This is a genomic window from Enterobacter cloacae complex sp. ECL411, assembly GCF_021869665.1.
In the GTDB taxonomy this organism is placed as follows: Bacteria; Pseudomonadota; Gammaproteobacteria; order Enterobacterales; family Enterobacteriaceae; genus Enterobacter; species Enterobacter intestinihominis.
In genome coordinates this window covers 171,574-632,946 of sequence record NZ_CP091486.1, presented here as the reverse complement: position 1 = coordinate 632,946, position 461,373 = coordinate 171,574, and the positions used below count along the sequence as shown (strand labels likewise).

Annotated in this window: 419 protein-coding genes, 15 tRNA genes, 6 rRNA genes, 2 pseudogenes and 1 riboswitch (2 of these 443 cut by a window edge); of the genes and pseudogenes, 190 read left to right on the top strand and 252 right to left on the bottom strand. The window is 55.9% G+C overall.

Annotation, left to right across the window (positions count from 1 at the left end; all coding sequences use genetic code 11):
- The 4 genes from dnaC to L3069_RS03035 all read left to right on the top strand — a co-directional run.
- Positions 1-251, top strand: the end of a protein-coding gene (gene dnaC / locus L3069_RS03050) for a DNA replication protein DnaC (RefSeq protein WP_038415258.1). Its footprint begins 487 nt before the window's first position; only the last 251 of its 738 coding nucleotides appear in the window; its start codon lies beyond the left edge, outside the window; its stop codon occupies positions 249-251.
- Positions 252-335: 84 nt separating this feature from the next.
- Complete coding sequence (locus L3069_RS03045; protein ID WP_022646964.1) at positions 336-818, top strand: DUF2501 domain-containing protein; 483 nt, start codon at positions 336-338, stop codon at positions 816-818.
- Positions 819-1,090: 272 nt separating this feature from the next.
- Positions 1,091-3,382, top strand: coding sequence for a phosphatidylglycerol--membrane-oligosaccharide glycerophosphotransferase (gene opgB / locus L3069_RS03040; RefSeq protein ID WP_038415257.1), 2,292 nt, complete (start codon positions 1,091-1,093; stop codon positions 3,380-3,382).
- Positions 3,382-3,891, top strand: coding sequence for a GNAT family N-acetyltransferase (locus L3069_RS03035; protein WP_038415255.1), 510 nt, complete (start codon positions 3,382-3,384; stop codon positions 3,889-3,891). The genes opgB and L3069_RS03035 overlap by 1 nt, the downstream gene beginning before the upstream one ends.
- 365 nt (positions 3,892-4,256) lie before the next feature.
- Here the strand turns inward: L3069_RS03035 and tsr are convergent, their stop codons facing one another.
- On the bottom strand, positions 4,257-5,921 hold the full coding sequence (tsr, locus tag L3069_RS03030; protein ID WP_023305399.1) for a methyl-accepting chemotaxis protein: 1,665 nt from the start codon (positions 5,919-5,921) through the stop codon (positions 4,257-4,259).
- 83 nt (positions 5,922-6,004) lie between these two features.
- Positions 6,005-6,445: a homoprotocatechuate degradation operon regulator HpaR gene (hpaR, locus tag L3069_RS03025; RefSeq protein ID WP_006810239.1), complete on the bottom strand. Its 441-nt coding sequence runs from the start codon at positions 6,443-6,445 to the stop codon at positions 6,005-6,007.
- Positions 6,446-6,713: 268 nt separating this feature from the next.
- Between hpaR and hpaG the strand changes: the two genes are divergently transcribed.
- The 15 genes from hpaG (at position 6,714) to L3069_RS02950 (ending at position 22,974) form a co-directional block, all read left to right on the top strand.
- Entirely contained in the window at positions 6,714-7,991 is a 1,278-nt protein-coding gene (gene hpaG / locus L3069_RS03020; RefSeq protein WP_038415254.1) for a 4-hydroxyphenylacetate degradation bifunctional isomerase/decarboxylase, read from the top strand.
- Positions 7,988-9,454, top strand: coding sequence for a 5-carboxymethyl-2-hydroxymuconate semialdehyde dehydrogenase (gene hpaE / locus L3069_RS03015; RefSeq protein ID WP_022646959.1), 1,467 nt, complete (start codon positions 7,988-7,990; stop codon positions 9,452-9,454). Before hpaG ends, hpaE begins: the two co-directional genes overlap by 4 nt.
- A 2-nt stretch (positions 9,455-9,456) precedes the next feature.
- Complete coding sequence (gene hpaD / locus L3069_RS03010) at positions 9,457-10,308, top strand: 3,4-dihydroxyphenylacetate 2,3-dioxygenase (protein WP_022646958.1); 852 nt, start codon at positions 9,457-9,459, stop codon at positions 10,306-10,308.
- A gap of 9 nt (positions 10,309-10,317) precedes the next feature.
- A complete protein-coding gene (locus L3069_RS03005; protein ID WP_038415253.1) occupies positions 10,318-10,698 on the top strand; it encodes a 5-carboxymethyl-2-hydroxymuconate Delta-isomerase in 381 nt (126 codons plus the stop codon).
- A gap of 100 nt (positions 10,699-10,798) precedes the next feature.
- Complete coding sequence (gene hpaH / locus L3069_RS03000) at positions 10,799-11,602, top strand: 2-oxo-hept-4-ene-1,7-dioate hydratase (protein WP_015572593.1); 804 nt, start codon at positions 10,799-10,801, stop codon at positions 11,600-11,602.
- Positions 11,603-11,612: 10 nt separating this feature from the next.
- On the top strand, positions 11,613-12,410 hold the full coding sequence (gene hpaI, locus L3069_RS02995; protein ID WP_038415251.1) for a 4-hydroxy-2-oxoheptanedioate aldolase: 798 nt from the start codon (positions 11,613-11,615) through the stop codon (positions 12,408-12,410).
- Between the two features lie 21 nt (positions 12,411-12,431).
- Positions 12,432-13,778: a 4-hydroxyphenylacetate permease gene (hpaX, locus tag L3069_RS02990; protein WP_032625355.1), complete on the top strand. Its 1,347-nt coding sequence runs from the start codon at positions 12,432-12,434 to the stop codon at positions 13,776-13,778.
- Positions 13,750-14,640: a 4-hydroxyphenylacetate catabolism regulatory protein HpaA gene (gene hpaA, locus L3069_RS02985; RefSeq protein ID WP_022646953.1), complete on the top strand. Its 891-nt coding sequence runs from the start codon at positions 13,750-13,752 to the stop codon at positions 14,638-14,640. Before hpaX ends, hpaA begins: the two co-directional genes overlap by 29 nt.
- Positions 14,641-14,835: 195 nt before the next feature.
- On the top strand, positions 14,836-16,398 hold the full coding sequence (gene hpaB / locus L3069_RS02980; RefSeq protein WP_038415248.1) for a 4-hydroxyphenylacetate 3-monooxygenase, oxygenase component: 1,563 nt from the start codon (positions 14,836-14,838) through the stop codon (positions 16,396-16,398).
- A 17-nt stretch (positions 16,399-16,415) separates the two neighbouring features.
- A complete protein-coding gene (locus L3069_RS02975; RefSeq protein WP_038415246.1) occupies positions 16,416-16,925 on the top strand; it encodes a 4-hydroxyphenylacetate 3-monooxygenase reductase subunit in 510 nt (169 codons plus the stop codon).
- A 120-nt stretch (positions 16,926-17,045) separates the two neighbouring features.
- Positions 17,046-17,303: an HTH domain-containing protein gene (locus L3069_RS02970; RefSeq protein ID WP_022646951.1), complete on the top strand. Its 258-nt coding sequence runs from the start codon at positions 17,046-17,048 to the stop codon at positions 17,301-17,303.
- A gap of 219 nt (positions 17,304-17,522) precedes the next feature.
- Positions 17,523-19,676 carry a carbon starvation CstA family protein gene (locus L3069_RS02965; RefSeq protein ID WP_022646950.1) on the top strand — a complete coding sequence of 718 codons (2,154 nt, stop codon included), beginning with the start codon at positions 17,523-17,525 and terminating at the stop codon, positions 19,674-19,676.
- 96 nt (positions 19,677-19,772) lie between these two features.
- On the top strand, positions 19,773-19,976 hold the full coding sequence (locus L3069_RS02960) for a YbdD/YjiX family protein (protein WP_003856610.1): 204 nt from the start codon (positions 19,773-19,775) through the stop codon (positions 19,974-19,976).
- Between the two features lie 10 nt (positions 19,977-19,986).
- A complete protein-coding gene (yjiA, locus tag L3069_RS02955) occupies positions 19,987-20,940 on the top strand; it encodes a GTPase (protein ID WP_038415244.1) in 954 nt (317 codons plus the stop codon).
- A 186-nt stretch (positions 20,941-21,126) separates the two neighbouring features.
- A complete protein-coding gene (locus L3069_RS02950) occupies positions 21,127-22,974 on the top strand; it encodes a 3'-5' exonuclease (RefSeq protein WP_038415242.1) in 1,848 nt (615 codons plus the stop codon).
- An 84-nt stretch (positions 22,975-23,058) separates the two neighbouring features.
- Here the strand turns inward: L3069_RS02950 and L3069_RS02945 are convergent, their stop codons facing one another.
- Positions 23,059-24,417 (bottom strand): esterase-like activity of phytase family protein, encoded by a 1,359-nt coding sequence (locus L3069_RS02945; protein WP_038415241.1) that lies wholly within the window; start codon positions 24,415-24,417, stop codon positions 23,059-23,061.
- Between the two features lie 409 nt (positions 24,418-24,826).
- Here L3069_RS02945 and L3069_RS02940 point away from each other — a divergent pair, with 409 nt between their 5' ends.
- Positions 24,827-25,372, top strand: coding sequence for a YfaZ family outer membrane protein (locus L3069_RS02940; protein WP_023299248.1), 546 nt, complete (start codon positions 24,827-24,829; stop codon positions 25,370-25,372).
- A 180-nt stretch (positions 25,373-25,552) separates the two neighbouring features.
- On the opposite strand, the gene L3069_RS02935 is transcribed toward L3069_RS02940, so the two are convergent.
- Positions 25,553-26,923, bottom strand: a complete 1,371-nt coding sequence (locus L3069_RS02935) for an NAD-dependent succinate-semialdehyde dehydrogenase (RefSeq protein WP_023305391.1) — start codon at positions 26,921-26,923, stop codon at positions 25,553-25,555.
- 150 nt (positions 26,924-27,073) lie between these two features.
- On the opposite strand from L3069_RS02935, the gene L3069_RS02930 reads away from it, so the two are divergent.
- Genes L3069_RS02930 through L3069_RS02920 form a run of 3 tightly spaced genes read left to right on the top strand, consistent with a single transcriptional unit; the run spans position 27,074 to position 29,794 of the window.
- Positions 27,074-27,817 carry an AraC family transcriptional regulator gene (locus L3069_RS02930; RefSeq protein WP_038415238.1) on the top strand — a complete coding sequence of 248 codons (744 nt, stop codon included), beginning with the start codon at positions 27,074-27,076 and terminating at the stop codon, positions 27,815-27,817.
- 48 nt (positions 27,818-27,865) lie between these two features.
- The gene (locus L3069_RS02925) at positions 27,866-28,519 is read left to right on the top strand and encodes a LysE family translocator (protein WP_022646942.1); all 654 of its coding nucleotides are present in this window, start codon (positions 27,866-27,868) and stop codon (positions 28,517-28,519) included.
- Between the two features lie 3 nt (positions 28,520-28,522).
- On the top strand, positions 28,523-29,794 hold the full coding sequence (locus L3069_RS02920) for a DUF445 domain-containing protein (RefSeq protein WP_236901904.1): 1,272 nt from the start codon (positions 28,523-28,525) through the stop codon (positions 29,792-29,794).
- Here the strand turns inward: L3069_RS02920 and L3069_RS02915 are convergent.
- From L3069_RS02915 to L3069_RS02885, 7 genes are all read right to left on the bottom strand, one after another.
- Positions 29,791-30,867, bottom strand: a complete 1,077-nt coding sequence (locus L3069_RS02915; protein ID WP_022646940.1) for a DUF2955 domain-containing protein — start codon at positions 30,865-30,867, stop codon at positions 29,791-29,793. The genes L3069_RS02920 and L3069_RS02915 overlap by 4 nt on opposite strands.
- Positions 30,857-31,924 (bottom strand): HlyD family secretion protein, encoded by a 1,068-nt coding sequence (locus tag L3069_RS02910; RefSeq protein WP_088581776.1) that lies wholly within the window; start codon positions 31,922-31,924, stop codon positions 30,857-30,859. The genes L3069_RS02915 and L3069_RS02910 overlap by 11 nt, the downstream gene beginning before the upstream one ends.
- On the bottom strand, positions 31,921-32,391 hold the full coding sequence (locus L3069_RS02905; RefSeq protein ID WP_022646938.1) for a MarR family winged helix-turn-helix transcriptional regulator: 471 nt from the start codon (positions 32,389-32,391) through the stop codon (positions 31,921-31,923). Before L3069_RS02905 ends, L3069_RS02910 begins: the two co-directional genes overlap by 4 nt.
- 586 nt (positions 32,392-32,977) lie before the next feature.
- The gene (locus L3069_RS02900) at positions 32,978-33,673 is read right to left on the bottom strand and encodes a helix-turn-helix transcriptional regulator (protein WP_038415234.1); all 696 of its coding nucleotides are present in this window, start codon (positions 33,671-33,673) and stop codon (positions 32,978-32,980) included.
- The gene (locus L3069_RS02895) at positions 33,648-34,043 is read right to left on the bottom strand and encodes an amino acid-binding ACT protein (RefSeq protein ID WP_022646936.1); all 396 of its coding nucleotides are present in this window, start codon (positions 34,041-34,043) and stop codon (positions 33,648-33,650) included. The genes L3069_RS02900 and L3069_RS02895 overlap by 26 nt, the downstream gene beginning before the upstream one ends.
- A complete protein-coding gene (locus L3069_RS02890; protein WP_038415232.1) occupies positions 34,036-34,359 on the bottom strand; it encodes an antibiotic biosynthesis monooxygenase in 324 nt (107 codons plus the stop codon). The genes L3069_RS02895 and L3069_RS02890 overlap by 8 nt, the downstream gene beginning before the upstream one ends.
- A 243-nt stretch (positions 34,360-34,602) precedes the next feature.
- Positions 34,603-35,082, bottom strand: coding sequence for a carboxymuconolactone decarboxylase family protein (locus L3069_RS02885; protein WP_022646934.1), 480 nt, complete (start codon positions 35,080-35,082; stop codon positions 34,603-34,605).
- Positions 35,083-35,183: 101 nt separating this feature from the next.
- Here L3069_RS02885 and L3069_RS02880 point away from each other — a divergent pair, with 101 nt between their 5' ends.
- Positions 35,184-36,572 (top strand): PLP-dependent aminotransferase family protein, encoded by a 1,389-nt coding sequence (locus L3069_RS02880; protein WP_038415230.1) that lies wholly within the window; start codon positions 35,184-35,186, stop codon positions 36,570-36,572.
- Between the two features lie 85 nt (positions 36,573-36,657).
- Here L3069_RS02880 and L3069_RS02875 read toward each other — a convergent pair whose 3' ends face one another.
- Positions 36,658-36,819 (bottom strand): DUF1127 domain-containing protein, encoded by a 162-nt coding sequence (locus L3069_RS02875; RefSeq protein WP_003863073.1) that lies wholly within the window; start codon positions 36,817-36,819, stop codon positions 36,658-36,660.
- Positions 36,820-36,995: 176 nt separating this feature from the next.
- Between L3069_RS02875 and L3069_RS02870 the strand changes: the two genes are divergently transcribed.
- Entirely contained in the window at positions 36,996-38,411 is a 1,416-nt protein-coding gene (locus tag L3069_RS02870; RefSeq protein WP_023305386.1) for a PLP-dependent aminotransferase family protein, read from the top strand.
- Between the two features lie 102 nt (positions 38,412-38,513).
- Here L3069_RS02870 and foxA read toward each other — a convergent pair whose 3' ends face one another.
- The 3 genes from foxA to L3069_RS02855 all read right to left on the bottom strand — a co-directional run bounded on the left by foxA (position 38,514) and on the right by L3069_RS02855 (position 42,069).
- On the bottom strand, positions 38,514-40,622 hold the full coding sequence (foxA, locus tag L3069_RS02865) for a ferrioxamine B receptor FoxA (RefSeq protein ID WP_103791354.1): 2,109 nt from the start codon (positions 40,620-40,622) through the stop codon (positions 38,514-38,516).
- Between the two features lie 121 nt (positions 40,623-40,743).
- Complete coding sequence (locus L3069_RS02860; RefSeq protein ID WP_022646930.1) at positions 40,744-41,697, bottom strand: AraC family transcriptional regulator; 954 nt, start codon at positions 41,695-41,697, stop codon at positions 40,744-40,746.
- A 138-nt stretch (positions 41,698-41,835) separates the two neighbouring features.
- The gene (locus L3069_RS02855) at positions 41,836-42,069 is read right to left on the bottom strand and encodes a DUF2171 domain-containing protein (RefSeq protein WP_003863067.1); all 234 of its coding nucleotides are present in this window, start codon (positions 42,067-42,069) and stop codon (positions 41,836-41,838) included.
- A 219-nt stretch (positions 42,070-42,288) separates the two neighbouring features.
- Between L3069_RS02855 and L3069_RS02850 the strand changes: the two genes are divergently transcribed.
- Positions 42,289-42,474 (top strand): hypothetical protein, encoded by a 186-nt coding sequence (locus L3069_RS02850; RefSeq protein ID WP_010427252.1) that lies wholly within the window; start codon positions 42,289-42,291, stop codon positions 42,472-42,474.
- Positions 42,475-42,527: 53 nt separating this feature from the next.
- Here the strand turns inward: L3069_RS02850 and L3069_RS02845 are convergent, their stop codons facing one another.
- Both L3069_RS02845 and L3069_RS02840 read right to left on the bottom strand, forming a co-directional pair.
- A complete protein-coding gene (locus tag L3069_RS02845) occupies positions 42,528-43,634 on the bottom strand; it encodes a cupin domain-containing protein (RefSeq protein ID WP_038415225.1) in 1,107 nt (368 codons plus the stop codon).
- Between the two features lie 134 nt (positions 43,635-43,768).
- Positions 43,769-44,374 carry an ATP-dependent Clp protease proteolytic subunit gene (locus tag L3069_RS02840; protein ID WP_022646928.1) on the bottom strand — a complete coding sequence of 202 codons (606 nt, stop codon included), beginning with the start codon at positions 44,372-44,374 and terminating at the stop codon, positions 43,769-43,771.
- A gap of 318 nt (positions 44,375-44,692) precedes the next feature.
- Here L3069_RS02840 and L3069_RS02835 point away from each other — a divergent pair, with 318 nt between their 5' ends.
- On the top strand, positions 44,693-45,310 hold the full coding sequence (locus L3069_RS02835) for a response regulator transcription factor (RefSeq protein WP_022646926.1): 618 nt from the start codon (positions 44,693-44,695) through the stop codon (positions 45,308-45,310).
- 3 nt (positions 45,311-45,313) lie between these two features.
- Here L3069_RS02835 and L3069_RS02830 read toward each other — a convergent pair whose 3' ends face one another.
- From L3069_RS02830 to L3069_RS02810, 5 genes are all read right to left on the bottom strand, one after another.
- On the bottom strand, positions 45,314-50,899 hold the full coding sequence (locus L3069_RS02830; protein WP_038415223.1) for an ATP-binding sensor histidine kinase: 5,586 nt from the start codon (positions 50,897-50,899) through the stop codon (positions 45,314-45,316).
- A gap of 9 nt (positions 50,900-50,908) precedes the next feature.
- Positions 50,909-51,289 carry a response regulator transcription factor gene (locus L3069_RS02825; protein ID WP_006810275.1) on the bottom strand — a complete coding sequence of 127 codons (381 nt, stop codon included), beginning with the start codon at positions 51,287-51,289 and terminating at the stop codon, positions 50,909-50,911.
- A gap of 23 nt (positions 51,290-51,312) precedes the next feature.
- Positions 51,313-51,573, bottom strand: coding sequence for a XapX domain-containing protein (locus tag L3069_RS02820; protein ID WP_006810276.1), 261 nt, complete (start codon positions 51,571-51,573; stop codon positions 51,313-51,315).
- A complete protein-coding gene (locus L3069_RS02815; protein ID WP_022646923.1) occupies positions 51,570-51,791 on the bottom strand; it encodes a DUF1427 family protein in 222 nt (73 codons plus the stop codon). The genes L3069_RS02820 and L3069_RS02815 overlap by 4 nt, the downstream gene beginning before the upstream one ends.
- 61 nt (positions 51,792-51,852) lie before the next feature.
- Positions 51,853-52,539: a hydrolase gene (locus L3069_RS02810; protein WP_022646922.1), complete on the bottom strand. Its 687-nt coding sequence runs from the start codon at positions 52,537-52,539 to the stop codon at positions 51,853-51,855.
- 220 nt (positions 52,540-52,759) lie between these two features.
- Here L3069_RS02810 and L3069_RS02805 point away from each other — a divergent pair, with 220 nt between their 5' ends.
- The 6 genes from L3069_RS02805 (at position 52,760) to L3069_RS02780 (ending at position 61,002) form a co-directional block, all read left to right on the top strand.
- The gene (locus tag L3069_RS02805) at positions 52,760-54,631 is read left to right on the top strand and encodes an amidohydrolase (RefSeq protein ID WP_038415221.1); all 1,872 of its coding nucleotides are present in this window, start codon (positions 52,760-52,762) and stop codon (positions 54,629-54,631) included.
- Positions 54,631-55,038 (top strand): DoxX family protein, encoded by a 408-nt coding sequence (locus L3069_RS02800; RefSeq protein ID WP_038415219.1) that lies wholly within the window; start codon positions 54,631-54,633, stop codon positions 55,036-55,038. The genes L3069_RS02805 and L3069_RS02800 overlap by 1 nt, the downstream gene beginning before the upstream one ends.
- Positions 55,035-56,654, top strand: a complete 1,620-nt coding sequence (locus L3069_RS02795) for an MFS transporter (protein WP_038415218.1) — start codon at positions 55,035-55,037, stop codon at positions 56,652-56,654. The genes L3069_RS02800 and L3069_RS02795 overlap by 4 nt, the downstream gene beginning before the upstream one ends.
- Positions 56,655-56,684: 30 nt before the next feature.
- Positions 56,685-57,506, top strand: coding sequence for an alpha/beta fold hydrolase (locus tag L3069_RS02790; protein ID WP_038415217.1), 822 nt, complete (start codon positions 56,685-56,687; stop codon positions 57,504-57,506).
- Between the two features lie 131 nt (positions 57,507-57,637).
- Complete coding sequence (locus L3069_RS02785) at positions 57,638-59,701, top strand: McrB family protein (RefSeq protein ID WP_038415216.1); 2,064 nt, start codon at positions 57,638-57,640, stop codon at positions 59,699-59,701.
- Complete coding sequence (locus L3069_RS02780) at positions 59,698-61,002, top strand: McrC family protein (RefSeq protein WP_038415215.1); 1,305 nt, start codon at positions 59,698-59,700, stop codon at positions 61,000-61,002. Before L3069_RS02785 ends, L3069_RS02780 begins: the two co-directional genes overlap by 4 nt.
- A 34-nt stretch (positions 61,003-61,036) precedes the next feature.
- Here L3069_RS02780 and L3069_RS02775 read toward each other — a convergent pair whose 3' ends face one another.
- Both L3069_RS02775 and L3069_RS02770 read right to left on the bottom strand, forming a co-directional pair.
- Entirely contained in the window at positions 61,037-62,431 is a 1,395-nt protein-coding gene (locus tag L3069_RS02775; protein WP_038415213.1) for an MFS transporter, read from the bottom strand.
- 45 nt (positions 62,432-62,476) lie between these two features.
- Positions 62,477-63,565, bottom strand: a complete 1,089-nt coding sequence (locus tag L3069_RS02770) for a cellulase family glycosylhydrolase (RefSeq protein WP_038415212.1) — start codon at positions 63,563-63,565, stop codon at positions 62,477-62,479.
- Positions 63,566-63,750: 185 nt separating this feature from the next.
- Here L3069_RS02770 and L3069_RS02765 point away from each other — a divergent pair, with 185 nt between their 5' ends.
- Positions 63,751-64,758, top strand: a complete 1,008-nt coding sequence (locus L3069_RS02765) for a LacI family DNA-binding transcriptional regulator (RefSeq protein WP_038415210.1) — start codon at positions 63,751-63,753, stop codon at positions 64,756-64,758.
- Here the strand turns inward: L3069_RS02765 and L3069_RS02760 are convergent.
- Positions 64,744-65,169, bottom strand: a complete 426-nt coding sequence (locus L3069_RS02760) for a fosfomycin resistance glutathione transferase FosA (RefSeq protein ID WP_038415208.1) — start codon at positions 65,167-65,169, stop codon at positions 64,744-64,746. The two genes, L3069_RS02765 and L3069_RS02760, sit on opposite strands and share 15 nt — an antisense overlap.
- 199 nt (positions 65,170-65,368) lie before the next feature.
- On the opposite strand from L3069_RS02760, the gene trpS reads away from it, so the two are divergent.
- Both trpS and L3069_RS02750 read left to right on the top strand, forming a co-directional pair.
- Positions 65,369-66,370 (top strand): tryptophan--tRNA ligase, encoded by a 1,002-nt coding sequence (trpS, locus tag L3069_RS02755; RefSeq protein WP_038415205.1) that lies wholly within the window; start codon positions 65,369-65,371, stop codon positions 66,368-66,370.
- A gap of 584 nt (positions 66,371-66,954) precedes the next feature.
- Positions 66,955-67,353, top strand: coding sequence for a hypothetical protein (locus L3069_RS02750; protein ID WP_022646912.1), 399 nt, complete (start codon positions 66,955-66,957; stop codon positions 67,351-67,353).
- A 65-nt stretch (positions 67,354-67,418) separates the two neighbouring features.
- Here the strand turns inward: L3069_RS02750 and L3069_RS02745 are convergent.
- Positions 67,419-68,587, bottom strand: a protein-coding gene (locus tag L3069_RS02745) for an IS3-like element ISEc52 family transposase (RefSeq protein ID WP_085929673.1) whose coding sequence is annotated in 2 segments (ribosomal slippage) — positions 67,419-68,338 and positions 68,338-68,587 — 1,170 coding nt in all. Because the reading frame shifts where the segments join, the coding sequence is not laid out codon by codon here.
- Positions 68,588-68,879: 292 nt separating this feature from the next.
- Here L3069_RS02745 and L3069_RS02735 point away from each other — a divergent pair.
- From L3069_RS02735 to L3069_RS02725, 3 genes are all read left to right on the top strand, one after another.
- Complete coding sequence (locus L3069_RS02735; protein ID WP_045623477.1) at positions 68,880-69,914, top strand: major capsid protein; 1,035 nt, start codon at positions 68,880-68,882, stop codon at positions 69,912-69,914.
- Positions 69,915-70,046: 132 nt separating this feature from the next.
- Positions 70,047-70,247, top strand: coding sequence for a hypothetical protein (locus L3069_RS02730; protein ID WP_045623478.1), 201 nt, complete (start codon positions 70,047-70,049; stop codon positions 70,245-70,247).
- The gene (locus tag L3069_RS02725; RefSeq protein ID WP_063136046.1) at positions 70,240-72,099 is read left to right on the top strand and encodes a hypothetical protein; all 1,860 of its coding nucleotides are present in this window, start codon (positions 70,240-70,242) and stop codon (positions 72,097-72,099) included. Before L3069_RS02730 ends, L3069_RS02725 begins: the two co-directional genes overlap by 8 nt.
- Before the next feature lie 43 nt (positions 72,100-72,142).
- Here L3069_RS02725 and L3069_RS02720 read toward each other — a convergent pair whose 3' ends face one another.
- Positions 72,143-72,814, bottom strand: a complete 672-nt coding sequence (locus L3069_RS02720) for an EAL domain-containing protein (protein ID WP_063136045.1) — start codon at positions 72,812-72,814, stop codon at positions 72,143-72,145.
- A gap of 292 nt (positions 72,815-73,106) precedes the next feature.
- Positions 73,107-74,357 (bottom strand): tyrosine-type recombinase/integrase, encoded by a 1,251-nt coding sequence (locus L3069_RS02715; RefSeq protein ID WP_063136044.1) that lies wholly within the window; start codon positions 74,355-74,357, stop codon positions 73,107-73,109.
- Between the two features lie 330 nt (positions 74,358-74,687).
- On the opposite strand from L3069_RS02715, the gene L3069_RS02710 reads away from it, so the two are divergent.
- Positions 74,688-75,944 (top strand): integrase arm-type DNA-binding domain-containing protein, encoded by a 1,257-nt coding sequence (locus tag L3069_RS02710; protein ID WP_017694622.1) that lies wholly within the window; start codon positions 74,688-74,690, stop codon positions 75,942-75,944.
- Between the two features lie 73 nt (positions 75,945-76,017).
- Here the strand turns inward: L3069_RS02710 and L3069_RS02705 are convergent, their stop codons facing one another.
- The 7 genes from L3069_RS02705 to L3069_RS02675 form a co-directional block, all read right to left on the bottom strand.
- Positions 76,018-76,626: a hypothetical protein gene (locus tag L3069_RS02705; protein WP_154232970.1), complete on the bottom strand. Its 609-nt coding sequence runs from the start codon at positions 76,624-76,626 to the stop codon at positions 76,018-76,020.
- Complete coding sequence (locus L3069_RS02700) at positions 76,617-77,009, bottom strand: hypothetical protein (protein WP_126313376.1); 393 nt, start codon at positions 77,007-77,009, stop codon at positions 76,617-76,619. The genes L3069_RS02705 and L3069_RS02700 overlap by 10 nt, the downstream gene beginning before the upstream one ends.
- Before the next feature lie 51 nt (positions 77,010-77,060).
- Complete coding sequence (locus tag L3069_RS02695; RefSeq protein WP_126313375.1) at positions 77,061-77,807, bottom strand: uracil-DNA glycosylase; 747 nt, start codon at positions 77,805-77,807, stop codon at positions 77,061-77,063.
- Positions 77,752-78,894: a nucleoside triphosphate pyrophosphohydrolase family protein gene (locus L3069_RS02690; RefSeq protein WP_017694620.1), complete on the bottom strand. Its 1,143-nt coding sequence runs from the start codon at positions 78,892-78,894 to the stop codon at positions 77,752-77,754. The genes L3069_RS02695 and L3069_RS02690 overlap by 56 nt, the downstream gene beginning before the upstream one ends.
- A gap of 656 nt (positions 78,895-79,550) precedes the next feature.
- Positions 79,551-80,114: a phage polarity suppression protein gene (locus tag L3069_RS02685; RefSeq protein ID WP_017692853.1), complete on the bottom strand. Its 564-nt coding sequence runs from the start codon at positions 80,112-80,114 to the stop codon at positions 79,551-79,553.
- A 28-nt stretch (positions 80,115-80,142) separates the two neighbouring features.
- Entirely contained in the window at positions 80,143-80,361 is a 219-nt protein-coding gene (locus tag L3069_RS02680) for an ogr/Delta-like zinc finger family protein (protein ID WP_017692852.1), read from the bottom strand.
- Positions 80,362-80,363: 2 nt separating this feature from the next.
- On the bottom strand, positions 80,364-81,107 hold the full coding sequence (locus tag L3069_RS02675) for a hypothetical protein (RefSeq protein WP_063136023.1): 744 nt from the start codon (positions 81,105-81,107) through the stop codon (positions 80,364-80,366).
- 551 nt (positions 81,108-81,658) lie between these two features.
- Between L3069_RS02675 and L3069_RS02670 the strand changes: the two genes are divergently transcribed.
- The 7 genes from L3069_RS02670 (at position 81,659) to L3069_RS02640 (ending at position 86,207) form a co-directional block, all read left to right on the top strand.
- Positions 81,659-81,925 (top strand): AlpA family transcriptional regulator, encoded by a 267-nt coding sequence (locus L3069_RS02670; RefSeq protein ID WP_026094409.1) that lies wholly within the window; start codon positions 81,659-81,661, stop codon positions 81,923-81,925.
- On the top strand, positions 81,922-82,476 hold the full coding sequence (locus L3069_RS02665; protein ID WP_236901903.1) for a host cell division inhibitor Icd-like protein: 555 nt from the start codon (positions 81,922-81,924) through the stop codon (positions 82,474-82,476). The genes L3069_RS02670 and L3069_RS02665 overlap by 4 nt, the downstream gene beginning before the upstream one ends.
- The gene (locus tag L3069_RS02660; protein ID WP_017694617.1) at positions 82,469-82,768 is read left to right on the top strand and encodes a hypothetical protein; all 300 of its coding nucleotides are present in this window, start codon (positions 82,469-82,471) and stop codon (positions 82,766-82,768) included. Before L3069_RS02665 ends, L3069_RS02660 begins: the two co-directional genes overlap by 8 nt.
- Positions 82,761-83,210, top strand: coding sequence for a hypothetical protein (locus L3069_RS02655; RefSeq protein ID WP_017694616.1), 450 nt, complete (start codon positions 82,761-82,763; stop codon positions 83,208-83,210). Before L3069_RS02660 ends, L3069_RS02655 begins: the two co-directional genes overlap by 8 nt.
- Positions 83,211-83,281: 71 nt before the next feature.
- On the top strand, positions 83,282-83,542 hold the full coding sequence (locus tag L3069_RS02650; protein WP_017694615.1) for a hypothetical protein: 261 nt from the start codon (positions 83,282-83,284) through the stop codon (positions 83,540-83,542).
- Complete coding sequence (locus L3069_RS02645; RefSeq protein ID WP_017694614.1) at positions 83,539-83,859, top strand: DUF5375 domain-containing protein; 321 nt, start codon at positions 83,539-83,541, stop codon at positions 83,857-83,859. The genes L3069_RS02650 and L3069_RS02645 overlap by 4 nt, the downstream gene beginning before the upstream one ends.
- A gap of 14 nt (positions 83,860-83,873) precedes the next feature.
- A complete protein-coding gene (locus tag L3069_RS02640) occupies positions 83,874-86,207 on the top strand; it encodes a primase-like DNA-binding domain-containing protein (protein ID WP_045339590.1) in 2,334 nt (777 codons plus the stop codon).
- Between the two features lie 362 nt (positions 86,208-86,569).
- Here the strand turns inward: L3069_RS02640 and L3069_RS02635 are convergent, their stop codons facing one another.
- Entirely contained in the window at positions 86,570-87,439 is an 870-nt protein-coding gene (locus tag L3069_RS02635; protein ID WP_063136025.1) for a phosphorothioated DNA-binding restriction endonuclease, read from the bottom strand.
- 300 nt (positions 87,440-87,739) lie between these two features.
- On the opposite strand from L3069_RS02635, the gene L3069_RS02630 reads away from it, so the two are divergent.
- From L3069_RS02630 to L3069_RS02615, 4 genes are all read left to right on the top strand, one after another.
- On the top strand, positions 87,740-88,207 hold the full coding sequence (locus tag L3069_RS02630; RefSeq protein WP_074133734.1) for a SymE family type I addiction module toxin: 468 nt from the start codon (positions 87,740-87,742) through the stop codon (positions 88,205-88,207).
- A 182-nt stretch (positions 88,208-88,389) separates the two neighbouring features.
- Complete coding sequence (locus L3069_RS02625; protein ID WP_232926242.1) at positions 88,390-88,632, top strand: DUF2778 domain-containing protein; 243 nt, start codon at positions 88,390-88,392, stop codon at positions 88,630-88,632.
- A gap of 105 nt (positions 88,633-88,737) precedes the next feature.
- A protein-coding gene (locus L3069_RS02620) for an IS3-like element ISEc52 family transposase (RefSeq protein WP_085929673.1) occupies positions 88,738-89,906 on the top strand; the annotation gives its coding sequence in 2 pieces (ribosomal slippage) (positions 88,738-88,987 and positions 88,987-89,906; 1,170 coding nt in all).
- Between the two features lie 83 nt (positions 89,907-89,989).
- Positions 89,990-90,298 (top strand): hypothetical protein, encoded by a 309-nt coding sequence (locus L3069_RS02615; RefSeq protein WP_172754434.1) that lies wholly within the window; start codon positions 89,990-89,992, stop codon positions 90,296-90,298.
- Between the two features lie 392 nt (positions 90,299-90,690).
- Here L3069_RS02615 and L3069_RS02610 read toward each other — a convergent pair whose 3' ends face one another.
- The 5 genes from L3069_RS02610 to rraB form a co-directional block, all read right to left on the bottom strand.
- Entirely contained in the window at positions 90,691-91,059 is a 369-nt protein-coding gene (locus L3069_RS02610) for a hypothetical protein (RefSeq protein WP_029497222.1), read from the bottom strand.
- A 545-nt stretch (positions 91,060-91,604) separates the two neighbouring features.
- Positions 91,605-91,686, bottom strand: a tRNA-Leu gene (locus tag L3069_RS02605).
- 106 nt (positions 91,687-91,792) lie between these two features.
- On the bottom strand, positions 91,793-92,515 hold the full coding sequence (locus L3069_RS02600; protein WP_038415191.1) for a hypothetical protein: 723 nt from the start codon (positions 92,513-92,515) through the stop codon (positions 91,793-91,795).
- Between the two features lie 30 nt (positions 92,516-92,545).
- Positions 92,546-93,304 carry a tRNA isopentenyl-2-thiomethyl-A-37 hydroxylase MiaE gene (miaE, locus tag L3069_RS02595; RefSeq protein ID WP_038415190.1) on the bottom strand — a complete coding sequence of 253 codons (759 nt, stop codon included), beginning with the start codon at positions 93,302-93,304 and terminating at the stop codon, positions 92,546-92,548.
- A 46-nt stretch (positions 93,305-93,350) separates the two neighbouring features.
- Complete coding sequence (gene rraB / locus L3069_RS02590) at positions 93,351-93,776, bottom strand: ribonuclease E inhibitor RraB (RefSeq protein ID WP_017694625.1); 426 nt, start codon at positions 93,774-93,776, stop codon at positions 93,351-93,353.
- 99 nt (positions 93,777-93,875) lie between these two features.
- On the opposite strand from rraB, the gene L3069_RS02585 reads away from it, so the two are divergent.
- The 5 genes from L3069_RS02585 (at position 93,876) to xynR (ending at position 96,970) form a co-directional block, all read left to right on the top strand.
- Positions 93,876-93,971 carry a hypothetical protein gene (locus tag L3069_RS02585; protein WP_213083700.1) on the top strand — a complete coding sequence of 32 codons (96 nt, stop codon included), beginning with the start codon at positions 93,876-93,878 and terminating at the stop codon, positions 93,969-93,971.
- Positions 93,941-94,945, top strand: a complete 1,005-nt coding sequence (argF, locus tag L3069_RS02580; protein WP_032625248.1) for an ornithine carbamoyltransferase — start codon at positions 93,941-93,943, stop codon at positions 94,943-94,945. The genes L3069_RS02585 and argF (L3069_RS02580) overlap by 31 nt, the downstream gene beginning before the upstream one ends.
- 277 nt (positions 94,946-95,222) lie before the next feature.
- Positions 95,223-95,585 carry a hypothetical protein gene (locus L3069_RS02575; RefSeq protein WP_038415188.1) on the top strand — a complete coding sequence of 121 codons (363 nt, stop codon included), beginning with the start codon at positions 95,223-95,225 and terminating at the stop codon, positions 95,583-95,585.
- A 1-nt stretch (position 95,586) separates the two neighbouring features.
- Positions 95,587-96,021 (top strand): DUF3828 domain-containing protein, encoded by a 435-nt coding sequence (locus L3069_RS02570; protein WP_008501377.1) that lies wholly within the window; start codon positions 95,587-95,589, stop codon positions 96,019-96,021.
- Between the two features lie 187 nt (positions 96,022-96,208).
- Entirely contained in the window at positions 96,209-96,970 is a 762-nt protein-coding gene (xynR, locus tag L3069_RS02565) for a DNA-binding transcriptional repressor XynR (RefSeq protein ID WP_038415186.1), read from the top strand.
- Here the strand turns inward: xynR and L3069_RS02560 are convergent.
- The 5 genes from L3069_RS02560 to L3069_RS02540 form a co-directional block, all read right to left on the bottom strand.
- Positions 96,955-98,565, bottom strand: a complete 1,611-nt coding sequence (locus L3069_RS02560; protein WP_038415184.1) for a glycoside hydrolase family 43 protein — start codon at positions 98,563-98,565, stop codon at positions 96,955-96,957. The two genes, xynR and L3069_RS02560, sit on opposite strands and share 16 nt — an antisense overlap.
- Positions 98,566-98,576: 11 nt before the next feature.
- Positions 98,577-99,959, bottom strand: coding sequence for an MFS transporter (locus tag L3069_RS02555; RefSeq protein WP_038415182.1), 1,383 nt, complete (start codon positions 99,957-99,959; stop codon positions 98,577-98,579).
- A gap of 226 nt (positions 99,960-100,185) precedes the next feature.
- Positions 100,186-102,153: a xylonate dehydratase YagF gene (gene yagF, locus L3069_RS02550; RefSeq protein ID WP_236901902.1), complete on the bottom strand. Its 1,968-nt coding sequence runs from the start codon at positions 102,151-102,153 to the stop codon at positions 100,186-100,188.
- Between the two features lie 14 nt (positions 102,154-102,167).
- On the bottom strand, positions 102,168-103,076 hold the full coding sequence (gene yagE, locus L3069_RS02545) for a 2-keto-3-deoxygluconate aldolase (RefSeq protein ID WP_063136015.1): 909 nt from the start codon (positions 103,074-103,076) through the stop codon (positions 102,168-102,170).
- 238 nt (positions 103,077-103,314) lie between these two features.
- Complete coding sequence (locus L3069_RS02540) at positions 103,315-103,767, bottom strand: YhcH/YjgK/YiaL family protein (protein ID WP_038415178.1); 453 nt, start codon at positions 103,765-103,767, stop codon at positions 103,315-103,317.
- Positions 103,768-104,442: 675 nt separating this feature from the next.
- Here L3069_RS02540 and arcA point away from each other — a divergent pair.
- The 5 genes from arcA to L3069_RS02515 all read left to right on the top strand — a co-directional run bounded on the left by arcA (position 104,443) and on the right by L3069_RS02515 (position 109,729).
- A complete protein-coding gene (gene arcA, locus L3069_RS02535; protein WP_023299194.1) occupies positions 104,443-105,663 on the top strand; it encodes an arginine deiminase in 1,221 nt (406 codons plus the stop codon).
- Positions 105,664-105,673: 10 nt separating this feature from the next.
- A complete protein-coding gene (arcC, locus tag L3069_RS02530) occupies positions 105,674-106,585 on the top strand; it encodes a carbamate kinase (protein WP_022646884.1) in 912 nt (303 codons plus the stop codon).
- 129 nt (positions 106,586-106,714) lie between these two features.
- Entirely contained in the window at positions 106,715-107,719 is a 1,005-nt protein-coding gene (gene argF / locus L3069_RS02525; protein ID WP_038415176.1) for an ornithine carbamoyltransferase, read from the top strand.
- 46 nt (positions 107,720-107,765) lie between these two features.
- Positions 107,766-109,169, top strand: a complete 1,404-nt coding sequence (locus L3069_RS02520) for a YfcC family protein (protein ID WP_236901901.1) — start codon at positions 107,766-107,768, stop codon at positions 109,167-109,169.
- An 80-nt stretch (positions 109,170-109,249) separates the two neighbouring features.
- On the top strand, positions 109,250-109,729 hold the full coding sequence (locus L3069_RS02515) for an arginine repressor (RefSeq protein ID WP_003863366.1): 480 nt from the start codon (positions 109,250-109,252) through the stop codon (positions 109,727-109,729).
- A 3-nt stretch (positions 109,730-109,732) separates the two neighbouring features.
- On the opposite strand, the pseudogene L3069_RS02510 reads toward L3069_RS02515, so the two are convergent.
- Positions 109,733-109,850 (bottom strand): annotated as a pseudogene (locus tag L3069_RS02510) (hypothetical protein).
- Between L3069_RS02510 and L3069_RS02505 the strand changes: the two are divergent.
- From L3069_RS02505 to gbpA, 5 genes and pseudogenes are all read left to right on the top strand, one after another.
- A complete protein-coding gene (locus tag L3069_RS02505) occupies positions 109,830-109,934 on the top strand; it encodes a pyrBI operon leader peptide (RefSeq protein WP_071881481.1) in 105 nt (34 codons plus the stop codon). The pseudogene L3069_RS02510 and the gene L3069_RS02505 sit on opposite strands and share 21 nt — an antisense overlap.
- Positions 109,935-109,968: 34 nt before the next feature.
- Positions 109,969-110,901, top strand: coding sequence for an aspartate carbamoyltransferase (gene pyrB / locus L3069_RS02500; RefSeq protein WP_003863368.1), 933 nt, complete (start codon positions 109,969-109,971; stop codon positions 110,899-110,901).
- Positions 110,902-110,913: 12 nt separating this feature from the next.
- Positions 110,914-111,375 (top strand): aspartate carbamoyltransferase regulatory subunit, encoded by a 462-nt coding sequence (pyrI, locus tag L3069_RS02495; protein WP_003863370.1) that lies wholly within the window; start codon positions 110,914-110,916, stop codon positions 111,373-111,375.
- Positions 111,376-111,448: 73 nt separating this feature from the next.
- Positions 111,449-111,835: a 2-iminobutanoate/2-iminopropanoate deaminase gene (ridA, locus tag L3069_RS02490; protein ID WP_003863373.1), complete on the top strand. Its 387-nt coding sequence runs from the start codon at positions 111,449-111,451 to the stop codon at positions 111,833-111,835.
- 136 nt (positions 111,836-111,971) lie between these two features.
- Positions 111,972-113,422 (top strand): annotated as a pseudogene (gene gbpA / locus L3069_RS02485) (N-acetylglucosamine-binding protein GbpA).
- A 167-nt stretch (positions 113,423-113,589) separates the two neighbouring features.
- Here gbpA and L3069_RS02480 read toward each other — a convergent pair.
- The gene (locus L3069_RS02480) at positions 113,590-115,893 is read right to left on the bottom strand and encodes a beta-N-acetylhexosaminidase (RefSeq protein WP_051979810.1); all 2,304 of its coding nucleotides are present in this window, start codon (positions 115,891-115,893) and stop codon (positions 113,590-113,592) included.
- 90 nt (positions 115,894-115,983) lie between these two features.
- Here L3069_RS02480 and L3069_RS02475 point away from each other — a divergent pair, with 90 nt between their 5' ends.
- Positions 115,984-117,141 carry a DDE-type integrase/transposase/recombinase gene (locus tag L3069_RS02475; RefSeq protein ID WP_023305267.1) on the top strand — a complete coding sequence of 386 codons (1,158 nt, stop codon included), beginning with the start codon at positions 115,984-115,986 and terminating at the stop codon, positions 117,139-117,141.
- A 75-nt stretch (positions 117,142-117,216) separates the two neighbouring features.
- Here the strand turns inward: L3069_RS02475 and mgtA are convergent, their stop codons facing one another.
- Entirely contained in the window at positions 117,217-119,925 is a 2,709-nt protein-coding gene (gene mgtA, locus L3069_RS02470) for a magnesium-translocating P-type ATPase (protein WP_126509614.1), read from the bottom strand.
- A 386-nt stretch (positions 119,926-120,311) separates the two neighbouring features.
- Here mgtA and treR point away from each other — a divergent pair, with 386 nt between their 5' ends.
- From treR to nrdG, 5 genes are all read left to right on the top strand, one after another.
- A complete protein-coding gene (treR, locus tag L3069_RS02465; RefSeq protein ID WP_022646876.1) occupies positions 120,312-121,259 on the top strand; it encodes a trehalose operon repressor TreR in 948 nt (315 codons plus the stop codon).
- Positions 121,260-121,386: 127 nt separating this feature from the next.
- A complete protein-coding gene (treB, locus tag L3069_RS02460) occupies positions 121,387-122,805 on the top strand; it encodes a PTS trehalose transporter subunit IIBC (RefSeq protein WP_022646875.1) in 1,419 nt (472 codons plus the stop codon).
- A gap of 51 nt (positions 122,806-122,856) precedes the next feature.
- Positions 122,857-124,500 carry an alpha,alpha-phosphotrehalase gene (gene treC / locus L3069_RS02455; RefSeq protein ID WP_038415172.1) on the top strand — a complete coding sequence of 548 codons (1,644 nt, stop codon included), beginning with the start codon at positions 122,857-122,859 and terminating at the stop codon, positions 124,498-124,500.
- A 373-nt stretch (positions 124,501-124,873) separates the two neighbouring features.
- Positions 124,874-127,012 (top strand): anaerobic ribonucleoside-triphosphate reductase, encoded by a 2,139-nt coding sequence (gene nrdD, locus L3069_RS02450; protein WP_022646868.1) that lies wholly within the window; start codon positions 124,874-124,876, stop codon positions 127,010-127,012.
- Between the two features lie 105 nt (positions 127,013-127,117).
- On the top strand, positions 127,118-127,582 hold the full coding sequence (nrdG, locus tag L3069_RS02445) for an anaerobic ribonucleoside-triphosphate reductase-activating protein (protein WP_022646867.1): 465 nt from the start codon (positions 127,118-127,120) through the stop codon (positions 127,580-127,582).
- A gap of 32 nt (positions 127,583-127,614) precedes the next feature.
- Here nrdG and L3069_RS02440 read toward each other — a convergent pair whose 3' ends face one another.
- The 12 genes from L3069_RS02440 to pmbA form a co-directional block, all read right to left on the bottom strand.
- Positions 127,615-129,525 (bottom strand): transcription antiterminator, encoded by a 1,911-nt coding sequence (locus L3069_RS02440; RefSeq protein ID WP_023305322.1) that lies wholly within the window; start codon positions 129,523-129,525, stop codon positions 127,615-127,617.
- Positions 129,526-129,544: 19 nt separating this feature from the next.
- Positions 129,545-130,681, bottom strand: coding sequence for a lactonase family protein (locus L3069_RS02435; protein ID WP_038415171.1), 1,137 nt, complete (start codon positions 130,679-130,681; stop codon positions 129,545-129,547).
- 119 nt (positions 130,682-130,800) lie between these two features.
- Positions 130,801-131,541 (bottom strand): KDGP aldolase family protein, encoded by a 741-nt coding sequence (locus L3069_RS02430; RefSeq protein ID WP_023299185.1) that lies wholly within the window; start codon positions 131,539-131,541, stop codon positions 130,801-130,803.
- Complete coding sequence (locus L3069_RS02425) at positions 131,538-132,656, bottom strand: DgaE family pyridoxal phosphate-dependent ammonia lyase (protein ID WP_038415170.1); 1,119 nt, start codon at positions 132,654-132,656, stop codon at positions 131,538-131,540. The genes L3069_RS02430 and L3069_RS02425 overlap by 4 nt, the downstream gene beginning before the upstream one ends.
- Positions 132,640-133,773, bottom strand: a complete 1,134-nt coding sequence (locus L3069_RS02420) for an amidohydrolase/deacetylase family metallohydrolase (RefSeq protein WP_038415168.1) — start codon at positions 133,771-133,773, stop codon at positions 132,640-132,642. Before L3069_RS02420 ends, L3069_RS02425 begins: the two co-directional genes overlap by 17 nt.
- Before the next feature lie 42 nt (positions 133,774-133,815).
- Positions 133,816-134,457 carry a DUF4310 family protein gene (locus tag L3069_RS02415; protein WP_003856081.1) on the bottom strand — a complete coding sequence of 214 codons (642 nt, stop codon included), beginning with the start codon at positions 134,455-134,457 and terminating at the stop codon, positions 133,816-133,818.
- A gap of 13 nt (positions 134,458-134,470) precedes the next feature.
- Complete coding sequence (locus L3069_RS02410; RefSeq protein ID WP_006810337.1) at positions 134,471-135,247, bottom strand: DUF4311 domain-containing protein; 777 nt, start codon at positions 135,245-135,247, stop codon at positions 134,471-134,473.
- A gap of 22 nt (positions 135,248-135,269) precedes the next feature.
- Positions 135,270-135,569 carry a DUF4312 family protein gene (locus tag L3069_RS02405; protein ID WP_006810338.1) on the bottom strand — a complete coding sequence of 100 codons (300 nt, stop codon included), beginning with the start codon at positions 135,567-135,569 and terminating at the stop codon, positions 135,270-135,272.
- Positions 135,570-135,571: 2 nt separating this feature from the next.
- Positions 135,572-135,934 carry an SFCGS family glycine-rich protein gene (locus tag L3069_RS02400; RefSeq protein WP_006810339.1) on the bottom strand — a complete coding sequence of 121 codons (363 nt, stop codon included), beginning with the start codon at positions 135,932-135,934 and terminating at the stop codon, positions 135,572-135,574.
- A gap of 10 nt (positions 135,935-135,944) precedes the next feature.
- A complete protein-coding gene (locus L3069_RS02395; RefSeq protein WP_026080657.1) occupies positions 135,945-136,283 on the bottom strand; it encodes a PRD domain-containing protein in 339 nt (112 codons plus the stop codon).
- Positions 136,284-136,593: 310 nt separating this feature from the next.
- A complete protein-coding gene (gene cybC / locus L3069_RS02390; protein WP_022646861.1) occupies positions 136,594-136,980 on the bottom strand; it encodes a cytochrome b562 in 387 nt (128 codons plus the stop codon).
- Positions 136,981-137,022: 42 nt separating this feature from the next.
- On the bottom strand, positions 137,023-138,375 hold the full coding sequence (pmbA, locus tag L3069_RS02385; RefSeq protein WP_023299182.1) for a metalloprotease PmbA: 1,353 nt from the start codon (positions 138,373-138,375) through the stop codon (positions 137,023-137,025).
- Between the two features lie 95 nt (positions 138,376-138,470).
- Here pmbA and yjgA point away from each other — a divergent pair, with 95 nt between their 5' ends.
- Complete coding sequence (gene yjgA, locus L3069_RS02380) at positions 138,471-139,022, top strand: ribosome biogenesis factor YjgA (RefSeq protein WP_003856072.1); 552 nt, start codon at positions 138,471-138,473, stop codon at positions 139,020-139,022.
- Positions 139,023-139,108: 86 nt separating this feature from the next.
- Here yjgA and mpl read toward each other — a convergent pair whose 3' ends face one another.
- A complete protein-coding gene (mpl, locus tag L3069_RS02375) occupies positions 139,109-140,482 on the bottom strand; it encodes a UDP-N-acetylmuramate:L-alanyl-gamma-D-glutamyl-meso-diaminopimelate ligase (RefSeq protein ID WP_022646859.1) in 1,374 nt (457 codons plus the stop codon).
- Positions 140,483-140,661: 179 nt separating this feature from the next.
- Between mpl and fbp the strand changes: the two genes are divergently transcribed.
- Positions 140,662-141,660 (top strand): class 1 fructose-bisphosphatase, encoded by a 999-nt coding sequence (gene fbp, locus L3069_RS02370; protein ID WP_022646858.1) that lies wholly within the window; start codon positions 140,662-140,664, stop codon positions 141,658-141,660.
- 39 nt (positions 141,661-141,699) lie between these two features.
- Here the strand turns inward: fbp and L3069_RS02365 are convergent, their stop codons facing one another.
- The 5 genes from L3069_RS02365 to ytfQ all read right to left on the bottom strand — a co-directional run bounded on the left by L3069_RS02365 (position 141,700) and on the right by ytfQ (position 147,976).
- Entirely contained in the window at positions 141,700-143,268 is a 1,569-nt protein-coding gene (locus tag L3069_RS02365; protein WP_038415166.1) for a methyl-accepting chemotaxis protein, read from the bottom strand.
- 93 nt (positions 143,269-143,361) lie between these two features.
- The gene (gene yjfF, locus L3069_RS02360) at positions 143,362-144,363 is read right to left on the bottom strand and encodes a galactofuranose ABC transporter, permease protein YjfF (RefSeq protein WP_023299180.1); all 1,002 of its coding nucleotides are present in this window, start codon (positions 144,361-144,363) and stop codon (positions 143,362-143,364) included.
- Positions 144,350-145,375, bottom strand: coding sequence for a galactofuranose ABC transporter, ATP-binding protein YtfT (gene ytfT / locus L3069_RS02355; protein WP_161177600.1), 1,026 nt, complete (start codon positions 145,373-145,375; stop codon positions 144,350-144,352). The genes yjfF and ytfT overlap by 14 nt, the downstream gene beginning before the upstream one ends.
- A 10-nt stretch (positions 145,376-145,385) precedes the next feature.
- The gene (gene ytfR, locus L3069_RS02350) at positions 145,386-146,888 is read right to left on the bottom strand and encodes a galactofuranose ABC transporter, ATP-binding protein YtfR (RefSeq protein ID WP_063135891.1); all 1,503 of its coding nucleotides are present in this window, start codon (positions 146,886-146,888) and stop codon (positions 145,386-145,388) included.
- 131 nt (positions 146,889-147,019) lie between these two features.
- Positions 147,020-147,976, bottom strand: a complete 957-nt coding sequence (ytfQ, locus tag L3069_RS02345) for a galactofuranose ABC transporter substrate-binding protein YtfQ (RefSeq protein ID WP_022646853.1) — start codon at positions 147,974-147,976, stop codon at positions 147,020-147,022.
- A 309-nt stretch (positions 147,977-148,285) separates the two neighbouring features.
- Between ytfQ and ppa the strand changes: the two genes are divergently transcribed.
- On the top strand, positions 148,286-148,816 hold the full coding sequence (gene ppa, locus L3069_RS02340) for an inorganic diphosphatase (RefSeq protein ID WP_006810347.1): 531 nt from the start codon (positions 148,286-148,288) through the stop codon (positions 148,814-148,816).
- Positions 148,817-148,957: 141 nt separating this feature from the next.
- Here ppa and L3069_RS02335 read toward each other — a convergent pair whose 3' ends face one another.
- The 3 genes from L3069_RS02335 to tamA are packed head-to-tail and all read right to left on the bottom strand — an operon-like array spanning position 148,958 to position 154,811.
- Positions 148,958-149,302 carry a gamma-glutamylcyclotransferase gene (locus tag L3069_RS02335; protein WP_022646852.1) on the bottom strand — a complete coding sequence of 115 codons (345 nt, stop codon included), beginning with the start codon at positions 149,300-149,302 and terminating at the stop codon, positions 148,958-148,960.
- Positions 149,303-149,304: 2 nt separating this feature from the next.
- The gene (gene tamB, locus L3069_RS02330; protein WP_038415163.1) at positions 149,305-153,081 is read right to left on the bottom strand and encodes an autotransporter assembly complex protein TamB; all 3,777 of its coding nucleotides are present in this window, start codon (positions 153,079-153,081) and stop codon (positions 149,305-149,307) included.
- On the bottom strand, positions 153,078-154,811 hold the full coding sequence (gene tamA / locus L3069_RS02325) for an autotransporter assembly complex protein TamA (protein ID WP_022646850.1): 1,734 nt from the start codon (positions 154,809-154,811) through the stop codon (positions 153,078-153,080). The genes tamB and tamA overlap by 4 nt, the downstream gene beginning before the upstream one ends.
- A 224-nt stretch (positions 154,812-155,035) precedes the next feature.
- Here tamA and msrA point away from each other — a divergent pair, with 224 nt between their 5' ends.
- A complete protein-coding gene (gene msrA, locus L3069_RS02320) occupies positions 155,036-155,677 on the top strand; it encodes a peptide-methionine (S)-S-oxide reductase MsrA (RefSeq protein ID WP_003856057.1) in 642 nt (213 codons plus the stop codon).
- Between the two features lie 250 nt (positions 155,678-155,927).
- Entirely contained in the window at positions 155,928-157,265 is a 1,338-nt protein-coding gene (locus tag L3069_RS02315; protein WP_022646849.1) for a hemolysin family protein, read from the top strand.
- An 82-nt stretch (positions 157,266-157,347) separates the two neighbouring features.
- On the opposite strand, the gene L3069_RS02310 is transcribed toward L3069_RS02315, so the two are convergent.
- A complete protein-coding gene (locus tag L3069_RS02310; protein WP_038415162.1) occupies positions 157,348-157,755 on the bottom strand; it encodes a hypothetical protein in 408 nt (135 codons plus the stop codon).
- 335 nt (positions 157,756-158,090) lie between these two features.
- Positions 158,091-158,297: a DUF1107 domain-containing protein gene (locus L3069_RS02305; protein ID WP_003856054.1), complete on the bottom strand. Its 207-nt coding sequence runs from the start codon at positions 158,295-158,297 to the stop codon at positions 158,091-158,093.
- Between the two features lie 324 nt (positions 158,298-158,621).
- On the opposite strand from L3069_RS02305, the gene L3069_RS02300 reads away from it, so the two are divergent.
- A complete protein-coding gene (locus L3069_RS02300) occupies positions 158,622-159,179 on the top strand; it encodes a YtfJ family protein (protein WP_038415161.1) in 558 nt (185 codons plus the stop codon).
- On the opposite strand, the gene cysQ is transcribed toward L3069_RS02300, so the two are convergent.
- A complete protein-coding gene (cysQ, locus tag L3069_RS02295) occupies positions 159,173-159,913 on the bottom strand; it encodes a 3'(2'),5'-bisphosphate nucleotidase CysQ (RefSeq protein ID WP_022646848.1) in 741 nt (246 codons plus the stop codon). The genes L3069_RS02300 and cysQ overlap by 7 nt on opposite strands.
- Before the next feature lie 190 nt (positions 159,914-160,103).
- Between cysQ and L3069_RS02290 the strand changes: the two genes are divergently transcribed.
- Complete coding sequence (locus L3069_RS02290; protein WP_038415159.1) at positions 160,104-162,047, top strand: bifunctional 2',3'-cyclic-nucleotide 2'-phosphodiesterase/3'-nucleotidase; 1,944 nt, start codon at positions 160,104-160,106, stop codon at positions 162,045-162,047.
- Positions 162,048-162,140: 93 nt separating this feature from the next.
- Here L3069_RS02290 and L3069_RS02285 read toward each other — a convergent pair whose 3' ends face one another.
- Positions 162,141-162,527: a helix-turn-helix domain-containing protein gene (locus L3069_RS02285; protein ID WP_022646846.1), complete on the bottom strand. Its 387-nt coding sequence runs from the start codon at positions 162,525-162,527 to the stop codon at positions 162,141-162,143.
- An 84-nt stretch (positions 162,528-162,611) separates the two neighbouring features.
- Here L3069_RS02285 and L3069_RS02280 point away from each other — a divergent pair, with 84 nt between their 5' ends.
- The 3 genes from L3069_RS02280 to L3069_RS02270 all read left to right on the top strand — a co-directional run bounded on the left by L3069_RS02280 (position 162,612) and on the right by L3069_RS02270 (position 165,407).
- The gene (locus L3069_RS02280) at positions 162,612-163,460 is read left to right on the top strand and encodes an SDR family oxidoreductase (RefSeq protein ID WP_038415158.1); all 849 of its coding nucleotides are present in this window, start codon (positions 162,612-162,614) and stop codon (positions 163,458-163,460) included.
- An 81-nt stretch (positions 163,461-163,541) separates the two neighbouring features.
- Positions 163,542-164,366, top strand: coding sequence for an AraC family transcriptional regulator (locus tag L3069_RS02275; RefSeq protein ID WP_032621407.1), 825 nt, complete (start codon positions 163,542-163,544; stop codon positions 164,364-164,366).
- A 75-nt stretch (positions 164,367-164,441) separates the two neighbouring features.
- A complete protein-coding gene (locus tag L3069_RS02270) occupies positions 164,442-165,407 on the top strand; it encodes a DMT family transporter (RefSeq protein WP_032625208.1) in 966 nt (321 codons plus the stop codon).
- A gap of 80 nt (positions 165,408-165,487) precedes the next feature.
- On the opposite strand, the gene L3069_RS02265 is transcribed toward L3069_RS02270, so the two are convergent.
- The gene (locus L3069_RS02265; RefSeq protein WP_023299149.1) at positions 165,488-167,134 is read right to left on the bottom strand and encodes a methyl-accepting chemotaxis protein; all 1,647 of its coding nucleotides are present in this window, start codon (positions 167,132-167,134) and stop codon (positions 165,488-165,490) included.
- A 245-nt stretch (positions 167,135-167,379) separates the two neighbouring features.
- Between L3069_RS02265 and ytfE the strand changes: the two genes are divergently transcribed.
- Entirely contained in the window at positions 167,380-168,042 is a 663-nt protein-coding gene (gene ytfE, locus L3069_RS02260; RefSeq protein WP_038415156.1) for an iron-sulfur cluster repair protein YtfE, read from the top strand.
- Positions 168,043-168,128: 86 nt separating this feature from the next.
- Here ytfE and cycA read toward each other — a convergent pair whose 3' ends face one another.
- Together cycA and fklB are read right to left on the bottom strand one after the other, a co-directional pair.
- Positions 168,129-169,538: a D-serine/D-alanine/glycine transporter gene (gene cycA / locus L3069_RS02255; RefSeq protein WP_022646840.1), complete on the bottom strand. Its 1,410-nt coding sequence runs from the start codon at positions 169,536-169,538 to the stop codon at positions 168,129-168,131.
- Between the two features lie 314 nt (positions 169,539-169,852).
- Complete coding sequence (fklB, locus tag L3069_RS02250) at positions 169,853-170,473, bottom strand: FKBP-type peptidyl-prolyl cis-trans isomerase (RefSeq protein ID WP_022646839.1); 621 nt, start codon at positions 170,471-170,473, stop codon at positions 169,853-169,855.
- Positions 170,474-170,704: 231 nt separating this feature from the next.
- Here fklB and L3069_RS02245 point away from each other — a divergent pair, with 231 nt between their 5' ends.
- Complete coding sequence (locus tag L3069_RS02245; RefSeq protein ID WP_032625204.1) at positions 170,705-171,343, top strand: OapA family protein; 639 nt, start codon at positions 170,705-170,707, stop codon at positions 171,341-171,343.
- A 46-nt stretch (positions 171,344-171,389) separates the two neighbouring features.
- Here the strand turns inward: L3069_RS02245 and L3069_RS02240 are convergent, their stop codons facing one another.
- From L3069_RS02240 to rpsF, 5 genes are all read right to left on the bottom strand, one after another.
- Positions 171,390-172,319: a DMT family transporter gene (locus L3069_RS02240; RefSeq protein ID WP_038415152.1), complete on the bottom strand. Its 930-nt coding sequence runs from the start codon at positions 172,317-172,319 to the stop codon at positions 171,390-171,392.
- 152 nt (positions 172,320-172,471) lie between these two features.
- Positions 172,472-172,921 carry a 50S ribosomal protein L9 gene (rplI, locus tag L3069_RS02235; RefSeq protein WP_006810372.1) on the bottom strand — a complete coding sequence of 150 codons (450 nt, stop codon included), beginning with the start codon at positions 172,919-172,921 and terminating at the stop codon, positions 172,472-172,474.
- Positions 172,922-172,962: 41 nt separating this feature from the next.
- Positions 172,963-173,190, bottom strand: coding sequence for a 30S ribosomal protein S18 (gene rpsR, locus L3069_RS02230; protein ID WP_000135199.1), 228 nt, complete (start codon positions 173,188-173,190; stop codon positions 172,963-172,965).
- 4 nt (positions 173,191-173,194) lie between these two features.
- Positions 173,195-173,509, bottom strand: coding sequence for a primosomal replication protein N (gene priB, locus L3069_RS02225; RefSeq protein ID WP_022646836.1), 315 nt, complete (start codon positions 173,507-173,509; stop codon positions 173,195-173,197).
- Between the two features lie 6 nt (positions 173,510-173,515).
- A complete protein-coding gene (gene rpsF, locus L3069_RS02220; RefSeq protein WP_003856034.1) occupies positions 173,516-173,911 on the bottom strand; it encodes a 30S ribosomal protein S6 in 396 nt (131 codons plus the stop codon).
- A gap of 340 nt (positions 173,912-174,251) precedes the next feature.
- Between rpsF and yjfY the strand changes: the two genes are divergently transcribed.
- Positions 174,252-174,527 (top strand): DUF1471 family protein YjfY, encoded by a 276-nt coding sequence (gene yjfY / locus L3069_RS02215; protein WP_023299144.1) that lies wholly within the window; start codon positions 174,252-174,254, stop codon positions 174,525-174,527.
- A 133-nt stretch (positions 174,528-174,660) separates the two neighbouring features.
- Here yjfY and L3069_RS02210 read toward each other — a convergent pair whose 3' ends face one another.
- The 6 genes from L3069_RS02210 to ulaA are packed head-to-tail and all read right to left on the bottom strand — an operon-like array spanning position 174,661 to position 179,068.
- On the bottom strand, positions 174,661-175,347 hold the full coding sequence (locus tag L3069_RS02210) for an L-ribulose-5-phosphate 4-epimerase (RefSeq protein ID WP_038415148.1): 687 nt from the start codon (positions 175,345-175,347) through the stop codon (positions 174,661-174,663).
- Positions 175,340-176,200: an L-ribulose-5-phosphate 3-epimerase gene (locus L3069_RS02205; RefSeq protein WP_038415146.1), complete on the bottom strand. Its 861-nt coding sequence runs from the start codon at positions 176,198-176,200 to the stop codon at positions 175,340-175,342. Before L3069_RS02205 ends, L3069_RS02210 begins: the two co-directional genes overlap by 8 nt.
- Before the next feature lie 9 nt (positions 176,201-176,209).
- The gene (gene ulaD, locus L3069_RS02200) at positions 176,210-176,860 is read right to left on the bottom strand and encodes a 3-keto-L-gulonate-6-phosphate decarboxylase UlaD (protein ID WP_017694667.1); all 651 of its coding nucleotides are present in this window, start codon (positions 176,858-176,860) and stop codon (positions 176,210-176,212) included.
- A gap of 12 nt (positions 176,861-176,872) precedes the next feature.
- Entirely contained in the window at positions 176,873-177,340 is a 468-nt protein-coding gene (gene ulaC / locus L3069_RS02195) for a PTS ascorbate transporter subunit IIA (protein ID WP_003856024.1), read from the bottom strand.
- Positions 177,341-177,349: 9 nt separating this feature from the next.
- Positions 177,350-177,655 (bottom strand): PTS ascorbate transporter subunit IIB, encoded by a 306-nt coding sequence (gene ulaB / locus L3069_RS02190; protein WP_003856022.1) that lies wholly within the window; start codon positions 177,653-177,655, stop codon positions 177,350-177,352.
- 12 nt (positions 177,656-177,667) lie between these two features.
- A complete protein-coding gene (gene ulaA, locus L3069_RS02185; protein ID WP_022646831.1) occupies positions 177,668-179,068 on the bottom strand; it encodes a PTS ascorbate transporter subunit IIC in 1,401 nt (466 codons plus the stop codon).
- Positions 179,069-179,427: 359 nt separating this feature from the next.
- Here ulaA and ulaG point away from each other — a divergent pair, with 359 nt between their 5' ends.
- A complete protein-coding gene (ulaG, locus tag L3069_RS02180; protein ID WP_023299142.1) occupies positions 179,428-180,492 on the top strand; it encodes an L-ascorbate 6-phosphate lactonase in 1,065 nt (354 codons plus the stop codon).
- A gap of 109 nt (positions 180,493-180,601) precedes the next feature.
- Positions 180,602-181,357 carry an HTH-type transcriptional regulator UlaR gene (gene ulaR / locus L3069_RS02175; protein ID WP_003856014.1) on the top strand — a complete coding sequence of 252 codons (756 nt, stop codon included), beginning with the start codon at positions 180,602-180,604 and terminating at the stop codon, positions 181,355-181,357.
- On the opposite strand, the gene yjfP is transcribed toward ulaR, so the two are convergent.
- Positions 181,354-182,076 (bottom strand): esterase, encoded by a 723-nt coding sequence (gene yjfP / locus L3069_RS02170; RefSeq protein WP_038415143.1) that lies wholly within the window; start codon positions 182,074-182,076, stop codon positions 181,354-181,356. The two genes, ulaR and yjfP, sit on opposite strands and share 4 nt — an antisense overlap.
- A 137-nt stretch (positions 182,077-182,213) precedes the next feature.
- Here yjfP and bsmA point away from each other — a divergent pair, with 137 nt between their 5' ends.
- From bsmA to L3069_RS02155, 3 genes are all read left to right on the top strand, one after another.
- On the top strand, positions 182,214-182,543 hold the full coding sequence (bsmA, locus tag L3069_RS02165; protein WP_003856011.1) for a biofilm peroxide resistance protein BsmA: 330 nt from the start codon (positions 182,214-182,216) through the stop codon (positions 182,541-182,543).
- A 148-nt stretch (positions 182,544-182,691) separates the two neighbouring features.
- Positions 182,692-182,967, top strand: a complete 276-nt coding sequence (yjfN, locus tag L3069_RS02160) for a DUF1471 family protease activator YjfN (RefSeq protein WP_003856009.1) — start codon at positions 182,692-182,694, stop codon at positions 182,965-182,967.
- A gap of 170 nt (positions 182,968-183,137) precedes the next feature.
- On the top strand, positions 183,138-185,069 hold the full coding sequence (locus L3069_RS02155) for a methyl-accepting chemotaxis protein (protein ID WP_023299139.1): 1,932 nt from the start codon (positions 183,138-183,140) through the stop codon (positions 185,067-185,069).
- On the opposite strand, the gene L3069_RS02150 is transcribed toward L3069_RS02155, so the two are convergent.
- Positions 185,066-186,688 (bottom strand): isovaleryl-CoA dehydrogenase, encoded by a 1,623-nt coding sequence (locus tag L3069_RS02150; RefSeq protein ID WP_100167742.1) that lies wholly within the window; start codon positions 186,686-186,688, stop codon positions 185,066-185,068. The genes L3069_RS02155 and L3069_RS02150 overlap by 4 nt on opposite strands.
- Positions 186,689-186,883: 195 nt before the next feature.
- On the opposite strand from L3069_RS02150, the gene L3069_RS02145 reads away from it, so the two are divergent.
- The gene (locus L3069_RS02145; protein WP_038415140.1) at positions 186,884-188,158 is read left to right on the top strand and encodes an MFS transporter; all 1,275 of its coding nucleotides are present in this window, start codon (positions 186,884-186,886) and stop codon (positions 188,156-188,158) included.
- Between the two features lie 91 nt (positions 188,159-188,249).
- Here L3069_RS02145 and rlmB read toward each other — a convergent pair whose 3' ends face one another.
- The 14 genes from rlmB to nnr all read right to left on the bottom strand — a co-directional run bounded on the left by rlmB (position 188,250) and on the right by nnr (position 204,022).
- Positions 188,250-188,981 (bottom strand): 23S rRNA (guanosine(2251)-2'-O)-methyltransferase RlmB, encoded by a 732-nt coding sequence (gene rlmB, locus L3069_RS02140; RefSeq protein WP_003856001.1) that lies wholly within the window; start codon positions 188,979-188,981, stop codon positions 188,250-188,252.
- A 64-nt stretch (positions 188,982-189,045) separates the two neighbouring features.
- Positions 189,046-191,487, bottom strand: coding sequence for a ribonuclease R (gene rnr / locus L3069_RS02135; protein ID WP_023299135.1), 2,442 nt, complete (start codon positions 191,485-191,487; stop codon positions 189,046-189,048).
- Positions 191,488-191,525: 38 nt separating this feature from the next.
- Positions 191,526-191,951 carry a nitric oxide-sensing transcriptional repressor NsrR gene (gene nsrR / locus L3069_RS02130; protein ID WP_003855998.1) on the bottom strand — a complete coding sequence of 142 codons (426 nt, stop codon included), beginning with the start codon at positions 191,949-191,951 and terminating at the stop codon, positions 191,526-191,528.
- 192 nt (positions 191,952-192,143) lie between these two features.
- Positions 192,144-193,442, bottom strand: a complete 1,299-nt coding sequence (locus L3069_RS02125) for an adenylosuccinate synthase (RefSeq protein ID WP_032621775.1) — start codon at positions 193,440-193,442, stop codon at positions 192,144-192,146.
- A gap of 104 nt (positions 193,443-193,546) precedes the next feature.
- Positions 193,547-193,744, bottom strand: a complete 198-nt coding sequence (locus L3069_RS02120) for a DUF2065 domain-containing protein (RefSeq protein WP_003855996.1) — start codon at positions 193,742-193,744, stop codon at positions 193,547-193,549.
- A 71-nt stretch (positions 193,745-193,815) separates the two neighbouring features.
- Positions 193,816-194,820: a protease modulator HflC gene (gene hflC / locus L3069_RS02115; RefSeq protein WP_022646821.1), complete on the bottom strand. Its 1,005-nt coding sequence runs from the start codon at positions 194,818-194,820 to the stop codon at positions 193,816-193,818.
- Positions 194,821-194,822: 2 nt separating this feature from the next.
- Positions 194,823-196,082 carry an FtsH protease activity modulator HflK gene (gene hflK, locus L3069_RS02110; RefSeq protein WP_022646820.1) on the bottom strand — a complete coding sequence of 420 codons (1,260 nt, stop codon included), beginning with the start codon at positions 196,080-196,082 and terminating at the stop codon, positions 194,823-194,825.
- A gap of 56 nt (positions 196,083-196,138) precedes the next feature.
- On the bottom strand, positions 196,139-197,419 hold the full coding sequence (gene hflX / locus L3069_RS02105; protein WP_038415137.1) for a ribosome rescue GTPase HflX: 1,281 nt from the start codon (positions 197,417-197,419) through the stop codon (positions 196,139-196,141).
- 74 nt (positions 197,420-197,493) lie between these two features.
- Positions 197,494-197,805, bottom strand: a complete 312-nt coding sequence (hfq, locus tag L3069_RS02100; RefSeq protein WP_006810391.1) for an RNA chaperone Hfq — start codon at positions 197,803-197,805, stop codon at positions 197,494-197,496.
- A gap of 85 nt (positions 197,806-197,890) precedes the next feature.
- Positions 197,891-198,841 carry a tRNA (adenosine(37)-N6)-dimethylallyltransferase MiaA gene (gene miaA, locus L3069_RS02095; RefSeq protein ID WP_038415136.1) on the bottom strand — a complete coding sequence of 317 codons (951 nt, stop codon included), beginning with the start codon at positions 198,839-198,841 and terminating at the stop codon, positions 197,891-197,893.
- Positions 198,834-200,678 (bottom strand): DNA mismatch repair endonuclease MutL, encoded by a 1,845-nt coding sequence (mutL, locus tag L3069_RS02090; protein ID WP_038415134.1) that lies wholly within the window; start codon positions 200,676-200,678, stop codon positions 198,834-198,836. Before mutL ends, miaA begins: the two co-directional genes overlap by 8 nt.
- Positions 200,679-200,687: 9 nt before the next feature.
- Positions 200,688-202,028, bottom strand: coding sequence for an N-acetylmuramoyl-L-alanine amidase AmiB (gene amiB / locus L3069_RS02085; RefSeq protein ID WP_022646817.1), 1,341 nt, complete (start codon positions 202,026-202,028; stop codon positions 200,688-200,690).
- A 16-nt stretch (positions 202,029-202,044) separates the two neighbouring features.
- On the bottom strand, positions 202,045-202,506 hold the full coding sequence (gene tsaE / locus L3069_RS02080) for a tRNA (adenosine(37)-N6)-threonylcarbamoyltransferase complex ATPase subunit type 1 TsaE (protein ID WP_003855970.1): 462 nt from the start codon (positions 202,504-202,506) through the stop codon (positions 202,045-202,047).
- Entirely contained in the window at positions 202,499-204,022 is a 1,524-nt protein-coding gene (gene nnr, locus L3069_RS02075; RefSeq protein WP_038415132.1) for a bifunctional ADP-dependent NAD(P)H-hydrate dehydratase/NAD(P)H-hydrate epimerase, read from the bottom strand. Before nnr ends, tsaE begins: the two co-directional genes overlap by 8 nt.
- Here nnr and queG point away from each other — a divergent pair.
- Entirely contained in the window at positions 204,021-205,160 is a 1,140-nt protein-coding gene (gene queG, locus L3069_RS02070) for a tRNA epoxyqueuosine(34) reductase QueG (protein ID WP_015572463.1), read from the top strand. The two genes, nnr and queG, sit on opposite strands and share 2 nt — an antisense overlap.
- Positions 205,161-205,430: 270 nt before the next feature.
- Here queG and L3069_RS02065 read toward each other — a convergent pair.
- The 4 genes from L3069_RS02065 to orn all read right to left on the bottom strand — a co-directional run bounded on the left by L3069_RS02065 (position 205,431) and on the right by orn (position 206,490).
- Positions 205,431-205,506: transfer RNA gene (locus tag L3069_RS02065), tRNA-Gly, on the bottom strand.
- Between the two features lie 45 nt (positions 205,507-205,551).
- Positions 205,552-205,627 (bottom strand) — tRNA-Gly (locus L3069_RS02060).
- Between the two features lie 45 nt (positions 205,628-205,672).
- Positions 205,673-205,748 (bottom strand) — tRNA-Gly (locus tag L3069_RS02055).
- Between the two features lie 196 nt (positions 205,749-205,944).
- Entirely contained in the window at positions 205,945-206,490 is a 546-nt protein-coding gene (gene orn / locus L3069_RS02050; protein ID WP_038415130.1) for an oligoribonuclease, read from the bottom strand.
- A 107-nt stretch (positions 206,491-206,597) separates the two neighbouring features.
- Between orn and rsgA the strand changes: the two genes are divergently transcribed.
- The 3 genes from rsgA to mscM all read left to right on the top strand — a co-directional run bounded on the left by rsgA (position 206,598) and on the right by mscM (position 212,059).
- Positions 206,598-207,650 carry a small ribosomal subunit biogenesis GTPase RsgA gene (gene rsgA / locus L3069_RS02045; RefSeq protein WP_072202591.1) on the top strand — a complete coding sequence of 351 codons (1,053 nt, stop codon included), beginning with the start codon at positions 206,598-206,600 and terminating at the stop codon, positions 207,648-207,650.
- A 97-nt stretch (positions 207,651-207,747) separates the two neighbouring features.
- Positions 207,748-208,716 carry an archaetidylserine decarboxylase gene (gene asd / locus L3069_RS02040; protein ID WP_038415128.1) on the top strand — a complete coding sequence of 323 codons (969 nt, stop codon included), beginning with the start codon at positions 207,748-207,750 and terminating at the stop codon, positions 208,714-208,716.
- Between the two features lie 19 nt (positions 208,717-208,735).
- Positions 208,736-212,059 (top strand): miniconductance mechanosensitive channel MscM, encoded by a 3,324-nt coding sequence (mscM, locus tag L3069_RS02035; protein ID WP_022646812.1) that lies wholly within the window; start codon positions 208,736-208,738, stop codon positions 212,057-212,059.
- A gap of 40 nt (positions 212,060-212,099) precedes the next feature.
- Here mscM and yjeM read toward each other — a convergent pair whose 3' ends face one another.
- Positions 212,100-213,599 carry a glutamate/gamma-aminobutyrate family transporter YjeM gene (gene yjeM, locus L3069_RS02030; RefSeq protein WP_038415127.1) on the bottom strand — a complete coding sequence of 500 codons (1,500 nt, stop codon included), beginning with the start codon at positions 213,597-213,599 and terminating at the stop codon, positions 212,100-212,102.
- 178 nt (positions 213,600-213,777) lie between these two features.
- Complete coding sequence (gene epmA, locus L3069_RS02025) at positions 213,778-214,755, bottom strand: elongation factor P--(R)-beta-lysine ligase (protein ID WP_003855960.1); 978 nt, start codon at positions 214,753-214,755, stop codon at positions 213,778-213,780.
- A gap of 310 nt (positions 214,756-215,065) precedes the next feature.
- On the opposite strand from epmA, the gene frdA reads away from it, so the two are divergent.
- From frdA to frdD, 4 genes are read left to right on the top strand one after another with little or no spacing between them, the layout of a single operon-like run.
- Positions 215,066-216,856: a fumarate reductase (quinol) flavoprotein subunit gene (gene frdA / locus L3069_RS02020; protein WP_038415125.1), complete on the top strand. Its 1,791-nt coding sequence runs from the start codon at positions 215,066-215,068 to the stop codon at positions 216,854-216,856.
- A complete protein-coding gene (locus tag L3069_RS02015) occupies positions 216,849-217,583 on the top strand; it encodes a succinate dehydrogenase/fumarate reductase iron-sulfur subunit (protein ID WP_022646809.1) in 735 nt (244 codons plus the stop codon). The genes frdA and L3069_RS02015 overlap by 8 nt, the downstream gene beginning before the upstream one ends.
- Positions 217,584-217,593: 10 nt before the next feature.
- Entirely contained in the window at positions 217,594-217,989 is a 396-nt protein-coding gene (frdC, locus tag L3069_RS02010) for a fumarate reductase subunit FrdC (protein WP_038415124.1), read from the top strand.
- 10 nt (positions 217,990-217,999) lie between these two features.
- Positions 218,000-218,359: a fumarate reductase subunit FrdD gene (frdD, locus tag L3069_RS02005; protein WP_000609653.1), complete on the top strand. Its 360-nt coding sequence runs from the start codon at positions 218,000-218,002 to the stop codon at positions 218,357-218,359.
- A gap of 29 nt (positions 218,360-218,388) precedes the next feature.
- Here the strand turns inward: frdD and ampR are convergent, their stop codons facing one another.
- Positions 218,389-219,264 (bottom strand): LysR family transcriptional regulator AmpR, encoded by an 876-nt coding sequence (ampR, locus tag L3069_RS02000; RefSeq protein WP_236901900.1) that lies wholly within the window; start codon positions 219,262-219,264, stop codon positions 218,389-218,391.
- Positions 219,265-219,396: 132 nt separating this feature from the next.
- On the opposite strand from ampR, the gene blaACT reads away from it, so the two are divergent.
- The 3 genes from blaACT to L3069_RS01985 all read left to right on the top strand — a co-directional run bounded on the left by blaACT (position 219,397) and on the right by L3069_RS01985 (position 222,528).
- Complete coding sequence (gene blaACT / locus L3069_RS01995) at positions 219,397-220,542, top strand: ACT family cephalosporin-hydrolyzing class C beta-lactamase (protein ID WP_038415120.1); 1,146 nt, start codon at positions 219,397-219,399, stop codon at positions 220,540-220,542.
- Between the two features lie 102 nt (positions 220,543-220,644).
- Complete coding sequence (locus tag L3069_RS01990) at positions 220,645-221,802, top strand: DDE-type integrase/transposase/recombinase (RefSeq protein ID WP_023305267.1); 1,158 nt, start codon at positions 220,645-220,647, stop codon at positions 221,800-221,802.
- A gap of 195 nt (positions 221,803-221,997) precedes the next feature.
- A complete protein-coding gene (locus L3069_RS01985; RefSeq protein WP_038415117.1) occupies positions 221,998-222,528 on the top strand; it encodes a lipocalin family protein in 531 nt (176 codons plus the stop codon).
- Here the strand turns inward: L3069_RS01985 and sugE are convergent.
- The gene (gene sugE, locus L3069_RS01980) at positions 222,525-222,842 is read right to left on the bottom strand and encodes a quaternary ammonium compound efflux SMR transporter SugE (RefSeq protein WP_015572453.1); all 318 of its coding nucleotides are present in this window, start codon (positions 222,840-222,842) and stop codon (positions 222,525-222,527) included. The two genes, L3069_RS01985 and sugE, sit on opposite strands and share 4 nt — an antisense overlap.
- A gap of 262 nt (positions 222,843-223,104) precedes the next feature.
- Between sugE and L3069_RS01975 the strand changes: the two genes are divergently transcribed.
- Positions 223,105-223,704: a LuxR C-terminal-related transcriptional regulator gene (locus tag L3069_RS01975; RefSeq protein ID WP_023299123.1), complete on the top strand. Its 600-nt coding sequence runs from the start codon at positions 223,105-223,107 to the stop codon at positions 223,702-223,704.
- Between the two features lie 37 nt (positions 223,705-223,741).
- Here the strand turns inward: L3069_RS01975 and ecnB are convergent, their stop codons facing one another.
- The 3 genes from ecnB to efp form a co-directional block, all read right to left on the bottom strand.
- Positions 223,742-223,888, bottom strand: coding sequence for a lipoprotein toxin entericidin B (gene ecnB / locus L3069_RS01970; RefSeq protein ID WP_006178941.1), 147 nt, complete (start codon positions 223,886-223,888; stop codon positions 223,742-223,744).
- Positions 223,889-223,996: 108 nt separating this feature from the next.
- On the bottom strand, positions 223,997-224,128 hold the full coding sequence (locus L3069_RS01965; protein WP_006810410.1) for an entericidin A/B family lipoprotein: 132 nt from the start codon (positions 224,126-224,128) through the stop codon (positions 223,997-223,999).
- A gap of 57 nt (positions 224,129-224,185) precedes the next feature.
- Positions 224,186-224,752, bottom strand: a complete 567-nt coding sequence (efp, locus tag L3069_RS01960) for an elongation factor P (RefSeq protein ID WP_003855940.1) — start codon at positions 224,750-224,752, stop codon at positions 224,186-224,188.
- 40 nt (positions 224,753-224,792) lie between these two features.
- Here efp and epmB point away from each other — a divergent pair, with 40 nt between their 5' ends.
- The gene (gene epmB, locus L3069_RS01955) at positions 224,793-225,821 is read left to right on the top strand and encodes an EF-P beta-lysylation protein EpmB (RefSeq protein WP_038415113.1); all 1,029 of its coding nucleotides are present in this window, start codon (positions 224,793-224,795) and stop codon (positions 225,819-225,821) included.
- Positions 225,822-225,886: 65 nt separating this feature from the next.
- On the opposite strand, the gene L3069_RS01950 is transcribed toward epmB, so the two are convergent.
- Positions 225,887-226,240, bottom strand: a complete 354-nt coding sequence (locus L3069_RS01950; protein WP_022646802.1) for a DUF4156 domain-containing protein — start codon at positions 226,238-226,240, stop codon at positions 225,887-225,889.
- A 234-nt stretch (positions 226,241-226,474) separates the two neighbouring features.
- On the opposite strand from L3069_RS01950, the gene L3069_RS01945 reads away from it, so the two are divergent.
- Positions 226,475-227,122, top strand: coding sequence for a nucleoside recognition domain-containing protein (locus L3069_RS01945; protein WP_038415111.1), 648 nt, complete (start codon positions 226,475-226,477; stop codon positions 227,120-227,122).
- Positions 227,119-227,580, top strand: a complete 462-nt coding sequence (locus L3069_RS01940) for a YjiG family protein (RefSeq protein ID WP_022646800.1) — start codon at positions 227,119-227,121, stop codon at positions 227,578-227,580. Before L3069_RS01945 ends, L3069_RS01940 begins: the two co-directional genes overlap by 4 nt.
- A 141-nt stretch (positions 227,581-227,721) precedes the next feature.
- Here the strand turns inward: L3069_RS01940 and groL are convergent, their stop codons facing one another.
- Positions 227,722-229,368 carry a chaperonin GroEL gene (groL, locus tag L3069_RS01935; RefSeq protein ID WP_006810416.1) on the bottom strand — a complete coding sequence of 549 codons (1,647 nt, stop codon included), beginning with the start codon at positions 229,366-229,368 and terminating at the stop codon, positions 227,722-227,724.
- Between the two features lie 39 nt (positions 229,369-229,407).
- Entirely contained in the window at positions 229,408-229,701 is a 294-nt protein-coding gene (locus tag L3069_RS01930) for a co-chaperone GroES (RefSeq protein WP_003855929.1), read from the bottom strand.
- 178 nt (positions 229,702-229,879) lie between these two features.
- On the opposite strand from L3069_RS01930, the gene yjeH reads away from it, so the two are divergent.
- Positions 229,880-231,127: an L-methionine/branched-chain amino acid transporter gene (gene yjeH / locus L3069_RS01925; RefSeq protein WP_038415109.1), complete on the top strand. Its 1,248-nt coding sequence runs from the start codon at positions 229,880-229,882 to the stop codon at positions 231,125-231,127.
- Between the two features lie 23 nt (positions 231,128-231,150).
- Here the strand turns inward: yjeH and L3069_RS01920 are convergent, their stop codons facing one another.
- The gene (locus L3069_RS01920) at positions 231,151-231,615 is read right to left on the bottom strand and encodes an FxsA family protein (RefSeq protein ID WP_003855925.1); all 465 of its coding nucleotides are present in this window, start codon (positions 231,613-231,615) and stop codon (positions 231,151-231,153) included.
- 335 nt (positions 231,616-231,950) lie between these two features.
- Between L3069_RS01920 and aspA the strand changes: the two genes are divergently transcribed.
- The 5 genes from aspA to L3069_RS01895 all read left to right on the top strand — a co-directional run bounded on the left by aspA (position 231,951) and on the right by L3069_RS01895 (position 237,546).
- Complete coding sequence (aspA, locus tag L3069_RS01915; protein ID WP_003855923.1) at positions 231,951-233,387, top strand: aspartate ammonia-lyase; 1,437 nt, start codon at positions 231,951-231,953, stop codon at positions 233,385-233,387.
- 116 nt (positions 233,388-233,503) lie between these two features.
- On the top strand, positions 233,504-234,805 hold the full coding sequence (locus L3069_RS01910; RefSeq protein WP_008502949.1) for an anaerobic C4-dicarboxylate transporter: 1,302 nt from the start codon (positions 233,504-233,506) through the stop codon (positions 234,803-234,805).
- 113 nt (positions 234,806-234,918) lie between these two features.
- Positions 234,919-235,242 (top strand): divalent cation tolerance protein CutA, encoded by a 324-nt coding sequence (cutA, locus tag L3069_RS01905; protein WP_003855908.1) that lies wholly within the window; start codon positions 234,919-234,921, stop codon positions 235,240-235,242.
- Positions 235,218-236,921, top strand: a complete 1,704-nt coding sequence (locus L3069_RS01900; RefSeq protein ID WP_100167837.1) for a protein-disulfide reductase DsbD — start codon at positions 235,218-235,220, stop codon at positions 236,919-236,921. The genes cutA and L3069_RS01900 overlap by 25 nt, the downstream gene beginning before the upstream one ends.
- Before the next feature lie 49 nt (positions 236,922-236,970).
- A complete protein-coding gene (locus tag L3069_RS01895) occupies positions 236,971-237,546 on the top strand; it encodes a transcriptional regulator (RefSeq protein ID WP_017383972.1) in 576 nt (191 codons plus the stop codon).
- Here the strand turns inward: L3069_RS01895 and L3069_RS01890 are convergent.
- Together L3069_RS01890 and L3069_RS01885 are read right to left on the bottom strand one after the other, a co-directional pair.
- Positions 237,543-238,133, bottom strand: a complete 591-nt coding sequence (locus L3069_RS01890) for a LysE family translocator (protein ID WP_023305285.1) — start codon at positions 238,131-238,133, stop codon at positions 237,543-237,545. The two genes, L3069_RS01895 and L3069_RS01890, sit on opposite strands and share 4 nt — an antisense overlap.
- 35 nt (positions 238,134-238,168) lie before the next feature.
- Positions 238,169-239,014, bottom strand: coding sequence for an AraC family transcriptional regulator (locus L3069_RS01885; RefSeq protein ID WP_023299117.1), 846 nt, complete (start codon positions 239,012-239,014; stop codon positions 238,169-238,171).
- 169 nt (positions 239,015-239,183) lie between these two features.
- Here L3069_RS01885 and L3069_RS01880 point away from each other — a divergent pair.
- A tRNA-Phe gene (locus L3069_RS01880) sits at positions 239,184-239,259 on the top strand.
- 244 nt (positions 239,260-239,503) lie between these two features.
- Here the strand turns inward: L3069_RS01880 and rrf (L3069_RS01875) are convergent.
- The 4 genes from rrf (L3069_RS01875) to L3069_RS01860 all read right to left on the bottom strand — a co-directional run bounded on the left by rrf (L3069_RS01875) (position 239,504) and on the right by L3069_RS01860 (position 244,480).
- Positions 239,504-239,619 (bottom strand): 5S ribosomal RNA (gene rrf / locus L3069_RS01875).
- Between the two features lie 71 nt (positions 239,620-239,690).
- Positions 239,691-242,596, bottom strand: a 23S ribosomal RNA gene (locus tag L3069_RS01870).
- Between the two features lie 182 nt (positions 242,597-242,778).
- Positions 242,779-242,854 (bottom strand) — tRNA-Glu (locus L3069_RS01865).
- An 84-nt stretch (positions 242,855-242,938) separates the two neighbouring features.
- Positions 242,939-244,480 (bottom strand): 16S ribosomal RNA (locus L3069_RS01860).
- Together the 16S, 23S and 5S rRNA genes with 1 tRNA gene alongside form the textbook arrangement of a ribosomal RNA operon.
- A 480-nt stretch (positions 244,481-244,960) precedes the next feature.
- Here L3069_RS01860 and L3069_RS01855 point away from each other — a divergent pair.
- Positions 244,961-245,914 (top strand): nickel/cobalt transporter, encoded by a 954-nt coding sequence (locus tag L3069_RS01855; protein ID WP_023299116.1) that lies wholly within the window; start codon positions 244,961-244,963, stop codon positions 245,912-245,914.
- Between the two features lie 32 nt (positions 245,915-245,946).
- Here L3069_RS01855 and proP read toward each other — a convergent pair whose 3' ends face one another.
- Positions 245,947-247,449 carry a glycine betaine/L-proline transporter ProP gene (gene proP / locus L3069_RS01850; protein ID WP_022646793.1) on the bottom strand — a complete coding sequence of 501 codons (1,503 nt, stop codon included), beginning with the start codon at positions 247,447-247,449 and terminating at the stop codon, positions 245,947-245,949.
- 646 nt (positions 247,450-248,095) lie between these two features.
- Here proP and kdgT point away from each other — a divergent pair.
- Positions 248,096-249,088, top strand: a complete 993-nt coding sequence (gene kdgT / locus L3069_RS01845; RefSeq protein WP_022646792.1) for a 2-keto-3-deoxygluconate transporter — start codon at positions 248,096-248,098, stop codon at positions 249,086-249,088.
- Between the two features lie 33 nt (positions 249,089-249,121).
- Here the strand turns inward: kdgT and L3069_RS01840 are convergent, their stop codons facing one another.
- Entirely contained in the window at positions 249,122-250,000 is an 879-nt protein-coding gene (locus L3069_RS01840) for a diguanylate cyclase regulator RdcB family protein (RefSeq protein ID WP_022646791.1), read from the bottom strand.
- Positions 249,997-252,351, bottom strand: coding sequence for a clamp-binding protein CrfC (gene crfC, locus L3069_RS01835; protein WP_063136003.1), 2,355 nt, complete (start codon positions 252,349-252,351; stop codon positions 249,997-249,999). The genes L3069_RS01840 and crfC overlap by 4 nt, the downstream gene beginning before the upstream one ends.
- 590 nt (positions 252,352-252,941) lie before the next feature.
- Here crfC and L3069_RS01830 point away from each other — a divergent pair.
- From L3069_RS01830 to phnP, 16 genes are all read left to right on the top strand, one after another.
- On the top strand, positions 252,942-253,277 hold the full coding sequence (locus L3069_RS01830; RefSeq protein ID WP_022646789.1) for a zinc ribbon domain-containing protein YjdM: 336 nt from the start codon (positions 252,942-252,944) through the stop codon (positions 253,275-253,277).
- Between the two features lie 80 nt (positions 253,278-253,357).
- Positions 253,358-253,789, top strand: coding sequence for a VOC family metalloprotein YjdN (gene yjdN, locus L3069_RS01825; RefSeq protein WP_022646788.1), 432 nt, complete (start codon positions 253,358-253,360; stop codon positions 253,787-253,789).
- A 173-nt stretch (positions 253,790-253,962) separates the two neighbouring features.
- A complete protein-coding gene (phnC, locus tag L3069_RS01820; protein WP_003860210.1) occupies positions 253,963-254,751 on the top strand; it encodes a phosphonate ABC transporter ATP-binding protein in 789 nt (262 codons plus the stop codon).
- A gap of 23 nt (positions 254,752-254,774) precedes the next feature.
- Positions 254,775-255,791, top strand: coding sequence for a phosphonate ABC transporter substrate-binding protein (phnD, locus tag L3069_RS01815; RefSeq protein ID WP_022646786.1), 1,017 nt, complete (start codon positions 254,775-254,777; stop codon positions 255,789-255,791).
- Positions 255,792-255,906: 115 nt separating this feature from the next.
- A complete protein-coding gene (gene phnE, locus L3069_RS01810; RefSeq protein ID WP_038415099.1) occupies positions 255,907-256,686 on the top strand; it encodes a phosphonate ABC transporter, permease protein PhnE in 780 nt (259 codons plus the stop codon).
- Between the two features lie 20 nt (positions 256,687-256,706).
- On the top strand, positions 256,707-257,432 hold the full coding sequence (gene phnF / locus L3069_RS01805) for a phosphonate metabolism transcriptional regulator PhnF (RefSeq protein WP_022646784.1): 726 nt from the start codon (positions 256,707-256,709) through the stop codon (positions 257,430-257,432).
- Positions 257,433-257,885, top strand: a complete 453-nt coding sequence (gene phnG / locus L3069_RS01800) for a phosphonate C-P lyase system protein PhnG (RefSeq protein WP_023299115.1) — start codon at positions 257,433-257,435, stop codon at positions 257,883-257,885.
- On the top strand, positions 257,882-258,466 hold the full coding sequence (gene phnH, locus L3069_RS01795; protein WP_023305278.1) for a phosphonate C-P lyase system protein PhnH: 585 nt from the start codon (positions 257,882-257,884) through the stop codon (positions 258,464-258,466). Before phnG ends, phnH begins: the two co-directional genes overlap by 4 nt.
- Positions 258,466-259,530: a carbon-phosphorus lyase complex subunit PhnI gene (locus L3069_RS01790; protein WP_022646782.1), complete on the top strand. Its 1,065-nt coding sequence runs from the start codon at positions 258,466-258,468 to the stop codon at positions 259,528-259,530. The genes phnH and L3069_RS01790 overlap by 1 nt, the downstream gene beginning before the upstream one ends.
- Positions 259,523-260,368, top strand: coding sequence for an alpha-D-ribose 1-methylphosphonate 5-phosphate C-P-lyase PhnJ (gene phnJ / locus L3069_RS01785; RefSeq protein ID WP_023299113.1), 846 nt, complete (start codon positions 259,523-259,525; stop codon positions 260,366-260,368). The genes L3069_RS01790 and phnJ overlap by 8 nt, the downstream gene beginning before the upstream one ends.
- Positions 260,365-261,120, top strand: a complete 756-nt coding sequence (phnK, locus tag L3069_RS01780; protein WP_003860225.1) for a phosphonate C-P lyase system protein PhnK — start codon at positions 260,365-260,367, stop codon at positions 261,118-261,120. Before phnJ ends, phnK begins: the two co-directional genes overlap by 4 nt.
- 306 nt (positions 261,121-261,426) lie before the next feature.
- Positions 261,427-262,107 carry a phosphonate C-P lyase system protein PhnL gene (gene phnL, locus L3069_RS01775; protein WP_038415096.1) on the top strand — a complete coding sequence of 227 codons (681 nt, stop codon included), beginning with the start codon at positions 261,427-261,429 and terminating at the stop codon, positions 262,105-262,107.
- Positions 262,104-263,240, top strand: a complete 1,137-nt coding sequence (gene phnM / locus L3069_RS01770; RefSeq protein WP_038415093.1) for an alpha-D-ribose 1-methylphosphonate 5-triphosphate diphosphatase — start codon at positions 262,104-262,106, stop codon at positions 263,238-263,240. Before phnL ends, phnM begins: the two co-directional genes overlap by 4 nt.
- Positions 263,237-263,788, top strand: a complete 552-nt coding sequence (phnN, locus tag L3069_RS01765; protein WP_032621424.1) for a ribose 1,5-bisphosphokinase — start codon at positions 263,237-263,239, stop codon at positions 263,786-263,788. Before phnM ends, phnN begins: the two co-directional genes overlap by 4 nt.
- Positions 263,781-264,215: an aminoalkylphosphonate N-acetyltransferase gene (gene phnO, locus L3069_RS01760; RefSeq protein WP_022646777.1), complete on the top strand. Its 435-nt coding sequence runs from the start codon at positions 263,781-263,783 to the stop codon at positions 264,213-264,215. The genes phnN and phnO overlap by 8 nt, the downstream gene beginning before the upstream one ends.
- A 9-nt stretch (positions 264,216-264,224) precedes the next feature.
- A complete protein-coding gene (phnP, locus tag L3069_RS01755) occupies positions 264,225-264,983 on the top strand; it encodes a phosphonate metabolism protein PhnP (protein WP_032627052.1) in 759 nt (252 codons plus the stop codon).
- Between the two features lie 55 nt (positions 264,984-265,038).
- On the opposite strand, the gene yjdP is transcribed toward phnP, so the two are convergent.
- A complete protein-coding gene (gene yjdP, locus L3069_RS01750) occupies positions 265,039-265,362 on the bottom strand; it encodes a DDRRRQL repeat protein YjdP (protein ID WP_017382647.1) in 324 nt (107 codons plus the stop codon).
- A gap of 69 nt (positions 265,363-265,431) precedes the next feature.
- Entirely contained in the window at positions 265,432-267,711 is a 2,280-nt protein-coding gene (locus L3069_RS01745) for a hybrid sensor histidine kinase/response regulator (protein WP_038415092.1), read from the bottom strand.
- A gap of 187 nt (positions 267,712-267,898) precedes the next feature.
- Between L3069_RS01745 and L3069_RS01740 the strand changes: the two genes are divergently transcribed.
- The 6 genes from L3069_RS01740 (at position 267,899) to L3069_RS01715 (ending at position 274,066) form a co-directional block, all read left to right on the top strand.
- Positions 267,899-269,413, top strand: a complete 1,515-nt coding sequence (locus tag L3069_RS01740; RefSeq protein ID WP_038415090.1) for a sugar ABC transporter ATP-binding protein — start codon at positions 267,899-267,901, stop codon at positions 269,411-269,413.
- A gap of 2 nt (positions 269,414-269,415) precedes the next feature.
- Positions 269,416-270,411: a ribose ABC transporter permease gene (locus tag L3069_RS01735; RefSeq protein WP_063136002.1), complete on the top strand. Its 996-nt coding sequence runs from the start codon at positions 269,416-269,418 to the stop codon at positions 270,409-270,411.
- Positions 270,412-270,439: 28 nt separating this feature from the next.
- Positions 270,440-271,381 carry an ABC transporter substrate-binding protein gene (locus tag L3069_RS01730; protein WP_003860240.1) on the top strand — a complete coding sequence of 314 codons (942 nt, stop codon included), beginning with the start codon at positions 270,440-270,442 and terminating at the stop codon, positions 271,379-271,381.
- A 108-nt stretch (positions 271,382-271,489) separates the two neighbouring features.
- Positions 271,490-272,176 (top strand): D-lyxose/D-mannose family sugar isomerase, encoded by a 687-nt coding sequence (locus L3069_RS01725; RefSeq protein WP_038415087.1) that lies wholly within the window; start codon positions 271,490-271,492, stop codon positions 272,174-272,176.
- 10 nt (positions 272,177-272,186) lie between these two features.
- Positions 272,187-273,047 carry a ketose 1,6-bisphosphate aldolase gene (locus tag L3069_RS01720; RefSeq protein ID WP_022646771.1) on the top strand — a complete coding sequence of 287 codons (861 nt, stop codon included), beginning with the start codon at positions 272,187-272,189 and terminating at the stop codon, positions 273,045-273,047.
- A complete protein-coding gene (locus tag L3069_RS01715; RefSeq protein WP_023299104.1) occupies positions 273,047-274,066 on the top strand; it encodes a carbohydrate kinase family protein in 1,020 nt (339 codons plus the stop codon). The genes L3069_RS01720 and L3069_RS01715 overlap by 1 nt, the downstream gene beginning before the upstream one ends.
- On the opposite strand, the gene L3069_RS01710 is transcribed toward L3069_RS01715, so the two are convergent.
- Positions 274,048-274,779: a response regulator gene (locus L3069_RS01710; protein WP_022646769.1), complete on the bottom strand. Its 732-nt coding sequence runs from the start codon at positions 274,777-274,779 to the stop codon at positions 274,048-274,050. The two genes, L3069_RS01715 and L3069_RS01710, sit on opposite strands and share 19 nt — an antisense overlap.
- A 256-nt stretch (positions 274,780-275,035) precedes the next feature.
- On the opposite strand from L3069_RS01710, the gene fdhF reads away from it, so the two are divergent.
- From fdhF to L3069_RS01695, 3 genes are all read left to right on the top strand, one after another.
- On the top strand, positions 275,036-277,183 hold the full coding sequence (fdhF, locus tag L3069_RS01705; protein WP_236901899.1) for a formate dehydrogenase subunit alpha: 2,148 nt from the start codon (positions 275,036-275,038) through the stop codon (positions 277,181-277,183).
- A 319-nt stretch (positions 277,184-277,502) separates the two neighbouring features.
- Complete coding sequence (locus tag L3069_RS01700) at positions 277,503-277,655, top strand: Hok/Gef family protein (protein WP_023299102.1); 153 nt, start codon at positions 277,503-277,505, stop codon at positions 277,653-277,655.
- Between the two features lie 121 nt (positions 277,656-277,776).
- Complete coding sequence (locus L3069_RS01695) at positions 277,777-278,451, top strand: tetratricopeptide repeat protein (protein ID WP_038415085.1); 675 nt, start codon at positions 277,777-277,779, stop codon at positions 278,449-278,451.
- Between the two features lie 83 nt (positions 278,452-278,534).
- Here the strand turns inward: L3069_RS01695 and gltP are convergent, their stop codons facing one another.
- Complete coding sequence (gltP, locus tag L3069_RS01690) at positions 278,535-279,848, bottom strand: glutamate/aspartate:proton symporter GltP (protein WP_022646765.1); 1,314 nt, start codon at positions 279,846-279,848, stop codon at positions 278,535-278,537.
- A 423-nt stretch (positions 279,849-280,271) separates the two neighbouring features.
- On the opposite strand from gltP, the gene acs reads away from it, so the two are divergent.
- The 3 genes from acs to actP all read left to right on the top strand — a co-directional run bounded on the left by acs (position 280,272) and on the right by actP (position 284,325).
- Entirely contained in the window at positions 280,272-282,230 is a 1,959-nt protein-coding gene (gene acs, locus L3069_RS01685; protein WP_038415084.1) for an acetate--CoA ligase, read from the top strand.
- A gap of 134 nt (positions 282,231-282,364) precedes the next feature.
- Positions 282,365-282,679 carry a DUF485 domain-containing protein gene (locus L3069_RS01680; protein WP_038415083.1) on the top strand — a complete coding sequence of 105 codons (315 nt, stop codon included), beginning with the start codon at positions 282,365-282,367 and terminating at the stop codon, positions 282,677-282,679.
- Complete coding sequence (gene actP, locus L3069_RS01675) at positions 282,676-284,325, top strand: cation/acetate symporter ActP (RefSeq protein ID WP_023299099.1); 1,650 nt, start codon at positions 282,676-282,678, stop codon at positions 284,323-284,325. The genes L3069_RS01680 and actP overlap by 4 nt, the downstream gene beginning before the upstream one ends.
- Positions 284,326-284,358: 33 nt before the next feature.
- On the opposite strand, the gene L3069_RS01670 is transcribed toward actP, so the two are convergent.
- Positions 284,359-285,048, bottom strand: a complete 690-nt coding sequence (locus tag L3069_RS01670; RefSeq protein ID WP_038415081.1) for an LrgB family protein — start codon at positions 285,046-285,048, stop codon at positions 284,359-284,361.
- Positions 285,041-285,451 carry a CidA/LrgA family protein gene (locus L3069_RS01665; RefSeq protein ID WP_022646760.1) on the bottom strand — a complete coding sequence of 137 codons (411 nt, stop codon included), beginning with the start codon at positions 285,449-285,451 and terminating at the stop codon, positions 285,041-285,043. Before L3069_RS01665 ends, L3069_RS01670 begins: the two co-directional genes overlap by 8 nt.
- A 102-nt stretch (positions 285,452-285,553) precedes the next feature.
- Between L3069_RS01665 and L3069_RS01660 the strand changes: the two genes are divergently transcribed.
- Complete coding sequence (locus L3069_RS01660) at positions 285,554-286,441, top strand: LysR family transcriptional regulator (protein ID WP_038415079.1); 888 nt, start codon at positions 285,554-285,556, stop codon at positions 286,439-286,441.
- A 513-nt stretch (positions 286,442-286,954) separates the two neighbouring features.
- On the opposite strand, the gene L3069_RS01655 is transcribed toward L3069_RS01660, so the two are convergent.
- The 4 genes from L3069_RS01655 to soxR all read right to left on the bottom strand — a co-directional run bounded on the left by L3069_RS01655 (position 286,955) and on the right by soxR (position 291,842).
- Positions 286,955-288,601 carry a Na+/H+ antiporter gene (locus L3069_RS01655; RefSeq protein ID WP_022646758.1) on the bottom strand — a complete coding sequence of 549 codons (1,647 nt, stop codon included), beginning with the start codon at positions 288,599-288,601 and terminating at the stop codon, positions 286,955-286,957.
- A gap of 153 nt (positions 288,602-288,754) precedes the next feature.
- Complete coding sequence (gene ghxP / locus L3069_RS01650) at positions 288,755-290,104, bottom strand: guanine/hypoxanthine transporter GhxP (protein ID WP_022646757.1); 1,350 nt, start codon at positions 290,102-290,104, stop codon at positions 288,755-288,757.
- A 297-nt stretch (positions 290,105-290,401) separates the two neighbouring features.
- Positions 290,402-291,073 carry a glutathione S-transferase family protein gene (locus tag L3069_RS01645; protein WP_022646756.1) on the bottom strand — a complete coding sequence of 224 codons (672 nt, stop codon included), beginning with the start codon at positions 291,071-291,073 and terminating at the stop codon, positions 290,402-290,404.
- 310 nt (positions 291,074-291,383) lie between these two features.
- Positions 291,384-291,842, bottom strand: coding sequence for a redox-sensitive transcriptional activator SoxR (gene soxR / locus L3069_RS01640; protein WP_038415077.1), 459 nt, complete (start codon positions 291,840-291,842; stop codon positions 291,384-291,386).
- Positions 291,843-291,940: 98 nt separating this feature from the next.
- On the opposite strand from soxR, the gene soxS reads away from it, so the two are divergent.
- Positions 291,941-292,267: a superoxide response transcriptional regulator SoxS gene (gene soxS, locus L3069_RS01635; protein ID WP_003860277.1), complete on the top strand. Its 327-nt coding sequence runs from the start codon at positions 291,941-291,943 to the stop codon at positions 292,265-292,267.
- Positions 292,268-292,273: 6 nt separating this feature from the next.
- Here soxS and L3069_RS01630 read toward each other — a convergent pair whose 3' ends face one another.
- Together L3069_RS01630 and L3069_RS01625 are read right to left on the bottom strand one after the other, a co-directional pair.
- Entirely contained in the window at positions 292,274-293,839 is a 1,566-nt protein-coding gene (locus L3069_RS01630; RefSeq protein ID WP_038415076.1) for an EAL domain-containing protein, read from the bottom strand.
- A gap of 265 nt (positions 293,840-294,104) precedes the next feature.
- Positions 294,105-295,505 carry a sensor domain-containing diguanylate cyclase gene (locus tag L3069_RS01625; RefSeq protein ID WP_032621426.1) on the bottom strand — a complete coding sequence of 467 codons (1,401 nt, stop codon included), beginning with the start codon at positions 295,503-295,505 and terminating at the stop codon, positions 294,105-294,107.
- Positions 295,506-295,936: 431 nt separating this feature from the next.
- Between L3069_RS01625 and L3069_RS01620 the strand changes: the two genes are divergently transcribed.
- A complete protein-coding gene (locus L3069_RS01620; protein WP_022646751.1) occupies positions 295,937-296,218 on the top strand; it encodes a YjcB family protein in 282 nt (93 codons plus the stop codon).
- Positions 296,219-296,278: 60 nt separating this feature from the next.
- Here L3069_RS01620 and ssb1 read toward each other — a convergent pair whose 3' ends face one another.
- Positions 296,279-296,803, bottom strand: coding sequence for a single-stranded DNA-binding protein SSB1 (gene ssb1 / locus L3069_RS01615; RefSeq protein WP_003860284.1), 525 nt, complete (start codon positions 296,801-296,803; stop codon positions 296,279-296,281).
- Positions 296,804-297,054: 251 nt separating this feature from the next.
- Between ssb1 and uvrA the strand changes: the two genes are divergently transcribed.
- The gene (gene uvrA, locus L3069_RS01610; protein WP_003860287.1) at positions 297,055-299,877 is read left to right on the top strand and encodes an excinuclease ABC subunit UvrA; all 2,823 of its coding nucleotides are present in this window, start codon (positions 297,055-297,057) and stop codon (positions 299,875-299,877) included.
- Between the two features lie 3 nt (positions 299,878-299,880).
- Here the strand turns inward: uvrA and L3069_RS01605 are convergent, their stop codons facing one another.
- From L3069_RS01605 to dnaB, 8 genes are all read right to left on the bottom strand, one after another.
- A complete protein-coding gene (locus L3069_RS01605; protein WP_006810472.1) occupies positions 299,881-300,234 on the bottom strand; it encodes an MmcQ/YjbR family DNA-binding protein in 354 nt (117 codons plus the stop codon).
- A gap of 2 nt (positions 300,235-300,236) precedes the next feature.
- On the bottom strand, positions 300,237-300,653 hold the full coding sequence (locus L3069_RS01600; RefSeq protein ID WP_038415073.1) for a secondary thiamine-phosphate synthase enzyme YjbQ: 417 nt from the start codon (positions 300,651-300,653) through the stop codon (positions 300,237-300,239).
- Between the two features lie 112 nt (positions 300,654-300,765).
- Positions 300,766-301,479 (bottom strand): acid phosphatase AphA, encoded by a 714-nt coding sequence (gene aphA, locus L3069_RS01595; protein WP_003860292.1) that lies wholly within the window; start codon positions 301,477-301,479, stop codon positions 300,766-300,768.
- Between the two features lie 266 nt (positions 301,480-301,745).
- The gene (tyrB, locus tag L3069_RS01590) at positions 301,746-302,939 is read right to left on the bottom strand and encodes an aromatic amino acid transaminase (RefSeq protein WP_023305262.1); all 1,194 of its coding nucleotides are present in this window, start codon (positions 302,937-302,939) and stop codon (positions 301,746-301,748) included.
- Positions 302,940-303,010: 71 nt separating this feature from the next.
- On the bottom strand, positions 303,011-304,024 hold the full coding sequence (locus tag L3069_RS01585; protein WP_038415072.1) for an AAA family ATPase: 1,014 nt from the start codon (positions 304,022-304,024) through the stop codon (positions 303,011-303,013).
- Entirely contained in the window at positions 304,021-304,578 is a 558-nt protein-coding gene (gene pnuC / locus L3069_RS01580; protein ID WP_038415071.1) for a nicotinamide riboside transporter PnuC, read from the bottom strand. Before pnuC ends, L3069_RS01585 begins: the two co-directional genes overlap by 4 nt.
- Before the next feature lie 21 nt (positions 304,579-304,599).
- The gene (alr, locus tag L3069_RS01575; RefSeq protein WP_100167817.1) at positions 304,600-305,679 is read right to left on the bottom strand and encodes an alanine racemase; all 1,080 of its coding nucleotides are present in this window, start codon (positions 305,677-305,679) and stop codon (positions 304,600-304,602) included.
- 16 nt (positions 305,680-305,695) lie between these two features.
- Positions 305,696-307,108 (bottom strand): replicative DNA helicase, encoded by a 1,413-nt coding sequence (gene dnaB, locus L3069_RS01570; protein ID WP_003860298.1) that lies wholly within the window; start codon positions 307,106-307,108, stop codon positions 305,696-305,698.
- A 66-nt stretch (positions 307,109-307,174) separates the two neighbouring features.
- Between dnaB and L3069_RS01565 the strand changes: the two genes are divergently transcribed.
- Positions 307,175-308,158 (top strand): quinone oxidoreductase, encoded by a 984-nt coding sequence (locus L3069_RS01565; RefSeq protein ID WP_022646744.1) that lies wholly within the window; start codon positions 307,175-307,177, stop codon positions 308,156-308,158.
- 185 nt (positions 308,159-308,343) lie between these two features.
- Here L3069_RS01565 and pspG read toward each other — a convergent pair whose 3' ends face one another.
- The 4 genes from pspG to L3069_RS01545 all read right to left on the bottom strand — a co-directional run bounded on the left by pspG (position 308,344) and on the right by L3069_RS01545 (position 311,768).
- Complete coding sequence (pspG, locus tag L3069_RS01560; protein WP_017382623.1) at positions 308,344-308,586, bottom strand: envelope stress response protein PspG; 243 nt, start codon at positions 308,584-308,586, stop codon at positions 308,344-308,346.
- Between the two features lie 136 nt (positions 308,587-308,722).
- Positions 308,723-309,718, bottom strand: coding sequence for a tRNA dihydrouridine(20/20a) synthase DusA (gene dusA, locus L3069_RS01555; RefSeq protein ID WP_003860304.1), 996 nt, complete (start codon positions 309,716-309,718; stop codon positions 308,723-308,725).
- An 82-nt stretch (positions 309,719-309,800) separates the two neighbouring features.
- The gene (gene traF / locus L3069_RS01550; RefSeq protein ID WP_182407727.1) at positions 309,801-311,087 is read right to left on the bottom strand and encodes a conjugal transfer protein TraF; all 1,287 of its coding nucleotides are present in this window, start codon (positions 311,085-311,087) and stop codon (positions 309,801-309,803) included.
- 192 nt (positions 311,088-311,279) lie between these two features.
- Positions 311,280-311,768, bottom strand: a complete 489-nt coding sequence (locus L3069_RS01545; protein ID WP_022646741.1) for a cupin domain-containing protein — start codon at positions 311,766-311,768, stop codon at positions 311,280-311,282.
- Between the two features lie 117 nt (positions 311,769-311,885).
- Here L3069_RS01545 and zur point away from each other — a divergent pair, with 117 nt between their 5' ends.
- Positions 311,886-312,398 carry a zinc uptake transcriptional repressor Zur gene (zur, locus tag L3069_RS01540; RefSeq protein WP_006810484.1) on the top strand — a complete coding sequence of 171 codons (513 nt, stop codon included), beginning with the start codon at positions 311,886-311,888 and terminating at the stop codon, positions 312,396-312,398.
- 47 nt (positions 312,399-312,445) lie between these two features.
- Here zur and L3069_RS01535 read toward each other — a convergent pair whose 3' ends face one another.
- The 4 genes from L3069_RS01535 to L3069_RS01520 all read right to left on the bottom strand — a co-directional run bounded on the left by L3069_RS01535 (position 312,446) and on the right by L3069_RS01520 (position 315,261).
- Positions 312,446-312,655 carry a CsbD family protein gene (locus L3069_RS01535; protein WP_003860314.1) on the bottom strand — a complete coding sequence of 70 codons (210 nt, stop codon included), beginning with the start codon at positions 312,653-312,655 and terminating at the stop codon, positions 312,446-312,448.
- Between the two features lie 119 nt (positions 312,656-312,774).
- Positions 312,775-314,112, bottom strand: a complete 1,338-nt coding sequence (dinF, locus tag L3069_RS01530) for an MATE family efflux transporter DinF (RefSeq protein WP_022646740.1) — start codon at positions 314,110-314,112, stop codon at positions 312,775-312,777.
- Between the two features lie 63 nt (positions 314,113-314,175).
- Complete coding sequence (gene lexA, locus L3069_RS01525; RefSeq protein ID WP_003860318.1) at positions 314,176-314,784, bottom strand: transcriptional repressor LexA; 609 nt, start codon at positions 314,782-314,784, stop codon at positions 314,176-314,178.
- A gap of 108 nt (positions 314,785-314,892) precedes the next feature.
- The gene (locus L3069_RS01520; RefSeq protein WP_038415067.1) at positions 314,893-315,261 is read right to left on the bottom strand and encodes a diacylglycerol kinase; all 369 of its coding nucleotides are present in this window, start codon (positions 315,259-315,261) and stop codon (positions 314,893-314,895) included.
- 154 nt (positions 315,262-315,415) lie between these two features.
- Here L3069_RS01520 and plsB point away from each other — a divergent pair, with 154 nt between their 5' ends.
- Positions 315,416-317,836: a glycerol-3-phosphate 1-O-acyltransferase PlsB gene (gene plsB, locus L3069_RS01515; RefSeq protein WP_022646738.1), complete on the top strand. Its 2,421-nt coding sequence runs from the start codon at positions 315,416-315,418 to the stop codon at positions 317,834-317,836.
- A gap of 89 nt (positions 317,837-317,925) precedes the next feature.
- Here the strand turns inward: plsB and ubiA are convergent, their stop codons facing one another.
- The 5 genes from ubiA to malK all read right to left on the bottom strand — a co-directional run bounded on the left by ubiA (position 317,926) and on the right by malK (position 323,047).
- Positions 317,926-318,795 (bottom strand): 4-hydroxybenzoate octaprenyltransferase, encoded by an 870-nt coding sequence (gene ubiA, locus L3069_RS01510; protein WP_022646737.1) that lies wholly within the window; start codon positions 318,793-318,795, stop codon positions 317,926-317,928.
- Positions 318,796-318,807: 12 nt separating this feature from the next.
- Positions 318,808-319,305: a chorismate lyase gene (gene ubiC / locus L3069_RS01505; protein WP_022646736.1), complete on the bottom strand. Its 498-nt coding sequence runs from the start codon at positions 319,303-319,305 to the stop codon at positions 318,808-318,810.
- Positions 319,306-319,477: 172 nt separating this feature from the next.
- A complete protein-coding gene (gene malM, locus L3069_RS01500; RefSeq protein WP_022646735.1) occupies positions 319,478-320,416 on the bottom strand; it encodes a maltose operon protein MalM in 939 nt (312 codons plus the stop codon).
- Between the two features lie 111 nt (positions 320,417-320,527).
- Positions 320,528-321,895: a maltoporin gene (locus tag L3069_RS01495; RefSeq protein ID WP_038416970.1), complete on the bottom strand. Its 1,368-nt coding sequence runs from the start codon at positions 321,893-321,895 to the stop codon at positions 320,528-320,530.
- 42 nt (positions 321,896-321,937) lie between these two features.
- Positions 321,938-323,047, bottom strand: a complete 1,110-nt coding sequence (malK, locus tag L3069_RS01490) for a maltose/maltodextrin ABC transporter ATP-binding protein MalK (RefSeq protein WP_003860329.1) — start codon at positions 323,045-323,047, stop codon at positions 321,938-321,940.
- A 371-nt stretch (positions 323,048-323,418) separates the two neighbouring features.
- Here malK and malE point away from each other — a divergent pair, with 371 nt between their 5' ends.
- The 3 genes from malE to malG all read left to right on the top strand — a co-directional run bounded on the left by malE (position 323,419) and on the right by malG (position 327,180).
- Positions 323,419-324,609 carry a maltose/maltodextrin ABC transporter substrate-binding protein MalE gene (gene malE / locus L3069_RS01485; protein WP_022646733.1) on the top strand — a complete coding sequence of 397 codons (1,191 nt, stop codon included), beginning with the start codon at positions 323,419-323,421 and terminating at the stop codon, positions 324,607-324,609.
- Positions 324,610-324,730: 121 nt separating this feature from the next.
- Entirely contained in the window at positions 324,731-326,275 is a 1,545-nt protein-coding gene (gene malF / locus L3069_RS01480) for a maltose ABC transporter permease MalF (protein WP_038415066.1), read from the top strand.
- A gap of 14 nt (positions 326,276-326,289) precedes the next feature.
- Positions 326,290-327,180, top strand: a complete 891-nt coding sequence (gene malG / locus L3069_RS01475) for a maltose ABC transporter permease MalG (protein ID WP_003860332.1) — start codon at positions 326,290-326,292, stop codon at positions 327,178-327,180.
- A gap of 96 nt (positions 327,181-327,276) precedes the next feature.
- On the opposite strand, the gene psiE is transcribed toward malG, so the two are convergent.
- The 6 genes from psiE to pgi form a co-directional block, all read right to left on the bottom strand.
- A complete protein-coding gene (gene psiE / locus L3069_RS01470; protein WP_000202963.1) occupies positions 327,277-327,687 on the bottom strand; it encodes a phosphate-starvation-inducible protein PsiE in 411 nt (136 codons plus the stop codon).
- 178 nt (positions 327,688-327,865) lie between these two features.
- A complete protein-coding gene (locus tag L3069_RS01465; protein ID WP_023299084.1) occupies positions 327,866-329,962 on the bottom strand; it encodes a YjbH domain-containing protein in 2,097 nt (698 codons plus the stop codon).
- Positions 329,962-330,699, bottom strand: a complete 738-nt coding sequence (locus tag L3069_RS01460) for a capsule biosynthesis GfcC D2 domain-containing protein (RefSeq protein WP_100167818.1) — start codon at positions 330,697-330,699, stop codon at positions 329,962-329,964. The genes L3069_RS01465 and L3069_RS01460 overlap by 1 nt, the downstream gene beginning before the upstream one ends.
- A complete protein-coding gene (locus L3069_RS01455; RefSeq protein WP_038415065.1) occupies positions 330,696-331,334 on the bottom strand; it encodes a YjbF family lipoprotein in 639 nt (212 codons plus the stop codon). Before L3069_RS01455 ends, L3069_RS01460 begins: the two co-directional genes overlap by 4 nt.
- 63 nt (positions 331,335-331,397) lie before the next feature.
- The gene (yjbE, locus tag L3069_RS01450; protein ID WP_003860341.1) at positions 331,398-331,640 is read right to left on the bottom strand and encodes an exopolysaccharide production protein YjbE; all 243 of its coding nucleotides are present in this window, start codon (positions 331,638-331,640) and stop codon (positions 331,398-331,400) included.
- A 366-nt stretch (positions 331,641-332,006) separates the two neighbouring features.
- Positions 332,007-333,656, bottom strand: coding sequence for a glucose-6-phosphate isomerase (gene pgi / locus L3069_RS01445; RefSeq protein WP_022646728.1), 1,650 nt, complete (start codon positions 333,654-333,656; stop codon positions 332,007-332,009).
- A 374-nt stretch (positions 333,657-334,030) separates the two neighbouring features.
- Between pgi and lysC the strand changes: the two genes are divergently transcribed.
- The 3 genes from lysC (at position 334,031) to L3069_RS01430 (ending at position 336,741) form a co-directional block, all read left to right on the top strand.
- Entirely contained in the window at positions 334,031-335,380 is a 1,350-nt protein-coding gene (gene lysC, locus L3069_RS01440; protein WP_022646727.1) for a lysine-sensitive aspartokinase 3, read from the top strand.
- A 93-nt stretch (positions 335,381-335,473) separates the two neighbouring features.
- A complete protein-coding gene (gene panS, locus L3069_RS01435) occupies positions 335,474-336,418 on the top strand; it encodes a ketopantoate/pantoate/pantothenate transporter PanS (RefSeq protein WP_023295757.1) in 945 nt (314 codons plus the stop codon).
- Positions 336,419-336,468: 50 nt separating this feature from the next.
- Entirely contained in the window at positions 336,469-336,741 is a 273-nt protein-coding gene (locus L3069_RS01430; RefSeq protein WP_017382612.1) for a DUF3811 domain-containing protein, read from the top strand.
- Here the strand turns inward: L3069_RS01430 and rluF are convergent, their stop codons facing one another.
- The 5 genes from rluF to metH all read right to left on the bottom strand — a co-directional run bounded on the left by rluF (position 336,742) and on the right by metH (position 343,763).
- The gene (rluF, locus tag L3069_RS01425; RefSeq protein ID WP_038415064.1) at positions 336,742-337,614 is read right to left on the bottom strand and encodes a 23S rRNA pseudouridine(2604) synthase RluF; all 873 of its coding nucleotides are present in this window, start codon (positions 337,612-337,614) and stop codon (positions 336,742-336,744) included.
- Positions 337,615-337,668: 54 nt separating this feature from the next.
- Positions 337,669-337,842 carry a CcdB family protein gene (locus L3069_RS01420; protein WP_022646724.1) on the bottom strand — a complete coding sequence of 58 codons (174 nt, stop codon included), beginning with the start codon at positions 337,840-337,842 and terminating at the stop codon, positions 337,669-337,671.
- Positions 337,842-338,135 carry a type II toxin-antitoxin system CcdA family antitoxin gene (locus L3069_RS01415; RefSeq protein WP_038415063.1) on the bottom strand — a complete coding sequence of 98 codons (294 nt, stop codon included), beginning with the start codon at positions 338,133-338,135 and terminating at the stop codon, positions 337,842-337,844. The genes L3069_RS01420 and L3069_RS01415 overlap by 1 nt, the downstream gene beginning before the upstream one ends.
- A 95-nt stretch (positions 338,136-338,230) precedes the next feature.
- Positions 338,231-339,862: a Na/Pi cotransporter family protein gene (locus tag L3069_RS01410; RefSeq protein ID WP_022646722.1), complete on the bottom strand. Its 1,632-nt coding sequence runs from the start codon at positions 339,860-339,862 to the stop codon at positions 338,231-338,233.
- A gap of 217 nt (positions 339,863-340,079) precedes the next feature.
- A complete protein-coding gene (gene metH, locus L3069_RS01405; RefSeq protein WP_038415062.1) occupies positions 340,080-343,763 on the bottom strand; it encodes a methionine synthase in 3,684 nt (1,227 codons plus the stop codon).
- A 193-nt stretch (positions 343,764-343,956) separates the two neighbouring features.
- Between metH and iclR the strand changes: the two genes are divergently transcribed.
- Positions 343,957-344,784, top strand: coding sequence for a glyoxylate bypass operon transcriptional repressor IclR (iclR, locus tag L3069_RS01400; protein ID WP_022646720.1), 828 nt, complete (start codon positions 343,957-343,959; stop codon positions 344,782-344,784).
- Positions 344,785-344,852: 68 nt separating this feature from the next.
- Here the strand turns inward: iclR and aceK are convergent, their stop codons facing one another.
- From aceK to L3069_RS01365, 7 genes are all read right to left on the bottom strand, one after another.
- Entirely contained in the window at positions 344,853-346,592 is a 1,740-nt protein-coding gene (gene aceK, locus L3069_RS01395; protein ID WP_022646719.1) for a bifunctional isocitrate dehydrogenase kinase/phosphatase, read from the bottom strand.
- Positions 346,593-346,640: 48 nt separating this feature from the next.
- The gene (gene aceA / locus L3069_RS01390) at positions 346,641-347,945 is read right to left on the bottom strand and encodes an isocitrate lyase (RefSeq protein WP_100167820.1); all 1,305 of its coding nucleotides are present in this window, start codon (positions 347,943-347,945) and stop codon (positions 346,641-346,643) included.
- Positions 347,946-347,976: 31 nt separating this feature from the next.
- A complete protein-coding gene (gene aceB, locus L3069_RS01385; RefSeq protein ID WP_023299079.1) occupies positions 347,977-349,578 on the bottom strand; it encodes a malate synthase A in 1,602 nt (533 codons plus the stop codon).
- Between the two features lie 270 nt (positions 349,579-349,848).
- Entirely contained in the window at positions 349,849-350,778 is a 930-nt protein-coding gene (metA, locus tag L3069_RS01380) for a homoserine O-succinyltransferase (RefSeq protein ID WP_022646716.1), read from the bottom strand.
- Between the two features lie 218 nt (positions 350,779-350,996).
- Positions 350,997-351,112 (bottom strand): 5S ribosomal RNA (rrf, locus tag L3069_RS01375).
- Positions 351,113-351,183: 71 nt separating this feature from the next.
- Positions 351,184-354,089: ribosomal RNA gene (locus L3069_RS01370) — 23S ribosomal RNA — on the bottom strand.
- 199 nt (positions 354,090-354,288) lie between these two features.
- Positions 354,289-355,830: ribosomal RNA gene (locus L3069_RS01365) — 16S ribosomal RNA — on the bottom strand.
- A gap of 558 nt (positions 355,831-356,388) precedes the next feature.
- Between L3069_RS01365 and purH the strand changes: the two genes are divergently transcribed.
- Together purH and purD are read left to right on the top strand one after the other, a co-directional pair.
- On the top strand, positions 356,389-357,978 hold the full coding sequence (gene purH, locus L3069_RS01360) for a bifunctional phosphoribosylaminoimidazolecarboxamide formyltransferase/IMP cyclohydrolase (RefSeq protein ID WP_022646715.1): 1,590 nt from the start codon (positions 356,389-356,391) through the stop codon (positions 357,976-357,978).
- A 15-nt stretch (positions 357,979-357,993) separates the two neighbouring features.
- Positions 357,994-359,280, top strand: a complete 1,287-nt coding sequence (gene purD / locus L3069_RS01355) for a phosphoribosylamine--glycine ligase (RefSeq protein ID WP_038415061.1) — start codon at positions 357,994-357,996, stop codon at positions 359,278-359,280.
- Between the two features lie 55 nt (positions 359,281-359,335).
- Here the strand turns inward: purD and L3069_RS01350 are convergent, their stop codons facing one another.
- The 6 genes from L3069_RS01350 to nudC all read right to left on the bottom strand — a co-directional run bounded on the left by L3069_RS01350 (position 359,336) and on the right by nudC (position 363,688).
- Positions 359,336-360,028 (bottom strand): DUF1481 domain-containing protein, encoded by a 693-nt coding sequence (locus L3069_RS01350; protein WP_022646713.1) that lies wholly within the window; start codon positions 360,026-360,028, stop codon positions 359,336-359,338.
- Positions 360,029-360,039: 11 nt separating this feature from the next.
- A complete protein-coding gene (gene hupA / locus L3069_RS01345; protein WP_002445246.1) occupies positions 360,040-360,312 on the bottom strand; it encodes a nucleoid-associated protein HU-alpha in 273 nt (90 codons plus the stop codon).
- 186 nt (positions 360,313-360,498) lie between these two features.
- On the bottom strand, positions 360,499-361,089 hold the full coding sequence (locus tag L3069_RS01340) for a YjaG family protein (protein WP_022646712.1): 591 nt from the start codon (positions 361,087-361,089) through the stop codon (positions 360,499-360,501).
- Positions 361,090-361,130: 41 nt separating this feature from the next.
- The gene (nfi, locus tag L3069_RS01335) at positions 361,131-361,802 is read right to left on the bottom strand and encodes a deoxyribonuclease V (protein WP_003862312.1); all 672 of its coding nucleotides are present in this window, start codon (positions 361,800-361,802) and stop codon (positions 361,131-361,133) included.
- A 9-nt stretch (positions 361,803-361,811) separates the two neighbouring features.
- Positions 361,812-362,876 (bottom strand): uroporphyrinogen decarboxylase, encoded by a 1,065-nt coding sequence (gene hemE, locus L3069_RS01330; RefSeq protein ID WP_023299076.1) that lies wholly within the window; start codon positions 362,874-362,876, stop codon positions 361,812-361,814.
- A 38-nt stretch (positions 362,877-362,914) separates the two neighbouring features.
- On the bottom strand, positions 362,915-363,688 hold the full coding sequence (gene nudC / locus L3069_RS01325; protein ID WP_022646710.1) for an NAD(+) diphosphatase: 774 nt from the start codon (positions 363,686-363,688) through the stop codon (positions 362,915-362,917).
- Between the two features lie 95 nt (positions 363,689-363,783).
- Between nudC and L3069_RS01320 the strand changes: the two genes are divergently transcribed.
- The 10 genes from L3069_RS01320 to L3069_RS01275 all read left to right on the top strand — a co-directional run bounded on the left by L3069_RS01320 (position 363,784) and on the right by L3069_RS01275 (position 372,569).
- A complete protein-coding gene (locus L3069_RS01320) occupies positions 363,784-364,281 on the top strand; it encodes an Rsd/AlgQ family anti-sigma factor (protein WP_023299075.1) in 498 nt (165 codons plus the stop codon).
- Between the two features lie 54 nt (positions 364,282-364,335).
- A riboswitch (TPP riboswitch) is annotated at positions 364,336-364,445 on the top strand.
- Between the two features lie 78 nt (positions 364,446-364,523).
- Positions 364,524-366,419, top strand: a complete 1,896-nt coding sequence (gene thiC, locus L3069_RS01315) for a phosphomethylpyrimidine synthase ThiC (RefSeq protein WP_038415060.1) — start codon at positions 364,524-364,526, stop codon at positions 366,417-366,419.
- The gene (thiE, locus tag L3069_RS01310; RefSeq protein WP_038415059.1) at positions 366,419-367,060 is read left to right on the top strand and encodes a thiamine phosphate synthase; all 642 of its coding nucleotides are present in this window, start codon (positions 366,419-366,421) and stop codon (positions 367,058-367,060) included. The genes thiC and thiE overlap by 1 nt, the downstream gene beginning before the upstream one ends.
- Positions 367,047-367,802, top strand: coding sequence for a thiazole biosynthesis adenylyltransferase ThiF (thiF, locus tag L3069_RS01305; protein WP_038415058.1), 756 nt, complete (start codon positions 367,047-367,049; stop codon positions 367,800-367,802). Before thiE ends, thiF begins: the two co-directional genes overlap by 14 nt.
- Entirely contained in the window at positions 367,786-367,986 is a 201-nt protein-coding gene (gene thiS, locus L3069_RS01300) for a sulfur carrier protein ThiS (protein ID WP_032626499.1), read from the top strand. The genes thiF and thiS overlap by 17 nt, the downstream gene beginning before the upstream one ends.
- A gap of 1 nt (position 367,987) precedes the next feature.
- Positions 367,988-368,755: a thiazole synthase gene (gene thiG, locus L3069_RS01295; RefSeq protein WP_023299071.1), complete on the top strand. Its 768-nt coding sequence runs from the start codon at positions 367,988-367,990 to the stop codon at positions 368,753-368,755.
- Complete coding sequence (gene thiH, locus L3069_RS01290; RefSeq protein WP_038415057.1) at positions 368,755-369,888, top strand: 2-iminoacetate synthase ThiH; 1,134 nt, start codon at positions 368,755-368,757, stop codon at positions 369,886-369,888. The genes thiG and thiH overlap by 1 nt, the downstream gene beginning before the upstream one ends.
- Before the next feature lie 333 nt (positions 369,889-370,221).
- The gene (locus tag L3069_RS01285; RefSeq protein ID WP_038415056.1) at positions 370,222-371,763 is read left to right on the top strand and encodes a sensor domain-containing diguanylate cyclase; all 1,542 of its coding nucleotides are present in this window, start codon (positions 370,222-370,224) and stop codon (positions 371,761-371,763) included.
- A 180-nt stretch (positions 371,764-371,943) separates the two neighbouring features.
- Positions 371,944-372,252, top strand: a complete 309-nt coding sequence (locus L3069_RS01280; RefSeq protein ID WP_010425948.1) for a PTS sugar transporter subunit IIB — start codon at positions 371,944-371,946, stop codon at positions 372,250-372,252.
- Entirely contained in the window at positions 372,252-372,569 is a 318-nt protein-coding gene (locus L3069_RS01275; protein WP_003862327.1) for a PTS lactose/cellobiose transporter subunit IIA, read from the top strand. The genes L3069_RS01280 and L3069_RS01275 overlap by 1 nt, the downstream gene beginning before the upstream one ends.
- Positions 372,570-372,684: 115 nt before the next feature.
- Here L3069_RS01275 and rpoC read toward each other — a convergent pair whose 3' ends face one another.
- The 13 genes from rpoC to L3069_RS01210 form a co-directional block, all read right to left on the bottom strand.
- Positions 372,685-376,908, bottom strand: coding sequence for a DNA-directed RNA polymerase subunit beta' (gene rpoC, locus L3069_RS01270; protein ID WP_023299069.1), 4,224 nt, complete (start codon positions 376,906-376,908; stop codon positions 372,685-372,687).
- Positions 376,909-376,984: 76 nt separating this feature from the next.
- Positions 376,985-381,013: a DNA-directed RNA polymerase subunit beta gene (gene rpoB / locus L3069_RS01265; protein ID WP_023299068.1), complete on the bottom strand. Its 4,029-nt coding sequence runs from the start codon at positions 381,011-381,013 to the stop codon at positions 376,985-376,987.
- Between the two features lie 319 nt (positions 381,014-381,332).
- Positions 381,333-381,698 (bottom strand): 50S ribosomal protein L7/L12, encoded by a 366-nt coding sequence (gene rplL / locus L3069_RS01260; protein WP_002445276.1) that lies wholly within the window; start codon positions 381,696-381,698, stop codon positions 381,333-381,335.
- 66 nt (positions 381,699-381,764) lie between these two features.
- The gene (rplJ, locus tag L3069_RS01255) at positions 381,765-382,262 is read right to left on the bottom strand and encodes a 50S ribosomal protein L10 (protein ID WP_003862338.1); all 498 of its coding nucleotides are present in this window, start codon (positions 382,260-382,262) and stop codon (positions 381,765-381,767) included.
- Between the two features lie 290 nt (positions 382,263-382,552).
- The gene (gene rplA, locus L3069_RS01250) at positions 382,553-383,257 is read right to left on the bottom strand and encodes a 50S ribosomal protein L1 (protein WP_006810530.1); all 705 of its coding nucleotides are present in this window, start codon (positions 383,255-383,257) and stop codon (positions 382,553-382,555) included.
- 3 nt (positions 383,258-383,260) lie between these two features.
- Positions 383,261-383,689 (bottom strand): 50S ribosomal protein L11, encoded by a 429-nt coding sequence (gene rplK, locus L3069_RS01245; RefSeq protein ID WP_003862340.1) that lies wholly within the window; start codon positions 383,687-383,689, stop codon positions 383,261-383,263.
- Positions 383,690-383,845: 156 nt separating this feature from the next.
- Positions 383,846-384,391 (bottom strand): transcription termination/antitermination protein NusG, encoded by a 546-nt coding sequence (nusG, locus tag L3069_RS01240; protein WP_003862341.1) that lies wholly within the window; start codon positions 384,389-384,391, stop codon positions 383,846-383,848.
- A 1-nt stretch (position 384,392) separates the two neighbouring features.
- Positions 384,393-384,776, bottom strand: coding sequence for a preprotein translocase subunit SecE (gene secE, locus L3069_RS01235; protein WP_003862342.1), 384 nt, complete (start codon positions 384,774-384,776; stop codon positions 384,393-384,395).
- Between the two features lie 227 nt (positions 384,777-385,003).
- Positions 385,004-386,188, bottom strand: coding sequence for an elongation factor Tu (gene tuf / locus L3069_RS01230; RefSeq protein ID WP_022646700.1), 1,185 nt, complete (start codon positions 386,186-386,188; stop codon positions 385,004-385,006).
- Positions 386,189-386,306: 118 nt separating this feature from the next.
- Positions 386,307-386,382: transfer RNA gene (locus L3069_RS01225), tRNA-Thr, on the bottom strand.
- Positions 386,383-386,388: 6 nt separating this feature from the next.
- Positions 386,389-386,463 (bottom strand) — tRNA-Gly (locus L3069_RS01220).
- 116 nt (positions 386,464-386,579) lie between these two features.
- Positions 386,580-386,664 (bottom strand) — tRNA-Tyr (locus tag L3069_RS01215).
- A gap of 8 nt (positions 386,665-386,672) precedes the next feature.
- A tRNA-Thr gene (locus L3069_RS01210) sits at positions 386,673-386,748 on the bottom strand.
- A 317-nt stretch (positions 386,749-387,065) separates the two neighbouring features.
- Between L3069_RS01210 and coaA the strand changes: the two genes are divergently transcribed.
- The gene (gene coaA, locus L3069_RS01205) at positions 387,066-388,016 is read left to right on the top strand and encodes a type I pantothenate kinase (RefSeq protein WP_032622068.1); all 951 of its coding nucleotides are present in this window, start codon (positions 387,066-387,068) and stop codon (positions 388,014-388,016) included.
- A 43-nt stretch (positions 388,017-388,059) separates the two neighbouring features.
- Here the strand turns inward: coaA and dppF are convergent, their stop codons facing one another.
- From dppF to L3069_RS01160, 9 genes are all read right to left on the bottom strand, one after another.
- Positions 388,060-389,058: a dipeptide ABC transporter ATP-binding subunit DppF gene (gene dppF / locus L3069_RS01200; RefSeq protein WP_022646698.1), complete on the bottom strand. Its 999-nt coding sequence runs from the start codon at positions 389,056-389,058 to the stop codon at positions 388,060-388,062.
- Positions 389,055-390,038 (bottom strand): dipeptide ABC transporter ATP-binding protein, encoded by a 984-nt coding sequence (gene dppD, locus L3069_RS01195; protein WP_010426220.1) that lies wholly within the window; start codon positions 390,036-390,038, stop codon positions 389,055-389,057. The genes dppF and dppD overlap by 4 nt, the downstream gene beginning before the upstream one ends.
- 10 nt (positions 390,039-390,048) lie before the next feature.
- Entirely contained in the window at positions 390,049-390,951 is a 903-nt protein-coding gene (dppC, locus tag L3069_RS01190) for a dipeptide ABC transporter permease DppC (RefSeq protein ID WP_022646697.1), read from the bottom strand.
- A 9-nt stretch (positions 390,952-390,960) separates the two neighbouring features.
- Positions 390,961-391,980, bottom strand: coding sequence for a dipeptide ABC transporter permease DppB (gene dppB / locus L3069_RS01185; RefSeq protein WP_022646696.1), 1,020 nt, complete (start codon positions 391,978-391,980; stop codon positions 390,961-390,963).
- Between the two features lie 161 nt (positions 391,981-392,141).
- A complete protein-coding gene (dppA, locus tag L3069_RS01180) occupies positions 392,142-393,749 on the bottom strand; it encodes a dipeptide ABC transporter periplasmic-binding protein DppA (RefSeq protein ID WP_022646695.1) in 1,608 nt (535 codons plus the stop codon).
- Positions 393,750-394,370: 621 nt separating this feature from the next.
- Positions 394,371-394,447: transfer RNA gene (locus tag L3069_RS01175), tRNA-Pro, on the bottom strand.
- 91 nt (positions 394,448-394,538) lie between these two features.
- Positions 394,539-396,233 carry a kdo(2)-lipid A phosphoethanolamine 7''-transferase gene (gene eptB, locus L3069_RS01170; RefSeq protein WP_022646694.1) on the bottom strand — a complete coding sequence of 565 codons (1,695 nt, stop codon included), beginning with the start codon at positions 396,231-396,233 and terminating at the stop codon, positions 394,539-394,541.
- A 239-nt stretch (positions 396,234-396,472) separates the two neighbouring features.
- The gene (locus tag L3069_RS01165; protein WP_023299065.1) at positions 396,473-397,675 is read right to left on the bottom strand and encodes an MFS transporter; all 1,203 of its coding nucleotides are present in this window, start codon (positions 397,673-397,675) and stop codon (positions 396,473-396,475) included.
- Positions 397,676-397,911: 236 nt separating this feature from the next.
- On the bottom strand, positions 397,912-398,454 hold the full coding sequence (locus L3069_RS01160; RefSeq protein WP_038415055.1) for a lipase: 543 nt from the start codon (positions 398,452-398,454) through the stop codon (positions 397,912-397,914).
- 160 nt (positions 398,455-398,614) lie between these two features.
- On the opposite strand from L3069_RS01160, the gene tag reads away from it, so the two are divergent.
- Together tag and L3069_RS01150 are read left to right on the top strand one after the other, a co-directional pair.
- The gene (gene tag, locus L3069_RS01155; protein WP_022646691.1) at positions 398,615-399,196 is read left to right on the top strand and encodes a DNA-3-methyladenine glycosylase I; all 582 of its coding nucleotides are present in this window, start codon (positions 398,615-398,617) and stop codon (positions 399,194-399,196) included.
- Positions 399,174-399,614, top strand: coding sequence for an N-acetyltransferase (locus tag L3069_RS01150; RefSeq protein WP_022646690.1), 441 nt, complete (start codon positions 399,174-399,176; stop codon positions 399,612-399,614). Before tag ends, L3069_RS01150 begins: the two co-directional genes overlap by 23 nt.
- Here the strand turns inward: L3069_RS01150 and L3069_RS01145 are convergent.
- Complete coding sequence (locus tag L3069_RS01145; RefSeq protein WP_051979809.1) at positions 399,583-401,952, bottom strand: molybdopterin guanine dinucleotide-containing S/N-oxide reductase; 2,370 nt, start codon at positions 401,950-401,952, stop codon at positions 399,583-399,585. The genes L3069_RS01150 and L3069_RS01145 overlap by 32 nt on opposite strands.
- 122 nt (positions 401,953-402,074) lie before the next feature.
- Here L3069_RS01145 and L3069_RS01140 point away from each other — a divergent pair, with 122 nt between their 5' ends.
- The 6 genes from L3069_RS01140 (at position 402,075) to ghrB (ending at position 408,105) form a co-directional block, all read left to right on the top strand.
- The gene (locus tag L3069_RS01140; protein WP_022646688.1) at positions 402,075-402,737 is read left to right on the top strand and encodes an OmpA family lipoprotein; all 663 of its coding nucleotides are present in this window, start codon (positions 402,075-402,077) and stop codon (positions 402,735-402,737) included.
- 158 nt (positions 402,738-402,895) lie between these two features.
- Complete coding sequence (locus L3069_RS01135) at positions 402,896-403,912, top strand: LacI family DNA-binding transcriptional regulator (protein ID WP_023305241.1); 1,017 nt, start codon at positions 402,896-402,898, stop codon at positions 403,910-403,912.
- Positions 403,913-404,014: 102 nt separating this feature from the next.
- On the top strand, positions 404,015-404,764 hold the full coding sequence (locus L3069_RS01130; protein ID WP_100167765.1) for a sugar phosphate isomerase/epimerase: 750 nt from the start codon (positions 404,015-404,017) through the stop codon (positions 404,762-404,764).
- Between the two features lie 3 nt (positions 404,765-404,767).
- A complete protein-coding gene (locus L3069_RS01125; protein WP_038415053.1) occupies positions 404,768-405,706 on the top strand; it encodes a sugar kinase in 939 nt (312 codons plus the stop codon).
- A 117-nt stretch (positions 405,707-405,823) separates the two neighbouring features.
- Positions 405,824-407,104, top strand: coding sequence for an MFS transporter (locus L3069_RS01120; protein ID WP_001089079.1), 1,281 nt, complete (start codon positions 405,824-405,826; stop codon positions 407,102-407,104).
- Between the two features lie 26 nt (positions 407,105-407,130).
- Positions 407,131-408,105 (top strand): glyoxylate/hydroxypyruvate reductase GhrB, encoded by a 975-nt coding sequence (ghrB, locus tag L3069_RS01115; RefSeq protein ID WP_022646684.1) that lies wholly within the window; start codon positions 407,131-407,133, stop codon positions 408,103-408,105.
- 58 nt (positions 408,106-408,163) lie between these two features.
- On the opposite strand, the gene cspA is transcribed toward ghrB, so the two are convergent.
- Together cspA and L3069_RS01105 are read right to left on the bottom strand one after the other, a co-directional pair.
- Entirely contained in the window at positions 408,164-408,376 is a 213-nt protein-coding gene (cspA, locus tag L3069_RS01110; protein WP_003860775.1) for an RNA chaperone/antiterminator CspA, read from the bottom strand.
- A 243-nt stretch (positions 408,377-408,619) separates the two neighbouring features.
- Positions 408,620-409,330, bottom strand: coding sequence for a DUF3053 domain-containing protein (locus L3069_RS01105; protein WP_023299059.1), 711 nt, complete (start codon positions 409,328-409,330; stop codon positions 408,620-408,622).
- A gap of 330 nt (positions 409,331-409,660) precedes the next feature.
- Between L3069_RS01105 and L3069_RS01100 the strand changes: the two genes are divergently transcribed.
- Positions 409,661-409,948, top strand: a complete 288-nt coding sequence (locus L3069_RS01100; protein WP_003860776.1) for an HTH-type transcriptional regulator — start codon at positions 409,661-409,663, stop codon at positions 409,946-409,948.
- 38 nt (positions 409,949-409,986) lie between these two features.
- Here the strand turns inward: L3069_RS01100 and L3069_RS01095 are convergent, their stop codons facing one another.
- From L3069_RS01095 to ubiD, 3 genes are all read right to left on the bottom strand, one after another.
- Positions 409,987-411,606: an ABC-F family ATP-binding cassette domain-containing protein gene (locus L3069_RS01095; RefSeq protein ID WP_038415051.1), complete on the bottom strand. Its 1,620-nt coding sequence runs from the start codon at positions 411,604-411,606 to the stop codon at positions 409,987-409,989.
- A gap of 217 nt (positions 411,607-411,823) precedes the next feature.
- Entirely contained in the window at positions 411,824-412,525 is a 702-nt protein-coding gene (gene fre / locus L3069_RS01090) for an NAD(P)H-flavin reductase (protein ID WP_003860778.1), read from the bottom strand.
- A 39-nt stretch (positions 412,526-412,564) separates the two neighbouring features.
- The gene (gene ubiD, locus L3069_RS01085) at positions 412,565-414,058 is read right to left on the bottom strand and encodes a 4-hydroxy-3-polyprenylbenzoate decarboxylase (RefSeq protein ID WP_088581798.1); all 1,494 of its coding nucleotides are present in this window, start codon (positions 414,056-414,058) and stop codon (positions 412,565-412,567) included.
- A 172-nt stretch (positions 414,059-414,230) separates the two neighbouring features.
- Here ubiD and rfaH point away from each other — a divergent pair, with 172 nt between their 5' ends.
- Complete coding sequence (gene rfaH / locus L3069_RS01080) at positions 414,231-414,722, top strand: transcription/translation regulatory transformer protein RfaH (protein WP_032626529.1); 492 nt, start codon at positions 414,231-414,233, stop codon at positions 414,720-414,722.
- On the opposite strand, the gene tatD is transcribed toward rfaH, so the two are convergent.
- The 9 genes from tatD to udp form a co-directional block, all read right to left on the bottom strand.
- Positions 414,719-415,501, bottom strand: a complete 783-nt coding sequence (tatD, locus tag L3069_RS01075; RefSeq protein ID WP_032626531.1) for a 3'-5' ssDNA/RNA exonuclease TatD — start codon at positions 415,499-415,501, stop codon at positions 414,719-414,721. The two genes, rfaH and tatD, sit on opposite strands and share 4 nt — an antisense overlap.
- Before the next feature lie 41 nt (positions 415,502-415,542).
- Complete coding sequence (tatC, locus tag L3069_RS01070) at positions 415,543-416,313, bottom strand: Sec-independent protein translocase subunit TatC (RefSeq protein ID WP_022646678.1); 771 nt, start codon at positions 416,311-416,313, stop codon at positions 415,543-415,545.
- Between the two features lie 2 nt (positions 416,314-416,315).
- Complete coding sequence (tatB, locus tag L3069_RS01065; RefSeq protein WP_038415050.1) at positions 416,316-416,858, bottom strand: Sec-independent protein translocase protein TatB; 543 nt, start codon at positions 416,856-416,858, stop codon at positions 416,316-416,318.
- Positions 416,859-416,861: 3 nt separating this feature from the next.
- Entirely contained in the window at positions 416,862-417,116 is a 255-nt protein-coding gene (gene tatA / locus L3069_RS01060; RefSeq protein WP_022646676.1) for a Sec-independent protein translocase subunit TatA, read from the bottom strand.
- A gap of 76 nt (positions 417,117-417,192) precedes the next feature.
- Complete coding sequence (gene ubiB / locus L3069_RS01055) at positions 417,193-418,833, bottom strand: ubiquinone biosynthesis regulatory protein kinase UbiB (protein ID WP_022646675.1); 1,641 nt, start codon at positions 418,831-418,833, stop codon at positions 417,193-417,195.
- Positions 418,830-419,435 (bottom strand): ubiquinone biosynthesis protein UbiJ, encoded by a 606-nt coding sequence (ubiJ, locus tag L3069_RS01050; RefSeq protein WP_022646674.1) that lies wholly within the window; start codon positions 419,433-419,435, stop codon positions 418,830-418,832. Before ubiJ ends, ubiB begins: the two co-directional genes overlap by 4 nt.
- 13 nt (positions 419,436-419,448) lie before the next feature.
- Positions 419,449-420,204, bottom strand: coding sequence for a bifunctional demethylmenaquinone methyltransferase/2-methoxy-6-polyprenyl-1,4-benzoquinol methylase UbiE (gene ubiE / locus L3069_RS01045; RefSeq protein ID WP_022646673.1), 756 nt, complete (start codon positions 420,202-420,204; stop codon positions 419,449-419,451).
- A gap of 66 nt (positions 420,205-420,270) precedes the next feature.
- Complete coding sequence (gene rmuC / locus L3069_RS01040) at positions 420,271-421,728, bottom strand: DNA recombination protein RmuC (protein WP_023299053.1); 1,458 nt, start codon at positions 421,726-421,728, stop codon at positions 420,271-420,273.
- Between the two features lie 139 nt (positions 421,729-421,867).
- The gene (udp, locus tag L3069_RS01035) at positions 421,868-422,629 is read right to left on the bottom strand and encodes a uridine phosphorylase (RefSeq protein ID WP_003860792.1); all 762 of its coding nucleotides are present in this window, start codon (positions 422,627-422,629) and stop codon (positions 421,868-421,870) included.
- A gap of 259 nt (positions 422,630-422,888) precedes the next feature.
- Between udp and L3069_RS01030 the strand changes: the two genes are divergently transcribed.
- A complete protein-coding gene (locus L3069_RS01030) occupies positions 422,889-423,695 on the top strand; it encodes a dienelactone hydrolase family protein (protein WP_023299052.1) in 807 nt (268 codons plus the stop codon).
- Positions 423,696-423,742: 47 nt separating this feature from the next.
- On the opposite strand, the gene metE is transcribed toward L3069_RS01030, so the two are convergent.
- Complete coding sequence (metE, locus tag L3069_RS01025; protein WP_100167766.1) at positions 423,743-426,004, bottom strand: 5-methyltetrahydropteroyltriglutamate--homocysteine S-methyltransferase; 2,262 nt, start codon at positions 426,002-426,004, stop codon at positions 423,743-423,745.
- Between the two features lie 116 nt (positions 426,005-426,120).
- Here metE and metR point away from each other — a divergent pair, with 116 nt between their 5' ends.
- Positions 426,121-427,074 (top strand): HTH-type transcriptional regulator MetR, encoded by a 954-nt coding sequence (gene metR / locus L3069_RS01020; protein ID WP_015570000.1) that lies wholly within the window; start codon positions 426,121-426,123, stop codon positions 427,072-427,074.
- Here the strand turns inward: metR and L3069_RS01015 are convergent.
- The 3 genes from L3069_RS01015 to pldB all read right to left on the bottom strand — a co-directional run bounded on the left by L3069_RS01015 (position 426,962) and on the right by pldB (position 429,768).
- A complete protein-coding gene (locus tag L3069_RS01015) occupies positions 426,962-427,861 on the bottom strand; it encodes a carboxylate/amino acid/amine transporter (protein WP_003860795.1) in 900 nt (299 codons plus the stop codon). The genes metR and L3069_RS01015 overlap by 113 nt on opposite strands.
- Before the next feature lie 82 nt (positions 427,862-427,943).
- Positions 427,944-428,744: a sugar/pyridoxal phosphate phosphatase YigL gene (gene yigL, locus L3069_RS01010; RefSeq protein ID WP_038415048.1), complete on the bottom strand. Its 801-nt coding sequence runs from the start codon at positions 428,742-428,744 to the stop codon at positions 427,944-427,946.
- A gap of 31 nt (positions 428,745-428,775) precedes the next feature.
- Entirely contained in the window at positions 428,776-429,768 is a 993-nt protein-coding gene (pldB, locus tag L3069_RS01005; protein ID WP_023299049.1) for a lysophospholipase L2, read from the bottom strand.
- 111 nt (positions 429,769-429,879) lie between these two features.
- Here pldB and rhtB point away from each other — a divergent pair, with 111 nt between their 5' ends.
- Positions 429,880-430,500, top strand: a complete 621-nt coding sequence (rhtB, locus tag L3069_RS01000) for a homoserine/homoserine lactone efflux protein (RefSeq protein ID WP_038415047.1) — start codon at positions 429,880-429,882, stop codon at positions 430,498-430,500.
- On the opposite strand, the gene rhtC is transcribed toward rhtB, so the two are convergent.
- The 3 genes from rhtC to pldA all read right to left on the bottom strand — a co-directional run bounded on the left by rhtC (position 430,497) and on the right by pldA (position 433,968).
- On the bottom strand, positions 430,497-431,117 hold the full coding sequence (gene rhtC, locus L3069_RS00995; RefSeq protein WP_006179256.1) for a threonine export protein RhtC: 621 nt from the start codon (positions 431,115-431,117) through the stop codon (positions 430,497-430,499). The two genes, rhtB and rhtC, sit on opposite strands and share 4 nt — an antisense overlap.
- Before the next feature lie 61 nt (positions 431,118-431,178).
- Positions 431,179-433,008 (bottom strand): ATP-dependent DNA helicase RecQ, encoded by a 1,830-nt coding sequence (gene recQ / locus L3069_RS00990; protein ID WP_032626543.1) that lies wholly within the window; start codon positions 433,006-433,008, stop codon positions 431,179-431,181.
- A gap of 90 nt (positions 433,009-433,098) precedes the next feature.
- Complete coding sequence (pldA, locus tag L3069_RS00985) at positions 433,099-433,968, bottom strand: phospholipase A (RefSeq protein WP_022646666.1); 870 nt, start codon at positions 433,966-433,968, stop codon at positions 433,099-433,101.
- Between the two features lie 160 nt (positions 433,969-434,128).
- On the opposite strand from pldA, the gene yigI reads away from it, so the two are divergent.
- Positions 434,129-434,596, top strand: a complete 468-nt coding sequence (gene yigI, locus L3069_RS00980; RefSeq protein WP_038415046.1) for an acyl-CoA thioesterase YigI — start codon at positions 434,129-434,131, stop codon at positions 434,594-434,596.
- Positions 434,597-434,647: 51 nt separating this feature from the next.
- Entirely contained in the window at positions 434,648-435,544 is an 897-nt protein-coding gene (gene rarD / locus L3069_RS00975; protein WP_023299047.1) for an EamA family transporter RarD, read from the top strand.
- A 43-nt stretch (positions 435,545-435,587) separates the two neighbouring features.
- Here rarD and corA read toward each other — a convergent pair whose 3' ends face one another.
- From corA to L3069_RS00935, 8 genes are all read right to left on the bottom strand, one after another.
- Positions 435,588-436,538, bottom strand: a complete 951-nt coding sequence (corA, locus tag L3069_RS00970) for a magnesium/cobalt transporter CorA (protein WP_003860807.1) — start codon at positions 436,536-436,538, stop codon at positions 435,588-435,590.
- A 150-nt stretch (positions 436,539-436,688) separates the two neighbouring features.
- Positions 436,689-436,745: a YsgD/CorL family protein gene (gene ysgD, locus L3069_RS00965; protein WP_212743980.1), complete on the bottom strand. Its 57-nt coding sequence runs from the start codon at positions 436,743-436,745 to the stop codon at positions 436,689-436,691.
- 149 nt (positions 436,746-436,894) lie between these two features.
- Complete coding sequence (gene uvrD / locus L3069_RS00960; RefSeq protein WP_017383586.1) at positions 436,895-439,057, bottom strand: DNA helicase II; 2,163 nt, start codon at positions 439,055-439,057, stop codon at positions 436,895-436,897.
- 79 nt (positions 439,058-439,136) lie between these two features.
- Positions 439,137-439,853, bottom strand: a complete 717-nt coding sequence (yigB, locus tag L3069_RS00955) for a 5-amino-6-(5-phospho-D-ribitylamino)uracil phosphatase YigB (RefSeq protein ID WP_022646664.1) — start codon at positions 439,851-439,853, stop codon at positions 439,137-439,139.
- Positions 439,853-440,755 (bottom strand): tyrosine recombinase XerC, encoded by a 903-nt coding sequence (gene xerC / locus L3069_RS00950; RefSeq protein WP_038415045.1) that lies wholly within the window; start codon positions 440,753-440,755, stop codon positions 439,853-439,855. Before xerC ends, yigB begins: the two co-directional genes overlap by 1 nt.
- Positions 440,752-441,459 (bottom strand): DUF484 domain-containing protein, encoded by a 708-nt coding sequence (locus tag L3069_RS00945; RefSeq protein WP_038415044.1) that lies wholly within the window; start codon positions 441,457-441,459, stop codon positions 440,752-440,754. Before L3069_RS00945 ends, xerC begins: the two co-directional genes overlap by 4 nt.
- Complete coding sequence (gene dapF / locus L3069_RS00940) at positions 441,456-442,280, bottom strand: diaminopimelate epimerase (protein ID WP_023299045.1); 825 nt, start codon at positions 442,278-442,280, stop codon at positions 441,456-441,458. The genes L3069_RS00945 and dapF overlap by 4 nt, the downstream gene beginning before the upstream one ends.
- Positions 442,281-442,315: 35 nt before the next feature.
- Positions 442,316-442,519, bottom strand: coding sequence for a lipoprotein (locus L3069_RS00935; RefSeq protein ID WP_006812373.1), 204 nt, complete (start codon positions 442,517-442,519; stop codon positions 442,316-442,318).
- Between the two features lie 135 nt (positions 442,520-442,654).
- Here L3069_RS00935 and cyaY point away from each other — a divergent pair, with 135 nt between their 5' ends.
- On the top strand, positions 442,655-442,975 hold the full coding sequence (gene cyaY / locus L3069_RS00930) for an iron donor protein CyaY (RefSeq protein ID WP_032626549.1): 321 nt from the start codon (positions 442,655-442,657) through the stop codon (positions 442,973-442,975).
- 184 nt (positions 442,976-443,159) lie between these two features.
- Here cyaY and cyaA read toward each other — a convergent pair whose 3' ends face one another.
- Entirely contained in the window at positions 443,160-445,703 is a 2,544-nt protein-coding gene (cyaA, locus tag L3069_RS00925) for a class I adenylate cyclase (RefSeq protein ID WP_038415043.1), read from the bottom strand.
- Between the two features lie 349 nt (positions 445,704-446,052).
- Here cyaA and hemC point away from each other — a divergent pair, with 349 nt between their 5' ends.
- From hemC to hemY, 4 genes are read left to right on the top strand one after another with little or no spacing between them, the layout of a single operon-like run.
- Positions 446,053-446,994 (top strand): hydroxymethylbilane synthase, encoded by a 942-nt coding sequence (gene hemC / locus L3069_RS00920; RefSeq protein WP_038415042.1) that lies wholly within the window; start codon positions 446,053-446,055, stop codon positions 446,992-446,994.
- Positions 446,991-447,731 (top strand): uroporphyrinogen-III synthase, encoded by a 741-nt coding sequence (gene hemD, locus L3069_RS00915; protein WP_038415041.1) that lies wholly within the window; start codon positions 446,991-446,993, stop codon positions 447,729-447,731. Before hemC ends, hemD begins: the two co-directional genes overlap by 4 nt.
- Before the next feature lie 20 nt (positions 447,732-447,751).
- On the top strand, positions 447,752-448,945 hold the full coding sequence (gene hemX / locus L3069_RS00910) for a uroporphyrinogen-III C-methyltransferase (RefSeq protein WP_038415040.1): 1,194 nt from the start codon (positions 447,752-447,754) through the stop codon (positions 448,943-448,945).
- A gap of 2 nt (positions 448,946-448,947) precedes the next feature.
- Positions 448,948-450,147 (top strand): protoheme IX biogenesis protein HemY, encoded by a 1,200-nt coding sequence (hemY, locus tag L3069_RS00905; RefSeq protein ID WP_032622057.1) that lies wholly within the window; start codon positions 448,948-448,950, stop codon positions 450,145-450,147.
- Between the two features lie 538 nt (positions 450,148-450,685).
- Here the strand turns inward: hemY and L3069_RS00900 are convergent.
- The 13 genes from L3069_RS00900 to wecB form a co-directional block, all read right to left on the bottom strand.
- Positions 450,686-450,762 (bottom strand) — tRNA-Pro (locus L3069_RS00900).
- 44 nt (positions 450,763-450,806) lie between these two features.
- Positions 450,807-450,893 (bottom strand) — tRNA-Leu (locus L3069_RS00895).
- A gap of 21 nt (positions 450,894-450,914) precedes the next feature.
- Positions 450,915-450,990, bottom strand: a tRNA-His gene (locus L3069_RS00890).
- Positions 450,991-451,057: 67 nt separating this feature from the next.
- Positions 451,058-451,134: transfer RNA gene (locus L3069_RS00885), tRNA-Arg, on the bottom strand.
- Positions 451,135-451,236: 102 nt separating this feature from the next.
- Entirely contained in the window at positions 451,237-452,622 is a 1,386-nt protein-coding gene (locus L3069_RS00880; protein WP_023305225.1) for an amino acid permease, read from the bottom strand.
- Between the two features lie 197 nt (positions 452,623-452,819).
- On the bottom strand, positions 452,820-453,560 hold the full coding sequence (wecG, locus tag L3069_RS00875) for a lipopolysaccharide N-acetylmannosaminouronosyltransferase (RefSeq protein ID WP_015570015.1): 741 nt from the start codon (positions 453,558-453,560) through the stop codon (positions 452,820-452,822).
- Positions 453,561-453,572: 12 nt separating this feature from the next.
- Positions 453,573-454,925, bottom strand: a complete 1,353-nt coding sequence (wzyE, locus tag L3069_RS00870) for an ECA oligosaccharide polymerase (RefSeq protein ID WP_017693948.1) — start codon at positions 454,923-454,925, stop codon at positions 453,573-453,575.
- Entirely contained in the window at positions 454,922-456,001 is a 1,080-nt protein-coding gene (locus L3069_RS00865) for a TDP-N-acetylfucosamine:lipid II N-acetylfucosaminyltransferase (protein WP_038415039.1), read from the bottom strand. Before L3069_RS00865 ends, wzyE begins: the two co-directional genes overlap by 4 nt.
- On the bottom strand, positions 455,998-457,248 hold the full coding sequence (gene wzxE, locus L3069_RS00860; RefSeq protein ID WP_023299037.1) for a lipid III flippase WzxE: 1,251 nt from the start codon (positions 457,246-457,248) through the stop codon (positions 455,998-456,000). The genes L3069_RS00865 and wzxE overlap by 4 nt, the downstream gene beginning before the upstream one ends.
- A gap of 1 nt (position 457,249) precedes the next feature.
- Positions 457,250-458,380, bottom strand: a complete 1,131-nt coding sequence (rffA, locus tag L3069_RS00855; protein ID WP_038415037.1) for a dTDP-4-amino-4,6-dideoxygalactose transaminase — start codon at positions 458,378-458,380, stop codon at positions 457,250-457,252.
- A gap of 4 nt (positions 458,381-458,384) precedes the next feature.
- The gene (gene rffC, locus L3069_RS00850; RefSeq protein ID WP_038415036.1) at positions 458,385-459,062 is read right to left on the bottom strand and encodes a dTDP-4-amino-4,6-dideoxy-D-galactose acyltransferase; all 678 of its coding nucleotides are present in this window, start codon (positions 459,060-459,062) and stop codon (positions 458,385-458,387) included.
- Positions 459,059-460,321, bottom strand: a complete 1,263-nt coding sequence (gene wecC, locus L3069_RS00845; RefSeq protein ID WP_023299034.1) for a UDP-N-acetyl-D-mannosamine dehydrogenase — start codon at positions 460,319-460,321, stop codon at positions 459,059-459,061. The genes rffC and wecC overlap by 4 nt, the downstream gene beginning before the upstream one ends.
- Positions 460,318-461,373 carry the 3' portion of a non-hydrolyzing UDP-N-acetylglucosamine 2-epimerase gene (gene wecB / locus L3069_RS00840; RefSeq protein WP_038415035.1) on the bottom strand. 75 nt of this gene lie beyond the right edge of the window, so 1,056 of the gene's 1,131 nt are visible here — the last part of the coding sequence; the start codon falls outside the window, past its right edge — the gene reads right to left on this strand; it ends in the stop codon at positions 460,318-460,320. Before wecB ends, wecC begins: the two co-directional genes overlap by 4 nt.

The following is a 461,373-nucleotide window of genomic DNA, read 5'->3' as shown; positions in this document are numbered from 1 at the left end:
TGGATTTGCTGGTCATCGACGAGATCGGTGTCCAGACGGAGTCCCGCTACGAAAAAGTGATCATCAACCAGATTGTCGATCGCCGTTCGTCGTCAAAACGCCCAACCGGTATGTTGACGAACCACAATATCGACGAGATGATCCGACTTCTTGGCGAGCGGGTGATGGATCGCATGAAGCTGGGTAACAGCCTGTACGTCATTTTCGACTGGGACAGCTACCGCAGCCGCGTCACCGGCAAAGAGTATTAAGATATTTCCAGGGAGCGCCGGAAGAGCAGAGGTATATACTGAACCCACTTCTGGCCCAAAACGGACCTTGTTGAGTAAATCATTATGAAAAAACAATTTCTTATCAGCATCCTTACTGGCGCCCTGCTGGTGACTGGCGCAGCGCAGGCCGCATCATGGCAGGAGTCGCTCTCCAGCGCAGCAAGTGAGTTAACCAAAGAGAGCGGCACGTCCCAGGGCGGGCTGTCAGCCTCGTCCCTCACCGGCCTGCTGGGCAACAGCTCCCAAAGCCTGAGTGCCGGAACGATGAACAACGCCGCGGGTATTCTGGAATACTGCGCGAAGCAGAAACTGGCTTCCGTCACCGATACCGAAAACATCAAAAACCAGGTGTTGGGTAAACTGGGTCTGGACACCCAGGAGCAGAAAGCGGACACCAACTATATGGACGGTATTCAGGGCCTGCTGAACGCGCAAAATGGTCAGCAGCTGAACCTCAGCACCCTTGGAAATTCATCTCTGGCGAAACAGGTGAAAACGAAAGCCTGCGATCTGGTGCTGAAACAAGGCGTTAATTTCCTCTCCTGATTGTCCCCCTTTTTTCTGCCACAACACGCCGCGTTTATTACATTAGTCTTATACCGCGGCGTGAAGTGCGTTTTTTTACCCCCTGACACCACCTCAGCCTCCGTATGCCACGATGCGACTGTATTCAAAAATCCGATTTTATAAACCAAATCCTAACAACAGCACACTTTCGTGACACTAAAATTGCAGCTAAGCGACATCGCAATTACATTGTATTACCCAAAAAATAAGCAATTAGCCGGCTAAGCGTCCGGCATGATGAGGATCTGCTGTTGTCAGAGTTAATGTCCCTTGTCCTTTTCCTGGCTTCCATCGGCGTTTATGCCTGGAAAGCCGGTCGTCACACCTGGTGGTTTGTGGCCACCCTGGTGGTGCTCGGTATTTTTATTGTTTTAAACATTACGTTATATGCCAGCGATTACTTTACCGGCGACGGTATTAACGACGCGGTGCTCTACACATTGACCAACAGTCTGACCGGCGCAGGTGTGGGTAAGTACATCCTTCCGGGTCTGGGGCTGGTGGTCGCCCTGGTGGGCATCTTCGCCGCGCTGGCCTGGGTTCTGCGCCGTCGCCGTCACCGTCCGCATCATCATGGCTACAGCCTGCTGGCGCTGTGCCTGGCGCTGGCCTCCGTGGATGCCAGCCCGGCATTCCATCAAATTACCGAGCTGGTAAAATCCCAGTCGCGCGATGGCGATCCGGACTTTGCGGCCTATTACAAAGAACCCTCGAAGAAAATCGACAACCCTAAACTCAACCTGGTCTATATCTACGGCGAAAGTCTGGAACGCACCTGGTTTGACAACGATGCTTTCCCGAACCTGACGCCAGAGCTCGGCGCGCTGAAAAACCAGGGCCTCGACTTCAGCCACACCATGCAACTGCCTGGCACGGATTACACCATCGCCGGGATGGTGGCATCCCAGTGCGGCATTCCCCTGTTCGCCCCGTTTGAAGGCAACGCCTCCGCCTCGATGTCGAGCTTCTTCCCGCAGAACATTTGCCTCGGCGATATCCTGAAAAACTCGGGCTATGAAAACTACTTTATGCAGGGCGCTAACCTGCGCTTTGCCGGGAAAGATGTGTTCCTGAGATCCCACGGTTTCGATCACTTATATGGTTCCGAAGAGCTGAAAACCACGGTCGCCGATCCGGCCTACCGCAACGACTGGGGCTTTTACGACGATACCGTTCTGGATGAAACCTGGAAGAAATTCGAGGAGCTTTCCCGCGCCGGTAAACGCTTCTCGCTGTTTGCGTTGACCGTCGACACGCATCATCCGGATGGTTTCGTCTCACGCACCTGTAAACGTCAGGGCTACGACATTGACGGTAAAAACAACAAGTCGTTCAGCGCTGTGACCTGTAGCCAGGAACATATCGCGGCGTTAATCGAGAAAATCAAAGCGTCGCCGTATTTCAAAAATACGGTCATCGTCGTCTCATCTGACCATCTGGCGATGAAAAACAGCGCCTGGGATGAGCTGAATAAGCTGGATCGCAGCAACCTGTTCTTTGTGCTGCGCGGCGATAAACCGCAGCAGGAGATCATTGCCGCTAAACGTAACTCGATGGATAACGGCGCCACCGTGCTGGATATTCTGGGTGGCGATAACTTCATTGGCCTGGGCCGCAGTACGTTGTCGGGCCAGTCCCTGTCGGAAATCTTCCTCAACATGAAGGAAAAAATCCTCGCCTGGAAGCCGGATATCATTCGTCTGTGGAACTTCCCGAAAGAGATAAACGACTTCACCATCGATCAGGATAAAAAAATGATCGCGTTCTCCGGCAGCCATTTCCGCCTGCCTCTGCTGCTGCGCGTGTCGGATAACCGCGTCGAGCCGCTGCCGGAAAGCGAATACTCCGCGCCACTGCGCTTCCAGCTGGCGGAATTCGCCACGCGCGATAATTTCGTCTGGGTCGATAAATGCTACAAAATGGGCCAGCTCTGGTCACAAGAGCTGTCACTGTCCACCGACTGGTGCGTCTCACAGGGGCAACTCGGCGGCGAGCAGACCGTGCAACACGTTGATAAACCGCAGTGGCAAGGGAAAACCGCGTTTAAAGATACGGTTATTGATACCGCACGCTATCAGCGCAACGTAGACCTGCTGAAAATCGTCGACAACGACATTCGTTATAAAGCTGACAGCTTTATTTTTAACGTTGCCGGCGCGCCTGAAGAGGTGAAGCAGTTCAGCGGTATTTCACGTCCCGAATCGTGGGGGCGCTGGTCTAACGCGCAGTTAGGTGATGAGGTGAAAATTGAGTATACCCATCCGCTGCCGGAGAAATTCGATCTGGTGATCACCGCCAGGGCATTTGGTCCCAACGCAAACCGTCCTGTGCCGGTGCGCGTCGGCGATAAAGAACAGATGCTGACGCTGAGCAATGATGTCACCACCAGCACGCTGCATTTCGATAACCCCACGCGCAGCAATACGCTGGTCATTGTGCCGCCCGAGCCGCAGTCCACTAACGAAGGGAATATTCTCGGTCACGCTCCGCGCAAGCTGGGAATCGGCATGGTGGAGATTAAAATTGTGAGCAGCGCTGGCTGATGACGGCGTTCACCCTTCGCCCGACGCGCATCGACGACGTCGCTGCCCTGCCCGCCATTGAACGCGCGGCGGGGCAGCGATTTCGCGACGTTCCTGAGCTGGCCTGGCTGGCAGACAGCGAGGTTATTTCCGTTGAAGATCACCTCGGTTACGCCGGACGCGGATTAAGCTGGCTGGCGCTGGCTGATGACAGGCCCGTGGGCTTTATTCTCGCCGAAGCCGAGCCATCTTCGCTGTTTATTGTGGAACTTTCCGTTCATCTGGACTGGCAGGGACGAGGTCTCGGACGCCGGTTGATTAACCGTGTCGCAGAGCATGCCCGCACGCTGGGGCTAACCTCGCTGACGTTAACGACGTTTCGTGATGTCCCGTGGAACGCGCCCTACTACAGGCGATTAGGGTTTGAAATGATGACGACGCTGACGCCGGAAATGCGCCAGAAACGTGAAGAAGAGACGGCGCACGGTTTAGCGTATGCTTCCCGCTGCGCCATGCGCCTGCCTCTGTAAAATCGCCCGGTGGCGCTGCGCTTACCGGGCCTACAAAACCCAATTCCGCAGGCCAGGTCAGACGCAGCCACCCGGCAAATTGCACAATCCGTAGGCCGGGTAAGGCGCAGCCGCCACCCGGCAAAACGCACATCCCGTAGGCCGGGTAAGGCGTAGCCGCCACCCGGCGAAACGCACATCCCGTAGGCCGGGTAAGGCGCAGCCGCCACCCGGCAAAACGCACATCCCGTAGGCCGGGTAAGGCGTAGCCGCCACCCGGCGAAACGCACATCCCGTAGGCCGGGTAAGGCGCAGCCGCCACCCGGCAAAACGCACATCCCGTAGGCCGGGTAAGGCGTAGCCGCCACCCGGCGAAACGCACAACGTCAGAACGTTTCCCAGTTATCGCCCGCATCTGCGGTCGCCGGTTTACGCGCCACTACCGGTGCGGCAACGCTTTTCGCGGAGGCGAACTCGCGCGCCTTCATCTGTTCCTGCTGAATACGGAACACCGCAACGGCCTGCGTCAGACGGCTCGCCTGCTCTTCCAGTGCCGCCGCGGCCGCCGCAGACTCTTCCACCAGCGAGGCGTTCTGCTGGGTCACGCGATCCATCTCCGCCACCGCCAGCCCCACCTGGTCGATACCGCGGCTCTGCTCATCAGACGCAGACGCGATTTCGCCCATGATGTCCGTCACGCGCGTTACCGCATTCACGATCTCACCCATGGTTTCACCGGCGCTTTCTACCAGCGTTGATCCCAATTCCACGCGCCCCACGGAGTCTTCAATCAGGCTCTTGATCTCGCGAGCCGCCTGGGCGCTGCGCTGCGCCAGGTTTCGTACTTCACCTGCAACCACCGCAAAGCCGCGGCCCTGCTCGCCCGCACGTGCCGCTTCTACCGCCGCGTTCAGCGCCAGAATATTGGTCTGGAAAGCAATCCCGTCGATCACGCTGATAATATCGGCGATTTTCTGCGAACTGCCGGCGATGTCGCGCATGGTCTGCACCACGTTATCCACCACTTTCCCGCCTTTCTGCGCGGTTTCAGACGCGCTCAGGGCCAGGTTGCTCGCCTGACGGGCATTCTCGGCGTTTTGCTTCACGGTGGCGGTCAGCTGTTCCATACTGGCGGCGGTCTCTTCCAGAGAGGCAGCCTGCTGCTCGGTACGGGATGAGAGATCGTTATTGCCCATCGAGATTTCGCTCGCACCGCTGTAAATGGCGTTTGCGCCGTTACGCACGTCACCCACGGTACGCACCAGCTCGCCCTGCATATGGCGCAGGGAGTCAGCCAGTTCACCCATCTCGTTGGAGCCTTCCACGTCGATGCGCTTCACCAGGTCGCCGCTGGCGATATGACGAATGCTGTCAATCAGACGGTTCAGCGGCGAAATCAGCGCCTGACGAATACCCAGCCAGACGGCAACAATCACCACCAGCACCGCAGCCAGCACGCTAATCAGCACCCAGATAGCCTGGCGGTAAGAGCTGTTGCTGTCTTCAACCGCGGTCTGATAGAGCGCGTCGTTTTGTTGCAGATAGCTGACGTACTGCTTCTCAAAGCCATCCTGATAGCTCTGGGTCGGCTGGTCGAAGAACTCGTTGATCTTGCCCGCCCCCAGCAGCTGGATCAGCTCGGCCAGCGCGCCGTGGTAGATATCGTAATTACGTTTGATTTCCAGTGCCGCAGCGTCGCTCTGACGCGGGTCACGCGGAAGTGCTTCGTAATCCGCCCAGTTTTTTTCCGCCTGTTTCAGAGACGCAGAGGCTATCTGCATCAGCTCGGCGACGGTTGAGCCGCTGCCGATATTGTTCTGATCCATCATGTAGCGGATACCCGCGCGGTTCAGGGTGTTACGGGTTTGCAGCAGCGCCACCCAGCTACCGTTCAGGGTGGATTGTTGCTGGCGAATGGTTTGCAGAATGGTGAAATTCTCTTTGTCATGCTTCAGGGCATTGAAGAAAAGACCACCGGATGTGAGTTGTAAAAGGCCAAATATCGCTAAAACCAGCAGTAAGCTGGTGACAATCTTGATACGATTTAACATGTTTTCTCTTTCCTCAGACAGATACAGAATTTTCGGCCTGGAAAGGGAAAACTTTACGAAAATCATCCTGGATTTTAGGGTTTTTACTCTTCGTCCCGCGCGGCAATATGTCGGTTTCCGAGTTCAATAAACTCTTCCAGCAGCGCCGTGAGCTGCTTCATCTTCTCCGGGGTATATTCCGCCTCAATCTGCTGGTACGCCTCTTCCACCTGAGCCTGAGCACGCTGGTACAGCGCGTTGCCTTCTTTCGTCAGCGATACGTACAGCTTGCGCTGGTCATTCACCGGCTTTAAGCGCAGCACCAGACCGTCGCGCTCCATCCGCGTCAGAATGCCGGTCAGGCTTGGGCGCAAAATGCAGGTGCGGAACGCCAGATCATGAAAATCCATGGAGGGATGCTCGGCCAGCACGCGGACGATACGCCATTGCTGCTCGGTCAGATTATGCCGTTTCACTATCGGGCGGAAGTAGCCCATCGCCGCTTCACGCGCCTGCAACAGCGCGATGGTTAATGAATCATGCATCACCTTCCCCTTACATCATTAACAAGTAAACAATTTAAAACAGATGCTTTTATAGACAATACGTTGTAACCCAAAAAGTCTAACAGAAACAACGTCATTTTTTTAATGCATTGATTTTAATGATAATTAACCCATTGGTGTAAATTTATTGTTATTCATATCACAAATTATTCACTTCTGTTTGCGAAACGAACAGCAAAAGCATAAAACCAGATCATTAACATATTAATGAAATCAAAACCGGACAGCCGGTTTGAGGAGTATGGGAATGAAAGGTACTGTTTTTGCCGTAGCGCTAAACCACCAAAGCCAGCGTGCGGCCTGGGCTGAGGCGTTTGAAAAAGCCCCCTATAACGCGCCGCCAAAAACGGCGGTGTGGTTTATCAAGCCACATAACACCGTTATCCGCGCAGGCGAGCCGATTCTCTTCCCGCAGGGAGAAACCGTGTTAAGCGGCGCAACGGTGGCGCTGGTGGTGGGCAAAACCGCCAGCAAAGTACGCGTTGAAGAGGCGGCGGCGTACATCGCTGGCTACGCGCTGGCCAACGAAATCAGCCTGCCGGAAGAGAGCTTCTACCGCCCGGCTATTAAAGCCAAATGTCGGGATGGATTTTGCCCGCTCGGCGAACCTGTCGCCGTTGATAACGTGGACAACCTGACCATCATCACCGAGATCAACGGTCGCGAAGCGGACCACTGGAACACGGCCGATCTGCACCGCAACGCCGCCGAACTGCTGAGCGCCCTGAGCGAATTTGCCACCCTGAACCCCGGCGATGCGATATTGCTCGGTACCCCGCAAAGCCGCGTCGAAATTCGCCCGGGCGATCGGGTACGCATTCTGGCAGAGGGATTTCCGCCGCTGGAAAACCCGGTGGTGGAGGAACGCGACGTTACCATCGCTTCGCGCACGCCGCCGCACGCCACGCTGTTCGCCCTCGGCCTGAACTACGCCGATCACGCCAGCGAGCTGGACTTCAAACCGCCCACCGAGCCGCTGGTGTTTATCAAAGCGCCGAACACCTTTAACGGCGACAACCAGACCTCGGTGCGCCCAAACAACATTGAATACATGCATTACGAAGCCGAGCTGGTGGTGGTCATCGGTAAAACCGCGCGTAAGGTCAGCGAAGCCGAGGCGATGGACTATGTTGCGGGCTACACGGTGTGCAACGACTACGCCATCCGCGATTATCTCGAAAACTACTATCGCCCGAACCTGCGGGTGAAAAGCCGCGACGGGCTGACCCCCATCAGCCCGAACGTAGTGCCAAAAGAAGCCATCCCTGACCCGCACAACCTTCGTCTTCGCACCTACGTCAACGGTGAACTGCGTCAGGAAGGCACCACCGCCGATCTCATTTTCAGCATCCCATTCCTGATTGCGTATCTGAGCGATTTCATGACCCTGCAACCGGGCGACATGATTGCCACCGGCACGCCGAAGGGGCTGTTCGACGTGGTACCGGGCGATGAAGTGGTAGTGGAAGTGGAAGGCGTAGGCCGCCTGGTAAACCGAATTGTCAGTGAGGAGACTGCAAAATGAAAAAGATTAACCACTGGATCAACGGGAAAAACGTCGCCGGAAGTGAGTACTTCCAAACCACTAACCCGGCCTCCGGCGAGGTGCTGGCAGAAGTGGCCTCCGGCGGCGAAGCCGAAATCCATCAGGCCGTTGCCGCCGCCAAAGAGGCGTTCCCGAAATGGGCCAACCTGCCGATGAAGGAGCGTGCGCGCCTGATGCGTCGCCTGGGGGATCTGATTGACCAGAACGTGCCGGACATTGCCGCCATGGAAACCGCCGACACCGGCCTGCCGATCCACCAGACCAAAAACGTGCTCATTCCACGCGCCTCGCACAACTTTGAGTTCTTCGCCGAGGTGTGCCAGCAGATGAACGGCAAAACCTACCCGGTCGATGACAAGATGCTCAACTACACCCTCGTGCAGCCGGTAGGCGTTTGTGCGCTGGTGTCGCCGTGGAACGTGCCGTTTATGACCGCCACCTGGAAGGTCGCGCCGTGCCTGGCGCTGGGTAACACCGCGGTGCTGAAGATGTCCGAGCTCTCCCCGCTGACCGCCGACCGTCTGGGCGAGCTGGCGCTGGAGGCGGGCATTCCGGCGGGCGTGCTGAACGTAGTGCAGGGCTATGGCGCCACGGCGGGCGACGCGCTGGTGCGTCATCATGACGTGCGCGCCGTCTCCTTCACCGGCGGCACCGCCACCGGGCGTAACATCATGAAAAACGCCGGGCTGAAGAAGTATTCCATGGAGCTGGGCGGCAAATCTCCGGTGCTGATTTTTGAAGACGCGGACATCGAGCGCGCGCTGGACGCCGCCCTGTTCACCATCTTCTCCATCAACGGCGAACGCTGCACCGCCGGCTCGCGCATCTTCATCCAGCAGAGCATCTACCCGGAGTTCGTCAAACGCTTTGCCGAGCGCGCCAGCCGCCTGCGCGTGGGCGACCCGACCGATCCGAACACCCAGATTGGCGCGCTGATCAGCAAGCAGCACTGGGAGAAGGTCTCCGGCTACATCCGCCTCGGCATTGAAGAGGGGGCAACCCTGCTGGCGGGCGGCCCGGACAAACCGACCGATCTGCCTGCGCACCTGAAAGGCGGCAATTTCCTGCGCCCGACCGTGCTGGCGGATGTCGATAACCGCATGCGCGTGGCGCAGGAGGAGATCTTCGGGCCGGTGGCCTGCCTGCTGCCGTTTAAGGACGAAGCGGAAGGCCTGCGCCTGGCAAACGACGTGGAGTATGGCCTGGCGTCGTACATCTGGACGCAGGACGTCAGCAAAGTGCTGCGTCTGGCGCGCAACATCGAAGCGGGCATGGTGTTCGTTAACACCCAGAACGTGCGCGACCTGCGCCAGCCGTTTGGCGGCGTGAAGGCCTCCGGCACCGGGCGTGAGGGCGGCGAGTACAGCTTTGAGGTCTTCGCGGAGATGAAAAACGTCTGTATCTCCATGGGCGACCATCCGATTCCAAAGTGGGGGATCTGATCATGGGAAAATTAGCGTTAGCGGCAAAAATCACCCACGTGCCGTCAATGTATCTCTCTGAACTGCCGGGCAAAAACCACGGCTGCCGCCAGTCAGCCATCGACGGGCATAAAGAGATCAGCAAGCGCTGCCGCGAGCTGGGCGTCGATACCATTATCGTCTTCGACACCCACTGGCTGGTGAACAGCGCGTATCACATCAACTGTGCGGACCATTTTTCAGGCGTCTACACCAGCAACGAGCTGCCGCATTTTATTCGCGACATGACCTACGACTACGACGGCAACCCGGAACTCGGCCAGCTGATCGCCGACGAAGCGGTGAAGCTTGGCGTGCGCGCCAAGGCGCACAACATCCCGAGCCTCAAGCTGGAGTACGGCACGCTGGTGCCGATGCGCTACATGAACGCGGATAAGCACTTCAAAGTGGTCTCCATCTCGGCGTTCTGCACGGTTCACGACTTCGCCGACAGCCGCAGGCTGGGCGAGGCCATCGTCAGCGCCATCGAAAAATACGACGGCACCGTGGCGGTGCTCGCCAGCGGCTCGCTGTCGCACCGCTTTATCGACGACCAGCGCGCGGAGGAAGGGATGAACAGCTACACCCGCGAGTTTGACCGCCAGATGGATGAGCGAGTAGTGAAGCTATGGCGCGAGGGGCAGTTCAAAGAGTTTTGCAGCATGCTGCCGGAGTACGCCGACTACTGCTACGGCGAGGGCAACATGCACGACACGGTGATGCTGCTGGGGATGCTCGGCTGGGACAACTACGACGGTAAGGTGGAGTTTCTCACCGAGCTGTTCGCCAGCTCCGGCACCGGCCAGGTCAACGCCGTTTTCCCGCTGCCCGCGTAAGGAGCCACCATGCCGCATTTTATTGCTGAATGTACCGACAACATCCGCGCGCAGGCCGACCTGCCGGGGCTGTTTGCCAAAGTGAACGAGGCGCTCGCCGCCACGGGTATTTTCCCGCTCGGCGGTATCCGCAGCCGCGCCCACTGGCTGGACACCTGGCAGATGGCCGACGGCAAGCACGATTACGCCTTTGTGCATATGACGCTGAAGATCGGCGCGGGCCGGAGCCTGGAGAGCCGGGAAGCCGTGGGTGAGATGCTGTTTACGCTGATCAAAACCCATTTCGCGGCGCTGATGGCGGAGCGCTATCTGGCGCTGTCGTTCACCATGGAAGAACTCGATCCGACGCTCAACTACAAGCAAAACAACGTGCACGCGTTGTTTAAGTAGCCGTCTGCTCGCCCGGTGGCGCTGCGCTTACCGGGCCTACAACGGCCCCGAACGTAGGCCGGGATCGCTACGCGCCACCCGGCAAAAACAGGATATCGCCATGCTCGACAAACACACCCATACCCTGATCGCCCACCGCCTGCATCAGGCGGAACAATCCCGGGAGCAGATCCGCGCGATCTCGCTTGAGTATCCGGAGATCACCATTGAAGACGCCTACGCCGTCCAGCGCGAATGGGTGAGCCTGAAAATTGCCGAAGGCCGCGTGCTGAAAGGCCACAAGATCGGCCTCACCTCCAAAGCGATGCAGGCCAGCTCGCAGATCAGCGAGCCAGACTACGGCGCGCTGCTGGACGATATGTTCTTCCACGACGGCAGCGACATTCCCGTGGATCGCTTTATCGTCCCGCGCATCGAAGTGGAGCTGGCCTTTGTGCTGGCAAAACCGCTGCGCGGCCCCAACTGCACGATCTTCGACGTTTACAACGCCACGGATTACGTCATCCCTGCCCTGGAGCTGATCGACGCCCGCTGCCACAACGTTGACCCGGAAACCCAGCGCCCGCGCAAGGTATTCGACACTATCTCCGATAACGCCGCCAACGCGGGCGTGATCCTCGGCGGCCGCCCGATTAAACCCGACGAGCTGGATCTGCGCTGGATCTCCGCCCTGCTCTACCGCAACGGCGTGATCGAAGAGACCGGCGTGGCCGCAGGCGTCCTTAATCATCCGGCGAACGGCGTGGCGTGGCTGGCGAACAAACTCGCGCCATACGACGTGCAGCTTGAGCCAGGCCAGATCATCCTCGGCGGCTCGTTTACCCGCCCGGTTGCCGCCAGCAGAGGCGACACCTTCCACGTCGACTACGGCAACATGGGCTCCATCAGCTGCCGCTTTGTGTAAGGAGATGATCATGCAAAACGCATTCAAAGCGGCGCTGAAAGCGGGCCGACCGCAAATCGGGTTATGGCTGGGGCTAACTAGCAGCTACAGCGCTGAGCTACTGGCCGGGGCCGGTTTTGACTGGCTTCTGATCGACGGGGAGCACGCGCCGAACAGCGTGCAGACCGTTCTCACTCAGCTACAGGCCATCGCCCCTTATCCCAGCCAGCCGGTGGTGCGCCCGTCGTGGAACGATCCGGTGCAGATCAAGCAACTGCTGGACGTGGGGGTGCAAACCCTGCTGGTGCCGATGGTGCAAAACGCCGACGAAGCGCGGCTGGCGGTCAGCGCCACCCGCTATCCGCCCGCGGGCATTCGCGGCGTCGGCAGCGCGCTGGCGCGGGCGTCGCGCTGGAACCGTATCCCGGACTATCTGCATCAGGCTAACGACGCCATGTGCGTGCTGGTGCAGATCGAAACCCTAAGAGCGCTGAAAAACCTGCCGCATATCCTGGACGTGGACGGCGTCGACGGCGTGTTTATCGGCCCGGCGGATCTGAGCGCCGACATGGGCTTTGCCGGTAATCCGCAGCACCCGGAGGTGCAGGCCGCCATTGAGCAGGCGATCGCGCAGATACGCGCCGCCGGTAAAGCGCCCGGCATCCTGATGGCCAACGAGCAGCTGGCGAAACGTTACCTTGCACTCGGCGCGCTGTTTGTCGCCGTCGGCGTCGACACCACCCTGCTCGCCCGCGGCGCGGAAGCGCTGGCGGCACGCTTTATCGAACAACCGGTTACGTCAGTTAATAACAATAAATCCGTCTACTAAACGTAAGATCTGGAGCGCAGCATGACGACCTCTACCCTGCAAGATAAGAAAGCTATAGAACATCGCGTTATCAACAAGCTGTTCCGTCGTTTGATCGTGTTTCTCTTTATCCTGTTTGTCTTTTCGTTTCTCGATCGCATCAACATCGGCTTTGCCGGGCTGACGATGGGCAAAGATCTGGGCCTCACGTCGACCATGTTTGGCCTGGCCGCGACCCTGTTTTACGTCACCTACGTGCTGTGCGGGATCCCCAGCAATATCATGCTGGCGAAAATCGGCGCGCGGCGCTGGATCGCCGGGATCATGGTGGTGTGGGGCATCGCCTCTACCTGCACCATGTTCGCCACCAGCCCCGAAACGCTCTACGTTCTTCGCATGCTGGTGGGCATTGCCGAAGCCGGTTTCCTGCCGGGGATCCTGGTCTATCTCACCTGGTGGTTCCCGGCGTATCACCGCGCCCGCGCCAACGCGTTGTTTATGATCGCCATGCCGGTGACCATGATGCTCGGCTCGATCCTCTCCGGGTACATTCTGGCGATGGACGGGCTGTGGAACCTGAAGGGCTGGCAGTGGCTGTTCCTGCTGGAGGGGCTGCCGTCGGTAGTACTCGGCGTGGTGACCTGGTTCTACCTTAACGACACCCCGGATCAGGCCACCTGGCTGGATGATGATGAAAAGCAGGCACTCAAAACGATGATCGCCCGCGAGCAGGAACTGGCCATTGCGCACGTCGCCACGCCGCGATCGACGCTGCGCGAGGTGCTGACGCCCGCCGTACTGCTCTACACGCTGGCCTACTTCTGCCTGACGAATACGCTGAGCGCGATCAACATCTGGACGCCGCAGATCCTGCAAAGCTTCAACACCGGCAGCAGCAATATCGTGATTGGCCTGCTGGCGGCGATCCCGCAGTTTTGCACCATCCTCGGGATGATCTGGTGGAGCCGCCGCTCCGACAGGCTGAAAGAGCGAAAAAAGCACACCATCCTGCCGTATCTGTTTGCGGCGGCGGGATGGATGCTGGCCTCGGCGACCGATCACAGCCTGATCCAGCTGCTTGGCATCATCATGGCCTCAACCGGATCGTTTACCGCCATGGCGATATTCTGGACCACGCCGGACCAGGTGATTAGCCTGCAATCCCGCGCGGTGGCGCTGGCGGTGATCAACGCCATCGGCAACGTCGGGTCTGCCGTCAGCCCATTGCTGATTGGTATTCTGCGCGACGCGACCGGCAGCTTCAGCTCGGGGCTGTGGTTCGTGGCGGGTCTGCTGGTAGTGGGCGCGCTGGTGCTGACGCGCATTCCGATGACGCAGCGGGTTCAAAAGAGGAACGATCATGTGCCAGAGCCCTATCGCCAACATTGATATCAGCAAGGAGTACGACGAAAGTCTGGGCACCGACGATGTGCACTACCAGTCGTTCGCCCGCATGGCGGCCTTTTTTGGCCGCGACATGCAGGCGCACCGCCACGACCAGTATTTTCAGATGCATTTTCTCGACACCGGGCAGATTGAGCTGCAGCTCGACGACCACCGCTACTCGGTGCAGGCGCCGCTGTTCGTTCTGACGCCGCCGTCGGTGCCGCACGCGTTTATCACTGAATCCGACAGCGACGGCCATGTGCTGACGGTGCGCGAGGATCTTATCTGGCCGTTGTTAGAAGTGCTCTACCCCGGCACGCGGGAGGCGTTCGGCCTGCCGGGGATCTGCCTGTCGCTTGCCGACAGGCCTGACGAGCTGGCGGCGCTGAAGCATTACTGGCAGCTCATTGCCCGGGAATCCACGGAACAGCTGCCGGGCCGTGAGCATACGCTGGTCCTGCTGGCGCAGGCCGTATTTACCCTGCTGCTGCGCAACGCGAAGCTCGACGACCACGCTTCAGGCGGCATGCGCGGCGAGCTGAAGCTGTTTCAGCGCTTTAACCAGCTGACAGATGCTCATTACCACGAGCACTGGACGGTGCCGGAATACGCCAGCGAACTGCATCTTACCGAATCCCGCCTGACCGATATCTGCCGCCGCTTTGCCAACCGCTCGCCGAAACGGCTGATCTTCGACCGCCAGCTGCGGGAAGCCAGGCGCTTGCTGCTGTTTTCCGACAGCACAGTGAGCGAAATTGCCTGGCAACTGGGGTTTAAAGATCCGGCCTATTTCGCCCGTTTTTTTAACCGACTGACGGGGTGCTCACCCAGCGCATACCGGGCGCAGAAAGTACCGGTTTCCTGAACGCATCACGGTTCGTAGGACGGGTACGCGCAGCGCCACCCGCCGAAAAGCCGCACAGATCACAAAACAACATCCCACCCGAAAAGTACCTGCCGTTGTCCCAATCGTCCCTTCACGTTCCGCCCCTCTCACGCTTCAATTAAACAACAAAAACAAAACATAAATTTAACAACCATCTTCCGATACGAGGTCCCTATGAAGCCTGAAGATTTCCGCGCTGATGCCAAACGTCCGTTAACCGGTGAAGAGTATTTAAAAAGCCTGCAAGATGGCCGTGAGATTTATATCTACGGCGAGCGCGTTAAGGACGTCACTACCCACCCGGCATTTCGCAATGCGGCGGCGTCCATCGCCCAGATGTACGATGCCCTGCACAAGCCAGACATGCAGGATACCCTCTGCTGGGGCACCGACACCGGCAGCGGCGGCTACACCCATAAATTCTTCCGTGTGGCGAAAAGCGCCGACGATCTGCGCCAGCAGCGCGACGCCATCGCCGAGTGGTCGCGCCTGAGCTACGGCTGGATGGGCCGCACGCCAGACTACAAAGCCGCGTTCGGCTGCGCGCTGGGGGCGAACCCTGCCTTCTACGGTCAGTTCGAGCAGAACGCCCGCAACTGGTACACCCGTATTCAGGAAACCGGCCTGTACTTTAACCACGCCATCGTCAACCCGCCTATCGACCGCCATAAACCGGCGGACGAGGTGAAAGACGTTTACATCAAGCTGGAGAAAGAGACCGATGCCGGGATCATCGTCAGCGGCGCGAAAGTGGTGGCCACCAACTCGGCGCTGACCCACTACAACATGATTGGTTTTGGCTCTGCGCAGGTGATGGGCGAAAACCCGGACTTCGCGCTAATGTTCGTCGCGCCGATGGATGCCGAAGGGGTGAAGCTGATCTCCCGCGCCTCTTACGAGATGGTGGCAGGGGCGACCGGTTCCCCGTACGACTACCCGCTCTCCAGCCGCTTTGACGAGAACGACGCCATTCTGGTGATGGATCATGTGCTGATCCCGTGGGAAAACGTGCTGATCTACCGCGATTTCGACCGCTGCCGTCGCTGGACGATGGAAGGTGGCTTCGCCCGCATGTACCCGCTTCAGGCCTGCGTGCGTCTGGCGGTGAAGCTCGACTTCATCACCGCTCTGCTGAAGAAATCGCTGGAGTGTACCGGCACCCTCGAGTTCCGCGGCGTGCAGGCGGATCTCGGCGAAGTGGTGGCGTGGCGCAACATGTTCTGGGCGCTGAGCGACTCCATGTGCTCCGAAGCCACGCCGTGGGTAAACGGCGCGTACTTGCCTGACCACGCGGCGTTACAGACCTACCGCGTGATGGCGCCAATGGCCTACGCGAAAATCAAGAACATCATCGAACGCAACGTGACCTCCGGGCTGATCTACCTGCCGTCCAGCGCGCGGGACCTGAACAACCCGCAGATCGACCAGTATCTGGCGAAGTATGTGCGCGGCTCCAACGGGATGGATCACGTCGAACGCATCAAGATTCTGAAACTGATGTGGGATGCCATCGGTAGCGAGTTTGGCGGACGTCACGAGCTGTACGAAATCAACTACTCCGGTAGCCAGGATGAGATCCGCCTGCAATGCCTGCGTCAGGCGCAAAGCTCCGGCAACATGGACAAGATGATGGCGATGGTTGACCGCTGCATGTCCGAGTACGACCAGCACGGCTGGACCGTACCGCACCTGCACAACAACACTGATATCAACATCCTGGATAAGCTGCTGAAATAACGCAGCGGGAGGTTTCAATGCAATCTGAAGAACGCCTGCGTTTTCGCGACGCGATGGCCAGCCTGTCGGCGGCGGTGAATGTGGTCACCACCGAGGGCGATGCGGGCCGCTGCGGCATTACTGCCACCGCCGTCTGTTCGGTCACGGATACCCCGCCCTCGGTCATGGTCTGCATCAACGCCAACAGCGCCATGAACCCGGTCTTCCAGGGCAACGGCAAACTGTGCGTCAACGTGCTGAACCACGAGCAGGAGATCATGGCCCGCCACTTTGCCGGGATGACCAGCATGGCCATGGAGGAGCGCTTTGCTCTCTCCTGCTGGCAGAAAGGACCGCTGGCGCAGCCGGTGCTGAAAGGCGCCCTGGCAAGCCTGGAAGGTGAGATAACCCAGGTGCAAACCATCGGCACCCATCTGGTCTACCTGGTGGAGATTAAGAACATCATCCTCAGCAGCGAGGGGCACGGCCTGATCTACTTCAAACGCCGTTTCCACCCGGTGATGATGGAGATGGAAGCCGCGGTTTGATCCCGTTGCACAAAAAAACGCTAAGGTTTCCGCAAAGGTGCGCCGTTAACTATCCATAAGATAAATTTTTCGGGGCGGCTGACGACGTCGTCAGCCGCCCCCTTAACGCTGGAAAGTCTTATGGCCCCTTCACCCCGAAGCCGCTCGGCTGAGCGTCTGGTTGACATCATTATTGCTCTGCACCGCAACGGAAGCGTTAATCGCCGCGATCTGATGCAAAAATTTGGCATTACCGAACGTACGGTGTACCGCGATCTACAGGCCCTTTCCCCAATTATCGAACACGACGGCAAAGGACGCTATCAGCTGCTGCCCGCATATCAGCCCTGCCGCTGCACGCAATGCCCTGATGCGAACGACGAAACCCCGCAGGGCTAGATTATTCTCAGTGATCTCAATCACATATTTTCTCCCGCCGGGGGTGAGCCTTAACCACTCACCCTCGCTTTTGACCGCTCACGCATCGCTTTCAACCACTCACCCATTTACCGTGCTTTACACGCGCGAGGATCTGGCACGATCGCTCCAGCATTAATCAATACCTCCTCACAACGAACCCTGACCCTTTTTTCTTTACATAAAAAACCAGGTCTTACTATGGATACTAAAAAACTACTTAAGCACGTGCCCTGGGCCATCCTCGGGATCATCGGCGCTTTCTGTCTGGCGGTTGTCGCATTACGCCGGGGCGAGCACGTCAGCGCCCTGTGGATCGTGGTCGCGTCGGTTTCCGTCTATCTTGTGGCTTATCGCTACTACAGCTTGTACATCGCGCAGAAGGTCATGAAGCTCGACCCGACGCGCGCCACCCCGGCGGTCATTAACAATGACGGCCTGAACTATGTGCCAACCAACCGTTACGTGCTGTTTGGTCACCACTTCGCCGCCATTGCAGGCGCGGGTCCGCTGGTCGGTCCAGTGCTGGCTGCGCAGATGGGCTACCTGCCGGGTACGCTCTGGCTGCTCGCGGGCGTGGTGCTGGCGGGAGCGGTGCAGGACTTTATGGTGCTGTTTATCTCCTCGCGCCGTAATGGTTCGTCGCTGGGCGAGATGATCAAAGAGGAGATGGGCCGCGTGCCGGGCACGATCGCCCTCTTCGGCTGCTTCCTGATCATGATCATCATCCTGGCAGTGCTGGCCCTGATCGTGGTGAAAGCGCTGGCCGAAAGTCCGTGGGGCGTCTTCACCGTCTGCTCTACCGTGCCGATTGCGCTGTTCATGGGCATCTACATGCGCTTCCTGCGCCCTGGCCGCGTTGGCGAGGTGTCGGTCATCGGTATCGTGCTGCTGGTCGCCTCCATCTACTTCGGCGGCGTGATTGCCCACGACCCGTACTGGGGCCCGGCGCTGACCTTTAAAGACACCACCATCACCTTCGCGCTGATCGGTTACGCGTTCATCTCAGCGCTGCTGCCGGTGTGGCTGATTCTGGCTCCGCGTGACTACCTGGCGACCTTCCTGAAAATCGGCGTGATCGTCGGGCTGGCAATCGGGATTGTGATCATCAACCCGGAGCTGAAAATGCCGGCGGTGACGCAGTACATTGACGGTACCGGTCCGCTGTGGAAAGGCGCCCTGTTCCCGTTCCTGTTTATCACCATTGCCTGTGGTGCCGTGTCTGGCTTCCACGCGCTGATCGCCTCCGGCACCACGCCGAAGCTGATGGCCAACGAAACCGACGCGCGCTTCATCGGTTACGGCGCGATGCTGATGGAATCCTTCGTGGCGATCATGGCGCTGGTAGCGGCGTCGATTATCGAGCCTGGCCTGTACTTCGCGATGAACACCCCACCAGCGGGTCTCGGCATCACCATGCCAAACCTGCATGAGATGGGCGGCGAAAATACCGCGCTGATTATGGCGCAGCTGAAAGACGCCAGCGCACACGCGGCGGCGACCGTCAGCTCCTGGGGCTTCGTGATTTCGCCTGAGCAGATTATGCAGACCGCGAAAGACATCGGCGAACCATCCGTGCTGAACCGCGCAGGTGGCGCACCGACGCTGGCGGTGGGTATCGCACACGTGTTCCACAAAGTGCTGCCGTGGGCGGACATGGGCTTCTGGTACCACTTCGGTATCCTGTTTGAAGCGCTGTTCATCCTCACCGCGCTGGATGCCGGTACGCGTGCAGGCCGCTTCATGTTGCAGGATCTGCTGGGTAACTTTGTGCCGTTCCTGAAGAAAACCGACTCTCTGGTAGCAGGTGTTCTGGGTACTGCGGGCTGCGTAGGTCTGTGGGGTTACCTGCTGTATCAGGGCGTTGTAGACCCGCTGGGCGGCGTGAAGAGCCTGTGGCCGCTGTTCGGCATCTCTAACCAGATGCTGGCGGCTGTGGCCCTGGTGCTGGGCACCGTTGTCCTGGTGAAGATGAAACGCACCAAATACATCTGGGTAACCGTGGTGCCTGCGCTGTGGCTGCTGCTCTGCACTACCTGGGCGCTGGGTCTGAAACTGTTCAGCACCAACCCGCAGCTGGAAGGCTTCTTCTTCATGGCTAACCAGTACAAAGAGAAGATTGCCGCAGGCGGCGCGGATCTGACTGCGCAGCAGATTGCCAACATGAACCATATCGTGGTGAACAACTACACCAACGCGGGTCTGAGCATTCTGTTCCTGGTGGTGGTGTACAGCATTATCTTCTACGGCATTAAAACCTGGATGAAAGTGCGTAATGCCGATGGCCGTACGGACAAAGAAACCCCGTACGTGCCGGTGCCGGAAGGCGGCGTGAAGACGTCTTCACACCATTAATAAAATGGCGGGTGGCGCTGCGCTGACCCGCCCTACAACGTTACTGTAGGCCCGGTAAGCGTAGCGCCACCGGGCTTTTTCTTATCAGGACACGTTATGTTTGGTAACTTAGGCGAAGCAAAAAAATACCTCGGTCAGGCGGCGAAAATGCTGATTGGCATTCCGGACTATGACAACTACGTTGAGCATATGAAGACCAACCATCCGGATAAGCCGTACATGACCTACACTGAATTCTTCCGCGAGCGTCAGGAAGCGCGCTACGGCGGAAGTGGAGAAGGCGGCGTCCGCTGCTGCTAAAGGAGAAACCATGACCCCGATTGCCGTTACACTTCTGACCGGTTTTCTCGGCGCCGGTAAAACCACCCTGCTGCGCCACATCCTGAATGAACAGCACGGCTTCAAAATCGCCGTCATTGAAAACGAATTTGGCGAAGTCTCCGTTGACGATCAGCTGATTGGCGACCGCGCCACGCAGATCAAAACCCTGACCAACGGCTGCATCTGCTGCACCCGCTCCAGTGAATTAGAAGACGCCCTGCTGGACCTGCTCGACAGCCGCGATCGCGGTGACATCGTCTTCGACCGTCTGGTGATCGAGTGCACCGGCATGGCCGATCCCGGCCCGATTATTCAGACCTTTTTCTCCCACGATATTCTGTGCCAGCGCTACCTGCTGGACGGCGTCGTCGCGCTGGTGGATGCGGTACACGCCGACGAGCAGATGAACCAGTTCACCATCGCCCAGTCTCAGATTGGCTACGCCGACCGCATTCTGCTGACCAAAACCGACGTGGCGGGTGAAAGCGAAAAACTGCGTGAGCGCCTGACGCGCATCAACTCGCGCGCACCCATTTATACCGTGACGCACGGCGATATCGACCTGTCTCAGCTGTTCAACACCAACGGCTTTATGCTGGAGGAGAACGTCACCGCGAAACCGCGCTTCCACTTTATGGCAGACAAGCAAAACGACGTAGCGTCGATTGTGGTGGAGCTGGACTACCCGGTGGACATCAGCGAGGTCTCGCGCGTGATGGAGAACCTGCTGCTGTCGTTTGCCGACAAGCTGCTGCGCTATAAAGGAATGCTGTGGATCGACGGCGAGCCGAACCGCCTGCTGTTCCAGGGCGTTCAGCGCCTGTACAGCGCCGACTGGGATCGTCCGTGGGGCGATGAACCGCCGCACAGCGTGATGGTGTTTATTGGAATACAGCTGCCGGAAGAGGAAATTCGGGCAGCGTTTGCGGGACTGAAAAAGTAAATCGTCGCTCCCTTTTAAACAGTAAAGGGGGCGTATTTCATTAAGGCAAAATGCGGGTTTCGCCCTTTCTGTTTGCAATATTGTCTGTTAATGTTCTTATCATGAATGAAATCATGCTTTGATTAATATTGGTTACAATATTAATTAATTGGATTTATATAATTTTCATGAATTGGTAGGCGTAATATGGCAATCATTATTCCCACGGTTAGCAGCTGTAGCGAGAAAATTACGGCAGGAGAAAAAAGACTGGCAAGGCTTCTGGAGGGTGGGCTCAGCGAACAATGTACCTGCTGGTATGATATCCGAATGGGAGACAAAGACGATCATCCTGATTTTGTGATTCTGGCCCCCGATAAAGGGCTGCTGTTTATAGAAGTGAAAGACTGGTATATCACAAAAATAAAATCGGCTAATAAAACCCATATTAATTATGAAACCAAAAACGGCATAGAGCCGTTGAAGAACCCACTCGAACAAGTTCGACAATATACCTTTCATATCATCAATAGCCTGAAAAAAGATCCCCTGCTTCGCCAGAAACAGGGAGAGCATGAGGGCGGTTTTATTATGCCGTATGGATACGGTGTTTATTTGAGCAACATCACTCGGGCACAGCTGGAAAAGAGTTTTACACCTGAGGAGTTGAATGAAATATTGCCCGCCAGCCAGGTGATATGCAAAGACGAACTCAACGAGTTTATGACTCGAGAACAAATCTCTGGCCGGCTCGAATCCCTTCTCAAACATCACTTTGTTCATAACACAACACCACAGCAGCTCGACCGCATCCGGTGGCATCTTTATCCCGATGTCCGCATTAACCCATCCGTTACGCGGGTTGACCTGGATAATTTTACTTTCCACACCCCTGATGTGGTATGCATGATGGACAGGAACCAGGAACAACTCGCCAGAAGTATGGGGGCGGGACACAGGGTAATTCATGGCGTGGCAGGTTCGGGCAAAACGCTCATTTTGCACCACCGATGTATTGAGCTTGCCAACAACATTGAAAACACCAAACCGATACTGGTGATTTGCTACAACATTACGCTGGCTAAAAAACTCAAAGCGCAGCTCGAACAGCATAGCCTCAGACTTCCCGTCGAAGTTATCCATTTCCACGCCTGGTGTTATCAGCAATTAAACGCGCATCGGCGTCTTCCCCCCAGGAGCAAAAACTTTATTGAGCTGATGGAGAATGCGCTGACGGTGGCATTTGAAGAGGGAGCAATCAAACCGGAGCAGTACAGCGCCGTTTTGATAGATGAAGGACACGATTTTAAACCGGAATGGCTAAGAATCCTCGCCAAAATGCCGGACAATAAAGATAGCTCCCTGCTGTTTCTGTACGATGACGCTCAGTCAATTTATCAGAAAAAGAAAGCTCTCGATTTTACCCTGTCCAGCGTCGATATAAAGGCTCAGGGCCGTACAACTATTTTGGATACCAATTATCGCAACACCCGGCAAATACTCCATTTTGCCAGCAGCGTAGCATTTAATTATCTCAATAATCACATAGAAGCTTCTCTCAAATACCAGCAGCCTGCCGCAGGTGGCCTGTCCGGGAAGTATCCCGCGCTGGCCAGCTTTGATAATCAGGACGAGGAGATTACGCGCGTCCTCGATTGGGTCACAGAGCAGCGACAGGAAGGTGTTGCGTGGTCAGAAATCGCTATACTGTGCCCCTCAACCTACAGCATTTCAGGCATGCTCGCGCCAAGGCTTGAAGCCCGCAAGATCCCATACCAGATGATTGTCTCCAGCGATGATAAAAAGCACTGGTCCCCGCAGAATGATTACCTCTGCGTCATGCCGCTGCCCAGCAGCAAGGGGCTTGAGTTTAATTCGGTCGCCATTATGGATGCGGCAAAGGAAAGGGACAGTGAAGATCTGAGTGACGATATCAAGCGCCTTTACGTCGGCATTACCCGCGCACGACAGAATCTTCTGGTGACAATGCACGGAACCGGAAGCCTGCGAGATCATCTGGTCGAGACCTGGGAAAAGAGCGTTAAGTCGATCTAACTATTCCGCGTTGAAAAGTATCTGCACCGAACAATCCCCTCTCCCCTGTGGGGAGAGGGCCAGGGTGAGGGGTAAAGTCCAATATTATTTCAACGCCTCCGGCAGCGTCACAATCCACAGCTCGCTGTCGGAATCCGGCTTCTTCAGCGGCTTGACGCTGAGGGTAGTTTCAACCGCTTTGTCATCCAGCGTCAGCTTGCCTTCCGCGTTCACCCGATAATCCTTGAGCTTCTTGCCCTCGGCCGGGTTGTGCATCGCCACCTTCACGCCAAAGTCATTATCGTTCGCCACCGCCAGCGTTTTGTCGTCAATCAGCGCCAGCCCTTCGGCCTTTTCCTGCTGCCAGCCCAGCGCACGCAGATCGACCACCTGCGTTTTTTCCGCAAGTGTAATGCCGCGCTGCGCCAGCGTTTTCTCATCGTCAAATTCCGGGTATTCGCCCGGCTTGTCGAAGGCGGCCAGATCGCTCGCCTTGCTCAGATCCACCCTGTAGATGAGGTTACGCATTGCGTCGTTTTTATCTTCGCCCTGTTCAATCAGCAGGATAGTGTGGTTATCCAGCGCCACGATATCGCCGATTTTGGCGTCGCTGTTTTTGCTGTAGGCCGCGCTGTCGATAGGGTAGCCGTGCATCGCGGTTTTTCCGGTCGCCGGATCGAAGCTGACCAGTCGCGTAAACAGCGCCTGCTTTTTGCTCTTCCCGTCGATATCCAACGTACTCTGGACAGCGGCGATAATACGTCCGTCCGGCATGCGGGTCAGGCCTTCAAATCCCCGGTTTGCCTGGCGCCATTTGATAACATTTGGCAGACCGCCCGCGATGGATTTCTCCCCTTCCGCCGCCTGTGGGCCGTGGATCGCGAGGATTTTCCCTTTACTGTCAATATTAATCAGGAACGGGCCATACTCATCGCACAGCCAGTAGCCGCCCTTCCCGTCCGGCGTGATGCCTTCCGTATCCAGCCCGCGGTTATCGCCTTTCAGCACTTTTAAGGTGTCGCTTAGCGCGATTTCATTGGTGGAACCAATCACGCCACTTTGCAGCGGCAGACCGTTGATTTCGCCTTTATCGTCATGCAAAGGACGCGCGTCCACGGCCTCCGCTTTACCGTTTTGCACGCGGATCGTCATTAGCTGCGGGGCGAAATCCGGGGTAACAAAGATTTTAGCGTCATTTTTCCCCATTTTTGGCGAATCCGCGTTAGGACCGCGATCGGTCACGGTCATAAACGTCAAGGCGTCGCCCTGCTTGCCCATAAACAGCAGGCCAGAGCCAATCCCCACAGGCAGCCCGTTCGGAAACGCGCTGGCAAACGCACCGCTGTATTTGACATGCGCGCCTTCGGGAAAACTGACGACGTAACGCTCCGCGGTTGGCTGTGCCGCCAGGCCAGAGAAAGAGAGCGCACAACCAATTAGCACAGGAATGATTTTTCTTTTCATAGTGTTAGCACCCAGTAAGTGAAGCCAACAACGTAATGAAGAAACGTGTCAGAAAAATGACATGGTGAAAGCGGTTCGGCACGACGGGGCGTATAGCCACCTCCAGAAATGTAAACCTGTGTCTTTATCTGTGACAACTGAAACACTTTTGGAAATTATTAGAAACTCAATTAATTCATCCTGAACTAATTTTTCCGACCCGTTCAGCGTACGTTTAATGAGAATCCTGAACCCTTCCTAAACGCGAATGCATTACGTATTGACTCCTTGCCGGATCAACATTCGAACAACATTTAAAATTCAAAAACCAAACAAAATCAGCATAAAAACGTGACAAGCATCGCATTTGCAGAGATAAACAGCTCTTGTTAAGGTGCCCTCAGATTAATTTGATGACGAGGAAAAACTCATGAAAAAGCTCAACGTTCTCCTTCTTTCCGCTCTGACTGCCGTATCGGGCTCCGCACTGGCCATGGGCGGCAGCATTGAGCAGGGTAAAAACTTTACCAACCTGAATGTGGAAATGGGGAAATCAACCTCCGGTCTGTACACCGAAGGTAGCTGGCTGAAAAACACCGATGACGGCACCACAACCGGTGGCGTAGGTGCAGGCTACAACTTTGAAGTCGGCCCGGTGATGCTGAACGCAGGCGCTAAGGCCCTCTACGTTGGCCCGAAAAAAGGCGATAACGGCGTGGCGTTCCCGGTCGGCGGCGGTGTGAACGTTGCCCTGACCGACAGCATCAGGGTATTCGGTGAAGGCTACGTTGCGCCAGACGGCCTGAACAACAGCGTGAAAAACTACGTTGAAGCGAACGGTGGCGTAAGCTGGACGCCAGTGAAGCCGGTGACGCTGAAGGTGGGTTATCGTCACGTGAGCGTTGATGGTAAAGACGGTCGTCCTAACCACACGCTGATTGACGGCGCATATGTTGGCGGTGGCGTGTCCTTCTAAGCCTGTTTGCCCGTTTCGCCCGGCGGCGCTACGCTTGCACGGGCCTACAATGAAGGGTGCAATTTATGAATATTATTGCACCTTGTAGGCCGGGTAAGCGCAGCGCCACACGGCAAAAAAGGCGATGAGACTGTTAATAAAAAAAAACCTGCCGGATGGCAGGTTTTTTTATGTCCGACATTACTTGCGAACGACCACCAGCTTCTGGTTCACAAACTCTTTGATCCCCAGGTCCGACAGCTCGCGTCCGTAACCCGAACGTTTTACGCCGCCGAACGGCAGTTCTGCCGCCGTATCGGTGAGCCAGTTGATGTACACCATCCCGGTCTCAATACGCGATGCCATCTTCTTCGCGCGCTCAATATCCTGGCTGAACACCGCTCCGCCCAGGCCGTAGTGGGAGTCGTTCGCCAGCGCGACCGCCTCGTCGTCGTTTTTCACCACGTAAATCTGCGCTACCGGGCCAAAGAACTCTTCGAAGTACGCCGGGTTGTCGCGTGAGATGTTGGTCAGGATGGTCGGCTCAAAGAAGCTCCCGTCTCGCTGCACAGGTTTGCCGCCATAGTGCAGCGTAGCGCCGTTTTTCACCGCCTCGTTAACCTGTTTGGTCAACGTGTCGAGCGCGTCTTTAGAGGACAGCGGCCCCAGCGTGGTGCTTTCGTCCAGCGGATCGCCAATCTTCACCTGCTTAAATGCCTCGGTGAATTTGCTCAGGAAGGCATCGGCAATCTTTTCATGCAGGATAAAGCGCTTCGCCGCGGTACAGACCTGCCCGGCGTTGTTGAGCCGTGCGTTAACGCCGATCTTCACCGCTTTATCCAGGTCCGCATCGTCGAGCACCACGAATACGTCGTTACCGCCAAGCTCCAGCGTGGATTTCTTAATGTGCTTCGCTGCCTGGGCCGCTACCACGCTGCCCGCTTTTTCTGAACCGGTTAGCGCCGCGCCCTGTACGCGATCGTCAGCGATGATGTTCGCCACCTGATCGGACGAGATAAACAGGTTGGTCCACGCCCCTTCCGGCGCGCCCGCCTCACGCACCAGATGGGCGAAGGTTTCCGCACAGTGCGGCACAATGCTGGCGTGTTTAGCGATGACAGGGTTACCCGCCGCCAGGTTTGGCGCCAGAACGCGCATCAGCTGATAGTACGGGAAGTTCCATGGTTCGACGGCCATCAGCACGCCGATGGGGTGATGTTCAACCCATGCTTCCCCGAGTTCAGAGTCATACTTCACCGGGGCCAGGAACTGCTTCGCGTTGTCCGCATAGTAGCGGGCGATTTGCGCGCACAGCTTCACCTCGCCGCGGCTCTGTTCGATGAGCTTACCCATCTCCTGGCTGGCGATTTTCGCCAGCTCCTCCACGCGTTCGTCGATCAGGTCCGCCAGCTTATGCAGTACCGGCAGGCGCTGGCTTATGTCGCCTTTCGCCCAGTCGGAGTGATAGAGCGCATCGGCTGCCTTCAGCGCCGCTTCAACATCTGCGTCAGTGTGGGAGGGATATTCTTTGATGAGCTGGTTAGTGGCAGGATTTACTGTCTGATAAGCCATATCGAATCTCCATGTTTTACCGCTTAGGGTATTAAGGGTAGTCAACATGACTGGCTATGGACGTAAAGTTGGGTATATCCGGAAGGTTCTGAGTAAAGCGATGCCATACCGTGGCTGGCGTGGTATAAAAAACCTTCATAAGGAGTTGATATGACCGATACCCGCCACATCCGTCAGACCTTTCACCGCGCCTCGGGCCTTGAACTACGCAGCACGTGGCAGAGCATGCAGGCGTACAAACGCCATTGCCACCCTCAGCTCTCCATCGGCGCAATTGTGGAAGGCCAGACATGCTGCGTGTGTAATGGCAGAGAATACATCCTCCAGCCCGGGGACCTGATTGTGATCCCGGCTTATGTCCCACACAGCTGCAACCCTGTTGCCGGGCAGCCGCGTAGTTATCATATGCTTTATATCGATACGGACCTTCCCCTTGCGGTTCAGGTGATTAGCAACGCTACGCTGTTTATGTATTACCGGGAAGTTGTTGAGAGGATGTCCCCTGCGTCCGTGGACAGGCTGCTTGCTGCCCTTCCCCATTGCATGGATGAGGCAGAAAAGCCTGGATCAACCAGCCAGCAGGTTCAGCAGGCATTTCTTTCCAGTCTTTCCAGCCCGCCTTCCCTCGACGCACTTGCGCAACGATTCTCGCTGCGAAAGGAGACGCTGATCCGTACCTTCAAGAAGGACACGGGCCTGACGCCTGGCAGCTTCCTCAATATCTCCCGCGTAGAGTACGCCAAAGCGCGGCTGCGTGCCGGGGATGATATCGCCGATGTCGGCTACCAGAGCGGGTTTGCCGACCAGAGCCATTTTCATAAGACCTTTGTGCGCTACACCGCCGCCACACCGCGCCAGTACGCTACGGGCCGATCAATATCAGACAATAAATAGGTTCTGTGTTTTCGTACTCTGGCCCCAGTTTTGCATTCTGAGGTCGCTATGGAACTGTTCTTCCCTTCCGCTTTTCTCGCCCTGGCGCTGGCGCATTTTGTTGCCCTGTTAAGCCCGGGCCCGGATTTCTTCCTGCTGATGGGCTACGCCGCCCGCTACCGACTGCGCGGCAGCGCCGGATTGTGCATCGGGATAGCGGCAGGAAACGGGCTTTACATTTTGCTGGTCATTATGGGATGGAGCGCGCTGCGTCAGTTCGCGTGGCTGTTCACGTTGATTGAATTATCCGGCGCACTGTATTTGCTCTGGATCGGCTCGCATCTTGTACGCAGCCGACCGCAGACGCTGGCGCTAAATGAAACACATGAGCGCTGCCCCTCGCTACGTAAGCAGATCCTGCTGGGGCTGGGTTCGGCGCTGTTGAATCCCAAAAACGCGTTGTTCTACCTGGCGCTGATGACGGCGTTACTCGGGCCGGACGTCACGCTGCTTCAGCAGGCGACCTGCGGCGTCTGGATGGTGATGGTAGTACTGGTATGGGATTTTGCGCTGGTGTCGCTGATGGGGTTACCGGCGGTTCAGCGAAAGCTCAGCCGTTCGCTCTGGCTGATAGAGCGCACGGCGGGGGTGGTATTGATGGGGTTTGGTGGGTGGGTGCTGTGGCGGTTTTTGCACTTTTCCCCCGTATCCCTCTATCCTTAACCCATGGAAAAACATACCGAACTCAAACGCGCCAAGCTTCTCGCGCTGTCGCTGCTGCTGATTGCCGCTGCGGCCTTTATCACTACCCTGTTCCTGCCGCAAACCTTCTGGGTACGCGGCGCAAAAGCTATTGCCGAGGCGGCGATGGTCGGCGCGCTGGCGGACTGGTTTGCCGTTGTCGCGCTGTTCCGCCGGGTGCCAATTCCCTTTATCTCGCGCCATACGGCGATTATCCCGCGCAATAAGGACCGCATCGGCGACAATCTTGGCCAGTTCGTGCAGGAAAAGTTTTTGGATACCCAGTCGCTGGTCGCATTAATTCGCCGCTACGAGCCGGCCCAGATGATTGGTACCTGGTTCAGCAAGCCCGACAACGCCCAGCGCGTCGGGCTGCATTTGATGCAGGTGATGAGCGGTTTTCTTGAGCTGACTGACGACGGGCGCATTCAGCGCCTGCTCAAACGCGCGGTGCATAAGGCTATCGACAAGGTCGATTTAACCGAGACCAGCGCCGTCATGCTGGAAAGCATGACCAAAAACAACCGTCACCAGGTGCTGCTGGACGCCATCATCAACCGTCTGATAACCCTGATTCAGCGAGAGAGCACGCGGGAATTTATCTCTGACCAGATCGTCCACTGGCTGAAGACCGAGCATCCGCGCAAGGCGATGGTGCTGCCCACCGAGTGGCTGGGCGATCAGAGCGCAGAGATGGTGTCGAACGCGGTGAACACGCTGCTGGATGATATCAGCCACGACCGCACGCACCAGATCCGTCGGGCATTTGACCGCGCCACGCTGAAGTTTATCGACAACCTGAAAAACGACCCGGAGATGACGGCCAAAGCCGACAACATCAAGCACTATCTGAAGAATGATGAAGCATTTAACCGCTACCTGGGTGAAATGTGGGCTGACCTGCGCCAGTGGCTGAAAAATGACATGCAGAGCGACGATTCCCGCGTGAAGCAACGTATCGCCAACGCCGGGCTGTGGTTTGGTGAGACGCTTTCGAATGATGCCAGCCTGCGTGCGTCGCTGAACGAGCATCTGGAGCAGGCCGCGCACCGCGTCGCGCCGGATTTTGCGGCGTTCCTGACGCGCCATATCAGCGACACGGTGAAAAGCTGGGACGCCAAAGATATGTCACGCCAGATAGAACTCAATATTGGTAAAGATCTTCAGTTCATTCGCGTAAACGGTACCCTGGTAGGCGGAACGATTGGCCTGATCCTGTTTTTACTTTCTCAGTTGCCCGCCGTGGTGGGGCATTAATCCGCTTTTGGCGGCGCGATAACGTAGCGCGTCGCCTCGAAGCGGTTCAGGATCAGGTGCACCAGAAAGACCATCGTCAGCGTGACCACCAGCGCGAAGGTAACGGAGGTGATGCGGTACAGATCGCTGAACACCAAATCGCTGTCCGGATGCATGTTTTGCCCGAACATGATGCCGATGGTGGTAATGCTGGAAAATCCCACCCCGGCCCCGACCTTCTCCATCACGTGCAGGCGCGCGCCAAATGCCAGCCCGAGGCCGATCAGCGGCATCATCAGCAGCATATGGCTGCTGTGATCGTACAGAATAAGCTGAACGACGAGGATATAGAGACAGCCCAGCACCACGCCGACCACGCGCCAGATAGAGCTCATGACCGCGCCGCGGTAGTGCATCGGGAACAGGATCAGAATGCCCGCCATCAGTGCCGAGAGCGAATCGCTTAAGTCGCTCATCTGAAATACCACGAAAATCAGCGTCGCCACGGTGCCGGAGAGCAGCGACTCGTGGCGCACGCGGGCATCGTCTTTCTCTATCAGCGGCGGCGGCTTACGTGGCTCCACGTCCGGCAGCAGGTAATTCATCAGCGCGCTCAGACACACCGCCATCACGCTCGCTTCAATGTTGGAGAACAAAAGCGTGTGCCAGTTGGTGGTGGGGTAGCTCATAAAGTTGAGCATTACGCTCTGGCACACCACGCCCATCGAACCGAACAGAAACAGCGGCCCCTTGCTCATAAAGCGAAAGCGCATCACGTACAGGGCAAAGACCACCAGCGTCATAATGACCGGCCATTGCGACAGAAAGCCGATGATGATCACCATTTCGACGCAGTTGAGCGATGCGCTGAAGATAAACTGCTTCGCCACGTGGCGGTTAAACACCGGCACCAGCGACAGCAGCATGATCGGGTAGACCACAAAAAACACGCCGTAGCTGGTGTTGTAGAAGCTCGAAATACTGAGCGCAATCATCCCGGCAAAGACGATGCGCAGGGTCTGGCGGAAGTCGTTTGCCGTGTAGACGATGTTGCCGTGCGGGGTAAATACCCGCGCCAGGGTGCTAATAGACATAGTGAAGCAGGCTCACCAGATGGATTTGCATCCCGGAGAAGAAGCGCGCAAAGGGCCCTTCGCTGTTGTAGAGCTGCACGGTGGCGCGCGCGCCGGTCGGCAGCGACTTCGGTAAGGCTTCGTCCAGCGCCACGTGAATGCGCATTCGCTGGGCATCGCGCACCCAGCGGTTAGAGGTTTCCGGTTCAGAGAGTTGACCGTTAACGGCTTCCTGACCGGCGAGGATCCCCGCGTCACTGCTGGTCACGTGGGCGCGGAAAACCCGTCCCGGAAAGGCGTCAAACACCACGGCGGCGTCGGTCCCCTGGTGGGTATGACGCAGGCTCTTCTCGCGGAAATCCGCCACAATATCCGTCTGCGTATTCACCAGCGCCAGCGCTGCCGAACCGGACGAGGCGTAAAAACCGGGGCTTAATTGCAGATTACTCACCGTGCCGTCCGCCTCGGCGTAGACCTTCGTCCAGCCAAGATTCAGCTCCGCTTCATCCAGCGCGTTACGGTATTTTTGCAGCGTCACGTTACGGTGTTCATTCCGCTCGCCGCGCTGAATGCGCAGGTTATGAATATTCGCCTGAATCGAGCTGACGGACTGCTCGCTGCTCTGCCAGGTAGTGCGGACCTTATCCAGATCCGCCTGCGACACGTTCTGCAGGGTGCTCAGTTTCTGGTAGCGGTCGAAAGTCACTTTGTCGTTACGCGCGGTCAGCACGGCGGTCTTCAGGCTGGCCTGCGCGGCGGCGATCTGCGCGTCCAGTTGTTCGTTGGAAAGGCGAGCCTGCTCGAGCGCGATCTGCGCCGCTTCCACTTTATTGCGAAACGGGGTGTCGTCGAGCTCAAACAGCAGATCGCCTTTCTTCACCTGGCTATTGTTGTGGACATGGACCGCCGCCACATAGCCGGAGACACGGGCAGACACCGGCGTCACCACGCGCATCACGGTGGAATCCGGCGTCAGCGGGATCCAGATATCCGCGACGATAAAGTAGACAAACATCAGCAGGAAAGAGGCAATACTTACCCTTACCCAGCGGGCAAACTTTTGTTCAGGAGTCATTATTTTTCTGTCTTGTTATCTTCTTCGCGGATTGTCCGCAAATTGCAGGCGATTTGATTCAGGGTGGCGCTGAAAATGTCGAGATGTTCAGGCGCGATGTTTTGCGATACGCGCGTCTGAAGCGTCTCAATTACCTGGGTGAGCCTGTTAAGTACAGCTTTTCCCTCAGGCGTCAGCGTCAGAAGCCGGATGCGCTTGTCATACGGCGAGACGGTGCGCAGCAGGTAACCCTGTTTTTCCAGCTGTGTCAGGGTGCGCATTAGCGGCGGCAGTTCAATGCCCTGCACCTCCGCCAGCTCACTCACCGAGACGTTATCCCCGAGCTGATGCAGCTGCATCATCACCGTCCAGCTCGACTGGGTTAACCCGGTATCGAGAATGGCGTCGTCAATGACGGCACGCCACTGGCGCACGATCATCGCCATCCGCATGCCCATCGGCCTGCGGCTAAAAAGTTCTTCTTCACTCATGGGGAAACCTCTCGTCACACGCGGTCACGATAATAGTTATCAGGGTAAGTATCAAGAAACGAGAAGTTAAAGCGCAGGAATTGCGAAATGAGATTCTCCCTCAGCCCTGTGGGCTGAGGGTTCCCCACAAATTAATGCGAGCACTGAGCAATCCCCTCGCCCCTCCGGGGAGAGGGTTAGGGTGAGGGGAACATACGGCGGTGGTGGTCATTCCGTTCACTTTATGTTCCTTGCTACTCTGTAACGACATGACCGGTGAACGTGCCAGGGTGGCTCAGTCGCCACCACCCTGGCGACCCGGGCTCCCGGCGGTAAATCGCCGCTTCGCGGTGCCCTCGGCTTATTCCTTCCGGCTTATCGGGTACGGGCGGAGGCAACGTCCCTGTAAAGCCGCCCTCTCGGCGCATCCCTGCGCCTCGCCCCGGCCTGCAGGAAACGCCTCAGCGATTTACAGCCGGACCAGGGCATCGCTGACAGCCCTCAGTCATTTAGAAAGCAACTTTATTGCTTCTGCATAAAAAAATTACTGGGGATCCCTCAACCCTGTGGGAGAGGGCCAGAGTGAGGGCACAGCCCGCAGCGGAGTTTAGCGGCTAAAATGTCTGGAGATGGCGCCCTGTCCTGAAGCCGTCACAACCACCTCCCTGTACCCCGCCACCCGCTGGATCCACCCTTTGCTTTCCAGATAAAGAAGCAGCGCTGCGCCGGCTTCGCCTCCGAGATGAAACCGCCGCTCGCTCCAGTCCAGGCAGGCGCAGCACGCTTTTCGGCGCGAATGAGCGCTTAACGAAACGCCGAGCTTCAGAAATTGCTCCCGACCATACGGCGTGAGCGCTGAACCGTCTGCCTCCAGCCAGCCTGCTGCCTGCATGAAATCGTAGATCTGCACCGCCACCGCGCCTGCGAGATGGTCGTAGCAGGTCCGGGCTTTACGCATGGCTTTCGGCGCGGTAGTTTCCGGCGGGGTAATGCGGCTCCACGAAAGCTCCATCATCTGTTCCACCAGCGCCGCCACGTCGTGCCCGGCAAGACGATAATAACGATGCCGCCCTTGCGACAGGCAGGTAATTAACTGCCCTTCAACCAGCCGGGCGAGATGCCCGCTGGCGGTCGACGGCGCAACGTCTGCCGCCGCACTCAGTTCGGTGGCCGTCCACGCCCGCCCGTCCATTAGTGCACAGAGCATTTTCACGCGCGACGGATCGGCCATTGCAGCCGCTACAGCGGCAATGGCCTTTTCCAGCATCGCGCTGTTATCAGAGGGTAAGCTCGTCTTTAACATTTGTCGCCCAGGGTGTGGTGATCTCAGCGGCCAGCTTATCATCATCCGTCAGCAGAATAAGGTGATTCGCGTGGTCGCTGTACTGAGTCAGGATAGACACGCCCTTTGCGGCCAGCGCCGCCGCTATCTCGCCCAGCTCGCCAGGACGCTCCTGCTTAAGCTTTCTGATCACCGGCTTTCGCAGCGCCTGCACGGTAAACCCGGCGTCGAGCAGCACACGGCGGGCTTTTTCCCCGTCCTCCACCAGGAAATGGGCATCCGTACCGAAAACGCCGCCCCCCTCCAGCCCCACGCCGTTGCGGCCTAACAGCTGTCCAAAGCGCGCCAGCTCGCCGGGCCTGTCGCTAAAAATCACGTGAACGTCATACATCCGCGTGCCCTCCCGTTTCGGAGCTGTACTCCCGCACCAGCTGCGCCACGCGAATACGGTAGAAAGAAAAAATCGACTCCCGGCCTTCGGCCTGCGCGGCCTGATGGAAGACATTCTGCTTCCAGCGGCGGACGGCCTCTTCATCCCGCCACCAGGAAAGGGACAGGATTTTGCCGTCGATGCTCAGGCTCTGAAAACGTTCTATATCAATAAAGCCGTCGATGTCCGCCAGCAAAGGCTTGAGTTCAGCGGCAAGCTGCAGATAGCGCGCCTGATGATGAGGCTCCGCTTTGGCTTCAAAAAGGACTGCGATCATGGGTGTCTCTCCGTTGTGAGGGTGTGGAGAGAATGCAGGAGGAAAAACCACAATGCTTCGGTATGGAGCGAAGTGTTTGCCGGATGGCGCTGCGCTTATCCGGCCTACGGGCTCATGTAGGCCCGGTAAGCGTAGCGCCACCGGGCAGGGTTTAACCCACCATCGACTTCGACTCCATAAACGCCCCAATCCCCCACTCGCCTGGATTACGGGCGCTGGTGGCGATGATCCGCGAGCGCAGAATTATTCCAGGTTAGCCTTGTTCAGACCGTAAGCCGCATCCAGCGCGCCCGGCTCCATGCGGGAGGTAATGCCCAGGCGGTTCCAGGCGTTGATCGCTACGATGGCGAAGTTCAGCTCTGAAATCTCGACATCCGAGAAGTGCTCCGCCACGCTGCGGTACAGCGCATCGCTCACGCCATGTACGCCAATCTGGGTCAGCGCTTCGGTGAAGGCCAGCGCCGCTTTTTCACGGGCGCTAAACAGCGGGGACTCGCGCCAGGCCGCCAGATGGTACAGGCGCAGCTCGCGCTCACCGGCGATTTTAGCCTCTTTCGAGTGCATATCCAGACAGAAGGTGCAGCCGTTCAGCTGCGATACGCGAATGTCGATAAGGTGCTTAAGCGCCGGGTCGATGGAGGTTTTCGCCACCTCCATGCTCAGGGCAGAAAGCGCGTTGGCAAGTGCAGGTGTGGCTTTGTGGTGGTTTACGCGGGTGCTCATTGTCTTTCCTCTTTTTGTGCCGTTTTTTTCATGCGATAAGGCAAATCTACGCCGTTAATGACATAGTAAAAAGACACAAAAAGCGTGAAATGAGGTAGGACATGAAGCCGGGCTATCATGAGATTTATTCCCGCTATCGCGACAACATCACGCGCGGCGTGCTGAAGCCGGGCGATAAAGTGCCTGCCATCCGCGTGCTGGCGGAAGAGCTGAAGGTGGCGCGTAAAACCGTCGAGACGGCGTATGCCATTCTGACGGGCGAAGGGTATCTGGTAAGCCAGGGCGCGCGCGGGACGCGGGTGAACCCGGATCTTCTGCTGCCCACGCAACACGCCCCCACAGAACAAGCGACCGGCACGCTGCCGGCGTCGTTGATTAGCCAGCGCGAACGGGCCGGTTTTCTGCGCCCCGGCATTCCGGCGCTCGACAGCTTCCCCTATAAAAAATGGCTGCTGCTGGCGGGCCAGGCGACGCGCGCCATGCGTCAGGATGAAATGCTCAACCCGCCGGTGCTGGGCTGGTATCCGCTGCGCGAGGCGATTGCCCGCTATCTCAATATCTCGCGCGGGTTATCCTGCACCGCCGAACAGATACTGATCACCAGCGGCTACAGCGGCAGCCTGCGCCTGATCCTTGACACGCTTGCCAGCCGCAGCGACAAGGTGGTGTTTGAGGATCCGGGCTATTTTATAGGCCAGCAGCTGCTCAAGCGGATCGTGCCCCGCCTGCACACCGTGCCGGTTGATCGCTGCGGCATCGATACGGACTACCTGCTCCGTCATCATCGCGACGCGCGTTTTGCCATCGTGACCCCGTCGCATCAGAGTCCGCTGGCGGTGACGCTCTCACTGCCGCGCAAGCAGCAGCTGCTCGACTGGTCGTCACAAAACGAGGCGTGGATTATCGAAGACGATTACGACGGGGAATTTCACTACACCCGCAAAGTGCTGCCGTCGATGAAAAGCCTCGACCAGCATGACAGGGTGATCTTTATGGGCACCTTCAGCAAAACCATCATGCCTTCACTGCGCATGGGCTACGTGGTGATGCCCGCCAGCACCGTCGGGGCCTTTACCGACTGCGCGGACATTACCACCAGCGGCCAGCCGGTGCTGACGCAAAAAATCCTCACCGCATTTCTCAACGAAGGGCATTTTTTTCGTCATCTGAAAAAGATGCGCGCCCTGTATCAGATCCGCCGCGACTGGATGATTGCCGCCCTGGGTGAGGTCTATGGTGACCTGTTCTTCACCGAGCAAAACGACGGTGGAATGCATATTGTCGCGTTCCTCGCAAAGGGAAGCGCTGACCGGGAGATCGCCCGCTGCTGGCAGGAACAGCAACTACAGGTTAATGCGCTTTCGGAGTGGTATCGCGGGTCGGGCAAACGCTACGGGCTGGTGATGGGCTATAACAACGTGCGGTCATATCAGGAGGCGGTTGAGCTGCTGGAAAGGCCGAAACGGCAGACGCTTGCGCTGTTGAGTTGAAAACCGCCGGGTGGCGGCTGCGCCTTACCCGGCCTACGGTCTCCTGTAGGCCCGGTAAGCGTAGCGCCACCGGGCAACCCTATGCTTACACATCATATCGCGATAACCCAACGTCCTTGAGTTGCTCGTCGCTCATCTGGCTCAGAATGCGGCGGGTACGGTTGATGCGATACCAGTTACGCAGCGTTTTCGCTACCCAGACAAACGCGATAAACGGACGTTTTGAACGATTCTCGTAGAATTCCATGATGCTCTCCTCGCTGTGCCAGTGGGGTTATCATCATGGAAAACGGCCAATACAATACAGATTCAAAAACTGCTTTTGTTTACCATACAGATCCGCTAAAACGGTATCTGCATGGCGTTTTACCCACCAGTCTGTACTGGTTTAATAATCTGTATGGTGAAAACAAAGGATACAGCATGACGCGCTATCAACATCTGGCCAACCTACTGGCAGAACGTATCGAACAAGGGCTGTATCGCAGCGGCGAACGTCTGCCGTCGGTACGCACGCTGAGCCAGGAACACGGCGTGAGTATCAGCACCATACAGCAGGCCTACCAGATCCTCGAAAATCTCCAGCTGATCACGCCCCAGCCGCGCTCCGGTTATTTTGTCTCGAAACGCAAAGCGCAGCCGCCCGTACCGGCGATGACGCGCCCGGTGCAGCGCCCCGTGGACGTCACCCAGTGGGATGAGGTGATGATGCTGCTGGACGCCCGCGCCGACAAAGAGATGATCTCCTTTGGCGGCGGCTCGCCGGACATCAACCAGCCGAGCCTGAAGCCGCTGTGGCGCGAGATGAGCCGCATTGCGCAGCATAACCCTGGCGAAATGCTGAGCTATGACGTGCTCGATGGTCGTCTGGAGCTGCGCGAGCAGATCGCCCGCCTGATGCTGGACGGCGGCTCCACCGTGGCGGCAAACGAGATTGTGATCACCAACGGCTGCCACGGCGCGCTGTCGATCGCCCTGCTCTCGGTGTGCAAGCCTGGGGACATCGTGGCGGTCGAGTCGCCGTCGTTTCACGGCACCATGCAGATGCTGCGCGGATTCGACATCAAGGCGATTGAAATACCTACCGATCCCGAGACCGGGATCAGCATCGAGGCGTTAGAGCTGGCGCTGGAGCAGTGGCCGATCAAAGCGGTGATCCTGGTCCCCAACTGCAATAACCCGCTCGGGTTTATCATGCCGGAAGCGCGTAAAAAGCAGGTGCTGGCGCTCGCCCAGCGGCACGATATTGTGATTGTGGAGGATGATATCTACGGCGAGCTGGCCGCAGAGTACCCGCGCCCGCGCACCATTCACTCGATGGACATTGATGGCCGCGTGATCCTCTGCAGCTCCTTTACCAAAACCGTGGCACCCGGGCTGCGCGTCGGCTGGATTGTGCCGGGGCGCTATTACGACCGGGTGATGCACATGAAATACGCCGCGGGCGGGTTTAACGTGCCGGGCACGCAGATGGCGGTGGCGGCGTTTATTCGCGACGGTCATTACCATCGCCACGTGCGGCGCATGCGCCAGATTTATCAGCAGAATATGGAGACCTACACCTGCTGGGTGCGGCAGTATTTTCCGGCAGAGATATGCGTTACCCGCCCGCAGGGCAGCTTCCTGCTGTGGGTCGAGCTGCCGGAGATGGTCGACATGGTGTGCGTCAGCAAGCAGCTGTGCCGTCTGAAGATCCAGGCTGCGGCCGGGTCGCTGTTTTCCGCCTCCGGTAAGTACCGCAACTGTCTGCGGATCAACGTGGCGCTGCCGCCGACGGATAAACATCGCGAGGCGTTGAAAAAGATGGGTGAGGCGATTGTGATTGCGATGGAGGGGTAGTGCGGCATTTTGCCCTCACCCCGGCCCTCTCCCGCAGGGAGAGGGTGAAAACCGATCCCGTAGGCCCGGTAAGCGCAGCGCCACCGGGCATTGGCTAACGACTCAGAACGTCCACGAAACGCTGCCGACAATGCTGCGCTCTGCACCGAAGTAGCAGTAAGAGAGCGAGTTACACGCCGCAACGTAGCTTTTGTCCGTCAGGTTATTGACGTTCAACTGCGCGCTCACGCCCGTGAGCCCCACTTTCGACAGGTCATACCCCACGACCATATCCACCAGGGTGTATGACGGTAGCGTATGGGTGTTCTGACGATCGCTGGCGATCCCGTTGACATAGCGCACGCCGGAGCCGACGGTCAGGCCGTCCAGCGGGCCGCTTTTGACGTCGTAGCTCAGCCAGGCGCTGGCCATGTTACGCGGGGCATAGACGGCGCGCTTGCCCTCCTCTTCCGGGCTGCTCTTCTTGTAGCGAATATCCGTATAGGTATAGGCCGCCTGCATGCGCAGGCTGTCGGTCAGCTGTCCAATCGCCTCCAGCTCAACGCCTTCGGATTCGATTTCACCGATGGAACGGTACGGATCGGCCGGCTCCTCTTTAGTAGCAATGTTCTTCTGGTTGATGCGGAACACCGAGGCGCTGAACTGGCTGTTCATCCCCTCCGGCTCATACTTCACGCCCGCTTCCCACTGCTTGCCCTTCATCGGATCCAGGATATTCCCCTGCTCGTCGGCAAAGCTGGTCGGCGTAAAGGCGGTGGAGTAACTGACGTACGGCGCGACGCCGTTATCAAACAGATACAGCAGCGCCGCGCGGCTGCTGAAGTTGTTTTTATCCAGATCGCTGCGGGTATGGTTGAAGTTGTCGACGTTCGACACGCTCACCTGGTCGTAACGCCCACCCAGCGTGAGGCGCCAGCGGTCAATGGACATCTGATCCTGCAGGTAGTAGCCGGTCTGGCGCAGCTTATGCTTTTCCCTGCTGTACTGGGTGATGTAGTCCGGCTTCGCGCCATAAGCAGGATGGAAAGCGTCAATCGGCGGGAAGCCGCCGTAGTAGCCGGTGACGTTGTTGGTGCGGTCCTGGTAGTCCATGCCGATCAGCACGCGGTGGTTCACCTCGCCGGTATCGAAGCTGCCGTCGACCTGGTTATCCAGGGTGATGGCGTTCATCTTCTCATCGGAGCCGGAATAGCCGCGGTTCAGCTCGGTGTCGTTCAGCCAGCCTGCGGCATACACCTGGTTCAGCTCGACTTTGGTGTGCAGGTAGCGCAGCTTCTGGCGCACGGCCCAGCCGCTATCAAACAAGTGCTCGATGTTATAACCGACCATGTTTTCCCGACGATCGTACTTGTCGTAATCGTCTTCACCTTCAAAAAAGGTGTTGGAGATTTTCTTACCGCTGTGCGGCACGACGGTGCCCTCATACGGCAGGCCGGAGTGGCTGCCGCCTTCCGGATCGCGGTGCAGGTAGGCCATCAGATCCAGACGGGTGTTATCGGTGATACGCCAGGTCAGGCTCGGCATCAGCGCGTAACGCTCTTCTTTGAGCGGATCGAACTGGGAATCGGCATAGCGGGTCATCCCGCTGAGGCGCACCGCCACGCGGTCGTTATCATCAACCGGGCCGGTGACGTCGAACATCGCCCCGCGCTGGTTATTGTTACCGGCGAAGAGCTTGATCTCCCCGCCCGGATCGAACGATGGCTTACGGGAGGTGAGCGCCACGATGCCGCCCGGCGATGAGCGACCGTACAGCACGGAGGCCGGGCCGCGCACGACTTCGATACTGTCCAGGAACCACGGATCAACCACCAGCGAGCTGTGGGAATTGGTGTCGCCCATCATCTTCAGTCCGTCGAGGTAGACGTTGTCCAGGCTGCCGTCCGAGAAGCCGCGCAGCACCATGTAGTCGAAGCGGTTTGATGCCCCAATCTGGTTGCTGTAGACCCCCGGCGTGTAGCTCACGGCCTGACGCACGCTGGTTGCGCCCTGCTCTTCGAACTGCTCGCGGGTGACGATAGAGACCGATTGCGGGGTTTCAATATCCGGCGTTTCAAGCTTGGTGGCCGCAGACTGCATCTGCGGGGTCACCACCACGGTGTCAGTTTTTTGGGCATCCTGCGCCAGTAAAGGAAAAGCGACGCTACCGGTAACCCATCCCACCAGCAGTGCCAGACGCGATTTAGCAAACATAACCCTCTCCAGAGATATTTCTTATTGTTAATAAGAATTATTACCCTTTTGAGGGTGCAAACAGCTATGCGCGCCGCCAGGTTATGTATGCGCGATGCTAAACCGCACGGGATACGTTCGCGCGATGGACAAAATTACGTTAGCGTAGTTTGCGCACGTCACCCGGTGAAATCCCGTAATGACGACGAAACGCGGTGGCGAAGTTGGTGGCATGCTGATACCCGCACATCCAGGCGGCCTGCTGTACGCTATGGCCTTCCAGCAGATAGCGACGCGCCAGCGCAAGGCGACAGTCGCGGAGATAATCGAAGAGTGTGCAGCCGTAGCGTTGACGGAACTTGCTGCGCAGGCTGCTTGGGCTCATGGCAGCAAGGGCTGCCAGCTGCGCGAGTGTATGGTCACGTTCAGGAGACTGTTCCAGCAGGCACCGGACGCGTTCCAGACGCGCATGCTCAGGGCGGCTCGGACAGGGCAGCTGGCACTGGTTCAGGCCGTGGCCGAGCAGCTGGTACATGAGCCCCTCCAGCAACAGCTTACGCGAGAGCACGCTTCCCCCCTGCCGCTGTGCATGCTGAATGCCTGACATCACAAACTCGGGAACGTGCCAGACAAACGCGGGGGTATTCAGGCTTTGCCATTCCAGCAGCAGCGACTCAAGCAGGGCTTCACGTCCGGCATCGTGTGGGTACACGCCAAACGAGAGCGTTTTCAGCGTGCTGTCAGCATCGTGACGCGCGCTCATCACCTGATCTTCACTCAGACGCGAGCTGAACGCCATGCCCGGGCGGACGGGATAATCGATACCATTGAGCGTGAGCGTCACGCACCCTTCCAGCACCACCAGCATATAAAGCGGGCTGCTGTGGCGAGAGGTGGTTTCATAGGGCTGTAATACACGTACGTCGGAATGGGTCAGTGAAATGCCGGACGAGAGCGTCATCTCTTCAACATTCCCCTGCAACACGGGGCTGCCGCTGACCTGCTCATCTTTTAGCTGCGGGAAACGGTAGTCGATGCCGTAGCGCTCGCCGAATATTTGAAAATCCTCAACAAAAAAAATGCGCTTCGCTGATGTATTTTCACTCTGGAGCATAATTCGGAGCCTGCATCGGGGAAAGGACAGGCAAAACAGTACCATTCATTTGCCATGGCAGCAATCACCGGGCGCAGACACTATTACGCTCCGGACGAAGCCGGAGCGAAGGCGTATATTTCTTTACGAGAAATATATTTATGCTTCCTGCCACTCAGCAAAAACCTCTTTATGGTTTTTGGTCAGGACAACTTTATTATCTTCGACCTTATCGACCCAGCCGAGAGGAATAAAGTGGTGCTTGCCGCCTGATTCCGGGTCGCTCTTTGCAAGCTTGATACGCTCACCATCAAGATGGTCCACAACCCCGACATGCGTTCCGCAGCTGGCGACAACCTGAGTGTGATCCTTAATTGCGCTTTTATCTACCATATTAATTCTCCTGTTTCGGTTATTTGCCTGTTGCACGAAATTAACTGTAGCGCATAAATTCGGACCTGAAATGCGTATTAGCATTTTGAAACATCATTGACAGAACCGAATATTATGTCTATTTAGCGCCGAAATGAAAAAATAAGAATGAGATGAATTATTAGCGACTGATTATTTTCCGTTCATAATTAAAGTATCGCAACCAACGAGGAGGTATTTATGACGATTCGCAACAATCGGACAGAAATTTCGCTGGCTCTTGGTGAAGCGGTCTTAGACATCGTGCAAAAAGGCCATGAGGTATCGCGAGAAAATCTCGCCCAGGCGATGAAAATTAAAGCGGAAAAAGAGCGCGACGATGAGCGGCTTCTGAACTACTGGAAGGCCTGTAATATGCTGGTTTAAACGTAGCGGCGTTTAGTCTGACTAAACGCCGCAGTCTGTTACTCGTCGAAGTATCAGTATCCCTGGTTAATCAATCCGGTCAACTCTTCCACAAACGCCGGATTATTCAGCGCATCGCCCAGCTCGGCCTGGCCGAGCTGGGTGTAGCGGGACAGCGCGTCCGCCCCGTTCACATCCGCCGTCTCCAGCTGTTCGCTGTTGATAAAGAAGCTGCCGTTGACGTTCAGCACGCGCAGCCCGCTCAGGCGTGAAAGCGTTTCGCCCCCTTGTAGCGCGTCGAGCACCTCGTCTGCGGAATACGGCGGCTCGGCGGCGGCAATATCCAGCTCGTGACGCGGCGTGGAGACGAAGCTGCCGAACCATTTTGTAAAATCATCCGGCTTGCTAATCATGTCGATCATCATCTGGCGAATGCGATCGAGCTCGTACTGCTCCACGCGGCCCGGGTGTTCGCGGCAGGTCAGATCCGGATCGCTGTAGTGCTCGCCACCCAGATCGTTTTCCAGCGCGTAATCGGCAAAGCTGCTAATCAGATCGCGACCGTTCGGCCCGCGGAAACCGACAGAGTAGTTGAGCGCGGTTTCATGGGTGAAGCCGTCATGCGGGAATCCAGGCGGAATATAGAGGATATCGCCCGGGGCCAGATCTTCGTCAATGATTGGCTCAAACGGATCGACGTGCAGCAGGGCCGGATGCGGACAGAACTGACGCATCGGCAGCTTGTCACCCACGCGCCAGCGACGGCTACCCATCCCCTGAATAATAAACACATCGTACTGATCGATATGCGGCCCAACGCCGCCGCCCGGGACGGAGAAGGAGATCATCAGGTCATCGAGACGCCAGTCCGGCAGGACGCGGAACGGACGCACCAGCTCTGCGGCGGGCATATGCCAGTGGTTCACCGCCTGCGCCAGCAGAGACCAGCCGGTTTCACCGAGGTTATCGAAATGCTCAAACGGGCCATTGCTCGCCTGCCACTTGCCGTTAGCATGGCTTACCAGGCGGCTGTCGACTTCCGGCTCCATCGCCAGACCCGCCAGTTCATCAGGGGTAATGGGGTCGACAAAATTCGGGAAGGCATTTTTCAGCACAACGGGTTGTTTTTGCCAGTATTTCTCAAGAAATTCCGGCCAGTCGAGGTTCAGTTGATACGCCATGGTTAGCACCAGTGAGAGGGGAGACAGGCGCGATTATAGAAGAGACAGCCAAGGGGGAACTTGTCATGGGTCAATCGAGCGCGCGTAGGTCGGGTAAGGCGAAGCCGTCACCCGACGCACGCGCGGGCTAAAACTTAATCCAGGTTCAGCTCGTCATAATGGGTGATCAGTTTGCCCACGATGCCGTAGTCCAGCGCTTCCGCCGGTGACATCCAGAAGTTACGGTCGGTGTCCTTCTTCACTTTCTCCAGCGGCTGGCCGGTGGCGTCAGCAATCAGTTTGTTTACGCGTTCCAGCATGCGGATAATCTCGCGCGCTTCGATTTCGATATCCGTTGCCTGACCGCGCACGCCGCCCAGCGGCTGGTGGATCATAAAGCGGGTATTCGGCAGCGAGTAGCGGTGCTCTTTTTTCGCCGCCAGGAAGATGGTGATCCCGGCGCTTGCCACCCAGCCGGTTCCAATGACGTGCACTTCCGGTCGGATAAACTTAATGAAGTCGTGGATGGTGTCGCCCGCTTCCACGTGGCCGCCCTGGCTGTTGATGTACAGCTTGATCGGATCGTTGCTGACGCTTTGCAGCAGGATCATCTGAGTGATGACTTTCTGGGCCAGCTCCTGGTTGATCTCACCGGAGATGACAATCGAACGGGATTCCAGCAGTTTTTGCTGTAGAGCGCCCGCGCCGCTTGTTCCTTCCGCTTTTTCTTTATCGTCACTGCTTTTCAGTGTGTAGTGCATCGTTATGTCCTCAGCTTGTCGCGCTCAAAATCAGAGTGTAGCCTGTTTTACCCGTCGGCGTCCTCACACAAAACATCGTGGCTCAGGATGAATATCGCCTGTGTGACGCACTGGCTTCGCAGCCGGAAAGGTCTCTAAAAACAGCGTTCCGATCCTAACCAATTCGCCACATTTTTATTACACTTTCATATCATCTTCATATTGCCGAATGATAATAATTATTAATGTGTTAGTATGAATGAGGATAGCAAACAGTCGCTTACGTTCAAAAAGGCGCATTTTATTCTCGATGGTTTACTGATCACACCGGGGCGGTGAATGGAACACATTGTTTATGTGGTTGATGACGATGACGCAGTCAGGCAGTCCGTTGTTGGGCTGCTGGAATCAGCGGATATACACGCCCTTGGCTTTTCCTCAGCAGAAGCCTTTCTCAGCCATCCTTTTGAGGATCTGCCCTCCTGCGTGATCCTCGATATGCAAATGCCCACGATCACCGGGTTTGATGTCGCAGATGCGCTGAAAGCCAACGGGCGGGAAATACCGATCATCTTTCTCACTGGTCACGGCACTATCCCTATGTCCGTCCGGGCGATCAAAGGCGGGGCCTACGAATTTCTCACTAAACCCGTTGAATCCAGCGCCCTCATTGGCTCTATCGAATCCGCGCTCAGGCTGGCACAGCACAACGCCGCCCGCGTCAAAGAGCACTACGCCCTGAAACAGCGCCACATGTCCCTCACGCCGCGCGAGCATGAGGTGCTTGAGCTTGCCATCAGCGGCAAGCTCAACAAGCAGATCGCCGCCGAGCTGGGCGTCAGTGAGATTACGGTGAAAGTACACCGCCGCCGGGTGATGGAGAAAATGCAGGTCCGCTCCGTGGCCGAGCTGGTCAGGGCCGTCGAGCGCCTGACCAAACATCAGCCAGCGGAATAACCGTTACGCCTCCTGTCCGGCAAGCGGCAACGCGAAGGTAAACACCGTGCCGTACGGCTCTCTGCGGCGCGCGCTCAGTTTTCCCCGGTGCCGTTCAATGATGCTGGCGCTGATGGTCAGCCCCATCCCCATTCCCTGCGCTTTGGTCGAATAGAACGAGTCAAAGATCCGCTCGGTGAGCTCCGGCTCAATGCCGCTGCCGGTATCGGCGATATCAAAGATCACCTTCCCTTCGGCGCAGTTCGCGGTGGCGATCGTGATGCTGCACGGGCGATCCGTCACTTCCGCCATCGCTTCCATCGCATTCATCACCAGGTTAAGCAGCACCTGCTGGATCTGCACGCTGTCGCCGATGATAAAGCTGTCGTCAGCGTTCAGGAGATAATCAACGCTTATGTGTCGCAGCTCAAGTTCGCTGCGGGAGAGCATAATGATGTGGTGGATCAGGAAGTGCAGATCGATTCGCGTAAACGTGGGGTCCTGTTTGCGCGTCAGAGATTGAATGCTGCGGATGATCTCCCCTGCCCGCTCGCCCTCGGCGGCGATCTCCTCCAGCCCCTCGCGCACTTTGTCCAGCCGCGCCGGATCGCGGTTGAGCCAGCGCAGGCTCGCGCCGGCGTTCGAGACAATCGACATCAGCGGCTGGTTGATCTCGTGCGCGATCGAGGAGGTGAGTTGCCCGACGGTGGTGGCCCGTGAGACTCGCGCCAGATCCGCTTGCGCCACCCGCATCGCATCCTCCGCCGCCCGCTGGCTGGTGATGTCGGTAATGATGCCGTAATACTCATTCACCTCGCTGCCCACGCCCACCGGATCGCCAATCCCGAGGATGTAGCGAACGGAGCCGTCGGTGCGGATAATGCGAAACTCCGCGCGCATCGACAGTCCGTCACGCACGCTCTGATTAACGAGGTTACCGATCCGGCCATAATCATCCTCATGCACGAAGGTCAAAAACTCCGCCATTGAGATCATCTTTTGCTGCTCCGGCAGGCCAAGAATACGGGCGTACTCTTCGGACATAAACATCAGATCCTGCACCAGCTCCCAGCGCCAGCTGCCGGTATGGCTGATCTGCTCACCCAGCATCAGCGAGGTCTGGCTGGCGCGCAGCTCTTTCTCCACCCGTCGGCGGTGGATGTTTTCCGCCAGCAGCTCGGCGTAGAGCCGTGCCGTCTCCAGCGAAACCGCCGCCTGCGCGCCCAGCAGGCTGACCACGCGCGAATGTTCGGCGGTAAACACTTCCGGCATCAGGCGGTTTTCCAGATACAGCACCCCCACCAGTCGCGCCTGTTTGAACATCGGGACACACATCACGGCGGCGCCGGACGTCACCAGATAAGGATCCTGGCTGAACGGGTGAAATTCCTCCGGTTTGCCGGTGCGGATCTCCTGCCCGGTGCGGATCACCGCGGCCAGCACCGACAGCGGCATGTCCGTCGCCATCGGTGTCTCTTTCAGGATGCGAACCCGCACCCCGTCGGTGCTGGTCCAGGCGCTGGCTTCGATCTCCGGGATGTGATTATCGCTGACGCGAAGCAGCAGGCCACGCTGCGCCCCGGCCCGTTCAAGCAGCAGCGTCATCAGGTTTTCAATTAAACGCTCGAGGTTGATTTCTTCGGACAAGGCGCGTGAGGCTTTGATGACGCTCTGTAAATCGCGGATCACCTCGTTCTGAGCAAATGCCACGGTGTCGTACGCGCGGCTCTGCCCGGAGGCCAGCAGATGCGGGAAATCCTGCTCCAGCTGACGCACCTTGGCCTGCGCCCCGGCGCGGCCCCAGGCGGCAATCGAACCGCGGAAATGGGCGTCGGAGGCGGTCGGGTAGCCGCAGGCCAGCGAGAAACGCCCTGCCAGCTCGTGGGCCAGGGCATTGATCGGGTTAAACCCGCCCTCCCGCGAGAGCCGCACCGCCTTTTCATACTGCTCCAGCGCGATGCTGTTCATGCCGTCCAGACGGACGATTTCGGCATAAATCAGCGCCTCTTTATCGGCAAACGTGCCCGGATTGATCCGCGCCCAGAGGGCAATTTTGTCGTAATGGTGATGAATACTGCGGCGATAATCCGCCGAGAAGGTCTCCGGCGTAAGCTGGCGGGAGAGCGCCAGCGCGCTGTAAAAATGGTAATCCAGCAGATGGATATGGCCCGGTGCGGACCACGCATACCAGCCCGCCCTCTCTAAATCCGCCTGCGCGTCGGCGTATTCGCCGCAGGTAAAGTGCGCCATCCCGCGATAGAGCCAGTACCAGAACAGCATGGTCGAGGTCTGCTCGGGCGCCTGCTCCGGCGGTGCGGGCAGCAGATCGTCAGGCAGCGCCTGGGCGGCGCTCCATGTGCCCGTCACCGGCGTGCGTAAAAACTCCACGTAGCGGCGCTGAATGTGCAGAACGGTTTCAATGTCCTGATAATCCGTTTTACGCACAAAAGCCAGACCGCGATCGATGCTGGTCAACACGCCGTCCAGATGATCGCCCCGGGAGAGGAAGTTAATGATCTGATGACAAGCCGCGAAGCAGGCCATCGTCATGTCGCCGTGGGTCACCGCCGAGGTAAAGCAGGCCTTGGCGCACTCGATAGTGTACGACAGCGGCTGGGTCCAGACGCTGAGCTGGTCGAGCGGCAGCAGAGTTTTAGCTTCATAGGCATCATAGCCGTGGCGGTTCACCAGCTCGCGAGCCAGCGTGCCGTACTCAAACCCGAGACGGTATTCGGCATAGCGGTGGCCAATCAGCACGCCAAACCAGGCCATCGCCGTGGTGGATGCGCCGGTTATGCCGCGATCGAGCGTGAGGTGCATCATCCGGCACAGGAGTAAAAAGTGCAGGCGCGGGCAGGTAAAGCTGGCGAAAATACTGGCGCTGTAAAGCAGGTTCATTACCGCTTCGGTCTCCGCGCTCTCCATCAGCTTAAGCTGAGTAAACGGGTTCTGCGGCGCGTCGGCGGTGCGTTGACAGAACTGCTGCCAGGCCTCGTCACATTCGGCATTTTCCGGGTAGCGGCTGATCTGGATCCCGAACACGCCCAGCCAGCATAACGACGCCTCCAGCGCCAGGCGGATCTCCGACTGCCGCATATAGACTTCCGCCAGCAGGTTAGCGGCCAGCGCTTTCTCCGTCAGCCCGCCCGGTGAGCCGAGGATCGTATCGCACAGCGCGCGCGTGCGCTCCAGGTGCCCGAGCGCGAACTCACAGCCCGCCTCTTCGATATCCAGCATAAAGTCCGAGACCGGACCCGCGTTCCCCAGCGCTCTGGCGGTCTGGATGTAACTTAAGGCGGAAAGGTAATCGCCGGTACGCTTCGCACGCCGCGCGGCCTGGAGGCTCAGCTCACGGAATCTCTGGCGCTGCGGCGCAGGCTGGATGCAGTCCAGCGCGGCGCTGACGTGGTGAACCGCGCGGAACAGTAGTTCGTTACCCGCCGTCTGCCGCGCGGCATCCGCCAGCAGGCTGGCGGTGGTCAGGTGCAGATGGCTTTTCTCGCCCTCATCCAGCAGGGCAAAGGCGGCTTCCTGCACCCGATCGTGGGTAAAAGCGTACTCTTTCTCCGTCAGCACAATCAGCTGAGCGGTAACCGCCGGATGAAGGGCGTAGCGGATTTCCGCCGCCGACTGCCCCACCACGCGGCACAGCATCTCCAGCTCGCCCGTGCAGCCGAGGCAGGCGATGCTGCCCAGCAGGCGGCGCGTCTCGTCGGGCATCTCCTTGAGCTGTTCAAGCACCAGCGTCACCACGTTCTCGGTGTAATGCCGGGCGCGGATGGCCTGGAGATCGTAATGCCATTTCCCCTGATATTTGTTGTGCACCACCAGTCCGTCATCGACGATGCGGCGGAAAAATTCCTGAACGAACAGCGGGTTGCCGCCGGTTTTTTCATGGATCAGCGTGGCAAGATCGGAGGTGCCGGTACTGCGGGCATGAAAAATCCCCCCGAGCCAGCGTGCCACGGCCTTCACCGACAGCGGCTGCGGCACGATCGTCATGGCATGCTGCGCCGCCTCCGGCAGGCTCGCCAGCGCGGTCTGCAAGCTGGGATCAGAAAGCGAACTGAGATCGCGGTGCGCCACCACCACCAGCAGCGGGATGGCGCCGCAGGCGCGCAGCAGGTGATCGAGCGTTTGCAGGCTGGCGGCGTCGATCCACTGCACATCATCCAGCAGCAGCACCAGCGGCGCGCCCTGGGTGGCGAAGGTTTTCACCAGCGCCAGCACCATATGGCTGAAGCGCGCCCGCGCGTCGATGGAAAATGTATCCGCAGAGAAACGCGGTTTGTTCTCAAGAAATAAATTCAGCTCCGGCACCAGGCTGACAGCCAGCTCCTCGAAGCCTTCCAGCGCGCGCGACAGGCGGATTTTCCACGTCGCCACCTCCCCGGCTGGCAGCCCGAGCAGGTGCAGCGTGAGCGTCCGAAACGCCGAACTCAGCACGCCGTAGGGCAGCGTGGGAGAGTATTGATCGACCTTGCCCACCGCCAGCAGCACCTTGCGCTGTTGCAGCGATTTCAGCGTGGTGGCGATCACGGAAGATTTGCCGATCCCCGACGGACCGCCAATCGTCACCAGTTCCGGCGCACCGCTCTGGCTGACCCGCTCAAACGCGGCGATGACGTCGCTGGCCTGCGGATGCGCAGAGAAAAGCGAATCGGCAAGATGGATCGCCGGAGAGCGATCCTGCTTGCCGGGAATAAAGTCGACGATCTCACCTTCGGCGGTCAGCGTCGCCTGGCAGCGCCTGAGGTCGGCAATCAGCCCGTCGACGGTCTGATAGCGATTCTCCGGATTCTTCTCCAGCAGCTTAAGGATAATGGTCGACAGCATGCCGGGTACGTCCGGACGCACCCGGCCCGGCGCAAGCGGCTCAGAGGCAATGTGGTAATGCGCCCAGTTAGTCTGGTCATCAGCGCTCAGTTCAAACGGCAATCGCCCGGTCAGAAGTTCATAAAGCACGATACCCAGACTGTAGAGATCGCTCCTGCTGTCGACGGCGCGCCGGGTACGCGTGGTGTGTTCCGGTGACATGTAGGCGGGCGTGCCGCCAGACGCGGCAAGCCGGGACTGGGAGAATGCGTCGGAGGTGGCGCAGGAAAGACCAAAGCTGCACAGACGGCTGGTGGCGTCGTGATGAACGAAGATCGACCCGGGTTTGATATCGCCGTGGATCAGGTTGTGCAGATGCATCTGGCGCAGGGGACCGCAGATGCGGATCGCCATCTCGATAAAGCGGGCGATCCCGGAAATCGCCTTACCTGCCCGGCACGCCAGCAGTTCAAAGCAGAACGGCGCGTAGACCAGCGCAAAACGTCCGCGGTACTGGGTTGAAGCGACGGGCCGGATAGCCCAGCCGTCATGAAGTCGATCGCGCAGGGCAAACTCGTTTTTAAGCAGCCGCGTTGCCCGCTCCTCTTCTTCATCGCTGACCGCGGTGGCAATAATAAACGAACCGCCTGACTGGGGATGCCGCCCGTTCATCCAGGAGATGCCGCCCTCCTGCGCCAGCACGGTAAAAATAACATCCTCTTTCAGAACAAAAGCCCGCCCTTCATGGAGACTTCCCCGGGCGGGCCAAAATGCAGGCGACGTTTGTTCGTTCATCCGCGATCCTTATTGTCGGCGGGTCAGCTCCCGCTGAATATGATCCAGCAGAATATCGATGTTAATCGGCTTACGCAAAAATGCAGCGGCGCCCAGGCTGAGTGCATACCGCTGCATATTTTCATCCGCATGGCCGGAGATAAACAGTATTGGCGGCGGCGGCGTGGCCAGCAACCGCAGCTTCTCAAACAGCTCGATCCCGTTCATGCCGCGCAGCTTGATGTCGGTGATCACCAGCGACGCGCCGGACAGGGCGAGAGGGTGGCTCAAAAACACCTCTGCCGAATCGAAGGTATCGGTAGCATACCCTTCCGATTGCAGCAGGTTACTGAGCCCGCTGCGAACAGAGCGTTCGTCATCAATGATGGCAATGCGCCACGGCAGCGTCATGCTGTCTTTCCTCAAACAATTCGTTACGCGTCGCGGCTTTCCTTCGCGGGCGCTGGGGGCGCGGTACCGCTGATTTTCGGTACGCATTCATGACGAAACCAGGCCAGGGTCAGCGGTTCGCGGCTCACCAGACGCCGTCCGATGGGGATCAGTTGTTCACCCACCAGCATGCCGAACAGGCCAAGCAGCGCGACGACCGGCGGCGCCGGGGAATGCACGTCGAGCAGGGCGTAAATTACCCCAGCCGCGACCCCGCACACCAGCGAAATAATCCAGGCCTTCATGATGACGCTCCGGTCAGGTGCTGAACGTGGGGAACCGTCACCTGCACGCCAGCGGGATTATCGCGGGATAAAAGATGACGCATCGCCTGTTCCCCTGCCAGCATGCCCAGCAGGCCAATCAGCGCCAGCGCGGGCGGCGCGGGGGAACGCACCTTCAGCACGGCATACATCAGGCCAATCAGCACGCCTGCCGCGAGGGATATCAACCCTGTACTCATTGTGAACTCCAGAGAAAAAGGCAGTGGCGAGCCGGATGAGGGACCAGCCCGCCGCCGGGATTTAGCGTGCCGGAACCGGCGCTAAGGTACGGTGCTCGCTCTTCTGGCGAGACGGCGCTTTGTGCACCATGGTGTAGGCGTAATCCACGCCCATGCCGTACGCGCCGGAGTGCTCGCGCACGATATCCATCACCGCGGTGTAGGTCTCTTTATGCGCCCAGTCACGCTGCCACTCCAGCATCACCTGCTGCCAGGTCACCGGGATCACGCCCGCCTGGATCATGCGCTGCATCGCGAAGTCGTGGGCTTCTTTGGAGGTGCCGCCGGACGCGTCCGCCACCATATAAATTTCGTAGTCCCCTTCCAGCATCGCGCACAGGGCAAAGCTGTTGTTGCACACTTCGGTCCACAGGCCCGCGACAACCACCTTCTTCTTGCCGTTAGCCTTCAGCGCGTCGCGCACCTTCTGGTCGTCCCAGGAGTTCATGGAGGTACGCTCCAGAATGTCCTGACCCGGGAACACGTCCAGCAGCTCCGGATAGGTGTTACCGGAGAAGCTTTCGGTTTCAACGGTGGTGATGATGGTCGGGATGTTGAACACTTTTGCCGCTTTCGCCAGCGCCACGGTGTTGTTTTTCAGCACCTGGCGGTCAATAGACTGCACGCCAAACGCCATCTGCGGCTGGTGGTCGATGAAGATGATCTGACAGTTGGCTGGGGTTAAGACTTCGAGCTTTGTAGTGGTCATAAGATTATCCAGTGAGGTTAAAGGTTAAAATCGCCGCGAACAGCACGCCGATAAAATCGCATTCATCCTATGACCCACGCCGCTGGCGCGTAGTTATCTCTTCGTATAGTTAACCTTAGGTATAGTTATACTTTGGTATACCTATCCTATTGTATAACTGGATCTTTCCCGAAACCGGTTCCCATAATCCTGACCATTCCCCTCTCAGTCTGGAGCAGTTATGGTTACCCTCGGTAAAGCCGATCTCATTCTGGTTAACGGCCAGTTTCACACCGTCGATCGCGAGAACCCTCTCGCGGAAGCCGTTGCCGTGCGCGACGGGAAATTCCTGGAAGTGGGCACCGTCGCCGAGGTGATGCAACACCACTGCGACGGCACTAAGATGGTCGACTTAAAAGGCCACACCGCCATCCCCGGCCTGAACGACTCGCACCTGCACCTGATCCGCGGCGGGCTGAACTACAACCTCGAGCTGCGCTGGGAAGGCGTACCGTCCCTGGCAGATGCCCTGCGCATGCTGAAAGAGCAGGCCCTGCGCACGCCGTCGCCCCAGTGGGTGCGCGTGGTGGGGGGCTGGAGCGAGTTCCAGTTTGCCGAGCGCCGTATGCCAACTTTAGACGAGATCAACGACGCCGCGCCGGATACGCCGGTTTTCATCCTGCACCTGTACGACCGCGCCCTGCTCAACCGCGCCGCGCTGGAGGTGGTCGGCTACACCAGGGACACGCCGAACCCGCCGGGCGGCGAGATCCAGCGCGACGCCAACGGCAACCCGACCGGGATGCTGATCGCCCGTCCTAACGCCATGATCCTGTACTCAACCCTCGCCAAAGGGCCGAAGCTACCACTGGAGCAGCAGGTCAACTCCACGCGCCAGTTCATGCGCGAGCTGAACCGCCTGGGGCTGACCAGTGCCATCGACGCGGGCGGCGGCTTCCAGAACTACCCGGAAGATTACGAGGTAATTGCCGAGCTGCACGAGAAAAAGCAGATGACCATCCGCATCGCCTACAACCTGTTTACCCAGCGTCCGGGCCACGAGCTGGAAGACTTTGAAAAATGGACCGACATGCTCACGCCGGGCCAGGGCAGCGACTTCTTCCGCCACAACGGCGCGGGCGAGATGCTGGTCTTCTCCGCCGCCGATTTTGAAGACTTCCTCGAGCCGCGCCCGGATCTCGCGCCGGGCATGGAGGACGAGCTGGAGCGCGTGGTGCGCCATCTGGTCGAACACCGCTGGCCGTTCCGCCTGCACGCCACCTATAACGAATCCATCAGCCGCATGCTGGATGTGTTCGAGAAGGTGAACCGCGACATTCCGTTCAACGGGCTGCACTGGTTCTTCGACCACGCCGAAACCGTGTCACAGGCCAACATCGACCGCATCAAAGAACTGGGCGGCGGCATTGCCGTGCAGCACCGCATGGCCTTCCAGGGGGAATACTTCGCCGAGCGCTACGGCATCGAAGCCACCCGCCACACGCCGCCGGTGGCGAAAATGCTGGAGACCGGCGTGCCGGTGGGCTTAGGCACCGACGCCACCCGCGTGGCGAGCTATAACCCGTGGACCGCGCTCTACTGGCTGGTCTCCGGCCGCACCGTTGGCGGGATGCAGATGTACGATCACAGCGCCCGTCTGGATCGCGATACCGCCCTGATGCTCTGGACCCAGGGCAGCGCGTGGTTCTCCAGCGAGCAGAACCAGAAGGGGCAGATCAAAACGGGCCTGCTCGCGGATCTGGCGGTGCTCAGCAAAGATTACTTCCGTGTGCCGGAAGAGGAGATCAAGGGCATCGAGTCCGTCCTCACCGTGGTCAACGGCGATATCGTCTACGCCGCTGGCAGCTTTGGCCCGCTCGCACCGCCCGCCATTCCGGTCCTGCCCGAGTGGTCCCCGGTGGTAAAGGTGCCGGGCCACTACCGCAGCGCGCCGCCGCAGGCCGCACGCGTCGGCATGAGCGCCGTCCACCACTGCAGCGGCCCGTGCGGGGTTCATAGCCACCAGCATGATTTCGCCCGCACGTCAGAGATGCCGGTGTCCGACGATAACGCTTTCTGGGGGGCGCTGGGCTGCAGCTGCTTTGCATTCTGATGAAACAAAATGACGCTTCACCCCGGATCGATCCGGGGCTGTTTTTCCTGCGCCTGACCGGCAGCCTGCTGCTGCTTTACGTGCATGGCCTGCCTAAGGTGCTCCACTTCAGCGAAGAGCTGACGCGCATCGAAGATCCGTTTGGTTTCGGACCTTACGCGAGCCTGATCCCGGCGATCGTCGCCGAGGTCATCTGCCCGCTGTTTATCATTGCAGGGGTTTACACCCGCCTGGCGTGCCTGCCGATTATCGCCGTGCTGCTGGTGGCGATGCTGGCGGTCCACCCGAACTGGTCGATTGCCGAAGGGCAGTTTGGCTGGCTGCTGCTGATTATCTTCACCACCCTCGCCCTCACCGGACCGGGCCAGTGGCGGCTGCAGCGTAAGACGACGGAGAGGTTCGCATGACCCAGGTTAACGACGTTCGCGACGCACACGTCGAGACGACGCCCGCATCGGCGGCTTCGCCCTGGCAGCCGCTGAGCCAGCCGGTGTTCCGCATGCTGTGGATCGCCACGGTGGTCTCTAACGTCGGCTCATGGATGAGCGACGTCGGCATCAACTGGAGCATGCTGACGCTCAGCGCCGATCCGCTGGATATCGCGCTGGTGCAGGCGGCCAGCAGCCTGCCAATGTTCCTCTTCGCCCTGCCGTCCGGGGTGATGGCGGACATCGTTGACCGACGAAAATACCTGCTCTTCTCCCAGCTATGGGTATTCATCGCCGCTGCCGGGCTGACGCTGCTCTCTTTTACCGGACACGTCACCCCCACCGTTCTGCTGGCGGCAACGTTTCTGCTGAGCGTGGGCGCGGCCATGAGTTCGCCGCCGTTCCAGGCGGTGGTGCCCGATCTGGTGAGCAAGCCCGAGCTGGGTTCCGCCGTGGCGCTTAACTCGCTCGGGGTCAACATCAGCCGGGCGATTGGCCCGGCGCTGGGCGGTTTCCTGCTGTCGCTGGCCGGGCCGTGGATGGTGTTTGCGCTTAACGCGCTATCCGTGGTCGGCGTGGCGTGGGTGCTGTGGCGCTGGCGTCCGGCGCCTTCCGTGCAGCGGCTGCCGCCGGAGCACTTCTTCTCGGCGGTGCGGTCCGGCATTCGCTACGTGCACGCCGCCCCGGTGCTGCGCAACGTGCTGGTGCGTACCGTGGCGTTCTTCGTTTTCGGCAGCGCGGGCTGGGCGTTACTGCCACTGGTGGCGCGCCGCGAGCTGGGCTTAGGCCCGGCGGGCTACGGCGTGATGCTGGCGTGTATCGGCCTGGGGGCGATTGCCGGGGCGATCCTGCTGCCGCGCCTGCGCCAGCGGCTGAATGCCGATCGGCTGATGGTGGCCGCCAGCCTGACGTTTGCCCTCACCATGCTGGCGCTGGCGTTCGTGCGCCACGTCTGGCTGCTGAACCTGTTTGAGTTTTTTACCGGCTTCGCGTGGATTGCGGTGCTCTCCACCCTCAACCTTGGCGCACAGCGCAGCGCCGCCCGCTGGGTAAAAGCCCGGGCGCTGGCTGTGTATCTGACGGTGTTCTTCGGCTCGATGACCGCAGGCAGCGCCGTCTGGGGGCAGATCGCCTCGCAGTTCGGCACCCCGACCTCGCTGGTGGTTGCCACGCTGGGGATGGTGCTGGCAAGCGCGACGGCGTTCCGCTGGAAGCTGGAGAAAGATCCGAATTTAAATCTCGACCTGAGCGGGCAGCCGCTGGACGGCGTGGAGATTGAACTCCCGAACGAGCGCGGCCCGGTGCTGGTGTCGCACGAGTACATCATCGACCCACAGAACGCGAAAGCGTTTTTGCAGGCCGTGCACGAGCTACGCCGGGTGCGCCGCCGCGCCGGAGCGATGAGCTGGGCGGTGTACGAGGATATCGAACGTCCAGGGCTGTTTATCGAGACCTTCCTGATGGGTTCCTGGATTGAGCATTTGCGCCAGCAGGAACGCCACACCATGAATGACCTCCTGTTGCAGAGCCGCGTTCTGGCTTTTCATCAGGGCACAACATCACCGGCAATTCGCTATCTGGTCGCGCCGGTATAACCATAACGATCACCTGCACAGGAACACACTATGGCACTGTTTAAGGCAAAAGACGGCACGCAGATTTACTACAAAGACTGCGGCGCGGGCAAACCGATCCTCTTCAGCCACGGCTGGCCGCTGGACGGCGACATGTGGGACAGCCAGCTGAACTACCTGGCCGAGCGCGGCTTCCGCGCCATCGCCTTTGACCGTCGCGGCTTTGGGCGTTCGGATCAGCCGTGGAACGGCTATGACTACGACACCTTTGCGTCCGACATTAACGACCTGATTACTACCCTGGATCTGCGCGACGTAACGCTGGTGGGCTTCTCCATGGGCGGTGGCGACGTGACCCGCTACATCAACAACTACGGCAGCGAACGCGTGGCTGGTCTGGCGCTGCTGGGCGCGGTCACTCCAATCTTCGGTAAATCGGATACCTTCCCGCAGGGTGTGGATCAGAGCGTGTTCGACGGCATCCGTGACGGACTGCGTAAAGATCGCGCCCAGTTCATCAGCGACTTCGCCACCCCGTTCTACGGCACCAACGCCGGGCAGACCGTTTCCGCGGGTGCCCTGACGCAGACGCTGAACATCGCCCTGCTGGCGTCCCTGAAGGGCACCATCGATTGCGTGACCGCCTTCGCCGAAACCGACTTCCGTCCGGATATGGCGAAAATCGACGTGCCGACGCTGGTGATCCACGGCAGCAACGACCAGATCGTGCCGTTTGAAAGCACCGGCAAGCTGGCGGCGGAGATGATCAAAAACGCCACGCTGAAGGTGTACGACAACGCGCCGCACGGCTTCGCGCTGACCCACCAGGATCAGCTCAACGAAGATCTGCTGGCGTTTGTGAAGTCGCTGTAAGTCTGAGGGCTGACGCCAACGGCGACAGCCCCCTTTTCACCTCAACCCACCTGAACAAGCAGTGACACCATTCAGATTAATCCTATAAAATACTGACCTTTACCGCCTTTACCCGACTTCCGGAGTTTGTGATGGTTCAGGATCGCACCGCGTTAGCCCCCTTCTTTAATGAGCATATCAATAACAACAGCCGATACAGCCCTAAATGGGGGCCAGCCTATCACCAGATGGTCAAACGCGTAGCGACAGAGCGACCCGAGTTTCGTGATCAAAGCCTTATCAAGGCACTTTGGTATGAACGCTCCAACGGCGTCGCCAGCATTAAACAGGGTGGAATGTCGCAGAACGAATACAATGCGGCCCAGATTCACCTGCGGGAAATCACAACCCTGATGGCACAGGGCTGCACCCCGGCCGTATATGAAAAGGTGGTCAACAAGCTACAGGCGCTTAAGGCCGAATCCATTCTCAAGAAACAGTACTGGGCGTTGTGTCACCGGGCTTTTGCCACGCTGTACCCTGAGCGGGTTTCGAACGTGGTAAATACCAAAATGTTTTCCCGCATTTATAACTACTGTAATAACCGCTTCGGGCTTGGGCTCGCCGGGAAAGGGACGTGGTTTGAAAAAAACCTGGAGCTGAAGGCGGCTCTGAACCGCGAGCTGGGCGGCCATGTAGACCCTGTCGAACTCAATATGTCGCTGTGGCATCTCTACACGCATTTCATCAAAGATAAGAGTGATATCGGCCTGGTAGGTAGCGAGTCCTGGGCCGAAGACGACGATCAGGATACGGATGAGAGCGTGGCGGATGTTCCACTGAACGTCATTCTCTATGGCCCTCCGGGGACGGGTAAAACCTATTCCACCGTTGAGCATGCCGTCCGCGCCTGTGAACCCGCTGAGTATTCCCGCCTGCTGGATGGCCTTCAGGGCAGTGATTACCGGAACGCACTTAAAGCGCTTTATGACCGGCTGGTCTCCGAACAGCGCATCCGCTTTGTCACTTTCCACCAAAGCTTTGGTTATGAAGAGTTTATTGAAGGGCTACGCGCCGATACCACCCGTGACGGTAACGTTCGCTATGACATTAAATCCGGCGTCTTTAAGCAAATCTGTGAGGATGCGGCGTTTGGTTACGCAGGTGAACAGCTGGCGCTGAACGAGGCGCTATCAAAGTTTCAAAAAGAACTGCTGAATGGCGAAGCCGCCACGCTCAAAACGACATCAGGTAAACCGTTCGGCGTCACCTATAAAAGTGAAACGAACTTCGGCATCTTCCCTTTAAACAGCAAAAAAGGGGATCTGGGGAATGGATACAACGCCTACGTGAAGGACATCAAAGCCTGGTATCAGAACAACGGGATTGATATCCACAACGAGTCGTATGTCCGGGGTATCCTCAACTATCTTCATGATAATTATAATCTTCCCGTCACACCGAAAAAAAATGCACCGGCAAAACGCCAGAACTACGTGCTGATTGTTGACGAGATTAACCGTGGCAATATCTCCAAAATTTTCGGAGAGCTCATCACCTTAATTGAGAAATCCAAGCGCATGGGTGAACCCGAGGCCCTGAGCGTGACGCTACCCTATTCGGGCGAAAAATTCAGCGTGCCAAACAACCTGTTCCTGGTCGGCACCATGAATACCGCGGACCGTTCCCTGACCGCTCTGGACACCGCCCTGCGCCGCCGCTTCGAGTTTAAGGCCATGCTGCCGAAAGCCTCCATTCTGGAAGGCCACGTCATCAAAGGTATCGATCTCAAACGGCTACTGCAGATGCTCAATGAACGCATTGAGGCGCTGTACGATAGCGAGCACACGCTCGGGCACGCTTTTTTCATACCGGTAATTGAGACGGAGGACGATGACATTGCTTTCGCCCGTCTGCAGCGGGTGATGAAAAATAAAGTACTGCCGCTGCTGGAGGAGTACTTTTACAACGACTGGCAGAAAATTCGTCTGGTCCTTGGAGATAACCAGAAGCAGGATCCCGCCCTGTGCTTCATCCGTTCGATCAAAAACGAGGGAAATATTCAGCGGCTGTTTGGAACGGATGCATCGGACGATCTGCAGGAAGAGGGAGAGCGCTATCACCTTGCAGGCGAAGACGATCCTGTCTGGAATAATGCCATCGCCTGGCGTCAGATTTACGATGCAGGTGCGCGAGGCGCGGAGAACGACGAATGACCGGGCGGCGGCAGTGGTCCACCTTTGAATACGGTTATTTGGTCAGTAAAAAGGACAGCGGCCGGGTTAAGGACGCAGTGGAGCTTCCTCCGGCCTGTTTTGCGTGGCTGGAGCAATGCTGCCTGAACGACGATGCGGAATACGACGCGCGCCTGCTGACGCTGAAAACGGTCGGGCGCGTGAAGGTGCTGCAGGTGAAAAACTATGTCGGCGTCATTGCGCTGCCGGGAGGAGCGTTCATCGAGGTGTTGCCAAAGACCGGCCATGATAACGCCCGCGAACAGCTGATGATGATGCTGCGCACGCTGAAAACCTTCCGGCACATCGCCACAACCTCCGCCAGTATTAAAACCTCGCGCATGCCGCTGATGGATATCTTTATTCATCAATTTATCCAGAGCGTCCAGGCGGTCCTGCTGCAGGGTCTTAAGCGTGACTACCTTCGCCAGCAGGAGAATCTACCGTGGATGAAGGGAAAACTGCGGGTTTCAGCACAACTGTCGACAAATAGCGTTCGCCGGGATCGCTTTCAGGTGGAGTATGACGAGTACAGTGTTGACCGACCGGAGAACCGCATTCTCAAAACGGCCATCGATACGGTTTCGCGCCTGACCCGCAACCCTCAGCTCATCCAGCAGCTTCGCCCCTTGCAGTCGGCCTTCGAAGGTATTCCTCCCGTTGTTGATACCGCTCACGCGTTCGATCTGGTTCGCCTCGACAGGCATATGCATCACTATGAACAGGCGCTGGAGTGGGCCAAATTGATCCTACACGGGGAGTCACCACTTTGTATGCAGGGTCATGCTGATGCCATATCGCTGCTCTTTCCAATGGAAGCGGTATTTGAATCCTTTGTTGCGGCGTGGATGAGGCATCATCATCATCAACGTTACCAAATTGATACCCAAGCAAAAACACACACTCTGGCTCGCTATCACACCAGGTATATGTTTAGACTCAAGCCGGATATCTGGCTTCGCCCGTATGACACGTCGAAACATTCTTCAATTATTTGCGATACGAAATGGAAAAAGATTAAGCCTCATAAACCTGGCTTTAACATTTCGCAAAGCGATCTTTACCAGATGCTGGCCTACGGAACGAAATATCTCGATAGCCGCGGCGATATGATCCTGATCTACCCGCAGCATGACGGTTTTAGCGATGCGCTTCCCCATCCCTTCGAACTTCATAAGCCGGACAGCCATGCGCTACGTTTGTGGATCGTCCCTTTTACCATCGGAACCAGTATTCAGAGCTCGATACTCCACCTCCCCGAGTCCCTGAAGCTGCGGAATTAGAAGCAGACGCCTGCAAAGCAGGCGTCTGAAGCGATTAATTGACCGATACCGGGCGGGTCAACGCCTCATCCACGATGCCATTCTGCTCGCTCCCCCGCCTGCGTTCTGCCAGCAGCCGACACACTTCCGCATGCTTCTCCTCGGTAAAGGTAAAGCGCGACATAAAGCCCATGCGGATCAGCGACCCAATCGCCGGCAACAAACAAATGCCAAAGAACAGCCCCGACAGTACGCCTTCGCTCTGGATCTGCGCCTGCGGCACATAGTTGATCATCGTCAAAAACACGCCGATTAACCCGCCGCCCACCGCCACCGACATCTTGCCGGTAAAGGTCTGCCCGGAGAAGGTGATCGCTGCGCAGCGCTTGTGGGTGTGGTATTCCGCGTACTCGATGGTGTCGGCAATCATCGACGAGGTGAGGATGTTGGTCATCATCACGAACAGCGTGCTCAGGCCGAGCAGGATAAACAGCAGCGCCGTGTGCTGATAGCCCGTGAACCACATCACCACGCGCACCGCCACGTCCAGCCCGCAGAGGATCATAAACAGCTTCCGCTTCTGTATCCGGCGCGTCAGCAGCGGGGCGACCAGGCACAGCACCGCCGCCACTATCCCCATCACGCCAATTGCCATTTGCAGGCTGCCGTCGCCCATGTTGTTGATAAAGAAGTAGATATAGAGTCCGCCCGCCACGTTATGGAACACGCAGAAAAAGAACGACAGCAGGACGATAAACAGCGGCTTGTTCTGGCGCAGGTTGTGGAAGGTGTCGCGCATCGTCACCTTTTCCGGGCTGGGCGGGACGCGCTCTTTGATCTGCATAAAGCCGTTGAGCATCAGCGGCAGCCCCACCAGCATCATCACCAGCGCCGCCATAAAGTAGCCTTTATCGTTGCTGTACTGGGCAAAGAACGCCGCCAGCTTCGGGAAGAAGATATTGGCGCAGGCAATCCCGGCGTTCACCCCGAGCATCGCCGCCGTTACCGCGCGGGTGCGCTGGCCGGAGTCGTTGGTCATCACCGACGACATCGACCAGAACGGGATATCGGAGATGGCGTACAGCGTCCCCCACAGGATATACGTCACCCCGGCGTAGAGGATTTTGGTGGTCATGTCCGCTTCGATTTTATAGAACGCCAGCAGAGTGACGCCGGTAATCAGCAGCGGCGCAATCAGTAAAAAGTGGCGAAACTTGCCAAACCGGCTGTTAATGGTGTCCATAATGCTGGCAAACAGCGGATCGTGAACCGCGTCCCACGCGCGGGCAATCAGGAAGATGGTACTTGCCGCCAGCGCCGAGATCCCCAGCACGTCGGTGTAAAAATAGTTTATAAACGAACCCACTAAACCAAAGCTAAAACACTGACCTAAACCATAGCCAAAGTAGGACCATAACTCGCGAGACGGTATTTTCATTGTCATTGCCATAGTGCGTACCTGGTTGCCCGGCGACAGCGCGCCGGGTCGTTATTATTAGCCCTGCGGATCCGGGGCGATATTGCGCAGCTTCTTCATCAGCGCGATTTCAGCGCGTGAAAACGGGATACCGTTCTCCTCGAACACGTCGTGGAACCACAGGCGGCAGTAGTCCGTGGACTCCTTCATCACCACCGGCCACGGCAGCCAGGTCTGGGTTTTACCGCGCACCAGCCCCCACTGATACGGCGCGACCTTTGCCATGTACATCAGCGGGAGCTGCTCTTCGATGGTGCCGCCCACGTGACGCGCCAGCCATTCGGTGCAGAAGATTGGGCGGCCCAGCGCCTGAAGTTGCTGGATAATCGCCGTCATGCGCCCGGTATTGGTGTAGGCGTGATAGCTCACCACGTCCGACAGTTCCAGCGCGGTCTGGTCCAGCGGGTGCTGATAAAACGTCTCGCCCTCCTCTTCCGCCGGCAGACGCCAGGCGCAGACGGTAAGCGGCTGGGTCGGGTCTTCCTCACGCACCCAGCGGAACGCCAGCTTCATCAACACGTGCGCGCAGGTCTCCAGCTTCTCGTCGTACAACACCTCTTCCGTGCCCGTCGCGAAAATGCCGCGGTTTCCCGGCTCGTTATACAGATCCCACAGCAATACGCGCTTATCCTCGCGGAACTGGCGCACAACGTCGCGGATATAGCGCTCAATCTGTGGCCAGCAGTCTCGATCGCACACCTTGTCGCGCCCCGGGCTCGCCGCCGCCTGGCTGTTGTGTTTGCCCGGTACGGGCGGCTTTTGCGGGCCGAGGTACGGCTCATCGCCGGAGAAACCGCAGTCGTCCATCAGGGTCAGCATGGTGCTGAACCCGTTGTCGTCGGCAATCGTCAAAAAGCGGTCGATGCGCGCCATCAGCCCGTCGCGGTCGTGCTCCCATACGATAAACGGCAGGTTGATGCGCAGGGTGTTGTAGCCCGCCTCCGCCGCCCAGCCCAGCTCGCGCTCGATGGTAGCGGCATCGAAGGTCTCTTCCTGCCAGATATCGGTCCAGTTCACCGCTGTCGACGGCAGATAGTTGAACCCGCACAGCCAGCCTTTTTGCTGATACCACGCCTGTGCCTGTTCTTTACTCCACTGCTCTTTCATTACGCATCCTCTTGCTGATAATGTTTAGCTAATAAATATTAGCTGTGGGATAAATGCGCAAATCGCGGTGCAAAGAAAAGCGACGCCTCTCACAAAGTTCACGCTTCGATGAATGAGAAACGTGATCGGCGGCGCTAAAGCGTGCGGTTAGGGTATGATGCAAATTCGCGAAAGGGAGAGGACGGATGAAGCGAAAAACGAAGGTGACGATGAACGATATTGCGCGGGCGGCGGGCGTGTCGCAGGCGACGGTATCGCTGGTGCTTAACCAGTCCCGCAACATCAAGCTTAGCGAGGAGACCCGCCAGCGGGTGATTAGCGTCGCTACCGAGCTCGGCTACGACCGTCTTCCTGCCATTCACGCTCCGCGCAACCAGGAGGAGATCGCCCTGCTGGTCAGCTCGTTGCAGAGCTTCGACCCGTTTATCGACGCCATCAGCCAGGCGCGGGAAGCGGCGTGGCGCAACGAAACGTTGCTCACCGTCTACGACTACGGCGACGACGTGGAGCTGGCCCTGAACATCATCCGCCAGCTGGACAAGCGCAACTGCATTGGGATTATCCTTGCCTCTCCGGTCACGAACGTCGTCGATATGACGCCATTTCAGGACTGTACCCGCATCCCGCTGGTGCTGCTCAACCAGCGCGACCCTGGCTCGCCGCTGCTGCCGTCGTTTATCCCGGACGACTACGCCAACGCCTTCCAGGTGACTAAACACCTCATCGCCTGCGGCGCCAGCCGTATCGCCCACATCACCGGCGAGAGCTGGATGGAGGCCTCGCGCCAGCGTCTGGCGGGCTACCAGGCGGCATTGAAGCAGGCCGGTTTAACGTGTGATGAGAGCCTGGTGCGCCAGACCAACTGGCAGTTCAGCGAGTCCTTTACCGCCACCACGTCCCTGCTGGAACTGACCGAACGCCCGGACGCCATTTTCTGTGCCAGCGACTGGCTGGCGATTGGCTGCTACCAGGCGCTGGCGGTGAATGGCGTGCGTATCCCGCAGGACATGCTGCTGGCGGGCTACGACGACCAGAAGATCTCCGAGCAGCTCACCCCGCCGCTGACCAGTATCCAGTTGCCCTACAGCGAGCTGGGACGGCTAGCGGTGGAGTACCTGTGCAATCAGGAAGATGCCGCCACGCACGTGACGCTGGCGGGCAGGCTGAAAGTGCGCGCCTCAAGCCTCGTCTGAGGTAAACACCATGCCCGCATAGGGCTTCTCGCGACACGCCGCCAGCCGCGCGGCGAGGCTGCCCACGTGCAGCTCCAGCTTGTGCCCGTCCGGGTCGAGGAAATAGAACGACGCCCCCTCGCTTTTGTTCTGCTTCCAGATGGTGACGCCCGCCTGCTCAAGCCTTTGCGAGAGCGGTTCAAAATCCTCTTCCGCCACGGTAAACGCGTAGTGGGTGTAGTCACTCTCCTGCGGCGGCACGTACTGGCGCGCCTCGTCGTACGACAGGCAGACCCACAGATCGCCGCAGGTGAGATAGGCCCCGGTATTCCAGCGGGCGTGCAGCGTCAGCCCCAGCAACTCATGCCAGAAGGTGACGCTTTTTTGCAGGTCGCTGACCGCGAGGGTCAGATGGTTGAGTGATTGCAGCATGACGTGCCCTTTTATTTTTCGCGCCGGACGTGATACGGTAAAAGCATGAACATAAACCACGCCGTGCTCACCGTAAACCGCTGGTGGCTGCCTTCTTAAAGGCGGCGCGGAGTAGTTTTTCCCATTTTCAGATAGCCGCCGAAAGGCGGCTTTCTCACATCTAAGACCCCTTTCGGCATTACAACGTTAAGGAGTCTTTATGAACGCACCCACCATCCTCACCGGCGATCGCCCAACCGGCCCGCTGCACCTTGGCCACTTCGTCGGATCGCTGCGCCAGCGTGTGGCGCTGCAGCAGACGCACAACCAGTTTGTGCTGATTGCCGACCTGCAGGGGCTGACCGACAACGGCAGCAACCCGCAGAAAATCCGCGACAACATCCCCGAAGTGCTGGCCGACTACCTCGCCGCCGGCATCGACCCGAACCTGACCACGATCTGCCTACAATCCGCCCTGCCCGCCCTCGCCGAGCTGACGATGCTGTATATGAACGTCGTCACCGTCGCCCGCGTGGAGCGTAACCCGACGGTGAAAAATGAGATTGCGCAGAAGGGCTTCGCCCGCTCGCTGCCGGTCGGGTTTATGGCCTACCCCATCAGCCAGGCAGCGGACATCACCGCGTTTAAGGCCGAGTGCGTGCCCGTCGGCGACGACCAGTTGCCGATGATTGAGCAGACCAACGAGATTGTGCACAAGATGAACAGCCTGCTGCCCACCCCGGTGCTGCGCCACTGTAAGGCGATGCTGAGCGACACCAGCCGCCTGCCCGGCATCGACGGCAGCGCCAAGATGTCGAAATCGCTGGGCAACACGCTGCATCTTTCGGCCAGCGAAGAGACGATCCACCGTGCGGTCAGCGCCATGTACACCGACCCGAACCACCTGAAGGTGAGCGACCCGGGGCAGATTGAGGGGAACGTGGTGTTTACGTACCTCGACGCGTTTCATCCGGACAAGGATAAAGTGGCGGCGATGAAGGCGCACTATCAGGCGGGCGGGCTGGGTGACCGCGCGTGTAAGAACGAGCTGGAGGGGTGTTTGCAGGAGCTGATTGCGCCGATGCGGGAGCGGAGAGCGATGTATATGCGGGATAAGGGGGAATTGATGGCGATGCTGAAGCGCGGGACAGAACGGGCGCAGGGGGTGACGCAGGAGACGTTGAGGGAGGTGAAGGTGGGGTTGGGGGTGCCGGTGTTTTGAGAGTGTGAGTTAAGAGAGTTCGCGGTGGAGTGTATGGTACCGGCATGAAGCCGCTAACTCTTTTATTACGAAAATAAGCAAGGCGCAATAATTCTTAAACGCATTATTAGCCATAGTTGTTTGTCATTCTGTTAAGAGCGCTATATTTATAGACTCTTTTTATTTTAAACGTCGCGGCAAGCATTATGAGTAAGTTTATTATTTCCATGCTGAATACGTTACTTTGTGTTTTTGTGATTGTGTTATGCCTCATATGCGTGGGCGTCACTGATAACTGGAAAGAATGCACTATAGCAATAATCATCACTTTAGGATGCGCACATTTCATGGCCGTTTTACTGAATCGTGTATTGCCTCATAAGTTATCGATCTTAGAAGGAATAGTGGAATTATTGGGAGGGCCATTATTAGTTATAGGCGCAATTGTGTGCTTTGATGTATTCGAACCCTGGCCGCTAAAAATCATTGGGATGTTTGCGTGGACTGTTTTGATTTTCTTTGTACCTTCAATAATAAATCCCAGACGTTAATTCGGTCTATTAATCAATGTCTACGTCATTTCTTCACCCACGGAATCCAACATAATGTACCCCACTCTTTCGCAGGTCATTGAGGTTGTACGTCAGTCCTCGGGACATCATCGCAAGCGCATTGATGAGAACACCCTAATCGAAGCCGACCTCGATATATGCGGCATGGATGGCGATGCCCTGATTGAAGACTGCGAGGAAGCGTTTGGCGTTACGCTCGTCACTGAAGAAGATGGTTATGAGAAAATTTTTTCCCTCGCTGAAAACGAGTTTCTTTTTAGCACCGAGGGCATAGATTACTTTGGTATCTGCCGCTTGATTCGCAGGCTACGAGGCATTCCCGAACCTGTGATACGCGATTTAACCGTTGGCGAACTCCATGCTGTGCTGGTTAAGGCTGTGAAAGAGCAGATAAAGCACGAGTGGTTTTTTCTTAATACGGGCATGAGATGACATGCCCGTTACCTATCACTTTGGTCAGTTCAATATCACCCGTAGCGGTATTAAAGTTGAAGTGGTCAACAAAAACTGGCCACCGCGTTAGAGTTTTTCCAGTATCGGTTTTCTGATTCGTTTGGCGGTAACCCACCATTATATTCGTGCGGTCTTAGTGCGCTGTAATATCCAACGATATAGTCCGTTATTGCGTGAGCTGCATCGCTGAAGCTTACATAGCCCGTCGCCGGCACCCATTCGTTCTTCAGACTCCTGAAGAAGCGCTCCATTGGGCTGTTATCCCAGCAGTTTCCACGCCGACTCATACTCTGCCTGATCCGGTATCGCCACAGTAACTGCCGGAACTGCCTGCTCGTATAATGGCTGCCTTGATCGCTGTGGAACATCACCCCGACGGGCTTACCACGGGTTTCCCATGCCATTTCCAGTGCTTTCATGGTGAGCCTGCTGTCCGGCGAGAACGACATGGCCCAGCCCACTGGTTTTCTTGCGAACAGGTCGAGAACAACGGCGAGGTACGCCCAGCGCTTACCCGTCCAGATATAGGTCACATCACCGCACCACACCTGATTTGGTTCCGTTACGGCGAACTGTCGCTCAAGATGATTCGGGATAGCAACGTGCTCATGACCGCCACGCTTATACCGGTGAGTCGGCTGCTGGCAACTGACCAGCCCCAGCTCTTTCATGAGTCTGCCAGCAAGCCAGCGCCCCATCTGGTAGCCTCTCTGGGTTGCCATTGTGGCGATGCTTCTTGCTCCGGCAGAGCCGTGGCTGATGCCATGCAGTTCAAGTACCTGACTGCGTAATACAGCCCGTCTGCCGTCTGGCTTTTCAGGACGGTTTTTCCAGTATTTGTAGCTGCTGCGATGAACCCCGAACACATGGCAGAGAGTGGCCACAGGATAACGCGCCCTGAGTTTCCCGATTATCGAGAACTGTTCAGGGAGTCTGACATCAAGAGCGCGGTAGCCTTTTTTAATATTTCATTTTCCATTTCAATACGTTGTAGCTTTTTCCTGAGCTCACGGATTTCAATTTGTTCCGGGGTAATGGGGGAGGCTTTTGGTGTTTTGCCCTGCCGTTCATCACGTAATTGTTTCACCCATCGCGTCATTGTGGAAAGGCCGACATCCATAGCGCTGGCTGCATCTGCCACGGTGTAGTTCTGGTCAACGACCAGTTGAGCGGATTCGCGTTTAAACTCTGCGCTGAAATTTCTTTTTTTCATTATGACACCTGTGTTGTTCTGAGGTGAGCATATCACCTCTGTTCAGGTGGCCAAATTCAGTAAACCACTTCATACACCTCCGGCGATGATGCCTTTGTGGTGGTGTCCGATGCCGTCAGTGCTGGCGACGGTAAAACGGTAAATGTCCTACGTGCGCCTAATGTTGGCAGCTTCGTAGCATTGAAAGCCGACAACCTGAACGCAGCTAATCACGCCGCAGCTATCACCACGCTCGAATCCAAAGGGTTCGTATGCCGTCCATTCTTCACCTCTTAATCAAGGAAGATAAATAATGAGTAAAATCGCAATTGGGCGTGAGATGGTCGATTTAGCGCCAATCTTCCAGGCTCTGCCGGAACGTAACTATCTTATGAATGCCCTCGACCTATTCGACGGGGTAGGTGTTCAGAATCCGAAAGTGGTGGTGACACAGCTTCTGGATGATAACTACAGCCTGTTTAACACCCCGCAGAGCCGTTATTCATCAAACCACGACACTACCGCGCGTCAGAATGGCAAAGAATACCTTATCGAGATTCCTTGGTTTGCAAGGGAAGATGAGTTTAAACCTGTAGACGTACAAGGCCGCAGAGTGCAAGGAACGGACTACGAGCAAACCGTTACCGACCTGTACACCGAATACACTGGCAAACATAAGATTGCTTATCTGCGTACCCGTGAGTCTTACCTGGCCCGTGCTCTGTTCAAAGGTGAAGTTTATACGCCTGCAACTGATGACCTACTGATCTCTTATGCTGAACTGTTCGGTGTGGTGCCAATGACAGCCAGCGTGAATACAGCGACAGCGGCACAGGATTTTGATGCCATCTTAGACAAAGTTCAGGCTGCCGCAGGTGGATTGGCTGGACAGATTGAACGAGTGATCGTATTCGCTAAACCTGCTGCATTTAGCCAGATTCGCTTCTCTGACAGTATGTCTAAGGCGTTCCAGTATGTAGCGCCATATGACGACCGTAACCTATTCTACCAGCGTCACGAGCTTCTCCCTGGTGTTAGTACGTTTAGTCTGCCTGGTGCGCCGATCGACATTGTTAAAGTGACAGATCCGCTGATCCTTGCACAGATGCCAGATGATGCTGACATGGTGGCGGTGCCTGTGTTTAGCAAAGGCAACTCAAATCCTTATAAGAATATTTACGGCGCTGCCTCTGGCAACTTCGCGCTGATCGATGCAGCACCTGCTGAATACTACTCTTGGGGCTACCTGAGTGAGCGCGGCGATGCGTACCACGTTATGCACGAAAATTCGGCGTTGCCTGTCAATCATGCGTTAGGTATGCAGGTGAAAATCACCATCACTGCTTAATGAGCAAGCGGGAGCCTGACTCGCTGGAAATATTCAGGCGCTTTAATGAGGGATGCTTACTAACCCACAGCGCAATTGTGGCTCTGGTAGCATCCCTTTTTTGTTTCCCCCAGAACAAGAGGAAAAATACAGGTGGAACTAATCCTTAAATCAAATCGTGGTTTACACGTTCGACTGAGTGCAGACGATGCAGAAGGGCTGCTCAAGGTGAGCCAGCTTTGCGAGCTATTAGAGATTTCGTATACGGGCGTTAGAGCGCGTATTTTCCGTGGTGAAACCGTCGAAGCGGCAATTCATCACTTCTTGGATCAGAAAGGCGGTGGTAATGCTTGAGATTCACACAAGTTCTATCGTCAACACGGTACGTTTTCAAGTTTCGAAAGAGGACATTGCAGAGGCGAAGAAAGCCGCTGATGATCTTCAACGCCATTTTTCTAAGATTAAAGATCCGAAAATTCGGTTTCAGGCACAGCGCGCACGCCGACAATCAGCAAGGGAAAAAGTGGCAGATGCTAAAGCGGCTTCTCCCAAAACGTCCAATGACTTGAAGCAACAACGCCAGGCAGAAAAGGCAGGGAAAGCGCAAGCCAGAGAAGCAGCGAAAATTGCTAAACGTAATGAAACGGCTGACATCAAATTTAAATCGGCTGGCTTACAGCTCCGTGGGATTAAAGGCAAGTATGGTTTAGATCCCGCGAAACAATACGAGGCTCTTAAACTCATTCAACAAGAAACAGAAGCCTTTAAAAATGGGCTAATTTCAAGCCAACGAATGAATTTTACCATACGGCAGCGCATAACGGACTTGCGTAGGGAAGCGGCGCTCCAGGCAAAAATAACCGCATCTACACAGCAACAGGCGGCAGCACTCAGACATGCTAAGAAAACCGACTATGCAGGGGCTGCAAAGGGTATTAAAGAAAAAGGGCTGAATGTTATAGGTGGCGGTGCTGGCTTTGTTGGTGCTACTGCTGCATTAGCTGGCGGGGCAGGAGTCTTGTCTCGTATCAAGCAGCAAGGAGATGAAAATCTTGAGCTTGTCCGTATGTCGGAACGTACCAAACTGAATCCTAACGCTGTTAAGGCGATTGTATCTTGGGGGCAGCAGCACGGGGTTTCGAGCGCCAGCGTTGACAAGATCACGGATGGCTTCGGGAAAGATACCCGCGAGAGAATCAACGAAACATTATTAAATAGCCAGTTCAAAGGCGGTAAATGGTCTGGTGGAAATAGCGCCGTTGACGAAGTGTTAAATAAGTTTGGCTGGAACAAATCGCAGCTTTCACAGTATGCAGATAATCCGCTTGATTACCTACAATCGGTGGTAAATGAAGGCCAGCGTCGCGGGATGAAAGACGGTGAGATCGGGCATCTTCTCGAAAATACTTTTGATGATGGGATGCACTACCTCGATCTTTTCAAAAATAACGGTGAGCAGTTTATCTCCGTCCTGAAAAGCCTTGTTGAAAGTGGTCAAACTCTTAACGATGAGCAAATAAGGCAAACTCTGGCATATGGTGACCTGAGTGTAGCAATGGGTAATCTGATGAATGGCGTTGATAACAGTCTATTCACTGGCTTTATGTCCAGTTTTGCCGATAGCGGTGATGAGTTGGTGAAAAATACACAGGCAATCAATCAGAGTGCTGGGCTATTAGGTGAGGGATTAGGCGACCTTGCTAAACAGGTGTCGGGCTTCGTTGGGGAAATCTCCAATCTTGTGAGTGACATCAATGCAGGGCTTCGCGCTCGCTTCCCTGGTTGGTTTGCTGATAAAGATAAGCCAGCAGCTCAGGCGGTCTATGATGGCGTCACAGGAAGTGCTAACGGCGCGGCAGGGTGGATTCAAGAGCAAACGGGTTGGAATCCTCAGACAGTGGCTCCGGCTATTAAATCGTGGTTAGGTATTGATGATCAGCAAGCAGGGACAGCGGCGAACGAATATAACCTTGCAGGTGATTCTCTGCGTGATTCTGCAATGTCACTCAATAGCGGCAATCCACCAGCGTATAATCTGAATCCTACATTTAACCTGACGGTTGCACCGTCCGTACCACTGACAATCCAATCCGATACAGGCAGATTAGCCGACTATGTAGACTTCCAGGCGAGAGCTTCTCAAGCCAGCTTCGCACAGTCGCTAACGCTGCAAATGTCGTCTGGTCAATCGTCTACAGGTGGGTGATAGATCAAAGGGGCGTAAGCCCCTTTTTTTGATGGTTTCAACACTACAGCAATAAATCCACGTTTTTAAAAGGGACAGATTTAAAAAGATACCCCTGTAATCCCCAAACCCCCACCTCACGCAGTATTCCCAAACGTTCTCGATCCTCAATCCCTTCGATAATAACCTTGCCGCAGTGTTTTTGAATGGAAGCAATTAGCATGTAGAAGGTTGGTTTCTGCACCTGCTCATTAAAGAAGCAGCGATCTACCTTTACAACCTCAAAGTATCCTTCCATCAAACTAACTACATTCGCATTTCCTGCGCCAAGGTCATCGAGCCATAGCCCATTTACACCCTGGCTCAGCGATTTTAATAAGGGACTTTTCAATCCCTTATCCAAACCAAGGAAAAGCTCGGAAAGTTCAAGTTTGATGAATGGCATCGATTCGAAAGTTTGTCTAAGTATGTAGTCATGACGTATTAAAAAAGCCATTTGCTGATCAATGTTCAGTGTACAAAATAGATTCTTTCGTTCGAACCACGTTTGCATAGTGGCAATGTTTCCACATTGTTCGTATAGGAAAAGCCGCTTCCTATCTAAATCCCAAGATGAAATTACGAATTCAGGGTGAAGGGGGCGTCCATCTGAGGCAATGAAGCGAGTGAGAAGCTCAACGCCTAACAACCTCTCGTCAATGCTCACTATAGGCTCAGCAATGAATGTAGTATCCATAACAAATACCTTAAATTTTAATTAAAATTATATTGTAATTTTTATCACAATAAAGCAATAGTATTGCTAAAATTTGTGGTACGGATGCAGGGTTTTGACTAAGCGATTGATATAACATGACTTTTTACTTTTCGGTGGGTGTTTGCTGATTGTTATATATTAGTCTTGTGATGTATTTCTGGTTGTTTTTTTGCTCGGTTTTTTGTTTGATACTGGTTCATATTCACCTAAATATATAAGTAATGTAATAATGTTCTATTCGATAAGTTAACGAGGGGCTTACGCCCCTTTTTTATTGATTCTCTATCTCTGGATAGCGTAGCAATTCTATATACTGCCGTAGCTCAACAGGAGAGGCGGCATTCTTGCTGTACGTCTTGAAACTCTCTGTAGAGCCGCGCTCGTGACCGAGTAGCAGCGCAATGCGGTCTTCTGGTACTGGCTTTAACTTACCTCGACCAATTCCGCCCCTGTCCATTATTTGCGCGGCCTGGTGGCGTAACGAGTGAAAAACTTTCAACTCTGATCCCGCTTCGCCTAAAGCCTTTCGTTTAGCCCTCGTAAAACGCTGTGAATGCCACGTAGAGCGCTTTCCGTCTGCACGGTCAGTGATTGACGCACGATAGAACAAAAAGCCGTTGTAGGGCTTCTCACGAAGCGACAACACCAACGGAGTGATCAGACTGTGGCAGGGGATGATACGGGCGGCTGATTTGCTCTTACCCTCTGTCACTTCGAAGCATAGCACCCCCTCGATCTCCTTGATGTTGGTTGCACGTAACGAACAGATTTCATTAAGGCGCATACCGCTATACATCCCGATCAGCGTTACGTTCTGCATCTCTTCATCATCTGCCATCACTGCGAACACTTTCGCTAATTCGCCAGGCTCAAACACTTCATAGCTCACCTTGCTACTTTTGCTTTCGAGACCATGACCGCGCCAGATGTTTTCTTGTGGTGCATCGTGGTAACGGTTACGAGCCAGATCCCAGATCTGCGCCAGTGCGCTGACGTAGTTTTGTATGGTCTGTGGTGCTTTCTCCGTCTTGAGCTTATCAAGCCAGCCTGTAACGGTGGTTCGGTTAACGTCACGAAGCTGAACATCACGCTTTTTCAGATGTTCTAAGAGCACTTCTACGGCCTTGTTGGTCTTCGATAACGTGGTGAGTTTGCGCTTCTCGCTGAACTGGAGAATGTATTGATCCCGCATCCTCAAGAGGGAAGGGCAACTCATTACAGGTGCGCTTAATGGTTCCGGCGCTTCGTGTGCATACGTCCCGATCCGGCGTAGCTCATTCAGTATTTGCTCAACCTTCGAGCCTCGATCACGCTGTGGCTTTACCAGGTTACGAATCTTAAACCACTCCAGGGCAACCGCATCACGAAAGAGACGGGCTTCGCGCACATCGCGTGTGCCTGTGCTCTTCACATAGTTGTGTCGTCCTCCGAACAGATGACGCATGTACTTTGGTATGGCGATCCTCACCAGATAGTTTCCGCATGGATCTAAAACTAAGTAACGATCTCGCTTGTAAATCATGTTCACCCCAGCTATTTTGTCAGGGCTTTTGCACATGATTTTGAATAGTGTGAAATGTCGAAGTCTTTACCTGTTTTTCCAGTTGATTCAAAGGATTGCAGGAGCTTGTCAGACAAGCGAACGACCGTAGAAATACGTGCCGGTTCGAGTCCGGCCTTCGGCACCATTAGTACTTCCAAGATCATCCGAGATAGTCCAATTATCCCTTAAAAATCAATGCTTGCAGCGATTTTTACGTCCTGAGTTGTCCGAGGTTGTCCGTTGAAATCCGGATGTCATTGGGGGCATAATTGGGGGCATCTTAACTTCGATTAGAAATGTGCCCCCAAAATGAAGCTCAACGCCAGGCAGGTAGAGACCGCAAAGCCCAAAGACAAAACCTACAAAATGGCCGATGGCGGCGGTTTGTATCTCGAAGTTTCGGCTAAGGGGTCTAAATACTGGCGCATGAAATACAGACGCCCCTCTGACAAAAAAGAGGATCGCCTTGCTTTTGGTGTTTGGCCTACCGTGACGCTTGCTCAGGCAAGAGCCAAGCGCGACGAAGCTAAAAAGCTGTTAGTACAGGGCATTGACCCAAAAGCCGAACAGAAAGAAGCTCAGGCCGAAAACGCGGGAGCATATACTTTTGAAACCATTGCTCGCGAATGGCATGCCAGTAACAAGCGATGGAGTGAAGACCATCGATCGCGCGTTCTTCGCTATCTTGAGCTTTATATCTTCCCTCATATCGGTTCGTCTGACATTCGCCAGCTCAAAACCAGCCACCTGTTAGCCCCGATTAAAAAAGTTGATGCCAGTGGCAAACATGACGTCGCGCAGCGTCTTCAGCAGCGTGTCACGGCCATTATGCGTTATGCCGTGCAGAATGATTACATCGACTCTAACCCGGCCAGTGATATGGCTGGTGCTTTATCAACAACCAAAGCACGACACTATCCTGCTTTACCCTCTAGTCTGTTCCCTGAGTTTCTTGCTCGTCTTGCTGCATATCGTGGCCGCATAATGACACGGATTGCGGTCGAGATTTCCTTGTTAACTTTTGTGCGTTCAAGTGAGTTGCGTTTTGCTCGTTGGGAAGAATTTGATTTTGATAAATCGCTGTGGCGTGTGCCTGCAAAACGAGAGGAAATTAAAGGTGTACGTTACTCGTATCGTGGAATGAAAATGAAAGAGGAACATATCGTTCCGCTTAGTCGCCAGGCTATGGTGTTGTTGGAACAGCTTAAGAAAATCAGTGGTGATAAAGAGCTTCTTTTCCCCGGAGATCATGATGCAACTAAGGTCATGAGCGAAAACACGGTGAATAGTGCGTTGCGTGCCATGGGTTATGACACGAAAACCGAAGTTTGCGGGCACGGATTTAGAACGATGGCGCGTGGTGCGTTGGGTGAGTCAGGATTATGGAGCGATGACGCGATAGAACGGCAGTTGAGCCATTCGGAGCGTAATAATGTACGTGCAGCGTATATTCATACATCTGAACATTTAGATGAGCGCCGACTGATGGTTCAATGGTGGGCTAATTATATAGATGCAAATAAAAAAATGTATATTAGCCCTTATGATTTTGCTAATAATAAATAGCCTTTGGTTTTTTCAATACATATGAATGCCATGCAACGAAGATTTCTCTTCAAAGCATGGCAAGTCAAACATTTTATATCCAAGATATAGGGCTTCCAATACAACCTTTATGTGGATAATTTATAAACCAATCATAAGCTTGGTTCACCATTTCATCACTAAAATTAGTAATATAATCTCGTGAGTTGGGATAGATCTTCTCACCTGTTGTTGGGAAAATAGGTGCATCAATAAAATTATCGCCGAAGTAAATAAAATTTGTACTTATCAAAACATGGAGGCTCGTTAAGTCTCTATCCATATTATCTTGGTTAATCCGCCCATCTTCAAAACTATGATGAGAGTCCTCTTGAGTCCAATTACCATTGCTATCAACATGATAAATATTGTCTCCAAAAGCATTCTGCTTATTACTATAAAAATGTGGTTTTTTATATTTAAATCTCTGGTCTTCCCAATATTCTTGGAATGACATTTTTTCTTCAACTAACATCACATAAATGAGTTTATCTTTTAGATTCAGGTGAGAGCTCCCACATCCAAAAATCAAATCGCCGGGCTGGGCAGAATTTCTTATTTTTGGCTTGCATGTTGCAAGCGTACAGTAATCATGGAAAGGGTTTGGGGCGAACCCAAAATCCCTAACTATTTTGTATGAGAATATTCTTCTTTTCATTGGCATTTAACTCTATTAATATCTCTTTTTGTCATTGGATTACATTCCGAATCCTCCCAGATGCTTGTTCCCCCAAGGCTGGATGACACCGATGGGCTCTTAATTGGAAGTACTGAATTTGCTTTTTCATCTATTTCCTTCGGGATATAATTAGACTTACCTCTAATACCAATAATGTTACAACCTTGTCCCTTTGCACCGCTCACAGCACCGCTAAATGATGGGTAATTTTCGCATTTCTCGTCGAGTAAAAAAATACAAACATCAGCATTTCTCTGACATTCTAATAGCTCGGGTGTTTTCGTTTCCTTATCCCAAGAGTTTTGTAATTCCACCAGACATATGTCATAACCCTCGTTTGATAGACGAGATTCAACTTCATCTAACATATATTCTGTTTCTGCTATATATACAACGCACGCTTTACTCATATTTCCTCTCTATATATCCAATCTATAGTTTTTAGTTCTCTCTTCTATACTCATTCCAGAAGATAAAAGGATTGTTTTTCTAAATTCAGTTTGTCCACCATAGCTAGGGTGTCTGACTATGCTATGTTTCACCCCTAAATAATTTAGTTCATTTGAGGCATCTCTCCCTAGGGCAAATACTTTATTGAATTTGTAAATCTTCATCAACTCTAGAAAAAAAAAGGAAGCTTGGTGAAACTCCTTTTTTGTATGGCATCTGTTTGACATGGAATCATTTTTTTCATGGGGGTGAAATGGGAAAATGTTCCATAAAAAAGGAGGTTCATCTAAAAGATTAATTAGACTCCAAACCTCGGATGCAGTTCTTTCCTTGACACAAATAGTTTTGGTCGATTTGTAAAATGAATCGGTATTGAGACTTTTAGCTGCAAGATCAAGATGAAACTCATCTGTTAATGCTAGCCCAGTTCGACGCCCTCCCCGGTACCCTAGATCTCGCCCAACCCAGATCGCATCAATTCTTAGACTTAAACTGGCTGTTAGGTAGCGCTCCAGATTGCTTAGTCGAAGATTAGGGGCTCCTTCAGTGTCATGAATACTACATATATCTCTATAAGGATTGAAAACATTATCACTAGTAAAATCCCTAAGTTGTGATAGTAACTTAAGTATGGCTACATGTTCTTTTTTTCTTCTCATTTTAAATCTCTTCAAAAAAAACAATGTGATTTTCAAAATCAGCAGTGATTTTACCATTCCTTTTTTCTTTTAAATTTCTGAATATATTGTATCCATCTAATATTGCTTTTTCCCATTGCCATAAATAAGCATTATCAACTTCATAGCCTTTAACAAACTCTTGAATGAACTTTAAAATATCATAATCGAGGCGTGTTACATTTTCGAATAATGACTGTTTTATTGCTCTGCTGAAAATGAAGGTTGAAATCCCTTCTTCTATAATTATTGCTCTTGCACCATCCTGATTTTCATCTGTTGACGAAATACTTTTTCTTTTCAGGTGTAATAAAGCCCTTAAGACTGGTGACCAACCTAAGTGAACAGCGTAACATATATGAAAAACGTCATGAAATCTGTAATCATCCTTATCTTTTTTATTGTCTGTTAGACGATCGCCTATATTAACCCCCTGACATTGCTGTATTACATATTTTTTATTACTTACACTAATCTCCTTGAAAACAAAAACCATCTTTGGTGGGAATCTTTCATAATTGGCATAATTAATATCAAATGGATCTGGGTATATGTATTTATCAGGCCACCTGCTGTTTATTTTCTTTAAATTATAGTCTATCGCTCTTGATATGCTTATTTTTTTTGAAAAGCAGAACAGTAGCAGATTACTTACAAAGATAGAAATTGTAATTTCTTTTTCATTATGGTTGTTTGTGTTTTTTGATGAGTAGAGAGAAACAAAGCTACCAAGGGAAATAGTTAGTTGAAGTGATATTTCTACTGTGTTTAACTTTAAGTTGTTGTTTGTCGAGAAGGAGTCAATTAAACTTAAATTTGTAAGTGTAGATGGCTGGATGTTATTTTCTTTTAAGTTTATTTTCTGGATTGCATTATTTACTATGTTATCAATCCTGAAGTTTTCTCTGTTTATTATCGATGTGACGTACCATAAGACATCACCTAATTCTTCATGGAGATGCTCTTCAATTGTATTTGCTTTTAATGAGTCTCTTTGCTCTTTTTTTACTAGGCTTACTAAGTCACCGACTTCTCCTACTAAACCCAATACTATAAAACGAGGATTGTCGGTAGGTAGTTTATCTGACTTACGAACACTTTCTTGATAATCGCTATAGGTAATCATTTTGACTCTCCAATACCGAATGTAAGCTTAGTTAAAATTATTTATATCATGTAATTGTTTTTTACAAGTTGAATTTTATTGAATTATAACTTGTTGATTAGTAAGGGTGGTGGTTATTATTTTTATGTAAAATATTGGAAAATAAAGAAAGGTGGGTTTTTTATCTATGTTTTGCTGTAAAATAAAAATAATAGATTATTTTTCCATCTGGTATCCTACTTATAAGGAGCTAGACTAAAAGAATATCCGGCACTCTTATGGACATAATAATTTTATTTTTTGTGATCTTGCGCTCAGAACTCATTTCTCCACTTCTGCCCTCGTCTTCTGATAACCTCAAAGGCTCGTCACGCCTTCAAATATCTCCGACCTACCCACCGACACTCCCGCGAACCCGCGCAGCGCAGCGACGCTCAGGCCGCGAAATTAAATATCATTAAATAAATACTTTACCGCTGGCGCGCAGTGCTTTCCCCGCCTCGCCTGCCCGCTTAAGGGGGCGCTTTTAATGCAGATGCATGATCGGCCTCAGGGTGCGCCAGTGCTGGCGCTGGCGGGGAATTCAGTGTCGTTAAAACGCATGCAAAACCATGCACCTATGCATGCATGGCTTTTATACGTAAAAATGGCGGGATTTTCGGGGATTTTTAAGCGGACTACTGCACGGCCAGTTCTGCACGGCGGCGGGTGTAATTCAGGTTCTGTGCAGGCGTGAATTTTTCACGACTATCATCGCACGAAGCCGCGTCAGGTCTGAATCCGATGGCCGTTAAAATGTCATTATCCTGCGCCGAATAATTAATTTTTTCACCGGCGACCAGCCAGAGCTGTAGCGCCTCGCGCAGATAGTCGAGTGAGTGCTGCATGGCGCAGCGCTGAACGGCGGGGTGTTGCCCGGGATAATTCATCAGTTCAGGGGCAAGGGCGGCGGCCAGCTCCGCGCCGTGCACCTGCATAAAATCATTTAAACGGTCGCGGATACTGATGCGCTGCACCTCCTCATGCGAGCGGATATAGCGACCGGCAGCCTGATTAATTTCCCATTTTTTCACGTCGATAATCTCGCGCAGGGTTTGCAGGCTCCGGCCGCTGTGGCCGCTGCCGGCAAGCTGTTCGCGGTATGCCTGTTCGGCCTGCGTCAGTTCTTCCCTGCGTTGCAGCCAGGCGGATTTATTTGCCTGACAGGCCTCAAAGGCTTTCTGTAGCGTCAGTGTGGTCACGTATGTTTCTCCTGATGACTGGCCGTGCTTACGCACCGGCATGGTTAACGGTGGCCGCCGGTGCGGGTAGCGGGATAACCGGCTCTGTCACCGGTGAACGAATAACCCCGTCGATGGATTCAAGCGTGCGGAACGTGGCCGAGCACTCGATGTTCATGCACTGGTGATAGCGCTGTTTGACGTTATCGGACAGATAGCGACTGGTGCGGGAATGCGCGCTGGTTTTGCAGAACGGGCAGTGAAACATGCTTACCCCTCCGCTTCTGTCTCGCCATTTTCAGCCAGCTTTCTGGCAAGCATCATTCTCTTCGCAGGGCTGCGTAACAGCTCCGTATCAACGTCAGTAATCTGCGGCCGGTGCATGCCCGTTACGGACAACACCGGCTCCTGCGTCATATCGAAGTGATACAGGCTGCCCTGACGGCTCAGCGCATCGCGCAGCTCGCCGGTGGCCACGGACTGCGGGGCGCTTTCACCCTTCATTTCGAGAGCACTAACACGCAGCAGGAAAGCGCGGATGAGGGCGACAGGAACCGCATTGACAGCCTGAGCCCATTCCGCACCGGCATAAGCGGTAAAGGCATCTTCATGCGCTGAAAGGTATTTATTGCCGGTGGAGCAGGCATTCAGCATGGCGCGTGTTCGGTCAGTCTCCAGCTCCGCAATCAGGCCGGTAAACTCGTCGGCCAGCTCGCGACTGGCGATACGCCTGCTGTGCTCAGCTTTCATTTCAGGCGTGAGACTGCCGCGCAGGGTGCGAAAGCGGCTGCGCCAGTCCTGCTCCGCCTCAGCGCTCTCATCGAGGGCTGTCTGCCGCTCCTGCTTACAGCGTTCAATGGACGTATCAATCTCTTTCAGCGCCTGCATGCTGGCCGCGTGGGTGTCTCTGGCAGCAGTGAATGCGCTCAGCTTGTCGGTGATGTGCGGACTGTTCTCTGCGTACTGCTGAGCGGCTACATCTTGCAGGGCGGTGATGAGTGTTTCGGGTTTCATGTTCAGGCTCTCCGTTTATTCAACCTGTAATGATTCTGCCCTTCATCACACAACATCTCGATTCATTGCAGTTGTGGCAGTTCTGGCACAAACAGCACTCAAAACCCGGCTGGCCAGAGAAAGGTCTCAGCAAAACCTTACTCATCGTTTGTTTTTTTACTTATAACTATTCACCACTGTTCACTGAAAAGAAAAAGACAATTAATACAGTAAGATAAGGGGTGAACAGTTGAGGTTGTGACTGTTCACCAACTGTTCACCAACTGTTCACGCTATAGAAATTTAGCATTGCCTCATAATTACGTTAATTTCTATTAATTAACATATAACCATAGGTGTAATTAATCGAAGATAAATTCTTATTTCCGCCTGAAGCCATTTAAAGTCATTTAAAGCAATTTGAAATTTTGCTGCTCAAAATTCAGACAGTCTGTGCCATGCCTCATACAAAATTCACTTGTTGCATCAGACCAAAATATTCACAAAATAGAGCGCTACCTGATACCGGACGGAAACGTCCGGATCTCTGCGGATATTAACGAGGTAGCGTTATGCATACAGTTTCATCAGCACTATCGACCCACACTGGCACGCACCCGATGCCGGTTTCATCCCCGGCTCAGGAACGTTTTTTACGTCTTCCGGAAGTAATTCATCAGTGCGGCCTGTCCCGCTCCACGCTCTACGATTTAATTGCCCGTGATGCTTTCCCGGCTCAGGTTTCCCTCGGGGGTAAGAATGTCGCTTGGCTACAATCTGAAATCACGGCGTGGATGGAAGAACGTATCGCCCACCGTAACCGGAAATACAACGCATGAATCAGAACCGTTTTCACAAAGCCCCTTTTTCTGGCTTGCATCTGTTGTGTGTTTCCTGGTACATTTTTGTCGCTGTCGCAAAATCGACAGCCGGGCGTAGGAACCCGTGTTACTTCAAGGCGACACCAGACGCGCCATGCGTCTTTTTTTACGTCGTTGCTCAGGCACACCTTATTTTTGGGCTGTGGTGGTTTCACACCAGCCTGTATCAGATAATGGTGGTCCGGGCGGGGCAGCCCTCGGGCTGGCCGGTTTCCTTGAAGGCCGGTATTCCTACCCCCGTCCGGGCTACCACCCATGAGTGTAGGAACTCTGGTGGTAGCAATAACCGCTACTTCAAGGAGGTTGCCCCTATGGCTACGACCCTCACCCCGTCACACCCGCAGTTTGTCTTTGTGTTTGCCGCCGTCCGTCGCGCAGACCGTAAGCCCCGTATCTGTATGCTCCGCACCGTTGCCGGTGACGAGCTGGCCGCCCGTCGCACCCTTGTCCGCGAATACGTGCTTTCCCTTGCCGCCCGTCTGCCGGTTGTGGAGGTGTCACATGCCTAATAAAAACACACCTCAGACCGTCTCAGCGCGTCGTGATGACCTTAACCCCATGCAGGAACACCTCAGCATAGAGGCGTATCATAAACTCAATCGCGCAAGCGCCGTCTCACAGTTCATTGGTGGAGATTTGCTGCACCGTGAACTGAACGGTCTACACCAGCTATACCTGCCGCAGATTTTTAGTTATATCCATGAGGACGTTAGCTACGTACTGGAAGAGCTGAAAGCCAAAGGCCTGTGCCGTGACTTTCTCGCCACGACATCGGGGAATGGAGGGGAGCACCATGTTTGATTTCCCTCAGCCGGGTGAAACATACCGTTGTTCAGGCTTTCCTGACGTGGTGGTGTCAGGCATTCTGGCCGACGGTATTCCATGGGATATGCCGTACCGCTGCCCGGGGCAAGTCTGGAATCCCTACCGGCGCACCTACACCATCCTCATTCGTATTATCGCTACTGGTGATATGGCAGAAATTCCACTCGGTCGTTTTTTGCGTGAATTTACCTGCGAGTCTCCCGACGTATTTAAACGCAGTCCTGAAAACCGCCATGCTGTTCTGAGTGAGCTTGCCGCAGACCCGGAATTACAGAAATACCGGGTGCGGAATATCGATAAATATCCTGACGATATTCCCCCGGTTAAACGCCCGGCACCGGTGGCGTATAAATGGCGAAATAATTTCAGGCCGGAAACGGAAATAAAACCGGATAACAGCTACCGCCATTATCTGTAATTACAAAACGATAACGAATATTAAATGTGCGTATCTGCGCAGGGATACGCACGACCTCAGGAGACGAAATTATGCCTGTTAACAGTGCAGAACGGCCGCAAAATATAAATCAGCCCACCATCAGCCGGGCAGACCTTGAATGCCTTGAACACCTTCGCAACGTCGGCCAGCTCGTCGGCGATCTGATGCAGGTGCAGGACTGTACGGCCATTCGTCGTGACCCTGCGCAGCAGTTACAGCTCACCTCCGTGATTTACCTTATGACCGCCCAGCTCAACGGCGTGGTCGAACACTGCAATCAGCGCTGGCTGACCGGGGAGGGTAACGTATGAAAAAGCCACTACCGCCCATATTACGCGCCGCGCTGTATCGCCGCGCTGTCGCCTGTGCGTGGCTGACAGTATGCGAACGTCAGCACCGCTACCCGCACCTCACCCTCGACGCGCTGGAAAGTACCATTGCCGACGAGCTGGAGGGCTTCTACCTGCGCCAGCATGGCGAGGAGAAAGGTCGCCAGATTGCCTGTGCGCTGCTGGAGGATTTAATGGAAGCTGGTCCACTGAAAGCCGCTCCGTCACTGTCCTTTCTCGGGCTTGCCGTAATGGATGAACTTTGCGCCCGTCACATGCAATCGCCTGTTATGCACTGAGGGAGAAAATAACGATGAAAATGAACGTAACAGAGACGGTAAAACAGGCGTGCGGCCACTGGCCGCACATTCTCCCGGCGCTGGGTGTGAAGGTCATAAAAAACCGGCATCAGGCCTGTCCGGTGTGCGGCGGCTCTGACCGTTTTCGCTTTGACGATAGAGAGGGGCGCGGGACGTGGTACTGCAACCAGTGCGGTGCGGGTGACGGACTTAAGCTGGTAGAGAAAGTGTTCGGCATGAACGCATCAGAGGCTGCCGGGAAGGTGAACGCCGTGACCGGCAACCTGCCGCCGGTTGCCCCGGAAGTGATTGCGGCCGCAGAGGCTGAAACCGATACCGACCGCAAAGCGGCGGCCGCACTGGCCGTCAGGCTCATGGAGAAAACCCGACCGGCCAGCGGCAACGCCTACCTGACCCGCAAGGGCTTCCCCGACCGGGAATGTCCGGTACTGTCGGCCACACACAAAACCGGCGGCGTGACGTTTCGCGCCGGTGATGTGGTTGTACCGCTGTATGACGATACCGGCGCACTGGTTAACCTTCAGCTTATCAGTTCTGACGGTCTCAAACGCACCCTGAAAGGCGGGGCGGTAAAAGGAGCGTGCCACACCATCGAAGGAAAAAAACAGGCCGGAAAACGCCTGTGGATAGCGGAGGGCTATGCGACCGCGCTCACCGTGCATCACCTGACCGGTGAAACCGTTATGGTGGCGTTGTCGTCCGTGAACCTCCTTTCTCTGGCGAGCCTTGTCCGCCAGAAACACCCGGCCTGTCAGATTGTCCTCGCCGCCGACCGTGACCTTAACGGTGACGGCCAGAACAAAGCCGCTGTGGCCGCAGGAGCCTGCGAGGGCATTGTCGCCCTGTCGCCGGTATTCGGTGACTGGAATGATGCGTTTATGCAGCACGGCGAAGAGGCAACGCGGAAAGCGATTTATGACGCCATCCGGCCACCGGCTGACAGTCCTTTCACTACCATGAGCGAAGCGGAATTTACCGCCATGAGCACCAGTGAAAAGGCAATGCGAGTACATGAGCATTACGGCGAAGCGCTGGCCGTGGATGCGAACGGCCAGCTCCTCTCCCGCTATGAGGCCGGGATATGGAAAATCATTCCACCGTCTGACTTTGCGCGCGACGTGGCCGGGTTGTTCCAGCGTCTGCGCGCCCCGTTCTCGTCGGGGAAAATTGCCTCGGTGGTGGAGACCCTGAAACTGATTATTCCGCAGCAGGATGCCCCGGCACGGCGTCTGATTGGCTTTCGCAACGGCGTACTCGATACCGCCACCGGCACATTCAACCCGCACCATAAATCACACTGGCTGCGCACGCTCTGTGATGTCGATTTTACCCCCCCGGTGGAAGGTGAAACACTCGAAACCCACGCCCCGGATTTCTGGCGCTGGCTCGACCGTGCCGCCGGTGGCAGACCGGAAAAGCGCGACGTGATACTTGCCGCCCTGTTTATGGTGCTGGCGAACCGTTACGACTGGCAGCTCTTTCTCGAAGTCACCGGTCCCGGCGGGAGCGGAAAAAGTATTCTGGCCGAAATTGCGACGATGCTTGCCGGGGAAGATAACGCCACGTCGGCCACCATCGAAACGCTGGAATCACCCCGCGAACGTGCGGCTCTGATTGGCTTCTCGCTGATTCGCCTGCCTGACCAGGAAAAGTGGAGCGGTGACGGGGCAGGACTAAAGGCCATCACCGGCGGGGATGCGGTCTCGGTAGACCCGAAATACAAGGATGCATACTCCACCCATATTCCGGCGGTGATCCTGGCCGTGAACAATAACCCGATGCGCTTTACCGACCGCAGCGGCGGTGTTTCCCGTCGCCGGGTGATCCTGCATTTCCCGGAACAGATTGCCCCGGATGAACGCGACCCGCAGCTAAAAAACAAAATCGCTCGCGAGCTGGCCGTAATTGTGCGCCAGCTTATGCAAAAGTTCAGCGACCCGATGACTGCCCGTGCTCTGCTCCAGTCACAGCAGAACTCCGACGAGGCGCTCAGTATTAAACGCGATGCTGATCCGACATTTGATTTTTGCGGCTATCTGGAAGCACTGCCGGAGCCTGAGGGTATGTATATTGGCAATGCCAACATCATTCCGCGCCAGCCGCGCCTGTATCTGTATCATGCCTATCTGGCGTATATGGAAGCCCACGGCTACAAGAATACACTCAGCCTCACCATGTTCGGTAAGGGACTGCCGGCCATGCTGAAAGAGTACGGGCTAAGTTATGAGAAGCGCCGAAAAAATCAGGGCATACAGACAAATCTGGCACTCAGAGAGGAAAGTAACGCCGACTGGTTGCCAAAATGTGATGACCCTATAGCGAAATAACCTACCCTGACCGGCAATAGCCGGTCTTTTTTTACCTGTAAAACGGCAAAAGTGAACAGTAAAGTATTCACTGTTCACCAACCGTTCACTACTTAACCATTTGAATGTATTTAATAAAATACCGTAGTGAACAGTGTGAACAGTTTTTCCAAAAAAAAGTTTTTCTGTTCTGGTTTGGATCCGTACAACGGATCCAAACCGAAGATAGGATGAGTAATCTTTTTTCAGTTAAACCAATTAGTTGAGTTTAAAATTATCAAAATAAATGGTGGGGGCACAAAAGGGGGCACTTTGAAGTGTGCTTTATATTTTTTATTTATATTTTATAGGGTTAAATGATGATTTGAGTCCGGCCTTCGCACTCATCCTCTAAACACCTCCCTCCGATGCCACTCTACAAACCCCTCCCTTGGATAATTCCCTTTCACCATCGGTAGCGCAATCTGCTTCTCGGCAAAATCCCAGAACAACCGCCCAACGATCCCATTCCCATTCACCGCCTCTGACACCAGCACCCGCATACTCTCATCCAGCCCAATCGATCCTTTATCAAATGCCTTATGATGAATTGCACACAGCGCCAGTCCATTCGGGATCTCACACGGTCCACCAAACTGCTTCCACTTGATATGCGCGGCTTCGAGTCCAACGGAGGCGTTATCATGTCGCATGTTGAATCCGCAGATGGCACATTCATAGTTATACGCACGCAACACCTGCTGGCGGAACAGCGGATCGCGAACCTTACGGATCTGCTGGATATCAAACCCCATCTCATCCGCGATCTCTTCCTGAATGCTTTCAGGAAAATGCGCTTCAAGGATCTGCTGCGCCAGCGAGCCGATCAGGTTTTTGTTCTTACTCAGCAACGCAAAGTGTTCTTCATCAAACCCGCCTGCGACGTTATGTTCCACAAGTTCTTTAACAGGCGGTTGCTTACTGCCAGTGGTCGAACAGAACTCAGTATTCTTCAGATCCCAAAATCCATCACCTTTGAGCCGCCAGAAAGGCATATTCGGGTAATGCGCCTTCCTCTGTGGGCCAAAGCGTTCTAACAGGCTAAGCAGCTGCTCGTGGACCTCGGTTCCATAATCAAAAAGTCTCGCATGCCCATGCTGATAGTTCGCCAGCACGTACAGAAGCAATAAAGGTTTATGCGGCGCACGCTGCTCGCCTTTTCGCCAGATGGTGATGTCGGCAATTGCCTGTTCGAGAGTTTTGCTGGAAGCCATCGCGTTACGAAAGAAGGTAAATAATTGCGATGATGCTCGCAAAGCCCGGACCAATCAACCCGCAATCAACAAAAAACATGACCTTACCGCACACTCAACTATTTCCTGAATCCTCCTCGCAAATTCCAAATTCTCCCACACCAAACCGCTGTATTTATATTCAGTCCTGTATAATGAGCACCAGAAATTACGCCGAACGGCAAAGGAAGTATCAAAGAGAATTTGAAGAAGAATTCGCGATATGAAGGTGCTGCAACACCCCCATACCGCTAACCACCAACAACTACGGAGAAGTTGAAAATGGCTGCGACGAATTTTAAGCCAGAGTTTACCGTTTGCAAAACAGAATCAGACGCTTTCACCGGCATGATTGAAAACCGCGAGCTGGTACGCAAAAACAGCGCCCGCCGTCTGCACGGCAACCAGACCAACGTGGCACCCGTCCATCCACGCGCGGAAACACCGAAGGACAGTGCCGCCTGCTGCGAACTGTATGCACGCATAGATATGAAATACCTTCTCCTAGGCGGCGACTGGTTAACCCGTGCAGGCTTTATCAACGGTATGCCTGTGAAAATCCGCGCCATGAAAGACTGCATCGTGATTACCCCACAGCATACAAGAGAATTATGGGGATGTCTGGAAGGTATGAGTGTGGTGAATATAAATAAGCAGAAAGTCGTGCAGTGGTTAAAAACGTTTCCGGGAGCGCTGAATGATACGGGAGATATACCTATGGTGAAGCGCGGAAATGGTCTGGCAAAGTAAGAATAATATCTAAAATATCCCTTCATTAATCATGTAAAAGGATAAGTTAATACGGGCTTGAATACGCATGCCCGTATTTTTCCTTTTTTAAATGCATTATCTAACTCCGCTGGTGCACTCAATAAATCGGTTGTAACATTCTCCGCAAAGCGACAGGGAGGATTGCTATGCAGATTTGTAGGATGGATTATAATGATGTCTCCGCCGATGGAAGAAAGCTGAAACTACACGTTTATGGCGTTGGGACGTTTCCCGTTTTTTCAGGAATAGAACCCGTAACCAGTATTGCAGAGTGCGCCTTTATCAGGAATGCAGCATTACCTTTGGGTACGTACTGGATCGTTGATGCACCGGAAGGCAGTATTGCTAATCGGGTTGAACGGTTTGTAAAAGACTTCAAGAACGGGACCGATCATTCTGAATAGTTCGGCTTGTTTAATGCTTCGACCATGGCTGATTGAAGTGGTTTACTGAATTTGGCCACCTGAACAGAGGTGATATGCTCACCTCAGAACAACACAGGTGTCATAATGAAAAAAAGAAATTTCAGCGCAGAGTTTAAACGCGAATCCGCTCAACTGGTCGTTGACCAGAACTACACCGTGGCAGATGCAGCCAGCGCTATGGATGTCGGCCTTTCCACAATGACGCGATGGGTGAAACAATTACGTGATGAACGGCAGGGCAAAACACCAAAAGCCTCCCCCATTACCCCGGAACAAATTGAAATCCGTGAGCTCAGGAAAAAGCTACAACGTATTGAAATGGAAAATGAAATATTAAAAAAGGCTACCGCGCTCTTGATGTCAGACTCCCTGAACAGTTCTCGATAATCGGGAAACTCAGGGCGCGTTATCCTGTGGCCACTCTCTGCCATGTGTTCGGGGTTCATCGCAGCAGCTACAAATACTGGAAAAACCGTCCTGAAAAGCCAGACGGCAGACGGGCTGTATTACGCAGTCAGGTACTTGAACTGCATGGCATCAGCCACGGCTCTGCCGGAGCAAGAAGCATCGCCACAATGGCAACCCAGAGAGGCTACCAGATGGGGCGCTGGCTTGCTGGCAGACTCATGAAAGAGCTGGGGCTGGTCAGTTGCCAGCAGCCGACTCACCGGTATAAGCGTGGCGGTCATGAGCACGTTGCTATCCCGAATCATCTTGAGCGACAGTTCGCCGTAACGGAACCAAATCAGGTGTGGTGCGGTGATGTGACCTATATCTGGACGGGTAAGCGCTGGGCGTACCTCGCCGTTGTTCTCGACCTGTTCGCAAGAAAACCAGTGGGCTGGGCCATGTCGTTCTCGCCGGACAGCAGGCTCACCATGAAAGCACTGGAAATGGCATGGGAAACCCGTGGTAAGCCCGTCGGGGTGATGTTCCACAGCGATCAAGGCAGCCATTATACGAGCAGGCAGTTCCGGCAGTTACTGTGGCGATACCGGATCAGGCAGAGTATGAGTCGGCGTGGAAACTGCTGGGATAACAGCCCAATGGAGCGCTTCTTCAGGAGTCTGAAGAACGAATGGGTGCCGGCGACGGGCTATGTAAGCTTCAGCGATGCAGCTCACGCAATAACGGACTATATCGTTGGATATTACAGCGCACTAAGACCGCACGAATATAATGGTGGGTTACCGCCAAACGAATCAGAAAACCGATACTGGAAAAACTCTAACGCGGTGGCCAGTTTTTGTTGACCACTTCACCAGGAGCACGGCGTGAACTTTGAACAGGTGTTGAAAGATGCAATTCAACAAGCAACACCGAACGAGGATCGTAAATGGGTGAGTATCAAATGACTAACAGTTCCGGATTGAAAACGCCTGAACAATGGCAACAAGAAAGTATTCTTGTCCTGCTGTTTCATTACGACCACGTAGAAGCCTGTTTCATGGCAGATGCAATCAAGGTGTTACCAGAAGATCACGACGTGAACAGAGCGGAGGAGTATTTAGAAAGCCTGATAGAATGGCTGGCTGGTAACACGGACGAAAGCGAAATGAGAAAGGCTATCGAGTGTTACAGCGTCAAAGGCAGCGAAGAGCAAACAGAATTTTTCTTAGGTGCAATTCTCGGAGATGAGTATTGAAAAAGGAAGAAGAGCTAATCACCAGCTTTATCTGGTGTGGTGCTACGGTGTGCGTTTATACGCAGGTAGTGAAGTTTGCAGGGACGACGATACAGCGTCATCTGTTACCGAGAAATTTACGCAATGCTGTTAATAGTGCTGTGCAGGATGCTGAGAACATCCCACACAGCGATCCGACAAACAACAAACCACCACGGAGAGTTAGTAATGTCAGACCATCAGATCATAACAATGAGCCTTCGATTACTGCAAGGGGAAAGCAGGTACGCCAGTACAGGAAAGGCTGATATACGTATTCGTGTTCCGGCGATGAAAGGTAGCCAACTGAAAGCCTTGCTTGATTACATACGCGCGTTGAAGTGAAGAAGCGGGGGGCGAGTTGCCCCCTGACCTTATGCCTTGATTAGCCATTTAGGAGGGATTTCGAGCCATTTCTGACTCTCTTCATCGTAGAAAAATACATCATCTACACCGTGTTCAATCAGATTCACTGGTTTCTCACCTATCGGGAGAGACAACTCCTCAATAAGAACAGCCAAAACACTATTCACCTGATCATTGCCATCCCAGGCAACATTTTTTTCCATGTGTTTTCCATGAAATCCATAGCGGATACGTAACTGCTTGTTGGTCATTACCATCCCCCTACTGTTTGCATTGTCTTGGTACATTGATTCAACAAAATCTCGTTGCTCTCCAGTCAAGGCGAGTATCTCCAACAAAAGAGTTAACTCCCTTCGTATTGATTCCTTATCTGACATACCCACCCTTGAGTGATTAAGATTAATCTCAGGTTATACAGGGTGCAAAAATTGTGCAACTAACAGATTTTGGACAATAGAAGCCTAATGCCCGTTGGTGGTAAGACAACACGCGGAGCCGTTAGGCGACAACATCAGGGATATGTCAGACAGTGAAGTTTATCAGGATGACCATGTACCCGAAGGAGCGAGGCCGAACCGCTGGCAGAGCCTACATATCGTTTGTAGGTACGAACACCACCATAAACCTGTTTATTCCCTGCAACGTCATCAGCGACGTGTGGCATTTGGGAGCATCGGCAAAAAATGCGCTTCACTGTAAGCGTTTGGTATAGGTTTAGAGACGGTGGCACGTCTTCCAGCTTCAAAGGGAAAAGCGATACGAGGTTGAGCCTGGGAACTACTCGCCACTATGTGCTAACATACCAAAGCCATTAACAAACACAGTGGCTTTTGTACGTGATGAAGAATTGACATTTTCTACTGGTCAATGAGACGGAATTTTCACACTAACTCATTGATTTAAAAGAAAATAAGGTACTGAATGCCGAAGGCCGGACTCGAACCGGCACGTATTTCTACGGTTGATTTTGAATCAACTGCGTCTACCGATTTCGCCACTTCGGCACTGAAGGGGATGCGGAAACGTTGTGGATTATACCTGTCGCGCGCCGCCATGCAAGCGACGACGCGCTAAACCCGCGCTAAGTGCCCAAAAAACCAGCGCCCTTCGTCACTCCAGCTCAGACACCGCCAGCCGAATCACCCCTGCCGCCTTCTGCTCCGGCAGCGCCAGCACCTTCGCCCACATGTCCTGCACCATATCGCAGGAGAGCTTCTCTTTGCCCGCCGCCTTCTCCGGCATCTGCAGCAGCTGGATGTCCTCGCCGTACTGATCGGCAAGTTGCTTCATAATCGGTCGGACATCCTCGACGGCCGCCTCACGCTCGGCTTGGGTTACGGTGTGGCGGTTTTTGCCGTAGGCCGCGCGCATCATGTCCGCATCGGCCTGCATGCGCCGCGCCATCAGGTCTTTATCCAGCATGCGCATCGGGTTGATGCCGCCCTTCACCATCGGGTAGAGGAAGCGGAAGCAGGCGTCGTCGCTCACCTTCTGGATGGCGGCGGTCTGCTCCATGTTGATGGTCATGTAGTTCACCACGTTGGCGTCCGGGGCGTTTTGCAGGCGCGTCATCTGCAGATGCAGGATCTGCGGCTGGATGGTGTCGATAATCTGCTGCTCCGGCTCGCCCGCTTTTTGCAGGGCGGCCATCTGGTCGAGGATGCGCTGATGCAGCGCGGGCTCCTGCTCCTTAATCACCTGCCAGGCGGGCATCTCGTTGAGGGCGTTATCCATCTGCCGTTCCGGAGCGCGCTGCCTGTCGAAAAACACCCAGAACGCCACGGCGGCAGCCGCAATGACGATAATCACAATACGGGTCCACTTTTTATTCATCTCGCATCCTTATCCTTGAGTTATGCCGGGTTACACCGGCACGCCGCTGTGGAAGCGAAACTCGTGGTCCGGTGTCGAGATAAGTGTGGCTTCAATTTCGCCAAAAAGCTGTATGCGCGGTGAGATATCGTCGTCGCTCACCTGCTGAGCCAGCGTCAGGTAGTCCTGATAATGGCGCGCTTCCGAGCGCAGCAGAGAGAGATAGAACTTCTGCAGGTCGTCGTCGAGGAACGGGGCCAGCGCGGCGAAGCGTTCGCAGGAGCGGGCTTCGATGTAGGCGCCGCAAATGAGCTTGTCGATCAGCGTCAGCGGCTCGTGGGTGCGCACTTCCTTCAGCATCCCTTTAGCATAGCGGCTGGCGGTGATTTTGACGTAGGGAATGTCGCGGGCCAGCATCGCCTCGCGCACCTGCCAGAAGTGGTGCAGCTCCTCTTTAATCAGCAGCACCATGCTGTCGATGAGCGCCTGGCCCCACGGGTCGTCGGTTTTGGGCATCACGCTTTTGCCAATCTGCCTGTGCAGGGTGATGAAGTCCGGCTCCGGGCCGTCGCGGAAGGTGAACTGTTCGTAGGGCTTGAGCCAGTCGAGCAGCGCATCGGCACCGCTTTCGTCGGCGACGTATTTACGCACGAGTAATAGCGCAGTCTGGGCGGCCTTGAGCTCGCACACCATGTGGTCGGTGAGCAGCAACGGCAGGTTCGCCGGGTCGCGGGCTTTATCAATCCATGCTTGCGGGGTCGGGCACTGGAGGAAGTTGAGTACGGGGGCGAGTATCTGCGGGTAATCCATGGTTCTGCCTTGAAAAAGCGGTGGCGCGCGCCACCGCCTGAAACGCTTAGTGACGCACGCCGTCGTCGTCTTCGTCGACGTAATCTTCGTCGTCGCCTTCTTCGCCGTCTTCACCGTTCGGATCTTCGAAGTAGGTTCCCCAGCCGTCGTATTCCACTTCAAACTTCTCGGCCAGGTTCATCAGCTGTTCTACCTGCGCGTCGATCAGCTCCGCCTTCAGCGCGCCTTCGCTCAGGATATCGCAGCAGATGACGGTGTCGCCCTCTTCCACTTCCAGCTCTTCCGGCTCGGTCACTTCGTAACCCAGCTTGAAGGCTTCCACGGCCATTTTTTCCAGCGCTTCAAAGTCGTCCGCAGAGAAATGGTGTTCGATGGTGTACAGCGCGTCCGGATCGCTACCGTCTTCCAGCAGTTCTTCAATAATCAGACGCGTCTCTTCGCGTTGCTCTTCCAGTAATTCCGGGTTTGCCATGGGTCAATCCTCTTTAAAGTGCGGCAGATACTTCTATTTTCACACACGGACGGGTTTGCCTCCACCTTTGTTGGAAAGATTTGTGAAACGGGGTTGCAAATGAATAATTACACATATAAAGTGAATTTTAATTCAATAAGTGGCGTTCGCCATGCGAGGATAAAATGTCTGATCTGTACAAGAAACACTTTCTGAAATTGCTCGACTTTACCCCTGCACAGTTCACTTCTCTGCTGACTCTTGCCGCACAGCTCAAAGCCGATAAAAAAAATGGCAAGGAAGTACAAAAGCTTACTGGCAAAAACATCGCGCTCATCTTCGAAAAAGACTCAACCCGTACACGTTGCTCTTTCGAAGTTGCCGCATTTGACCAGGGAGCGCGCGTTACCTGGTTAGGGCCGAGCGGCAGCCAGATTGGGCATAAAGAGTCAATTAAGGATACCGCACGCGTGCTCGGGCGGATGTACGATGGCATTCAGTATCGCGGCCACGGCCAGGAAGTGGTCGAAACGCTGGCGCAGTACGCGGGCGTGCCGGTGTGGAACGGGCTGACCAACGAGTTCCACCCGACGCAGCTGCTGGCGGATCTGCTGACCATGCAGGAGCACCTGCCGGGCAAGGCGTTTAACGAGATGACGCTGGTCTACGCGGGCGACGCGCGCAACAACATGGGCAACTCGATGCTGGAAGCGGCGGCGCTGACCGGGCTGGATCTACGCCTGGTGGCCCCGAAAGCCTGCTGGCCGGAAGAGAGCCTGGTGGCGGAGTGCAGTGCGCTAGCGGAAAAGCACGGCGGGAAAATCACCCTGACGGAAGACGTGGCGGCGGGCGTGAAAGGCGCGGACTTTATCTATACCGACGTCTGGGTGTCGATGGGCGAAGCCAAAGAGAAGTGGGCGGAGCGGATTGCGCTGCTGAGGGGGTATCAGGTGAACGCGCAAATGATGGCGCTGACCGGCAACCCGAACGTGAAGTTCCTGCACTGTCTGCCGGCGTTCCATGACGACCAGACTACGCTCGGCAAGCAGATGGCGAAGGAGTTCGATCTGCACGGCGGGATGGAAGTGACGGACGAGGTGTTTGAGTCGGCGGCGAGCATCGTCTTCGACCAGGCGGAAAACCGGATGCATACGATTAAGGCGGTGATGGTGGCGACGCTTGGGGAGTGATTGACTCCTCTGCGGTCTGGTGCCCTCACCCCGGCCCTCTCCCACAGGGAGAGGGAGAACACCCTAAAAACGACAACAGCGTTATCGTCGGGCAGAAAAATTCATTTTACTGACGCTTTCTCAGATAGGCATTAACCATAATAGATATTTATATTTTTATTGACCATTATTTACTGAGTAGATAATGGTTAATATCAGGTCATTATCAATTACAAAACACCGTATATTATCGGCGTAATATTTCCTTATTGCTGCATTTCGTTAATAAGGATTATTTATGTCATGGAATAAGCATGAAGCTGTGTCATACGCCCGTAGCCACGCACTAACCCATACTGGACATTATTGCGCTCGCGCAATCGCCGCCGCCATTCGAGCCGGAGGGCTTAAAATCGAAGGGGCAAACGCTAAGGATTTCTGGCGTTCTCTTGAAAAAGCAGGGTTCACAAAAGTCTATGGCACTCCCATAGAGGGGGATATCGCGGTGATTGATGCCTTGCCCGGCCCGAATCAGTACGGGCATGTCTGCATTTACGATGGTGCTGAAACCTGGTATTCAGATTTTAAACAGAGAACAATGTACCCGGGGCCAACGTATCGCCAACTCCAGCCAGCCGTCACCTTATACAGGCATTATTAATATGAATAAGCTCATCTTAATTGTGTTATTCAGTACAGCCGCATTGGGGGCCGAAGATTTTCAGATACCGATGCAGCGCGCTCTTGAATTCAATCGCTGGTACGTCAAACAGGTGAACAACGAACATTATCCTATCCAGGAGGGAAATGAAATCGATAAGTTCGTTACGGCCAGTACCATGAAAAAATTACGTCATGCAGACGATCCCCGTTATGCCGATGCTGAATTTTACGAGGCTGATTTTTTTATGAAATCGCAGTATATCGGCGAGGACTGGGCTGAGAATGTGGCTATTGATTCGTATGATTCAGACCCGGTCTGTTTAAACGTGAATATCACGTTCGGCAAAAAGACCCAGCACACAGTTATTGATTGCATGGTTAAAGAAGATGGGATCTGGAAAATTCAGTCTGTCGCTGCACGGGATAATAATTGATTCCCCCGCTAACAATAATGTAGCCGCCTTTGTTGCCGGGTGGCGCTGCGCTTACCCGGCCTACACAACCCGTAGGCCCGTGCAAGCGTAGCGCCGCCGGGCGGATCAGGCCAGCTCCATTTCATTGATTTTTCACCCCGAAAAAGGTACGTTTTCGCCTTCATTCCAGCGTGGACATGCCAGCATTATGCCGATTATTCAGTCTGTTGAACGTGCGTTGCAGATCCTCGACCTGTTCAACGAGCAGGCCACCGAGCTTAAGATCACCGACATCAGCAAACTGATGGGGCTGAGTAAGAGTACCCTCCACTCGCTGCTGAAAACCCTCCAGCTTCACGGCTATATCGATCAGAACCCGGAGAACGGCAAATATCGCCTCGGCATGAAGCTGGTTGAGCGCGGTCATTTCGTCGTGGGCTCCATCGACATTCGCCAGAAGGCGAAAGGCTGGCTGACGGAGCTGTCCCAGCGGACCGGGCAGACCACCCATCTGGGGATCCTGGACGGTCGTGAAGGGGTCTATATCGAGAAGATTGAAGGCAAGCTGGCCGCCATAGCATATTCGCGCATTGGCCGCCGCCTGCCGGTTCACGCCACTGCCATCGGCAAGGTGTTGATTGCCTGGCTGGGCGAGGCCGAGCTGAACACCCTGCTGGAGGGCTATCAGTACACCACCTTTACGCCCGCTACCCTCGCCTCTCGCGAAGCATTAATGGCCGCTCTGGCGCAAACCCGCGAGCAGGGCTATGCCCTGGACAGCGAAGAGAACGAGCAGGGCGTGCGCTGCGTGGCGGTGCCGGTGTGGAACCACGAATCCCGCGTGATTGCCGCCCTGAGCCTGTCGACCTTGACCTCGCGCGTGGACGACGCCGAGCTGGCTAATTTCCGCGAGCAGCTTCAGCAGGCCGGGCTCGCGCTCTCACGCGCACTGGGCTATGCCGGCTCGTAGGTGAAGTAGTCGAAGTCCGCGTGGCAGCCGTCGCCGCTGATGTCCTCGCAGTGCAGTCCCACAAACGCACCAGTGAAGAAACCGCGCCCGCCGATGTAGTCATCCGACAGCTTCCACGCCTCATACGTCACCGGCACGGTGTACCACGTCTCGCCGTCGAACGAGTAGCTGTAGCGGTAGACCAGCGTATCCACGTCCACCCTTAGCCAGACGCTCTCGGCCTGTTCCGGCACGGGAATGGGCTGCTCGTGCAGCGGCCACGACGGCACGTTGTGGTCGAGCTGAATAACCTTAATCGTTCTGCCCTGCCCCTCCTCGTAATCCACAAAGCAGTAGCTCCAGTTTTTGCTGTTGTAGTAGCAGGTCAGCCCCGCGCTCTGCTGGAAGTGGACCGGCGAGAACTGCATCCGCGTCTCGGCCCGGAAGGTGAAATGCTGCCAGCGGCGCGCCACGGTCGACTGGGTAAAGGTCGAGTTGAGCGAGTCGTTGCCGTAGAGCCGTAAGTAGCCCGGGCGGGCGGTAAGCGAGCCGAGGGTGTTGTCGAACGGAATGCGCAGGGTCTGCAGTTCCGGGTCAAGCGTGCTGCCGTCGAAGTCCTCCCGCCAGCTGCACTGAACGGATGCAGGCTGCTCCGCCATCTGCGGGCCTTTCACGGTCAGCTGCGCGTGCCTGCCGCCTTCCACGTAAGGCCAGCCGTCGCACCATTCAATGCGGGCGATGCCGGTCTCGCGCCCCAGCGGGCAGTAGCCGCGCCCGCCGGAAGCCAGTAGCGGCACGCCGGGCAGGCGCAGCGGGCGGCTGGTGAGGTAGGCCATATACCACTCCCCGGTGTGGGTTTGCAGCAGCGAGCCGTGGCCGCTCTTTTGCAGCGGGTTCTCCGGCAGGTGCCAGCTGGTCATCATCGTCACGTCCGGGTGCAGCTCGTACGGCCCGTCGATGGTTTTTGCGCGCAGCACCACGACGGCGTGCTCGTAGCTGGTGCCGCCTTCGGCAACCATCAGGTAGTACCATCCCGCGTGGCGATAAAGATGCGCCCCTTCGGTGTAGCAGAGCGGCGTGCCGGTAAACAGCGTTTTGCGCTCGGGCGAGAGGGTGCCGGTCTGCGGGTCAAACTCCTGCATCACGATGGTGTTGTGCGGGTTGCTGTGATGGCGCGGCCCCCACGGGCGGTAGAGGTAGTATTTGCGGCCATCGTCGTCGTGGAACAGGGACGGATCGAACCCGCCGTTGCCCATCGGGATCGGCTCGCTCCACGGCCCCTCGATGGACGGCGCGGTGACGAGGAAGTTGCGGCCGTTTTTCCACGGCGAGTCGACAATCTTCACGTCGGTGTAGAGCAGCCAGAACCTCCCGTCGGCGTAGCTCAGGCACGGTGCCCAGATGCCGCCGGAGTCCGGGTTGCCCTTCATGTCCAGCATCGACACGCGGTCCAGCGGGGTGCTGACCAGCGACCAGTTTTTCAGATCGCGGGAGTGGTAGATGCGCACGCCCGGGAACCACTCGAAGGTCGAGGTGGCGATGTAGTAGTCCTCGCCCTGACGGCACAGGGACGGGTCCGGGTTGAAGCCGGTCAGGATCGGGTTAGTGATTTCCATAATGCCTCCGGTTAATGGGATGCGGCTGTCGCGGCGTCGGGAACGGCCTCGCCCTGCGACGCGCGGTGCTTGATCAGCTGCTGGCTGATGGCCTCCACGCGGGCGTCGGTGAGCTTGTAGAACGACAGCATGATGAACATGCCCGCGTAGAGCACCACCGGCACCACGCAGAACAGAATTTTGATGGTGGTCAGCACCTCGACCGGCTGCACGCTGCTGCTGGCGGAGTAGTTCACGTACGCCAGGATCCAGCCCACCACCGCCCCGCCAATCGCCAGGCCAATCTTCAGGCTGAACAGGTAGGTGGAGAACACCAGCCCGTCGAGGCGGCGTCCGCTGCGGCTCTCCTCGTAATCCACCACGTCAGAGGCCATCAGCCACTGCAGCGGCGTGGTGGTGTTAAAGACGAACAGGAACAGAATGTTGAGGGCAAAAATCAGCGCGATGTACTCCGCCGGGGTGACGAAAATCAGCAGGCTAATCAGCGAGTAAGCGACGATGATCCACTTGAAGGCGGTAACGCGGTCGAAGCGGCCCAGCAGACGGGAGGAGCAGAGCGAGCCGAACATGGTGGCAAGGCTTCCGTAGAGTAAAAACTGGGTCGCCATCTCCGGGTGATCCATCACGTATTTGACGAAGTAGAGCGTCGCCCCGCCGCGCACCACGCTGGAGCAGGTCGCCATCATCTTGAAGGCACACATGATGCGCCACTGGCTGTTGCCCAGCAGCAGCTTAAGGTCTTTCGCCACTGACGAACCCGGCTGCACCTCAAAGGTGTAGCGCTCTTTGGTGGTAAAGAAGCAGACGTAGAGCAGCACCACACCGCTCAGGCCCAGCACGCACATGGCGCCGAAATACCCCACCTGCTCGTTGCCTTTGCCAATGATGCTGACCAGCGGCAGCGCGATGCCGCTGATGGCGAGCGACCCCGCCGCCGCCAGGAAGAAGCGCCAGGACTGCAGGGCGTGACGCTCTTTCGGGTCGGCAGTAATGACGCCCGGCATGGCGCAGTACGGGACGTTAACGAAGGTGTAGACCAGAGTCAGCAGAATATAGGTCACGCAGGCGTAGATGATTTTGCCCTGCGCGGAGAAGTCCGGCGTGTAGAAGGTCAGCATGCAGACGATGCCGAACGGGATGGCGCCCCACAGCAGGAACGGGCGAAACTGGCCATGCCGCGTGCGGGTGCGGTCTACCAGCAGCCCCATCAGCGGGTCGGTCACGGCGTCGAGCACGCGGGAGACTAAAAACAGCGTCCCCATAATGCCCGCGGAGAGGCCGAAGACGTCGGTGTAGAAATAGGCCAGCAGGAACATCGTGGCCTGCCAGACGAAGCCGCAGGCGGTGTCACCCAGCCCGTAGCCAATTTTGTCTTTCATGGTTAATTGCGTCATCAGAATTACACCCTTATGTAGTGTGCTGAATTACAACATCGTGTTAATGGAGTGTAATGAGCTGTTCAATTAACCAGCAATGGTCATATCTTATTTCTGAATTACGTTATTTCGCTTTTGTGACGTCAACGATATATCGCAACTTATTGTTTAAATTATTAAATTACAGACACGTAAAAACCGCCCGCGGACTATTTTCCGCAGACGATTTTCTCTCACAAAATAATTAAATACCGAGCGCTTTTTTACCGGCGTTAATTACCTCAATGATTTTATCGGTGTCATAAATACAGCCTTTCCAGGTGCCGCCGCTCACGGACTGTAATGCCGCCCACAGCCGGGTATCGTCCGGCAAAAAGTCGTGAGCGTGCAGGTCCGGATGCGTCTGCCGCCGTGCCAGCTCGCGCGCGCCCTCTTCCGGCGTCAGCGGGTTGTCCGCGGTACCGATAAAGTTTACGCTGCCTGTTAATGTCAGGCGGTCCACCGCTATCTCAATGATGTCGTTATCGCGCAGCTTGCCTATCGGCCCGCCCGCCAGCGCCTCCGGCGACACGTGGCCGAAGCAGGCGCCCGTCGACACGCCCGAGAAGCGCGCATCGGTGATTAACGACACCGTTTTGCCCCACGAGATGTGTTTGAGCGCGGAGGTGAGCTGGTAGGTCTCCTCCATGCCGGTGCCGGACGGTCCACCGCCGATCACCACCATGATATCGCCCTGCTCAATCTCTTCCCGCTTGATGGCCCTGATCGCCTGCGCCTCCGAGACAAACACCCGCACCCGGCCGGTGTGGCGGTAAACGCCATCTTCACCGACGACCGACGGGTCGATCGCCGTGGCCTTGATCACCGATCCTTCCGGCGCAATGTTGCCCGTCGGGAAGCAGACCGTCGAGGTCAGCCCTTTCGCTTTTGCTTTCTCCGGCGGCAGGATCACGTCATCCGGCTCCACGCCGTCCTGCTCGCGCAGGCACTGGCGGAAGCGCTTACGGCGCTCCGAGCTCTGCCACCAGTCGAGGTTCTCGCCCACCGTCTGGCCGGTGACGGTCATGGCATCCAGGTGCAGCAGGCCGAGATCGCGCAGGTGGAGCATCACCTCCGGCACGCCGCCCGCGAGGAACGCACGCACGGTCGGGTGATAGTCCGGGCCGTTGGGCAGCACGTTCACCAGGCGCGGCACCCGGCGGTTGACGCGCGTCCAGTGTTCAACGTCCGGGATCGTGCAGCCCGCCGCGTGGGCGATGGCCGGAATGTGCAGCAGTAAATTAGTGGAGCCGCCGAACGCCGCGTGGATCACCATCGCGTTTTCGATGGCTTTATCGGTGAGGATATCGCGCGTGGTAATGCCGCGGTTATCCAGCTCGCTCACCGCCCGCGCCGACTGGCGGGCGATCTCCAGCCACACCGCCTGTCCGGACGGGGCCAGCGCGGAGTGCGGCAGCGCCAGACCCAGCGCTTCCGCGACCACCTGCGAGGTGCCCGCCGTGCCGAGGAACTGACACCCACCGCCCGGCGACGCGCAGGCGCGACAGCCCAGCTCGGCGGCCTCCTGCAAGGAGAGTTCATGGTTGGCGAAGCGCGCGCCGATGGTCTGCACCTTGCCCGCATCTTCCCCCACGGTCGGCGGCAGCGTCGCTCCGCCTGGCACCAGAATGGTCGGCAGGTCGTGCATCGCGGCCAGCGCAATCATGGTGGCGGGCAGCCCTTTATCGCAGGTTGCCACGCCGATCACCGCCCGCCGCGTCGGAAGAGAGCGGATAAGACGACGAAACACGATCGCCGCGTCGTTACGATACGGCAGGGAGTCGAACATGCCGTGCGTGCCCTGCGAGCGCCCGTCACACGGATCGCTGACGAAGGCCGCGAACGGGATCCCGCCGTTGCGTGTGATCTCCTTCGCCGCCGCCTGCATCTGCATGCCGATTTCCCAGTGGCCGGTGTGGTAGCCCAGCGCAACCGGGCGTCCGTCTCCGGCGCGGATGCCGCCCTGAGTACCGATAATCAGCACCTCTTTGCCGGTCAGCTTGTTGGCGTCCCAGCCCATCCCGGCGTTCTGCGTCATGCCGAACAGGTTGCCGCTGGGGGATTCCATCAGCATCTGCGGAGTCAGCGGCAGCGCGCCCTGCGGCCCCGCCGCGTGGGTGATCACCGCATAAAACGCGTCGTCCTGTGGGGTGAAAATTTTCTCAATGGTCATCGTTATCGTCCGGCTCAGCAGAGCTTGAGCTGTTGTAGCAGGTTTTTCAGCTGCGCCTTACGCGGCTCGTCCAGCGGCGAGGCTGGTGGCAGGACGTGCGTAGAAATTGGACGACCGCAGAGCACGATCGCCTCTTTAATGACGTTCACAAACGGCGTATCCAGCTGATACATCTGCGGGATTTGCAGCAGGGTCTGATGATACTCAGCCGCTTTCGCCACGTCTTTATCCCGCCAGGCTTTCAGAAGATTTACCGACACCTGCGGAGCAAAGTTACCGCTGGCCGAGATCGCCCCGTCACCGCCGAGCAGCAGGGTATTGAACAGATGATCGTCGTAGCCGCAGAGCACGGTGAAGTGTGGATGGGCCGCTTTAACGGTGTGGATCATGCTGCGCAGGTGGGCGACGGAGTCGATGGTGTCTTTGATGCCGACGATGTTACTGCGCGAGTCGGCGAGGGTTTTCACCAGCGCCGGGGTCAGATCCTGCCCGGTCAGCGCCGGGAAGTTATAGAGCATCACCGGCAGCGTGACGCTGTCGGCCACCTGTTCGAAGTAGCGGATCAGGTTCGCTTCCGACACTTTCCAGTAGTAAGGGTTGATCACCACGATGCCGTCCGCGCCCGCCAGCTGCGCGTGCTGGCTCAGCTCAATGGTTTCCCGGGCGTTGGTGCCGCCGGTGCCGATCAGGACCGGCACACGACGATCGACATGATCGATCGCAAACCGGGCAATGGTTTTACGCTCTTCGGCGCTGAGCTGGGAGAACTCGCCGCCGCTGCCCAGGAAGAACAGGCCGTCGACGCCCGCAGCGATCAGATCGTCGATCAGCGCGGCGGTACCCGGCTTATCAAGCTGGGCATCGGCGGTAAAGATGGTGGAGACAGGGGGAATGATACCCGTGAACAACGCGGACTGCGGCATGTGATCTCCTTGCTGAATCATTTTGTTCTACATTATAGAACAGTGTTCATTAATTTAACGATCATACTATGACGGAGAAAAAGCACAGGTAAATGGGAGATGAGGAGGGAGTGCGGGAAGTTTAAGCTGGATCACATATTGTCCGCTAACCCCTCACCCCGGCCCTCTCCCCAAAGGGGCGAGGGTGGTAAAGTCCCCTCTCCCCTTTGGGGAGAGGGTTAGGGTGAGGGGTAAGGAATTACTCCACCAGCATCTTAACAACCACTTTCCTGACCTTAGCAGGCGCCCCCACCGCGCACAGCGGCTTATGCACTTCGCCCGGGTAAAACACCACGAAATCTCCTTCGCTCAGCACCACGGTTTTCTCCTGCTCGCCTTCCGGCAGGAACGCGATGTCTTTGTCAGCCAGCCAGTCGGTGTCCGGCGTGCCGTGCGGCAGGGTGCTGAAGGTCATCCCTTCCTGCCCCTTCAGCACAATCTGAATATCCAGGTAACGTGCATGGTATTCAGCGCGACGCTCGGCGAACGGCTGGGCCATGTCCTCCGATACCAGATAAAACAGGCTGTTGCCGCTGATGTCGTGCTTGCCGGTCGGCGTCGCGTCGGTGACGTGGGCCTTGACGTGCTCAATGGCCTGGCGCAGCTCTTCTGGTAGCCAGGACTGGAGATGATGAATATTGCCAATAATCATGATACAACCCTCAAATTAAAACATTGTTTCATTTTTATCTTTTATACGAGAATCGCCTCTCCCATACCAGCCCTTTTTAGACAAGATTTGCGCCAGCGCATGTTTATCGGAAAATGTGTTAATTCACTGTTAATTACAAAAAGGCATTTATGCAGTCGTTATGCATAACCTCATTTCATAAGCTTTACGCAACTTATCTAACTCGCTGAATTTAAAACGTAACTAACAAAACCTGTTGTTGCATCACACTTTATCACTTCGGTTATTTCCTTCAAAAATCCATAATTATTTATCGATTTCTCTTAAGTGAAAAATAGTTAACTGTCATTATTGCATAGCTATTCTCGAGGAAAAATTTTATTCATTAAAATCAACAGCATAACTAAATATTTCAAAGCATGTAATTCTACAAAACAATAACAACCTCAAATATTGCCACCCGTTCCTGCTTAGCTATTCATCCCGTAATAATATGAAATTAATCATTATCTGATACGAATCATGCAAATGAAAATAAACTGCTCAATATCGGTTTTCGCGTGAGCAGCGTCACAATAACCATTATTTAAGCGCCTACTATGAATCACGAAATCAATTGAGCTTAGCCGCCATGAAATTAAACACATCACATGGCGCATGCCCTTTTTATTCTGAAAAACAGTTAAAGGAATAATTATGGAAAAGCATTACGTCGGTTCTGAAATTGGTCAATTGCGTAGCGTTATGCTGCACCGTCCTAATTTAAGTCTTAAACGTTTAACGCCATCGAATTGTCAGGAGCTGTTATTTGATGACGTGCTCTCGGTTGAGCGGGCGGGAGAGGAGCATGATATCTTCGCAAACACGCTGCGCGAGCAGGGTGTGGAAGTCCTGCTATTGACCGACCTTCTTACGCAAACGCTTGATATTGCGGAAGCAAAAGCCTGGCTTCTTGAAACACAAATCTCCGACTACCGCCTCGGCCCAGCCTTTGCCAGCGACGTCCGCGGCTGGCTGGCGGATATGCCGCACCGCGAACTGGCGCGCAGATTAAGCGGCGGATTAACCTACGGTGAAATTCCGGCAGCTATTAAAAATATGGTGGTCGATACCCACACGGCAAATGATTTTATTATGAAACCGCTGCCGAACCACTTATTTACCCGCGATACCTCCTGCTGGATTTATAACGGCGTATCCATTAATCCGATGGCGAAACCCGCCCGTCAGCGCGAAACCAATAATCTGCGCGCAATATATCGCTGGCACCCCGCATTTGCCGATGGCGAGTTTATTAAGTATTTCGGCGACGAGAATATTAATTACGACCACGCCACCCTGGAAGGCGGCGACGTATTAGTGATTGGCCGCGGGGCGGTATTGATCGGCATGTCTGAGCGCACGACGCCGCAGGGCGTGGAGTTCCTCGCCAACAGCTTGTTTAAACATCGTCAGGCCGAGCGCGTGATCGCCGTTGAGCTGCCGAAACATCGCTCCTGCATGCACCTCGACACCGTGATGACCCACATCGACGTGGACACTTTCTCCGTTTACCCGGAAGTGGTGCGCAAGGACGCCCAGTGCTGGACGCTCACCCCGGACGGACGCGGCGGCCTGCTGCGCACTCAGGAAACCGACCTGCTGCACGCCATCGAGAAAGCCCTCGGCATTAACCAGGTGCGCCTGATCACCACCGGCGGCGATGCCTTTGAAGCCGAACGCGAGCAGTGGAACGACGCTAACAACGTCCTGACCATCCGTCCGGGCGTGGTGATCGGCTACGAGCGCAACGTCTGGACCAACGAGAAGTACGACAAAGCGGGCATCACCGTGCTGCCGATCCCGGGCGACGAGCTGGGACGCGGTCGCGGCGGCGCACGCTGCATGAGCTGCCCACTGGAACGCGACGGAATTTAAAGGAGCCATCATGGAACGAAAACCCACTCTGGTTGTGGCCCTGGGCGGCAACGCGCTGCTCAAGCGCGGCGAGCCGCTGGAAGCGGACATCCAGCGTCAGAACATCGAGCAGGCCGCCCGCACCATCGCAGGCTTAACGGAGCAATGGCGCGTGGTGCTGGTGCACGGCAACGGCCCGCAGGTCGGGCTGCTGGCGCTGCAAAACAGCGCCTACGACAAAGTCACCCCCTACCCGCTGGACGTTCTTGGTGCAGAAAGCCAGGGAATGATCGGCTACATGCTCCAGCAGGCGCTGAAAAACAATCTGCCCCAGCGCGAGGTGAGTGTCCTGCTCACGCAGGTGGAAGTGGACGCCGCCGACCCGGCGTTCAGCAACCCGACCAAGTACATCGGCCCGGTCTACAGCGAAGCCCAGGCGAAAGCGCTGGCCGCGGAAAAAGGCTGGGTGTTCAAGGTCGACGGGGCCTATTTCCGCCGCGTTGTGCCCTCTCCGCAGCCGAAGCGCATCGTGGAGAGCGACGCCATTACGGCGCTTATTCAGCGCGACCACCTGGTCATCTGCAACGGCGGCGGTGGCGTGCCGGTGGTGGAAAACGCCAACGGTTATCGCGGCATTGAGGCGGTGATCGACAAAGACCTCTCCGCCGCTCTGCTGGCGCGGCAGATCGAGGCCGATGCCCTGCTGATCCTCACCGATGCCGACGCAGTGTACCTCGACTGGGGCAAGCCGACCCAGCGCCCGCTGGCGCAGGTCACGCCGGAACTGCTCAGAGGCATGCAGTTCGACGCCGGATCGATGGGGCCAAAAGTGGCCGCCTGCCGCGAGTTTGTTGAAGCCTGCAACGGCATTGCCGGGATCGGCGCGCTGGCCGACGGCGCGGAGATCCTGGCGGGCGAGAAAGGCACGTTGATTCGTAACTGAGCACCCATTTCCCCTCACCCTAACCCTCTCCCCAAAGGGGAGAGGGGACGATTACACCCTCTCCCCTTTGGGGAGAGGGCTGGGGTGAGGGGTAAGGTCTTAGACATTAATTTTAAAAAGGATTTACCCATGACCATCAACCTGAAAAACCGCAACTTCCTGAAACTGCTGGACTACACCCCGGCGGAGATCCAGTACCTGATCGACCTCGCCATCGAGCTGAAGGCGGCCAAAAAAGCCGGGCGCGAAAAGCAAACCCTGGTCGGGAAAAACATCGCCCTGATCTTTGAAAAAACCTCCACCCGCACCCGCTGCGCCTTCGAAGTGGGCGCGTTCGACCAGGGCGCGCAGGTCACCTACCTCGGCCCAAGCGGCTCGCAGATTGGCCACAAAGAGTCGATGAAGGACACCGCGCGCGTGCTGGGCCGCATGTATGACGGCATCGAGTACCGCGGCTACGGCCAGGCCATCGTTGAGGAGCTGGGCGAATACGCGGGAGTGCCGGTGTGGAACGGCCTGACCGACGAGTTCCACCCCACGCAAATCCTTGCCGACCTGATGACTATGCTGGAGCACTCTCCGGGCAAAACCCTGCCGGAGCTGAGCTTTGCTTACCTCGGCGACGCGCGCAACAACATGGGTAATTCGCTGATGGTCGGCGCGGCCAAAATGGGGATGGATATCCGCCTTGTGGCGCCGAAATCCTTCTGGCCGGAGGCCGGGCTGGTTGAGCAGTGCCGCGCCATCGCCAAAGAGACCGGCGCGCGCATCACCCTCACCGACGATGTGGGAGAAGGCGTGCAGGGCACCGATTTCCTCTACACCGACGTGTGGGTTTCCATGGGCGAGCCGAAGGAGGCGTGGGCCGAGCGCGTTAGCCTGATGAAGCCGTATCAGATTAATGCGGACGTGATGAAGGCCACCGGTAATCCGAACGTCAAGTTCATGCACTGCCTGCCGGCGTTCCACAACGAACATACCAAAGTGGGCCGCGAAATCGAGATGGCGTACGGCCTGAAGGGGCTGGAGGTGACGGAGGAGGTCTTTGAATCCCCGAACTCCATCGTCTTCGACGAAGCAGAGAACCGCATGCACACCATTAAAGCGGTCATGGTGGCGACACTCGGCGACTAATCACCGCCCGGCGCGCCGCGGGGTGCGCCGGGTTCAGGAGAACATCATGGGCAAGTTCAAATTTCCCTCCGCTTATACCATTCTCTTTTTTCTGATTGCCGTGGTTGCCGTGCTGACGTGGATTGTTCCGGCCGGGCAGTACCATATGGCGATGAACGAGGCGCTCGGCAAAGAAGTGCCGGTTGCTGGCACTTACGCGCACGTGGCAGCGCACCCGCAGGGGCTCGTCTCCGTGCTGATGGCGCCGATTGCCGGGCTGTACGATCCGGAGTCCGGCCAGGCCGGGGCGATCGACGTGGCGCTGTTTATTCTGATCATCGGGGGATTCCTCGGGATCGTCACTAAAACCGGGGCGATAGACGCCGGGATCGAGCGCGTCACCACCCGACTGCGCGGCCGCGAAGAGTGGATGATCCCAATCCTGATGGCGCTGTTTGCCGCCGGCGGCACGATTTACGGCATGGCCGAAGAGTCGCTACCCTTCTATACCTTACTGGTGCCGGTGATGCTGGCAGCGCGGTTCGATCCGGTGGTTGCGGCTTCTGCCGTGCTGCTCGGCGCGGGGATCGGCACGCTCGGATCCACCATCAACCCGTTCGCCACGGTGATCGCCGCCAACGCCGCCGGGATCCCCTTCACCAACGGCATCATGCTACGCATCGCGCTGCTGGTGATCGGCTGGATCATCTGCGTGGCGTGGGTAATGCGCTACGCCCGCAAGGTGCGCAAGGATCCGTCGCTGTCGATCGTGGCGGATAAGCAGGAAGAAAATCTCGCCCACTTTCTCGGTAACAAGGGCGAGCAGTCGCTGGAATTTACCCCGGTGCGCAAACTCATCCTGGTGATCTTCGCCCTCGCCTTCGCGGTGATGATCTACGGCGTGGCGGTGCTGGGCTGGTGGATGGCGGAGATTTCGGCGGTGTTCCTCGCCAGTGCCATTATCGTCGGGCTGATCGCCCGCATGAGCGAAGAGGAGCTGACCTCAACCTTTATCAACGGCGCGCGAGATTTGCTGGGCGTCGCGCTGATAATCGGCATCGCGCGCGGTATCGTAGTGATCATGGATAAGGGCATGATTACCCACACCATTTTGCACAGCGCCGAGGGAATGGTCACCGGATTGTCGACGGTGGCGTTCATCAACGTGATGTACTGGCTGGAAGTGGTGCTGTCGTTTCTTGTGCCTTCTTCGTCCGGCCTGGCCGTTCTGACGATGCCGATCATGGCGCCCCTTGCCGATTTCGCTAACGTCAACCGCGACCTGGTGGTTACGGCTTACCAGTCGGCGTCCGGCATCGTCAACCTGATCACTCCCACCTCTGCCGTCGTGATGGGCGGGCTGGCTATCGCCCGCGTGCCCTACGTGCGTTATCTGAAATGGGTCGCGCCGCTGCTGGGGATTTTAACGGTGGTGATTATGGTGGCGTTAAGCCTGGGCGCTTCGTTGTGATTTGCCGGATGGCGCTGCGCTTATCCGGCCTACGGATCGGTGCGGTGCCACCGGTTATTTCGGGAACTGATATGGGAACTATGATGGATTACGAAGAGTACTCTCCCAAAGAGCAATTACAGCTAACGGTCTGCCAGCGTCTGATCGCGGAAAAGAGCTATCTCTCCCAGGAAGAGATCCGCCGTGACTTACAGGAGCGTGGTTTTGAGACCATCAGCCAGTCCACCGTTTCACGTCTGCTCAAGTTGCTTGGTGTCATAAAAATTCGCAATGCCAAAGGGCTAAAGATTTATTCGCTGAATCCCCAGCTGCGCCCGGCCCCCGACGCGGCGCGTACGGTCTCTGAAATGGTGGTGAGCGTGGAGCACAACAGCGAATTTATCCTTATCCATACCGTCGCCGGATATGGCCGCGCGGTGGCGCGTATTCTGGATTATCACCAGTTACCTGAAATTTTAGGTGTAGTGGCCGGGAGCAGTATTGTCTGGGTCGCGCCCCGCGTAGTGAAGCGCACCGCGCTGGTGCATAAGCAAATTAATTATTTACTCAGAACGCATTAATATTCACAAAGAACCGTTTGCATTGAGTAAAGCGTGCATTAAATCGCTTGATCCCAAAAGCGAGCTGCGTATAATGCCCGACAATTTGCCGGGAGGAAGCATGGTCAAGCGTGTACGACATAACATCTTACCGCGTCTGAAATCAGACGCTGGCCTGCCGTTTTTCTTCCCGTTGCTAAACCTATTCCCAGAGCCCCTCATTTGAGGGGCTTTTTTTTGCCCGGCGTCAGGAGATAAACATGAATCCGCTTTATCAAAAACACATCATTTCCATAAACGACCTCAGCCGCGAAGAGCTGGAACTGGTTCTGGAAACCGCGGCAAAACTGAAAGCCAATCCGCAACCGGAGCTGTTGAAGCACAAGGTGATTGCGAGCTGCTTCTTCGAAGCCTCGACCCGCACCCGCCTCTCCTTCGAAACCTCCATGCACCGTCTGGGCGCGAGCGTGGTGGGCTTCTCGGACAGCAGCAACACGTCGCTGGGCAAAAAAGGCGAGACCCTGGCGGATACCATTTCGGTTATCAGTACCTACGTTGACGCGATTGTGATGCGCCACCCGCAGGAGGGCGCGGCGCGTCTGGCGACCGAGTTTTCCGGCGGCATTCCGGTACTGAACGCCGGTGACGGCGCCAACCAGCATCCGACGCAGACCCTGCTGGATCTGTTCACCATTCAGGAGACGCAGGGCACGCTTGAGAACCTGAACATCGCCATGGTCGGCGACCTGAAATATGGCCGCACCGTCCACTCCCTGACCCAGGCGCTGGCGAAATTTAACGGCAACCGCTTCTTCTTTATCGCGCCGGACGCGCTGGCGATGCCGCAGTACATTCTCGACATGCTGGACGAGAAAGGCATCGCGTGGAGCCTGCACGCCAGTATCGAAGAGGTGATGGGCAACGTGGATATTCTCTACATGACCCGCGTGCAGAAAGAGCGTCTGGATCCGTCCGAGTACGCCAACGTGAAGGCGCAGTTCGTGCTGCGCGCCAGCGACCTTGAAGGCGCGCGTGACAATATGAAGGTGCTGCACCCGCTGCCGCGCATCGATGAGATCACCACAGACGTGGACAAAACGCCGCACGCCTGGTACTTCCAGCAGGCCGGAAACGGCATCTTCGCTCGCCAGGCGTTACTGGCACTGGTTCTGAATCGCGAATTAGCTCTGTAAGGGGAGACGACCATGACACACGATAACAAACTCCAGGTTGAAGCCATCAAGCGTGGCACCGTGATTGACCACATCCCTGCGCAGGTGGGCTTTAAACTGCTGACGCTGTTCAAACTGACCGAAACGGACCAGCGCATCACCATCGGCCTGAACCTGCCGTCGGGCGAAATGGGCCGTAAAGACCTGATCAAAATCGAGAACACCTTCCTGACCGACGAGCAGGTTAACCAGCTGTCGCTGTACGCGCCGGACGCCACGGTTAACCGCATCGACGATTACGACGTGGTGGGCAAATCCCGCCCAAGCCTGCCGGATCGCATCGAAAGCGTGCTGGTCTGCCCGAACAGCAACTGCATCAGTCATGCTGAGCCGGTTTCCTCCAGTTTCGCAGTGAAAAAACGCGCCAATGACATCGCACTCAAATGCAAATACTGCGAAAAAGAGTTTTCTCATTATGTGGTGCTGGCCAACTAATTGAGGTTGGTAATGAAATCCCGGCTGTTATAATGGCCGGGAACATTCTTAACGCTGTAATTCTGGAGAAAAAATGAGCAAAGTACTCGCGACGGAAAATGCACCAGCGGCTATCGGCCCATACGTTCAGGGCGTTGATCTGGGCAGCATGATCATCACTTCTGGTCAGATCCCGGTGAACCCAAAAACCGGTGAAGTGCCCGCCGACGTAGCGGCGCAGGCGCGTCAGTCGCTGGAAAACGTGCAGGCGATCGTGGAATCTGCCGGTCTGAAAGTGGGCGATATCGTCAAAACCACCGTGTTCGTGAAAGATCTGAATGATTTCGCGACCGTTAACGCCACTTACGAAGCGTTCTTCACCGAGCACAACGCGACCTTCCCGGCTCGCTCTTGCGTGGAAGTGGCGCGTCTGCCAAAAGACGTGAAAATTGAAATTGAAGCGATTGCCGTACGTCGCTAATTCAATTCAATTAAGAAAGGGCAGCTTAGCTGTCCTTTTTATTTCGACTATTTTTACTCTCCATATAAAATGACAAATCGCACCGTCCATTATTAAGCTTCTCCACCCGGTAATATTCTCTAATAATGGATGAGTAATGAAACTTTCAAAAATTGCACTTGCCCTCGCGACAGTGACCGTTGCATCGTCGGCATTTGCTCACGGCTATATTGAATCTCCAGCCAGCCGCGCCTATATGTGTAAGCTTGGCCAAAATATTGATTGCGGCGCTGTACAGTATGAACCGCAGAGCGTGGAAAAAACTTCCGGTTTCCCGACCGCGCTATGCCGCCGGACGGCCAGCTCGCCAGTGCAGGTATTTCCCAGTATTCTCAGCTGGATAAGCAAAGCCTGAATGCCTGGACCAAAAACCCGATAACAGCAGGCCCGCATGAGTTCGTCTGGCATCATACTGCACCGCATAAAACCACTAACTGGCGCTATTACATCACCAAACAAAATTGGGATCCAAATAAGCCGCTGACTCGCGATCAATTTGAATTAACTCCATTCTGTACGATCAACGGAAATAGTCAGGCACCAGCCGTAACAAAATCTATGACTTGCAATGTTCCTGCGCGTACGGGGTACCAGGTTATTTACGGCGTGTGGGAAATTGCGGACACCTCAAATAGCTTTTATCAGGCCATTGACGTTGATTTCGGGAATGGTGGCAACGTAACCCCGGACGAAACGCCTGCGATCGTTTCCGAATGGAGCAAAACCCTGAGCGGCCAGATTGCCGGTAATAACCTGAACGTGGGCGATAAGGTTATCGCACGCTTCTTCGACGCCAACGGTGAAGTGACCGCCATGCGTACCGAAATGACCATCGGCTCTGCTGAACAAGGCGACGCTAACCAGTGGTCTTACGATCTGGCGCAGAAGATCAACACCGCTCAGAGCGATGTCCGCGTCGGTGTTAAAGATGAAGCCGGTGACATCAGCCCGGTTCACGGCGCCAACAGCGTATTCGTGAAAGACGGCAGCACGCTGAAATCCATTGCCATCTCCTATGAAGAGCAAAAAGCGCAGGTGAGCGAGACCATCGCCGTTTCCGATCTGCAATACAGCAAAATCGAACATGGCAACGCGACCGTCACCTTCCACGTCAACACGCAGGGTGACGTTAATTTTGAAGCGCACGTGATGAACCACCACGGTGCGGAAAAAGGTTACCTGAAGCAGGACATGAACAACGTCAATCAGGACGTGACCATGACGCTGACTGACGTGACGGCGGGACACCATATGCTGAAATACTACGCGACCAATAAAGACGGCACGATGTTCGCCCAGGACGTGCTGAACCTGATGCTGGAAAGCGATGCGGCTGCGGACAGCACCGGCCACCACGACTTTACCTTCCCGGAGAATATCGCCTCGTACAAAGCGAGCACCGTGGTACTACAGCCAAAAGACGGTAAGACCTACGAATGTAAGCCTTTCCCGTACAGCGGCTACTGCGTGCAGTACAGCCCAACCGCAAACCAGTTTGAGCCTGGCGTTGGCGCGCACTGGAAAGAGGCGTGGGTGTTGAAGAACTGAGTGGAAAAACCTTACCCCTCACCCTAACCCTCTCCCCAAAGGGGAGAGGGAACGGATCGAGCCCCCTCGCCTGGCCCTCTCTCCAAAGGGGAGAGGGTACCGATAGAGCCCCCTCGCCTGGCCCTCCCTCCAAAGGGGAGAGGGGTTGGGGTGAGGGGTATTTTTTTCTACTGATTCTGCGTCGCACGCAGCAGCGTTTCCAGCGGGTACACCGCCGCAATCACCACCTCGTCCTGGATTTTCGCCGCGTTATCCAGTTCGCTCTGGATCGACGCGATCTCTTTATCATCCAGCGTTCCCTGACGTGCCACCAGATCCGTCAGCCGCAGGCCAATCGAGGCCAGCTTGTCCACCTCCTGAATCACCGGTTTGATGGCCTTCAACTGATAGCTGTTTTCGCTCAAGGCCAGCACGTCGCTGGTGTTGTTCTGCCAGCGGTTAAAGACGTGGCGCAGCGCGTCGGCGCTCTCCGTGTCTTCCGCGTCGCTCACCAGACGATCAGCCCATTTATTCATCTGACGCACGGTCGCACTTTCCGCGTTTAGCGCGTCAGCGAGCCGGTTGAGCGGCTCAAACTGATGATAGTTTCCGGCCTGGAACTTAAGATGCTGACGGGTGTAATACTGCGCCGGTTCAAGCGCCTGGGCGAGGATTTGCAGCGGCAAGGTATCCGCATTGTTAGCGAGGCGCGTGAACTGTATCTGCTGCTGGGTATGCTGCTGTAGCCCAACCGATACCGTGGACCAGCTGTCCATCGCCTGTAGCCGGGTATACATGTTGTCGATGTCGTTGACGTCCTTCGCCGACCAAAGCCGCTCCGCCACCGCAAAGGCGCGCGGCCACAGACGGATATCCAGCACTGGCGCGACCACGTTTTCCGCCCACAGCGCGGCTTCACCGCCGAGCAGATTGGCCTCGTTCGCCGGGTCCGGCACCACCGGCGGAACGCCTTTCGGCACCTCGTCCAGACGCGTGCCGCTAATCGGGTAGCGGGCGTTACCCACCAGGAAATAGCCGCTGAGCTTATCGTTCTCAACAGAAACGACCGGACGCGTTTCACCCATCCAGGTATCAACGGTAAACGTTACCTGATTGTCGTCCCGCCACTGAATGTTATCCACCGCCCGACGCGATTTCCCGGCAAAATCAATGAATCCGCGCCAGCCAGCATCGCCTTTCACCAGCGTAAAGCTGCCTTCCACCGGCTTGCCTTTCAGACGCGGCATCGAGAAAGCCCAGCTCTGGACGCTGTCGGTGTCTGCTATCACATCCACGCCGTTCAACCCCTGCGGCACAATTTCATTGCGGTAGTGGTAGGCGGTGGATTGCGGCTGATCGAGGTAGAAACCGGTAGAAAGAATGCCCTTATAGCCGTTCTGCGCCACCTGCCCCAGCGCGTCCTGTCCCTGCCAGGACTGGATCAGAATGCTTTTCGGCAGATCGGGATGGTAGATCTCATCCCAGCCAACCATCTGCCGGTGGTGCTTCTCAAGGATCGTCTCCAGCTTGCGGTTGAAATACGCCTGCAACGCATGGCTGTCCGCCAGTTTGTTGTCGCGCATGAATCTCTGGATCGCAGCGTTCGCTTTCCACTGGCTGTCGTCAACCTCATCGCCGCCAATATGCAGATACGGATCCGGGAAGATCGCCGCCAGTTCGCTGACCATCGCGTTGGCAAAGGTATAGGTCGCCTCTTTGGTGGGATCCAGCACTGGCTTAAGCACGCCCCAGTGGCGCTCCATGGCGTACGGCCCCGGCGCGCTCATCAGCTCCGGGTAGGCGACGGCAATCGCCGAGGCGTGGCCCGGCATATCAATTTCCGGCACCACGCGTATGCCGCGCTCGGCAGCGTAACGCACAATCTCGCGCATCTGCTCCGGGGTGTAGAACAGCCCATCGCTGGCAAGCTGGGTTAATTTTGGATAACGCTTCGAGGTAAAGCGCCAGCCCTGATCGTCCGTCAAATGCCAGTGCAGGACGTTGAGCTTAGCCGCGGCCATGCCGTCGATCTGGCGTTTGATATCGGGTAACGGGATGAAATGGCGCGCTGAATCGAGCAGCAGCCCGCGCCACGGGAAGCGCGGCGAATCTTCAATGCTAACCCACGGAATCGAGGTGTTTTCGGCGCCGTTCTGCATCAGCTGGAGCAAGGTTTCCATGGCGCGCAGCGCGCCGAAGCGGGTGTTGGCGGAGATATTTACGCCGTTGGCGTCCACCGTGAGTTTATAGCTCTCATCGCTGTCCGGCAGCGGCTGCGGCTTCACCTTTTTAGCGATGGAAATACGGATGGTTGGCTTGTCAGGTTTTTCGGCCTGCGGCTGGAGCGTCCAGCCAGTTTGCAGGGCGATGCGCTGGCGCAGGCGGTTGACCGCATCCCCCAGATCGTCGCCGCTGACGCTCACGGTGAGTTGATTGTTAAGCACCAGCGCACCCTGCGTGGTCGGGCGTTCAACCTTCGCAGGCCAGGGCATTAAGGGAAGGTATGAACCGGAAACATGGGTAACACTTTAGACCGGATACATGGGTAACAGTTATAACTGGCATAGAAGAGGAGACTCGCTATGCCCTGGACTGAGACGCGACCTATGCAACGCCTTGATTTCATCCGTGCCTGCCATGCAGGTACGGATTCTTTTTCTGCCCTCTGCCGTCTCTTCGGCATCAGTCGAAAAACCGGTTACAAATGGCTTCAGCGTTTTGACCCCTCTGACCTGTCATCTCTCTCTGACCGGTCGCGTGCTCCGCACTCCCACTCCCGGACAGTTCCTGATGATATCGCCGGGCAGCTTACGGCCCTGAGGCAAAAACACCCTGACTGGGGCCCCAAAAAACTGCGGATGTGGCTGCTCAATCATCACGTCGATTTTACCGTCCCCGCTGCCAGTACTATCGGCGATATCCTCAAGCGTGAAGGCCTGGTTCCGGATAAAAAGCGAAAACGCAGAACCCCGGGCAATCGCCAGCCCCTGACCATCATCAGTGAGAACAATCAGGTCTGGAGCGCTGATTTTAAAGGCAAGTTCAGGCTGCTGAGCCGGAAATACTGTCATCCCTTCACCCTCACCGACAATCACAGCCGGTATCTTCTGAGCTGCCGGGGAGCAGACCGGGAGAGCGAGCCCTTCGTCAGGCAGTGCCTGACGGATGCGTTCCTGGAGTACGGTCTGCCGGAAGTCCTGAGAACGGATAATGGTCAGCCTTTCGCAGGAACAGGTATCGCCGGGTTAAGTCGCCTTGCAGTCTGGCTGATAAAGCTGGGCATCAGACCGGAACGCATCAGAAAGGGGCATCCGGAAGAAAACGGCCGTCATGAGCGAATGCATCGTTCGCTGAAAAGTGCAGTAAAACAGGGCAACATATTTATGACGATGGAAGAACAACAGCGGTGGTTCAGTGGCTACCGGGAAGAGTTTAACTATGAAAGGCCACATGAAGCCCTGGCGGGTGCAACGCCCGGAACGGTATGGCAACCCTCAGGCCGGCACTGGGATGGCAGGGTTCCTGAATATGCTTATCCGGAAGGAGGTACGGTCTACAGGGTGAAATCAAGGGGGACACTCTATATGGGGAAAAAGGGGACGGTGTTCCTGAGTGAAGCGCTGACTGATGAGTACATCATGCTGGAAGAACAAGATGATGGCCTGGAGGCCATCATCTTTAATGGAATAACGCTTGCGTACTACGACCGAAAAACCCAGAGTGTGCTCCGGATAGACTGAAAAGTGTTACCTATGTTCCCGGTCTGATCTGTTACCTATGTATCCGGTCATACAGCAGCGCCACCGGGCTTGCCGTTACTGCCATCCATACCGACGGCTATAGAACCCTTTGACCATCTGCGTCAGCACCATGTAACCCGCGAGGATCGCCACCAGCCACGGGAAGTAGCTCAGCGGCAGCGCCTGAAGTTGCAGGTAACTTGCAAGCGGCGAGAACGGCAGCGCGATCCCGAGCGCCATCACAATGCCCGTCATCACGATCAGCGGCCATGCGGCACGGCTCTGGATAAACGGAATGCGGCGGGTGCGGATCATATGCACAATCAGGGTCTGGGACAGCAGCCCCACCACGAACCAGCCGGACTGGAACAGCGTCTGGTGTTCCGGGGTGTTGGCGTGGAACACAAACCACATCAGGCAGAAGGTCAGAATGTCAAAGATGGAGCTGATCGGCCCAAAGAACAGCATAAAGCGCCCCAGATCGGCGGGGTTCCAGCGCTGCGGCTTCTGGATCTGCTCGTCGTCCACGTTATCAAACGGGATGGCGACCTGAGAGACATCGTACATCAGGTTCTGAATCAGCAGGTGCAGCGGCAGCATCGGCAGGAACGGCAGGAAGGCGCTCGCCACCAGCACGCTGAAGACGTTACCGAAGTTGGAGCTGGCGGTCATTTTGATGTATTTGAGCATATTGGCGAAGGTGCGACGCCCTTCGATGACGCCCTCCTCCAGCACCATCAGGCTCTTTTCCAGCAGAATGATATCTGCCGCCTCGCGGGCGATATCCACCGCGCCGTCCACGGAGATACCGATATCCGCCGCACGCAGGGCTGGCGCATCGTTGATGCCGTCGCCCATAAAGCCCACCACGTGCCCTTCACGACGCAGCAGAGTGACGATGCGTTCTTTATGCATCGGCGTCAGGCGGGCAAACAGCGTGGTGCGCAGGGCAAGCTTGGCCAGCTCATCGTCGGACAGGTGCTCAATGTCGCTCCCCACCACGACGTCGCCCGCGTCCAGGCCCACTTCGTGGCACACTTTGGCCGCCACCAGCTCGCTGTCGCTGGTCAGGATTTTGACGGTGATCCCGCTCGCTTTCAGTGCTTTCAGCGCCGGCGCGGTGGTCTCTTTCGGCGGATCGAGGAATGCGATGTAACCCTCGAGGATCAAATCGGATTCATCGATACGCTGGTAGTCCCCTTCCCGCGCGGGCAGGAACTTGCTTGCTACCGCCACCACGCGCAGCCCCTGGCGGTTCAGGTTATCGGTGACGCGTTTGATGCGGCGCAGCATGGTCTCATCCAGCGGCACGATCTCGCCGTTATGACGCACCTGCGTGGAAACATTCAGGATCTCCTGCAATGCCCCTTTGCAGATCAGCTGATGTACGTCCGGCTGCTCGCTGACCACCACCGACATGCGTCGCCGTTCAAAGTCGAACGGAATTTCGTCCACCTTCTGCCAGCGGCCGGAGAGCATGCGGGCAGACTCTTCATCCACACCTTCCAGCACCGCCACGTCGAGCAGGTTTTTCAGCCCTGTCTGGTAGTGACTGTTCAGCCACGCGCTGTACAGCACCCGTTCGCTGGTCTTTCCGGCGATATCGGTGTGGTTCTCCAGCACGATTTTGTCCTGGGTCAGGGTGCCGGTTTTATCGGTGCAAAGAATGTCCATCGCGCCAAAGTTCTGGATGGCGTCGAGGTGTTTGACGATCACCTTTTGTTTAGAGAGTTTGACCGCCCCGCGCGCCAGCGTGGAGGTGACAATCATCGGCAGCATTTCCGGCGTTAAGCCGACAGCCACGGAGAGGGCGAACAGCGCCGCTTCCCACCAGTCACCTTTGGTGTAGCCGTTGATCAGCAGGACAATCGGCGTCATGACCATCATAAAGCGGATCAGCAGCATGCTGACGCGGCCAATGCCTTTCTGGAATGCGTTCGGCTCGCTCTCCTGCTCGCTGACGCGTCCGGCAAGCTGCCCAAACCAGGTGTTGCCGCCGGTAGCGGTGACAATGGCCTGCGCCGTGCCGCTGACCACCGTGGTGCCCATAAAGCACAGGGTGTCGCATTCCAGCGGGTTCATCTGCTGCGGATCGCGGGTCCGCGCCACCTTCTCTACGGGCAGGGATTCACCGGTGAGTGACGCCTGCGCGACGAACAGATCCCGCGCCTGGATGATGCGTAAATCCGCCGGGATCATGTCCCCCGCCGCCAGCTTCACCAGATCGCCCGGCACCAGCTGGTCAATGGGCAGTTCAATCCAGGCGTTTTCGCCGAGGTCGTTAATCACGCGCGACACGGTGGCAGTATTGCTGACCATCGCTTTCAGCGTATCCGCCGCTTTGGTGGAGCGCGCTTCCTGAATAAAGTTAAGCAGCGTGGAGATCCCCACCATCAGGGCAATTACGCCTGCGGCAAACAGATCTTCAGTAGCGTAAGAGATAATCCCGAGCACCGTCAGCAGCAGGTTGAACGGATTGCGGTAGCAGAGCCACAGGTGGACCCACCATGGAGAGGGTTTTTGCGCCGGGATCTGGTTATCGCCATGTTCCTCGCGGATTTTTGACACTTCTTGCGCGTTCAGCCCTTCCGGGTGGCCGCCAAAGGCGCGCCAGACTTCGTTTTCATCCATCGCCGCCACGTTCAGGCAGCGCTCGGTCAGGGAAGCGGGGATTTCCGCGCCCGCCAGGGTGTTGGCATTTGGCAGCGGATCGCGCGCAATCAGGCGATGTGGCAGGTGGCGGCTCAGCTGCGCGAACAGCTGCCGGGTGATATTTTTCAGCATAGTCATTCCCCCGCATCCGCAAAGGCGGACGCAGTTTTCCCGCAGGCGTGGCAGAGCCGTACCTGTCAGGCACTTAATTTATCAAGCAGGAACGTATGAACGTTGCTGCCTCACGCCGGTGAGACAGCAAAAGGCTGGCTTACCGGAAAGAAGGTTTTCTCCTGGTCAGGAGAGGTGTGGGATCGGGATCCATGTGGCCTCCGGTAAGTTAAAAATGGGATGTCGTCGCGCAGTATAAGGATTTAACCATACCTTTTGTGACTATTCGGGCGGTATGATACCCCCTCGTAAATAAACCGCACGTAAACCAGACTTTGCCCATAGCGAATTCGCAGGATAGCATTAGGCTCAATTGATTATTTTATCGTTGTTACAGGGAATACAGCATGCAGAACCGCCTTACGATTAAAGACATCGCGCGTTTAAGCGGCGTGGGGAAATCGACCGTCTCACGCGTGCTTAACAACGAAAGCGGTGTCAGCGAGCGCACACGCGAGCGCGTCGAGGCGGTGATGAATCAGCACGGTTTTTCCCCTTCCCGCTCCGCGCGCGCCATGCGCGGGCAGAGCGATAAAGTGGTCGCCATTATTGTCTCGCGTCTGGATTCCCTCTCCGAAAACCTCGCCGTACAGACGATGCTGCCCGCGTTCTACGAGCAGGGCTACGATCCGATCATGATGGAGAGTAAGTTTTCCGCGCAAATGGTGGAGGAGCATCTCGGTATGCTTCAGCGCCGCAACATTGATGGCGTAGTGCTGTTCGGGTTTACCGGCCTTAAAGAGGACATGCTTAAACCCTGGCAGCCGTCTCTGGTGCTGCTGGCGCGCGACGCCAGCGGGTTTGCCTCTGTCTGTTACGATGACGAAGGGGCAATCGTGATCCTGATGCAGCGCCTGTATGAACAGGGCCATCGGCATATCAGCTATCTCGGCGTGCCGCATGCCGACATCACCACCGGCAAGCGTCGCCATGAAGCGTACCTGGCGTTTTGTAAAAAAAACAATCTCCCCGCCGTGGCCGCGCTGCCTGGACTGGGTATGAAACAGGGATATGAGCAGGTCGCCAGCGTGCTGACTGCACAAACCACCGCCCTGGTGTGCGCCACGGATACCCTTGCATTGGGTGCGAGCAAATATTTGCAGGAGCAACGCATCGGGGAGCTGCAGTTAGCGAGCGTGGGAAGCACGCCGCTGATGAAGTTCTTACACCCGGAGATTATCAGCGTTGACCCGGGTTATGCCGAGTCTGGCCGGCAGGCTGCCGCGCAGCTGATCGAGCAAATTACCGGGCGTACCGAGCCCCGTCAGATCGTTATTCCAGCCCGCCTCTCATAATTCTTTTGAATGGATTATTGTGATCTTCGCCCGATTTCGGGAACGTTCCCATTTTCGCCGTCACGTTGAAGGAGTAGGCTTGCGCACAGGTCATAACCCCTTTCACCATCTGTCATGAGGTTTCATGATGAGTAAAGTCAAACAAGCCGATATCGATCAGCTGATCGTCCTGGTCGGCGGACGCGAGAACATCGCCACCGTCAGCCATTGCATTACCCGCCTGCGCTTCGTGCTGAACGATCCGGCCAAAGCCAATCCGAAAGCCATTGAAGAGTTGAAAATGGTTAAAGGCTGCTTCACCAACGCCGGGCAGTTCCAGGTGGTGATTGGTACCGAAGTGGGCGATTACTATCAGGCTCTGCTGGCGACTACCGGGCACTCTTCCGCCGATAAAGAGCAGGCGAAGAAGGCAGCGCGCCAGAATATGAAATGGCATGAGCAGCTGATTTCCCATTTTGCGGAGATCTTCTTCCCACTGCTGCCGGCGCTGATCAGCGGGGGCTTAATTCTGGGCTTCCGTAACGTCATCGGCGATGTGCCAATGAGCGACGGCAAAACCCTGGCGCAGATGTACCCGGCGCTGCAAAGCATCTATGACTTCCTGTGGCTGATTGGCGAAGCCATCTTCTTCTATCTGCCGGTCGGGATCTGCTGGTCAGCGGTGCGCAAGATGGGCGGAACGCCCATTCTCGGAATCGTACTCGGCGTGACGCTGGTCTCTCCGCAGTTAATGAACGCTTACTTACTTGGTCAGCAAACGCCAGAGGTGTGGAACTTCGGCCTGTTTACCATCGCCAAAGTGGGCTACCAGGCGCAGGTTATCCCGGCATTGCTGGCGGGTCTGGCGCTGGGCTTTATTGAGACGCGTCTGAAGCGCATCGTGCCGGACTATCTCTATCTGGTGGTGGTCCCGGTCTGCTCGCTGATCCTGGCGGTGTTCCTGGCGCATGCCTTTATCGGTCCGTTTGGCCGCATGATTGGCGACGGCGTGGCCTTCGCGGTCCGTCACCTGATGACCGGCAGCTTCGCACCGATTGGCGCCGCACTGTTCGGCTTCCTGTACGCTCCGCTGGTGATCACCGGCGTGCACCAGACCACGCTGGCGATCGATATGCAGATGATCCAGAGCCTCGGCGGCACGCCGGTCTGGCCGATCATCGCCCTGTCTAACATTGCGCAGGCCTCCGCTGTAACCGGCATTATCATCGTCAGCCGTAAGCACAACGAGCGTGAGATATCCGTTCCGGCTGCTATCTCCGCCTACCTCGGCGTCACTGAACCGGCGATGTACGGTATCAACCTGAAATATCGCTTCCCGATGCTCTGCGCGATGATCGGCTCCGGTCTGGCGGGCTTGCTGTGCGGCCTGAACGGCGTAATGGCAAACGGGATTGGCGTCGGCGGCCTGCCGGGTATCCTCTCCATTCAGCCTTCATTCTGGCAGGTATTTGCGCTGGCGATGGCGGTGGCGATTATCATCCCAATGGCGCTGACTACCGTGGTTTACCAGCGTAAGTTCCGTCAGGGCACGTTGCAGATTGTTTAATTCCCTTTTTCGGGGCGCAGTTGCGCCCCTTCGCATTTGCAGGAACGTACTATGAATACCCTTCCTCACTGGTGGCAGAACGGCGTTATCTATCAGATTTACCCAAAGAGTTTTCAGGATACCACCGGCAGCGGCACCGGCGATCTGCGTGGCGTAACGCAGCGCCTTGACTACCTGAAAACCCTTGGCATTGACGCCATCTGGCTGACGCCGTTTTATATCTCCCCGCAGGTGGATAACGGATATGACGTGGCGAACTACACTGCCATCGACCCGACCTACGGCACGCTGGACGACTTTGACGAGCTGGTTGCCCGGGCGCATGAACGTGGCATCCGCATCGTGCTGGATATGGTCTTTAACCACACGTCCACGCAGCACGCCTGGTTCCGCGAGTCGCTGGATAAAGCGAGTCCGTACCGTGAGTTCTATATCTGGCGCGACGGTACGCCGGACGCGCTTCCCAACAACTGGCGCTCAAAGTTTGGCGGCAACGCCTGGCGCTGGCATGCCGAAAGCGAGCAGTATTATCTGCATCTGTTCGCGCCGGAGCAGGCGGATCTCAACTGGGAAAACCCGGCGGTGCGCGCCGAGCTGAAAAAAGTGTGCGAGTTCTGGGCCGATCGCGGCGTGGACGGCTTGCGTCTGGACGTCATTAACCTGATTTCAAAAGATCAGGATTTCCCGGACGACACCATCGGGGATGGCCGACGTTTCTACACTGACGGGCCGCGCATCCACGAATATCTCCAGGAGATGAGCCGGGATGTCTTTACGCCGCGCAACCTGATGACGGTGGGCGAGATGTCCTCCACCTCGCTGGAGAACTGTCAGCAGTATGCGTCGCTCGACGGGCGCGAGCTGTCGATGACCTTTAACTTCCATCATCTTAAGGTGGACTACCCCGGCGGCGAAAAGTGGACGCTTGCGAAGCCGGATTTTGTGGCGCTGAAAACCCTTTTCCGCCACTGGCAGCAGGGGATGCACAACAAAGCCTGGAACGCGCTGTTCTGGTGTAACCATGACCAGCCGCGCATCGTGTCACGCTTTGGTGACGAAGGGGAACACCGCGTGGCGGCGGCGAAAATGCTCGGTATGGTGCTGCACGGGATGCAGGGCACGCCGTATATCTATCAGGGTGAAGAGCTGGGCATGACCAACCCGCATTTCAGCCGTATCACCGACTACCGCGACGTAGAAAGCCTGAATATGTTCGCCGAACAGCGGGCTAACGGCCGCGATACGGATGAACTGCTGGCGATTCTGGCGAGTAAGTCACGTGATAATGGGCGCACGCCGATGCAGTGGGACGCCTCGCACAATGCGGGCTTTACCGGGGGCGAACCGTGGATTGGTGTCTGCGACAACTACGAAACCGTGAACGCCCGCGCGGCGCTGGACGACCCCGATTCGGTGTTCTACACCTATCAGTCGCTGATTCGCCTGCGCAAAACCCTGCCGGTGCTGACGTGGGGGGATTATGAGGATCTCCTGCCTGACCACCCTTCCCTGTGGTGCTATCGCCGTCAATGGCAGTCACAAACGCTGATGGTGGTGGCGAACCTGAGCCATTTGCCTCAGGAATGGCAAGCGGACGCTCTCAGCGGCGAGTCGCAGGTGGTGATAAGCAACTACCCCGGCCCTCAAACCTCAATGCTTCGTCCGTTTGAAGCCGTGTGGTGGTTAAAGCAGTAATTCCTCCGCCGGGCACGATGCCGTGTCCGGCTTACTTTACTGTTTTTGTTGAATAATTAATCAGATTTTTCCTTCGCGTCTTTACAATTGCCTCAGCGCCCGCCGTTTGTACTCTCGTCTTTTTACTTTGTCCTGCATCAAAAAAATCGCAAACATGTTTGATGAAAATCACTATATGTAGCACTTAAAATGCACGCCGACCCAACATCTTGTATTTATCGTCTACTATTCCAACAACAAGACGGCGCGAACGCTGGCCGGAATTGTGGATAACACGAGCTGGGCACGCGGGAAGTCTTTGCCTCGGCGAGGAATACGCCCGGTGAATACTTCTCCACCTCTGTGGATAACCTGTTTTTAAAATGGAGTGATCATGACACCGCATGTGATGAAACGTGATGGCTGTAAAGTGCCGTTTAAATCAGAGCGCATCAAAGAAGCCATTCTGCGTGCAGCTAAAGCAGCGGGAGTCGATGACGCAGATTACTGCGCCACCGTCGCAGAAGTCGTTAGCAGCCAGATGCACGAACGCAGCCAGGTGGATATCAACGAGATCCAGACCGCGGTTGAAAACCAGCTGATGTCTGGTCCGTACAAGCAGCTGGCGCGCGCCTACATTGAGTATCGTCACGACCGTGACGTCCAGCGTGAGAAACGCGGTCGCCTGAACCAGGAGATCCGCGGCCTGGTAGAGCAAACCAACTCGTCGCTGCTCAATGAAAATGCCAATAAAGACAGCAAAGTGATCCCGACCCAGCGCGACCTGCTGGCTGGTATCGTCGCCAAGCACTATGCCCGCCAGCACCTGCTGCCGCGCGATGTAGTCTCGGCGCACGAGCGCGGTGAGATCCACTACCACGATCTCGACTACTCGCCGTTCTTCCCGATGTTTAACTGCATGCTGATCGACCTGAAAGGCATGCTGACCCAGGGTTTTAAAATGGGTAACGCCGAGATTGAGCCGCCGAAATCCATCTCCACCGCGACGGCGGTCACGGCGCAGATCATCGCCCAGGTGGCGAGCCACATCTATGGCGGAACCACCATTAACCGCATTGATGAAGTGTTGGCCCCGTTCGTGACCGAGAGCTTCAACAAACACCGTAAAACGGCGGAAGAGTGGCAGATCCCGGACGCCGACGGTTATGCCCGTTCCCGCACCGAGAAAGAGTGCTACGACGCGTTCCAGTCGCTGGAATATGAAGTAAACACGCTGCACACCGCCAACGGCCAGACGCCGTTTGTGACCTTCGGGTTTGGCCTCGGAACCAGTTGGGAATCACGCCTGATCCAGCAGTCTATTCTGCGTAACCGTATCTCCGGCCTCGGTAAAAACCGTAAAACGGCGGTGTTCCCGAAACTGGTGTTCGCCATTCGCGACGGCCTGAACCACAAGTTTGGCGATCCGAACTACGACATCAAACAGCTGGCGCTGGAGTGCGCGAGCAAGCGTATGTACCCGGACATTCTGAACTACGACCAGGTGGTAAAAGTCACAGGTTCGTTTAAAACGCCAATGGGCTGTCGCAGCTTCCTCGGCGTGTACGAGGATGAGAACGGCGAGCAGATCCACGACGGGCGCAACAACCTGGGCGTCATCAGCCTGAACCTGCCGCGCATCGCGCTGGAAGCCAAAGGTAATGAAGCGGCCTTCTGGGCGCTGCTGGATGAACGTTTACAGCTGGCACGTAAGGCGCTGATGACCCGCATCGCCCGCCTTGAAGGGGTGAAAGCCCGCGTCGCGCCAATTCTCTATATGGAAGGGGCCTGCGGCGTGCGCCTGAAGGCGGATGATGATGTGTCGGAGATCTTCAAAAACGGTCGCGCGTCGATCTCTCTCGGCTATATCGGCATTCACGAAACCATTAACGCGCTGTTTGGCGACAAGCACATCTATGACAACGACGCCCTGCGTGAGAAAGGTATCGCGATTGTGCAGCGCCTGCGCGATGCGGTAGACCAGTGGAAAGAGGAAACCGGCTACGGTTTCAGCCTGTACAGCACGCCGAGCGAAAACCTCTGCGATCGCTTCTGCCGTCTGGATACCGCCGAGTTCGGCATCGTGGAAGGGGTGACCGACAAAGGTTACTACACCAACAGCTTCCACCTCGATGTGGAGAAGAAGGTGAACCCGTACGACAAGATCGACTTCGAAGCGGCCTATCCGCCCATCGCGAACGGCGGTTTTATCTGCTACGGCGAGTACCCGAACATTCAGCATAACCTGAAGGCGCTGGAAGACGTGTGGGATTACAGCTATCAGCACGTGCCGTACTACGGAACCAACACGCCAATCGACGAGTGCTACGAGTGCGGCTTTACCGGTGAGTTCGAGTGCACCAGCAAAGGCTTCACCTGCCCGAAATGCGGTAACCACGATGCAGCCCGCGTCTCCGTGACCCGTCGCGTGTGCGGCTACCTCGGCAGCCCGGACGCCCGTCCGTTTAACGCCGGTAAGCAGGAAGAGGTGAAGCGCAGGGTGAAACATCTGGGAAATGGGCAGATCGGGTAATCCACTGCCACGTTAATGCCCGGTGGCGCTGCGCTTACCGGGCCTACGGACCGCTCTCTTTTGTAGGCCGGGTAAGCGCAGCGCCACCCGGCGTGGTTATTCGCGATGAACTATCACCAGTACTACCCCGTCGACATCGTCAACGGCCCCGGCACCCGCTGCACCCTCTTTGTATCAGGCTGCGTTCACGAGTGCCCCGGCTGCTATAACAAAAGCACCTGGCGCCTGAACTCGGGTATGCCGTTTACCGCTGAGATGGAAGACCGCATCATCAACGACCTGAACGACACGCGCATTAAACGCCAGGGGATCTCGCTCTCCGGCGGCGACCCGCTCCATCCGCAAAACGTGCCGGCGATCCTGAAGCTGGTAAAACGCATCCGCCGCGAGTGCGCGGGAAAAGACATCTGGGTCTGGACGGGTTACAAGCTGGATGAACTGAATGCGCAGCAGAAGGAAGTGGTGGATCTGATTAACGTCCTGGTCGACGGCAAGTTCGTGCAGGATCTTAAAGATCCTATGCTTATCTGGCGCGGCAGCAGCAACCAGGTTGTGCATCATCTGCGTTGAATGAAGGCGGATATCCTCTGTCCGCCTGAACGTCAAAACCGACTCACACTCTCCATTGCCTCAGCCTTAAACGCCGCAAAATCCTCGCACTGGCACAGGCGCGCCATCGCGCGTTCACGCAGGAAAGTGACAAAAATATCGTAAATCGCCATTGCCTCTTCGTACTCGCTTTTGCTGATGGCGAGCAGAAAAATGACATGGGCGGTTTCATCTCCCCACTGAATGCCCTGCGGCGCCAGCACGGTGTAGACCACCGTTTTTTGCGCCAGCAGGCCGAGGGAGTGCGGCAGCGCGATGCCGTCGCCGAGCATAGTGCTGACGATAGCTTCACGCTCGATAACCGATTCCAGAAATTCCGCGCCGACAAAGCCTTCGCTTTCAAGCTGCCCACACAGTTCGCGGAACAGCGTTTGCTGGTCGACAGGCTTGTCGAGAATGCGGAAATGGGCCGCGTCGAAGTATTTCTCCAGCATCCACGGGCGGGTACGGTCCACCAGCACCAGCTTGCCGATCTGCTCTAACTGATAATCGGTCGGGAACGGGGCGATTATCACCACCGGTTTGGATTTTTCGCTCACGCGAGCGGTGGAGATCACGAAGTCTTCGCCGATGGCATCGGCAAGTTCGTACTCGCGCAGGGTGAGCGTGCGCGTCACCTCAATCTGCGGGTATTTACGCTGAAGCACCGCCTCAATCATGCGCACCATCGCGTTACCGGCGTCACATACCAGCAGCACGCGCGGCTGACGCTGGTAGCCGATGTTGTAGTGGCGCTCCAGACCGACACCGATATGCAGCACCAGAAAACCAATTTCGTTTTCGCTGATCACATACGGCGTGTATTTGCCCCAGCTCGACACCGCCGCGAGGGTCATATCCCACGCCATCGGGTAGTGCTGCTTGATGTTATCCAGCAGCGGATTGGGGATCATGATTTGATACCGCACGCGGGTAATCATGGTTTTGATGTGCGTGAGCAGATCTGCATGCAGTTGCTCGTCGCTCAACAGGTTGTAGTTATAGTGGGTGTTGATGTAGCGCAGGATATAGTTGACCAGGGCTTCGTCGTCGTCAGCATTAATGGCGCTGGGGGCGATCTCCTGGATCTGCCGCGCCGCAATGTGCACGCACAGCCAGCTCTCTTCCGATGGTGAAAGCGCTTTGCCCGCCAGCTCCTGGATAGCCACGGCGATATCTTTCGCCGCCTCGCGTACGTTCTCTTCCACGTCTTCAGCGTGGAATTCCGGCAGCGGATACCCCTCGCTGATGCGCCGCACCGACACCGCGCAGTACAGGCGCAGGAACAGCTCGCCTTCATCGGTCAGGCGAATGTGATGGCGCGTCAGCGCGTCGTGCAGGACAGGGACCATCTTTTCCGCCACGCCCGCGTTGAGCGCCACGTCGGTCACCAGCGGGTTAAGGCTATCCTGCTGCGCCAGCTCCCACAGGAGGTCGGTCAGGCAGGCGCGGATCGCCATCTCGCTGCCAAACAGCTTCATGCCGTGGCGCGGGCGGGTTTCCAGCGTCAGGTTGTAACGGTGAAACCACTCGCGCACTTCCACCATGTCGCTCTGCAATGTGGCCCGGCTGACGAACCACTCATCGGCCAGATCCTCCAGCTTGAGGGAAAAGGCTGACGTCAGAAAACGCACCACCAGATAGTGCACACGCTCCGGTCCGGTTCGCGGAATACGCAGCGCGCGCGGGTGGGACGACTGCAATTGTTGATAGCGCACCACATCATTGATTTTGAGCTGATAGCCGTTGCCCCGGCTCAAAATGAACTGCGCACCGTGGCTGGCCAGCAGCGCGTTCAGGGCGGTGATATCCGCCCGGACGGTTCGCGTGGAGACCGACAGCCGCTGCGCCAGCTCGTCCTGCGGCAGCGTCTCGTTTTGCAACAGATCGAAAAGTTGCGCTAAACGTTGGTTCGGAAATCGCACGTCGTTGTCCTCTTACTGCTCAGGGTGAAATGACCATCTGGGATGGGCTGCCGACCGGGGTATAGTCTGACTCGGCGCTCAGCTTGCCGTCCGGCGCCACGCGGAAACGGGTAATGTTGTCGCTGCGCTGGTTCATGACGTACAGCCAGCGCCCCTGCTTATCAAGCGTCAGGGTGCGCGGATAGTCGCCCCGCGTCCAGACATCGTCCTGATGTGTCAGCGTGCCCTCCGCCGTTACGGTAAAGTGCCCGATGCTGTTATGCAAACGGTTAGCGACATACAGCTGTTTCCCGTCGGCGCTTAGCGCCAGCCCGGCGGCAAAACTGGTGCCTTTATAACCGTCCGGCAAGGCTGAAACCGTTTTACCCTCTTGCAGCCTGCCGTTGCTGTCCAGCGCATAATGGGTGAGCGTAGAGGCTTCTTCGTTAATCAGCCACAGGGCATCCCCCTTCGGCGTAAAGACGAAGTGGCGCGGCCCGGCCCCTTTTGAGGAGGCGCTGATAAACGGCGGATCGTTCGGGGTCAGCTTTCCGGTTCGATCGTCAAAACGGTACTGATAGATGCGATCCAGCCCCAGATCGGTGGAAAAAACGTATTTCCCGCTCGGATCGGCGGCGATCATGTGCGCGTGAGGGCCGTTATGATCGCTGATGGCGAAACTGCCCTCGACGGCAGCTTCCGGCTTTGCCGCGCCCGGTTCGCCTTTGTCCTGATGGGTGTCCGTAGCATCGCCCAGGCTGCCGTCTGCGTTAACGGGCAGCACCGCGATCGATCCGCTGACGTAGTTCGCCACCAGCAAATGTTTGCCGTTCGGCGTCAGGGAAAGATACACCGGCCCCGCGCCGCCGGAGGCCACCTGATTCAGCTCGCTCAGCGCGCCGTTATCGCCTATTCGCAACGCCTGCACCACGCCCTGCTCCACCTCGCTTGCCAGGTAGAGCATTTTGCCGTCGTGCGAGACGGTAAGCTGCGCAGCGTTCGGGAGTTGGCTCACCAGCGTTTTGTTATCGAGCGCGCCGGTTTGCGGGTCGACGGTAAAACGGTACAGCCCTTCGCCGTTGGGATTATAAGTACCCACCCAGGCGTATTGCGTCTGGGCGACAGCGGCGGTGGCGAGCATTGAGAGTGAAGCGACAAGCAGGGTACGGGTGTGCATGGTGGCTCCTTCGGGTGTGTGCGGTGTGTTTCCCCTCACCCTAACCCTCTTCCCAAAGGGGAGAGGGGACGATTACACCCTCTCCCCTTTGGGAAGAGGGCTGGGGTGAGGGGCAGGTTCTACTTCACCAGCTTCTTCGTCATCTCCAGCAGCGTACGCACATCTTCCGGACGCGTGTCGCCGCTGGCTTTGTCGATAATCGAGCTGTAGATATGCGGGATGATTTTGCTCACGCCCGCGTCCAGGGCGATCTGCAGGATCTCCTCAAAGTTCTCCAGATCGATTCCCCCGGTCGGCTCCAGCCAGAAGTCGTGACGGGCGCAGGCTTCCGCCACCGCTTTATACTCGTCACGGCACTTGAGGCCGCCCATCGGGAAGTACTTGATTGAGCTGCCGCCGAAATCTTTCAGCAGGGCAATCGCGGTTTCCACCGGCACAATGCCGTCCGGCGCGTTGCTGCTCAGCGGGCCGGTGGAAATTTTAACCATGCCGACGGTGCCGGTCGGGGAGACCAGGCCATTGACCACCGACTCATTCTGCCCCAGCAGCGCGCGGCTGGCGGCCACGCCGGTAAAGACCTGATTGACGTGCTGCGGCTGTACCTGGCGGGAGATTTCACTCACCATCGCCGACTGGTTCGGATCGCCTGCGCCCAGCCCCACAGAGAGCGCGTTATCAATCAGTGCCGCGTACTCGCGCATATCCGCGACGGCGCTCGCCACGTCGGGGTAATTTTTGGAGAGCACGCCCACCAGCACATGACCTTCCGCCGCCTCGTAAATGGCGCTGGCGTTGGCTTTCGATCCTGCCAGCACGTTCAGGCAGACGCGGTCACGGTAAAAGTTGGGGGTCAGTTTCATGCTTTTTTCTCCTGTCCTAATACTTCGCTAATACGGCGGTACACGATGTTCAGCTGATCAGCATTCACGCTGCGCACATCCGCTTCGATAATCCCTTCGTTAGCTTTATAGCCACGGAAGTAAATGGCGTATTCGCCCTGCTTCAGCGCGTTCACCAGTTCACCGGTGCCAACGCCGGTGGTGGCTTCGTCAAACTTAATCTCGGTGCGGGCGATGTCGCGTCCGGCGCTGTCCCAGACCACGCGCGCGGTGACGCCGTTCAGGGTGTTGAGCGCGTCAATAAACGGCGTCATCTTCGACACCATCTCGGCCCCGCTCTCTTTGGTGGCCGTCAGGTAGTGTTCGATGGCGCAGGTCAGGCCAAGAATGCCCTCTTTGCCCACCTTCATCGCGCGGCCAATGCCCGCCGTCTGGCGCTTCACCCACTCAACGTACTGGGTTTTGCCGATCACCAGGCCGCTGGTTGGCCCTTCAATCGCCTTCGCGCCGCTGTAGATCACCAGATCGGCGCCGGATCGGTAATAGGTATGCAGATCTTCTTCCGCCGCGGCATCAACGATCAGCGGCAGGTCGTGTTTACGCGCAACCACCGCCGCCTGCTCGACGCTGAGCATGCTTTTCTGTACGCAGTGGTGCGATTTAATGTAGAGGATAGCCGCTGTACGCGGGGTGATCGCTGCCGCCAGCTGATCGGCAGAGCATTCGTTGGCGTAGCCCGCTTCCACCAGCCTGCCGCCACCCAGCGCTACCATGGTGCCTACCGGCGCGCCAAAGTTAACGTTGTGGCCTTTCGGCAGGACGATCTCGTTGTTCTCAATCGGTGTGACGTGCAGGTTTTCCAGCAGCCAGTCGCTGTCTTTCACCAGTACCGCCGCCACGGACTGGGCAATGCCCGCTGACGCGCAGGAGACCACCGTTGCGCCTTCCACCTCCAGCAACTTCGCGATGTATTCGCCGGTTTTATTGACCAGATCCTTTATCTCGAAATAGTGATTCATGCCGTCCATCGCCGCCTGCACCACTTCCGGGCGCGGCGTGGAGACACCCAGCGCCGTCATGCGGCCAGAGGTGTTGATAACCTGCTTTAAGTTGTACTTCTCATAAATCGAAGGCATGTTCCGTGCTCCCTTGTTCGGTCATGTAGCCCTTGCCCGCGCGGATCGCGGCAAGCGGCACCAGAATGTGTTCAGCCTGCAGGCTGTCGTTTTCAGCATCCGTCAGCACCGTCGGCTGGCGTTTGAGGGTGAACAGCGTCAGATCAGCGTCGAGACCAGGCTGAATGCGGCCTTTGCGCGTCAGGCGCAGGCCGTCTGCGGCGTTGGCGGTGACGCAGTCAATCACCTGCGGCAATGACATGCCGATGGCGAGGAATTTCGACATCACGCTTGCCAGCGAGCCGACCGGGCCGTTGATGCGGTTGCGGCAGTAGATATCCGAACTGATGGTGTGCGGCAGAATGCCCATCGCGATGGCGCGTTTCGCCACCTCAAAGCTGAAGCTCGCCGTGCCGTGGCCGACGTCCAGACGCACGCCGCGCTTCAGCGCAGACGTAATGGAGGCGCGCAGCTCGCCGGAGGGCGTCAGGATGCGGTTAGGCTTGCCGTTGTAGCAGTGGGTGATGATGTCGCCGGAGCTTAACAGCTCGGCAATCTCATCCAGGTTCGGCGGGTTGTTGCCGATGTGCACCATCAGCGGCAGGTTGCCGTTCTCTTTCTGAATGGCTTTAGCGCGCTCCAGCGGGGTAATACCGTTTTCACCGACCACGCTGCTGCTCATGCGCGCCTTCAGGCCGACGATAAAATCCGGGTAGCGCGTCACCGCCTGCTTCACCGCATCAGCATCAATATTGGTCATATTGGCCAGCTCGTTCTGGGCAATCAGCCCCACGCGGGAGATGTTCAGCAGGGCAAACACCTCGGTGGATGCTTTGCGGGTGATGGCGTAAAAATCATCCACGTCGTCGGCCCCAGTACTGCCCGCGTCCACCACGGTGGTGACGCCGGTGGCAATGCCCACGCTGTCCGGCTCGTCGTGGTAAATTGGGGAGTTCGGGTAGCAGTGGACGTGGGAGTCAATCCAGCCCGCGCTGACGAACACGACACCGTTAAGCTCAACCGTTTTACGAGCGGGAGCGTCAATTTGGCCTGTCGCGGCGATCTTCCCGTCCTGAATGGCGATATCGGTCAGGGTATCGTCGGCGAGGCGCGCACGGCGCAGGAGTAGATCAAACATGGGGTTCTCCTGATAAGGCGGGCACCGAAGCGCCCGCAGGTATTAAAGGGCGACCGGGAACAGCCAGCCCAAAATCATTGCGCCGAGGATGGCGCCACCGGTAATCGGCTTCTGCCAGATGTAGAACAGCAGCGCGCCCACCAGGGAACCGACGCCGATTGGAATGGAGGCGGTCATGGCGCTGAGGATAATCAACGGCCCGAGGAAGCGGCCGGAGGCGTTACCCGCGCCCATCATCACGTCTGCACCGTAGGTGGAGTTACTCTGGTTGATGGTGAACTTACGCGCCAGGATGATGACGTAGCCAATCGCCAGACCAATCACCAGGCCGGTAATCAGCGAGGCAATAAAGTTGGTCACCGGGAACATGATCCCCGCGCCCAGCAGCAGCGCCGGTACGCCGAGGCCCACGCCGGTCTGGATCGCCCCTCCGATGTCGAGAATCCCGACCAGCGACCCTTCGATGATACGGGCGAACAGGAAGCTTGCGCCGAACGCCGCCACCGCGCCGTAAACGCCGGTATCGATTCCCGCTTTCAGCATCGCCACGAAGGCCACTTCGTTAAACGCGCCGATGCCGTAGAGGTAGTACATGTGCGTCCCGGCGAAGACGCCGGAGGAGAGCAGGCCAACGAAGATCGGGAACGACCAGTCGGCATACCAAAAACCTTTATTCTGTTCCATGTCGAGGCTCCTGTTATTTACCGCTGAGCGAGTTGTGGATCATATCGAGCCAGTTCGGCACGGTCAGATGGAAGGATTCGATCATCTTCATGTCGAAGCCGCGGAAGAAGCCGCTCAGCACAAACAGCAGGACGATCGCCGCCATCATCACTTTGGTGACGTGGTTCCAGCCGCTCTCTTCCACGCCTTTACCGATCAGGATCCCCAGCACCAGGCCCGGCACGGCGTTACCCATGATCAGCTGCGCTGCGCCGCCAAAGATGGTGGCCCAGAAGCCCGATTTTTTACCCGCGTCGATGGCTGCCAGCCAGAAGATCACCGGCATCACGGTGTTGACCAGCAGGTTCGCGGCAGGCACCAGCACCTTCACGGCGGTGACCTGAAGCGCAGCCGGAACGGAGGAGGCGGTCAGGTTAAGGAAGGTCACGACAATCATGCCGATAATGCCGCAGGCAATCGCCATTTTGCGCGGGTCATGCAGCGTTTCACCGACGTTACGGTTTTTGATCATCAATGCAGCAGCACCCCAGTTCGGGATGATGCGGTGGTCAACGTCCTGTGTGAAGGCACCTGCGGCCACGGAAGAGGCCCAGGCGTTAAAGAAGAAACCTAACCCAAAGGAGAAGTGGGACGCCGGATCCCCTTCACAGGAGTTCAGTTCCCCCAATGTACGAAACGCGCCCATACCCTGAGTGGTAGGCGCATGAAACATGCGTGCAGCCCCGGCTCCAACACCGACGCCAACCAGGCCGCCAATGATGAGCGATTTTATTAATATAATTAAGAACATCAGTCTGCCCTTTTATGAATAATCAGCGTTGCGTGACGAAATCCACCTGGTCGAGATTGATGGCGGTCACGTTGACGGTCACATCCAGCTCCACGCTGTAGGTGCGTCTTTCCCGACGCAGAAAGAAGAACAAAAACGCTTCTTTTCGCACCGCTTCTTGCGCCTGAACAACCTGCACATCCTGTGGCTCAATACGCAGTAAGATATGCGGTGAGGCTTTCATCACCGCGGCCTGTACGTGGTTGAGGGCGTCGGCAAAGGCGCGCGCTTTGGCGTCGCCCTTCCCCTTCACTCTCACCGTGGTCGTGAACTGTTCTTTCATGCTTACGCGCCGTATTTCTTCTGCCACGCCTGTACCAGACGCTCGCCCAGCTCTTCTTTATCCATAAAGCCAAAGCCCAGCACGTTGCAGCCTTCGTTGATAGCGGTCACCCCCTCATCCACGGAGCGCATGCCGTATTTGGCCTTGTAGCCGTATTTGGTCTGGGCGGTGATGGCACCCGCGCCGCCGCTGCCGCAGAACGAGATCCCGAAGGTGGCGTTTTCTGCTTTCATCACGTCACCGAGCTTCATATCCGCTGCCATGCCCGGTACGACAACCGCGCGTCCGCCGGCTTTTTCCACACCCGCAGCCACTTTCTGACCTTTACCCAGGCGATCGCCAATCACGACTGTAATCTGTTCCATGTGTTGCTCCTTAAAGGTTGTCTTTCGCGACTTCGAAGTGAACGGAGAGCAGCCAGGCTTCTTCATCAGGAAGATTGCCAAACTGCGCTACCACTTCACGGGCAAGTTGCATTGAATCTGGTGAAATTTCGTCGAACAGCTCTGCTTCAACCTCCGGCAGCGGCTCGCCGGTCACAGACCGGTGCGCCATTGCGCGAACGTGGGAGGTCAGCATCTGCTCCTGTACCGCGTTGGGGATGATGTTGTGCCGGGCCAGCAGGGCGTAGACCTGCTGAAGCATGGTGTTCGCGAGCTGTTCTGTTTGCACCGCCTGTTCCCCAACGTCGTTCATTACCGCTCCGTTAATCACTCGTCTTACCCCGTTAATGGCTCTGGAATAAAACTAACGTCGAGGGGGCGTTGTTTGTAGCGAGTTGTTTTCCACTTCGAAGTGGAAAGGCGAGCCGCGGCAGTGATCTGTGCCACATAAATGCGGTGAATCTGGATTAATCGCTGGATTTACGTGATGAATATCACGCTATTACGCGGCACTAAACAGGTAAGCGGAGTGGAAAAGATTACGAGCAGGCTCGTAGAAATGTGACGTGGATAAGGTTTTCTTATGGGGAGGGAGAAGAGTGTGAGCGGGGATGCTTAACGCGCCCCGCTCATCCAGACTATCAACGATACTTTTTGTGATACGCGTTGCGGGTCGCCGCAAACTGGTCGGCTGCCGCCTGGGCTTCCTTCACTTTGCCTTCGTTCGCCAGCTTCAGCGCGCCGTCGATCTGGCCGACCAGCACGTCAAAACCGTGGCGGTAGTCTTTCATCTCGGCGCTGTCCGCCGCTTTGCTTTCCAGCTTCGGCGGCGTCGCTTTTTGCGCATCCAGCGCCGCTTCACGCATTTTGGTCAGTGCGTCTTTCATCTCCGCCGCATCGTCGGTTTTCTGCACCACCTTCAGGTTTTGACTGAGGATGTCCATGTTGTCTTCAAGATCGGCAGCAAACGCAGATGAGCCAAGAACCAGCGTTGAAGCCGCGACGATCGCTAACAGGTGTTTACGCATTGCTCACTTCCTTTTTTATTATAAATCACGCTTTTACGGGGATTATTGCCCGGCGATTTTCATCTCCGGCAGTAATACAGAACCACACTGAATATTGCTGCGTGTTTCAATATCGTTACCGACCGTAACAATATTGCGCCACATGTCCTTGAGGTTGCCGGCGATGGTGATTTCGCTCACCGGATACTGAATTTCACCGTTTTCCACCCAGAAGCCCGCTGCGCCGCGAGAGTAGTCGCCGGTGATACCGCTCACGCCCTGCCCCATCAGCTCGGTGACCACCAGACCGGTGCCCATCTCTTTCAGCATCTGTTCAAAATTCAGGCCCTGTCCGGCAATGCGCCAGTTATGAATGCCGCCCGCGTGCCCGGTGCTTTTCAGCCCCAGCTTACGCGCGGAGTAGTTGGTCAGCAGCCACTGGGTCAGAATGCCGTCTTTAACGATATCCCGGCGCTCCGTGCGCACGCCTTCGCTGTCGAACGGCGTGGAGGCCAGCCCTTTCAGCAGGTGCGGGTGCTCTTCGATGGTCAGCCATTCCGGCAGGATCTGCTTGCCCAGCGAGTCGAGCAGGAAGGTCGATTTACGGTACACCGAACCACCCGCAATCGCCCCCACCAGATGACCAAACAGACCGGTTGCCACTTCGTTGGCAAAAATGACCGGGGCTTTCATGGTGGAGAGTTTACGCGGCGAGAGGCGTGACAGCGTGCGTTCGGCGCACTCTTTTCCCACCCACTCCGGAGACTGCAAATCCCCCAGCGCGCGGCCAATGGTATACGCGTAATCACGCTCCATATCGCCGTTCTCTTCGGCGATCACGCAGCTGGAAAGCGAGTGGCGGGTTGAGCAGTACCCCTGCAACATGCCATGGGAGTTACCAAACACTTTGATGCCGTAGTGGCTGTTAAAGCTGCCGCCTTCGGTATTGGTGATGCGTTTGTCAGCCTGCAAAGACGCCTGCTCGGCGCGCGAGGCCAGCTCAATGGCCTCATCCGGGGTCACTTCCGCCGGATGGAACAGATCGAGATCCGGCGCGTCAAACGCCAGCAGCTCTTTATCAGCCACGCCAGCGTAAGGATCCGGGGAGGTGTACCGCGCGATATCCAGCGCCGCCTGCACTGTACGGGCGATGGCATCCGGGCTGAGATCGGTAGACGACGCGCTGCCTTTGCGATTCTGGTGATACACCGTGATCCCCAGCGCGCCATCGCTGTTAAATTCTACATTCTCCACTTCGCCATAGCGGGTGCTCACGCTAATACCGGTGGTTTTGCTGACCGCCACTTCGGCGCCATCTGATTTACCTGAAGCGAGCATCAGCGCGGTGGAGACGGCTTCTTCCAGGATCTTACGCTGCGCTTCAACTTGTGAGGTTACTTTCATCGCAAATGCCATACTGTAAGAGAGAGTTAAGTGAAGTCTAACAGAGAACCGTTTTTCAGTGCGCGTCTTAACTGGTAACATTAGCCTCTTTTTTTAAGGAGCCTGACATGACTAAGCAGCCCGAAGACTGGCTCGACGACGTTCCCGGTGATGACATCGAAGACGAAGATGATGAGATCATCTGGGTCAGTAAAAGTGAAATTAAACGTGACGCCGAAGAGTTAAAACAGCTTGGCGCAGAAATGGTAGAACTGGGTAAGAACGCGCTGGATAAGATCCCGCTCGACCAGGATCTGCGTGATGCCATTGAACTGGCACAGAAAATCAAGAAAGAAGGGCGTCGCCGCCAGCTTCAGCTTATCGGGAAACTGCTGCGTCAGCGCGATGTTGAGCCGATCCGTCAGGCGCTGGATAAACTTAAGAACCGCCACAACCAGCAGGTTGCGCTGTTCCATAAGCTGGAGCAGATCCGCGACCGTCTGATCGAGCAAGGTGATGACGCGGTACCTGAAGTGCTGAACCTGTGGCCGAATGCCGACCGCCAGCAGCTGCGTTCTTTGATCCGTAACGCGAAGAAAGAGAAAGAAGGGAATAAGCCGCCGAAGTCTGCGCGTCTGATTTTCCAGTATCTGCGCGAGCTGTCTGAGAACGAAGAGTAAACCCCTCACCCCAGCCCTCTCCCCAAAGGGGAGAGGGAGAAGAGATAATGTAGGCCCGGGAAGCGCTAACGCCACCGGGCCTTTTTTTACTCTGCGGCCGCGGCTTTCTTCGCCAGACCGTCCAGCAGCTTCTGATGGATCCCACCAAACCCGCCGTTGCTCATCACCAGAATGTGATCGCCAGGCTGTGCGGCTTTCACCACCATATCCGCTAAGACATCCACGTCCGCACTCCAGTGCGCTGGCTGAATGCAGGCGTCGGCCACTTCGGCCACCTGCCACGGAATATGCTGCGGTTGCAGGAGGAAGACCTCGTCGGCACGCCCTAAGGACGGCGCGAGATCGTCTTTGCATATCCCCATTTTCATGGTGTTCGAACGCGGTTCCAGCACGGCCAGAATACGCGCGGTGCCGCCAACTTTGCCACGCAATGCGGCAAGCGTCGCCAGAATGGCGGTTGGGTGGTGCGCGAAATCGTCGTACACCGTCACGCCATTCGCTTCACCACGCAGCTCCAGACGGCGGCGGGCGTTAATGAATGAACCCAGCGCATTGGCGGCATCCGCAGGCAGTACGCCCACGTGACGCGCCGCGGCGATCGCCATCAGGCCGTTGTGCATATTGTGCTCACCCACCAGGCCCCACTTCACTTCGCCCACTTTTTCGCCGTCGAGCAGCACTTCCCATTCGGAAGCATCCGCGTTGAGCTTTTTCGCCTGCCAGTGCCCCTGCTCGCCAACCAGCTCCTGCTCGCTCCAGCACCCCATCGCCATAGTCTGCTTCAGGTTGATGTCGTTCTCCGGCAGGATAATGCGGCCCTGACCCGGAACAATGCGCACCAGATGGTGGAACTGTTTCTGAATCGCTTTCAGGTCGTCAAAGATATCCGCGTGATCGAACTCAAGGTTGTTGAGGATCAGCGTGCGTGGGCAGTAATGCACGAACTTGGAGCGCTTGTCGAAGAACGCGCAGTCGTATTCATCCGCTTCAATCACAAAGAACGGGCTGTCGCCCAGACGCGCGGAGACGTCGAAATTCCCCGGCACGCCGCCGATCACGAACCCCGGCTTGTAGCCGCAGGCTTCGAGGATCCAGGTCGCCATACCGGCGGTGGTGGTTTTGCCGTGCGTCCCGGCAACGGCGACAACCCAGCGGTCGCGCAGGACAAAGTCATGCAGCCACTGCGGGCCAGACATGTACGGGATATTGCGTTCCAGCACCGCTTCAACGCATGGATTCCCACGGGTCATGGCGTTACCAACGATCACCAGATCCGGCTGCGGCTCGAGCTGGCTGGCGTCATATCCCTGAATCAGAGAAATCCCCTGCTTCTCCAGCAGCGTGCTCATCGGCGGATACACATTGGCGTCCGAACCTGTCACTTCATGGCCCAGCGAGCGCGCCAGCATTGCCAGTCCGCCCATGAAAGTGCCACAAATCCCCAATATATGAATGCGCATACGTCACTATCCTTCTTCAATGTGGCGCACATTTTACTCACATGTCAGCGGCTGTGAAACGCATTTCAGGTAAATCCGTATTTTGCTGGCGCGATTCACCTCTGCGCTAATATTTGAATGTTTGTTAAGATTGTTGGACATCAACCGCTTTACTCAACATAAGATGCAGGGAAAGTGTTATGAAAACGTTAGGTGAATTTATTGTCGAAAAGCAGCACGAGTTCTCTCATGCTACGGGTGAGCTCACTGCTTTGCTGTCGGCAATAAAGCTGGGCGCTAAGATCATCCACCGCGATATCAACAAGGCCGGTCTGGTCGATATCCTGGGTGCCAGCGGTGCCGAGAACGTTCAGGGTGAGGTTCAGCAGAAACTCGACCTGTTCGCCAATGAAAAACTGAAAGCAGCACTGCGCGCGCGCGACATCGTTGCGGGTATCGCCTCTGAAGAAGAAGATGAGATCGTCGTATTCGAAGGGTGTGAACACGCAAAATACGTTGTTCTGATGGATCCGCTGGACGGCTCCTCCAACATCGACGTTAACGTTTCTGTCGGTACCATTTTCTCCATCTACCGTCGCGTCACCCCGGTTGGCACACCGGTGACGGAAGAAGACTTCCTGCAGCCGGGCAGCAAGCAGGTTGCTGCCGGTTACGTGGTGTATGGCTCATCCACCATGCTGGTGTACACCACCGGCTGCGGCGTGCACGCCTTTACCTACGATCCGTCGCTGGGCGTTTTCTGTCTGAGCCAGGAGCGCATGCGCTTCCCGGAGAAGGGCAATACCTACTCCATCAACGAAGGCAACTACATCCGATTCCCGAATGGCGTGAAGAAGTACATCAAATTCTGCCAGGAAGAGGATAAAGCCACCCAGCGCCCGTACACCTCGCGCTATATCGGCTCGCTGGTGGCGGATTTCCACCGTAACCTGCTGAAGGGCGGTATTTACCTCTACCCAAGCACCGCCAGCCACCCGGACGGAAAACTGCGTCTGCTGTACGAGTGCAACCCGATGGCATTCCTGGCCGAACAGGCAGGCGGCAAAGCGAGTGACGGTAAAGAGCGTATTCTGGATATCGTGCCGGAAAGCCTGCACCAGCGCCGTTCGTTCTTTGTCGGCAACGACCACATGGTGGAAGACGTTGAACGCATGATCCGCGAATTCCCGGACGCGTAACGCGTAAATAGGGGAGCCCGACAGGCTCCCCTATTTTTATCATGCCGTTTGCGCCGTCAGTTTGAAGGATGCCATCGCCTCCATCAGCTCGCGCGATTGTTCCTCCAGGGAACGCGTTGCCGCAGAGGATTGCTGAACCAGCGCCGCGTTTTGTTGCGCCGTTTCATCCATCTGATTGACGGCAATGTTAACCTGCTCAATACCGCGGCTCTGCTCCTGAGACGCCGTCGCAATTTCTCGCATCAGTTTGGTCATACGCAGCACTTCGGTAGCGATCTCGTCCATCGTCTCACCGGCCTGTTGCGCCAGTTCGCTGCCCTCGTTCACGTGGGTTTGCGAATCGCTGATAAGCGAGCGGATCTCTTTCGCCGCATCGGCACTGCGGCTGGCGAGATTGCGCACCTCACCCGCCACGACCGCAAAACCCCGTCCCTGCTCGCCCGCGCGCGCCGCTTCCACGGAGGCGTTCAGCGCCAGAATATTGGTCTGGAAGGCAATGCCGTCGATGACGCTCAGGATATCGGCGATGCGCGCCGAGCTGCCGGCGATGTCGCGCATCTTCTCAATGACGTAGCAGACCATTTCGCTGCCATGATCGGCGGTATCGGAGACCGACTGCGCCAGCTGGTGCGCCTGCCCGGCGTTATCGGCGTTAAGTTTCACCGTGGCGGTGATCTCTTCCATGCTGGCGGCCGTCTGTTCCAGCGAGGTGGCGGTGGATTCCGTGCGCTGGGCCAGGTTCAGGTTCCCTGCCGTCAGCTCGCGGCTGCCGGTATCAATCTGCGAGCTGGCGTCACGCACCCGCAGAACGGAGTTCATCAGCGACTGGCGCATCTCTTCGATGACCGCGTTGAGGCGATTAAATTCCTGGCTCGCCGGCGCGTTCAGGGTGTGGGTTAAATCCCCGGCCGCTACGTGCTCCAGCTGGGCAATTGAGGCTGAAAGCGGCTTGAGCAGCATATGGCGCAGCACCAGCCAGGCCAGCACGATAATGCCTGCCGTCAGCAGCGCCGCGACGATAATCAGGATCAGCACACGGGTTTTACTCGCCTGCACGGCGCTCACCTCCGCTTTGCCGCGCGCCTCGCTCCACGTCTGGAACGCCTGCATATCGTTATCAAACTGCTTCGCCACCGGGACCAGCTTACTTTCCAGCAGATCGTAATAGCCGTCCGCACTTTGCTCGTTCAGGGCTTTCAGCATCGGGCTGATACCCTGCTGGTTGTACACCGCCAGGCTCGAGGCGACGTTATCCAGCAGCTTTTGCCCCTGCTCATCCGCCACGCCGCCGCCGATCACGCCCTTGAGCGTTTTCTGTGCCAGCGCCACTTCCTGGTTAATGGTTTTGACCGCCCTGGCCGCATCGTCCAGCAGGCCGACCTCCATCATGCGGACGGCCTGACCCGCTTCGTTACGCGCGCGCAGGATCAGCGTATAGCCGGCATTCAGCTGCACCATCTGTTCACCCTGAAGATGATTGATGCGCTGGAGAGAAGTGGAACTTTTTGTAAGGGCATAAATGCCAATGCCGCTGACAATCAGCAGCAGAAGGGTCATAACGGCCAGTAAAGAGAGCAAGCCGGTACGAATCGATAGCGTTTTAAGCATGATGTTATTTCCGGTAGCGAGATATTTCTGGGCATAAAAAAAGAGTATCGACCGCTACCGGAAAATGTTTAGAGTTTAAGCAATTTCAGCATGTTATCGCCCTGTTAAAGATGTATTCACACGGGTAACAGGCGAGCTCTGGCGGTTCTCCCACAGCACCGTCAGGCCGCGCTGGAGCGCGATAAAAATAAACAGCAGAATACCGATGGCGATTTTGGTCCACCAGGAGCTGAGCGTGCCGTCGAAGTTGATATAGGTCTGAATCAGCCCCTGGATCGCCACGCCAAACAGCGTACCGAGCACCGTCCCTACCCCGCCGCTGAGCAGCGTACCGCCAATCACCACCGAGGCAATGGCGTCAAGCTCAACGCCCACCCCCGCCAGGGCATAGCCTGCCTGGGTGTATACCGAAAACACAATCCCCGCGAGCGTGGCAAGGCCGGTCGAAAGCATATAGATGCGGATGGTGGTGCTGCGCGTGGAAATCCCCATCAGGTTCGCGGACGTGGCGCTGCCGCCAATGGCATAAACCTGGTTACCAAACCGGGTACGGTGGGCGAGGAAGATACCGATAACCACCACGCCCAGCATCAGCAGCCCCATTGCGCTCAGGCGCCCCCCGCCGGGGATTTTCCACGCCAGGCTGGAGAGCGTGTCGTAGATCGGGTGGTTAATCGGAATTGACTCCTCCGACACCAGATAGCTCACGCCGCGCAGGAAGAACATCCCGGCGAGGGTGATGATAAACGCCGGGATTTTCAGCGCGTCGATCAAAAGCCCCATAAAGGCGCCGAACGCGCAGCCCATAATCAGCACCAGCGGGAACGCCAGCAGCGGCGAAATGCCCCAAAAGCCAATCGCCTTGGCAAGGAACACGCCGGTAAAGGCGATCACCGACCCAACGGAGAGATCGATCCCGCCGGAGAGGATCACAAACGTCATGCCGACGGCGATAATGCCTAAAAAGGCGTTGTCGGTCAGGATGTTGCAAATCACCCGCGTGGAGGCGAAGCCCGGGAACTGGGTCAGGCAGTAAAGGTATCCCAGCACGAACACGCCCAGCGTGATCATTAACGGCAAATTACGTTTTATCATGACCGCGGAACCCCTTAATGAGAGTGATAAAGCGCGGCGACTGCACGATAAGTACGATAAGCACCACGACCGCTTTGACGACCTGATTAAGCTCCGGCTGGAACCCGGAGAGCAAAATACCGGTATTCATACCCTGAATAATTAACGCCCCCACCACCGAGAGCAGCAGATTAAAACGTCCGCCCATCAGCGACCCACCGCCGATAACCACCGCGAGGATCGCATCAAGCTCCAGCCAGAGTCCGGCGTTGTTGGCATCCGCCCCGCGAATGTCGGCCGCCACAATCACCCCGGCAATCGCAGCACAGACGCCGCTCAGCACGTAGGTCAGCATCACCATCAGCCGTGTATTTACCCCGGCGTTTTTCGCGGCCCGAATGTTAATTCCCACCGCTTCGATGAACATCCCGAGCGCCGTTTTGCGGGTGAAAAGCCAGAACACCACCAGCGTCACCAGCGCGACGATCACCGGGGTCGGGAAGAACAGAAAATTACCGCTGCCAATCCACGCAAGATTCGGGGAGGTAAAGGTGACGATTTGACCGGAGGTGATAAGCTGCGCCACACCGCGCCCGGCCACCATCAAAATCAACGTCGCGACAAACGGCTGGATCTTGAGCACCGCGACCAGAATGCCGTTCCACAGCCCGGCTAATACACCGGAGCCCAGCGCGGCCAGCAGAACCACCGGCAGGCTGTGCCCGGCAACGGTCATCGAGGCGGCGGTGGCGCCCGCAATCGCCATTACCGCACCGACGGAGAGGTCGATCCCGCCGGTGGCAATGACCAGCGTCATACCCATCGCCAGCAGCGCCACGGGCGCGGCACGGTTTAAGATGTCGATCGGGCTACCAAACAGGCGGCCATCCTGCACGACGATCTGGAAGAAATGCGGAGCCACCAGGCTATCCACCAGCAGCACCAGCAGCAGCGCCACGATTTGCGGCGTGCCGGTCGGCCAGCTGAAGCGGCGCTTCGCTTCGCCAGTTTGCGAAAGAGAACGGGACATCACATATGACTCCTTACGCCGCGATGGCATTCATGATCGCCGGAACCGACAGTTTATCCAGCGGGATCTCTGCCACCTGCCTGCGATCGCGCATGATGATGACGCGATCGGCATAGCCAACCAGCTCCTCCAGCTCAGACGAGATCACCAGCAGCGCCAGACCGTCGGCGCACAGCGTTTCGATAAGCCGGATGATTTCGGCATGCGCGCCCACGTCGATACCGCGCGTGGGCTCGTCGAGGATCAGGAACTGCGGTTTGGTCAGCAGCCAGCGCGAGAGCAACACCTTCTGCTGATTACCGCCCGAAAGGAACTCGATGGGCTGTTCCGCGCTCGGGGTACGGATACCGAGCTGGCGGATGAAGCGCTCGGCAATCGCGTTCTGCTCGCGCTTAGGGATCGGACGCAGCCAGCCGCGCTGGGCCTGTAGCGCCAGAATGATGTTTTCCCGCACCGAGGCGGCGGCAATAATCCCGTCCGTTTTTCTGTCCTCCGGGCAGAAGCCCACGCCGAGGCACGACGCCTGATGCGGTGAACGTAGCGTTTGCGGTTTGCCTTTGATCAGCGCCGTTCCGCTGTCGGCAGGTTTGATCCCGAAGATCACTTCGGCGGTTTCGGTGCGCCCGGAGCCTAACAGCCCTGCCAGACCCACAATTTCACCGGGGCGTACCTCGAGGTTAAACGGCGCGATGGTCCCTTTTTTGCCGTAATCGTGAAACGCGGCGATAGGTTTTTCGCTCAGCAGCGTGCGGCCCGCACGCTGGAGTGCGTTGGTCTCCAGCTCGCGACCCAGCATCATTTTGACCAGCTCAATCTGCGGCAGCTCGCGGGTTTCCCGGCAGCCGACAAAGCCGCCGTTGCGCAGCACCGTAATACGGTCGCTTACCTCGTAAACCTGATCGAGGAAGTGCGTAACAAAGATCAGGCTCATGCCCTGATCGCGCAGCTGGCGCATCAGGGTAAAAAGCATCTCCACTTCCTGGGTATCGAGGCTGGCGGTGGGTTCATCGAGGATCAGCACTTTCGCCGAGAGATCGATAGCGCGACAGATCGCCACGATCTGCTGCATCGCCACGGAAAAACGGTTCAGCGGTTCGCGCACGTCGAGAGAGAAGCCATACGATTCCATCAGCTTCGCGGCGCGCGCTTCCATTTCTTTACGGCGCAGCAGGCCAAAACGTCTGGGCTCGCGGCCAATAAACAGGTTATCCGCTACCGACATGTTTGGCAGCAGGTTCACTTCCTGGTAGACCGTGCCGATCCCCAGTTGCTGCGCATGCGCGGTATTTTTGGGCGAAATAGCATTACCTTCCAGCCAGATAGCGCCGCGATCGGCGTGATAGACCCCGGTCAGGGTTTTGATCAGCGTCGACTTCCCCGCCCCGTTTTCGCCGAGCAACGCCATGATCTCCCCCCGCCGCAGGCTGAAATCAACGTTATCCAGCGCCTTAACGCCAGGGAAAAATTTACTCAGGCCCTCTGTGCGGAGGATTTCCTGGTGTTGTTCGGTGGTCATGGTTTCCCCTCACCCTGACCCTCTCCCCGGAGGGGAGAGGGGATTATTCGTGCCAGTCTTTAATTTTCTGCCCAAACTGCCCTTTTCCCTCTCCCCTCCGGGGAGAGGGCTAGGGTGAGGGGGGGCTGAGCTTAGTAGCCCATATTTTTCTTCTTCTCTAACTCTTCTTTCGCCGTGTCCGGCAGGTAGAGCGTGGATTTGGTGATGGTCAACTTCTCAGGCTGGGTGCCGTCTTTCTTGAATTTCTCCAGCGCATCGAATGCCGGGCCCGCCATGTTCGGCGTCAGCTCCACGCTGGCGTTCGCTTCGCCGTCAATCATCGCTTTGTAGATGTCCGGTACGCCGTCGATCGAGCCGGTGAGAATATCTTTGCCCGGCTTCAGGCCCGCTTCTTTGATGGCCTGGATGGCGCCGATCACCATGTCGTCGTTGTGGGCGTAAACCATGCAGATATTTTTGCCGTTATTTTCTGCCTTGATGAAGCTTTCCATGACCTCTTTACCTTTGCTGCGGGTGAAGTCGCCGGACTGAGAACGGATGATCTTGATGTTTGGTGCTTTGGCGATGGCCTCCGCGAAACCTTTCTTACGGTCGATAGCCACGCTCGCCCCGACGGTGCCCTGCAACTCAACCACGTTACACGGCTTGCCATCCACCTGCTTCACCAGCCAGTCACCAATCAGTTTGCCTTCCAGCACGTTATCGGCGGTGACGGTGGTCATATAGAGAGATTTGTCTTTTACGTCGATGGAACGGTCGAGCAGGAACACAGGAATTTCAGCCTCTTTAGCTTCCTTCAGCACCGGCTCCCAGCCCGTGGCAACAACCGGGGCGATAAAGATGGCATCCACGCCCTGAGCGATAAAAGAGCGCACCGCTTTAATCTGATTCTCTTGCTTTTGCTGACCATCGGCGATTTTTAGGGTAATACCGCGCTTTTCGGCCTCACTTTTCGCCACGTTCGTTTCAGCGGCGCGCCAGCCGGATTCAGATCCGACCTGCGAAAATCCAACGGTTAACGGTGCGGCCATCGCCATAGACGACATGGCTGCCGAAACTGCTGTAACAAGAAGTAAGCGCTTCCACATATGAACGTCCTCGTAGGGTAGGTTATTGTTGGTTAAAAGATGTTCTGCTGATGAACTATAGCCAATGGAATATGTTACGGATTGCGTTACATCACACTTCAGAAAAGTGAATAAAACGTTAATCACAAGTTTGTAATCGCTTTCATTTCCACATTTAAAATGCGGCTGAGTTTATGGATTATCCTGTCATGGAAACGGTCTGAAAAGTGAAAGCGCGAGGGAGATAAGACGAAAACAGGCGAAGACTTTCAGCGCCAGTTGGCTATAATACCTGCCACTTGTTTACCATCCATTTTAAAGGACACCGACATGAGCTTACTCAACGTCCCTGCGGGTAAAGAACTGCCAGAAGACATCTACGTTGTGATCGAAATCCCGGCCAACGCAGATCCAATCAAATACGAAATCGACAAAGACACCGGTGCGCTGTTCGTTGACCGTTTCATGTCTACCGCCATGTTCTATCCGTGCAACTACGGCTACATCAACCACACTCTGTCTCTGGACGGTGATCCGGTTGACGTACTGGTCCCAACGCCATACCCATTGCAGCCAGGCTCCGTCATTCGCTGCCGCCCTGTTGGCGTGCTGAAAATGACTGACGAAGCGGGTGAAGATGCGAAACTGGTTGCCGTACCGCACACCAAGCTGAGCAAAGAGTACGATCACATTAAAGATGTGAACGACCTGCCAGAGCTGCTGAAAGCGCAGATCGCCCACTTCTTCGAGCACTACAAAGATCTCGAAAAAGGAAAATGGGTTAAAGTTGAAGGCTGGGATAACGCAGAAGCGGCGAAAGCAGAAATCATCGCCTCTTTCGAGCGTGCTGCTAAGAAGTAATTCTTACTGCTGATACTAAGCCCCGCGCGTCGGGGCTTTTTTGTGCCTTTCGATGCGCCCGGCGGCGCTACGCTTGCACGGGCCTACAATCAGCAAGAGGCGCAAAACGATAACGCCACCTTACGGTGGCGCTGTCGTTTTTCAGAACTGGTCTCTGTCTAACCAGTTACCGCTTTCAATCAGCGTTAACCCGTTGACCGAACGTTGGTACACATACATCCATGCACTGCCGTAAGGCGTCTGGATCAACTGGCGAGCGTATTCACCGCCCCTGGTGCGCAAGGCATCAAGTTCGGCCAGCGTAGCATTATCAATACGATAAACCTCACCCTGTACCGTTCCGTTCCCCGGAACCGCGCCTGGATAGTGGCCCAGACTGTACAACTGGTAGTTTTCGATTGTGTAATTTCCCAGCAACTGGGCGTTGGTCATCCAGTGGCTGTTGCCTTGCTTGGTTCGTAAACTGCCGTAAACAAATATTCGCATTGCTAAAACTCAAACTGATAGAGCAGATCAAGTGCCTGGTCTACGCCGGACACTGCTTCCAGATATAGCTTAGGCATCAGGCGATAACGTAACGTGAGTGTAGCCAGTGAGTCAAAGATCCCCACGCCATATTTTACCTGTAGACCCGGCAGTACATAGCCGCTGACCACTACCTGCGAAGAGTCACCCACGCCCTGAGTGTCCAGCGCCAGATTGCTTACGCCAAACGTCTCGCCGATTTTACCCACAACCTGACCACTTTGTGCAACCCCCAGACCGACTAACATCGATGTCATTGCCGCACCATCGCCCTGTTGGCTATCCAGACCCTGGCCGCGCAGCAGGTAGGAGAGCGCTTCCTGCTGCGACATGGCCGGGTCAGAGAAGATCTCTGCCTTAGGTTCATCGGCGGAGCCCGTCACGCGCACGCCCGCAATCACATCATCTTCGGTGGCTTCCGGGTTACGGATCGCTTCGATATTGAGTACCGGCTGATCCGGTGGGCCGGAGAACAGCAGCTCACCTTTACGCACAATCAAATCCTGACCGTAGGCATGGAAGCGCCCTTCAGGAATATTGATTTGTCCATTGAGGCCAAGCCCCTGTTGATCCTGCGCCACCTTCAGGTCACCCGTGAGTCTCGCCTTCAGCCCAAACGCGTCCAAACGCACGTTATTACCCACGTGCACGATAAGATTACTATTGATCGGTATGCCAGCGCTCTTCTGTTCAACAGGTTTCAGATTTTCATTGAGCATAACTTCATCACTGGAGACGCCTACCGCGCTTTCCGGCACTTCGTGAACCACGATGCGCGCCCAGGGCACGTCGACGCGGCCGTCCAGGGTGAAGAGACTCGGCGTTGCCTCAAAGACCACGTCTGGCGACACGTCCAGGCGCACCATCGGCGGTACCGTGATACGCACCCTGCTGCCCTTGGCCGCAATACGGGCGCGCCAGTTGTCGAGCTGGCTCCAGTCTGCGTCACCAGTCAGGTTGATTTGTCCCTGCTGTGTCAGCACTGAGCCACTGAGGGTTGAGCTTTGGCCGTTAAAGTTCATCGTCAGCTGGCTTGGCTGCATATCGAACGGCATAAAGTTACCGTCAATGTCCACGCCGTTTAACCGCATCTGGCCAAACAGCTGCGGGCTTTGCGCATCCCCCGCCAGACGCAGGTTGGCGCTGAGCATCCCCGCCGCCTTTTCTCCCCGCGAGAAAATCGGATTCACCATCGCCAGGTTGAAGTTGCGAATATTGACGTTGCCGCCGAGATTGCGCCGCCCTTGCGGATCGGTAATTTGCACCTGTCCGTCAAGCTGACCGTTGTTGGTCAGACGAATAAGCCATCCCAGTTCCGCACGATTGTTACGCAGGTCAGCGTTCACATTCAGGGTGTCGAACGCCACCGGCAGCGGCGCGTCATTGACCTCCTGCGTCACCTTCACGTTACGCCCGGAGAGGGTAACGCTGCCCTGCGGCAGTCCCTCTTTAGTGGTGTCCCACGCGACGTCCGCTTTACCGCTGAAGACCCCGCTGGCCTGGGTGGTTTCCGGCATAAACGGTTTCAGCATCGCCAGGTCAAAACGGTTGAGGTTGATCTGCGCGCGTCCTTCCGCGCCCGCATCAATGGTCTGCGGCACGCACAGCTCAGCATTCGGGTTGGTCCAGCAGTGTGGCCCAATGCTGATCTTTTGCTCCGCATTGCGGTAGTCCAGCGCGATGGATCGGGACAGCACCAGCGGGCCGACCGGCGTGCTGAAGCGGGTGTTATCCAGCACGCCCTTCCAGCGCGTTGCCTGGCGGTCAAAACTGCCCGTCAGGTGCAGCTGCCCGGAGACCGGCTCGCCCTGCACGCGCAGCTGGAGATCGTGCTGCTTTTCGTTACCTTTTGCCGCCAGCGTAACCAGACTGATGTTCACGTCCGGCTGGGAGATACGCTCCACGCGCAGGTCCAGGTTTCCGCCGATCTGATCGGTGGATTTCACGTCCCCTTCGACGCGCACGCGGGCAATGGAAAGTTCCTGCCAGCGCAGGTTATTGGCGGTGATGTCCGCCAGCAGCTGCGGCGCCTCCACTGTACCGCGAACCTTCACTAACCCCTTCGCCGTCCCGCCAAGACCCGGCAGGGCGTTATCGAGATTTGGCGCGTCGATGGTGGCATCCAGATCGAGATCTTTCACCCCCAGCTCGCCTTTGATATCTGCCGTGTTGCGGCCCAGCGCCACATGCAGGCCCGGGATCACCCACTGGAGATAGCTGTTGCCCTTAAGCGAGCCCTCTACGTTGACTTTGTTCTGCTTCACATTACCGGTGAGCTTGAGTTCCGGCACGTCCATCTGCCAGGTGCCGCCGTACAGGCTACCGCGGGTTTTGATCAGACCATTCAGTTTTGACGGCCAGTCCGGGACTTCTTTAGCGGTGTTGATCCCGGTCAGCTTCAGCTCGCCGCGCCAGCTGATCGCCTGCTGCCAGTCGAGCAGCGCGATCAGCTCGGTTTTCCCTTCCAGCGCCGCCACGGTCAGCTTGTCGAGGTTAACCTGCAACTCGTTACCCTTCGCATCCAGAGTAATATCGGCGGGCGGTACACCCTGCCCCTTCACTGCCGTACGGAACGACAGCGTGTAGTCGGTCATTTTGCCACTCAGCTTCAGCTTTAGATCGTCGGCCTGGAACTGCTTTTCACCGGTGAACGGCCAGTAAAGCTGCTTGCTGACAATCTCAAGGTTGAGCGGTAGACCGGCCTCTGCCAGCTGGGTTTGCCCGCGCAGTACCATATCCACAGGGCCGGAGAGGTTCACGCCGAACTCCAGCTTCTCGCGCAGCGCGCCGCCGACTTTCACCTTCACCTTCTCGCCTTTCAGCGGATCGATGTTCAGGGCGCTGTTAAGGGTAATATCTACCGGCCAGTTATCGCGCAGCAGCGCATTGCCTGAGGCATTTACCGACCCCTGGTTGGTATCGATATCCAGCGCGTCGAGCTTCATGTTGCCGTCGATACTGCTGACTTTAAGCAGCATGTTGAAGACCGTCAGATCGGTATCGCCGGTCAGACGCAACTGTTCGCCTTTAAACTCTTCGATATTGAGGTTCAGCGGCAGATGCACGTCGGTCATCTCCGGCAGAACCGGTTTCGAGAAGAGATCTTTCAGCGTTTCACCCAGCGGTTTTTCTTCCGGCTGCGGGTTCTGGATCTTCGGCTCGACGATCTCTTCCTGCGCCACGTCGGCCACCTTCGGCAGCGCAATCAGCAGCCCTTGCAGGGAGGTTGGGGTCAGGGTGAGGTTTTTCTCCTGCCAGCGCAGACCGGAGGTGAAATCCATCACGGATACCGTCGTGTCGTCGATTTTGATATTGACGTTATCCAGCGCGACCCGGTAGAGCGCAATCGGGTACGGCGTGGAGAGATTCAGCGGGCCGCTGTCCTCTTCCTCGACAGGCTCAGACTTCGGCATTTTTTTGGAGTCTATCGCCACATTCACATCTTTTAGCGACAGATCGTTTACGCACAGCTGGCTATCCCGCAGGCAGCCGAGCTTGACCGCCAGATGAAACTCGCCCGCGTTCACCGCCACGCCGGGCTGTTCATAACGAATATTCTTCAGGCGCAGATCGCGCCAGCCGCCCGTCACCTGGCCGATTTCCAGCCCTGGCACCCAGCGGTTCGCGGCGTTAAACAGCAGATGCAGGCCCGTGGTGGTACCCACCAGAAATGCCACCGTACCGAGCAGTAATACGATAAAAATCAGCACCCCGAGGCTTATCTTCTTCCATAAACTCATAATTCAGGCCCCAGACCGATGTAAAACTGTAAACCGTGTTCTTCTTTGTCGCCCACCGGAACGGCGAAATCGAGCTTGATCGGCCCGACCGGTGACTGCCAGCGCACGCCCACACCCGCGCCGGTTTTGAAATCGCTGCGGCGGATGTCGTTCACCGCCTCGCCGCTGTCGACAAACATGGCGCCCCACCATTTGCCGCTGACGTTGTACTGATACTCCAGCGAGCCGGTCGCCAGTTTAGAGGCCCCGGTCAATTGGCCTTTCTCGTTTTCAGGTGAGATCGATTTGTACTTATAGCCGCGAATGCTGCGGTCGCCCCCGGCGAAGAAACGCAGATCTGGCGGAACGCGTTCGAAGTCACCGGTTTCGATCCAGCCCAGATTGCCGCGAACCACAAAGCGGTGCTTATCGTAGAGGGTACGGATCCAGACGTTTTGCGCCTGCACGACGGAGAAATCCACGTCTGAGCCCCAGGCGGAGTTGGAATAATCGATGGAGTAGCGCTGAGAATCGCCCCAGGTCGGCATCAGGCCACCGCGCGAGCGGGTACGGCTGATCATCACGCCCGGATAAAGCAGCATGGTGGTGTTGGTGACGTTTGCCTGAGTAAAGTGGTCAAGGCTCCAGCGCAGGTTAATGGCGCGCTGCCAGCCGCTGGAGAGATCCCAGAAGCGTGATACCGCAAGCGTCGTCGAATCCTGCTCGGTATCGTTCAAATCGGTACGTTTAAAGCCGCCCTGCACGAGGTAGTATTGCTCAAGCGGATTTTTCAGCAGCGGCATTTTATAGCTGAAGTCCAGTTGCTGTTCAGGCGCAGACAGGCTGAGGCTGGTGGTCAGGCTGTGACCGTAGGAGTTCATCCACGGTTTTTTCCACGAGGCTTTCACACGCGGGCCGACGTCCGTGGAGTAGCCGACACCGGTCTCAATGGTGTTCTCGGTGCGCGGTGAGACCACGCCATGCAGCGGTAACACTTTCGTTTTACGGGATTTATCAAATTGCGGTGCCACCACCACGGAGTTAAACCAGCCGGTGGCAGATAAACGACGGTTCAGCTCGCCCAGGTCGCTAGACTGGTAGTAGTCGCCCTTTTTGAACGGCACCAGGTTTTGCAGATACTCATCACGGATTTGCGATCCTTCAAAGGTTACATCGCCAAACCGATAGCGCTCGCCGCTGTCGTAATCGATATCCCAGAATGCCTGACGTCGTTCAAGCGCAACGCCCAGCTGGCTTTTGTTGAACTGGCTGTCAAAGTAGCCTTTGCGCAGCGAAACGCTGGTTAAGGATTTTTTAAAGCGATCGTAATCCCCGTGATTAAGCACGGTGCCCACTTTCGGGCGGTTGCTGAGCAGATCCAGGTAGTCACGATCCGTGCGTGCACCGCCGCGCAGCACCACGTTCGTGCCGCCAATCAGGACGGGTTCTCCCGGCGAGACGCGGGCAATCAATACCTGACGTCCTTTAGCCGGCGGCGGGCGTAAATCGAAATCAATGGTGGGTTCGTAGTACCCCAACGCCTTTAAGCCTTCGCGAATGGCGTCATCCACGCGCGCGCGAAAACGCCGATCCGGCGTGACTTCATCGCTCTGGATGGTGGAAAGCTGCGCACGCACGTTTTTTTCCAGCGCCCCGGATAACCCCTCAACCTGCAAACGGACATTCGCCGCGCTGGCAATCCCGCTTGTCAGCATTAAACTGACTAAACATAACTGGCGGATCTTTGTCACGTTTTCTCCTGAATATCCCTGTTTCCACCCTGGAAGCAAATGCAGTGCCGCTCCGCGGCAAAATACGGCCTGAAAGCCAAAAACCCAAATTACGGGTTGAAAAAGGGCCTAACACCCAAATATTTCTTATGATTAAATCTAGACTCATTCATCGCATTTATTGTGTTCAATTAAACGCTTCGTGACAACCTTAACCGAAACAACGCTACCCCGGAGGCCCCACCGTGAGTTTATTTGATAAAAAGCATCTGGTATCACAAGCCGATGCGTTACCGGGACGCAACACCCCTATGCCAGTGGCGACATTACACGCCGTAAACAACCATTCAATGACAAACGTTCCTGATGGAATGGAGATCGCCCTGTTTGCCATGGGCTGCTTCTGGGGCGTAGAACGCCTGTTCTGGCAACTGCCGGGCGTGTACAGCACCGCTGCGGGCTACACCGGAGGATATACGCCTAACCCAACCTACCGCGAAGTCTGTTCCGGTGAGACCGGTCATGCTGAAGCGGTACGTGTGGTGTATGACCCGAGCGTCATCAGCTATGAACAGCTGCTCCAGGTGTTCTGGGAAAACCATGACCCGGCGCAGGGCATGCGTCAGGGTAACGATCACGGCACCCAATACCGCTCGGCCATCTATCCGCTCACCCCTGAGCAGGAGGCTGCGGCCCACGCCAGCCTGACGCGTTTCCAGGAAGCGATGCAGGCAGCCGGTGATAAACGTCAGGTCACGACGGAAATCGCTACTGCGAAACCGTTCTACTATGCCGAAGACGACCACCAGCAGTATCTGCATAAAAACCCGTACGGCTACTGCGGCATTGGCGGCATCGGCGTCTGTCTGCCTCCACAGCAGGACTGATTACTGCATCAGCGCCACGCGAGCCGCGTGGCGCGCCTGTAAGCAAAAGTGTCAGTTCATTACTTAACCACTCACTGCCTTTTCATCCGGCCACTTTTTGCCGAAAACGTGACCTCTGGCAGATTTACACGCCTTTACGCTATACTACCGCTGAAATAATCGGCTCAACGCTACGAGCTGAGTTCAATGTGTCTTCACACGAATGGTATCAACTCCCCTTCTGAGGATCTGGCGAGAAGCCGGATAAACTATGTTAAACAGTATTTTAGTAATACTTTGTCTTATTGCCGTCAGTGCATTTTTCTCGATATCGGAGATCTCGCTGGCTGCCTCCCGTAAAATCAAACTGAAGCTGCTTGCCGACGAGGGCAACATCAACGCATCACGCATTCTGAAAATGCAGGAAAACCCAGGCATGTTCTTTACCGTGGTGCAGATTGGCCTGAACGCGGTCGCCATTCTTGGCGGTATCGTGGGTGATGCAGCATTTTCTCCGGCGTTTTATAGCCTGTTTGTAAAGTACATGTCCGCAGAGCTGGCCGAGCAGTTGAGCTTCATCCTCTCCTTCTCGCTGGTCACCGGTTTGTTCATTCTATTCGCGGACCTGACCCCGAAACGCATCGGTATGATTGCGCCAGAAGCTGTGGCTTTGCGTATCATCAACCCGATGCGCTTCTGCCTGTATGTCTTCCGTCCGCTGGTGTGGTTCTTCAACGGCCTGGCGAACGTCATTTTCCGCATCTTCAAGCTGCCGATGGTGCGTAAAGACGACATCACCTCCGACGATATTTATGCGGTGGTGGAAGCCGGGGCGCTGGCAGGCGTGCTGCGCAAGCAGGAGCACGAGCTGATCGAGAACGTTTTCGAACTGGAATCCCGAACCGTGCCGTCCTCCATGACCGGCCGTGAGAACATCATCTGGTTCGATCTGCATGAAGACGAGCAGAGCCTGAAGACTAAAGTGGCGCAGCATCCGCACTCCAAGTTCCTGGTCTGTAACGAAGATATCGACCATATCATCGGCTATGTGGACTCCAAAGACCTGCTGAACCGCGTACTGGCAAACCAGAGCCTGGCGCTGAACAGCGGCGTGCAGATCCGCAACACCCTGATTGTGCCGGACACCCTGACGCTCTCCGAAGCGCTGGAAAGTTTCAAAACCGCCGGTGAAGACTTCGCGGTGATCATGAACGAATATGCGCTGGTGGTGGGCATTATCACCCTCAACGACGTCATGACGACGCTGATGGGCGACCTGGTCGGCCAGGGGCTGGAAGAACAAATTGTGCAGCGTGATGAGAACTCATGGCTGATCGATGGTGGTACGCCAATTGAAGACGTCATGCGCGTGCTCGACATCGACGAGTTCCCGCAGTCCGGAAACTACGAGACCATCGGCGGCTTTATGATGTTTATGCTGCGTAAGATCCCGAAACGTACCGACTCGGTGAAATTCTCTGGCTTCAAGTTTGAAGTGGTGGATATTGATAACTACCGCATCGACCAACTGCTGGTAACGCGCATTGATAGTAAACCGACCGTGCTGGTACCGAAGCTGCCAGATGCGGAAGATAAGGTGTCGGCGTAATTTATGAAGGGCAGCGGTGAGCTGCCCTTTTTGTTTTAAAACGGAAGCTGCCGTTTATGTAATTTAAATAATTTTTAAGTCCTTAGAAGGGGGACGAATTGAGATAAATAAAGGCAGAGCCTGCGATATTATTAAATTTAAAAATATCCCCGCTTACTTTAAGAAAAATCGTTCTGTCTTCAATGCTAACTTTCACGCCAGGATCGGTGGTGACAAGGAAAGGTTCATAACCATTTTTAATGTCTTCTAAAAAAACCTCATCGGTCTTTTGTGCCGTGTAAAGATAATATTTATATACGAAAGAAGTCGTCGCACCCGCGCTGCTTTCCGTGATATACAGCATAGACTTATCAGCCACGGCATGCCGATAAACTATAGTCTGTTCAAGGTAAAAAAAGTCACCAAGCATGCGCCAAATCCCATATCCTATGGTAGCTAACATAAATAACACGAATATATTCTTATTTTTAAAAACCAAATCTCGATGCATAATTATTCCATTTATTTTCCATGCGTAACGGCTTCCCTTCTCAGCCAACAGTTAAAGCTGACCTCTTTACAACTCGCTTATAAAAAGTATAGGGGTATTGTTTATGCCATGGATAATAAGACAAATAGTGAACCAAGTTTTTAATGTTTTATATCAATTTTTAGCACTGAAAAAGATTTTAAGAAAAACTTCATCAATTCATGGTTATGCCCGTTAATACAAATAACGCCATGTCAAAACTATCTGCTTCAGGGTATGTCTCTGGACTGGCCCCACAAACATCAACGGCTCCCATCGGGAGCCGTCTTTTTAACTACTACTGCATAGCACGTTGGTTAAGCCATCTCAGTTTGCAGACGCATAACCTGACGGTTGACTTCGGACATCACAGACAAGTGCTGTTTGTCCTTCACTTTCGGGATAAGGATTTTGCCCTTATCGAACTCAAAAGCGCCAACATCCTTGATATACAACCGTCCACGGAACAGGATCTTCACGTACTTCGCCACCTGAAGCGGGTTGTAGCGTTGGAAAATTTTCATTCTTGTATCTCCTGCGAATCATACGCCCTTGCGGTGCCACAATCGGCCCGACTGTCCTGAGCGCAAATTTTGATGCCCAATGACTATAGACCAGAACCTCGTACTTACCCAGTGTGCATAAGTTTATTTACCGTTTGATTACAATTATTCAGAATAATCTTTGCAAAGCGTGATACAGAGCAGTATATGCCGTCGTTTTTGCGTGGATATGTGCGTTCGCCCGCAAACTGGCATCGGGATTGCGGGAAAAGCCCATTGATCGCACTTATGATTAAAAGCGCATGACCAAGTGGTCGGATCACCTGCTCACAATAAGGAAACACCATGACCCTACGTAACCTCCTGGCAGCAGCTTGCCTGTTGCTGCCGCTGATGGCTTCCGCACACAACCTTGAAAAAGGACAACGTGTCCCGCCGGTCGGCATTGCTGACCGGGGAGAATTGATTCTCGACAATGATAAGTTTAGCTACAAAACCTGGAATAGCGCGCAGCTTGCGGGCAAAGTGAGAGTTGTACAGCATATTGCCGGACGTACATCCGCTAAAGAGAAAAACGCCACCCTCGTGGAAGCGATCAAGGCCGCAAAACTCCCGCACGATCGCTACCAGACCACCACCATCGTGAATACCGACGACGCGATTCCCGGCTCCGGGATGTTTGTGCGCTCAAGCCTTGAGAGCAATAAGAAGCTCTATCCCTGGTCGCAGTTTATTGTCGACAGCAACGGCGTGACGCGTAAGGCGTGGCAGCTGGAAGAAGAGAGTTCAGCGATTGTTGTGCTGGACAAAAACGGTCGCGTACAGTGGGTTAAGGACGGCGCGCTGACGCAGGATGAGGTGCAGCAGGTAGTAGCCCTGCTGCATAAGCTGCTGACTCAGTAAAGTGACACCCTGAAGCCAGGATTGAGGAACGACTCGCGCGGGGTGTAGTCCAGTGGCTTACCCTGCCAGTCATGCACATGCGCGCCTGCGGCCGCAGCCACCGCATGCCCTGCCGCCGTATCCCAGACGTTCGTCGGCCCGAAACGGGGGTACAACTGCGCCTGCCCTTCCGCCACCAGACAGAACTTCAGCGACGAGCCAATCGAAGTCGTCTGGTGTTCCCCCAGCTGTTGCAGGTACTCCTCCAGCTCGCTGTCGCTGTGCGAGCGGCTGATCACCACCAGCGGAGGACGGGCATCTCGCACCTGGATCTGCTTACGCACGCCGCACTCTTCCTTCCAGGCTTTACCTTCCGCCGCGCTGTACATCACCTTCATCACCGGGGCATAAACCACGCCAAGCACCGCCTTTCCTTTTTCAATCAGGGCGATATTCACGGTAAATTCACCGTTACGCTTGATGAACTCTTTCGTGCCGTCCAGCGGGTCCACCAGCCAGTAACGCTGCCAGTGCTGACGTTCGTCCCAGCCCTGGGGCGCTTCTTCAGAAAGGACCGGAATATCCGGCGTCAGGGTCTGCAAACCTTTCAGGATCACCGTATGCGCCGCGATATCCGCCGCCGTCACCGGGGAGTCGTCCGCTTTGCTGACAACATCCATCGGTTTCGCACCGTCGTACACCTGCATAATGGCATCACCCGCATCCCGTGCGAGCTGACAAATTTGATCTAACATTCTCCACCTCTTCGTTAACGCAGTGGGCATAACTTATTGTTTTAGTTATATCGTAATGTGAACAATTCCGCTATCTGTGAAGCAATTCTGGTTTCAGCGTTCTTTTTTCTGGCAGCATTCACACTTCTGTAAGCAACAAATACTACATACATACTCTTTTGTGGCTTGGATCGAAAAAAGGACTCCTCAGATGATTAAGTTTAGCGCAACGCTCCTGGCAACGCTGATTGCGGCAAGCGTTCAGGCAGCGACGGTGGATCTCCGCATTCTGGAAACCACCGATCTGCACGGCAACATGATGGACTTCGATTACTACAAAGATACGCCTGTCGAAAAATTCGGACTGGTACGTACGGCAAGTTTGATCAACGCCGCCCGCAGTGAAGTGAAAAACAGCGTGCTGGTCGATAACGGGGACTTAATTCAGGGCAGCCCGCTCAGCGACTACATGGCGGCGAAGGGGCTGAAGAAAGGCGAGATCCATCCTGTTTATAAGGCAATGAATACGCTGGACTATGCCGTCGGCAACCTGGGCAACCACGAATTTAACTACGGCCTGAAATACCTGCACGATGCGCTGGCAGGGGCAAAATTCCCGTACGTTAATGCCAATATCATCGACGTTAAGACGAAAAAGCCCCTCTTTACCCCTTACCTGATTAAAGAGACCGAGGTTGTCGACCAGGACGGTAAAAAACAGACGCTGAAAATCGGCTATATCGGCTTTGTGCCGCCGCAGATCATGACGTGGGATAAAGCCAACCTCGACGGGAAAGTAACCGTCAACGACATTACCGAAACGGCGCGCAAATACGTGCCGGAGATGCGGGCGAAAGGCGCAGATGTGGTGGTCGTTGTGGCCCACTCTGGCCTCTCGGCCGACCCGTATCAGGCGATGGCTGAGAACTCCGTGTATTACCTCAGCCAGGTACCGGGCGTCGATGCGATCCTGTTTGGTCACGCCCACGCCGTCTTCCCGGGCAAAGATTTCGCCAGTATCAAAGGCGCGGACATCGAAAAAGGGACGCTCAACGGTGTGCCATCGGTGATGCCGGGCATGTGGGGCGACCACCTTGGCGTGGTAGATCTGGTGCTGAATAACGACAGCGGGAGCTGGAAAGTCACGCAGTCGAAAGCGGAAGCGCGTCCGATTTATGATGCCGCTGCAAAAAAATCCCTGGCCGAAGAAGATAAAAAGCTGGTCGATGTCCTGAAGCATGACCACGACGCAACGCGTGAATTTGTCAGCAAGCCGATCGGTAAATCGGCTGATAACATGTACAGCTTCCTCGCGCTGGTACAGGATGACCCGACCGTGCAGGTAGTCAACATGGCGCAGAAAGCCTATGCCGAGCACTATATTCAGGGCGATCCGGATCTGGCCAATCTGCCGGTTCTGTCTGCCGCGGCGCCATTCAAAGTGGGCGGGCGTAAGAACGATCCGGCCAGCTACGTTGAGGTGGAAAAAGGCCAGCTAACCTTCCGTAATGCCGCCGATCTCTACCTCTATCCCAACACCCTCGTGGTGGTGAAAGCCACCGGGAAAGAGGTGAAGGAGTGGCTGGAGTGCTCTGCCGGACAGTTCAACCAGATCGATCCGCACAGCAGCAAACCGCAGTCGCTGATAAACTGGGACGGTTTCCGCACCTACAACTTCGACGTGATCGACGGCGTGGAATATCAGATTGATATAACCCAGCCCGCGAAATATGACGGCGAATGTCAGGCCATTAATCCGCAGGCAGAACGCATCAAACACCTGACCTTCAACGGCAAAGCGATTGATCCGAATGCCACTTTCCTGGTGGTGACCAACAACTACCGCGCCTATGGCGGTAAGTTTGCCGGTACGGGTGACAGCCACATCGCCTTTGCCTCGCCGGATGAGAACCGTTCGGTGCTGGCGGCGTGGATTAGCGCGGAGTCGAAAAAAGCGGGTGAAATTCATCCGGCGGTGGATAACAACTGGCGTCTGGCGCCGATCAACAGCGACACGACGCTGGATATTCGCTTTGAGACATCACCGTCCGATAAAGCAGCCGCGTTTATCAAGGATAAGGCGCAGTATCCGATGAAACAGGTCGCGACGGATGATATTGGGTTCGCGATTTATCAGGTGGATTTGAGCAGGTAGCGATGATTGTGCCGGGTGGCGCTTGCGCTTACCCGGCCTACGGGATCGAGGATTGCGGGTAGGCCGGGTAAGGCGAAGCCGCCACCCGGCATTTCATGCCGCACGATCGTCCCGATTCGCCATCACCTTCGGCGTATTCACCTCAATCCAGTCAGCCAGCGCGGCCACCTTCTCGCTCACCTCCAGCCCCATCGGCGTCAGGCTGTATTCCACGTGCGGCGGCACAACCGGATAAGAAACGCGATCGACAAACCCGTCCTGCTCCAGCGCCTGAAGCGATTGGGCCAGCATCTTCTCGCTCACACCGCCCAGCTTGCGGCGCAGATCGCTAAAACGATGCGTCCCCTGACGTAACGCCACCAGGATCAGCACGCCCCAGCGGCTGGTAACATGTTTGAGCACTTCCCGTGATGGGCACTGTTCTGCGAAGAGATTGCCATCGCGCATTTGCTCGCTGAGCGTCGGTATCGGTGTTTTCATACTTACCTTTTTGTGCGTACTTACTAAAAGTTAGTTATGGTGATAGTGTGCCACAACACCAGACAAACACGAAGGAGATTCATCATGATCGCGATTACCGGCGCAACCGGCCAGCTTGGCCAACACGTTATTGAAGAACTGCTGAAAACCGTTCCGGCCAGCCAGATCGTGGCTATTGTGCGTAACCCGGCAAAAGCCGACGCCTTAAGCCAGCGGGGAACTGTGGTACGTCAGGCGGACTATACCGACCAGGCCGCGTTCACCACCGCCCTGAACGGCGTGGATAAGCTGCTGCTTATCTCCTCCAGCGAAGTGGGCCAGCGCGCCGTACAGCACCAGAACGTGATTAACGCCGCCAAAGCCGCCGGGGTGAAATTCATCGCCTATACCAGCCTGCTGCATGCGGATACCTCCCCGCTGGGTCTGCACGTTGAGCACGTCGAAACCGAAAATGCACTGGCGGCTTCAGGCGTGCCTTACGCCCTGCTGCGCAACGGCTGGTACACCGAAAACTACCTGGCAAGCGCGCCGCCAGCGCTGGAACACGGCGTATTTATAGGTGCCGCAGGCGAAGGCAAAATTGCCTCTGCGACCCGTGCGGATTACGCGGCGGCTGCGGCAAAAGTGATTTCTGAAGAGGGTCACGCCGGCAAGGTGTATGAACTGGCAGGTGACAATGCCTGGACGCTGAGCGAACTGGCTGCGGAGCTGAGCAAGCAGAGCAGTAAGCCGGTAACGTATCAGAACCTCAGCGAAGCCGATTATGCCGCTGCACTGAAAGGCGTTGGTCTGCCTGCCGGGCTGGCGGAGATGCTGGCGGATTCCGATACCGGTGCGTCCAAAGGCGGCCTGTTTGACGACAGCCGTACCCTGAGCAAACTGATTGGCCGTCCGACCACGCCGCTGGCGGAGAGCATCAAAGCCATTCTGTAATTGTTAAGAATTGGTTATTTTTTGTGGCATCCCTTCGGGTCATCTCGGATAATGAAGCGATGACCCACAAGGAGGCTCACCGTGCAAGGCGTACCGGAACAGTTTACTGATGAGAGAGACAGCGCGCGCTTTCGCCATCTGGCGCAGTTGCCGGGTCTGGAGCTATATCACGCGCATATTGCTGACTACGCCTTTGAGCCTCACACGCATGAAGCCTTCGGTATCGGCACCATTGAAACCGGCGCCGAACGCTTCCGTTACCGCGGAACCCAACACTTAGCCGCTGAAAAATCGGTCGTGACCATGAACCCGGACGAGATCCACACCGGCGAATCCGCCACCGAAGGCGGCTGGCGCTACCGGATGGTCTATATCGAACCCGACCTGCTGGAAGAAGTCACCGGCCTGCGCCACTGGTGGTTTAGCGACGTGACCCGCCACGACCCGCTGCGCTCGCAGCAAATTGGCCAGCTGATTTACGGCCTTTGGCATACGAACGATGCGCTGGCACAAAAAGGGTTGCTGCTGGATCTGATTGAGACGTTCCAGCCGCTGGCCCGTCACGCGCCGGTAGCCCGGGAGGGCGCGCACCGCTTCGAGCGCGTTCGCGACTATCTGCACGACAACTATATGCGCGCCCTTACGCTGGACGAACTGGCGAACGTTGTGTCGCTCAGTCCGTACCATTTCCAGCGCCAGTTTAAGGCCCATTTTCACGTCACCCCACACCAGATGCTGATGGCCATCCGGCTGTGGCGCGCCAAAGCATTCCTCACCCACGGCATGCCTGCCGCCGAGGTGGCCGCCGCAACGGGGCTGACCGATCAGTCTCACCTGACCCGCGCCTTTACCCGCCGCTACGGCATTACGCCCGTGCGTTACCAGAAGCAGGTTTCGCCGCGCTAATGCGCAACCTCATACAATACGCGTGCATCTGTGCCTCCTACACTGGCTACAACATGTATTACTGTGGACGAAAAGATGATTAGCGGCGTGTTGTATGCCCTGCTTGCAGGGTTGATGTGGGGGCTGATTTTCGTCGGCCCGCTGATTGTGCCTGAGTACCCGGCAATATTGCAGTCAACCGGACGCTATCTGGCGCTGGGGCTTATTGCCGTGCCGCTGGCATGGCTGGGGCGTGCGCGTCTGCGCCAGCTGAGTTGCCAGGACTGGCTCACCGCGCTGTGGCTGACCATGATGGGTAATCTTATCTACTACGTCTGCCTGGCGAGCGCCATTCAGCGTACCGGTGCGCCGGTGTCGACCATGATTATCGGCACGCTGCCGGTGGTCATTCCGGTTTTCGCAAACCTGCTTTATAGCCAGCGTGACGGCAAACTGGCGTGGTCAAAAATGGTGCCTGCGCTGGTATGCATCGCCGTGGGGCTGGTGTGCGTGAATATTGCCGAGCTACGCCACGGCCTCGAAAACTTCAGCTTGTGGCGTTACGGTTCTGGGATCTTTCTGGCGGTTATTTCGGTTGTCTGCTGGGCCTGGTATGCCCTGCGCAACGCACGCTGGCTGCGGGAAAACCCGGATAAACATCCGATGATGTGGGCGACGGCGCAGGCGCTGGTCACGCTTCCTGTCTCGTTGCTGGGCTATGTGGGTGCATGTATCTGGCTGGGTAGCCAGCATCCGGATTTCGCCCTGCCCTTCGGACCGCGCCCGTGGGTATTCGTCGGGTTAATGGTCGCCATTGCCGTGCTCTGTTCGTGGGTTGGCGCGCTGTGCTGGAACATTGCCAGCCAGAAGCTGCCGACGGTGATACTGGGGCCGCTGATTGTCTTTGAAACGCTGGCCGGGCTGCTCTATACCTTCCTGATGCGCCAGAGCGTGCCGCCGCTGCTAACGGCCTGCGGGATCGCGCTGCTGGTCGTTGGGGTGGTGATTGCGGTGAGAGCGAAGCCGGAAAAACCGATGGTCGTTCCGGCGTCGGAGGGGTGAGCTTTTCGCCCAGCGGCGCTTAGCTTGCAGGGCCTACAAAACCGTAGGCCGGATAAGCGTCAGCGCCACCCGGCACAGTATCAGAACGTTTCCCAGTTCGCTTCAGACGCCGCTACGGGCTGCGCTTTAGGTGCATAGGTCTTTACCGGCGCGGCTTTCACCGCCTGGTTACGGGTGATCTTAAACACCGCCACCGCGTCGTTCAGGCGCGCGGCCTGATCTTCCAGCGCCGCCGCCGCCGCCGCAGACTCCTCCACCAGCGAGGCGTTCTGCTGGGTAACGCGATCCATCTCCGCCACCGCCTGGCCCACCTGGTCGATACCGCGGCTCTGTTCGTCGGAGGCCGACGCAATCTCACCCATGATGTCAGTCACGCGCGTAACTGCATTAACGATCTCTGCCATCGTCGCGCCCGCTTCATTTACCAGCTGAGAGCCCGCGTTAACGCGCTCGCCGGAATCATCGATCAGGGCTTTGATCTCTTTCGCCGCCTGAGCGCTGCGCTGGGCAAGGGTACGCACCTCACCCGCGACAACCGCGAAGCCACGCCCCTGCTCGCCCGCACGCGCCGCTTCTACCGCCGCGTTCAGCGCCAGAATATTGGTCTGGAAGGCAATGCCATCGATTACATTGGTAATTTGCGCAATTTTGCTGGAACTGGTGGCGATTTCGTCCATGGTGCGCACCACGCCTTCTACCACGTTTCCGCCCTTCTTCGCGGTGGAGGAGGCGTCCAGCGCCAGACGCGACGCCTGACGCGCGTTATCGGCGTTTTGCTTCACGGTGGCGGTTAACTGTTCCATGCTGGCTGCCGTCTCTTCCAGAGAAGCGGCCTGCTGCTCTGTGCGAGACGAGAGATCGTTGCTGCCCGCCGAGATTTCACCCGCGCCGGTGTAGATGGTATCTGCGCCTTCACGCACTACGCCCACCGTGTTGGCCAGCGCAGTCTGCATCTCCTGAACGTTGCGCGCCAGGATCGCCATTTCATTTTTACCCTCAGCCTGAATCGGCTGGGTTAAATCCCCTGCCGCAATGGCGCGGATATGGCTGATCACCTCTTCCAGCGGCAGCAGCAGCACGCGGCGCATCGCAATCCAGCTGGAAATAATCACCGCGATCACCAGCAGCATCACCGCAGAGAGGATCCACAGAATGCGTTTGTAGTCGCTTTCATTGTCTTTGATGCCTTTGTCGGTGAGCGCGGCCTGCGCCTCGCGCCATTCGCGATAGACCTTTTGCATCGCGGTCTGCTTCTGTTCGGCATTTTGTTTGAACATATCTTCCAGATTGCCCTGCCCCAGCAGAACGTTCATTTGCGTCAGCGTGGCGGAGTAGATGCGGTAGTGCTCTTCCAGCCTGTCGGCCAGGTGCTCGTCCATACCCGGCGTTTCCGGCAGCGCGTAATATTTATCGTAATGTGTCTGGGCATCAGCCAGCAGGTTTTTCGCGGTATTGACCAGCTCGTTCAGCTGCCCGCCATTAATCTGCGACGCCATGCTGCTTTGCAGACGCAGCATGCCGCGGTTAAGGGTGACACGCGCCTGATTCAGGCTGATCCAGGCGTCGGTAAACTCCGCGACGTTCTGGCTGGAAAGCTGAGAAACGGTGAAGTTCTCTTTGTCGTTATTGAGCGCATTAATGAAAATGCCAGCGGAGATCAGTTGCATGATGCCGAGCACAAGCAGCACCGAAATCAAAAGAGTAATGACTTTTATACGTTTAAACATGCGTTGCCTTTTTTATATACAGGTATTGTCTGACCTGTATCTATCGGCACGCGCGGCAGGTTGTTTACTGTTTCTCCACCTTTAAAAACTTTCGAAAGCCCTTTTCTGCATTCAATCAGCAAGTTAAAAGCACGATTTTTTTGTGATCCCCTTCTCATTTTTACCCTTGCCTCTAAAGGGTTATAGTATCCACATAAAGATGCATTTAAAATGCATCTTATATTCCTGATGATGAGGTAACTGCTATGGCCTTCCGCGACCAACCCTTAGGCGAGCTGGCGCTCTCCATCCCTCGCGCTTCAACGCTGTTCCGTAAATACGATATGGATTACTGCTGCGGCGGTAAGCAAACGCTGGCGCGCGCAGCGTCGCGTAAAGAGCTGGATGTAGAAGCTATCGAAGCGGAGCTGGCTAAGCTGGCAGAACAGCCTGTCGACAAAGACTGGCGCACCGCGCCGCTGGCTGAAATCATCGACCATATCATTGTGCGTTACCACGACCGTCACCGCGAACAGCTGCCGGAGCTGATTTTACAGGCCACCAAAGTTGAGCGCGTTCACGCCGATAAACCTTCCGTACCGCGCGGCCTGGCGAAATACCTGACCATGCTGCACGAAGAACTATCCAGCCACATGATGAAAGAGGAGCAGATCCTCTTCCCGATGATCAAACAGGGCATGGGCAGCCAGGCAATGGGGCCAATCAGCGTGATGGAAAGCGAACATGATGACGCCGGCGAACTGCTGGAAGTGATCAAACACACCACCCACAATGTCACACCGCCACCAGAGGCGTGCACCACCTGGAAAGCGATGTACAACGGCATCAACGAGATGATCGACGATCTGATGGAACACATCAGTCTTGAGAATAACGTTCTGTTCCCGCGTGCATTATCGGGTAGATAAAAAAGCCCGGTGGCGCTAGCGCTTACCGGGCCTACAACGTCCTCGAACGTAGGCCGGGTAAGCGTCAGCGCCACCCGGCAACATGCTTAACGCATGCCTGCCATCCGTTTCTTACCGATAAACAGCCAGCCCAGCCCCAGCGCGATAAACCACAGCGGCGTGACGATGAGCGCCTGACGGGTATCTTCTTCCAGCGTCAGTAGCACCAGCACGAAGACGAAGAACGCCATGCACACCCAGCACATCAGCTTGCCCAGTGGCATCTTGTAGATCGACTTCTCATGCAGATGTGGACGCTGTTTGCGGTACACCAGGTATGAGCAGAGGATGATGGTCCAGACGAACATAAACAGGATCGCCGACACCGTGGTGATCATGGTGAACGCGCCGATTACGCTCGGGTTAACGTAGAGCATCACCACACCGCCCAGCAGACAGATGCAGGAGAAGGTCAGCCCTTTCGCCGGTACCGCACGTTTAGACAGTTTGGCGAACGCGCTCGGGGCAACGCCCTCCTGCGCCAGACCAAACAGCATACGGCTGGTGGAGAAGACGCCGCTGTTCGCGGAAGAGGCCGCAGAGGTCAGCACCACGAAGTTAATCAGGCTCGCGGCAGCAGGCAGCCCCACCAGAACGAACAGCTCGACGAACGGGCTCTTGGTTGGCACTACTGAGCTCCATGGCGTCACGGACATAATGATGATCAGCGCGAACACGTAGAACATGATGATACGCAGCGGAATGGAGTTGATCGCGCGCGGCAGGGATTTCTCCGGATCTTTAGTTTCCGCCGCCGTGGTCCCCACCAGCTCAATCCCGACAAACGCGAACACCGCAATCTGGAAACCGGCGAAGAAGCCGCTGATGCCTTTCGGGAACCAGCCGCCATCATTCCACAGATGGGCAAACGAGGCCTGAACGCCAGTTGGCGACTGGAAGTGCGTCAGCACCATTACCAGCCCGACGACAATCAGCGCGATGATGGCGACGATTTTGATCATCGCGAACCAGAACTCCATCTCACCGAACATTTTAACGGTCGCGAGGTTGAGGCTCAGCAGCAGGACAATCACCGCCAGCGAGGCCACCCAGTCCGACAGGCCGGGGAACCAGAATTGGGCGTAGGCCGTAATAGCGACAACATCCGCCATGCCGGTAACCACCCAGCAGAACCAGTAGGTCCAGCCGGTAAAATAGCCCGCCCACGGGCCGAGCAGGTCTGACGCGAAGTCGCTGAAGGATTTGTATTCGAGGTTCGAGAGCAGCAATTCACCCATTGCACGCATCACGAAAAAGAGCATAAAACCGATGATCATATAAACGAAGATGATCGACGGGCCTGCAAGACTGATAGTTTTGCCCGAGCCCATAAATAGCCCTGTGCCGATGGCGCCGCCAATGGCAATAAGCTGAATGTGACGGTTCGTGAGATTTCGCCGTAGCGACTGTTCAGACGTCGCCTCTTCTGCGGCGGCGACTTTGACCTGATCTACCATGTGATATTTTCCTGTTTATGCCTGTCTGTGTTGTTAAGGCTCTTCTGGCCTTTAAATACGCCAAAAAAATGACGTTCCCTTTGTAAGGGCTTATCGATAGTAGGTAAGAATCGGCGGGATGAATACTATGATTTGAATATTATGTTAATAATATGTTGAAAGTGAGTGTCATATCACTCATACAGCGCGAAACAGCTCACAAAAATACACGTAACAGTTTCGTTTGCAATACAAAATGTTGATTCCGTCGTAACTCCAGGTTTTATCGCTATTTTCCTCTCCCCGATCGGAGAGAGGAAAATAAGAAAAACCGATTACAGGATTTCCAGCAGCTCGACTTCAAACACCAGGGTGCTGAATGGCGGAATGGACGCGCCAGCGCCACGCTCGCCGTATGCCAGGTTGTGCGGGATAGTCAGTTCCCATTTTGAACCTACTGGCATCAGGGTCAGGGCTTCGATCCAGCCTGCAATCACGCCGTTGACCGGGAATTCAGCCGGTTCGCCACGCGCGACGGAGCTGTCGAACACGGTGCCGTCGATCAGCTTACCGGTGTAGTGTACGCGAACGTGGTCGGTACGCGCCGGGATTGCGCCATCACCCTGATTGATTACGCGGAACTGCAAGCCGGACTCGGTGCTGTTCACGCCTTCACGCTCACGGTTCTCTTCCAGATATTTCACGCCTTCTGCCGCCATCTCTTCGAAACGCGCGCGACGTACAGTGTCAGCACGTTCGTGGATTTCACGCAGCGCACGGTGCACAACGTCAACCGGCACAGCGGGCTGCTTGCCTTCCAGCGCGTCAGCGATACCCGCCACCAGCGCTTCCGGTAACAGACCTTCCAGGCCGGATTCGCTCAGCTGCTGTCCTACCTGCAAGCCGATGCCGTAGCTTGCCTGCGCTTCGATAGTGTCAAAAGTCGGGGTGGTCATGGGTTTTCCTTCCATCACATTTAAAGTAGCGGGCAGCATATCAGCCATGCCCTTATGGGTAAAACTTTGTCTTAAGTAAAGGTGACAAACTGCGACGAAACGGAAACAATAGTAGCCGTCAGGATTTTCCCTAATATATGTCACGAAAGCTGGCTTTGTTACGCCCATCAGGCAGTTAGCAAACTACACTTCTCAGGACAGGATAAAAAGACGCGGAGCAGGAGGAGAGCCATGCCCGGGCGATTTGAACTGAAACCTACCCTGGCGAAAATCTGGCATGCGCCGGATAACTTTCGCATCATGGACCCGCTGCCGCCTTTGCACCGCAGAGGCATTATCATCGGCGCGTTGCTGATGGTCATCGGTTTCCTGCTTCCTTCCGGCAGTGACAACGTTGATACCGGGCCGGTAAGCCGCAATGCTGAGCTGGATATCCAGTCGCAAAGCCAGCCGCAGCCTGATTCACAGCCGATGCAGACGCAACTGGTCACACCGTCTAACGATCCGGGCCAGGTTGCGCCGGTTGAACCTGAACCTGTTCAGGAAGATCAGGAGCAGGCCGCCGCCCCTTCAGAGCCACAGGCGCAACAGCCCACCGGCATTGAGCAGCAGTGGCGTTCGTATCGCGTAGAGCCAGGGAAAACCCTTGCTCAGCTGTTCCGCGACCACAATCTGCCGGCAACGGATGTGTATGCCATGGCGCAAGTCGAGGGGGCTGGCAAGCCGCTCAGCAACCTGCAAAATGGTCAGATGGTGCAGATCCGCCAGAATGCCAGTGGGGTGGTGACCGGGTTAACGATCGATACCGGAAACGGGCAGCAGGTACTGTTTACCCGCCAGCCGGACGGCAGTTTTATCAGAGCACGTTAATAGCCCAGGCCGGGTAAGGCGAAGCCGCCCCCCGGCACTTTTGTTCTCAGGCACGACGTTTATTCACCCACCAGATCCCCGAGCAGACCAGCACCAGCGCAATCGCGTATTTGATGTCCAGAATGTCTTCGCCGAGGAATATGGCGGAGAGCACCGTTCCTGCTACAGGTATGACAAAGTTGAACGGGGCAATCATACTCACGCGGTTCACTTTCAGCAGCGCGCTCCACAGGGCGAACGCCACGGATGAGAGCAGCGTCAGATACCCCAGCACGGCGACGGCCTTCATGCTGTGCACCTCCAGCGCCCCGCCCGTGGCATAGCCTCCCACAACCAGTGCCGCCCCGCCTATCGCCAGCTGCCATCCCGTCATCACCGTCGGGTCAACGGTCTGGGAAATGCGTTTCCCGTAAAGCGTGGCCGCAGAGAGAATAAAGGCCGCCAGCACCACAAATCCGTCACCTTGCCAGACAAACTGGAAATCACTTAACCCGCCGTGGAAGTTCACCAGCATCACGCCGGTAAAGCCCAGAACACAGCCCAGCGTTTTGTTATAGCTGAGTTTGTCGTTGTGGTAGATAAAGTGCGCCAGCAGCACGCTGAAGAAGGTCCCGGTGGCATTCATGATCGAACCGTTCACCCCGGTGGTGTAAGCAAGGCCGATATAAAAGAAGGTGTACTGGATGGTGGTCTGGGTCAGCCCGAGGATCGTGAGCTGACCAAACTGCGTGGGTGTGAGCCTGCCAATCGGTTTACGTTGGGCCAGGGCAAAGAGCAGCAGCAACGCACCGGCAAACAGAAAACGGTATCCAGCAAAGACGACTTTGGACGGAATATCATCGGTCGCGATCTGGAAGAGTTCGTAGCCGCTTTTAATGGCCGGGTATGAGCTTCCCCAAAGCAGACAGCAGAGCGTGGCGCAGGCATAGGCCACATTTCGACGGGCAAAGACGGGCGTGGGCAGAGCGGTATCCATGACAAATCTCATAAATAAAATTGCGTTTCAATTTATTATCAGAGAATGCATCAGGAATAGCGACCTTACAATCGCAAAACATGACGTAGGGTCACGCTAAAAAGCAAAACGCCGGCACAAGGCCGGCGCTTCGACGTGAGCAGAGTAAAAAATTACTCAGCTACTACGTTAACAACCAGTTTAGCGAACACTTCGCTGTGAACCTGGAAGTCAACTTCGTGCTCACCAGTGGTACGCAGAACGCCGTTCGGCATGCGAACTTCGCTCTTAGCCACTTTAACGCCTGCTGCAGTGACTGCATCAGCGATATCGCGGGTACCGATGGAACCGAACAGTTTACCTTCGTCGCCAGCTTTAGACGCGATGGTAACGGTGCCCAGTGCGTTGATTGCTTCAGCGCGAGCGTTAGCAGCCGCCAGAACGTCAGCCAGTTTGGCTTCCAGTTCAGCACGACGTGCTTCGAAAAACTCTACGTTTTTCTTAGTAGCTGGAACAGCTTTACCCTGTGGTACCAGGAAGTTACGAGCGTAACCCGCTTTAACGTTTACCTGATCACCCAGGCTGCCCAGGTTTGCTACTTTATCAAGCAGAATAACTTGCATTACCTTATCCTCTTAAAGTCGTATTAATGGACCGTGCCCGATTACTGATGACGATCAGTGTACGGCAGCAGAGACAGGTAGCGAGCGCGTTTGATAGCGCGAGCCAGCTGACGCTGATATTTTGCACGAGTACCGGTGATACGGCTTGGGACAATCTTACCGCTTTCGGTGATGTAGTTTTTCAGCGTTGCGATATCTTTATAGTCGATCTCTTGAACGCCTTCCGCGGTGAAACGGCAGAACTTGCGACGACGGAAATAACGTGCCATTTGGCTAGTCTCCAGTATCTATCAAATCAATCTGCTCGGCATGCAGAACCATTTTGCTCAGGCCGTTCTTTGCCTTGTGGCAAGAGATGAACCCCTGAACGATTACTGCACTACCGACCGTTAAACTGTGAGTAATGGCCTGGTTTTCGTGTCCGCTAATGATAACGGGCATTTGGCACCACGCCTGCCGGTGAAACCCGGCTTCCTCTTGCACAGAACGATGCTCAAGCACGAACTGGCAATGCGGAATTCCTGATGGGCTGACCTTTCGAAGGGGGGTCCTGCACACGGTGCCGGACAACACCAGACGGTTGGTCATCAGAAATTACTCTTCAGAATCCCCAGCATCAGAATCATCTGCGGTTTCGTTTGCGAAATCATCGCGACGCTCACGGCGCTCGTCTTTCGCTTTAACCATCGGAGATGCTTCGGTCACTGCGTGTTTGGTACGCATAACCATGCTGCGGATAACGGCATCGTTGAAGCGGAAGGTAGTTTCCAGCTCATCAATCACTTCCTGCGGCGCTTCAACGTTCATCAGAACGTAGTGAGCTTTGTGCAGTTTGTTGATTGGGTAAGCCAGCTGACGGCGGCCCCAGTCTTCCAGACGGTGGATCGTGCCTTCTGCACCAGTGATGGCAGCAGAGTAACGCTCGATCATACCCGGAACCTGTTCGCTCTGGTCAGGATGGACCATAAAAACGATTTCGTAATGACGCATCGAATTGCTCCTTACGGATTATTCAGCCTCCTGTCTGGGTCAGCCGAGGCCCGGGGAGGCAAGGAACGTGTTAAAGGTCGGCTGAAAAATTGACGCGTCATAATACTTGCGCGCCCCGCTAAACACAAGGTGATTGCACAAATAATTCGCACAAAGGGTAAAGCTGTTCTAAGTGGGTGATTTAAAATCTCACTTATCAGAAACGCTGTTTTTTTGAACAACACCATCAGAAATGGTCACCCATCGCAACCCGAGTAGCGATTACACTTTAATCAGAAGCCTTAAGCAGAGAAGGAGAGCATTACCCCATATCACAGCACGCAGTCGTGGAGCGCATATCATGAAAAGAATCGCATTCGCCATTTTGGCTGCGCTTTTGCTCAGTGCAAACGCGATGGCAGCCATCAAGATAGACAGCCGACAGGCCAGAAACATGGATGATGTGCAGAGCTTAGGCGTTATTTACATCAATCATAACTTCGCCACTGAAAGTGAAGCAGATCAGGCGCTTAATGAAGAAACCGATGCGCAGGGCGCAAAATACTATCACGTCATACTGACACGTGAGCCCGGCAGCAACGGCAATATGCGCGCCAGTGCAGATATTTACCAGTAACGCTTTATCGCCAGCACCAGGAAAGCCAACGAAAATCATAGCTATATATGATTGCCCCCTGCCGGGGGCTTTTTTTATGAATGGCTCCGGAATACCACCGGTTACAACTGTTTCGGTATTCCAGAGCACTTATTCACTTCTGCCCGTAATAAGCATTCGGGCCGTGCTTACGCATGAAATGCTTGTTCATCAGATAATCATCAATGCCCTGAAGCTGTGGGTTAATGCCGCGCGCAATCCACGCCATTCGAGCCACCTCTTCCATCACCACCGCGTTATGCACGGCGTCATGCGCATCTTTACCCCAGGAGAATGGACCATGCTGGTACACCACAATACCCGGCGTATGCAGTGGTTCCGTCTCACCCAGCGTTTCGATAATGACCCTGCCGGTGTTAAGTTCGTACTCGCCTTCGACCTCAGCCTGCGTTAACGCCCGCGTGCAGGGAATATCGCCGAAGAAGTAGTCCGCGTGCGTCGTACCCAAAGCAGGGATCGCCAGCCCGGCCTGTGCCCAGGCGGTGGCGTGCGTGGAATGGGTATGCACAACACCACCCAGGGACGGGTAACGCTGGTACAGCGCCAGATGGGTTGCCGTATCTGAAGAAGGACGCCATTTGCCTTCAACAACGTGTCCTTCCAGGTCAACCACCACCATATCGTCCACTTTCATGGCGTCATAGGCCACGCCGCTCGGCTTAATCACCACCAGCCCCCGATCGCGCTCGATGGCGCTTACGTTGCCCCAGGTAAACGTCACCAGTCCATAGCGCGGGAGATCCATATTGGCCTCAAAGACCTGCTGTTTCAGCTTAAGCATGTTCCGCCTCCAGTAAGCCTGCCCGCGCCATGCGCTCGCGCACCCAGTCCCGGGCTTTCGCCACTTCTGCCGCCGGGTCGTCCGCGGTTTCGCTCCACATCTCAATCAGGTAAGGTCCGCAATAACCTGTCTGTTTGAGCGTCTGGAAGCACCGTTCGAAATCCACCACCCCGGTGCCGAACGGTACGTTTTTAAACACGCCGGGACGGGTATCTTTTACGTGCACCGCCACGATATGCCCGATGCCCGCCTGAAGCTCCATCTGTACGTCGTTATCCCATGCCGACAGGTTGCCGATATCCGGATAAAGCTGGAACCACGGATTGTTCAGATAGTGCGCGTAGCCCAGCGCCTTGCTGATGGAGTTCATCAATGGATAATCCATGATCTCCATCGCCAGCGTCACCTGCGCACGGCTTGCCATCTCAACGCTCTCTTTCAGGCCGTCACGGAAACGACGGCGCGTCTCATCGTTGGCTTCCTGATAGTAAACATCGTAACCCGCCAGTTGGATCACGCGGATGCCAACATCCTGTGCAAAGCGAATGGCTTTACGCATGATCTCCAGCCCTTCGGCGCGTAAAGCATCATCTTCGCTGCCAAGCGGAAAACGACGGTGAGCGCTCAGGCACATGGATGGCACGCGCACGCCGGTTTCGGCAATGGCGCTCACCAGCGCCAGACGCTGGTCGCGGCGCCAGTCCAGGCGAGAAAGACGCTCGTCCGTCTCATCCACCGACATTTCGACAAAATCGAAACCCAGCTGCTTCGCCAGCTGTAACCGCTCCAGCCAGCACTCCCCCGCAGGGAGTGCCTTTTCATAGATGCCAAGCGGGACCTGTTTTGACAACATACCCGCTCCTTAACCCCAAAGCTGAGCGATTGAGCGTTTGAACTGACGCGCCGCTTCCACCGGAGACGCAGCATCACGAATGCTACGACCGGCAATAAAGACGTGAATCGGGATACCCTGGAACAGCGGCAGATCCTCCAGCGCCAGGCCACCGGTGACGGTCACTTTGAAGCCCATATCGGCCAGACGTTTGATCGCGCTGATATCGGCTTCGCCCCACGCCACGCCTGCGGCCTGCGCATCACGGCTACGGTGATAAACCACCTGCTGGATACCCGCTTCGCGCCACTCCTGCGCCTGCTCCCAGGTCCAGAAACCAGTCAGTTCAATCTGCACGTCGCCGTTGAACTCTTTCGCCACGTCCAGCGCGCCTTTCGCAGTGTTGATATCTGCACAGCAGATCACGGTGACCCAGTCGGCGTTGGCTTCAAAGCACATGCGAGAGAGAATTTTGCCCGCATCGGCAATTTTGGCATCCGCCAGCACGATTTTATGCGGATAGAGCGCCTTCAGGTCACGAACCGCACGAACGCCTTCGCCCACGCACAGAATGGTGCCGACTTCGATGATGTCCACCTCTTCCGCAATCAGACGGGTGGTTTCGTAAGCGTGAGACAGCGTCTGGTTATCCAGCGCGACCTGCAACATTGGTAATGACATTTTCAATTCCTCTTAAACGGCCGCCGCAGTGGCGTTATCAATTAAATCCAGCACGTCCTGCGCGGTACGGCAGGCACGTAAACGGTCAAAATTAGCTTCGTCATCAAACAGGTTAACGATCTGCATGATGCCCACCTCCTGGTGGGTGTTGGCATCGACAGCTGCCATGGTGATCAGAATGTCGACCGGGTCGTTATCTTCGTGGTTGAACACCAGCGGGGTTTTCAGCGTCACCAGCGCAAAACCGGTTTTCTTGACACCCTCTTCCGGGCGGCCATGCGGCATTGCCAGTCCTGGGGCAATCACAAAATAGGGGCCGTGCTGCGCCACGCCATCCAGGATGGCCTGGTAATAACGCGGCTCGACAACGTCCGCCTTAACCAGCAGGTCCACGCTCAGCTTCACCGCTTCCTGCCAGGTACTGGCTTCGGCCTGTAAAAGGATGGAGTTATTCTCAGCCAGCGAATCACGTAGTTTCATGTGGCATCCTTACTTCACGTCTTGTGGGAAGTGCTCTTTGATCACTTCCAGCAGTTTTGGCCCAAAATCCGCAGGCGACAGCATGTTGCGCACGCCTACCACGTATTTGTTGCCCGACACGCTAATCTCGCCGGCAATGTGCGTTGAAGCGATGATGATGTCCGCGCCGTTCAGTTCACTTTTGTATTCACCCACTGCGCAGCTGTTCACCGTGTGGTCAATGTTTGACTGGGTTAAAAACTGGTCCACTTTCATTTTCATGATCATGGAGCTTCCTTGCCCATTGCCACACACAGCCAGGATACGTACGGTCATAATCGAAACTCCTTAGTGAGCAGAAACTTCTGCTGTTTGTTTTTCCGCATCTTCTTCAGCTCGCAGCGAACGGCCAGCGAAGAACATATAAGTCAGTGCAATCAGGATGATGACGGCCATAAAGACCAGCCCGACGGACGCAAAGCCCTGCATCATCGGCGGCGCCAGAATTGACCAGTCCGCCATGCCCATCCAGGCGCTCATGCCGGTGAGCTTGACCGCCCACACGCACCCGAAGATTTCAACCATGCCCATCACCAGGCAGATCTTGAGCGCGGCGCGCCATCCGCCGAAGTGGTTAGCAAACACGCCGATAGTGGCGTTGGAGAAGAACATCGGGATAAAGCCAGGAATAATCAGGATTGAGGAGCCACAGCCCACCAGGATGCCGACCGCAATCAGCTGGCCGATGGTGCCCCACATAAAGCCCCAGACGACGGCGTTTGGCGCAAAGCTATAGATAGCCGCACAGTCAATCGCCAGCACCGCGCCAGGGATCAGGCGCTGAGAGATACCGTTGAACGCTTCCGACAGCTCGGCGACGAACATACGCACGCCCTGAGTGATGATGAAAATGGCCACGGCAAAGGAGAAACCGGTTTGCAGGATATAGACCGTCCAGTGGGTTTTACCCGCCATCGCCTGCACCACGTCAATGCCAAAGGAGAGCAGGATGGCACCGAAGAAAAGGGTCATCACAATCGCCGTGGAGACGATGTTGTCGTGGAAGATATTCAACCAGCCAGGCAATTTGAGGTCTTCAACACTCTCCTCTTTTTTACCCAGGTACGGTGCAACTTTGTACGCAATCCAGGAGGCGAACTGCTGCTGGTGACCGATGGAGAAGCCGCAGCCGTCAGTAACGTCCTGCGTTGGCTTATACATCATGTTGGAGGTGATGCCCCAGTAAAGCGAGACCAGCACTGCCGTGCAGATGACCGTGGTCCACATTGGGTAGCCGAAGATATAGAGAGAAACGGCAATCAGCCCCGCCTGCTGGAACATGATGTGCCCGGTGAGCATGATGGTGCGAATACCGGTGATGCGACGCAGGAGCACGTAAATGATGTTCAGCGCCAGCGCGAGCAGTACCGCATACCCAACCCAGCTGTACGCATCCCCCATGCGATCGATGGTGGCCATCATGGACGCGTAAGTGTCAGAGATGGCGCCGTTAATGCCATATACCTCAGACATTTTGGCAACGACCGGCTTAAACGTGCTGGTCAGAATGCCAGACCCCGCCTGCAACAGCATAAAACCAATGATGGTTTTGATGGTGCCTTTGATAATCACGCTGACGCTTTTGCGCAGCAGGATGTACCCCAGGCACGTCACGATACCCAGCAACAGCGGGGCGTTGGTCATTACCTGATTAAAGAAAACGGTAAAGACGTTGTAGAGGATCTCCATAACTCTCTCCAGAAAATGAGAACACGAGGGGCAATCCCTGTGTGGTTGGCGTCATCACTCTATTAATCACAAATAATCACCACAAGATTGCATTTGATTATTTGTGACGGATCACGCAATTTATTTCCATGGAGTTAGTAATGATTTTCACTACCGATCCAGAAAGATAAATAAATTCTTAATTTTCAATATATTAATTATATGTAGCGGTTATCTTAACAACGACGAAGTGTATTTTCTGTGATGTGGCGAGGGGAATTTTCCGCAAATCAGCCATTGCAAATCGATTCAAACAGTGCCAGCATTAATCACAACAAGTCACAGCATGATTACTTTTGATTAAAACCAGGAGTCAAACGATGAGTAAAGTGAAAACCATCACCCGTGAATCATGGATTTTGAGTACCTTTCCGGAGTGGGGTAGCTGGCTGAACGAAGAGATCGAGCAGGAACAGGTTGCTCCTGGCACATTTGCGATGTGGTGGCTTGGATGCACCGGGATCTGGCTGAAATCAGAAGGCGGCGCCAACATTTGTGTTGATTTCTGGTGCGGCACCGGCAAACAGAGCCACGGCAATCCACTGATGAAAAAAGGCCACCAGATGCAGCGTATGGCCGGCGTTGAAAAGCTCCAGCCGAACCTGCGCACCACGCCTTTTGTGCTTGATCCTTTCGCCATTCGCCAGATCGACGCCGTTCTTTCTACCCACGATCACAACGATCATATCGACGTGAACGTGGCGGCAGCGGTAATGCAAAACTGCGCGGACGACGTACCCTTTATCGGGCCGCAGACCTGCGTGGATTTGTGGATTGGCTGGGGCGTGCCAAAAGAGCGCTGCATTGTGATGAAGCCGGGCGACGTGGTGAAAATCAAAGACGTTGAAATTCACGCGCTGGATGCCTTTGATCGCACCGCGCTGATCACCCTGCCTGCCGACCAGAAAGCCGCAGGCGTACTGCCAGACGGGATGGACGAGCGCGCAGTGAACTACCTGTTCAAAACGCCTGGCGGTTCCCTGTATCACAGCGGTGACTCTCACTACTCCAACTACTACGCGAAGCACGGTAACGAGCACCAGATTGACGTGGCGCTTGGCTCTTACGGTGAAAACCCGCGCGGGATTACCGACAAAATGACCAGCGCGGACATGCTGCGCATGGCCGAAGCGCTGAACACCAAAGTGGTGATCCCCTTCCACCACGATATCTGGTCAAACTTCCAGGCCGATCCGCAAGAGATCCGCGTCCTGTGGGAGATGAAAAAAGACCGACTCAAGTATGGTTTCAAGCCGTTCATCTGGCAGGTTGGCGGCAAGTTCACCTGGCCGCTGGATAAAGACAATCTCGAGTACCACTACCCGCGTGGTTTTGATGATTGCTTCACCATTGAGCCAGACCTGCCGTTCAAGTCCTTCCTCTGATTGTGCAGCCAATCGCCAGACACCGTGTCTGGCGATGTCATATTTAATTTAGTAATTTCATGCTATTTCAAATATCATCTTTTCAAATCAATTCTTTTCGGAATAGCTCATGACGGAAGCGCAACGGCATCAAATTTTACTGGAACTCCTGGCGCAAACAGGGTTTATCACCGTCGAGAAAGTGATCGAACGTTTAGGGATCTCCCCTGCTACCGCGCGGCGGGACATTAACAAGCTGGATGAAAGCGGCAAGCTGAAAAAAGTCCGCAACGGCGCAGAGGCCATCAGCCAGCAGCGTCCACGCTGGACGCCGATGAATATTCACCAGGCGCAGAATCACGATGAAAAGGTGCGGATTGCCAGAGCGGCATCACAGCTGGTGAATCCCGGTGAGAGCGTGGTGATCAACTGCGGTTCGACAGCGTTTTTACTGGGCCGTGAGATGTGCGGCAAGCCGGTGCAAATCATTACCAACTATCTGCCGCTGGCCAACTATCTCATTGACCAGGAACATGAAAGCGTGGTGATCATGGGCGGTCAGTATAACAAGAGCCAGTCCATAACCCTGAGCCCGCAGGACAGTGAAAACAGCCTCTACGCCGGGCACTGGATGTTTACCAGCGGCAAAGGCCTGACGGCGGATGGCCTGTATAAAACCGATATGCTCACCGCAATGGCAGAGCAGAACATGCTCAACGTGGTGGGTAAACTGGTGGTGCTGGTCGACAGCAGCAAGGTCGGTGAACGCGCCGGCATGCTTTTCAGCCGCGCCGAGCAAATCAGCATGGTGATCACCGGCAAAAACGCCAACCCCGAGATCCTCAGCAAGCTCGAGGATCAGGGTGTCACGGTGCTGCGCGTTTAAAGGTGCTGACGGAAAAACTCCACGGTGGCTTCCAGCGCAGCCGGAGTAATACGGTGCCGGACACCGGCACCCCACAGGCAGGTCAGATTGCTGTCCAGCCCTTCACGCTGTAGCGCCTGTTGCAGACGGAACGTTTCACCGGGCGGTACGACATCGTCGGCATCCCCATGCCACAGCAGCAGGGGACGATCGGCCAGCTGCGAAAGCGCATGGCTGACGTCCCATTCAGACAACAGGGCTTCAATCTCCTGAGGTGCCTGCGGCGGGAACAGCGTCTTTGCCAGTGACATAAAGTAGCCCGATCCCATCAGGCAAGCCACGGACGTCACCTCCGGATGCCTGGCCATGAGCCCCAGCGCCGTCATTCCGCCCATTGATGCGCCTGCGACTGCCAGCCGTTTCCCCTCCACCAGCCCGGCCTGTAAAAGCGCGTCACGCAGCCCGGCGAACTCGGTCAGATTGCCGTGCAGCGTTTGCCAGAACAGCCCCAGCCGCGCCTGTTCATCGCCCGTAAAGCGTGCCCCATGATTCGGCGCATCAGGCATGACCACCCGGAAACCGGCCTGCGCCAGCGCGACGGCAAAATAGCTGTAGACCAGCTTTGAGGAGAGAAAGCCATGATAGAAAACTACCGTCGGCAGCGGCTGTTCACCTTTACCAGCCGGAAAAGCATGGATGATTTCATGCTCACTAAGCAGGCGAGTTTCAATTTCAATCATTGTCGATCCTGTGCTGATGAATGATTCATAATGTTGAGAGCTGGATTACGGTTTCACGATATTTTCATTCGAAATCTACGTCCCAGATAACACTTCGGGAACATTCCCCCAAAACTAAATTCGCAGACCACTACACTATGGCTATCAGGAAAAGAGACAGGTTTATGCGCAGGCTTACCGCTTTATTGCTGGTCTCACTGCTCAGCGGATGTTCCGTATTGCAGGGTACGCCAGAACCGGCACCGCCGGTTACCGATCATCCTCAGGAGATTCGTCGTAATCAGACGGAAGGATTACAACGCCTGGGAACCGTATCCGCGATGGTTCGCGGTTCACCGGATGATGCAGAAGACGCAATTGAAGCACAGGCCGTTGCCGCAAAAGCAGATTATTACGTCATCACGATGATTGATGAAACCATTATTACGGGACAGTGGTATGCACAAGGCATTTTGTACCGTAAGTGAGCATCATCATTTGAACGACCTTTACACTGCTTTGCGTCCGTAGACATTTTCCTGTCCACAATAAACTCCATGCCAGCAACAATGGAAATGAGTTTATTCGCGAAGGATTGCCCGGCGGATACCGGAGACACGTGAAAAGGAGCTGACGATGAAACGAACCCTTGCTTTAACGACGCTATTGCTTTCAGCGGGCCTGCTGAGCACCACGGCGCAGTCGGCTGAATTTGCCAGCGCGGATTGCGTCACGGGCCTGAATGAGATTGGTCAGATCTCCGTCAATAATATCACGGGGAGTCCGCAAGACGTTGAACGTGTCGTCGCCCTGAAGGCCGATGAACAGGGCGCATCCTGGTATCGTATCGTCCAGATGCAGGAAGATCACCATGTTAATCACTGGCGCGTGCAGGCCATTCTTTATGCATAATCCCCTCCGATAAAAGCCACTTAATTTTAGTGGCTTTTCACTTTTGCAAATTTTTTATCTCTCCCGAAACTCAATAAAAACAAATGCGTAACATTCAGTTACATTAAACAGATAAACGTTCTCTCCGCTCTGCCGTTGAACAGCCATCACTTTTCAATAATGAGCAATATATGATCACCTTTTTCCGCCGGGCAGGACTGGGCACGAAGCTATCGCTGCTAACAGGTGTAAGTGTCGCTACGCTTTTTTTGCTGTTCACTTTCCTGTTGAGCCACAACGCCAGCCAGCAGCTTGAAGATCTTGCGGTTGAAGACCTGCATAACCAGTCCACCGGCATGGTGGATATGGTAGAGATGTTCAACACCAGCCTGAGCGAAGAGGTTGAAAGCTATACCCGTCTGTTCACCACCTTTTTGCCACAGCCATTGAACAGCGACAGCAGCCAGAGCCGGACCATAAACGGGCTTACCGTTCCTTTACTGAAAGGCGGCGAAACGGAGCTGCATGAAAACAATACGCTTTCTGATGACTTCCTGAGCCGAACGGGAGCCATCTCGACGCTGTTTGTCCGCAGCGGTAACGATTTTGTCCGCGTGGCGACGTCGCTGCGCAAAGAGAATGGCGACCGCGCCATCGGAACCGTTCTTGATACCACCAGCCCGGCATTTGCCGCCGTCACTAAAGGGGAGGTCTATCGTGGCCTCGCGCTGCTGTTCGGCAAGCGCTATATCACGCAGTACCAGCCTGTTAAGAATGCGGAAGGCCAGGTTATCGGGATTATCTTTGTCGGCGTGGACATCACCCATTCGTGGAACGTCATGCGCGAGAAAATCCTTAACCGTCGTCTGGGCGAGAGCGGTCACTTCTTTGTACTGGATCGCAGTAGCGGCAAAACGCGCGGACAGTATCTGTTCCATGCCAGCGAAGAGGGCAAACTGCCTAACTGGGACACGGCGACACAGCAGCAGCTTCTGAGTGATAAAGCCGGCACGCTGGAACGCGTGAGCGCGGATGGCCGTACGCTCAAAGTTGCCTACACGCCGCTGCCGGGCTGGAACTGGACCATCGTGGGTGAAGTGGATAAAGCCGTACTGCTTTCAAGCGTCACCACACTGCGCGATCGCTTCCTGATGGCGGGCGTGGTGCTATCCGCTCTCTTCGCGGGCCTGTTCGTTATCCTCATTCGCCGGATGCTAACCCGCCCACTGCGCGAGGTGATCGCGCTTGCCCGGCAGTATGCCGCAGGCGATCTGCGCGCCAGCCTGCCGGTTACCCGCCAGGATGAAGTCGGCCAGCTGATTGACGCCATCAACGGGATCGGGGAAGGCCTGCAAAAAATTGTGTTGCAGGTCCGCGAGGCCGCAAGCGAGATCCATCTGGGGACTAACGCGCTGGCTTCAGACACCGGCGAGATATCTGAACAGATCAACAAGCAGGCCAGCAGCGTTGAGGAGACCTCCGCCAGCATGGAGCAATTAGCCGCCACCGTGCAGCAAAATGCCGCCAACATGGAGCAAACGCAGCAGCTGGTGGGTGAAACCTCGCGCGCGGTGCATCAGGGTGGAGAGACGGTGACCCACGCAGTCTCCACCATGGATGATATTCGCGATGCATCGAAACGCATTGAAGACATCACCCGCGTGATTGAGTCCATCGCTTTCCAGACCAATATCCTGGCGCTCAATGCGGCGGTTGAAGCGGCGCGGGCGGGCGAGCACGGGAAAGGTTTCGCAGTGGTGGCGCAAGAGGTACGCGCCCTGGCCGCACGCAGCGCCAACGCGGTAAAAGAGATTGAACAGCTGATTGGGGATACGCTGAACAAGGTGAGCGAAGGCCATGCGCTGTCTGAGCAGACGCGTCTGGCGATGGATGCCATCATTGTTCATATCGATAACATCAGCCAGCTTGTCACTGAGATCAACCACGCCTCCCGCGAGCAGTCGGCGGGAATTGGCCAGGTGAATCTGGCGATGACGCACATCGGTGAGGCATCGCACATCAATGCCGATCGCATCTCACGCAGCGAGCAGACGGCACAGACGCTGCGCGAGAAGGGTTCACATCTCACCCGGCTGGTGAGCCTGTTCCAGCTGAAGGCTTAACCGACCCGGCCCGTGGCGCGCAGCAGCAGGTCGTTTTGCACCTGCTCGCTCATCAGCGTGCCGCCCCGGGTATCCAGCATCATGCGGCACCACGCCTGCGCCACGGGCGGCGATGCGTGCCGCAGTATTTGACTTCCGGCCCCGAGTAAAAAGAGCTGCTGCGCGATCTCCCTGCCCTGCGCTTCCTGCGGTTTCCGCAGCTTCTGCTGTAGCTGCCGCCAGCTGCGATCGAAGTGCCTGTCCTGACCTTTGACCTGCGCGAAATCATCGGCGAGCAGGTCGAGAATGCCCGGCTGCTTCGCCAGCACGCGCAGTACATCAAGGCACATAATATTGCCAGAGCCTTCCCAGATGCTGTTGACGGGCATTTCACGGTACAACCGCGGAAGCTCACTCTCTTCGCAATAGCCTGCACCGCCCAGCACCTCCATTGCCTCTGCCACAAACGGTATACCCGCTTTGCAGACGCTGTATTTTGCCGCCGGAGTGAAAAGCCGCGCCCATGCGGCTTCCTGCGGGTCGTTGCGGTTGTCCCACGCCCGGGCGAGTCGGAACAGCAGTGCCGTGTGTCCCTCCAGCACCAGCGCCATACGGCTTAGCACGTCGCGCATTAACGGCTGGTCGATCAGATTTTTGCCGAAGGTCTGCCGCTGATGGGCATGATAAAGCGCCACCGAGAGCGCACGGCGCATCAGTCCGTGACTGCCCAGCGCGCAGTCAAAGCGCGTCAGCCCGCCCATCTTCAGAATTTGCCGGACGCCTTCCCCCTCTTCGCCCAGCAGCCAGCCGGAAGCATCAAGAAATTCAGCCTCACTGCTGGCATTTGAGCGGTTGCCGAGCTTGTCCTTCAGACGCTCAAGGCGCACGGCATTACGTTGCCCGTCGGGTAAGAAACGCGGGACAAAAAAGCAGGACAACCCGCCCTTCGCCTGCGCCAGCACCAGATGCGCATCGCTCTGCGGCACGGAGAAAAACCATTTGTGCCCCACCAGCCGGTAACTGCCATCGCTGCATTTCTCTGCTTTGGTAGTATTACTGAGTACGTCCGAACCGCCCTGCTTTTCCGTCATCCCCATGCCGATCAGCAGGCCGCGCTTTTGCGCCCCCGGCGCAAGATGGGGGTCGTAGCGATCGCTCATCAGCGGCGTTAACCACTCATGAAACGGTTTGGGCAGCGACCGTTGCAACAGCGGCGTGGCCGCAAAGGTCATGGTCACCGGGCAAAGCGTTCCCGCCTCCACCTGAGCATGAAGTACGAAACGCGCGGCCCTGGCGACGAACGATCCTTTCCGCGCCTCCTCCTCCCACGCCAGGTTGTGCACCCGGTTGGCGCAAAGCCCCTGCATCAGAAGATGCCATGCCGGATGAAAGCGGACGTCATCCAGCCTCGCTCCCGTGGCGTCATAACGCAGCAGCTCCGGCGGATTAACGTTCGCCAGTCTGCCCAGCTCCAGCGACTCTGCCGTACCCAACTGCTGGCCGATGCTGGCAAGAAGATCCACATCCCACTCAGCCCCTTCGCGCGCTACCGCATCGCGCAGGGCGCAATCAGAGAGAAAAAGGTTGCTGTTCGATAGCGGTGTGGGTTGATTAAAAACGGTATGTGTCTGCCAGTGCATGCTGTCTCCCTCCTTTCATTGGCAATAAAGGTAAGTATGGACAGAGGGCATGCACGCTGCATGGGAGAGGGGTCACACGATGACGATCGTGTTGATATCATTCGTGAAATAGCTCACAGAACATAAGAATAAACTATTTCCTTACTTCACTAATGCTGAATAATTTATTCTTACCCCGTTTTTATGAGGATCGTTATGCAACAGGATGCGCACAAGCGTGCATTAATTGCAGGCTCCATCGGTAATTTCATCGAGTGGTATGAATTTGCGGTCTATGGTTTTCTGGCAACGGTGATTGCCAGAAACTTCTTCCAGCTTGAGGGGGAAGCGGAGCTCACCAGCCTGATCCTCACCTGGGCCTCATTCGCCATCGCTTTCTTCTTCCGCCCGCTGGGTGCGGTGGTCTTTGGCCGCATTGGCGACAGGATTGGCCGTAAACCGACGCTGATTATTGTGCTGGTATTGATGACGCTCGCCACCGCTGCCATCGGTATTGTGCCGGTCTACGCCAGTATCGGGATTGCCGCGCCGCTGATCGTTACACTTCTGCGTATTCTGCAAGGACTGTTCGCGGGCGGTGAGTATGGCGGCGCGGTCTCGTTGATGACGGAGTTCGCCCCGCGCGGCAAGCGCGGTCTTTACGGGGCATGGCAGTCCTTCACCGTGGCGCTCGGGCTGTTAGCAGGCGCAGGCATTGTCGCGTTGCTCTCTGCCCTTCTCTCACCTGAAGCCTTGCACGACTGGGGCTGGCGCATTCCGTTCTTCCTGGCGTTGCCGATGGGTGCTGTCGCGCTATGGCTGCGGGTAAGCATGGAAGAGACACCGAGCTTTGTGCAGCAACGGGAAAAACCGGTTGTTACTCAGGCCAGCACCGCCGCCACGTTCAAAACCATTCTGATGGGCATTGGTCGCGTGATGGTCTGGTCTGCGGCGGGTTATACCTATCTGGTGATTATGCCGACCTATCTGCAATCTGCGCTGCACACCGGTTTTAACCAGGCGCTGCTGATTGCGGTGATTTCTAACATTGGGTTTGCGCTCACGATCATTCCGTCGGGCATGCTGAGCGACAGGATCGGGCGGCGGACGGTGATGATTATCGCCACCGTGCTCCTGCTGATCCTCGCCCTGCCGCTGCTGAAAATTTTGCAGGCGGAGTCCAGCACGGTGGCTGTCAAAGCGATTGTGGTGTTGATTGCGGGAGGACTTGTGGGGATGCTGGCAGGGCCGGGGCCGGCTATGCTGTCTGAGATGTTCCCGACGCGCGTGCGTTATACCGGGCTGGGGCTGGCCTATTCTCTGTCGAATGCGATCTTCTCGGGCTGTGCGGGGCTGATCATTACCGGGCTGATTAAAGAGACGGGCAATCTGGATATTCCGGCGTACTACGTGATGGCAACGGCGGTGGTGAGTATTTTCGCGCTGATGACGCTGAGAAAGGATGACCATTTGCGGTCGTTAGAGGAGTGAGATTGTTGCCCGGTGGCGCTGCGCTTACCGGGCCTACGGTACCATGCTTTTGTAGGCCGGGTAAGGCGAAGCCGCCACCCGGCACAACAGGCTACCCGCGCTGACGCACCGCTTCAAACAGGCAGATACCCGTCGCAACAGAAACGTTCAGGGACGATACGCTGCCCGCCATCGGGATGCTGATCAGCTCATCGCAGTGCTCGCGGGTCAGGCGACGCATGCCTTCACCTTCTGCCCCCATCACCAGCGCCATACGGCCGGTCATTTTGCTCTGATACAGGGTGTGATCCGCTTCACCGGCCGTGCCGACGATCCAGATATTTTCTTCCTGCAACAGACGCATGGTGCGCGCCAGGTTAGTCACGCGGATCAGCGGAACGTTTTCCGCCGCGCCGCAGGCCACTTTTTTAGCGGTAGCGTTAAGCTGCGCGGAACGATCTCTTGGCACAATCACCGCATGCACGCCTGCTGCATCGGCGCTACGCAGGCACGCGCCCAGGTTGTGCGGGTCGGTTACGCCATCGAGGATCAGGAAGAACGGGTTATCCAGCTCAGCGATCAGATCCGGCAGATCGTTCTCCTGATACTGACGGCCCGGCTTCACGCGCGCGATAATGCCCTGGTGTACAGCACCTTCGCTTTTCTCATCCAGATACTGACGGTTCGCCAGCTGGATCACGACGCCCTGCGCTTCCAGCGCGTGGATCAGCGGCATCAGACGTTTGTCTTCACGCCCTTTCAGAATAAAAACTTCCTGAAAACGCTCCGGCGCGCGCTCCAGCAGGGCCTGCACCGCGTGGATGCCGTAAATCATTTCACTCATTGATGGTTCTCGTAATAAATATTGTCCCTCTCCCCGTTGGGGAGAGGGTCAGGGTGAGGGGAAATTACTCCGCCTGCTGTTTCTTCGCCGCGCGCTTCGCTTTGGTTGCGGCCGCTATTTTTTGGGTCTTGGTCGACGGTTTTTTCGCTTTACGAGCGTCTTTTTTCGCCGCCTTGGGCTTCTGCTGCTTCTCGCCACGGAAGGCGCTGTCTGGCTCAAAGTTTACTCTTTTACCTGCCTGACGTCGCTTGCCGCCCGCTTTACCGTTGCCACCTTTTTTCGCTTTCTCACGCTCGGTTTTCCCGACGTTACGCGGAGCCCGTTCGCTGGAGATGAGGCTGAAGTCGATTTTACGGTCGTCCATATTCACGGCTTCTACCTTCACTTCCACCCGATCGCCCAGACGGTAGGTCTGACCGCCGGATTCACCGATCAGACGTTGTCCGACCTGGTCGAAGCGGTAGTAATCGTTATCAAGGCTGGAAACGTGCACCAGACCGTCGATAAACAGCTCATCCAGACGTACGAAGAAGCCAAAGCCGGTGACGCTGGCAATCACACCTTTAAAGACGTTACCCACCTGATCCAGCATAAAGTCACACTTCAGCCAGTCCGCCACGTCGCGCGTTGCTTCATCCGCACGACGCTCGGTCATGGAACAGTGCTGGCCCAGTTGCAGCATCTCTTCCATGGAGTAGTGATACCCACCGGTTTCGGTCGTATTGCCTTTGTGACCTTGCTCGTGCGCCAGCAGATACTTGATCGCACGGTGCAGGGACAGATCCGGATAACGGCGAATCGGCGAGGTAAAGTGCGCATACGACTGTAACGCCAGACCAAAGTGGCCTCGGTTTTCCGGATCGTAAATCGCCTGCTTCATGGAACGCAGCAGCATGGTTTGCAGCATTTCCGCGTCAGGACGATCGCTGATGGATTCCAGCAGCTCGGCATAATCGCGTGGCTCAGGCTTATTGCCGCCAGGCAGTTCCAGGCCGAGTTCAGCCAGCACGGAACGGAACGAGGTTACGGCTTCCGTGGTTGGCTTATCGTGAATACGGAACAGAGCAGGCTCTTTGGCTTTCTCAACGAAACGTGCCGCCGAGATGTTCGCCAGGATCATACACTCTTCAATCAGCTTGTGCGCATCGTTACGCTGAGTCTGCTCGATTCGCTCGATACGACGCTCAGCGTTAAAGATGAATTTCGCCTCTTCACTCTCAAACGAGATCCCACCGCGCTCTTCGCGCGCCTGATCCAGCGTTTTGTATAGGTTGTGCAGCTCTTCGATGTGTTTGACCAGCGGCGCGTACTGTTCGCGAAGATCCTGATCGCCCTGCAACATATGCCAGACCTTGGTATAGGTCAGGCGCGCATGAGAACTCATCACCGCTTCGTAGAACTTATAGCCCGTCAGACGTCCCTTGCTGGAGATGGTCATTTCGCAGACCATACACAGGCGGTCCACCTGCGGGTTGAGGGAACACAGGCCGTTCGAGAGCACTTCTGGCAGCATCGGTACAACCTGCGACGGGAAGTAGACCGACGTACCGCGGCTGCGCGCTTCGTTATCCAGCGGCGTGTGTGGACGTACGTAATAACTCACATCCGCGATAGCCACCCACAGACGCCAGCCACCACCGCGTTTTTTCTCACAGTACACGGCATCATCGAAGTCGCGGGCGTCTTCACCATCAATGGTGACCAGCGGCAGATCGCGCAGATCCACGCGGCCTGCTTTGGACTCTTCCGGCACTTCTTCACGCAGGTTTTCGATCTGGTCTTCAACCGCTTTCGGCCAGACGTAAGGAATTTCATGGGTGCGCAGCGCCATATCAACGGCCATGCCGGTGCCCATGTTATCGCCCAGCACTTCGACGATTTTACCTACCGCTTTGGTACGGCGGGTCGGGCGCTGGGTAAGTTCAACCACTACCACAAAGCCCATGCGTGCGCCCATCACCTCTTCAGGCGGGATGAGAATGTCGAAGCTCAGACGGCTGTCGTCCGGCACCACAAAGCCTACGCCCGCATCGGTAAAGTAACGGCCTACAATCTGGCTGGTTTTCGGCACCAGCACGCGGACCACGCGCGCTTCGCGGCGGCCTTTACGATCTGCACCCAGCGGCTGCGCCAGGATCTGGTCGCCGTGAATACACATCTTCATCTGTTCGGATGAGAGGTACAGGTCGTCTTTACGGCCTTCCACGCGCAGGAAGCCGAAGCCATCGCGATGACCAATAACGGTGCCTTTCAGCAGATCGAGGCGTTCTGGCAGCGCGTAGCACTGGCGACGAGTAAAGACCAGCTGGCCGTCGCGCTCCATGGCGCGCAGGCGGCGGCGAAGGGCTTCAATTTGCTCTTCACCCTCAATGTTTAATTCAACGGCAAGTTCTTCACGATTGGCGGGTTTTTCGCGTTTTGTTAAGTGTTCAATGATGAACTCGCGGCTGGGGATAGGATTCGCGTATTTTTCGGCTTCGCGTTCCTGGAAAGGATCTTGTGACATGTCGGTTCCTCCGTTGTCAGCTCCGGTGGAAATTTTCTTCATTCCACCAGCAATAATTTATAAAGCGGTTGATTCTCTTCAACCAAATCGGCCAGCGTGTAGTTATCCAGTTCCTTGAGAAAACTTTGCACGGCCTTTGAAAGCGCCTGTTTCAGGCGGCAAGCGGGCGTAATGTGGCAAAACGCACTGCTACAGTTCACCAGAGATAGCGGCTCCAGTTCACGTACCACATCGCCGATACGGATACTCTGTGCCGGTTTACCGAGACGGATCCCTCCATTCTTCCCGCGGACGGCAGCAACGTATCCGGCACGACTAAGTTGATTGATTATTTTGACCATATGATTACGGGACACACCGTACACCTCTGTGACTTCAGAGATGCTGGTCATCTTCCCATCGGGTAACGACGCCATGTAAATCAGCGCGCGTAAGCCGTAATCGGTGAAACTTGTTAACTGCACATCAACCTCAGGAAAAAGGGAAAACGCGGTCAAACCGCAGAGATATTCATTAATGATGATAAACCAGCCAGATAGTTAGCGGCTAATTTATTTGACAGACGGGGCGAAAAAGCGGAGATCCAGGAGCGGTCGCCGGATGGCGCTGCGCTTATCCGGCCTACGGGTTTCCCCGCAGGCCAGCAGTCACGAAGATTATGCGTCGAACGGGTCGCGCAGGATCATCGTTTCAGTACGATCCGGGCCGGTAGAAATAATATCGATCGGCACTTCGGTCAGTTCTTCAATACGCTTAATGTAGTCCAGCGCAGCTTTTGGCAGGCCACTACGTTCTTTCACACCGAAGGTGGTCTCAGACCAGCCCGGCATGGTTTCGTAGATTGGCTCAATGCCTTCCCAGTCGTCAGCGGCCAGCGGAGTGGTAGTCACTTCGCGACCATCTGGCAGACGGTAGCCCACGCAGATTTTCACTTCTTTCAGGCCGTCCAGTACGTCCAGCTTGGTCAGGCAGAAGCCAGAGAGGGAGTTGATCTGCACAGCACGACGCACGGCAACGGCGTCCAGCCAGCCGGTACGACGACGACGACCGGTGGTTGCGCCAAACTCGTTACCCTGCTTGCAGAGAAACTCGCCGGTTTCATCAAACAGCTCGGTCGGGAATGGACCTGCACCCACGCGAGTGGAGTACGCTTTGATGATGCCCAGAACGTAATCCACATAACGTGGGCCCAGGCCGGAGCCGGTTGCCACGCCACCCGCGGTGGTGTTAGAGGACGTTACATACGGATAGGTACCGTGGTCGATGTCCAGCAGGGTACCCTGCGCACCTTCAAACATGACGAAATCGCCACGCTTGCGCGCCTGGTCCAGCAGATCGGACACATCAACAACCATGCCGGTCAGAATGTCAGCAATCGCCATGACGTCATCCAGCACTTTCTGGTAGTCAACGGCTTCAGCTTTATAGAAATTCACCAGCTGGAAGTTGTGATATTCCATCACTTCTTTCAGTTTTTCAGCGAAGGTCGCTTTGTCGAAGAGGTCGCCCACGCGCAGACCGCGACGAGCCACTTTATCTTCGTATGCCGGGCCGATGCCACGACCGGTAGTGCCGATCGCTTTCGCGCCACGCGCTTTTTCACGCGCCACGTCCAGCGCCACATGATAGTCCAGGATCAGCGGGCAGGCTTCGGAGAGCAGCAGACGCTCACGAACAGGGATACCACGGTCTTCCAGACCTTTCATCTCTTTCATCAGCGCAGCTGGAGACAGCACAACGCCGTTACCGATGATGCTAGTGACGTTTTCGCGAAGAATGCCTGATGGAATAAGATGGAGGACGGTTTTTTCACCGTTGATTACGAGAGTATGGCCTGCGTTGTGACCGCCCTGGTAGCGTACAACATATTTAGCCCGTTCAGTCAGAAGATCGACAATCTTCCCTTTACCTTCGTCACCCCATTGGGTGCCCAGTACGACGACGTTGTTACCCATTTTTTTCAAAATCACCGTTTGCTTAAAAATGGATTCTACCATCGCTTTTTCAGATATACAGCACTTTTTGACCCTAAAATATGCCGATTGCGGTTAGTTTTTGATCAGCCAATCGTTTTCCTCAACATGTAGTAGATAACGATACCGGCAACCACAAGTCCACCACCAAAACGACGCAAAATATTGTCCGGAAGTTGGCTCATTGTCGCGATCATCCGTCGCCATGCGCGTGGATAGAGCATCGGGCCGAGGCCTTCCAGCACCAAAACCAAAGCCAGTGCGAGCCAGATCGTTGAATTCATTTTTCATCCTTATAAAAGAAAACCACCGCTCCGTGAAGAGCGGTGGTTTGAATACTCAAACGAGCCTGAGTTTATCGCGTTGCGTTAGTCGGCGTCTTCATATAACGGAAGAAATCGCTGTCCGGGCTGAGTACCATCACATCCTGGTTGCTCTGGAAGCTATTCTCGTAAGCACGCAGGCTACGGATAAAGGCGTAGAAGTCGGGATCCTGGCTGAAGGCATCGGCAAACAGCTTCGCGGCTTCGGCATCGCCTTCACCACGCAGGATACGGCCCTGACGCTCAGATTCCGCCAGCGTCTTGGTCACTTCGTAGTCCGCTGCGGCACGCAGTTTCTCGGCCTCTTCCTGACCCTGTGAACGGTGACGACGAGCTACCGCTTCACGCTCGGCGCGCATACGGTTGTAGATCGCCTCGGACACCTCCGCTGGCAGGTTGATCTGCTTGATACGCACGTCAACCACTTCGATACCCAGTGCAGCCATACTGTTCGGGTTGATCACCGGTACTTTACCGTTGGTTTCAGCCTGAACGCGTTCAGCCGCTTTGGCAATCGCGTCATCCGCTGCCGGTGTTTCCACTTCGTCTTCGGTACCCGCTGTACCTGAGTTCAACGCATCACGCACTTCCAGTGTCAGACGACCACGGGAGTCGGTCACGATGTCTTTTACATCCAGACGACCAATTTCAGAACGCAGACGGTCAGAGAACTTACGTTTCAGCAGCACTTCTGCCTGAGAAACATCACCACCGCCGGTTGCCAGGAAGTAGCGGCTGAAGTCGCTGATACGCCATTTGATGTAGGAATCAACGATCAGGTCTTTCTTCTCTTTAGTCACGAAACGGTCGGCCTGGTTATCCATGGTCTGGATACGTGCGTCGAGCGTTTTGACTGACTGAATGAAAGGCACCTTGAAGTGCAGACCCGGCTCGTAGATCACCGGACGCTTGTCGCCGTCACGCACGACGCTGCTAAACTGGAACTTGATCCCACGTTCGCCCTCTTTCACCACAAAGATGGAGGTGTAGAGCACGACCAGTGCGATGATGATGATCGCAATAACTGACTTACGCATCCTTATTCCCCCTGACGCTGGTAGTCGTTACGCTGCGCGTTAGCACGGCGTTGGTCCATAATGTCACCATCGTTCGAAGAAGGCGTTGTGTTCGCGCTGGAGCTACCAGACGAGGCTGGCGGCAGACGCAGCAGGTTGTTGGCTCCGCTGTTGTCTTTTGCTGCCGGTGCAGAACCGCCTTTAAGCATCTGATCCAGCGGCAGGACCATCAGGTTTCCGCCTTTGTTGTCGTTAACCAGCACTTTACGCGTATGGCTCAGCACTTTTTCCATGGTCTCGATATAGAGACGCTCACGGGTAATTTCCGGCGCGGCTTTATATTCCGGCAGGATCTTCGCGAAGCGAGCCACTTCACCCTGTGCTTCCAGGATGGTCTGGGTCTTATACGCGCGCGCTTCTTCCAGAATACGCTGCGCCTGACCGTTTGCACGCGGCTGAACTTCGTTGGTATACGCTTCCGCTTCACGGATGTACTGCTGTTCGTTTTCACGCGCGGCAATCGCATCGTCAAACGCCGCTTTCACCTCTTCCGGCGGACGTGCAGCCTGGAAGTTGACGTCCAGCAGGGTGATACCCATGTTGTACGGACGGATGGTCTCTTCCAGCTCGCGCTGGGTATCGCTACGAATAACGGTACGACCTTCGGTCAGGATACGGTCCATGGTGTATTTACCGATCACGCCACGCAGGGCGCTGTCGGTCGCCTGACGCAGGCTGTCATCCGCGCTGGTCACGCTAAACAGATAACGCTCAGGATCGGTCACGCGGTACTGGACGTTCATCTCAACGCGCACCACGTTTTCGTCAGAGGTCAACATCACGCCAGACGCCGCCAGTTCACGGACGGACTCCACGTTCACTGCGGTCACGTTATCAATGAAGGTCGGTTTCCAGTTCAGGCCCGGCTCAACCAGATGGCTGAACTTACCGAAACGGGTTACCACGCCGCGCTCTGCTTCTTTAATGGTGTAGAACCCGCTGGCTGCCCAGATGATGACTACCGCCGCGGCCACAATGCTTACTACGCGGCCACCCATAGGCGGGCGCGGACTCTGAGTGGAGTTGCCACCCGAGCCAGAACCTTTTCCTCCGCCAAGGCCACCAAGCTTTTTGCTCAGTTTGCGGAAGATATCATCCAGATCCGGCGGCCCCTGCTCGCGACCACCTTTGTTGCCATTTCCCCCAGAGTTGCCGCCTTGATTATTGCTGCTTCCCCACGGGTCGCGGTCTTGTCCGTTATTACCGGGCTGATTCCACGCCATGTATATGCTCCATATTTGTTATGCAAGGGCGAATTTTTCAGGCTTCCCCTTTCTGATCAGACGATATAGTCCGCCAGCGCAGGTTCTTGTTTACAGAGGCGACGCCAGTCAACGATCGGCATACGCACCTGCATCCCCACGCTGCCGTCATCCTCCATCCACTCTTTTTCTATCGCCTGAAGCTGATAAAACCGGCTACGCAGCCTGCCTTCCTGTGGCGGCAGTCGCAGCGTGTGCTGAGCTACCTCACCGGAAAGACGTTCTGTCAAAGCCTGGAAAAGCAGTGGCACACCAATCCCGGCCTGAGCAGATAGCCAGACCCGAATTGGTTTGTTCTCTTCATCTCGGTCAATACGCGGTCCGAAATCGTCCAGCATATCGATCTTGTTCATCACCAACAAAGTGGGAATTTCGTGGGCGTCAATCTCTTCGAGCACCACATTCACCGCGTCGATGTTCTCCTGCACGCGTACGTCAGCCGCATCAATCACGTGCAGCAGCAGGGTCGCCTGACGCGTCTCCTGCAAGGTCGCTTTAAACGCCGCCACCAGATCGTGCGGCAGATGGCGGATAAACCCTACGGTATCCGCCAGTACCGTTTCACCGACGTCTGCGACGTCAATACGGCGCAGCGTAGGGTCCAGGGTCGCAAACAGCTGGTCTGCGGCATACACCTGGGCCTCGGTTATCTGGTTAAACAGGGTGGATTTACCGGCGTTGGTATAGCCCACCAGCGACACCGTTGGGATGTCGGCTTTGGTTCGCGCCCGACGCCCCTGTTCGCGCTGTTTCTCGACACGCTCCAGACGAGAAAGGATCTGGGTTATACGGCCACGCAGCAAACGACGGTCGGTTTCGAGCTGGGTTTCACCCGGGCCACGTAAACCAATCCCGCCTTTTTGTCTTTCAAGGTGTGTCCAGCCACGCACCAGACGCGTCGCCAGATGGCGCAACTGCGCCAGCTCAACCTGCAACTTACCCTCGTGGGTACGCGCACGCTGAGCAAAAATATCTAAGATCAACCCCGTGCGATCGATAACACGACATTCGCAGAGAGCTTCCAGGTTACGTTCCTGAGCCGGAGACAGCGCATGATCAAACAGCACGACTGATGCGCCGGTTGCTTTTACGGCATCCGCAATTTCAACTGCTTTACCTTCACCAACAAAGTACTTCGGGTGCGGCGCTTTACGGCTACCGGTAATCACCTGCATTGCTTCGACACCGGCGGAAGAGACCAGAGATTCAAACTCCTGGAGGTCTTCCATATCTTTGTCTTGCGAAAAATAGATGTGTACCAGCACCGCCTGCTCACCGGCGTCATAACGGTCAAACAAGCGTAAACCTCTCTAAAAAGATCAGCGGGGAACGCAGGATCCCTGGCTCCCCGTGTGGAAAACAGCCCAAAACCTTATTCGGTTTCTTCGCTGTCCTGCGCAGGAGCAGATGAACCCTGCGCGTTGCTGCCATGATGGTAGTTACTGCCAGTGCCGCCGCCAGCGTTATTGCTGTGATGAGATACCGGACGGGACGGAACAACAGTAGAAATCGCGTGCTTATAGACCATCTGGCTGACCGTGTTTTTCAACAGGATCACGAACTGATCGAAAGACTCAATCTGACCTTGCAGCTTAATACCATTCACCAAATAAATAGAAACTGGAACACGCTCCCGACGCAATGCGTTCAGGAACGGATCTTGTAAAGATTGCCCCTTAGCCATTCTATCTTTTCCTTATATGCTTGTTTTGTACTTAGAACCTTGCGATTCTGAAAAATTGCGCACGATACGGCTTAATTGTACACATTCAGTCAGCGATATCACCAATAACCTCAATCACTTCGTTTAACGCCTGTTGTGGTTTTTCACTGTCTAACCAGTGAACACCCTCCCAACCACGCAACCAGGTGATCTGGCGCTTCGCTAACTGTCTCGTGGCGCAAACACCTCGATAAACCATTTCATCGTATGAAATCTCGCCTTCAAGATACGACCACATCTGGCGGTATCCCACACAACGAATGGAAGGCATGTCCGTATGCAAATCTCCACGGGCAAAAAGCGCCCGCACTTCTGCTTCAAAATCTGAAGCCAACATCTGATGAAAACGCTGCTCAATTCGTTGATGGAGCAGTTCACGGCTCGCCGGGGCGATGGCGAACTGATGCACCTGATACGGCAGAGCGTCTCCTGACGTTTGCGTCAGTTCCGTTAAAGTTTTACCCGAAATGAAAAAAACTTCCAGTGCCCGGGAAAGCCTTTGCGGATCGTTTGGGTGGATCCGCGCTGCGGCAACCGGGTCAATCTCTTCCAGTTGCCTGTGCAAAACGTCCCACCCCTGCTCTGCCGCCTGCCGCTCAATCTTCGCTCTCACTTCCGGATCGGCCGATGGCAGAGGCGATAACCCCTCCAGCAGCGCCTTAAAGTAGAGCATCGTGCCGCCAACTAACAGCGGTATGCGTCCCGCGGCGGTAATCTCGGCCATCTCAGCTAAGGCGTCGCGGCGAAAATCTGCTGCGGAGTAAGCCTGTGCCGGGTCGAGAATATCCAGTAAACGGTGCGGTGCCGCACGCAGTTCGTCTGCGCTGGGCTTCGCCGTGCCGATGTCCATTCCTCGGTAAATGAGGGCTGAATCAACGCTAATCAACTCTACTGGCAAAACTTTACGTAACTCAATGGCTAACGCCGTTTTACCGGAGGCCGTTGGCCCCATTAAAAAAATCGCCTTTGGCAGGCTCGCCTTACTTACATCAGTCATGTTTCAGGGCGGTCATCGCCGTTTTTAAATCAACAGGTTGTAACAAACCACCTGGCGGCGCTTTCACCAGCTGTGGACAGAGGCGTTCCACCTCTGCCAGAACGGTAATCGCCTGCGCCATACTCCACGGCGAATGTTCGCTGGCCAGATGGCGGGCGATCCACTGCGCGGTATCGGCGGCATCAAACGTCGTTTGTTGCGCCAGGTAGCCTATCAGTTCAGGAATCAAGTTTTGTAAATTTTGTTGGCGTAAGGGTAAAGGCACTGCGCGAATTGTCACATGCTGCGCGTCCAGTACGATTTCAATCCCCATTTCGGCAAGAAGCGCCTGGGCACGCTGCAAAACCCCTGTTTCCTCATGGTTTATTTTCAACCGAACCGGGATCAGTAACGGCTGAGCGCAGGCGGCGTTTTCCCCTGGCGTCAGTTGCGCCTGTTTAAGCCAGCGTTCCGCTACCGGCAACGCCAGCAGCATCAATTTCCCCTCACGTTCAAGCAGTGCCATGTCCGGGGCGACAATCGTCAATACCCGGCCAAAACTCTGGCTATGTCCGTCAAGGGAAGACGGCGATACCTCAATATGTTCTTTCCGTTCCACGGCTGGGGTGTCCAGCAATTTACGGTATAACGCCCCTTGCTGCTTTTGATACCCCGGCTGGGCATTTGGGTAGTTGGCGCCCGTCGGGCGCGGTGCGCTTCCCGCTGACGAAAAACGCGGAGCCACTGGTTCGCGCGCGACTGCGGGTTCAGCGAAATGGTTACGTCCGGCCGCCACGCGATTTTCTGGCAGCGATCGCGGTGCAGGAACGTCGTTTTCCAGCGGCAGCGTTGGCTCAGCCTGCTTCTGCAAAACGCTAACGACGCCCTGATAGATAAAATCATGCACCAGACGCGACTGGTGGAAACGCACCTCGTGCTTGGCGGGGTGCACGTTAACGTCAACCTGATGCGGGTCGATCTCCAGATAAAGCACAAAGGCGGGCTGTTGATCGGCGCCGAGCTTATCTTCACAGGCCTGGCGAATGGCGTGGTTAATCAGGCGGTCGCGCATCATGCGACCGTTGACGTAGCAGTACTGAATCTCAGCAAACGCGGCGCTACTGGCGTTCGGATCGGCAACCCAGCCGCGCAGGGCCAAATCGCCATGCTGCCACTCAATGGCCAGCGCTTTTTCCAGGAACGGCGTGCCGCAGATGGCGCCCAGCCGACGCTCCTTTTGCCCGCCTTCCGCCACTGCCCGGTACTGACGCATCACCTTACCGTTATGACTGAGGTTAAGAGTGACATCAAAGCGTGCCAGCGCGATGCGGCGGATGATCTCGTCGATATGTCCGAATTCGGTCTTCTCGGTTCGCATAAACTTGCGCCGGGCGGGCGTGTTATAGAAAAGATCCAGCACTTCAAGCGTGGTGCCTACCGGGTGCGCCGCTGGTTTAACCGTGACGTCCATATCGCGCCCTTCCGCGTAGGCCTGCCAGGCTTCCTGCTGGTCGGCCGTGCGGGAGGTCAACGTTAAGCGGGAAACGGAGCTGATACTGGCCAGCGCTTCGCCGCGAAAACCCAGGCTGATAATCGCTTCCAGATCGTCAAGTGACGCAATTTTACTGGTGGCATGACGCGCCAGCGCCAGCGCCAACTCGTCCTTTTTGATGCCACTGCCGTTATCACGAATGCGGATAAGCTTTGCGCCCCCGCGTTCAATATCGATATCAATGCGGGTCGCCCCTGCATCGAGGCTGTTTTCCACCAGCTCTTTCACCACCGATGCAGGGCGTTCCACCACCTCACCGGCGGCGATTTGGTTCGCGAGCTGCGGCGGTAGAACCTGAATCGGCATGAACTCTCCTTAATTAGTCGCGGTCATCTCACCCGGCAGCGCGGCGCTTGCCGTCTGGGCTGCCCCGCCCTGCGGCGCAGACTGAAGCGGATGCGCGTCAAAGTATTTACGCAGACCGTTATAAATCGCTTCAGCAATTTGCTGCTGATAGCTGTCGCTTCCCAGTAAACGCTCTTCACCGTGATTACTGATAAAACCCGTCTCTACCAGAATCGACGGAATATCCGGTGAACGCAGGACACCGAGGCTCGCATGTTCCGGACGACGCTTATGCAGCGATCCGACGCTTTGCAGCTGGTTGAGTACGTTAGTGGCGACATCATACCCGACGCGCTGAGAATGGCCGAACTGTAAATCCAGCACCGCCTGGCTGAGATACGGATCGGCCTGGCTGTTTGCCAGCACATCGCCTGCCCCGCCTAACAGTTCAGACTGCTTCTCGTGCTCTTCAAGCCAGTTCGCCATTTCACTGTTGGCACGACGGTTCGACAGTACCCATACCGACGCGCCGGTGGCGTTACGGTTCGGCGCAGCATCCGCGTGAATCGACACCAGGAAGTTGGCGTTTTGCTTACGCGCCACATCCGAGCGTCCCATCACTGAAATAAAATAATCTCCGTCGCGGGTCATGACCCCTTTAAACATCGGATCGTCATTCAGAAGCGCACGCAGCTTACGGGCAATGGCGATAGTGACGTTTTTCTCCCGCGTGCCGCCCGGGCCAATCGCGCCAGGATCTTGCCCGCCGTGTCCGGCGTCGATGGCGATAATCACTTTGTCGCCACTGACCGGCGTTCGCCGCGCGCTGACCGCCGGACGCGTCACCGTGTTGCTGCTGGTCACGGCGGTAAGTCGGTCATTTTGTGATTTAAACGGATTACGGGCTGGCTCAGACGGCCTTGGGGTATAAACCGGCGCTTCTACGCGTTTTGCTACCACAGGTGCAGGCGGTGGCGGCGGCGGAACATCAGCATTAATGGTAAAAACCACCGTATAACTGGCGCCGTTTTGCTGCTTAACCGCCTTCGTTTTGCCCTTTTCGGTGAGATCGACCACCAGACGCAGAGACTGCGCATCCTTCGGCGTCCCCGAACGGATGCTTTTCACCAGATTGTTGCCGCTGAACTGGAGCGGCAGCCCCTGGATCACCCCGGACTGTTTAATATCGAGCGCCACGCTGCGGCTGTCGATTTGTGAGAAAGCATATTCAGGATCGCCCATAAAGCTGAAGGTAATGCGGGCCTGGCTATCGCCATTCGACACCTGAATATCCGAGAGGCTGGCCGCACCGGCCTGCGCGCACAGCAGAACCGTGGCTGCCAAAATCCAACCTTTAACGCGATTAATCATCCCGTTATCCCTACGCTCAACCGGCTAAACGCGCCAGTAAGGAACAGCCTGATGAGGAAACCGCACTGATGCGCGCCTCACGCCCTTGTGCCTGATAATCCAAGTGAATTTCGACATCCGGGTCAGGCAGCACACCCGCACCTTGTTGCGGCCACTCCACCAGGCAAATGGCGTCGTTGGCAAAGTAATCGCGGATCCCCATAAATTCCAGCTCCTCAGGATCCGCAAGACGATATAAATCAAAGTGGTACACCATGATATTTTCAAGCGTGTACGGTTCTACTAGCGTATAAGTCGGGCTTTTTACGTTCCCGTTATGGCCTAACGCCTGCAAAAAACCACGGCTGAAGGTTGTTTTACCCGCGCCTAAATCACCATACAGATAAATGACGGTCGCCCCCTGACAGGCCTGCGCCACGCGCTTGCCGAGATCTAAAGTGGCTTGTTCATCAGGTAAAGGAATCGCTCGATTAGTCATTTTCTACGTCAATCACATCCGGGTTAACAACACGCCGCAGCGTGCAAAAAAGATCGGTGGCCAGCATACCGCGCGTTCCGTAACGAGCAGCCAGCCTGTCAGCCGCCGCACCGTGGGCCACGCAGCCAGCACAGGCTGCATCATAAAGGGGAAGTTTCTGTCCGAGCAATGCGCCAATGATGCCAGAGAGCACATCACCCATGCCGCCGCTCGCCATGCCTGCATTACCGGCATCAACGATGCCCATCGCATCATCGCTGGCGATAACGGTCCCCGCCCCTTTCAAAACGGCAACACCTCCGTAACGTTTTACCAGACGTTGGGCTGAAAGTAAGCGATCGCTTTCAATTTCTGCCACGCTACAGTTAAGCAGCCGTGCGGCTTCGCCGGGGTGTGGCGTCAGAATGCGATTGTGACGCTTATCCGGGTTTATTGCCAGAAGGTTAAGCGCGTCGGCATCCCAGAGCATCGGCTTACGAAAATTCTCGGCCTTTTGCAGGGCCTGTTTACCCCACTCCTGCTGACCCAGGCCCGGACCAATGACTACCACGTCCGCCCACTCAAGACCCTCTTCAATCGCCTGTGGGGCAAGCTCGTGGACCATCAGCTCCGGCCGCGCGGTAATAATCGGCGGAATGTTTTCGCTGCGGGTCAGCACGCGTACTAATCCGGCACCGCTGCGCAACGCGGCCTCTCCTGTCATGCGAATCGCACCTGCCGTGCCATGATCGCCACCGATAATCAGCAGCCGGCCATGATCACCCTTATGGGATGTGGGGCGGCGCGGAGGCAGCCACTGAGCAAGCAGGGAGGCATCAAAGCGGGTGATGTGGGTATCCTGTCCAGCCAGCCAGTTTTCCAGCCCCAGTGCGTTGTGATGTAACGTCCCCACGACATCCCGCGCTTTACCGGTAAGCAAACCCGGCTTCAGGGCGATAAAGGTCACGGTGTGCGCAGCCTCAATCGACACGCCCGGCGTCGCGCCGGTTTGCGCCATCAGGCCGGAGGGAATATCCAGCGCCACCACCGGGGCGGGGTGCGCATTAGCGTGGGTAATCAGCGCGGCGACGTCATCGCGAGGCGCGCGCATCAGCCCCGTCCCCAGCAGACCATCAACAATCACGTCGACATCCTCGGGCCAGATAATATCAGGCGCATGAATAATGCCCCCCGCATTCAGCCAGGCCTCTCTCGCCATGCCAGCCTCTTCCGGTAGCGGCTTGTCGCTCTCCAGCGCCAGCAGGGTGACGCGCAGCCCCGCCGCCACCGCAAGACGAGCCACCACATAGCCATCGCCACCGTTATTGCCGTGCCCGCACAGAATCAGGTAGTGCGAGGCATCCGGATAAGCCGTGCGCGCCACGTTAAACGCCGCCTCGCCCGCGCGCTGCATCAGTTCATAAAGGGTAACGCCGAGGCTGTCTGCGGCCTCTTTTTCGGCCCGACGGAGGTCATCCGCATGCCAGATGGAATGTGGTATACTTGCGGGGTTTTTCTTCACAGTATGGTCCGTCATGTCACAGCCCCTCGATCTCAATGAATTAGCGCAGAAAATAAAACAGTGGGGTGCTGAACTGGGCTTCCAGAAGGTCGGTATTACCGATACCGACCTCTCTGCCAGCGAGCCTAAGCTACAGGCATGGCTGGATAAACAATACCACGGCGAGATGGAGTGGATGGCGCGCCACGGTATGATGCGTGCCCGCCCCCACGAGCTGTTGCCGGGTACGCTGCGCGTCATTAGCGTACGCATGAACTATCTGCCCGCTAACGCGGCCTTTGCGCGCACGCTAAAAAATCCTTCGCTGGGTTACGTCAGCCGATACGCTCTGGGACGTGATTACCATAAACTTCTGCGCAACCGTCTAAAAAAGCTCGGGGAAACCATTCAGCAGCACTGTGTTTCGCTGAATTTTAGACCCTTTGTCGATTCTGCGCCTATTCTTGAGCGCCCGATCGCCGAAAAAGCCGGGCTTGGCTGGACAGGTAAGCACTCACTTATCTTAAGCCGCGACGCGGGCTCATTCTTTTTCCTGGGTGAACTGTTGATTGATTTACCCCTGCCGGTAGACGGTCCGGTGGAAGAAGGGTGTGGCCGCTGCGTGGCCTGTATGACCATCTGCCCAACGGGCGCTATCGTTGAACCCTATACCGTTGATGCGCGCCGCTGTATCTCTTATCTCACCATCGAGCTGGAAGGTGCTATTCCAGAGGAATTTCGTCCGCTTATTGGCAACCGCATCTACGGCTGTGATGACTGCCAGCTGATTTGTCCGTGGAACCGCTATTCACAGTTGACGGACGAAGAAGACTTCAGTCCCCGCAAGGCGTTACATGCCCCGCAGCTGATCGAACTGTTCGCCTGGAGCGAAGCCTGGTTCCTGAAGGTGACGGAAGGTTCCGCCATACGTCGTATCGGCCACCTGCGCTGGCTGCGTAATGTGGCTGTTGCGCTGGGTAATGCCCCATGGGATGAAGCCAATCTTCAGGCGCTTGAAAGCCGCAGAGGTGAGCACCCACTTCTTGATGAGCACATAGAATGGGCGATTGCGCAGCAAATTGAGAAGCGAAATGCCGGCGTGGTTGAAGTGCAGTTACCGAAGAAACAGCGCCTGGTCAGGGTGATTGAAAAAGGGCTGCCACGGGATGTGTGATATATTCACAGGCTGTGAATAAAAATAAGAATTCAGGCGCAATAAGGTTTAGCAAACAGGTCAAGTGATCTCAATAACATTTTGAAATCAAATTTTCTTCATAGATTACAGTTAATTACGAAGATATTATTCACCCTGCTAACATTTTGCACAACTGGGATTTATCACAGTTTCTGTGGATAACTCTGTTTACAAGAGTGTTTCAGATACAATAGAAAACGTCCCCAACGAAGCATTTCGCTGTGGATAATTTAGGAAAGAAGAAGAATTTGGAGCGGGAAACGAGACTCGAACTCGCGACCCCGACCTTGGCAAGGTCGTGCTCTACCAACTGAGCTATTCCCGCTTGGGTATTCTGGTGCTGTGCGTATCTTGCGATACTTTCAAATTTTGGAGCGGGAAACGAGACTCGAACTCGCGACCCCGACCTTGGCAAGGTCGTGCTCTACCAACTGAGCTATTCCCGCTTGGGTGTTCTGGTGCTGGCGTATCTTGCGATACTTTTCAAATTTTGGAGCGGGAAACGAGACTCGAACTCGCGACCCCGACCTTGGCAAGGTCGTGCTCTACCAACTGAGCTATTCCCGCAAATCTGTACTGCTTTTGTTGCTGTCGTAACGTGTAATTCTCTGTCGTTACGGGAGGCGCATTATACGAGAAATCCGTTTAGCTGCAACCCCCCTCAAAGCGATTTTTTTGAAATTCAGTTCAAGTGCTTATTTAATCGGCAAGCTGAACAATTTAGCGACAAAAACCCGGCCACGCAAGGCGCCGGATCGCAAAATCAAAGCTTAATAAAGTTTTCGCGATAGTACGCCAGCTCCGCAACAGACTCACGGATGTCGTCCATTGCCTGGTGCGTCCCCTGCTTTGTGAAGCCGTCGAGAATTTCCGGTTTCCAGCGGCGGGCCAGCTCTTTTAAGGTGCTCACATCCAGATAGCGGTAGTGGAAGTAGGACTCCAGCTCCGGCATGTACTTAAACAGGAAACGACGATCCTGACCAATGCTGTTGCCACAGATAGGCGATTTTCCTGCCGGCACCCACTGCTTCAGAAACTCAATCGTCGCCAGCTCCGCTTCGCGGTCGCCCAGAGTGCTGGCCTTCACGCGTTCCACCAGCCCGCTGCCAGTATGGGTACGCACGTTCCACTCATCCATCAGCGCAAGCTGGTCATCGGACTGGTGCACGGCAATCGTTGGGCCTTCCGCCAGAATATTGAGGTTGGCATCGGTGACCAGTGTGGCGATCTCAATAATGCGATCGCGCTCGGGATCCAGGCCGGTCATCTCCAGATCGATCCAAATCAGGTTGTTTTCGTCCGCGCTCATGTTATTTTCCACCCTTCTCGCTTAACCGGCAGTAGCAGGTTAACTAGTATTAATTAGAGTGTATCATAGAGGTTTTGCCCGCTATGGGCGACCAGGAGCCAGCGCGATTGAGTAAAAATAAACTCTCCAAAGGGCAGCAGCGCCGCGTGAATGCAAATCACCAGCGCCGTCTTAAAACCACTACGGAGAAGCCCGATTACGACGACAACCTGTTTGGCGAAGCGACGGAAGGCGTGGTGATTAGCCGCTTCGGTATGCATGCCGATGTCGAGTCTGCCGACGGGGACATCCACCGTTGCAATATCCGTCGCACCATCCGTTCCCTGGTGACCGGTGACCGCGTGGTCTGGCGTCCAGGCAAAGCGGCTGCGGAAGGGGTAACGGTTAAAGGTATCGTTGAAGCCGTGCATGAACGCACGTCGGTTCTGACCCGTCCTGATTTCTACGACGGCGTAAAGCCCATTGCCGCCAATATCAACCAGATCGTGATCGTTTCGGCGATTTTACCCGAACTTTCGCTCAACATTATTGACCGTTATCTGGTGGCCTGCGAAACGCTACAGGTTGAGCCGCTCATCGTGCTGAATAAAATCGATCTGCTGGATGACGAGGCCATGGCCTTTGTGAATGAGCAGATGGATATCTATCGCAATATTGGTTATCGCGTTTTGATGGTTTCCAGCCGCACCAAAGATGGCCTGAAGCCGTTAGAAGATGCGCTGACCGACCGCATCAGTATCTTTGCAGGGCAGTCTGGCGTGGGTAAATCGAGCCTGCTTAACAACCTGCTCGGCCTTCAGCAAGAAATCCTGACCAACGATGTGTCGGACGTCTCCGGGCTGGGCCAGCACACCACCACCGCCTCACGTCTCTATCACTTCCCGCACGGCGGCGATGTGATTGACTCCCCGGGTGTGCGTGAATTTGGTCTCTGGCATCTCGAGCCGGAACAAATCTTTAACGGATTTGTCGAATTCCATGACTATATAGGCGCTTGCAAATACCGCGACTGTAAACATGACAACGATCCGGGCTGCGCCATCCGCGAAGCGGTGGAGAACGGTGAAATAGCGGAAACCCGTTTCGAAAATTACCATCGTATTCTCGAAAGCATGGACCAGGTAAAAACGCGTAAAAACTTTTCTGATTCTGATAACTGACAACTAAGCTAAGCGTCGCTAAAATCGTCCCCTTTTTTCAGGTTCCGGCAGCGTACTGCCGGATCAGGAACGACAAAACAATGGCCTGGAGGCTACCTTGTTAAACTCATTTAAACTTTCGCTTCAATACATTCTGCCTAAACTGTGGCTCACTCGCCTGGCGGGCTGGGGCGCGAGCAAACGAGCGGGCTGGCTGACCAAACTGGTCATCGACCTGTTCGTGAAATACTACAAGGTCGACATGAAAGAAGCGCAGAAGCCGGATACGGCAAGCTACCGCACCTTCAACGAATTTTTTGTGCGTCCGCTGCGCGACGAAGTGCGCCCGCTGAATACCGACCCGAACGTGCTGGTGATGCCTGCTGACGGCGTGATCAGCCAGCTGGGTAAAATTGAAGACGACAAAATTTTGCAGGCGAAAGGCCATAACTACAGCCTGGAAGCGCTGCTGGCCGGTAACTACATAATGGCGGATCTGTTCCGCAACGGGACTTTCGCGACCACCTATCTCTCCCCACGCGACTACCACCGCGTTCATATGCCGTGTAACGGCATCCTGCGCGAGATGATCTACGTGCCGGGGGATCTGTTCTCTGTAAACCACCTGACGGCGCAAAATGTCCCTAACCTGTTTGCCCGTAACGAGCGCGTCATCTGCCTGTTTGATACTGAATTTGGCCCAATGGCGCAGATTCTGGTAGGTGCTACCATTGTGGGCAGCATCGAAACCGTCTGGGCGGGCACCATTACGCCACCACGCGAAGGCGTGATCAAGCGCTGGACCTGGCCTGCCGGGGAAGAAGAAGGTTCTGTGGCCCTGCTGAAAGGTCAGGAGATGGGCCGCTTCAAGCTGGGCTCAACGGTAATCAACCTGTTCGCACCGGGCAAAGTTAACCTGGTCGACGAGCTGGAAAGCCTGTCCGTGACCAAACTCGGCCAGCCTCTGGCAGTATCGACGGAGGTCTTTGCAACGCCAGACGTTGCGCCAGCCCCGTTGCCGGAAGAAGAGATCAAAGCCGAGCACGATGCCAGCCCGCTGGTTGACGGCAAAAAAGACGAAGGTTAACAACAGAAGGATCGCTGACGTGCGCCCGATTATCGTATTACTGATGGCCTGGTGCCTCAGCATGGGGGCGTACGCAGCGACGGCCCCCGACGCCAAACAGATAACCCAGGAGCTGGAGCAGGCAAAAGCGGCGAAACCCGCTCAGCCGGAGGCCGTTGAGTCGCTCCAGTCTGCACTGAACGCACTTGAGGAACGAAAGGGTTCTCTTGAGCGCGCCCAGCAATATCAGCAGGTTATCGACAACTTCCCCAAACTCTCTCAAACCCTGCGCTCGCAGTTAAACAGCCTGCGTGATGAACCACGCCAGGTACCCGCAGGGATGACGTCCGAGGCGCTGAATCAGGAGATCCTGCAAGTCAGCAGCCAGCTGCTGGAAAAAAGCCGTCTGGCACAGCAGGAGCAGGAACGGGCGCGTGAAATTGCCGACTCTCTCAGTCAGCTTCCACAGCAGCAAACCGATGCCCGCCGTCAGTTAAATGAGGTGGAACGCCGCATTGGGACGCAGACCGGCAACACCCCGCAGAATCAGGCCCAAAATCTTGGGCTACAGGCCGAATCCGCCAGACTTAAAGCACTGGTTGATGAACTGGAGCTGGCACAGCTTTCTGCTAACAACCGCCAGGAGCTGTCGCGGATGCGTTCGGAACTGGCGCAGAAGCAGAGCGAACAGCTGGATGCGTATCTCCAGGCGCTGAGAAATCAACTCAACAGCCAGCGTCAGCGTGAAGCTGAACGTGCGCTGGAAAGCACCGAGTTGTTGGCCGAAAACAGCGCTAACCTGCCCGACAGCATCGTCGCCCAGTTTAAGGTTAACCGCGAGCTTTCTGCCGCGCTGAATCAGCAGGCGCAGCGCATGGATTTGGTGGCCTCGCAGCAGCGTCAGGCCACTAATCAAACCCTCCAGGTTCGTCAGGCTCTCAACACGCTGCGTGAACAGTCCCAGTGGCTTGGCTCGTCTAACCTGTTGGGCGAAGCGTTACGCGCACAGGTGGCTCGTCTGCCAGAGATGCCAAAACCGCAGCAGCTTGATACGGAGATGGCGCAGCTGCGCGTTCAGCGTCTTCATTATGAAGACCTTCTTAATAAGCAGCCACAAATCCGCCAGATCCGTCAGGCTGACGGACAGCCGCTCACCGGCGAGCAAAGCCGTATTCTGGAAGCGCAGCTGCGCACCCAACGCGAACTGCTCAATTCCCTGTTGCAGGGGGGCGATACGCTGATCCTCGAACTCACCAAGCTGAAAGTCTCAAACAGCCAGCTGGAGGACGCGCTGAAAGAGGTCAACGAAGCCACGCACCGTTACCTGTTCTGGACCTCCGACGTGCGGCCGATGACCTTCGCCTGGCCGATCGAGATCGTGCAGGATCTGCGCCGCCTCATTTCGCTGGACACCTTCAGCCAGCTGGGTCTCGCCAGCGTGATGATGCTCACCAGTAAGGAGACCATCTTCCCGCTGCTGGGGGCACTGATTCTGGTGGGTTTCAGTATTTATTCCCGTCGCCACTTCACCCGTTTCCTTGAGCGCTCCAGCGCCCGTGTGGGGAAAGTGACACAGGATCACTTCTGGCTGACGCTGCGTACAGTGTTCTGGTCAATTCTGGTCGCGTCTCCGCTGCCGGTGCTGTGGATGACGCTCGGATACGGCCTGCGTGAAGCCTGGCCCTATCCGCTTGCCGTCGCAATTGGCGATGGCGTGACCGCCACCGTTCCGCTGCTGTGGGTGGTGATGATTTGCGCCACGTTTGCGCGGCCAAATGGTCTGTTCATCGCTCACTTTGGCTGGCCGCGTAATCGCGTGGCGCGGGCGATGCGCTATTACCTGATGAGCATCGGGCTGATTGTGCCGCTAATTATGGCGCTGATCATGTTCGATAATCTCAATGACCGGGAGTTCTCCGGCTCGCTGGGACGGCTGTGCTTTATGCTGATCTGCGGGGCATTAGCGGTAGTGACGCTCAGCCTGAAGCGCGCCGGGATCCCGCTTTATCTCGACAAGTCCGGCAGTGGCGATAACATGTTTAACCGTCTGCTGTGGAACCTGCTGCTTAGCGCGCCGCTGGCGGCGATGCTGGCGGCGGCTGTCGGTTATCTCGCCACATCGCAAGCGCTGCTCGCACGACTGGAAACGTCAGTAGCTATCTGGTTCCTGCTGCTGGTGGTCTACCATGTTATTCGCCGCGGCATGCTGATCCAGCGTCGTCGTCTGGCGTTTGACCGTGCCAAACATCGTCGCGCAGAAATACTGGCCCAGCGCGCGCGGGGTGAGGAAGAGCCGAACCACGTCAACAGCACCGAAGGGACTTCAGACGCCGATGACGTCGAACTGGATCTCGATGCGATCAGTACCCAGTCCCTGCGGCTGGTACGCTCAATTCTGATGCTGGTTGCCCTGCTGTCGGTGATCTTCCTGTGGTCGGAAATCCACTCTGCGTTTGGCTTCCTGGAGAACATCTCTTTGTGGGATGTGACGTCGACGGTGCAGGGGGTCGAAAGCCTGGAGCCCATCACCTTAGGGGCCGTGCTGATTGCGATTCTGGTACTCATTATCACCACGCAGCTGATCCGTAACTTCCCTGCCCTGCTGGAGCTGGCGCTGTTGCAGCATCTGGATTTAACCCCCGGCACAGGCTATGCGATCACCACCATTACCAAGTATTTAATCATGCTGTTTGGTGGGCTGGTTGGCTTCTCGATGATTGGTATCGAATGGTCAAAACTGCAATGGCTGGTTGCCGCCCTGACCGTAGGCCTGGGCTTTGGTTTACAGGAGATCTTTGCCAACTTCGTCTCGGGTCTGATCATTCTGTTTGAAAAGCCGATTCGAATTGGCGATACGGTGACCATCCGCGATCTGACCGGCAGCGTCACCAGGATCAACACCCGCGCCACCACCATCAGCGACTGGGACCGTAAAGAGATCATCGTCCCGAACAAAGCGTTTATCACCGAGCAGTTTATCAACTGGTCGCTGTCTGACTCCGTCACGCGTGTGGTGCTGACCGTACCCGCTCCGTCGGATGCCAACAGCGAAGAGGTGACGCAGATCCTGTATACGGCTGCTGAACGCTGTTCGCTGGTAATCGACAACCCGCCGCCGGAAGTCTTCCTGGTTGATTTGCAGCAGGGGATCCAGATTTTCGAGCTGCGTATCTACGCCGCCGAGATGGGACACCGTATGCCGCTGCGCCATGAGATCCACCAGCTGATCCTGGCTGGCTTCCGCGAGCACGGAATTGATATGCCGTTCCCACCTTTCCAGATGCGTCTGGAAACGCTGGACGGACGTAAGACGGGAAGAACGTTGACGTCTGCGGCGCGTTCGCGCCCGGCGGGAAGTTTATAATCCATTTCCCCCTCCCTTCCGGGAGGGGTTTTTTCATCCGCTATGCCACTTCTGCCACGCAGGTCATCATGCGGCGGCGGTAGTTCTCATAAATCCCCATTGCCAGCAGCGAGAAGAAGATCGGTCCGCCAACCATCCACAGCGTGCTGCTCCAGTCATTTGCCTCAACCACGGGCTGAATGACGGTAAAGATGTTGGCGAACGCGACGACCAGCACCACAACAGTGGTCGCCAGCAGCGTCGCCATGCGGGTTTTGAAGATCACAAACGGTCGCTCCAGATCCCGCTTCGCCTTAAAGAACGGGAACGCCAGCGCCAGGAATAGGTACGGAAGCGTCATCGATACGTTTGCCATCAGGGTCAGCTTGTTATAGAACGCCGACGCGGTATCGCCGCCGAAGGACACCAGCAGAATGAACACGCACACCAGCATGCACTGCATCCACATCGCGTTGGCAGGCATACCGGCAGCGTTCAGCTGCGTCATACGTGCAGGCCACAGCGCCTTTGGCGTCCCCTGAATAATCGCTTTCAGCGGCGAGTAGATCAGCGTGAAGAACGCGCCAGTATAGGCGAGGAACATCGACAAACCGGTAATCCGCGCAAACCAGATCCCCAGGGTGGCCGACGTTTCCGGCGCGAGATCCATGGCGTTGCCCAGCGTCACCCCCAGGCTTTTCATCAACACGTAGGTAATGTTGCCGAGGTTGGTGGTGTTATTGCTCAGTACCTGCTGCCAGTTGGTGCTGACGCCCCAGAGGAAAATCGCCAGCGAGTAGCCAATGGAAATGACGATGGCGGCAAAGATAATGCCTTTGGCGAAGTTCTTTTCCGGGTTTTCGGTTTTATCGACCAGCCCGCCCACGGCTTCAATTCCACCGTAAGCAAAGATGGCAAACACCACGAAGGAGAGCATGGCCAGCCCGGACTGGTAACCCGGATTAGGCGATGAAACGAAGTTGACTTCCTGTGCGAAATGCCCGCCGTTCAGGCACAGAATAGCGATGCTGACCAGCAGCAGCACCAGGTTCAGGCACATCACGGAAATTCCGCCAACGGCAGTGATACGGGCAATTTTGTTGATGCCTTTCGAGGCCACCCGCGTGACAACCACCATCCAGCACACCGCCAGAATACCGACCACCTGTGTGGAACTCAGCCCCGCCAGAGACCAGACCTGCGTTTTATCCGCACCGAAGAGAAACGTTGAGAACGGCACCCAGACCTTGGCCGCCGTGCTGACCATCCAGACGACATAGGATGAAAACCACATGAACGTACCGATAAACGCATAACGCGGACCGACGCTGTTGTTCATCCACGAATAGATGCCGCCTTCTTCTTTCCTGTACGCCGACCCCATCTCCGCCATCATTAGCGCAAACGGAATAAAGAAGAACAGCGCGGAAACGATATAAAACGGCGTCGCGCTGTAGCCCATCAGATAAAACGCGGACGGGCTATTGGCAAAGCCAAAAACTGACGTAAAAATCATCAGGATGAGCCCGGTAAGGGTCATTTTTTTGAGTGCGTGAGACATATAACCATCCGAAACGGAATTAAACTGCGCGGATGGTAGCAGATGACCAGACAAATATTGTGGCTATCCGAGTCAAATTAAGAAAAAGACCCGTGCATAGAGAAGATAGTAGTTTTTAATGTGGCAGAGTTAAATGACCGAGTAGACCGGGTAAGCGACAGCCCCACCCGGCAATTCTTTATGCGCGATCGACCGTAAAGGCAATCACATCGCCCAGTTGTTCTGCGCCCAGCGCCAGCATGACCAGGCGATCCACACCCAGCGCCACGCCGGAGCAGTCCGGCAGACCGGCTTTAAGCGCTTCCAGCAGGTTGGTGTCAATCGGCTGCTGCGGCAGACCGCGCGCGTTGCGCTTGCGGTTATCCTGCTCGAAACGCTGTTGCTGTTCGCGCGCGTCGGTCAGCTCATGGAAACCGTTCGCCAGCTCGATGCCTTTAAAGTACACCTCAAAGCGCTCCGCCACGCGGTGATCTTCGGTGCTGATCTGCGCCAGTGAAGCCTGGCTGGCCGGGAAGTGATAGACAAACGTCGGACGATCTTTGCCAATCTGCGGTTCAACACCAAAGGTGAACAGCAGTTGCAGCAGCGTGTCGCGATCCTCTTCGTTATCCGCCACGTTGCTCAGATCCAGTTTTGCCGCCACTTCACGCAGCTGTGTTTTATCAGCCGACAGCGGATCAATTTCCAGATGACGCTGGAAGGCCTGCTGATAGGAGAGCGTTTCAGCTTCCGCACAATCCAGCACCTGTTGGAGCAGATCGTCGACTTCGTTCATCAGACGATACATGTCGTAGTGCGGGCGGTACCACTCCAGCATAGTGAATTCCGGATTATGGTGTCGGCCCATCTCTTCATTACGGAAGCTACGGCACAGCTGATAGACCGGACCACACCCGGCCGCCAGCAGACGCTTCATATGGTATTCCGGGCTGGTCATCAGATACAGATTCATGCCCTGAGAGTGGCCTGGGCCAACAAAACGGGTTTCAAACGGGACCAGATGAATATCCGTGACCGTCGCCTGACTCATGCACGGCGTTTCCACCTCCAGGACGCCGCGATCCGCAAAGAAGCGGCGGATCTCCGCCATAATTGCTGCGCGCTTTAGCAGGTTTGGAATGGATGCGCTCGGCTGCCAGGTGGCCGTTTCGCTCATGAGTTATTTCTCCGTTTTCAGACAAGGGCACGAAGTCTACTCGCAAGCCGGGGCAGAGACAAATTTTGCACAGTAAAAGCCCCTTTTCATTGCACAGAGAAATACTGTGACGCCATTCATTAATCACGATGATAAATCACCGCACAGAACAGCAAAAAAATCGAACACGTCAAATTTCCCTCACTTCTACGCGGTTATACTGTTTTACCCATAAAGGAGCAGTGGAATCGCTTCCGCAATCGTCCGTTCGGGCAGGTGAACGTCCTTTAGCTCATCACGTTGCGGGAAAACCAAAATCTGGAGGAATGTCGTGCAAACTTTTCAAGCCGATCTTGCCGTAATAGGCGCTGGCGGGGCTGGATTACGCGCTGCAATTGCTGCGGCACAAGCCAATCCGAACGCCAAAATCGCATTGATTTCAAAAGTCTATCCGATGCGCAGCCACACGGTAGCCGCAGAAGGAGGATCCGCCGCCGTCGCGCAGGATCATGACAGCTTCGAATACCATTTCCACGACACGGTTGCAGGGGGCGACTGGCTTTGCGAACAGGATGTCGTTGATTACTTCGTGCACCATTGCCCAACGGAAATGACCCAGCTGGAACAGTGGGGATGTCCATGGAGCCGCCGTCCGGACGGGAGCGTCAACGTCCGCCGCTTCGGTGGCATGAAGATCGAACGCACCTGGTTTGCTGCCGATAAGACCGGCTTCCACATGCTGCACACCCTGTTCCAGACCTCCCTCCAGTTCCCACAAATCCAGCGCTTTGACGAACATTTCGTTCTCGACATTCTGGTCGACGACGGTCATGCGCACGGACTGGTAGCAATGAACATGATGGAAGGCACGCTCGTCCAGATCCGCGCTAAGGCGGTGGTGATGGCAACGGGCGGTGCGGGCCGCGTATACCGCTACAACACCAACGGCGGCATCGTCACCGGTGACGGTATGGGCATGGCGCTCAGCCACGGCGTCCCGCTGCGTGATATGGAGTTCGTCCAGTATCACCCAACCGGCCTGCCGGGCTCCGGTATTCTGATGACGGAAGGCTGCCGCGGCGAAGGCGGTATTCTGGTCAACAAAAACGGCTATCGCTATTTGCAGGATTACGGCATGGGTCCGGAAACCCCGCTTGGCGAGCCGAAAAACAAATACATGGAACTCGGCCCACGCGACAAAGTCTCTCAGGCTTTCTGGCATGAGTGGCGCAAAGGCAACACTATCTCAACGCCGCGCGGCGACGTGGTACATCTCGACCTGCGTCATCTCGGCGAGAAGAAACTGCTGGAGCGTCTGCCGTTTATCTGCGAGCTGGCAAAAGCCTATGTGGGCGTCGACCCGGTGAAAGAGCCGATCCCGGTGCGTCCAACCGCGCACTACACCATGGGCGGTATCGAAACCGACCAGCAGTGCGAAACCCGCATCAAAGGGCTGTTTGCGGTGGGTGAGTGTTCCTCCGTCGGTCTGCACGGCGCAAACCGTCTGGGCTCGAACTCGCTGGCTGAGCTGGTGGTCTTTGGTCGCATGGCGGGCGAACGCGCGATGGAGCGTGCCGCAACGGCAGATGAAGCTAACAGCGCGGCGCTGGATGCGCAGGTTGCAGACATCGAAAAACGCCTGAAAGGCCTGGTGAACCAGGAAGGTAACGAAAACTGGTCGAAGATCCGCGACGAAATGGGGCTGTCGATGGAAGAAGGCTGCGGGATCTACCGTACGCCAGAGCTGATGCAGAAAACCGTCGACAAGCTGGCAGAACTCCAGGAACGCTTCAAGCGCGTGCGCATCACCGACACCTCCAGCGTCTTCAATACCGACCTGCTCTATACCATTGAACTGGGCCACGGCCTGAACGTCGCAGAGTGTATGGCCCATTCCGCCCTGGCGCGTAAAGAGTCCCGCGGCGCACACCAGCGCCTGGATGAGGGCTGCACCGAACGTGACGACGTCAATTTCCTTAAACATACTCTCGCCTGGCGCGATGCGGATGGTACCACCCGGCTGGACTACAGCGACGTGAAAATCACTACGCTGCCACCGGCGAAACGCGTGTACGGTGCAGAAGCAGAAGCCGCCGATAAGAAGGAGAAGGCGAATGGCTGAGATGCAAAAACTGAAAGTTGAAGTGGTGCGCTACAACCCGGAAGTGGACGCCGCGCCGCACAGCGCTTTCTATGAAGTCCCTTACGACGAGCAAACCTCCCTGCTGGATGCGCTCGGCTATATCAAAGATAACCTGGCCCCGGACCTGAGCTACCGCTGGTCCTGCCGCATGGCAATCTGCGGCTCCTGCGGCATGATGGTCAACAAAGTGCCGAAGCTGGCGTGTAAAACTTTCCTGCGTGATTACACCAAGGGCATCAAGGTTGAAGCGCTGGGCAACTTCCCGATTGAGCGCGATCTGGTGGTCGACATGACCCACTTTATCGAAAGCCTCGAAGCGATTAAGCCGTACATCATCGGCAACCCGCGCACGCCGGATCAGGGGCCAAACACCCAGACGCCCGCGCAGATGGCGAAATACCATCAGTTTTCCGGCTGCATCAACTGCGGCCTGTGCTACGCCGCCTGTCCACAGTTTGGCCTGAACCCTGAGTTTATCGGCCCGGCCGCCATTACCCTGGCGCACCGCTATAACGAGGACAGCCGCGACCACGGCAAAAAAGAACGTATGGCACAGCTTAACGGCCAGAACGGGGTCTGGACCTGCACGTTTGTCGGTTACTGCTCCGAAGTCTGTCCGAAGCATGTCGACCCGGCCGCCGCTATTCAGCAGGGAAAAGTGGAAAGTTCGAAAGACTTTCTTATCGCTACCCTGAAACCACGCTAAGGAGTGCATGATGACGACTAAACGCAAAGCCTACGTGCGACCAATGCCGTCCACCTGGTGGAAAAAACTGCCGTTTTATCGCTTCTATATGCTGCGTGAAGGCACGGCTGTTCCCGCGGTCTGGTTCAGCTTCGAACTGATGTACGGGGTGTATGCCCTCAAGCACGGCCCGGAAGCCTGGGCCAGTTTTGTGGGTTTCCTGCAAAACCCAATCATCGTGGTTCTGAATCTGATTGTGCTCGCAGCCGCGCTACTGCATACCAAAACCTGGTTTGAACTGGCGCCAAAAGCAGCGAACATCATTGTAAAAGGCGAAAAAATGGGGCCAGAGCCGGTTATTAAAGGGCTCTGGGCAGTGACGGCCGTTGTCTCTGTGGTCATTCTGTTTGTCGCACTGTTCTGGTAAGGAGACTACTGTGATCAATCCAAATCCAAAACGTTCAGATGAGCCGGTCTTCTGGGGGCTGTTTGGCGCAGGCGGCATGTGGAGCGCCATTATTGCCCCGGTCATTATCCTGCTGGTCGGTATTATGCTGCCGCTGGGGCTGTTTCCGGGCGATGCGCTGAGCTATGAGCGCGTACTGGCCTTTGCGAGCAGCTTTATTGGCCGGGTGTTCATCTTCCTGATGATCGTCCTGCCGCTGTGGTGTGGTCTGCACCGTATCCACCATGCGATGCACGATCTGAAAATCCATGTGCCAAGCGGTAAATGGGTCTTCTACGGTCTGGCAACCATTCTGACGGTCGTCACGTTGATTGCCGTGGTCACCATCTGACTGAACAGGCCCGCCATCCGGCGGGCTTTTTACTTTTTCATCTTCTCCACCAGCCACCGGGAAAATTCGCGCATGGCAGGCGTTTCTGCCCGGGACTGCAATCGGGTCAGCCAGTAACTGCCGAGTTCAATCTGCGTTGCAAAGGGCTGCACAATGCGCTCGCTGGCTAACAGATGGGTAAACATATCGACAGGCGCAATGGCAATACCTACCCCTGCCTGAGCGGCCTCCAGCATGGTCACGGACGAATCAAATACCATCACACGGTGCGTTGGCGAAGGGGGATGTTCGCCGGCCGCCTGCATCCACGCGGTCCACTCGTCGCGTCGGTAGGAGCGCAGCAGCGTAAACCTGAGGATGTCGGCCGGACTGTGCAGACTGGCGGCGATATCGGGCGTACACAGCGGCGCGAGCGGCGCATGACAAAGAAATTCAGCCTCGGTGCCATGCCACGCCCCGCCACCGTAGCGGATCGTATAGTCAAGCCCTTCGGCAGCCGGATCAACGCGGTTGTTATGGGTGGAAAGCTGAAGATCGATGTGCGGATAGCCACGGCGAAAATCGTCCAGCTGTGAGAATAAAACCCCGATGGCAAACGTACCCACCACGCCGATTTTCAGCTTCTCCTGCGCACGATGGTTAGCGAAGCGATCCAGCATTCCGGCTATACGATCGAACGAATCATTCAGTACCGGCAGTAAGTTTTCTCCCTCGGTAGTCAACATCAGCCCGCGCGACACGCGAACGAACAGCTGACAGTTCAGGTGCTGCTCCAGCGTTTTCACATGCTGGCTAATGGCTGAATGGATCACGTTCAGCTCAATGGCCGCATGCGTAAAGCTGAGATGTCTCGCGGCGGCTTCAAAGGCTCGAAGCGAGTTGAGGGGGAGATAGCTTCGCGTCATGGTCTCTTCCGTTAGAAAAATTAACAGCTAATGCTAAATTTAACCGTTTGTCAGGCACAGTCAAATCCAACAGACTACGCCTGTCTGACGGGCCCGGACATCCCCTTGACTCGCTATTACGGAAGATTACTGATGATGAAAAAATCTCTTTGCTGCGCCCTGCTGCTCGGCATCTCTTGCTCTGCTCTCGCCGCGCCAGTGTCAGAAAAACAGCTGGCGGAGGTGGTCGCGAATACGGTTACCCCGCTGATGAAAGCCCAGTCGATTCCAGGCATGGCGGTGGCCGTTATTTATCAGGGTAAACCGCACTATTACACGTTTGGCAAAGCCGATATCGCGGCCAGCAAACCCGTTACGCCTCAGACTCTGTTCGAGCTGGGTTCTATAAGTAAAACCTTCACCGGGGTTTTAGGTGGGGATGCCATTGCTCGCGGTGAAATTTCGCTGGACGATCCGGTGACCAGATACTGGCCACAGCTGACGGGCAAGCAGTGGCAGGGGATTCGTATGCTGGATCTCGCAACCTACACCGCTGGCGGCCTGCCGCTACAGGTACCGGATGAGGTCACGGATAATGCCGCCCTGCTGCGCTTTTATCAAAACTGGCAGCCGCAGTGGAAGCCTGGCACAACGCGTCTTTACGCCAACGCCAGTATCGGTCTTTTTGGCGCGCTGGCGGTCAAACCTTCCGGCATGCCCTTTGAGCAGGCCATGACGACGCGGGTCCTTAAGCCGCTCAAGCTGGACCATACCTGGATTAACGTTCCGAAAGCGGAAGAGGCGCATTACGCCTGGGGATATCGTGACGGTAAAGCGGTGCGCGTTTCGCCGGGAATGCTGGATGCACAAGCCTATGGCATGAAAACCAACGTGCAGGATATGGCGAACTGGGTCATGGCAAATATGGCGCCGGAGAACGTTGCTGATGCCTCACTTAAGCAGGGCATCTCGCTGGCGCAGTCGCGCTACTGGCGTATCGGGTCAATGTATCAGGGTCTGGGCTGGGAGATGCTCAACTGGCCCGTGGAGGCCAACACGGTGATCGAGGGCAGCGACAGTAAGGTGGCGCTGGCACCGCTGCCCGTGGCAGAAGTGAATCCACCGGCTCCCCCGGTCAAAGCGTCCTGGGTCCATAAAACGGGCTCTACTGGCGGGTTTGGCAGCTACGTGGCCTTTATTCCTGAAAAGCAGATCGGTATTGTGATGCTCGCGAATAAAAGCTATCCGAACCCGGCACGCGTTGAGGCGGCATACCATATCCTCGACGCGCTACAGTAAAACATTGCGGGTGGCGCTGCGGTATGAACCGGAAACATGGGTAACACTTTAGACCGGATACATGGGTAACAGTTATAACTGGCATAGAAGAGGAGACTCGCTATGCCCTGGACTGAGACGCGACCTATGCAACGCCTTGATTTCATCCGTGCCTGCCATGCAGGTACGGATTCTTTTTCTGCCCTCTGCCGTCTCTTCGGCATCAGTCGAAAAACCGGTTACAAATGGCTTCAGCGTTTTGACCCCTCTGACCTGTCATCTCTCTCTGACCGGTCGCGTGCTCCGCACTCCCACTCCCGGACAGTTCCTGATGATATCGCCGGGCAGCTTACGGCCCTGAGGCAAAAACACCCTGACTGGGGCCCCAAAAAACTGCGGATGTGGCTGCTCAATCATCACGTCGATTTTACCGTCCCCGCTGCCAGTACTATCGGCGATATCCTCAAGCGTGAAGGCCTGGTTCCGGATAAAAAGCGAAAACGCAGAACCCCGGGCAATCGCCAGCCCCTGACCATCATCAGTGAGAACAATCAGGTCTGGAGCGCTGATTTTAAAGGCAAGTTCAGGCTGCTGAGCCGGAAATACTGTCATCCCTTCACCCTCACCGACAATCACAGCCGGTATCTTCTGAGCTGCCGGGGAGCAGACCGGGAGAGCGAGCCCTTCGTCAGGCAGTGCCTGACGGATGCGTTCCTGGAGTACGGTCTGCCGGAAGTCCTGAGAACGGATAATGGTCAGCCTTTCGCAGGAACAGGTATCGCCGGGTTAAGTCGCCTTGCAGTCTGGCTGATAAAGCTGGGCATCAGACCGGAACGCATCAGAAAGGGGCATCCGGAAGAAAACGGCCGTCATGAGCGAATGCATCGTTCGCTGAAAAGTGCAGTAAAACAGGGCAACATATTTATGACGATGGAAGAACAACAGCGGTGGTTCAGTGGCTACCGGGAAGAGTTTAACTATGAAAGGCCACATGAAGCCCTGGCGGGTGCAACGCCCGGAACGGTATGGCAACCCTCAGGCCGGCACTGGGATGGCAGGGTTCCTGAATATGCTTATCCGGAAGGAGGTACGGTCTACAGGGTGAAATCAAGGGGGACACTCTATATGGGGAAAAAGGGGACGGTGTTCCTGAGTGAAGCGCTGACTGATGAGTACATCATGCTGGAAGAACAAGATGATGGCCTGGAGGCCATCATCTTTAATGGAATAACGCTTGCGTACTACGACCGAAAAACCCAGAGTGTGCTCCGGATAGACTGAAAAGTGTTACCTATGTTCCCGGTCTGATCTGTTACCTATGTATCCGGTCATACACTGCGCTTACCCGGCCTACACAACGCATGAACTTTGTAGGCCGGGTAAGGCGAAGCCGCCACCCGGCAAAACACCCTGCACAATCTCCCGCATTTTCCCTGCTGTCATCTACACTTAACAAAAAACAGTAAGGAAACTCCTATGCGCATTCTGCCTGTTATTGCCGCAGTAACAGCCGCGTTTTTAGTGGTTGCTTGCAGTTCCCCTACTCCTCCGCCTGGCGTCACGGTAGTCAGTAATTTCGACGCACAGCGCTTCCTCGGCACCTGGTATGAAATCGCCCGACTGGACCATCAGTTCGAACGGGGCTTAGAAAAAGTCACGATCAGCTACAGCGCGATGGATGACGGCGGGATCCGGGTCATTAACCGCGGCTATAACCCGGATCGCCAGATGTGGCAGCAGTCAGTTGGTCAGGCCTATTTCACCGGCGCATCTAACCGCGCGGCCATGAAAGCCTCTTTCATCGGCCCATACTACGGCGGGTATAACGTCATTGCGCTGGACAGAGAGTACCGCCACGCGCTGGTCTGTGGGCCGGATCGCAACTATCTGTGGCTCCTCTCACGCACGCCAACGATCTCGGCGGAAATGAAACAGCAGATGCTGGACATAGCGACCCGGCAAGGGTTTGATGTGACGAAGTTAATCTGGGTAAAACAGCCGCATTAGTGCGTACTGAGTTTTAACCCGATGATACCCGCGACAATCAACGCGAGGCTGGCGATGCGCGCCAGACTCGCAGACTCCCCCAGCAGCAGAATGCCGGTAATGGCAGCCCCTACCGCGCCAATTCCCGTCCAGACAGCGTAAGCTGTGCCGACGGGTAAGGTTCGCATCGCCCATGACAGCATGACGATACTGACAATCATTGCGGCGATAGTGATGACGCTGGGCGTCAGGCGGGTAAAACCGTGGGTGTATTTCAGACCAATTGCCCATACCACTTCGAGCAAACCAGCAATAACAAGAACGATCCAGGACATTTCAGGCTCCTTAACTTAAAGACAAGTTGGGGCCGTCCCCGATGAGTGAAGCGCTTACGGGTCGTCCCGCAAGGCAGAAGTTGCGCCTTATATTTTGGTTAGCGTGGAATTTTTTTTCAAACTTTTTCTGCTGAACACCTTAAAGCAAGAAATAGCCTCAGTAAGGCACGTAGTTCAGGCATTTATGACTCATCCGACTTCTCTATGATGATAGGCTTTCTGATGGCAGGAAGCCAAACCACTAGCCGACTGCGAAAATTTTATGTTCAAAATTCTTTTGATTGACCGTTGTCACTTCACCCGCGCGGGATTTGAAGCCTGGGTCAATCATTCAGACCTGTTTTCGGGTCATTTCGTCGTAACCGGGGTAAATAATCTTTTCCTCGCCAGAGAGCATATCCTGCAATGGAAACCTGCGCTGGTCATCGCTGATTTATCTGGCTTCCGGCAGGATTTACACCATTTTCAGCAGCTTTCCTCCCTGCTAATTGCCAGCGAAACACTGCCTTTTATTATGCTGCAATCAGGGCAGGAGCAGGAGATGACTGATTATCTGGCGCAGTTCCCGATATGGTCTTCGCTCTCCAAAAATACCGATCTGGAAGCACTGGCGGCGGTGATAAACGACGCGCTAACGTCATGCGCGAGCGCGGAGCTACCGAAAATGGCGGCACCGTTGCTGACGCGTCAGGAAGAAAGAGTTCTGACCTTGTGGATGGATGGTGCGAGCAACCAGAAAATTGCCAGCAATCTTCGCATTAACGGAAAAACGGTATACACGTACAAACGCAATATCCGCATGAAGCTGCATATGGATACGCGCTACTCGCCGTTTTTATCGCTACAGGAAGTGGAGAATTGACGGTACGGTGTAAGAACTTGCCGTACCGTCGCTTACATTAGTTCTGAGCTTTAGTTGCTGCGCCAGAAATCGCGCTACCACCGTCGGAGATATCTTCCCCTACGCCACGGGTGGTGTTACATGCAGTCAGTACCGAAGAAAGCACCAGAACAGAAAAGATCGCTGCAATTGTTTTCTTAACCATAATATCTTCCTTTTATAGCCAAAGTTATTTTGTGTATAGCAACTTAAGAATAGACAAAATCTTGCCGTTTGACGGAAAAGGAAGAATTTTTAGGAAAATTAGACGGAATTAGCTGGCCGCATGGGAAATGATATGGCCGAGATCCTGGATATCTTCACCAACGCCACGCGCGGTGTTGCAGCCGGAGAGAATTGCGCTGGAGAGCGCTAACAGAAGCAGAATTTTAACGGTACGTTTCATCTTCCCTGCCTGCAAAATCAGGCGCAGCGGGCGCTGCGCCTTTAATCATGACGTAAATTACTTCACGCGGGATACGTATTCGCCGGAGCGGGTATCCACTTTGATCACTTCACCGATCTGTACGAACAGTGGCACTTTCACCACAGCGCCGGTAGACAGGGTGGCAGGCTTGCCGCCAGTACCTGCGGTATCACCTTTCAGACCTGGATCGGTTTCAACGATTTCCAGCTCAACGAAGTTCGGCGGCGTAACCGCGATAGGCTGACCGTTCCATAGGGTCACGATGCACTCAGCCTGATCCAGCAGCCACTTGGCGTTGTCGCCAATCGCTTTCGCGTCCGCAGACAGCTGCTCGAAGGTTTCGTTGTTCATGAAGTGCCAGAACTCACCGTCGTTGTACAGGTAAGTCAGGTTCATATCGACAACATCAGCGCCTTCAGCGGAGTCAGTAGATTTGAAGGTTTTCTCAACACGGGTACCGGTCAGCAGGCGGCGCAGCTTAACGCGCGCAAATGCCTGGCCTTTACCTGGTTTAACGAATTCGCTGGCTTCAACCGCGTACGGTTCGCCGTCCATCATGATTTTAAGACCAGCACGAAAATCGTTGCTATAGTACGTTGCCATAAGGCCCTCTAAATTTGTTAACTGGTAGCTAAGCCACAAAATGGCGCATATTGTAACCCTAAACACCCCGTCCAGAGAAGATTGGTTATCGCAACTTGCCGATGTAATCACCAGTCCTGATGAATTGCTGCGTCTTTTAGACCTCGAACAGCACGAAGCGTTGCGTGCAGGCCGTGAGGCGAAGCGCCTTTTCGCCCTGCGCGTTCCCCGCGCGTTTGTTGCCCGAATGGAAAAGGGTAACCCTGATGATCCATTATTAAAACAAACGCTGACCTCTCAGGATGAGTTTATTACCGCCCCCGGATACAGCACCGATCCGCTGGAAGAGCAGAACAGTGTTGTACCGGGTTTACTGCATAAATACCGCAATCGTGCCCTGCTGCTGGTTAAGGGCGGGTGCGCGGTAAATTGCCGCTATTGCTTCCGTCGCCACTTCCCGTACGCCGAAAATCAGGGTAATAAGCGCAACTGGCAGGTGGCGCTGGACTACATCGCAGCGCATCCGGAACTGGATGAAATAATCTTTTCCGGCGGCGACCCGCTGATGGCAAAAGATCATGAGCTGGACTGGCTGCTGACTCAACTTGAGACCATCCCGCACATTAAGCGTCTGCGCATTCACAGCCGTTTACCGATCGTCATCCCGGCGCGTATCACCGACGCCCTGGTCACGCGCCTGGAGCAGTCCCGTTTACAGGTGCTGCTGGTAAATCATATCAACCATGCAAATGAAATTGACTCGGACTTTCGTGCGGCGATGACGCGTATGCGAATGGCAGGCGTGACGCTGCTCAACCAGAGCGTATTACTGCGCGGCGTGAACGACAGCGCCCACGTGTTGGCCGATCTCAGCAATGCCTTATTTGATGCGGGCGTAATGCCCTATTACCTGCATGTTCTGGATCGCGTCCAGGGCGCGGCGCACTTCATGGTGACGGATGAAGAGGCCCGGAAGATTATGCGCGAGCTGTTAACGCTGGTTTCAGGTTATATGGTGCCGAAGCTGGCACGTGAGATTGGCGGAGAGCCGAGTAAGACGCCGCTGGATTTGCAGCTGCGGCAGCAGTAAAAAAAGCAGGTGGCGCTACGCTTACCTGCCTACAGGTAAAGCGGCAGCGCCATCAAAATGTTATATCAGTTCGGGCACTTATAGACCTGGCCGTTCATCTGGCTGGCGGTTGGCACAAAGCTGGACAGCATACCCTGCGTCGGGCTGCTCACCCCGTAAATCACGTTGCCGCCCATTGCCGCAGCCTGATTACGCAGGGCATTGGCCGCACCGCGCATAGAGCCGCCCTCCTCGCCGTGCTGCCCTGACATCCAGTTGCTTTGCTCGCCAGAGGCGGTGCCTAACAGCTGGCATTCGCTGCCCGGCTTATCTTCCACAAAGCGAACGCTCTGGCCCGCTGCCGTCAGCTCATTGCTGGTGCTACAACCCGCCAGCAGCAATGCTGCACCTACAATCCCTGCACAGACTTTTATGCGCATGTTATTCCTCGTTTTCAATAAGCTGGACAGTAGTTGTCCGCGTGTAAACCTTATACTAAAAAGATGACCAAAAGAAAAATGCTGAGCATTTCTGCGAGCCAGATTCCGCTGGCACTCCTCCGACATCTTAAATGAATTCTGATAATAACCTTTGGGATATCGTGTTTTAGCCCCCGATCGTTTTTAGTGATGCGACGTACAACTTTTGTACGGGACTAAAAAAAAGGGGGTTTCATGAGTGCATCATCCTCAGGAGAGGAAAAAGTAACCTGGGTGGGCTATCTGGCGTTCGTGCTCACCATCGTATTTTTCTCAGGTTTTTTCGCCAAAAGTACTGAATGGTGGCGCGTGCTGGATTTTACCGTCCTGAACGGCAGCTTTGGACCGGTGAACGGCGCCCTAACGTTTCGCGGCGAGGGTGGCACAGGAGCGAAAGACGGTTTTTTGTTTGCCCTTGAACTGGCGCCCTCGGTCATTTTATCGCTCGGGATCATTGCCGTTACCGAGGGGCTGGGCGGGCTGCGCGCCGCACAACAGCTCATGACGCCCATTCTGCGCCCGCTGCTCGGCGTGCCGGGCATCTGCTCTCTGGCGCTTATCGCCAACCTGCAAAATACCGATGCAGCCGCAGGGATGACCAAAGAGTTGACCGACGAAGGGGCGATTACTGACCATGAACGCGCCATTTTCGCCACCTTCCAGACCAGCGGTAGCGCCATTATTACCAACTATTTTTCTTCCGGTGCCGCACTTTTTACCTTTATTACCGTCCCGGTGATCGCGCCGCTGGCGGTCATTCTGGTATTTAAATTTGTTGGCGCCAACTTCCTGCGGCTGTGGATCGCCCACATGGAAGTTCGTCGCGTTCAGGAGGAAAAATGATCGCCCAGACGCGTAAAAATATCATGGACTTGTTTATCGATGGCGCCCGCCGCGGCTTTACCATCGCCACCACCAGCCTGCTGCCGAACGTGGTCATGGCGTTTGTCATCATTCAGGCGCTTAAGGTGACCGGCCTGCTGGATATTGTCGGCAGGGTATGCGAGCCCATCATGGCCCTGTGGGGGCTTCCGGGTGCGGCGGCAACGGTACTTCTGGCCTCGGTGATGAGCATGGGCGGCGGCGTGGGGGTTTGCGCCAGCCTGGTCGTCGCCGGCACGCTCAGCGGCCATGATGCCACCATCCTGCTGCCCGCCATCTACCTGATGGGCAATCCGGTGCAAAACACGGGCCGCTGCCTCGGCACCGCGGGCGTGAACCCGAAATATTACCCGCACATCATCGCTGTCTGCGTTATCAACGCCTTGCTCTCGATGTGGGTGATGCAGCTACTCTTCTGAGGAGATAAAAATGGATTTTTCAGTGCCGGAACCGCATCTCTTCCGCCATGCACATCTTGTTTGAGTAACGGCTCGACGGGCAATAAAAAACCCCGGGCATCGCTGCCCGGGGTTCATTCTGAGAGGTTCAGAACAACATGATTACATCATGCCGCCCATGCCACCCATGCCGCCCATACCACCAGCAGCACCTAAGTCAGGCGCGTCGCCTTTAGGCATGTCGGTTACCATGCATTCGGTCGTGATCATCAGGCCAGCTACAGATGCCGCGTACTGCAGAGCAGAACGGGTAACTTTAGTTGGGTCCAGGATACCGAAGTCGATCATGTTGCCGTATTCTTCAGTTGCTGCGTTGTAACCGTAGTTACCTTCGCCCGCTTTCACGTTGTTCGCAACTACTGATGGCTCTTCACCGGCGTTGGACACGATCTGACGCAGAGGGGCTTCCATTGCGCGAAGCGCAACTTTGATACCTACGTTCTGGTCTTCGTTCTGAGCGGTCAGGCCAGCCAGTTTAGCGGCTACACGCACCAGCGCGACACCACCACCAGCAACTACGCCTTCTTCTACCGCAGCACGGGTCGCATGCAGGGCATCGTCAACGCGTGCTTTCTTCTCTTTCATTTCAACTTCGGTCGCAGCACCAACTTTGATTACCGCAACGCCGCCTGCCAGTTTCGCTACGCGCTCCTGCAGTTTTTCACGGTCGTAATCGGAAGTTGCTTCTTCGATCTGCTTACGGATCTGACCAACACGGCCCTGAATAGCGGCTTCTTCACCCACACCGTCGATGATGGTGGTAGTGTCTTTGTTGATCACAACGCGTTTCGCCTGGCCCAGGTCTTCCAGGGTCGCTTTTTCCAGCTCCATACCAATCTCTTCGGAGATCACGGTACCGCCGGTCAGGGTAGCGATATCCTGCAGCATCGCCTTACGACGATCGCCGAAGCCAGGTGCTTTAACCGCTGCCACTTTCACGATGCCACGCATGGTGTTAACCACCAGAGTCGCCAGCGCTTCGCCTTCAACGTCTTCAGCGATGATTACCAGCGGCTTGCCTGCTTTCGCAACGGCTTCCAGCACTGGCAGCATTTCGCGGATGTTGGAGATTTTCTTGTCAGCCAGCAGGATGAACGGGCTTTCCAGCTCAACAGCGCCAGTTTCTGGCTTGTTGATGAAGTATGGGGACAGGTAACCGCGGTCGAACTGCATACCTTCAACCACATCCAGTTCGTCTTCCAGACCAGTACCGTCTTCAACGGTGATCACGCCTTCTTTACCGACTTTATCCATCGCTTCAGCGATAAGTTTACCTACGGTTTCGTCGGAGTTAGCGGAGATAGTACCAACCTGAGCAATGGCTTTAGAGTCAGAGCACGGTACGGACAGCGCTTTTAGCTCTTCAACAGCAGAGGCGACAGCTTTGTCGATACCACGTTTCAGATCCATTGGGTTCATGCCCGCAGCAACGGCTTTCAGGCCTTCGGTGATGATCGCCTGCGCCAGTACGGTCGCGGTGGTGGTACCGTCACCAGCAGCGTCGTTCGCTTTAGAGGCAACTTCTTTCACCATCTGTGCGCCCATGTTTTCGAACTTGTCTTCCAGCTCGATTTCACGTGCAACAGAAACACCATCTTTGGTGATGGTTGGCGCGCCGAAGGATTTGTCCAGCACGACGTTACGGCCTTTCGGGCCCAGAGTGACTTTCACTGCGTCTGCCAGTACGTTTACGCCGCGGAGCATTTTTACACGAGCGTCGTTACCGAATTTTACGTCTTTAGCTGCCATGTTCTTATTTCCTCAAATTCGTACAGTTTCGTGCGTTAATTACGCTTCAACAATTGCCAGAATGTCGCTCTCGGACATGATCAACACTTCTTCATTGTCGATCTTCTCGGATTTCACGCCGTAGCCATCGTTGAAAATGACGATGTCACCAACTTTAACGTCCAGTGGCTGCACAGTTCCGTTTTCCAGGATGCGGCCCTTACCGACAGCGATGATTTCGCCACGCGTTGATTTTGCTGCTGCTGAACCGGTCAGAACGATGCCGCCAGCAGACTTGGTTTCAACTTCTTTACGTTTGACGATCACACGATCATGTAACGGACGAATACTCATTGATAGCTCTCCTTTGAGAAAGTCATTATCAGTTATGGATGACGCCGGTCCGCATGCGGTTTTCCGGCTAGTGCCCTGAGAGATGGGGATAGCTTTTTACACCTTCAAGGGGTAATCGAAAAAAAATTTGCGAAAGTGTTACCATCCACTCTCTTTTGATGGTGGCGGGACGAGGTAAATGAGTGGACTCAGGCAGGAGTTGGGGCTGGCGCAGGGCATTGGCTTACTCTCAACGTCTTTGTTAGGCACGGGCGTTTTTGCGGTTCCCGCGCTGGCGGCGTTGGTTGCAGGCAATAACAGTCTTTGGGCATGGCCGGTGCTGATCGTGCTGGTGTTTCCTGTGGCGATTGTCTTTGCCATACTCGGGCGGCACTTCCCGAGCGCAGGCGGCGTAGCGCATTTTGTCGGCATGGCGTTTGGGCCGCGAATGGAACGCGTCACCGGCTGGCTATTTTTGTCGGTGATACCCGTTGGCCTTCCGGCAGCCCTGCATATCGCAACCGGCTTCGGACAGGCGCTGTTTGGCTGGCACGATGAACAGCTGCTGCTGGCTGAACTCGGTACGCTGGCGATTATCTGGTGGGTTGGCTCACGCGGGGCCAGTTCCAGCGCCAACCTGCAAACGCTGGTCGCCGTGTTAATCGTCGCGCTGATCGTCGCCATCTGGTTTGCGGGTGACATTACGGTGGCGGATATTCCTTTCCCCGCGATTAATGACATCGACCACACACAGCTTTTCGCTGCACTATCCGTCATGTTCTGGTGTTTCGTCGGTCTGGAGGCGTTCGCTCATCTGGCATCCGAGTTTAAACAGCCCGAGCGTGATTTTCCCCGCGCCCTGATGATTGGCCTGCTGCTGGCGGGCACCGTGTACTGGGCCTGTACCGTACTGGTGCTGCACTTCAACGCGTTCGGTGAAGAGAAAGCCGCCGCCGCGTCGCTGCCGGGCATCGTGGTGCAGCTGTTTGGCGTTAAAGCCCTGTGGGTAGCCTGCGTGATTGGCTATCTCGCCTGCTTTGCCAGCCTCAACATCTATATTCAGAGCTTCGCCCGGCTGGTGTGGTCTCAGGCACTTTATAAACCGGATAGCCCCCTCTCACGCCTGTCAAAGCGTCAGCTTCCGGTGAATGCGCTGAATACCGTACTGGGCTGCTGCGTGGTGAGTTCCCTGGCCATTTATCTCCTCGACATCAACCTTGACGCGCTGATTATCTACGCCAACGGTATTTTCATCATGATCTATCTGTTGTGCATGCTAGCGGGCTGTCGGCTACTGAAAGGACGCTTTAAGGCGCTGGCGGCTGTCGGGTGTGTCCTGTGCCTGCTGCTGCTGGCGATGGTGGGATGGAAGAGTGTGTACGCCATCGTCATGCTGGCGGGGCTGTGGGTATTTTTACCGAAGCGGCAAAATCCGCAGGCCCGGTGAGCGAGCGCCACCGGGCAAGAAACTTACCGATCGTCTTTATGATCTAACCGGTCGCGCTGCTCATCCTTACGCTGATATTCCCCTTCAAAGGTATCCCCCGGGCCGGTGCTGAAACCACCGCCTGGCATACGGCTGAAACGCAGATGCGGCAGCAGCTTCATGGTCAGATGCTTCTGCACCGGCGGCAACAGCAACAGCAGGCCGAGGAAGTCTGTAAAGAAGCCCGGCAGGATCAGCAGCAGGCCAGCAATAATCAGCGACACGCTTTTGATCATCTCGGCGGCCGGGCTTTCACCTGCGGCCATCTTCTGCTGCATTAACAGGAAATTTTTGAAACCCTGATTGCGCACCAGCGACATGCCGATGACGGAGGTGAAGATCACCAGAATCAGCGTCAGCAGGACGCCCAGCACATGGGCAACCTGGATGAAAATCGAAATCTCAATGTAAACATAAAGAAAGAAAGCAATAAATGGTATCCAGCGCACTGGCATCTCCTGTGTGGCAGGTGCCTTCTGGCCCCTGACTGAATGTGTTCGCGAAGCGCGTAAATAAGAAATGGTGACGGTTAGCCAAAATTCAATCGGTTTGCACGGATATTTTTTCTGGAAATATTAAAGCGGTGACATATTTCACAGATTAATAATTATCATGAAATCGGGTCGATAATAAGTGATCCAGCTTACGGCAATTCGCTATCATCAGCATATGATCTCGAACATCTGGCCGATTGAGGGAATAATCGTCGGTCATAAAATATTCAAAACCACATATTTACTGTGTGTTTAGTACAATCCATCGGCAGCTTGAAAAGAAGGTTCACATGTTAAACAACATTCGTATCGAAGAAGATTTGTTGGGTACCAGGGAAGTTCCAGCGGATGCCTACTATGGTGTTCACACTCTGAGAGCGATTGAAAACTTCTACATCAGCAACAGCAAAATCAGCGACATCCCTGAATTTGTGCGTGGCATGGTGATGGTAAAAAAAGCCGCGGCTCTGGCAAACAAAGAGCTGCAAACCATTCCTAAAAGCGCTGCAAATGCGATTATCGCCGCGTGCGATGAAGTGCTGAACAACGGCAAATGCATGGATCAGTTCCCGGTTGACGTCTATCAGGGCGGCGCAGGCACCTCCGTCAACATGAACACCAACGAAGTGCTGGCAAACATCGGCCTGGAGCTGATGGGTCATCAGAAAGGTGAATACCAGTACCTGAACCCGAACGACCACGTTAACAAATGTCAGTCCACCAACGACGCCTACCCAACCGGCTTCCGCATCGCGGTGTATGCCTCTGTCGTCAAACTGGTCGACGCGATTAATCAGCTGGGTGATGGCTTCCAGCGTAAAGCCGTTGAGTTCCAGGACATCCTGAAAATGGGTCGTACCCAGCTGCAGGACGCGGTGCCAATGACCCTCGGCCAGGAGTTCCACGCGTTTAACGTGCTGTTGAACGAAGAGACCAAAAACCTGCTGCGCACGTCCGAACTGCTGCTGGAAGTGAACCTGGGCGCTACCGCCATCGGTACACGCCTGAACACCCCGGATGGCTATCAGCAGCTGGCGGTACAGAAGCTGGCTGAAGTGTCCAACCTGCCGGTTGTGCCTGCAGAAGACCTGATTGAAGCCACCTCAGACTGCGGCGCCTACGTGATGGTGCACAGCGCATTGAAACGTCTGGCGGTGAAACTGTCCAAAATCTGTAACGACCTGCGCCTGCTCTCCTCCGGTCCGCGCGCTGGCCTGAATGAAATCAACCTGCCAGAGTTGCAGGCGGGTTCATCCATCATGCCAGCTAAAGTGAACCCGGTAGTGCCAGAAGTGGTGAACCAGGTTTGCTTCAAGGTTATCGGTAACGATACGACCGTCACCATGGCCTCCGAAGCCGGTCAGCTCCAGCTGAACGTAATGGAGCCGGTGATTGGCCAGGCGATGTTTGAATCTATCCACATTCTGACCAACGCCTGCTACAACCTGCTGGAAAAATGCATTAACGGCATCACCGCGAATAAAGAAGTGTGTGAAGGCTACGTCTATAACTCCATCGGCATCGTCACCTACCTCAACCCGTTCATCGGCCACCACAACGGCGATATCGTCGGGAAGATTTGTGCCGAAACCGGTAAGAGCGTGCGTGAGGTGGTTCTCGAGCGAGGATTGTTGACCGAAGCCGAACTGGACGATATCTTCTCCGCCCAGAACCTGATGCACCCGGCATATAAAGCGAAACGATATACCGATGAAAGCGAACAGTAACCGTTCAGGCTAAGCTTCCGAAAGGCACGTCACTTGTGACGTGCCTTTTTTCTTTATGGCCGTTACCAAAACACAACAATTCAATATCAACTTGTTAATAAGCAAGGCAGGTCTTTATGTTTGGAGCAGAACTCGTCATCGTCCTGTTGGCGATTTATTTGGGCGCACGACTCGGGGGTATCGGCATCGGCTTTGCCGGCGGTCTCGGCGTGCTCGTACTTACCCTGATCTTTCAGATTAAACCCGGCGCAATCCCTTTTGACGTTATCGAAATCATCATGGCGGTTATCGCTGCCATTGCGGCCATGCAGGTCGCTGGCGGTATGGACTACCTGGTGAGCCTGGCGGAGCGTATGCTGCGTCGTCATCCAAAATACATCACCTTCCTTGCCCCACTGGTGACCTGGTTTATGACCATTCTCGCCGGTACTGGCCATACCGCTTTCTCTACGCTGCCGGTCATCACCGAAGTGGCGAAAGAGCAGGGTATTCGCCCGTCTCGCCCTCTTTCTATTGCTGTAGTCGCCTCCCAGATTGCGATCACCGCCTCGCCCATTTCCGCGGCGGTGGTCTTTTTCGCGGGTATTCTCGAGCCGATGGGCGTAAGTTATCTGACGCTGCTGGCGATCTGTATTCCGGTCACGCTGATTGCGGTAATGATCACTGCCGTGCTGTGTAACTTCCTCGGCGCCGAGCTGAAAGACGATCCGGTATACCAGGAGCGCCTGGCAAAAGGTGAAGTGAGCCTGCGCGGTAGCCAGGTCTTTGAGCTGAAGCCGCATGCAAAACGCTCCGTGCTGCTGTTCCTGATTGGTATCGTCGCCGTGATGTTCTACGCGACCGCCATCAGCGATACGGTAGGTCTGATCCAGAACCCGGTTCTGCCGCGTAACGAAGCGATTGTGGTATTTATGCTGACCATCGCGACGCTGATCAGTATCACCTGTAAAATCGACACCAGCGAAGTGCTGAACGCCAGCACCTTCAAATCCGGTATGAGCGCCTGCGTGTGCGTGCTGGGTGTGGCGTGGCTCGGTGACACCTTCGTGAAAGCGCACATCAGCGATATCCAGACAGTTGCAGGCGACCTGCTGCACAACTATCCGTGGCTACTGGCGGTGGTGCTGTTCTTTGCCGCAACGCTGCTGTACTCCCAGGCTGCGACCACCAAAGCGCTAATGCCTGCGGCACTGATGCTGGGCGTGACGCCGCTGACGGCGATTGCCTCTTTCGCGGCGGTTTCCGCCCTGTTCGTGCTGCCAACCTACCCAACCCTGCTGGCCGCGGTTGAGATGGATGACACCGGCTCGACCCGTATCGGTAAATACGTGTTTAACCACGCGTTCCTCATCCCGGGCGTGGTGGCGATTACGCTCTGCGTGGTCCTCGGCTTTATCATCGGCGGCATTGTGCTGTAAACGGTTAGCCGTTGTAAAAATAGTTAAAAACGGGCCGCGCTGCGGCCCGTTTCATTAATGACCAATCACATGGCGTGATATAGTGAAGACTTTCGTGATGAGGAGGTCGACTTGTGAACACGCCTGATGCTGTTGTTGTACTGTGTACCGCCCCTGATGAAGCTTCTGCCCAGGATCTCGCCGCCAAAGTGCTTGCCGAAAAACTGGCTGCCTGCGTCACGCTACTTCCCGGCGCCACCTCCCTTTATTACTGGGAAGGCAAGCTGGAGCAAGAGTACGAAGTCCAGATGTTGCTCAAAACCAATCTGACCAACCAGCAGGCGCTCCTCGACTGCCTCAAGTCTCATCATCCTTACCAAACCCCGGAGCTGCTGGTGCTGCCAGTGGTCCACGGCGATAACGATTATCTCTCATGGCTCAACGCTTCTTTACGCTGATCCTGCTGCTGTGCAGCACGTCAGTTTTTGCCGGGTTGTTTGACGCGCCCGGCCGTTCGAACTTTATTCCTGCCGACCAGGCATTCGTTTTCGACTTTCAGCAAAACCAGCACGATCTCAGCCTCACCTGGCAGGTGAAAGAGGGTTATTACCTCTATCGCAAGCAGGTCAGCATCACGCCGGCAAAGGCTGACGTCGGCGCATTGCAGATGCCCGCTGGCGAATGGCACGAGGACGAGTTCTACGGTAAAAGTGAAATTTATCGCCAGCGCTTAAGCGTGCCCGTCACGGTGAATCAGGCGGATAAAGGCGCAACCCTGACGGTGACGTATCAGGGTTGCGCCGATGCGGGCTTCTGCTATCCCCCTGAAACAAAGGTCGTTCCGCTTAGCGAAGTGAAAGCGGCGGCCTCCCCTCTCCCCTCAGGGGAAATGGCCAGTGTGAGGGGTGAAGGCGAAGCCGCTTCAGACCTTCCGTTCTCAGCGCTTTGGGCGTTATTGATTGGTATCGGCATCGCCTTTACGCCCTGCGTACTGCCCATGTACCCGCTTATCTCTGGCATCGTGCTGGGTGGTAAGCAACGCCTTTCCACCGCCCGCGCGCTGTTGCTGGCCTTTATCTATGTGCAGGGCATGGCGTTAACCTATACGGCGCTCGGCCTCGTGGTCGCCGCTGCCGGGTTGCAGTTCCAGGCCGCCCTTCAGCACCCCTATGTGCTTATCGGACTGTCAGCAGTGTTTATTCTGCTGGCGCTGTCGATGTTTGGCCTGTTCACTCTGCAACTGCCCTCTTCCCTGCAAACCCGTCTGACGCTAATGAGCAACCGTCAGCAGGGGGGCTCTGCGGGCGGCGTGTTCGCCATGGGTGCCATCGCCGGGCTGATTTGCTCCCCTTGCACCACCGCGCCGCTGAGCGCCATCCTGTTATACATTGCCCAGAGCGGCAACCTTTGGCTCGGCGGCGGCACACTGTACCTTTACGCGCTCGGCATGGGTCTGCCGCTGATCCTTGTGACGGTATTTGGCAATCGTCTGCTGCCGAAGAGCGGCCCGTGGATGAAGACAGTGAAAACCGCGTTTGGTTTTGTCATTCTGGCGCTACCGGTATTCCTGCTGGAACGCATCATCGGTGATGTGTGGGGTACGCGTCTGTGGGCTATGCTCGGCGTGGCCTTCTTCAGCTGGGCATTTATCGTGAGTCTGGGTGCGAAGAAACCGTGGATGCGCCTGCTACAGATCCTTCTGCTGGCGGCCGCGCTGGTGAGCGTCCGTCCGTTACAGGACTGGGCGTTTGGCACCCCGACAGGTCAAACGCAGGCTCATCTGAATTTTATACAGATTAAAAACGTGGATGACCTTAACCGAGCCCTGGTGCAGGCGAAAGGCAAACCGGTCATGCTCGATCTCTATGCCGACTGGTGCGTGGCCTGCAAAGAGTTTGAAAAATACACCTTCAGCGATCCGCAGGTACAACATGCGCTGAGCGATACCGTTCTGCTCCAGGCGAACGTTACCGCCAACAGCGCGCAGGATAAGGCTCTGCTGAAGCAACTTAACGTGCTCGGGCTGCCTACCATCCTGTTCTTCAATGAACAGGGGGAAGAACAGCTGACGCAGCGTGTAACCGGGTTTATGGACGCGACGGCATTCAACGCGCATTTGCGCAATCGCCAACCGTAAACAACACTTTAGACGGGACAAACCGTTGGGAATAGCGGAGGAGATAACCGTGCAACGCGAAGACGTACTGGGACAAGCCCTGCAATTACTTGAGATTCAAGGGATCGCCAGCACCACGCTTGAGATGGTAGCCGACCGTATCGATTACCCTCTGGATGAACTTAAGCGCTTCTGGCCGGATAAAGAGGCGCTGCTGTATGATGCCCTGCGCTATCTCAGCCAGCAGGTGGATATCTGGCGCAGGCAACTGATGCTGAATGAAGAGCTGACCACCGAGCAAAAGCTGCTGGCACGCTATACCGCACTGACGGAGTGTGTCACCAACAACCGTTACCCAGGCTGTCTGTTTATCGCCGCCTGCACCTACTATCCGGATCCCGGACACCCCATCCATCAGCTGGCAGATCAGCAAAAACGAGCCGCGCACGAGTTCACACACGAGCTGCTGACCACACTTGAAGTGGATGATCCGGCAATGGTCGCGAAGCAGATGGAGCTGGTGCTGGAAGGTTGCCTGAGCCGCATGCTGGTGAACCGTAGCCAGGCGGATGTGGATACGGCGCACCGTCTGGCGGAAGATATTTTGCGGTTTGCGCAGTGCCGTATGGGTGGTGCACTGACCTAAGCCAGCATTCCCGTCCAGGCGGAAATAAACAAACACAGCGCCATTGTACGTTGAAATCGCACCATCGCCACGGTGGTGCGGAAAATCCGGTTCACCGCCTTCCCCAGCCACGCCCAGCACAACAAACAGACCACTGAGATCGCCAGAAACCATAGCGCCATCAGCGAAATATCCCGTAATGCATGGTCGCTTGCCGGAGCAAACAGGCTGACGACGGCCAGCGCCATCATCCAGGTTTTTGGGTTTACAACCTGTAATAACGCCGCCGCCCGCGCGGTAAATCGAACATGACGCCTGGAGGAGAGATTCGCGGCCGGGGCGCTAAACAGCTGCCAGCTCATCCAGGAAAGCCACAGCACGCCCGCCCAGCTCATCACCTGACGTATCAGCGGATACTGGCGTAACACTTCTCCTGCCCCAGCGCCTGAAACCAGAACAATAGCGCTGGCGGCAAGACACCCACCCAGGATCGCAGGAACCGTATTTTTTACGCCAAAGTGCTGACTGTTAGCCAGTACCAAAATATTGGTTGGCCCCGGTGTAATCGAGGCGACAAATGCAAACAGCAGGAAGGGTATTAAATTCACAGGTGGCTCCTTTTAGTAGAGCCATGAATGTGCCGTTATTTTCTGGAAACGTCTGGAAGGTTTGTGCACAACCGACGGTAGTGTGCCGGAGAAATACGGTACGCCCGCTGGAACCAGCGACCAAGATGGCTTTGATCGGCAAAACCTACTGCCGTCGCCACATCAACAGGCAGTTCCCCATACGCCAGCATCTGTCGGGCCTTTGCCAGGCGCAGCTGGATAAGCCAGGCGTGCGGCGCAAGGTGAAACTCGCGCTTAAAGCAGCGGGTGAGCGTAAAGCGATCCGTCCCCGTCTCCCGCGCAAGGTCTGACAGCCCCACGTTCTCGCCGATATGCGCATAGAGATAGTCGCGGGCACGATGCGCCACAGCGGAGCTTTGTAACTGCGACGGGAGTTTCTTCCGCCAGTGGCAGTGGGCTGTAATCTTAGTGAGCAGGTTATCCATTGTGCTCTGTTGTACGATCTTCATCTCATCGTTATGCAGCGAGGCAAATGTATCACCGATAGCGCGCACCAGCTGAGGCTCTCGCGTCAGCGTTTGGGCAAAGTGGAGGGTGTAACTCCCGGGAGTAGAGTCATACAGCCCTTGAAGCGTACGGGTGAGCCAGTGTTCATCCAGATAAAAGGTCAGATAAGTAAAGCCACCCTCTACCGGTGCATCACCGTCATGTATTTCACCAGGCTCAAGTAAAAAAGCATCGCCCGGCTGGCTACGGTGGCGTTCACGGCGACAGTGGAACTGCTGCGTACCGGAAAGGGTTATTCCGACCAGATAGCTATCATGCCAGTGGGGATCAAAGGCGTGTCCTTCGAAATGCGCCTTAATTGTCTCAATACCTGTTTCTGCATGCTGACGCAGCTCAAGCCAGTCGTTTGCCATACTGCCCTCCTCTTACTGTCAGCATTGTCACATCTTGCCTGAACGGTCTGGAAGATTTGTGCATTTTCAGCGCACAAACGGACAGATTGCCGCAAACTTAAGCAGTTGAACAGCTTTTCCCGAAATAATGTTGACGATCGCGCGCGATTGCGGTTTAATGCGCTCCGTTGCCCGGATAGCTCAGTCGGTAGAGCAGGGGATTGAAAATCCCCGTGTCCTTGGTTCGATTCCGAGTCCGGGCACCACTATTTAAAGAACCCAGCCTATGGCTGGGTTTTTGCTTTTCTGCGCTTATCAAAACCTTACCTAAATTTTATTCCTGTATCTCTTCCCGATGAGGTCGTGCGGCCGGCATTGCCCGGTGGCGCTGCGCTTACCGGACCTACAAAACCCGCATGCCAGATAAGGGGAAGCCGCCATCCGGCATGTTTTTCCGTGCACAAAGCAAAAAACCCCGCACCTTCCGGTACGGGGTTCTTCCTGATTGATGCCTGGCAGTTCCCTACTCTCACATGGGGAGACCCCACACTACCATCGGCGCTACGGCGTTTCACTTCTGAGTTCGGCATGGGGTCAGGTGGGACCACCGCGCTAAAGCCGCCAGGCAAATTCTGTTAATCTGTATCAGGCTGAAAATCGTGTCTGTCTCTCTTCGCCAAAACAGCTTCGGCGTTGTAAGGTTAAGCCTCACGGTTCATTAGTATCGGTTAGCTCAACGCATCGCTGCGCTTACACACCCGACCTATCAACGTCGTCGTCTTCAACGTTCCTTCAGGAGACTCAAGGTCTCAGGGAGAACTCATCTCGGGGCAAGTTTCGTGCTTAGATGCTTTCAGCACTTATCTCTTCCGCATTTAGCTACCGGGCAGTGCCATTGGCATGACAACCCGAACACCAGTGATGCGTCCACTCCGGTCCTCTCGTACTAGGAGCAGCCCCCCTCAATTCTCCAGCGCCCACGGCAGATAGGGACCGAACTGTCTCACGACGTTCTAAACCCAGCTCGCGTACCACTTTAAATGGCGAACAGCCATACCCTTGGGACCTACTTCAGCCCCAGGATGTGATGAGCCGACATCGAGGTGCCAAACACCGCCGTCGATATGAACTCTTGGGCGGTATCAGCCTGTTATCCCCGGAGTACCTTTTATCCGTTGAGCGATGGCCCTTCCATTCAGAACCACCGGATCACTATGACCTGCTTTCGCACCTGCTCGCGCCGTCACGCTCGCAGTCAAGCTGGCTTATGCCATTGCACTAACCTCCTGATGTCCGACCAGGATTAGCCAACCTTCGTGCTCCTCCGTTACTCTTTGGGAGGAGACCGCCCCAGTCAAACTACCCACCAGACACTGTCCGCAACCCGGATTACGGGTCTACGTTAGAACACCAGCCATTAAAGGGTGGTATTTCAAGGTTGGCTCCACGCAGACTGGCGTCCACGCTTCAAAGCCTCCCACCTATCCTACACATCAAGGACCAGTGTTCAGTGTCAAGCTATAGTAAAGGTTCACGGGGTCTTTCCGTCTTGCCGCGGGTACACTGCATCTTCACAGCGAGTTCAATTTCACTGAGTCTCGGGTGGAGACAGCCTGGCCATCATTACGCCATTCGTGCAGGTCGGAACTTACCCGACAAGGAATTTCGCTACCTTAGGACCGTTATAGTTACGGCCGCCGTTTACCGGGGCTTCGATCAAGAGCTTCGCGTTGCCGCTAACCCCATCAATTAACCTTCCGGCACCGGGCAGGCGTCACACCGTATACGTCCACTTTCGTGTTTGCACAGTGCTGTGTTTTTAATAAACAGTTGCAGCCAGCTGGTATCTTCGACTGATTTCAGCTCCGCCCGCAGGGGCTTCACCTACATATCAGCGTGCCTTCTCCCGAAGTTACGGCACCATTTTGCCTAGTTCCTTCACCCGAGTTCTCTCAAGCGCCTTGGTATTCTCTACCTGACCACCTGTGTCGGTTTGGGGTACGATTTCGTGTTACCTGATGCTTAGAGGCTTTTCCTGGAAGCAGGGCATTTATCACTTCAGCACCGTAGTGCCTCGTCATCACACCTCAGCGTTAATAAGGTACCGGATTTACCTGGAACCTCCGCCTACATGCTTAAACCGGGACAACCGTCGCCCGGCTGACATAGCCTTCTCCGTCCCCCCTTCGCAGTAACACCAAGTACAGGAATATTAACCTGTTTCCCATCGACTACGCCTTTCGGCCTCGCCTTAGGGGTCGACTCACCCTGCCCCGATTAACGTTGGACAGGAACCCTTGGTCTTCCGGCGAGCGGGCTTTTCACCCGCTTTATCGTTACTTATGTCAGCATTCGCACTTCTGATACCTCCAGCACCCCTCACAGGACACCTTCAACGGCTTACAGAACGCTCCCCTACCCAACAACGCCTAAGCGTCGCTGCCGCAGCTTCGGTGCATGGTTTAGCCCCGTTACATCTTCCGCGCAGGCCGACTCGACCAGTGAGCTATTACGCTTTCTTTAAATGATGGCTGCTTCTAAGCCAACATCCTGGCTGTCTGTGCCTTCCCACATCGTTTCCCACTTAACCATGACTTTGGGACCTTAGCTGGCGGTCTGGGTTGTTTCCCTCTTCACGACGGACGTTAGCACCCGCCGTGTGTCTCCCGTGATAACATTCTTCGGTATTCGTAGTTTGCATCGGGTTGGTAAGCCGGGATGGCCCCCTAGCCGAAACAGTGCTCTACCCCCGAAGATGAGTTCACGAGGCGCTACCTAAATAGCTTTCGGGGAGAACCAGCTATCTCCCGGTTTGATTGGCCTTTCACCCCCAGCCACAGGTCATCCGCTAATTTTTCAACATTAGTCGGTTCGGTCCTCCAGTTAGTGTTACCCAACCTTCAACCTGCCCATGGCTAGATCACCGGGTTTCGGGTCTATACCCTGCAACTTAACGCCCAGTTAAGACTCGGTTTCCCTTCGGCTCCCCTATACGGTTAACCTTGCTACAGAATATAAGTCGCTGACCCATTATACAAAAGGTACGCAGTCACCCCATAAAGAGGCTCCCACTGCTTGTACGTACACGGTTTCAGGTTCTTTTTCACTCCCCTCGCCGGGGTTCTTTTCGCCTTTCCCTCACGGTACTGGTTCACTATCGGTCAGTCAGGAGTATTTAGCCTTGGAGGATGGTCCCCCCATATTCAGACAGGATACCACGTGTCCCGCCCTACTCTTCGAGTTCACAGCAAGTGTGCTTTCGTGTACGGGACTATCACCCTGTACCGTCGGACTTTCCAGACCGTTCCACTAACACACAAGCTGATTCAGACTCCGGGCTGCTCCCCGTTCGCTCGCCGCTACTGGGGGAATCTCGGTTGATTTCTTTTCCTCGGGGTACTTAGATGTTTCAGTTCCCCCGGTTCGCCTCGTTAACCTATGTATTCAGTTAACGATAGTGCAACGGATTGCACTGGGTTTCCCCATTCGGACATCGCCGGGTCAAAGGTTCATATCACCTCGCCGGCGCTTTTCGCAGATTAGCACGTCCTTCATCGCCTCTGACTGCCAGGGCATCCACCGTGTACGCTTAGTCGCTTAACCTCACAACCCGAAGATGTTTCACTTCCGATTGCGAAAATTTGAGAGACTCGAACACACATGAGCTGTGTGTCGTTTCAATTTTCAGCTTGATCCAGATTTTTAAAGAGCAAATATCTCAAACATGACTCGCAAGTCAGTTTTGAGATATGACGGCAGGTGACTTTCACTCACGAACCAGCAAGTGGCGTCCCCTAGGGGATTCGAACCCCTGTTACCGCCGTGAAAGGGCGGTGTCCTGGGCCTCTAGACGAAGGGGACGTACAGTCTCAATCGCAAGACGCCTTGCTATTTACTTTTCATCAGACAATCTGTGTGAGCACTGCAAAGGCAGGTTCTTTAAGGTAAGGAGGTGATCCAACCGCAGGTTCCCCTACGGTTACCTTGTTACGACTTCACCCCAGTCATGAATCACAAAGTGGTAAGCGCCCTCCCGAAGGTTAAGCTACCTACTTCTTTTGCAACCCACTCCCATGGTGTGACGGGCGGTGTGTACAAGGCCCGGGAACGTATTCACCGTGGCATTCTGATCCACGATTACTAGCGATTCCGACTTCATGGAGTCGAGTTGCAGACTCCAATCCGGACTACGACGCACTTTATGAGGTCCGCTTGCTCTCGCGAGGTCGCTTCTCTTTGTATGCGCCATTGTAGCACGTGTGTAGCCCTACTCGTAAGGGCCATGATGACTTGACGTCATCCCCACCTTCCTCCAGTTTATCACTGGCAGTCTCCTTTGAGTTCCCGGCCGGACCGCTGGCAACAAAGGATAAGGGTTGCGCTCGTTGCGGGACTTAACCCAACATTTCACAACACGAGCTGACGACAGCCATGCAGCACCTGTCTCAGAGTTCCCGAAGGCACCAAAGCATCTCTGCTAAGTTCTCTGGATGTCAAGAGTAGGTAAGGTTCTTCGCGTTGCATCGAATTAAACCACATGCTCCACCGCTTGTGCGGGCCCCCGTCAATTCATTTGAGTTTTAACCTTGCGGCCGTACTCCCCAGGCGGTCGACTTAACGCGTTAGCTCCGGAAGCCACGCCTCAAGGGCACAACCTCCAAGTCGACATCGTTTACGGCGTGGACTACCAGGGTATCTAATCCTGTTTGCTCCCCACGCTTTCGCACCTGAGCGTCAGTCTTTGTCCAGGGGGCCGCCTTCGCCACCGGTATTCCTCCAGATCTCTACGCATTTCACCGCTACACCTGGAATTCTACCCCCCTCTACAAGACTCTAGCCTGCCAGTTTCGAATGCAGTTCCCAGGTTGAGCCCGGGGATTTCACATCCGACTTGACAGACCGCCTGCGTGCGCTTTACGCCCAGTAATTCCGATTAACGCTTGCACCCTCCGTATTACCGCGGCTGCTGGCACGGAGTTAGCCGGTGCTTCTTCTGCGGGTAACGTCAATCGACAGGGTTATTAACCCTGTCGCCTTCCTCCCCGCTGAAAGTACTTTACAACCCGAAGGCCTTCTTCATACACGCGGCATGGCTGCATCAGGCTTGCGCCCATTGTGCAATATTCCCCACTGCTGCCTCCCGTAGGAGTCTGGACCGTGTCTCAGTTCCAGTGTGGCTGGTCATCCTCTCAGACCAGCTAGGGATCGTCGCCTAGGTGAGCCGTTACCCCACCTACTAGCTAATCCCATCTGGGCACATCCGATGGCAAGAGGCCCGAAGGTCCCCCTCTTTGGTCTTGCGACGTTATGCGGTATTAGCTACCGTTTCCAGTAGTTATCCCCCTCCATCAGGCAGTTTCCCAGACATTACTCACCCGTCCGCCACTCGTCAGCGAAGCAGCAAGCTGCTTCCTGTTACCGTTCGACTTGCATGTGTTAGGCCTGCCGCCAGCGTTCAATCTGAGCCATGATCAAACTCTTCAATTTAAGTTTGATGCTCGTGAATTAAACTTCGTAATGAATTACGTGTTCACTCAGAGACTTGGTATTCATTTTTCGTCCGAGGACGTTAAGAATCCATGTCACTTTGAGTGCCCACACAGATTGTCTGATAAATTGTTAAAGAGCAGTTGCGACGCGCTTCAGCGCTCTGTCGCGAGGTGGCGTATATTACGCTTTCCTCTTTCAGAGTCAACCCGTTATTTCAGGATTTTTTCTCTTCAACCGACCGGGTAGTCTGTGAAGTGATTCACATCCGCCGTGTCGATGGAGGCGCATTATAGGGAGTTCCCGAGCGACCGCAACAGAAAAGTTGCAAAAAAATGACTGACTGCTGTATTCCCCAGCAAAACCCCGCCTTATACCCTTTTACGCACAGAGTTATCCACAATCCATTGACGATCCCGGTGCGATCCCGCTAATTGAACACTATACTAGCGGCAAATATTCCTCTCGCAGACCAACCTGATGACGACACAACGACTTCAACGTGACTGGCGTATCCCAACCGCCGGGCTCGCCGTGCTGGTGTTACTTATGGCAGGTTTCGCACTGCATACGCACTGGAATGCTTTTATTCAGTGGTGCCTCGCCGCTCAGATCACCCTGCACCGTTATCTGGTGATGTATTTGCTGCAACTTAATAATCATCAGTACAGCGGTGGGCTGTGGTTGTTAACCGGTGCGTTTCTTTATGGTGTACTCCATGCCGTTGGACCAGGACACGGCAAATTTATCGTCGCCACGTATCTCAGCACCAATAAAGAGAGCCAGCTCGCGGCGCGCGTCGTACCGTTTATCGGTAGCCTGATGCAGGGCGTCAGCGCGATCCTCTTTGTCTTTATCCTGGCGGTTGGATTGAACCTCGCGGCAGGGGATATCAGTACCAGCCGTTGGTACGTCGAGAAAATCAGCGCCTTACTGATTGCCGCCTTCGGTGCGTTTATCATTTATCAGGCGCTCAGCAGCCTGCGTCCGCGCAAAATGGCGATTAGCGCCATCAAGCCGCATCATCAGCATAATGAACACTGTGGCTGCGGCCATCACGGCGTAGGGGTGGATCTGGCTAAAAGCGACTGGAAAACCCGTCTGGGCGTGGTGCTGGCCATTGGCGCGCGCCCGTGCAGCGGAGCAATTATGATCCTGATGTTCTCGAATGCGCTCGGCATTATTAGCTGGGGAATTGCTGCTGTGATGACAATGTCGCTGGGAACGGCGTTGTCGATTATGGGGCTGTCGCTGGCAGTACGTTACGCGCGTGAACGCACAGTAGCCTGGTTTAGTGGCGGCACTTCCCTGAACTGGGTAATGCCGATGGTCAAAATAGCCGGAGGAGTTGTTCTGATACTGTTCGCAACTATCCTCTTCTTGACGGTGATCCCCGTCAGCGCCAGCGGCGACTATATCGCCGCAGGATGCTAATAAAAGAAAACCCGCCAGCGGCGGGTTTTTTATCACTCGTTAATTCGCGGATGCTGGTCAACCAGGCGAGAACGTTTTTTCTGAAGCTCTTCAATCTCTGCGTCAATATCTTCAATCTTCTGCTCTACGTTATCGTAGTGCTCGCGCAGGATCTCCTTCGCTTCCTGAATATCGGACGCCGCAGGCGTTGCCCCTTTCAGTGGACGGTTCGCCGTCTCCTTCATAGTAATACCGGTAATCAGGCCAATCACCGCAATAACCATCAGATAGTAAGCAGGCATCATCAGGTTCTGCGTGCTCTCCACCAGTGAAGCAGCAAGCGTCGGCGTCAGGCCCGCAATCAGAACGGAGATATTAAAGGCTGCCGCCAGCGCACTGTAGCGAATATGCGTCGGGAACATTGCCGGTAGCGTAGAAGCCATCACCCCGATAAAGCAGTTGAGGATCACCGCCAGCATCAGCAGACCGGCGAAAATCAGCCCCAGCACATTGCTGTTAATCAGAATAAAGGCCGGGATTGCCAGCGCGAACAGTGCGACGCTACCGAGAATAATGAATGGCTTACGGCCAAAGCGGTCGCTCAGCAGACCCATAATCGGCTGCACAAACAGCATGCCTACCATGATGGCGATAATAATCAGCACACCGTGGTCTTCCGAGTAGTGCAGGTTATGCGACAGATAGCTCGGCATGTATGTCAGCAGCATGTAATAGGTCACGTTGGTGGAAATCACCAGACCGATACAGGTCAGCAGGCTGCGCCAGTGTTTGGTCGCAATCTCCTTGAACGACACTTTCGGGCCATCCTGCAACCCTTCACGGTCGCCCTGCTCCAGCTTTTCAACGTGCTGCTGGAACGCAGGCGTCTCTTCCAGGGCGTGACGCAGGTAAAGACCGATGATGCCAAGCGGCAGCGCCAGGAAGAACGGAATACGCCAGCCCCAGTCGAGGAAGTTCTCTTCACCCACTACGGTTGAAATCAGAACCACAACTCCCGCGCCCATGACAAACCCGGCAATCGAACCAAAGTCGAGCCAGCTGCCCATAAAGCCGCGTTTTCGATCCGGAGAATACTCGGCGACAAAAATCGATGCACCGGTATATTCGCCGCCAACGGAGAAGCCCTGCGCCATCTTACAGATCAACAGCAGGATCGGTGCCCATATACCAATGGTCGCATAGGACGGAATAAGGCCGATACAGAATGTACTTATCGACATGATGACAATAGTAATAGCCAGGATCTTCTGGCGACCATATTTATCACCCAGCATGCCGAAGAACAGGCCACCGAGAGGGCGAATAAGGAAGGGAACAGAGAACGTACCCAGCGCGGCAATCATCTGCAAGCTGGGATCGGCACCGGGGAAGAACACTTTACCAAGCGCATAGGCAACAAAGCCGTAGACACCAAAATCGAACCACTCCATCGCATTACCGAGCGAGGCCGCCGTAATCGCTTTGCGCAGTTTCGCATCATCAATAATGGTGACATCGCGCAGCGTGATGGGTTTTACTTTTTTCCTTCTAAGCATAGCTTTCCTCGTAGACTCAGCCCCGTCCGTTTCACAGCGCATTTGCAAGCTGTGAACCAGAGATCCGCTCCATGCGAATCTCCTTATTCAAGCGTAGCAGGTTTACTTACATTGACGTTTTACCTCAATACAACCGAACCTGTTGACGCCTGTCTGGGCAGTTAAAGACCTTTTTACCCTACCAGCGTTTATATATGTGATCAACTTCACATATATTTTTCCGGTTCGTAAGTTGGCTTCAGGTTTTGTCAATTCACGATAAGTAAGGTCATTCTCACCCCCTTTATCAAGCACATCTTAACACCCGTTATTATTCCTCTTAAAACAAAAAACAATCACATTTCTTCACATCGAATTTACACAAAATTTAATTATTAACAGCGGGCATTCCTGTTTACATTCAATATGTGACGCAGATAACTAAAACAGTGTTTTATTTTCATTGAATCGCAATTCCAAAGATCGCATGATAAACCCGAACACAATATCCCAGCGGCTTTCAAATGAAGGAATGCTAAGCACCTGAATTTCGCTTTACAGCATAAGTAACGAATCGATTGGTCTTCAAAAAAGGCAATCATTTGAATTTGTTGATCTATTTTTTGAGATTTCCGCCAGCCACGCGGGCGAGATGTGAGGGTTAATGATGAAGATTAAAGCAACAATAGAACGCATCCCGGGCGGGATGATGCTGGTCCCGCTGGTACTTGGCGCGATATTAAATACGCTGGCCCCGAATACCGGTGCTTATTTTGGCGGTTTTACAAAAGGTATGATCACCGGAACGGTGCCGATTCTGGCAGTCTGGTTCTTTTGCATCGGCGCATCTATTAATTTACGTGCAACTGGTACGGTATTACGTAAATCAGGGACGCTGGTCATTACTAAAATTGCGGTCGCCTGGGTCGTTGCCATGATCTGCGCGATGTTCATTCCGGAGAATGGCATACAGACCGGATTCTTCGCCGGATTATCCGTTCTGGCCATTGTTTCAGCAATGGATATGACCAACGGCGGTCTCTATGCCAGCCTGATGAATCAATATGGCACCAAAGAAGAATCAGGCGCGTTCGTGCTGATGTCCCTGGAGTCGGGTCCGCTGATGACCATGCTGATTCTGGGTTCTGCCGGCCTTGCCTCCTTTGAACCCCACCATTTTGTCGGGGCGATCCTGCCGTTCCTGATTGGTTTTGCGCTAGGCAACCTCGATCACGATCTGCGCGATTTCTTCAGCAAAGCCACCCCGGTACTGATCCCGTTCTTCGGCTTCGCGTTGGGCAATACCATCAATCTGAACGTGATTCTGGAAACCGGCCTGCTGGGTATTGTGCTGGGTGTTGCCGTCATCGTCATCACGGGTATTCCGCTAATTATTGCAGACCGCGTCATCGGGGGCGGTAACGGAACCGCAGGTGTGGCCGCCTCGTCGGCCGCAGGCGCTGCGGTAGCTAACCCGGTGATTATCGCCCAGATTAACCCGGCCTTTGAACCGGTGGCGGCTTCCGCCACGGCCCTGGTTGCCGCCAGCGTGATTGTGACGGCGATTCTGGTCCCGATCATCACGGCGCTGTACGCCAGACGTTTTGGACAGGTTCCGGAAACCCAGGCAGAGCCGAAAGCGGTAGAAATGCACCACTAAGCCGTTCGCCCCCTCCTTAAAAAGAGGGGGCAATCACGCACTAAATATCTCTTCCACCATGCCATCCACCAGTCGTTTTGCCGAACAGAGTCTCGGCATACCCAGCGCGACCGTTTGCCAGCTCTGCGTCACTGACCAGCTCACCGGATGTTTATCCGCCTGACACCAGTCCCCCAGCCAGCCAAGCATATCTTTATAATCCATCAGACCAGGAGAAGCGGGCGTCGTCAGCCACTGATGGTAAAAATGCCGGGTGGTGGGAGAAGCGTTAATCCCCTGTGCCAGATAGTTTGCGGCCATGCTGCGCAGGTTATCTTTCAGCATGGCCGCCACATCACTATTCGCCAGACGACAGGCATCGCCAAACGCGCCCCAGCGCAACTCTTCCAGCACGATAAAGCAGCGGCCAGCCAGCGACCAGCCGTCATACTGCCCGGCTCGCCAGCGGGTAAAAATTTGCTCGCTGTGCTCACCCGCCTGAACCGTAAGGCCGCGCTGCGCGAGCGCTTTCTCTTTATAGGCGGCACGCTGGTTGAAATGTGCGGAGAGCGCCTCGTACTGTTGCAACAATCCGGAAGGTTGAGGGAGGCGTGGATTAACCTGCTGGCGCAGGGCTACCAGCTTGTCGGACATGCGGGTCAGCGCCAGGTGTCCGGGGTCGAGCATACCGGCTAGTTTCTCCGCCAGACCCAGCCGCAGTGCTGCATTTTCGTTGAGCATTCCCGCCATTGCCCATGGCCGCAACCGGGTCTGCGTAACGATCTCCTGCGTCAAACGCTCACGAAATTGCAGTTGCTGTGGCCCCAGGAGGGTGTGACGAGCAGCATCCGCCCCCTGGACCAAATCGACCATAAATTTTGGATGAATACACTCCAGCGTCCGCCCGGGACCGTCCAGTAGCTGTGTTGTCATGGTTGCTCTGCCGCGAATAAGGTTTGAATATCATCGCGTAACAGTCGGGTATCTTCCTGAATCCACGCCGCTGTGGTCATACTTTGCTTCAACAACTGGCTAAGCGCCCGGGTTGAATGCTCATTCTGCTGCCGCACGGCAAGGCTATCACGCAAGCTTTCCTGTAACCCGGTCAGGGACAACGAAAACTCTGCAAAAAACGTTGCCATACCTGCCGTAACAGAGACATCGACCTGCGCGGCCAAAGCTTTACGAATTTGATCGCAAAACTGATCGGTATGCTGCGTAAATTTGCCATGAAGCTGGGCGATATCGATGACATATCGGGTGCGCGTCTCCACATACGCTTCCCAGCCCCAGCCGGGATGATTGAGCCAGCGCGAGACGGTATTACGTACGCTGCCCGCCCCTGCGGGCTGACTGGCGGGAGGGGTGTCCTGCACAATGGCATCATTAAATAAGCCGCGCGTATTGAAGTTAAGCTGGTTTGCCTGAAACGCCGGAAAGCTAATCCGCGCCCGAAAGCCGGCATGACTGAGCTGTTCCTTAATTTGCATCTCGATGGGGCGCATCGCCTCATTCAACGATCGGGCGAGCGTAGACTCCAGCTGATCGAAGCGTAACGCCAGCTCCCGGCTAATTCTGCTCTGCGCATTCAGCAAAATCTGCTCGCATGACGATCGGATCTTGCTCAGGACAATCTGTGCCTGCCCTTCATCGTCAAGCACCAGTTGCTGGTTCCCATCCGTGTCGTCTGTACGCATGCTGGATGGCTCGCGCCCGGCTAAATCAAGAATTAACGGGCGGCTAAACATGTCGTCCAGCGCCTGGTGAAGTTCGCCTTTCTGACTAAGCAGAAATGCATCCGCTGCGTTGAGCGCCTCTTCAACTTCATGCTGGACCTCATCGCTCACTACGCTCTGCCGCTGACGCAGCATCGCCATGTCCTCTTCCAGGCGCTTAATATTCCGCTCCAGCTCATCAAAGGCGACCGTCAGACCCTGATGGCGAAAATCCAGGTATTCTCTGGCATTTTGCGCATAGTTGAGCAGCTTATGCGATGCCGACCGCAGGGCGAACAGCGAGGCGTTGGCGTAAGCCGCGTAAATCAGCTTGCGGATGGGCTGTTCGAACAGCGAATCCTCCCACAGCAGATCCGCCGCATGGCGAATATGGTCACTATCGTCGAGATCGGCCGTACGCCAGCGGCGGCCCAGCGCGGCCTCGGCAAAATCCTGCACCCAACGCTGATCCTGATGATCGGGAAGCCGCCCATGGGTGTTCATCTCATAGCGGGCGCGGTTTGCCAGGTAGGCCCACATGGAAGAGACCGGATAAATTTGTCCCGGAGAAATATTCCCTTTCATCAGCGTGCCGGAAATCATCGCCCGTACCTGCTCTTCATCGTCGCTGTTACGATCTTTCTGATCGAATTTATTGACCAGGGCGTAAAGCGGCACGGATTTCCCCGCCGCCGAAATTGCCTGCCGAACCTCGGCGTCGGAAATGGATTTAAGCTGGGTATAGTCCATCACCGCCAGCACGGCGGAGGCGCGCGCCAGCTGCTCGCTGAGCATTTTTTGCAGGTGCGGCTGACCGGCCTCGTTCGGCCCCGGCGTGTCGAGCAGCGTCAGTTGACCAAGATGCGCATCCAGACCGGCGAGGTGCACAAATTCCACCTCAATCACCGGAATATGTTCAATCGCGGCATACTCAGAAAAAGGAAACTCCACACCCAGCGCCTGCGAAAGCCGCACCAGATCGTTCAGGCTTTTCAGACAATGAAAGATGGGCTCCGCGCCCAGGTGATGTTTTCCGAACGCCTCACCTCTTTCGATGCGCTCCAGCAGCGTATTCATGTCCTTGTCGATTTCCAGACGCCGCGCCAGCTTGCCGCGATCTTTATCGCACAATTTCGTCTGCAACTGGGAAATCAGGGTATCAATGGGCGCAACGTGCAAAAAATGCAGCACCGGCTCCTTCTGGCCCGGCGTATGGCGGATCAGCGTGGGCAGCGCCGTCATCGGACGATTGCGGTTCGGCAGCACTTCCGTGCCCACAATCGCATTAATGGTGGTCGATTTTCCCGCTTTCATGGTACCCACAATCGCCAGCACCATTTCGAGGCGGGTTATTTTGCGTAATTCGTTATTCAGCAACGCCTGCTGAGCGTCGACACCCCGCGCGCTAAAATGTAATGGCAAAACGTTGTTATTAACGCCGCTCATGGCAGCGGCTGTGCTATCCAGCTTTGCAATCGGCATTGATTTTAATGAATCAAGATTGTTCAGAGCCAGCTGTAACAAACGTTCGGCTTCCTGGCTTAATTCAAATATGGTCTGTGTGTGCATGATAAAAGCCTTCCCTTAACGCAAATTTATTACTTTTATTAAGCCACGTTTTTTTAATTATACTGTTCAGGCTTATATGATCACGTATGGAAAACATGTTCATTTAATACAAGTAACTGAAGATAATGAGAATTTAAATCTCACCCTCCAATACGTGTAAAACATCCCTCTGGTCAGAAGACCAAAAGTAAATAGACAAAACGCATTTTCAGGAAACATCAGGAGATATCATCGTTATTTACCCACCAAAAAAGAGAGGTATTCCCTGACACCAAAAGATGTATAGCATCAGAAAGGATAGATAAATAACGGCTTGTTCCTTCACCTTATCCGAAATGGCACAGCGTAGCAATTTGCTGTAATAAAATATTCGATATATTTATCATCATAACGATCACTGCCGTGCAGGGCATAAGCTTCCCTTAATTCACTGACAGTTCGTGTCATCTTTTACGCATTTCTGCGCTATTTTTCTAAAACAATATCACCGACAAAAGTGGGGATTTGCGTTATACTCGCTGCCTTTTTCGGCACACTGCCGTCATTTAGCTGGCGTTTTCCAGCGTGTTAACACTTTTGAGGATACCAACATGCAACTTCCACACTGCCCGAAATGCAATTCTGAATACACCTATGAAGACAATGGCATGTTCGTTTGCCCGGAATGCGCCCATGAATGGAACGATGCGGAGCCTGCGCAGGACAGCGATACGCTGATTGTGAAAGACGCGAACGGCAACCTGCTGTCAGACGGCGACAGCGTTACCGTTGTGAAAGATCTGAAGGTAAAAGGCAGTTCTTCCATGCTGAAGATTGGTACCAAAGTGAAAAACATCCGTCTTGTTGAAGGCGATCATAATATCGATTGCAAAATTGACGGCTTCGGTCCGATGAAACTGAAATCTGAGTTCGTGAAAAAGAACTGATTGACCCGCCCGGTGACGCTTCGCTTACCGGGCGTTCGGGAACTACACTTAACGGGCTTTTCTTACGTGAGGTAAAGATTATGCCGTTAAGTCCCTACATCTCTTTCGCCGGCAACTGTGCGGAGGCCACCGCCTTCTATCAGCAGGCCGTCGGCGCAGAACTCCTCTACAAAATCACCTTCGGCGAAATGCCTAAAGACGAAAACAGCGAAGAAGGCTGTCCGTCCGGCATGAACTTCCCGGATACCGCCATCGCCCATTCTAACGTCCGCATCGCGGGCAGCGACATTATGATGAGCGACGGGATACCGCCTGGCAGCAGCGCGCAATACGCGGGTTTCACACTGGTGCTCGACACCCAGGATGTGTCGGAAGGCAAGCGCTGGTTCGACAACCTCGCCGATGGCGGCAATATTGAAATGGCCTGGCAGGAGACCTTCTGGGCGCACGGATTCGGCACTGTGACCGACAAATACGGCGTGCCGTGGATGATTAACGTCGTTAAATCGTAGGCTGGATAAGCGCAGCGCATCCGGCAACAGCGTCCGGTGTCGCTGCGCTGACCGGGCCTACGGTGATTGTCATCAAATCCCCCTCAACTCTTCAAACTCCCGCAACCAACACTTAACCTGAATGTCATATTGATGCGCCAGCATGAGGCCACATTTATCGTGAGGCCCAGCACATGCAAACTGTCATTCGCGTCGAGAAACTGAGCAAAACCTTCCATCACAACAAGGCGCTGCATGCCGTTGATCTGACCGTCCAGCAGGGCGAAATGGTGGCGCTGCTGGGGCCATCCGGTTCAGGAAAATCCACCCTTCTTCGTCACTTAAGTGGCCTCATTACCTGTGACAAAACGCCGGAAAGCCGCGTCGAGCTGCTGGGTAACACCGTGCAACATGCGGGGCGTCTGGCGAGCGATATTCGCAAAAGCCGCGCGCAGACGGGCTATATCTTTCAGCAGTTCAACCTGGTGAACCGCCTGACGGTGCTCGAGAACGTGCTGATTGGCGCGCTCGGCAGCACCCCGTTCTGGCGCACCTGCCTGCGCTGGTTCTCCCCTTCCCAGAAACAAGAAGCCTTACAGGCGCTGACCCGCGTCGGCATGGCGCATTTTGCCCACCAGCGCGTCTCAACGCTCTCCGGCGGACAGCAGCAGCGCGTCGCCATCGCCCGCGCCCTGATGCAGAAAGCCAAAATCATTCTGGCCGATGAGCCTATCGCCTCGCTGGATCCGGAATCGGCCCGCATCGTGATGGAAACCCTGCGCGACATCAACCAGAACGACGGCATCACCGTGGTGGTGACGCTGCATCAGGTGGATTACGCCCTGCGCTACTGCGAGCGCATCGTCGCCCTGCGTCAGGGCCACGTGTTCTTCGATGGCGCCAGCCATCAGTTTGATAACGAACGTTTTGATCATCTCTACCGCAGCGTAAACCGCGTCGAAGAACGCGCGCAGGCTGCTTAACGCCCCGATAACGAGGAATGGAAATGAACTACAAAGCCGTTGCCGCGCTGGCCTTCACCAGCATGTTCAGCATCAGCACCCTGTTAAGCCCGGCCTGGGCAGAGGAACAGGAAAAAGCGTTGAACTTTGGCATCATTTCAACGGAATCACAGCAAAACCTGAAGCCGCAGTGGGAACCGTTCCTGAAAGATATGGAAACCAAACTGGGGATCAAAGTGAACGCCTTCTTCGCCCCGGACTACGCGGGCATTATCCAGGGAATGCGCTTCAACAAAGTCGACATCGCGTGGTACGGCAACCTCTCTGCCATGGAAGCGGTAGATCGCGCCAACGGCCAGGTCTTTGCCCAGACCGTTGCAGCAGACGGCTCCCCGGGCTACTGGAGCGTGCTGATCGTTAACAAAGACAGCCCGATCAACAACCTCAACGATATGCTCGCCAAACGCAAAGAGCTGACCTTTGGTAACGGCGACCCGAATTCTACGTCCGGCTTCCTCGTCCCGGGTTACTACGTCTTCGCGAAAAACAACATCTCCGCCAGCGACTTCAAGCGCACGGTTAACGCCAGCCACGAAACCAACGCCCTGGCCGTAGCGAACAAGCAGGTAGACGTTGCCACCAACAACACTGAAAACCTCGACAAGCTGAAGACCTCCGCGCCGGACAAGCTGAAAGCGCTGAAGGTGATCTGGAAATCGCCATTGATCCCGGGCGACCCGATCGTGTGGCGTAAAAACCTCTCCGAAAGCACCAAAGACAAGGTCTACGACTTCTTTATGAACTACGGCAAAACGCCGGAAGAGAAAGCGGTGCTGGCGCACCTGGGCTGGGCACCGTTCCGCGCGTCCAGCGATTTGCAGCTGGTGCCGATTCGCCAGCTGGCGCTGTTTAAACAGATGCAGGGCGTGAAGGACAACAAAGGTCTGAAGGAAGAAGAGAAGACCAGCAAAGTGTCGGAAATTCAGGCGCAGCTGGACGATCTCGACCGCCTGACCGCCGCGCTCGGCGCGATGACCAGCGTGAATAAAGCGGTGCAGTAACTCAAGTCCCCTCTCCCTTGAGGGAGAGGGTTAGGGTGAGGGGGAAAGGCGCACGCTGATGCCCTCACCCCGGCCCTCTCCCACAGGGAGAGGGAGAACAGATTAAGGAGCCAACATGCAAACCATCACCCTCCCGCCGCCAAAGCGCAGCTGGTTCTCGCTCATAAGCTGGGCCGTTCTGCTGGCGGTGCTCGTTATCTCCTGGAAGGGCGCGGAGATGGATCCGCTGCTGCTCTTCAGGGACTCGGGCAACATGGCGACCTTCGCCGCCGACTTCTTCCCGCCGGACTTCAGCCAGTGGCAGGACTACCTCAGTGAAATGGCCACCACCCTGCAAATCGCCGTTTGGGGCACCGCCCTCGCCGTGATCCTCTCCATTCCGTTTGGCCTGATGAGCGCCGAAAACATCGTGCCGTGGTGGATCAACCAGCCGATGCGTCGCCTGATGGATGCCTGCCGCGCCATCAACGAAATGGTCTTTGCGATGCTGTTCGTGGTCGCCGTCGGCCTGGGTCCGTTCGCTGGCGTGATGGCGCTGTTCATCCACACCACCGGCGTACTCTCCAAGCTGCTCTCCGAAGCGGTTGAAGCCATCGAGCCCGGCCCGGTGGAAGGCATCCGCGCAACCGGCGCGAACAAAATCGAAGAGATCCTCTACGGCGTCCTGCCGCAGGTCATGCCGCTGCTCATCTCCTATTCGCTATACCGCTTCGAGTCCAACGTTCGCTCCGCCACCGTGGTCGGCATGGTGGGCGCAGGCGGTATTGGCGTCACCCTGTGGGAAGCGATTCGCGGTTTCCAGTTCCAGCAAACCTGCGCATTGATGGTGCTTATCATCGTCACCGTCAGCCTGCTGGATTTCCTCTCTCAACGCTTGCGTAAGCACTTCATCTGAGAAGCGAGGCTTTGATTGGTATGCACTTATCCAGACATCCGACCAGTTACCCTACCCGCTGGCAAGAGATTGCGGCAAAGCTCGAAGTGGAGCTGCGCACGCACTATCGGTGCGGCGACTACCTGCCTGCCGAGCAGCAGCTTGCCGACCGCTACGAAGTGAATCGCCACACCCTGCGTCGCGCCATCGATCAGCTGGTGGAGCGCGGCTGGGTCCAGCGTCGTCAGGGCGTCGGCGTGCTGGTGCTGATGCGCCCGTTTGACTACCCGCTCAATGCTCAGGCGCGTTTTAGCCAGAACCTGCTCGATCAGGGCAGCCACCCCACCAGCGAAAAGCTGCTGTCTGTCCTGCGCCCGGCCTCCCGCCACGTAGCGGACGCGCTGGGGATTCAGGAGGGCGACAACGTCGTTCACCTGCGCACGTTGCGCCGGGTGAACGGCGTGGCGGTCTGTCAGATCGACCACTACTTCGCGGACCTCTCCCTCTGGCCCGTGCTGCAACATTTCGCCAGCGGTTCCCTGCATGATTTTCTTCAGGAGGCGACGGGTATCGCGCTCAAACGCACCCAGACGCGCATCAGCGCCCGCCGCGCGCAGGCTAAAGAGAGCAAGGTGCTGGAGATCCCCAACATGGCCCCGCTGCTCTGCGTGCGCACCCTCAACCACCGTGACGGCGACGTCAACGCAACGGAATACTCCGTCAGCCTGACCCGCGCCGACATGATTGAATTTACCATGGAGCACTGAATGCACTTCGACACCTCCACTCGTCAGCGCTGGATGCGCGTGCTGGCCCACAGCCAGCCTGCTGCGCTGGCTGCCCGCATGAACGCGCTCGGCCTGACGCCGGACTACGACACGATCCGCGCGCCGGAGATCGGCCTGGTGCAGATCCAGGCACGCATGGGCGGCACCGGCGAGCGCTTCTTCGCCGGCGATGCCACCCTCACCCGCGCGGTGATCCGCCTGAGCAGCGGCACGCTGGGCTACGGCTACGTACTTGGGCGCGACAAAACACACGCCGAGCGCTGCGCCGTGATCGACGCGCTTTTACAGGAACAGCCGCATTTTCAGACCTTAATGGAAACCCTTATTGCCCCGCTGGAAGCTGACCGCGCCGCACGCCTTGCCGCGCGTCAGGCCGAAGTGAATACCAGCCGGGTCGACTTCTTTACGCTCGTTCGCGGAGACAACGCATGACGCTTCAACCTGCCTTTACCCTGGCCGTCCAGGATGCCCAACAGAGTTTCCGTCGCCTGCTGAAAGCCATGAGCGAGCCCGGCGTGATCGTCTCGCTGCACCAGCTTTCGCAGGGCTGGCTGCCGCTGAATCTCGCCTCTACCAGCGTGCTGCTGACGCTGGCGGACAACGACACGCCGGTATGGCTGTCAGGGGCATTGCTGAACGATATCGCCAGCCAGAACCTGCGCTTTCATACCAACGCGCCGCTGGTCGAGCAGCCCCAGCAGGCGGTCTTCGCCGTGGCAGACGAGCAAATCAGCCACGAGCAGCTTAACGCCCTGAGCGAAGGCAGCGCCGTCGCCCCGGAAACCAGCGCCACGCTGATTTTGCAGGTCTCCAGCCTGAGCGGTGGTCGCATGCTTCGCCTGACGGGTGCAGGCATCGCCGACGAGCGGATGGTCGCCCCCCAGCTGCCGGAGTGCATCATTCATGAGCTGACCGAGCGCCCGCATCCGTTCCCGCTCGGCATTGACCTGCTCCTGACCTGCGGCGAGCGCCTGCTGGCGATCCCGCGAACTACCCACGTGGAGGTGTGCTGATGTACGTTGCCGTCAAAGGGGGCGAGAAGGCGATCGCCGCCGCCCATGCCTTGCAGGCGCACAGACGCCGGGGGGATGACGCTCTTCCCGAGCTGAGCGTCGCCCAGATTGAACAGCAGTTAAATTTGGCCGTCGACCGCGTGATGACCGAAGGCGGCATCGCGGACCGTGAGCTGGCGGCGCTGGCGCTGAAACAGGCCAGCGGCGATAACGTGGAAGCCATCTTCCTGCTGCGCGCTTACCGCACTACGCTGGCGAAGCTGGCGGTGAGCGAGCCGGTAAATACGGCGGAAATGCGTTTAGAGCGCCGTATTTCTGCGGTGTATAAAGATATTCCTGGCGGCCAGCTGCTTGGCCCCACCTACGACTACACCCATCGTCTGATGGACTTCGCTCTGCTGGCGAACGGTGAAACACCGCAGCTCAGCGCCTCTGACGCTGAACAAGACGCCTCCCCGCACGTCTTTAGCCTGCTGGCAAACCAGGGGCTGGCGAAGGCGGAAGAAGACACCGGCAGCACACCGGATGACATCACCCGCACGCCGCCGGTCTATCCCTGTTCGCGCTCGTCCCGTCTGCAACAGCTGATGCGCGGCGACGAAGGCTATCTGCTGGCGCTGGCCTACTCCACGCAGCGTGGCTACGGGCGCAACCACCCGTTCGCGGCAGAGATCCGCAGCGGCTATCTCGATGTCGAAATTGTGCCAGAAGAGCTGGGGTTTGCGGTGAACATCGGTGAACTGCTGATGACCGAGTGCGAAATGGTCAACGGTTTTGTCGCGCCAGAAAATGAAGATCCACACTTTACCCGCGGCTACGGGCTGGTGTATGGCCTGAGCGAGCGCAAGGCGATGGCGATGGCGCTGGTTGACCGTGCGCTCCAGGCGCCGGACTACGGCGAGCATATTGCAGGCCCGGCACAGGACGAAGAGTTCGTGCTGGCCCACGCGGATAACGTTGAGGCCGCGGGCTTTGTCTCGCACCTCAAGCTGCCGCACTACGTCGATTTCCAGGCCGAACTGGAACTGCTGAAACGCCTGCAACGGGAGCGCGCCAATGGCTAACTTAAGCGGCTACAACTTTGCCTATCTGGACGAGCAAACTAAACGCATGATCCGCCGCGCCATCCTTAAGGCTGTGGCGATCCCCGGCTACCAGGTGCCGTTCGGCGGCCGCGAAATGCCGATGCCCTACGGCTGGGGCACCGGCGGTATTCAAATCACCGCCAGCGTGATTGGCGAAGCGGACGTGCTGAAGGTCATCGACCAGGGGGCAGACGACACCACCAACGCCGTGTCGATCCGCAACTTCTTCAGGCGCGTAACGGGCGTCAACACCACTGAAAAAACCGAAGACGCGACGCTGATCCAGACCCGTCACCGCATTCCGGAGACCCCGCTGACTGAAGATCAGATTTTGATTTTCCAGGTGCCGATCCCGGAGCCGCTGCGCTTTATCGAGCCGCGGGAAACCGAAACCCGCACCATGCACGCCCTGGAAGAGTACGGGATCATGCAGGTCAAACTGTATGAGGACATCGCCCGCTTCGGCCATATCGCCACCACCTACGCCTACCCGGTGAAGGTGAACGGCCGCTACGTGATGGACCCGTCGCCGATCCCGAAATTCGATAACCCGAAGATGGACATGATGCCCGCCCTGCAACTTTTTGGTGCCGGACGTGAAAAACGCATCTACGCCGTACCGCCGTTTACCCGCGTAGAGAGCCTGGATTTCGACGATCACCCGTTTACGGTGCAGGAGTGGGACGAGCCGTGCGCCATCTGCGGATCCAAACACAGCTATCTGGATGAAGTGGTGCTGGACGACACGGGCAAACGGATGTTTGTCTGCTCCGACACCGATTACTGCCGCCAACAGAGCGAGGCGAACAGCCAATGAAACCGCTGCTTTCGGTTAACAACCTGACTCACCTTTATGCGCCGGGCAAAGGCTTTAGCGACGTGTCGTTTGAGCTGTGGCCGGGCGAAGTGCTGGGCATTGTCGGCGAGTCCGGCTCCGGTAAAACCACCCTGCTGAAGTCCATCTCCGCGCGCCTGACGCCGCAGAATGGCGACATTTTGTATGAGGGCGTGTCGCTGTACGGCATGAGCGAAGCCGAGCGCCGCCGCCTGCTGCGCACCGAGTGGGGCGTGGTGCATCAGCACCCGATGGACGGCCTGCGCCGTCAGGTGTCAGCGGGGGGCAACATCGGCGAACGGCTGATGGCCACCGGCGCACGCCACTACGGCAATATCCGCGCCACGGCGCAGCACTGGCTGGAGGAAGTTGAAATCCCCGCCTCGCGCATCGACGACTTGCCGACCACCTTCTCCGGCGGCATGCAGCAGCGTTTACAGATTGCCCGCAATCTCGTCACCCATCCGAAGCTGGTGTTTATGGACGAACCGACCGGCGGGCTGGACGTATCCGTGCAGGCTCGCCTGCTCGACCTGCTGCGCGGCCTGGTGGTGGAGCTGAACCTGGCGGTGGTGATTGTCACCCATGATTTAGGCGTCGCGCGCCTGCTGGCGGACCGTCTTCTGGTGATGAAGCAGGGTCAGGTGGTGGAAAGTGGGTTAACCGACCGGGTGCTCGACGATCCGCATCATCCGTATACCCAGCTGCTGGTGTCGTCGGTGTTGCAGAACTGAGGGCGCTGTTGCTGGGTGGCGCTGCGCTTACCCGGCCTACGAACAGCGCACCCGTAGGCCGGGTAAGGCGAAGCCACCACCCGGCAAAACGAACACCGCACCCGTAGGCCGGGTAAGGCGAAGCCACCACCCGGCAAAACGAACACCGCACCCGTAGGCCGGGTAAGGCGAAGCCACCACCCGGCAAAACGAACACCGCACCCGTAGGCCGGGTAAGGCGAAGCCGCCACCCGGCAAAACGAACACCGCACCCGTAGGCCGGGTAAGGCGAAGCCGCCACCCGGCAAAACGAATCGCGAGGCAAAAATGATCCACGTTGAAAATGTCAGTAAAACCTTTGTGCTCCACCAGCAAAACGGTGTCCGCCTGCCGGTACTGCAAAATGCCTCATTAGAGGTCAGCAACGGCGAATGCGTGGTGCTGCATGGCCATTCCGGCAGCGGAAAATCCACCCTGCTGCGCTCCCTGTATGCCAACTACCTGCCGGACGAAGGCCATATTCATATCCGCCATAACAATGAATGGGTCGATCTGGTCCAGGCTCCCGCGCGCAAGGTGCTGGAAGTACGCCGCTCGACGATCGGTTGGGTCAGTCAGTTCCTGCGGGTGATCCCGCGGATCTCCGCCCTGGACTTGGTCATGCAGCCCCTGCTGGATCTCGGCGTGCCGCGCGAAACCTGCGCCGCTAAAGCCGCCAGCCTGCTGACGCGTCTCAACGTACCGGAGCGTCTGTGGCACCTCGCCCCGTCGACCTTTTCCGGCGGCGAACAGCAGCGCGTGAACATCGCCCGCGGCTTTATCGTCGATTACCCGATTTTACTCCTGGATGAACCCACCGCCTCGCTCGACAGTAAAAACAGCGCAGCGGTGATGGAACTGATCGAACAGGCCAAAGCGCGCGGCGCGGCGATCGTCGGGATCTTCCACGACGACGCCGTACGCCATCGCGTGGCGGACAGACTGCACCCGATGGGGACAAACGTATGATTATCAATAACGTCAGGCTGGTACTGGAAAATGAAGTCGTGAACGGCTCGGTTGAGGTCCGGGACGGTGTCATCCGCGCCTTTGCTGAAACCCAGAGCCGCTCACCGGACGCGATGGATGGCGAAGGCGGTTGGCTGCTGCCGGGGCTGATTGAGCTGCATACCGATAATCTTGATAAATTTTTCACGCCCCGCCCGAAGGTCGACTGGCCCGCGCATTCAGCGATGAGCAGCCACGACGCGCTGATGGTCGCCAGCGGCATCACCACGGTGCTGGACGCGGTGGCGATCGGCGACGTGCGCGACGGCGGCGATCGGCTGGAGAACCTGGAGAAGATGATCAACGCCGTGGAGGAGACGCAAAAGCGCGGCCTCAACCGCGCCGAGCACCGCCTGCACCTGCGCTGCGAGCTGCCGCACCACACTACCCTGCCGCTGTTTGAAAAGCTGGTGGGCCGCGAGCCGGTCTCGCTGGTTTCCCTGATGGATCACTCGCCGGGGCAGCGCCAGTTCGCCAACATTGAAAAGTATCGCGAATACTATCAGGGCAAATACGCGCTCAATGATGCCGAGATGGCGCGCTATGAAGAAGAGCAGCTCCAGCTTGCGGCGCGGTGGTCGCAGCCGAATCGTCTCTCCATTGCCGCGATGTGCCGTGACCGTAATATTGCCCTGGCCAGCCATGATGATGCCACGCACGACCATGTTCGCGAATCCCACCAGCTTGGGAGCGTGATCGCCGAATTTCCCACCACGTTCGAGGCGGCAGAGGCATCGCGTAAGCATGGCATGAACGTGCTAATGGGTGCGCCGAACATCGTGCGCGGCGGGTCGCACTCCGGAAACGTGGCGGCAAGCAAGCTCGCCTCCCTCGGCCTGCTGGATATCCTCTCATCTGACTATTACCCCGCCAGCCTGCTGGACGCGGCCTTCCGCGTCGCGGACGACGAAGGCAATAGCTTCACGCTGCCGCAGGCGATTCGCCTGGTGACGAAAAACCCGGCCTCGGCGCTTAATCTTCACGATCGCGGGGAAATTGCCGAGGGGAAACGGGCCGATCTGGTGCTGGCGCACCGTAAGGGCGAGCACATTCATATCGACCACGTCTGGCGTCAGGGAAAAAGGGTATTCTGATGGGAAGACTCATCTGGTTAATGGGCCCGTCCGGCTCCGGGAAGGACAGCCTGCTGTCGGCGTTACGGCAGCGGGAACACTCACAGCTGCTGGTGGCGCACCGCTATATCACGCGCGATGCCAACGCCGGAAGCGAAAACCATATCGCCCTGAGCGAGCAGGAGTTTTTTACCCGCGCCGGACAAAACCTGCTGGCGCTAAGCTGGCATGCCAACGGTTACTACTATGGCGTCGGCATTGAGATCGACCTCTGGCTGCACGCGGGGTTCGACGTGCTGGTTAACGGCTCACGGGCGCATCTCCCGCAGGCTCGCGCCCGGTACGAAGCGGCGCTGCTCCCGGTCTGTTTGCAGGTTTCCCCGGAGGTTCTGCGTAGCCGGCTGCAAAAGCGGGGACGCGAAAACGCACGCGAGATCGACCAGCGGCTGGAACGGGCGGCGCGCTACACCCCGTCGGGTTGCCATCTCCTCAATAACGACGGAAGTTTGCTACAGTCAGTCGAGACCTTTCTATCGCTTATTCGCCAGAAGGAGAAACAGCATGCCTGACTGCCAGCTTCGCCCCGCCACCGCCGACGATGCGCCGATCGTTTACGCTCTGATCTGCGAACTTAAGCAGGCCGAGTTCGATCATCAGGCGTTTCACGCCGGGTATCTGGCCAACTTGCAGGATCACAATATGCGCTACCAGCTGGCCGAGCTGGACGGGAAGATCATCGGGATGATCGGCCTGCACATGCAGTTTCACCTGCACCACGCCCGCTGGATCGGCGAGATCCAGGAGCTGGTGGTGATGCCGCAGGCGCGCGGATTGAAAGTGGGCAGCCAGCTGCTGGCCTGGGCAGAGGAGATCGCACGCCAGGCAGGCGCCGAGCTGACCGAGCTTTCCACCAGCGTGAAGCGCGTGGACGCGCACCGTTTTTATGTACGTGAAGGGTATACGCAAAGCCATTTCCGCTTCACCAAACCGCTGTAGAGGTGCGTTATGAGTCTGACGATCACGCTGACAGGAACGGGAGGGGCGCAGCTGGTGCCGGTGTTTGGCTGCGACTGCGCGGCGTGCCGACGGGCGCGTTTGCAGGAAAACCATCGCCGTCGCCCCTGTAGCGCGGCGGTGAAATTCAACGATGCGGTCACCTTGCTGGACGCAGGTATTCCACACCTGATGGACGACTGGCCCGCAGGGAGTTTCAGGCAGTTTTTGCTTACCCACTATCATATGGATCACGTTCAGGGGCTGTTTCCTCTGCGCTGGGGCGTGGGGGCGACCATTCCGGTTTACGGTCCGCCGGACGACGCAGGCTGTGACGACCTGTTCAAACATCCGGGCCTTCTCGATTTCAGCCACACGGTAGAGCCGTTTGTAACGTTTGAACTTCAGGGCTTGCGGGTCACGCCGCTGCCGCTCAACCATTCAAAACTCACATTTGGCTATCTGCTGGAGTCCGCCCACAGCCGCGTGGCGTGGCTTTCTGATACCGCCGGGCTACCGGATAAAACGGTGACGTTTCTGCTAAATAATCAGCCGCAGGCGATGATTATTGACTGTAGCCATGAACCGCGCCAGGAGACGCCGCGCAACCACTGTGATTTGAATACGGTGATTGCGCTGAACGAGGTGATTGGCTGTCCGCAGGTGATCCTGACGCATATCAGCCATCAGTTTGACGTCTGGATGATGGATAACCCGCTGCCGTCCGGCATTGAAGCGGGGTATGACGGGATGGTACTGGTGCTGGATTAGGTTTTGCCGGGTGGCGGCTGCGCCTTACCCGGCCTACGCGTTGCGATACCGGGGTTTACCACCGATCGTAATCATCCTCTAACCGGCGCTCATCCTCCTCTAACCGACGCCGGTCGTCATCCAGCTGCCGCTGACGCTCGTCTAAGCGCTGGCGTCGGTCTTCTAACTGCCGGCGACGATCGTCGTACTGGCGGCTGTCGGTTTGACGGCTGCGATCGTAACGATCGTCGTCATCGTCATTACGGCTGCTGCCGGGGTTATAGGCGTCGTTGATCGCCTGCTGAATATTGCCAATAGCATCATCAATCACATCGGCATGCGCCAGTTGGCTGGTTAAAGTCAGCAGACCCAATAACAGAGCGGTAGAGTAACGTTTCATAAGGCCAGACTCGCAGGTGAACTGGCCTTAAAGTAATGACTGGCTGTTAGCGGGAGTAGCGGAGGAATCTCAAATTACCATCACCTTGCGCAGCGCCTGCGCCAGCTGTGCGCGGGTGAACGGTTTTCGCAGTAACGGAACGTCCGGCAGCTGCGGGTTATGCGCCGGGCGCAAATCCTGCCCGCTGATCAGCAGAACCGGCAACTGCGGATAGTGGCTGCGTACATGGCCGATCACCTCCGCACCGCTCAGGCCGCCCGGCAACATCAGGTCGCTGATAAACATGCCGATATCCGGTGATGCGTCCAGCATGTTCAACGCCTGCTCGCCGTTTTCGGCTTCAAGCGTCAGGTAGCCAAGCTGGTGCAGTTGCTCGCACAGGGTCTGCCGCACGCCCGCCTCATCTTCCAGGACCAGCACAAGCAGCTCACTTTCTGCCGGGGCCGTGGTCGCCAGCGCGGCATCATCGGAGAACGCGGGCAGCGTCGAGCGCGGCAGCTGGAGCCGCACGGTGGTTCCCTGCCCCGGCGCGCTTTCGATCTCAACGCGACCACCCGACTGGCGCACAAAGCCGTACACCATCGACAGCCCTAACCCGCTGCCGCTGCCGGTCTGTTTGGTGGTGAAGAACGGTTCAAAGACCTGCGATTTCACCTCCTGCGACATCCCGCAGCCGTGGTCAATCACCTCCAGCGCGACCATGTCCTGCCTGCGCCCGTCGCTGCGGGTCACACGCTGGTTCCAGGTGCGAATTTTAATCACACCGTTTTGCCCCTCCATTGCATCACGGGCGTTCATCACCAGGTTGATAATGGCGTTTTCCAGCTGGCTGACGTCAATCCATGCGGGCCACGCCGGGGTTTGCGCTTCAATATCCAGCGTCAGCGTGGCGGGAAGCGAGTGCCGCATCAGCTCGCTCAGGTTCTCCAGCAGCGGCTTCATCTCTACCGCATGTGGATGCAGGGATTGCTTGCGCGAGAAGGCCAGCAGACGCTGGGTGAGCATGGCTCCGCGTTCCGCGGCTTTAAGCGCACGGGTGATGCGCGGCGCGTCCGGTGATGCCGAATCGGTCAGCTCCAGACTGCCGATAATCACCGCCAGCAGGTTATTAAAATCATGCGCCAGGCCACCCGTCAGTTGCCCGACCGCCTTCATTTTCTGGCTGTGCAGCAGCGCCTCCTCCAGCCCCTGACGTTCGATGCGGTCAACCTCCATCTGTGAGGTCTTCTCCTTCAGCAGCCGCGTGGTGTGCTCCAGCGAAGCGGTATTGCGGGCGAAAACGTTAAACGCGCGCGCCAGTTCCCCCAGCTCATCACGCCGCTGTAGCGCGGGCACCGACACATCCTGCTCCCCGTGAGCGAGACGCGACATCGCCCTTGAGATAGCCGTCAGGTTGGAGCCCAGATTGCGGTAAATATACCAGCAGGCACAGCCGGTGATGATCAGCGCCAGCACCGCGAAGATGCTGATAAACACGCTGATGGATTGCAGCTCGTGATGGCTCTGGGCCGTGCGAAGCCGGGAAGCCTGCGCCACCTGTTCAACGTACTGATTAATGTCGCTATTTAATATCGCCACCAGCGCCTTGATGTGGAACATGTACCAGCTGATGGACAGTTCGCTCTCCTCCAGCTGCGTCGACAGTGGTGCGAGCTTGCGCAGCTCATCATTAAAATCCGGGAGCACCAGGTTGGCCACCGGTTGCAGGGCGCTCGCGGATAACCCCGCGGTTACTGCATCCAGCTGCTGCACCGTGGCGCGCGGTGAAGGGGTATCAATGGCGGCAACGATCAGCCTGTCCATCTCTGCAAGCTGTCGGGCGTCTGGCACATTGCTCGCGTAACGGCGGTTGATATCCTGCAAATGACGCAGGTAGCTTTGGCTTTGATAGAGCGAGCTGAGCAGCGCGTTACGCTCCAGATGCCGCTTTTGCCCGCGCTCCAGCATTCCCGTCACGCTCTGCTGTAATTCATTACTCCTGCGAATAATTCGCGCCACCAGCGCCGGCTCCTGCTGCGCCAGCGGCGCATCGGCAAGTTGATCCAGCGAGTGGCGCAGCGCCATCTGCGTCTGTTTCAGCCGCTCGGCTTCGCCTTTGTACTCCAGCGCACCGACCACCTGCGACAGCCGCACCGCCGCCGTTGCCACATTTGCGGTATCACGGGCGAGGTTCATGCTGCCGGTCATGTCATCCAGCGTTTGCTGTTGGACCTGCTCCTGGATCTGGCTGGCGTGACGAAAGCCGAGCACCGCCACACCGCTGACCATCAGCGTGACGGCGACCACCAGCAGATTAAAAATCAGCAGGCGTCCGCGGGCGCTGGTGAAGAACGGGGGGCGTGAAGACATGGGTTTGGGCTCCTCTGCGGATTGGTGCCTTCACCCTGGCCCTCTCCCACAGGGAAAGGGAAAAGGAAAAGGAAAATGTGATGGCGATTAGCTATTCATAACTATGACAAATATGAACAGCTTCTGACATTTTGCATTTACGCGCCTGTGATGAAGTGCAGATATCGACATTCACAGGAGATCCGCCATGAGCAGAACCCCGGTTTTAGAGATGCGCCACATTGCCAAAACCTTTGGCAATTTCCACGCGCTCAAGGGCGTGGATTTGACGGTTTTCCCCGGTGAGATCCACGCGCTGATGGGGGAAAACGGCGCCGGAAAAAGCACGCTGATGAAGATCCTCGCAGGTGCCTATACCGCCAGCAGCGGCGACATCCTCATCGACGGTAAGCCGTTTCACATCAAAGGTCCGAAAGATGCGCTGGCCGCAGGCATTACCCTGATTTATCAGGAGATGCAGCTTGCTCCTAACCTGACCGTGGCAGAAAACATTTTTCTCGGCAGCGAGCTGTCGCGCGGCGGGCTGGTCCAGCGCAAAGAGATGGCTGCCCAGGCGCAGGCGGTCATTGACCGTCTGGGCGCGCAGTTCAGCGCCACCGACCTGGTCATGAAGCTGACGATCGCCGAGCAGCAGCAGGTGGAGATCGCCCGCGCCCTGCACCGCAACAGCCGCATTCTGGTGATGGACGAACCTACCGCCGCCCTCTCCTCACGCGAAACCCACCGTCTGTTCGAACTGATTTTGCGCCTGCGCGATGAAGGCATGGCGATTATTTACATCAGCCACCGGATGGCGGAAGTGTATGAACTCTCGGACCGCGTCAGCGTGCTGCGCGACGGGCAATACGTCGGCAGCCTGACGCGCGACAGGCTCAACGCCTCCGAGCTGGTGCGCATGATGGTGGGCCGTCCGCTCAGCGATCTGTTTAACAAAGAGCGCGATATTCCCCTCGGCAGCCCGCGTCTTAACGTCCACCACCTCACCGACGGCAAAAAAGTGCAGCCCAGTAGTTTGCAGGTGCGCTCCGGTGAAATCGTCGGACTGGCGGGGCTGGTCGGGGCCGGGCGTTCCGAGCTGGCGCAGCTGATCTTCGGCGTGCGCAAAGCCACCGGCGGCATGATTGAGGTGGACGGCGAACCGGTGGTGATCCACTCCCCGCGCGCGGCCATTGAGAACGGCATCGGTTTTCTTACCGAGAACCGCAAGGAGCAAGGTCTGTTTCTGGAGCTGGCGGCGCAGGAGAACATCACTATGGCGACGCTGGAGCGCGACGCCACCTTCGGCTGGCTGAACCGCAAAAAAGCGCAGTCGATTTCCGATGACGCCATCGCCCTGCTCAATATCCGCGTGCCCCATTCACAGGTGCGCGCGGGCGGGCTCTCCGGCGGCAACCAGCAAAAACTGCTGATCTCCCGCTGGGTGGCGATAGGCCCGCGCATTCTGATTCTGGACGAGCCCACGCGCGGCGTGGACGTCGGCGCAAAAAGCGAGATCTACCGCATCATGAACCAGATGGCGCGCAAAGGCGTTGCGATACTGATGATCTCCAGCGAGCTGCCGGAAGTAGTAGGGATGAGCGACCGGGTGTACGTGATGCGGGAAGGCAGCATTGCGGGTGAACTGCACGGGCGCGACATCTCTCAGGAAAACATCATGACGCTGGCAACCGGCGTAAACGACACACATCATCAGGCGGTGTAATTATGACAACTCCAACCCATCCGCAGCAGGTGACGAAATCCGCCTCCGCCAAAAAAATGCTGATGAGCGATCTGATGCAAACGATCGGCATTTTGCCGATTTTAATCCTGATTGTGGCGGTATTTGGCTTTATCGCCCCGAACTTTTTCACCGAGAGTAATCTGCTCAACATTACCCGGCAGGCGTCGATCAACATTGTGCTGGCGGCCGGGATGACCTTCATCATCCTGACCGGCGGGATTGACCTCTCCGTGGGCTCGATTCTGGGCACCACGGCAGTGGCGGCGATGGTGGTCTCGCTTATCCCTGAATTTGCGATGCTCTCCATTCCGGCGGCGCTGATGCTCGGTATGGTGCTGGGGCTGTTCAACGGTGCGCTGGTGGCCTTCGCCGGACTTCCGCCGTTTATCGTCACGCTCGGCACCTATACGGCGCTGCGCGGCGCGGCCTACCTGTTGGCGGACGGCACGACGGTTATTAACTCCAACATTAACTTCGAGTGGATCGGCAATAACTACCTCGGCCCGATTCCGTGGCTGGTGGTGATCGCCCTGGCGGTGATTGTGGTGTGCTGGTTCATCCTGCGCCGCACCACCCTCGGCGTTCACATCTATGCGGTTGGTGGCAACATGCAGGCGGCACGCTTAACCGGCATTAAGGTCTGGCTGGTGCTGCTGTTTGTCTACGGCATGAGTGGCCTGCTCTCGGGCTTAGGCGGCGTGATGAGCGCTTCACGTCTCTACAGCGCCAACGGCAACCTCGGCACGGGGTACGAGCTGGATGCGATTGCGGCGGTGATCCTCGGCGGCACCAGCTTCGTCGGCGGGATCGGCACGATCACCGGCACCCTGGTGGGCGCGCTGATCATCGCCACCCTCAACAACGGCATGACGCTGATGGGCGTCTCCTATTTCTGGCAGCTGGTGATCAAAGGGGCGGTGATCATCATAGCGGTGCTGATCGACAAATACCGTACCCGACACCATCAAAGTGCATAACAACAATACCCTACGTGAGGAATACAGCATGAGATTGAAGCCCTTAGTGACCGCGCTCTGTGCTGGCGCGCTGCTGGCCGCAACCCCGTTTGCGCAGGCAAAAGATCTGAAATCCATCGGCGTGACGGTGGGTGACCTGGCTAACCCGTTCTTCGTGCAGATCACCAAAGGTGCCGAGCTGGAAGCGCGCAAGCTGGCGGGGGACAACGTCAAGGTGACGCTGGTCTCCAGCGGGTACGATCTGGGCCAGCAGGTGTCGCAGATCGATAACTTCATTGCGGCGAAAGTAGACATGATCATCCTCAATGCCGCGGATTCCAAAGGGATCGGCCCCGCGGTAAAACGCGCTAAAGAGGCGGGGATCGTGGTCGTGGCGGTGGACGTGGCGGCGGAAGGGGCCGATGCGACCATCACCTCCGATAACACTCAGGCGGGAGAAATGGCCTGTAAGTACATTACCGACCGCCTGAAAGGTAAAGGCAACGTGGTGATCATCAACGGACCGCCGGTTTCTGCGGTACAAAACCGCGTGGAGGGCTGCCAGACCGAGTTCAGGCGCCACCCGGATATCAAAGTGCTCTCGGATAATCAGAACGCCAAAGGCAGCCGCGAAGGCGGCCTGGAGGTCATGACCTCCCTGCTGGCGGCCAATCCGAAGATCGACGGCGTATTCGCGATTAACGATCCGACCGCGATCGGCGCCGATCTGGCGGCTAAACAGGCTCAACGCAACGAATTCTTTATCGTTGGCGTGGATGGCAGCCCGGACGGTGAAGAAGCCCTGAAGCGCGAAAACTCGCTGTTTGTTGCTACCCCGGCGCAGGATCCGCAGGTGATGGCGGCGAAGGCGGTGGAGATCGGCTATGACATTCTTCAGGGCAAACCTGCGCCGAAAGAGCCTGTGCTGATCCCGGTGACGATGATCGATAAAAAGAACGTCGGCACGTATAAGGGGTGGACGGTTAAGTAAGCCCCTCACCCCGGCCCTCTCCCCAAAGGGGAGAGGGTGTTCAAGTTCCCTCTCCCCTTTGGGGAGAGGGTTAGGGTGAGGGAGCGGCAAAAAAAGTAAGGAGTCCACATGAAACGCTCCGACATCAATGAAATCCTCGGCCACACACGGCAGTTCTTCTCCATGCACGACGTGCATCTCCCCCCTTTTGCCAGCTTTCCGCCGACAAAATGGCAGCAGCTTGACCAGGCAGCATGGCAGGAGGTGTTTGACCTCAGGCTCGGCTGGGACGTGACGGCATTTGGTGGCAACAACTTCGCTGCACAGGGGTTAACGCTTTTCACCCTGCGCAACGGCTCCCCCAACGGCGTACCCTATGAAAAGTGCTATGCCGAAAAAATCATGCACGTCCGCGACGGCCAGGTGACGCCGATGCATTTTCACTGGCGCAAGCGGGAGGACATTATTAACCGCGGCGGCGGGAATCTGATTATTGAGTTATGGAATGCGGGCGCGCATGAAGAGACCGAAAACACCGACGTGACCGTCACGATAGACGGCTGTCGGCAGACGCACGCGCCCGGCAGCCAGCTGCGCCTCACGCCTGGGGAGAGCATCTGCCTGACGCCCGGCCTGTACCACAGTTTCTGGGGTGAACGCGGCTTTGGTGATGTGCTGGTGGGCGAAGTGTCGTCGGTCAATGACGATGAACACGACAACCACTTTTTACAGCCCATTGACCGCTACAACACCATTGAAGAAGACGAACCGGCGGTGCTGGTGCTGTGCAACGAGTACAACCTGTTTCGGATATAAGGAGTGAATGATGCCATTGATTTCTCTTGCCGACGGTCTGGCCCACGCCAGGGAACACCGCTACGCCCTGGGCGCGTTCAACGTGCTCGACTCCCATTTTCTGCGCGCGCTGTTTGCCGCCGCGAAGCAGGAACGCTCGCCGTTTATCATCAACATCGCCGAAGTGCATTTTAAGTACGTGTCTCTGGAGTCGCTGGTGGAAGCGGTGAAATTCGAAGCTGCCCGCCACGATATTCCCGTGGTGCTTAACCTCGACCACGGACTGCATTTTGAGGCGGTGGTGCGCGCCCTGCGTTTAGGGTTCAGTTCGGTGATGTTCGACGGCTCCACGCTGAGCTATGAGGAAAATATCCGCCAGACCCGGGAAGTGGTGAAGATGTGCCACGCGGTGGGCGTCTCGGTAGAGGCGGAGCTGGGCGCGGTAGGCGGGGATGAAGGTGGCGCGCTGTACGGTCATGCGGATGAAGCCTTCTTTACCGACCCGCAACTGGCGCGCGAATTTGTTGATTCAACCGGCATCGATGCGCTGGCGGTTGCCATTGGCAACGCGCACGGCAAATACAAGGGCGAGCCGAAGCTTGATTTTCCGCGTCTGGACGCCATTCGCCAGCAGACGGGCCTGCCGCTGGTTTTACACGGTGGCTCTGGCATAAGCGACACTGATTTCCGCCGCGCCATTGAACTCGGTATTCATAAAATCAATTTCTATACCGGCATGTCGCAGGCCGCACTTGCCGCCGTTGAGCAACGCATGGCGAACCGCCAATCGCTTTACGATGAGTTTGCCGAGCTGCTGCTGGGCATTGAAGAGGCCATTACCGATACGGTTGCGGAACAGATGCGCATCTTCGGCAGTGCGGGGCAGGCCTAATGGAACGCAAAGGGATCGTCGCCGCAGGCAATATGCTGGTGGATCACGTCCACCAGATCGTACAGTGGCCGGAGCGCGGCTGGCTGGCAGAAATCACCCACAGCGAACGCTCAACCGGCGGTGCGCCACTCAACGTTCTGCTGACGCTGGCGAAAATGCACGTCGGCCTGCCGTTACAGGCGGTGGGGCTGATTGGGGAAGACAGCGACGGAGACTATATTCTGGCGATGCTCGACCAGTATCACGTCAATCGCCAGCGCGTGCAGCGCACGACGTTCTCCCCAACGTCGATGTCGCAGGTGATGACCGACCCCAGCGGACAGCGCACCTTTTTCCACTCGCCGGGCGCCAACCGCCTGCTGGATCTTCCCGCCTTCGATCGTTTAGACGGATCGCTGAAGATCTTCCATCTCGGCTATCTGCTGCTGCTCGACAGCCTGGATATGCCGGACGAGGAATTTGGCACCCGCAGCGCGCGGTTACTGGCACAGATGCACGATCAGGGGTATGAAACCTCGCTCGATCTGGTGTCCCGCAAGGGCGACCCGCGCTATCAGCCGCTGGTGCTCCCTGCCCTGCGCCATCTTGATTATCTGGTGATTAACGAGCTGGAAGCCGGTGAGTTTAGCGGGCTTGAGATCCGCGACGGCCATGATGCGCTGAACATGGCCCATATCGCCGACGCTGCCGCACAGCTGCTGGCGGCAGGCGTGCGACAGCGGGTGGTGATCCACTGTCCGGAAGGGGCATGGGGTGAAGCGCCGGGTGAAAAAGGGCAATGGGTTCCGTCGTGGAAGCTGACGCAGGACGAGATTATCGGCAGCGTCGGCGCGGGCGACGCGTTTTGCGCGGGCTTTTTATACGGCTGCCATGAATCCCTGCCGCTGACGGAGAGTATTTATCTGGCGCACGCCTGCGCGCGGGCCAGCCTGCTGGCGGCTAATGCAATTGACGGCGCGAAAACGCTGGCCGAGCTTCAGACGTTTATTCAGGAGAACGGTCAGGCGGCTTTCTCATGATGGGAAACGTCCGTGGCAAAAACATAGCCCAGACCGCGAATGGTTTTGATCAGCAGAGGCTGGTGCGGATTGACCTCAATTTTTCGCCGCAGCCGCATGATCAGCACGTCGATAGTGCGGTCAAAGACCTCAGCGCTTTCGCTGTGGGTCAGTTCAAGCAGCTGTTCACGGCTCAGTACCCGGCGGGCGTTTTGCGTTAATGCCAGCAGCAGGCCATATTCGCCCTGGGTTAACGGCACGGTATTACGCTGCGGATCGCTCAGCTCGCAGCGGGTGGTGTCCAGCGTCCAGCCGTTAAAAGCAATACCCTCAACGCGCGGCGCGGCAGGCTCCGCGGCCAGCGCGCCGGTACGACGCAGCACCGCCTTAACGCGGGCGACCACCACGCGCGGATTGAACGGTTTTCCGATGTAATCATCAGCGCCCATTTCCAGCCCGACGACCACATCTGATTCACTTCCCAGCCCCGTCAGCATCACCACCGGTAGCGACGGTCGCCGCTTTTGCATCTGCAGCAAAACCTGTAATCCGTTGATATCCGGCAGCATCATGTCCAGCAGAACCAGCGCAATGCCGGAGTCCTGCTGGACACGGTTCACCGCTTCCTGACCGGTGTGACACGTCAACACGGTAAAGACGTGCTCGCTGAGCACATCCTGTAGCAGTTCGCAGACTGCGACATCATCATCAACCACCAGAATCGCCGGTTTCATCGCATGCTTCCGTCAGGGAATTATGTTAAGTCTGAACCATTCTGCCGCCGGCTCCAGCCGAATTGTTTTTTACGTGACGGAAATTCAATCCATGTCACATCCCCTGCCCTTTCGACACGTCAATTTTGACGATTGGCTGTTTTTCGTCAGGGTTTTGCCCCGCAAAGGGTCGTAAAGTCAGGAAATACCCATAGTAAAAACATGGCATAGAAGCTGCATATTGGGCAGGTAAGAACTGTTTAACTGGAGCAAAGTGATGAAAAAAGTCGTCACGGTTTGCCCTTATTGTGCCTCAGGTTGCAAGATCCACCTGGTGGTCGATAACGGCAAAATCGTCCGGGCGGAAGCGGCGCAGGGTAAAACCAATCAGGGCACGCTGTGCCTGAAAGGGTACTACGGCTGGGATTTTATTAACGATACCCAAATCCTCACCCCGCGCCTGAAAACCCCTATGATCCGCCGCGAGCGCGGCGGCAAGCTGGAAGCCGTCTCCTGGAATGAAGCGCTGGATTATGTTGCCACGCGCCTTAGCGCCATCAAGGCCAAGTATGGCCCGGATGCGATTCAGACCACCGGCTCCTCACGCGGAACCGGGAATGAAACCAACTATGTGATGCAAAAATTCGCGCGCGCCGTTATTGGTACCAATAACGTCGACTGCTGCGCTCGCGTCTGACACGGCCCATCGGTTGCAGGTCTGCACCAGTCGGTCGGTAACGGCGCAATGAGTAATGCCATCAACGAGATAGATAACACCGATCTGGTGTTCATCTTCGGCTATAACCCGGCGGATTCTCACCCTATCGTCGCGAATCACGTGATTCGCGCCAAACAGAACGGGGCGAAAATCATCGTCTGCGATCCGCGCAAAATTGAAACCGCGCGCATTGCCGATATGCACATCGCACTGAAAAACGGCTCAAACATCGCGCTGTTGAATGCGATGGGGCACGTCATTATTGAGGAGAACCTCTACGACCAGGCGTTTGTCGCGAGCCGTACGGAAGGGTTTGAAGAGTATCGCAAGATTGTCGAAGGCTATACGCCGGAGTCCGTAGAGGCGATAACCGGCGTCAGCGCACAGGAGATCCGCCAGGCGGCGCGGATGTACGCCGGAGCGAAAACCGCCGCCATTCTGTGGGGTATGGGCGTGACCCAGTTCTACCAGGGCGTGGAAACCGTGCGCTCGCTCACCAGCCTCGCCATGTTGACCGGCAATCTGGGTAAAGCGCATGTGGGCGTGAACCCGGTACGTGGTCAGAATAACGTGCAGGGCGCGTGCGACATGGGCGCGCTGCCGGACACCTATCCGGGCTACCAGTACGTCAAATTCCCGGAAAATCGCGAGAAATTCGCGAAGGCCTGGGGCGTGGAGAGCCTGCCTGAGCACACGGGGTATCGCATCAGCGAGCTGCCGCACCGCGCGGCGCACGGTGAAGTGCGTGCGGCCTACATCATGGGTGAAGATCCGCTCCAGACCGACGCCGAGTTGTCTGCGGTGCGTAAAGGGTTTGAGGATCTGGAGCTGGTGATTGTTCAGGATATCTTTATGACCAAAACCGCGGCGGCGGCGGATGTGATTTTACCGTCGACCTCCTGGGGCGAGCATGAAGGTGTCTATACGGCGGCAGACCGCGGCTTCCAGCGCTTCTTCAAGGCTGTCGAGCCGAAGTGGGATCTGAAAACGGACTGGCAGATCATCAGCGAAATCGCCACCCGCATGGGCTACCCGATGCACTACAACAACACCCAGGAGATCTGGGACGAGTTGCGGCATCTGTGCCCGGACTTTTATGGGGCAACCTATGAAAAAATGGGTGAGCTAGGCTACATCCAGTGGCCGTGCCGGGATGAGTCAGAGGCGGATCAGGGAACGTCGTACCTCTTTAAAGAAAAATTCGACACCCCGAACGGGCTGGCGCAATTCTTCACCTGCGACTGGGTCGCGCCGATCGATAAACTCACCGACGAGTATCCGATGGTGCTCTCCACCGTGCGTGAAGTGGGCCATTACTCCTGCCGTTCCATGACCGGCAACTGCGCCGCGCTGGCGGCGCTGGCGGATGAACCGGGCTACGCGCAGATCAACACCGCCGATGCCGAACGGCTCGGTATTGAAGATGAAGCGCTGGTGTGGGTGAACTCGCGTAAAGGCCGCATCATTACCCGCGCGCAGGTCAGCGACCGTCCGAACAAAGGCGCGGTCTATATGACCTACCAGTGGTGGATTGGCGCCTGTAACGAGCTCGTGACGGAGAACTTAAGCCCGATAACCAAAACGCCGGAGTATAAATACTGCGACGTAAACGTGGAGCCCATAGCGGATCAGCGCGCAGCGGAACAGTACGTGATCGACGAATATAACAAGCTGAAAGCCCGCCTGCGTGAAAGCGCAATGGGATGAAGCTGTTAATTAATCGCTGACTAAATGGGGTGAGATATTCACCCCATTATTATTTCTGGCATCGCTATTAATAATATCAATATATTTCTCTGAAGACGTCTCGCAGAAAAATGTAATTTGCGCGAAAATTAATTACATCTTTGCATTTTAATTCAGAGGGATAAGATATACGGCGGGTGCTTAAGACTTTCTGTCTTGAGCATTGTTGAGGGACAGAAAGTGGAAAGCCCCGGGAAATTTGCATTTACCCGAGGCTACCCCTCAACCCCAACAAGTTGAGAGTAGCCTCTTATTCTTTTTTTCACAAGGAGTAAAAGGCATGACGCCATTAAAAACTGCGTTAGGCATCGTTTTTATTATTTGCCTGACGATAGTGATCTTTACCTTTATTACTCGCGGTAAGTTATGTGAGTTTTCAATAAAGAGTGAACATCAGGAGGTGGCGGCGAAATTAGCCTGTAACGCAGGCTAACCTCTTCGGGTGGAACGCGTGTTCCGCCCGGCTTGTGGGATGCTGAGGTCTTAACGCACCCGTTTTTTTCTTCTGTCACCGCGATTATACTGCGCGGCATGTACCCCGATGATAAGAATCCATGAAAGCCATTTTTCTGTTGTTGTTATTTTTAACCGCCTTTGCCCGTGCCGATGAGATAGGCAGCCAGTATCGAAAACAGGCGGAAGCCGGTGATGCGCGCGCCCAGTATTATCTTGCCGATACGTACTTCAGCTCCGGCGACAGCAAGCAGGCCGCGCTGTGGGCCGAGAAAGCGGCGAAAGGCGGCAATGTCGACGCCATGGCGCTGCTGTCGCAAATCCTCTTTACGCAGGGCGACTACGCACAGGCCAAAGCTCTGGCCCAACAGGCAAACATTGCGGGCAGCAAACGCGGCGCGATCATGCTGGCGCGGGTGCTGGTGAATACGCAGGCAGGCAAGACCGACTACCCGCAGGCCATTAAACTGCTGCAAACGGCGACCGAAGACATCGATAGTGACTCGGCGGTAGACGCGCAACAGCTGCTGGGGCTGATCTATGCCAACGGCGTTGAAGTCCCTCAGGATGACGTGCAGGCTGCGGCGTGGTTCAAGCGGAGTTCGGCTCTGTCCCGGACGGGTTATGCGGAGTACTGGGCAGGCATGCTGTTCAGGCAGGGTGAAAAAGGCTTTATCACACCGAATAAACAGAAAGCGCTTTACTGGTTAAACCTGAGCTGTACGGAAGGGTTTGATACCGGGTGTGAAGAGTTTGATGCGTTGAGCGGAGAGTAAATTATTGCCCGGTGGCGCTGCGCTTACCGGGCCTACGGTTATGTAGGCCCGGTAAGGCGAAGCCGCCACCCGGCATTTTTACATCATTGGTCAGCCGTTTTATCAAAACGACCCAGCACCTCGCGTTCATACGCCAGCGCTTTTTTACGGTCGAACTTGTGTTCCCACTTGGAGATTACCAGCACCGCCAGCGCATTACCCACCACGTTCAGCGCGGTACGCGCCATGTCGAGGATACGGTCCACACCGGCGATAAACGCCAGGCCTTCCAGCGGAATACCGACGCTGCCCAGCGTCGCCAGCAGCACCACGAAGGAGACGCCCGGCACGCCTGCGATACCCTTTGAGGTCACCATCAGGGTCAACACCAGCACGATTTCCTGCCACAGCGACAGGTCAATGCCGTACAGCTGAGCGATAAAGATTGCCGCAATACTCTGATACAGCGTTGAACCATCCAGGTTGAAGGAGTAACCGGTCGGTACAACGAAGCTGGTAATGGACGCCGGTGCACCGTAGGCCTCCATCTTCTCAATGATACGCGGCAGCACGCTCTCGGAGCTTGCCGTGGAGTACGCCAGAATCAGCTCATCTTTCAGAATGCGGATCAGGATCCAGATGCTCAGCCCGCACAGGCGCGCCACAATCCCCAGCACCACCAGCGCAAAGAACAGGATCGCGAAGTGCACCAGAATCACCAGCTTCGCCAACGGCCACAGGGAAGCAAAGCCGAAGTTCGCCACGGTTACGGCGATCAGCGCAAAAACACCCACCGGCGCATAGCGCATCACCATGTGGGTAACTTTGAACATGGTTTCAGAGATAGAGCGGAACACCGTTACCAGCGGTTCACGGTGCGTCGCGGGCAGGGAAGAAAGCCCCAGACCAAAGAGCACCGAGAAGAAGATGATCGGCAGCATCTCGCCCTTCGCCATTGACGCGATAATGTTGGTCGGCACCAGCGAGAGGATAGTCCCCATCAGCCCATGCGAATGGCTCTGCACGTCGGCGGTGGTGCTTTGGTATTTCGAAATATCCACCGTCGCCAGCTGCGACATATCAATCCCGGAACCTGGCTGGAACACGTTCGCCAGGGTGATACCAAGAATGATGGCAACCGTGGTGATCACTTCGAAATAGAGAATGGTTTTAACGCCGATGCGGCCTAACTGTTTCGCATCACCTACCCCGGCAATACCGACCACCAGCGTCGAGATCACAATCGGCACAACAATCATCTTGATCAGATGAATAAAGATATCGCCCGCTGGCGAGAGAAGGTTCGCAATCAGCCACTCGCGGCTGTCGCTATGGTAATGGAGGTAACTGCCCAGCAAGATGCCCAGCACAAGGGCCAGCAGGATCTGCCAGGCCAGGCTGACTTTCAAATTTTTCATAGAAACTGACTTCCTCAATGAAATCTCCGCACCAGCAAAACTGCATGAATATGGAGACATACTGAAAGGGTATGAATTGTGTTGCGTTGGTTTATGGGATTTTTTAACGCGCCGTATGAGTATCATTTGCACGGCATGCTGCGCAAGCCTTAAAGAACAAGGCATTTCACTGCAAAAAGCGTCATTGACGGTAATTAATAGCAATCCACATCAATAACCGATTGTTATGAAAAAACTTTTACAAACAAAAAAGTGAATAATTCTTCAGATGAATTATTTCCCTTCAAAGTTTCATTCGCTCAATTTTCATACTCTTCAGACATTGCGTGATCTGTCGCCCAAATACTAAACAAAGCTTGTAAAGCCCCTACTATTAACGTTTTTGCGACATATTATTAACATCTTACAAGGAGAAAAAAAGCCATGAGCCAAATACACAAACACGACATTCCCGCAAACATTGCGGACCGTTGCCTGATAAGCCCGGAGCAGTACCAGGAGAAATACCAGCAGTCCATTTCCAGCCCTGACGCATTCTGGGGTGAACAGGGCCACATCCTCGACTGGATCACACCTTATCAGAAGGTAAAGAACACCTCTTTCGCGCCGGGCAATGTCTCCATTAAATGGTATGAAGACGGCACGCTGAACCTGGCGGCGAACTGCCTGGACCGCCATCTTGCCGAACGCGGCAACGAAACGGCCATTATCTGGGAAGGCGACGATGCCTCTCAGAGCAAACACATCTCATATAAAGAGCTTCATCGCGACGTCTGCCGCTTCGCCAACGTGCTGCTGGCCCAGGGCATTAAAAAAGGCGATGTGGTGGCGATCTATATGCCGATGGTGCCGGAAGCCGCGGTGGCTATGCTGGCCTGCGCGCGCATCGGCGCGATCCACTCCGTTATTTTTGGTGGCTTCTCGCCGGAGGCGGTTGCCGGACGTATCGTCGACTCGAACTCAAAGCTGGTGATCACCGCTGACGAGGGCGTGCGTGCCGGGCGCGGCATTCCGCTGAAGAAAAACGTCGATGAAGCGCTGAAAAACCCGAACGTGAAATCCATCCATAACGTCATTGTCTTCAAACGCACGGGCGGCAACATCGACTGGCACGAAGGCCGAGACCTGTGGTGGAGCGATCTGATTGAAAACGCGAGCGACCAGCATCAGCCGGAAGAGATGAACGCGGAAGATCCGCTGTTTATCCTTTATACATCCGGATCCACTGGTAAGCCGAAAGGCGTGCTGCATACCACCGGCGGCTATCTGGTTTACGCGGCCACCACCTTTAAATACGTTTTCGACTACCATCCGGGCGACATCTACTGGTGTACCGCCGACGTGGGCTGGGTCACCGGTCACAGCTACCTGCTGTACGGCCCGCTGGCCTGCGGCGCAACGACGCTGATGTTTGAAGGCGTACCTAACTGGCCAACGCCGGCGCGTATGTGCCAGGTGGTCGATAAGCATCAGGTCAACATTCTCTACACCGCGCCAACGGCGATCCGTGCGCTGATGGCGGAAGGCGATAAAGCCATCGAAGGGACCGACCGCTCTTCCCTGCGCATCCTCGGTTCCGTGGGCGAGCCGATCAACCCGGAAGCCTGGGAGTGGTACTGGAAGAAGATCGGCAACGAGAAGTGCCCGGTGATGGACACCTGGTGGCAGACCGAAACCGGCGGCTTCATGATCACCCCGATGCCGGGCGCCACGCAGTTGAAAGCCGGTTCGGCCACCCGTCCGTTCTTCGGCGTGCAGCCCGCGCTGGTGGACAACGAAGGCAATCCGCAGGAAGGGGCCACCGAAGGCAACCTGGTGATCGTCGATTCCTGGCCTGGCCAGGCGCGTACCCTGTTCGGCGACCATGAGCGCTTCGAGCAGACCTACTTCTCGACCTTTAAAAACATGTACTTCAGCGGCGACGGCGCGCGCCGGGACGAAGACGGTTATTACTGGATCACCGGACGCGTGGACGATGTGCTGAATGTTTCCGGCCACCGTCTGGGCACGGCGGAGATTGAGTCTGCGCTGGTGTCGCATCCGAAGATTGCCGAAGCGGCAGTTGTCGGCATTCCTCACAACATCAAAGGCCAGGCGATCTACGCCTACGTCACCCTGAACCACGGCGAGGAGCCGTCGCCAGAGCTGTATACCGAGGTGCGCAACTGGGTGCGTAAAGAGATCGGCCCGCTGGCCACGCCGGACGTGCTGCACTGGACCGACTCACTGCCGAAAACCCGTTCCGGCAAGATTATGCGCCGTATTCTGCGCAAAATCGCAGCAGGCGACACCAGCAACCTCGGTGATACCTCAACGCTTGCCGATCCTGGCGTGGTAGACAAACTGCTCGAAGAGAAGCAGGCCATCGCAATGCCTTCCTAGTGTTTTCTCCCTCTCCCCGTGGGAGAGGGCCGGGGTGAGGGCATCAGACCGCACCTTCCTTCCATCACCCTAACCCTCTCCCCATAGGGGAGAGGGGATAAAAACAAACCAACCTTACCTTTGGAGACTCTGTGATGAATAACGATATTTGTCAGCAGATAGAGAATAGTGCGCACTACAAGGAGCTCGTCGAAAAACGGCAACGGTTTGCCTTTATCCTTTCCATCATCATGCTGGTTATTTACGTCGGCTTTATTCTGCTGATCGCCTTTGCGCCGCAGTGGCTCGGTACGCCGCTGCACGCCGGAACCAGCGTTACGCGCGGCATCCCAATTGGCATTGGCGTTATCGTTATTTCGTTTGTGCTGACAGGTGTGTATGTCTGGCGTGCGAACGGTGAATTCGATCGCCTTAACAGAGAAGTTCTGCGCGAGGTAAAAGCATCATGAAGCGAGTCCTGACGGCGCTTGCCGCCACACTTCCCTTTGCTGCCCATGCGGCAGATGCCCTTACCGGCGAGGTCCAGCGCCAGCCAACCAACTGGCAGGCGATTATCATGTTCCTGATTTTCGTGGTGCTAACGCTTTACATCACCTACTGGGCGTCGAAACGCGTGCGCTCCCGTAACGATTACTACACCGCGGGCGGCAACATTACCGGCTTCCAGAACGGGCTGGCGATTGCGGGAGACTTTATGTCTGCCGCCTCGTTCCTCGGGATCTCCGCGCTGGTTTATACCTCGGGGTATGACGGCCTGATCTACTCCCTCGGCTTCCTCGTCGGCTGGCCGATCATTCTGTTCCTGATTGCCGAGCGCCTGCGTAACCTTGGCCGCTACACCTTTGCAGACGTAGCTTCATACCGCCTCAAACAAGGCCCCATCCGCATGCTCTCCGCCTGCGGTTCGCTGGTGGTGGTGGCGCTGTACCTGATTGCCCAGATGGTCGGCGCGGGCAAACTGATCGAGCTGCTGTTCGGTCTGAACTACCACGTCGCGGTGGTGCTGGTAGGCGTGCTGATGGTGATGTACGTCCTGTTCGGCGGCATGCTGGCCACCACCTGGGTACAGATCATCAAAGCGGTACTGCTGCTGTTCGGCGCCAGCTTTATGGCCTTTATGGTAATGAAGCACGTCGGGTTCAGCTTCAATAATCTGTTTACCGAAGCCATGTCAGTGCACCCGAAAGGGGAAGCGATCATGAGCCCGGGCGGGCTGGTGAAAGATCCGATATCCGCGCTCTCGCTCGGTCTCGGCCTGATGTTCGGTACCGCTGGCCTGCCGCATATCCTGATGCGTTTCTTCACGGTGTCTGATGCACGTGAAGCGCGTAAAAGCGTGTTCTACGCCACCGGGTTTATGGGCTACTTCTACATACTGACCTTTATCATCGGCTTTGGCGCGATCATGCTGGTGGGGGCAAACCCGGCGTTTAAAGACGCGGCGGGCGCGCTTATCGGCGGTAACAACATGGCGGCGGTGCATCTGGCCGACGCGGTAGGCGGTAACCTGTTCCTCGGCTTTATCTCTGCCGTGGCCTTCGCCACCATCCTCGCGGTGGTTGCCGGGCTGACGTTGGCTGGTGCGTCTGCGGTATCGCACGATCTCTACGCCAACGTTTTCCGCAAAGGCGCAAGCGAGCGCGATGAGCTGAAAGTCTCCAAAATCACCGTACTGGTGCTGGGCGTCGTCGCCATCCTGCTGGGGATTTTGTTCGAGAAGCAGAACATCGCCTTTATGGTGGGGCTGGCCTTCTCGATTGCGGCAAGCTGTAACTTCCCGATCATTCTGCTCTCCATGTACTGGTCAAAACTGACCACCCGTGGGGCGATGATTGGCGGCTGGCTGGGGCTGCTGACGGCGGTGATTCTGATGATCCTCGGCCCGACCATCTGGGTGCAGATCCTCGGTCACGAAAGCGCTATCTTCCCGTATGAATACCCGGCGCTGTTCTCCATTGCCGTGGCGTTTATTGGGATCTGGTTCTTCTCAGCGACCGACAACTCGCCGGAGGGTAACCTGGAGCGTGAGAAATTCCGCGCCCAGTTTATCCGCTCGCAAACCGGCCTGGGTGTTGAGCAAGGCCGCGCGCACTAAACCTTTTCTCCCCGGTCGCTCTGGCCGGGGAACTTAAAACATCACCCACGCCACCAGCGGCGCGATTAATACCATTGTCACGCCCGAGAGCATCATCACCAGGCTTGCAACAACGCCTTCCTGCTGTCCCAGCTCATACGAACGTGCCGTCCCCGCCCCGTGCGACGCCGCGCCAAACCCTGCCCCTTTCGCCATCCCTTCGAGAATGGAAAGGCGCAGAAACAGCATATCCCCCACTGCCATGCCGAACACGCCGGTCACCACCACAAACAGCGCCACCAGATCCGGCTGTCCGCCGAGCGGTTTAGCCGCCGCCAGCGCGAACGGTGTGGTCACCGAGCGTACCGCCAGGCTGCGCTGGATTTCATCAGACAGGGTAAACAGCCGCGCCAGCCAGACCGAGCTGCACACCGCCACTACCGTCGCGGTGACGACACCCGCGCTGAGCGACATCCAGTGGCGTTTAATAATTGCCAGGTTGTCATACACAGGCACCGCAAAGGCGATAGTCGCCGGGCCGAGCAGCCACAGCAGCCAGTGGGATTCACCAATGTAGTTCTGCCAGGAGATATGGCCGAAGACCAGCATCAGCACCAGCAGGATCGGCGTAAAGACCAGCGGCATCAGCGGCAGCGTGCGAAAGCGGCGATACAGGCGCTTGTTGGCAAAGTAAATGACGACTGTCGCAATCAGGCATAGCACGCTTATCTGAAAGTTAGTCATGCTTCTGCCTGCTGATTTCAAAGCGATACACTTTATCCACCACCCAGGCGGTGGCGCCCAGCACCATCAGCGTGCTCAGGGCGATAACCGCAAAGATGCGCCAGCCGTCGACCATCAGCAGTTGCGCATAATTCACCACCGCCACCACGGCCGGAACGAAGAACAGCAGCATCTCCGCCAGCAGCCAGCGCGCACCGGCCCGCACCCAGCTAAGGGGCAACGCGCGACAGAGGATCAGCGTCAGCATCAGCACCATTCCCACCAGGTTGGCGGGTAAAGGCAGGTTCAGCCAGTCGACAAGATATTCAGCAAAAACAAACAGTCCCGCGTAGAGCAGTACCTGAACCGGTACCTGGAGTCGTTGAACAACGGCAGGCGTAACACGGCTTAACGCCACGGCCATGGGGGTTTTCCTCAGAAATGAGACGAGGCGCCAGTATAGTGAGCGTACGGTATCGACTGAAATGAATTAAAATCATCGAAGGTATAGTTTCGAGGAATAATCATGGACATAAGAACGCTGCGCTATTTTGTCGAGGTGGTTCGCCAGCAAAGTTTTACCCGCGCAGCGGAGAAGTTATTCGTAACCCAGCCTACCATCAGTAAGATGCTGAAAAACCTCGAAGATGAGCTGAACTGTACCCTCCTGATCCGCGACGGGCGCAAGCTGCTGCTGACCGATACCGGTCGCGTGGTGTTCGAGCGCGGGCTGGCAATTCTGGCGGAGTTCCGCCAGCTGGAGGCCGAGCTTGGGGACATCAACCACCTGACAAAAGGGCTGCTGCGGCTCGGCATTCCGCCGATGGTCGGCATGATGATGGCCGGGCCGATTAGCCTGTTTCGCCAGCGCTATCCCGGCGTTGAGCTAAAAATTTCTGAATTTGGCGGCCTGACCGTGCAGCAGGCGGTGATGAACGGTGAACTTGACGTGGCCATGACGGCCCTTCCCGTGGAAGAAGAGAGCGGCCTGGCGACGCTGCCGCTGTTCAGCCACCCGCTGTGCGTGCTGGTGCCGCGCTCCGGCGACTGGCTGAAGATTGAATCAGTAAAACCCGAGCTGCTCGGCGAACACCCGCTGCTGATTTACAACGAAGATTTCGCCTTAAGCCGCCAGCTGATGGCGCTGTTTAACCAGCACAACGTAAAGCCGCGCATTGCGGTGCGCAGCGGCCAATGGGATTTTCTGGCAGCGATGGTACAGGCGGGCGTGGGGATAGCCATTCTGCCGCAGCCGATCTGCGAGCGGCTGGATAAAAAAACGCTGCGCTGGATCCCGCTGGAGAGCGATCTGCACTGGCAGTTAGGGATGATCTGGCGTGAAGGGGTGTATCTGTCGCACAGCGCACAGGCGTGGTTGCAATGCTGTGAGGGGTTTTGGGTACCCTCACCCTAACCCTCTCCCTGTGGGCTGAGGGTTCCCCAGTAATTTTTTTATGCAGAAGCAATAAAGTTGCTTTCTAAATGACTGAGGGCTGTCAGCGATGCCCTGGTCCGGCTGTAAATCGCTGAGGCGTTTGCCTTCCGGCCGGGGCGAGGCGCAGGGATGCGCCGAGAGGGCGGCTTTACAGGGACGTTGCCTCCGCCCGTACCCGATAAGCCGGAAGGAATAAGCCGAGGGCACCGCGAAGCGGCGATTTTCCGCCGGGAGCCCGGGTCGCCAGGGTGGTGGCGACTGAGCCACCCTGGCACGTTCACCGGTCATGTCGTTACAGAGTAGCAAGGAACATAAAGTGAACGGAATGACCACCACCGCCGTATGTTCCCCTCACCCTAACCCTCTCCCCGGAGGGGCGAGGGGATTGCTCAGTGCTCGCATTAATTTGTGGGGAACCCTCAGCCCACAGGGAGAGGGAACCGATCGAGCACGTAGGCCCGGTAAGCGCAGCGCCACCGGGCAATTACAGCGCTACTGATTCTCTATCAACAACGCTTCCAGCAGATCCAGATCGTGCAGCAGCTTTTGCAGCGTCTCGTTGCTGATCTGCCGCGTCGCGCGCAGGTGATACAGCTCGGCACGCTCGGAGCGCAGCGCCGCCAGGCGGAAACGGCGCTCGAGGTTCTCTTCCTGCAACGAACTTTCCACGTCGTTACGTCCGTCAGCACGGCGACGCAAATTACCAATCACGCGTGAACTGACTTCCTTCAGCAGCTGGTTATCAATGTTCTCTTCGGCATCGGCGGCCAGACGCTCCTCCATCTTCTCGATGGCGACAATCGCTACTTCCGCCGTCGCCGCGCGGGCAATCCGCTCTTCCTTATGCTGCTGCGAGGTGTCACCCGCATCAATATGCTGCAGCAGAATCGGCAGCATAATTACGCCGACAAACAGGGAGAAGAGGATCACGCCCGCCGCCAGGAACACCAGCTCGTAGCGCGCCGGGAAGACGTCGCCCGTCGGCAGAAGCAGAGGAATGGAGAGCACACCAGCAAGGGTGATCGCCCCACGAACGCCCGCGAAAGAGGCAATCAGCAGCTCGCGCGTGGTCCAGGAGCCGAACTCCATCGGCTTTTTGGTCAGGAAGCGAACGCTGAACTTCTTCATCGTCCACAGCCAGCCGAAACGCACCAGCATCAGCGAAAGGTAGATGAGTACGATATCGGTAAACAGCATCCACACTTCAACGTTTGGATCCGCTTCGGCCGCGATCAGCGAAGATTCCATAATGCCCGGCAGTTGCAGGCCCAGCAGCAGGAACACCATGCCGTTAAAGACAAACTCGAGCATCGCCCAGGTACTGTTCGCGCGCAGACGCATCGCCAGCGGCGCCCGGCGCATCACGCCGGAACGGGTGATGGTCATCCCCGCGGCTACCGCCGCCAGAATGCCCGACACGCCGATATGTTCGGCAATCAGGTAAGAGGCGAACGGCAGCAGGAACAGCAGGACGATCTGCGTCGCCGGTTCATCGCCGCCCCAGCGGCTGAGGAAGCGCAGCGAACGACCGTACAGCCAGCTTACAACAAAGCCTGCGAGGATACCGCCAATCGCCACCTTGAAGAATTCGAGGGTTGCACCGCCGACGGTAAAGACCATGGTGCCCATGGCTACCGCCACGGCAAACTTCAGGGCGACCAGGCCGGAAGCGTCGTTCATCAGCGCCTCGCCCTGCAAAATGCCCATGATTTTCTTAGGAATGCGCCCTTCGCCCACAATGCCGGACAGCGCCACGGCGTCGGTCGGCGACAGCACGGCAGCCAGCGCAAAGGCGGGTATAAGCGGGATCCCCGGTACGGCCCAGTAGATCAGGAAACCAATCCCGACCACGGTAACGACCACCAGCGCCAGCGCCAGACCGAAGATCTCTCGCCCGTGCTCAAGAAATTCGCGCGTCGGCGTTTTCCAGCCATCGGCAAACAGCAGCGGCGGGATAAACAGCACGAGGAACAGTTCCGGATCGAACTCCACGTGCAGACCGAACGTCGGCCACGCCAGCAGCGCGCCGATAGCTATTTGCATTAAAGGCAGGGGGACCTGGAAGGGCAGTACGCGTGTAACCACCCCGGATAATGAGACCACAAGGGTCATGATGAGTATTGTGAAGAAAATTTCCATGCGTTCCCTGTTTGCTGTGTTTCTTTTCAAGCCAAACCTGAGGCGTCGTGCCTCTTATTCTATCCTCTCCAGAGTAACGTAAAAGACAACGGGATGAGTCCTGAAAATAAAAACGGGCGGCCTGAGCCACCCGTTTTCGCATCAATGGATAACTTAAATTGCCCAGCCGCCCGCGTAGAACGCCACCAGCGCAACGGCGATGACAACGGTACCGATGTTCAGCTTGCGCCACTCACCGGAGACCAGACGCCCAATCACCAGCGAGGCGAAACCGATCATAATGCCGGTCACGATGTTACAGGTCAGCACGATAAAGACCGCGGTGATCAGGCCGGACATGGCATCAACAAAGTCAGCAAAGTCGATTTTCGCCACGTTGCTCAGCATCAGCAGGCCAACGTACATCAGCGCAGGTGCGGTCGCGTAAGCTGGCACCAGATAAGAGAGCGGAGAGAGGAACAGGATCAGCAGGAACAGTACGCCAACGGTAATAGCCGTCAGGCCGGTTTTGCCGCCTGCCGCCGTACCCGCTGCGGACTCAATGTACACTGCCGCTGGCGCTGCACCCACCAGGCCAGAGAAAACGCTGCTCAGGGAGTCGGTGGTCAGCGCTTTGCCGCCGTCAATGATCTGGCCGTCTTTGTCCAGCAGGTTAGCCTGCCCCGCCACCGCGCGGATGGTCCCGGTGGCGTCAAACACCGCGGTCATTACCAGCGCCAGCACGCTTGGCAGGATCACCGGGTTCAGCGCGCCCACAATATCCAGGCTGCCAATCAGGGAGTTACCGTTGTCATCGCTCAGCGACGGCATGGCGAAAATCCCGGAGAAATGAACGGACGGGTCGAAAATCAGGCCGACGATGGACACGCCGATAATGGTCAGCAGAATGCCGCCCGGCACTTTCAGTTTTTCCAGGCCAATGATCACCGCCAGACCCACCAGCGACATAATTACCGGGAAGCTCGCGAAGTTACCCAGCGCAACCGGCAGGCCGTCCAGCGGGTTCTTGATGACCAGACCCACGCCGTTGGCGGCAATCAGCAGCAGGAACAGGCCGATGCCGATACCGGTGCCGTGCGCCACGCCCTGCGGCAGGTTGCGCAAAATCCAGCTACGGATGCCGGTAGCAGAGATCACGGTGAACAGAACACCCATCAGGAACACCGCGCCGAGCGCTACGGGGACGCTGATATGCTGGCCCAGCACCAGGCTGAAGGCGGTAAACGCGGTCAGGGAGATGGCGCACCCGATCGCCAGCGGCAGGTTCGCCCACAGGCCCATCACAATCGAACCCACACCCGCAACCAGGCAGGTGGCAACGAAGACCGCCGCTGGCGGGAAGCCCGCTTTGCCGAGCATGCCCGGCACCACGATGACGGAGTACACCATCGCCAGAAACGTCGTCAGACCGGCAACAACTTCCTGGCGCACGGTGCTGCCGCGAGCAGAAATTTTAAACATGGCGTCAAGTGAACCGCCGGTACGCGCAGATGGCGTAGACATAGAAAACATCCCCTGAAAATTTTTATTGAAAGTCCGTAAGCGTGGTGGAGACTCCACTGCCAGCGAAACGTCAAATCCTTGTGCTGCGTTTGCGACGAAAGGGGCGTCACAAAAAAAGCAAACGTTTAGCTCCGCGCTTACAAAACGGATGGTCAAATGTAGGCAAACGATTATCTAGCCTAATACCCGCCCTTTTCAACTGAACTTTCTCGTTTTTCGCTAAAATTGCCTCATGACGATGAAGAATTAAGCAGAGGATGCGCAAACGTTATCGTCCATGCGCAATTTCGTTACATTTCATCCCCCGCCGGGTATCGTCAGCGGGCCGCCTTTCGCAAGCGTTGTCTGCCAGCCCGGACGTGCCTCCACTCTCTGTTTCCACGCCGCTATGTGGTCGAGATTGTCGATGCCGCCTCTCGCCAGCAGGGCGAAGAGGGGAAAACTCATCTGGATATCAGCCATGGTCAGCGTGTCGCCGGCAAACCAGCTGTTTTCGGCAAGATGATCGTTAATAAAGCGCGCATGCGTTTCCAGCTGGCGGTTGAGATACGCTTTTTGCACCCCCTGCCCCAGCGCCTTACCCAGCGTGCGCAGGCCAAACGGGACGGGGGGTTTGCCGAGGCTGTTAAATACCAGCTTCATTAACAGCAGCGGCATCAAAGATCCTTCGGCGTAATGCAGCCAGAAGCGATACTGCACTTTATGAGCGGGATCTAACGGTTTGAATCGTGACGCCGAATCGTACGTTTCCTGAAGATATTCCAGAATCGCGCCTGATTCAGCCAGAACCAGTCCGTTATCTTCCAGTACCGGGGATTTTCCCAGCGGATGCACTTTTTTGAGCGCGTCTGGTGCGAGCATGGTTTTTTCGCGCTGGTAGCGCACAATCTCATATGTCAGACCCAGCTCTTCCAGCGCCCAGAGGACGCGATGGGAACGAGACTGGTTAAGGTGGTGGACCGTTAGCATGATGTTCTCCGGTGATTCATACTTTTTAACTATAGAAAACTGAACAACTTCACGAAAAAAATTCGGCTAAAATCTCATCATCTCCGGTGGCAAAAACGGCGGCCGGGCATAGAATTAAAGTGTCAGTACAAACCGGAACCTCCTCCATAAGCTCGACACGAGGAGTACTGATGTCGGGGGAAACCCTCCCGTGAGCCAGCGGGATAGAGAGAAAGACAAAGACCGGAAAAAACTAAAGCGCCCTTAGTGGCGCTTTAGTTCTTTATGCTTGTTGCCGGGTGGCGGCTGCGCCTTACCCGGCAAACACCTTTCAATCCTCCTCCAGCAACCGCGCCCCTGTTCCCTGCTCGCCCAACCTGTCACCCGGGTTACGCAGCGGACAATCACTACGTGATAAACACCCGCAACCAATACAGCCATCCAGTTCATCGCGCAGGGCCACCAGCGTGTGAATACGACGTTCCAGTTCTTCTCGCCACTGGGACGACAGCTGCTTCCACTCTTTCGCGCTCAGCGAGTGCCCTTCCGGCAATACGCCGAACGCGTCGCCGATGGTAGCCAGGGGGATGCCGATACGTTGCGCAATTTTAATAATCGCCACGTAGCGGAGCACATCGCGGGTATAGCGCCGCTGGTTTCCGGCGTTACGGATACTTTTTATTAACCCTTTGCTTTCATAGAAGTGGAGCGCCGACACCGCCACGCCGCTTCGTTTCGCCACTTCACCGGGGGTTAACAGCGCTTTGATGCGCGGTAATCTCTTTTCCATAAAACCTCTTTACCTCAAGTTAACTTGAGGAATTATACTCCCCCGCAGAGAAAACGACGAATCAACCAGGACAGATGTCTCCACAGAGGGGTAACCTTATGTCGCATCAGCAAATTATTCAGACGCTTATTGAATGGATTGATGAACATATCGACCAGCCGTTGAACATTGATGTGGTCGCTAAGAAGTCGGGCTATTCGAAATGGTATTTACAGAGAATGTTCCGCACCGTAATGCATCAAACGCTGGGTGACTACATTCGCCAGCGCAGGCTCCTGCTGGCGGCGCAGGCGTTACGCTCAACGCAGCGGCCCATTTTTGATATCGCAATGGATCTGGGCTATGTGTCGCAGCAGACCTTTTCCCGCGTCTTCCGCCGCGAGTTTGACCGTACGCCGAGCGACTACCGCCATCAGCTCAATTAATGCGTGTTAACGCAAGGGTTGCTGCTGCCAGGCCATAAATGCCTGGGGCGGCATCGCTTTCGCGAAGTGCCATCCCTGACAATACTGCACGCCACGCTTCAGCAGCCAGCTCACCTGCTCCCCCGTCTCGACCCCTTCCGCAATGGTTTTCAGCCGCAGGCTTTGCGCCATCTCAATGATGTGCTCGGCAATCAGGTGGCTGGTGCTGTTGGTGGTTAAGGTATCGATAAAAGATTTGTCGATTTTCAGGATATCGACGTTCAGCGAATAGAGATTATGTAGGTTAGAGTAGCCGGTTCCGAAATCATCAATCGCCACTTCATACCCCGCCTGGCGAAACGCCTGAATGACCGGCGTGGTTTTCGGCACGTCAATAAACCCCCGCTCCGTCACCTCAATTTTTATTTGCTGCGCGCGAACCGAGTAAAAGCGGGCTTTGTCGGAGATCAGGGCAATAAGACGCGAAGAGTGAAAATCTGACGCCGACAGGTTAATCGAGACATACAGATCGGGGTGAGCGGCAAGAAAATGGCCCAGATCGGTGAACACCTCCTCCACGACGTAATCCGTAATGCGCGCAATCATCCCCTCTTTTTCGGCCAGGGGAATAAATTCCGCCGGGCTCATAACCTGACCGTTGAATCCTGGCCAGCGCAACAACGCCTCTGCTCCCACGCACTGGTTATTTTTTATATCAATAATGGGCTGATAATGGACGCACAGCTGGCGTTTATTCAGCGCCCGGTGCAGAAGTCGGCCAGGCGAATTGAATTCACGGTGTGTTCGCGACCACACCAGCAAAATAATAATGCTGCAAATCATCCCCAGCGGTAGCGTCAGAGTAGCCTGATGATAAAGCGTTTTATAAAAACGGGCATTGGAGGTTGAAACGATGGCCGCAATGGGCCTCTGCTCTGATTTTACGATCGTATAAAAACGGTCATCTTTCTGAAAAGTCGTTTCCTGATGTCGGAGCATCGAATGCAATAAAGAAATATTGGCTTTCTGACTCACAGAAAAGAATGCATTGCTGACGGTGTCATACACTCCCCACGACAGGGAACGATCGTCTGACATCACCTCACTGTACGAAAGCGGGTTGACCACTGCGACATAATTTCCGCGCTGCATATATATCATTTTATAACCATTAAAAAATGGCGTATCGCGAAAATAATAGATAGCAACGTCGGGTTTACGTGTGTAATTGGCAGCGGGGATGATGTAAGGATGATCCGGCGTAAAAAGGGTCGAGCAGAGAAAGTCCTGGCCTTCAGCATAAATTAAATCGGCAACAAAAAGGCGACCGCGGGAAACGTTCAACATATATTGACGATGCTCCGGCGTACACACTTTACCCTGATATTTTTCTGCGTCTTCCCGGGCCATATCAACCTGTTGAATAACCCGTTCAGTTTTGTTTAAAGCAAGTTCAGCAAACGTGCGCAGCTGAGCGCTGATTTCCGACACGGCTCTAAGCTGGGCAAACCATAGCGCAAGCATCACCGGCAGCATAACTACCATGATAATCCCGACCGCTTTGAGCATTTTGCGCCGCGCGCTACGATTCATTTCCCGCTCTGTATCCCTGCATGTTGTACGCCTGTAGCAATGAAGACCGGCTGCTTTGATAAACAGGTGATTACGTTGCATGAATCATGGGAAGTTAGCAACTGACTTTTGGTATTAAAAATCCTAAAATTCGTGATGCCGATAATATTTTCCCGTAAGCCAAACTAAAAGTATTCATTTCGTTTCTGATAAGGATAATAATTACCCGCGACAGGTGTGGAAAATTTGTTGGCTGAAATAGCCTGCTCTTTGTTCTTATGCTGATTTATAAATAATCAGACGCCAGAACCGTTTTTCCTCTTCCCGTACGCTTGGCGTCATATAATGCCTGATCGGCACGCATCAGTATGGCAGAAGTATCCCGTTGCCCCTGACAGACTTCAACCACCCCGGCGCTGAAAGAGAGTACCAGCGTTTTATCGCCCACACGCAGCGGTTTTGAGATCAGCGCGGCACGCAGCCGGGAAGAGAGCAACGTAGCGGCCATACCATCCGTACGCGCCAGCAGAAGAACAAACTCTTCGCCTCCTACCCGTCCCAGTGCCGACCCGGCCGGGCTCACCTCGCGAATACGGTCGCAAAAGTGAATCAATGCCGCATCGCCAACCTGATGTCCCCACCGATCGTTGATCTGCTTGAAATAATCGAGATCGAACATCAGGAGACAGAAGTGGCTACTGACATCCTGCGGCGAACTGGCAGCCAGCGCCATTTTGAGCCGCTGTAAAATTGTCGAGCGATTCAGACAGCCCGTCAGATCGTCCGTGGTGGCTTTGACGGTCAGCTGCTGTTCTGCTTTTTTACGTTCGGTGATATCGAGGCCAATATTGAGAATGGAGTTATCCGGTAAAAGGATGTTTGACCAGAGGATGGTTAACGGCGTCCCGTCTTTACGCACCGGGTGCCATTCGTACATATCCTTAAGTGGTGCGAAACGAACCGACTCCTGCACGCGCTGTCGCTCCTCGGGATCCGGGTAAAACAGGGCCAACGGATCGGGGTGCTCGCCGATTTCAGTCATACTCCAGCCAAAGACTTTTTCGCATTCGGCGTTCCACAATACACACCGGTTATGTCTGTCAAAGGCGTTCATCAATACCGGAGCACGTTCAAATAAAGTTTTATATTGCGTGACGACGCGCTGCATCTCTTGCGCTGTTTTTTCCCGCACGATGATGTCATCAAAATAATCTTTTAGCTTCTCGACCAATACCACCACGATATTTTTCAATATCGGTAACGAGGTCAGTTTTTCATTAAAAGCCAAAAAGAAATAACCACTGCACTGTCTGCCATGCGCTGAGAGTTTACACAGCACGCCGCTTTGCAGTCGCGCATAGCCCGGGTGCTGAGGGGAAAATACCGCCCGGCCAATATGCTCTTTCCAGTAGATAACGCGCCAGGCGCGGTGATGCCGCTGCAACAGGGTGCTGGCAAGAAAATCCGCCACGTTGAAGGCGTGACACGTCACGTCGCCGGCACAAACCACGCGCGGCCCGTCTGCGGATTCGACACTGACCCACGAGAGATTTGCCCCCAGTGCGCTGTTGATGATTTCCAGCATTTCAACCGGCGAACACTGCGCGTTGAGTTGTGGCATCAGCTTCGCCAGGGCGTGCAGAGCCTGCATGCTGTCGTTAATAATCTCGCGTCTTTTTTCTTTCATTATCTTTTCGCAGGTCATTAATCGAGAGAGCAACCGCAATAACTCATATCTGAATAAAAGAATAAGACCACGAAATCAAAGAGTATGCTGAGTGTTAAAAAAGAATAAAAATCCAAATAATTCAATGTGATGAATTATTTTTGCGGGTACATTTATTGTTCCACACAAGCATAATCCATAGACATACTGCTGTAAACGCTATACAGCCGAGGGTGTTTTGCAAAGGTTTTGCTATCTGAATGAATTAAAAATAAAAATTCCGGCTAAGCGCCGATCTGAGCGAGTACGATATATTTTCCCCGGTTATAAACCCACTTTTACCTCATACGATACTGGCGAATAAAACAGCAAATGTGATATAGTTCACACATCTTATGTAACGAGAAACATTGTTTCATTCCAGTTCGTCTGTTTTGTCGAGGATGGGTTTTATGGCAACCATTACCACCAGCATGGTGCTCCTGCGCTGGCCGTTGTTGAGCGCGGTTTTGATGTTCCTGGCCAGCACGTTAAACATTCAGTTCCGAAAGTCCGACTACGCAGGTCTTGCTGTGATTAGCACCCTGTTAGGGTTGGGTGCCGCATGCTGGTTCGCGACAGGTTTGCTCGGCATTACGCTGGTGGATATGGCCGCCGTCTGGGAAAACATTAAAGTGGTGATGGTTGAAGCCATGAGCCACACTCCGCCAGACTGGCCGATGGTGATTACCTGATAGCCTGTTATAAAAAACCCAGACATTGTCTGGGTTTTTTGTGTTTCACGCGTCTGGATATCAGAACGGGATATCGTCGTCGAAGTCCATTGGCGGTTCGTTAGACGGTGCCGGAGCAGACTGCTGCTGAGGACGAGACTGCGCGCCGCCGCTGAACTGATTGCCGCCCTGAGGCTGTTGAGGCTGACCCCAACCGCCCTGCTGTTGGCCGCCACCTGCCGGTGCGCCACCGCCCTGACGACCACCCAGCATCTGCATGGTGCCGCCTACGTTGACCACCACTTCCGTGGTGTATTTTTCCTGACCGGATTGATCGGTCCATTTGCGGGTACGCAGCTGGCCTTCGATATAGACCTGAGAACCCTTACGCAGATACTCACCGGCCACTTCAGCCAGTTTGCCAAACAGCACAACGCGGTGCCATTCGGTCTGCTCTTTCATTTCACCGGTCGCTTTATCACGCCAGGATTCGGAAGTAGCCAGCGTAATGTTGGCAACTGCGCCACCACTCGGCATGTAGCGTACTTCCGGGTCCTGGCCCAGATTACCGACGAGAATCACCTTGTTTACGCCTCTGCTGGCCATGTTCGTGTCTCCTGAATACGTTTCTTAATAGTGTAAACGCGCGAGTGTACCATTTCCATGCGACACTTTGATAGTTGCGTAGCATGTTCCAGAGTTCTCTCGCGGACTCGACATTGTTACACAGTGAATCAGAAAATGCATTCCAATACTGTATATTCAAACAGGTCATTTTGTGTCATAATTAGCCGTTTCTGACAGCCGTTTGTCCTTCAAACAAATCAGGCAATCCGTGTTCCAACCGGGAAAGGTGAATGGATAAGATCGAAGTTCGGGGCGCCCGCACCCACAATCTCAAGAATATCAACCTCATAATCCCTCGCGACAAACTCATCGTCGTGACCGGGCTTTCGGGGTCTGGCAAATCCTCACTGGCTTTCGACACTTTGTATGCCGAAGGACAGCGTCGTTACGTTGAATCGCTCTCGGCGTACGCGCGTCAGTTCCTGTCGCTGATGGAAAAACCGGATGTCGACCACATTGAAGGGTTGTCTCCTGCTATCTCCATTGAGCAGAAATCCACATCGCATAACCCGCGTTCTACGGTCGGTACCATTACCGAAATCCATGACTACCTGCGTCTGCTGTATGCGCGCGTGGGCGAGCCGCGTTGTCCGGATCATGACGTTCCGCTGGCGGCCCAGACCGTCAGCCAGATGGTGGATAACGTGCTGTCTCAGCCGGAAGGCAAACGCCTGATGCTGCTGGCGCCAATCATTAAAGAGCGTAAGGGTGAACACACCAAAACGCTGGAAAACCTGGCAAGCCAGGGCTATATCCGCGCCCGTATCGATGGCGAAGTGTGTGACCTGTCCGATCCGCCAAAGCTGGAGCTGCAAAAGAAACACACCATCGAAGTGGTGATTGACCGCTTTAAGGTACGTGAAGATCTGGCGACGCGTCTGGCGGAATCCTTTGAAACGGCGCTGGAACTGTCGGGCGGCACGGCGGTGGTGTCAGACATGGACGATGCGAAAGCGGAAGAGCTGCTCTTCTCCGCCAACTTCGCCTGCCCGATTTGCGGCTACAGCATGCGCGAGCTGGAACCGCGCCTGTTCTCGTTCAACAACCCAGCGGGCGCGTGCCCGACCTGTGACGGCCTCGGCGTTCAGCAATATTTCGACCCGGACCGCGTGATCCAGAACCCGGAGCTGTCGCTGGCGGGTGGCGCCATTCGCGGCTGGGATAAGCGTAATTTTTACTACTTCCAGATGCTGAAATCGCTGGCAGAGCACTATAAGTTCGACGTTGAAGCCCCGTGGGCCAGCCTGAGCGCGAACGTACATAAAGTGATCCTGTTCGGTTCCGGCAAAGAGAACATCGAGTTCAAGTACATGAACGATCGCGGTGACACTTCCGTGCGTCGCCACCCGTTCGAAGGGGTGCTGCACAACATGGAGCGCCGATACAAAGAGACCGAATCCAGCGCGGTGCGCGAGGAGCTGGCGAAGTTCATCAGCAACCGCTCCTGCGCCACCTGCGAGGGTACACGTCTGCGTCGCGAAGCGCGTCACGTGTTTGTTGAAAACACGGCGCTGCCGACCATCTCAGACATGAGCATCGGTCACGCAATGGACTTCTTCAACAACCTGAAGCTCTCCGGCCAGCGCGCGAAAATCGCCGAAAAAGTGCTGAAAGAGATCGGCGATCGCCTCAAGTTCCTCGTGAACGTCGGCCTGAACTACCTGACGCTTTCCCGATCGGCTGAAACGCTCTCCGGCGGTGAAGCCCAGCGTATCCGCCTGGCGAGCCAGATTGGCGCGGGCTTAGTCGGCGTGATGTACGTACTGGATGAGCCGTCTATCGGCCTGCACCAGCGCGACAACGAACGCCTGCTCGGCACGCTGGTTCACCTGCGTAACCTTGGCAACACGGTGATTGTGGTTGAGCACGACGAAGACGCCATTCGCGCCGCAGACCACGTGATCGACATCGGCCCGGGCGCTGGCGTGCACGGCGGACAGGTGGTGGCAGAAGGGACGCTGAAAGACATTATGGCGGTGCCCGAGTCGCTGACCGGCCAGTACATGAGCGGCAAGCGCAAAATTGAAGTGCCAAAACAGCGCGTGGCGGCGAACCCGGAAAAAGTGCTGAAGCTAACCGGGGCGCGCGGCAACAACCTGAAAGACGTGACCCTGACGCTGCCTGTCGGGCTGTTTACCTGCATCACCGGCGTGTCCGGTTCCGGTAAATCGACGCTGATCAACGATACGCTGTTCCCGATTGCGCAGACGGCGCTGAACGGCGCGACGCTGGCCGAGCCTGCACCGTACCGCGACATTCAGGGGCTGGAGCATTTCGACAAGGTTATCGATATCGATCAGAGCCCGATTGGCCGCACCCCACGTTCCAACCCGGCGACCTATACTGGCGTCTTTACGCCCGTCCGTGAACTCTTCGCGGGTGTACCGGAAGCGCGTTCGCGCGGCTACACGCCAGGACGTTTCAGCTTTAACGTGCGCGGCGGCCGCTGTGAAGCGTGCCAGGGCGACGGCGTAATCAAGGTTGAGATGCACTTCCTGCCGGATATCTACGTGCCGTGCGACCAGTGTAAAGGCAAGCGCTATAACCGCGAAACGCTGGAGATTAAGTACAAAGGCAAGACCATCCACGAAGTGCTGGATATGACCATCGAAGAGGCACGCGAGTTCTTTGACGCCGTCCCTGCGCTGGCGCGTAAGCTGCAAACCCTCATGGATGTGGGTCTGACCTATATTCGTCTGGGGCAGTCAGCGACAACGCTGTCCGGCGGTGAAGCGCAGCGCGTGAAGCTGGCGCGTGAGCTGTCCAAACGCGGTACCGGTCAGACGCTGTATATTCTGGATGAGCCGACCACCGGCCTGCACTTTGCGGATATCCAGCAGCTGCTGGACGTGCTGCACCAGCTGCGCGATCAGGGCAACACCATCGTGGTGATTGAGCACAACCTGGACGTGATTAAAACCGCGGACTGGATTGTCGATCTCGGCCCGGAAGGCGGCAGCGGCGGCGGTGAAATCCTCGTCTCCGGTACGCCAGAGACCGTTGCAGAGTGCGAAGCCTCGCACACCGCGCGCTTCCTCAAACCGTTGCTGTAATCGTTACACGGAGAGCTGCTGTCGGATCGTTTCCGGCAGCAGTTCTACCGCCTGTTGATACGACGCATCTACCAGGTAGTAAATTTGCGAATCTGGCAGCGAGCCGTCGAGAAACACCGTACTCCAGTGTGCTTTATTCAGATGCTTGCTTGGCCTGACATCATCGTGCTGCTGGCGCAGTAAGTCGGCCAGTTCAGGACTGGTTTTCAGCGATGCCGCAGGACGTCCCTCAACCTCTTTTACCATCGCGAACAACACATCACCCACTTTGATCTGCGTGGCTTTCCAGTCGCTGTGAACGCTCTGTTCTGCGCCCGGCTTGCTCATGCAGTACTGAAGTATCTCCGAAATTGTCATCTTTATTCCCCTTGTAGCGTTGCGATAATTTTACGCGAACCACCGTGAATGCGATGTTCTCCCAGCCAGATCCCCTGCCACGTTCCCAGCAGCAGCCGTCCGTTGTGGACCGGCAGCATCAACGAGACCCCCAGCAAAGAGGATTTGATGTGCGAAGGCATATCATCCGCCCCCTCGTAATCATGGTCATACGGGGCGTTATCCGGGACGGTTTTCAGAAAATACCGCTCCATGTCAGACCGGACGGTGGGATCGCAATTTTCATTGAGCGTGAGAGAAGCAGACGTGTGCTGAAGCAGCAGATGCAGCAAACCCGTTTTGACGCGCGGCAGGTCGCGGATTTGCCCGATGACTTCGTCCGTCACCAGGTGAAATCCGCGTGGTTTTGCGCTTAAGGTCAGGGTCTGTTGATACCACATGTGCTGCTCCGTGTTGAAAGATGAATCTTTCTAAGTGTGCAGCAAGAAAGCGAAAGGTAAAACCCGCGCGGCGAGATTTGCTTAAAAAAGCATTCACCCCGCCGTTAATGCATCAGTATTCGGAGTTAACGATCACCTCTTCGCCAAATTTACCGGCCATTGGCAGCGGTCGGTAGGTGGAGTTCGAGGCGCGTAACACCCGGATGCCTCTTGCTCCCACGTCGTGCGCCGCGGTGATGTCGTTATCTGAATCACCGTAGAACACCTTGATATTTTTCTTTTCCAGCCACTGGGTTTTGGTGTTTTGCCCTTCCTGGTCCCCGGCAAAAATGACCGGATTCATGCTGGCCGCCGGGATCAGAAAATCATCCTGTAGCGTTTTCGAGACGGTTTCGGTTTTGGTCTGGCTACGTCCTGTCACGAAGTAAATGCTGTCGCCGCGCTTTACGTGCATGGCGATCAGCGCGCGGGCAACCTCTTTCGGGATACTGAACTCATCCCAGCCGTTGTTCATCTTTTCCCAGAATTCCGGGTTTTTCAGATAGGCTTCGCTGTCCGGGGAGTACGTTTTTTTGCCGCGCCAGAAACCGGGGCTGGAGAAGAGAACGGTATCGTCAATATCGAAGCCCACGGCCATCGGCGGGCGACCCGTCAGGCTGTTTTCGATTTGTGCCACTGAAACCCAGTGAATGGGGGCCTGTTCGGCAAGAATGGCGGCGGTGGTACCGGTGTAAAGCGGCGTGGGTGCAGAAGCCCGCGCAACAACGGTACTATTAAGCGAGAACAATAAGCAGGCGGCGCTGAGCGCCAGTGTGATCTTGCGCATGTTTTCCCCTGAATATTCAGTTTGTTATCTTTTTATTTTGAGCGGATGGTCCAAAACTATCCGACCATAACCCCAGCGGGAGGGGAAGAAAAGGAGTTTTTACTTATGAAGCTGAATAAAAAGAAGACGATCACAAAGCGCAGAAGAAACGTGTAGACCCGGTAAGCGAAGCACCGCCGGGCAATGACTGGCCCGGCGCGAACAAAAAAGCCGGGTGGCGGCTGCGCCTTACCCGGCCTACATATAGCATGCAAGTAAGTGAATACTTACATTACGGATGCAAACGCCTGCGCCACGCGCTGGACGTTGCCGGCATTCAGCCCCGCCACACACATACGGCCGCTGGCGATCAGGTAGACACCGAACTCTTCGCGCAGGCGATCGACCTGCGCTGCGCTCAGTCCGGTATAGCTGAACATCCCGCGCTGCTTGAGAAGATAATCAAAGTTATGTCCAGGCACGGCCTCTTTCAGAACGTTAACCAGCTCCTGACGCATCGACAGGATGCGCTTACGCATGCCTTCCACTTCCGCAAGCCAGGTGGCTTTCAGCTGATCATCGCCCAGTACGGTCGCGACCACCTGCGCACCAAAATTCGGCGGGCTGGAGTAAATACGGCGGACCGTCGCTTTCAACTGACCGAGTACGCGTCCCGCGGCTTCGGCGTCTTCACACACCACGGACAGACCGCCGACGCGCTCGCCGTAGAGGGAGAAGATTTTTGAGAAAGAGTTGCTGACCAGCGCAGGCAGACCCGCGCTGGCAATCGCGCGAATGGCGTAGGCGTCCTCCTCCATGCCCGCCCCAAAGCCCTGATAGGCGATGTCGAGGAACGGGATCAGGTTACGCGCCTTCAGTACCTCGATCACCGCATCCCACTGGGCATTGGTGAGGTCCGCACCGGTCGGGTTATGGCAGCACGGATGCAGCAATACGATACTGCGCTCCGGCAGGGTGTTCAGTTTTTCCAGCAGCGCATCAACGCGTACGCCGTTGGTTTCGCTGTCGAACCATGGATAGGTCGCAACCTTAAAGCCCGCGCCTTCAAAGATGGCCACGTGGTTTTCCCACGTCGGGTCGCTGACCCACACGCCGGAATCCGGGAAGTACTTTTTCAGGAAATCTGCGCCTACCTTCAGCGCACCCGAGCCACCCAGCGTCTGGATAGTCGCCACGCGCTTTTGCGCGAGCACCGCGTGATCCGCACCAAACAGCAGCGGCGCAATGGTATTACGGTAGGTATTTAACCCTTCCATCGGCAGATAAAGCGAAGCCCCGTGCGGGGTTGCGTTAAGACGCGCTTCGGCTTCGGCAACGGCTTTCAGTTGAGGAATGATGCCGTCCTCGTTGTAATAAAGACCGATGCTGAGGTTCACTTTGTCGCTGCGAGGATCTTCTTTGAAACGCTCCATCAAGGAGAGGATAGGGTCGCCGGCGTAGGCGTCTACTTTCTGAAACACGCGATGTTCTCCGGATTATTATGAGGCAGGATTTTCAACAATAAACCGGAAGCAGGAGAAGGTCGAGAAGGTTATGAAAACCGTTTCTGGATATGCCCACGAATTTGTTCGATACGTTCAGACGTCGACCCTGTGACGCGTAAATACGGGATATTTCGGCGCGCCAGTTCAGCGATATACCACGACTGCTGCCTGCGGCGAAACGCTGCGCCTTGCCTGGTACCGTCCTGTACAAAGGGAAATTCATCGCCGCACAGTACAACCAGCGAATAGTCCCGCCCGGCTAAGTCGTGCAGCGCCTGAGGCGCCGAGCCATACTGGTCGAGGGTATAAAACAGCGTGGTTAAGGGCGACGTATCACAAATCAGATAAGGCGCCGTGCTGGCTGCGTCCTCACGCCGCACCTGCTCGCGCGCAATATGCAGGAGATCGTCGCATTCCAGTACTCCGTTCTTTTCTTCCCAGTATTCGCGCCCGAACTCAGCGACATAGGGCGCGTTAAGCGCTGCTGCCAACGCCCGGGAAAGCGTGCTTTTGCCCGTCGACTCGCCGCCCAATAAGCAAATTCGAAAGACAAAACTCCGGTAAACCTCCGCCGAGAGCATCTCGCGGTAGCGATGAACATCAGAGCGAATAAGCGTGCCTGAGGGCGCATCAGGGCCCTCCGGGCGCTGAAGCCGCACGTGCGTGACCGGTTTGCCAAAACGCTGGCTTAATACGCGGGCAAAGCCATCGCCGTAATCCTCCGCAGTGAATACGGCGTCCGGTCGGCAGTGAAAGAAGCGTTCGCACAGGGTAGCCACGTAGTGTCGGTGGCGATCGGCATCTGCGTCGTTGGGCGGCGGCGGTTCAATATCATGGCCCGCCGCGATCTCTGGCGAAAACACCAGGTGACGACACCGCGGGAAACGCGTCTGTAGCCACTGAAGGCGCTTTTCGGGTTCGCACCCCGGCATTTCCGGTAGCGAATAGCTGATGATAAATACCGTCTCGCACCGGGCAAGCGCAGCGTTGATAAGCAATTCATGTCCTGCGTGTAAGGGCGCGAACTTGCCGACAATCAGACCCTCTGCGTAAGGTTTCATCGCGCGCGGATCTCCTTACGCCATTGATATAAACCGTGCCAGGCGTTAAACCAGAACACCAGATACAGAACCGCGGTCAAATGCAGGCCCCTCATCGCATACAGCGGCACGGCAAGGGTATTGACGGCAAGCCAGACGTACCAGTTCTCCAGGCGTCGGCCCATTAGCATGAACTGCGCCAGGATGCTGAAGGTTAAAATAATGGAGTCCAGCCAGGGCGCCCAGGCGTTGGTATACCGATGCAATAAAAGCCCGTACAGCGCCGCTACTGCCACGGCACAGGCCAGCAGAAGGAGAAAATGTCTGGGGCGGGTTCGCCGCACCGGCAATACCTCTCCGCGGTTTCCTTTCAGCCAGTGCACCCAACCCGTTATGCTCGTGATAATGAAAAAGAGCTGTAGGGTAACATCGGCATAGAGCTGCACTGAATAGAAGACCCAGGCGTATAGCCCGCTGCCGAGAATACCGATCCACCACGTGTTGATATTGTTTCTGGCCGCCAGCCAGACAGAGAGCGCATAGGCCAGACAAGCAGCCATTTCAGATGGTGACATATCCCTTCCCGGATACTGTGATTAGTCGACGTATTTCATCGCTACCCTTGAGGTAAGGCGCGTAATAAGTTCGTAAGCACTCACTTTTGTTATTTCAGCAATACGCTCTACCGGCAGGCCTTCGCCCCACATCACCGCATCGTCCCCCGCTTTATCCTGCGCGTCGGGTCCCAGATCGACACAAATCATGTCCATCGCCACACGGCCGACAATCTTCACTTCGCGACCATTGACCAGTACCGGCGTACCCGTTGGCGCGGCGCGTGGATAGCCGTCGCCGTAGCCCATCGCTACCACGCCAAGCCGCGTGTCGCGCTCACTCGTCCAGGTGCCGCCGTAACCTACCGGCTCCCCTGCTTTGTGCTCACGCACGGCAATCAGCTTTGAAACCAGCGACATCACCGGCTTAAAGCCGAAGTCCGGTCCCCAGGGTTTGTTCTCAAGCGGGGAAACGCCATACAGGATAATCCCCGGACGCGCCCAGTCGAAGTGCGACTGCGGCCACAGCAGAAGGCCGCCGGACGCCGCAATGGAGCGCATCCCCGGTTTGCCTTCGCAGAAGGTGGTGAAGATATCAAGCTGCTGTTCCGTTGCGCCGCATTCAGGCTCATCGGCGCGGGCAAAGTGGCTGACGATATTCACCGGTTGACGCACGTTCTTGCACTGGCACAGCCGCTGATAAAACGCTTCGGCATTCTCCGGGCGCACGCCCAGGCGGTGCATGCCCGTGTCGAGCTTAATCCACACGGTGACCGGCTCGCTCAGTTCGGCCGTTTCCAGCGCGGCCAGCTGTTCTTCGTTATGCACCGCCGTGTGCAGGTGCTGATCGGCAATGGTCGGCAGGTCCGAGGCTTCAAAAAAGCCTTCGAGGAGCAGAATCGGTTGCGTAATTCCACCTGCGCGCAGGCGGAGAGCTTCTTCGAGACGGGCGACGCCAAAAGCGTCGGCATCGGGGAGCGTTCGCGCGGTCTCAAGAAGACCGTGTCCGTAAGCGTTCGCTTTCACGACTGCAACGAGCTTACTGGCGGGCGCCAGTTCTCGCAGACGTTGCAGGTTGTGTCGCAGAGCGCGGCGGTTAATCACAACAGTTGCCGCTTGCATTTGAATTCCTTAGAAATTACTCATCATCATATTGAGGACCGGCATAGTTGTCGAAACGCGACCACTGGCCGTTAAAGGTCAGACGTACCGTACCGATGGGGCCGTTACGTTGCTTACCAATAATAATTTCGGCGATCCCTTTCAGATCGCTGTTCTCGTGATAAACCTCATCACGGTAGATGAACATGATTAAGTCGGCATCCTGCTCGATGGAGCCGGATTCACGCAGGTCGGAGTTGACCGGGCGCTTGTCTGCACGTTGTTCCAGAGAACGGTTTAGCTGCGACAGCGCCACCACCGGCACGTGCAGCTCTTTGGCTAACGCTTTGAGCGAGCGGGAAATTTCGGCAATCTCCAGCGTACGGTTGTCGGAAAGCGACGGAACACGCATCAGCTGGAGGTAGTCAATCATGATAAGGCCGATGCCACCGTGTTCACGGGCGATACGGCGCGCGCGGGAGCGCACTTCCGTCGGCGTCAGGCCGGAGGAGTCATCAATATAGATGTTCCGTTTTTCCAGCAAAATCCCCATGGTGCCGGAGATCCGCGCCCAGTCCTCATCGTCGAGCTGACCGGTACGGATGCGGGTCTGATCCACGCGGGACAGGGATGCCAGAGAACGCATCATGATCTGTTCTGAGGGCATCTCAAGACTGAAGATAAGAACCGGTTTATCCTGCAACATCGCCGCGTTTTCGACGAGGTTCATCGCAAATGTCGTTTTACCCATCGACGGACGCGCCGCGACGATAATCAAATCCGATGGCTGAAGACCTGCCGTTTTCTTGTTGAGATCGTCATAACCGGTGTTCACCCCCGTCACGCCATCGTGCGGCTGCTGGAAAAGCTGCTCAATACGCGCAACGGTGGCGTCGAGCACATCGGCGATGTTTTTCGGACCTTCGTCTTTGTTCGCACGGCTTTCGGCGATTTTAAAGACGCGGGACTCGGCAAGATCAAGTAGATCTTCGCTGGTGCGCCCCTGGGGATCGAAACCGGCCTCGGCGATCTCATTCGCCACCGAGATCATCTCGCGGACAACGGCACGTTCACGGACGATATCAGCGTAAGCGCTGATGTTCGCGGCACTTGGCGTGTTTTTTGACAGTTCTGCCAGATAGGCAAACCCGCCGACACTGTCGAGCTGTCCCAGACGCTCCAGCGATTCTGCGAGTGTAATCAGGTCGATCGGGCTGCCCGACTCCTGCAAACGCGCCATTTCCGTAAAGATGTGGCGGTGCGGGCGGGTATAGAAGTCTTCCGCAACAACGCGCTCGGCGACGTCGTCCCAACGTTCGTTATCCAGCATTAAACCGCCCAACACCGACTGTTCCGCTTCAATCGAGTGCGGCGGGACTTTTAACCCGGCGACCTGATAATCACGTTCACGGGGTTCAGTCTGTTTGTTGAAGGGTTTGTTTCCTGCCATAGTGAATGGAGTTACCGAGATAAAGAGTGGGTCGAAAGATTACCATAATTTTCTAACGGAGGGAGCATGGCAACACGCATTGAGTTCCAGAAACATGGCGGGCCAGACGTACTGCAAGCCGTGGAGTTTACCCCCACAGCACCTGGCGAGAACGAAATCCAGGTTGAAAACAAAGCGATCGGCATTAACTACATCGATACCTATATTCGCGGCGGTCTCTATCCGCCTCCGTCGATGCCGAGCGGACTGGGCACCGAGGCGGCCGGTATCGTCAGCAAAGTGGGCAGCGCGGTTAAGCACATTAAGGAAGGCGATCGCGTGGTGTACGCGCAGTCGGCGCTGGGCGCTTACAGCTCCATCCATAACGTTCCGGCCGAGAAAGCGGCGCTTCTGCCAAATGCGATCGGCTTCGAGCAGGCTGCCGCCTCATTCCTGAAAGGGCTGACGGTCTATTATCTGCTGCGCAAAACCTACGAAATTAAGCCTGACGAGCAATTCCTGTTTCACGCAGCCGCAGGTGGCGTAGGGCTGATTGCCTGCCAGTGGGCGAAAGCCCTGGGGGCGAAGCTGATCGGCACCACAGGCAGCGCGCAAAAAGCGCAGCGCGCGCTGGACGCGGGCGCATGGCAGGTGATCAACTACCGGGAAGAGAGCATCGTTGAGCGGCTGAAAGAGATCACTGGCGGCAAAAAGGTACGCGTGGTGTATGACTCGGTGGGGAAAGACACCTGGGAATCTTCGCTGGACTGCCTGCAACGTCGCGGGCTGATGGTGAGCTTCGGTAACGCCTCCGGGGCTGTCACCGGCGTAAACCTGGGCATTCTGAATCAGAAAGGGTCACTGTATGTCACCCGCCCTTCCCTGCAAGGTTACATCACTAATCGGGAAGAACTTGAGGAAGCCAGCAACGAGCTGTTCTCGCTGATCGCCAGCGGGGTGATCAAAGTGGATGTGGCAGAAGCGCAGAAATATCCGCTGACCGATGCGCAACGTGCGCATGAGGTGCTGGAGAGCCGGGCAACCCAGGGCTCAAGTCTGTTAATTCCCTGAGCCATAAAAAGAAATTGGGCTTCCCATGGGAAGCCCTTTCTTTTTTTTAGTTCGGCTGTATGTAGGGTACAGCTCGATGAATTCTTTAGCGGCAGCCATAGTGACAGATTCGATAAGTAAATCCTATTCTGTTCTAAAGATTGCTGCCGGAAAAGTTGCAGGTATGTGACGTACCCCTCAATACCTTAGTAACGGAAGCGGTTATTACGCTGATAAGTCGGCAGTTTTGGTGATTTAATCGCCCGTATGGCCCATACCACCGCAATCGCCAGAAGTAACCACGGCAAGAGTTTAATCGTCAGGGCAAATAATCCGCCGACAAACATCACCACCGTGGCCACAACGAGCGCGGCCAGAATACCGAGCAGCGACACGCCCGTGACCATCAGCATGATAAAGAAGCCAATCACAAAAAGTAGTTCCAGCATGGTGCTCTCCCACGAGTTCCCGAATGATGCTGCGATCATTACAAGAATCATGCCAAAAATAAGTTGTTGTTCTGAAAGCAAAACGCCCCGCAATGTGTTGCAGGGCGTGGCGTATTTGACCATCTTTTAGCGAAATTTAACGTTTATCCGCAACCAGACGCAGCGCGTGTTCCAGTACCTCAATATCCGCACCGGCTTTATGCGCGTTCTCGCTGAGATAACGACGCCACTGACGCGCACCAGGAATGCCCTGGAACAGGCCAAGCATATGGCGGGTAATGTGGCCCAGATACGTACCATGACTCAGCTCGCGCTCAATGTACGGATACATGGCGCGCACTACGGCCACGGGATCGGTGTCAGCACCCTCAACGCCAAAGATTTCCCGGTCAACCGTCGCCAGAATGCCCGGATTCTGATACGCCTCGCGTCCGACCATCACGCCATCCATATGTTCGAGGTGCGCTTTGGCCTCGTCCAGCGACTTAATACCGCCATTGATCGACATGGTCAGGTGTGGGAAGTCGCGTTTCAGCTGGTACACGCGCGGGTAGTCCAGCGGCGGGATCTCGCGGTTTTCTTTCGGGCTGAGGCCTGAGAGCCAGGCTTTACGGGCGTGGATGATAAACATCTCGCATTCACCCTTCCCTGATACCGTGTTGATGAAATCACACAGAAACTCATAGCTGTCCTGGTCGTCTATGCCGATACGGGTTTTGACCGTGACCGGGATAGAGACGACGTCGCGCATCGCTTTGATGCAGTCCGCCACCAGGTGCGCATTTCCCATCAGACACGCGCCGAACATGCCGTTTTGCACACGGTCGGACGGACAACCGACGTTGAGGTTAATCTCGTCATAGCCGCGTTCTTCGGCCAGCTTCGCGCACTGCGCCAGCGCAGCCGGATCGCTGCCACCGAGTTGCAGCGCAACCGGATGCTCCTCTTCGCTGTACGCCAGATAGTCGCCTTTGCCGTGAATAATTGCGCCGGTAGTGACCATTTCGGTGTATAGCAGCGTATGGCGGGAGAGCTGACGCAGGAAATAGCGGCAATGTCTGTCCGTCCAGTCGAGCATTGGCGCAATGGAAAAACGGTGTGCAGGGAAAGCGGTCTGGAATTCTGACGACATGGCGAAGTTTTAAGCATCTGGTGGAAAAGGGGCGCTACTATAGCACAAAGAAAAGCCGGAGGCGCAGCGCCTCCGGTGGACTTTAGAACGTCATGCTCAACTGTGCCCCTGCGCCCCAGGTCTCGTCTTCGCCATAAAGCCCCATCAGGTCAACGTGGACGGCGTTGAACGGCGCGAAACCGACACCGCCGGTAAAGACGTTGCTGTCGTTCCCTTTCATATCCGCACGATAACCGGCGCGTACTGCCAGCCAGCTCAGTGGCGTGACTTCGGCACCGACGCCAACGTACTGGGAGGTGTCTTCGCTTTTAAAGCCCTTGGTTTCGGTCAGATCGCCGTCTGCGGTAAGCGTGACCAGATCGTTATGCCAGGCGGCCCCGGCAGTGACCAGCGGACGGATCTGATAGGTGTCTTTATAACTCACTACCTCTCCTGTGCGCCCGTTGCGAATGCGGATATCTTTGGTATCGATATCGCGCGACATCAGGTTTTGCCCGCTCACGCCGACCGTCCAGTTTTCACCGAAATCAGCAGCAATACCGGCATCGACGTTGAAGCCAGTGTCGTCGGTACGGTAGCGGCTGTCGTTCCACTTATTACTGTCGTAATCGTAGATTGAGGTAGTGTAGTTATAGAGCCAGGTTTTTTGCAGCTTCGGCGTGACGCCAACGGAAACCGGAACGCCGCCAAGATCGAACTGACGGGCTACCGCAATACCGTAGTCGGACACAATCGCCGCCCGACCAGACGCCGTAGAGTTAAGGTTTTTGGTGATCTGATCGGAACCGTTTAGCGCGGCATCCAGCGCCACACCGGCAGCCACCGCATCGCTTCGTTGTATACCGCGCAGATAATCAATGTCCTGCTGATCGATTGAAGAGCTGACGCGGCCATGTGCATAGCCTTTTGCCATAAAGGCCACGGAAAGGACATCGTTAGGGATACTGACGGCAATCCCCGCCCCTGCGGTGGCGTGTGCGGTTTTGCCTTTCAGGTAGTCCAGCTCATCAGCGAGATCTTTCGCTGCGCCCTGGAACTGATTGATCGAACCTAATGGATCCGTGATGATATCAATGGGGGTCAGACTATCAACCACGTCCTTGTAATGATTGATTTTATCGTTAATGGTATCAATCTCGTCCTGAAGATTGTCTTCATCGGTCACCTGCACGCCAACGGACGGCAAAATGACCGTCACATCATCCTCGGGCTTAGATTTTGCCAGTAACGCGGGGTTGATTAACGCCCCGCTGCCATAGCTGCCTGCTGCCACGCCCGTGCCGCCCATTGCGTCACTACGCGCTTCCGTCCAGGTATTGGCTGCTCCCGCCTGATTTGCCATAAAAAAGGAGACAGCAATGCTAACCATCGAAAATTTAAAATGTTTTTTCACAGTGTGCTCGTAAATAGTTTGTTATTAGTTAACCCTGTCTGTTATCACCCAAACAGGAACGAACTATTGCTGTGAATAAGTACAAAAAGACCCGCTATTTCCCTAAGTTAAATTCCATCCCGGCCTGTTCTAATGTGTGACGACCATCAATATTTATAGAAGAGGAAATTATTTTCGCCCAGGTTTTCCATCGTGCGGGCCAAAAAACTGAGGCGGATGGTCTACCCAGTGGTCTTCGCGCGTCACGGCATACACCGGATTGAGGGGATAGTAGATGCGGTTATGTTTTTTATTAGCCTCACCCACCACCAGTAAGCGCACCTCTTCATCGGTGTTGTTGATAAAGGTATGGCACACCCCCGTGCCGGCAGGAAATCCCACGCTGTCTCCGGGTTCAAGCTTCCACAGATAACCATTGATCCAGGCCTCAGGGTAACCCTCCAGAACGTAAACAAACTCCTCTTCGTCGCTTTCCGCATGCGGATAAGAAGTACGGCGTCCGGGCGGCAGCCGTTCATGGTGAATACCAATGCGGCCGAGACCCAGCTTGCGGGCCAGCGGCGCGCCAATAGAAAACCGTTCATTGCTGTCCGGATACGTTGCGTCATCGGCGCCTTCCACGTCCCGCCAGTGCCGAATACAGTCAGGTCTTTTCATCATGCATTCTCCCCATTTGCGATGCGTCAGGTATAGCACAGCCCGGCGGATCTCGGTGTTTTTAGCAGAACATGATAAAGTGAGGGTTTTCACCCCTTACCACATCCGAGGTGCCCGATGGACAAGTCCACAAAAGAGCTGTTAGCGCAAGCTGAAAAGCTCTGTGCGCAACGCAATGTGCGCCTGACCCCGCAGCGCCTTGAGGTACTGCGTCTGATGAGCCTGCAACAGGGTGCCATCAGCGCTTACGATCTGCTCGACCTGCTGCGTGAAAGCGAGCCGCAGGCAAAACCGCCGACCGTCTATCGGGCGCTGGATTTTCTGCTGGAGCAAGGGTTTGTGCATAAAGTGGAATCAACAAACAGCTATGTGCTGTGCCATCTTTTTGACCAGCCTACTCACACGTCCGCCATGTTTATCTGCGATCGCTGTGGCGTGGTGAAGGAAGAGTGTGCGGAAGGTGTGGAAGATATTATGCATACGCTGGCAGCCAGAATGGGCTTTGCGCTGCGCCATAACGTGATCGAAGCCCACGGCTTATGTTCTGCCTGCGTGGAGGTGGAGTCATGCCGTCATCAGGATGCCTGTCAGCACGATCACTCTATCCTGGTGAAGAAAAAGCCGCGTTAAGGCCAAAGAAAAAGGCGGCTCAGAGCCGCCCTTGGGGATAGTGCCGGTTACCAGCGGTAGTCGTTACGGGTTTCCCAGTCTTTGACTTCGTTTTCCGCCTGATCTTTTTCATAACCGTAGCGCTCCTGGATTTTACCTACCAGCTGATCGCGCTTACCTTCAATGACGGTCATATCGTCATCTGTCAGCTTACCCCACTGTTCTTTCGCTTTACCTTTGAATTGCTTCCAGTTGCCGCCGATTTCGTCTTTATTCATAATCGTGTCCTCGTGTTAAGCGTCTATGAGTGTCGTCCGCTTCGTTCTATTCTGCTGGACGTGATTATTATTGTAGTTAAGGATTCGGCATTTATTTTTATATTCGGAATCTTTAACCGTTACGATATATCGTGCGGGGCTGGAAACCAGGTATTGTTTCGCCAGTGACGACGCCAGATAACGGCCAGCGAAAGGCCACGCAGTGAGAGAAACACCGCCAGCGCGAGCCACAGACCATGATTGCCGAGATACGGCAAGGTCAGCAGCGTCAGGCCGAACCCCGCCGCAGCGACGGCCATGCTGTTGCGCATCTCCGCACCTCGCGTCGCACCAATAAACATGCCGTCCAGCAAATAGCACCACACACCCACCACCGGTAATACGACCTGCCAGAGGATGTAGCGATCGGCCAGCTCACGTAGCGCGGGCAACGAGGTGAGAAGCGCGACAATATGCCCACCAAAACAGGCGTAAACCAGAGCAAAGACCAGCGCCACCAGACCCGCCTGACGACAGGCAGCACGCCAGACTTCGCGTAACTGGCCGCTTTCACGCGCGCCATAAGCCTGCCCTGAATGCGCCTCAACGGCGTAAGCAAAACCATCCAGCGCGTAAGCGGTAAAGGTCAGTAACGTCATGAGCACTGCGTTGACGGCGACGATCTCAGGCCCAAGACGCGCACCAAAAACGGTTAATGCGCCGAAGCAGAGTTGCAGCAGGAGCGAACGGAGCATGATGTCGCGATTAAGCGCCAGCAGCTTACGCATATTGCCGCGCCAGGCCGATTTCAGCAGATCCAGGGTGATACCGCGCATCGCCAGCACGCGCCAGACCATCCCCAAACCGATCAGCAGAGTCCCGTACTCGGCAATTGCCGTAGCCAGCGCCGCGCCCCGGACGTTCATGTGCAGTCCCATCACCAGCCAGAGATCGAGCACAATGTTAAGCAGGTTGCCCACCACCAGCAGGATCACTGGCGCGCGGGCGTACTGCACGCCCAGCAGCCAGCCCAGAAGGACCAGGTTTGCCAGTGAAGCGGGCGCGCTGAGCCAGCGAATTTCGAGGAACCGCCGGGCTTGTTCCAGTACGGCATCGCTGCCGCCTACAATATGGAGCGCAAGATCAATCAGCGGCGTACGCAACAGAACGATTAACGCGCCAGCACCGAACGCCAGAATGAGCGGCTGAACCAGCGCACGCGCCAGACGCAGGGGATCTTTTGCACCATACGCCTGGGCCGTCAGGCCTGTCGTACTCATGCGCAGAAAAAGTAGCAGCATAAAGAGGAAGCTGGTCGCCGTTGCGCCGATCGCGACGCCGCCCAGGTAAATCGGCGAATCGAGATGCCCGATAACTGCCGTATCCACCAGCCCCAGCAGAGGAACGGTAATATTGGAAAAAATCATCGGTAGCGCAAGACGCCACAACGCCTTATCGGCAGAAGTTAGCAATGCCATGGAAATTACCGGAATCAGAAAACAGGCCAGGCTGTAGAGGAACTACAGCCTGTCAGGAAGAGATTACAGCCATTCACCGTTGCGGATAACGCCGACCGCCAGCCCTTCAATAGAGAAGCTCTGCTCGCGGAGATCCACCACAATCGGGGAGAATTCATTGTTTTCAGGCAGAAGCTGCACGGTATTGCCTTGTTTTTTCAGGCGCTTAACCGTCACTTCATCATCAATGCGCGCCACCACGACTTGCCCGTTACGCACGTCCTGCGTTTTGTGTACCGCCAGCAGATCGCCATCCAGAATACCAATATCTTTCATGGACATTCCGCTAACGCGCAGCAGGAAATCGGCGCTCGGCTTGAACATGCCTGGGTCAACCTGATAGTGCCCTTCGATGTGCTGTTGCGCCAGCAGAGGTTCACCTGCGGCTACGCGACCCACCAGCGGAATACCGCTCTCTTCTTCCACCAGCAGACGGATGCCGCGTGAGGCGCCGGAAACAATCTCAATCACGCCCTTACGCGCAAGCGCCTTAAGGTGCTCTTCGGCAGCATTAGGAGAACGGAAGCCCAGACGCTGCGCAATTTCTGCACGCGTGGGTGGCATACCCGTCTGGCCGATATGATCCCGAATGAGATCAAACACCTCTTGCTGCCTGGTCGTTAACGCTTTCATACCGCCCCCTGGGTGTATATACAGTTATGCTGTGAGTATATACAGTCAAAGGCGATTTTGGAACCAAAAACTGCACAAAAAACCAGGGACTTAATTATTCCTCGAGGCTCATCGGAAATGCGACCAAAGTAGCGTGACCCAGGTGATCGCCGCCGTGATAATCGACAGCAGTACGGCAGCGGAACCCATGTCTTTCGCCCGGCCAGACAGTTCATGGAATTCCGACCCGATTCGGTCAACAACGGCCTCAATAGCGCTATTCAGAATTTCCACTATCATCACCAGAAGGACAGATCCGATGAGCAGTACGCGGGTGATAGCATCAACATCAAGGAAGCAGGCGATGACAACGGCAACGAACGCGGCAACCGCTTCCTGGCGGAAAGCGGCTTCATTAACCCATGCGGCGCGGAAACCTTTCCATGAATAACCGGCAGCTTTAATGATTCGAGTTAACCCAGTGGTATTATTGGCCATTAAAAGAACCTTTTATGATAAATAGCGTCAGTAACTAAAGCCGCAGCGCGTTTTGCTGCGACCTGAAGTATGACGGGTAACAACAGAAATTTTGCGCGCTTTCTGTTATCCTTGCGCCGCAATTGCATTATTAACCAGAGGCTTTACATCGTTTATGTCCGGCTGGCCACGAATTTACTACAAATTACTTAATTTACCATTAAGCGTACTGGTAAAAAGTAAGTCTATCCCAGCAGAACCTGCGCTGGAATTAGGGCTCGATACGTCGCGCCCTATTATGTACGTTTTGCCTTATAACTCGAAGGCAGACCTGCTAACGCTTCGCGCTCAATGTCTGGCGCACGATTTACCTGACCCGCTTGAACCGCTGGAAGTCGACGGTACGCTGCTGCCGCGCTACGTGTTCATCCATGGCGGACCGCGCGTGTTCACCTATTACACGCCGAAAGAAGAGTCCATTAAGCTGTTCCATGATTACCTCGATCTGCACCGCAGCAACCCCGATCTGGACGTGCAGATGGTGCCGGTGTCGGTGATGTTTGGCCGTCGTCCGGGGCGTGAAAAAGGGGAAGAGAACCCGCCGCTGCGTATGCTCAACGGCATTCAGAAATTCTTCGCCGTCTCATGGCTGGGACGCGACAGCTTTGTTCGCTTCTCGCCTTCCGTTTCACTGCGCCGCATGGCGGATGAACACGGTACTGACAAAATCATTGCGCAAAAGCTGGCGCGCGTTGCGCGTATGCACTTTGCACGTCAGCGTCTGGCGGCCGTTGGGCCACGTCTCCCGGCGCGTCAGGATCTGTTTAACAAGCTGCTGGCTTCCAAAGCGATTGCCCGTGCCGTAGAAGACGAAGCGCGCAGCAAGAAGATTTCGCACGAGAAAGCGCAGCAGAACGCAATCGCGCTGATGGAAGAGATCGCCGCGAACTTCTCCTACGAGATGATTCGTCTCTCCGACCGTATTCTCGGTTTCACGTGGAACCGCCTCTATCAGGGGATTAACGTCCACAACGCCGAGCGCGTGCGTCAGTTAGCACACGACGGCCACGAGATTGTCTATGTGCCCTGCCACCGCAGCCACATGGACTACCTGCTGCTCTCTTACGTGCTCTATCACCAGGGCCTGGTGCCGCCGCATATTGCTGCCGGTATCAACCTGAACTTCTGGCCAGCAGGTCCGATTTTCCGCCGTCTGGGTGCGTTCTTCATTCGTCGTACCTTCAAGGGTAACAAGCTCTACTCCACCGTTTTCAGGGAGTATCTGGGCGAGCTGTTCAGCCGCGGTTATTCCGTGGAGTACTTTGTTGAAGGCGGTCGCTCCCGTACCGGTCGTCTGCTCGATCCGAAGACCGGCACGCTGTCGATGACCATTCAGGCCATGCTGCGTGGCGGTACGCGTCCTATTACGCTGGTGCCTATTTACATCGGTTATGAACACGTGATGGAAGTGGGCACCTACGCGAAAGAGCTGCGCGGTGCGACCAAAGAGAAAGAGAGTCTGCCGCAGATGCTGCGTGGTCTGAGTAAATTGCGCAATCTCGGCCAGGGCTACGTGAACTTTGGTGAGCCCCTGCCGCTGATGACGTATCTGAACCATCATGTTCCGGAGTGGCGCGAGTCTATTGATCCTATCGAAGCGGTACGTCCGGCCTGGCTGACGCCAACGGTCAACGGCATTGCATCCGAGCTGATGGTACGCATCAACAATGCTGGTGCGGCAAACGCCATGAACCTGTGTTGTACCGCGCTTCTGGCCTCTCGCCAGCGTTCACTGACTCGCGAGCAGCTGACCGAGCAGATTGATTGCTATCTGGATATCATGCGCAACGTGCCGTATTCCGTGGATTCGACCGTGCCGTCTGCCACCGCCAGCGAACTGATCGATCACGCGTTGCAGATGAACAAGTTCGAAGTCGAGAAAGATACGATTGGTGACATCATCATTCTGCCGCGCGAGCAGGCCGTGCTGATGACCTACTACCGTAATAACATCACGCACATGCTGATGCTGCCGTCACTGATGGCAGCCATTATTACCCAGCACCGCCGTATTTCGCGTCAGGAGCTGCTGCGCCATATTCAGGCCATCTATCCGATGCTGAAAGCGGAGCTGTTCCTGCGCTGGAGTAACGATGAGCTGGCGGCAGAGCTCGATAAAATGTCCGCAGAGATGCGTCGTCAGGGGCTGATTACCATCAGTGATGACGAACTGCATATCAATCCGTCACGTTCCCGAACCTTGCAGCTCCTGGCTTCCGGTGCGCGTGAGACGTTGCAGCGCTACGCCATTACCTTCTGGTTATTGAGTGCTAACCCGTCAATCAACCGCGGTACGCTGGAAAAAGAGAGTCGGACGCTGGCCCAGCGCCTGTCCGTTCTGCATGGCATTAACGCCCCGGAATTCTTCGACAAAGCGGTATTCAGCTCCCTGGTGCTGACGCTGCGCGACGAAGGTTACATTAGCGATACGGGCGATGCTGAGCCGGAAGAGACGATGAAGGTTTACCAGATGCTGGCAGAGCTGATTACCGCGGATGTGCGTTTAACGATTGAGAGTTCGACGCAGGGCGAGTGATGTTAAAGCCGGGTGGCGCTAACGCTTACCCGGCCTACATGTTCTGCTAAATCGTAGGCCGGGTAAGGCGAAGCCGCCACCCGGTTTTTTTATGACCAGTAACTCATCGCCAGCCCCATAAACAGCACCAGCCCGACGTAGTTATTATTCAGAAACGCTTTAAAGCAGGCTTCACGCTCGCGCTTCACGATCAGCTTCTGCTGATACGCAAACAGCAGACCCGCCACCAGCACGGACCAGTAAAACTCCCAGTTCAGCCCGTTCAGGCGACCAATCGCCACCATCAACGCCAGCACCGCCACCTGCAATATGCCGATGATCAGTTTGTCGTGACGGCCAAACAGGATCGCTGTCGATTTGATGCCAATCTTGAGATCGTCATCGCGATCGACCATCGCGTATTGGGTATCGTACGCAACGGCCCAGAGAATATTCGCCAGGAACATCAGCCAGCAGCTGAGCGGAACGGACTCGCTGACCGCGGCAAACGCCATGGGAATCGACCAGCCAAATGCCGCACCCAATACCACCTGCGGCAGATGGGTGTATCGCTTCATAAATGGGTAGACCCAGGCCAGCGCCAGAGCAGCGACGGACAGCAGAATGGTCATGGTGTTAAGGGTTAACACCAGCATGAAAGAGAGAAGCACCAGCACCACAAACAGGATGCGCGCCTCTTTCCCGGTCACCTGACCGCTCGGCAAAGGACGATTCGCGGTGCGCTTAACATGTCCATCAAATTTCCGGTCAGCATAGTCGTTGACCACACAGCCCGCAGCGCGCATCAGCCAGACACCCGCCACAAACACCGCCAGGATCCACAGCGGCGGTACGCCCGGCGTGGCAACCCACAACGCCCATAAGGTCGGCCACAGCAGCAGCAGCGCGCCAATGGGTTTATCAGTACGCATCAGGCGGTGATAGGCCAGCAGCTTATTCTGCGTCAGACTCCACTCCATTTTTTCTCCCTCTTAATACAACGGCGATGCAGGCAAAAAGAGTTCCGTCAGTATTAACGGCTTGCCACTCAAACGAAGGCGGGAACGGCGCCCCCACAAATCGGCATCGCAACCAATTTCAATAAAATCACGGGTCAGTTCAGACGAGGTGAACAGATATCGCCCCAGCGGCGTTTTGCCGAGGCGTTGCAGTGCCAGCTCCGGCCCGGAAAGTGTAGACTCAGGAACCACCGTTCGCCCGGCAAGCCACGGCTCGCCATCCGCACAGAGTAAAATTTCACGCAGCCAGTAGCGTTCTTCCTGCGGCAGCAGCGGCAGCTCGCTGGCAATCTCCGCAGGCGAGACAAACCCTTCCTGAATCATCGTCACCGTGACCGTTTTACCCTGTTGCTCAAAACGTTTTGTCATGGAATCTTCCAGCAGCAGCCAGTCCAGCTGTTCCGGGTCAAGCGCAGGGATGTGGTCGAAATAGCGTAGCGCACGCAGCTGCGTTAGCGCGGGGTGTGACATGCCAGACTCTCCGATACATAACGTAAAAGCATTGTATCGCAGATTGGCAAAATGAGGACGGACAAACAGAATTTAACGATCACTATCGCAACAAAGGTGCAACTTAGCCAAAAAAAGTGCGCCCGCGAAGGCGCACCAAACGACTAACAAAATCAGCACTGTGGGGAGACGGTTACCCCTTGCCTTTTACACTGCTGATAAAGGTGGAACGGGCAGTGGTTGAACCTAAACGCTCGGCTTCATCAAGCAGTTTCAGCGCTTTATCGACATCGCCGTTTTTAACTGCCTGCTTGATGGCGTTGTTAAAGTAAGTTTCAGTATCGTTAAGCACCGGCTCGGCTTTTTTCGCCGGGGCCGGGGCTGCGGCTGGTGCTGCGGCTGGCGCGGCATACACAGGCGCGGCAGTATTACCCACCGTTACCGGACCCGGGCCAGATGAGCCAAACAGTGGGCCTACGAGTACGCTGGAGCTGCTGTTGGTTTTCACCTTCAGCTTAAGCAGGCCGTCGGTGGTATGGCGCGCAATCGGATCGGGAATATCGGGAATGGCGTTACCAACCCCTTTGGCATAGGCTTTTGCCGGATCGAGCAGAGTGGTGGTTTGCTGCAAATCTTTTTCAGTGGTGAAGACCAGTACGTAGAGCTTTTGCTGCCCGAGCGCCGGGGTCAGACGCATTACCCCTTCCAGGCGGTCCGCGCTCATTACACCCGGCTCTTGATAGGTAAAATAGCTGCTGGGGAAATAGGCGGAAGGCGTCATGTTCTGATCGAGGATCAGAACGTTCGGCGCAAAAACGCTGGTCTGTTTGTTAACTTCACTGGATAAAGTCAACGTTAGCTCACCGATATTAGCCGGTACGCTATAGGCGGCTACCGGCCCGGTAATGCCAGCCACATTGAGCTGTTGGCCACCTGTCGCAAGCTGTGTGCTCTGCGTTTTGGACTGATCCACCGGCGTCCAGGTTAATTGCTGTAGAGCGGCTGTCGGAATGGCAGGCGCTGCGCTGGTATTCTGCGGTACATAATTGACGTCAGCGAGCGTGACGCCAGGCACACAGGCCAGCAGACCCGCTGACAGGCACAGCGCGACGAGATTTTTCTTCATTTTCATTGTTATCACCTCAGAAAGCGTAAGCACTGCGGTGGCCAGGCAATAGCGCGCAGTACCTCAGGAATTGAGGGGCTTTCGCCCCCCAGATTACATCGTCAGATCAGGATGCGGTTACCACCAGATTTCCATCTGGGCGCCGAAGGAGAACTCATCGTCATCGCCGCGGCTGGTAGAGAATCGACCGTTACCGGTGGAGTCAGAGATCGCGTAACGGGTGGCATCGCCGTTACCGTTCTTCGCGTAGCCCCATTTCTCATCCCACTTCGCGTAGGTTGCGAAGACACGGATGGCCGGACGAGACCAGATGCTGTCGCCAGCCTGCCACTGTTGCGCCAGGGTGATTTTGTACTGGCTGTTGCGATCGCCGGTTTCCTGGGATTTGACGTTGTCGTAGCCCACTTCCAGCAGGGTGCTCATGATTGGCGTCCATTTGTACATCGGACGTACACCCACGGTCCACCAGTCACTCCCCTGGTTATCATCCATGTCGAGTTTCTGGTACATACCGACATACATCAGGTCCCACTTGTCGGCCAGGGTGATTGCACCGTGGTCCAGAATGCGCCAGAGGCTGCCGTTGTTATTAATCACATCGTTGGCGTAGTTGGTCGTCGTGCCATCAGGATTCGTGATGGTAAAGCTGGAAGAACCATAGGAACCCTGGCTCAGACCTTTACCCTGCGTGGTCATTGAGTCCATCGCATACTGCAGCACAAACTTGTTATAGCCTTTCAGCATGCTCTGGGTATGTTCAGCGGTGAACATCCAGCCATCTTTCGACGCGCCGTCGGCAAGATCATAGCCGTCGGTCGTGTTCGCGCGGCCATAATCCACACCCAGTTCCAGCACGCCGTCCGGGTTAGTTTCCAGGCCCGCTAAACGCACGTCAAATACGTCGTTCGCGGTATCTTTGGTACGGTCATAGATGTTCTGGCTGCTGAAGGCATAAGAACCGCCAGCTTCCTGGGAACGCGTCGCTGCCAGAGACAGTTTACCGAAGCCCAGATCGATGTTTTCAATACCGGCACCAGGACCAGAGATATCCCAGTAGTAGAAGTCGATCATGTGTACGTCATGACGCTGATAGAAGCGCTTACCGGCCCAGATGGTAGAGCCAGGCAGCCATTCAATCAGGTTTTTACCCTGCACGTTAGCTTCACGGAACGCCGGATCGGTACCTTCCCAGTCATTCTGCTGTGCCACGGAGTACGCTACGTTGGTGTCGAAATAGAAGCTCTTTTCGCCTTCTTTCCACACTTCCTGGCCCAGTTTCAGTTCGGCGTAGGTTTCACATTCGTTACCGAGACGGTATTTACTTTGTGCGCCTGTTGCCTGGAAACATTGTTGTTCACCGCCACTACCCGTCCAGCCGATACCAGAACGAGCATAACCATGGAAATCCACTGCCAGTGCCTGAGCAGACATTACGCCCGCTGCGACGGCAACTGCCAAAGGAAGTTTGCGCAGAGTAATCATTATTCTATCTCCTGAGATCATTGCTTTTCTTTGTAATTGGAATGCTTAAACGCCTGGCTCTTTGTGCAACCGACGACATGCAGTGCCATCCTCACGGAACAGATGGCAACGCTCTGGCGGCAAACCGATAGCGAATGTGGCACCCTCTTCTACCAACACCACGTCATTCTGGCGGTAGACCAGGTTCTGACGGATGGCGGGGATCTGGATATGAATCTGTGTTTCGTGACCAAGCTGTTCGACGACCTGAACTTCACCTTCCAGCGTCACATCAGCGATGTGGCTCGGCAGTAAATGCTCAGGGCGGATACCGAGGGACATATTGGCCCCCACCTGTACATTGGCGCTGTCGACCGGCAGCCAGACTTGCTGACGGTTTGGCAGCTCCACCTGTACCTGTTCGATTGCCGTCGCGGTCACTTTTACGGGCAGGAAGTTCATCTTTGGCGAGCCAATGAAGCCCGCAACAAAGCGGTCTGCCGGGTAGTGATACAGCTCCAGCGGTTTGCCCACCTGCGCCACGCGACCGGCGTCCAGTACCACGATTTTGTCGGCCAGCGTCATCGCTTCGACCTGATCGTGGGTGACGTAAATCATCGTGCGTCCAAGACGCTTGTGCAGACGGGAGATTTCGATACGCATCTGGACGCGCAGGGCGGCATCCAGGTTAGAGAGAGGTTCATCGAGCAGGAACACGCGCGGCTCGGCCACCAGCGTACGGCCGATCGCCACACGCTGACGCTGACCACCGGAGAGCGCCTTCGGTTTACGCTCCAGCAGATGTGCCAGCTGGAGCACTTCCGCCACCTGGGTGACGCGCTGGTTAATGGTCTCTTTTTTCGCGCCGGCCAGCTTCAGGCCAAAGGACATGTTCTCGGCAACGGAAAGATGCGGATAAAGCGCATAAGACTGGAACACCATGCCCACGCCGCGTTCAGCTGGCGGGATGTCGTTCATTCGGGTATCACCAATAAATAAATCGCCACTGGTGATGGTTTCAAGACCGGCAATCATACGCAGCAGAGTAGATTTACCACAGCCTGATGGACCAACGAACACCACAAACTCACCTTCGTGGATGTCCAGATTGATGTCTTTTGACACCACAACGTCGCCCCAGGCTTTCGTTACATTACGCAGCTGTACGCTCGCCATGCCCTTCTCCCTTCGTTACAACCTGTCACCGACAGAAACATTCAAGATAAGTTCACTATGCGTGTTCCATTACTTTCGTGAATCCTCCACCCCCCGGCTTTTTTATGGGGGAGGAGGCGGGAGGATGAGAGAGCAGGCTCTGCGACCGCAGCGGAGGGGCTGAGGCGAAAATCGTGAAGCGGCCTGCAAAATTCAGTGGGTTTTTATGTGCGCCAGCACTCATAACTTAAATTTATGTTACAGGGATCACACAAACAGGGGGTGGGGCGTAGGGACTGGGAGGATGGAAAGAGGATGTCAAATAAGGAGACTGAGTCACGTTGAACCACCTTATGTATCCACGAGCACATCACCAATAAAGGATGGCAGATATGAAGATCAAGACTGGCGCACGCGTTTTCGCATTGTCCGCCCTCGCAGCAATGATGATTTCCGCACCGGCTCTCGCCAAAATTGAAGAAGGTAAGCTGGTTATCTGGATTAACGGCGACAAGGGCTATAACGGTCTGGCCGAAGTGGGCAAAAAATTCGAGAAAGACACCGGTATCAAAGTCACCGTAGAACACCCGGACAAACTGGAAGAGAAGTTCCCGCAGGTTGCGGCAACCGGCGATGGTCCGGACATTATCTTCTGGGCGCATGACCGTTTCGGGGGCTACGCGCAGTCTGGCCTGCTGGCAGAAGTCACGCCAGACAAAGCCTTCCAGGACAAACTGTTCCCGTTCACCTGGGACGCCGTTCGCTATAACGGCAAGCTGATCGCTTACCCAATCGCGGTTGAAGCCCTGTCACTGATTTACAACAAAGACCTGGTGCCAAATCCACCGAAAACCTGGGAAGAGATCCCTGCTCTGGATAAAGAGCTGAAGGCGAAAGGTAAATCCGCTCTGATGTTCAACCTGCAAGAGCCGTACTTCACCTGGCCGCTGATTGCTGCCGACGGCGGCTACGCGTTCAAGTTTGAAAACGGCAAATATGACGTGAAAGACGTGGGCGTGGACAACGCGGGCGCGAAAAAAGGCCTGACCTTCCTGGTTGACCTGATTAAGAACAAACACATGAACGCGGATACCGACTACTCCATCGCGGAAGCGGCGTTCAACAAAGGCGAAACCGCGATGACCATCAACGGTCCGTGGGCCTGGACCAACATCGACAAGAGCAAAGTCAACTACGGCGTGACCCTGCTGCCAACCTTCAACGGCAAGCCGTCTAAACCGTTTGTTGGCGTGCTGAGCGCGGGTATCAACGCCGCCAGCCCGAACAAAGAGCTGGCGAAAGAGTTCCTCGAAAACTACCTGCTGACCGATCAGGGTCTGGATGAAGTGAACAAGGACAAACCGCTGGGCGCCGTTGCGCTGAAATCCTTCCAGGATCAGTTAGCGAAAGATCCACGCATTGCGGCCACCATGGATAACGCCCAGAAAGGCGAAATCATGCCGAACATCCCACAGATGGCTGCGTTCTGGTACGCCACCCGTACCGCCGTCATCAACGCGGCAAGCGGTCGCCAGACTGTTGATGCCGCGCTGAAAGATGCTCAGGGTCGTATTACTAAGTAAGTCTGAAAAACGGCGGGTGGCGCGTGCGCTTACCCGCCCTACGACTACGGCACGATCCGTAGGTCAGGTAAGCGCAGCGCCACCTGACGATAAGTTTCCACCGTTGTAGAGGAAGAACCCCATGGATGTCATTAAAAAGAAACGCTGGTGGCAAAGCGACGCACTGAAGTGGTCAGTGATAGGTCTGCTGTGTCTGCTGGTGGGTTACCTTGTTGTTTTAATGTACGTGCAAGGGGAATACCTTTTTGCCATCATGACGCTGATTTTAAGCTCGGTTGGCCTGTATATTTTCGCCAACCGTAAAGCGTATGCCTGGCGCTATGTCTACCCCGGTGTTGCCGGGATGGGGCTGTTTGTCCTCTTTCCGCTGATCTGCACCATCGCGATTGCCTTTACTAACTACAGCAGCACCAACCAGCTCGCGCAGGAGCGTGCCACCCAGGTGCTTCTGGATCGTTCTTATCAGGCGGGTAAAACCTTTAACTTCGGCCTGTATCCTGCGGGAGATGAATGGAAGTTAGCGCTCACTGACGGTGAGAGCGGCAAAAACTATCTTTCCGACGCGTTCAAATTTGGCGGCGAGCAGAAGCTGGTCTTAAAAGAGGCCGCGGCCCTGCCAGAAGGTGAACGTGCCAACCTGCGTATCATCACTCAAAATCGCCAGGCGCTGACCCAGCTCACCGCTGTGCTGCCCGATGACAGCAAAGTAACCATGAGCTCGCTGCGCCAGTTTTCCGGCACGCAGCCGCTTTATACTCTGGCGGATGACGGCACGCTGACCAACAACCAGAGCGGCGTAAAATACCGCCCGAACAACGATATCGGTTTCTATCAGTCGGTGAATGCCGACGGCAGCTGGGGCGACGACAAGCTCAGCCCGGGCTATACCGTTACCATCGGCTGGGATAACTTTACCCGCGTGTTTACCGACGAAGGCATCCAGAAACCGTTCTTCGCCATCTTCGTCTGGACGGTAGTCTTCTCCATCCTGACCGTGATCCTGACCGTGGCCGTGGGCATGGTGCTGGCCTGTCTCGTTCAGTGGGAGTCCCTGAAAGGAAAAGCGATTTACCGCGTGCTGCTGATTCTGCCGTACGCCGTGCCGTCGTTCATCTCGATTCTGATTTTCAAAGGGTTGTTTAACCAGAGCTTCGGTGAAATCAACATGATGCTGAGCGCGCTGTTCGGCATCAAACCGGCCTGGTTCAGCGACCCGACCACCGCTCGCACGATGATTATCATCGTGAACACCTGGCTCGGTTATCCGTACATGATGATCCTGTGCATGGGGCTGCTGAAGGCCATCCCGGATGACCTGTACGAAGCCTCGGCGATGGACGGCGCGGGTCCGTTCCAGAACTTCTTCAAAATTACCCTGCCGCTGCTCATTAAGCCGCTGACGCCGCTGATGATTGCCAGCTTCGCCTTTAACTTTAACAACTTTGTGCTGATTCAGCTGTTGACCAACGGCGGTCCGGACCGTCTCGGCACCACCACGCCGGCAGGCTATACCGACCTGCTCGTTAGCTACACCTACCGTATCGCCTTCGAAGGCGGCGGTGGCCAGGACTTCGGACTGGCGGCGGCGATTGCCACCCTGATCTTCCTGCTGGTGGGCGCCCTGGCGATCGTGAACCTGAAAGCTACACGTATGAAATTTGACTAAGGAGGGCACTGAACATGGCAATGGTACAACCCAAATCTCAGAAACTGCGCCTCCTCGCGACGCACTTAGGCCTGCTGATTTTCATCGCGGCGATCATGTTCCCGCTGCTGATGGTTATCGCCATCTCCCTGCGTTCGGGGAACTTCGCCACCGGGAGCCTAATCCCGGATGAAATCTCCTGGGAGCACTGGAAACTCGCGCTGGGCTTCAGTGTGGAACACGCGGATGGCCGCGTCACTCCCCCGCCGTTCCCGGTGCTGCTGTGGCTATGGAACTCGGTAAAAGTGGCGACCATCACTGCCATCGGCATCGTGACGCTCTCCACCACCTGTGCTTACGCCTTCGCCCGTATGCGTTTTCCTGGCAAAGCGACCCTGCTGAAAGGGATGCTGATTTTCCAGATGTTCCCGGCGGTGCTGTCACTGGTGGCGTTGTATGCCCTGTTTGATCGTCTGGGCCAGTACGTGCCGTTTATCGGCCTGAACACCCACGGCGGCGTGATCTTCGCCTATCTTGGCGGCATCGCCCTGCATGTGTGGACCATCAAGGGCTATTTCGAAACCATCGATGGTTCACTGGAAGAAGCCGCCGCGCTGGATGGCGCCACCCCGTGGCAGGCGTTCCGTCTGGTGCTGCTGCCGCTGTCGGTGCCGATTCTGGCGGTGGTGTTCATCCTGTCGTTTATCGCGGCGATCACCGAAGTACCGGTCGCCTCTCTGTTACTGCGCGATGTGAACAGCTACACCCTGGCCGTCGGTATGCAGCAATACCTCAACCCGCAAAACTACCTGTGGGGCGACTTTGCCGCGGCGGCCGTACTCTCTGCCATCCCGATTACCGTGGTGTTCCTGCTGGCCCAGCGCTGGCTGGTCAACGGCCTGACGGCGGGCGGTGTGAAAGGTTAAGTTTCATCTGTTATGCCACTGCAACCCTCAACTTTAGACGTATTGTATTGAACCAACTTGTGACTGTTGTTAGGCGCTCTTCGGAGCGCCCTTTTTTTATTCGCGTTTCAGCCGCTTTGAGTTGCACAGCCAGAGGGTGATCACCAGCAGCAGGATCGCCGCCGAGTAGATCAGCACGTCGAGCGGGGATTTATGATCGACGATGATCAGCCGCACAATGGCGGTGATGCCAATATAGACAAAATAGCGCAGCGGGAAGTGAAAGCCGGACTGAAAGTACTTCACAATCAGGGCGATAAATTCAAAGTAGAGAAAGTAGACCACCAGGCCTTCCACCAGCGCGTATTTGCTGGTTTGCTCAGGTGCGAACAGCACATCCGCCAGATGCACCGTCTCTTTACCCAGAAACACGACCAGGATCAGGCCAAGGCTCAGCAGACCGAGGTTCAGCACGGTCTGGAGTATCGTTGAGATAAACTCAACACGCGGACGAGTCAGGGATGTCATACAGCACCTCATTCTCCAGGGCGAGGTTCCTGTATAACGCAAAAATGTGACGGGGATCTATATTTTTTGTTTATGTTTTGTCCATATGAACATTCTTGCCGGGCGGCACTGCGTTTGCCCGGCCTACAAAAATACTTTCGTAGGCCCGGTAAGCGCAGCGCCACCGGGCAAACAAGCATCAGCGGAAGTTAATGTTCTTATCGCTGGTCATATCATACAGCTGGAACTTACGTCCAAGCTGCTGACCGCCGTCGCGCGTCAGCGGCGTCCAGCCCACTGCCGCACGGCTGCGGGTTGGGCCTGACGAGAACAGATCCAGCGGAATCGACACGTACACCCCTTTGGTGAAGTCCCCTTCCCCGTACTCGTCTGGCGAAACGTTGGTGATGGTGGCATAACCGCCTACCACAACGCCGCTGTCGAAGTGTTTGGAGATATCCAGCGTGCCGCCCTTATCGCCCGCCAGGTACTGCCCGACGCTGGCTTTCACCAGCACATCCTGTGCGAACGACGGCGTCCAGTAGGCGGTCAGGTGGCCGGTTTTGACACTGTAGTCGGTGAACTTCATCATGTCCTGCGCGCTGCGCCAGTCACGCTGTTTCACGTAGTTGGCATCAATCCCAAACGCCCAGTTACTGTCGACGGGACGATAAAGCACCTCCGCCCCCGCGCCGCCGAACATGGTTTCCAGATAGCCACCGTAAACCTGGCCGTAGAAGCCGTTACCGAAGTACTGGAAGTAGTTGGCCTGCAGGTTATTCACGTAGATATCGTTCTGCACATATTCGCGAACGCGGGTACGCACGCGCGGCAGTTTTGAATCGTTCGGCGGGTTGGTGTAGTTAAATTTGTCGTAGTTGTTGGCAAGGTTGCCGAACAGACTACCGGTGGTCAACAGGTGGTCGGTCACCCACAGATCCGCCGTCGCCATCGCGCCCAGCTGATACATGTAGAAGTTTTCCGGCCCACCCACGGACTGGTTCAGCACCGGATCGATATGGAAATCGAAGCGGGATTTATCGATATACCAGCCCTGCTCGGTGCTCTCTGGCACCACCGGCTCAACGCGTTTTTGCACCAGCTCGGTTTCATGTCCCAGCGGTTCGCCTTCAAGATGACGTTTAAGGCTGGCAACATCGGTTTCAGTGGTGACCTGCGGCAGGTTGAGACGGTTCTCCGTCACGCGGATCGTGCGGATCCCCTCCGGAAGATCGTTCATGACGATCCGGTTGGCGCGCTCGATCCCTTCGCGGGAGTCGCGGTATTTTACCTGCTCGCCGGTGACGTACAGCGTATCGCCTTTGGTCTGGATCTTCGGATCCGCCAGGCCTGCGTTATATTTCAGCAGCGTCAGCTGGTTCGCTACCACGGAGTGCTGAATGATCGCATCCTGCGGCTCCGGCTGGTATTTGGGCCGCGGGTTATCATTGTAGCGCGGCCGCATGTCGTTAAAGTTGGTGCGCAGCGTAAAGCCAAACATCAGGGTATTACCGCGCTCATAGCTGAGGTTAACGTCGGCCCAGTCGGTGACGCGGTAAATGGCGCCGACGTTAAACTTGCTCTTCTGCTCAATCTTGCCGGCAAAATCTTCGCTGTAGTTATTGCCTTCGTACTCCAGCTTCAGGCGCAGCGGCTGCCATGGCGTTTGATACTCTACGCCTCCAAACAGCGAGGCCGGGCCGTGGAACATCTGGTCACCGTTGATGGAACCCGCTTTTTTGTAGCTGTTATCGCGGTAGCAGTATTTGTCGCTGTAGGTACAGAACGGGTTGGTTACGTTGCCGCTGGTGCCGAGGTAGCCCCAGCCAAGACCCAGCGAGAAATCAAACGGTCCCCAGGCTTTGCTGGCAACGATGTATTCCGCATCAAACAGGCCGGTCCCGCCAATGTCTTTCGCCCCGACGGAGACCTGCGGCATCCAGTAGCTCTCTTCCCACAGGCGCAGCTTCACGTCGAAGGCTTTGTCTTTATAGGTCTGATCGCCGGAGAAGGCGTCCACGCTGCTGTACTGTTTTGTACGCACGTCGGTGTAGCGCAGCGTGGTCTCCAGCCAGGGGAACAGCTGCACGGACGCAGAGTAGTAACGGTACTGATCGTTATCGCGATAGTTAAGGCTGATTTCCCCCTCGCGGGCCATACGCGCGGTCGGGGTTTGCAGTAAGCCCACGCCGCCAAAATCGGACTGCGACGGGCCGATGGGTGCCGGATACGTTTCTGCATGACAGGCGGCACTCACGCACAGTGCAAGCATGCTGTAGAGATAGGTTTTTTTCATTATTCCGGTATCCGCTGTATCAGGGAGCGAAGGATATCGGCATTAAGCCCGTCATACGCTTTCGTCCAGAAATGGTCGGCAAAACCGACAAAAATGATGCTGCCTGGCATAGGTTCTATATGGCGTTTATTCCAGTAAGCCACCGGCGCTTTTTGCGTATGCCCGTCCGGATAGACCACCCAGGCATAGCTGTTATCCGCACCGCTGAGCAAGCTTTGCTCGTCGAGATAGCTCACGACGTCCCGGCCCGGCGTAAACGACTTTTTGCCAGGGCTGCTGATAAGCCCCATCACGGTGACGGTGGAAGGCTGAGCCGGCAGCCACAGGGTATAGTCCCCTTCCAGCGACGGATTGCCGTTTTCGGCGACGCGCACCTCATCCGGATCGAGATTCACCTTCTGGCGACCCGTCACCTTAACCGCCTGAAGCTGCTGACACAGGCTAGTAATGGCCGCGGCATCGTCAGCATCTTCCTGTTGTGCCAGCCCGCTCAGTCGGGCGAGCAGCGCCTGATGTTTTTGTTCCGCTACAATCGTCGCCTGACGCTCGCTGATAACCGCCCCGGTCCACCAGCTTTTCGCCAGCCTCGGCTGCCCCACCAGATCGAGCAGATGCCCGGCATTAGTTAAGGTTTTAGGTTTTTCGCTGTCCGGGGTGTAGACCTGTACCGTTCCCGCAGACCACGCCAGCGGCGAGGCCAGGCTGGCGAGAAGCGCAACGTGAATGAACATTTTCATGATTTCGCCGCCTTGATCAGGGTGGTCTTCACCGGGAAGAAACCGGCACCGAGATACTGTAAGGACTGGCGGATTTGCCCCTCTTCGTCCACCCAGAAGCGGTTATGCCAGGTGGCCTGATCGGTTGTCACCTCTTCATCCAGCACGCGCACCTGCGTTTCGTCGCTGCCCACTTTGACACTGTCCGTACCGTCCCAGCGGAAGGTGGAGCGGGCCGTGGCGTAGCGCACCTGTTTGTGCTCGGTCCAGCCCATCGTGCGCGTCCAGCTTGTGCCATCGACAATCTGATTCGGCTTGATGAGCGGATCTTCAGCCAGGTTGTTCACCTCAAGCAGGTTGTCGCCGCCGAGCAACGTTTTCACGATGCGGGAATGCTGCGTCACGATGGTGGCCTGATCCTGCGTCACCCATTTCTGCTGCCCGTTTTCATCGAAAGCGAGCACCACAAACAGTTGCGGACCATCGTTTAGCTGCATGTACTGGCTGGCATACGGCATGTTCTGAAGTTCGTCATCGGTCAGATGCACGCCCGGCGTGCCGAACATGCTGTCCCACAGTGAGTGGCCCAGCCCTTTGGTGGTAGCTGAGCACGCCTGCAACAGCAGGCAAATCAGGATGATTGCAGGTCGCTTCACGACTCTTCTCCGAAGGGGCGAAATAACCACACCGAAGTGTGGTTATGATTAAAACACCCGGTATTACTGGGTGCTGGTCGTCGTAGTGGTCGTGGTTCCGGTATTGGAGCCATCACCGCCACCGGTTGCCGCCAGCGCGACACCCACGGCTGAACTTACGGCGCTGGTGCTGGCTGCGGTAGAACTCCCCGCAGACGCAGACGTCGCTGCCGACCCTGCTGCTTCCCCGACCTGGACCGGAGCTGCATAGACAGACGTCGCCGCAAGCGCAGATATGGCAAAAATGCCATACAGTACTTTCTTCATAACAATTTCCCTTCAATGAATGAATGGAGATTTGCCCGAAAAGAAATTCAGGCGGATTCGAGTATACACAACTAAAGCAGTGGGTTTACCGTGGGGGTAAATAGGGATGAGGTTTTCAGACTAATGGTTAAAAATGAAAAGAAAAAAGAATTATTGAAATAGATAACCATTCATTATCAAACAGTTATAATATAAACCCATTAAAGTATCACTCCGTATTTTCTTAAAATAACCCTCAGCAATTAACGGGGTAACCGTGTTTTTCGGATTAAACTCAGATTCAGAATTTGAGATAACTAACAGACATCAGGAATTATCCGATAAAAAAATGCCGGCATATCGCCGGCATTGTTCATGACATATTTATTACGCACGCCATGCTTTATAACGGTTAATCAGACCATTGGTGGAGCTGTCGTGGCTATCGATTGCTTTATCGTCACCCAGCTCTGGCAGAATGCGGTTTGCCAGCTGTTTGCCCAGCTCAACGCCCCACTGGTCAAAGGTGAAGATGTTCAGAATAGCGCCCTGAGTGAAGATCTTGTGCTCGTAGAGGGCAATCAGCGCGCCCAGGCTGAACGGCGTAATTTCACGCAGCAGAATGGAGTTAGTTGGACGGTTGCCTTCGAACACTTTGAACGGCACAACGTGTTCCAGGGTTGCCGGATCTTTACCCTGGTCACGGTACTCCTGCTCAACCACCTCGCGGGATTTACCGAACGCCAGCGCTTCGGTCTGGGCGAAGAAGTTAGACAGCAGCTTCGGATGGTGGTCGGAAAGCGGGTTGTGCGTAATCGCCGGGGCGATGAAATCGCACGGTACCATTTTGGTGCCCTGATGGATCAGCTGGTAGAACGCGTGCTGACCGTTGGTGCCCGGCTCGCCCCAGATGATTGGGCCAGTCTGATAATCCACCGCGTTACCGTTACGGTCAACGTACTTGCCGTTGGATTCCATGTTGCCCTGCTGGAAGTAGGCCGCAAAGCGGTGCATATACTGGTCGTACGGCAGAATCGCTTCGGTTTCAGCGCCGAAGAAGTTGTTGTACCAGATCCCAATCAGCGCCAGCAGCACTGGCAGGTTTTTCTCAGGCGCGGTGGTGGAGAAGTGTTTGTCCATCGCGTGCGCGCCGGAGAGCAGCTCAACGAAGTTGTCGAAGCCGACGGACAGGATGATGGACAGACCGATCGCAGACCACAGTGAGTAGCGGCCACCCACCCAGTCCCAGAATTCAAACATGTTCGCAGTATCAATACCGAACTCACCCACCGCTTTACCGTTGGTGGACAGCGCCGCGAAGTGTTTCGCCACGTGCTTTTCGTCGCCCGCGGTTTTCAGGAACCAGTCGCGCGCGCTGTGGGCGTTGGTCATGGTTTCCTGAGTGGTGAAGGTTTTAGACGCCACCAGGAACAGCGTGGTTTCCGGGTTCACCTTTTTCAGCACTTCAGCGATGTGAGTCCCATCGACGTTGGACACGAAGTGCATGTTGAGATGGTTTTTGTACGGGCGCAGCGCCTCGGTCACCATGAACGGGCCGAGGTCAGAGCCGCCGATACCGATGTTTACGACGTCGGTGATCGCTTTGCCGGTGTAGCCTTTCCACTGACCTGAGATGATCGCTTCAGAGAAGGTTTTCATCTTTTCCAGCACCGCGTTCACTTCCGGCATCACATCTTTGCCGTCAACGATAATTGGAGTATTGCTACGGTTGCGCAGCGCCACGTGCAGCACGGCACGGTCTTCGGTGCGGTTGATCTTCTCACCGGAGAACATGGATTTGATGGCATCTGCCAGCTCAGTCTCTTTCGCCAGATCTTGCAGCTTCGCCAGCGTCTCTTCGGTGATACGGTTCTTGGAGAAATCCACCAGCATCAGGTCATCGAAGGTGGCGGAAAACTTGCTGAAACGATCGGCATCTTTCGCGAACAGATCCGCGATAGTGACGTCTTTCATTTCATCAAAATGTTTCTGTAGTGCCTGCCATGCAGCGGTCTGCGTTGGGTTGATGTTTTTCATAGCAATACTCTTCTGATTTGAGAATTGTGACTGCGGTCGATTGTAGCGCCTGCAAATAAAAATTGTGATGGTTTTTATGCCATTGCCCTGGTCTGCATCAAACGCAGGTGAAAAGACCCGAAAAGTATAGCTGCTGTCGCGCCCTTCCGGCGTGGCGAAATGTTGGTCAAAAAGGGGTAAAAAGGAGCATAAAATATGGGCCTGTTATAAGTCCTGTTTCTGAGGGGTACCCCCCCATGAAAAATCCGCATAATCCCAGCATTGACAGGACCTCCCCCGCATTTTATTTATAGGGCCGTATTTTGCGCCTGCACCTGTTCTCGCTTCATTCTTGTGCCAAGGTCGCTCTATTCATTCCCTGACACGAGGTTGTTATGACGAGTTTTGTGGTCGCCAAGTTTGGCGGCACCAGTGTGGCAGACTACGCTGCCATGAACCGCAGCGCCGATGTGGTGCTGGCCGATCCGAATACCCGCCTGGTGGTGCTCTCCGCCTCAGCCGGCGTGACGAACCTGCTGGTTTCTTTGTCTGAAGGACTGGAAGCGACCGAGCGTTTCGTGAAGCTGGATGCACTGCGCAAAATTCAGTTCGACATCCTTGAGCGTCTGCAAAACCCGAACGTCATTCGTGAGGAAGTGGAACGCCTGCTGGAAAATATTACTACCCTGGCAGAAGCCGCTTCACTGGCAACCTCTACCGCTCTAACCGACGAACTGGTCAGCCACGGCGAACTGATGTCCACCCTGCTATTCGTTGAGATCATGCGCGAGCGCAATATTCAGGCGCAGTGGTTCGACGTGCGTAAAGTAATGCGCACCAGCGACCGCTTTGGCCGCGCCGAGCCGGACGTGGAAGCGCTGGCCGAGCTGACCAACCAGCAGCTTGCCCCGCGTCTGGATGAAGGCATAGTGATCACCCAGGGCTTTATCGGCAGCGAAGCCAAAGGGCGCACAACCACGCTGGGCCGTGGCGGCAGCGACTATACCGCCGCCCTGCTGGGTGAAGCCCTGCATGCCACCCGCGTGGATATCTGGACGGACGTGCCGGGCATTTACACCACCGACCCGCGCGTGGTCTCTGCGGCAAAACGCATTGACGTGATCGCCTTTGAAGAAGCGGCTGAAATGGCCACCTTCGGCGCGAAAGTGCTGCATCCAGCCACGCTGCTGCCCGCCGTGCGCAGCGACATTCCGGTCTTCGTTGGCTCCAGTAAAGATCCAAAGGCGGGCGGGACGCTGGTCTGCAAGAAAACCGAGAACCCGCCGCTGTTCCGCGCGCTGGCCCTGCGTCGTAAGCAGACGCTGGTTACCCTGCACAGCCATAATATGCTGCACTCCCGCGGATTCCTGGCGGAAGTGTTTGGCATCCTGGCGCGCCACAATATCTCTGTAGATTTGATTACCACTTCCGAAGTGAGTATTGCGCTGACGCTCGACACCACCGGTTCAACCTCAACGGGTGATACCCTGCTGACGCAGTCGCTGCTGATTGAGCTTTCCGAGCTGTGCCGCGTGGAGGTGGAAGAAGATCTGGCGCTGGTTGCCATCATCGGTAATAAGCTGTCGCGCGCGTGCGGCGTGGGCAAAGAGGTGTTCGGCGTGCTCGACCCGTTCAGCATCCGCATGATTTGCTACGGCGCGTCCAGCTACAACCTCTGCTTCCTGGTCCCTGCCGATCAGGCCGAGCAGGTTGTGCAGAAACTTCATCAGAATTTATTTGAATAAAATTCGTTAGCACGATAAACATTATCCATAAGCCGGGCACAGACCCGGCTTTTTTATAACAAAACAACACGACAATACTGCAAGGAATTCACTATGCTCTCCGCTATCACCCGGCTGTTCCCGTTATGGGCGCTGCTGCTCTCCGTACTCGCGTATTACACTCCCACCACGTTCACGGGCATTGGTCCGTGGGTCACCACGCTACTGATGCTGATTATGTTCGGCATGGGCGTGCATCTAAAAATTGACGATTTCAAACGCGTGCTGTCTCGCCCGGCACCGGTTGCCGCAGGGATTTTCCTGCACTACCTGGTGATGCCGCTCGCGGCCTGGCTGCTGGCGATGGCCTTTAAGATGCCGCCCGACCTTTCCGCCGGGATGGTGCTGGTGGGGAGCGTCGCCAGCGGCACGGCATCTAACGTCATGATCTATCTGGCGAAAGGCGACGTGGCGCTCTCCGTCACTATCTCTTCCGTTTCCACGCTGGTGGGCGTGATTGCCACGCCGCTGTTAACCCGCCTGTACGTGGACGCGCATATCCAGGTGGATGTGATGGGCATGCTGCTCAGCATTCTGCAAATCGTGGTAATCCCGATTGCGCTGGGACTGGTGATCCACCATCTCTTCCCGCGGGTGGTGAAAGCGGTTGAGCCGTATCTGCCCGCGTTTTCGATGGTCTGCATACTTGCCATTATCAGCGCCGTGGTAGCCGGTTCCGCATCGCACATTGCTTCGGTGGGCTTTGTAGTGATCGTCGCGGTTGTGCTGCATAACACCATTGGTCTGCTGGGCGGATACTGGGGCGGAAAGCTGTTTGGTTTCGACGAATCCACCTGCCGCACGCTGGCGATCGAAGTGGGGATGCAGAACTCTGGCCTGGCGGCGGCGCTGGGTAAAATTTACTTCTCACCGCTGGCGGCGCTACCGGGAGCGCTGTTCTCCGTCTGGCACAACCTGTCCGGTTCGCTGTTAGCAGGGTACTGGTCCGGTAAGCCGATTGATGACCAACCGAAAAAAGATGCGGTGAAACAGGGTTAATTGACCCGGCTTGCTTTACACTGAAGCCTCCCCATCAGGAGGCTTCAGCAATGGCTACACCACGTTTGACCCAGAAAGACATGACCGAAGCCGAGCAGCGCGAACTTAAAACGCTTCTCGACCGCGCCCGCATCGCGCATGGCCGCACGCTGACGAACGCCGAAACCAATCAGGTTAAAAAAGAGTACATCGATAAGCTGATGGCGCAACGTGATGCCGCGGCGAAAAAAGCCCGCAAGCTGAAAAAAGAGCAGGCGTATAAACCCGACGCAGAGGCGACTTTTTCCTGGTCGGCCAGCACATCAACCCGTGGAAGGCGCTAATCAGCGCCCTTTCTTTTTGCGCCCCGGCTGGGTAAAGCGTTTTCCGTTGCCCGGCTTGCCTCGCCCTTTCTCTTCCGCCTGCGGTGCCTTCACCACCGGACGCTTAATCGCCTGCGTTTTCGGTTTGGCTTTAGCTTTCGGCTTCGCTTCGGACGAGGAGTTCTCGATAAGTTTGAACAGCTCGATCAGCTCGTCATCCGTTAAGTCACGCCACTCGCCCAGCGGGATGCCAGACAGGCTGACGTTCATGATGCGCGTGCGTTCCAGCTTCGTCACTTCATAACCGAAGTACTCGCACATGCGGCGGATCTGGCGGTTCAGGCCCTGAACCAGCGTGATGCGGAACGCGAATGGTGCTTCTTTTTTGACTTTACACTTCTTCGTCACGGTGCCCAGAATCGGCACGCCAGCGCCCATTCCGCGGATAAACTCGTCCGTCACCAGCTTGTTCACCGTCACGATGTACTCTTTCTCGTGGTCGTTACCGGCACGCAGAATTTTGTTGACCAGATCGCCGTGGTTGGTGAGGAAAATCAGCCCCTGAGAGTCTTTATCCAGACGGCCAATCGGGAAAATGCGGCTGCTGTGGTTCACGAAATCAACAATGTTGTCCCGCTCGCCATCTTCCGTGGTGCTGACAATCCCAACCGGTTTGTTCAACGCGATAAACACCAGGTCTTCGGCATCACGCGGTTCGATGACCTGACCATTCACTTTCACCACATCGCCAGGTACCACCTGATCGCCAATGGTGGCGCGTTTGCCGTTAAGAAACACGTTACCCTGTTCAATGTAACGGTCAGCCTCGCGACGTGAGCAGATCCCGCTCTCGCTAATGTATTTGTTTAATCGGGTTGATTGAGTTGGCAGCATAGTTTCTCCTGTGAAGGGCGAAATATACCTTACCTTGCGCCTGACAAAAAAGTCCTAGTAACCGCTGATCAGAAAATCGAGTGCATCCCGCAATGAAGCACTGCTGTTAGTAAGATCGGCAACGCGTTCACCTAACTCTTTTAGTGATATGCCTGCCATCATGTGCATCATCACCACGCAGGGTTTTCCCGCGACCTCAACGGCGGGAGCGACCAGTACATGCTTCATCAGAACGACCTCTGAAAGTCACTAAAGGAGCCGTTTTCATCAACCCACTGGTTAATGGCGTCAATAGAAGCTTTATTTTCTTCAAGCCACTCTGCGCGCCGATGTTCACGAAATTGCTCCTGCAAAGCCGCCGTTAGCACGGCAGAAAGGTTAAGTTTAAGCCTTCGCGCCTCTTCAAGGATGTCCGGCGACAGGGAAACATTCACTGATTTTTTAATACTATTAGCACCGCGCATGAGAACCCCCATTGGAATGCGCATGAACTGGCGAAGTGTAGCGTAATAAATGAGCACTTCCTATTCCCTTAAAAATGTAAGGGTTGAAGAATAAATTGCTCTTTATGGGGAGTCACGCCTCACAAAACCATTTTGCGAGGCGCTTTCAGAGATTAATACTCATCCCGCTCGTCATCTTCATCCGGCTGCTCCATCACGCTGTATGCCACCGCACAGAACAACGAGTTGAGACGTTTCATATCGCCCAGCAGCCCAAGGTGCAGGGAGCTGGTCTCGATACTCTGCACGTTCTGCTGGTGCAGACGCTCAACGTGGGCGTGCGAGTAGCGCCGGTTGAGGATGCGGAAACGGTGCTTGTTGCGGCGCAGGCGGCGCGCGCTCGGCACGTCGCTGGAGAAGAAGACCGACATCGCCAGCTTCAGGTTGCTGACCAGCTGTTCGTGGAGCGCTTCCAGCTCCTTCAGCCCTTCGACAGAAAACGCCCGACGTGCGGCCAGGGATTTGTCTGCGATTTCACTGCCCATACGCTCGACAATATCCGAAGCCTGCTCCAGGTTAAGCGACATCTCAATAATTTCCGCCCAGCGGCGCGACTCCTCTTCCGCCAGCTCGTCCTGTGGGATCCGCGCCAGATAGAGCTTGATGGCGGTATACAGCACGTTGATATCGTCCGCCAGCCTGCGCAGCTCTTTTTCTTCGCGCGGCTCGCCGTGCATCACCTTTTGCAACCCTTCCAGCATGGTTTCCATCGCGTCACCCATGCGCAGCGTTTCGCGGGCGGCATTCGCGATGGCCAGCGCGGGCGTGTCCAGCACCGAGGTGTCCAGATGCTTCGGTTTAAGGCGCGCGTCCAGCTCCGGTTCATCACGAATTAGCCGCTCGCAGAAGCGGGCCATCGGCGCAGCAAACGGCACCATCGCCAGACAGCGTACCAGGTTGTAGAAGACGTGGAAGTAGATCACCAGCTCCGCTTTCGGCAGAGAGAGATTGTCCATCAGGTTCGCCAGCGGGTGCACAAACGGCAGAATGATCAGGCTACCCACCAGCTTGAAGAGCAAACTCCCCAGCGCCACCCGGCGGGCGGCAGCATTGGCTGCGCTGTTGTTAAGCATCGCCAGCAGGCCAGAGCCAAGATTCGCACCGATGACCAGGCATAGCGCCACCGGGAAAGAGATCGCGCCCGCAGCGGTTAGCGTGGCCGTCAGCAACACGGCCGCCAGGCTGGAGTAGCTGACAATGGCAAACACCGCGCCGATCAGCGCATCCAGCATAATATCGCCGGTTAACGAGGCGAAAATGACCTGCACACCGTTGGCCTGGGTAATCGGCGTAACTGCCTGCACAATCAGCTCCAGCGCTAGCAGGATCAGCCCGAGGCCAATACCGACGCGGCCAAGCTGCCCGGCACGGCTTTGCTTACGGCCGAGGAAGAAAATGACGCCAATAAAAATCAGCAGCGGCGACAGCCAGGAGAGATCGAAGGTCAGGATACGTGCCATCAGCGCGGTACCGACGTCGGCGCCAAGGACAATCACCAGCGCCGGGGCGAGCGCCACCAGATCCTGCGCCACGAACGAGGTGACGAGCATGGTGGTGGCGTTGCTGCTTTGCACCAGCGCCGTGACGCCAATACCCGCACAGAAGGCGAGCGGCTTCTTCTCAACGCTGCCGCTGAGAACGGTACGTAAACGTGCGCCAAACACGCGCATCACGCCGGTACGAACGATATGGGTGCCCCATACCAGCAGTGCGACTGCGGAGAGCAGGTGTAACAACGTCAACACAGTGGGTTTTCCTCCTTATCGTTATCTGTTTTCCTGAGGCTTGTTGCGCGTTATCTTGCCGGATGGCGGCTACGCCTTATCCGGCCTACGCGCAGGCCCGGTCAGCGCAGCGCCGCCGGGCAATATAGTAAGAACTTTCTTCCAGTATAAGGGTTTAAACGTAAGAAAGAGACAAGGCACCATAGCGGTGCCCTGTTTGTTGTAAGGAAAAGTGACGTTAGTCTGCGTCGTAGCCTAAATTCGGCGCCAGCCAGCGTTCCACCTCTGACACGCTCATGCCTTTTCGCAGGGCGTAGTCTTCAATCTGATCCCGCTGAAGCTGTGCCACGGCGAAATACTTGCTGTCCGGGTGGCTGAAATACCAGCCGGAAACGGACGCGCCCGGCCACATGGCGAACGACTCGGTAAGTTTCATGCCGGTATGCGCTTCCACGTCGAGCAGTTTCCAGATAGTGCCCTTCTCGGTGTGTTCCGGGCAGGCCGGATACCCCGGCGCCGGACGAATGCCCTGGTAGTTTTCGCGGATCAGCTCCTCGTTGCTGAGATTCTCATTCGCGGCGTAGCCCCAGTGCACCTTACGTACGCGCTCATGCAGATACTCGGCAAAGGCTTCCGCCAGGCGATCGGCAATCGCTTTCACCATGATTTTGTTGTAATCATCGTGCTGTGCGTCGTACGCGTCCGCCAGCGCGTCTTCTTCCAGACCACCGGTTACGGCAAAGGCGCCGATATAGTCGGCTTTACCGGAGAGTTTCGGTGCGACGAAATCCGCCAGGCAGTAGTTGGCAAAGCCCACTTTCTCGGTTTGCTGGCGCAGATGGTGGCTCACGGCCAGCACATGGGTGCGGGTTTCATCGCGGTAGATTTCTATGTCGTCACCCACGCGGTTCGCCGGGAACAGCCCCACCACGCCGCGCGGGTTGAGGGCTTTCTCTGCGCTCAGTCTGTCGAGCATATCGTTGGCATCTTTAAACAGGCGTTTCGCCTCTTCGCCTACTACCTCATCTTCAAGAATGCGCGGATATTTGCCCGCCAGCGACCAGGTCATGAAGAACGGCGTCCAGTCGATGTAGTTACGCAGCGTTTCGATGCTGGCCGTCACGTCCTGCACGCCCAGACGGTGCGCGACCGGCGGCGTATAGCTGGACCAGTCGAACGCCAGATCGTTATCGCGCGCCGCCTGAAGCGAAACCGGCGGCGTGCGCGGTTTCTTACGTCCATGCTGAATGCGGACGGTTTCATACTCTTTGCGGGTGCGGGCGACAAAGTCATCGCGCTGGGTGTCAGACAGCAGCGCGGAGACCACGCCCACGGTGCGCGAGGCGTTTTGGACATACACCGTCGGCCCACTGTAGTTCTGCTCGATTTTCACTGCGGTGTGGGCTTTCGAGGTGGTTGCCCCGCCAATCAGCAGCGGAATAGTGAAGCCCTGGCGCTCCATCTCTTTTGCCACGTTGACCATTTCGTCCAGCGACGGCGTAATCAGCCCGGAAAGACCAATCAGATCCGCATTCACTTCGCGAGCGGTCCTGAGGATTTTATCCGCCGGGACCATCACGCCAAGATCGATAATTTCGTAGTTATTGCATTGCAGTACCACGCCGACAATGTTTTTGCCGATGTCGTGCACGTCGCCCTTCACGGTGGCAATGACCATCTTACCGTTACTGGAGCCCTTCTCTTTGCTGGCTTCGATAAACGGCTCAAGATAAGCCACGGCCTGCTTCATGACGCGGGCGGATTTCACCACCTGCGGCAGGAACATTTTGCCCTCGCCGAACAGATCGCCGACCACGTTCATGCCGTCCATCAGCGGCCCTTCGATCACTTCAATCGGACGGGCTGCCTGCTGACGCGCTTCCTCGGTATCCTGCTCAATGAACTCAGTAATGCCTTTTACCAGCGAGTATTCCAGACGCTTTCTCACATCCCAGGAACGCCATTCGGCCTGCTGAACGTTGGCTGATTCGTCAGCTTTACTGCCGCGGTATTTTTCCGCCAGATCCAGCATGCGTTCGGTGGCGTCGTCGCGACGGTTGAGGATCACATCTTCTACTGCGTCGCGTAGTTCTGCGGGCAGGTCGTCGTAAATCGCCAGCTGTCCGGCGTTAACGATCCCCATGTCCATCCCGTTGCGGATGGCATAGTAGAGGAACACGGCATGGATGGCCTCACGCACCGGGTCGTTGCCGCGGAACGAGAACGAGACGTTCGACACGCCGCCGGAAATTAGCGCATGCGGTAGCTCGCGTTTGATGTCTTCACACGCGCCGATAAAGTCCTGGGCGTAGTTGTTGTGCTCTTCAATGCCGGTTGCGACAGCAAAGATGTTCGGGTCGAAAATAATGTCTTCCGGCGGGAAGCCCACCTCTTCGGTCAAAATTTTGTACGCCCGGCGGCAAATCTCAATTTTGCGCTCGCGGGTATCGGCCTGGCCCACTTCATCGAAGGCCATCACCACCACGGCGGCCCCGTAGCGACGCACCAGCTTCGCGTGGTGGATAAAGGTATCGACGCCCTCTTTCATTGAGATGGAGTTAACGATGCCTTTGCCCTGAATGCACTTCAGCCCCTTTTCGATGACGTCCCATTTGGAAGAGTCAATCATGATCGGCACGCGGGCGATGTCCGGCTCGCCGGCAATCAGGTTGAGGAAGCGCACCATCGCCGCTTCGGCGTCGAGCATCCCCTCGTCCATGTTGATATCGATGATCTGCGCCCCGCTTTCTACCTGCTGGCGAGCAACGTCCAGCGCTTCGCTGTACTTCTCTTCTTTGATCAGGCGCTTGAACTTCGCAGAACCGGTGACGTTGGTACGTTCACCCACGTTCACAAACAGGCTGTCGTCGCCGATGGTCAACGGCTCAAGGCCGGACAGACGGCAGGCTACCGGAAGCTCGGGTAACTTGCGCGGTGCAAGCCCGGCGACGGCGCGGCTCATGGCGGCGATGTGCTCCGGCGTGGTGCCGCAGCAGCCGCCGACGATGTTGAGGAAGCCAGATTCGGCCCACTCGCGGATTTGCGCCGCCATGGTGTCGGCATCCAGATCGTACTCACCGAATGCATTCGGCAGACCGGCGTTCGGGTGGGCGGTGACGTAGCACTCTGCGATGCGCGAAAGCTCCTGCACGTACTGGCGCAGCTCGTCCGGCCCCAGCGCGCAGTTCAGGCCGAAGGAGAGCGCTTCGGCATGGCGCAGAGAGTTATAAAACGCTTCGGTTGTCTGGCCGGAAAGCGTGCGCCCCGAGGCATCGGTGATGGTGCCGGAAATCATGATCGGCAGGTCAACACCCAGCGCCTCGAACTCCTCTTTCACCGCGTAAATTGCGGCTTTGGCGTTGAGAGTGTCGAATACGGTTTCAATCAGGATCAGGTCGGAACCGCCTTCCACCAGCGCTTTAGTGGACTCACGATACGCGGCCACCAGTTGGTCAAAGGTGATATTGCGGAAGGCTGGATCGTTCACTTCCGGAGAAATCGACGCGGTGCGGTTGGTCGGGCCCAGCACCCCGGCAACATAGCGCGGCTTGTCCGGCGTGCGGGCCGTCCACTCGTCGGCGCAGGCGCGGGCGAGTTTCGCCGCTTCAAAGTTGATCTCCGCCGACAGGGATTCCATCTGGTAATCCGCCATGGCGATGGTTGTCGAGTTGAAGGTGTTGGTTTCTACAATATCCGCACCCGCTTCGAAGTAGGCGTTGTGGATATCCCTGATGACAGAGGGTTTGCTCAACACCAGCAGGTCATTGTTTCCTTTCAGGTCACAAGGCCAGTCGGCAAAGCGCTCGCCGCGGAAATCGTCTTCACTCAGACGATAGCCCTGGATCATGGTGCCCATGCCGCCGTCCAGCACCAGAATTCGTTCATTTAACTGCGCACGCAGTTGCTCTACTTTGCTGCTCACACTTGCTCCCGACAACGTTCAACATGGCCAAAAGGCTGCGTTCCATACTGGCATAATCTCTAAGGGTCGAAAAGTCACACAGCGGTAACATGAGACATGTTCACTATCACTCCTCCGATCAGTCAGGAAAGCGGTTGCAAAACCACCAAATAAAACGAAAATGATTTCCACGATACAGAAAAAGGAGTTCGTCATGGTTACGACCGTTCCCGCTAAACGCGGCAGAAAACCTGCTGCAACCACCGCTGCACAACCTGGCGGACAGGTTCAATCCCTGACGCGCGGCCTGAAGCTGCTGGAATGGATAGCCGAATCGCATGGTAGCGTGGCCCTGACGGAGCTGGCGCAGCAGGCGGGACTGCCGAACTCCACCACTCACCGCCTGTTAACCACCATGCAGCAGCTGGGCTTCGTACGTCAGGTGGGCGAGCTGGGTCACTGGGCGGTTGGCGCGCATGCCTTTATCGTCGGCAGCAGCTTCCTGCAAAGCCGCAACCTGCTGGCGATTGTCCACCCGATTCTGCGCAAGCTGATGGAGGAGTCCGGCGAGACGGTAAACCTGGCCGTGCTGGATCAGAGCGATCATCAGGCGATTATCATCGACCAGGTGCAGTGTACGCAGCTGATGCGCATGTCCGCACCGATTGGCGGCAAGCTGCCGATGCATGCCTCTGGCGCAGGGAAAGCGTTTCTCTCGCAGCTTAGCGAAGAGCAGGTGACGGGTCTGCTGCACCGTAAAGGTCTGCACGCCTACACCCACGCCACCCTGGTGTCGCCGGTGCATCTGAAAGAAGATCTGGCTCTGACCCGCAAGCGCGGCTATTCGTTTGATGACGAAGAACATGCCCTCGGGCTGCGCTGCCTCGCGTCCTGTATTTTCGACGAACACCGCGAGCCGTTTGCCGCCATCTCCATCTCCGGGCCGATTTCACGTATGACCGACGACCGCGTCACCGAGCTGGGTGCGCTGGTGATTAAGGCCGCAAAAGAGGTGACGCTGGCGTATGGTGGGATTCGCTAGGATTGAGGGCGGTCTGGTGCCCTCACCCCGGCCCTCTCCCACAGGGAGAGGGAGAAAACATGATGCCCTTACCCTGCGGGAGAGGGAGAAAAGCGGATGCAAAACCGCTGCTTGCGGCGGTAAGCGTAGACATCTTCCACGTGCCCGTTTTTGATCCGCGCTTGCAGCCCGCGCCAGTAGCTGGCGCGGAACAGATCGGCATGCATCTCTTCAAATAACGGCCCGATGCGTGGGTCCGCACACAGCCAGTGGCGAAACTCCTCCGGAAACACATCGCCCGGCGAGACGCTGTACCAAGGCTCGCTGGACAGTTCATCTTCCGGGTAGCGCGGCGGCGGGATATCGCGGAAGTTCACCTCGGTCATGTAGCAAATTTCATCGTAATCGTAGAACACCACCCGCCCGTGACGGGTGACGCCGAAGTTTTTAAACAGCATATCCCCGGGGAAAATATTGGCAGCGGCGAGCTGGCGGATGGCGTTGCCGTACTCTTCGATGGCATCACGTAAAGCCTGGCCCTCTGACTGTTCCAGCCAGATATTTAGCGGCACCATACGGCGCTCAATGTAGAGATGGCTGATCGCAATCTTATCGCCAAGATCGGTAATTTTCGTCGGCGCTTCCTGCATGAGCAGCGTCATTAGCGCCGGATCGATCTGCTGCTTATCCAGCACAAAGTTTTCAAACTCCTGGGTATCGGCCATTCGCCCGACGCGATCGTGCTCTTTTACCAGCTGATAGCAGGCACGGACGTGGGCTGCGGTCATCTCTTTCTGCGGGGCGAATTTATCCTTAATCACCTTAAACACCCGGTCGAATCCCGGCAGTGTGAAAACCAGCATCACCATGCCGCGGATACCCGGCGCTTCGATAAACTGCTCATCAGCCGTGGTGACATAACGCAGGTATTCCCGATAACTCTCCGTTTTGGCATGCTTCTGACAGCCAATCGCCATATACAGCTCGGCGGTGGTTTTGCCCGGCAGGATCTCGCGCAGCCACTCCACCAGGGCGGCGGGCAGCGGGGCGTAGACCATGAAATAGGAGCGGGCGAAGCCAAATACGATACTCGCCTCAGCGCTGGTAGTCAGGCAGGTATCGACAAACAGTTCGCCGTCGTCGGTACGGTGAATGGGCAGCAGAAACGGCACGATGGCTGTCGGCGTAACCAGTTTACCCACCAGCCAGGCGGCCTTATTCCGGTAGAAAAGCTCGTTGGCAACCTGCAAATGGCTGCGGCTGAGCACCGCCTCGCCGAAGGTTTCACTGAGATACGCGTGGATATAGCCGATATCCCGGGGTTTATTCTGCCACGGCAGGCGCAGCGGCAAATCCGTTAAGACGCGGTGCAGGAGCTTTTCCCAGCCGCGATCGGGAAAGAAATCTTTCGCCAGCGGACGCGGAATGGTTCGGAAGCGTCGCTCGGGCTGGGAGCTGAAGATAAATAACCGCTCAGGAGATAATGAGCGGTGGTCAAATAACCGGCAATAGACGGAGTTGAAAAAGCTCTCCGCAATCTCGAAGCGCGGGTAGTCGGGTAACAGATGGGTGTAATGCTCTTTCACGCGCAGTAAAAATTCCGCATCCGGGCTTTTACCGTCGGTGATACAGCGCAGTTGTTCCACCACCAGACCTACGTGGTGATCATAAAGATGGATACGCTGCTTCATGGCCTGCTGAACCGCATGCCAGTCGGCGTGCTCAAAACGCTGTTGCGCGCCAGAGGTAACTTCCAGAAAGCGGCCATACTGGGCATCGAAGCCCTGCAAAATAGTTTGGGCTATCAGTAATTCCAGACCACGCGACATATATTCCCCTCACCCCAACCCTCTCCCCGAGGGGGAGAGGGGGAAAGATCAGAACTGTGCTTCTTCCGTTGAGCCCGTTAATGCCGTGACGGAGGAAGTCCCGCCCTGAATAATCGTGGTCACATTATCGAAATAGCCGGTTCCCACCTCCTGTTGGTGCGAAACGAAGGTATATCCTTCTTTGCCCGCCGCAAATTCTGGCTGCTGTACCTTCTCAACGTAGTGCTTCATGCCTTCGCCCTGCGCGTAGGCGTGCGCCAGGTCGAACATGTTGAACCACATGCTGTGGATACCCGCCAGGGTGATGAACTGGTACTTGTAGCCCATATCTGACAATTGCTGCTGGAAGCTGGCGATGGTCGTATCGTCCAGATTCTTTTGCCAGTTGAAGGACGGCGAACAGTTATAGGCCAGCAGCTTGCCCGGATACTTCGCATGAATCGCATCGGCAAAGCGCTTCGCCAGCGCCAGATCCGGCGTGGAGGTTTCACACCAGACCAGGTCAGCGTAAGGGGCATACGCCAGGCCGCGGCTGATCGCCTGTTCAATACCGGCATGCGTGCGATAGAACCCTTCGCTGGTACGTTCGCCGGTAACGAATTCACTGTCGTACGGGTCGCAGTCAGAGGTGATCAAGTCCGCCGCGTCCGCATCGGTACGGGCAATCACCAGCGTCGGCACGCCGAGCACGTCAGCAGCCAGACGCGCAGCAACCAGCTTCTGGATCGCTTCCTGGGTTGGCACCAGCACTTTCCCGCCCATATGCCCGCACTTCTTCACCGACGCCAGCTGATCTTCAAAGTGTACGGCCGCTGCACCGGCCTCAATCATCGATTTCATCAGCTCAAAGGCGTTCAGCACGCCGCCGAAACCGGCTTCCGCATCGGCGACGATCGGCAGGAAATAGTCGATAAAACGCGGATCGTGGGGTTCGATGCCCGCAGCCCACTGGATCTGATCCGCACGACGGAAGGTATTGTTGATCCGATCCACCACTGACGGCACCGAGTTCGCCGGGTAAAGAGATTGATCCGGATACATGCTGGAGGCCAGGTTAGCATCCGCCGCGACCTGCCAGCCGGAAAGATAGATAGCTTCAATGCCGGCCTTCGCCTGCTGCAATGCCTGACCGCCAGTCAGTGCGCCGAGGCTGTTGATATAACCTTTTTTAGACCCCCCGTGCAGAAGATCCCACATTTTCGCCGCGCCGTTCTGCGCCAGCGTACACTCCGGGTTAACCGAGCCGCGTAACTTCACCACTTCCTCTGCGCTGTACGGACGGCGAATGCCTTCCCAGCGCGGTTGGGTCCACTCTTTTTGTAACTCTTCGATCTGTTGGGTACGGGTTTTCATGTGCAGATGCTCCATATTGTTATGTGGTGAATTACGCCAGGAAGCGGTAGCCCGGCAGGGTCAGGAAGTCGATTAAGTCATCAGAGGTGGTGATTTGCTCCATCAGGCGCGCAGCGTCATTAAAACGCCCGCTGCTGAAGCGGTGCTCGCCCAGTTCGTCCTGGATGACCCGCATCTCTTCGGCCAGCATCTGACGGAACAGGGCTTTGGTGACCGGTTTGCCGTTGCTGAGCGTTTTTTGATGATGGATCCACTGCCAGATGGAGGTACGTGAAATTTCCGCCGTGGCGGCATCTTCCATCAGGCCGTAGATCGGCACGCAGCCGTTGCCGGAGATCCATGCCTCGATGTACTGCACGGCGACGCGAATATTGGCGCGCATGCCCTCTTCCGTACGCTCGCCCGCACACGGCGCAAGCAACTGTTCTTCTGCGATTGGCGCATCGTCTTCACGGGTGACAAACAGCTGGTTTTTGTTATCGCCGAGTACGCGGTTGAAGACCTCCATCGCCGTGTCGGCCAGACCGGGGTGGGCAATCCACGTCCCGTCGTGGCCGTTACGGGCTTCCAGTTCTTTATCGGCTTTCACCTTGTTGAGCACCTGGTTGTTACGCTCAGCATCTTTGCTCGGGATAAAGGCCGCCATACCGCCCATCGCAAAGGCGCCGCGTTTGTGGCAGGTCTTAATCAGCAGGCGCGAGTAGGCGCTGAGGAAGGGTTTATCCATGGTGACAACCTGACGATCCGGCAATACCCGGTCGGCATGGTTTTTCAGGGTTTTGATGTAGCTGAAGATGTAATCCCAGCGGCCGCAGTTCAGGCCCACAATATGGTCACGCAGCGCATGGAGGATCTCATGCATCTGGAATACGGCTGGCAGGGTTTCAATCAGCAGCGTGGCCTTAATGGTGCCGCGCGGCAGGCTGAAGCGGTCTTCTGCGTAGCTGAAGACTTCACTCCACCACGCCGCTTCCTGCCAGGACTGGGTTTTCGGCAGATAGAAATAGGGGCCGCTGCCTTTCGCCAGCAGGTTCTTATGGTTGTGGAAGAAGTACAGCGCAAAGTCGAACAGGCTGCCCGGAATCGCTTCTCCGCGCCACGTAACGTGTTTTTCTGGCAAATGCAGACCGCGTACGCGGCAGATCAGCACCGCCGGATTCGGTTTGAGCTGGTAAATTTTACCGGCTTCGTTGGTATAGCTGATGGTGCCGTTGACGGCGTCGCGCAGGTTGATTTGCCCGTCGATAACTTTCTGCCAGTCCGGCGCGAGGGAATCTTCGAAGTCCGCCATAAATACTTTGACGTTGGCATTCATGGCGTTAATCACCATTTTGCGCTCTACCGGGCCGGTGATCTCTACGCGACGATCCTGTAAATCTTCAGGGATTCCGCGAATTTTCCATTCACCATGACGAATGGAAGCGGTTTCCGAAATAAACCCTGGCAACTTGCCGTTATCGATCTCCTGCTGTTGATGAATGCGTGCCGCCAGCAGTTTATTACGCTGTGGCGTAAAGCGAGTCACCAGTTCAGTCAGAAACTCTACCGCTTCTGCCGTCAAAACTTGCTGTTCTTGCTCGCCATTCGGCTGGGTAAAGGTCAGTTCATCGACCGTTGTTGCCTGTTGAGTCATCGTTCTGCTCCTCATCAAAGATCCAAAATCACGCCCCCGATGCGAGCGAAAGATCGTTGTGTAGTTTTCGCTCAGCAGAATTAAGACTATCTATAATTTTTCCAAAATCAAAAACAATTTCCATTTTAATTCATATCCAATCACAACTGTATGATTAATATGGGATTAAAGTTTTTCACGATGTTGAGTTGGTTTTCGGAAATAAAAAAGGCACCCGAAGGTGCCTGATGTGAATAGCTGAAACGCTTTAGGATCGTTTAATGCAGACGATTACTCCAGCGTCGGATTCATGTGGCGCAGATCGTACGGCGTAATCTGGTAGACGTAATAGTTGAGCCAGTTAGTGAACAGCAGATTTCCGTGACTACGCCAGGTTGCCCGAGGCGTGTTTTGCGGATCGTTTTTCGGGAAATAGTTGTACGGGACATCCGGATTCAGACCCGCTTCAACGTCACGAAAATACTCTGACGCGAGGGTATGCGGATCGTACTCAGGATGGCCGGTAACGAACGCGATGCGTTTGTCTTTACTGGCGAACAGGTAGGCATCGCCGTCTTCCGTTTCGGCCAGGATTTCCAGGTCGGTGTAATCGCGGATCAGCTGTGCCGGAAAATCGGCGTAGCGAGAATGCGGAGCCAGGAAAGTGTCATCGAAACCACGCGTCAGCAGCGCATGCGGGTGAAGAATGTGGTGTTCGTATACGCCAGAAAGTTTGTCGCTGCGGGTTTGCTTGGGAATGCCATAGAGGATATTCAGCGCGGCCTGTACCGCCCAACAGACAAATAAGGTGGACGTGACGTGATCTTTTGCCCACTCCAGCACCTGCCTGATTTGTGGCCAGTAGGCAACGTCATTAAATTCCACCAGACCCAGCGGTGCGCCGGTGACGATCAGTCCATCGAAATTCTCATCGCGAATATCTTCAAAATTACAGTAGAAGTTATTCAGATGCTCAGCAGGCGTGTTGCGTGACTCACGGGCGTCAATGCGCAGCAGCTGGATATCAACCTGAAGCGGAGAGTTGGAGAGCAAACGCAGGAACTGGTTCTCCGTTTCGATCTTTTTTGGCATCAGATTGAGAATAAGCACCTTCAGCGGGCGAATTTCCTGACCTGTCGCACGCGAAGCCGTCATGACGAAGACATTCTCTTCACGCAAGAAATTGACGGCTGGTAGCTCGTCCTGCACCCGAATCGGCATAACCTTAAATCCTCACAGCATACGTATAAACGTTTAGACATCCAGACAGCTAACGATACCCAGAAACGGGCTTAATGTCGAGTCTGCAAGCGAAAGGTGAGAAAGTTTCAAGGAGGGAAAGCATGTAGGGCGGGTAAGGCGGGGCCACCACCCGACTTTTCAGAACGCACAAAGCAAAAAACCCCGCACCTTCCGGTACGGGGTTCTTTCTGTTTGATGCCTGGCAGTTCCCTACTCTCACATGGGGAGACCCCACACTACCATCGGCGCTACGGCGTTTCACTTCTGAGTTCGGCATGGGGTCAGGTGGGACCACCGCGCTAAAGCCGCCAGGCAAATTCTGTTAATCTGTATCAGGCTGAAAATCGTGTCTGTCTCTCTTCGCCAAAACAGCTTCGGCGTTGTAAGGTTAAGCCTCACGGTTCATTAGTATCGGTTAGCTCAACGCATCGCTGCGCTTACACACCCGACCTATCAACGTCGTCGTCTTCAACGTTCCTTCAGGAGACTCAAGGTCTCAGGGAGAACTCATCTCGGGGCAAGTTTCGTGCTTAGATGCTTTCAGCACTTATCTCTTCCGCATTTAGCTACCGGGCAGTGCCATTGGCATGACAACCCGAACACCAGTGATGCGTCCACTCCGGTCCTCTCGTACTAGGAGCAGCCCCCCTCAATTCTCCAGCGCCCACGGCAGATAGGGACCGAACTGTCTCACGACGTTCTAAACCCAGCTCGCGTACCACTTTAAATGGCGAACAGCCATACCCTTGGGACCTACTTCAGCCCCAGGATGTGATGAGCCGACATCGAGGTGCCAAACACCGCCGTCGATATGAACTCTTGGGCGGTATCAGCCTGTTATCCCCGGAGTACCTTTTATCCGTTGAGCGATGGCCCTTCCATTCAGAACCACCGGATCACTATGACCTGCTTTCGCACCTGCTCGCGCCGTCACGCTCGCAGTCAAGCTGGCTTATGCCATTGCACTAACCTCCTGATGTCCGACCAGGATTAGCCAACCTTCGTGCTCCTCCGTTACTCTTTGGGAGGAGACCGCCCCAGTCAAACTACCCACCAGACACTGTCCGCAACCCGGATTACGGGTCTACGTTAGAACACCAGCCATTAAAGGGTGGTATTTCAAGGTTGGCTCCACGCAGACTGGCGTCCACGCTTCAAAGCCTCCCACCTATCCTACACATCAAGGACCAGTGTTCAGTGTCAAGCTATAGTAAAGGTTCACGGGGTCTTTCCGTCTTGCCGCGGGTACACTGCATCTTCACAGCGAGTTCAATTTCACTGAGTCTCGGGTGGAGACAGCCTGGCCATCATTACGCCATTCGTGCAGGTCGGAACTTACCCGACAAGGAATTTCGCTACCTTAGGACCGTTATAGTTACGGCCGCCGTTTACCGGGGCTTCGATCAAGAGCTTCGCGTTGCCGCTAACCCCATCAATTAACCTTCCGGCACCGGGCAGGCGTCACACCGTATACGTCCACTTTCGTGTTTGCACAGTGCTGTGTTTTTAATAAACAGTTGCAGCCAGCTGGTATCTTCGACTGATTTCAGCTCCGCCCGCAGGGGCTTCACCTACATATCAGCGTGCCTTCTCCCGAAGTTACGGCACCATTTTGCCTAGTTCCTTCACCCGAGTTCTCTCAAGCGCCTTGGTATTCTCTACCTGACCACCTGTGTCGGTTTGGGGTACGATTTCGTGTTACCTGATGCTTAGAGGCTTTTCCTGGAAGCAGGGCATTTATCACTTCAGCACCGTAGTGCCTCGTCATCACACCTCAGCGTTAATAAGGTACCGGATTTACCTGGAACCTCCGCCTACATGCTTAAACCGGGACAACCGTCGCCCGGCTGACATAGCCTTCTCCGTCCCCCCTTCGCAGTAACACCAAGTACAGGAATATTAACCTGTTTCCCATCGACTACGCCTTTCGGCCTCGCCTTAGGGGTCGACTCACCCTGCCCCGATTAACGTTGGACAGGAACCCTTGGTCTTCCGGCGAGCGGGCTTTTCACCCGCTTTATCGTTACTTATGTCAGCATTCGCACTTCTGATACCTCCAGCACCCCTCACAGGACACCTTCAACGGCTTACAGAACGCTCCCCTACCCAACAACGCCTAAGCGTCGCTGCCGCAGCTTCGGTGCATGGTTTAGCCCCGTTACATCTTCCGCGCAGGCCGACTCGACCAGTGAGCTATTACGCTTTCTTTAAATGATGGCTGCTTCTAAGCCAACATCCTGGCTGTCTGTGCCTTCCCACATCGTTTCCCACTTAACCATGACTTTGGGACCTTAGCTGGCGGTCTGGGTTGTTTCCCTCTTCACGACGGACGTTAGCACCCGCCGTGTGTCTCCCGTGATAACATTCTTCGGTATTCGTAGTTTGCATCGGGTTGGTAAGCCGGGATGGCCCCCTAGCCGAAACAGTGCTCTACCCCCGAAGATGAGTTCACGAGGCGCTACCTAAATAGCTTTCGGGGAGAACCAGCTATCTCCCGGTTTGATTGGCCTTTCACCCCCAGCCACAGGTCATCCGCTAATTTTTCAACATTAGTCGGTTCGGTCCTCCAGTTAGTGTTACCCAACCTTCAACCTGCCCATGGCTAGATCACCGGGTTTCGGGTCTATACCCTGCAACTTAACGCCCAGTTAAGACTCGGTTTCCCTTCGGCTCCCCTATACGGTTAACCTTGCTACAGAATATAAGTCGCTGACCCATTATACAAAAGGTACGCAGTCACCCCATAAAGAGGCTCCCACTGCTTGTACGTACACGGTTTCAGGTTCTTTTTCACTCCCCTCGCCGGGGTTCTTTTCGCCTTTCCCTCACGGTACTGGTTCACTATCGGTCAGTCAGGAGTATTTAGCCTTGGAGGATGGTCCCCCCATATTCAGACAGGATACCACGTGTCCCGCCCTACTCTTCGAGTTCACAGCAAGTGTGCTTTCGTGTACGGGACTATCACCCTGTACCGTCGGACTTTCCAGACCGTTCCACTAACACACAAGCTGATTCAGACTCCGGGCTGCTCCCCGTTCGCTCGCCGCTACTGGGGGAATCTCGGTTGATTTCTTTTCCTCGGGGTACTTAGATGTTTCAGTTCCCCCGGTTCGCCTCGTTAACCTATGTATTCAGTTAACGATAGTGCAACGGATTGCACTGGGTTTCCCCATTCGGACATCGCCGGGTCAAAGGTTCATATCACCTCGCCGGCGCTTTTCGCAGATTAGCACGTCCTTCATCGCCTCTGACTGCCAGGGCATCCACCGTGTACGCTTAGTCGCTTAACCTCACAACCCGAAGATGTTTCACTTCATGATTGCGAAAATTTGAGAGACTCGAACACACATGAGCTGTGTGTCGTTTCAATTTTCAGCTTGATCCAGATTTTTAAAGAGCAAAACTTCTTAATGCACTCAAAAGTACATTCAGAAGTTCATCATTCATCAGACAATCTGTGTGGACACTACAAAGGCAGGTTCTTTAAGGTAAGGAGGTGATCCAACCGCAGGTTCCCCTACGGTTACCTTGTTACGACTTCACCCCAGTCATGAATCACAAAGTGGTAAGCGCCCTCCCGAAGGTTAAGCTACCTACTTCTTTTGCAACCCACTCCCATGGTGTGACGGGCGGTGTGTACAAGGCCCGGGAACGTATTCACCGTGGCATTCTGATCCACGATTACTAGCGATTCCGACTTCATGGAGTCGAGTTGCAGACTCCAATCCGGACTACGACGCACTTTATGAGGTCCGCTTGCTCTCGCGAGGTCGCTTCTCTTTGTATGCGCCATTGTAGCACGTGTGTAGCCCTACTCGTAAGGGCCATGATGACTTGACGTCATCCCCACCTTCCTCCAGTTTATCACTGGCAGTCTCCTTTGAGTTCCCGGCCGGACCGCTGGCAACAAAGGATAAGGGTTGCGCTCGTTGCGGGACTTAACCCAACATTTCACAACACGAGCTGACGACAGCCATGCAGCACCTGTCTCAGAGTTCCCGAAGGCACCAAAGCATCTCTGCTAAGTTCTCTGGATGTCAAGAGTAGGTAAGGTTCTTCGCGTTGCATCGAATTAAACCACATGCTCCACCGCTTGTGCGGGCCCCCGTCAATTCATTTGAGTTTTAACCTTGCGGCCGTACTCCCCAGGCGGTCGACTTAACGCGTTAGCTCCGGAAGCCACGCCTCAAGGGCACAACCTCCAAGTCGACATCGTTTACGGCGTGGACTACCAGGGTATCTAATCCTGTTTGCTCCCCACGCTTTCGCACCTGAGCGTCAGTCTTTGTCCAGGGGGCCGCCTTCGCCACCGGTATTCCTCCAGATCTCTACGCATTTCACCGCTACACCTGGAATTCTACCCCCCTCTACAAGACTCTAGCCTGCCAGTTTCGAATGCAGTTCCCAGGTTGAGCCCGGGGATTTCACATCCGACTTGACAGACCGCCTGCGTGCGCTTTACGCCCAGTAATTCCGATTAACGCTTGCACCCTCCGTATTACCGCGGCTGCTGGCACGGAGTTAGCCGGTGCTTCTTCTGCGGGTAACGTCAATCGACAGGGTTATTAACCCTGTCGCCTTCCTCCCCGCTGAAAGTACTTTACAACCCGAAGGCCTTCTTCATACACGCGGCATGGCTGCATCAGGCTTGCGCCCATTGTGCAATATTCCCCACTGCTGCCTCCCGTAGGAGTCTGGACCGTGTCTCAGTTCCAGTGTGGCTGGTCATCCTCTCAGACCAGCTAGGGATCGTCGCCTAGGTGAGCCGTTACCCCACCTACTAGCTAATCCCATCTGGGCACATCCGATGGCAAGAGGCCCGAAGGTCCCCCTCTTTGGTCTTGCGACGTTATGCGGTATTAGCTACCGTTTCCAGTAGTTATCCCCCTCCATCAGGCAGTTTCCCAGACATTACTCACCCGTCCGCCACTCGTCAGCAAAGCAGCAAGCTGCTTCCTGTTACCGTTCGACTTGCATGTGTTAGGCCTGCCGCCAGCGTTCAATCTGAGCCATGATCAAACTCTTCAATTTAAGTTTGATGCTCGTGAATTAAACTTCGTAATGAATTACGTGTTCACTCAGAGACTTGGTATTCATTTTTCGTCCGAGGACGTTAAGAATCCATGTCACTTTGAGTGCCCACACAGATTGTCTGATAAATTGTTAAAGAGCAGTTGCGACGCGCTTCAGCGCTCTGTCGCGAGGTGGCGTATATTACGCTTTCCTCTTTCAGAGTCAACCCGTTATTTCAGGATTTTTTCTCTTCAACCGACCGGGTTGTCTGTGAAGTGATTCACATCCGCCGTGTCGATGGAGGCGCATTATAGGGAGTTCTCCGCAGGCCGCAACCGCTAAATGACAGAAAAATGACTGACTGCTGCATTCCCCAGCAAAACCCCGCCTTATACCCTTTTACGCACAGAGTTATCCACAGCGCTTCGAAAAAGTGAAAATATGCGAGCGTTGCGCAAACGTTTTCGTTAAAATGCTCGCGCTTAACAAGGAGGCCTCGTCAGGTGTGTTAGATGAGTTTTTCGCAGGAAAATTCATCTAACGCTCTCTGTAATCGTGAAATCCAGGGGATTTACCATGCAACAACGTCGTCCAGTCCGCCGCGCTCTGCTCAGTGTTTCTGATAAAGCCGGTATCATCGAATTCGCTCAGGCACTTTCCGCACGCGGTGTGGAGCTGCTTTCTACAGGCGGTACCGCTCGCCTGTTAGCAGAGAAAGGTCTGCCGGTAACCGAAGTGTCCGACTACACCGGTTTCCCGGAAATGATGGATGGACGCGTCAAAACCCTGCACCCGAAAGTGCACGGCGGCATTCTGGGTCGTCGCGGTCAGGACGACGGCATTATGGAGCAGCACAATATTGCCCCCATCGACATGGTTGTCGTTAACCTCTATCCCTTCGCCCAGACCGTCGCCCGCGAAGGCTGTTCTCTGGAAGATGCCGTAGAGAACATTGATATCGGCGGCCCGACCATGGTGCGCTCCGCAGCCAAGAACCATAAAGATGTGGCCATCGTAGTGAAGAGCAGCGACTACAGCGCCATTATTAATGAGATGGACGCCAACGAAGGGTCCCTGACGCTTGATACGCGTTTCGACCTCGCCATCAAAGCCTTCGAACACACCGCCGCGTACGACAGTATGATCGCCAACTACTTCGGTAGCCTGGTTCCTGCCTACCACGGTGAAAGCAAAGATCCATCTGGTCGCTTCCCGCGCACCCTGAACCTGAACTTCATTAAGAAGCAGGATATGCGCTACGGCGAGAACAGCCACCAGCAGGCAGCCTTCTATATAGAAGAAGAGGTGAAAGAAGCCTCTGTTGCGACTGCTCAGCAGGTACAGGGCAAAGCCCTCTCTTATAACAACATTGCCGATACCGACGCCGCGCTGGAATGCGTGAAAGAGTTCAGCGAGCCGGCCTGCGTTATCGTCAAGCACGCCAACCCATGCGGCGTCGCAGTAAGCACCTCCATTATGGATGCCTACGATCGCGCCTACAAAACCGACCCGACCTCCGCGTTCGGCGGCATTATCGCCTTCAACCGCGAGCTGGATGCGGAAACCGCGCAGGCCATCATCTCCCGTCAGTTTGTCGAAGTGATCATCGCGCCATCCGCATCCGAAGAAGCGCTGAAAATCACCGCGGCGAAACAGAACGTGCGCGTGCTGGTTTGCGGCCAGTGGGCAGAGCGCGTGCCGGGCCTGGACTTCAAGCGCGTGAACGGCGGTCTGCTGGTTCAGGATCGCGATTTGGGTATGGTGACAGAAGCCGACCTGCGCGTGGTGACCAAACGTCAGCCGACCGAACAGGAGCTGCGCGACGCGCTGTTCTGCTGGAAAGTGGCGAAGTTCGTGAAGTCTAACGCCATTGTTTACGCCAAAGAGAACATGACCATCGGGATAGGCGCAGGCCAGATGAGCCGCGTTTACTCTGCGAAAATCGCGGGTATTAAAGCAGGTGACGAAGGTCTGGAAGTCAAAGGTTCCGCCATGGCCTCTGACGCCTTCTTCCCTTTCCGCGATGGTATCGATGCGGCCGCTGCTGTGGGCATCACCTGTGTGATCCAGCCTGGCGGTTCAATCCGTGATGACGAAGTGATTGCCGCTGCCGACGAACATGGCATCGCAATGATCTTTACCGACATGCGCCACTTCCGCCATTAATTTCCGGAGCAGAAAATGAAAGTATTAGTGATTGGTAATGGCGGGCGCGAGCACGCCCTGGCGTGGAAAGCAGCGCAGTCTCCGCAGGTTGAAACCGTCTTTGTGGCACCGGGTAACGCCGGTACCGCACTGGAGCCCGCGCTACAGAACGTCGCCATCGGCGTAACCGATATCCCGGCGCTGCTGAGCTTTGCCCGGAACGAGAATATCGATCTGACGATTGTGGGCCCGGAAGCGCCGCTGGTGATCGGCGTTGTAGATGCCTTCCGCGCCGCGGGCCTGAAAATTTTCGGCCCAACGGAAGGTGCCGCACAGCTGGAAGGTTCAAAAGCCTTCACCAAAGATTTCCTCGCGCGTCATAACATCCCGACGGCGGAATATCAGAACTTCACCGAGGTAGAGCCTGCTCTGGCTTACCTGCGTGAAAAAGGCGCGCCGATTGTGATTAAAGCCGACGGTCTGGCTGCCGGGAAAGGCGTTATCGTGGCGATGACCCTTGAAGAAGCCGAAGCCGCCGTTCACGATATGCTGGCCGGCAACGCCTTTGGCGATGCGGGTCATCGCATCGTGATTGAAGAGTTCCTCGACGGCGAAGAGGCGAGCTTTATCGTGATGGTCGACGGCGAGCACGTTCTGCCGATGGCCACCAGCCAGGATCACAAGCGCGTAGGCAATGCCGACACGGGTCCAAACACCGGCGGGATGGGTGCTTACTCCCCTGCTCCGGTGGTCACTGACGAAGTACACCAGCGCACCATGGACCGCATCATCTGGCCAACCGTAAAAGGGATGGCGGCGGAAGGCAATACCTACACCGGTTTCCTCTACGCAGGCCTGATGATCGACAAGCAGGGTAACCCGAAGGTGATTGAATTCAACTGCCGCTTCGGCGATCCGGAAACTCAGCCGATCATGCTGCGCATGAAGTCCGATCTGGTTGATCTGTGTCTGGCGGCGTGCGAAGGCAAGCTGAATGAGAAAACTTCCGAGTGGGACGAGCGTGCCTCTTTAGGTGTGGTGATTGCTGCGGGTGGGTATCCGGGTAGCTACAACACCGGGGATGAGATCCACGGCCTGCCGCTGGAAGAGATTGACGGTGCGAAGGTGTTCCACGCCGGTACAAAGCTCTCTGACGATGACCGCGTGCTCACTAATGGTGGACGCGTGCTGTGTGCGACCGCGCTGGGTCATACCGTGGCAGAGGCGCAGAAGCGCGCCTATGCGTTGATGGCGGATATTCACTGGAACGGCAGCTTCAGCCGCCAGGATATCGGCTATCGTGCCATTGCGCGGGAGCAGTGAGAGTAATTTCACACCCTCACCCTAACCCTCTCCCTCAAGGGAGAGGGGACTTAAATCAAAAACTCTTTTCTGTCGGCTGCCAGGTGCAGAAATCTTCGTTCGCCACCAGCAACAGCTGAGAGCCTTCCGGCGCTTCCAGCCATGCCACACTCACCTCCACAGATGAATGCCGCTGACGACGCTGAATGTGTTCGGTTGCCCAGGATTCAAGCTCAGGCTTCACTGTCTGCCCTTCGCAGGTGGTCACCGTGCCGTCGGCATGCCAGCGCCCCTGGCGCAGCACCACGCGGCCCTGACGCAGCGCATCGCTGGTCTGGCGAAGTTGTTCAGCACGGTAGCGGTAGAGCGCGACCTGATCGCTGGAAAGCTGCTGTTTCAGTCCACTGACCTCATGCTGCATAAAGCTCAGCTCGCCGTGGTCGTCAAAACGCACCTTCACGTGTTCGGGAGTCTTACTGTAGATATTCAGTTCAATGAGCGACAGCGCATCGCCCTGCCAGCGGTATTCTGCGGTCGAGGTATTGCCGTTATGCCACGGACTGAACGCGGTAAGCATATGCACTTCATCGCTGGAATCTTTGCGCCAGATCCTGACCGCACCCTGGTTGTCAGCGTAGCCGCTGGCGGTAAACGGGGGGAGTGAGGAATCATGACTACAGGCAGACAGCAACAGTACGCCTGCCAGCGCGAGCGGTCCACGCCAGAATGACAAAAGGGGCGTTGCCGCCCCTTCGTTAAAACTGTTCACTGCCACGCGTCTTACTTAACTGCGTCTTTCAGTGCTTTACCAGAAACAAATGCCGGCACGTTAGCTGCGGCGATTTTGATTTCTTTACCGGTCTGCGGGTTGCGGCCAGTACGCTCAGCGCGGTGGTTCACTTTGAAGGTACCGAAACCAACCAGTTGTACAGCATCGCCTTCTTTCAGAGACTCAGTAATAGCAGCCAGGGTAGATTCCAGAGCAGCTTTAGCCTGCACTTTAGACAGATCAGCCTTGTCCGCAATTACATCAATCAGTTGAGTCTTGTTCATAAGTTATCCTTTCAATGTGTTTATCGCTTGCTAAGCATCGAGTGCGACGAAAATGCCAAAAAAGCACTCTCCTGCATACACGCACCGATAGCCACTTTTTTTCGCCCCCCAAATGTAGACCAGACGGGGGGCGAAAGGGAAGAGTCGAGGAGTGACAAAACAGGCGTTAAATCACGTTTTGTTGTCTCATTGGTTAAAAATTATACCAATATTGCTCTCGCCGGCCTCGCGCAGGTCCGCGCGAAGCCCTTTGATCAGCTCAATATCACGTTCTTCACACTCCGCCAGCAGACGGAAAATTTCCCACTGAATATCCCATTCCTGTTCAACCGCCGGGTTAGCACGTAGCTCTTCGTCGGTCATTTCACGGCCTTCCTGGGTCATTTCCAGCATCGCGACGGTGGTGATGGATGCCTTACTGACTTCAATGGCGTGCTCCAGGGTTTCACCGCTCAGACGGGAGTGGATCAGCTCGCTCAACGCCACACAGGCATCGATAGCCGGGTAGACGCCATACAGGTCGTAATCGTCCGCCGCCGGAATTGCCTCTTCCAGCTTTTCAAGCTGAGAGTCGAAGTTTACCTTTGCGTCTTTGACCGTCAGCGTCTCCCAGATCAAATCCAGGATACGTCGATAAATCTGGCCTTCGCCAAACTCCGTTTGCTTACAGAACGCGGCATAGTTGGGGTACATGCGCTCGCACAGGCAAGCCATAAACGTCACGTGCTGCCAGCTTTCCAGCTTCTCAAGGCGCAGATGAATCGGGTTTTGTAACATGATGATGTCTCGAATCGAAAATTAGCCGCAGTTTACCTGAATCACGGCTGAATTTCCTGCCAACGAATGAATGCCGGACGTGAAGAGGCAACGGCGTCAGCCCAGCGGGTAGGCTCAGGTAAGCGGTAGCCCTTCATACAGCGTTGCACCCACGCCAGGGCGCTGTCCATGCTGACCCGATGCCCGGTTGCGATAAACAGCGGATTGCAGCGCGCTTTACTGCGCCAGACCCACGCCAGCTGCTCGCCTTTATGGATAAGCGGCGCCAGCGCGCCCGGTTCGGCAGAGAGCGGCTCAAACGCGCCGCACAGGCGTTTTTTCGCCACGCCGATGGTCGGCACGTCTACCAGCAGACCAAAGTGGCTGGCAACGCCCAGGCGACGCGGATGGGAGATGCCGTGCCCATCCACAAACAGCAGATCGGGTTTTTGCGAGAGTTGCTCCCACGCGGCCAGCAGCGCGGGATATTCGCGGAAGGAGAGAAAGCCGGGGATATAGGGCATGGTGGTGGCGATACGCGCCACCTTGTACTCCACCAGCTCCAGCGACGGGTATTTCAGCACCACCATCGCCGCTCGCGTTACTTCACCGCCTTGCTCAAACCCGACATCCGCCCCGCCAATGTATCGCGGAGGGTCCGTATCCAGACGATCCTCGCGGATCACCGATGAAGCCAGTTCGATTTGCTGAGCGCGTAGCGACGCGAGATCCATAACCACTCCTTACTTGTGATACTGGGCAGAAAGCCGATGCACCGCCTCCACAAATACGCCAGCGTGTTCTGGCGGTACATCCTGATGAATACCGTGACCAAGGTTGAAGACGTGGCCTTCGCCCTGGCCGAAACCAGACAGTATAGTCGACACTTCTTCTTCGATACGGGCAGGCTGTGCATAGAGCATGGACGGGTCCATGTTGCCCTGGAGCGCCACTTTATCCCCCACGCGACGACGCGCATCGGCAATATCAGTGGTCCAGTCGAGGCCCAGCGCATCACAGCCGGTGGCCGCCATCGCTTCCAGCCACTGACCGCCGCCTTTCGTAAACAGCGTTACCGGCACGCGGCGGCCTTCGTTTTCACGCAGCAGACCATCGACAATTTTGTGCATGTAGTACAGGGAGAACTGCTGATAATCACGCCCGGTCAGCACGCCTCCCCAGGTGTCGAAAATCATCACCGACTGCGCGCCCGCTTTAATCTGCGCGTTGAGATAGAGCGTGACGCTCTTCGCCAGCTTGTCGAGCAGGGCATGCAGGGCCTGCGGCTCTGCGTACATCATCTTTTTGATGACGGTAAAGGCTTTGCTGCTGCCACCTTCCACCATGTAGGTTGCCAGCGTCCACGGACTACCGGAGAAGCCAATCAGCGGCACGTCGCCTTTGAGCTCGCGGCGGATGGTGCGCACGGCGTTCATCACATAGCCCAGCTCGCCTTCCGGATCGGGGATCGGCAGCTTATCAACGTCGGCTTTGCTTTTGATCGGTGAGGTAAAACGCGGCCCCTCGCCGGTTTCGAAATAGAGCCCAAGGCCCATCGCGTCCGGAATGGTAAGAATGTCCGAAAAAAGAATGGCGGCATCGAGCGGGAAGCGGCGCAGCGGCTGGAGCGTCACCTCACAGGCCAGTTCGGCGTTTTTGCACAGCGACATAAAATCGCCCGCCTGCGCACGCGTGGCTTTGTACTCAGGCAGATAGCGTCCCGCCTGGCGCATCATCCACACCGGGGTGACATCAACGGGCTGGCGCAGCAGCGCACGCAGATAACGATCGTTCTTCAGTTCGGTCATTTTGCAGTTCCTTATTGCGTCAGTCCGTCAGTGTAACACTACTCATACTCGGCCCGACACATTGCCACGGTATCTTCTATCAGGCGACGCGCCACCGTTCCCGGCGGGGGCAGCAGCGGTAAATCGTCGTAGCGATACCAGTTCGCCTCCAGCAGCTCTTTCTGATCGATAACAATCTCGCCGCTGTCGTATTCCGCCATAAACGCGGTCATCAGGGACATCGGGAACGGCCACGGCTGCGACGTCACATAGCGCAGGTTTTTCACCTTAATGCCGCTCTCCTCCATCACCTCGCGCGCCACCGCCTGTTCCAGCGTTTCGCCGACTTCCACGAACCCGGCGAGGACGGTGTGAATGCCGTTGCGATGGCGGGTATGCTGCGCCAGCAGGATGGAATCATCACGGCGGATGGCGACAATGATGCACGGTGCGATTTGCGGGTAGTAACGTTCACGGCAGTGGCCGCAGAGCAGCGCCCATTCGGTTTTGCTCGGGTGCATGGTGTGGCCGCAGTAACCGCAGTATTTGTGCGAGCGGTAAAACTCCGCCAGCTGTACGCCGCGCCCCGCCAGCTGGAACAGGCCGACGTCCAGATCCAGCACCTGACGTACGGATCCCATATCCTGACGGCGCGCCTGTTGGATCAACCACACGGGATCGCCCTGCCACTCGCCGATCTTCAGCGCGGACTGGCCCACCAGATCGAACGTTTCCGCGGCACCGTAGGGCAACTCTCCTGAGGGCAGCCATAATTTTTGTTCGTGGCTGACGATCCACCAACCCAGATCTGATTTTTCAATAATACGATCCATATCTATTGCACTACCTTCGCTTCACTGACATGTTGTTAGCATTGTGGTTACATTTTGGATAAGCAGATCCCATTTTAAACCTTATGGAGTCGACCATGTTAAACCAGCTGGAAAGCCTGACTGAGCGCGTTGGAGGAAGTAACACCCTGGTGGATCGCTGGCTACATGTGCGCAAGCATCTCCTTGTGGCGTATTACAATCTGGTTGGTCTTAAGCCTGGCAAAGAATCCTTTATGCGACTCAATGAAAAAGCGCTGGACGACTTTTGTCAGAGCCTGGTCGACTACCTCTCCGACGGCCATTTCAACCTTTATGAACGCATTATCCGCGAAATGGAAGGGACAACGCCGTATTTAGCGGCCAGCAAACTCTGTCCGCTGCTGGAAGCCAACACCCAGCAGATCATGGACTACTACGATTCCACGCTTGAGAATGCTATCGATCACGATAACTATCTTGAGTTTCAGCAGGCGCTTTCCGACCTTGGCGAAGCACTGGAAGAGCGATTCACGCTGGAAGACAAGCTCATCGCCCTCGTGCTGGACAACAACCTGACTATCAGCACCAGCGATAACGTTGCGCGCCCTGCTTGAGTTCTTAATCGTTAACGAGTAATTTACAACCATTCGCCCCTCTGCGGAGGGGGATTTTTCTTGTCGGAGTGCCCAGTGTGAAAGCACGGGCTGAGACCGTTAATTCGGGATCCGCGGAACCTGATCAGGTTAATACCTGCGAAGGGAACAAGAGTCACACTGCTGTTGTATCGCCCTGAGGCGATCTTCTCTTGCTTCATCCGTCGTCTGACAAGCCATGTCCTTCACATCTGGAATGAGCTATGTCTACAACAAAACTGACCCGCCGCGAACAGCGCGAACACGCACAACGCTTCATCGACACCCTGGAAGGCACCGCTTTCCCGAACTCAACGCGCATCTACATCACCGGTTCACAGGCCGATATCCGCGTGCCGATGCGCGAAATCCAGCTCAGCCCGACGCTTATCGGCGGCAGCAAAGAGCACCCGCAGTTTGAAGACAACGAAGCCGTGCCGGTGTATGACACCTCCGGCCCGTACGGCGATCCTGATGTTGCTATCAACGTGCAGCAGGGTCTGGCAAAGCTTCGCCAGCCGTGGGTTGATGCCCGTAACGACTGCGAAGAACTGAGCGTGCGCAGCTCGGCGTACACCAACGCGCGCCTGGCCGACGACGGTCTGGATGAGCTGCGCTTTACTGGCCTGCTGACGCCGAAACGCGCTAAAGCGGGCAAATGCGTAACCCAACTGCACTACGCGCGACAGGGTATCGTCACGCCGGAGATGGAGTTCATCGCCATCCGCGAAAACATGGGCCGCGAGCGCATTCGCAGCGAAGTGCTGCGCCACCAGCATCCGGGTGAAGGGTTTGGCGCTCGCCTGCCGGAGAACATCACGCCGGAATTCGTGCGTGATGAAGTAGCCGCCGGGCGCGCGATTATTCCCGCCAACATCAACCACCCGGAATCCGAGCCGATGATTATCGGCCGCAACTTCCTGGTGAAGGTCAACGCCAACATCGGCAACTCTGCCGTCACCTCTTCCATCGAAGAAGAGGTGGAAAAGCTGGTCTGGTCGACGCGCTGGGGCGCGGACACGGTGATGGACCTTTCCACGGGCCGCTATATTCATGAGACCCGCGAGTGGATCCTGCGTAACAGCCCGGTGCCGATCGGTACCGTCCCGATTTATCAGGCGCTGGAGAAGGTAAACGGTATCGCCGAAAACCTCACCTGGGAAGCGTTCCGCGACACGCTGCTGGAGCAGGCGGAACAGGGCGTGGACTACTTCACCATTCACGCGGGCGTGCTGCTGCGCTACGTGCCGATGACCGCGAAGCGTCTGACCGGTATCGTCTCACGCGGCGGTTCGATTATGGCGAAATGGTGCCTTTCCCATCATCAGGAAAACTTCCTCTACGAGCACTTCCGCGAAATCTGCGAGATCTGCGCCGCTTATGACGTTTCTCTGTCGCTGGGCGACGGCCTGCGTCCTGGCTCCATCCGTGACGCGAACGACGAGGCGCAGTTTGCCGAGCTGCACACGCTGGGCGAGCTGACCAAAATCGCCTGGGAGTACGATGTGCAGGTGATGATTGAAGGCCCGGGCCATGTACCGATGCAGATGATCCGCCGCAACATGACCGAGGAGCTGGAGCACTGCCACGAAGCGCCGTTCTACACACTGGGGCCGCTGACCACCGATATTGCGCCGGGCTACGACCACTTCACGTCAGGCATTGGCGCGGCGATGATCGGTTGGTTCGGCTGCGCCATGCTCTGCTACGTGACGCCGAAAGAGCACCTCGGGCTGCCAAACAAAGAGGACGTGAAGCAGGGGCTGATCACCTACAAGATTGCCGCCCACGCGGCGGATCTGGCGAAAGGCCATCCGGGCGCGCAAATCCGCGACAACGCCATGTCCAAAGCGCGCTTTGAATTCCGCTGGGAAGACCAGTTCAACCTGGCGCTGGATCCGTTCACCGCCCGCGCCTACCACGACGAAACCCTGCCGCAGGAATCGGGCAAAGTCGCGCACTTCTGCTCCATGTGTGGGCCGAAGTTCTGCTCGATGAAAATCAGCCAGGAGGTACGCGATTACGCCGCCGCGCAGACCATTGAAGTCGGCATGGCAGACATGTCCGAAACCTTCCGCGCCAAAGGCGGCGAAATCTACCTCAAAAAGGAGGAGGCGTAATGTACCAGCCCGATTTCCCACCTGTCCCCTTCCGCTTAGGGCTTTACCCGGTGGTGGACAGCGTGGCGTGGATAGAGCGCTTGCTGGAGGCAGGCGTTCGCACCCTCCAGCTGCGCATCAAGGATAAACGCGACGAAGAGGTGGAGGCCGATGTGGCCGCCGCTATCGCGCTGGGACGTCGCTACCACGCCCGCCTGTTTATCAACGACTACTGGCGGCTGGCGGTTAAACACCAGGCGTACGGCGTGCATCTGGGACAGGAAGATCTGGAAACGACCGATCTCAACGCAATCCGTAACGCCGGTCTGCGGCTGGGCGTTTCCACCCACGATGATATGGAGATCGACGTGGCGCTGGCGGCCCGCCCCTCCTACATCGCCCTCGGCCACGTTTTCCCGACGCAAACCAAACAGATGCCGTCTGCCCCACAGGGTTTGGCTCAGCTGGCAGCCCACGTTAAGCGCCTTGCCGATTACCCCACCGTCGCCATCGGCGGGATCAGCCTTGATCGTGCGCCCGCCGTGCTGGAAACCGGCGTCGGCAGTATCGCCGTCGTCAGCGCTATCACCCAGGCCGCAGACTGGCAGGCCGCCACCGCACGGCTCTTACAACTGGCAGGAGCAGGCGATGAAAGATCGTGATTTTATGCGCTACAGCCGCCAGATCCTGCTGGAGGATATCGCCATTGACGGGCAGCAAAAGCTGCTCGCCAGCCGGGTACTGATTGTCGGTTTGGGTGGCTTGGGCGCGCCCGCCGCGCTGTATCTGGCCGGGGCGGGCGTGGGAACGCTGGTACTGGCCGATGACGATGAGGTACACCTCAGCAACCTGCAACGGCAAATCCTCTTCACGACAGAAGATGTTAACCAGCCTAAAGCACATGTTACGCGCAAGCGGCTGAACCAGCTTAACCCCGATATTGAACTGGTGGCGCTCCAGACGCGGCTGAGCGGAGAAGATCTGCAACGCGAAGTTGCCCTTGCCGACGTGGTGCTGGACTGCACGGACAATATGGCGACGCGTCAGGCCATTAATGCGGCCTGTGTTGCACAGAACACGCCGCTGATCACCGCCAGCGCGGTCGGTTTCGGCGGGCAGATAATGGTGCTTACGCCGCCGTGGGCGCAGGGCTGCTACCGCTGCCTGTGGCCGGACGAGGCTGAACCGGAGCGTAACTGCCGCACGGCTGGCATTCTTGGGCCGGTAGTGGGCGTGATGGGTACCCTTCAGGCGCTGGAAGCCATCAAGTTGCTCAGCGGCATGGAAACAGAGCGCAACACGCTCCGGCTGTTCGACGCCCGTTCCAGCGGCTGGCGCCATCTGGCGATAAACCGCGCCAACCGCTGCCCGATATGCGGAGGCCGCGATGCGCATTCTGTTTAACGATGAGCCGATGACGTGCGACGACGATCTCACCGTTGCCGCCCTGCTCGACACGCTGCGCCAGCTGAAGCCGGGAACGGCGCTGGCGCTCAATCAACAGATCCTGCCGCGCGAGCGGTGGGAACATCAGCAGGTCATTGAAGGCGACCAGATCCTGCTGTTTCAGGTTATCGCAGGGGGCTGAGATGTTACGTATTGCCGACAAAGTCTTTGATTCACATCTGTTTACCGGAACCGGAAAATTCGCCTCCCCGCAGCTAATGGTGGATGCTATTCGTGAAAGCGGCAGCCAGCTGGTGACGCTGGCGATGAAGCGCGTGGATCTGCGTCAGCACAACGATGCCATACTTGCGCCGTTACTGGAGGCAGGCGTGACGCTCTTACCCAATACCTCCGGTGCGAAAACGGCCGAGGAAGCAATTTTCGCTGCGCATCTGGCCCGGGAAGCGCTCGGCACCTGCTGGCTGAAGCTGGAAATTCATCCGGACGCCCGCTGGCTGTTGCCCGATCCGATCGAAACCCTGAAAGCGGCAGAGACGCTGGTGCAGCAGGGATTCACCGTTCTGCCCTACTGTGGTGCCGATCCCGTGCTGTGTAAGCGTCTGGAAGAGGTCGGCTGCGCGGCCGTGATGCCGTTAGGGGCGCCCATTGGCTCCAACCAGGGACTGGAGACCCGCGCGATGCTGGAGATCATCATCGAGCAGGCGACCGTGCCCGTGGTGGTGGATGCGGGCATCGGCGTACCCAGTCATGCCGCGCAGGCGCTGGAGATGGGGGCCGATGCGGTGCTGGTCAATACCGCGATTGCGGTGGCCGACGACCCGGTGATGATGGCGCGTGCGTTCCGCCTTGCCGTGGAGTCCGGTCTGCTGGCACGACAGTCCGGCCCCGGCTCGCGCAGCTTTCAGGCGCAGGCCACCAGCCCGCTGACCGGTTTTCTGGAGGCACTCTGATGGCTACCTTTACCGATCGCTGGCGTCAGCTTAACTGGGACGATATTGCCTTACGCATCAACAGTAAAACCTCTGCGGACGTAGAGCGGGCATTAACAGCCCGGCATGTGACCCGCGAGGATTTGATGGCCCTGCTTTCTCCGGCAGCCAGCGCATACCTTGAACCGATGGCGCAGCGCGCGCAACGCCTCACCCGCCAGCGCTTTGGCAACACGGTGAGCTTTTACGTGCCGCTTTATCTCTCTAACCTGTGCGCCAACGACTGCACCTACTGTGGCTTCTCAATGAGCAACCGCATTAAGCGTAAAACGCTGGATGAGCATGAGATCGCCCGCGAGTGTGCGGCTATTCGTGAGATGGGTTTTGAACATCTCTTACTGGTGACGGGTGAACATCAGGGCAAAGTGGGGATGGACTATTTTCGCCAGCATCTTCCGGCCATCCGCCGCGAATTTGCCTCATTGCAAATGGAAGTGCAGCCTCTGTCGCAAGAGGAATATGCGGAACTGAAAACCCTTGGGCTGGACGGCGTAATGGTTTATCAGGAAACCTACCATGAGGCGACCTATGCCCGACATCACCTGAAAGGGAAGAAGCAGGATTTCATCTTCCGGCTGGAAACGCCGGACAGGCTGGGGCGCGCCGGTATCGATAAAATTGGGCTGGGCGCGCTTATCGGTCTGTCCGACAGCTGGCGGGTTGACTGCTATATGGTGGCAGAGCATCTGCTGTGGCTACAGCAGTACTACTGGCAAAGCCGCTATTCCATCTCATTCCCACGGCTGCGTCCGTGTACGGGAGGCATTGAACCCGCCTCGCTGATGGATGAGCGCCAGCTGGTGCAAACCCTGTGCGCATTTCGCCTGTTCGCGCCGGAAGTGGAATTGTCGCTCTCCACGCGTGAATCCCCCGCGTTTCGCGACCGCGCGATCCCTCTGGCGATCAACAACGTCAGCGCCTTTTCCAAAACGCAGCCGGGCGGTTACGCAGACGATCGCCCGGAACTGGAACAGTTTGCACCGCACGACGGACGACGGCCCGACGCGGTGGCGGAAACCCTGACTGCACAGGGGCTACAGCCCGTGTGGAAAGACTGGGACAGCTGGCTGGGAAGAGCTTCGCATTTGCGCTGAAACCGCCTGCAACAATGCGGAAAGGTTACGAGACGGCTCGTAAGATCAACGCCGGGCGATTGAGGAGATCTGCCCGGTTTTATTAGGATTAACCACGTCAGCAACGGACGCTGACCAGGGTGAAAATGCTTCTTCCTCGTTTCGCCCTGCCCTCCGCCCCTTAAACAAAATTTCAATTGATAAAATAAATACGTCGTTTCTTATCTACTCTTAAGATAAATCAACCCGTCGGAAATCGCTTTCTGTATAATTTACTACCAGCAATCTGACAGCGACTATGCTGAGGATATCGACAGACGCAACGCGCCTACCATCTGGATTGATGCACAACTCATGGCACTCCACAGTAAAAAGCTCTCTTTCACCCGACCAATTATGGTCAGCTTCGCGGGGATTCTGTTCAGTTTCGCGATAATCGCGATTCTGGTCATCCTTTCACAACGGAAGGATTTTATTGAGGATTATCATAAAATTAATGGTAACTTCACCCATAATCTGGCGGTGAACTATACCGAATCCATCCTGCGAGAAAATGACTATATTCTTGGTCGCGCTGCGATGTACTACGCCCGTGAAGACAGAGTGAATCAGACGATAAATATCGATCCGACACAGGGTTTGCAGATGTTAATGCATTTGCAGAATCTGATGCCGACGGTGTCGTCTATCTCTCTTGCGGACACCGAAGGGCACCATCTGCGCGCGCCGGAAGTACTGCCAACGGAGAATAGTAGGTCGTTCGACGCACGAACACGCCCATGGTTTATCGGGCAAGCGGAAGCCAGCAACTTTCCTCACTACACCCGCCCCTATCTGGACTATTTCACCCAACATCCTACGGTCACCCTCTATAAACCGGTCATTTCACCGGAAGGCCGTCTGAAGGGCACGCTCGCTTTCCATCTTGATTTAACCTCCATGGGGTATACCTTGCGTCAGATGGTGGCACCGGTTCAGGGTGAGTTTTTTGTCGTGGAACGTGACGGCGCCGTTGTGCTGCATCCGGACACGGGGGCGCTCTTTAAGCAGTACGTAAGCGAAGCGCTGATGGACAAAATGACCAGCGGCGAAGGGCATCTTTTCGACCCCAAAAGTAAAACCTGGTATTACTACTACTCTTTCACCAATCCGGACTGGTTTGTGATTTATCGGGTCTCCGATGCCACGCTTTCCGTCATCACCCGGCATGAAACCACCGTCGTCGGCTGGGGATTTGCGCTGGCGGCAATCATCATCATTCTGTTCGGGCTCTACCTGCGCCATGCCTCGCGTTCTGTGCTGATGAACATTATCAACGCCATCAAAACCGGAGACGTCAATCAGGCGCCACGTCTTGAGGCGATGCTCAGCCATACCATTCGAACCAATAAGGAACGTGAGATGGCCTATGTCCGTCAGGCCACCCATGATGCGCTGACAGGCTGCAAGAACCGCCGTGCTTTCGACAACGATGTGGATGAGCTGCTGACCGCTCATCAACCCTTCGTTCTGGCGCTGGTCGATATCGATAACTTCAAATCTATTAACGACACCTGGGGCCACCTGAGCGGGGATATTGTTCTGCGCAGCGTGGCGCGCGAAGGTATTCAGATCATGCAGCCGCACCACGTTTCCGTTTACCGCTACGGTGGGGAAGAGTTCGGGGTGATTTTCCCGGCCGAGCTGATGAACTCCGCGCACGCGCTACTGGAAGCCTGGCGCACCGCCGTGGAAAAACGGACCTGGCGGGAAGAGAACCTGCGAGTAACCTTCAGCGCGGGGGTGGGAGAGTGGCACTTCGAACCGCTGGAACAATTTATCGGCAGCGTAGATGAAGCGCTGTATACCGCTAAACAACAGGGTAAAAACCGCATCGTAAGCACGGCCAGCCGATAATACCCTTCCTGAAATTCCGCCCGTTAAGACGGGCAGAATGCTTTCATGTATAAAATTGTAACCGGTTTCAGAAAAATGCCGATTTCTTTGTGATGCCTGACACACAATCGCGGTAAAGCGGTTGTTGAAGCGGTCTGCGCGGGATAATTATCAATAAACACATGTAGATCGAGGCTGACTATGAAGAACATCGTTTTATGCTGTGCAGCGGGAATGTCAACCAGCATGCTGGTTCAACGTATGAAAGATGCCGCGCAGAAAAAAGGAGTCGAAGTAACCATTAAAGCCGTTCCGGTCGCGGAGTTTAAAGATAACATCGCGACGGCTGATATCGTATTACTGGGGCCACAGGTTAAATACGAACAGGCAAAACTCCAGGCGCAGGCCGATCCGCTCGGAAAAAAGGTCGCGGTTATCGACATGATGGATTACGGCATGATGAAAGGTGATGCCGTACTGGAAAAAGCGCTCAAGCTGCTGGAGTCATAATGGAAGACTTAGAAACCACAATCATGGAGCTACTGGTCAATGCAGGTGCGGCGCGCAGTGCGGCCCTGACAGCGTTGCAGATGGCGCGAAAAGGTGACTTTGACGAAGCCGAGAAAGCGATGGAAGAGTCGCGTGAATATGTGAAACATGCGCATACGATCCAGACGCAGCTCATCGGTCTTGATGAAGGGACAGGTAAACTTCCGGTTAACCTGATCACCGTTCACTCTCAGGATCACCTGATGAACGCGATGGTCATTCAGGATCTGGCGGGCGATATGATTGAGCTTTATCGACGCATCCCGTTAGTGAATTGAAGACATACAGACGTAAAAAAACCCGCCGAGGCGGGTTTTTTATTGTCGGGTGGCGCTGCGCTTACCCGACCTGTGATTCATATGCCCGGTAATTTTACCTACCGGGCATCAACGATTACTCGTTGTCGGAACCGCCCAGACCTGCGTTCAGCAGTTCTGCAAGGCTCGCGGATGCATCTTCGGCAGTCACCTGCGGTGCAGCTGGCAGTTCACCCGCTGCACGACGACGCATACGATCCTGGTGGTACGCATAACCGGTACCGGCCGGGATCAGACGACCCACGATAACGTTCTCTTTCAGACCGCGCAGTTCATCACGTTTACCTGCAACAGCCGCTTCGGTCAGGACACGAGTGGTTTCCTGGAACGATGCAGCAGAGATGAAGGACTCGGTTGCCAGAGACGCTTTGGTGATACCCAGCAGATCGCGTGCAAAGGTCGCACCGATTTTGCCGTTCGCTTCCAGATCGCGGTTAGCGATCTTAACGCGTGAGTATTCAACCTGCTCGCCTTCCAGGAAGTCGGAGCTGCCCGCGTTTTCGATGGTTGCTTTACGCAGCATCTGACGAACGATAACTTCGATGTGCTTATCGTTAATCTTAACGCCCTGCAGACGGTATACGTCCTGTACTTCGTTAACAATGTAACGAGTAACAGCATGCACACCACGCAGACGCAGGATGTCGTGCGGCGCTTCTGGACCATCGGAGACCACGTCACCACGTTCCACGCGTTCACCTTCGAACACGTTGAGCTGACGCCACTTAGGAATCATCTCTTCGTACGGCTCGCTGCCATCTACTGGCGTGATAACCAGACGGCGCTTACCTTTGGTCTCTTTACCGAAGGAGATGATACCGCTGATTTCAGCCAGGATAGCAGGCTCTTTCGGACGACGTGCTTCGAACAGGTCCGCAACGCGTGGCAGACCACCGGTGATGTCCTTGGTACCGCCGGATTCCTGAGGAATACGCGCCAGGGTGTCACCAGAGCTGATCTGTACGCCATCTTCCAGCTGTACAATCGCTTTACCCGGCAGGAAGTACTGCGCAGGCATATCGGTGCCAGGGATCAGAACGTCGTTACCCTGAGCATCAACGATTTTCAGTGCAGGACGCAGATCTTTACCACCGGTAGTACGTTCAGCAGAATCCAGAACCACCAGAGAAGACAGACCGGTCAGCTCGTCGGTCTGACGAGTAATGGTCTGGCCGTCGATCATGTCAGTGAAGCGGATGAAACCACTTACTTCGGTGATAACCGGCATGGTGTGTGGATCCCAGTTTGCTACGGTTTCGCCGCCGGCAACCTGCTCGCCATCACCTTTCGCCATAACCGCACCGTAAGGCACTTTATAGCTCTCTTTGGTACGACCGAATTCGTCGATCAGCTTCAGCTCGGTGTTACGAGAAGTCACAACCAGCTTGCCTGCGGAGTTAACAACAGACTTCGCGTTGCTGAGCTTGATGCTACCTTTGTTTTTCACCTGGATGCTGGATTCAGCAGCCGCACGAGATGCCGCACCACCGATGTGGAACGTACGCATCGTCAGCTGTGTACCCGGCTCACCGATGGACTGTGCTGCGATAACGCCGATAGCCTCACCTTTGTTGATGATGTGGCCACGCGCCAGGTCACGACCGTAGCAGTGCGCACACACACCAAAGTCGGTGTCACAGGATACAACGGAACGCACTTTCACAGAGTCAACAGAGTTCGCTTCCAGCAGGTCACACCACTGTTCGTGCAGCAGAGTGTTGCGTGGAACCAGAATGTCTGCGGTGCCCGGCTTCAGGATGTCTTCCGCGGTCACACGACCCAGTACGCGATCGCGCAGCGGCTCTTTAACATCACCACCCTCGATAACCGGGGTCATGGTGATACCTTCGAGGGTGCCACAATCGTCTTCGGTGACGACCAGATCCTGCGCAACGTCAACCAGACGACGCGTCAGATAACCGGAGTTCGCCGTTTTCAATGCGGTATCCGCCAGACCTTTACGCGCACCGTGCGTGGAGATGAAGTACTGGAGTACGTTCAGACCTTCACGGAAGTTCGCGGTGATTGGCGTTTCGATGATGGAGCCATCTGGCTTCGCCATCAGACCACGCATACCTGCCAGCTGACGAATCTGTGCCGCAGAACCACGCGCACCGGAGTCGGCCATCATGTAGATGCTGTTGAAGGAGACCTGCTGCTCTTCTACGCCGTCACGGTTAATCACGGTTTCGGTTTGCAGGTTATCCATCATCGCTTTGGATACACGATCGTTCGCCGCAGCCCAGATATCGATAACTTTGTTGTAACGTTCGCCTGCGGTTACCAGACCAGACTGGAACTGCTCCTGGATCTCAGCAACTTCAGCTTCCGCTTCAGAGATGATCTCGTGTTTCTTCTCTGGGATGACCATGTCATCGATACCAACAGATGCACCTGAACGCGCTGCATAAGCAAAGCCGGTGTACATTGTCTGGTCAGCGAAGATAACGGTCGGCTTCAGGCCCAGAATGCGGTAACAGGTGTTCAGCATTTTGGAGATCGCTTTCTTGCCCAGCGCCTGGTTGACGATGGAGAAAGGCAGACCTTTCGGTACGATCATCCACAGAATCGCACGGCCAACGGTCGTGTCTTTCAGGCTGGTAATCGCCACGAATTCGCCGTTTTCATCTTTTTCGTATTCGGTGATACGCACTTTAACGCGCGCATGCAGAGAGGCCAGGCCAGCGCGATAAATACGCTCAGCTTCTTTCGGGCCAGTCAGCACCATGCCTTCGCCTTTGGCGTTAACACAGTCACGGGTCATATAGTACAGACCCAATACAACGTCCTGAGAAGGAACGATGATAGGTTCACCGTTCGCTGGAGACAGGATGTTGTTGGTAGACATCATCAGCGCACGCGCTTCGAGCTGGGCTTCCAGCGTCAGCGGTACGTGAACAGCCATCTGGTCACCATCGAAGTCGGCGTTATAGGCCGCACAAACCAGCGGGTGCAGCTGGATCGCTTTACCTTCGATCAGGACTGGCTCAAATGCCTGGATACCCAAACGGTGCAGAGTTGGTGCACGGTTCAGCAGTACCGGGTGTTCGCGGATTACTTCGTCCAGGATATCCCAAACGACAGCTTCTTCACGCTCAACCATTTTCTTAGCGGCTTTGATGGTGGTGGCCAGGCCACGCAGTTCCAGCTTGCCGTAGATGAACGGTTTGAACAGCTCCAGAGCCATTTTCTTCGGCAGACCGCACTGATGCAGACGCAGGTATGGACCTACGGTGATTACAGAACGACCGGAGTAGTCAACACGCTTACCGAGCAGGTTCTGACGGAAACGACCCTGCTTACCTTTGATCATGTCGGCCAAAGATTTCAGAGGACGTTTGTTAGAACCGGTGATCGCACGACCGCGACGACCGTTATCCAGCAGGGCATCTACCGCTTCCTGCAGCATACGTTTTTCGTTGCGTACGATGATGTCCGGCGCAGCCAGATCCAGCAGACGTTTCAGACGGTTGTTACGGTTGATCACGCGACGGTACAGATCGTTCAGATCCGACGTTGCGAAACGACCACCATCCAGCGGAACCAGCGGACGCAGATCTGGCGGCAGAACCGGCAGAACGGTCAGGATCATCCACTCTGGTTTGTTACCAGACTGAACGAACGCTTCCAGCAGTTTGATACGCTTGGTCAGCTTTTTACGCTTGGTTTCGGAGTTGGTTTCGTTCAGCTCTTCGCGCAGAGTTTCACACTCTTGCTCCAGATCCATACTCTTCAGCAGGGCCTGGATAGCTTCCGCACCCATCTTCGCGTCGAATTCGTCACCGAACTCTTCCAGCGCGTCCAGATACTGTTCTTCGGTCAGGATCTGGTTACGTTCCAGATTCGTCATCCCGCCTTCGATCACAACATAAGATTCGAAGTACAGAACACGTTCGATATCGCGCAGCGGCATATCCAGCAGCAGGCCGATACGGGACGGCAGAGATTTCAGGAACCAGATGTGAGCAGTTGGAGACGCCAGCTCAATGTGGCCCATACGCTCACGGCGTACTTTGGTCTGGGTCACTTCAACGCCGCACTTCTCACAGATCACACCACGGTGTTTCAGGCGCTTGTACTTACCGCACAGGCACTCGTAGTCTTTTACTGGCCCGAAAATACGCGCGCAGAAAAGGCCGTCACGCTCAGGTTTGAACGTACGGTAGTTGATGGTTTCCGGCTTTTTAACTTCACCAAAAGACCATGAACGGATCATGTCTGGCGAAGCCAGAGCAATTTTGATCGCATCAAACTCTTCGGTTTTAGTCTGCGCTTTCAGAAACTTTAATAAATCTTTCACGGATTTGCTCCCGTCGGAGTTAGCACAATCTGGTGTCGGGGGTTAACCCGACACCAGTGACCTGTTTGAGCGAGAATTACTCGTCTTCCAGTTCGATGTTGATACCCAGCGAACGAATCTCTTTCAACAGTACGTTGAAGGATTCTGGCATGCCCGGTTCCATCTGATGGTTGCCGTCTACGATGTTCTTATACATCTTAGTACGACCATTCACGTCATCAGACTTAACGGTGAGCATTTCCTGCAGGGTGTATGCTGCGCCGTATGCTTCCAGCGCCCACACTTCCATCTCCCCGAAGCGCTGACCACCGAACTGAGCCTTACCACCCAGCGGCTGCTGAGTAACCAGGCTGTAAGAACCGGTAGAACGAGCGTGCATCTTGTCGTCGACCAGGTGGTTCAGTTTCAGCATGTACATGTAACCTACGGTTACCGGACGCTCGAACTGTTCACCGGTACGGCCGTCAAACAGCGTAATCTGACCAGACGTTGGCAGACCACCCAGTTGCAGCAGCTCTTTAATTTCAGCTTCTTTTGCACCGTCGAATACCGGCGTTGCAATTGGCATACCCTTACGCAGGTTTTCCGCCAGACGCAGAACTTCATCATCGCTGAAGGTGTTCAGGTCGACTTTCTGACGCACGTCGGTACCCAGATCGTAGGCACGCTGGATGAACTCGCGCAGTTTCGCGACTTCTTCCTGCTGCTTCAGCATGGCGTTAATCTTGTCGCCGATACCTTTCGCAGCCATACCCAGGTGGGTTTCCAGGATCTGACCGATGTTCATACGAGACGGTACACCCAGTGGGTTCAGTACGATATCTACCGGCGTACCGTTAGCATCGTGCGGCATATCTTCGATCGGGTTGATCTTAGAGATAACACCCTTGTTACCGTGACGACCTGCCATCTTGTCACCAGGCTGGATCTGACGTTTAACAGCCAGATACACCTTAACAATCTTCAGCACGCCTGGTGCCAGATCGTCGCCCTGAGTGATTTTGCGGCGTTTCGCTTCGAGTTTTTTCTCGAACTCGTGTTTCAGTTCGTCATACTGCTCAGCCAGCTGTTCCAGCTGATTCTGTTTCTCTTCGTCGGTCAGGCCCAGCTCCAGCCAGCGATCGCGTGGCAGTTTGTCGAGCTTCTCAGCTTCAACGCCACCGGCAACCAGCACCGCATAGATACGGCTGAACAGACCCGCTTCGAGGATTTGCAGTTCTTCAGACAGGTCTTTCTTAGCCTGTTTGAGCTGCATCTCTTCGATTTCCAGCGCACGCTTATCTTTCTCAACGCCGTCACGAGTGAAGACCTGAACGTCGATAACCGTACCGGAAACACCGTTTGGTACGCGCAGAGAAGAGTCTTTAACGTCAGACGCTTTCTCACCGAAGATAGCACGCAGCAGTTTCTCTTCTGGCGTCAGCTGGGTTTCGCCTTTCGGTGTAACCTTACCAACCAGAATGTCGCCGCCGGTCACTTCCGCACCGATGTAAACAATACCGGATTCATCCAGTTTGGAGAGCGCAGCTTCACCCACGTTAGGGATGTCGGCAGTGATCTCTTCTGGCCCCAGCTTGGTGTCACGGGACACACAGGCCAGTTCCTGAATGTGGATGGTGGTGAAACGATCTTCCTGAACCACACGCTCGGAGACGAGGATGGAGTCTTCGAAGTTGTAACCGTTCCACGGCATGAACGCTACGCGCATGTTCTGACCGAGCGCCAGTTCACCGAGGTCGGTGGACGGACCGTCTGCCAGCACGTCGCCGCGCTCAACTGGCTCACCCAGAGATACGCAAGGCATCTGGTTGATACAGGTGTTCTGGTTAGAACGGGTGTATTTGGTCAGGTTGTAGATGTCGATGCCCGCTTCGCCCGGATACATCTCGTCTTCGTTAACTTTGATAACGATACGGGATGCGTCAACGTACTGAACGGTACCGCCACGCTTAGCAACTGCTGTAACACCGGAGTCAACGGCAACAGCACGTTCCATACCGGTACCAACCAGCGGCTTATCAGCACGCAGAGTTGGAACGGCCTGACGTTGCATGTTCGCACCCATCAATGCACGGTTGGCGTCATCGTGTTCCAGGAACGGGATCAGGGACGCACCGACGGATACCACCTGTTGGGTGGATACGTCCATGTAGTCAACCTGGTCGCGGCTGAACAGGCTGGATTCGCCTTTGCTACGGCAGGTAACCAGATCTTCTACAAAGTGGCCTTCGTCATCCAGGTTGGAGTTCGCCTGAGCGATAACGTAGTTGCCTTCTTCGATAGCAGACAGGTAATGAATTTCGTCGGTAACCACACCGTCGGTCACTTTACGATACGGGGTCTCAAGGAAACCGTATTCGTTTGTCTGTGCGTACACGGACAGGGAGTTGATCAGACCGATGTTTGGACCTTCAGGCGTTTCGATTGGACATACGCGACCGTAGTGAGTCGGGTGTACGTCTCGAACTTCAAAGCCTGCACGTTCACGGGTCAGACCGCCTGGGCCGAGTGCAGAGATACGACGTTTGTGCGTGATCTCAGACAGCGGGTTGTTCTGGTCCATGAACTGAGACAGCTGGCTGGAACCGAAGAACTCTTTCACTGCCGCAGAAATCGGCTTGGCGTTGATCATATCCTGAGGCATCAGGGTATCCAGATCGCCCAGAGACAGACGCTCTTTCACCGCACGCTCTACACGAACCAGGCCAACGCGGAACTGGTTTTCCGCCATTTCGCCTACGGAGCGGATACGACGGTTGCCGAGGTGGTCGATATCGTCCACTTCGCCTTTACCGTTACGGATATCGATGAGCTTCTTCATCACTTCAATGATGTCGTCTTTGCTCAGGATACCGGAACCTTCGATCTCGTCGCGCAGCAGAGAACGGTTGAACTTCATACGACCTACCGCGGACAGATCGTAGCGGTCTTCGGAGAAGAACAGGTTCTCGAACAGGCTTTCAGCCGCTTCGCGAGTTGGTGGCTCACCAGGACGCATCATGCGGTAGATTTCAACCAGCGCGCTCAGACGATCGTTGGTTGGGTCGACGCGTACAGTCTCAGAGATGTACGGACCGTGGTCCAGATCGTTGGTGAACAGCGTTTCGATACGTTTGTGGCCAGACTGGCTCAGCTTAGCCAGCAGATCCAGGCTCAGCTCCATGTTCGCCGGGCAGATCAGCTCGCCAGTTGATTCATCAACGTAATCTTTCGCGGCTACTTTTCCTGCAATGTATTCAACCGGAACTTCGATGTGTTTGATATCATCTTTTTCCAGCTGGCGGATGTGGCGCGCGGTGATACGGCGACCTTTTTCCACATACACTTTGCCGTCGGCTTCGATGTCGAACGACGCGGTCTCACCACGCAGACGTTCCGGCACCAACTCCATCTGCAACTTGTTGTCGCGGATTTCAAAGATCACTTTCTCAAAGAACAGGTCCAGGATCTGCTCAGTGGTATAGTTCAGTGCACGCAGAATGATGGTTGCAGGCAGCTTACGACGACGGTCGATACGGACAAACAGGTTGTCTTTTGGATCGAATTCGAAGTCCAGCCATGAACCACGGTAAGGAATGATGCGTGCGTTATACAGTACTTTACCGGAAGAGTGCGTTTTACCTTTATCGCTGTCGAAGAAGACGCCCGGGCTACGGTGCAGCTGGGAAACGATAACACGCTCAGTACCGTTGATAACGAAAGTACCGTTGTCCGTCATGAGTGGAATTTCACCCATGTAGACTTCTTGTTCTTTAATGTCTTTTACGGTGCCTTCCGGCGCTTCGCGCTCGTAGATCACCAGACGCAGTTTTACGCGCAGCGGTGCGGAATAGGTCACGCCACGGATCTGACATTCCTGAACGTCAAACACCGGTTCGCCAAGGCGGTAGCTGACGTACTGCAGCTCGGAATTACCGCTGTAGCTCTGAATCGGGAACACGGAACGGAAGGCTGCTTCCAGGCCGTACTGCCCTTCAGGATCTTGCTCGATAAACTTCTGGAACGAGTCAAGCTGGATAGAAAGGAGATATGGAATGTCCAGAACTTGTGGACGTTTACCAAAATCCTTACGAATACGTTTTTTCTCGGTATAGGAGTAAACCATAGGGTTCCTCAGCTCGCTGACAAGTCGACCCATCTGTCCGACGAAGGGACAGTTTGTGCAACACCATTTTGTGGACCGGAAAATTGAATACTTTCCGCAATACCTGTTGCTATCACGCTTAAACCATTTCATTGCGATTTACACAGAGCGAGCACCCTGTCGCAGTATATTAAGTCGTCGATAGAAACAAGCATTGTCAGGACAACCAGCAGTCAAACAGTGTGAAATGCTGCTGATGCCTTACAGCGCAAAAAGGCTGGTGACTAAAAAGTCACCAGCCATCAGCCTAATTACTTAGGCTGCAACCAGAAAAGTTGGCTTATTTAACTTCAACTTCAGCGCCAGCTTCTTCCAGAGATTTTTTCAGTGCTTCTGCGTCGTCTTTGCTCACGCCTTCTTTCAGCGCAGCTGGAGCAGATTCTACCAGGTCTTTAGCTTCTTTCAGACCCAGGCCAGTTGCGCCACGTACTGCTTTGATTACAGCAACTTTGTTCGCGCCAGCAGCTTTCAGAATTACGTCGAATTCAGTTTTTTCTTCAGCAGCTTCAGCCGGGCCCGCAGCTACAGCTACAGCAGCAGCAGCAGAAACACCGAATTTTTCTTCCATTGCAGAAACCAGCTCTACAACGTCCATTACGGACATAGCTGCTACTGCTTCAATGATTTGATCTTTAGTGATAGACATTTAAATTGTTCCTGAAAATCAGAATAAGTTTATACGTAAGCAAATGCTTTATAAAGATAACTGCGATTAAGCAGCTTCTTTCGCATCGCGTACAGCAGCCAGAGTGCGAACCAGTTTGCCAGCCGCAGCTTCTTTCATGGTTGCCATCAGGCGTGCAATTGCTTCTTCGTAGGTCGGCAGGGTGGCCAGGCGATCGATTTGCGATGCCGGGATCAACTCACCTTCAAAGGCTGCAGCTTTGACCTCAAATTTTGCATTCGCTTTCGCGAACTCTTTGAACAGACGAGCAGCAGCGCCCGGGTGTTCCATAGAGTATGCAATCAGGGTCGGACCAACAAACGTGTCTTTCAGGCACTCGAACTGAGTACCTTCAACTACGCGACGCAGCAGGGTGTTACGAACAACACGCATGTATACGCCAGCTTCACGACCTGCTTTACGCAGTTCAGTCATTTTGTCTACAGTAACGCCACGGGAATCCGCAACTACTGCAGACAGCGCGCCTTTGGCTACTTCGCTGACTTCAGCAACAATCGCTTGTTTGTCTTGAAGATTTAAAGCCATTAGCTTTGCTCCTGGATGTTTGCCGGAACTCATGTTCCGGAACTCACTTCACTCGACCCAACGGGAAGAGCGTCTTAATACGGTGAGCAGAAACAAGCCAGAGTATTTAAAATAATCTTAGCGTTCTGTCACCGTCTACGCAGGGGATTAAGTTTCTTGCGAAACACCTGCGGTCTTCGACGGAGGCCTGGATAGGCCAGGCTCCAACGAACAATTCTTTTAGCCGCTAACTTTTGTTAGCAAACGTGGGGGGTAAGATTGTAGACAAAATCACCGCCCACGTAAAGGCATTAGTTTGCAGCAGCGCTCAGGCCAGCCTGGTCAACTGCAACACCTGCACCCATGGTGGTGGAGATGCTAACTTTCTTGATGTACACGCCTTTCGCCTGAGTTGGTTTAGCTTTTTTCAGTGCAACCAGCAGAGCTTCCAGGTTTTCTTTCAGTTTGTCAGCGTCAAAGTCCACTTTACCGATGGTGGTGTGGATGATGCCGTTTTTGTCGTTACGGTAACGAACCTGACCTGCTTTAGCGTTCTTAACCGCTTCAGCAACGTTAGGAGTTACAGTACCCACTTTCGGGTTTGGCATCAGGCCGCGTGGACCCAGAACCTGGCCCAGCTGGCCAACAACGCGCATTGCATCTGGAGAAGCAATAACAACGTCAAAGTTCATTTCGCCTTTCTTGATCTGATCAGCCAGATCTTCCATACCTACCAGTTCAGCGCCGGCAGCTTTAGCCGCTTCAGCGTTTGCACCCTGAGCAAATACAGCTACGCGTACGGAACGGCCAGTGCCGTGTGGCAGTACAGTTGCGCCACGAACGTTCTGATCGGATTTACGAGCGTCGATGCCCAGGTTAACGGCAACGTCAACGCTTTCAACGAACTTAGCAGTTGCCAGTTCTTTCAGCAGAGCGATAGCTTCGTTGATGTCGTACTGTTTGGTCGCATCAACTTTGTCACGGATCACGGACATGCGCTTGGTCAGTTTAGCCATTTCTTAGTCCTCCACTACCAGGCCCATGGAACGTGCAGTACCTTCAATGGAGCGAGTCATCGCTTCAATGTCGGAACCAGTCATGTCGGCAGCTTTGGTCTGCGCGATTTCCTGCAGCTGAGCGCGGGAAATTTTACCCACTTTGTCTTTGTTCGGCTTACCGGAACCAGACTTGATGCCCGCTGCTTTCTTCAGCAGAACTGCTGCTGGAGGGGTTTTGGTAACGAAAGTGAAAGAACGGTCAGCGTAAACAGTGATTACAACTGGGATTGGCAGACCTTTTTCCATGGATTCAGTTTTGGCGTTGAACGCTTTACAGAATTCCATGATGTTCACACCCTGCTGACCCAGAGCTGGACCAACTGGTGGACTTGGGTTCGCCATACCTGCTGCAACCTGCAGCTTGACGTAGGCTTGTACTTTCTTAGCCATTCTAAAATCCTCTGATTGGGTAATAACGCCTCGGAGAGGCTCCCCGTGAATAAAATTCGTTTTACGGGTCGGAACCCATAAAAACAAAAGGCGCGAAATTGTATTCCAATCTCGCGCCCTGTGCAACGATTAAATCGTCGCTTTTTTGATCGCTGCTTAGGCTTTTTCTACCTGAGCAAAGTCCAGCTCTACCGGGGTCGCACGACCAAAGATAGAAACGGAAACTTTCAGGCGGGACTTCTCGTAGTCCACTTCTTCGACGACGCCATTAAAGTCAGCAAACGGACCGTCGTTAACACGAACCATCTCACCCGGTTCAAACAGCGTTTTCGGACGCGGTTTATCACCCACCTGCTGGAGGCGGTTCATAATCGCATCAACTTCTTTGTCGCTGATTGGCGCCGGACGGTCAGATGTGCCGCCGATAAAGCCCATCACGCGTGGTACGCTGCGCACCAGGTGCCAGCTCGCGTCGTTCATCACCATCTGAACCAGCACGTAACCCGGGAAGAATTTACGCTCGCTTTTGCGACGTTGGCCGCCACGGATCTCAACCACTTCTTCGGTCGGAACCATAACTTCGCCAAATAACTCTTCCATATTGTGTAATTTGATATGCTCACGCAGCGACGTAGCTACGCGGCCTTCAAAACCGGAAAACGCCTGAACGACGTACCAGCGCTTTTTAGGGGCTTCAGACATCTCAGAACCTCAGGCCAGTGATAAAGGATACCAGGCGAACCAGAATACCATCCAGTCCCCACAGGATCAGTGACATTACAGCGGTTACCGCCGCTACAATCAGCGTGGTGTGCAATGTTTCCTGGCGAGTCGGCCAAATGACCTTGCGGACTTCGGTACGCGCTTCGCGGGCAAACGCAACGGTCGCTTTGCCTTTCGTCGTCAACAGCGCGACACCACCCGCCGCAGCAATCAGAATTACCACTGCAAGCGCGCGTAGCGGCAGCATCATGTCACGATAAAGATAGTTGCCGACAATCGCCACAATCAGCAGCACGGCTACAACTACCCATTTCATCGCTTCCAGGCCGCGCCCGCTCCCTTGAGCTTCGGTATTCGCACTCATAAACCAACCTGTCAGAAGTATTCTACAAACATTTTCACCCCGCGAGTGCGAGGCAAACCAATCGAAATGCTATTCGCTTTTCGTATTATACGCTCTCCGCAGAGCCTGTCTCAGCAATGATTATGACAAAATTAATCACTGATGAGCCAGGTTCTGAAGTGAAAGCGTGCAAAAAGGGCATCAAATGATGCCCTTTTATTGCGCATTGCGTCAAATGTTATCAGCGATTAGCCGAGAACTTTAGCAACAACGCCCGCGCCAACGGTACGGCCGCCTTCACGGATTGCGAAACGCAGACCGTCGTCCATCGCGATTGGGTGGATCAGAGTCACAACCATCTTGATGTTGTCGCCTGGCATTACCATCTCTACGCCTTCTGGCAGTTCGATGGTACCGGTCACGTCAGTTGTACGGAAGTAGAACTGTGGACGGTAGCCTTTGAAGAACGGAGTATGACGGCCGCCTTCGTCTTTGGACAGAATGTACACTTCAGATTCGAACTTGGTGTGTGGCTTGATTGAGCCTGGCTTCGCCAGAACCTGACCACGTTCGATTTCTTCACGTTTGATACCACGCAGCAGAACACCAACGTTCTCACCAGCACGGCCTTCGTCCAGCAGTTTGCGGAACATTTCAACGCCAGTACAGGTAGACTTCGCAGTCTCTTTGATACCAACGATTTCAACTTCTTCACCAACTTTGATGATACCGCGCTCTACACGACCGGTAACAACGGTACCACGACCGGAGATGGAGAATACGTCTTCGATTGGCAGCAGGAATGGCTTGTCAATCGCACGCTCTGGTTCTGGGATGTAAGAATCCAGGAAGCCAGCCAGTTCGATGATTTTCGCTTCCCACTCTGCGTCGCCTTCCAGCGCTTTCAGCGCGGAACCACGAACGATTGGAGTATCGTCGCCTGGGAAATCGTACTGAGACAGCAGTTCACGAACTTCCATCTCTACCAGTTCCAGCAGCTCTTCGTCATCAACCATGTCGCATTTGTTCAGGAACACGATGATGAAAGGAACGCCTACCTGACGACCCAGCAGGATGTGCTCACGAGTCTGAGGCATAGGGCCGTCAGTCGCAGCAACAACCAGGATCGCGCCGTCCATCTGCGCAGCACCGGTGATCATGTTTTTGACATAGTCGGCGTGGCCTGGGCAGTCTACGTGTGCGTAGTGGCGAGTCGGGGTGTCATACTCAACGTGAGAGGTGTTGATGGTGATACCACGAGCTTTTTCTTCTGGTGCGTTATCGATCTGGTCGAAAGCACGAGCAGCACCGCCGTAGGTTTTAGCCAGTACGGTAGTGATTGCAGCGGTCAGCGTTGTTTTACCATGGTCAACGTGGCCGATAGTACCGACGTTAACGTGCGGTTTTGTACGTTCAAACTTTTCTTTAGACATCGATTGTCCCTCTAAGACACGGATAAATCGGTGATATCACCACATCAACCAGGCGAAAATGCCTGAACTGTTGAATACATTTACATTGAAACAGAGAGAAAGGGAGGGAGAAGTGAAGTGGTGCTGATACCCAGAGTCGAACTGGGGACCTCACCCTTACCAAGGGTGCGCTCTACCAACTGAGCCATATCAGCACGTATTGGAGCGGGCAGCGGGAATCGAACCCGCATCATCAGCTTGGAAGGCTGAGGTAATAGCCATTATACGATGCCCGCATCCTGAAACTCGGCTACCCAGTTCTTTCTGTAACAAAAAAAGAGATTTCTCTCTTTTCTGTTCGAGCTGGTCAATTTTTCCAACCAGCTCCGGCGGCGTTGACGCTGCCAGAAAGTGGTGGTGGGGGAAGGATTCGAACCTTCGAAGTCTGTGACGGCAGATTTACAGTCTGCTCCCTTTGGCCGCTCGGGAACCCCACCGGACTTGATGGTGCCGACTACCGGAATCGAACTGGTGACCTACTGATTACAAGTCAGTTGCTCTACCTACTGAGCTAAGTCGGCATCAAGTAGCGCGCATTCTATGGAGACCTGCGCAGTCATGCAACTAAAAAATTGCATAAAACGTTCTTTCGCTCACATTTTATTCGAAACCAGGGCTAACCGCTGTAAATTCATCCGCTCGCGATTAAAAATCCAACATGAACGCCTGATTTCGGCACGCTATAGCCCCGGGTGATGCCTGCCCGGTTAAGCATCGCTTTCCCATATTTTTTCTTATTATTCCTCTCATCTGGTGTTAACCTCCTGCCCATTGTCCAAAATTAACTATGTGATGAGCCCGCACCCGCCGTTTCGTGATGGTTCACAGAAGCATGCTTATGAGCAAAAAAGAGCAAACGTTAATGACGCCCTATCTTCAGTTTAACCGTAGCCAGTGGGCAGCCCTGCGTGACTCCGTCCCTATGACACTGACGGAAGGTGAAATCGCACGGCTAAAAGGGATAAACGAAGATCTCTCCCTGGAAGAGGTGGCAGAAATCTATCTCCCCCTCTCTCGCTTGCTTAACTTTTATATCAGCTCCAACTTGCGTCGTCAGGCCGTACTGGAACAGTTCCTCGGCACGAACGGTCAACGTATTCCTTATATCATCAGTATTGCGGGCAGCGTGGCAGTGGGTAAAAGTACCACCGCGCGCGTGCTTCAGGCGCTGCTGAGCCGCTGGCCGGAACACCGCAGCGTGGAGCTGATCACCACCGACGGCTTCCTGCATCCCAATGAGGTGTTGAAAGAACGCGGCCTGATGAAGAAGAAGGGCTTCCCGCTCTCTTATGATATGCACCGCCTGGTAAAGTTTGTCTCTGATTTAAAATCGGGCGTGCCGAATGTTACCGCACCGGTCTACTCGCATCTGATCTACGACCGCATCCCGGATGGTGACAAAACGGTGGTGCAGCCCGACATCCTGATTCTGGAGGGCTTAAACGTACTGCAAAGCGGGATGGATTACCCTCACGATCCGCATCACGTGTTTGTCTCTGACTTTGTCGATTTCTCAATTTATGTGGATGCGCCTGAAGATCTGTTGCAACGCTGGTATATCAACCGCTTCCTGAAGTTCCGTGAAGGGGCGTTCACCGACCCGGATTCTTACTTCCACAACTACGCTCAGCTCTCTGAAGAAGAGGCTATCAACGTGGCGACCGGGCTATGGAATGAGATCAACTACGTCAACCTCAAAGAGAACATCCTGCCGACGCGCGAACGTGCAAGCCTGATCCTCACCAAGAGTGAGAAACACGCCGTTGACCAGATTCGTTTACGGAAGTAGATCTCAGACGTAAAAAAAACCGGCTAATCGCCGGTTTTTTCCTTTATGCATGCGGCTTTTCGCCGTTTTCATCCTGATCGACCGCGAAGCAGGCCACCAGCTGTCCACCATAATCTTTCAGTTGTGGCTGCAACTGCGTACACGGACCGAAGCGGCGACGGCAGCGGGCGTTGAACGCACATCCCGGCGGCGGGTTAAGCGGGCTTGGTAACTCGCCGGTCAGCTTAATGCGCTCACGACGGTCATCCGGGTTCAGTCGCGGCGTCGCAGACAGTAGTGCCTGAGTATATGGATGACGCGGGTTATTAAAGATCTGATCTTTCGTCCCCTTCTCTACGCAGCGTCCCAGATACATCACCATCACCTCATCGGCAATGTGCTCAACCACAGACAGGTCATGGGAGATGAAAACGTACGACAGCCCAAGATCCTGCTGTAAATCCATCATCAGATTCAGCACCTGCGCACGCACGGATACGTCGAGCGCCGAAACCGGTTCATCGGCAATCACCACGTCCGGGTCGAGCATCAGACCACGGGCGATGGCGATACGCTGACGTTGACCGCCAGAGAACATATGCGGATAGCGATCGTAATGCTCGGTTTTCAGGCCCACCTTCGCCATCATCGCCAGCGCTTTTTCACGACGCTGCTCTTTGCTCAGGTTGCTGTTGATCAGCAGCGGCTCTTCCAGAATCTGCCCCACTTTTTTTCGCGGGTTCAGCGAACCATACGGATTCTGGAACACAATCTGGATTTTCTGACGTCGCAGTTTCTGCGCCTGCGGATCGTGCTTGAGCAGATCCTGGCCCTGATAGTAAAGCTCGCCGCCAGTCGGAACTTCAATCATCGTTAACAGACGGCCCAGCGTGGACTTCCCACAGCCAGATTCCCCTACCACCGCCAGCGTTTTTCCGCGTTCGAGAGTAAAGGAGACACCATCCAGCGCTTTTACCAGGCGCTCAGGAGCAAAGAGGCCCTTCTTCACCGGGTAATGTTTTTTCAGGTCGATGGCCTGCAACAGCATTTGTTGCGTACTCATAGTGTTGGCCTCCCGGCATCATCGAGTGGGTAGTGGCATTTCGACTGACGTCCGTCAGCTAACAGGTTCAGCTCCGGCTCGTCGACGCGGCATTTATCCGTCGCATACGGGCAGCGCGGGTTAAGCAGACAGCCCTGAGGACGGTCATATTTACCCGGTACCACCCCCGGCAGCGAGGCCAGACGCGCTTTATCCTGCGCGAACTCCGGCAGCGCGCGCAGCAGCGCCTGCGTATAGGGATGACGCGGGGCCCGGAAGATATCGTGTGAACTCCCGGTCTCCACCACCTGGCCTGCATACATCACAATGATTTTGTGTGCCGCTTCAGCCACCAGCGCCAGATCGTGCGTAATCAGCACCAGCGCCATATTCTCTTTCTGCTGCAACTCCAGCAGTAGCTCAATAATTTGCGCCTGAATGGTCACGTCCAGCGCGGTTGTCGGTTCATCGGCAATCAGCAGTTTTGGACGACAGGCAATGGCCATCGCGATCATTACACGCTGACTCATCCCACCGGACAACTGGTGCGGATAAACGTCCAGACGCGATGCCGGATCGGGTATACCCACCTGCGTCAGCAGGTCAATAGCGCGCTGGCGACGGGTTTGCTTGTTACCGCCCTGGTGCACCTTAATGGCTTCCATAATCTGGAAACCCACGGTGTAACACGGGTTCAGACTGGTCATCGGGTCCTGGAAGATCATCGCCACTTCCGCTCCCACCAGTTGGCGGCGCTGTTTTTCGGAAATGCGCTGCAGATCCTGACCATTGAACTCCAGGCTTTCCGCCATTACGCGGCCGGGATAGTCAATCAGCCCCATGATTGCCAGTGAACTCACTGACTTACCGGAACCGGACTCCCCAACGATACCAACCACTTCGCCCTGATTTACGCTATAGCTGATGCGGTCCACAGCACGAAACGGTGTGCCTTCATCGCCGAAGTGCACCGATAATTTATCTACATTTAATAACGCCATCTCGTGCCTCTTACTGCTTCAGTTTGGGATCAAGTGCATCACGCAGACCATCACCCATCAGGTTAAATGCCAGCACCGTCAGCAGAATCGCCAGACCCGGGAAGGTGACGACCCACCAGGCGCTTTGCGCGAACTGCAACACGTCGGAGAGCATGGTGCCCCATTCCGGTGTTGGCGGCTGCGCACCCATGCCAAGGAAGCCAAGAGCGGCCATATCGAGAATGGCGTTAGAAAAACCGAGCGACGCCTGAACAATCAGCGGTGCAAGGCAGTTAGGAAGAATATTGACGAACATCTGGCGCATCGCCCCCGCACCCGCCACTCGAGATGCTGTCACATAATCGCGGTTCACCTCGACCAGCACGGCCGCACGGGTTAATCGGACATAGTGAGGAAGCGCAACGAACGTTAGCGCGAGCGCGGCATTGCCTATCGAAGGACCAAAGACCGCGACCAGCACCAGGGCCAGCAGAAGGCTTGGCAATGCCAGCATGATATCGACGATACGCATGATGACGTTATCAACGATGCCGCCGAAGTAGCCCGCCACCAGACCAAGCACAACGCCCATGATCAGCGACAACACCACCACGAGACAGCCAACCAGCAGAGAGAGGCGCGCGCCGTACATCAGACGAGACAGCACATCGCGGCCAACGTCATCAGTACCGAGCAGGTGCGTCAGGCTACCACCTTCCTGCCAGGCCGGTGGCGCGAGCAGCGCATCACGGAACTGGTCCGCGGGGTTATACGGCGCAAGGAAGTTCGCAAACACCGCAATCAGGATCATAATGGAAACATACACCAGCCCGACGACCGCGCCTTTGTTGCGCTTGAAGTAGTGCCAGAATTCCTGCATCGGCGTCATTGGCACCGGTGCGGTAACCGCTTTATTTTGAGTAACTTGTGACATGATGGCCCCTTACTTCTTATGACGAATACGCGGGTTCACCACGCCGTACAGCAAATCGACCAGCAGGTTGACGAGGATAATCATCGTCGCGACCAGCAATACACCGCCCTGCACAACCGGATAGTCACGGCGTTGCAGCGCATCAATTAGCCAGCGTCCAAGGCCTGGCCAGGAGAAGATGGTTTCGGTCAGGATCGCCCCGGCCAGCAGCGTACCGACCTGCAAACCGATAACGGTCACCACCGGCAGCATGGCGTTACGCAGGGCATGAATGATGATGACGCGCATACGGGTCAGACCTTTAGCGCGGGCAGTACGAATATAATCTTCGCCCAGCACTTCCAGCATGGAGGAACGAGTCATACGCACGATCACCGCAAGTGGGATGGTGCCCAGCACCATTGCAGGCAGGATCATGTGCGCAACCGCATCAATGAAGTTGCCCTCTTCGCCCCAGATCGCCGTATCAATCAGCATAAAGCCGGTTAACGGGTTGGTGTCGTCAAGGAAAACCATATCGCTGACACGTCCGGAGACCGGCGTCAGGTTCCACTGCACCGAGACCAGCATGATCAGCATCATGCCCCACCAGAAGATAGGCATGGAGTAGCCGGTCAGTGCCAGGCCAACGGCGGTGTGGTCGAAAATAGAGCCACGCTTAACGGCAGCCAGCACGCCGACGGGAATCCCCACCGCGGTCGCGAAGATCATGGCGCAGATGCCGAGTTCCAGCGTCGCCTGGAAACGCGGCACGAACTCGTCCCACACCGGAAGACGGCTTTTCAGTGAAATCCCTAAATCGCCGTGTAATACGCCCCAGATGTAGTGGAGGTACTGCTGCCACATCGGCTTATCAAGGCCGAGTTCAGCCAGCAGTTGCGCATGACGTTCAGGGGAGATACCACGCTCGCCCGCCATAATCATCACCGGATCACCCGGGATCATATGGACGAAGGCAAAAGTGAGAAGGGTGATACCGATAAACGTCGGGATAACCAGTCCCAGACGTCGGAGGATGAACTGCAACATAACCCGGATTCTCTCTGATGACGCACGCTCAGTAGCGTGACGTCTGTATTGCTCACAAATGTAAATTCCCTCTCCCTTCGGGAGAGGGTTAGGGTGAGGGGATGCATGCACGCCCCTCACCCCTGCCCTCTCCCACAGGGAGAGGGAGAACACCCTACTTATTATTCAACAGACACGTTTTCGAAGTGGTGTTTGCCCAGTGGATCGACCACGTAGCCCTTCACTTCTTTACGCACTGGCTCGTACACGGTGGAGTGAGCAACAATCAGCGCCGGAGCCTGATCGTGCATGACAACCTGCGCTTGCTTGTACAGTTCGATACGTTTGTTGTGATCATCGGTCGCACGCGCCGGCTGGATCAGGTCTTCAAACGGCTTGTAGCACCAGCGAGAGTAGTTGGAACCGTCTTTCGCTGCCGCACAGCTGAACAGGGTCGCGAAGAAGTTGTCCGGATCCCCGTTGTCGCCGGTCCAGCCCATCATGACCGCCTGGTGTTCGCCCGCTTTGGCGCGTTTCAGGTACTCGCCCCACTCGTAGGTCACAATTTTGGCCTGTACGCCAATCTTCGCCCAGTCAGCCTGAACCATTTCCGCCATACGACGTGCGTTCGGGTTGTAAGGACGCTGTACCGGCATCGCCCACAGCTCAACGGTGAAACCTTTATCCTGGCCCGCTTCTTTCAGCAGCGCTTTCGCTTTCTCAGGATCGTAGGTGTAGTCCTTAATGTCGTCGTTATAGCCCCACATGGTTGGTGGGATCAGGTTCTTGGCCGCAACGCCAGCGCCCTGGTAAACGGCTTTGATGATCGCTTCTTTGTTCACCGCGTAGGTCAGCGCCTGACGCACTTTCACGTCATCGAACGGTTTCTTCTCGGTGTTGAAGGAGAGATAACCCACGTTCAGGCCCGCCTGCTCCATCAGGTTGATATTTTTATCCTGCTTCATGCGCGCGATGTCAGCCGGGTTTGGATACGGCATCACCTGACATTCGTTTTTCTGCAATTTTGCGTAACGCACGGATGCGTCAGGCGTGATGGAGAAGACCAGACGGTCGATCTGCGGCTTGGTGCCCCAGTAGCCCGGGAAGGCTTTATACAGAATACGGGAATCTTTCTGGTACTGAAGCAGCTGGAACGGGCCGGTACCGATTGGGTTCAGGTCCACTTTTTCCGGCGTGCCGGCTTTCAGCATGTTGTCCGCGTACTCTTTAGAGAGAATAGAGGCGAAGTCCATCGCCAGGTCAGCGAGGAATGGCGCTTCCGGACGCGTCAGCACGAACTGAACGGTTTTATCGTCCACTTTTTTCACTTCAGCAATCAGGTCTGGCAGACCCATCCCTTCGAAGTATTCATAGCTGCCGCCAGACACTTTATGGTACGGGTTCTGGGCATTTTTTTGACGGTCGAAGGAGAACACTACGTCGTCGGCGTTAAAGTCGCGCGTAGGTTTGAATTCTTTGCTGTCCTGCCACTTCACGCCCTGACGCAGGTGGAAGGTATAGGTTTTACCGTCTTCGCTGATATCCCACTTTTCAGCCAGGCCAGGAATCACTTCCGTGGTACCGGTTTTAAATTCAACCAGACGGTTATAGATCGGTACAGAGCTTGCGTCGTAAGTCGTACCAGAGGTAAAGAGCTGTGGGTTAAAGCCTTCCGGAGAGCCTTCAGAACAGTAAACCAGGGTTTTTGCCTGTACGCTTGCTGCGACGGTCATGGCCACCAGGCTCAGACCAAGCTTCAGCATCCCTGACTTCTTCAAGGAAATACTCATTATTGTGCTCCAATGTGATGTTTTGCTTTGTTGTGTTACGCCGCCTGACCTTTATTTATTTTTTACCCGGTCCGGTCGGTGATGCCCGAGGGCGTTAAAAGGGATAGAGAATCCTTTCAGAAGAGCGTTTGAGTTGCAGCGCAGATCCTCCCTGAAATGCCCCTCGTGCCCTACAATCTGTCAACAGAATGTGAAAACGTCAATACAGGTGGCGGGGATTTACGTGGAGTGTGAGAAACCGCAAACAAAGATTAAAAAAACTCTGAATGCCAGTTTTCAGCAGAGAAATTTATGCTACTCGCCATGTTGCAGCACAAACCCCTCCCTATTTCGCAACACCCAGTGATTAAGTTTTATTCAGAATGGGTAAATTTTCTTACAGAATGGTGATTATCTGAGCACTAAATACCGCGAACGTTAAAACGCACAGCGAAAAATGCTGAGGTTATCCATAAGCAACGCGAAAAAAGATCAAACTATATATAAAAAAATACAATGGATTATGTCACAAAACCGCAAGCAGGCAGGGGGAAGCAGGGCTAAGGGGTATTTTGAGGACTCCTGTGGGGTAACGCGTTAATGCAAAAAGGGCTAACCTTGCGGTTAGCCCTTTTTAGAATGTGGTCGGCGAGAGAGGATTCGAACCTCCGACCCACTGGTCCCAAACCAGTTGCGCTACCAAGCTGCGCTACTCGCCGAATGCGGAGCGCATCTTACTGCTGAGGTGCGCCCTCGTCAATCCCTTATTTTCAAAAAGCCATTCAACTGGCGATATTCTCGCCAGACCAGCTACTGCGCGGCTTTTGTGGTGTTATCAGGGAGTTTACACCAGTTGTTGTTTTCGTTAATCCCACCGTTCGGTGAGGTATAGCCGAGACAGCCCATAATAGTGTCGTACAGCTCAACGTGACGGCGCGGTACCTTAATCTCTGCCTGCTGTTTCAGGTGGGCAAACATTTTGGCTTTGTCCGGGTTTTCCAGATACTTGTCCGACATCCACATGATCATCGGCACGCGGAACTGCTCTGGTGGCGCCAGCTTACGCGGCGTACCGTGTAAATGCTCTTTCTCGTTGATGGACTCGCCGTGGTCGGCCGCGTAGATCACAATCGCTTTCTTATCGCGAAGCTGGTCAATCACCCGGCTGAGGAAGGTATCCACATACAGAATCGAGTTATCATAGGCATTGATCAACTCCTGCTTGCTACAGTTCTTGTTAATGCCGACGCACTCAGGCGTCCATTTGGCGAAATCGCGCGTGTAACGCTGATAGTAGCTGTAGTGTGACCCTTTGGTATGCAGAACAATAAGGTGCTTACCCTGCGGATGGTTTTTCAGCGACTGTTCCATCTCAGAGAGCAGCAGCATGTCATCAACGTTCTTTCCGCGGTTACGCGGCTCGGCGCCAATCTGCTCGCGGTAGGCGATGTTATCCGCCATGGTGTTGGTGTAGAACCACATCTCACTTTGCATGGCGAACAGATCGGAGCTAAATCCAAGCTGCTTCAGAACAGCAAACACGTTTTGCTCTTTGAGAGTGCGCTGAGGGTTATCACTCGCACCGCCCTCGCGAACAAACATACAGCGCAACGAGAGCTTCGTGGCGGTATCGCAGGAGTAGCCGCGGTATGCCACCAGATTCTTTTCCTGCGCCAGTTTCGGGGTGGTATCGCGGTCATAACCGAGAATACCCATATGATCCCAGCGCGTCGTTTCGCCGATAACGAAGACCACGTAAGTATCATCCAGCCCGTCAGCCGGAGCCTGGTAGGTGAACTTTTTGGTTGGGTTAATCAGCGATTTCACATCGCTGGATTCGTCCGCCTGAGCCCAGGCATAAAGACCTAACGCCGACAGCCAGTTAGACGGCAGGTACGAGTTAGCCACCACGCCGCCGTAGCTTGGCATATCCACGCCTGTCGCTTTTTCGATCCGTTTTTGCTGCTTTTCCATCAGGCGAATAGGCGCCCATACCAGCAGACCCGCCAGAAGAACGACGGCGACGTTGCGGATGCGCTGTCCCCGGGTACGCAACTGGCGTAACAGGGTGTAGCGACAGGTGTTACTCCAGATAAAGAAGAGCGGGATCAGGCAGGTCAGAATCGTCCACAGGATGAACCCTTGACCCACCACCTCTTTCGAGAGGTCGATGTCCGTGGTCATCACCGAGGCCACAATACCGTAGCCAATGACCACGTTCATGAATGTCATGTAATAGCTTGCGGCGGCGGAGATAATCACCACCAGCGAGGCCAGAATTTGCCATGTACGACGGCCAAAGAGAGAGAGCAGGCGTAACAGGAAGAAGGTCGCCAGAATTGAGCCAAACACTTCAATCGCGGCAAAAATTCCATTTCTTACAGTGAGGTGTTCGAAATAACCTTCCACTCGTCTGAACAGCACCGCGCCATTCAGAAACAAACCGATATAGACAGCCAGCATCAGACACAATCTTTGCTGGGTAAGAGACCTAATATATTTCATGCAAACAACCCTGGGGGAAGGGGTATAAAAACCCGCCGAATCTCAGTGAGAAAGCAGACAGAGTAAGTAGATGCGAGAGAAACCGTTATCAGAAACGTCTACAAGCGCGATAAGTAGACCACAGCAGGGAAGAAAAGTGGCAGCAGAGAATGTGAATCGATGAAGATTTTTACAAAATAGCAAGTCCGGAAGCGATTTAGAAATAAATAAAAGAGGCCCTGCGGCCTCTTTTCATCGCATCATACATGCGCTTCTTTATACAGTTCGCGCTGCGGCTGACGGATCGTGGTGGACAGCGCCAGCGAAATAATCAGCAAAGCGAATATCACGCAGAAGGTCACGTAGAAGCCGCCAAACAGCGAGGCAATCAGTGAACCGCAAATACTGCCGATACCGAAGCCGAGATAAATGACGCCGTAGTTTTTCGCCAGGTTGTTCAGGCCGAAGAACTCGCTCACCAGTGACGGGAAGACGGTAATAGTGCCGCCAAAGTTAAAGGCTACGCAGGCAATTGCTGCAAAGAATGTCGCCTCGTTCAGCGGAGCGAACAGCAGTGCTGCCATACCCACCAGGGAGATGACCTGCCCCAGCGTAATCACACGGATACGGGCGATTTTGTCAGACAGGATACCCAGTACCAGACGACCCGAGAGGTTAGCGATGGAGATGACCGTTACCGCGTTTGCCGCCGTCGCCGCGTCCAGTTTTACCATCCCCTGCGCGATATCTTTCGCCACACCGATGACATACAGACCGCTCATGCAGGCCGTCAGGAACATCACCGCCAGCATCCAGTACTGCGGCTTACGCATGGACTGAGCGAGGGTGAAATCGTTCTCCACCACGCCGTTAACGGTTTTCACTTCCTGCTGCGGCGCATCTTTCATCAGCGTGGCGCCGAAGAGGATCATTACCAGCACAATCACGCCCCAGATCATAAAGGTTTTCTCAAGCCCAACCGAGGCCAGCAGATGGGAGTCAATGAATTTGAACCCCAGGCTGCCCAGGCCATATGAACCAATGGCAAACGCGGAGATAAGCCCTTTACGCTCCGGGAACCACTTCACGCAGTTAGACAGCGTCAGCAGATAACCTGCGCCGTCCGCCAGACCCACCAGCACCCCGGCGCTTAGCCACAGCATCATCAGGTTGTTTGAATGTGCCGTCAGGAAGAAGCCCACGCCCAGCAGGATCCCGGAGGCCATGGTTACGCGCTTCACGCCGAAGCGCTCCTGAAGTTTGCCCGCCACGGAAGAGGAAATCGCTAATCCAAGGCTCAGCAAGCCGAAGGAGAATGCCACCTGGCTTATCGGTGCGCCGAGCTTATCGGACAGGGCGCTGTTAAACAGGCTCCAGGTATAGACCGAGCCCAGTGCGAACTGGGTAACGATGGTGCCGAAAAGCGTCAGCCAACGCGTGCGGTTATAAGTTGATGTGTTCATGGCAGTGTCCTGCAAGAGAAATTAAGGAAGTTCGCTGAGGACACGATAAACAAAACCCCAAAACGCCAGGGGTAAAACGGCATGAAATGCAGGAGATACGGAATGAAATGCCTGGAAGCGGGAATGAATGACCTTGCCGGAAAAGAAAACGCTTAAAGGTGAGTGACCACTATCACCACAGCCCGCGCCGTTATTGTATTAAATATGTTACCGCAGCGTTTAAAAAAGTAACAACCCTAAAATTTGGCGCTTAAGCCCAGGGTGTACAAATATTCTTCCTCCGACTGCTGGTTGTAGCTGATCTTCGCCCAGGGATGTAAATCACCATACTGCGTATCAACGCGCCACCCCAACGAGTTCACGCTGGCATGCCAGAGGGGATCGGTAAGCGGCTGCGTGGTAGTTGCCTCACCAAATGCGTTCACCGTTGCAGGGGGAGCGCCATCAGTGCGCCACGCCATGACGGGGCCGGTGGTAAAATGTCCCGCCACGGGAAAATTCCAGCCAACGCTCAGAACGGTTTCCGCATCTGAACCGGATGGGTCGTTCAGGGCAAAGCCCGCAGCATTCTGCGAATGGTTGATACGCTCCGCGAGAATATCTTCATAACGAGGTTGGTGATCGGCGTCCCATGTATAGCGTTCCGTCGTATTACTTTGTGCATCTGAAACGATATATTCCTGTTGCCACGCAAAAGCGGTGTTACATATAAGCAGGCAGGCTGAGACACCCACCAGGCCAGAAGCAGCATGGCGACCACTGATTTTTTTTAACATCATCAAAGCGACTCCAGAAAGAGCCGAGTTCGGCGATATATGTCATTGTTCGAAGAGGTATTAGGGCGTATAGCCCTGTATTAACTATTGTCTCTTTAGCAAACACGTCAAGCCGGGCAGATTGAAATTTTTGCGTTTACCGTATCAGGAAGGGAGATGACCTATGCAACGTTGCGGCTGGGTAAGCCAGGATCAGCTTTATATCGATTATCACGACAAGGAATGGGGCGTGCCGGAAACCGACGGTAAAAAACTGTTTGAAATGATTTGCCTTGAAGGCCAGCAGGCCGGGCTGTCGTGGATCACCGTTCTGAAAAAGCGTGAGAACTATCGCAAGGCCTTCCACCATTTCGATCCGGTTGCGGTGGCCGCCATGACCGACGAAGACGTGGAAAGGCTGGTTCTGGATACCGGTATCATCCGCCATCGCGGTAAAATTCAGGCCATTATTGGTAACGCGCGTGCTTATCTGGCGATGGAGCAAAACGGCGAACCCTTCTCAGCTTTTGTCTGGTCGTTTGTGGATAACGAGCCGAAGGTAACGCAGGCCGCCACGCTTGCAGAGATCCCAACGTCTACCCCCGCCTCAGATGCCCTGTCAAAAGCGCTGAAAAAACGCGGCTTTAAGTTTGTGGGCACCACCATCTGCTACTCCTTTATGCAGGCCTGCGGGCTGGTCAATGACCACATTAAGGGCTGCTTCTGCCACCCGGAGGGCCACCATGATCCGCAAATGGCAAAGTGAGGATACCGCTCCGCTTTTGAGTCTGTGGCTGGAGAGCACCACCGAGGCGCATCCGTTTATCGACGCAAGTTACTGGCAAGCGAATGAAGCGGTAGTGCGGGATGATTACCTTCCCGCCGCCGAGACCTGGGTCTGGGAGGAAAACGGTACCCTGTGCGGTTTTATCAGCGTCATGCAGTTCCAGTTCGTGGGGGCGTTGTTTGTCGCCCCGGCGTTCATCGGAAGGGGGATCGGGCGTGCGCTGCTGAACTATGTTCAGCAGCACTACCCGTATTTAACCCTGGAGGTGTATCAGAAAAACGTGCGGGCGGTGAATTTCTATCATGCTCAGGGTTTTCGCATCGAAGACAGCGCCTGGCAGGATGATACCCAACACCCGACGTGGATCATGAGCTGGCAGGCGGATCAAATGCCGTAAGGGGAAGCGCCGGCCCCTCATATTTCTCCACCCATGCCAGCGCCGTATTCCCCGCACAGCCATTCCCCAGCTTCGAGCTGGGGAGATCTTTGGTCAGCACGTTTACGGCGCCGTTCTTACAAATACCGCCCTCGTCCAGCGCCAGATCCGGCCATGCTCCCTGATGAATGCAGAACACGCCTGGGCGGATCCCGTCACTCACCAGGGCGCCAGCCAGCACCTGCCCGCGTGCGTTCCAGACGCGAACGAGATCGCCGTCGTTAATCCCCCGCGCCTTTGCATCGTCGCTATTCAGCGCGATCGGCTCACGACCCGCCACCGCATACTGCTCGCGCAGAGCCGAATAGTTGAGCTGGCTGTGCAGACGATGGGCAGGATGGGCAGACAGCAGCTGAAGCTGCCCCGGCTGCGCATTGCCATGCCATTCGTCCGGCTCCAGCCACGCCGGGTGCGGCGGGCAGTCCGCGTAGCCAAAGCTGGCGATGCGCTCGCTGTGGATCACAATCTTCCCGCTTTCGGTTTTTAACGGGTTATTCTCCGGATCGCGACGGAAGTCAGCAAAGCGCACAAACCGCGCGTTCTGCTCGCTTTCCGGCATTTCGAAGAGTTGATTCGCCTCCCAGAATTCAGCAAATGGCGGCAGCGTCACGCCCTGCGCAGCCCCGCGCTGGCTTGCAATCTGGTAAAACGTTTCCAGCCATTGCAGATCCGTTTTGCCCTCGGTGAAACGCTCCCGTCCGCCCGCTTCCCATAATTCACTCAGGTCAGCAAAGACGTCATAATCATCCCGCGCTTCATCCCGGGGAGTCACGACGCGCTTCATCGGTACCATATGCTGGTTGCTGTAATCCCCCGTCATGGTGAGATCGTTACGCTCGAACGAGGTCGTGGCGGGCAAAACGATATCGGCATGTTTCGCTGACGCGGTCCAGAAGCACTCCGAGATCACCACCAGCTCCGGTTTCTGCCAGGCGCGGATCAGGCGGTTGGTATCCTGGTGATGGGTGAAGTTGGCCCCACCCGCCCACCAGACAAACTTAATATCCGGGAAATGGCGATCCTGACCGTTGTGCTGATAAAACCCGCCGGGGTTCTCCAGAGCTTCAACAATGCGTGCCACCGGAATTTTATCCACAGCGTCCACGCCCCCCTGCACCGAGCCCTGCATGGACGCCAGCACCGCCGCTTTACGCGTCGGGTTGCCGCCGTTGGCAAAGTGATAGGAAAGGCCAAAACCGCCGCCGGGTGTGCCAATCTGCCCAAGCATCGCGGCGAGCGTCACCAGCATCCAGTGCTTCTGCTCGCCAAACTGCTGGCGCTGCATCCCCCATCCGGACATGAGCATCGTGACATTGCTATGGAATAACGCTGCCAGTTCGCGGATTTTAGCGGCATCAACGCCGCAAATCGCCGCAGCCCACTCTGCGGTTTTGGCGATACCGTCGGTTTTGCCCGTCAGATAGTCGGCAAATTTATCGAACCCCGTTGTGCAGCGCGTCAGAAATTCCGTGTCGTGCCAGCCGTTCTCCACCAGGGTGTGGGCGATACCCAGCATCATCGCCACGTCGGTGCCCATATGCGGCGCGATCCACTCGGCGCTGTCGCCGAAGAAATCAAGCGTTTCAGAACGCATCGGATCGATACAGATGATGCGCTTGCCGCTTTTGCGCAGCGCATCGAAGTAGGAAACGCCCTGCTCGTCGGACGCATTCCAGGCAATTTTAAGGGTATTGAGCGGGTTGGCGCTCCACAGCACCACCACCTCTGTATGCTCCAGCACCAGCGGCCAGCTGGTCTGCTGCTGATAAACCTCATTCCCGCCCACGACATACGGCATGATCGCCTGCGCCGCGCCGGTCGAGTAATCACCCAGATGGCCGGTATATCCTCCAGCCAGGCTCATATAGCGTTGCAGCAGGGTTGCGGCCTTATGCAGCACGCCGTTTGAGCGCCAGCCATAGGAGCCGGCAAAAATGGACGACGGGCCATAGCTGTCGCGGATGCGTTTATGCTGCGTATGGATCAGCGCCAGGGCATCGTCCCAGCTCACGCGCACGAACTCATCCTGCCCGCGAATACCTTGCGGTTTATCCGGTGACGCCAGAAAGCCTTTACGCACCATCGGCCAGCGTACGCGGGTTTTGCTATGTACCTGATCGCGAACGACGGTCTGTAAAGAGTTGAGATGGCGCGAAGGCAAAGCCCCGCGAGACGACAGCACGGTGTCGCCATCGGTTTCGACCAGCATCGGCCCCCAGTGGGCGGCGGTCAGAATGGTTTTTGTTGAGGTGCTCAAAGCGTGCGCTCCTGGTTGCGTGCAGGTATGACGGCCTTTCATTGAGGCAGTTTATCGTTTGTGACAAATTTCAGAGTTATACACTGAATTTTCTCCGTATTCGGACGTCATAATCCACTGCCACGTCCGTCGTGGCAAAGAATAAAAAGGATTAAGGAAATAAGATGAAAAAACGCGTACTCGTTATTGCCGCTCTGGTGAGCGGTGCACTGGCTGTTTCAGGCTGCACAACCAACCCTTACACCGGCGAACGCGAAGCGGGTAAATCCGGCATTGGCGCGGGTATTGGTTCCCTGGTGGGCGCTGGCGTTGGCGCACTCTCCTCCTCCAAGAAAGATCGCGGTAAAGGTGCACTGATTGGCGCAGCGGCAGGCGCAGCCCTGGGCGGCGGCGTGGGTTATTACATGGATGTGCAGGAAGCAAAACTCCGTGACAAAATGAAAGGTACAGGCGTGAGCGTGACGCGCAGCGGTGACAACATCATCCTGAACATGCCAAACAACGTGACCTTTGACAGCAGCAGCGCGACGCTGAAACCCGCAGGCGCGAACACCCTGACCGGCGTGGCCGCGGTGCTGAAAGAGTACAACAAAACTGCCGTGAACGTGATTGGCTACACCGACAGTACCGGCAGCCAGGATCTGAACATGCGTCTGTCGCAGCAGCGTGCCGATTCCGTGGCCAGCTCGCTGATCACCCAGGGCGTAGAAGCGAACCGCATCCGCACCAGCGGCATGGGTCCGGCTAACCCGATCGCCAGCAACAGCACGGCGGAAGGCAAAGCGCAGAACCGCCGCGTTGAGATTACGTTGAGCCCTGTGCAGTAGGTAAAAGCAAAACGGCAACCCCGTTGCCGTTTTTAGTGTTTGCGCCCTCTCCCGTGGGAGAGGGTTGGGGTGAGGGCATCAGACCGCCACCTGGCAAATTGCTTGATTCGCCAGATTTTCCCGTTAAGGTATTCTCACTAATTTCAGGGAAATCAGCGATGAGCAAACCAACCCGGGCCACCATCAGCGACGTGGCGAAAGCCGCCAAAACCGGTAAAACCAGCATTTCACGCTACCTCAACGGCGAGAAACACCTGCTTTCCGATGCGCTGCTGGCGCGAATTGAACAGGCCATTGCCGATCTCGACTACCGTCCCAGCCTGATGGCGCGCGGCCTCAAGCGGGGTCGTACCCGTCTGATTGGCCTCATCATCGCCGATATCACCAACCCTTACTCCGTTAACGTCCTCAGCGGCATTGAGGCGGCGTGCCGTGAGAAAGGCTTTACCCCGCTGGTCTGTAACACCAATAACGAAGTTGATCAGGAGTTGCACTACCTCGATCTGCTGCGCAGCTATCAGGTGGAAGGGATCGTGGTCAATGCCGTCGGGATGCGCGAAGAGGGACTGAATCGCCTGCAACAATCGTCGCTGCCGATGGTGCTTATTGACCGCAAAATCCCGGAATTTGCCTGCGATGTGGTCGGGCTGGATAACACCCAGGCGGCCACCACTGCCACCGAACATCTGATTGAACAGGGTTTCGAAGCCATTTTGTTCCTGAGCGAACCGCTGGGTATGGTTAACACCCGCCGCGACCGCCTGGCTGCATTTCGTGCCACGCTGGCGCGTTATCCCGGTGTGATCGCCGAAAATGCCGAAATCTCCCTCCATGAAGCCGGTCAGCTGGATAATACCCTGCGCCAGTTCCATACCCGCCATCGGGGTATGCGCAAAGCGGTGATCTCCGCGAACGGGGCGCTGACGCTTCAGGTTGCCCGCTCGCTTAAACGCATTGGCCTGCACTGGGGCAGCGACATCGGCTTACTCGGCTTTGATGAACTGGAGTGGGCTGAACTTGCTGGCGTAGGCATTACCACCCTCAAACAACCCACCTGGCAGATCGGCTATGCCGCGGTTGAACAAGTGGTTCGCCGCATTGAAGGCACACGCGACGCCGTACGCGAGCAGGTTTTTTCTGGCGAGCTGATCGTTCGCGGCTCTACTGCCCGTTAAATTCCCCTTCGTGACAGCGATCATAAATTCAGCATCCCGATCTTTTCTTTGGAACCGGTTCCATCTAGCGTAATACTATCGATTACGCCCTGGAGTCAGGAAATGAGCAGGAAAATTATGGTGGTCACCGCCGCGTATGGCGCGGATCAGGTGCGACAAGCAGGCGGTCAACGGGCGATGCTTCCCGTTATTGCCGGCGCAGGGGCTGATGGCGTTGAAATCCGCCGCGAGCTCTTCAGCAGCGACGAGTTAATGGCCCTGCCTGCGCTCGGCGAGTCCATTGAACTGCTGGGTTTACTGGCGTGCTACTCCGCCCCGGCCCCCCTGTTTATGCCCGATGGAACCCTCAACCCGGATCTTCCGCGCTACCTTAGCGAAGCCAGCACCCTGAACGCCCTGTGGCTTAAAGTCTCGCTGGGCCATTTCAGCGACAAACAACCGCTTGAAGCCCTGCGCGTACTGCTGGATGAAAGCGGCATGACGCTGGTGGTGGAAAACGACCAGACCGACTGCGGTCAGCTCGCTCCGATGCAGCGCTTCAAAGCCGCATGCCGGGTAATGGCGCTGCCGGTCACGCTGACGTTCGATATGGGCAACTGGCTGTGGGTTGGCGACTCCCCGGAAGAGGCTGCACGTCAGTTGGCTCCCGCCGTGAGCTACATTCATGTGAAGGCCGCGGTCCCGCATAATGCGCAATTCCGCGCCGTCGCGCCGGATCAGACCGATTCTCGCTGGCGGGATCTGCTTAATCAACTCCCTGCCGATGCGCCACGCGGTATCGAATTTCCGCTGGAAGGGACGGATCTCACCGCCGTCACCCGCCATTACGTCAACCTGCTGCGCGAGGAGTAAACCATGCACAAGACGCTGGATGTCATCACCATCGGCGAGGCCATGGCGATGTTTGTCGCCACCGAAACAGGCGAGCTGAGCGCAGTGGAGCACTTTATCAAACGCGTTGCAGGTGCTGAGCTGAATGTTGCTACCGGCCTTGCGCGGCTGGGGCTGAATGTTGGCTGGGTAAGCCGCGTGGGAAATGACAGCTTTGGCCATTTCGTACTCGACTCGCTGAAAAAAGAGGGCATTGATGCCGCAGGCGTGACTCTCGACGGACGCTTCCCGACGGGTTTTCAGCTGAAATCTAAAGTTGAAAATGGAACCGATCCCATCGTGGAGTATTTCCGTAAAGGCTCAGCGGCAAGCCATCTCTCCGTGGATGATTATCACGCCGCGTATTTCTCCTCCGCGCGCCACCTGCACCTGAGCGGCGTGGCGGCGGCGCTCTCGGCCAGTTCGTACGATTTACTCAATCATGCCGCTTCGGCAATGAAAGCGCAGGGCAAAACGATCTCCTTTGATCCAAACCTGCGTCCGGTGCTGTGGAAAAGCGAAGCGGAGATGGTTGAGAAACTTAACCGACTGGCGTTTCAGGCGGACTGGGTACTGCCGGGGGTAAAAGAGGGAATGATCCTCACTGGCGAGAGCACGCCGGAAGGCATTGCTGATTTTTACCTCAACAAAGGAGTAAAAGCCGTGGTGCTGAAAACCGGTGCTGACGGTGCATGGTTCAAAACTGCCGACGGCGAGCAAGGCGCCGTCGCTGCGGTAAAAGTCGATAACGTGGTCGATACCGTGGGTGCGGGCGATGGGTTTGCCGTCGGGGTCATCAGCGCCCTGCTGGAGGGCAAACCGCTGTCGCAGGCCGTGGCGCGAGGCAACAAAATTGGTTCGCTGGCGATTCAGGTGCAGGGCGACAGCGAAGGATTACCAACACGAGCAGAGCTCGGAGTCTGAATTCCCTCTCCCTGCGGGAGAGGGCCAGGGTGAGGGCAGCAATCCGCACCAGATAATTAAGCCACCGTGTACCCTACAGACAACGGCGGCAACAACCTCAACAACAGAGGCAAGCCTATGAACAGTTCGACCAATGCAGTAAAACGCTGGTGGTACATCATGCCAATCGTGTTTATCACGTACAGCCTGGCGTACCTTGATCGTGCCAACTTCAGTTTTGCATCCGCCGCCGGGATCAACGAAGACCTCGGGATCACCAAAGGGGTTTCCTCCCTGCTGGGCGCCCTCTTCTTCCTGGGTTATTTCTTCTTCCAGATCCCCGGCGCGATTTACGCTGAACGCCGCAGCGTGCGAAAGCTCATTTTCATCTGCCTGATCTTATGGGGTGCATGTGCATCGCTGACTGGCGTGGTGAATAATATTCCTGCTCTGGCGGCTATTCGCTTTATTCTCGGCGTGGTTGAGGCGGCCGTCATGCCAGCAATGCTGATTTACATCAGCAACTGGTTCACAAAATCTGAGCGTTCACGTGCCAATACGTTCCTGATACTCGGTAACCCGGTCACCGTGCTGTGGATGTCGGTGGTTTCCGGCTATCTGATCCAGTCCTTCGGCTGGCGCGAGATGTTCATCATCGAAGGGGTTCCCGCGATTATCTGGGCCTTCTGCTGGTGGGTGCTGGTGAAAGATAAGCCAGCCCAGGCAAAATGGCTTTCTGAAGACGAAAAAGCCGCACTCCAGGCGCAGCTGGATAAAGAGCAGCAGGGGCTGAAAGCGGTACGTAACTACGGCGAAGCCTTCCGCTCCCGGAACGTTATTCTGCTATGCGCACAGTATTTTACCTGGAGTATTGGCGTGTACGGCTTTGTTCTGTGGCTGCCGTCGATTATCCGCAGCGGCGGTGAAAACCTTGGCATGGTGGAAGTGGGCTGGCTGTCATCAGTGCCTTACCTGGCTGCAACCATCGCGATGATTATCGTCTCCTGGGCATCGGACAAGCTGCAAAACCGTAAGCTGTTCGTCTGGCCACTCCTGCTGATCGCTGCTTTTGCCTTCATTGGTTCCTGGGCCGTAGGCGCGAACCACTTCTGGGCCTCGTATACGCTGCTGGTGATTGCGGGTGCGGCCATGTATGCCCCCTATGGTCCGTTCTTTGCCATCATCCCGGAAATGCTGCCGCGTAACGTCGCAGGGGGCGCGATGGCGCTGATCAACAGTATGGGTGCGCTGGGTTCGTTCTTTGGCTCGTGGTTTGTGGGCTATCTGAACGGCGCCACCGGCAGCCCTTCAGCTTCTTACATCTTTATGGGGGTGGCGCTTTTTGCCTCGGTATGGCTTACTCTGATCGTTAAGCCTGCTAATAATCAACAGCTACCCGTCGGCGCACGCCACGCCTGAATCCTTTTAAATCAACGGAGATTAGCATGAAGCCGTCCGTCATTTTGTACAAAGCACTGCCTGAAGATCTGCAAAAACGCCTGGAGGAACACTTTACCGTTACCCGGGTAAAGAACCTCAGCCCGCAAACCGTGGCACAGCACGCCGACGCGTTTGCCTGCGCCGAGGGCCTGCTGGGTTCAAGCGAAAAGGTGGATGCAGCGCTACTGGAGAAAATGCCGAAGCTTCGTGCAACCTCAACCGTTTCTGTGGGCTACGACAATTTCGACGTGGATGCGCTTAACGCGCGCAACATCCTGCTGATGCACACGCCACATGCTCTGACGGAAACCGTCGCCGACACGCTGATGGCGCTGGTGCTCAGCACTGCTCGTCGCGTGGTGGAAGTTGCTGAGCGCGTGAAAGCGGGCGAATGGACGAAAAGCATTGGCCCGGACTGGTTCGGCGTGGACGTACATGGCAAAACGCTGGGGATTGTTGGGATGGGCCGTATCGGTCTGGCGCTGGCACAGCGCGCCCATTTCGGCTTCAACATGCCCATTCTGTATAATGCCCGCCGTCATCACGCTGAAGCTGAAGAACGTTTCAACGCCCGTTACTGCGAGCTTGATACGTTGTTGCAGGAAGCCGACTTTGTCTGCCTGATCCTGCCGCTGACGGATGAAACGCGTCATCTCATCGGCAGGGCGGCGTTTGAAAAGATGAAGAAATCGGCCATTTTCATCAACGCAGGTCGCGGCCCGGTGGTCGATGAGAAGGCGCTGATTGAGGCACTGCAAAACGGTGAGATCCACGCCGCCGGTCTGGACGTGTTTGAACAGGAGCCACTGCCGGTGGATTCTCCGCTACTGAACATGCCAAACGTCGTCGCCCTGCCCCACATCGGCTCTGCAACTCACGAAACACGCTACAACATGGCGGCGACCGCCGTGGATAATCTGATTGCCGCGCTCGGCGGTAAAGTGGATAAGAACTGCGTTAACCCGCAGATACAACAGTAGAAACGAAAAAACCCGCCAGAAGGCGGGTTTTTGAATTTTGTGCTACTGGGTTGGAAGCTTACAGGCTTACAACGTTACCAGCTGCTGGGCCTTTAGCGCCGCTTTCGATGGTGAAGGAAACTTTCTGACCTTCATCCAGAGATTTGTAGCCATCGTTCTGGATAGCAGAGAAGTGTACGAACACGTCTTTAGAGCCATCGTCAGGAGTGATGAAGCCGAAACCTTTATCAGCGTTGAACCATTTTACCAGACCAGTCATTTTAGCAGACATAGAAATTACCTTATTAACAAATATATTGTGCCTTCCGGCTTGATGGATTGCGTTACAGATTTTTAAGCGATGAAGGAAGGGTCACTACGAAGGGTATCTATGGATAACAATCTGGACTGCTTTACTAAACTGCTTTAGGTCTGTGTAACAAACCGACGAAGATAGTTATACCGATATGGTAGAAGAATGACAAGCGTTATTTTCATCATGCATAAAAAAACCCCGCCGAAGCGGGGGTTTTTCTTATTCCGTTGCAGCGACCGCTGCGCTCCAGGCCTGGCTAAAGGCCTGATGCTGGGACGCCAGCGGCCCTATCAGCGTATTGTACTGACTCGCCTGCTGGGAGGTCGGGAACTGGATACCGTTAGAGACGAAGCTCACCTGCGTACCCTGCTCATTAATAAAGTCACCCACCTGAACCAGCTGCTGAGTAAAGACCTGCGCCGCCGGGATCAGCGGTTGCAAGGCGTTTGACGGCTTGGTCACGACTTTCTCATACACCTGATCATAAACCGGCTTGAGATCCTCGTCCTGCTTCAACGCGGAGCGCGACGCATCAGCCTGCATTTTAGCATTTTGCAACTGCTGGCTCAGCACCCCAAGGGCGCCGTTGGACTGGCGCAGCGGTTCGCGCTGGGTCATATAATCCTGTGGAACGCGAATGGCATTGACGCTATCCACGACCGGGCGAATGCCCGAATCCATCGCCTGGCTTACCTGCTGTGAATAGCCATACAGAATGGCGTAATCCGACACGAATGGACCAAACTGTTTTTTCTGATCCGCAGTCAGCGTTGGTAAACGCTCGCCGCTACGCATCACTGTATTCTGTAAAAAATCGATAAACGCTTTGCGCTGATCACCTTCTTTATCGAAACACCCACTCAGGCTAACAACCATCAACAACGCCGCAATAGGCGCAAACCAGCGAGAGCAGGACTTTCCTGTCGCCATTTTATTACTCCTTTCACCCAAAAAGCGCACACCGGCACACGCGTGCCCAACGCTGACAAGGATAGTCCAGGTCAGCCTTGCAAGATAGAGTTTTCATGCAAAACGGGTATTGCCGTTTTTGTACTGACTATTTACAAAAAAATACCTGTGCATCCCTACATATGATTAATCAGGTAATTAGCATAACTATCCATATAGCTGAAACGGGTAAAGCGATCGTTATCGCACAATTAATCACAACCGTGACGATCCTGTGTTTGGTTTAGGGACTATTCTTAACATGCTCTCTGATGTTCATGATCCCGATGTGTGATTTATGAGGAGTTCTCAATGGAATTAAAAGATCCTGAGTTTGAGCTGCTGAGCAGCCTGGAACAGATTATTTTTAAAGATGTACCGCCGACGGTTACCCTGAATCAAAAGTCCAATCCTTTTAGTGAATTTGAGCGTTTACGCAAAGGGTCGGGCCTGAAAACAGATGAATTCGCAAGAGCGATGGGTGTCAGCGTAGCGATGGTGCTGGAGTGGGAGTCAAAGCGTGAAAAACCTACCCCAGCCGAGCTAAAGCTGATGCGCCTGATCCAGGCAAACCCTGACCTTCGCAAGCAGTTAGCCTGATAAAGTTTGTTTGCCCCCGCCCTTGCGGGGGCTTGTGTTTAGAGGCTTTCACATCGCCATCCCGACTCTTCCCACACCAGCTCATGCGTCAGCTTTAATCCTGCTAAAAACGCTTCATCGTGCGACACCACCAGCAGCGCGCCGGGATAATCGGCCAGGGCCGCTTCAATGGCCTGAACGGAAGCCAGATCGAGGTGGTTGGTCGGCTCATCCAGAAGCAACAGCTGCGTTGCCGCTTCACGCCACAATACGCAGGCCAGCGCGGCCTTCAGGCGCTCGCCGCCGCTTAGATCGGCCAGTGGAAGTGTCACTTTCTCCGCGCCCAGCTGAAGCTGCGCTAAACGGGTACGCAGCGCCCCCTCTTCGAGCGGCGTATTGCCCAGGCTAAGGTGTGTCATCACCGACTGCGACAGATCCAGCCGGGAAAGATGCTGATCGAGATAAGCACATCTGACGGAGACCTTACAGGTTCCCGTAACAGGGGCGGTTTCGCCCAACATCACTTTCAACAGCGTGGATTTCCCACAGCCGTTCGGCCCGCGTAGCGCCACGCGCATCGGGCCATCCATTCGCCAGTTTATCGGGGAGACAGGCACGTGCGGAAGCACCAGTTCTTCCAGCACCAGCACCTGTTTTCCTTCCGGGATTTCACTGCCCGGCAGGGTAAACATCACCGCGTTATCCTCTTCAACCCGCTCGCGTGCCTGGTGAACCGCAGCGTTCAGGGCATGATTTTGATCGCTATGCTGTTTTTTCCAGGAACCAATCCGCTCTTTCGCCGCCCCTTTGTATTTGACCCGTTCAAACGAGGCGATGTTAAGGCTGTCGACCGTGCGAAGCGTTTTGGCCGAACGACGCTGGCTGTCGTCATGCTCTTTATGCATACGGGCGCGGGTACGCTTGCGTTCGGTGGCAGCATGCTCCAGCGCGGCGCGGGCAGCCAGCTGCTCAGCATCACGCTGGGTTCGATAGTCAGCATAATTCCCGCCGTAGCTGCGCAAGCCCAACGCGCTCAGTTCAAGGATACGCGGTACCTGGGCCAGCAACTCACGGTCGTGAGAGGCCACCAGCACCCCGCCCTGATACCGGGAAAGCTGCTCGTAGAACCACACGCGGCCTTGACTGTCGAGGTGGTTGGTCGGTTCGTCCAGCAGCAGGAAATCAGCATCCGCGGTGAATGCACCGCACAGCAAGGCACGAATGCGCTCGCCGCCGCTTAGCTCTGCCGCGCGTTTGTTCGGCTCAAAAGAGGGAAGTTTTGCAGCGATAAAAGCCTGGCTTAGCCGTTCAGCCAGATCCCAGTAACCATCGAGCGTGTCGAGATCGTCGGGTTCATAATGACCGCCGTCGATGCGCGTGCGCGCCGCAAAGATCGCGTCGTAACCAAGCAGTCCGGCAAGAGTCGTATCCGCAGAAATATCCTGCTGCTGCGCCACATAGACGTGTGTACCAAAGCGCTCAATGTGACCGCTGGCGGGTCCATCAACCCCTGCCAGCAGACGCAGAAGGCGTGTTTTACCGCTGCCGTTGCGGCCAACCAGCGCACACACTGACGCATCCAGAGAAAGATTCAGTGGACCAAAAAGGATATCGCCCGTCGCAAACTGACAGGTGACCTGATGCAAAATAAAAGAGGGGGATTGCGCAAAATGAGCCATAAGCACTCCTGAATGAAATCAAAACATCCCCTGCCGACGCGATGCGTTGAGCAAGGATCGAAATTCATCAGTCGTGTTTGTTCATTTTTGGGGGGCGCTCCTGAGGGCGAAATTTAACGGGAACAAGAATAACGGCAATGCGCCGCCCATTTCAAGGTTAAATTTTCACCAGCGCTATTGCCCGAGCGTGAAAAACCCGCCGAAGCGGGTCTCACAATCAGATAAACGCAAACGCATCGCCAAACAGACGATCTTCCCGCGCGTCACGCTCGTTGCAGAACAGGTCGCGGGCAATTTTCGCCATTTCAAAGCGACCGGCAATGTAGATATCGTGCCCGGCCAGCGTTCCGTGATCCTGCAATACCGCAGTCAGCACCGTGCCGCTGCGCCCGCGCCAGCCCTCTTCCGGCTGCTCGACAACCGGCTCGATGCGCAGGTTTGGATGATTGACGCTCAGCGCTTCCAGCTCAGACAGATCGTAAAGGTGCTTCTCTTCACGGCCGCCCCAGTAGATGGTGATATCGCGATTTGGATTACGCGCCAGCGCCGTCAACAGAATAGAGCGGACATAGGAGAAGCCTGTACCACCGGCAATCAGGATCAGCGGACGGTCTTCGTCTTCACGCAGCCAGGCCTCGCCATGAGGAATATCGACCACGATTTCACGCTCTTTCAGGATGCGATCCATCACGGCCATCGCGTACAGGTTAAGCTCAGACGCACCAATATGCAGCTCAATAAATTCCTTCTCTGCTGGCGTTGAGGCCATAGAGAAAGGACGCTTATCACGCTCGTCCATCACGACCATCAGGTACTGACCGGCACGGAATGAGAATGCCGCTTCAGGAACCAAACGGACGCGATATACGGTGTCGGTAATAGCATCTACCGACGTCACTTTACAGCTTAAGGTTGTCATTCGCTCTCTCTGTCGGGAAGTCTATAGGGCTAAACGGTCTTATTCTGCCTTACCGTTATTCATTATGGCCAGCTCGTCCCAGATCGCGTCAATTCGCGCGGTCACGGCAGGATCTTTTTCGATCGGGCGACCCCATTCACGGTCGGTTTCGCCAGGCCATTTGTTCGTGGCATCCAGTCCCATTTTTGAACCAAGGCCGGAAACCGGCGAGGCAAAGTCCAGATAATCAATCGGCGTGTTTTCCACTAACACCGTATCACGCGCCGGATCCATACGCGTGGTGATGGCCCAGATGACGTCATTCCAGTCGCGGGCATTGACGTCATCATCGCAGACAATCACAAACTTGGTATACATAAACTGGCGCAGGAAAGACCATACGCCCATCATCACGCGCTTAGCGTGACCGGCATACTGCTTCTTCATCGTCACCACCGCCAGGCGATACGAACACCCTTCCGGCGGCAGATAAAAATCAACAATTTCCGGGAACTGCTTTTGCAGGATCGGCACGAACACTTCGTTCAGCGCCACGCCAAGTACCGCCGGTTCATCCGGTGGACGGCCGGTGTAGGTAGAGTGATAGATGGCATCTTCACGCTGGGTAATGTGCGTGACGGTGAATACCGGAAAGTTATCCACTTCGTTGTAATAGCCGGTGTGGTCGCCGTACGGCCCTTCGGGTGCCAGCTCGCCCTGTTCAATGTAACCTTCCAGCACGATCTCTGCGCTGGCTGGCACTTCCAGGTCATTGGAGATGCACTTCACCACTTCGGTTTTGGTGCCGCGCAGCAGCCCTGCAAAGGCATATTCAGACAGCGTATCAGGAACAGGCGTCACCGCGCCCAGAATGGTTGCCGGATCGGCACCCAGCGCGACGGAAACCGGGAAGCGTTCGCCCGGATGGGCCGCGCACCACTCCTGGAAATCCAGCGCGCCACCGCGGTGGGACAACCAGCGCATAATGAGCTTGTTCTTGCCAATCAGCTGCTGGCGATAAATGCCGAGGTTTTGACGCTCTTTATGCGGCCCACGCGTCACGGTGAGGCCCCAGGTAATCAGCGGTGCGGCATCTTCAGGCCAGCACTGCATGATCGGAATTTTGGTCAGATCAACCGCATCGCCTTCCAGCACTTTTTGCTGGCATGGCGCGCCGCGCAGGCGTTTGGTGGGCATATTCAACACCTGCTTAAACTGCGGCAGCTTGTCGAACAGGTCGCGGAACCCTTTTGGCGGCTCCGGCTCTTTCAGAAAGGCCAGCAGTTTGCCCACTTCACGCAGCGCCGTGACATCTTCCTGCCCCATGCCCATCGCCACGCGGCGAGGTGTGCCAAACAAGTTGCACAGTACCGGCATGGCGTAGCCTTTTGGGTTTTCAAACAGCAACGCCGGGCCGCCCGCGCGCAGGGTGCGGTCAGCGATTTCTGTCATTTCCAGATACGGATCAACAGGAAGCGTAATGCGTTTGAGTTCGCCCTGCTTTTCCAGCAGCGCCAGGAAGTCGCGTAGATCGTGGTATTTCATGCAGTTAATCATGGCCTCTCTGTAAGCGCTTCATTATACGGCGTAAGACCGCGTGATGCTGTAATTTTGTTAAATTAGCGTGAACTTCCACGACTTACTCTCTTTTTCGCCATTATAATCACCTTAGCGATCCCGCCAGGGTTTTGGTATGCTTGCGCCCCGAACAATGGGAAGAGTGATTATGCAGGCCTGGTATTTACTGTATTGCAAACGCGGGCAACTTCAGCGCGCACAGGAACATCTTGAACGTCAGTCTGTTAACTGCCTGACGCCCGTGATCACGCTTGAAAAAATGCAGCGTGGAAAACGCACGACCGTCAGTGAGCCTCTGTTCCCTAACTATCTGTTCGTTGAGTTCGACCCCGAAGTGATCCACACCACGACGATCAGCGCCACGCGCGGCGTCAGCCATTTTGTACGTTTTGGCGCCCATCCGGCAAGAGTACCGTCATCGGTTATTCATCAGCTCTCTGTCTACCAGCAGCCTGAAGATATTACCGATCCGGAAACCCCTTATGCCGGGGACAGCGTGGTGATCACCGAAGGCGCTTTTGAAGGGTTACAGGCCATCTTCGCTGAACCAGACGGTGAAGCGCGTTCTATGCTGCTGCTCAACCTGCTGAACAAAGAGGTGTTGCAGAGCGTTAAAAACACCGATTTCCGCAAAGTTTAGAACTGCACGCCGAACAGACGACGCACGTTGTCATCGGTTTGGGCTGCCAGCCACTGCGCGTCTTCCCCGCGCCAGTACGCCACTCGCTCAGCAATGTGTCCCAGATAAGCCGGTTCGTTACGTCGTGATGCCGGTTTGGGCTGCATATCCCGGGGCAACAGATACGGCGCATCCGTTTCCAGCAACAAACGATCGGCCGGGATTACGGATAACAGCTCGCGCAGCTCCAGCCCACGACGCTCATCGCACACCCAGCCCGTGATACCCAAGTAAAGCCCGCGGTTCAGGCAATCCAGCGCTTCCTGACGGGAGCCCGTAAAGCAGTGCAACACCGCGCCTGGCAGTTTCTCCAGCCAGGGGTCCAGTAGCGCCAGAAAACGTTCATGCGCATCGCGACAGTGCATAAACACCGGCATCCCCAGCTCTGCAGCCAGCGCGAGCTGGGCGGTAAATGCCTTCTCCTGCTCTTCAGGCGTCGAGAAGTTACGGTTGAAATCAAGCCCGCATTCGCCAATGGCAACCACTTCTGGCGTAGCCGCCAGACGATGAAGCGCCTCAGCGCTTTCCTGCGTCCACTGGCTGCTGTCATGAGGATGCACGCCTGCGGTGGACCAGCAGTGTTGATAGCGTTGCGCCAGCTGCCGTGCCTGCTCACTCTCATGCAGATTTGTTCCCGTCAGTAACAGCCCGTTCACGCCGGCGGCAAAGGCGCGCGCCACCACCTCATCGCGGTCTTTCGCAAACTGGGCGCTGGTCAGGTTAAGCCCGATATCAAACATACGTATCCCCATATGACAACCGCCCTGACGGGCGGTTGGTTTTATTCTTTAGTGGTCTCTTCAGACGGCTCGTCTTCTTCGTCCCGGGTACGCCCCTTTCCGACGTAGAAACGAGCGAAGAATACGCCGACTTCAAACAGGCAGTACATGGGTATCGCCAGTAAGGTTTGCGAGAAGACGTCCGGTGGCGTTAACAGCATACCTACGACAAATGCCCCTACCAGGATGTACGGGCGCTTCTTACGCAGATCGTCAGGCGTGGTCACCCCCACCCAGCAGAGCAGGACAATCGCGACGGGCACCTCGAAGGCGACACCAAACGCCATAAACAGCGCCATAACGAAGCTGAGGTAGCTGGCGATGTCCGTCGACACCTGTACCCCTTCCGGCGCGGTATGCGTCAGGAAGCCAAAGGCCAGCGGGAAGACAACGAAGTAGGCGAACGCCATACCGATATAAAACAGCAGCGAACTGGACACCAGCAGCGGAATAACCAGCTTGCGTTCATGCCTGTACAGCGCGGGTGCCACAAATGCCCAGACCTGATACAAAATGACCGGCGCAGAGGCAATCAACGACACCCAGAAGGTCAGCTTGATCGGGGTAAAGAACGGCGAGGCAACGTCCGTTGCAATCATCGTTGCGCCCAGCGGCATCTGCTTAATCAGCGGTGCGGAAACCACCTGATAGATATCGTTGGCAAAATAGACCAGACATAAAAAAATGAGGAAAACCGCAATAATGCAGTTTAACAGACGCTTACGCAGCTCAATGAGGTGCGTAATCAGCGGTTGAGTATCATCTACTGCCATGTTTACGCTTTATCACTCGACGAGGGGGATGATTCGGAAACGGGCGCGGCGGGTTTTACCTCAGCCGTTTTGACCACGGGCTCTTCCGGCGGCACCTGCTTTTTCACTTCGGGCTTCTGCGGCGATTGCTCTGGCGAAGCAGCCTGATGCTCCGCGCTGGAAGGCGTCACACCCTCGCGCTGCTCTTCGCTGCCCTTCACCACCGGATTATGGATGGTGTTTGCTTCATCACTCGCCTTCTCAGGATCGTTAACGCTGTATGAGCGCTTCATGGATTCAGCCGCTTCGCGCAACTCATCCATGGATGCTTTCAGCTCCGGCGTCAGGTTATCCATGCTCGCCTTTTCAACCTTTTTCAGGCTGTCCTGAAATTCCTGAAGCTTCAGTTCCTGCGCCAGTTCGTTCTGCACGGTCGTTGCCAGCGAACGGAGCGCACGCACCCAGCCCACGACAGTTTTTACCGCAACGGGTAAACGCTGCGGCCCCAGCACAATCAAACCAATCACAAAGACCAGCAGTAACTCACCAAAACCAATGTCGAACACGAATTACACCTGCTCTTTATCGTGACGTTTGGCCTCTTCCTTTTTGGCTTCGTCCTGCTTATCGGCGATAGATTTAGCGGTAAAATCAGCGTCCTGACCGCTTTTTTCCTGCTTATTCTCATCATCGCTCATGGCTTTCTTGAAGCCTTTGATTGACGCGCCCAGGTCGGAACCAATTGATCCGAGTTTTTTCGTGCCGAACAGCAGCACAACGATGACGGCAATGATCACTAACTGCCAGATACTGATACCACCCATGCGTGTTCCCCAGTGATAGATGATTAATTAGTCAGATCGCATTATACGTATGCAATCCCTCGATAGCGACGCTAATTCAGCGTGTTTTTTGCCAGCCAGCAAGCCAGACAACCACACCGGCAGCCATAATCCAGGCTGGCATCATTTCCCAGTCCGGACGATTGATCAACAGCAACGTGCCGCTTATCAGCAGCGTCGCGCCAATTCCGAAGAGATAGCGGGACTGCCCCTGACGCACGCGACTGGATTGAAGCTCGTGCGCGATTTTATCCATGCTGTGCTGAAGGTTCTTGCTCTGACGCAAACTGTCGTAAACCAGTTCAGGAATTTCTGGCATTTTTTCAATCCAGAACGGGCCTTTCTCTTTAAGCGAGCGAACCAGAGCTGGAATACCGACCTGATCCTTAATCCAGGATTCGAGGAACGGTTTCGCGGTTTTCCACAAGTCTAACTGAGGATAGAGCTGGCGGCCTACGCCCTCAACGTAAAGTAATGTTTTCTGAAGTAAAACTAATTGTGGCTGCACTTCCATATTAAAACGGCGTGCGGTGTTGAACAGGTTGAGCAGAACATGCCCGAAAGAGATCTCTGAGAGCGGCTTTTCAAAAATTGGCTCACAGACGGTACGGATCGCAAATTCAAACTCTTCCACGTTGGTATCTGGCGGAACCCAGCCTGAATCCACGTGCAGTTCGGCCACCTTACGGTAGTCGCGATTGAAGAAAGCGATAAAGTTCTCGGCGAGATAACGCTTATCCTCTTTATTCAGCGAGCCGACAATACCGCAGTCGATGCCGATGTATTTCGGGTCTTCCGGGTGCTCATAGCTGACGAAAATGTTGCCCGGATGCATGTCAGCATGGAAGAAGCTGTCGCGGAAAACCTGAGTAAAGAAGACCTGCACGCCGCGCTCGGCCAGCAGCTTCATGTTGGTGCCCTGTTTTTCCAGCGCTACCACGTCCGAGACCGGGATGCCGTAGATACGTTCCATCACCATCATGTTCTGACTGCAATAGTCAGAATAGACTTCAGGAACATACAGCATCGGGCTGTCTTCAAAGTTTCGACGCAGCTGAATGGCGTTCGCCGATTCACGCAGCAGGTTAAGTTCATCGATGAGCGTTTTTTCGTATTCCCGTACCACTTCCAGCGGACGCAGACGGCGGCCATCCGGCAACAGACGCGGCACCCAGCGAGCCAGGCGATAGATCAGCTTCATGTCCGCTCTGATAACCGGCAGGATATCCGGGCGAATCACCTTAATGACCACCTCTTTGCCATTCTCCTTCAGGCGCGCGGTGTGAACCTGCGCAATAGAGGCAGAGGCCAGAGGCTGAATGTCGAAATCATCAAACCAGGTCTCGATGGGGATATTGCCCATCGCTTCTTCGATTTGTTTCTTCGCTCTCTCTCCGTCAAACGGAGCGACGCGGTCCTGCAATAGCGCGAGCTGATCGGCAATCTGCGGCGGGAAAAGGTCGCGACGCGTTGAGAGCATCTGCCCAAACTTGATCCAGACCGGTCCCAGCTCCTGCAACGCAAGACGCAGGCGTGCGCCCAGCTCCTGATCCTTATGGCGATTCGGCATCCAGAACAGCGTGCGACGCCAAAGCCGAAGCGGCAGGGTGATACGCATTCTGGGGATAAGCTCGTCGAGCCCGTAGCTCAAAAAGGTGCGAACGATAAAATAGAGGCGCCGAATTTCACCAGGCGTCATTTGCCCTCCAGTTTTTCAAGCCGTTTGGTTAACGCATCAACTGCGCGCTCAACTGCCGCGGTCTCTTCTGCAAACCAGGCGACTTCTAAAGGCCCAGGCGCCATACGCCACTCTTCGGTCAGCACCTCGGCAGCATAGCGCTGTTGACGGAGCAGGCCTTTACGCAGGAAAGTGGAACCCGTGCGCAGCGTTTTGCTTATCCCTTCAGCCGCGATGTCGCCGATATAGGGCGCCAGCAGTTCCGCGGGGTCAAATTCAGCCTGATCGCTGAGTGCAACGAAGTTCTGTACTACCTGAATATCGCCCTCGACCTCCAGCTCACCGCTGCGAATAAGCGCCGTCATCTGCTGACGGTCACGCAGTTTTGGCAATACGCTCATGTGCGTAATCACCGAGCAGTCAGCCTCGCCTTCCCACTCCCCCAGAACGTCAAGCTGGCGTTCGCTGAAGACCAGCACAAGCGGCGTCGAGAACTCTTTTAAAACGATACGCAGCACCTTTCCGTTAAGCCGCTGACGTGCGGTTTTCAGCGCCGGGGCGCGATACAGAAAGGCATTCAGTACATTCTCGATGCCTGCGGTGACTAAGGGTTTAATGGGCACGGGAAACCTCCACTCAGAACTTGTAACCACGATGCAGCGCGACGACACCCGCCGTCATATTGAAGTATTCCACGTTTTCAAACTCCGCATCCTGCATCATCGCTTTCAGCGTGTCCTGATCCGGGTGCATTCGGATGGATTCGGCCAGATAACGGTAACTTTCTGCATCGTTTGCCACCAGCTCGCCGATGCGCGGCAGAACGTGGAAGGAATAGGCATCGTAAGCTTTGCTCAGCGGGTCGATAATCGGTTTAGAAAACTCAAGTACCAGCAGTCGGCCACCCGGCTTCAGCACGCGGTACATAGAGCGCAGCGCTTTATCTTTATCGGTCACGTTACGCAGGCCGAAGGAGATGGTGATGCAGTCGAACGTATTGTCCGGGAACGGCAGCGCTTCGGCGTTGGCCTGAACATATTCAACGTTGCCTACCACGCCGATGTTACGCAGCTTTTCGCGTCCCATTTTCAGCATGGAGTCGTTGATATCTGCCAGCACCACGCGACCGGTTTCGCCAACCAGACGGGAGAATTTAGCGGTCAGATCCCCTGTGCCGCCGGCTAAATCCAGTACCTTTTGTCCACGGCGCACGCCGCTGCAATCAATAGTGAAGCGCTTCCACAAGCGATGAATGCCAAATGACATCAAATCATTCATCACATCGTACTTCGCCGCCACGGAATGAAATACGTGGGCCACCATGTCAGCTTTCTGCGCTTTGGCGACAGTCTGAAAGCCAAAGTGCGTTGTGTCTTGTGAATCGTCAACCATCTCAGAGCCTGCTAATCAGTCAAATGTTCGTGAAGTGTAACAGATTGGGCGCATTTGCCCTACGTTTCAACCACCGTGAAAGAAACGCGCCGACTGCGCTTCGGGGGATAAACTCGCCGCTAACCCATTGTCTTCATTGCGGCTATTTTGCTCACCATCGCCTTCACGCAGACGAAACTCTTCGTCCTGAGCCGTAGCCTGCTCCACCAGTTCCGGATTAATCTCGCGTTTAACTTCCACCCCCAGGCTGCGAAACGCCTCCGCCTGCGCCAGCAAATTGCCGCGCCCGGAGGAGAGTTTTTTCATCGCCTGGCGGTAGTTATCCTGCGCGCGATCCAGGCTTTGCCCCACCGAGGACATATCGTCAACAAACAGCCGCATTTTGTCGTACAGCTTGCTGGCGCGATCGGCAATCTGCTGCGCGTTACGGCTTTGGTGCTCATAACGCCACAGGTTGGCAATGGTACGTAACGCCACCAGCAGCGTGGTGGGGCTGACCAGCATAATGTTATTTTTCAGCGCTTCGGTGATCAGTTCGGGCTGTCTGTCGAGCGCCAGCAGGAAGGCTGGCTCAACCGGAATGAACATCAGCACATAATCCAGCGATCGCAGCCCCGGCAATTGTTGATAATCTTTTCTGCCCAGCAGACGGATATGGTTACGCACGGAGGCGATATGCTCCTGCAACGCTGTTTCGCGGGTATAGTCATCTTCCGCGTTGAAGTAGCGCTCATAGGCCACCAGCGTCATTTTGGCGTCGATAACCACATCTTTGCCCTGCGGCAGACGAACAATGACATCCGGCTGCATCCGCGAGCGCGCATCGTTTTCAATGCTGACCTGCGTTTCGTATTCGTATCCTTCACGCAGGCCAGAGGCCTCCAGCACGCGCGTCATGACCACTTCGCCCCAGTTTCCCTGCGCTTTGTTATCACCTTTCAGTGCGCGCGTCAGGTTAACCGCCTCCTGGGCCATCTGCGCATTCAGCTGCTGGAGATTACGGATCTCATGCGCCAGCGTGTGGCGCTCGCGAGCCTCCTGACCAAAGCTGTCCTGCACCTGACGGCGAAAGCCGTCCAGCTGTTCACGCAGCGGCGTCAGAAGGCTGTTCAGGCTCTGGCGGTTCTGCTCATCCACGCGGCGATTGCTGTGCTCAAAAATGCGGTTCGCGAGGTTCTCAAACTGCTCGCTAAGACGCTGCTCGCTGTTGATCATCTGACGGATTTTGTCTTCGGCGTGCAGTTGGGTGGATTCAAGGCGGGTGGTCACTTCCCGGAGATCGGCCTCCAGCGAGGTGTTAATGTCGCGCAGATTGCGCAGTTCGTTATTGAGCAGTTCACACTCATCGCGCCAGTGGTCACACAGCGCAAGCTGTTGTTTCGTCGCGCTGAGTTCGGCGACGATCTCTTCGCGCTCTGCCAGCTGATCGGCTTTCTGCTGAGCATGTTGGTAGCCGCAAATGAGCCAGCCAATCCCCACGCTCACCAGCGCAACTACCGCATAAACCAGGATTGAGATATCCACAATGCCCCCTGCATCCACGTGTAACCCGCACAAAATAGAATTGTGCTGTATGAACGTCCAGTTTGAAAGGGTTTTCCTGCGAGGCGTTACGCAAAAAAGAAAGGCCGAGCATGTCGGCCTTTTAGCACTGAAGAGAGAATTAGATCAGACGGCGCGCCGCTTCAACCACGATTTTCACCGCATGGCTTTCAGTCTGCTTCATGGTTTCAGCGTTCGGGATCTCCTGCTGGGTACGGTTGACGATAACGCCCGCCACCATACCGGCACGCAGACCCTGGCTTGCGCACATGGTCAGCAGCGTCGCAGATTCCATTTCGTAGTTCATGACGCCCATCGACTGCCACTCTTCCATTGAGCCTTTGAAACGGCTCACCACGCGACCAGAGAAGGTGTCGTAACGCTCCTGGCCCGGGTAGAAGGTATCGGAAGATGCCGTGACGCCCACGTGGGTGGTGGCGCCCACGGACTTCGCGGCTTCAACCAGCGCGGTGGTGCATTCGAAATCAGCCACTGCCGGGAATTCCATCGGTGCAAAGTGCAGGCTTGCCCCGTCCAGACGCACGGATGCGGTGGTAACCAGCACGTCGCCCACGTTGATGTGCGGCTGAATGGCGCCTGTGGTGCCAATGCGCAGGAAAGTACGAATGCCCAGCTGTGCCAGCTCTTCAACGGCGATAGAGGTAGACGGGCCACCGATACCGGTAGAGCACACGATCACCGCTTTACCGTCCAGCTCTGCGCGCCAGGTGGTGAATTCGCGATGCGCTGCCAGCTTAACCGGCTTATCCATCAGCGCGGCGATCTTTTCCACACGCTCAGGATCGCCAGGGACGATAGCAAGCGTAGCCCCTTGTAAATCGTTTTTAGTGAGGCCGAGATGAAAAACATCAGACTTAGACATAGGTGACTCCTCTGTGGGTCGGTTTGTCAGAAGAAGTAAAACGGTACTTTACAGAAGCAATGTGCATTATTTCGTGACACACCTCACCATGAATGAAAATGATTGCAGTTAATTTCCATAAAATGGTGATTCACATCACATTAACAAGTTATATCGCCGGGTGCTGCACAAAAGATAGACGCTATAAGGCACTGTGGGTTGTTAACCTGGTGTCTATATTTATCTTTGCGCTAATCCATTCATTGGTACGGAGAATGCCATGACTGAAAAAACCGGTTTTGCACCTGCTGCGGCCCCGCATGCTTCAACCATCGTCTCAACCCCTGAAGAGGCCATTACCGCAGGCGAGACCTCCATTCCCTCCCAGGGAGAGAACATGCCAGCGTACCACGCGAGGCCAAAATCCGCCGATGGCCCGCTGCCCATCGTGATCGTGGTGCAGGAAATATTTGGCGTTCATGAACATATTCGCGACCTCTGCCGCCGTCTGGCGCTGGAAGGTTACCTGGCCGTTGCGCCGGAACTCTATTTCCGTCAGGGCGATCCGAATGATTACAGCGACATCCCGACGCTGTTCAGCAACCTGGTCAGCAAAGTGCCGGACGCGCAGGTGCTGGCCGATCTCGACCACGTTGCCAGCTGGGCAGCGCGCAACGGTGGCGATGCGCATCGTCTGATGGTGACTGGCTTCTGTTGGGGCGGACGCATTAGCTGGTTGTACGCCGCGCATAACCCGCAGCTTAAAGCGGCCGTGGCCTGGTACGGCAAGCTGGTGGGTGAAAAAACGCTGAATTCACCGAAGCAACCTGTTGATATTGCCACGGATTTAAATGCGCCTGTGTTGGGGCTCTATGGCGGTCAGGATACCGGGATCCCGCTTGATACGGTCGAGACCATGCGCCATGCGTTGCGGGCGGCAAACGCGAAGGCGGAAATTGTGGTGTATCCGGAAGCCGGGCACGCCTTTAATGCCGATTATCGTCCGAGCTATCACGCGGAATCGGCGAAAGATGGCTGGCAGCGGATGCTGACATGGTTTAGCCAGTACGGCGGGAAAAAAGCGTAAAAGCAAAAAGCCCGGTGGCGGCTACGCCTGACCGGGCCTACATTTCATCAAGCCTGACGCAAATTCTGCGCCGCCTGCACCATGTTCGCCAGCGCCGCGCGGGTTTCAGGCCAGCCACGGGTTTTCAGGCCGCAGTCCGGGTTTACCCACAGACGTTCCGCCGGGATGCGCTGGGCCGCTTTTTGCAGCAGCGATTCAATCCACTCCACGCTTGGCACATTCGGGGAGTGAATGTCGTATACGCCCGGCCCGATTTCGTTCGGGTAGTCGAACTCTTCGAACGACTCCAGCAGTTCCATGTCTGAACGCGAGGTCTCGATGGTGATCACATCGGCGTCGAGCGCGGCAATGGAGTCCATGATGTCGTTAAATTCGCAGTAACACATGTGGGTGTGGATCTGCGTATCGTCCTTCGCGACAGCCGCGTTGAGGCGGAACGCCTCCACGCCCCACTGTAAGTAAGCATCCCAGTCGCTGCGACGCAGCGGCAAACCTTCACGCAGCGCAGGTTCGTCGATCTGAATGATGCCAATCCCGGCCGCTTCCAGATCCGCAACTTCATCGCGCAGCGCCAGGGCGATCTGTTTGGCGATGGTTTCCCGGGTTACGTCTTCACGCGGGAACGACCAGCAGAGAATGGTCACCGGACCCGTCAGCATGCCTTTTACCGGTTTGTCGGTCAGAGACTGGGCATACTTCGCCCACTCCACGGTAATCGCTTCCGGGCGGCTGACGTCGCCGATTACTACCGGCGGCTTCACGCAGCGGGAGCCGTAGCTCTGCACCCAACCGTTCTGGGTAAAGACAAACCCGTCCAGGTGCTCACCGAAGTATTCCACCATGTCGTTACGCTCGGCTTCACCGTGCACGAGCACGTCCAGACCTAAACGTTCCTGCTCGATAATCGCCTGTTTGATGTGTTCCGCAATACCGGTGCGGTAGTGATTCGCATCCAGATTGCCCTTTTTGAAGTCCAGGCGCAGGCTGCGGATCTCGGTAGTCTGCGGGAAGGAGCCGATTGTCGTGGTCGGCCACGCGGGCAGGTTAAAGCGCGCACGCTGGGCTTCGGCGCGCACTTCATACGGGCTCTGGCGCTGGCTGTCCCGGGCGGTGATGGCCGCCAGACGTTTTTCCACTGCCGGGTTATGCACGCGCGTCGAGTGACGGCGCGCCTGGATCGGAGCGCTCCAGTCGCTAATCGCTGCCGTGTCGCCGCTGTTCAACGCGTCGCGCAGCAGAGCCAGCTCCTCACACTTTTGCAGGGCGAAGGCAAACCAGCTTTTCACCTCAGGGTCGAGTCGGGTCTCCAAGCTCAGGTCAATCGGGCTATGCAGCAGGGAACAGGAAGAGGCCACCCACAATTCACGTTTACCGACTATGTCTTTAATTTGTGCATATTTCTCGGTGAGATCGGCACGCCAGACGTTACGACCATTCACCAGACCGGCAGAGAGCAGCCAGTCCACTGGCAGACGCTTGTGCAACTCTGCTACATCGTCTTTGCCGTGAACGAGGTCAATGTGCAGACCCTGAACCGGCAGCGCGGTAATGGTTTTCAGGTTCGGCGTGACGCCTTCGAAGTAGGTGGTCAGCAGCAGCTTCACCTGCCCGGTGAGCGCGTTATACGCCGGTTTGAAGGCGTCCAGCCACGCCTGCGGCAGCTCAAGCACCAGCGCCGGTTCATCGATTTGCACCCACTGAATGCCGCGTTTGCCCAGCTCAATCAGCACCTGCTTATAAACCGGCAGAATGTCGTTCAGCAGGCTGAGGCGGTCGAACTGTTCACCTTTCACTTTGCCCAGCCACAGGTAGGTTATCGGCCCCAGCAGCACGGGTTTCACCTGGTGACCCAGCGCCAGCGCTTCGTCCACTTCATCCAGAAGCTGGGTCCAGGTCAGTTTGAACTGCTGGCCTTTAACGAACTCCGGCACCATATAGTGATAGTTGGTGTTGAACCACTTGGTCATTTCCGCCGCTGCCGCTGGCTCACCCGTTGGCGCGCGGCCACGGCCGATGCGGAACAGGGTATCGATATCCACCGATCCATCGTTGTTCTGATGACGAGCCGGCACGTTGCCAAGCAGCAGGCTGGTGGTCAGAACATGGTCGTACCAGGCGAAATCGCCCACCGGCAGCAGGTCTACGCCCGCCTGTTTTTGCTGATCCCAGTGACGGGCGCGCAGCTCGCGTCCCACGGCCAGCAGTTCTTCGCGGGTGGCGTTACCCGCCCAGTAGCTTTCTTGCGCTTTTTTCAGCTCGCGACGCAGGCCAACGCGAGGGAAACCGAGAGTGTGAGTGCGGATTGTCATGGCATACCCCTTGTAGAAATTCGTTATTTAGACGTCCAGATGTTTACACTTCTATAATTGGCAGGTACTGTATATTCCTCAAGCGCAATATGTTCATGCCGAAGTGAAGGACTTTCATGATCGAGATTAAACACCTGAAAACGCTACAAGCGTTGCGGAACTGCGGTTCTCTTGCGGCGGCAGCGGCCACGCTGCACCAGACTCAGTCTGCCCTTTCTCACCAGTTCAGCGATCTGGAACAACGCCTCGGCTTTCGTCTTTTTGTGCGTAAGAGCCAGCCTTTGCGCTTTACGCCGCAGGGCGAAATTTTGCTTCAGCTGGCGAACCAGGTGCTGCCGCAGATTGCCAGCGCGTTGCAGTCCTGCAACGAGCCGCAGCAGACCACCCTGCGCATCGCCATTGAGTGTCACAGCTGTATTCAGTGGCTGACCCCCGCGCTTGAGAACTTCCGCCAGAAGTGGCCGCAGGTGGAAATGGACTTCAAGTCCGGCGTCACGTTTGATCCGCAGCCGTCGCTTCAGCAGGGTGAGCTGGATCTGGTGATGACCTCAGATATTCTGCCGCGCAGCGGTCTGCACTATTCGCCAATGTTTGATTTTGAGGTGCGTCTGGTGCTGGCCCCGGACCATCCGCTGGCCGCCAAAACGCGTATCACGCCGGAAGATCTGGCAACGGAGACGCTGCTGATTTATCCGGTACAGCGCAGTCGTCTGGATATCTGGCGCCATTTCCTGCAACCCGCAGGCATCAGCCCACAGCTGAAAAGCGTGGATAACACGCTGCTGTTAATTCAGATGGTGGCGGCCAGAATGGGAATTGCGGCGCTGCCGCACTGGGTGGTCGAGACGGTTGAACGCCAGGGTCTGGTGGTTACCAAAACCCTGGGTGAAGGACTGTGGAGCCGGCTGTACGCCGCCGTGCGCGACGGCGAGCAGCGTCAGCCGATTACGGAAGCGTTTATTCGCTCAGCGCGGAACCACGCGTGCGACCATCTTCCGTTTGTGCGGAGCGCGGAGCGACCCAGCGGCGATGTACCCACAGCGAAGCCAGGATCACCGTTCCCCCAATAAGGAAACTCGGCCAGTGCGGCTGTTCCTGCCAGATGGCGAGGTTCACCAGTAGCCCCGCCGGCACGTGCACGTTGTTCATGATCCCCAGCGTTCCGGCGTCTACCTGCGTCGCGCCGTAGTTCCACATAAAGTAGCCCAGCCCCGAGGCCACCACGCCCAGCCAGACCAGAACGCTCCACTGCACGGGGGTGGTTGGCAGCTTTTGCGGGTTGCCGAGCATAAACCATGCCGCAATCGCGACAATCGCCGCGCCCATATAGAACCACGCAAACGCGTTATGCTGCGGCATCGGGCGGGTCTCCATGAGGCGTTTGTAGCCCACCATCCCGATGGCGAAGCTGATATTGGCGAGCTGGACGAACATCAGCCCGGTCCAGAAGTGATCGCTCACCTTGTCATAGCGAATTATCGCCGCGCCAATGACTGCCAGCGCCGCGCTCAGCAGATATCCCCAGCGCAGGCGGCGCCTGCTGAGCAGGTCGTAAATCAGCGTGATATAGAGCGGCGTGAGCACGGTAAAGAGCAGAAATTCCGAGACGGAGAGGTAGACGTAAGCCCGGAAGCTGAACAGGTACATGATGCCGAGCTGCATCGCGCCCACCAGCATATACAGCAGAATGGTTTTCAGCGATTGCCCGCGGGTACGCAGGAACGGCAGGAACACCAGCGCCGCCAGCCCCACACGCATCAGCACCGAAAAGTAGCTGTCGACCGATCCGGCAAGGTATTCGCCAATCAGGCTAAAGGAGAAGGCCCACAGGATAGTGGTGATAATGAGTAGCGCCACAATGCTTGTCTCTCAGAAAGAAGGAGAGGCATTGTAGCGAACTCTTTAGTTGACATCTGAACAATAAATAATCAAATGAAGATTATTCAAGGAACAGTTTGCGCAAATACTTAGGTACCGCGTTGTCTGTGTTGGTGCCAATCACTTCCAGCTCCGGGTGCAGATCTTTCAGGCGCTGGTGCGCGTTCTGCATGATGCAGCCTTTGCCCGCCATGGAGAGCATCTCGGCATCGTTCATGCCATCGCCGAACGCGATGCAGTCTTTCAGATCAAAGCCCAGACGCTTCGCGACCGCTTCCAGCGCGTGACCTTTGGACACCCCGCCCGCCATCACTTCCAGACAAGTCAGCGTGGAGAAGCTCACGTTCACGCGGTCTCCCCAGCGGGCGTTGATCGCCTGCTCCAGCGGAAGCAGCGCTTCGTGACTTTCGCAGGTAAAAAACACCTTGCTGATCCCTTCAGGATCCAGCAAACCCGGTTCATACAGGGAGTAGTTGAAGACGGCTTCCTTGAAGAAACGCATTTCGTCCGGGCGATGACGGTTCATAAACCACTCGTCGTCGCGGTAAACGTTAGTGACGATATCCGGGTTGTTATGCACAATGCCGAACAAATCAGTGGCGATGTCGCGATCGAGATTGTGGGTAAAAATCAGGTTGCCGTCCGTGTCGTGTACGCGCGCACCGTTGGAGGTGATCATGTACGACTTGATCTCCAGGTTATCGCGGATCTGCCCCACGTCCACGTGGTGGCGGCCGGTGGCGAACACAAAGTTCACGCCACGGGCAGTCAGGAGTTTTAAGGTCTCTTTCGCATAAGGCGACAGGGTGTGGTCGGGGGAAAGCAGCGTGCCATCTAAATCAGATGCAACAACCTGGTACATAGGGATTTCAACCTCTGGTGGAAAACAATAATCAGTTATGCCTGTTGAAAAATTCAACAATGGCGTTGAGCGCGACTGAGCGCATAGCGTCCTTTTCAAAAAGGATCTCATGGTACGCACCGTTGATGACCAGCGGTTTACCCCCTTCACAGGGATGGCCCGCCGCGGCGCGAAGTTCACAATAGCGGTCATGCATGCGGTTATCCACCACACGCTCTTCTTCCGCCTGGATCAGGAGCGTCGGCGTGTCATCATCGCCTACGCCCGCCAGCACCTGCTCACCGGCATGAATACCTTCCCGCACCCAGTGCCAGGTGGGGCCGCCGACCCGCAGACGCGGTTCATCGGCATAAAAACGCAGGTTGCGGCGATAACGCTGCCGACTGTGGGTTAACACGTTGATGGCAAACGGCAACGCCCGCCAGCGTCCTGTTCCTATGGCATAGCCTTCACGAATGCGCTGATGGCCCTCAGCCCAGTCGAGAAGATGGCGCACCATCCAGTCAGGAAAACGTATCACAATGCCGTACATCGGCGCGGTCAGCGCAATGGCGTCGCACTGGTGCTTATGGCGCTGCAAAAACAACGTCGAGATCGCGCCCCCCATGGAGTGGGCAAGAATATAACGCTTGCGCCACGGTCCGGGCTGCACTTCCTGATGCCAGAACGCGGCCAGATCGTCGACGTAATCGCTGAAGTTATCCACGTGGCCGCGATGGGTATCCGGCAGCATCCGGCCGGAAAGCCCCTGCCCGCGATGGTCGATAATTAACACATCAAAGCCCAGATGGAACAGGTCATACGCCAGCTCGGCATATTTGATATAGCTTTCGATGCGCCCGGGGCAAACCACAATCACCCGGTCATTTTTTTCATCATGGAAACGAACGAAGCGTACCGGGATATCCCCGACGCCCATAAACTCATCTTCCTCACGCTGGCGCCAGAAATCGGTCAGCGGCCCCATGGAGAAAGCAGCAAATGCGTTTTCTCGTGTTTCCCAGTCCTTTTTCTGCTGAAACATTGGGTTTCCACCCCCCGTAATTCAGGGAATATCGTTTTTTTCGTCACCGGTCACAAAATGACTCAACAATAGCGTATTGTGGCATAAAAACAGACGATCCGGGAGTTTCAAATGACCTTCGAGTGGTGGTTCGCTTACCTGCTGACATCCATCATCCTCAGCCTTTCACCTGGCTCGGGCGCAATCAACACCATGACCACCTCCATTAATCACGGCTATCGCGGCGCGGCGGCGTCAATTGCCGGTTTACAGACAGGGCTTGGCATTCACATTGTGCTGGTGGGGATTGGTCTGGGCACGCTGTTCTCCCGTTCGGTACTGGCCTTCGAGGTGCTGAAATGGGCTGGCGCAGCGTATCTTATCTGGTTGGGCATTCAGCAGTGGCGCGCCGCAGGCTCGATTGATCTGCATACGCTCTCCCGGACGCAATCACGCGGCCACCTGTTTAAGCGCGCGGTATTCGTTAACCTGACCAACCCGAAAAGCATTGTGTTCCTCGCCGCCCTGTTCCCGCAGTTTATCGTGCCGCATCAGCCCCAGGTGATGCAGTACGTGGTGCTGGGCGCGACCACCATTATTGTCGATATCATTGTGATGATTGGTTACGCGACGCTGGCGCAGCGAATTGCGGCGTGGATCAAAGGGCCTAAGCAGATGAAGGCCCTGAACAAAGTCTTTGGTTCGCTGTTTATGCTGGTTGGCGCGCTGCTTGCGTCAGCGCGTCATGCTTAGCGAGAAATGATGAGATGAATGCCGAAGCCGGCGAACAGTGCGCCGGCAAAGCCGTCGATCCACTTCGCGATGCGCTGGTAGCCGCGACGCATCGCCGGTAAAGCAAACAGGCTTGCCACAACGGTAAACCAGGCGAACGTCTCAACAACGATTAGCAGGAAGATCCCCCAGCGCGCGCCCGCACCGACGTTATCCCCCACAAACAGCGAGAACACAGAGCCGAAGTAAATAATCGCTTTCGGGTTCGCCAGGTTAGTCAGCAGCCCTTTCACAAAGCTACGGCCGCCCGTTGCCAGCTCAACCTTTGGCTCTTCCGGCTTTTTCTCTTCTTTCTTCAGCGCCCCGCGCAGCATCTGGTAGCCCATCCAGCACAGGTACAGACCGCCGCCAACCATGATGATGTTATGCAGCCACGCCATTTTCGCCAGGATCAGGTTCAGACCAAGCAGCGCAACCGCCGCCCAGACCATAACGCCCATGGTGATACCGAGCACACCCATCATCGCCTCTTTGCGGGAGCGGCTGACGGCCGTTTGTGACACGAAGAAGAAGTCAGGGCCAGGGCTCATCAGCGCAACGATGTGCACTAACGCCACGGTGAGAAATAGCATTAACATAATTAGCTCGCGGGGAAATAATGTAGTGATTCATCATCCTGGCACTTTTTCGCCCGGCTGACTACTCCTCATCATCACCATCAGCGTGGGAACGGATAAGCGCCATAAACTCTTTACCAAAGCGCTCCAGCTTGCGCGTGCCGACGCCGTTGACGCTGAGCATCTCGCTGGCGCTGAGTGGCATTTGCTCGGCCATCTCGATCAGCGTCGCGTCATTGAACACCACGTATGGCGGGATGTTCTCTTCATCCGCAATCGCTTTACGCAGCTTGCGCAGCTTGGCGAACAGCTTGCGATCGTAGTTGCCGCCGTAGGATTTCTGCATCACGCGCGGCTTCAGGGCGACGACGCGCGGAACGGCGAGCTTCAGTTCAACCTCACCGCGCAGGACCGGTCGCGCCGCTTCGGTAAGCTGAAGCGCAGAGTGCTGAGCAATATTTTGCGTGGCAAAGCCGAGATGGATCAGCTGGCGGATGATGCTTACCCAGTGCTCGTGGCTCTGGTCTTTCCCGATGCCGTAAACCGGCAGCTTGTCGTGCCCCATGTCGCGGATACGCTGGTTGTTAGCCCCGCGCAGCACTTCGACGACGTAGCCCATCCCAAAGCGCTGGTTAACGCGTCCGATAGTCGAGAGCGCTTTGCGCGCGTCCATCAGACCGTCGTACTGCTTCGGCGGGTCGAGGCAGATATCGCAGTTGCCGCACGGCGCCTGTCGCCCTTCACCAAAGTAGTTGAGCAGTACCAGACGGCGGCAAGTTTGCGCTTCGGCGAAGGCACCCATCGCGTTAAGCTTGTGGCGTTCGATATCCTGCAACTGCCCCTGCGGTTTCTCCTCGAGACAGCGGCGCAGCCACGCCATATCCGCCGGATCGTAAAACAGCATCGCTTCCGCAGGCAGGCCATCACGCCCGGCGCGGCCGGTTTCCTGATAGTAGGATTCGATATTGCGCGGGATATCAAAGTGCACCACAAAGCGCACGTTGGGCTTGTTGATCCCCATCCCGAACGCCACCGTTGCGACCACGATTTGCAGGTCGTCGCGCTGGAATTTTTCCTGAACGTCGGCGCGGATGTGGTTTTCTAACCCGGCATGGTATGCCGCCGCGCTAAAGCCGCGATTTTGCAGACGCGCAGCGGTGTCTTCCACCTTCGCGCGGCTGTTGCAGTAGATGATGCCGGACTTGCCGCGCTGCTCCTGCACGTAGCGCAGGAGCTGATCCAGCGGCTTGAATTTTTCCATCAGCATATAGCGGATGTTCGGCCGGTCGAAGCTGCTGACCTGAATATAGGGGTCTTTCAGCCCCAGCAGGCGAACGATGTCCTGACGCGTGGTGTCATCCGCCGTGGCGGTAAGCGCCATAAACGGCAGCTCAGGGAAGCGCTGACGCAGCTGGCCGAGGGCGGCATATTCCGGGCGGAAATCGTGCCCCCACTGGGAGATACAGTGCGCTTCATCCACCGCCAGCAGCACCGGGTTCCAGTGCGCCAGGTGGTCGAGGAAGTTGTCCAGCATCAGGCGCTCTGGCGCGATATACAGCAGGCGGATCTGCCCGGTGCGGCACCCGGCCATCACCTCTTGCTGCTGCTCGCGGGTTTGCGTCGAGTTAAGACAGGCCGCCGCCACGCCGTTGGCAAGCAGCTGGTCGACCTGGTCTTTCATCAGGGAAATAAGGGGGGAGACCACAACCGTCAGGCCATTAAGTACCAGCGCGGGCACCTGATAGCAGAGCGATTTTCCGCCGCCGGTCGGCATGACCACCAGGCAATCGCGGCCTTCCAGCACGGTTTCAATGATGGTTTCCTGGCCAGGACGGAACTGCTGGTAGCCAAAGGTTTCATGCAAAACCTGTTTAGCCAGCGATTCCTGATTCAATACTTCCGCCTGCGCCACGTTAACCCCATATGCCAGAAATGAAACAGGCGCTATTTTCAGCGCCTGAGAGAGAAACTTCAACGTTTAACGCAAAAACATTCGAGCAGCTTAGAAAATATCGTTCAGCATGACGCCCACACCAACGCGGGTCTGGTTGAAGTTATAGTCGATCAGCGATTCGCCATAACCGCTATACACCTGGGTATAGAGACGAACGTGTTTCGTCACCGGGTAGCTCAGGCCCAGCTCTGCGCCGCCGTAGCCGGTATTCCAGTTGTACTGCCCTTTGGCGCTCAGCACCGCGTCACCCAGCTGATAGCCCACTTTAAGCTGATAATAGCCCATGTATTTGGTGATATCCGGGTTGTCATCGGTGCTGCCCACCACGTACCACGGCTTCACTTCCACCATGAAATTGCCGTTCTGCGCCATCAGACGCGTATAGACGCGATTCCAGCTGCGTGAGGTTGGGTCGGAACGACCGTTGGAATCGTGGTTATAGCCCACCTCCACGTCGCGCAGCGTCCAGCCTGCAAACTCATAATCAGTGGCGAAACCGAGGAACAGCTGCGGTTCATAGTTGGTTTCGCGGAACGGTGAAGATTCCCCGCTGTTGGAGAGCTGCCACCATGACTTCTGCGTGTAAGATGCACCAAGCACCGAGTTCGGCCCCAGGATGCCGCGCCATAACGGGAAGGCCAGGCTGAGCTGGAACTTCACCTCATCTTTACGCGCATTGTCAGACCAGTTATAGGAGCTTATCGCCTCTTTGTTGAGATCGCTGGTCTGGGTATAGATCACGTAGTTTGTGTCATAGGGGTAGAGCGTGAACGGATTGTCATGCTCCTGAAGCATATTGGCGATGATGCTGCCCTGAACGGCAGGTTTATCATGCACTTCTTTGATCGTCGCTTCCTGCGCATATGCTGTGAGGGGCAGCGCAACCGCCGCCAGTAACCAACCCAGATACGTCCGCATCGGTGGTGTTCTCCTGAAATTGTGACATTTAATGAATAGTTTTGTCCGGGCATTCTACAGACTTCTGCGATAACTTCCGCTTCCTCGTTTCTTAAAGTGGCATTCCTTTATCCTGAAGCATAAAATCAACATTTTGTTAACAACAAGGATGCCACGTCAGATGTCAGCCACACTCACCGCCGAAGAAACCTTAAAGCTCGTGGGCGAGATTTTTGTGTACCACATGCCATTCAACCGTGCACTGGGTCTTGAGCTGGAGCGATACGAAAAAGACTTCGCTCAGCTGAGTTTCAATAATCAGCCAATGATGGTCGGTAACTGGGCGCAAAGCATTTTGCACGGCGGGGTGATTGCCTCTGCGCTGGACGTGGCGGCCGGTCTGGTGTGCGTGGGCAGCACGCTGACGCGCCACGACACCATCAACGAAGATGAGTTACGCCAGCGCCTCTCGCGCATGGGAACCATCGATTTACGCGTCGACTATCTGCGACCGGGACGCGGAAACCGCTTCACCTGCACCAGCAGACTGCTGCGCGCCGGGAATAAAGTTGCCGTCGCCCGCGTTGAGCTGCATAACGAGGAGCAGGTTTATATTGCCAGCGCAACCGCCACTTATATGGTGGGTTGAGGCGGCAAATTCGGGTAAAATTACTTCACTTTTTTGTAACGGATTTTCCCGATGGATGCTAAACAGACGCGGCAGGGCGTTTTACTCGCTCTTGCCGCTTATTTTATTTGGGGTATCGCGCCGGCGTACTTCAAGCTTATCGCCTATGTCCCGGCGGACGAGATCCTCACTCACCGCGTCATCTGGTCGTTTTTCTTTATGATCGCGCTGATGAGCATCAGCCGTCAGTGGTCAGGCGTCAAAACGCTGCTAAAAACCCCGAAGAAGGTCTTCCTGCTTGCCCTCTCTGCGGTGCTGATTGGCGGAAACTGGCTGCTGTTTATCTGGGCGGTGAATAACCATCACATGCTCGAAGCCAGCCTGGGCTACTTCATTAACCCGCTGGTGAACATCGTGCTGGGGATGATTTTCCTCGGCGAACGTTTCCGCCGGATGCAGTGGGTGGCGGTGATTCTGGCCCTCTGCGGCGTGCTGGTGCAGCTGTGGACCTTCGGTTCACTGCCGGTTATCGCCCTGGGGCTGGCGTTCAGCTTTGCCTTCTACGGCCTGGTGCGTAAAAAAATCGCCGTGGAAGCGCAGACGGGAATGCTGTTTGAAACCCTGTGGCTGCTGCCTGTCGCGGCGATCTACCTGTTCGGTATTGCCGACAGCGCCACCAGCCACATGGGCAGCAACCCATGGTCGCTGAACCTGATGCTGATGGCGGCGGGCGTGGTCACGACGATTCCCCTGCTGTGCTTCACCGGCGCGGCAACGCGTCTGCGTCTCTCGACGCTTGGCTTCTTCCAGTACATCGGCCCGACGCTGATGTTCCTGCTGGCGGTGGTGTTTTACGGCGAGGTGCCGGGTGCGGATAAGATGGTGACGTTTGCCTTTATCTGGGTGGCGCTGGCGATTTTCGTTGCGGATGCAATTTATACCCAGCGCAGGACTCGCAGAGGAATTTAGGTGCTTTGTAGGGCGGGTAAGCGCAGCGCCACCCGCCTGATTTTTACAACCAGTTCTTCCGCTTGAAGTACAGGTACGGCGCCAGCCCGGCGAGGATCATAAAGATAATCGCCCCCGGGTAGCCAAAGCTCCACTTCAGCTCCGGCATAAACTCAAAGTTCATCCCGTAGCTGGATGCCACCAGCGTCGGCGGCAGGAACACCACGGAAACCACCGAGAAGATCTTGATGATGCGGTTCTGCTCGATGTTGATAAAGCCCATTGCCGCCTGCATCAGGAAGTTGACCTTCTGGAACAGGGATTCGTTGTGCGGTAGCAGGGATTCGATATCGCGTAAGATCTCACGCGCCTGCTCCAGCTGACCGCCCGGCAGACGCGCCTTGCGAACCAGGAAGTTCAGCGCGCGCTGGGTATCCATCAGACACAAACGCACCTTCCAGCCGATATCTTCCAGCTCTGCAAGCGTGGACAACGCTTCGTCGTACTCATCGCCCTGATGGCCTTCCATGATCACGCGGCTCAGCTTTTCCAGGTCGCTGTAGATGTTTTCGATTTCATCCGCCAGCTGTTCGATTTTGGTTTCGAACAGATCCAGCAGCAGCTCATAGGCGTTACCGTCCATCATCGCCTGGCTGCGGGCGCGCATGCGGTAGAGACGAAACGCAGGCAGTTCGCGCTCGCGCAGGGTGAACAGGCGGCCATCGCGGATGGTAAACGCCACGGTGGAGTTCCCCGCGTGGTCTTCGGCATCTTCGAAGAAGAAAAAGGAGTGAATGTGCAGGCCGTCTTCGTCTTCAAAAAAACGGGCGGATGCTTCGATGTCTTCCAGTTCCGGGCGTGTCGCCAGGCTTTGCCCCAGTTCAGATTGTACGCGAAGGCGCTCATCGTCGTCCGGCTCGACCAGATCCACCCATACGGCATCAATGAGGGGCTGTGACTCTTCGGCTTCAAGCCGAGTCAGTCGGTTATTTTCGAGTTGAAATGCGCTCAACATGACCGGGACTCCCAATGCAAAAAATATCGGACAGTTCGGTGGGCACACAGAAACAAATTGGGTTTCAGACCATTAAACAGCCTGACTCAGCGCGACGGGAATGATGCAGTCGCTGACAACCACTAAGGCCATCAGCAAGAGGAGATAGCCTTAGGAGTTGTTCCTGGATGACAGGGAATTGAGCCAGTATCTACTGGGTGTGTCCAAGGCGAATGTCCTCTTAGCGTAATCGTGCGCGCATGTTACGCCAGCAATAACTGTGGCGTCAACACGCAACGGAACGCTGAAGGGCATTAATTGACCTTCAACGTATAAGGCTAGCAGATTATTACAAAATAGTGATATTTTTCTGAAAGTTACACACTTTCCAGCTTGGCATAGGCTGCCACCAGCCATTTGATCCCCTGCCCCTGGAACGCGACCTGCAAACGGCTGTGCTCGCCGCTGCCTTCCAGATTGACGATGGTGCCTTCGCCAAATTTCGAGTGGCGCACGCGCTGGCCCAGCTTGTAACCGGTATCGGTTTCCGAGATTGGCGAGCCCATACGCTGATGACTGACCGGACGGCTGATGCTGGCGCGCAGGCGCACCTCTTCCACACACTCTTCCGGCAGTTCGCCGATAAAGCGCGACGGACGGTGATACACTTCTTTCCCGTACAGGCGGCGGGTTTCCGCGTAGGTCAGGGTCAGTTTCTGCATCGCACGGGTCACACCCACGTAGGCCAGACGACGCTCCTCTTCCAGACGCCCGCCTTCATCCAGCGACATCTGGCTCGGGAACATCCCCTCTTCCATCCCGACGATGAACACCTGCGGGAACTCCAGACCTTTCGCGGAGTGCAGGGTCATCAGCTGAACCGCATCCTGCCAGGTATCGGCCTGCCCTTCCCCCGCCTCCAGCGCGGCGTGAGAGAGGAATGCCTGCAACGGCATCAGGTCTTCGTCTTCTTCGTTGTAGCTGAACTGGCGCGTTGCCGTCACCAGTTCCTCTAAGTTCTCAATACGGGTCTGGCCCTTCTCGCCTTTTTCCTGCTCGTACATGGTGCGCAGGCCGGAATCTTTGATCACCCGGTCAGTCTGGACGTGCAGCGGCATGTCGGCCGTTTCCTGCGCCAGCGCGTCGATTAACTCCAGGAAGCGCTGCAATGCGCTTGCGGCGCGCCCGGCGAGGGCTTTTTCCTGTAACAGCTCGCGGCATGCCTGCCATAGCGTGAGCTGACGATCGCGCGAGGCCTGACGCACCACGTCCAGCGTACGATCGCCGATGCCGCGCGTCGGCGTGTTCACCACGCGCTCAAACGCCGCATCGTCGTTACGGTTGGCAATCAGACGCAAATACGAGAGCGCATCTTTGATCTCCTGACGTTCGAAGAAGCGCATACCGCCATAAATGCGGTACGGCATGCTCACCTGTAACAGCGCCTCTTCCAGCACGCGCGACTGGGCGTTGCTGCGATAGAGAATGGCACACTGCTCCAGCGCACCGCCGTTCTCCTGCCAGGTTTTAATGCGGTTCACCACGAAGCGGGCTTCGTCGAGCTCGTTGAAGGCGCAGTAAATCGAAATCGGTTCGCCGTCGACGCCATCGGTCCACAGCTTTTTACCCAGGCGCCCGTTGTTGTTCTCAATCAGGGCGTTGGCCGCGCTCAGTATGTTGCTGGTAGAACGGTAGTTCTGCTCCAGACGGATGGTTTGCGCGCCGGGGAAATCGTTGAGAAAGCGCTGGATGTTCTCCACCTGCGCGCCGCGCCAGCCGTAGATAGACTGGTCGTCATCGCCCACGATCATCACCTTGCCGGTATCCCCGGCCAGCAGGCGGATCCACGCGTACTGAATGTTGTTGGTATCCTGGAATTCGTCCACCAGAATGTTGGTGAAGCGTTCACGGTAGTGTTGCAGGATATGTGGTTTGTTCAGCCACAGCTCGTGGGCGCGAAGCAGCAGTTCGGCGAAATCCACCAGACCGGCGCGATCGCACGCTTCCTGATAGGCCTTGTAGACGTTCTGCCAGGTCTGCTCAACCGGGTTACCGAAGCTTTGAATGTGGTGCGGACGCAGCCCTTCGTCTTTCTGACCGTTGATGTACCACATCGCCTGACGCGGCGGCCACTGCTTCTCGTCGAGGTTCATCGCCTTGATCAGACGTTTCAGTAAGCGCAGCTGATCTTCGCTGTCGAGGATCTGGAAATCCTGCGGCAGGTTAGCGTCCATATGGTGCGCGCGCAGCAGACGGTGCGCCAGGCCGTGGAAGGTGCCAACCCACATGCCGCCCTGGCTGGTGCCCATTAGCTGTGCGATACGGTGGCGCATCTCCGCCGCCGCCTTGTTGGTGAACGTCACGGCCATAATCGAGTACGGCGAGCAGTTCTCCACGCTCTGTAGCCAGGCGATACGGTGAACCAGCACGCGCGTCTTACCACTGCCCGCTCCAGCCAGTACCAGCAGGTTTGTACGCGAGGCGGCAACCGCGTCACGCTGTTTGTCATTAAGGCTGTCGAGCAGGTAAGAAACGTCCATTGGCACCGTCACGTCATGTCGGGCGGGCAAATGTTTCCATTCGCCAAAACCCTGTTAATTTATACAGAACAATTGATGATTATATCAGCGTCGTGAGGGATGCCAACCGTGAAATTTCCACGTGCGGCAGAAGACGACTATCCGGGGTAGTCATCAGATCGGCATTTTCCGGCTTGATCCAGCAGGCCTGCATGCCGCAGCGGATCGCCCCGGCGACGTCCGTGGTCAGGTCGTCGCCCACGTGCAGGATCTCACCGAGCGGCAAATCCAGTTTTTCCGCTGCCAGATGATACATATCGTTGAACGGCTTCGAGCGTCCGTGCGGGCCCGCGCGCAGCACGAACTGAAAATAGTTCCCCAGACCAAACAGTTCAGGCTGAGCGTTGCCGTTGGTAATGGCGACCAGCGGCCACTTTTCGGCGAGCTTCGCCAGCGTGTCGTGGGTCTCCTGCGGCACGTCGATTCGGCTGCGCCATTTGGCGAAGTTTTCCATGGCCGCTTCAGCACCCATGGCCGCGTCCTGCGCGCTCAGGCCGGCATTGAGCATCGCCTGCTCAACCGCACGGCGGCGCCATTCGGTCACGTCATGGTAAATTTCCGGCTCGGTTTCCCGCAGGGACTGACGCAGCTTCTGGAACTCTTTGTTTTGGATCGCTTTCAGCGCAGGATGGTAGTTTTGCACAAACGCCAGCGACTCCTGCTCGGTACGCAGGATCACTGGGCGGTTATCGTAAAGGGTGTCATCAAGATCAAACGTCAGGGCTGAGATCTGACCGAGTGGGCGGTAAAAACGCATTATTTCCCCCGTTTGGCGCGTGGATGCGCCGCGTCATACACCGAGGCAAGGTGTTGGAAGTCTAAGTGGGTATAGATTTGGGTGGTCGACAGATTCGCGTGACCAAGCAGCTCCTGTACGCCGCGCAGGTCGCCGCTTGATTCCAGCATGTGCGTCGCAAAAGAGTGGCGCAACTTATGCGGGTGAACGTGGCTGTTCAGCCCCTGCTTAATGCCCCACTCCGCAAAGCGCTTCTGCACGTTACGCGCCGAGATCCGCTTGCCGAGCTTCGACAGGAACAGCGCATCCTCTTCCGCGCCAAACAGACCGCGCAGATCCAGCCAGTGCTCAATCCAGGAAACCGCATTGCGGCCGATCGGCAGGCGGCGCTCTTTGCTGCCTTTGCCCATCACCCACACTTCGCCAGATTCCAGATCGAGGTGCTTTAAGTCGAGGTTCACCAGCTCAGAGAGACGCAGGCCCGCGCCGTACATCACCTCCAGCATCGCGCGGTCGCGCACGGCCAGCGGATCGTTAAGATCGATATCCAGCAGGCGGTTTACGTCGTCGACGTCGATATTTTTCGGCAGATGACGCGGGGCCTTTGGCGTGGCGATCCCTTTTGCAGGGTTGGCTTTCAGACCGCCCTGGCTGACCAGCCAGTCGAAGAAACTGCGCAGGGCAGAGAGCCGGAGCGCCAGGCTCGCCGGGCTTAAGTTTTTTTTACGGCTACGCACAACGAAGGCGCGAACCGTGGCGGCGTCACATTGTTGCCAGCTTTTAAGACCGATTTCATCGGCAATCTGCATGATGGCATCAAGCTGACGCTGATAGTTGAGCAGCGTAATAGGGCTAAGCTGGCGTTCTACGCCAAGATAGCGCAGAAAACGGGTGACGTCAGTGGCGAGCAGTCCGTCCGTCATACGCGCTCAATCCAGCGCTCCAGCAGCTCAGGCAGTATCAGGGCGATCTCCTGCAACAGTTGCGTACCCTGCCCCTGTTCATAGTGATGCGCGTCGCGGCTGGTAAATAACATCACGCCCAGGTCACCATCGCGCCCCATCAGCGACATCGCCACCGAGCCGATAGCTTTGGCTTCCGGCAGCACCACCAGCAGTTCTGGCCCGTTAAGCGGCCCCAGATAGTGGTGCTCATGGCCCAGACGCTGAATGCGCAGCGGCTCAAACGCCTGACGGCTCAGCGCCAGATGGGTAAACCCGGACGGCGCGCCAATGCGCCAGCGGTCAGGGAAGAGACGGATCGTCGCGCCTGCCAGCCCCAGCTCGCGCGCCCAGCGATGGAAGCGGTTGAGGAACTCTTCGAGACTGTGCGCGGAAGCCAGACGCGCCTGAAGGTGCAGAAGACGATAGAACAGGCTTTCGTTATTGCTGGCCTGCTCCATCAGCAGCGTCATGTTCTCTTCGAGCTGATTGATGTGGTTGCGCGAGCGCGCCATGTGCCATTCAACCAGCGACACGGTCTCGCGAACCGGATGCGGTACGCGCATCCTTTCGACGACGCGTGCATTGCGGATAAAAAACTCAGGATTGTGCAGCAGGTAATCCACAACAGCGCTGTCATCCAGCTCCGTTACAGGTTCCCGCAGTTCTTCCCCTGGTTGCTTCATAGATGGATAAACCCGTCATAAACATGTGTCGCCGGGCCAGTCATGTACAGTGGATGACCCGCTCCTTTCCAGGCGATATCAAGACGCCCGCCCGGTAATTCCACGCGAACCTCTTCCGCCAGTAACCCCTGCGAGATACCGACGGCCACCGCCGCACAGGCACCGCTTCCGCAGGCCTGGGTTTCGCCCGCGCCGCGCTCGTAAACCCGCAGGCGAATGTGTTCACGCTTCACCACCTGCATGAAACCGATGTTCGCCCGCTCCGGGAAGCGCTCGTGGCTTTCCAGCACCGGGCCGAGCGTTTCAACCGCCGCGGTTTGCACATCATCTACCTGAATCACGCAGTGCGGGTTACCCATCGAGACGACGCCGCACAATACTGTCTGCTCGGCGGCACGCATAATATAGGTCTTTTCCGCTTTGTTGGCGCGAAACGGCACGGCAGCGGGTTCGAAGTTCGGCTCGCCCATGTTCACGCGCACCAGTTCGTCGTCGGTGACGCTGAGCACCATCCGGCCATTGGCGGTGCTGACGCGGATATCGCGCTTGTTGGTCAGCCCTTTCAGCCGAACAAAGCGGGCAAAACAGCGTGCGCCATTGCCGCACTGGGAAACTTCGCTGCCGTCGGCGTTAAAAATGCGATAGTGGAAGTCCAGGTCAGGATCGTAAGGCGGCTCCACCACCAGCAGCTGGTCAAACCCCACGCCCACGTGCCGATCCGCCAGACGACGGATCAGTTCCGGGGAGAAAAAGACATTCTGCGTTACCGCGTCGACGACCATAAAGTCGTTGCCAAGGCCATGCATTTTAGAGAACTGCATCATTTGCTCCATTGCGCGGGTACAGAACGTAATCGTCAGAGATTGACCTGAGTCGGGCCGCCGTTATTGCCGCGATCGTTGGTATCCGGCGTAGATGACTCGATACCACTTTGCACTGGTTTTGTCGGCGGTGGTGCGTTTTTATCCTCTGGCGGGAAGTACAGTGGTCCCTTCAGTCCACAGCCGGTCAGGCTAAACAGAGTGACAAGAACGGCAAGCGTTCGAAAGACGTTTTTCATGTAGAGGTTGCCCGTAAGTTCAAATCTGTTTCTATCATCGCAGGAGAAGACACAAAAGCAAGAGTTTGCCGCTTTCCTGCAACGGGAATTATTTAGCGTTATACTGCCGCCATCACGAAAAACAGGAATAAAACCATGAACGACAGTGAATTTCATCGCCTTGCCGATACCCTGTGGATGACCATCGAAGAGCGTATCGACGAGTGGGACGGCGACAGCGATATCGATTGTGAAATCAACGGCGGGATCCTGACCTTAAGCTTCGAAAACGGCAGCAAGATTATTATTAACCGTCAGGAGCCGCTTCACCAGGTGTGGCTGGCGGCGAAACAGGGCGGTTATCACTTTGATCTAAAAGGTGACGAGTGGATCTGCGACCGCAGCGGCGAAACGTTCTGGGATCTGCTGGAGCAGGCGGCGACCGCGCAGGCGGGTGAGAACGTGAGTTTCAGGTAGTTTTGTTGCCCGGTGGCGGCTACGCCTTACCGGGCCTACAACGGCTCGAACCATAGTCCGGGTAAGCGTGAGCGCCAACCGCAACAGCAGCTCGGACCGTAGGCCGGGTAAGCGTTAGCGCCACCCGGCAACAGCGGCTCAGACCGTAGGCCGGGTAAGCGTTAGCGCCACCCGGCGAAAAGGGTCAGGAGAAATACTGCTGCAACAGCGGCGCAGTTTCCTGGTTAGCGGGCGCCGCAGGGGTAATCGCCTGCGTACGGAACGGGATCACCTGCGCTCGTCCATCCACATTCACAATCTGGTAGAACTGCGGCAGGTTGAAGTTGATAAAGCTTGAGCCGTAGGTAAAGCGATCGTGCGAGGATGAATAGAACCGGCTGACGTCGCGCACCAGCTCCTCTTTGCTGCCTTCACAGTGGTGATACACCTCGGCACGGTTGGTTTCATCCAGAATGTAGATATTAAACCCGGCGTTATCGCCCGACTCCTCGAAGAAGAACTGAATAATCCCTTCACTCGCAAAGCCATCCACCACCTGCGGCAGCTTAACGTGGTTGGTTTCCACCTGAACCGACAGGCCATGCAGTTTGTTGTGTGAAATCGCGCCGTAGAATTCAATGGCGTTCTCCAGCTTCTGCACCGACACGTTCAGGCGCTCAAAGAACAGCCCCCAGGTCTGGCCGGAGACGCGCAGCGCTTTAAAGCGTCCGGTTTCATTCCGGGTGCTGGAAAGACGCAATTCGATGCACTCAGACACCAGCTGCTGCACGCGGGTACGAATCAGGCCGCGAAGGTGCTGGCTGTAGCAGAACACCTCCACGCTGTCCGGCGGCGCGGCGTCCTGGTGCATCTTGCCGAGGATCGTTTTCAGCGCCTCGATCATCGCCTGCTCGCCGTTAAAGTGCAGGGTACGCACTTCGTTCCACGAGTTGCGGTACAGCAGATCCACGCTGCCCACCAGGCAGTTTTGCTGCTCACCGAAGCTAAAGACGTCCAGCTTACGGAAGTCAAAGTGAACCACCTGATTGCGGAAGGCCGCCGTCGGGTCGTATTCCAGGTTGACGATGATCGCCAGATGGCGAATCTCACACGGGCTGTAGAGCGCTTTTGGCGTCGGCGCAGGCAGACGCAGTGGGAAGTGGTGCGAGACATCCGCCACCATCTCCTGCAACTTGGCTAAATCGACCACCTCGTTGCCCTTGATAAACAACCGGGTGCGTGAGGTGAGAAGGCCGTTAAACCAGGCCCAGGCCACCAGCTTGTTAAGGTAGCGGTTATACTCCAGCGGCTGATGGCTGATGATCGAATTCATGCTTGGCGCACGGTTGTACAGATACCACCCGGTGCGGTTCGCGCGGCCCGGCGGCACGTAGATAAAGGTCAGATTCGGTTCAGACAGGTCAGGCGAAATCTGTGGGTTCACCAGCGTTACCTTGCCCGGCAACGCTTCAAACGCGGCGTACAGTTTACGGGTCAGCACCCCGATATCCTGTGGGCTGGCAGAAACGCTAAGGTTGTTACGGCGGGCAAAGCGGATCAGGTTGCGGTAGCTCTGCATCATCGCATCAAGCAGCTCGTTGTGCGCCTCGCGCACCTGATCGATTTTCCAGTTGGCGCGGTTGTCGAGCATGGCGAGACGCGCTTCGTCCCATCCCCACTCTTTGACTAACTGGCTGACCACTTCGCGGCGCCAGCCAACGCAGGCGCGCTCGCGGCTCAGTTTTTCACAGACTTTGAGATAGAAACATCGACGCACCAGGTCAAGACGCGTGGCGTCATCAATGGCCGTCAGGTATTCGGTGACGCGTTCCAGCATCATGCAGTAGGCATCAAGCCCGTAGGAGACGATCTCCCCATCGTGCAGACGCTGCTTAATATCTTTCGCCAGCAGACGCGGGGTGGGGTATTCCCAGGAGTAGGCTTCCAGCAGCAGGGTTTTCAGCACCGCTTTGTACGGTGAATCAATGCTCTTATAGAGCTGCCAGAGGCTTGCACCAAAGTATTCTTCGGCGGACAGGGAGCTCAGACCGCCCAGATCCAGCCACTCGTTTGGCGTCAGTACGCCCTGCGAGTAAAGCGACATGACGTAGTCGTCATAATTCTCTTCTTCATCGCACGGCACCATATTCCACAGAATACGTTTTCCGGCCAGGCGAACCGCAGTACGGTAAAACTCATCCAGCAACAGAATGTGCTGAGTCGAGCCGCAGTCTTCACCACCCAGACTGCCGCTTTCGTTATGGCGGAAACGGTTTTCATCAATCAGGAAGAAGCTCACTTCCACGCCGAGCGACGCCGCCCAGCTCTCCAGCAGACTGCATTTACGCTGCAACAGCTGGCGCTCTTCATTGTCGAGCCAGGACTGATGGCAGACCCAGATATCCAGGTCAGAAGAACAACTTTGCCCAACCGATGACGTGCTGCCCATGGAGTAAACCCCGGTAATCGGCAGCTCGCCTTTCGGCGAAACCTGCGGCGGCATACCACGGTAAAGCTCAAGTTCAGTCAGATAGTGCTGTTGGGTTTCATCAGGCGTGAAGAGGCAAATGCCCTGGGGAACGTTACCATCGAGGTAACCCGGCATTAGCGGATGGTGATAGTGCAACAATGTCGGCAGTAGACTGTATACCTGCTGGAAAGCAGGGCCCATGGCAGCAAGCGCGCGATCCACACGCAATTGATTGATGGCATCCAGTCTCTGTTTCAGAGTCTCAATATAGAGGTACAAGACGTATCGCCTGATGTTTCCGGGTGTCGCACGCCAGTCAAAACAGAACAAGCAGCGGACCCGCAGTATTTCAAAAAATAACCGTTACCCTTTTTCGCCTTGTTCTTTTCTGGTGGTACAGACGAAAAAATGGTCTAAAACGTGATCAATTTAACACCTTGCCGGTTGACCGTAAAGAAAGATGCGCTACATACAAGTGTAGCACCGTTCTGTACGTGTAAATTCCTGAATACGGCGGTGGCTGACGCGAACGCCGCCCTGTCCCTCTCACTCTTCATCAACCGTAAAACTGCCATCCGAGTGTCAACAATGTTAGGATGGTTAGCGATTGATAATGACGGTAACAAGCATGTTAGACAATGTTTTGAGAATTGCCACACGCCAAAGTCCTCTTGCGCTCTGGCAGGCACATTATGTTAAGCAGCGCCTGGAAGCCTGCCACACCGGATTACGCGTTGAGCTGGTTCCAATGGTCACGCGTGGCGATGTCATTCTTGATACGCCGCTGGCCAAAGTGGGCGGAAAGGGTCTGTTTGTCAAAGAGCTGGAACTGGCATTGCTTGAGAACCGCGCCGATATCGCCGTGCATTCGATGAAGGATGTGCCCGTTGAGTTCCCGGAAGGGCTGGGGCTGGTGACCATCTGCGAGCGCGAGGATCCGCGCGATGCGTTTGTCTCTAATCGCTATGACTCGCTTGATGCGTTGCCGGCAGGCAGCGTGGTCGGCACGTCAAGTTTACGCCGCCAGTGTCAACTGGCTGAACGTCGTCCGGATCTGGTGATTCGCTCGCTGCGCGGGAACGTCGGCACACGCCTTGGCAAGCTGGATAACGGCGACTACGATGCCATTATTCTTGCGGTTGCGGGCCTGAAACGCCTGGGGCTGGAAGAACGTATTCGCGTGGCGTTGCCGCCGGAGCTGTCGCTGCCCGCCGTCGGCCAGGGTGCCGTCGGCATTGAGTGTCGTCTGGATGATGCGCGTACTCAGGCACTGCTCGCGCCGCTGAATCATGACGATACCGCCGTTCGCGTAAAAGCCGAGCGCGCGATGAATACTCGCCTCGAAGGAGGCTGTCAGGTGCCAATTGGCAGCTATGCTGAATTAACTGACGGTGAGCTGTGGCTGCGTGCGCTGGTTGGCGCGCCGGACGGCTCGCAGATGGTTCGCGGTGAACGTCGCGGCAAGCCGCAGGATGCCGAGGCGCTTGGCGTATCGCTGGCGGAAGAGCTGCTGAGTAACGGCGCGCGTGAAATTCTGGCTGAGGTCTATAACGGAGAGCCCCCTGCATGAGCATACTTGTCACCCGCCCTTCTCCCGCAGGAGAGCAGTTAGTGAGCCGTCTGCGCGCACTGGGGCAGGTGGCCTGGAGTTTTCCGTTGATTGAATTCTCCCCCGGTCGCGAGCTGCCTACGCTCGCTGACCAGATGCGTGCCTTGCAGGAAGGTGAGCTGCTCTTTGCGCTATCGCAGCATGCCGTGGAATTTGCCCATGCGCAGCTGCAACAGCAGGGCGTTAAATGGCCCCACGCACCCCGCTATTTCGCCATCGGGCGCACCACGGCGCTGGCCTTACATACCGCGAGCGGAATCGATGTTCGTTACCCGTTAGATCGGGAAATCAGCGAAGTCTTGCTACAATTACCTGAATTACAAACTATTGCCGGAAAGCGTGCGCTCATTTTGCGCGGCAACGGTGGCCGCGAACTGCTGGGCGAAACGCTGCGCGAACGCGGCGCAGACGTGACGTTTGTGGAGTGCTATCAGCGCTGTGCGAAACACTATGATGGCGCGGAAGAAGCCATGCGCTGGCACGCGCGCGGCATTAATACGCTGGTGGTTACCAGCGGTGAAATGTTACAACAGCTTTGGTCGCTGATTCCGCTTTGGTATCGCGAAAACTGGTTACTCCGCTGTCGGCTTCTGGTCGTCAGCGAGCGTCTGGCGAACCACGCCCGGGAACTGGGCTGGCAGGATATTCGGATCGCTGATAACGCCGACAACGATGCGCTGCTGCGCGCATTACAATAACTCTCAAATGGGAAGCCATAATGACGGAACACGAAAAATCCTCCGCCGTGGTTGAAGAGACCAGGGAGACTGTGGACACCACGTCACAGCCAGAGACGACAGACAAAACCGTTGAGAAGAAAAACGGCAGCAATAAAACCAGCCTCACGCTGAGCGTGATTGCCATCGCGATTGCGCTGGCCGCAGGCGTGGGTCTCTACGGACTGGTGAAGAAACAAGGCACCAACCAGACGGCCACCAGCGACGCGCTGGTTAACCAAATCACCGCCCTACAGAAAGCGCAGGAGACGCAAAAAGCTGAGCTGGAAGGCGTGATCAAACAGCAGGCTGCCGCCCTCGCCGACGCGAACAGCAAACGTGAAGAGTTGACCAAACAGCTGAGCGAAGTGCAGGAGAAAGTCGCCACGATTTCGGGAACCGATGCCAAAACCTGGCTACTCTCACAGGCCGATTTTCTGGTGAAGCTGGCCGGGCGCAAGCTCTGGAGCGATCAGGATGTCACCACCGCCGCCGCGCTGCTGAAAAGCGCCGACGCAAGCCTGGCCGATATGAACGATCCGAGCCTCATCAACGCACGCCGCGCTATTACGGAAGATATCGCCAGCCTGTCTGCGGTTTCTCAGGTCGACTATGACGGTATCATCCTTAAGGTAAATCAGCTCTCAAACCAGATTGATAACCTTCAGCTGGCCGATAACAACGATGATGACTCCCCGATGGATTCTGACGGCACCGAGCTTTCCAGCTCCCTGAGCGAATGGCGTATCAACCTGCAAAAGAGCTGGCAGAACTTTATGGACAGCTTTATTACCATTCGCCGCCGCGATGAAACTGCCGTGCCGCTGCTGGCACCGAACCAGGATGTCTATCTGCGCGAAAACATTCGCTCCCGCCTGCTGGTGGCTGCCCAGGCCGTACCACGTCACCAGGAAGAGACCTACAAACAGGCGCTGGATAACGTTTCAACGTGGGTACGTGCTTACTACGATACCAATGACGCAACCACGACCGCGTTCCTGGAGGATATCGACAAGCTGAGCCAGCAAAACATCACCATGAACGTGCCGGACAAGCTGGAAAGCCAGCCGATTCTGGAGAAGATCATGCAGACGCGCGTGCGTAACCTGCTGGCCCAGCCGGGCGTTCCGGCAGAGCGCCCGGCTGAAGCACCTGCCGCCGCGCCAGCGTCTGAAAGCGCGCCGCAAGGAGAGTGATGATGCTAAAAGTCTTCTTACTCTTCATCCTGCTGATCGCCGGAATTGTACTGGGGCCGATGCTCGCGGGTCACCAGGGTTACGTATTGATCCAGACCGATAACTACAACGTCGAAACCAGCGTGACAGGGTTGGTGATCATCCTTATCCTGGGTGTGGTCGTCCTGCTGGCAGTGGAATGGATCCTGCGTCGGATTTTCCGTACCGGGGTTCACACGCGCGGCTGGTTCGTTGGCCGTAAGCGCCGTCGCGCCCGTAAGCAGACCGAGCAAGCGTTGCTGAAGCTGGCCGAAGGCGACTATCAGCAGGTTGAAAAGCTGATGTCGAAAAATGCCGACCATGCAGAACAGCCGGTTGTTAACTATCTGCTGGCCGCTGAGGCGGCGCAACAGCGAGGCGATGAGGCCCGCGCCAATCAGCATCTCGAACGCGCGTCTGAGCTCTCAACTAAGGATCCGATTCCGGTTGAGATCACCCGCGTTCGTCTGCAACTGGCGCGCAATGAAAACCATGCCGCACGTCACGGCGTTGACCGTCTGCTGGAAATTACCCCTCGTCATCCGGAAGTGCTGCGTCTTGCGGAGCAGGCATACATTCGGACAGGTGCCTGGGGTTCACTGCTGGACATTATCCCTTCCATGGCGAAAGCCGACGTGGGCGATGATGAACATCGTGATGAACTTCAGCGTCTGGCCTGGATTGGCCTGATGGATCAGGCGCGCGCCGATCTTGGCAGCGACGGCCTGAAAACCTGGTGGAAAAACCAGAGCCGCAAAACGCGCCAGCAGGTTCCCCTTCAGGTGGCGATGGCAGAACATCTGATTGAGTGTGACGACCATGACACCGCGCAGGAGATCCTTCTCGACGGTCTCAAGCGACAGTATGATGACCGCCTGGTGATGGTCATCCCGCGTCTGAAAACCAACAATCCGGAACAAATAGAAAAAGCATTGCGCCAGCAGATCAAAACCGTGGGCGATCGTCCGCTGCTGTGGAGTACGCTTGGCCAGTCTTTGATGAAACACGGCGAGTGGCAGGAGGCGAGTCTGGCCTTCCGCGCTGCGCTGAAGCAACGCCCGGACGCATTTGATTACGCCTGGCTTGCTGATTCGCTGGACAAGCAGCACAAGCCGGAAGAGGCCGCAGCCATGCGGCGTGATGGGCTTCTGCTTACGCTACACAATAACGGAACGCAGCAGTAATTATCCAGGAGGCCAGATGGCCTCCTTTTTTGTACCCATAAAAAAACACCTGCTATAAAAGCAGGCGTTAAAACAGGTCTGTAAGACAACATATTGGTGCTTCACTCAACGTTATGTCCATGGTGTTTGATGAGGCCGAAGCGACATCTGTCAGTGGACGATAAGCACCGTAAACGGCTCTGCGTCATTCCTGAGTTTATGAGGCCGTAGGGCGAACATAAGAGATGGAATGAGCATCTACACGCATATTATTGCATGTAATGTGCCAGGTTTACACGCATAACTTTTACATCGCGCAACATTTTAAGATAAAAGGAAATTATGTTGTTAAGAGCCGCCTTACGCCATACAAACTCGCGCTAAGGGCGGCAATCTGTCGTCACCAGGAGACAGGTTAAGAGAGAAAATAATAAATTCTTTATTATTAAAGGCTTATATGTCGCTGAATCGCGACAAGGATATAGAGTGTTGTCGGGGAATGGCTACAGGATGAAAAAGCGCAGAAAACAAAAAACCCCGCCGAAGCGGGGTTCAAAATTGGTCGGCGAGAGAGGATTCGAACCTCCGACCCACTGGTCCCAAACCAGTTGCGCTACCAAGCTGCGCTACTCGCCGATGTACTGCTTTTTTGAATTTTTAGTTCAACTCATTAAAAGTCGTGGTGCGAGGGGGGGGACTTGAACCCCCACGTCCGTAAGAACACTAACACCTGAAGCTAGCGCGTCTACCAATTCCGCCACCTTCGCAATTCACAACTCTTTCAATAATGGGGTGGCTAATGGGATTCGAACCCACGACAACTGGAATCACAATCCAGGGCTCTACCAACTGAGCTATAGCCACCACTGTATTCTTTCACGCGGTTCTGACTACTTCTCAGACCACCGCAGCTCTAGCGCCGGGACTAAAATGGCGCGCCCGACAGGATTCGAACCTGAGACCTCTGCCTCCGGAGGGCAGCGCTCTATCCAGCTGAGCTACGGGCGCTTAGCGCCGTTGCGGGGCTGGATATTACGTACCTCCGACCCCGCTGTCTAGTGCTTTTTTGAAAAAAATGCGCGTTTGGTTATGGTTTGCACATTTTGCCGCTTATTCCTCCACTTTATGGGCGGAGCCACGGCGACCCAGGCCAAAAAGTTTATAAGCAGCTGTGACGGCAGCCAGGAAGATCATCCCGACAAACAGCGACATGCGGGTATCTTCATTAAAGTACATTCCAATTAATACGCAAATCAGGAACGCCATCGTCAAATAGTTCGCATACGGGAACAGAATGGAACGGAATGGATGGCTGGCGATCGCTTCTTTGTGCGCCTGTCGGAAACGCAGCTGGCTAATCAAAATGACAAACCACGGTACCATCCCCGGCAGCACGCTGGCGCTATAAACATAAACAAACACGCGCTGCGGATTCGGGATGATGTAGTTCAGGCAAGAGCCAATCAGCAGAATCACAATCGACACCGCTACGCCCGCCACCGGTACACCCACGCGGGAGACTTTACCCATCACCGCCGGCAGCTGTTTGTTTTGCGAGAGCGCGTAAAGCATACGCCCACAGCTGTACATTCCGCTGTTACAGCCGGAGAGCGCCGCCGTCAGCACCACAAAGTTGATAATGGCGGCTGCCGCCGTGATGCCAATCTTAGCGAAGGTTAAGACAAACGGGCTGCCGGTGGTGCCGATCTCGTTCCATGGGAAAATGGTCACGATAACGAAGATCGCGCCCACATAGAAAATCAGGATACGCCACAGCACCTTGCCTACCGCGCTACGCAGCGTGACCTGCGGGTTTTTCGCCTCACCTGCGGTAATGCCGATCAGCTCAACGCCCTGATAGGAGGCGACAACGATACAGAGCGCCGTCAGAAAGCCCTTCCAGCCCCCCGCAAAGAAGCCGCCGTGCCCGGTCAGGTTACCAAAACCGATAGCGTGCCCGCCGTTACCGAAGCCAAAGAAGATGACCCCAAGGCCAACGACAATCATCACGATGATGGTGGTGACTTTGATCATCGCAAACCAGAACTCGATTTCGCCGTAAAGACGAACGGCGGCAAGGTTCGCCAGCGCCACCAGCCCTACGGCAATAAGCGCGGGTATCCACTGGGCCATCTCCGGGAACCAGAACTGCACGTAGACCCCGATGGCGGTGATCTCCGAAATCCCCACGGCCATCCACATAAACCAGTACGACCAGGCCGTGAGATAACCAAAGAACGGGCTCATATACCGGTGGGCGTAAACGGCGAAAGAGCCCGTCACCGGCTCCAGGAACAGCATTTCGCCCATTGAGCGCATGATGAAGAAGACGAACAGTCCGGCAATAATATACGCCAGCAGGACGGAAGGCCCCGCCCACTTCAGCGTGCTTGCCGAGCCCATAAACAGGCCAACGCCGATAGTCCCGCCCAGCGCGATCAGTTCAATATGTCGAGCTTCCAGCCCACGCTGAAGCTCCGGTTTTTTCTCTGCCATAATTCCTCGGTTGTGTTTGCTGTTTCCCGACTTGTTGCCGGGTATTGTTTTGAGGGGTACTGAAATACGGAGCGAATGGTTTCTTAAATTCTGGCAAATGGCAAACAATGCATTAAAAAAATGAATGCATTGCACATAAACTCAGCAGTTTTGCGGGGGGCGTTGCAGCGCGAACAGCAGATCGCGCTGCATATTGATTACATTTTCCCGGTGTAGTGCCAGGCGAGGTAGCGCAGAAGGCGAATCTGTCGTTTTATACGCGTCGGTTGGGAGAGCAGGCGGTAGAGCCACTCCAGCCCCAGATTTTGCCAGACTTTGGGCGCACGCTTAACGTGGCCGGTAAAGACGTCGTAGGTGCCGCCAACGCCCATATAAAGCGCATCCGGGCTGACCAGACGGCAATCGCGCATCAGTATTTCCTGGCGCGGCGACCCCATAGCGACAGTGACAATTTTCGCCCCGCTGTCGCGCACGCGCTCATATAACGCCTGGCGATCTTCCGGCCTGAAATAGCCATCCTGGCTGCCCACTATGTTAACATTCCACTGGCTACGCAGCTTTTGTTCGGTCTGCGCCAGCACCTCTGGCTTGCCGCCGATCAAAAATACCGGCGTGCCTTCAGCGCCTGCGCGCTCCATAAGCCGCTCCCAAAGGTCAGCACCCGCCACGCGAGACACATTAGCGTCTGGAAACTTTTTACGAATTGAACGTACCACGCTAATACCGTCTGCGTATTTAAACTCCGCGGCTTCAATCAGGCTTTTCACTTCCGCATTATCTTCAACCGCCAGCATTTTTTCTGCGTTGATGGCCACCAGCGTGCCCGACTTCATCTGCCCGTCCGCGAACAGAAAATCCAGCGCGTGCTGCATGTCACGCCAGCCAATCAGCTGTAGCCCGCGCAGTGCATAACGCGGGGCTGAAGTTGTATCCGTCATGATAATCCCTACTCAGACTTGCGACAGCGTTGTGCTGCCCTGTGGCTCACGTCTGTGCACAAGCCCTGCACTGTCAAACAACCAGTACAGCAGTTTTGCCAGCAGCAGACAGAGTCCGAAAACGACCATAAAGAACACCACGCGTGAGACGAATGAATCCAGCCCCTCGCGCGCCAGAACGATCATATTGAAAATGGCACCGAAACAGAAACTGTGCAAAACAGCGGCTTTGTAGCGGTTGGTCTCTTCGTTACCCAGCGTATATAGCCAGTCGAACCATTTTATTATCAGCCCTACCGCGATCGCGCCAGGCAGGATAAACCACGTTCCGCCCATCACTACCAGCGAGCCAATCAGGGTTGGGGAAATCGCCAGACCCGAATGGTTGTTCAGCACTTCCCAGGTGAAGTAGTTCGCCGTGTTCAGGACAATGCCGGGACGATCGGGCCACAGCCACGTCGGTATAAAGACATAGAAATCGCGAACAATCGGCGCCAGCCCCTGGAATTCGATCTTGTCGTAGTTTTGCAGCAGTAATGCCAGGTTTTCCCACGGCGAGAAGGTGTCGCGCGTCAGATACAGGAAGGTGTAAAACGCTTCGTCGCCGGCCACGTTCAGCCCGTAGCGCTTCAGCGCCAGCCAGAACATCCCCACAATGCCAAAGACGCCTGCCGCCGCCAGCATCCACAGCGAGATCCAGCCGCGAATAATGCCGATAAACAGGAAAATCGCGAAGGCGATAATGATGTTGGCGCGGGTGCCGCCGACGATCATGTAGGTCAGAATGCCAAATGCGACGGTGCTGACCAGGAAGAACAGCCAGGCTTTGCTGTCCTGACGCAGGAAAAAGACCACCAGCATCGCCGGGATAAAGAAATAGAAGAAACGCTTGAGCGCGACGCCGGAGACTTCGGCGGAGAAAATCTGGCTATAGGACTGCAACTTAAACAGTAAAAAGCCGTTATGCATGAAGAAAATCGCCACGCTGACGAGGGCGATAGTCATCAGCATAACCCACGTCAGATGGGTTTCTACCCGGTTCATGGTAAACAGCGGACGACGGGGGGTGGTGTCTTTTGCCGCGCGCAGGCGCGTTTTATAAGTGACGTAGTACACCGCGTAGAAGCAGGTCGCAGAGAGCAGCGCCTGCAACAAGATTTCCGGCGGCGCGACGCCAACATCAAAGCGGAACACGAGGATGCTGGTCAGCGGGAAGCCAAAGAAAAAGGTCAGCAAAAACAGCAGCGAGAAGAATACGTTGAAGTTAAAACGTACCCGCCGGAATTCAAACCAGGTGAGCGTGGCGATAAACAGCGTGCTCAGCAGCCAGACCACCAGCAAGCCGCTAAACTGCAACTGGCTCATGCGTTGTCTCCTGAAGCAATACGCAGCGCGCGGTGCCACGGCGTGAGGTAGTTCGGGCTGAAAAAGTCGATGCTATTTTTATCCACCAGCGTGAGCTGACGCTGCGCTTCCCGTACCACCTCGACATTAAGCGTGTCAGAGGTAAACAGCACCGGAATATGCTGCTCGGCCATGTCCTGCCAGAACGGGTTTTCGCGGTTGAGCACGCAGGGTACGCCCGCCTGAATCAGCAGACACAGCGTGCCAATCCCCTGCTGACGGGCAAAGATGAAATAGCCCAGATCGCATTTTCGCAGCAGCGCGAGATAGTCATCAAATTCCAGCTTATCGCTGAGAATGTGCAGGTTTTCCGCGCTAAACAGCGCAAGCCCCTGCTGGCGAACTTCATCGATGTAGGCGTCGTTATTGGCGGGATAGCCCATCGGCACCACCACGTTCACCGTGTCGCCAAACTGCTGATGCACCGCCCTCAGCGCCGCGACATGCTCGTTACTGCGATCGCCGGAATTCCCCACCAGGATGGTCAGCTTGCCCTCTCGAACCGTGTCATTCGCCATGGTGTTCAGCGCCGGATCCATACGGGTCGGGAAATAGAGCAGCTCCCCGCGAACCTTCGGGTGCTGTTTAGCAAAATAGTTGAGATCGCCTCGGGTAGCAAAAACGCAGCCCACGCGCGCCTGCGCCAGACGACGCAGCGGATAGAAAAGTCGGAACTTCCAGCCACGGGAGACTTCGTAGAGATCCGCTCCCCAGATATGCCAGCTGAACTGAGAAGGTTTGATCCCGCCGCTTAACAGCGCCAGCCACAGTCCGGTATTGAACTGTCCATGGAAGAAGAAACGTTGGCTTCGATCCGCTTTGGCTTTAGCAACCACGGCCTTCGTCAGCGCCGCTTTGTCTGGCCAGAAGGTGATATGCAATGCCGGACACGCCGCGCTCAGGCCGCTGTCGCGTCCAACGACCATAAACTCACGCGCATCGGGCGTGCCGGATGCCAGTTCATCGTTGAAGAACCGCAGAACGGTCTGGTTATGATGCGGGATATCCGATCCCAGTATGTGTATCAGTGCAGTCATGCGCGTTTACGCCAAAGTAAAAATACGCCGCAACAGGCAGCGAAATAAACGATATAAGTTGCCATATAGGCCTGCGCCGCCCCCAGCGCACCGTGGGTGGGGATCAGCCAGTGAGAAAATGCCGTTAGCAGCGCAAACTGGCCGATCTCTGCCAGGATATACAACCGCAGCGAAGCCTTCGCAATCACCAGATAGCCGAAAACGTATGCCCCCACTTTCAGCACATCGCCGACCAGTTGCCAGGCAAACAGATCGCGCATGGCGGTAAACTTCGCCGAAAACAGCAGCCAGATGGCGAAATCACGCAGTAACCAGACGGTAAAGCTGGCGATCGCAACGGCCGGCAACACGAAACGCAGGGCGCGAAAAATCTCGCGGGTAATATCCTGCCTGGACGTCAGGCGCGATAAGGTTGGCAGCAAATAGACGCTAAAGGAAGCCGTAATAAATTGGAGGTAAGCATCTGAAATGCTGCTTACGCCCTGCCAGATCCCCACTTCATCCCAGCTGTAATGCGCTGCCAGCAGGTTTCGCATCATCACGTAAGCCACGGGAAGCGTTACCGAAGTGATGAGCGCCATCAGGGTAAACTTTCCTAGCTGCCCCGCCAGCATCTTGTCCCACTGCGGTTTCAGGTAACTCAGCGGGACATTGCCTCTGCGCATCAGCATAAACGCTGCCGGAATGACAACGAGCGCAGGCACCAGCGCCAGCCCCAGCAGCGCGCCTTCATAGCCGCCCAGTCGATAGCAAAAGTAGTAGGCGATAACGCCGATGATGCTGCCGAGGATCAGCGCCAGCGCATTCCCGGCGGCATCACGGAAGCCTTTCATCAGCGCCAGCAGCAGGTTCGCCCAGGCGATGCCCATTTGAACGAACGCCACCAGGCGCACCAGTCCCTGATAGTGCGTGTGTCCGAACAGTCCCTGACTAACAGGTGCCGCCGCCAGCAAAAAGACGATGGCCAGCAACGTAGAGAAGCCCAGCACCATAGCAGAGGAGGTGCCCACCACCGTGCGAAGCTTTTCGGCATCGTCATGATGCTGCGCGACGTATTTGGTGACGCCATTGAATATCCCGGCACCTGCCAGCACGCCAAGCACCGTGACCAGCTGGCGGAAGTTCCCTGCCAGCCCAACGCCTGACGGACCAAATGAGACGGCCAGCAGCTTGACGACCAGTAACCCGGCGCCAATTTTTACTAGCGTGGACGCTGCCGTCCACACCGACGCTTTTGCCAGAGACATATCAGGCGAAATAACTCAGAAGCGAATTGATCACCGTACGCTGGTTCACCGGCGCGAGGTTGTAGAACAGGGGCAGGCGGAGCAGACGTTCGCTCTCTTTGGTGGTGTAGCGGTCTTCACCGGCAAACATCCCGAAGGCTTCGCCAGCCGGGCTGGAGTGCAGCGGAATATAGTGGAATACCGCCATAATTTCCGCCTCTTTCAGCCAGGCAATCAGCTTGCTGCGATCGTCGTTATCGCGCAGCTTGATATAGAACATGTGGGCGTTGTGGATGCAGTCTGCCGGAATGGTCGGCAGTTCAATACGTCCGGCTTTAGCCAGTGGTTCCAGCGCGTCGTAGTAGGTTTGCCACAGGGAGAGGCGTTGCAGATTGATTCGCTCTGCCGCTTCCAGCTGCGCCCAGAGATACGCGGCCTGCAAGTCCGCCATCAGGTAGCTTGAGCCGATATCGCGCCAGGTGTATTTATCCACCTGACCGCGGAAGAACTGGCTGCGGTTGGTCCCTTTTTCACGGATCACTTCCGCACGCTCCACAAGGGCACGATCGTTAATCAGCGTCGCGCCGCCTTCGCCGCCTGCGGTGTAGTTTTTGGTTTCGTGGAAGCTAAAGCAGCCGATATGACCGATGGTTCCCAGCGCGCGACCTTTGTAGGTGGACATCACGCCCTGCGCGGCGTCTTCCACCACGAACAGGTTGTGCTTTTTGGCGATGGCCATAATGGTGTCCATTTCACAGGCCACGCCCGCGTAATGCACCGGAACAATCGCCCGCGTTTTGTCGGTGATCGCCGCTTCAATCAGCGTTTCGTCGATGTTCATGGTATCCGGACGGATATCCACAAACACGATTTTCGCCCCGCGCAGGACAAACGCGTTCGCCGTGGAGACGAAGGTGTAGCTCGGCATGATCACTTCATCGCCGGGCTGAATATCCAGCAGCAGCGCGGCCATTTCGAGCGATGCGGTACAGGACGGCGTCAGCAGCACCTTGGCAGTGTGAAAACGTTGCTCCATCCACTGCTGGCAGCGACGGGTAAAACCACCGTCGCCACAGAGCTTGCCGCTGCCCATAGCCGACTGCATGTAATCAAGTTCAGTGCCCACAACGGGAGGCGCGTTAAATGGAATCATCTTGTCACCTGTATAACCAGTAGGCGGTGGTGTCGATGCTGGCACCACTCGCAATATAACGTTTAAGCGCAGCGGTGTTGCCCATCTGGGTTGCGACCCGCAGCGTCGATACCTGTTGTTGCTCCGCCCAGTGCAGCGCCGCCTGCATGAGTTTTTCGCCCATGCCGCGCCCGGCTAACAAACCGATGCGCGCCTCTTGCTCGTTGAGCCTGCGAAGCGAAACAAAACCCTGAATCTGCCCACCGGCAGTACGGAACACCAGACAGACGTGGTCAAACGTGCCTTTAACCGCATTCTCTATCCACCGGGCATAAAAGCGGCCGCTGTCATCGGGCGCATACCAGGGCGCCCGGAAACGGCTTTGAGCGAAAGCCAGCGCCGCCATCTTGCGCAGCGCGGGGATATCCTGCTCCGTTGCAATTTCCGCGACCGGTGAGCCGTGGCGGGCCACGGTAACAGAGAGATCAACCTCGCCCTCGACCAGCCGGAATCCGTGCTGCTGGAGCGCGTCCAGCAGATCGGCGCGGTCCGCCGGGATCTTAGCCTGTACGCGCTGCCAGGCGCTGAAGTCTGCGTCCTGCAACGCAGGAGCGTTATCGCGCAGACGCACTATCGCTGAGGGGAGCGAAAAAAATACGCTTTCCCACTCAAGGGACTCCAGCACGCCGTTGAGAGTAATCAACGCCAAACGCCCTTAGTATCAACAATATACTGCTGACGCACGGCATCAGCGGAGACCGCTTTAAACGCATTGTGATCCACCAGCAACACCAGCACATCCGCCGTCGCCAGCGCGTCATCCAGTGCGGTAAGGGTGCAGTGACCGGCAAGTTTTGCCGGCAACGCATGAATATTCGGCTCAACCACCAGCGTTTCACCGCTGTGCCAGGCTGCGATCGTTTCGGCAATTTCCATTGCCGGGCTTTCGCGAAGATCGTCAATATTCGGTTTGAATGCCAGACCAAAGCAGGCAATTTTCAGCTCACTGGCACGTTTACCGCTGTCGGCGAGGCAATCCGCCACCGTGGCTTTCACCTGGTTGATAACCCAGTGCGGTTTGTGGTCGTTTACTTCGCGCGCGGTGCGAATCAGGCGCGCCTGTTCCGGATTCTGCGCCACGATAAACCACGGATCGACAGCGATACAGTGCCCACCCACACCCGGCCCCGGCTGAAGGATGTTCACGCGTGGGTGACGATTGGCAAGGCGAACAAGTTCCCAGACGTTAATCCCCTGATCGGCGCAAATCAACGACAGTTCATTCGCAAATGCAATGTTAACATCGCGGAAGCTGTTTTCGGTCAGTTTGCACATCTCGGCGGTGCGGGAGTTGGTCACCACGCATTCGCCTTCAAGGAAGATCTTATACAGCTCGCTGGCGCGCGCGGAGCAGACTGGGGTCATGCCGCCAATCACGCGGTCATTTTTAATCAGTTCCACCATCACCTGGCCTGGCAGTACGCGCTCAGGGCAGTAGGCGATGTTGATATCGGCCTGGTCGCCCGCCTGCTGGGGGAAGCTGAGATCGGGACGCGCCTCGGCCAGCCACTGTGCCATCTGCTCGGTTGCCCCAACAGGTGAAGTGGACTCAAGAATAACCAGTGCCCCTTTCTTCAGCACAGGCGCAATGGATTTTGCCGCCGCCTCGACGTAAACCATGTCAGGCTCGTGATCGCCTTTAAAGGGCGTAGGCACCGCAATCAGGTACGCATCGGCTTCTACCGGCGTGGTGCTGGCGCGCAGGAAGCCACCGTCCACCGCCTTTTTCACCACGCGATCGAGATCGGGCTCCACGATATGAATTTCGCCACGGTTGATGGTTTCTACCGCATGCGCGTTGATATCTACGCCAATAACCTGCTTTTGACGAGAGGCAAAGGCCGCCGCAGTAGGCAGCCCGATATAGCCGAGACCAACAACAGAGATGGTAGTAAAACTCATAGCGTTACCCGATTGTGTTTAAGTGCGTGCAAAATACGTCCACAAGCCTGCCCGTCCCCGTACGGGTTATGGGCACGGCTCATCGCCTGATACTCTTCTTCGTCATGCAGTAAGCGCGTGACCTCTTCGACAATACGACGCGGATCCGTTCCCACCAGACGCACGGTACCGGCAGTGACCGCTTCCGGACGTTCAGTGGTTTCGCGCATCACCAGTACCGGCTTACCGAGGGAAGGCGCCTCTTCCTGAATGCCGCCAGAATCGGTCAGGATCAGCCAGGCGTGGTTCATCAGCCAGACAAATGGCAGATAGTCCTGCGGCTCTATCAGGAGCACGTTTTCCACGTGGCCCAGGATACGGTTGACCGGTTCGCTGACGTTAGGGTTAAGGTGCACCGGATAGACAATCTGCACATCCTCATTCTGCGCGGCGATTTCAGCCAGCGCGTGGCAGATTTGCTCAAAGCCACGGCCAAAACTTTCGCGGCGGTGTCCCGTCACCAGAATCGTTTTCTTGCCGTTGTTCAGGAACGGATAGCGCGCAGCGAGTTCTGCCTGAAGCTCGCTGTTAGCCAGCACGCGGTCACGCACCCAAATCAGCGCATCAATGACCGTATTGCCGGTAACGAAGATTTTGCTGTCGCTGATATTTTCGCGCAGCAGGTTCTGACGTGAGTTCTCGGTTGGCGCAAAATGGTACATCGCCAGGTGACCGGTGAGCGTACGGTTGGCCTCTTCCGGCCACGGGGAATAAAGATTGCCGGTACGCAGCCCCGCTTCGACATGGCCAACAGGGATACGCTGATAGAACGCGGCCAGGCTGGTCGCCACGGTGGTGGTGGTGTCGCCGTGCACCAGCACTACATCCGGCCTGAACGACTCCAGAATAGGCTTTAATTCTTGCAGAATACGGCAGGTGATTTCCGTCAGTCCCTGTCCCGGTTTCATTATATTGAGATCGTAATCCGGGACGATAGAAAAGAGGGTTAAGACCTGATCGAGCATCTCACGGTGCTGGGCAGTCACGCACACTTTCGCTTCAATATCAGGATC

Excerpts from the sequence above, each read along its gene's own strand:
- L3069_RS03045 (WP_022646964.1), top strand. The coding sequence starts at position 336 with ATGAAAAAACAATTTCTTATCAGCATCCTTACTGGCGCCCTGCTGGTG.
- L3069_RS03035 (WP_038415255.1), top strand. The coding sequence starts at position 3,382 with ATGACGGCGTTCACCCTTCGCCCGACGCGCATCGACGACGTCGCTGCC.
- tsr (WP_023305399.1), bottom strand. The coding sequence starts at position 5,921 with ATGTTAAATCGTATCAAGATTGTCACCAGCTTACTGCTGGTTTTAGCG.
- hpaR (WP_006810239.1), bottom strand. The coding sequence starts at position 6,445 with ATGCATGATTCATTAACCATCGCGCTGTTGCAGGCGCGTGAAGCGGCG.
- hpaG (WP_038415254.1), top strand. The coding sequence starts at position 6,714 with ATGAAAGGTACTGTTTTTGCCGTAGCGCTAAACCACCAAAGCCAGCGT.
- hpaE (WP_022646959.1), top strand. The coding sequence starts at position 7,988 with ATGAAAAAGATTAACCACTGGATCAACGGGAAAAACGTCGCCGGAAGT.
- hpaD (WP_022646958.1), top strand. The coding sequence starts at position 9,457 with ATGGGAAAATTAGCGTTAGCGGCAAAAATCACCCACGTGCCGTCAATG.
- L3069_RS03005 (WP_038415253.1), top strand. The coding sequence starts at position 10,318 with ATGCCGCATTTTATTGCTGAATGTACCGACAACATCCGCGCGCAGGCC.
- hpaH (WP_015572593.1), top strand. The coding sequence starts at position 10,799 with ATGCTCGACAAACACACCCATACCCTGATCGCCCACCGCCTGCATCAG.
- hpaI (WP_038415251.1), top strand. The coding sequence starts at position 11,613 with ATGCAAAACGCATTCAAAGCGGCGCTGAAAGCGGGCCGACCGCAAATC.
- hpaX (WP_032625355.1), top strand. The coding sequence starts at position 12,432 with ATGACGACCTCTACCCTGCAAGATAAGAAAGCTATAGAACATCGCGTT.
- hpaA (WP_022646953.1), top strand. The coding sequence starts at position 13,750 with ATGTGCCAGAGCCCTATCGCCAACATTGATATCAGCAAGGAGTACGAC.
- hpaB (WP_038415248.1), top strand. The coding sequence starts at position 14,836 with ATGAAGCCTGAAGATTTCCGCGCTGATGCCAAACGTCCGTTAACCGGT.
- L3069_RS02975 (WP_038415246.1), top strand. The coding sequence starts at position 16,416 with ATGCAATCTGAAGAACGCCTGCGTTTTCGCGACGCGATGGCCAGCCTG.
- L3069_RS02970 (WP_022646951.1), top strand. The coding sequence starts at position 17,046 with ATGGCCCCTTCACCCCGAAGCCGCTCGGCTGAGCGTCTGGTTGACATC.
- L3069_RS02965 (WP_022646950.1), top strand. The coding sequence starts at position 17,523 with ATGGATACTAAAAAACTACTTAAGCACGTGCCCTGGGCCATCCTCGGG.
- L3069_RS02960 (WP_003856610.1), top strand. The coding sequence starts at position 19,773 with ATGTTTGGTAACTTAGGCGAAGCAAAAAAATACCTCGGTCAGGCGGCG.
- yjiA (WP_038415244.1), top strand. The coding sequence starts at position 19,987 with ATGACCCCGATTGCCGTTACACTTCTGACCGGTTTTCTCGGCGCCGGT.
- L3069_RS02950 (WP_038415242.1), top strand. The coding sequence starts at position 21,127 with ATGGCAATCATTATTCCCACGGTTAGCAGCTGTAGCGAGAAAATTACG.
- L3069_RS02945 (WP_038415241.1), bottom strand. The coding sequence starts at position 24,417 with ATGAAAAGAAAAATCATTCCTGTGCTAATTGGTTGTGCGCTCTCTTTC.
- L3069_RS02940 (WP_023299248.1), top strand. The coding sequence starts at position 24,827 with ATGAAAAAGCTCAACGTTCTCCTTCTTTCCGCTCTGACTGCCGTATCG.
- L3069_RS02935 (WP_023305391.1), bottom strand. The coding sequence starts at position 26,923 with ATGGCTTATCAGACAGTAAATCCTGCCACTAACCAGCTCATCAAAGAA.
- L3069_RS02930 (WP_038415238.1), top strand. The coding sequence starts at position 27,074 with ATGACCGATACCCGCCACATCCGTCAGACCTTTCACCGCGCCTCGGGC.
- L3069_RS02925 (WP_022646942.1), top strand. The coding sequence starts at position 27,866 with ATGGAACTGTTCTTCCCTTCCGCTTTTCTCGCCCTGGCGCTGGCGCAT.
- L3069_RS02920 (WP_236901904.1), top strand. The coding sequence starts at position 28,523 with ATGGAAAAACATACCGAACTCAAACGCGCCAAGCTTCTCGCGCTGTCG.
- L3069_RS02915 (WP_022646940.1), bottom strand. The coding sequence starts at position 30,867 with ATGTCTATTAGCACCCTGGCGCGGGTATTTACCCCGCACGGCAACATC.
- L3069_RS02905 (WP_022646938.1), bottom strand. The coding sequence starts at position 32,391 with ATGAGTGAAGAAGAACTTTTTAGCCGCAGGCCGATGGGCATGCGGATG.
- L3069_RS02900 (WP_038415234.1), bottom strand. The coding sequence starts at position 33,673 with ATGTTAAAGACGAGCTTACCCTCTGATAACAGCGCGATGCTGGAAAAG.
- L3069_RS02895 (WP_022646936.1), bottom strand. The coding sequence starts at position 34,043 with ATGTATGACGTTCACGTGATTTTTAGCGACAGGCCCGGCGAGCTGGCG.
- L3069_RS02890 (WP_038415232.1), bottom strand. The coding sequence starts at position 34,359 with ATGATCGCAGTCCTTTTTGAAGCCAAAGCGGAGCCTCATCATCAGGCG.
- L3069_RS02885 (WP_022646934.1), bottom strand. The coding sequence starts at position 35,082 with ATGAGCACCCGCGTAAACCACCACAAAGCCACACCTGCACTTGCCAAC.
- L3069_RS02880 (WP_038415230.1), top strand. The coding sequence starts at position 35,184 with ATGAAGCCGGGCTATCATGAGATTTATTCCCGCTATCGCGACAACATC.
- L3069_RS02875 (WP_003863073.1), bottom strand. The coding sequence starts at position 36,819 with ATGGAATTCTACGAGAATCGTTCAAAACGTCCGTTTATCGCGTTTGTC.
- L3069_RS02870 (WP_023305386.1), top strand. The coding sequence starts at position 36,996 with ATGACGCGCTATCAACATCTGGCCAACCTACTGGCAGAACGTATCGAA.
- L3069_RS02860 (WP_022646930.1), bottom strand. The coding sequence starts at position 41,697 with ATGCTCCAGAGTGAAAATACATCAGCGAAGCGCATTTTTTTTGTTGAG.
- L3069_RS02855 (WP_003863067.1), bottom strand. The coding sequence starts at position 42,069 with ATGGTAGATAAAAGCGCAATTAAGGATCACACTCAGGTTGTCGCCAGC.
- L3069_RS02850 (WP_010427252.1), top strand. The coding sequence starts at position 42,289 with ATGACGATTCGCAACAATCGGACAGAAATTTCGCTGGCTCTTGGTGAA.
- L3069_RS02845 (WP_038415225.1), bottom strand. The coding sequence starts at position 43,634 with ATGGCGTATCAACTGAACCTCGACTGGCCGGAATTTCTTGAGAAATAC.
- L3069_RS02840 (WP_022646928.1), bottom strand. The coding sequence starts at position 44,374 with ATGCACTACACACTGAAAAGCAGTGACGATAAAGAAAAAGCGGAAGGA.
- L3069_RS02835 (WP_022646926.1), top strand. The coding sequence starts at position 44,693 with ATGGAACACATTGTTTATGTGGTTGATGACGATGACGCAGTCAGGCAG.
- L3069_RS02830 (WP_038415223.1), bottom strand. The coding sequence starts at position 50,899 with ATGAACGAACAAACGTCGCCTGCATTTTGGCCCGCCCGGGGAAGTCTC.
- L3069_RS02825 (WP_006810275.1), bottom strand. The coding sequence starts at position 51,289 with ATGACGCTGCCGTGGCGCATTGCCATCATTGATGACGAACGCTCTGTT.
- L3069_RS02820 (WP_006810276.1), bottom strand. The coding sequence starts at position 51,573 with ATGAAGGCCTGGATTATTTCGCTGGTGTGCGGGGTCGCGGCTGGGGTA.
- L3069_RS02815 (WP_022646923.1), bottom strand. The coding sequence starts at position 51,791 with ATGAGTACAGGGTTGATATCCCTCGCGGCAGGCGTGCTGATTGGCCTG.
- L3069_RS02810 (WP_022646922.1), bottom strand. The coding sequence starts at position 52,539 with ATGACCACTACAAAGCTCGAAGTCTTAACCCCAGCCAACTGTCAGATC.
- L3069_RS02805 (WP_038415221.1), top strand. The coding sequence starts at position 52,760 with ATGGTTACCCTCGGTAAAGCCGATCTCATTCTGGTTAACGGCCAGTTT.
- L3069_RS02800 (WP_038415219.1), top strand. The coding sequence starts at position 54,631 with ATGAAACAAAATGACGCTTCACCCCGGATCGATCCGGGGCTGTTTTTC.
- L3069_RS02795 (WP_038415218.1), top strand. The coding sequence starts at position 55,035 with ATGACCCAGGTTAACGACGTTCGCGACGCACACGTCGAGACGACGCCC.
- L3069_RS02790 (WP_038415217.1), top strand. The coding sequence starts at position 56,685 with ATGGCACTGTTTAAGGCAAAAGACGGCACGCAGATTTACTACAAAGAC.
- L3069_RS02785 (WP_038415216.1), top strand. The coding sequence starts at position 57,638 with ATGGTTCAGGATCGCACCGCGTTAGCCCCCTTCTTTAATGAGCATATC.
- L3069_RS02780 (WP_038415215.1), top strand. The coding sequence starts at position 59,698 with ATGACCGGGCGGCGGCAGTGGTCCACCTTTGAATACGGTTATTTGGTC.
- L3069_RS02775 (WP_038415213.1), bottom strand. The coding sequence starts at position 62,431 with ATGGCAATGACAATGAAAATACCGTCTCGCGAGTTATGGTCCTACTTT.
- L3069_RS02770 (WP_038415212.1), bottom strand. The coding sequence starts at position 63,565 with ATGAAAGAGCAGTGGAGTAAAGAACAGGCACAGGCGTGGTATCAGCAA.
- L3069_RS02765 (WP_038415210.1), top strand. The coding sequence starts at position 63,751 with ATGAAGCGAAAAACGAAGGTGACGATGAACGATATTGCGCGGGCGGCG.
- L3069_RS02760 (WP_038415208.1), bottom strand. The coding sequence starts at position 65,169 with ATGCTGCAATCACTCAACCATCTGACCCTCGCGGTCAGCGACCTGCAA.
- trpS (WP_038415205.1), top strand. The coding sequence starts at position 65,369 with ATGAACGCACCCACCATCCTCACCGGCGATCGCCCAACCGGCCCGCTG.
- L3069_RS02750 (WP_022646912.1), top strand. The coding sequence starts at position 66,955 with ATGTACCCCACTCTTTCGCAGGTCATTGAGGTTGTACGTCAGTCCTCG.
- L3069_RS02735 (WP_045623477.1), top strand. The coding sequence starts at position 68,880 with ATGAGTAAAATCGCAATTGGGCGTGAGATGGTCGATTTAGCGCCAATC.
- L3069_RS02725 (WP_063136046.1), top strand. The coding sequence starts at position 70,240 with ATGCTTGAGATTCACACAAGTTCTATCGTCAACACGGTACGTTTTCAA.
- L3069_RS02720 (WP_063136045.1), bottom strand. The coding sequence starts at position 72,814 with ATGGATACTACATTCATTGCTGAGCCTATAGTGAGCATTGACGAGAGG.
- L3069_RS02715 (WP_063136044.1), bottom strand. The coding sequence starts at position 74,357 with ATGATTTACAAGCGAGATCGTTACTTAGTTTTAGATCCATGCGGAAAC.
- L3069_RS02710 (WP_017694622.1), top strand. The coding sequence starts at position 74,688 with ATGAAGCTCAACGCCAGGCAGGTAGAGACCGCAAAGCCCAAAGACAAA.
- L3069_RS02705 (WP_154232970.1), bottom strand. The coding sequence starts at position 76,626 with ATGCCAATGAAAAGAAGAATATTCTCATACAAAATAGTTAGGGATTTT.
- L3069_RS02700 (WP_126313376.1), bottom strand. The coding sequence starts at position 77,009 with ATGTTAGATGAAGTTGAATCTCGTCTATCAAACGAGGGTTATGACATA.
- L3069_RS02695 (WP_126313375.1), bottom strand. The coding sequence starts at position 77,807 with ATGGTAAAATCACTGCTGATTTTGAAAATCACATTGTTTTTTTTGAAG.
- L3069_RS02690 (WP_017694620.1), bottom strand. The coding sequence starts at position 78,894 with ATGATTACCTATAGCGATTATCAAGAAAGTGTTCGTAAGTCAGATAAA.
- L3069_RS02680 (WP_017692852.1), bottom strand. The coding sequence starts at position 80,361 with ATGTTTCACTGCCCGTTCTGCAAAACCAGCGCGCATTCCCGCACCAGT.
- L3069_RS02675 (WP_063136023.1), bottom strand. The coding sequence starts at position 81,107 with ATGAAACCCGAAACACTCATCACCGCCCTGCAAGATGTAGCCGCTCAG.
- L3069_RS02670 (WP_026094409.1), top strand. The coding sequence starts at position 81,659 with ATGCATACAGTTTCATCAGCACTATCGACCCACACTGGCACGCACCCG.
- L3069_RS02665 (WP_236901903.1), top strand. The coding sequence starts at position 81,922 with ATGAATCAGAACCGTTTTCACAAAGCCCCTTTTTCTGGCTTGCATCTG.
- L3069_RS02660 (WP_017694617.1), top strand. The coding sequence starts at position 82,469 with ATGCCTAATAAAAACACACCTCAGACCGTCTCAGCGCGTCGTGATGAC.
- L3069_RS02655 (WP_017694616.1), top strand. The coding sequence starts at position 82,761 with ATGTTTGATTTCCCTCAGCCGGGTGAAACATACCGTTGTTCAGGCTTT.
- L3069_RS02650 (WP_017694615.1), top strand. The coding sequence starts at position 83,282 with ATGCCTGTTAACAGTGCAGAACGGCCGCAAAATATAAATCAGCCCACC.
- L3069_RS02645 (WP_017694614.1), top strand. The coding sequence starts at position 83,539 with ATGAAAAAGCCACTACCGCCCATATTACGCGCCGCGCTGTATCGCCGC.
- L3069_RS02640 (WP_045339590.1), top strand. The coding sequence starts at position 83,874 with ATGAAAATGAACGTAACAGAGACGGTAAAACAGGCGTGCGGCCACTGG.
- L3069_RS02635 (WP_063136025.1), bottom strand. The coding sequence starts at position 87,439 with ATGGCTTCCAGCAAAACTCTCGAACAGGCAATTGCCGACATCACCATC.
- L3069_RS02630 (WP_074133734.1), top strand. The coding sequence starts at position 87,740 with ATGGCTGCGACGAATTTTAAGCCAGAGTTTACCGTTTGCAAAACAGAA.
- L3069_RS02625 (WP_232926242.1), top strand. The coding sequence starts at position 88,390 with ATGGATTATAATGATGTCTCCGCCGATGGAAGAAAGCTGAAACTACAC.
- L3069_RS02615 (WP_172754434.1), top strand. The coding sequence starts at position 89,990 with ATGGGTGAGTATCAAATGACTAACAGTTCCGGATTGAAAACGCCTGAA.
- L3069_RS02610 (WP_029497222.1), bottom strand. The coding sequence starts at position 91,059 with ATGTCAGATAAGGAATCAATACGAAGGGAGTTAACTCTTTTGTTGGAG.
- L3069_RS02600 (WP_038415191.1), bottom strand. The coding sequence starts at position 92,515 with ATGAATAAAAAGTGGACCCGTATTGTGATTATCGTCATTGCGGCTGCC.
- miaE (WP_038415190.1), bottom strand. The coding sequence starts at position 93,304 with ATGGATTACCCGCAGATACTCGCCCCCGTACTCAACTTCCTCCAGTGC.
- rraB (WP_017694625.1), bottom strand. The coding sequence starts at position 93,776 with ATGGCAAACCCGGAATTACTGGAAGAGCAACGCGAAGAGACGCGTCTG.
- L3069_RS02585 (WP_213083700.1), top strand. The coding sequence starts at position 93,876 with ATGAATAATTACACATATAAAGTGAATTTTAATTCAATAAGTGGCGTT.
- argF (WP_032625248.1), top strand. The coding sequence starts at position 93,941 with ATGTCTGATCTGTACAAGAAACACTTTCTGAAATTGCTCGACTTTACC.
- L3069_RS02575 (WP_038415188.1), top strand. The coding sequence starts at position 95,223 with ATGTCATGGAATAAGCATGAAGCTGTGTCATACGCCCGTAGCCACGCA.
- L3069_RS02570 (WP_008501377.1), top strand. The coding sequence starts at position 95,587 with ATGAATAAGCTCATCTTAATTGTGTTATTCAGTACAGCCGCATTGGGG.
- xynR (WP_038415186.1), top strand. The coding sequence starts at position 96,209 with ATGCCGATTATTCAGTCTGTTGAACGTGCGTTGCAGATCCTCGACCTG.
- L3069_RS02560 (WP_038415184.1), bottom strand. The coding sequence starts at position 98,565 with ATGGAAATCACTAACCCGATCCTGACCGGCTTCAACCCGGACCCGTCC.
- L3069_RS02555 (WP_038415182.1), bottom strand. The coding sequence starts at position 99,959 with ATGACGCAATTAACCATGAAAGACAAAATTGGCTACGGGCTGGGTGAC.
- yagF (WP_236901902.1), bottom strand. The coding sequence starts at position 102,153 with ATGACCATTGAGAAAATTTTCACCCCACAGGACGACGCGTTTTATGCG.
- yagE (WP_063136015.1), bottom strand. The coding sequence starts at position 103,076 with ATGCCGCAGTCCGCGTTGTTCACGGGTATCATTCCCCCTGTCTCCACC.
- L3069_RS02540 (WP_038415178.1), bottom strand. The coding sequence starts at position 103,767 with ATGATTATTGGCAATATTCATCATCTCCAGTCCTGGCTACCAGAAGAG.
- arcA (WP_023299194.1), top strand. The coding sequence starts at position 104,443 with ATGGAAAAGCATTACGTCGGTTCTGAAATTGGTCAATTGCGTAGCGTT.
- arcC (WP_022646884.1), top strand. The coding sequence starts at position 105,674 with ATGGAACGAAAACCCACTCTGGTTGTGGCCCTGGGCGGCAACGCGCTG.
- argF (WP_038415176.1), top strand. The coding sequence starts at position 106,715 with ATGACCATCAACCTGAAAAACCGCAACTTCCTGAAACTGCTGGACTAC.
- L3069_RS02520 (WP_236901901.1), top strand. The coding sequence starts at position 107,766 with ATGGGCAAGTTCAAATTTCCCTCCGCTTATACCATTCTCTTTTTTCTG.
- L3069_RS02515 (WP_003863366.1), top strand. The coding sequence starts at position 109,250 with ATGATGGATTACGAAGAGTACTCTCCCAAAGAGCAATTACAGCTAACG.
- L3069_RS02505 (WP_071881481.1), top strand. The coding sequence starts at position 109,830 with ATGGTCAAGCGTGTACGACATAACATCTTACCGCGTCTGAAATCAGAC.
- pyrB (WP_003863368.1), top strand. The coding sequence starts at position 109,969 with ATGAATCCGCTTTATCAAAAACACATCATTTCCATAAACGACCTCAGC.
- pyrI (WP_003863370.1), top strand. The coding sequence starts at position 110,914 with ATGACACACGATAACAAACTCCAGGTTGAAGCCATCAAGCGTGGCACC.
- ridA (WP_003863373.1), top strand. The coding sequence starts at position 111,449 with ATGAGCAAAGTACTCGCGACGGAAAATGCACCAGCGGCTATCGGCCCA.
- L3069_RS02480 (WP_051979810.1), bottom strand. The coding sequence starts at position 115,893 with ATGCCCTGGCCTGCGAAGGTTGAACGCCCGACCACGCAGGGTGCGCTG.
- L3069_RS02475 (WP_023305267.1), top strand. The coding sequence starts at position 115,984 with ATGCCCTGGACTGAGACGCGACCTATGCAACGCCTTGATTTCATCCGT.
- mgtA (WP_126509614.1), bottom strand. The coding sequence starts at position 119,925 with ATGCTGAAAAATATCACCCGGCAGCTGTTCGCGCAGCTGAGCCGCCAC.
- treR (WP_022646876.1), top strand. The coding sequence starts at position 120,312 with ATGCAGAACCGCCTTACGATTAAAGACATCGCGCGTTTAAGCGGCGTG.
- treB (WP_022646875.1), top strand. The coding sequence starts at position 121,387 with ATGAGTAAAGTCAAACAAGCCGATATCGATCAGCTGATCGTCCTGGTC.
- treC (WP_038415172.1), top strand. The coding sequence starts at position 122,857 with ATGAATACCCTTCCTCACTGGTGGCAGAACGGCGTTATCTATCAGATT.
- nrdD (WP_022646868.1), top strand. The coding sequence starts at position 124,874 with ATGACACCGCATGTGATGAAACGTGATGGCTGTAAAGTGCCGTTTAAA.
- nrdG (WP_022646867.1), top strand. The coding sequence starts at position 127,118 with ATGAACTATCACCAGTACTACCCCGTCGACATCGTCAACGGCCCCGGC.
- L3069_RS02435 (WP_038415171.1), bottom strand. The coding sequence starts at position 130,681 with ATGCACACCCGTACCCTGCTTGTCGCTTCACTCTCAATGCTCGCCACC.
- L3069_RS02430 (WP_023299185.1), bottom strand. The coding sequence starts at position 131,541 with ATGAAACTGACCCCCAACTTTTACCGTGACCGCGTCTGCCTGAACGTG.
- L3069_RS02425 (WP_038415170.1), bottom strand. The coding sequence starts at position 132,656 with ATGCCTTCGATTTATGAGAAGTACAACTTAAAGCAGGTTATCAACACC.
- L3069_RS02420 (WP_038415168.1), bottom strand. The coding sequence starts at position 133,773 with ATGTTTGATCTACTCCTGCGCCGTGCGCGCCTCGCCGACGATACCCTG.
- L3069_RS02415 (WP_003856081.1), bottom strand. The coding sequence starts at position 134,457 with ATGGAACAGAATAAAGGTTTTTGGTATGCCGACTGGTCGTTCCCGATC.
- L3069_RS02410 (WP_006810337.1), bottom strand. The coding sequence starts at position 135,247 with ATGTTCTTAATTATATTAATAAAATCGCTCATCATTGGCGGCCTGGTT.
- L3069_RS02405 (WP_006810338.1), bottom strand. The coding sequence starts at position 135,569 with ATGAAAGAACAGTTCACGACCACGGTGAGAGTGAAGGGGAAGGGCGAC.
- L3069_RS02400 (WP_006810339.1), bottom strand. The coding sequence starts at position 135,934 with ATGGAACAGATTACAGTCGTGATTGGCGATCGCCTGGGTAAAGGTCAG.
- cybC (WP_022646861.1), bottom strand. The coding sequence starts at position 136,980 with ATGCGTAAACACCTGTTAGCGATCGTCGCGGCTTCAACGCTGGTTCTT.
- pmbA (WP_023299182.1), bottom strand. The coding sequence starts at position 138,375 with ATGGCATTTGCGATGAAAGTAACCTCACAAGTTGAAGCGCAGCGTAAG.
- yjgA (WP_003856072.1), top strand. The coding sequence starts at position 138,471 with ATGACTAAGCAGCCCGAAGACTGGCTCGACGACGTTCCCGGTGATGAC.
- mpl (WP_022646859.1), bottom strand. The coding sequence starts at position 140,482 with ATGCGCATTCATATATTGGGGATTTGTGGCACTTTCATGGGCGGACTG.
- fbp (WP_022646858.1), top strand. The coding sequence starts at position 140,662 with ATGAAAACGTTAGGTGAATTTATTGTCGAAAAGCAGCACGAGTTCTCT.
- L3069_RS02365 (WP_038415166.1), bottom strand. The coding sequence starts at position 143,268 with ATGCTTAAAACGCTATCGATTCGTACCGGCTTGCTCTCTTTACTGGCC.
- yjfF (WP_023299180.1), bottom strand. The coding sequence starts at position 144,363 with ATGATAAAACGTAATTTGCCGTTAATGATCACGCTGGGCGTGTTCGTG.
- ytfR (WP_063135891.1), bottom strand. The coding sequence starts at position 146,888 with ATGACCACCGAACAACACCAGGAAATCCTCCGCACAGAGGGCCTGAGT.
- ytfQ (WP_022646853.1), bottom strand. The coding sequence starts at position 147,976 with ATGTGGAAGCGCTTACTTCTTGTTACAGCAGTTTCGGCAGCCATGTCG.
- ppa (WP_006810347.1), top strand. The coding sequence starts at position 148,286 with ATGAGCTTACTCAACGTCCCTGCGGGTAAAGAACTGCCAGAAGACATC.
- L3069_RS02335 (WP_022646852.1), bottom strand. The coding sequence starts at position 149,302 with ATGCGAATATTTGTTTACGGCAGTTTACGAACCAAGCAAGGCAACAGC.
- tamB (WP_038415163.1), bottom strand. The coding sequence starts at position 153,081 with ATGAGTTTATGGAAGAAGATAAGCCTCGGGGTGCTGATTTTTATCGTA.
- L3069_RS02315 (WP_022646849.1), top strand. The coding sequence starts at position 155,928 with ATGTTAAACAGTATTTTAGTAATACTTTGTCTTATTGCCGTCAGTGCA.
- L3069_RS02310 (WP_038415162.1), bottom strand. The coding sequence starts at position 157,755 with ATGCATCGAGATTTGGTTTTTAAAAATAAGAATATATTCGTGTTATTT.
- L3069_RS02305 (WP_003856054.1), bottom strand. The coding sequence starts at position 158,297 with ATGAAAATTTTCCAACGCTACAACCCGCTTCAGGTGGCGAAGTACGTG.
- L3069_RS02300 (WP_038415161.1), top strand. The coding sequence starts at position 158,622 with ATGACCCTACGTAACCTCCTGGCAGCAGCTTGCCTGTTGCTGCCGCTG.
- cysQ (WP_022646848.1), bottom strand. The coding sequence starts at position 159,913 with ATGTTAGATCAAATTTGTCAGCTCGCACGGGATGCGGGTGATGCCATT.
- L3069_RS02290 (WP_038415159.1), top strand. The coding sequence starts at position 160,104 with ATGATTAAGTTTAGCGCAACGCTCCTGGCAACGCTGATTGCGGCAAGC.
- L3069_RS02285 (WP_022646846.1), bottom strand. The coding sequence starts at position 162,527 with ATGAAAACACCGATACCGACGCTCAGCGAGCAAATGCGCGATGGCAAT.
- L3069_RS02280 (WP_038415158.1), top strand. The coding sequence starts at position 162,612 with ATGATCGCGATTACCGGCGCAACCGGCCAGCTTGGCCAACACGTTATT.
- L3069_RS02270 (WP_032625208.1), top strand. The coding sequence starts at position 164,442 with ATGATTAGCGGCGTGTTGTATGCCCTGCTTGCAGGGTTGATGTGGGGG.
- L3069_RS02265 (WP_023299149.1), bottom strand. The coding sequence starts at position 167,134 with ATGTTTAAACGTATAAAAGTCATTACTCTTTTGATTTCGGTGCTGCTT.
- ytfE (WP_038415156.1), top strand. The coding sequence starts at position 167,380 with ATGGCCTTCCGCGACCAACCCTTAGGCGAGCTGGCGCTCTCCATCCCT.
- cycA (WP_022646840.1), bottom strand. The coding sequence starts at position 169,538 with ATGGTAGATCAGGTCAAAGTCGCCGCCGCAGAAGAGGCGACGTCTGAA.
- fklB (WP_022646839.1), bottom strand. The coding sequence starts at position 170,473 with ATGACCACCCCGACTTTTGACACTATCGAAGCGCAGGCAAGCTACGGC.
- L3069_RS02245 (WP_032625204.1), top strand. The coding sequence starts at position 170,705 with ATGCCCGGGCGATTTGAACTGAAACCTACCCTGGCGAAAATCTGGCAT.
- L3069_RS02240 (WP_038415152.1), bottom strand. The coding sequence starts at position 172,319 with ATGGATACCGCTCTGCCCACGCCCGTCTTTGCCCGTCGAAATGTGGCC.
- rplI (WP_006810372.1), bottom strand. The coding sequence starts at position 172,921 with ATGCAAGTTATTCTGCTTGATAAAGTAGCAAACCTGGGCAGCCTGGGT.
- rpsR (WP_000135199.1), bottom strand. The coding sequence starts at position 173,190 with ATGGCACGTTATTTCCGTCGTCGCAAGTTCTGCCGTTTCACCGCGGAA.
- priB (WP_022646836.1), bottom strand. The coding sequence starts at position 173,509 with ATGACCAACCGTCTGGTGTTGTCCGGCACCGTGTGCAGGACCCCCCTT.
- rpsF (WP_003856034.1), bottom strand. The coding sequence starts at position 173,911 with ATGCGTCATTACGAAATCGTTTTTATGGTCCATCCTGACCAGAGCGAA.
- yjfY (WP_023299144.1), top strand. The coding sequence starts at position 174,252 with ATGAAAAGAATCGCATTCGCCATTTTGGCTGCGCTTTTGCTCAGTGCA.
- L3069_RS02210 (WP_038415148.1), bottom strand. The coding sequence starts at position 175,347 with ATGCTTAAGCTGAAACAGCAGGTCTTTGAGGCCAATATGGATCTCCCG.
- L3069_RS02205 (WP_038415146.1), bottom strand. The coding sequence starts at position 176,200 with ATGTTGTCAAAACAGGTCCCGCTTGGCATCTATGAAAAGGCACTCCCT.
- ulaD (WP_017694667.1), bottom strand. The coding sequence starts at position 176,860 with ATGTCATTACCAATGTTGCAGGTCGCGCTGGATAACCAGACGCTGTCT.
- ulaC (WP_003856024.1), bottom strand. The coding sequence starts at position 177,340 with ATGAAACTACGTGATTCGCTGGCTGAGAATAACTCCATCCTTTTACAG.
- ulaB (WP_003856022.1), bottom strand. The coding sequence starts at position 177,655 with ATGACCGTACGTATCCTGGCTGTGTGTGGCAATGGGCAAGGAAGCTCC.
- ulaA (WP_022646831.1), bottom strand. The coding sequence starts at position 179,068 with ATGGAGATCCTCTACAACGTCTTTACCGTTTTCTTTAATCAGGTAATG.
- ulaG (WP_023299142.1), top strand. The coding sequence starts at position 179,428 with ATGAGTAAAGTGAAAACCATCACCCGTGAATCATGGATTTTGAGTACC.
- ulaR (WP_003856014.1), top strand. The coding sequence starts at position 180,602 with ATGACGGAAGCGCAACGGCATCAAATTTTACTGGAACTCCTGGCGCAA.
- yjfP (WP_038415143.1), bottom strand. The coding sequence starts at position 182,076 with ATGATTGAAATTGAAACTCGCCTGCTTAGTGAGCATGAAATCATCCAT.
- bsmA (WP_003856011.1), top strand. The coding sequence starts at position 182,214 with ATGGCTATCAGGAAAAGAGACAGGTTTATGCGCAGGCTTACCGCTTTA.
- yjfN (WP_003856009.1), top strand. The coding sequence starts at position 182,692 with ATGAAACGAACCCTTGCTTTAACGACGCTATTGCTTTCAGCGGGCCTG.
- L3069_RS02155 (WP_023299139.1), top strand. The coding sequence starts at position 183,138 with ATGATCACCTTTTTCCGCCGGGCAGGACTGGGCACGAAGCTATCGCTG.
- L3069_RS02150 (WP_100167742.1), bottom strand. The coding sequence starts at position 186,688 with ATGCACTGGCAGACACATACCGTTTTTAATCAACCCACACCGCTATCG.
- L3069_RS02145 (WP_038415140.1), top strand. The coding sequence starts at position 186,884 with ATGCAACAGGATGCGCACAAGCGTGCATTAATTGCAGGCTCCATCGGT.
- rlmB (WP_003856001.1), bottom strand. The coding sequence starts at position 188,981 with ATGAGTGAAATGATTTACGGCATCCACGCGGTGCAGGCCCTGCTGGAG.
- rnr (WP_023299135.1), bottom strand. The coding sequence starts at position 191,487 with ATGTCACAAGATCCTTTCCAGGAACGCGAAGCCGAAAAATACGCGAAT.
- L3069_RS02125 (WP_032621775.1), bottom strand. The coding sequence starts at position 193,442 with ATGGGTAACAACGTCGTCGTACTGGGCACCCAATGGGGTGACGAAGGT.
- L3069_RS02120 (WP_003855996.1), bottom strand. The coding sequence starts at position 193,744 with ATGAATTCAACGATCTGGCTCGCACTGGCTTTGGTTTTGGTGCTGGAA.
- hflC (WP_022646821.1), bottom strand. The coding sequence starts at position 194,820 with ATGCGTAAGTCAGTTATTGCGATCATCATCATCGCACTGGTCGTGCTC.
- hflK (WP_022646820.1), bottom strand. The coding sequence starts at position 196,082 with ATGGCGTGGAATCAGCCCGGTAATAACGGACAAGACCGCGACCCGTGG.
- hfq (WP_006810391.1), bottom strand. The coding sequence starts at position 197,805 with ATGGCTAAGGGGCAATCTTTACAAGATCCGTTCCTGAACGCATTGCGT.
- miaA (WP_038415136.1), bottom strand. The coding sequence starts at position 198,841 with ATGACTGATGTAAGTAAGGCGAGCCTGCCAAAGGCGATTTTTTTAATG.
- mutL (WP_038415134.1), bottom strand. The coding sequence starts at position 200,678 with ATGCCGATTCAGGTTCTACCGCCGCAGCTCGCGAACCAAATCGCCGCC.
- amiB (WP_022646817.1), bottom strand. The coding sequence starts at position 202,028 with ATGATTAATCGCGTTAAAGGTTGGATTTTGGCAGCCACGGTTCTGCTG.
- tsaE (WP_003855970.1), bottom strand. The coding sequence starts at position 202,506 with ATGACTAATCGAGCGATTCCTTTACCTGATGAACAAGCCACTTTAGAT.
- queG (WP_015572463.1), top strand. The coding sequence starts at position 204,021 with ATGTCACAGCCCCTCGATCTCAATGAATTAGCGCAGAAAATAAAACAG.
- nnr (WP_038415132.1), bottom strand. The coding sequence starts at position 204,022 with ATGACGGACCATACTGTGAAGAAAAACCCCGCAAGTATACCACATTCC.
- orn (WP_038415130.1), bottom strand. The coding sequence starts at position 206,490 with ATGAGCGCGGACGAAAACAACCTGATTTGGATCGATCTGGAGATGACC.
- yjeM (WP_038415127.1), bottom strand. The coding sequence starts at position 213,599 with ATGTCTCACGCACTCAAAAAAATGACCCTTACCGGGCTCATCCTGATG.
- epmA (WP_003855960.1), bottom strand. The coding sequence starts at position 214,755 with ATGAGCGAAACGGCCACCTGGCAGCCGAGCGCATCCATTCCAAACCTG.
- L3069_RS02015 (WP_022646809.1), top strand. The coding sequence starts at position 216,849 with ATGGCTGAGATGCAAAAACTGAAAGTTGAAGTGGTGCGCTACAACCCG.
- frdC (WP_038415124.1), top strand. The coding sequence starts at position 217,594 with ATGACGACTAAACGCAAAGCCTACGTGCGACCAATGCCGTCCACCTGG.
- ampR (WP_236901900.1), bottom strand. The coding sequence starts at position 219,264 with ATGACGCGAAGCTATCTCCCCCTCAACTCGCTTCGAGCCTTTGAAGCC.
- blaACT (WP_038415120.1), top strand. The coding sequence starts at position 219,397 with ATGATGAAAAAATCTCTTTGCTGCGCCCTGCTGCTCGGCATCTCTTGC.
- L3069_RS01990 (WP_023305267.1), top strand. The coding sequence starts at position 220,645 with ATGCCCTGGACTGAGACGCGACCTATGCAACGCCTTGATTTCATCCGT.
- L3069_RS01985 (WP_038415117.1), top strand. The coding sequence starts at position 221,998 with ATGCGCATTCTGCCTGTTATTGCCGCAGTAACAGCCGCGTTTTTAGTG.
- sugE (WP_015572453.1), bottom strand. The coding sequence starts at position 222,842 with ATGTCCTGGATCGTTCTTGTTATTGCTGGTTTGCTCGAAGTGGTATGG.
- L3069_RS01975 (WP_023299123.1), top strand. The coding sequence starts at position 223,105 with ATGTTCAAAATTCTTTTGATTGACCGTTGTCACTTCACCCGCGCGGGA.
- ecnB (WP_006178941.1), bottom strand. The coding sequence starts at position 223,888 with ATGGTTAAGAAAACAATTGCAGCGATCTTTTCTGTTCTGGTGCTTTCT.
- L3069_RS01965 (WP_006810410.1), bottom strand. The coding sequence starts at position 224,128 with ATGAAACGTACCGTTAAAATTCTGCTTCTGTTAGCGCTCTCCAGCGCA.
- efp (WP_003855940.1), bottom strand. The coding sequence starts at position 224,752 with ATGGCAACGTACTATAGCAACGATTTTCGTGCTGGTCTTAAAATCATG.
- epmB (WP_038415113.1), top strand. The coding sequence starts at position 224,793 with ATGGCGCATATTGTAACCCTAAACACCCCGTCCAGAGAAGATTGGTTA.
- L3069_RS01950 (WP_022646802.1), bottom strand. The coding sequence starts at position 226,240 with ATGCGCATAAAAGTCTGTGCAGGGATTGTAGGTGCAGCATTGCTGCTG.
- L3069_RS01945 (WP_038415111.1), top strand. The coding sequence starts at position 226,475 with ATGAGTGCATCATCCTCAGGAGAGGAAAAAGTAACCTGGGTGGGCTAT.
- L3069_RS01940 (WP_022646800.1), top strand. The coding sequence starts at position 227,119 with ATGATCGCCCAGACGCGTAAAAATATCATGGACTTGTTTATCGATGGC.
- groL (WP_006810416.1), bottom strand. The coding sequence starts at position 229,368 with ATGGCAGCTAAAGACGTAAAATTCGGTAACGACGCTCGTGTAAAAATG.
- L3069_RS01930 (WP_003855929.1), bottom strand. The coding sequence starts at position 229,701 with ATGAGTATTCGTCCGTTACATGATCGTGTGATCGTCAAACGTAAAGAA.
- yjeH (WP_038415109.1), top strand. The coding sequence starts at position 229,880 with ATGAGTGGACTCAGGCAGGAGTTGGGGCTGGCGCAGGGCATTGGCTTA.
- aspA (WP_003855923.1), top strand. The coding sequence starts at position 231,951 with ATGTTAAACAACATTCGTATCGAAGAAGATTTGTTGGGTACCAGGGAA.
- L3069_RS01910 (WP_008502949.1), top strand. The coding sequence starts at position 233,504 with ATGTTTGGAGCAGAACTCGTCATCGTCCTGTTGGCGATTTATTTGGGC.
- L3069_RS01900 (WP_100167837.1), top strand. The coding sequence starts at position 235,218 with ATGGCTCAACGCTTCTTTACGCTGATCCTGCTGCTGTGCAGCACGTCA.
- L3069_RS01885 (WP_023299117.1), bottom strand. The coding sequence starts at position 239,014 with ATGGCAAACGACTGGCTTGAGCTGCGTCAGCATGCAGAAACAGGTATT.
- L3069_RS01855 (WP_023299116.1), top strand. The coding sequence starts at position 244,961 with ATGACGACACAACGACTTCAACGTGACTGGCGTATCCCAACCGCCGGG.
- proP (WP_022646793.1), bottom strand. The coding sequence starts at position 247,449 with ATGCTTAGAAGGAAAAAAGTAAAACCCATCACGCTGCGCGATGTCACC.
- kdgT (WP_022646792.1), top strand. The coding sequence starts at position 248,096 with ATGAAGATTAAAGCAACAATAGAACGCATCCCGGGCGGGATGATGCTG.
- L3069_RS01840 (WP_022646791.1), bottom strand. The coding sequence starts at position 250,000 with ATGACAACACAGCTACTGGACGGTCCCGGGCGGACGCTGGAGTGTATT.
- crfC (WP_063136003.1), bottom strand. The coding sequence starts at position 252,351 with ATGCACACACAGACCATATTTGAATTAAGCCAGGAAGCCGAACGTTTG.
- L3069_RS01830 (WP_022646789.1), top strand. The coding sequence starts at position 252,942 with ATGCAACTTCCACACTGCCCGAAATGCAATTCTGAATACACCTATGAA.
- yjdN (WP_022646788.1), top strand. The coding sequence starts at position 253,358 with ATGCCGTTAAGTCCCTACATCTCTTTCGCCGGCAACTGTGCGGAGGCC.
- phnC (WP_003860210.1), top strand. The coding sequence starts at position 253,963 with ATGCAAACTGTCATTCGCGTCGAGAAACTGAGCAAAACCTTCCATCAC.
- phnD (WP_022646786.1), top strand. The coding sequence starts at position 254,775 with ATGAACTACAAAGCCGTTGCCGCGCTGGCCTTCACCAGCATGTTCAGC.
- phnE (WP_038415099.1), top strand. The coding sequence starts at position 255,907 with ATGCAAACCATCACCCTCCCGCCGCCAAAGCGCAGCTGGTTCTCGCTC.
- phnF (WP_022646784.1), top strand. The coding sequence starts at position 256,707 with ATGCACTTATCCAGACATCCGACCAGTTACCCTACCCGCTGGCAAGAG.
- phnG (WP_023299115.1), top strand. The coding sequence starts at position 257,433 with ATGCACTTCGACACCTCCACTCGTCAGCGCTGGATGCGCGTGCTGGCC.
- phnH (WP_023305278.1), top strand. The coding sequence starts at position 257,882 with ATGACGCTTCAACCTGCCTTTACCCTGGCCGTCCAGGATGCCCAACAG.
- L3069_RS01790 (WP_022646782.1), top strand. The coding sequence starts at position 258,466 with ATGTACGTTGCCGTCAAAGGGGGCGAGAAGGCGATCGCCGCCGCCCAT.
- phnJ (WP_023299113.1), top strand. The coding sequence starts at position 259,523 with ATGGCTAACTTAAGCGGCTACAACTTTGCCTATCTGGACGAGCAAACT.
- phnK (WP_003860225.1), top strand. The coding sequence starts at position 260,365 with ATGAAACCGCTGCTTTCGGTTAACAACCTGACTCACCTTTATGCGCCG.
- phnL (WP_038415096.1), top strand. The coding sequence starts at position 261,427 with ATGATCCACGTTGAAAATGTCAGTAAAACCTTTGTGCTCCACCAGCAA.
- phnM (WP_038415093.1), top strand. The coding sequence starts at position 262,104 with ATGATTATCAATAACGTCAGGCTGGTACTGGAAAATGAAGTCGTGAAC.
- phnO (WP_022646777.1), top strand. The coding sequence starts at position 263,781 with ATGCCTGACTGCCAGCTTCGCCCCGCCACCGCCGACGATGCGCCGATC.
- phnP (WP_032627052.1), top strand. The coding sequence starts at position 264,225 with ATGAGTCTGACGATCACGCTGACAGGAACGGGAGGGGCGCAGCTGGTG.
- yjdP (WP_017382647.1), bottom strand. The coding sequence starts at position 265,362 with ATGAAACGTTACTCTACCGCTCTGTTATTGGGTCTGCTGACTTTAACC.
- L3069_RS01745 (WP_038415092.1), bottom strand. The coding sequence starts at position 267,711 with ATGTCTTCACGCCCCCCGTTCTTCACCAGCGCCCGCGGACGCCTGCTG.
- L3069_RS01740 (WP_038415090.1), top strand. The coding sequence starts at position 267,899 with ATGAGCAGAACCCCGGTTTTAGAGATGCGCCACATTGCCAAAACCTTT.
- L3069_RS01735 (WP_063136002.1), top strand. The coding sequence starts at position 269,416 with ATGACAACTCCAACCCATCCGCAGCAGGTGACGAAATCCGCCTCCGCC.
- L3069_RS01730 (WP_003860240.1), top strand. The coding sequence starts at position 270,440 with ATGAGATTGAAGCCCTTAGTGACCGCGCTCTGTGCTGGCGCGCTGCTG.
- L3069_RS01725 (WP_038415087.1), top strand. The coding sequence starts at position 271,490 with ATGAAACGCTCCGACATCAATGAAATCCTCGGCCACACACGGCAGTTC.
- L3069_RS01720 (WP_022646771.1), top strand. The coding sequence starts at position 272,187 with ATGCCATTGATTTCTCTTGCCGACGGTCTGGCCCACGCCAGGGAACAC.
- L3069_RS01715 (WP_023299104.1), top strand. The coding sequence starts at position 273,047 with ATGGAACGCAAAGGGATCGTCGCCGCAGGCAATATGCTGGTGGATCAC.
- L3069_RS01710 (WP_022646769.1), bottom strand. The coding sequence starts at position 274,779 with ATGAAACCGGCGATTCTGGTGGTTGATGATGATGTCGCAGTCTGCGAA.
- L3069_RS01700 (WP_023299102.1), top strand. The coding sequence starts at position 277,503 with ATGACGCCATTAAAAACTGCGTTAGGCATCGTTTTTATTATTTGCCTG.
- L3069_RS01695 (WP_038415085.1), top strand. The coding sequence starts at position 277,777 with ATGAAAGCCATTTTTCTGTTGTTGTTATTTTTAACCGCCTTTGCCCGT.
- gltP (WP_022646765.1), bottom strand. The coding sequence starts at position 279,848 with ATGAAAAATTTGAAAGTCAGCCTGGCCTGGCAGATCCTGCTGGCCCTT.
- acs (WP_038415084.1), top strand. The coding sequence starts at position 280,272 with ATGAGCCAAATACACAAACACGACATTCCCGCAAACATTGCGGACCGT.
- L3069_RS01680 (WP_038415083.1), top strand. The coding sequence starts at position 282,365 with ATGAATAACGATATTTGTCAGCAGATAGAGAATAGTGCGCACTACAAG.
- actP (WP_023299099.1), top strand. The coding sequence starts at position 282,676 with ATGAAGCGAGTCCTGACGGCGCTTGCCGCCACACTTCCCTTTGCTGCC.
- L3069_RS01670 (WP_038415081.1), bottom strand. The coding sequence starts at position 285,048 with ATGACTAACTTTCAGATAAGCGTGCTATGCCTGATTGCGACAGTCGTC.
- L3069_RS01665 (WP_022646760.1), bottom strand. The coding sequence starts at position 285,451 with ATGGCCGTGGCGTTAAGCCGTGTTACGCCTGCCGTTGTTCAACGACTC.
- L3069_RS01660 (WP_038415079.1), top strand. The coding sequence starts at position 285,554 with ATGGACATAAGAACGCTGCGCTATTTTGTCGAGGTGGTTCGCCAGCAA.
- L3069_RS01655 (WP_022646758.1), bottom strand. The coding sequence starts at position 288,601 with ATGGAAATTTTCTTCACAATACTCATCATGACCCTTGTGGTCTCATTA.
- ghxP (WP_022646757.1), bottom strand. The coding sequence starts at position 290,104 with ATGTCTACGCCATCTGCGCGTACCGGCGGTTCACTTGACGCCATGTTT.
- L3069_RS01645 (WP_022646756.1), bottom strand. The coding sequence starts at position 291,073 with ATGCTAACGGTCCACCACCTTAACCAGTCTCGTTCCCATCGCGTCCTC.
- soxR (WP_038415077.1), bottom strand. The coding sequence starts at position 291,842 with ATGGAAAAGAGATTACCGCGCATCAAAGCGCTGTTAACCCCCGGTGAA.
- soxS (WP_003860277.1), top strand. The coding sequence starts at position 291,941 with ATGTCGCATCAGCAAATTATTCAGACGCTTATTGAATGGATTGATGAA.
- L3069_RS01630 (WP_038415076.1), bottom strand. The coding sequence starts at position 293,839 with ATGAATCGTAGCGCGCGGCGCAAAATGCTCAAAGCGGTCGGGATTATC.
- L3069_RS01625 (WP_032621426.1), bottom strand. The coding sequence starts at position 295,505 with ATGAAAGAAAAAAGACGCGAGATTATTAACGACAGCATGCAGGCTCTG.
- L3069_RS01620 (WP_022646751.1), top strand. The coding sequence starts at position 295,937 with ATGGCAACCATTACCACCAGCATGGTGCTCCTGCGCTGGCCGTTGTTG.
- ssb1 (WP_003860284.1), bottom strand. The coding sequence starts at position 296,803 with ATGGCCAGCAGAGGCGTAAACAAGGTGATTCTCGTCGGTAATCTGGGC.
- uvrA (WP_003860287.1), top strand. The coding sequence starts at position 297,055 with ATGGATAAGATCGAAGTTCGGGGCGCCCGCACCCACAATCTCAAGAAT.
- L3069_RS01605 (WP_006810472.1), bottom strand. The coding sequence starts at position 300,234 with ATGACAATTTCGGAGATACTTCAGTACTGCATGAGCAAGCCGGGCGCA.
- L3069_RS01600 (WP_038415073.1), bottom strand. The coding sequence starts at position 300,653 with ATGTGGTATCAACAGACCCTGACCTTAAGCGCAAAACCACGCGGATTT.
- aphA (WP_003860292.1), bottom strand. The coding sequence starts at position 301,479 with ATGCGCAAGATCACACTGGCGCTCAGCGCCGCCTGCTTATTGTTCTCG.
- L3069_RS01585 (WP_038415072.1), bottom strand. The coding sequence starts at position 304,024 with ATGAAACCTTACGCAGAGGGTCTGATTGTCGGCAAGTTCGCGCCCTTA.
- pnuC (WP_038415071.1), bottom strand. The coding sequence starts at position 304,578 with ATGTCACCATCTGAAATGGCTGCTTGTCTGGCCTATGCGCTCTCTGTC.
- alr (WP_100167817.1), bottom strand. The coding sequence starts at position 305,679 with ATGCAAGCGGCAACTGTTGTGATTAACCGCCGCGCTCTGCGACACAAC.
- dnaB (WP_003860298.1), bottom strand. The coding sequence starts at position 307,108 with ATGGCAGGAAACAAACCCTTCAACAAACAGACTGAACCCCGTGAACGT.
- L3069_RS01565 (WP_022646744.1), top strand. The coding sequence starts at position 307,175 with ATGGCAACACGCATTGAGTTCCAGAAACATGGCGGGCCAGACGTACTG.
- pspG (WP_017382623.1), bottom strand. The coding sequence starts at position 308,586 with ATGCTGGAACTACTTTTTGTGATTGGCTTCTTTATCATGCTGATGGTC.
- dusA (WP_003860304.1), bottom strand. The coding sequence starts at position 309,718 with ATGTCGTCAGAATTCCAGACCGCTTTCCCTGCACACCGTTTTTCCATT.
- traF (WP_182407727.1), bottom strand. The coding sequence starts at position 311,087 with ATGGTTAGCATTGCTGTCTCCTTTTTTATGGCAAATCAGGCGGGAGCA.
- L3069_RS01545 (WP_022646741.1), bottom strand. The coding sequence starts at position 311,768 with ATGAAAAGACCTGACTGTATTCGGCACTGGCGGGACGTGGAAGGCGCC.
- zur (WP_006810484.1), top strand. The coding sequence starts at position 311,886 with ATGGACAAGTCCACAAAAGAGCTGTTAGCGCAAGCTGAAAAGCTCTGT.
- L3069_RS01535 (WP_003860314.1), bottom strand. The coding sequence starts at position 312,655 with ATGAATAAAGACGAAATCGGCGGCAACTGGAAGCAATTCAAAGGTAAA.
- dinF (WP_022646740.1), bottom strand. The coding sequence starts at position 314,112 with ATGGCATTGCTAACTTCTGCCGATAAGGCGTTGTGGCGTCTTGCGCTA.
- lexA (WP_003860318.1), bottom strand. The coding sequence starts at position 314,784 with ATGAAAGCGTTAACGACCAGGCAGCAAGAGGTGTTTGATCTCATTCGG.
- L3069_RS01520 (WP_038415067.1), bottom strand. The coding sequence starts at position 315,261 with ATGGCCAATAATACCACTGGGTTAACTCGAATCATTAAAGCTGCCGGT.
- plsB (WP_022646738.1), top strand. The coding sequence starts at position 315,416 with ATGTCCGGCTGGCCACGAATTTACTACAAATTACTTAATTTACCATTA.
- ubiA (WP_022646737.1), bottom strand. The coding sequence starts at position 318,795 with ATGGAGTGGAGTCTGACGCAGAATAAGCTGCTGGCCTATCACCGCCTG.
- ubiC (WP_022646736.1), bottom strand. The coding sequence starts at position 319,305 with ATGTCACACCCCGCGCTAACGCAGCTGCGTGCGCTACGCTATTTCGAC.
- malM (WP_022646735.1), bottom strand. The coding sequence starts at position 320,416 with ATGAAAATGAAGAAAAATCTCGTCGCGCTGTGCCTGTCAGCGGGTCTG.
- malK (WP_003860329.1), bottom strand. The coding sequence starts at position 323,047 with ATGGCGAGCGTACAGCTGCGTAATGTAACGAAAGCCTGGGGCGACGTT.
- malE (WP_022646733.1), top strand. The coding sequence starts at position 323,419 with ATGAAGATCAAGACTGGCGCACGCGTTTTCGCATTGTCCGCCCTCGCA.
- malF (WP_038415066.1), top strand. The coding sequence starts at position 324,731 with ATGGATGTCATTAAAAAGAAACGCTGGTGGCAAAGCGACGCACTGAAG.
- malG (WP_003860332.1), top strand. The coding sequence starts at position 326,290 with ATGGCAATGGTACAACCCAAATCTCAGAAACTGCGCCTCCTCGCGACG.
- psiE (WP_000202963.1), bottom strand. The coding sequence starts at position 327,687 with ATGACATCCCTGACTCGTCCGCGTGTTGAGTTTATCTCAACGATACTC.
- L3069_RS01465 (WP_023299084.1), bottom strand. The coding sequence starts at position 329,962 with ATGAAAAAAACCTATCTCTACAGCATGCTTGCACTGTGCGTGAGTGCC.
- L3069_RS01460 (WP_100167818.1), bottom strand. The coding sequence starts at position 330,699 with ATGAAAATGTTCATTCACGTTGCGCTTCTCGCCAGCCTGGCCTCGCCG.
- yjbE (WP_003860341.1), bottom strand. The coding sequence starts at position 331,640 with ATGAAGAAAGTACTGTATGGCATTTTTGCCATATCTGCGCTTGCGGCG.
- pgi (WP_022646728.1), bottom strand. The coding sequence starts at position 333,656 with ATGAAAAACATCAACCCAACGCAGACCGCTGCATGGCAGGCACTACAG.
- lysC (WP_022646727.1), top strand. The coding sequence starts at position 334,031 with ATGACGAGTTTTGTGGTCGCCAAGTTTGGCGGCACCAGTGTGGCAGAC.
- panS (WP_023295757.1), top strand. The coding sequence starts at position 335,474 with ATGCTCTCCGCTATCACCCGGCTGTTCCCGTTATGGGCGCTGCTGCTC.
- L3069_RS01430 (WP_017382612.1), top strand. The coding sequence starts at position 336,469 with ATGGCTACACCACGTTTGACCCAGAAAGACATGACCGAAGCCGAGCAG.
- rluF (WP_038415064.1), bottom strand. The coding sequence starts at position 337,614 with ATGCTGCCAACTCAATCAACCCGATTAAACAAATACATTAGCGAGAGC.
- L3069_RS01420 (WP_022646724.1), bottom strand. The coding sequence starts at position 337,842 with ATGAAGCATGTACTGGTCGCTCCCGCCGTTGAGGTCGCGGGAAAACCC.
- iclR (WP_022646720.1), top strand. The coding sequence starts at position 343,957 with ATGGTTACGACCGTTCCCGCTAAACGCGGCAGAAAACCTGCTGCAACC.
- aceK (WP_022646719.1), bottom strand. The coding sequence starts at position 346,592 with ATGTCGCGTGGTCTGGAATTACTGATAGCCCAAACTATTTTGCAGGGC.
- aceA (WP_100167820.1), bottom strand. The coding sequence starts at position 347,945 with ATGAAAACCCGTACCCAACAGATCGAAGAGTTACAAAAAGAGTGGACC.
- aceB (WP_023299079.1), bottom strand. The coding sequence starts at position 349,578 with ATGACTCAACAGGCAACAACGGTCGATGAACTGACCTTTACCCAGCCG.
- metA (WP_022646716.1), bottom strand. The coding sequence starts at position 350,778 with ATGCCGATTCGGGTGCAGGACGAGCTACCAGCCGTCAATTTCTTGCGT.
- purH (WP_022646715.1), top strand. The coding sequence starts at position 356,389 with ATGCAACAACGTCGTCCAGTCCGCCGCGCTCTGCTCAGTGTTTCTGAT.
- purD (WP_038415061.1), top strand. The coding sequence starts at position 357,994 with ATGAAAGTATTAGTGATTGGTAATGGCGGGCGCGAGCACGCCCTGGCG.
- hupA (WP_002445246.1), bottom strand. The coding sequence starts at position 360,312 with ATGAACAAGACTCAACTGATTGATGTAATTGCGGACAAGGCTGATCTG.
- L3069_RS01340 (WP_022646712.1), bottom strand. The coding sequence starts at position 361,089 with ATGTTACAAAACCCGATTCATCTGCGCCTTGAGAAGCTGGAAAGCTGG.
- nfi (WP_003862312.1), bottom strand. The coding sequence starts at position 361,802 with ATGGATCTCGCGTCGCTACGCGCTCAGCAAATCGAACTGGCTTCATCG.
- hemE (WP_023299076.1), bottom strand. The coding sequence starts at position 362,876 with ATGACCGAACTGAAGAACGATCGTTATCTGCGTGCGCTGCTGCGCCAG.
- nudC (WP_022646710.1), bottom strand. The coding sequence starts at position 363,688 with ATGGATCGTATTATTGAAAAATCAGATCTGGGTTGGTGGATCGTCAGC.
- L3069_RS01320 (WP_023299075.1), top strand. The coding sequence starts at position 363,784 with ATGTTAAACCAGCTGGAAAGCCTGACTGAGCGCGTTGGAGGAAGTAAC.
- thiC (WP_038415060.1), top strand. The coding sequence starts at position 364,524 with ATGTCTACAACAAAACTGACCCGCCGCGAACAGCGCGAACACGCACAA.
- thiE (WP_038415059.1), top strand. The coding sequence starts at position 366,419 with ATGTACCAGCCCGATTTCCCACCTGTCCCCTTCCGCTTAGGGCTTTAC.
- thiF (WP_038415058.1), top strand. The coding sequence starts at position 367,047 with ATGAAAGATCGTGATTTTATGCGCTACAGCCGCCAGATCCTGCTGGAG.
- thiS (WP_032626499.1), top strand. The coding sequence starts at position 367,786 with ATGCGCATTCTGTTTAACGATGAGCCGATGACGTGCGACGACGATCTC.
- thiG (WP_023299071.1), top strand. The coding sequence starts at position 367,988 with ATGTTACGTATTGCCGACAAAGTCTTTGATTCACATCTGTTTACCGGA.
- thiH (WP_038415057.1), top strand. The coding sequence starts at position 368,755 with ATGGCTACCTTTACCGATCGCTGGCGTCAGCTTAACTGGGACGATATT.
- L3069_RS01285 (WP_038415056.1), top strand. The coding sequence starts at position 370,222 with ATGGCACTCCACAGTAAAAAGCTCTCTTTCACCCGACCAATTATGGTC.
- L3069_RS01280 (WP_010425948.1), top strand. The coding sequence starts at position 371,944 with ATGAAGAACATCGTTTTATGCTGTGCAGCGGGAATGTCAACCAGCATG.
- L3069_RS01275 (WP_003862327.1), top strand. The coding sequence starts at position 372,252 with ATGGAAGACTTAGAAACCACAATCATGGAGCTACTGGTCAATGCAGGT.
- rpoB (WP_023299068.1), bottom strand. The coding sequence starts at position 381,013 with ATGGTTTACTCCTATACCGAGAAAAAACGTATTCGTAAGGATTTTGGT.
- rplL (WP_002445276.1), bottom strand. The coding sequence starts at position 381,698 with ATGTCTATCACTAAAGATCAAATCATTGAAGCAGTAGCAGCTATGTCC.
- rplJ (WP_003862338.1), bottom strand. The coding sequence starts at position 382,262 with ATGGCTTTAAATCTTCAAGACAAACAAGCGATTGTTGCTGAAGTCAGC.
- rplA (WP_006810530.1), bottom strand. The coding sequence starts at position 383,257 with ATGGCTAAACTGACCAAGCGCATGTCCGTGATCCGTGACAAAGTTGAT.
- rplK (WP_003862340.1), bottom strand. The coding sequence starts at position 383,689 with ATGGCTAAGAAAGTACAAGCCTACGTCAAGCTGCAGGTTGCAGCAGGT.
- nusG (WP_003862341.1), bottom strand. The coding sequence starts at position 384,391 with ATGTCTGAAGCCCCTAAAAAGCGCTGGTACGTCGTTCAGGCGTTTTCC.
- secE (WP_003862342.1), bottom strand. The coding sequence starts at position 384,776 with ATGAGTGCGAATACCGAAGCTCAAGGGAGCGGGCGCGGCCTGGAAGCG.
- tuf (WP_022646700.1), bottom strand. The coding sequence starts at position 386,188 with ATGTCTAAAGAAAAGTTTGAACGTACAAAACCGCACGTTAACGTCGGT.
- coaA (WP_032622068.1), top strand. The coding sequence starts at position 387,066 with ATGAGCAAAAAAGAGCAAACGTTAATGACGCCCTATCTTCAGTTTAAC.
- dppF (WP_022646698.1), bottom strand. The coding sequence starts at position 389,058 with ATGAGTACGCAACAAATGCTGTTGCAGGCCATCGACCTGAAAAAACAT.
- dppD (WP_010426220.1), bottom strand. The coding sequence starts at position 390,038 with ATGGCGTTATTAAATGTAGATAAATTATCGGTGCACTTCGGCGATGAA.
- dppC (WP_022646697.1), bottom strand. The coding sequence starts at position 390,951 with ATGTCACAAGTTACTCAAAATAAAGCGGTTACCGCACCGGTGCCAATG.
- dppB (WP_022646696.1), bottom strand. The coding sequence starts at position 391,980 with ATGTTGCAGTTCATCCTCCGACGTCTGGGACTGGTTATCCCGACGTTT.
- dppA (WP_022646695.1), bottom strand. The coding sequence starts at position 393,749 with ATGAGTATTTCCTTGAAGAAGTCAGGGATGCTGAAGCTTGGTCTGAGC.
- eptB (WP_022646694.1), bottom strand. The coding sequence starts at position 396,233 with ATGAAATATATTAGGTCTCTTACCCAGCAAAGATTGTGTCTGATGCTG.
- L3069_RS01165 (WP_023299065.1), bottom strand. The coding sequence starts at position 397,675 with ATGAACACATCAACTTATAACCGCACGCGTTGGCTGACGCTTTTCGGC.
- L3069_RS01160 (WP_038415055.1), bottom strand. The coding sequence starts at position 398,454 with ATGATGTTAAAAAAAATCAGTGGTCGCCATGCTGCTTCTGGCCTGGTG.
- tag (WP_022646691.1), top strand. The coding sequence starts at position 398,615 with ATGCAACGTTGCGGCTGGGTAAGCCAGGATCAGCTTTATATCGATTAT.
- L3069_RS01150 (WP_022646690.1), top strand. The coding sequence starts at position 399,174 with ATGATCCGCAAATGGCAAAGTGAGGATACCGCTCCGCTTTTGAGTCTG.
- L3069_RS01145 (WP_051979809.1), bottom strand. The coding sequence starts at position 401,952 with ATGAAAGGCCGTCATACCTGCACGCAACCAGGAGCGCACGCTTTGAGC.
- L3069_RS01140 (WP_022646688.1), top strand. The coding sequence starts at position 402,075 with ATGAAAAAACGCGTACTCGTTATTGCCGCTCTGGTGAGCGGTGCACTG.
- L3069_RS01135 (WP_023305241.1), top strand. The coding sequence starts at position 402,896 with ATGAGCAAACCAACCCGGGCCACCATCAGCGACGTGGCGAAAGCCGCC.
- L3069_RS01130 (WP_100167765.1), top strand. The coding sequence starts at position 404,015 with ATGAGCAGGAAAATTATGGTGGTCACCGCCGCGTATGGCGCGGATCAG.
- L3069_RS01125 (WP_038415053.1), top strand. The coding sequence starts at position 404,768 with ATGCACAAGACGCTGGATGTCATCACCATCGGCGAGGCCATGGCGATG.
- L3069_RS01120 (WP_001089079.1), top strand. The coding sequence starts at position 405,824 with ATGAACAGTTCGACCAATGCAGTAAAACGCTGGTGGTACATCATGCCA.
- ghrB (WP_022646684.1), top strand. The coding sequence starts at position 407,131 with ATGAAGCCGTCCGTCATTTTGTACAAAGCACTGCCTGAAGATCTGCAA.
- cspA (WP_003860775.1), bottom strand. The coding sequence starts at position 408,376 with ATGTCTGCTAAAATGACTGGTCTGGTAAAATGGTTCAACGCTGATAAA.
- L3069_RS01105 (WP_023299059.1), bottom strand. The coding sequence starts at position 409,330 with ATGGCGACAGGAAAGTCCTGCTCTCGCTGGTTTGCGCCTATTGCGGCG.
- L3069_RS01100 (WP_003860776.1), top strand. The coding sequence starts at position 409,661 with ATGGAATTAAAAGATCCTGAGTTTGAGCTGCTGAGCAGCCTGGAACAG.
- L3069_RS01095 (WP_038415051.1), bottom strand. The coding sequence starts at position 411,606 with ATGGCTCATTTTGCGCAATCCCCCTCTTTTATTTTGCATCAGGTCACC.
- fre (WP_003860778.1), bottom strand. The coding sequence starts at position 412,525 with ATGACAACCTTAAGCTGTAAAGTGACGTCGGTAGATGCTATTACCGAC.
- rfaH (WP_032626529.1), top strand. The coding sequence starts at position 414,231 with ATGCAGGCCTGGTATTTACTGTATTGCAAACGCGGGCAACTTCAGCGC.
- tatD (WP_032626531.1), bottom strand. The coding sequence starts at position 415,501 with ATGTTTGATATCGGGCTTAACCTGACCAGCGCCCAGTTTGCGAAAGAC.
- tatC (WP_022646678.1), bottom strand. The coding sequence starts at position 416,313 with ATGGCAGTAGATGATACTCAACCGCTGATTACGCACCTCATTGAGCTG.
- tatA (WP_022646676.1), bottom strand. The coding sequence starts at position 417,116 with ATGGGTGGTATCAGTATCTGGCAGTTAGTGATCATTGCCGTCATCGTT.
- ubiB (WP_022646675.1), bottom strand. The coding sequence starts at position 418,833 with ATGACGCCTGGTGAAATTCGGCGCCTCTATTTTATCGTTCGCACCTTT.
- ubiE (WP_022646673.1), bottom strand. The coding sequence starts at position 420,204 with ATGGTTGACGATTCACAAGACACAACGCACTTTGGCTTTCAGACTGTC.
- udp (WP_003860792.1), bottom strand. The coding sequence starts at position 422,629 with ATGTCTAAGTCTGATGTTTTTCATCTCGGCCTCACTAAAAACGATTTA.
- L3069_RS01030 (WP_023299052.1), top strand. The coding sequence starts at position 422,889 with ATGACTGAAAAAACCGGTTTTGCACCTGCTGCGGCCCCGCATGCTTCA.
- metE (WP_100167766.1), bottom strand. The coding sequence starts at position 426,004 with ATGACAATCCGCACTCACACTCTCGGTTTCCCTCGCGTTGGCCTGCGT.
- metR (WP_015570000.1), top strand. The coding sequence starts at position 426,121 with ATGATCGAGATTAAACACCTGAAAACGCTACAAGCGTTGCGGAACTGC.
- yigL (WP_038415048.1), bottom strand. The coding sequence starts at position 428,744 with ATGTACCAGGTTGTTGCATCTGATTTAGATGGCACGCTGCTTTCCCCC.
- pldB (WP_023299049.1), bottom strand. The coding sequence starts at position 429,768 with ATGTTTCAGCAGAAAAAGGACTGGGAAACACGAGAAAACGCATTTGCT.
- rhtB (WP_038415047.1), top strand. The coding sequence starts at position 429,880 with ATGACCTTCGAGTGGTGGTTCGCTTACCTGCTGACATCCATCATCCTC.
- rhtC (WP_006179256.1), bottom strand. The coding sequence starts at position 431,117 with ATGTTAATGCTATTTCTCACCGTGGCGTTAGTGCACATCGTTGCGCTG.
- pldA (WP_022646666.1), bottom strand. The coding sequence starts at position 433,968 with ATGCGGACGTATCTGGGTTGGTTACTGGCGGCGGTTGCGCTGCCCCTC.
- yigI (WP_038415046.1), top strand. The coding sequence starts at position 434,129 with ATGTCAGCCACACTCACCGCCGAAGAAACCTTAAAGCTCGTGGGCGAG.
- rarD (WP_023299047.1), top strand. The coding sequence starts at position 434,648 with ATGGATGCTAAACAGACGCGGCAGGGCGTTTTACTCGCTCTTGCCGCT.
- corA (WP_003860807.1), bottom strand. The coding sequence starts at position 436,538 with ATGTTGAGCGCATTTCAACTCGAAAATAACCGACTGACTCGGCTTGAA.
- uvrD (WP_017383586.1), bottom strand. The coding sequence starts at position 439,057 with ATGGACGTTTCTTACCTGCTCGACAGCCTTAATGACAAACAGCGTGAC.
- yigB (WP_022646664.1), bottom strand. The coding sequence starts at position 439,853 with ATGCGTTTTTACCGCCCACTCGGTCAGATCTCAGCCCTGACGTTTGAT.
- xerC (WP_038415045.1), bottom strand. The coding sequence starts at position 440,755 with ATGACGGACGGACTGCTCGCCACTGACGTCACCCGTTTTCTGCGCTAT.
- L3069_RS00945 (WP_038415044.1), bottom strand. The coding sequence starts at position 441,459 with ATGAAGCAACCAGGGGAAGAACTGCGGGAACCTGTAACGGAGCTGGAT.
- dapF (WP_023299045.1), bottom strand. The coding sequence starts at position 442,280 with ATGCAGTTCTCTAAAATGCATGGCCTTGGCAACGACTTTATGGTCGTC.
- L3069_RS00935 (WP_006812373.1), bottom strand. The coding sequence starts at position 442,519 with ATGAAAAACGTCTTTCGAACGCTTGCCGTTCTTGTCACTCTGTTTAGC.
- cyaY (WP_032626549.1), top strand. The coding sequence starts at position 442,655 with ATGAACGACAGTGAATTTCATCGCCTTGCCGATACCCTGTGGATGACC.
- hemC (WP_038415042.1), top strand. The coding sequence starts at position 446,053 with ATGTTAGACAATGTTTTGAGAATTGCCACACGCCAAAGTCCTCTTGCG.
- hemD (WP_038415041.1), top strand. The coding sequence starts at position 446,991 with ATGAGCATACTTGTCACCCGCCCTTCTCCCGCAGGAGAGCAGTTAGTG.
- hemX (WP_038415040.1), top strand. The coding sequence starts at position 447,752 with ATGACGGAACACGAAAAATCCTCCGCCGTGGTTGAAGAGACCAGGGAG.
- hemY (WP_032622057.1), top strand. The coding sequence starts at position 448,948 with ATGCTAAAAGTCTTCTTACTCTTCATCCTGCTGATCGCCGGAATTGTA.
- L3069_RS00880 (WP_023305225.1), bottom strand. The coding sequence starts at position 452,622 with ATGGCAGAGAAAAAACCGGAGCTTCAGCGTGGGCTGGAAGCTCGACAT.
- wecG (WP_015570015.1), bottom strand. The coding sequence starts at position 453,560 with ATGACGGATACAACTTCAGCCCCGCGTTATGCACTGCGCGGGCTACAG.
- wzyE (WP_017693948.1), bottom strand. The coding sequence starts at position 454,925 with ATGAGCCAGTTGCAGTTTAGCGGCTTGCTGGTGGTCTGGCTGCTGAGC.
- L3069_RS00865 (WP_038415039.1), bottom strand. The coding sequence starts at position 456,001 with ATGACTGCACTGATACACATACTGGGATCGGATATCCCGCATCATAAC.
- wzxE (WP_023299037.1), bottom strand. The coding sequence starts at position 457,248 with ATGTCTCTGGCAAAAGCGTCGGTGTGGACGGCAGCGTCCACGCTAGTA.
- rffA (WP_038415037.1), bottom strand. The coding sequence starts at position 458,380 with ATGATTCCATTTAACGCGCCTCCCGTTGTGGGCACTGAACTTGATTAC.
- wecC (WP_023299034.1), bottom strand. The coding sequence starts at position 460,321 with ATGAGTTTTACTACCATCTCTGTTGTTGGTCTCGGCTATATCGGGCTG.